The 346,161-nt window shown below is 63.0% G+C and carries 311 protein-coding genes, 9 tRNA genes and 10 pseudogenes; 210 read left to right on the top strand and 120 right to left on the bottom strand.

The features are described 5' to 3' along the window. The 6 genes and pseudogenes from BLR66_RS19295 to BLR66_RS05400 form a co-directional block, all read right to left on the bottom strand. Window positions 1-747: pseudogene (locus BLR66_RS19295) on the bottom strand (hypothetical protein); the annotation flags it as partial. Further along, window positions 747-932 carry a hypothetical protein gene (locus BLR66_RS05425; protein ID WP_093280821.1) on the bottom strand — a complete coding sequence of 62 codons (186 nt, stop codon included), beginning with the start codon at window positions 930-932 and terminating at the stop codon, window positions 747-749. The pseudogene BLR66_RS19295 and the gene BLR66_RS05425, both read right to left, overlap by 1 nt. Further along, complete coding sequence (locus tag BLR66_RS05420) at window positions 929-1,204, bottom strand: hypothetical protein (RefSeq protein WP_093280794.1); 276 nt, start codon at window positions 1,202-1,204, stop codon at window positions 929-931. The genes BLR66_RS05425 and BLR66_RS05420 overlap by 4 nt, the downstream gene beginning before the upstream one ends. A gap of 41 nt (window positions 1,205-1,245) precedes the next feature. Continuing rightward, entirely contained in the window at window positions 1,246-1,512 is a 267-nt protein-coding gene (locus BLR66_RS05415; protein WP_143014561.1) for a hypothetical protein, read from the bottom strand. 836 nt (window positions 1,513-2,348) lie between these two features. Further along, complete coding sequence (locus BLR66_RS05405; RefSeq protein WP_143014560.1) at window positions 2,349-2,840, bottom strand: RNA-binding protein; 492 nt, start codon at window positions 2,838-2,840, stop codon at window positions 2,349-2,351. Window positions 2,841-3,103: 263 nt separating this feature from the next. After that, entirely contained in the window at window positions 3,104-3,712 is a 609-nt protein-coding gene (locus BLR66_RS05400; RefSeq protein ID WP_093280781.1) for a helix-turn-helix domain-containing protein, read from the bottom strand. A 185-nt stretch (window positions 3,713-3,897) separates the two neighbouring features. Here BLR66_RS05400 and BLR66_RS05390 point away from each other — a divergent pair, with 185 nt between their 5' ends. From BLR66_RS05390 to BLR66_RS05180, 42 genes are all read left to right on the top strand, one after another. Next, window positions 3,898-4,359, top strand: coding sequence for a hypothetical protein (locus BLR66_RS05390; RefSeq protein WP_255402310.1), 462 nt, complete (start codon window positions 3,898-3,900; stop codon window positions 4,357-4,359). A 175-nt stretch (window positions 4,360-4,534) separates the two neighbouring features. Continuing rightward, complete coding sequence (locus BLR66_RS05385) at window positions 4,535-5,209, top strand: endonuclease domain-containing protein (protein ID WP_093280775.1); 675 nt, start codon at window positions 4,535-4,537, stop codon at window positions 5,207-5,209. Further along, complete coding sequence (locus tag BLR66_RS05380) at window positions 5,209-6,060, top strand: hypothetical protein (RefSeq protein WP_093280772.1); 852 nt, start codon at window positions 5,209-5,211, stop codon at window positions 6,058-6,060. The genes BLR66_RS05385 and BLR66_RS05380 overlap by 1 nt, the downstream gene beginning before the upstream one ends. Window positions 6,061-6,300: 240 nt before the next feature. Beyond that, entirely contained in the window at window positions 6,301-6,717 is a 417-nt protein-coding gene (locus tag BLR66_RS05375; RefSeq protein WP_093280767.1) for a hypothetical protein, read from the top strand. A 271-nt stretch (window positions 6,718-6,988) separates the two neighbouring features. Then, entirely contained in the window at window positions 6,989-7,243 is a 255-nt protein-coding gene (locus BLR66_RS05365; protein ID WP_093280758.1) for an HNH endonuclease, read from the top strand. Beyond that, complete coding sequence (locus tag BLR66_RS05360; RefSeq protein ID WP_093280753.1) at window positions 7,240-7,506, top strand: hypothetical protein; 267 nt, start codon at window positions 7,240-7,242, stop codon at window positions 7,504-7,506. The genes BLR66_RS05365 and BLR66_RS05360 overlap by 4 nt, the downstream gene beginning before the upstream one ends. A gap of 531 nt (window positions 7,507-8,037) precedes the next feature. Further along, window positions 8,038-8,301, top strand: a complete 264-nt coding sequence (locus BLR66_RS05345; RefSeq protein ID WP_218119598.1) for a hypothetical protein — start codon at window positions 8,038-8,040, stop codon at window positions 8,299-8,301. A gap of 16 nt (window positions 8,302-8,317) precedes the next feature. Beyond that, on the top strand, window positions 8,318-8,581 hold the full coding sequence (locus tag BLR66_RS05340) for a hypothetical protein (protein WP_143014558.1): 264 nt from the start codon (window positions 8,318-8,320) through the stop codon (window positions 8,579-8,581). Window positions 8,582-8,627: 46 nt separating this feature from the next. Next, a complete protein-coding gene (locus BLR66_RS05335; protein WP_093280734.1) occupies window positions 8,628-8,918 on the top strand; it encodes a hypothetical protein in 291 nt (96 codons plus the stop codon). A 1-nt stretch (window position 8,919) separates the two neighbouring features. Continuing rightward, on the top strand, window positions 8,920-9,426 hold the full coding sequence (locus BLR66_RS05330; protein ID WP_093280731.1) for a hypothetical protein: 507 nt from the start codon (window positions 8,920-8,922) through the stop codon (window positions 9,424-9,426). Further along, window positions 9,426-9,680, top strand: a complete 255-nt coding sequence (locus BLR66_RS05325; protein ID WP_093280728.1) for a hypothetical protein — start codon at window positions 9,426-9,428, stop codon at window positions 9,678-9,680. The genes BLR66_RS05330 and BLR66_RS05325 overlap by 1 nt, the downstream gene beginning before the upstream one ends. After that, window positions 9,680-10,519 carry a metallophosphoesterase gene (locus BLR66_RS05320; RefSeq protein ID WP_093280724.1) on the top strand — a complete coding sequence of 280 codons (840 nt, stop codon included), beginning with the start codon at window positions 9,680-9,682 and terminating at the stop codon, window positions 10,517-10,519. The genes BLR66_RS05325 and BLR66_RS05320 overlap by 1 nt, the downstream gene beginning before the upstream one ends. Before the next feature lie 65 nt (window positions 10,520-10,584). Further along, window positions 10,585-10,902: a hypothetical protein gene (locus tag BLR66_RS05315; RefSeq protein ID WP_143014557.1), complete on the top strand. Its 318-nt coding sequence runs from the start codon at window positions 10,585-10,587 to the stop codon at window positions 10,900-10,902. Then, entirely contained in the window at window positions 10,899-11,537 is a 639-nt protein-coding gene (locus tag BLR66_RS05310; RefSeq protein ID WP_143014556.1) for a hypothetical protein, read from the top strand. The genes BLR66_RS05315 and BLR66_RS05310 overlap by 4 nt, the downstream gene beginning before the upstream one ends. A gap of 180 nt (window positions 11,538-11,717) precedes the next feature. Continuing rightward, window positions 11,718-11,969, top strand: coding sequence for a hypothetical protein (locus tag BLR66_RS05305; protein WP_093280712.1), 252 nt, complete (start codon window positions 11,718-11,720; stop codon window positions 11,967-11,969). Continuing rightward, window positions 11,969-12,346: a ParB N-terminal domain-containing protein gene (locus BLR66_RS05300; RefSeq protein ID WP_093280708.1), complete on the top strand. Its 378-nt coding sequence runs from the start codon at window positions 11,969-11,971 to the stop codon at window positions 12,344-12,346. The genes BLR66_RS05305 and BLR66_RS05300 overlap by 1 nt, the downstream gene beginning before the upstream one ends. Then, the gene (locus tag BLR66_RS05295; protein ID WP_093280705.1) at window positions 12,343-12,921 is read left to right on the top strand and encodes a hypothetical protein; all 579 of its coding nucleotides are present in this window, start codon (window positions 12,343-12,345) and stop codon (window positions 12,919-12,921) included. Before BLR66_RS05300 ends, BLR66_RS05295 begins: the two co-directional genes overlap by 4 nt. 119 nt (window positions 12,922-13,040) lie before the next feature. Beyond that, complete coding sequence (locus BLR66_RS05290; RefSeq protein WP_093280702.1) at window positions 13,041-13,292, top strand: hypothetical protein; 252 nt, start codon at window positions 13,041-13,043, stop codon at window positions 13,290-13,292. Continuing rightward, window positions 13,289-13,780 carry a lysozyme gene (locus tag BLR66_RS05285; protein WP_093280699.1) on the top strand — a complete coding sequence of 164 codons (492 nt, stop codon included), beginning with the start codon at window positions 13,289-13,291 and terminating at the stop codon, window positions 13,778-13,780. Before BLR66_RS05290 ends, BLR66_RS05285 begins: the two co-directional genes overlap by 4 nt. A gap of 129 nt (window positions 13,781-13,909) precedes the next feature. Continuing rightward, a complete protein-coding gene (locus BLR66_RS05280; protein ID WP_093280696.1) occupies window positions 13,910-14,467 on the top strand; it encodes a S1 family peptidase in 558 nt (185 codons plus the stop codon). Continuing rightward, window positions 14,464-14,952, top strand: a complete 489-nt coding sequence (locus BLR66_RS05275) for a lysis system spanin subunit (protein WP_093280693.1) — start codon at window positions 14,464-14,466, stop codon at window positions 14,950-14,952. Before BLR66_RS05280 ends, BLR66_RS05275 begins: the two co-directional genes overlap by 4 nt. A 212-nt stretch (window positions 14,953-15,164) precedes the next feature. Beyond that, window positions 15,165-15,371 (top strand): hypothetical protein, encoded by a 207-nt coding sequence (locus tag BLR66_RS19385; RefSeq protein WP_255402309.1) that lies wholly within the window; start codon window positions 15,165-15,167, stop codon window positions 15,369-15,371. A gap of 102 nt (window positions 15,372-15,473) precedes the next feature. Further along, entirely contained in the window at window positions 15,474-15,737 is a 264-nt protein-coding gene (locus BLR66_RS05270; RefSeq protein ID WP_093280688.1) for a hypothetical protein, read from the top strand. Window positions 15,738-15,788: 51 nt separating this feature from the next. After that, window positions 15,789-16,046: a hypothetical protein gene (locus BLR66_RS05265; protein WP_093280685.1), complete on the top strand. Its 258-nt coding sequence runs from the start codon at window positions 15,789-15,791 to the stop codon at window positions 16,044-16,046. Continuing rightward, window positions 16,027-17,331: a phage terminase large subunit gene (locus BLR66_RS05260; RefSeq protein ID WP_093280682.1), complete on the top strand. Its 1,305-nt coding sequence runs from the start codon at window positions 16,027-16,029 to the stop codon at window positions 17,329-17,331. The genes BLR66_RS05265 and BLR66_RS05260 overlap by 20 nt, the downstream gene beginning before the upstream one ends. Beyond that, complete coding sequence (locus BLR66_RS05255; protein WP_093280679.1) at window positions 17,331-19,481, top strand: portal protein; 2,151 nt, start codon at window positions 17,331-17,333, stop codon at window positions 19,479-19,481. The genes BLR66_RS05260 and BLR66_RS05255 overlap by 1 nt, the downstream gene beginning before the upstream one ends. Next, on the top strand, window positions 19,481-19,765 hold the full coding sequence (locus BLR66_RS05250; RefSeq protein ID WP_093280676.1) for a hypothetical protein: 285 nt from the start codon (window positions 19,481-19,483) through the stop codon (window positions 19,763-19,765). The genes BLR66_RS05255 and BLR66_RS05250 overlap by 1 nt, the downstream gene beginning before the upstream one ends. Then, window positions 19,765-20,058, top strand: a complete 294-nt coding sequence (locus tag BLR66_RS05245; protein ID WP_093280672.1) for a hypothetical protein — start codon at window positions 19,765-19,767, stop codon at window positions 20,056-20,058. The genes BLR66_RS05250 and BLR66_RS05245 overlap by 1 nt, the downstream gene beginning before the upstream one ends. Before the next feature lie 187 nt (window positions 20,059-20,245). Continuing rightward, window positions 20,246-21,175 (top strand): hypothetical protein, encoded by a 930-nt coding sequence (locus tag BLR66_RS05240; RefSeq protein WP_093280669.1) that lies wholly within the window; start codon window positions 20,246-20,248, stop codon window positions 21,173-21,175. A 15-nt stretch (window positions 21,176-21,190) separates the two neighbouring features. Next, window positions 21,191-22,159, top strand: coding sequence for an SU10 major capsid protein (locus BLR66_RS05235; RefSeq protein WP_093280666.1), 969 nt, complete (start codon window positions 21,191-21,193; stop codon window positions 22,157-22,159). 70 nt (window positions 22,160-22,229) lie between these two features. After that, window positions 22,230-22,520, top strand: coding sequence for a hypothetical protein (locus tag BLR66_RS05230; RefSeq protein ID WP_093280663.1), 291 nt, complete (start codon window positions 22,230-22,232; stop codon window positions 22,518-22,520). Continuing rightward, the gene (locus BLR66_RS05225) at window positions 22,520-23,155 is read left to right on the top strand and encodes a phage adaptor protein (protein ID WP_093280660.1); all 636 of its coding nucleotides are present in this window, start codon (window positions 22,520-22,522) and stop codon (window positions 23,153-23,155) included. The genes BLR66_RS05230 and BLR66_RS05225 overlap by 1 nt, the downstream gene beginning before the upstream one ends. Beyond that, on the top strand, window positions 23,155-25,542 hold the full coding sequence (locus tag BLR66_RS05220; RefSeq protein WP_093280657.1) for an Ig domain-containing protein: 2,388 nt from the start codon (window positions 23,155-23,157) through the stop codon (window positions 25,540-25,542). The genes BLR66_RS05225 and BLR66_RS05220 overlap by 1 nt, the downstream gene beginning before the upstream one ends. Further along, window positions 25,539-25,766, top strand: coding sequence for a hypothetical protein (locus BLR66_RS05215; protein ID WP_093280648.1), 228 nt, complete (start codon window positions 25,539-25,541; stop codon window positions 25,764-25,766). Before BLR66_RS05220 ends, BLR66_RS05215 begins: the two co-directional genes overlap by 4 nt. Continuing rightward, the gene (locus BLR66_RS19155; protein WP_176943769.1) at window positions 25,763-26,308 is read left to right on the top strand and encodes a DUF6445 family protein; all 546 of its coding nucleotides are present in this window, start codon (window positions 25,763-25,765) and stop codon (window positions 26,306-26,308) included. The genes BLR66_RS05215 and BLR66_RS19155 overlap by 4 nt, the downstream gene beginning before the upstream one ends. Further along, on the top strand, window positions 26,308-26,757 hold the full coding sequence (locus BLR66_RS05210) for a GNAT family N-acetyltransferase (protein ID WP_176943768.1): 450 nt from the start codon (window positions 26,308-26,310) through the stop codon (window positions 26,755-26,757). Before BLR66_RS19155 ends, BLR66_RS05210 begins: the two co-directional genes overlap by 1 nt. Then, a complete protein-coding gene (locus BLR66_RS05205; protein ID WP_093280640.1) occupies window positions 26,757-27,482 on the top strand; it encodes a hypothetical protein in 726 nt (241 codons plus the stop codon). Before BLR66_RS05210 ends, BLR66_RS05205 begins: the two co-directional genes overlap by 1 nt. Beyond that, window positions 27,482-28,999 carry a D-Ala-D-Ala carboxypeptidase family metallohydrolase gene (locus BLR66_RS05200; RefSeq protein ID WP_093280630.1) on the top strand — a complete coding sequence of 506 codons (1,518 nt, stop codon included), beginning with the start codon at window positions 27,482-27,484 and terminating at the stop codon, window positions 28,997-28,999. The genes BLR66_RS05205 and BLR66_RS05200 overlap by 1 nt, the downstream gene beginning before the upstream one ends. Beyond that, on the top strand, window positions 28,999-30,879 hold the full coding sequence (locus BLR66_RS05195) for a hypothetical protein (RefSeq protein ID WP_093280627.1): 1,881 nt from the start codon (window positions 28,999-29,001) through the stop codon (window positions 30,877-30,879). Before BLR66_RS05200 ends, BLR66_RS05195 begins: the two co-directional genes overlap by 1 nt. 160 nt (window positions 30,880-31,039) lie before the next feature. Continuing rightward, the gene (locus BLR66_RS05190; RefSeq protein WP_143014554.1) at window positions 31,040-31,843 is read left to right on the top strand and encodes a hypothetical protein; all 804 of its coding nucleotides are present in this window, start codon (window positions 31,040-31,042) and stop codon (window positions 31,841-31,843) included. Beyond that, the gene (locus BLR66_RS05185) at window positions 31,843-32,535 is read left to right on the top strand and encodes a hypothetical protein (RefSeq protein WP_093280614.1); all 693 of its coding nucleotides are present in this window, start codon (window positions 31,843-31,845) and stop codon (window positions 32,533-32,535) included. Before BLR66_RS05190 ends, BLR66_RS05185 begins: the two co-directional genes overlap by 1 nt. 1,155 nt (window positions 32,536-33,690) lie before the next feature. After that, window positions 33,691-33,966, top strand: coding sequence for a hypothetical protein (locus BLR66_RS05180; RefSeq protein ID WP_093280613.1), 276 nt, complete (start codon window positions 33,691-33,693; stop codon window positions 33,964-33,966). On the opposite strand, the gene BLR66_RS05175 is transcribed toward BLR66_RS05180, so the two are convergent. Continuing rightward, a complete protein-coding gene (locus BLR66_RS05175; RefSeq protein WP_093280609.1) occupies window positions 33,963-35,090 on the bottom strand; it encodes a tyrosine-type recombinase/integrase in 1,128 nt (375 codons plus the stop codon). The genes BLR66_RS05180 and BLR66_RS05175 overlap by 4 nt on opposite strands. A 313-nt stretch (window positions 35,091-35,403) precedes the next feature. Further along, window positions 35,404-35,480, bottom strand: a tRNA-Arg gene (locus BLR66_RS05170). 294 nt (window positions 35,481-35,774) lie between these two features. On the opposite strand from BLR66_RS05170, the gene BLR66_RS05165 reads away from it, so the two are divergent. Together BLR66_RS05165 and BLR66_RS05160 are read left to right on the top strand one after the other, a co-directional pair. Continuing rightward, entirely contained in the window at window positions 35,775-37,292 is a 1,518-nt protein-coding gene (locus BLR66_RS05165; protein WP_176943767.1) for a right-handed parallel beta-helix repeat-containing protein, read from the top strand. A gap of 351 nt (window positions 37,293-37,643) precedes the next feature. Beyond that, on the top strand, window positions 37,644-39,038 hold the full coding sequence (locus BLR66_RS05160; RefSeq protein WP_093280600.1) for a TIGR03013 family XrtA/PEP-CTERM system glycosyltransferase: 1,395 nt from the start codon (window positions 37,644-37,646) through the stop codon (window positions 39,036-39,038). A gap of 51 nt (window positions 39,039-39,089) precedes the next feature. On the opposite strand, the gene BLR66_RS05155 is transcribed toward BLR66_RS05160, so the two are convergent. Further along, window positions 39,090-40,004, bottom strand: a complete 915-nt coding sequence (locus BLR66_RS05155) for a glycosyltransferase family 2 protein (RefSeq protein ID WP_093280597.1) — start codon at window positions 40,002-40,004, stop codon at window positions 39,090-39,092. On the opposite strand from BLR66_RS05155, the gene BLR66_RS05150 reads away from it, so the two are divergent. Beyond that, window positions 40,003-41,022 (top strand): polysaccharide deacetylase family protein, encoded by a 1,020-nt coding sequence (locus tag BLR66_RS05150; protein ID WP_093280594.1) that lies wholly within the window; start codon window positions 40,003-40,005, stop codon window positions 41,020-41,022. The genes BLR66_RS05155 and BLR66_RS05150 overlap by 2 nt on opposite strands. A 31-nt stretch (window positions 41,023-41,053) precedes the next feature. Here the strand turns inward: BLR66_RS05150 and BLR66_RS05145 are convergent, their stop codons facing one another. From BLR66_RS05145 to BLR66_RS05130, 4 genes are read right to left on the bottom strand one after another with little or no spacing between them, the layout of a single operon-like run. Then, window positions 41,054-42,112: an N-acetyltransferase gene (locus BLR66_RS05145; RefSeq protein ID WP_093280592.1), complete on the bottom strand. Its 1,059-nt coding sequence runs from the start codon at window positions 42,110-42,112 to the stop codon at window positions 41,054-41,056. A 3-nt stretch (window positions 42,113-42,115) separates the two neighbouring features. Next, window positions 42,116-43,096: an NAD(+) synthase gene (nadE, locus tag BLR66_RS05140; protein WP_093280590.1), complete on the bottom strand. Its 981-nt coding sequence runs from the start codon at window positions 43,094-43,096 to the stop codon at window positions 42,116-42,118. After that, window positions 43,093-44,598, bottom strand: a complete 1,506-nt coding sequence (locus tag BLR66_RS05135; RefSeq protein WP_093280587.1) for a class I adenylate-forming enzyme family protein — start codon at window positions 44,596-44,598, stop codon at window positions 43,093-43,095. Before BLR66_RS05135 ends, nadE begins: the two co-directional genes overlap by 4 nt. A 14-nt stretch (window positions 44,599-44,612) precedes the next feature. Further along, window positions 44,613-44,861 (bottom strand): acyl carrier protein, encoded by a 249-nt coding sequence (locus BLR66_RS05130; RefSeq protein ID WP_093280582.1) that lies wholly within the window; start codon window positions 44,859-44,861, stop codon window positions 44,613-44,615. Window positions 44,862-45,020: 159 nt separating this feature from the next. Here BLR66_RS05130 and BLR66_RS05125 point away from each other — a divergent pair, with 159 nt between their 5' ends. After that, window positions 45,021-46,193 carry a PQQ-dependent sugar dehydrogenase gene (locus BLR66_RS05125; RefSeq protein WP_093280579.1) on the top strand — a complete coding sequence of 391 codons (1,173 nt, stop codon included), beginning with the start codon at window positions 45,021-45,023 and terminating at the stop codon, window positions 46,191-46,193. Window positions 46,194-47,105: 912 nt separating this feature from the next. Then, window positions 47,106-48,929: a hypothetical protein gene (locus tag BLR66_RS05120; RefSeq protein ID WP_093280577.1), complete on the top strand. Its 1,824-nt coding sequence runs from the start codon at window positions 47,106-47,108 to the stop codon at window positions 48,927-48,929. Between the two features lie 395 nt (window positions 48,930-49,324). Here the strand turns inward: BLR66_RS05120 and BLR66_RS19150 are convergent, their stop codons facing one another. Further along, window positions 49,325-49,714 carry a hypothetical protein gene (locus BLR66_RS19150; protein ID WP_093280573.1) on the bottom strand — a complete coding sequence of 130 codons (390 nt, stop codon included), beginning with the start codon at window positions 49,712-49,714 and terminating at the stop codon, window positions 49,325-49,327. 10 nt (window positions 49,715-49,724) lie between these two features. Between BLR66_RS19150 and BLR66_RS05110 the strand changes: the two genes are divergently transcribed. The 3 genes and pseudogenes from BLR66_RS05110 to BLR66_RS05105 all read left to right on the top strand — a co-directional run. Next, on the top strand, window positions 49,725-53,369 hold the full coding sequence (locus tag BLR66_RS05110) for an RHS repeat domain-containing protein (protein WP_176943766.1): 3,645 nt from the start codon (window positions 49,725-49,727) through the stop codon (window positions 53,367-53,369). A gap of 14 nt (window positions 53,370-53,383) precedes the next feature. After that, on the top strand, window positions 53,384-53,638 hold the full coding sequence (locus tag BLR66_RS18820) for a hypothetical protein (protein WP_176943765.1): 255 nt from the start codon (window positions 53,384-53,386) through the stop codon (window positions 53,636-53,638). 362 nt (window positions 53,639-54,000) lie between these two features. Further along, a pseudogene (locus tag BLR66_RS05105) lies at window positions 54,001-54,357 on the top strand (transposase); the annotation flags it as partial. Window positions 54,358-54,702: 345 nt separating this feature from the next. On the opposite strand, the gene BLR66_RS05100 reads toward BLR66_RS05105, so the two are convergent. The 4 genes from BLR66_RS05100 to BLR66_RS05085 form a co-directional block, all read right to left on the bottom strand. Further along, window positions 54,703-55,629 (bottom strand): class I SAM-dependent methyltransferase, encoded by a 927-nt coding sequence (locus BLR66_RS05100; protein WP_093280571.1) that lies wholly within the window; start codon window positions 55,627-55,629, stop codon window positions 54,703-54,705. A gap of 18 nt (window positions 55,630-55,647) precedes the next feature. Further along, window positions 55,648-56,403, bottom strand: a complete 756-nt coding sequence (locus BLR66_RS05095; protein WP_176943764.1) for an FkbM family methyltransferase — start codon at window positions 56,401-56,403, stop codon at window positions 55,648-55,650. A 68-nt stretch (window positions 56,404-56,471) separates the two neighbouring features. Further along, complete coding sequence (gene asnB / locus BLR66_RS05090) at window positions 56,472-58,424, bottom strand: asparagine synthase (glutamine-hydrolyzing) (protein ID WP_093280565.1); 1,953 nt, start codon at window positions 58,422-58,424, stop codon at window positions 56,472-56,474. 39 nt (window positions 58,425-58,463) lie between these two features. Continuing rightward, complete coding sequence (locus tag BLR66_RS05085) at window positions 58,464-59,651, bottom strand: glycosyltransferase (protein ID WP_093280564.1); 1,188 nt, start codon at window positions 59,649-59,651, stop codon at window positions 58,464-58,466. Between the two features lie 158 nt (window positions 59,652-59,809). Here BLR66_RS05085 and BLR66_RS05080 point away from each other — a divergent pair, with 158 nt between their 5' ends. Genes BLR66_RS05080 through BLR66_RS05070 form a run of 3 tightly spaced genes read left to right on the top strand, consistent with a single transcriptional unit; the run spans window position 59,810 to window position 63,027 of the window. Further along, window positions 59,810-60,841 (top strand): acyltransferase family protein, encoded by a 1,032-nt coding sequence (locus BLR66_RS05080; RefSeq protein ID WP_093280563.1) that lies wholly within the window; start codon window positions 59,810-59,812, stop codon window positions 60,839-60,841. A gap of 58 nt (window positions 60,842-60,899) precedes the next feature. After that, window positions 60,900-62,405 carry an oligosaccharide flippase family protein gene (locus BLR66_RS05075; RefSeq protein WP_143014552.1) on the top strand — a complete coding sequence of 502 codons (1,506 nt, stop codon included), beginning with the start codon at window positions 60,900-60,902 and terminating at the stop codon, window positions 62,403-62,405. Continuing rightward, a complete protein-coding gene (locus BLR66_RS05070; RefSeq protein WP_093280559.1) occupies window positions 62,398-63,027 on the top strand; it encodes a GNAT family N-acetyltransferase in 630 nt (209 codons plus the stop codon). The genes BLR66_RS05075 and BLR66_RS05070 overlap by 8 nt, the downstream gene beginning before the upstream one ends. Before the next feature lie 527 nt (window positions 63,028-63,554). Here the strand turns inward: BLR66_RS05070 and BLR66_RS05065 are convergent. Genes BLR66_RS05065 through BLR66_RS05040 form a run of 6 tightly spaced genes read right to left on the bottom strand, consistent with a single transcriptional unit; the run spans window position 63,555 to window position 70,392 of the window. Next, complete coding sequence (locus BLR66_RS05065) at window positions 63,555-64,667, bottom strand: GNAT family N-acetyltransferase (RefSeq protein ID WP_176943762.1); 1,113 nt, start codon at window positions 64,665-64,667, stop codon at window positions 63,555-63,557. Further along, window positions 64,664-65,806 (bottom strand): GNAT family N-acetyltransferase, encoded by a 1,143-nt coding sequence (locus tag BLR66_RS05060; protein WP_093280555.1) that lies wholly within the window; start codon window positions 65,804-65,806, stop codon window positions 64,664-64,666. The genes BLR66_RS05065 and BLR66_RS05060 overlap by 4 nt, the downstream gene beginning before the upstream one ends. A gap of 18 nt (window positions 65,807-65,824) precedes the next feature. After that, window positions 65,825-67,885 carry an NAD-dependent epimerase/dehydratase family protein gene (locus tag BLR66_RS05055; RefSeq protein ID WP_176943761.1) on the bottom strand — a complete coding sequence of 687 codons (2,061 nt, stop codon included), beginning with the start codon at window positions 67,883-67,885 and terminating at the stop codon, window positions 65,825-65,827. Continuing rightward, window positions 67,875-69,092 (bottom strand): glycosyltransferase, encoded by a 1,218-nt coding sequence (locus BLR66_RS05050; RefSeq protein ID WP_093280541.1) that lies wholly within the window; start codon window positions 69,090-69,092, stop codon window positions 67,875-67,877. Before BLR66_RS05050 ends, BLR66_RS05055 begins: the two co-directional genes overlap by 11 nt. Beyond that, entirely contained in the window at window positions 69,085-69,696 is a 612-nt protein-coding gene (locus BLR66_RS05045; RefSeq protein ID WP_093280540.1) for a class I SAM-dependent methyltransferase, read from the bottom strand. Before BLR66_RS05045 ends, BLR66_RS05050 begins: the two co-directional genes overlap by 8 nt. An 18-nt stretch (window positions 69,697-69,714) precedes the next feature. Continuing rightward, window positions 69,715-70,392 (bottom strand): J domain-containing protein, encoded by a 678-nt coding sequence (locus tag BLR66_RS05040; protein WP_093280539.1) that lies wholly within the window; start codon window positions 70,390-70,392, stop codon window positions 69,715-69,717. A 196-nt stretch (window positions 70,393-70,588) separates the two neighbouring features. Here BLR66_RS05040 and BLR66_RS05035 point away from each other — a divergent pair, with 196 nt between their 5' ends. The 8 genes from BLR66_RS05035 to BLR66_RS05000 all read left to right on the top strand — a co-directional run bounded on the left by BLR66_RS05035 (window position 70,589) and on the right by BLR66_RS05000 (window position 79,895). Next, entirely contained in the window at window positions 70,589-71,653 is a 1,065-nt protein-coding gene (locus BLR66_RS05035; RefSeq protein ID WP_255402306.1) for a polysaccharide deacetylase family protein, read from the top strand. An 18-nt stretch (window positions 71,654-71,671) separates the two neighbouring features. Beyond that, window positions 71,672-72,967, top strand: coding sequence for an O-antigen ligase family protein (locus BLR66_RS05030; protein ID WP_093280531.1), 1,296 nt, complete (start codon window positions 71,672-71,674; stop codon window positions 72,965-72,967). Next, on the top strand, window positions 72,964-74,520 hold the full coding sequence (locus BLR66_RS05025) for an oligosaccharide flippase family protein (RefSeq protein ID WP_093280530.1): 1,557 nt from the start codon (window positions 72,964-72,966) through the stop codon (window positions 74,518-74,520). The genes BLR66_RS05030 and BLR66_RS05025 overlap by 4 nt, the downstream gene beginning before the upstream one ends. Continuing rightward, complete coding sequence (locus BLR66_RS05020) at window positions 74,517-75,851, top strand: phenylacetate--CoA ligase family protein (RefSeq protein WP_093280529.1); 1,335 nt, start codon at window positions 74,517-74,519, stop codon at window positions 75,849-75,851. The genes BLR66_RS05025 and BLR66_RS05020 overlap by 4 nt, the downstream gene beginning before the upstream one ends. Beyond that, window positions 75,848-76,987, top strand: a complete 1,140-nt coding sequence (locus tag BLR66_RS05015) for a glycosyltransferase (protein WP_255402305.1) — start codon at window positions 75,848-75,850, stop codon at window positions 76,985-76,987. The genes BLR66_RS05020 and BLR66_RS05015 overlap by 4 nt, the downstream gene beginning before the upstream one ends. Before the next feature lie 109 nt (window positions 76,988-77,096). Further along, on the top strand, window positions 77,097-77,735 hold the full coding sequence (locus BLR66_RS05010) for a polysaccharide deacetylase family protein (protein ID WP_093280519.1): 639 nt from the start codon (window positions 77,097-77,099) through the stop codon (window positions 77,733-77,735). 106 nt (window positions 77,736-77,841) lie between these two features. Then, window positions 77,842-79,092: a hypothetical protein gene (locus tag BLR66_RS05005; RefSeq protein WP_255402303.1), complete on the top strand. Its 1,251-nt coding sequence runs from the start codon at window positions 77,842-77,844 to the stop codon at window positions 79,090-79,092. After that, window positions 79,089-79,895, top strand: a complete 807-nt coding sequence (locus BLR66_RS05000; RefSeq protein ID WP_093280515.1) for a glycosyltransferase family 2 protein — start codon at window positions 79,089-79,091, stop codon at window positions 79,893-79,895. The genes BLR66_RS05005 and BLR66_RS05000 overlap by 4 nt, the downstream gene beginning before the upstream one ends. 72 nt (window positions 79,896-79,967) lie before the next feature. Here the strand turns inward: BLR66_RS05000 and BLR66_RS04995 are convergent, their stop codons facing one another. From BLR66_RS04995 to tviB, 8 genes are all read right to left on the bottom strand, one after another. Continuing rightward, window positions 79,968-81,998, bottom strand: a complete 2,031-nt coding sequence (locus tag BLR66_RS04995; RefSeq protein WP_093280513.1) for a heparinase II/III family protein — start codon at window positions 81,996-81,998, stop codon at window positions 79,968-79,970. A 277-nt stretch (window positions 81,999-82,275) separates the two neighbouring features. Then, window positions 82,276-84,150 (bottom strand): heparinase II/III family protein, encoded by a 1,875-nt coding sequence (locus tag BLR66_RS04990; protein ID WP_093280507.1) that lies wholly within the window; start codon window positions 84,148-84,150, stop codon window positions 82,276-82,278. A gap of 10 nt (window positions 84,151-84,160) precedes the next feature. Further along, entirely contained in the window at window positions 84,161-85,462 is a 1,302-nt protein-coding gene (locus tag BLR66_RS04985) for an outer membrane beta-barrel protein (RefSeq protein WP_093280505.1), read from the bottom strand. A 22-nt stretch (window positions 85,463-85,484) separates the two neighbouring features. Beyond that, window positions 85,485-86,264: a P-loop NTPase family protein gene (locus tag BLR66_RS04980; RefSeq protein WP_143014550.1), complete on the bottom strand. Its 780-nt coding sequence runs from the start codon at window positions 86,262-86,264 to the stop codon at window positions 85,485-85,487. 10 nt (window positions 86,265-86,274) lie between these two features. After that, the gene (locus tag BLR66_RS04975; RefSeq protein ID WP_093280502.1) at window positions 86,275-87,861 is read right to left on the bottom strand and encodes an XrtA system polysaccharide chain length determinant; all 1,587 of its coding nucleotides are present in this window, start codon (window positions 87,859-87,861) and stop codon (window positions 86,275-86,277) included. Then, window positions 87,861-88,487 (bottom strand): XrtA/PEP-CTERM system exopolysaccharide export protein, encoded by a 627-nt coding sequence (locus tag BLR66_RS04970; protein WP_093280500.1) that lies wholly within the window; start codon window positions 88,485-88,487, stop codon window positions 87,861-87,863. Before BLR66_RS04970 ends, BLR66_RS04975 begins: the two co-directional genes overlap by 1 nt. Before the next feature lie 95 nt (window positions 88,488-88,582). Beyond that, window positions 88,583-89,590, bottom strand: a complete 1,008-nt coding sequence (locus BLR66_RS04965; RefSeq protein WP_093280498.1) for an NAD-dependent epimerase — start codon at window positions 89,588-89,590, stop codon at window positions 88,583-88,585. A gap of 76 nt (window positions 89,591-89,666) precedes the next feature. After that, a complete protein-coding gene (gene tviB / locus BLR66_RS04960; protein WP_304442081.1) occupies window positions 89,667-90,956 on the bottom strand; it encodes a Vi polysaccharide biosynthesis UDP-N-acetylglucosamine C-6 dehydrogenase TviB in 1,290 nt (429 codons plus the stop codon). 247 nt (window positions 90,957-91,203) lie between these two features. On the opposite strand from tviB, the gene galE reads away from it, so the two are divergent. Continuing rightward, a complete protein-coding gene (galE, locus tag BLR66_RS04955) occupies window positions 91,204-92,256 on the top strand; it encodes a UDP-glucose 4-epimerase GalE (protein WP_093280497.1) in 1,053 nt (350 codons plus the stop codon). Here the strand turns inward: galE and BLR66_RS04950 are convergent. The 7 genes from BLR66_RS04950 to BLR66_RS04920 all read right to left on the bottom strand — a co-directional run bounded on the left by BLR66_RS04950 (window position 92,205) and on the right by BLR66_RS04920 (window position 98,999). Further along, on the bottom strand, window positions 92,205-93,062 hold the full coding sequence (locus BLR66_RS04950; RefSeq protein ID WP_093280496.1) for an alpha/beta hydrolase family protein: 858 nt from the start codon (window positions 93,060-93,062) through the stop codon (window positions 92,205-92,207). The genes galE and BLR66_RS04950 overlap by 52 nt on opposite strands. Continuing rightward, complete coding sequence (gene thiD / locus BLR66_RS04945; protein WP_093280495.1) at window positions 93,059-93,865, bottom strand: bifunctional hydroxymethylpyrimidine kinase/phosphomethylpyrimidine kinase; 807 nt, start codon at window positions 93,863-93,865, stop codon at window positions 93,059-93,061. The genes BLR66_RS04950 and thiD overlap by 4 nt, the downstream gene beginning before the upstream one ends. Continuing rightward, the gene (locus BLR66_RS04940; RefSeq protein WP_093280492.1) at window positions 93,862-95,583 is read right to left on the bottom strand and encodes a SulP family inorganic anion transporter; all 1,722 of its coding nucleotides are present in this window, start codon (window positions 95,581-95,583) and stop codon (window positions 93,862-93,864) included. Before BLR66_RS04940 ends, thiD begins: the two co-directional genes overlap by 4 nt. Before the next feature lie 138 nt (window positions 95,584-95,721). Beyond that, a complete protein-coding gene (locus BLR66_RS04935) occupies window positions 95,722-96,402 on the bottom strand; it encodes a YoaK family protein (RefSeq protein ID WP_093280490.1) in 681 nt (226 codons plus the stop codon). A 5-nt stretch (window positions 96,403-96,407) separates the two neighbouring features. After that, entirely contained in the window at window positions 96,408-97,811 is a 1,404-nt protein-coding gene (locus BLR66_RS04930) for a PhoH family protein (protein ID WP_093280489.1), read from the bottom strand. 125 nt (window positions 97,812-97,936) lie between these two features. Next, window positions 97,937-98,419, bottom strand: a complete 483-nt coding sequence (locus tag BLR66_RS04925) for a peroxiredoxin (protein ID WP_093280488.1) — start codon at window positions 98,417-98,419, stop codon at window positions 97,937-97,939. A 4-nt stretch (window positions 98,420-98,423) separates the two neighbouring features. Next, window positions 98,424-98,999, bottom strand: a complete 576-nt coding sequence (locus tag BLR66_RS04920; protein WP_093280486.1) for a glycine cleavage system transcriptional repressor — start codon at window positions 98,997-98,999, stop codon at window positions 98,424-98,426. A 131-nt stretch (window positions 99,000-99,130) separates the two neighbouring features. On the opposite strand from BLR66_RS04920, the gene dapA reads away from it, so the two are divergent. Both dapA and BLR66_RS04910 read left to right on the top strand, forming a co-directional pair. Further along, window positions 99,131-100,039 (top strand): 4-hydroxy-tetrahydrodipicolinate synthase, encoded by a 909-nt coding sequence (gene dapA, locus BLR66_RS04915; RefSeq protein ID WP_176943760.1) that lies wholly within the window; start codon window positions 99,131-99,133, stop codon window positions 100,037-100,039. A 59-nt stretch (window positions 100,040-100,098) separates the two neighbouring features. Beyond that, on the top strand, window positions 100,099-100,599 hold the full coding sequence (locus BLR66_RS04910) for a hypothetical protein (RefSeq protein WP_093280481.1): 501 nt from the start codon (window positions 100,099-100,101) through the stop codon (window positions 100,597-100,599). Between the two features lie 75 nt (window positions 100,600-100,674). Here BLR66_RS04910 and fdxA read toward each other — a convergent pair whose 3' ends face one another. Next, complete coding sequence (gene fdxA, locus BLR66_RS04905; RefSeq protein ID WP_093280480.1) at window positions 100,675-100,998, bottom strand: ferredoxin FdxA; 324 nt, start codon at window positions 100,996-100,998, stop codon at window positions 100,675-100,677. A gap of 167 nt (window positions 100,999-101,165) precedes the next feature. After that, a tRNA-Glu gene (locus tag BLR66_RS04900) sits at window positions 101,166-101,240 on the bottom strand. A 44-nt stretch (window positions 101,241-101,284) separates the two neighbouring features. On the opposite strand from BLR66_RS04900, the gene pcnB reads away from it, so the two are divergent. The 6 genes from pcnB to pgi all read left to right on the top strand — a co-directional run bounded on the left by pcnB (window position 101,285) and on the right by pgi (window position 107,092). Beyond that, window positions 101,285-102,715 carry a polynucleotide adenylyltransferase PcnB gene (pcnB, locus tag BLR66_RS04895; protein WP_093280476.1) on the top strand — a complete coding sequence of 477 codons (1,431 nt, stop codon included), beginning with the start codon at window positions 101,285-101,287 and terminating at the stop codon, window positions 102,713-102,715. Beyond that, window positions 102,712-103,206: a 2-amino-4-hydroxy-6-hydroxymethyldihydropteridine diphosphokinase gene (gene folK / locus BLR66_RS04890; protein WP_093280475.1), complete on the top strand. Its 495-nt coding sequence runs from the start codon at window positions 102,712-102,714 to the stop codon at window positions 103,204-103,206. Before pcnB ends, folK begins: the two co-directional genes overlap by 4 nt. A gap of 10 nt (window positions 103,207-103,216) precedes the next feature. Further along, on the top strand, window positions 103,217-104,029 hold the full coding sequence (panB, locus tag BLR66_RS04885; RefSeq protein WP_093280474.1) for a 3-methyl-2-oxobutanoate hydroxymethyltransferase: 813 nt from the start codon (window positions 103,217-103,219) through the stop codon (window positions 104,027-104,029). A gap of 40 nt (window positions 104,030-104,069) precedes the next feature. Then, window positions 104,070-104,912, top strand: a complete 843-nt coding sequence (gene panC, locus BLR66_RS04880; RefSeq protein WP_093280473.1) for a pantoate--beta-alanine ligase — start codon at window positions 104,070-104,072, stop codon at window positions 104,910-104,912. A 285-nt stretch (window positions 104,913-105,197) separates the two neighbouring features. Continuing rightward, the gene (gene panD / locus BLR66_RS04875; RefSeq protein ID WP_093280472.1) at window positions 105,198-105,578 is read left to right on the top strand and encodes an aspartate 1-decarboxylase; all 381 of its coding nucleotides are present in this window, start codon (window positions 105,198-105,200) and stop codon (window positions 105,576-105,578) included. Next, a complete protein-coding gene (gene pgi / locus BLR66_RS04870; RefSeq protein WP_093280471.1) occupies window positions 105,575-107,092 on the top strand; it encodes a glucose-6-phosphate isomerase in 1,518 nt (505 codons plus the stop codon). Before panD ends, pgi begins: the two co-directional genes overlap by 4 nt. Before the next feature lie 206 nt (window positions 107,093-107,298). Here pgi and queG read toward each other — a convergent pair whose 3' ends face one another. Then, window positions 107,299-108,366, bottom strand: coding sequence for a tRNA epoxyqueuosine(34) reductase QueG (gene queG, locus BLR66_RS04865; RefSeq protein ID WP_093280470.1), 1,068 nt, complete (start codon window positions 108,364-108,366; stop codon window positions 107,299-107,301). A 23-nt stretch (window positions 108,367-108,389) separates the two neighbouring features. Here queG and BLR66_RS04860 point away from each other — a divergent pair, with 23 nt between their 5' ends. The 7 genes from BLR66_RS04860 (at window position 108,390) to BLR66_RS04830 (ending at window position 117,489) form a co-directional block, all read left to right on the top strand. Further along, window positions 108,390-109,874 carry an NAD(P)H-hydrate dehydratase gene (locus BLR66_RS04860; protein WP_093280469.1) on the top strand — a complete coding sequence of 495 codons (1,485 nt, stop codon included), beginning with the start codon at window positions 108,390-108,392 and terminating at the stop codon, window positions 109,872-109,874. Beyond that, window positions 109,874-110,395 carry a tRNA (adenosine(37)-N6)-threonylcarbamoyltransferase complex ATPase subunit type 1 TsaE gene (gene tsaE, locus BLR66_RS04855; protein ID WP_093280468.1) on the top strand — a complete coding sequence of 174 codons (522 nt, stop codon included), beginning with the start codon at window positions 109,874-109,876 and terminating at the stop codon, window positions 110,393-110,395. Before BLR66_RS04860 ends, tsaE begins: the two co-directional genes overlap by 1 nt. Window positions 110,396-110,431: 36 nt before the next feature. Then, window positions 110,432-112,030, top strand: coding sequence for an N-acetylmuramoyl-L-alanine amidase (locus BLR66_RS04850; RefSeq protein ID WP_093280467.1), 1,599 nt, complete (start codon window positions 110,432-110,434; stop codon window positions 112,028-112,030). Window positions 112,031-112,095: 65 nt separating this feature from the next. Further along, window positions 112,096-113,934, top strand: a complete 1,839-nt coding sequence (gene mutL, locus BLR66_RS04845; RefSeq protein WP_093280466.1) for a DNA mismatch repair endonuclease MutL — start codon at window positions 112,096-112,098, stop codon at window positions 113,932-113,934. 37 nt (window positions 113,935-113,971) lie between these two features. After that, window positions 113,972-114,889: a DUF1684 domain-containing protein gene (locus BLR66_RS04840; RefSeq protein ID WP_093284349.1), complete on the top strand. Its 918-nt coding sequence runs from the start codon at window positions 113,972-113,974 to the stop codon at window positions 114,887-114,889. Between the two features lie 11 nt (window positions 114,890-114,900). Then, a complete protein-coding gene (locus tag BLR66_RS04835; protein ID WP_093284344.1) occupies window positions 114,901-115,881 on the top strand; it encodes a TraB/GumN family protein in 981 nt (326 codons plus the stop codon). A gap of 36 nt (window positions 115,882-115,917) precedes the next feature. After that, window positions 115,918-117,489: a tetratricopeptide repeat-containing sulfotransferase family protein gene (locus BLR66_RS04830; protein WP_093280465.1), complete on the top strand. Its 1,572-nt coding sequence runs from the start codon at window positions 115,918-115,920 to the stop codon at window positions 117,487-117,489. 10 nt (window positions 117,490-117,499) lie between these two features. Here BLR66_RS04830 and rnfB read toward each other — a convergent pair whose 3' ends face one another. From rnfB to BLR66_RS04805, 5 genes and pseudogenes are all read right to left on the bottom strand, one after another. Continuing rightward, the gene (rnfB, locus tag BLR66_RS04825; protein ID WP_093280464.1) at window positions 117,500-117,901 is read right to left on the bottom strand and encodes an Rnf electron transport complex subunit RnfB; all 402 of its coding nucleotides are present in this window, start codon (window positions 117,899-117,901) and stop codon (window positions 117,500-117,502) included. Window positions 117,902-117,922: 21 nt separating this feature from the next. After that, complete coding sequence (gene metG / locus BLR66_RS04820) at window positions 117,923-120,004, bottom strand: methionine--tRNA ligase (RefSeq protein ID WP_093280463.1); 2,082 nt, start codon at window positions 120,002-120,004, stop codon at window positions 117,923-117,925. A gap of 121 nt (window positions 120,005-120,125) precedes the next feature. Next, window positions 120,126-120,566: a DUF2147 domain-containing protein gene (locus BLR66_RS04815; RefSeq protein ID WP_093280462.1), complete on the bottom strand. Its 441-nt coding sequence runs from the start codon at window positions 120,564-120,566 to the stop codon at window positions 120,126-120,128. 184 nt (window positions 120,567-120,750) lie between these two features. After that, on the bottom strand, window positions 120,751-123,603 hold the full coding sequence (locus tag BLR66_RS04810) for a TonB-dependent receptor plug domain-containing protein (protein ID WP_176943758.1): 2,853 nt from the start codon (window positions 123,601-123,603) through the stop codon (window positions 120,751-120,753). Between the two features lie 504 nt (window positions 123,604-124,107). Beyond that, window positions 124,108-124,683, bottom strand: a pseudogene (locus BLR66_RS04805) (prolyl oligopeptidase family serine peptidase); the annotation flags it as partial. Between the two features lie 112 nt (window positions 124,684-124,795). On the opposite strand from BLR66_RS04805, the gene apbC reads away from it, so the two are divergent. Then, window positions 124,796-125,650 carry an iron-sulfur cluster carrier protein ApbC gene (apbC, locus tag BLR66_RS04800; RefSeq protein WP_093280460.1) on the top strand — a complete coding sequence of 285 codons (855 nt, stop codon included), beginning with the start codon at window positions 124,796-124,798 and terminating at the stop codon, window positions 125,648-125,650. A 78-nt stretch (window positions 125,651-125,728) separates the two neighbouring features. Then, on the top strand, window positions 125,729-126,295 hold the full coding sequence (dcd, locus tag BLR66_RS04795) for a dCTP deaminase (RefSeq protein WP_093280459.1): 567 nt from the start codon (window positions 125,729-125,731) through the stop codon (window positions 126,293-126,295). A gap of 92 nt (window positions 126,296-126,387) precedes the next feature. Here the strand turns inward: dcd and pcp are convergent, their stop codons facing one another. From pcp to BLR66_RS04750, 9 genes are read right to left on the bottom strand one after another with little or no spacing between them, the layout of a single operon-like run. Beyond that, window positions 126,388-127,041, bottom strand: coding sequence for a pyroglutamyl-peptidase I (gene pcp / locus BLR66_RS04790; protein ID WP_093280458.1), 654 nt, complete (start codon window positions 127,039-127,041; stop codon window positions 126,388-126,390). Continuing rightward, a complete protein-coding gene (locus tag BLR66_RS04785; protein WP_176943757.1) occupies window positions 127,038-128,006 on the bottom strand; it encodes a DUF979 domain-containing protein in 969 nt (322 codons plus the stop codon). Before BLR66_RS04785 ends, pcp begins: the two co-directional genes overlap by 4 nt. Then, a complete protein-coding gene (locus BLR66_RS04780; RefSeq protein ID WP_093284335.1) occupies window positions 127,993-128,709 on the bottom strand; it encodes a DUF969 domain-containing protein in 717 nt (238 codons plus the stop codon). Before BLR66_RS04780 ends, BLR66_RS04785 begins: the two co-directional genes overlap by 14 nt. After that, window positions 128,706-129,461, bottom strand: a complete 756-nt coding sequence (locus BLR66_RS04775) for a 5-oxoprolinase subunit PxpA (RefSeq protein WP_093280456.1) — start codon at window positions 129,459-129,461, stop codon at window positions 128,706-128,708. The genes BLR66_RS04780 and BLR66_RS04775 overlap by 4 nt, the downstream gene beginning before the upstream one ends. A 21-nt stretch (window positions 129,462-129,482) precedes the next feature. Beyond that, window positions 129,483-129,656 carry a LiaI-LiaF-like domain-containing protein gene (locus BLR66_RS19145; RefSeq protein ID WP_093280455.1) on the bottom strand — a complete coding sequence of 58 codons (174 nt, stop codon included), beginning with the start codon at window positions 129,654-129,656 and terminating at the stop codon, window positions 129,483-129,485. 50 nt (window positions 129,657-129,706) lie between these two features. Further along, window positions 129,707-130,660 carry a 5-oxoprolinase subunit C family protein gene (locus tag BLR66_RS04765; RefSeq protein WP_093280454.1) on the bottom strand — a complete coding sequence of 318 codons (954 nt, stop codon included), beginning with the start codon at window positions 130,658-130,660 and terminating at the stop codon, window positions 129,707-129,709. Beyond that, window positions 130,657-131,355, bottom strand: coding sequence for a 5-oxoprolinase subunit PxpB (gene pxpB / locus BLR66_RS04760; protein ID WP_093280453.1), 699 nt, complete (start codon window positions 131,353-131,355; stop codon window positions 130,657-130,659). The genes BLR66_RS04765 and pxpB overlap by 4 nt, the downstream gene beginning before the upstream one ends. Further along, window positions 131,352-131,765 carry an HIT domain-containing protein gene (locus tag BLR66_RS04755; RefSeq protein WP_093280452.1) on the bottom strand — a complete coding sequence of 138 codons (414 nt, stop codon included), beginning with the start codon at window positions 131,763-131,765 and terminating at the stop codon, window positions 131,352-131,354. Before BLR66_RS04755 ends, pxpB begins: the two co-directional genes overlap by 4 nt. Beyond that, window positions 131,762-132,418 carry a dienelactone hydrolase family protein gene (locus BLR66_RS04750; RefSeq protein ID WP_093280451.1) on the bottom strand — a complete coding sequence of 219 codons (657 nt, stop codon included), beginning with the start codon at window positions 132,416-132,418 and terminating at the stop codon, window positions 131,762-131,764. Before BLR66_RS04750 ends, BLR66_RS04755 begins: the two co-directional genes overlap by 4 nt. Window positions 132,419-132,700: 282 nt before the next feature. Here BLR66_RS04750 and BLR66_RS04745 point away from each other — a divergent pair, with 282 nt between their 5' ends. After that, a complete protein-coding gene (locus BLR66_RS04745) occupies window positions 132,701-133,276 on the top strand; it encodes a hypothetical protein (RefSeq protein WP_143014549.1) in 576 nt (191 codons plus the stop codon). A 20-nt stretch (window positions 133,277-133,296) separates the two neighbouring features. Here the strand turns inward: BLR66_RS04745 and greB are convergent, their stop codons facing one another. The 3 genes from greB to BLR66_RS04730 are packed head-to-tail and all read right to left on the bottom strand — an operon-like array spanning window position 133,297 to window position 135,781. Further along, window positions 133,297-133,800 carry a transcription elongation factor GreB gene (gene greB / locus BLR66_RS04740; protein WP_093280449.1) on the bottom strand — a complete coding sequence of 168 codons (504 nt, stop codon included), beginning with the start codon at window positions 133,798-133,800 and terminating at the stop codon, window positions 133,297-133,299. Beyond that, entirely contained in the window at window positions 133,800-134,255 is a 456-nt protein-coding gene (locus BLR66_RS04735) for a hypothetical protein (protein ID WP_093280448.1), read from the bottom strand. The genes greB and BLR66_RS04735 overlap by 1 nt, the downstream gene beginning before the upstream one ends. Before the next feature lie 32 nt (window positions 134,256-134,287). Next, the gene (locus BLR66_RS04730) at window positions 134,288-135,781 is read right to left on the bottom strand and encodes a helicase HerA-like domain-containing protein (RefSeq protein ID WP_093280447.1); all 1,494 of its coding nucleotides are present in this window, start codon (window positions 135,779-135,781) and stop codon (window positions 134,288-134,290) included. Between the two features lie 137 nt (window positions 135,782-135,918). Between BLR66_RS04730 and BLR66_RS04725 the strand changes: the two genes are divergently transcribed. The 3 genes from BLR66_RS04725 (at window position 135,919) to BLR66_RS04715 (ending at window position 138,880) form a co-directional block, all read left to right on the top strand. Continuing rightward, window positions 135,919-137,487, top strand: coding sequence for a transglycosylase SLT domain-containing protein (locus tag BLR66_RS04725; RefSeq protein WP_093280446.1), 1,569 nt, complete (start codon window positions 135,919-135,921; stop codon window positions 137,485-137,487). A 143-nt stretch (window positions 137,488-137,630) separates the two neighbouring features. Continuing rightward, window positions 137,631-138,143, top strand: coding sequence for a hypothetical protein (locus tag BLR66_RS04720; RefSeq protein ID WP_093280445.1), 513 nt, complete (start codon window positions 137,631-137,633; stop codon window positions 138,141-138,143). Window positions 138,144-138,178: 35 nt separating this feature from the next. Further along, window positions 138,179-138,880: a DUF3053 family protein gene (locus tag BLR66_RS04715; protein WP_093280444.1), complete on the top strand. Its 702-nt coding sequence runs from the start codon at window positions 138,179-138,181 to the stop codon at window positions 138,878-138,880. A gap of 114 nt (window positions 138,881-138,994) precedes the next feature. On the opposite strand, the pseudogene BLR66_RS18810 reads toward BLR66_RS04715, so the two are convergent. The 3 genes and pseudogenes from BLR66_RS18810 to BLR66_RS04705 form a co-directional block, all read right to left on the bottom strand. Further along, window positions 138,995-139,129 (bottom strand): annotated as a pseudogene (locus BLR66_RS18810) (phosphatidylserine decarboxylase); the annotation flags it as partial. Window positions 139,130-139,193: 64 nt separating this feature from the next. Continuing rightward, window positions 139,194-140,048 (bottom strand): archaetidylserine decarboxylase, encoded by an 855-nt coding sequence (gene asd, locus BLR66_RS04710; RefSeq protein WP_093280443.1) that lies wholly within the window; start codon window positions 140,046-140,048, stop codon window positions 139,194-139,196. Beyond that, entirely contained in the window at window positions 140,045-140,698 is a 654-nt protein-coding gene (locus BLR66_RS04705) for an SCO family protein (protein WP_093280442.1), read from the bottom strand. The genes asd and BLR66_RS04705 overlap by 4 nt, the downstream gene beginning before the upstream one ends. Window positions 140,699-140,960: 262 nt before the next feature. Here BLR66_RS04705 and prmB point away from each other — a divergent pair, with 262 nt between their 5' ends. The 7 genes from prmB to BLR66_RS04670 all read left to right on the top strand — a co-directional run bounded on the left by prmB (window position 140,961) and on the right by BLR66_RS04670 (window position 148,852). Further along, window positions 140,961-141,890: a 50S ribosomal protein L3 N(5)-glutamine methyltransferase gene (prmB, locus tag BLR66_RS04700; protein ID WP_093280441.1), complete on the top strand. Its 930-nt coding sequence runs from the start codon at window positions 140,961-140,963 to the stop codon at window positions 141,888-141,890. A gap of 146 nt (window positions 141,891-142,036) precedes the next feature. Further along, on the top strand, window positions 142,037-143,140 hold the full coding sequence (gene aroC / locus BLR66_RS04695) for a chorismate synthase (RefSeq protein ID WP_093280440.1): 1,104 nt from the start codon (window positions 142,037-142,039) through the stop codon (window positions 143,138-143,140). Beyond that, window positions 143,133-144,116, top strand: coding sequence for a 2-hydroxyacid dehydrogenase (locus tag BLR66_RS04690; protein WP_093280439.1), 984 nt, complete (start codon window positions 143,133-143,135; stop codon window positions 144,114-144,116). The genes aroC and BLR66_RS04690 overlap by 8 nt, the downstream gene beginning before the upstream one ends. Before the next feature lie 138 nt (window positions 144,117-144,254). Then, a complete protein-coding gene (locus BLR66_RS04685) occupies window positions 144,255-145,274 on the top strand; it encodes an aspartate-semialdehyde dehydrogenase (protein ID WP_093280438.1) in 1,020 nt (339 codons plus the stop codon). Between the two features lie 143 nt (window positions 145,275-145,417). Continuing rightward, window positions 145,418-147,160 (top strand): type IV pilus assembly protein FimV, encoded by a 1,743-nt coding sequence (locus BLR66_RS04680; RefSeq protein ID WP_343123913.1) that lies wholly within the window; start codon window positions 145,418-145,420, stop codon window positions 147,158-147,160. 21 nt (window positions 147,161-147,181) lie between these two features. Then, window positions 147,182-147,970, top strand: a complete 789-nt coding sequence (truA, locus tag BLR66_RS04675; RefSeq protein ID WP_093280437.1) for a tRNA pseudouridine(38-40) synthase TruA — start codon at window positions 147,182-147,184, stop codon at window positions 147,968-147,970. Between the two features lie 246 nt (window positions 147,971-148,216). Further along, on the top strand, window positions 148,217-148,852 hold the full coding sequence (locus BLR66_RS04670) for a phosphoribosylanthranilate isomerase (protein ID WP_093280436.1): 636 nt from the start codon (window positions 148,217-148,219) through the stop codon (window positions 148,850-148,852). A gap of 9 nt (window positions 148,853-148,861) precedes the next feature. Here BLR66_RS04670 and BLR66_RS04665 read toward each other — a convergent pair whose 3' ends face one another. Beyond that, complete coding sequence (locus BLR66_RS04665) at window positions 148,862-149,758, bottom strand: LysR family transcriptional regulator (protein WP_143014547.1); 897 nt, start codon at window positions 149,756-149,758, stop codon at window positions 148,862-148,864. A 103-nt stretch (window positions 149,759-149,861) separates the two neighbouring features. On the opposite strand from BLR66_RS04665, the gene trpB reads away from it, so the two are divergent. The 5 genes from trpB to BLR66_RS04640 all read left to right on the top strand — a co-directional run bounded on the left by trpB (window position 149,862) and on the right by BLR66_RS04640 (window position 155,650). After that, a complete protein-coding gene (trpB, locus tag BLR66_RS04660) occupies window positions 149,862-151,079 on the top strand; it encodes a tryptophan synthase subunit beta (RefSeq protein WP_093280435.1) in 1,218 nt (405 codons plus the stop codon). A gap of 188 nt (window positions 151,080-151,267) precedes the next feature. Beyond that, window positions 151,268-152,068, top strand: a complete 801-nt coding sequence (gene trpA / locus BLR66_RS04655; protein WP_093280434.1) for a tryptophan synthase subunit alpha — start codon at window positions 151,268-151,270, stop codon at window positions 152,066-152,068. 74 nt (window positions 152,069-152,142) lie between these two features. Continuing rightward, entirely contained in the window at window positions 152,143-153,042 is a 900-nt protein-coding gene (gene accD, locus BLR66_RS04650; RefSeq protein WP_093280433.1) for an acetyl-CoA carboxylase, carboxyltransferase subunit beta, read from the top strand. Between the two features lie 127 nt (window positions 153,043-153,169). After that, a complete protein-coding gene (glmM, locus tag BLR66_RS04645) occupies window positions 153,170-154,525 on the top strand; it encodes a phosphoglucosamine mutase (RefSeq protein WP_093280432.1) in 1,356 nt (451 codons plus the stop codon). Window positions 154,526-154,711: 186 nt separating this feature from the next. Next, window positions 154,712-155,650 (top strand): isopenicillin N synthase family dioxygenase, encoded by a 939-nt coding sequence (locus BLR66_RS04640; RefSeq protein WP_093280431.1) that lies wholly within the window; start codon window positions 154,712-154,714, stop codon window positions 155,648-155,650. Window positions 155,651-155,743: 93 nt separating this feature from the next. On the opposite strand, the gene BLR66_RS04635 is transcribed toward BLR66_RS04640, so the two are convergent. After that, window positions 155,744-156,550 (bottom strand): SDR family NAD(P)-dependent oxidoreductase, encoded by an 807-nt coding sequence (locus BLR66_RS04635; RefSeq protein ID WP_255402302.1) that lies wholly within the window; start codon window positions 156,548-156,550, stop codon window positions 155,744-155,746. A 96-nt stretch (window positions 156,551-156,646) separates the two neighbouring features. Here BLR66_RS04635 and tpiA point away from each other — a divergent pair, with 96 nt between their 5' ends. The 26 genes and pseudogenes from tpiA to pnp all read left to right on the top strand — a co-directional run bounded on the left by tpiA (window position 156,647) and on the right by pnp (window position 183,367). Next, entirely contained in the window at window positions 156,647-157,399 is a 753-nt protein-coding gene (gene tpiA, locus BLR66_RS04630) for a triose-phosphate isomerase (protein ID WP_093280429.1), read from the top strand. Between the two features lie 58 nt (window positions 157,400-157,457). Continuing rightward, on the top strand, window positions 157,458-157,961 hold the full coding sequence (gene secG / locus BLR66_RS04625) for a preprotein translocase subunit SecG (protein ID WP_093280428.1): 504 nt from the start codon (window positions 157,458-157,460) through the stop codon (window positions 157,959-157,961). A 50-nt stretch (window positions 157,962-158,011) separates the two neighbouring features. After that, window positions 158,012-158,096, top strand: a tRNA-Leu gene (locus BLR66_RS04620). 124 nt (window positions 158,097-158,220) lie between these two features. Continuing rightward, a complete protein-coding gene (locus tag BLR66_RS04615; RefSeq protein ID WP_093280427.1) occupies window positions 158,221-158,577 on the top strand; it encodes an NADH-quinone oxidoreductase subunit A in 357 nt (118 codons plus the stop codon). After that, complete coding sequence (locus BLR66_RS04610) at window positions 158,568-159,122, top strand: NuoB/complex I 20 kDa subunit family protein (protein ID WP_093280426.1); 555 nt, start codon at window positions 158,568-158,570, stop codon at window positions 159,120-159,122. Before BLR66_RS04615 ends, BLR66_RS04610 begins: the two co-directional genes overlap by 10 nt. 47 nt (window positions 159,123-159,169) lie before the next feature. Continuing rightward, complete coding sequence (locus tag BLR66_RS04605) at window positions 159,170-159,898, top strand: NADH-quinone oxidoreductase subunit C (protein WP_093280425.1); 729 nt, start codon at window positions 159,170-159,172, stop codon at window positions 159,896-159,898. Beyond that, window positions 159,895-161,199 carry an NADH-quinone oxidoreductase subunit D gene (locus BLR66_RS04600; protein ID WP_093280424.1) on the top strand — a complete coding sequence of 435 codons (1,305 nt, stop codon included), beginning with the start codon at window positions 159,895-159,897 and terminating at the stop codon, window positions 161,197-161,199. Before BLR66_RS04605 ends, BLR66_RS04600 begins: the two co-directional genes overlap by 4 nt. Window positions 161,200-161,350: 151 nt before the next feature. Further along, entirely contained in the window at window positions 161,351-161,878 is a 528-nt protein-coding gene (gene nuoE / locus BLR66_RS04595) for an NADH-quinone oxidoreductase subunit NuoE (protein ID WP_093280423.1), read from the top strand. After that, on the top strand, window positions 161,875-162,399 hold the full coding sequence (locus BLR66_RS04590; RefSeq protein ID WP_093280422.1) for a hypothetical protein: 525 nt from the start codon (window positions 161,875-161,877) through the stop codon (window positions 162,397-162,399). The genes nuoE and BLR66_RS04590 overlap by 4 nt, the downstream gene beginning before the upstream one ends. Beyond that, entirely contained in the window at window positions 162,396-163,742 is a 1,347-nt protein-coding gene (gene nuoF, locus BLR66_RS04585) for an NADH-quinone oxidoreductase subunit NuoF (RefSeq protein ID WP_093280421.1), read from the top strand. The genes BLR66_RS04590 and nuoF overlap by 4 nt, the downstream gene beginning before the upstream one ends. Further along, entirely contained in the window at window positions 163,739-165,991 is a 2,253-nt protein-coding gene (gene nuoG, locus BLR66_RS04580) for an NADH-quinone oxidoreductase subunit NuoG (RefSeq protein ID WP_093280420.1), read from the top strand. The genes nuoF and nuoG overlap by 4 nt, the downstream gene beginning before the upstream one ends. After that, the gene (gene nuoH, locus BLR66_RS04575; protein WP_093280419.1) at window positions 165,988-167,079 is read left to right on the top strand and encodes an NADH-quinone oxidoreductase subunit NuoH; all 1,092 of its coding nucleotides are present in this window, start codon (window positions 165,988-165,990) and stop codon (window positions 167,077-167,079) included. Before nuoG ends, nuoH begins: the two co-directional genes overlap by 4 nt. Before the next feature lie 3 nt (window positions 167,080-167,082). Continuing rightward, window positions 167,083-167,571, top strand: a complete 489-nt coding sequence (nuoI, locus tag BLR66_RS04570) for an NADH-quinone oxidoreductase subunit NuoI (RefSeq protein ID WP_093280418.1) — start codon at window positions 167,083-167,085, stop codon at window positions 167,569-167,571. Between the two features lie 7 nt (window positions 167,572-167,578). After that, window positions 167,579-168,235 (top strand): NADH-quinone oxidoreductase subunit J, encoded by a 657-nt coding sequence (locus tag BLR66_RS04565; RefSeq protein ID WP_093280417.1) that lies wholly within the window; start codon window positions 167,579-167,581, stop codon window positions 168,233-168,235. After that, window positions 168,232-168,537 (top strand): NADH-quinone oxidoreductase subunit NuoK, encoded by a 306-nt coding sequence (gene nuoK / locus BLR66_RS04560; RefSeq protein ID WP_093280416.1) that lies wholly within the window; start codon window positions 168,232-168,234, stop codon window positions 168,535-168,537. The genes BLR66_RS04565 and nuoK overlap by 4 nt, the downstream gene beginning before the upstream one ends. Window positions 168,538-168,553: 16 nt before the next feature. After that, window positions 168,554-170,665, top strand: a complete 2,112-nt coding sequence (gene nuoL, locus BLR66_RS04555) for an NADH-quinone oxidoreductase subunit L (protein WP_093280415.1) — start codon at window positions 168,554-168,556, stop codon at window positions 170,663-170,665. A 34-nt stretch (window positions 170,666-170,699) separates the two neighbouring features. After that, a complete protein-coding gene (locus BLR66_RS04550) occupies window positions 170,700-172,211 on the top strand; it encodes an NADH-quinone oxidoreductase subunit M (RefSeq protein WP_093280414.1) in 1,512 nt (503 codons plus the stop codon). A gap of 9 nt (window positions 172,212-172,220) precedes the next feature. Further along, window positions 172,221-173,666: an NADH-quinone oxidoreductase subunit NuoN gene (nuoN, locus tag BLR66_RS04545; protein WP_093280413.1), complete on the top strand. Its 1,446-nt coding sequence runs from the start codon at window positions 172,221-172,223 to the stop codon at window positions 173,664-173,666. Between the two features lie 118 nt (window positions 173,667-173,784). Further along, a tRNA-Met gene (locus BLR66_RS04540) sits at window positions 173,785-173,861 on the top strand. Window positions 173,862-174,072: 211 nt separating this feature from the next. Beyond that, window positions 174,073-174,594 (top strand): annotated as a pseudogene (rimP, locus tag BLR66_RS04535) (ribosome maturation factor RimP); the annotation flags it as partial. Window positions 174,595-174,765: 171 nt separating this feature from the next. Next, complete coding sequence (gene nusA, locus BLR66_RS04530) at window positions 174,766-176,277, top strand: transcription termination factor NusA (RefSeq protein ID WP_093280411.1); 1,512 nt, start codon at window positions 174,766-174,768, stop codon at window positions 176,275-176,277. Window positions 176,278-176,407: 130 nt separating this feature from the next. Then, entirely contained in the window at window positions 176,408-179,035 is a 2,628-nt protein-coding gene (infB, locus tag BLR66_RS04525) for a translation initiation factor IF-2 (RefSeq protein WP_093280410.1), read from the top strand. Window positions 179,036-179,148: 113 nt separating this feature from the next. Then, complete coding sequence (rbfA, locus tag BLR66_RS04520; RefSeq protein ID WP_093280409.1) at window positions 179,149-179,532, top strand: 30S ribosome-binding factor RbfA; 384 nt, start codon at window positions 179,149-179,151, stop codon at window positions 179,530-179,532. Window positions 179,533-179,661: 129 nt separating this feature from the next. After that, window positions 179,662-180,624: a tRNA pseudouridine(55) synthase TruB gene (gene truB / locus BLR66_RS04515; protein WP_093280408.1), complete on the top strand. Its 963-nt coding sequence runs from the start codon at window positions 179,662-179,664 to the stop codon at window positions 180,622-180,624. A gap of 204 nt (window positions 180,625-180,828) precedes the next feature. Beyond that, entirely contained in the window at window positions 180,829-181,089 is a 261-nt protein-coding gene (gene rpsO, locus BLR66_RS04510) for a 30S ribosomal protein S15 (RefSeq protein WP_093280407.1), read from the top strand. A 169-nt stretch (window positions 181,090-181,258) separates the two neighbouring features. After that, a complete protein-coding gene (pnp, locus tag BLR66_RS04505; protein WP_093280406.1) occupies window positions 181,259-183,367 on the top strand; it encodes a polyribonucleotide nucleotidyltransferase in 2,109 nt (702 codons plus the stop codon). 511 nt (window positions 183,368-183,878) lie between these two features. Here pnp and BLR66_RS04495 read toward each other — a convergent pair. Together BLR66_RS04495 and BLR66_RS19290 are read right to left on the bottom strand one after the other, a co-directional pair. After that, window positions 183,879-184,370 (bottom strand): hypothetical protein, encoded by a 492-nt coding sequence (locus BLR66_RS04495; RefSeq protein WP_143014546.1) that lies wholly within the window; start codon window positions 184,368-184,370, stop codon window positions 183,879-183,881. Between the two features lie 509 nt (window positions 184,371-184,879). Further along, a complete protein-coding gene (locus tag BLR66_RS19290) occupies window positions 184,880-185,020 on the bottom strand; it encodes a hypothetical protein (protein ID WP_218119597.1) in 141 nt (46 codons plus the stop codon). Window positions 185,021-185,202: 182 nt separating this feature from the next. Here BLR66_RS19290 and BLR66_RS04485 point away from each other — a divergent pair, with 182 nt between their 5' ends. After that, window positions 185,203-186,717 (top strand): pre-peptidase C-terminal domain-containing protein, encoded by a 1,515-nt coding sequence (locus BLR66_RS04485; RefSeq protein WP_093280403.1) that lies wholly within the window; start codon window positions 185,203-185,205, stop codon window positions 186,715-186,717. Window positions 186,718-186,816: 99 nt separating this feature from the next. On the opposite strand, the gene BLR66_RS04480 is transcribed toward BLR66_RS04485, so the two are convergent. Next, a complete protein-coding gene (locus BLR66_RS04480) occupies window positions 186,817-189,882 on the bottom strand; it encodes a trypsin-like peptidase domain-containing protein (protein WP_176943756.1) in 3,066 nt (1,021 codons plus the stop codon). Between the two features lie 572 nt (window positions 189,883-190,454). Here BLR66_RS04480 and BLR66_RS04475 point away from each other — a divergent pair. Next, window positions 190,455-193,799 (top strand): autotransporter family protein, encoded by a 3,345-nt coding sequence (locus tag BLR66_RS04475; RefSeq protein ID WP_143014545.1) that lies wholly within the window; start codon window positions 190,455-190,457, stop codon window positions 193,797-193,799. Between the two features lie 105 nt (window positions 193,800-193,904). Here BLR66_RS04475 and BLR66_RS04470 read toward each other — a convergent pair whose 3' ends face one another. From BLR66_RS04470 to BLR66_RS04460, 3 genes are all read right to left on the bottom strand, one after another. Continuing rightward, window positions 193,905-195,389 (bottom strand): DUF1501 domain-containing protein, encoded by a 1,485-nt coding sequence (locus BLR66_RS04470; protein WP_093280400.1) that lies wholly within the window; start codon window positions 195,387-195,389, stop codon window positions 193,905-193,907. Between the two features lie 10 nt (window positions 195,390-195,399). Further along, complete coding sequence (locus BLR66_RS04465; protein ID WP_176943755.1) at window positions 195,400-197,283, bottom strand: DUF1800 domain-containing protein; 1,884 nt, start codon at window positions 197,281-197,283, stop codon at window positions 195,400-195,402. A gap of 112 nt (window positions 197,284-197,395) precedes the next feature. Further along, window positions 197,396-198,793, bottom strand: a complete 1,398-nt coding sequence (locus tag BLR66_RS04460; RefSeq protein WP_093280398.1) for a GntP family permease — start codon at window positions 198,791-198,793, stop codon at window positions 197,396-197,398. Between the two features lie 190 nt (window positions 198,794-198,983). On the opposite strand from BLR66_RS04460, the gene BLR66_RS04455 reads away from it, so the two are divergent. The 3 genes from BLR66_RS04455 to BLR66_RS04445 all read left to right on the top strand — a co-directional run bounded on the left by BLR66_RS04455 (window position 198,984) and on the right by BLR66_RS04445 (window position 205,294). Beyond that, complete coding sequence (locus BLR66_RS04455) at window positions 198,984-201,194, top strand: TonB-dependent receptor (RefSeq protein ID WP_093280397.1); 2,211 nt, start codon at window positions 198,984-198,986, stop codon at window positions 201,192-201,194. 123 nt (window positions 201,195-201,317) lie between these two features. Further along, entirely contained in the window at window positions 201,318-204,653 is a 3,336-nt protein-coding gene (locus tag BLR66_RS04450) for a hybrid sensor histidine kinase/response regulator (RefSeq protein ID WP_093280396.1), read from the top strand. Window positions 204,654-204,805: 152 nt separating this feature from the next. Then, window positions 204,806-205,294, top strand: a complete 489-nt coding sequence (locus tag BLR66_RS04445; protein WP_093280395.1) for an NUDIX hydrolase — start codon at window positions 204,806-204,808, stop codon at window positions 205,292-205,294. 33 nt (window positions 205,295-205,327) lie between these two features. On the opposite strand, the gene BLR66_RS04440 is transcribed toward BLR66_RS04445, so the two are convergent. Beyond that, on the bottom strand, window positions 205,328-205,777 hold the full coding sequence (locus tag BLR66_RS04440; protein WP_093280394.1) for a GNAT family N-acetyltransferase: 450 nt from the start codon (window positions 205,775-205,777) through the stop codon (window positions 205,328-205,330). A 1-nt stretch (window position 205,778) separates the two neighbouring features. Continuing rightward, window positions 205,779-206,444: a response regulator gene (locus BLR66_RS04435; RefSeq protein ID WP_093280393.1), complete on the bottom strand. Its 666-nt coding sequence runs from the start codon at window positions 206,442-206,444 to the stop codon at window positions 205,779-205,781. A gap of 147 nt (window positions 206,445-206,591) precedes the next feature. On the opposite strand from BLR66_RS04435, the gene BLR66_RS04430 reads away from it, so the two are divergent. The 7 genes from BLR66_RS04430 (at window position 206,592) to BLR66_RS04400 (ending at window position 213,076) form a co-directional block, all read left to right on the top strand. Next, on the top strand, window positions 206,592-208,427 hold the full coding sequence (locus BLR66_RS04430) for a D-(-)-3-hydroxybutyrate oligomer hydrolase (RefSeq protein WP_255402301.1): 1,836 nt from the start codon (window positions 206,592-206,594) through the stop codon (window positions 208,425-208,427). 224 nt (window positions 208,428-208,651) lie between these two features. Then, entirely contained in the window at window positions 208,652-209,266 is a 615-nt protein-coding gene (gene pssA / locus BLR66_RS04425; RefSeq protein WP_093280392.1) for a CDP-diacylglycerol--serine O-phosphatidyltransferase, read from the top strand. Between the two features lie 213 nt (window positions 209,267-209,479). Beyond that, window positions 209,480-210,880 carry a class III poly(R)-hydroxyalkanoic acid synthase subunit PhaE gene (phaE, locus tag BLR66_RS04420; RefSeq protein WP_093280391.1) on the top strand — a complete coding sequence of 467 codons (1,401 nt, stop codon included), beginning with the start codon at window positions 209,480-209,482 and terminating at the stop codon, window positions 210,878-210,880. Then, window positions 210,877-211,947: a class III poly(R)-hydroxyalkanoic acid synthase subunit PhaC gene (locus BLR66_RS04415; protein ID WP_093280390.1), complete on the top strand. Its 1,071-nt coding sequence runs from the start codon at window positions 210,877-210,879 to the stop codon at window positions 211,945-211,947. The genes phaE and BLR66_RS04415 overlap by 4 nt, the downstream gene beginning before the upstream one ends. Window positions 211,948-212,017: 70 nt before the next feature. Beyond that, window positions 212,018-212,392 carry a YfeK family protein gene (locus BLR66_RS04410; protein WP_093280389.1) on the top strand — a complete coding sequence of 125 codons (375 nt, stop codon included), beginning with the start codon at window positions 212,018-212,020 and terminating at the stop codon, window positions 212,390-212,392. A gap of 39 nt (window positions 212,393-212,431) precedes the next feature. Then, window positions 212,432-212,635, top strand: a complete 204-nt coding sequence (locus BLR66_RS04405; RefSeq protein WP_093280388.1) for a PspC domain-containing protein — start codon at window positions 212,432-212,434, stop codon at window positions 212,633-212,635. Between the two features lie 6 nt (window positions 212,636-212,641). After that, entirely contained in the window at window positions 212,642-213,076 is a 435-nt protein-coding gene (locus BLR66_RS04400; RefSeq protein ID WP_093280387.1) for a hypothetical protein, read from the top strand. Window positions 213,077-213,275: 199 nt separating this feature from the next. Here BLR66_RS04400 and BLR66_RS04395 read toward each other — a convergent pair whose 3' ends face one another. The 3 genes from BLR66_RS04395 to BLR66_RS04385 form a co-directional block, all read right to left on the bottom strand. Continuing rightward, on the bottom strand, window positions 213,276-214,490 hold the full coding sequence (locus tag BLR66_RS04395; protein WP_093280386.1) for an NAD(P)/FAD-dependent oxidoreductase: 1,215 nt from the start codon (window positions 214,488-214,490) through the stop codon (window positions 213,276-213,278). 86 nt (window positions 214,491-214,576) lie between these two features. Continuing rightward, window positions 214,577-215,260 carry a TetR/AcrR family transcriptional regulator gene (locus tag BLR66_RS04390; protein WP_093280385.1) on the bottom strand — a complete coding sequence of 228 codons (684 nt, stop codon included), beginning with the start codon at window positions 215,258-215,260 and terminating at the stop codon, window positions 214,577-214,579. 855 nt (window positions 215,261-216,115) lie between these two features. Further along, complete coding sequence (locus BLR66_RS04385; protein ID WP_093280384.1) at window positions 216,116-217,327, bottom strand: right-handed parallel beta-helix repeat-containing protein; 1,212 nt, start codon at window positions 217,325-217,327, stop codon at window positions 216,116-216,118. A 598-nt stretch (window positions 217,328-217,925) separates the two neighbouring features. Here BLR66_RS04385 and BLR66_RS04380 point away from each other — a divergent pair. Further along, window positions 217,926-219,014 (top strand): class I SAM-dependent methyltransferase, encoded by a 1,089-nt coding sequence (locus BLR66_RS04380; RefSeq protein WP_176943754.1) that lies wholly within the window; start codon window positions 217,926-217,928, stop codon window positions 219,012-219,014. 395 nt (window positions 219,015-219,409) lie between these two features. On the opposite strand, the gene BLR66_RS18800 is transcribed toward BLR66_RS04380, so the two are convergent. From BLR66_RS18800 to BLR66_RS04355, 6 genes and pseudogenes are all read right to left on the bottom strand, one after another. Further along, on the bottom strand, window positions 219,410-219,871 hold the full coding sequence (locus BLR66_RS18800) for a hypothetical protein (RefSeq protein WP_143014543.1): 462 nt from the start codon (window positions 219,869-219,871) through the stop codon (window positions 219,410-219,412). Then, a pseudogene (locus BLR66_RS19500) lies at window positions 219,843-220,184 on the bottom strand (hypothetical protein); the annotation flags it as partial. The pseudogene BLR66_RS19500 and the gene BLR66_RS18800, both read right to left, overlap by 29 nt. Before the next feature lie 75 nt (window positions 220,185-220,259). Beyond that, a pseudogene (locus BLR66_RS19380) lies at window positions 220,260-220,709 on the bottom strand (RHS repeat-associated core domain-containing protein); the annotation flags it as partial. A 232-nt stretch (window positions 220,710-220,941) separates the two neighbouring features. Then, the gene (locus BLR66_RS04365) at window positions 220,942-221,265 is read right to left on the bottom strand and encodes a hypothetical protein (protein ID WP_143014542.1); all 324 of its coding nucleotides are present in this window, start codon (window positions 221,263-221,265) and stop codon (window positions 220,942-220,944) included. Next, entirely contained in the window at window positions 221,265-224,924 is a 3,660-nt protein-coding gene (locus BLR66_RS04360; protein ID WP_176943753.1) for an RHS repeat domain-containing protein, read from the bottom strand. The genes BLR66_RS04365 and BLR66_RS04360 overlap by 1 nt, the downstream gene beginning before the upstream one ends. Before the next feature lie 1,192 nt (window positions 224,925-226,116). Further along, window positions 226,117-226,202: transfer RNA gene (locus tag BLR66_RS04355), tRNA-Leu, on the bottom strand. A 158-nt stretch (window positions 226,203-226,360) separates the two neighbouring features. On the opposite strand from BLR66_RS04355, the gene BLR66_RS04350 reads away from it, so the two are divergent. Further along, on the top strand, window positions 226,361-227,941 hold the full coding sequence (locus BLR66_RS04350) for an MFS transporter (protein WP_343123912.1): 1,581 nt from the start codon (window positions 226,361-226,363) through the stop codon (window positions 227,939-227,941). Window positions 227,942-228,152: 211 nt separating this feature from the next. Here the strand turns inward: BLR66_RS04350 and BLR66_RS04345 are convergent, their stop codons facing one another. The 14 genes from BLR66_RS04345 to BLR66_RS04280 all read right to left on the bottom strand — a co-directional run bounded on the left by BLR66_RS04345 (window position 228,153) and on the right by BLR66_RS04280 (window position 238,706). Beyond that, window positions 228,153-228,740: a cysteine dioxygenase family protein gene (locus tag BLR66_RS04345; protein WP_093280377.1), complete on the bottom strand. Its 588-nt coding sequence runs from the start codon at window positions 228,738-228,740 to the stop codon at window positions 228,153-228,155. A 151-nt stretch (window positions 228,741-228,891) separates the two neighbouring features. Next, window positions 228,892-230,004 carry a homoserine O-acetyltransferase MetX gene (locus BLR66_RS04340; protein ID WP_093280376.1) on the bottom strand — a complete coding sequence of 371 codons (1,113 nt, stop codon included), beginning with the start codon at window positions 230,002-230,004 and terminating at the stop codon, window positions 228,892-228,894. An 83-nt stretch (window positions 230,005-230,087) separates the two neighbouring features. After that, the gene (locus BLR66_RS04335; RefSeq protein WP_093280375.1) at window positions 230,088-230,513 is read right to left on the bottom strand and encodes an organic hydroperoxide resistance protein; all 426 of its coding nucleotides are present in this window, start codon (window positions 230,511-230,513) and stop codon (window positions 230,088-230,090) included. Between the two features lie 122 nt (window positions 230,514-230,635). Next, window positions 230,636-231,118, bottom strand: coding sequence for a MarR family winged helix-turn-helix transcriptional regulator (locus tag BLR66_RS04330; protein WP_093280374.1), 483 nt, complete (start codon window positions 231,116-231,118; stop codon window positions 230,636-230,638). A gap of 114 nt (window positions 231,119-231,232) precedes the next feature. After that, a complete protein-coding gene (locus tag BLR66_RS04325) occupies window positions 231,233-232,252 on the bottom strand; it encodes a tetratricopeptide repeat protein (protein ID WP_176943752.1) in 1,020 nt (339 codons plus the stop codon). Beyond that, the gene (locus BLR66_RS04320; RefSeq protein WP_255402300.1) at window positions 232,252-232,683 is read right to left on the bottom strand and encodes a cytochrome c-type biogenesis protein; all 432 of its coding nucleotides are present in this window, start codon (window positions 232,681-232,683) and stop codon (window positions 232,252-232,254) included. The genes BLR66_RS04325 and BLR66_RS04320 overlap by 1 nt, the downstream gene beginning before the upstream one ends. After that, window positions 232,683-233,273, bottom strand: coding sequence for a DsbE family thiol:disulfide interchange protein (locus BLR66_RS04315; RefSeq protein WP_093284321.1), 591 nt, complete (start codon window positions 233,271-233,273; stop codon window positions 232,683-232,685). Before BLR66_RS04315 ends, BLR66_RS04320 begins: the two co-directional genes overlap by 1 nt. Window positions 233,274-233,287: 14 nt before the next feature. Beyond that, complete coding sequence (locus BLR66_RS04310) at window positions 233,288-235,204, bottom strand: heme lyase CcmF/NrfE family subunit (protein ID WP_093280372.1); 1,917 nt, start codon at window positions 235,202-235,204, stop codon at window positions 233,288-233,290. Then, window positions 235,205-235,672: a cytochrome c maturation protein CcmE gene (gene ccmE / locus BLR66_RS04305; protein ID WP_093280371.1), complete on the bottom strand. Its 468-nt coding sequence runs from the start codon at window positions 235,670-235,672 to the stop codon at window positions 235,205-235,207. Next, window positions 235,669-235,833 carry a heme exporter protein CcmD gene (ccmD, locus tag BLR66_RS04300; protein ID WP_093280370.1) on the bottom strand — a complete coding sequence of 55 codons (165 nt, stop codon included), beginning with the start codon at window positions 235,831-235,833 and terminating at the stop codon, window positions 235,669-235,671. Before ccmD ends, ccmE begins: the two co-directional genes overlap by 4 nt. Continuing rightward, a complete protein-coding gene (gene ccmC / locus BLR66_RS04295) occupies window positions 235,830-236,573 on the bottom strand; it encodes a heme ABC transporter permease CcmC (protein WP_093280369.1) in 744 nt (247 codons plus the stop codon). The genes ccmD and ccmC overlap by 4 nt, the downstream gene beginning before the upstream one ends. Window positions 236,574-236,586: 13 nt before the next feature. Then, window positions 236,587-237,270, bottom strand: a complete 684-nt coding sequence (gene ccmB, locus BLR66_RS04290) for a heme exporter protein CcmB (protein ID WP_093280368.1) — start codon at window positions 237,268-237,270, stop codon at window positions 236,587-236,589. A 204-nt stretch (window positions 237,271-237,474) separates the two neighbouring features. After that, window positions 237,475-238,122, bottom strand: coding sequence for a heme ABC exporter ATP-binding protein CcmA (gene ccmA / locus BLR66_RS04285; RefSeq protein ID WP_093280367.1), 648 nt, complete (start codon window positions 238,120-238,122; stop codon window positions 237,475-237,477). Between the two features lie 80 nt (window positions 238,123-238,202). Continuing rightward, window positions 238,203-238,706, bottom strand: coding sequence for a DUF3293 domain-containing protein (locus BLR66_RS04280; protein WP_093280366.1), 504 nt, complete (start codon window positions 238,704-238,706; stop codon window positions 238,203-238,205). Window positions 238,707-238,771: 65 nt separating this feature from the next. On the opposite strand from BLR66_RS04280, the gene BLR66_RS04275 reads away from it, so the two are divergent. Then, window positions 238,772-239,920: a pyridoxal phosphate-dependent aminotransferase gene (locus BLR66_RS04275; protein ID WP_093280365.1), complete on the top strand. Its 1,149-nt coding sequence runs from the start codon at window positions 238,772-238,774 to the stop codon at window positions 239,918-239,920. Window positions 239,921-240,039: 119 nt separating this feature from the next. Further along, entirely contained in the window at window positions 240,040-240,837 is a 798-nt protein-coding gene (locus BLR66_RS04270) for an amidohydrolase (RefSeq protein ID WP_093280364.1), read from the top strand. Window positions 240,838-241,074: 237 nt separating this feature from the next. On the opposite strand, the gene BLR66_RS04260 is transcribed toward BLR66_RS04270, so the two are convergent. From BLR66_RS04260 to BLR66_RS04250, 3 genes are read right to left on the bottom strand one after another with little or no spacing between them, the layout of a single operon-like run. Further along, the gene (locus tag BLR66_RS04260; protein ID WP_093280363.1) at window positions 241,075-241,452 is read right to left on the bottom strand and encodes a hypothetical protein; all 378 of its coding nucleotides are present in this window, start codon (window positions 241,450-241,452) and stop codon (window positions 241,075-241,077) included. Window positions 241,453-241,473: 21 nt separating this feature from the next. Further along, on the bottom strand, window positions 241,474-243,369 hold the full coding sequence (locus tag BLR66_RS04255) for an ABC transporter ATP-binding protein (protein ID WP_093280362.1): 1,896 nt from the start codon (window positions 243,367-243,369) through the stop codon (window positions 241,474-241,476). A gap of 48 nt (window positions 243,370-243,417) precedes the next feature. Continuing rightward, window positions 243,418-244,236, bottom strand: a complete 819-nt coding sequence (locus BLR66_RS04250; protein WP_093280361.1) for a dimethylarginine dimethylaminohydrolase family protein — start codon at window positions 244,234-244,236, stop codon at window positions 243,418-243,420. 144 nt (window positions 244,237-244,380) lie between these two features. Between BLR66_RS04250 and BLR66_RS04245 the strand changes: the two genes are divergently transcribed. Together BLR66_RS04245 and BLR66_RS04240 are read left to right on the top strand one after the other, a co-directional pair. After that, complete coding sequence (locus BLR66_RS04245; protein WP_176943814.1) at window positions 244,381-245,895, top strand: fumarate hydratase; 1,515 nt, start codon at window positions 244,381-244,383, stop codon at window positions 245,893-245,895. 172 nt (window positions 245,896-246,067) lie between these two features. Next, window positions 246,068-246,703 carry a glutathione S-transferase family protein gene (locus BLR66_RS04240; RefSeq protein ID WP_093280359.1) on the top strand — a complete coding sequence of 212 codons (636 nt, stop codon included), beginning with the start codon at window positions 246,068-246,070 and terminating at the stop codon, window positions 246,701-246,703. Between the two features lie 48 nt (window positions 246,704-246,751). Here BLR66_RS04240 and BLR66_RS04235 read toward each other — a convergent pair whose 3' ends face one another. Continuing rightward, on the bottom strand, window positions 246,752-247,870 hold the full coding sequence (locus BLR66_RS04235; protein ID WP_093280358.1) for a sterol desaturase family protein: 1,119 nt from the start codon (window positions 247,868-247,870) through the stop codon (window positions 246,752-246,754). A gap of 130 nt (window positions 247,871-248,000) precedes the next feature. Here BLR66_RS04235 and BLR66_RS04230 point away from each other — a divergent pair, with 130 nt between their 5' ends. Continuing rightward, on the top strand, window positions 248,001-248,441 hold the full coding sequence (locus tag BLR66_RS04230) for a CoA-binding protein (protein ID WP_093280357.1): 441 nt from the start codon (window positions 248,001-248,003) through the stop codon (window positions 248,439-248,441). 50 nt (window positions 248,442-248,491) lie between these two features. On the opposite strand, the gene BLR66_RS04225 is transcribed toward BLR66_RS04230, so the two are convergent. Both BLR66_RS04225 and BLR66_RS04220 read right to left on the bottom strand, forming a co-directional pair. Next, on the bottom strand, window positions 248,492-249,652 hold the full coding sequence (locus tag BLR66_RS04225) for a phospholipase A (RefSeq protein WP_093280356.1): 1,161 nt from the start codon (window positions 249,650-249,652) through the stop codon (window positions 248,492-248,494). A gap of 137 nt (window positions 249,653-249,789) precedes the next feature. Continuing rightward, the gene (locus BLR66_RS04220) at window positions 249,790-250,275 is read right to left on the bottom strand and encodes a DUF456 domain-containing protein (RefSeq protein WP_093280355.1); all 486 of its coding nucleotides are present in this window, start codon (window positions 250,273-250,275) and stop codon (window positions 249,790-249,792) included. Window positions 250,276-250,505: 230 nt separating this feature from the next. On the opposite strand from BLR66_RS04220, the gene BLR66_RS04215 reads away from it, so the two are divergent. Both BLR66_RS04215 and BLR66_RS04210 read left to right on the top strand, forming a co-directional pair. Then, window positions 250,506-250,715, top strand: coding sequence for a cold-shock protein (locus tag BLR66_RS04215; protein WP_093280354.1), 210 nt, complete (start codon window positions 250,506-250,508; stop codon window positions 250,713-250,715). Window positions 250,716-250,880: 165 nt separating this feature from the next. Continuing rightward, window positions 250,881-251,558 carry a hypothetical protein gene (locus BLR66_RS04210; protein WP_143014540.1) on the top strand — a complete coding sequence of 226 codons (678 nt, stop codon included), beginning with the start codon at window positions 250,881-250,883 and terminating at the stop codon, window positions 251,556-251,558. A gap of 60 nt (window positions 251,559-251,618) precedes the next feature. On the opposite strand, the gene BLR66_RS04205 is transcribed toward BLR66_RS04210, so the two are convergent. Then, on the bottom strand, window positions 251,619-252,083 hold the full coding sequence (locus BLR66_RS04205) for a glycine zipper 2TM domain-containing protein (RefSeq protein WP_093280352.1): 465 nt from the start codon (window positions 252,081-252,083) through the stop codon (window positions 251,619-251,621). 143 nt (window positions 252,084-252,226) lie between these two features. Then, window positions 252,227-252,661 (bottom strand): hypothetical protein, encoded by a 435-nt coding sequence (locus tag BLR66_RS04200; RefSeq protein ID WP_093280351.1) that lies wholly within the window; start codon window positions 252,659-252,661, stop codon window positions 252,227-252,229. Window positions 252,662-252,738: 77 nt separating this feature from the next. Between BLR66_RS04200 and BLR66_RS04195 the strand changes: the two genes are divergently transcribed. After that, entirely contained in the window at window positions 252,739-253,530 is a 792-nt protein-coding gene (locus BLR66_RS04195) for a tRNA threonylcarbamoyladenosine dehydratase (RefSeq protein ID WP_093280350.1), read from the top strand. Between the two features lie 61 nt (window positions 253,531-253,591). On the opposite strand, the gene BLR66_RS04190 is transcribed toward BLR66_RS04195, so the two are convergent. Both BLR66_RS04190 and BLR66_RS04185 read right to left on the bottom strand, forming a co-directional pair. After that, window positions 253,592-254,362 carry a TatD family hydrolase gene (locus BLR66_RS04190; protein WP_093280349.1) on the bottom strand — a complete coding sequence of 257 codons (771 nt, stop codon included), beginning with the start codon at window positions 254,360-254,362 and terminating at the stop codon, window positions 253,592-253,594. 8 nt (window positions 254,363-254,370) lie between these two features. Then, window positions 254,371-254,592 carry a DUF6116 family protein gene (locus BLR66_RS04185; protein WP_093280348.1) on the bottom strand — a complete coding sequence of 74 codons (222 nt, stop codon included), beginning with the start codon at window positions 254,590-254,592 and terminating at the stop codon, window positions 254,371-254,373. 169 nt (window positions 254,593-254,761) lie between these two features. Here BLR66_RS04185 and BLR66_RS04180 point away from each other — a divergent pair. The 6 genes and pseudogenes from BLR66_RS04180 to BLR66_RS04155 form a co-directional block, all read left to right on the top strand. Beyond that, window positions 254,762-255,609: pseudogene (locus BLR66_RS04180) on the top strand (glycine zipper 2TM domain-containing protein); the annotation flags it as partial. Between the two features lie 107 nt (window positions 255,610-255,716). Beyond that, the gene (locus BLR66_RS04175; RefSeq protein ID WP_093280346.1) at window positions 255,717-256,880 is read left to right on the top strand and encodes an acyl-CoA dehydrogenase family protein; all 1,164 of its coding nucleotides are present in this window, start codon (window positions 255,717-255,719) and stop codon (window positions 256,878-256,880) included. Between the two features lie 175 nt (window positions 256,881-257,055). Further along, entirely contained in the window at window positions 257,056-257,613 is a 558-nt protein-coding gene (locus tag BLR66_RS04170; RefSeq protein ID WP_093280345.1) for a GNAT family N-acetyltransferase, read from the top strand. Beyond that, on the top strand, window positions 257,610-258,251 hold the full coding sequence (locus tag BLR66_RS04165) for a glutathione S-transferase family protein (RefSeq protein ID WP_218119596.1): 642 nt from the start codon (window positions 257,610-257,612) through the stop codon (window positions 258,249-258,251). The genes BLR66_RS04170 and BLR66_RS04165 overlap by 4 nt, the downstream gene beginning before the upstream one ends. 91 nt (window positions 258,252-258,342) lie before the next feature. Continuing rightward, the gene (locus BLR66_RS04160; RefSeq protein ID WP_093280343.1) at window positions 258,343-260,604 is read left to right on the top strand and encodes a thiamine pyrophosphate-dependent enzyme; all 2,262 of its coding nucleotides are present in this window, start codon (window positions 258,343-258,345) and stop codon (window positions 260,602-260,604) included. Between the two features lie 12 nt (window positions 260,605-260,616). After that, window positions 260,617-261,159 (top strand): NADPH-dependent FMN reductase, encoded by a 543-nt coding sequence (locus BLR66_RS04155; protein WP_093280342.1) that lies wholly within the window; start codon window positions 260,617-260,619, stop codon window positions 261,157-261,159. Window positions 261,160-261,189: 30 nt separating this feature from the next. On the opposite strand, the gene BLR66_RS04150 is transcribed toward BLR66_RS04155, so the two are convergent. Beyond that, entirely contained in the window at window positions 261,190-262,056 is an 867-nt protein-coding gene (locus tag BLR66_RS04150; RefSeq protein WP_093280341.1) for a CAF17-like 4Fe-4S cluster assembly/insertion protein YgfZ, read from the bottom strand. Between the two features lie 39 nt (window positions 262,057-262,095). On the opposite strand from BLR66_RS04150, the gene BLR66_RS04145 reads away from it, so the two are divergent. The 23 genes from BLR66_RS04145 (at window position 262,096) to BLR66_RS04035 (ending at window position 281,297) form a co-directional block, all read left to right on the top strand. Further along, window positions 262,096-262,266: a DUF1674 domain-containing protein gene (locus BLR66_RS04145; RefSeq protein WP_093280340.1), complete on the top strand. Its 171-nt coding sequence runs from the start codon at window positions 262,096-262,098 to the stop codon at window positions 262,264-262,266. A gap of 79 nt (window positions 262,267-262,345) precedes the next feature. Then, entirely contained in the window at window positions 262,346-262,741 is a 396-nt protein-coding gene (gene sdhC / locus BLR66_RS04140; protein WP_093280339.1) for a succinate dehydrogenase, cytochrome b556 subunit, read from the top strand. Then, window positions 262,738-263,124 (top strand): succinate dehydrogenase, hydrophobic membrane anchor protein, encoded by a 387-nt coding sequence (gene sdhD / locus BLR66_RS04135; protein WP_093280338.1) that lies wholly within the window; start codon window positions 262,738-262,740, stop codon window positions 263,122-263,124. Before sdhC ends, sdhD begins: the two co-directional genes overlap by 4 nt. Window positions 263,125-263,127: 3 nt before the next feature. Continuing rightward, window positions 263,128-264,921: a succinate dehydrogenase flavoprotein subunit gene (gene sdhA, locus BLR66_RS04130; RefSeq protein WP_093280337.1), complete on the top strand. Its 1,794-nt coding sequence runs from the start codon at window positions 263,128-263,130 to the stop codon at window positions 264,919-264,921. Window positions 264,922-265,036: 115 nt separating this feature from the next. Further along, on the top strand, window positions 265,037-265,819 hold the full coding sequence (locus tag BLR66_RS04125) for a succinate dehydrogenase iron-sulfur subunit (RefSeq protein WP_093280336.1): 783 nt from the start codon (window positions 265,037-265,039) through the stop codon (window positions 265,817-265,819). 165 nt (window positions 265,820-265,984) lie between these two features. Beyond that, window positions 265,985-266,407 carry an MAPEG family protein gene (locus tag BLR66_RS04120; RefSeq protein ID WP_093280335.1) on the top strand — a complete coding sequence of 141 codons (423 nt, stop codon included), beginning with the start codon at window positions 265,985-265,987 and terminating at the stop codon, window positions 266,405-266,407. Then, complete coding sequence (locus BLR66_RS04115) at window positions 266,404-266,658, top strand: FAD assembly factor SdhE (protein WP_093280334.1); 255 nt, start codon at window positions 266,404-266,406, stop codon at window positions 266,656-266,658. The genes BLR66_RS04120 and BLR66_RS04115 overlap by 4 nt, the downstream gene beginning before the upstream one ends. Further along, on the top strand, window positions 266,609-267,061 hold the full coding sequence (locus BLR66_RS04110; RefSeq protein ID WP_093280333.1) for a hypothetical protein: 453 nt from the start codon (window positions 266,609-266,611) through the stop codon (window positions 267,059-267,061). The genes BLR66_RS04115 and BLR66_RS04110 overlap by 50 nt, the downstream gene beginning before the upstream one ends. 6 nt (window positions 267,062-267,067) lie before the next feature. Then, a complete protein-coding gene (locus BLR66_RS04105) occupies window positions 267,068-268,312 on the top strand; it encodes a lipoprotein-releasing ABC transporter permease subunit (protein ID WP_093280332.1) in 1,245 nt (414 codons plus the stop codon). Further along, window positions 268,305-269,039, top strand: coding sequence for a lipoprotein-releasing ABC transporter ATP-binding protein LolD (lolD, locus tag BLR66_RS04100; RefSeq protein ID WP_093280331.1), 735 nt, complete (start codon window positions 268,305-268,307; stop codon window positions 269,037-269,039). Before BLR66_RS04105 ends, lolD begins: the two co-directional genes overlap by 8 nt. A gap of 192 nt (window positions 269,040-269,231) precedes the next feature. Next, window positions 269,232-271,616: a DNA internalization-related competence protein ComEC/Rec2 gene (locus BLR66_RS04095; RefSeq protein ID WP_093280330.1), complete on the top strand. Its 2,385-nt coding sequence runs from the start codon at window positions 269,232-269,234 to the stop codon at window positions 271,614-271,616. 2 nt (window positions 271,617-271,618) lie between these two features. Then, window positions 271,619-272,284: a MotA/TolQ/ExbB proton channel family protein gene (locus BLR66_RS04090; RefSeq protein WP_093280329.1), complete on the top strand. Its 666-nt coding sequence runs from the start codon at window positions 271,619-271,621 to the stop codon at window positions 272,282-272,284. Window positions 272,285-272,292: 8 nt separating this feature from the next. After that, window positions 272,293-272,715, top strand: coding sequence for an ExbD/TolR family protein (locus tag BLR66_RS04085; protein ID WP_093280328.1), 423 nt, complete (start codon window positions 272,293-272,295; stop codon window positions 272,713-272,715). After that, window positions 272,712-274,457: a lipid A export permease/ATP-binding protein MsbA gene (gene msbA / locus BLR66_RS04080; protein ID WP_093280327.1), complete on the top strand. Its 1,746-nt coding sequence runs from the start codon at window positions 272,712-272,714 to the stop codon at window positions 274,455-274,457. Before BLR66_RS04085 ends, msbA begins: the two co-directional genes overlap by 4 nt. Further along, complete coding sequence (lpxK, locus tag BLR66_RS04075; protein WP_093280326.1) at window positions 274,454-275,476, top strand: tetraacyldisaccharide 4'-kinase; 1,023 nt, start codon at window positions 274,454-274,456, stop codon at window positions 275,474-275,476. Before msbA ends, lpxK begins: the two co-directional genes overlap by 4 nt. Window positions 275,477-275,667: 191 nt before the next feature. Beyond that, the gene (gene kdsB / locus BLR66_RS04070) at window positions 275,668-276,453 is read left to right on the top strand and encodes a 3-deoxy-manno-octulosonate cytidylyltransferase (RefSeq protein ID WP_093284318.1); all 786 of its coding nucleotides are present in this window, start codon (window positions 275,668-275,670) and stop codon (window positions 276,451-276,453) included. Then, window positions 276,450-276,941 (top strand): low molecular weight protein-tyrosine-phosphatase, encoded by a 492-nt coding sequence (locus BLR66_RS04065; RefSeq protein WP_093280325.1) that lies wholly within the window; start codon window positions 276,450-276,452, stop codon window positions 276,939-276,941. The genes kdsB and BLR66_RS04065 overlap by 4 nt, the downstream gene beginning before the upstream one ends. Continuing rightward, window positions 276,938-278,359: a redoxin domain-containing protein gene (locus tag BLR66_RS04060; RefSeq protein ID WP_093280324.1), complete on the top strand. Its 1,422-nt coding sequence runs from the start codon at window positions 276,938-276,940 to the stop codon at window positions 278,357-278,359. The genes BLR66_RS04065 and BLR66_RS04060 overlap by 4 nt, the downstream gene beginning before the upstream one ends. A gap of 11 nt (window positions 278,360-278,370) precedes the next feature. Next, complete coding sequence (gene uvrC / locus BLR66_RS04055; RefSeq protein WP_093284315.1) at window positions 278,371-280,227, top strand: excinuclease ABC subunit UvrC; 1,857 nt, start codon at window positions 278,371-278,373, stop codon at window positions 280,225-280,227. Continuing rightward, window positions 280,227-280,874: a CDP-diacylglycerol--glycerol-3-phosphate 3-phosphatidyltransferase gene (pgsA, locus tag BLR66_RS04050; RefSeq protein WP_093280323.1), complete on the top strand. Its 648-nt coding sequence runs from the start codon at window positions 280,227-280,229 to the stop codon at window positions 280,872-280,874. The genes uvrC and pgsA overlap by 1 nt, the downstream gene beginning before the upstream one ends. Then, window positions 280,865-280,940 (top strand) — tRNA-Gly (locus BLR66_RS04045). Before pgsA ends, BLR66_RS04045 begins: the two co-directional genes overlap by 10 nt. 91 nt (window positions 280,941-281,031) lie before the next feature. Further along, window positions 281,032-281,105: transfer RNA gene (locus tag BLR66_RS04040), tRNA-Cys, on the top strand. A gap of 105 nt (window positions 281,106-281,210) precedes the next feature. Continuing rightward, a tRNA-Leu gene (locus BLR66_RS04035) sits at window positions 281,211-281,297 on the top strand. 12 nt (window positions 281,298-281,309) lie between these two features. On the opposite strand, the gene BLR66_RS04030 is transcribed toward BLR66_RS04035, so the two are convergent. Next, complete coding sequence (locus BLR66_RS04030) at window positions 281,310-282,311, bottom strand: YybH family protein (RefSeq protein ID WP_093280322.1); 1,002 nt, start codon at window positions 282,309-282,311, stop codon at window positions 281,310-281,312. 242 nt (window positions 282,312-282,553) lie between these two features. Between BLR66_RS04030 and BLR66_RS04025 the strand changes: the two genes are divergently transcribed. After that, entirely contained in the window at window positions 282,554-283,630 is a 1,077-nt protein-coding gene (locus BLR66_RS04025) for a serine hydrolase domain-containing protein (RefSeq protein ID WP_093280321.1), read from the top strand. A gap of 48 nt (window positions 283,631-283,678) precedes the next feature. Here BLR66_RS04025 and BLR66_RS04020 read toward each other — a convergent pair whose 3' ends face one another. The 6 genes from BLR66_RS04020 to BLR66_RS03995 form a co-directional block, all read right to left on the bottom strand. Continuing rightward, window positions 283,679-284,542, bottom strand: a complete 864-nt coding sequence (locus BLR66_RS04020) for a metal-dependent hydrolase (protein ID WP_093280320.1) — start codon at window positions 284,540-284,542, stop codon at window positions 283,679-283,681. A 135-nt stretch (window positions 284,543-284,677) separates the two neighbouring features. Beyond that, window positions 284,678-285,922, bottom strand: a complete 1,245-nt coding sequence (locus BLR66_RS04015) for a dicarboxylate/amino acid:cation symporter (protein ID WP_093280319.1) — start codon at window positions 285,920-285,922, stop codon at window positions 284,678-284,680. Continuing rightward, window positions 285,919-286,656, bottom strand: coding sequence for a L,D-transpeptidase family protein (locus BLR66_RS04010; RefSeq protein ID WP_093280318.1), 738 nt, complete (start codon window positions 286,654-286,656; stop codon window positions 285,919-285,921). The genes BLR66_RS04015 and BLR66_RS04010 overlap by 4 nt, the downstream gene beginning before the upstream one ends. Before the next feature lie 167 nt (window positions 286,657-286,823). After that, window positions 286,824-287,672: a MurR/RpiR family transcriptional regulator gene (locus BLR66_RS04005; protein ID WP_093280317.1), complete on the bottom strand. Its 849-nt coding sequence runs from the start codon at window positions 287,670-287,672 to the stop codon at window positions 286,824-286,826. 7 nt (window positions 287,673-287,679) lie between these two features. Beyond that, window positions 287,680-288,774 carry a dipeptide epimerase gene (locus BLR66_RS04000; RefSeq protein ID WP_093280316.1) on the bottom strand — a complete coding sequence of 365 codons (1,095 nt, stop codon included), beginning with the start codon at window positions 288,772-288,774 and terminating at the stop codon, window positions 287,680-287,682. A 39-nt stretch (window positions 288,775-288,813) separates the two neighbouring features. Then, window positions 288,814-290,217 (bottom strand): C40 family peptidase, encoded by a 1,404-nt coding sequence (locus BLR66_RS03995; RefSeq protein WP_093280315.1) that lies wholly within the window; start codon window positions 290,215-290,217, stop codon window positions 288,814-288,816. Between the two features lie 316 nt (window positions 290,218-290,533). Here BLR66_RS03995 and BLR66_RS03990 point away from each other — a divergent pair, with 316 nt between their 5' ends. From BLR66_RS03990 to BLR66_RS03960, 7 genes are all read left to right on the top strand, one after another. Next, window positions 290,534-292,027, top strand: a complete 1,494-nt coding sequence (locus tag BLR66_RS03990) for a transglutaminase-like domain-containing protein (protein ID WP_093280314.1) — start codon at window positions 290,534-290,536, stop codon at window positions 292,025-292,027. A 43-nt stretch (window positions 292,028-292,070) separates the two neighbouring features. Continuing rightward, the gene (locus BLR66_RS03985; protein WP_093280313.1) at window positions 292,071-295,019 is read left to right on the top strand and encodes a TonB-dependent receptor; all 2,949 of its coding nucleotides are present in this window, start codon (window positions 292,071-292,073) and stop codon (window positions 295,017-295,019) included. 187 nt (window positions 295,020-295,206) lie between these two features. Then, window positions 295,207-296,496: a diaminopimelate decarboxylase gene (gene lysA, locus BLR66_RS03980; RefSeq protein WP_093284312.1), complete on the top strand. Its 1,290-nt coding sequence runs from the start codon at window positions 295,207-295,209 to the stop codon at window positions 296,494-296,496. Next, on the top strand, window positions 296,496-298,088 hold the full coding sequence (locus tag BLR66_RS03975) for a serine hydrolase (protein WP_093280312.1): 1,593 nt from the start codon (window positions 296,496-296,498) through the stop codon (window positions 298,086-298,088). Before lysA ends, BLR66_RS03975 begins: the two co-directional genes overlap by 1 nt. Before the next feature lie 52 nt (window positions 298,089-298,140). Further along, window positions 298,141-298,821, top strand: a complete 681-nt coding sequence (locus tag BLR66_RS03970) for a M15 family metallopeptidase (RefSeq protein ID WP_255402380.1) — start codon at window positions 298,141-298,143, stop codon at window positions 298,819-298,821. Between the two features lie 59 nt (window positions 298,822-298,880). Further along, window positions 298,881-299,903, top strand: coding sequence for a serine hydrolase domain-containing protein (locus BLR66_RS03965; protein WP_255402379.1), 1,023 nt, complete (start codon window positions 298,881-298,883; stop codon window positions 299,901-299,903). 2 nt (window positions 299,904-299,905) lie between these two features. Further along, window positions 299,906-300,682 carry an N-acetylmuramoyl-L-alanine amidase gene (locus BLR66_RS03960; RefSeq protein WP_093284307.1) on the top strand — a complete coding sequence of 259 codons (777 nt, stop codon included), beginning with the start codon at window positions 299,906-299,908 and terminating at the stop codon, window positions 300,680-300,682. 105 nt (window positions 300,683-300,787) lie between these two features. Here the strand turns inward: BLR66_RS03960 and BLR66_RS03955 are convergent, their stop codons facing one another. Continuing rightward, window positions 300,788-301,783, bottom strand: a complete 996-nt coding sequence (locus BLR66_RS03955; protein WP_093280309.1) for an NADPH:quinone oxidoreductase family protein — start codon at window positions 301,781-301,783, stop codon at window positions 300,788-300,790. 248 nt (window positions 301,784-302,031) lie between these two features. Continuing rightward, window positions 302,032-303,264 carry an acyl-CoA dehydrogenase family protein gene (locus tag BLR66_RS03950; protein ID WP_093280308.1) on the bottom strand — a complete coding sequence of 411 codons (1,233 nt, stop codon included), beginning with the start codon at window positions 303,262-303,264 and terminating at the stop codon, window positions 302,032-302,034. A 189-nt stretch (window positions 303,265-303,453) separates the two neighbouring features. On the opposite strand from BLR66_RS03950, the gene BLR66_RS03945 reads away from it, so the two are divergent. The 5 genes from BLR66_RS03945 to BLR66_RS03925 all read left to right on the top strand — a co-directional run bounded on the left by BLR66_RS03945 (window position 303,454) and on the right by BLR66_RS03925 (window position 309,135). Beyond that, window positions 303,454-304,170 carry a 2-phosphosulfolactate phosphatase gene (locus tag BLR66_RS03945; protein ID WP_176943750.1) on the top strand — a complete coding sequence of 239 codons (717 nt, stop codon included), beginning with the start codon at window positions 303,454-303,456 and terminating at the stop codon, window positions 304,168-304,170. An 87-nt stretch (window positions 304,171-304,257) separates the two neighbouring features. Beyond that, entirely contained in the window at window positions 304,258-306,339 is a 2,082-nt protein-coding gene (locus tag BLR66_RS03940; protein WP_093280306.1) for a 3-hydroxyacyl-CoA dehydrogenase NAD-binding domain-containing protein, read from the top strand. 21 nt (window positions 306,340-306,360) lie between these two features. Continuing rightward, window positions 306,361-306,828, top strand: coding sequence for a MaoC family dehydratase (locus BLR66_RS03935; RefSeq protein WP_093280305.1), 468 nt, complete (start codon window positions 306,361-306,363; stop codon window positions 306,826-306,828). A gap of 18 nt (window positions 306,829-306,846) precedes the next feature. Further along, window positions 306,847-308,007, top strand: coding sequence for an acyl-CoA dehydrogenase family protein (locus BLR66_RS03930; protein WP_093280304.1), 1,161 nt, complete (start codon window positions 306,847-306,849; stop codon window positions 308,005-308,007). Window positions 308,008-308,016: 9 nt separating this feature from the next. Continuing rightward, on the top strand, window positions 308,017-309,135 hold the full coding sequence (locus tag BLR66_RS03925; RefSeq protein ID WP_093280303.1) for an acyl-CoA dehydrogenase family protein: 1,119 nt from the start codon (window positions 308,017-308,019) through the stop codon (window positions 309,133-309,135). A 177-nt stretch (window positions 309,136-309,312) separates the two neighbouring features. On the opposite strand, the gene BLR66_RS03920 is transcribed toward BLR66_RS03925, so the two are convergent. Next, entirely contained in the window at window positions 309,313-312,201 is a 2,889-nt protein-coding gene (locus tag BLR66_RS03920; RefSeq protein WP_093280302.1) for an EAL domain-containing protein, read from the bottom strand. Between the two features lie 493 nt (window positions 312,202-312,694). Between BLR66_RS03920 and BLR66_RS03915 the strand changes: the two genes are divergently transcribed. The 3 genes from BLR66_RS03915 (at window position 312,695) to BLR66_RS03905 (ending at window position 316,288) form a co-directional block, all read left to right on the top strand. Then, window positions 312,695-314,317 carry an FMN-binding glutamate synthase family protein gene (locus BLR66_RS03915; protein ID WP_093280301.1) on the top strand — a complete coding sequence of 541 codons (1,623 nt, stop codon included), beginning with the start codon at window positions 312,695-312,697 and terminating at the stop codon, window positions 314,315-314,317. Window positions 314,318-314,405: 88 nt separating this feature from the next. Then, window positions 314,406-314,480 (top strand) — tRNA-Val (locus BLR66_RS03910). A gap of 218 nt (window positions 314,481-314,698) precedes the next feature. Continuing rightward, a complete protein-coding gene (locus BLR66_RS03905; RefSeq protein WP_093280300.1) occupies window positions 314,699-316,288 on the top strand; it encodes a winged helix-turn-helix domain-containing protein in 1,590 nt (529 codons plus the stop codon). Here the strand turns inward: BLR66_RS03905 and BLR66_RS03900 are convergent. Further along, a complete protein-coding gene (locus tag BLR66_RS03900; protein WP_093280299.1) occupies window positions 316,263-317,393 on the bottom strand; it encodes a serine hydrolase domain-containing protein in 1,131 nt (376 codons plus the stop codon). The two genes, BLR66_RS03905 and BLR66_RS03900, sit on opposite strands and share 26 nt — an antisense overlap. 527 nt (window positions 317,394-317,920) lie before the next feature. Between BLR66_RS03900 and BLR66_RS03895 the strand changes: the two genes are divergently transcribed. From BLR66_RS03895 to BLR66_RS03835, 12 genes are all read left to right on the top strand, one after another. Continuing rightward, window positions 317,921-320,323 carry a S41 family peptidase gene (locus BLR66_RS03895; protein WP_093280298.1) on the top strand — a complete coding sequence of 801 codons (2,403 nt, stop codon included), beginning with the start codon at window positions 317,921-317,923 and terminating at the stop codon, window positions 320,321-320,323. Between the two features lie 250 nt (window positions 320,324-320,573). Further along, window positions 320,574-320,948: a hypothetical protein gene (locus BLR66_RS03890; RefSeq protein ID WP_093280297.1), complete on the top strand. Its 375-nt coding sequence runs from the start codon at window positions 320,574-320,576 to the stop codon at window positions 320,946-320,948. Between the two features lie 75 nt (window positions 320,949-321,023). After that, complete coding sequence (locus BLR66_RS03885) at window positions 321,024-321,353, top strand: hypothetical protein (protein WP_093280296.1); 330 nt, start codon at window positions 321,024-321,026, stop codon at window positions 321,351-321,353. Between the two features lie 164 nt (window positions 321,354-321,517). Beyond that, window positions 321,518-321,955: a hypothetical protein gene (locus BLR66_RS19140; protein ID WP_176943749.1), complete on the top strand. Its 438-nt coding sequence runs from the start codon at window positions 321,518-321,520 to the stop codon at window positions 321,953-321,955. Window positions 321,956-322,448: 493 nt separating this feature from the next. After that, the gene (locus BLR66_RS19135; RefSeq protein ID WP_093280295.1) at window positions 322,449-322,676 is read left to right on the top strand and encodes an XAC0095 family protein; all 228 of its coding nucleotides are present in this window, start codon (window positions 322,449-322,451) and stop codon (window positions 322,674-322,676) included. Window positions 322,677-322,829: 153 nt separating this feature from the next. Continuing rightward, window positions 322,830-323,174: a hypothetical protein gene (locus BLR66_RS03875; protein ID WP_093280294.1), complete on the top strand. Its 345-nt coding sequence runs from the start codon at window positions 322,830-322,832 to the stop codon at window positions 323,172-323,174. 867 nt (window positions 323,175-324,041) lie between these two features. After that, entirely contained in the window at window positions 324,042-324,515 is a 474-nt protein-coding gene (locus BLR66_RS03860; protein WP_093280291.1) for a hypothetical protein, read from the top strand. A 414-nt stretch (window positions 324,516-324,929) separates the two neighbouring features. After that, the gene (locus tag BLR66_RS03855; protein WP_093280290.1) at window positions 324,930-325,292 is read left to right on the top strand and encodes a hypothetical protein; all 363 of its coding nucleotides are present in this window, start codon (window positions 324,930-324,932) and stop codon (window positions 325,290-325,292) included. Window positions 325,293-325,729: 437 nt separating this feature from the next. Further along, complete coding sequence (locus BLR66_RS03850) at window positions 325,730-330,178, top strand: putative Ig domain-containing protein (protein WP_093280289.1); 4,449 nt, start codon at window positions 325,730-325,732, stop codon at window positions 330,176-330,178. 785 nt (window positions 330,179-330,963) lie between these two features. Continuing rightward, complete coding sequence (locus BLR66_RS03845; RefSeq protein ID WP_093280288.1) at window positions 330,964-331,641, top strand: class I SAM-dependent methyltransferase; 678 nt, start codon at window positions 330,964-330,966, stop codon at window positions 331,639-331,641. A 111-nt stretch (window positions 331,642-331,752) separates the two neighbouring features. Next, window positions 331,753-332,370, top strand: a complete 618-nt coding sequence (locus BLR66_RS03840) for a dihydrofolate reductase family protein (RefSeq protein ID WP_093280287.1) — start codon at window positions 331,753-331,755, stop codon at window positions 332,368-332,370. A gap of 159 nt (window positions 332,371-332,529) precedes the next feature. Continuing rightward, window positions 332,530-332,979, top strand: coding sequence for a hypothetical protein (locus BLR66_RS03835; RefSeq protein ID WP_093280286.1), 450 nt, complete (start codon window positions 332,530-332,532; stop codon window positions 332,977-332,979). Between the two features lie 33 nt (window positions 332,980-333,012). Here the strand turns inward: BLR66_RS03835 and BLR66_RS03830 are convergent, their stop codons facing one another. Further along, window positions 333,013-333,408, bottom strand: a complete 396-nt coding sequence (locus BLR66_RS03830) for a GFA family protein (RefSeq protein WP_093280285.1) — start codon at window positions 333,406-333,408, stop codon at window positions 333,013-333,015. An 82-nt stretch (window positions 333,409-333,490) separates the two neighbouring features. Here BLR66_RS03830 and BLR66_RS03825 point away from each other — a divergent pair, with 82 nt between their 5' ends. From BLR66_RS03825 to BLR66_RS03785, 9 genes and pseudogenes are all read left to right on the top strand, one after another. Further along, window positions 333,491-333,958 (top strand): hypothetical protein, encoded by a 468-nt coding sequence (locus BLR66_RS03825; protein ID WP_093280284.1) that lies wholly within the window; start codon window positions 333,491-333,493, stop codon window positions 333,956-333,958. A gap of 91 nt (window positions 333,959-334,049) precedes the next feature. Next, a complete protein-coding gene (locus tag BLR66_RS03820) occupies window positions 334,050-334,634 on the top strand; it encodes a helix-turn-helix domain-containing protein (protein ID WP_093280283.1) in 585 nt (194 codons plus the stop codon). A gap of 175 nt (window positions 334,635-334,809) precedes the next feature. Continuing rightward, window positions 334,810-335,403 carry a hypothetical protein gene (locus BLR66_RS03815; RefSeq protein WP_093280282.1) on the top strand — a complete coding sequence of 198 codons (594 nt, stop codon included), beginning with the start codon at window positions 334,810-334,812 and terminating at the stop codon, window positions 335,401-335,403. A 91-nt stretch (window positions 335,404-335,494) separates the two neighbouring features. Then, window positions 335,495-335,995, top strand: a complete 501-nt coding sequence (locus BLR66_RS03810) for a nuclear transport factor 2 family protein (RefSeq protein WP_093280281.1) — start codon at window positions 335,495-335,497, stop codon at window positions 335,993-335,995. Window positions 335,996-336,176: 181 nt separating this feature from the next. Next, a pseudogene (gene arr / locus BLR66_RS03805) lies at window positions 336,177-336,577 on the top strand (NAD(+)--rifampin ADP-ribosyltransferase). A gap of 149 nt (window positions 336,578-336,726) precedes the next feature. Further along, window positions 336,727-337,263, top strand: coding sequence for a peptide-methionine (S)-S-oxide reductase MsrA (gene msrA / locus BLR66_RS03800; protein WP_093280280.1), 537 nt, complete (start codon window positions 336,727-336,729; stop codon window positions 337,261-337,263). 259 nt (window positions 337,264-337,522) lie between these two features. Next, a complete protein-coding gene (locus tag BLR66_RS03795) occupies window positions 337,523-337,870 on the top strand; it encodes a hypothetical protein (protein ID WP_093280279.1) in 348 nt (115 codons plus the stop codon). Window positions 337,871-338,051: 181 nt separating this feature from the next. Next, entirely contained in the window at window positions 338,052-338,999 is a 948-nt protein-coding gene (locus BLR66_RS03790; RefSeq protein WP_093280278.1) for an alpha/beta hydrolase family protein, read from the top strand. 123 nt (window positions 339,000-339,122) lie between these two features. Continuing rightward, window positions 339,123-339,953, top strand: a complete 831-nt coding sequence (locus tag BLR66_RS03785; protein WP_176943748.1) for a CHAD domain-containing protein — start codon at window positions 339,123-339,125, stop codon at window positions 339,951-339,953. A gap of 9 nt (window positions 339,954-339,962) precedes the next feature. On the opposite strand, the gene BLR66_RS03780 is transcribed toward BLR66_RS03785, so the two are convergent. Both BLR66_RS03780 and BLR66_RS03775 read right to left on the bottom strand, forming a co-directional pair. Beyond that, on the bottom strand, window positions 339,963-340,619 hold the full coding sequence (locus tag BLR66_RS03780; RefSeq protein ID WP_093280276.1) for an SRPBCC family protein: 657 nt from the start codon (window positions 340,617-340,619) through the stop codon (window positions 339,963-339,965). A 125-nt stretch (window positions 340,620-340,744) separates the two neighbouring features. After that, window positions 340,745-341,536 (bottom strand): response regulator transcription factor, encoded by a 792-nt coding sequence (locus BLR66_RS03775; RefSeq protein WP_218119595.1) that lies wholly within the window; start codon window positions 341,534-341,536, stop codon window positions 340,745-340,747. A 325-nt stretch (window positions 341,537-341,861) separates the two neighbouring features. Here BLR66_RS03775 and BLR66_RS19130 point away from each other — a divergent pair. Beyond that, window positions 341,862-346,161: pseudogene (locus BLR66_RS19130) on the top strand (hypothetical protein); the annotation flags it as partial.

The following is a 346,161-nucleotide window of genomic DNA, read 5'->3' as shown; positions in this document are numbered from 1 at the left end:
GCCGCTGGTGGCGCTGTGGGCGTAGTCGCCGCTGGTGGCGCTGTGGGCGTAGTTGCCGCTGGTGGGTGAAGCCGACTTCTTGGTCCACTCGATGGCAGCTTTAATCAGACCCGGCACGCCGATTTCGGCGGTGATCTTGATCTTCTGACTGGCTGTCTTGTCGCTTTCCTGGTCGAGCGCCCCAGATTGCTCCACGAGCGCGTAGCGGTTGCCATCACGCAGGCCGTAGTAGGTCAACACGGCAAGCGGATGCTGGTGGCATGCATGGAAGCCGCCGCCACACGCAGTGACCGCCCCTTTGTGCGTGTAGGTCTTGCCAATTTCGTACTGAAACCCGCGGCACTGCAGGCTCTTGTCGAACCCCTTATAGCTGGTGATTACCTTTTCCAGCATGAACTCAGCAGGCAGGACAACATTGTCCGGTGCGCCAGAGAACAGTGGTGCTATGTCAGATGCTGTGTGGCCCGCGATGCCCGTACCAATCGCGGTAACCAGGAATGTCTTGGATGGCGTATCGACTGCAAACGACAGGAAACGCGTTACCGCCAACTTCAGCGAGTCTATCCCCTCCATCGTCGGAATTGCGTAGCAATCACCCTGCAATCCCTCGCCCTGGCCCATGATGGCGCCGAACTTCTCGACTGCAGTTTTCGCAGCGCCGCCGATGTGCTGGCCGTCGGCGTTGCTTCCGAACACGAAGACTTCGCCGGGCTTGAGTTTCTTGATTACCTTGCTGGTGGTTGCCATCAGAAATTTCCCTTGTAGTTGGTACGGGTCTGCGGATTAGCCGCCTCGTGGTCTAGGCGTTCTTGGTTGAATTCCTCAATCGACTCGTTATTCATCGCGATCACGTCCAGGCCGTAGTCCGCGACGAGGATTCGCGCCACGTCTTGCGGGTCGATTAGCGGGAAGGGGGCTGTGCGGGGCTTCATGGCTGTGCCGTCTTTGCGATGGCGGCGGTCAGCGCGGCAATCGCCTCGTGGTCGTCATCGCCCATAAAGGGCGAACCGCAGGCTTCCTCGCTTGCCAAGTTGCGATGAAGGTTTCGCAGAGCGAGTTGAGCGGCAGCCAGGAGTTCGGGCGCCGCAGCGATCAGGCGGGCGTCAGCCTGACGCTCAGCAGTTTCTCGCCAGTAGCGCTCGTCTTGGCCGGTGTACAGACTTGGCCATTTGAGTGCGCAGATATAACCACCAGCGTCACGCACTCCGTACTGATGCGCGGTCCACGGCCCGGGTGTATGTCCGCTCACGACCGCGCCAACCCAATCGGCCACTTGCGCGCCGTCTCGGTGAACATGGCGATGCCGTCGCGGAGGGCTTGTTCCTCGCTGATGTAGCCCGTCTTGTTGGACTCGCGACGGCGGTAGTCGGCTACCCAGTCCACGAGATATGCGGCGACCAGCGCGTCCAGCTCACGGGCGGCCTGGATCGGATCAGGCGCCAGATACGCGGCGATGAACTTGCCCAGGGCCATTTCGCCCATCGCCTCCTCCACGAACGCGGGGAGGGACATGAGCTGGGACTCTAGGGAGTCGGGGGTGTGGAGGACGGCGCTCATGACTTCACAGCCTTGAACGCTGCGTCCACCATCTTCGCGAAGCGCTCGCGCTGAGCGTCCCTGGCAGCGTCCCAGGCAGCGGCCCCGGCAGCGTCCCTGGCAGCGGCCCTGGCAGCGTCCCAGGCAGCGGCCCAGGCAGCGGCCCAGGCAGCGTCCCAGGCAGCGGCCCTGGCAGCGTCCCTGGCAGCGTCCCAGGCAGCGGCCCTGGCAGCGGCCCTGGCAGCGTCCCAGGCAGCGGCCCCGGCAGCGTCCCTGGCAGCGGCCCTGGCAGCGTCCCAGGCAGCGTCCCTTAAAGACTCATCACCAGTGGTGAGGTATTGACGAACTACATCCGGTGCATCCCACAACTCAATCACTTGGAGGGCAGACCACCGCGCGAACTCGCGCATAAGCGGCTCGGCGTCAATTCGCTTGATGATCTTGCGGCGGGTTGCGACCACCTTGTCATCGCCGGTCTTGATTTCTCCGCCTAGTTCGACCAAGCACAAGGTATTGCCAGGTGCGTACTGCAGGGCGTCGAAGGGATGAGTACTGGCATGCAGGCCAGAGCTGCACAGTTGCAGTGGGCCGGTGTGTTCAAGCCATTCGCCGTTCGCAGGGATGGGCGTCCCGTCACGGAGGGTGTCAGCTACAAAGTGATAAGCAAGGTTGCGTGCTGCGTGACCCATCTCGTTCTCCCGTCAGGCCGTGGTGGCTTGATGGGAGTAAGTAAACCATCGTTTACCTTACGAGGTCAACAGCTATTTACGCGTAAACGGCAGTTTACTTATGACTATTTGGAATAAGATGCTTTAGAGGGTGCTGTTTCGCGGCTTCTCAGCAGACTGGGTCAGGCTTGCCGCACGCTGTGATGCCGCAGTGAAACCACGCATGCTGAACTTGAAGGCATGGAAAGACCCGGTTGCTTGATCTGTTGGGATAGCAATACCAATGATTCCGCTTGCATGGTCAATGGCCCGAGCGGCTTCATCATGGTCTGAAAACACCATCAGATCACCCTCCGGATCCGCGGCGCACTGCAGCATCAGTGCTGAGCCTTTCCCGGACGAATTGACGAGAGACATGTAGGTTGATCCGTCCTCGCAGGATAGTCCCGTCGAAATCGCATAAACGCACTTTTGCTCGGTTATATAACAGGCGTATAGAAGCGTCCCACCACTCGCGTTCACAGTTTGGGCAGCGATTACATTACCTGCTCTATCAACTGTCCAGTCTTGAAACGCCTCTTCAGCAAGGGCGGTGGGACTCAGCATCAAGGCCGCGAGCACAAGAAAGTTTTTCATAAACACCCCCTTAAAACGCGTGAGTACGGATAAGCCCAACATCCTCTAGCGGAATCCCCTCCGCGATACATTCTCGGGCCTGTTCTAGTTCCCGATGGCACTCTGCCAGATCAACGTCCTCTAGGCAGTCAACACTTGCCAGGCCAAACGTATGCTGGTTTACCAGCCACTTCAAGGAGTAGGTGCGGGATAGCCACTTAATCCGCTGAAGCCTGCATTCCCTTGTCACCATATCGGCGGCTGGGGCGTGAAAATCCTCTCTACTAACGAGCCTTAGCTTTGGCCGTTCTGCGCGGCGTTGCTGTATCCGCTCGGCTATCAGAGCCGCCATTGCTTCCAGTTTTCCGTTCTCCGACATTGCCTAACCCTCTTGCTGTGACTTGTTCTGCCAGCCAGCGGGTTACGACGACAACGTTGTTGTCGTTAGGACGCTTGAGAATCCTGAACACCCCAGTGATCAGATCTGCGTCCTCCTTGGGTCGGAGCGATATACCCCATTGCTCAAACTGACCCAGCACGTATTCGGCGGCTTGGGTCATTATATTTTCGTCCTCGCTCACAGACTGAGACGCTTTGTCGGCGGGCTTCTTGGAGCCCTTCCCGGTCGTAAGCCATTGAATGCTGACGCCGTAGTATCGGCTCCACGCCTCCAGAGCGACGCCGCCAGGAACCTGCGTCTTGCCCTTTTCGATCTGGGACATGGACTGTTTGGTAGTACCGGCGATAGCGCCGGCCTGTTCCAGGGTCAGTCCCGCATCTAGCCGCAGTTGGTTGAGACGTTCGCCAATAGTCATGTCAACCATTCTTGACTTTTCCAGGTAAATAGTGGTTGACGAGAAGGGTAAACAGTGATTTACTTCAGAAATGAACATTACGAAGCGCTTCCTCAAGTCCGCCCTCGGGTTCGACAAGGACGTAGAACTCGCTGCATTCCTCGGCGTGACTCGTCAGGCCGTTAGTGCATGGAAGGAAGATCAAGCGCTTCCTCGTGGGCGACAGTGGCAGGTGCGCGCTCTGCGTCCTGAACTCTGGAAAGGCGACAAACACAAGTAATTCCATGTGGCTGGGCTCCGAAAGGGACCCGGCCATTTTCATGACCATCAAGGGGAATTCTGGGGAACACAAGTTCCCCGCGGTTCCCCAGCAAGGGGGATGCATGCGCCACCTAAGTATTACCTACCAAGACGGTCTCACACAGCGCGCCCGCAGCCTGCGGGAACACATGGTGGGGCAGGTGTATCAACAAGGGTTGGTCGAGGTCGCCGGCAAGATGGATCTCTCGCCGTCCAAGCTCACCGAGAAGCTGGCCGGTTCGGACAGCGGCGGAAAGCCTCGCGCCCTGACCATAGACGAGCTAGAGCGGTACATCGAGAACGGCGACGTTTCGCCGATCCATTACCTGATCGAGAAGTACCTGACCTGTCCTCAGGCAGCCCACAGCGAGGCGATTGCGCAGCTTGCCGAGCTTGCTAAGGCCCTCCCGGCGCTCTTGGAGCGGGCAGGGGTCAAGTGGCCGTGAACCTCTTTCTTATTGGTCGTCTGAGTCGGGGGCTTTTAAGGGCCCATCGATACGCTACCTCAAGCGACGTGACAGTTAAGTCAACGCCTTGCCCGTACTGCAATGCTACGGCCCGAGCCATCCGCTGGGTGATCGCCAAGTGGATTGAGGCCGGCATAGACAAAGGAGAGTGCTAATGAGTGTCTGGGATCATTTGCGGCGGACCTGCGAGCCGCCGTCTGAGCTAATTGAAGTGCCTGAGGATGCCCGCAGAGTGTTCAACCAGGCCATGGGCGCATGGATCGCGGGCGACGCCCATGGCTTTTGGTTGGAGCCGGAGACCGGTGATGGTCACTGCAATCCTGAGCAATTCACCATAACAATCGCTCAGCGCCTTTCCGCGCTCAGCGAGGCCTACAACGCAGCTGACACCGGTAGCCCTATCGAAGACCAAATGCTGGGCGCGTTGTTGTGGCTGTACATGGATTGGGCAGAATTTCCTAAGATTGATTTCATCAATGGCCCGGCTGACCATAAGAAGCAGTTTGGGGATACGGAACATCTGGAGTTCTGGATCACGCCCCAAGCAGAAATCGGCGGGTATAAGGCGGACTTCCTTGTTTGGTTCAAGTTAAAAAACAAGGTAGGCGGGTTGGCCATTGAGTGCGATGGTCATGCTTTCCACGAGAAAACGAAAGAACAGGCGTCTCGAGACAAAGCCCGCGACCGGGCCTTCATCACCGCAGGGTTTCCAGCGCTGAGGTTCAGCGGCAGCGATATCTTCCGCGACCCTCTGAACTGCTTAGAGCAGATCAAGTTAGCCCTCGATCCGGTTCTTGACCGGGTGTCGAAAGAAGGGGGGCTTTACTGATGCCCAACAGGATCATTCGCGAGACGATCCTGACCAGCGACAAGGTGGACGAGCTGGATTCGTCCGCTGAAGTGTTCTACCGCCGCCTGCTTTCCAAGGTGGACGACTACGGCAGGTACGACGCCCGCCCTTCCATTCTCCGTTCAATGCTCTTCCCCTTGCGGGTTGACCGCGTGCGTGAGGCCGACTGTACCCGTTGGATGGCTGCGTGCCAGAAGGCCGGACTGATCGCTCTTTACTCCCATGCCGGCAAGCCTTTCTTGGAATGCAGCAACACGGAATGGCAGAAGCGGTCCCCGTCAAAGTACCCCCCACCAACAAATGCAAACATTTGCGCGCAAGTGCAAACAAATGCTCACCTAGTCGTTGACGTTGACGTTGACGTATCCGTTGTCGTTGAGAATCAAGAGCAGGTTGATCCGCCTGCGGCGCCTCCCCCTTCAGTCACCGAGACGAAGGGCAAGAACGGCAGCCGCCTCCCTGACGACTGGAAGCTTCCTGACGACTGGGCAGCATGGGCGAAGCTGGAGCGCCCCGACCTGGATATCCCAAAGCAGGGCGAGAAGTTTGCCGATCACTGGCAATCCTTGCCTGGGGCCAGGGCTAGGAAAACCGATTGGCAGAAGACGTGGCGGAACTGGATACGGGGCGAGCGCGCCGCGCCACCAGGAACCGTTGGCACCTCGCGCCCGCAAACCAATACCCCGAAGCAGGCAATGGCTCCGTCCGAGTCACCGCTAGAGCGCGCATGCAACTGGGCGAGACAGCAATGCCACAACGGCCAGATAGACGAAACCGAAAGGGATCGACTGATCGCGGCTGCAACCGCCAAACATAGAGGCGAATCATGAAGAAGGCGCACACATGGCTACTTCTCAAAGAAGGGTTCAACGCACAGGAAATAGCGGCGGCGGCAGGGGTGGGGTTAGCGGTCGCGTTGGGGATGATGAACGAAGCTACGCCGCGCTCTGCCCGCCATATCAACGGACAGCTCCGTCTGAAGTCGTCATCAACGGAATCCGCTGCGTCAACTGCGACGGCGGGAACTTCGCAGATGCCGCGTGGATTGCCAATAACGGGAAGCCGCTGAGATGAAAATCGCCACCCCCGAACAACTCCAAAACTGGTTCGCCTTCCTCCGCACGCAAAAGCTGCCGCTAGAGGTGAGCAGCAAGCGGTGGGTGAAGTCGCGGACCGATCCGCAGAATCGCTACCTGTTCGGCGTGTGCTACCCGCCGATAGCGGAGGTCATGGGTTACACGGTGGATGACGTGCACGAATGGGTATGCGGCCAGTTCTTCGGCTGGGTAGATCGCAAGGTTCCCAAGACGCCCAACAACCCACACGGCCTGGAGTCCGTCCCGTTCCGCCGCACGACGACCGACGAGAACGGCAAGCGCGACGTGATCGACCCGGCGCGGTTTGGTCAGTTGCTGGACTCGGTTGTATTTCCAATCGCCGCCAAGTGCGGTGCGTTTATTCCTGAGACTTATTCGGAGGCTGCGTGATGTGTGAATTCAAGATCGGACAGCTAGTTAGGGTCGTGGCTGCAGAATTTAGAACTGAATGCGTTGGACGGGCCGCTGTTGTGACTCAGCTTGAGGATTGGGGGCCGTTCGGAATGTTTTATGGGTTAGACATATCTCCAATCGAATGCTTTCAGGGTGAGCGTCGAGCGTGGAGGGCGTACCAACTAGAGCCATTAGTAGACGACGGCCACCGCGCCTCAGAATTTTCCTTCACCGAGCTTATGGATCGGTGTAGGGAGGGGGTGAGCGCGTGACTGCGAAGAAGAACCGCAATAGGCGCAATCGCAAGCGCTTCCTCTTCGCTGCGCAGAACGGCAAGTGTGCCTACTGCAACAAGCCGCTAACGATCCGCCAGGCCACTCTTGATCACGTCGTGCCGAAGTGCATGGGCGGCCCTGGAACCCGGGACAACATGAAGGTTGCTTGTCGCGACTGCAATTGCAAGAAGGCAGACAAGCCGCCGCACGTTTGGTTTGGGCTGCTGATGCAGGGGCTGGTCGCATGAGAACCAAGAACGCCAAGCGCATCACCTCCGGCGAGTCGGCCCACATGGGCAAGGTCAAGGAGTCCGGTTGCGCAGTCTGCGGTGCAGGCCCTTACGTAGACGCCCACCACATCAAACAGGGCGCGCACTTCACGACGGTCGGCCTGTGCAAGCAATGCCACACCGGGCCGATGGGCATCCACGGCGACAAGACCATGTGGCGGATTCACAAGATGGAAGAAATCGATGCGCTGAACGAAACGCTAAGGAGAATCTACGAATGATTGCCCAGATGGATGTAATCACACACAAGCACTGCAACCGCAAGTCCTGCACACACGGAGGCATGGTTCAGCCCATTTCCAGTTTCTCGATGAGTTGCGGCGCGCCGCGGGCCTACTGCAAAACCTGCCAGCGCCAGGACAACGCCCGCATGCGAAAGGCGAAGGGCATCCCGACTCGGCAGGAGATGCAGGAGGACATGACGGACTGCCCGTTGCCGGCACCGCCCGAGCTTTCCGTCCAACTCCTACATCTGCATACGAAGCGGGCGTATGGGGCGGTTCCTGGGCAGTTACGAGGAGTGTTGTGATGGCCGGACGGATAAGGCTTATTGAGATGAGAGAGGGATCTGGCTCGCGTATATCTGTGTTTGAGATTCCCGATTACGCCCCCCGCGCAGAGGATCGCGCGTGGGTGGATCGCGAGTTGGGCGATGCAGGTAACGAGCCGATACCGTTTGAGCTAACCGAAGCTGGAAAGGAGGCGTTGAAGTGAGGCGAGCCGCCAAGCGAGACTCTAATCACGCCGAAATAGTGAAGGCGCTGCGTGCCAATGGCGTCATGGTGCTGGACCTAGGCGCCGTGGGTGATGGCTGTCCGGATCTGCTGGCTGGAGCGTTAGGACGGCTCACGCTGCTAGAAATCAAGGATGGCGCAAAGCCTCCAAGCGCAAGGACGCTGACGGACGATCAAGTCAAGTTCCATCGTGAATGGCTGGCTGCAGGCTTGCCGGTGTTTGTGGTGGAGACAATCGAGGCCGCGATAGCTGCGGCGCGCAATCCTGGATTGTGGGAATAAGGGGAACATCATGTGCATGACTGACGAAGCAATGTCCAAGCTGTCCGACGCGATGCGGGAGAAGTTTGGCGCAGGGGTGGAGTTTGAACTTGCGCTGGGTGAGCTGGTGGGGCGGTATCGCAGGGCGCATGACGCGGCGATGCGGGACCAGCAGGCCGCTGAGTTGTTGCCGTTGGGACGGAATGTAGCAGCAATCCGGCTCGGCGTAGCTCCCTCAACCGTCTACAAGATGTGCCATAGGCATCGCCGAAACCGTTCTACACCTGATGAAGCGGCGTAGACACAAAGGTAATTAACTGGCACCACCAAACAAGAGGGTGTGTGCCATGTCCAATTCGCAATGTGCTCCTAAGTCTATCGGTGATGCCGCTCGCCAGTCCGAAGTTGGGGCGGCCGTAAGTCGCCTGTACCAGGCCGCCGAGCTTCTGTCGCAAGAGGCGGAATTCACCAATCAGCGCGTCAGCTCCGTTCTGGCGCCCGCCGCTCCAACTGCCACCGCCGAATCGAAAGACCAGCAGAGCGGATGCGCCCTGGCGGAACAACTAAACACCATCGCCCGTCAGGTAGAGGCCGCGACAAACTACTTCGCCTCCACCCGGAACCGCGTGGAGCTGTGACATGGGCGGCATCCGAGAGTTCGCCACAGGGGCGACGCGGGATCAGGACGCGGACAAGTGGGACTTTGAGGGGTTCCTCTCGCCGCTAGTAGTCGCTGCATATGGCCGCTACATGCACCGTCACCGCAAGCTGCCGGACGGCACGCTACGAGCCTCTGACAACTGGCAGGCGGGAATTCCGCTGGACGCCTACGTTAAGTCGGGCTGGCGCCACTTCTACGACCTGTGGGCCAACCACCGCGGCGTCCCGGCTCGCGAGGGGGTCGAGGATGCGTGCTGTGCGGTTCTGTTCAACATCATGGGCTACCTACACGAATATTTGAAGGCCCGGCAGACACCGCAGATCGTTCCGCACGCCGTTGCCGCCGCCTACCTCCGAGACCGCGCCGAGCAAGACGACGACTTCCAGAACCCGCACGCCATCCAGTTCGGCGCTGGCGGTGAGGTGATCGATGTGACTAAGGCGCCGTATGTGCCGAATCCGCCGTCTAACGAGGATGGAAGCTGATGAAACGTAGTCAACGCGGTGACGCGGAAGTGTTCCTGATTTTCCTGGCATTCGGGCTATTCGTTGCCGTGACTGTGGGCCTGACCATGTACGGAGAAGCCTATTCCTGCAGTAAGCGCGCCGGCCTGATGGGGCTCCGCCATAGCTGGGGGCCGATGCAGGGCTGTATGGTCCAGGTCGGGCAACGATACTCGCCCATCGAGTACATCCGCATCGTGGATGACAAGGTCATTATCCAAGGGGATGGCGGCTGATGGGCCGCAGGCACTACATTTTGCCGGACTGCCAGATTCGACCCGGCGACCCTACCGACCACCTGGATTGGATCGCTGCTGACATTATCCGCCGCAAGCCTGATGTGATCGTGTGTATCGGCGACTTCTTCGACTTCCCGAGCCTGTCCAGCTATTCGACACCAGGCGGCGTGGAGAAAGAGGGGGCGAGGATCAAGGCCGATCTGGATGCGGGGCACGCAGGCTTAGAGCGGTTGATGGCGCCTATCCACGCTGAGCGGGAACGGCTGCGTACCGGTCACCGCAAGCGCTGGGAGCCGCGGCTGATCTACACCTTCGGCAACCACGAGGAAAGGATCGACAGGCCCGCTAAGGAAGACGCCCGATTCCAGGGAGTGCTTGGCACCCACTTGTGCGAGGTGGAGCGGTTCGGGTTTGAGCGTTACGAGTTCCTCGTGCCGGTCGAGGTCGATGGCGTTTGGTACTCGCACTACTGGCAGTCGTCCCATAGCCCACGCCCCATCGGCGGCACGGTGGATAACCGGCTCAACAAGCTTGGCTTCTCCTTCGTCGCTGGACACGAGCAGGGGCTGCGCTACACCAACCGTCCATTGCCCAACGGCAAGACCTTACACGGACTGGTCGCGGGTAGCTGCTACCTGGTTACTGAGGGATATCGCGGTCCGCAGGCGTCGAACGAGTGGCGCGGTGTGGTCGTGCTGAACGATGTGCGTGACGGGAACATGGCAATACCCATGTCGCTGGATCTGCAGTACCTGTGCCGGGAGTACGCTGGGGAAGAGCTGCAGGCGTATATGGACAAGCGATATCCGGACAAGGACTGGAGTCATCTGGCATGAGGCCTTGCTCTGTCTATATCGGCGGGTTTCAGCCATCCCCGGACCTTTTGTTCCTGAAGGCTGGCATGACCAACGACGTAGCGGCCCGAATGAAGGCTTACGCCGGCATGATCCCGGGCGGGCTGACCTTCATGTACGCCACAGAATTGGGCAGTCGTGGCGAGGCATTGAACGGTGAGCGCGGCGTGCTAACGGCGCTTGCGGCTACCGAAGGCATCGAAGCGGTTGGCGGTGAGTGGTTCAAATGCGCCCCGCTAATGAAGCTGACGGCGCTGGATGAGCTTTGGAAGGTAGGAAAGCAGGTTCTCCAGGTTCGCACGCTGACCCCGGAGCCGTATGCGGGCAATCGGCGTGGTCGCCGCAAGAAAGGAAGCCGGAAATGAATATGGAACTGACGAAGGCTGCCAAGACAGTCGCTTCATTGGCCGGAACCCACGAGGTAGGCGAGCCGCCCGATATCTATCAGGTGTTCGCTGACTTCAGCGCCGAATCCCTGACCCCCGAGAAGGCGTGGTGGCTCGGCATGGTTCGGACCGTGTGCGGCAACACCTCCCTGCCGACCGATCTATTCATCGCTAAGGCAAGCTGCACGATGGGTCGCGTTGACCGGTTCAAGGAGTGGGGCTACCTGACCGCAGCCAAGTTCGTAGGCGCACGTCAGAGTGAACAGCGCCGGCAGAGCCGCGTTGGGGCCTACCGCACCGATTGGGGACACCAGGCGTCCCGGGACGGTCTTGCGCTTGCGCTCTGGGGCGGCAAGCACGCAGACCTGATCTACAACGGTCTGTACGTGGTCAACCAAACAGGCTGGTGCGAGGTTCCAGGCGTTGGAGTGCGTGCCAAACAGTTCGATTGCACAAAGGAGTCGTATCAGTCGGTGCGTGACGAGGTGGGAGGCCGGGCTAACGACCTGATAAACGAAGCTGCCCACTGGCTGGCTATGTGCATGTCTGGCAAATACAGCTCAGAGTTCATTCATCGCTACGAGCTTTACTCTGGCAACGTGTGGCACGGCTAAAAAGATAACCCCAGTTGACACGCATGGATAATGAATTGACGGCAACTGCCGCGCCCCACCTGCACTCCTAAACACCGCCGTCGCTGACGAGCAACACGGAACCATGCAGTCACCGCCTCGGCGTGTGGGGCAACTTTTCAACCCACACGTTGAACCGCCCCTTATCAACCCAGAGGTTGTATGGCCCTGAAGCTCGTCAAACCCGGTGAACCACTCCCGGAAGACGAGACTAGGGCTGAGCGGATCGAGCGCGCCAAGGACGCATGCACCGCGATCATGGCGGCTGCTGAGGCGGACGGCGACTTCTGGTGTCTGGTGTCTGGTAACGACGACATGCACGTTTACTTCCTCGGCGACGCCCTGGAGATGGCCTGCATCACCGAAGAGGTGGCTAGGCGGCTGAAGCTGGCAGAGATTGGGTTCGGCGACTGATGGCTGCTAAACCACCCAGGGTCCGGCTCCATGACCCCGAGCCACTACAGGACTACTACCAAGACAAGGATGGCGACCAGTATTCCGTTGCGCGCCTCTGCGACGATGCCAGATCGCTTTCAGTATTCGAGGTTCCGTTAGCCGCGCTTAGTCTTTCGTCCCATCCGTGGACGGGGGACAACATGCTGTGTTTGGCGCTGCATGTGAAAAAGTGCATGGAGGCGGACCTGTCGTTTCCCGTCCTACTGGACTGGAATGGCGATATTGCCGATGGCCGGCACCGGATACTGAAAGCGATTGCGCTCGGCAAGCGGACGATCAAGGCACGCCGGATGACGTGGAAGCCTGTGCCCGATAAATTGGCACCTGCAGAATGACCGCGGACGAGGTTGTCGCCGAGATATCGCGCCGAGCGTGGCGCTTCGGTGTCGCGGTGCTGCTTTATCCCGAGGTGAACGTTGACTGTGATGGGCTGCCTGCTGGCGGCTACTTCGATGAGGACAAGATGGTCCTTGCCGTGGCTACGGGGCGCAAGACGGACACATGGCTTGGCGTCCTTCTTCACGAATACTGCCACCTGACCCAGTTTATCGAGGGCCAGCCGAGTTGGGCGGCGTACAAAAACGACCTGTGGGAGTGGCTGGAGGGCAAGTCCATCAAGGACGCCGCCGCCTCTCTGGAGTCGGTGAGGACGGTAGAGGCTGACTGCGAGCGTCGCGCCATTAGATTGGCTCGCGAGCTAGACGCTCCTATAGACCTGGATCGGTACGCCAGGGCTTCTAACGCCTACCTGCATTTCCACAACGTACTGCTCAACGAGCGCAAGTGGATTCGCAAGGGCGTGGTGCTGGGCGAGCGCGAGGACGTGCTGAAGCTCTGCAACTCAACGATTGACAAGGACTTCAGCAAGACGCCCGTCAAGCTCTACAAGGCGCTGCTGACGTGTGTTTGATGCCCAATGTGGGCACGAACATGCCCGATTTGGGTAAGGACCAATAACTTATCCCGTAAGCGGGTTAAGGGCTAGAACCGTACAGGGGATTCCTCAATGAACACGAACCGGACGCCTGTATGGCGAACACCAAATTGAACTCCGACCTGACGCACGCCATCGGTGCAGCGGTAGGCAAGAGCGCGCCCCCAGCGGGCATCGTAGGACTGGCGGCACTAGGCGCAATCGACATGACGTTCGTGGTTGGTTTGGCGACGGTCGGGTACATCGTCCTGCAGGCGTCCTATTTGTTGTGGAAGTGGGCTAAGGAGCGCCGCGAGAGCAAGAAGTTCCTGGCCAGCATGGGCCTGCCGCCGGAGCGTAAGGAGTGAGCGCGCCTCGTGTCATCGCCGCGGTACTGGCCGGCGCCTTAGCGGCTGCTGCAGGCACTGCCGCATTCGTCCAGCCGTGGGAAGGCCGAGAGCTGGACGCCTACCGCGACGTAGTTGGCGTCTGGACGATCTGCGAGGGCATTACGGGGCCGGACGTGGTGAGAGGTCGCAAGGCTACACCCACCGAGTGCGATGCACTGCTGGAGACTGCAGTAGCCCGCCATCTGACAGGCATAGCAGCTTGCATCAACGTGCCGCTGAAGCAGAACGAGTGGGTAGCGGTCGGATCTTGGGCATTCAACGTTGGCGTTTACGCCGCGTGCAACTCTGGATTGGTCCGCAAGATCAACGCAGGCGTTCCCGCGGTGACGTGGTGTCGCGATCTGCTGAAGTGGGACAAGGGGCGAAAGAACGGAAAGCTCGTGGCGATTCGCGGGCTGACTAACCGGCGCAAAGCCGAGTTCAAGACCTGTATAGGGGTGGGTTGATGAAGCGATTCCTCGCCGGCCTAGCGGTCGGCTTCCTTCTGGGAGCAGCGAGTCTATACGGCGCCGCGCTATATCTGACCTACGGGGTGCACTGATGGCAACTGAAACGACCATTGGCGTCGAAGACTAATGAAACTACTCCTCGCCACCCTCCTGCTAACCGGTTGTGTGCAGGGTAAGGCGGTCGAGTCGAAGGACTACACCCACAGAATCGAGCTGGTAACAGGCGGCGTGTGCTCGGCTACAGCGGTAGGCAGCAGGACGCTTCTGACCGCGGCGCACTGTGTGACCACCAAGCCCAAAGTGCTGGTGATCGACGGAACTGCCGCTGGCGTCTTGGATATCACCCTAGACGGCAAGGACCACGCCTTAGTCTCGGTCACCATCACCTTCGACCACGTTGCCAAGGTCGCCGCTACGCCAAAACAAGGCGCCCGCGTGCACTGGTACGGCCAGCCGATGGGGCTGGAACAGGTCTACGGCGAGGGGATCGTCGTCGGGCACAAGGACGACCGGTATCTGATCGACGGGAGCCAAATATGGTTCGGGTCGAGCGGTGCGGGTCTATTGAACGACCAGGGCCAGGTCGTCGGGGTCATTTCAGGGTTTGTGGCCAAGGATCAATTCAAGCTGGGCTGGGCGTGGCCGCTGGCGTTTACTGCCGAACAATTGGGTGCGATCAAGTGACCCCCAGCCAAATCCTCCTAACCGTCAAGGCCTGCATCCTCCTGGCGCTGCTAGGGCTGGCGTACTACCTGGGCGGCGCAAGTGAGAGGGCAGACTTCGCCGACTACCGGACAAAGGTCATGGCCTCCACGGCTAAGGCTGCGGAGCTGGCTACGAGGGCGTCGGAACTGGTGCGCAAGGCAGAGCAGGCCCATGGCGTTGCAATCGCCGCGGTAGCCGAGCAATACGAACAGGACAAGAAGACCAATGACCGCAAACAAGCTGATCTTGTCGCTAGCCTTAGGGCTGGCAATGTCCGCCTGCACCAGCGCTGGCAAGCTGCGCTCGCTACCAGTGAGCTGTCCAGTGCTGTCAAGTCCGCCAGCGAGCCTGATGCAGCCGCCCGAGACAGGGAAGAAAGTGCGGGCCGAATTGTTCGCGCCGCAGACGAAGCCGACGCCCAGATCCGCGGACTCCAGGAAGTGATTAGGGCGGATCGACGCTAAGTGGGCATCGAGATTATTGCGATAGCTTGTGCGGCTGCCTCATCGGCCTATGCGAGCAAGGCAGCCAATCAGAGTGTTGACCAGGGCAGCGCCTACCAAGACCCGATTCTGGCGAAGAGACGCAGCGCTGAACCAAAGTGTCTCTCTTGCGGCTCCAGACACTTCGTTGACCACCATGCAGCGCGTATCTGCGCGTACTGCCGGAGCGAGCAATGAGCGGCAAGGGATCAGCCCCACGACCCAAGTCGGTCGAGGATGACGTGTTCTCGGCTAACTGGTCCGCGGCATTCGGCGAGTACAAGGAAAGCCAGTGGACGACAACCGATATCAAAGCCGAAAGTTCATCCTCGCCTGCGCCGCGTTCCTGGCTGGCGCGTCTCTCCTCGTGGCTGGCCTCATTTCGGCGGATCAGTGGGTGAGCTTCACCACATGGGTAGTCGGCCTGTACTGCGCCGCTAACGTGACTCAGAAAGCAACATCTAAATAAGCAACACCCTCAAACCAAGATAAGGAAATCGAAGATGGCAAATGAATCAAGCGTGCTGGTGATCGGCGTAGGCGGGACGGACAAGAAAGCCAATGGCGTGGCAGCCCTGGTGAACGATGCGGGCCTGCAACTGCTGTTCACGGGCGCCTGCACTACGCGGGATACGGTTCGTGCTGAGGCCACGAATGCGGCCATTGGCGCGATCTACGCCAGCTCGGCGGGCAAGATCTATCAGAAGGTTGCCGATGCCGGCGCTACGGCCGATTGGGTCAAGGTCACCGCGACTGCGGCTGACTAAGTAAGGCTGGAGCCAAGGCTTCGGCCAGCTCCAAAACAGAGGCAGACAGACATGGCGGGCAAGGGACAGCCCAAGACGGGCGGACGTGCGAAGGGGACGACCAACAAGCTCACGGCTGACGTGAAGGCGATGGTCTTGGAGGCGCTGGATAAGGCGGGCGGGGTGACCTACCTGTTAAAGCAGGCGCAAACCAATCCGAACGCCTTCATGACGTTGGTGGGTAAAGTGCTGCCCCTGACGCTGGCCGGCGATCCCGACCACCCACTCGTTACCGCCATCGAGCGTTCGATTGTCCGTTCTAAGGATTGAGACTGCCGAGGTCTTCGCCCCGTTGTTGGCCCCAGCACCGTACAAGGGCGCCTGGGGCGGCCGCGGCTCGGGTAAATCTCATTTCTTCGGTGAGGCGCTGATTGAGGACTGTTTGTCTGAGCCGGGCGACTTTGGCGCAGGCCTTCGGTCCGTATGCATTCGTGAGGTCCAGAAGGATCTGGCGCAGTCCTCCAAGGCGCTGATCGAGGCCAAGCTATCTCGGTTTGGCCTGGGCGAGAAGGATGGATTCAAGGTCTTCCGCGATGTGATCCAGACGCCCGGTGACGGGCTGATGATCTTCAAGGGTATGAACGACTACACCAGCGAGTCGGTGAAGTCCCTGGAGGGGTTTAAGCGTGCGTGGTGGGAGGAGGCCCAGACGGCCACCCAGCATTCGCTTAACCTCCTGCGTCCCACGATCATGCGCATCAACGGCGCCCAGTGTTGGTTTAGCTGGAACGCCCGACGCAAGACCGATCCGGTGGACGTGATGTTCCGCGGCCCGGAGATACCAACTGGCGCCGTGGTAGTGCGTGCCAACTGGCGCGACAACCCGTTCCGCAGTGAGCAATTGGAACAGGAACGATTGGACTGTCTGCGTATGCAGCCGGACCAGTACGACCACATTTGGGAGGGTGGCTACATAACCCTCGCTGCCGGCGCGTACTTCGCTCGTGGTTTGGCTGACTGTAGGACGCAGGGCCGCATCGGCAAGGTCGCTGCCGACCCGCTGATGACGCTACGGGCCTACTGGGACATTGGCGGCACGGGTGCCAAGGCTGACGCATGCGCAATCTGGATCGTCCAGTTTGTTGGTAAGGAAGTCCGCATCCTGGACTACTACGAGGCGCAGGGCCAGCCACTGGCAGTACACGCCACATGGCTGCGTGATCGCGGCTATGGCAAGGCCTTGTGCGTCCTCCCGCATGACGGGGCGACGCACGACAAGGTGTATCAGGTCAGCTACGAGTCTGCTCTGCGAGAGGCGGGGTTCGACACGCAAGTAGTCCCGAATATGGGTGCCGGCGCTGCCAATGCCCGTATTGAGGCGGTGCGCAGGATATTCCCTGCCATCTGGTTCAACGAAGACACCACCGAGGGCGGCCGTGAGGCGCTGGGCTGGTATCACGAAAAGAAAGACGAGGCGCGCGGCATTGGTCTGGGTCCAAACCATGACTGGGCGAGCCACGGATCAGACGCCTTCGGTCTGATGGCAATAGATCACGCACAACAACCGGCGACGCTCAGCAGCGCCCCCCTTAAATACAAGAGGCTAGTCCGCTAATGGCATATGGCACGGAAGCCATCAAGCGTGAACCGATCACTGAATCCGACCTTGAACGCATGGCGCGGGAGTTCATCGCCTCCTCGCTGGGCGGCCCTGACTCGGAGATATCGGCGGCTCGTGAGCGCAACGTGCGCGCCTACAACGCCGAACCCACGGGCGACTTTGCCGCACCTGAGATTGACGACCGCAGTTCGTTCGTCTCCTCGGACGTGGCCGATACCGTAGACGGCATGACGCCGCAGTTGCTGGACGTATTCGTGTCCAGCGACAACGCACTGGAATGCGAGGCCAAGAAGCCAGGCCCCGAGTCTGAGGCTGCGGCCAAGCAAGCCACCGGATACCTGAATCACCTGTTCTACACCCGCAACGACGGCCTGAACGTTCTGCACGACTGGATCCAGGACGCCGAGCTGCAGAAGGTCGGTTTCGTCAAGGTGTGGGCGGAAAAGGAAAAAGAGGACGACCAATCCGAGTACGAAGGGCAGACCGAAGATCAGCTCGCCGCAATCCTTGAGGACGGCGCCGAACTGGCCGCCGAGCCGATGGTGGATGAGGCTGGCCTGCTGACCTTCACCACGACCAACAAGTCCACACGCACTCAGTTCCGGGTTGCTTGCGTCGCCCCGAACAAGATGCGTGTGGACTCGAATGCGAAGTGGGGTGCGGACCCGAACGCCATTGGCGAGGTCGATCAGCTCCCGAAGTTCAAGCTTGAGGAGATGGGGTTCGACCTAACCGACATTGGGTCAGGCGGGGCGGCTCTGTCAGAGCAGGGTGAGGCCGATGCGTTGCTGGGGCCGGATGGTCAGGGCGACCTGGAGGGCGATCTGCATGAGTCGCACAGGCTTTACGAGTACGCCGAACTGTACCTGCGCCTGGACGTTGACGGCGATGGCGTTGCGGAGTGGGTGCAACTATGCCTGGTCAACGGAAACCTCCTCAGCAACGAGAAGGTGGACGACCACCCGTACTCCGAAATCTGCCTCATGCCGCGCTCGCACGCCTTCTTTGGCGATTGCCCGGCTGATCGCGCCTACCTGATCCAGAAGGAGCAGACGAACCTCGCCCGCTCCCTGTTCGACAACGTGTATTTCAGCACCAATCAGCGCACGTACATCAATACCCGCGCCAAGGTGAATATCGATGACATTCTGGACAACCGCCCAGGCGGGATTGTCCGCGGCGAGGGTCCGCCAGGGGATGCGTTCGGACCGATCCCGACTATCCCGATCAACCAGACCTCTTGGCAGCTCCAGGAGTGGCTGAGCGTCAAGTTGGAGAACCGCACAGGCTTCACCCGCTACTCGCAGGGCATGGACTCGGACAGTCTCAACAAGACGGCTACCGGCGTTTCCATCATCACCAGCAAGTCGGACATGCGTTTGCGTCTGATGACCCGTTTCGCAGCGCAGGGCATCCGCAAGATGTTCTCCAAGCTGCTGAAGTTGGCCACCCAGCACCAGAACGGCGAAGACTGGTTCAAGGTCAACGGCGAATGGACGCCCGTCAACCCATTTGAGTGGCGCGACAAGTTCAATATCAAGATCAACGTGGGTTTGGGCCACGGCACGAAGGAGCAGCAGGCTCAGCGCGTCATGGCGATGGTCCCGCTGCAGCAGATGGGCGTGCAACTGGGCGTAGTCCGGCCCGAGCACATCGCTAACACCATCCGCCTGTTCGCCGAGGTCAACGAGTTCAAGAATCCCGACCAGTTCTGCGACGAAGCGCCCCAAGGAGTGCCGAATCCTGAGCAATTCAAGCAGATGCAGCAGCAGGTTCAGCAGGATATGGGCAAGGCGCAGGAGCAGATCGGCCAGCTCACCCAAGAGAACCGCCAGTTGCAAGCCGACAAGGTGACCAACGAGGCAAAGCTAGACCTGAAAGACACCGAGCTTTCCCAGGTCAAGCTGCAGCGCGACGACGAGAAATGGGTTGCCGGCATGCAGAAGCAAGACGAGCAGGCCCAGCAGACCGAGAAACAAGACAGCGCCGCCCAGCTAGAGGCTGAGGTGGTCGCGCTAAGTCAACAGGTAGGCCAGCTAACCATGCTGGTCACCTCCCTTCTACAGCAGCCGCCAACGCCTATGGAAGGCGCGGGCACGGATGCGGGCACGGATGCCCCGGCTGCACCTACTGAGGCTCTGTAATGGCACAAGTAACCATGCTCGTGGCGGCCAAGACCGCTGCCACATCCACCGATCTAGTGGTGGCTTCCGGCGCGACTGCCACCATCGGAATTTTCACCGATACGGCGGACGGCATCCCACAGACCGACTATGTGCGGGTGTATCTGGATACGCCCAGCGCGGACCTCTTCATGTTCACGCTGACGGCCAACACCCCCTCGCGTCCGTTGCCCGGTCCTGGCACGTATCGCGCCATCCGCCCGGTAACTGTGGCGAATATCGGCGTGTTCTCTGAGGGCGCGTAATGAGTGACGAGGCCGACGCACTGCGCGGCAAGCGCGCTCAGGAAGTATTGGATAACGAGGTGTATGCCGATAGCTACGCCTCCGTGGAAGCGGAGCTGATCAACAAATGGCGAGACAGTCGAAACCCCGAGGACCGCGAGCAGTTGCACCAGTTCCTGATGATGCTGGGCAAGGTGCAGAACGCACTGGAGACGGTCATGCGGACCGGCGAAGTGGCAGCGGCGGAAATAGCCCGCAAGCGGTCGAAAGCCGAGCAGATTGGGGACGTGTACACGAATCGCTGGGCGGCTTAGAGGCTCGCGGCAACCCCGTTTGCCTGGTGAGCTTCCCCGGTGTCGCTCCAGAAGTGTGGGTGGGCCGTTTCGGCGGCGCCCCAGTCGTACAAGGCCCATCGTTCGCTGTCACTAGCGACGGGCAGAAACACCCGCTCTAAGCGGATGAGGACGGACGGCATCCCGCAGTCCAATACAAGGAAGTTATATGACAGGTGACCTCGAAAGAGAGCCGGTCGAAAGCGGTGATGCGCTCTCGGACCTGGTTGACACCCTGACTCCGGCGAGTGGATCGGAGCAGGAAGAAGAATCCGAATCGGAGGAGTCCGAAGAGGAGGAGGAACAGGAATCGGAAGAAGAGGAGTCTGGGGAAGAAGAGGAGGAGGGCGAGGAACAGACTTTCACCATCAAGCACGATGGCAAGGAAGTCACTCTGAAGCTGTCCGAATTGACCGAACTTGGGCAGAAGGGATTTGACTATTCCGCCAAGACGATGGCGGTTGCGGAAGAACGCAAACAGGTCGAAACCGTCAAAGCTCAGTGGACCGAAAGGGTCACTCAGCAAGAACAGGCGCTCAGCGATACCCACCAGCGGTTACAGGCCCTTGCGGAAGTCGCGCAAAGGCTCGTAGGGCAGCCGCCCAGCATTTCGCTGGCACACGAGAACGCCGCGCAGTACCTCGCGCTGAAAGAGGCACACGAAGCATCGAAGGGCCAGTTGAGTCAGGCCTTGCAAGCGATTCAGGCAAACGAACAGGAGCGCGACCGTTTACGGCATGCGACGCGAGAGTTCCGGGCGAATGAAACGTGGCAAGCACTGAGCGACACCCTGCCGGGCTGGAAAGAGGATCCGGACGCCAAGTTCGCCGAGCTGGACAAGTACGTGAAAGCACTTGGCCTAAGCGGTGAGGCATTGGTAGACGCGCGCCTCGAAAAGGGATTCTGGACGCTGGCTGACAAGGCGAAAGCCTATGACGCCATCCAGGCCCGCAAGGCTGAAATGAAGCCTAAGGAGAAGCTGACCAAGGTGGCCAAGCCCTCCGCACAAAACCAATCGGCAAGGGCTAGCGACCGCGTGAAGCGTGAAGCGGCTTTCGACAAAAACCCCAGCGTAGATGCGCTGGCTGCAATCTTTTGATAAAGGACTATCGCAATGCCTACCAATATGCTCCAGACCTATACGGTCATCGGTATCAAAGAGGACGTGGACGACAAGATCTACCGCGTCACCCCCGAGGAAACCCCGTTCATTTCGTCCATTGGCCGCAAGTCGGTCGATGCCACCAACCCGGAATGGCTGCGTGATTCGCTGCGCGCTCCTGGCGCCAACGCTGCTATCGAAGGTGCGGATGCTACCTACGCCGCACAGACCCAGCCCGAGCGCCTGAGCAACCGCACGCAGATCATCCAGGACACCCTGAGCGTGACCGGCACCACCGACCGCGTGTCCAAGTACGGGCGTGCCAAGGAAACCAACCGTCTGCTCGCCAAGAAGGCCGTGGAACTGAAGAAGGACGTGGAATACGCGGCCATCGCCAACGGTGCGTTTGTTGCCGGTGCTGCGGCCACTGCCCGCGAAATGCGCGGCCTGTACGGCTGGGTTGCCACCAACCGGGAAACCGGTGCTGGCGCCGGTGCTGCGCCGGTCATCGCGACCAACACGGCCCCTGTGGCTGGCACCCTGCGTGCCTTCACTGAGGACTTGCTGAAGTCGCTGGTGCTGAAGGTCTACAACAGCGGCGGCAAGGGCGAAATCCTGATGGTCTCGCCGAGCCACAAGCAGAAGGCCAGCACCTTCACCGGCAATGTGCAGCGCACCAATGAAGTGACCAACAAGTCCGGCGTCCTGCAGACCTCGTTCAGCGTGTACGGACACGACTACGGCAACACCAAAGTCGTGCCGAACCGCGTGATGGTCGGTGCGACTGCGGGCCTCCGCTCTACCGCGTACCTGTACGACGCCGAACAGTGCAAATTGGGCGTGCTGCGTCCGTTCCGGTCGGATGAACTGGCGAAAGTCGGCGATGCGGTCAACCACCAGATCCTGACCGAAGTCACCCTCCAGGTGAACGAAGAGAAGGCGCTGGGCGCGATTGCTGACCTGACGATCACCGGCTCGTAATAGTCGGTTTCCAAGGAAGGAAGTGGGGGCTGCCTTCGGGTGGCCCCCTTTTTATTGCACGGAGGCAGTGATGGCGGGACGTATCGAATACGACGATTGGGGCCGTGCGGTCATCGTGCATGAGACTTCGGCTGCCTCGGAGAAGGCGATTGTGGACGCGGTGCGCGAGAGGGCCAATGCAGGCCATATCGGATCCAGCGACATGCGTTATCTCGGTGAAGTAACCCCGTTCATGCTGCAAAAGTACTGCGACAAAACAGGCGTTACCTGGGATCAGGCGATGCAGAACCCGGACCACTTCCGGCGCATTCTCAATGACCCCGAAAACTCCTATATGCGTGTGTGGAAGGGCCGCGTCTGATGGCCTTTACCAACTACAACGATTTTCGCGTCGGTGTCCAGACCCTCATTGAGGGCGACGAGACAGCCGGCAGCACCTTCAGCGTGAATACGCTGGATATCTTCATTGTCCTGGGAGAGGCGCGAGTGCACGACGGGGACAACATCACCCCGGGCCTGCGCGCCTCTCCGATGGTGACTGCGCTGTCTGAGGCGTTGACTGCCAACGCGGCAGACCTTCCGGACGATCTTCTGGAGCTGCGCGACCTGCAGTTCAGCGGCGAGCCGCCGCTCGATATTGTGCCTCTCGATCACCTGAAGCGGCAGATTGCCAACGACTTCAATCCCTCAGCCGCGGCTTCGCGCATGGCGGCTCAGGACGGCGATTCCGTGACCTTCTGGCCTGAGACTACTGGCACGGTTGGCGGTGCTTACTACGCCCGTCCTGCGCCCCTGGAGGCGGGCCTGCACGCCACGTTCCTACGCTACCCACAGGTCTACCTATATGCGGCCCTGTACGAGGCTGCGCTGTTCTTGGGAATGGATTCCAAGATGTCGATCTGGGAGGCCCGTTGGCGCTCCCTGATGGACGGCGCGAACCACTCCGAGCGTATGCGCGTGTACGGCGGCGGCCGTCTCCGGACCCGCACCTCCTGATGGCAACCCCCCTCAACATCATCGGAGGCTGGTACTCCGATGTGGCGAAGCCGTGGGCCCAACAGGACATTTGCAACTACATTCCGTTCGCCGCGGAGATGCCAGGCACACTCTCTGCAGTCAAGGCGGTAGACGCGCCTGGCCTGAAGCCCTTTGTGGAAATTGCCAGCAATGGCGGTATCCGCGGCATGAGGAATGTCGAGGGCAAATTGCTGGTGGTTGCCGGCACGACCCTGTACCAGATCAGCAATACGGGCGTCGCTATTCCCCGCGGCACGATCCCCGGCACGGGCCTGGTCTCAATCGACTACAACCAGCAGGGCATCGCTAACCAGGTTCTTATCGGCAACGGATCTGCCGGCTACGTCTACGATACATCCCTGCTTACGCTGGAGCGCATTACAGACCCCGCGTTCCCAGGAACCAAGGCGGTCGCCTATCTCGATAGCTACCTGCTCGGTGTAGAGCCCCTAGGGCGTTTCTGGTTCCACTCCAATCTCGCGGATGCTGAGGACTACAACGCCTTGGATCGGTACGAGTCGGAGACGGCGCCAGACCGAATTGTTGATCTGAAGACAAGCAATGAGGAAGTGGTTGTATTCAATCAGACAACGACCGACTTTTTCGTAAACACTGGCGCCTCTACAGGAACCTTCCAGTCCAAGGGCGTCAGCATGGATGTGGGCTGCGCGTCTGCAGCCTCGGTCGTCAAGCTCGATAACACCCTATTCTGGCTGGACAACTACGGCGTTTTCCAGCGCCTGAACGGCTACTCGCCTCAGCCCGTATCCACTCGCGTTCTGGAGTCGGCTATCTCCAGATTCGATTGGACCCGCTGCCGCGCGATGACGTACCAAGACAAGGGCCGAAAGATCGTCTACTGGACGTTTCCCGGGCTGCTGACAATCGGTTATGACGTAACCACTGGGCTGTGGCATCGCAGGCAGGCTTACGGCAAGGCATCGGATCGTCTTAGCTGCATCGTCAACTGGAATAGAAAATGGATTGGCGGCGACTATCAGTCTGGCCGGCTCTATGAGCTTGACTGGGAGTACATGCTGCAGGTTGACCAGCCCCATGTGCGCCGCGTTCACACGATGCCGCTCCAGCGCAACGGGAATCGCCTGAATCTGCACCGCCTGAAGCTGCAGTTTGATACCGGCGGTCCTGAAACTATAGCGATCCCCTTTCCTGCGCAACCGGTCCCGCCGACGATCAGCGGTGCAGCCCCAGATGGGATACTGAGCATCCCATACGCAGGTTACACCTACACGCTGACTGGAGACGCGCCCCTCACTGTAACTCTGCGCAGCGGCACGCTTCCTCCAGGGCTGACGATCAGTTCCGCAGGCGTTATCAGCGCAGGAACCCCGACAACGTTAGGCGCCTACGCCTTCACTCTGCGCGTGACCGACACAAACGGCCTATGGGCAGACCTGGAAGATGAAATTCCGGTCGCCACCCTGATGATGGCGATGGGTCAAAAAGCCCCGCCAGCGCCGGGTGGCAACGCGAGCTTCATTCCCAGCACTAACGGAACAGATTGGTCCGCGGTGCCGTCTGCCCCGGGCGTGGCGCCAGACGGAAACAGCCAACTAATTGGCGGCACTGATAGATTCTTCTGCTTTGCGGGCGCTGTTCCGTCCTACACGGTCGATGTGGGCGCGAACTGGGTTGCCAGCTCTGGGAGCATGGGCTCGGCGACTGGAGGCAAGGGTGTTTATCACAAGGGATTGTTCATCGTCCCTGGAACCGTGGACGGCTATTACCAGTCCGTGGACGAGGCGGTGACCTTCACGCTCAGGGCCGAGCCTACCTACCCGAGGTCGCAGATATTTGCAGCGAACGAAGATCGCGTTGCGGTGTTCTCCTCCTACTACAACACGATCCACTATTGCGATGACGCCGACGCAACCACGCCGACGTGGCTGCAAACGGTAGCCCACGGGTTCTCCTCCTGGCGTGCGGCGTTCGGCGGCGCAGGAGTGATTAAGTTCACTGGCGCTATCGGCGGGTTGCCTGCCGTCAAATGCTTGAATGATGATGGAACGCTGACGACTGAAACCCTGCCGACTTTCGCAACGGCTACTTACGGCTCAGCGCTCTGCTTCATAGAGACAGTAGGCGGTGACCTTGTATGGGTCCTGGGCACAGACAGCGGAGAGATCGCCTACAAGGTCAATGAAGATCCGTGGGTGCTTTCTTCGGACACGATGAGCGTTGGCTGCGTTGACGCGATGACTAATGGAGCGGTGATCGTGATGGTTGCTGATTCCTCTGGGTCCGCTGACGGAGAAATTAAATACTCCGTCAACGGCTCCACTTGGACGCTTGCCCCGTTGAATACCCCGATGAGCCTATTTTCAGCAGCGGCGCTAACGGAATGAGCGATAGAAAAGTACGTGTCTGCATCTCTAAGGACGGCAGCTACAACGACCAGAACTGGAAGGAGCGCTCGCTCGGAGAGTTGGGAGAGCATCAAGACCATGCGCAGCCCACCTTCCGCAGGCTTGGCGTAGCTCGGCAGTTCTCGGCGACGATTGAGGTGTCCAGCCCGATAAAGGCGTCATTGCTGACTGCCTATGGCGACTACGAGGAGCTGGCTAATTGAGGATCTTCGACCACTTCCTGGCAGATCCGTTGACGGTTCGCGAGGAAGGGTTAGCGGCTCCGTATATCGACTGGGAAGGCCACGATGGGCAGGTCTACAAGCGGGTGTGCCTGACAGCCGTTCCTGGCCTGCAGGAGTGCATAGAGGCTGAGATTGGGCCGGTAGACATGCTCGGCATGGGTTATCGCCTTAACTTCGCTGGCGAGCTTCCTAACGCCGCAATCCACTCCGATCTTGGGTGGGGCACGCATGCGCTCGTGTTGTACCTGTGCGACGGCGTAGGCGGAACCGCGTTTTGGCGCCACAAGGCTACCGGCGCAACGCGCATAGATCCAGGCGACTTCGACTTGTGGCAAGCAGTCAAGGGCGACTGGGATAACGAGGACGCATGGGACCAGATTGGCCTGTGCGAGATGCAGTTCAATCGGGCAGTGATTTACGAGGGGGCGAACTTCCATTCGCGCTATCCCTTCGCCGCATTCGGAACCGGGCCAGAGGATGGCCGGTTGATAGCAGTCGCGTTCTTCACCCCAAGGAAGTAATGACCACGATACGGAAATCCACGCTGGCCGATGTGCCGGCGATTGTTGCCATGTCTGCCAAGTTCTACGAAACGACCAGCTATGCGAAGTGGGCAAATTTCAACCCCGCAACCGTCGATATCTTGGCCTCAGACCTGACAGAGAACCACCTCATGCTGCTGGCTGAGCATGAGGGAAAAGTTGTGGGGATGGTGGGCCTGTTCGTGGCTCCCTTCATGTTCAACAAAGACAAGATTGGGGCTTACGAGGTCGTGTGGTGGGTTGACCCGGATGCCCAAGGCAACGGCGCAGGGAAAGCGCTACTTGCCGCGATTGAGCCTGCCTGCAAAGAGAGGGGCGTGAGCGCCATCCAAATGGTGCATCTGGCATCCAGTCCGCCCCAGGCCGCAATGATCTACGAGCGCATGGGCTATGCGCATACCGAATCTTCCTACACAAGGATTGTGTAATGGCAGCAATTACTAGCGCAGTCGTAGTGGCTGCGGGTTCCGCGTATGCGGCCAATCGGCAAGCGGGCGCAGCGAAGGACGCCGCTAATGCGCAGAGAGATGCGGCCGGCAGCGCAATGGGATACCAGCGCGAGCGAGACGGAATATTCGACCAGAACATAGCGCCGTATTTGCAGGCCGGAAACCAGGCGCTGGGACAGCTCAACGCCCTCAACTCCGGAGACTACTCCGGTTTTGAGAATAGTCCTGACTATCTCTATGCCCGCCAGCAGACACAGCAGGGCGTGGAGCGAGGGGCGGCGTCGAGGGGCGGTCTCTACAGCGGCGGGACCAACGTTGACCTTGGGAACGCACTCAACGGCATTGCCAGTCAGAATCTTGGCGGCTATCGCAGTAGTCTGATGAATCTTGCTGGTTTGGGTCAGAACTCTGCGGTCGGTGCTGGCAACCTTGGCCAGCAGTCGTCGCGGAACATGGCGGACCTGTATGGCCAGCAGGGCAGCGCCGCGGCCAACGGCGCTATCGGATCGGCCAATGCGTGGTCTAACGGTATTGCCGGAATCGCGGGCGCGGTAGGTCAGTACGCTGGCAACCGTCAGTCCAGCTATCAGCCGCAGAGTCAGTGGGGGGCGTTCGCCCCGAATCAGCCCGCGCAGAACAGCTACGGTTCGCTAGGTCCGAGCAACGGAAACTCCTGGAACTTCGGGCAAGGGTGGGGTACGTAATGGCAGAGCTACAGTTCCCGAGCATCCTCGGCGCCTTTCAGCAGGGCAATCGATTTGGCACTGAGCAGCGGTTGCTGCGCCAAGACGAACAAAAGGAGTCGTCGTTCAACAAGCTCGCGTCCCTGGCCTACGGATCGCAAGGACAGGAACGTCAGAGTGCGCTCGGGCAACTTGCTGGAATCGATGCAGGTAAGACCCTGGATCTGGAGAAAGGCTTGCAGGGGTCCGACGATGCGCGCACTAAGTCATTGGTGAACGCCGCCAAACTCCTGACGACCGCGCCTGAGCAACAGCGCGCCCATCTGTATCAGCAGATGAAGCCCGACCTCGCGCGGCTTGGGCTGCAGCTTCCTGAGCAGTACGACGAGACGGTTGCGCAAACCGCACAGGCGATTACACAGGCGTACAGCAACCAAGCCGGCACTGGCGTCCAATCCACCTACATTGATGACAAGGGCCAGCGTATTGCCATCCTGCGCGACGGCAGCACGCAGGTTCTCGGCAACAACGCGCCAAACAACCAGATTATCGATACCGGAAACGGGTTCTTTGGCGTCAATAAAGGCAATCTGCAGGCTGCGCCCGTACAGGTGGGCGGACAGCAGGCTCCGGCATCGCAAGGCGATCCGCAAGCCTCGCAACAGAACCGTGGGCCCGGCTCGCTGGATATCAACGCGGACCTGCAGCAATTCGCATCACTTGGCATCCCAGTTACCAGCACTCGCCGCAGCCAGGCAAAGAATGATTCCGTTGACGGCGTGCGGAACAGTTTTCACCTCACTGGCGAGGCGGTGGATATGGCGCCGCAGAACCCGCAGCAGAAGCAGCAAGCACGTCAGTTCTGGGAGGGCAAGGGCTACCAAGTCATTGACGAGGGTGACCATTTGCATGCGGAGCCGCCGGCTCGCGGCATGACGGTTAGCCAGATTGGTGGTGGACAACAATTGCGCAGCGCGCCGAAACCGCAGGCTCCAACCGAACTCGAGCGCCGTATGCAACTAGCTCAGGGCATGAATGCATCGCCCGCAGAGCTGCGCGCCCTCGTGATGGGCAACGCTTCTACCAAGGGTCCGTCCGCAGCAGAACAGAAGGACGCATTGGCGCGTAAGGCAAAACAACCGCAGGTTGCAAATGCAGCACGCGGCCTGACTCGTATCGAGAACGCCGTTAAGGCGCTCCGTGGCGGCTTAGTCAACACCGGCCCCATTGACCAATACGCCACGCGATACACAAAGGCTGGACAGGAACTGGAGGCAGCAGTCGGGGGTATACAGAACTCTCTGCTGTCGCTGACTCGTGTACCCGGCATCGGCTCGCAGTCCGACCTGGAAGCGCGTATTGCGAATATGCAGTACCCGTCGCTCGACAAGGACCCGGAGGTAAACGCCCGCACCGTGAAGAATCTGAAGGCGTTTATCGCTGATCTGCAGGAGGCTTACAAGTTGGCCGACGCACCAGTCGCGGACGATAGCGAGGCTGGATCTGATATCGATTCACTACTGGACCTCTATAAGTAATGGCGACCTTGCAGGAACTGGAGAACGGCCTGCGTAAAGCCCATGAGGCGGGCAACGCTGAGCACGCCAAGCTGTTCGCGGCCGAGATTCGCAAGATGCGGACCGCTCCGGAGGCCGCGCCCGTACAGGACATGGCCCCGGTAGAGGTTCGTCCCGATCCAACTGAGGGCATGGGCTGGTACGAGAAGTACCGCGCCGGTCTCGGCAAGTCGTTGGTGGACACTTACGAGGGACTGAAGCAGTTCGGCGTGGAGGCCATAGGAGAATTGTCCGGGGATCGTACCGGACTGACAGGCACGAGCAAGTTGGAATCGCTCACTAGTGGTGAAAAGCCAGGCAGTAACGCAGTCACGCGCTGGGCTGACCGCAAGGGCCAAGAGCTGCGTGGCGCAGAGGCAGAGCGTCGCCGTTTGAACGAGCCATTAATGAATACCGGTGGCGGCATGTTCGGCAATGTCGTGGGCACGGTAAGTCAACTGTTCGCTCCAGGGGCGGCTTTGCGCGGCACAACGGTCGGTAGTGCCCTGCTTCCTGCGACTATTCGCGGCAACGCATTGCAAGGCTTGGCGATGGGTGCAATTCAGCCCGTAGCCGCCGAGGGTGAGCGCGCCCAAAACACCGCCCTGGGCGGCCTGGCTGGCAGCGCGGGCGCCGCGGTCCCAAAGGCTGGCGGCGCGTTGCTGAAGCTGCTGAAGGGCTCGGGTGGGCGGGCTACTCAGACAGGTGCGCAGAGCCGTGCTGCTGAGCTGGTGCGCGGCGAAGCCACAAGCCTGGACAAGCTGATGCAGCCCGAACCTTCCGCAATTCCCGGCGTTCAGCGTTCGCTTGCTGAGGAGTCGTTAGATCCGGGCATTGCTCGCCTTGAGCGGCTGGTTCGTGGCAAGTCGAATGACTTCCAACCCGTGGACACCGCCAACAACGCTGCCCGTGTGGCTGCACTGGGAAAGTTCGCTGGCGACGAAAGCACCTTGCGTGCTGCCCAGTCGGCCCGTACAGCCGCTTCCAAGCCGTTGCTGGGCGAGGCGTATCTGGACAAGGGTGTGGATACCAACGCGATTCGCGCGTTCGTGGAGAAGTCCGCGGCGGACAACGCAACCAGACCGTCCGTGCAATCAGCCATCCTCGACGTATCCAAGGCGCTGAACAGTGCGGGTGACGATGTGGTGAGCCTGTACGGAGTTCGCAAGTACATCGGCGATCTTCTGAGCGGCAAAGCGGGTGGTGACAAAACCTATGCGAAAGCAGCTAGCGCGGAGCTGAAAGACATTCAGAGCGTGCTTGACGAGGAGATAGCCAAAAAGTCGCCCGCGTTCGGCAAGTATCTGGCGGCGTTCAAGGATGGCTCCAAGCCGATCAACCGCATGCAGATCGGGCAGGATTTGATAGAATCGGGTGGTGCGGTGCTCGATCCGCAGACCGGGCTGCAGGTACTGACTCCGGCAGCGTTCGCCAAGAAGGCGCGAGACTTGGACGCTGTTGCCGCCAGGGCAACTGGCTTCAAGAAAGCGCGTGCGGCCGATAGCTTGCTTCCCGAAGATATCGCCACAATTCGCGCGGTGCAGGACGATCTATCCCGCCAGAGTTTTCGCGCAACGGCAGGTAGTGGCGGTAACTCGCAAACCGCCGAGCGCCTGATGCTGCAGGACAAGATAGGCTCTGGCCTGCTGAGCAAGGTTCCGGTGCTAGGAGGATTCGTGGAAGTCCTAAACACCATCGGCAACCAGAAGGTCAATACACAGTTGGCGCGGATGCTCGCAGAGCCGGAGTACGCGCGAAAGGTGCTTGCTACGTTGAGCAAATCAGACCGTTCGGTCGTCACTAAGGCGCTTATCCAGCTTGGCGGCAGGACTGGGTCCGCTGTCCCCGCGCTCACGGAATAGGAAGTCTTTGAACTTTCCGTTCGGGATGAATCTCCCGAGGAAGTGGGAACCCTTGTAGACCACGACCCAGTACACGAAGGCCAGCAGCACAATCGCCGCCGCCTTCATAAACACAGCAATCACCCAGTTATCCATAAGTCCTCACCGACAAGGAATGTCCGTGGCCCGTTATCAAGTCTACTCCCCCAATCCGGTCTGGTTCGACCTCGCTGGGGTGGCAAACACTCCGAACGGCAAGATCCAGTTTTACCTGATTGGAACCACCGACCCAAAGGATACTTATAACGCATTTTCTGGTGGTTCGGTCAACGCAAATCCGGTGCCGATGGATAGCTCGGGCCGCCTAAATGTGCCCGTTTGGCTAGACGGTGACTACAGCGTGGTCGTCTATGACGAAGACGACGTAGTAATCGACACCTTCGACCTCCGCAGCCCCACGGACAACGCCGCAGTAGTCCCGGTCCCGGGAGACGACGAGTACTTGGGCGGTGACGGGACTGACTTCATTCCGAAGACCTACCGCGGCATGCCAGACCCGACCGGACTAGTGGGCTACGTCCCAGTCTCGGACGGCGAAACCTACGTAATGACGCCGCTACCGGAGGCCCCAGAGGCTCCCACGGTGCCGCTGGAGAACACCTCAGGCCACGTGAAAATCGGCACCGTCATGATTCAGTGGGGGACTGACACTGTGCCTGCGGCGGCCTCGGCCAAGACCGCAAACAAGGCCGTGACCTTCTCCGAGGCTTTTAGCGCCACTCCTTATATCGTGTTGCCTGTGAACAGCAGTGCGGGCGGTTCCGCGCCTTCTGGCGCCATTCCGACGCTGGCCTATACCTCGCTGTCCACCACCGGGTGCACGATCACGGCCAACATTCCCGATGACGACAGTAATAGCAACTGGAAATTGGGCAACACCACGCCGTTCTCCTACGTAGCTATTGGCCCCTGCGTGGCGCCCTAATGGCCAACGATCCGAGCCTTCCTAACGCGCGAGTCAAGTTTCTGGATGCCGCGGGGCTGCCGGTAGATTCGTGGCGCAAGTTCCTGGAGAAGCTGTCTCGCCAGCCGAGCCTGACCGGTGACCAATCTGCTGCCATCCTTGCCCTCTCTGAGCGTGTCACGACGCTGGAAGAGGCCAGTCAAGAACTCGGGGGTATCCTCGGACTAGGTTCAGTCTCTGTAACCGGCTCTCTTGGCGGGCAAGTAGTCATCCAGCTACAGGGGGACACTGATGCTCCCGGACCGTCCTTCTACTACGGCACCGATGCAGCCGGACAAAAGGGGTGGAACCCCGTAAGTTCCCGCGGCATTACCGTCACTGGCGGCTCTATGAGTGGCGCAGTCATTCCGTTGGCAACAATCATCGGCGGCCTTTCCGCCTCCGACTACACGCTAACTGGCAATTGGTATCTGTGGTGTTCACCAACTGGATCGATAGAGTTGGATGTTCGGCGTGCGGCGTTCGGCTCACTTCCGCCAGGGCCGGGAGATTCGATCTGCGGCGGCAACGAGCCAGCTGTTGCTGCAGGCCTAAGCGCCAGCGGCGCCTTTACCGGCTGGACGACCTCCATTGCGCGCAACGACGCGCTTTCTGTTGTTGTCAATTCCGTCACGGACGTGACTTGGTTCGTGCTTTTGCTGGAGGCTGTCTAATGACCTGGATTGTACTAACTAACGCCTCCTCTGGGGCTACGCGAAACAGCGGAACCAATGGTGATCTTTGTACGTTGCTAGATTGGGCGCTGCCACAAGCAGGCTGGGCGATTGAGTATACGGCCGCTAATGCGCGCGTGTATCGTGCAGCATCAGGAAATAGGTTGCGGGTCAACGTCCGACATGACAGCGCCATTTCAGGTGCGGCACAACGTTGCTTTGTGCGAGGGTGCGAGAGCGCAAGTAGCGCCACGGCCATAACGGACCCATTTCCGCTGGCGTCTCAGGTTGTAGATGCCAATAGCAACTGGCTTGTATCCACCACTGCCAGCACAGTGGATAGGCCTTTCATAATTTGCTTGAACGAGACATTTTTTTATTACTTTTCACAGGTGGGAAGTGTTGCTAATGAGTGGTCAATGGGTTTCTTTGGGGACGCGCCCGCCGAATACTCGGGAGACTCGTGGAATACGGTTTGTGCCGTCCGGGCAAATGCAAGCAACACAGCAGTAAGCACCAATGGAATTGGTCAACCTACCTCCTGCGGATTCACTGTAGGCCCCACCGGGCAAATATTTTTTGCTAGGGACGTAACCGGCGCGATCAAATCTTCCCAGTCCTCTATTGGAGGCTTCAGCAGCACCTCGGTTGCGATGGGCCAACTTACTGCGGGTAACGCTGCCAGGGCTGGCTATCAAAACAAGATTTACAGGACCCATGTCGGCGTCAACGACTATGCGTCAATTACCGGGACCGCCTCTACGTTAGCCCTAATATCTCGTGCGTGGCTTCCCAACCTGTGGCAGCCCCTACACCTTGGGCGCGGCGCCGTAAGTGATGTGGATACCTTCACCGACACGGCGTACAACCCTGCAGCATCGTTTAGGATGTTGTCCTGCAACGGAGCCACCACCACTGGCCCGTGCTGCATCATTGAAGAAACAGACACCTGGGTGGCGCCATAGTGGCCGCTCTTGGTGATGTGTCGATCAAGGTCCAGACGGTCGATCCGATTGGCAGCGTTGGCGTGTCAATTCCGGCATGGCCTGACGTGAGCCAGGCAATCCCCGATGAGTCTACGGTTCCACCATCTACGGGCGGGTTCCCGGGGTACTTCTCGTTTGGGTAATGCCCCTATAGCGCTATCCTCCAGCCATGCACGACCTCACCTGGCGCAACAGCATCCAAGGATCGACCGGCCCGGTGGACATGCTGCTGCTGGACGGGATGGAGGTGGCCAGGCTGCACCAGAACGTGACGACCGGGGCGTGGTTCGTCACGCTGGACCAACACCTAGCCTACGAGCGCCGGCATAACCACGACTGCACCAGCTACGAGGCGGGCAAGGCCGGCGCCGAGATGTGGGCCAAGCGCCACGAGGAGCAGATCCGGCGGGAGATTGAGGAGCGGAGGGCGAGGCGGAGGCGCTAAGCCAGGTAGTCGGCCCATGCCTGCATGAGCTCCCTACGCTTCTCTAGGAGGTCGCCGCGGCGGTAGGCAGCTTCGACCTTGTTGGTGATCGCGTGCGCAAGGGCCATTTCCACGACCTCGCCGGCAAAGGCCGTCTTCTCGCTGGACCAGTCCCGGAACGAAGACCGAAACCCGTGGACGGTGTAGGGGTGCTTCAGGTGCTGGCGCAGGACATTGAGCATCCCGTTTTCCGACAGGGCGAAGGGCGGCTTGTTGCGCGGTAGCCTCTTCAGCAGCGCAATGGCCGCGTCGGTCAGCGGCACGCGGTGTTCCTTCCCGCCCTTCATCCGCTCAGCCGGAATCGTCCAGACCTTGGCCTGCAGGTCGAACTCCGACCAGACCGCCCCGGTGACCTCGTTGGTACGGACCGCCGTCAGGACGGTGAACTGCAGCGCGACCCGAGCAATGCCGCTGCGTTCGCGGGCCTGAGCCATCAGCGCCGGCACCTGGGAGTAGGGCATGGCCGCATGGTGCTTGACCTTCTTCAGCTTCGACGGCTTGGGCAACAGCTTGTCCAGGTGGCCCCGCCAGCGCGCCGGGTTCTCACCCTCGCGCAGCCCTGTCACCTTGGCCCAGTCCAGCACCCGTTCAATCCTCCCCCGTACGCGAGTGGCCGTTTCCGTCTTGTCCGACCAGATGGCCTTCAGGCACCGGAGCACCACCGCGGTATCCACTTGGGCCACCGGGATTGATCGATCCGGCCCATGATCTTTCAGGGATTGGGTCCACTGATCCGCCTGCGACTCGTTCTTCCAGCTCGCCTTATGCGACTCGATGTAGGCGTCTGCCGCCTCTCCGAACGTCATCCCGACCGCCTGAGCGGCCCTGCGCGACGCTATCGGGTCTACGCCCGCCGCCAGCACCTTGCGCTGCTGCAAGGCCGCCTGGCGCGCTTCCAGCAGGCTCACGACCGCTGCTGACCCCAACCCCATCTCCCGTCGTTTCCCCGCCTTCTGGTAGCGCAGGACCCAGGATTTCGTTCCCGTGGGCCCGACCAGCAGGTAAAGCCCGCCGCCGTCTCCGTGGTAGCCTTGCTTGGCAGCGGCGACGGCCTTGGCGCTGAGCTTGTTGATCGGTCTCGCCATCCCACCATTCGCCCCATGTTTCGAGGTGCGATGGTAGTGGATTCGGGTGGTCAGGTGTGGAGGAGAAACCCAGCAGCGGCGCGTGCCTGTCTATAGAAGTGGACACCCATAGAGTCCGCGAAAGGACTCACTCTCCGCCACTAGCAAAAAAACCCTGATTTTCAGGGTTTTTTTGTGCCTGAGGATATCGGTCCGATGCGGTCGGACGAAGTATTTCGGGACGCGGAACGGACGGCGTCGCGGTCCGCAGGACGCACGTTCGCGGACATACAAAAAAGCCAGCGGATCGCCCGCTGGCTTTTTCGTTCTTTAATGGTGCGCCCGGAGAGATTCGAACTCCCGACCGCCTGGTTCGTAGCCAGGTACTCTATCCAACTGAGCTACGGGCGCATTAGAAGCGGAATTTTGCACGAACTGAATTGAGCCGTCAATCATTCTGCTTGGCTGGTAAGGCCCGCGACGGCGGCCGCGCCGCCTTCCCGATCGGCCATCGTCCAAGGGCCGAGTGCCCGGAATGTGCGGCAGGTCCGTCTGGGAGGCGTTTTTACTGCTGTTTTTTAGCGATGTGTTCACGCTGCGATGTGGACAATGGCCGGGCAGGGGATCAACGGCGCCATGGCGCTGGGGGTTAAAAAGAAAATGCAATGTTTGAGAAGGTTTTTGTGTCTGGCAGGACTGCTGGCGATGATTCCTGTCGCCGCTTCGGCCACCACCTATACGGTAGGACCGTCGGGTCGTCAGTACACGCAGCTGTCCGCGGTCTTCAGCAGCAACAATCTGGCCGCAGGCGATATCGTCGAAGTGGACGGCAATGCCACCTATACCGGTGGGATCGTGGTGGGCGAGGACGACGGCGGCACCGAGGCCAATCCGGTCATCATCCGTTGGCGCCGCGTCGCCGGCGCCACGCGCCCGGTATTGCAGGGCGGCGGCCATACGATCAAGTTCGAACAATCGAACCACATCGTGTTCGAAGGCTTTGAGGTTAGAGGCGGCACGACCACATGCGTCTTCAGCGAAGCGCACAACGTGACCGTTCGCGATGCCTACATCCACGACTGTCCGTCGCACGGAATATTGGCGGCCGATCAGAACTCGGGTGCGTTCACGCTGGAATACAGCGAAATAGCCAATTCCGGTCAGGGCAATACCCGTCACGCGATCTATATGCAGTCCGACGAGGTTGCGTTTCCCGATACCGTATTCCGCATGCGCTACAACTATGTGCATGACGCGACCGGCGGAGTGCTGGTGCGGGTGCGCCACCAGAGAGCCGAGATCTATTACAACTGGATCGAAGGCTCGGATCTGCACGAGATCGAGTTGATAGGGCCCGACTGCGAAACCCAGAAACCGGAATGGACGGCCGATTTGCGGCGGGAAGACGCCGATGTGGTGGGCAACGTGATCATCCACGATTCCGGTAGCCGCTCCGGCAACGCATTGCGCATCGGCGGAGATCTGGAGGGCCGCAACCAGGGAAGGACGCGGTTGGCCAACAACACCATCATTTTCGACCGCGCTGGCGCGGTCAATGCGGTGCTGGTGCAGTTGGGCCAAGGTTCGTTGGAAATGCAAAACAATGCCATTTACCAGCCCTCGGGTTCGCCGGCGATCGTGCGGGAAAATCCCGCCAGCGATGTCAGCGTGCCTACCTGCGGGCCGCAGAGCCGGGAGCCCTGGTCCGGGGGCCGCAAGGTCGCCGGCAGCAACAACTGGGTGCAGACCTCGGCCAGCCTGGTGCCGGCGGAATGGACGGGCACCGTGCGCGGCACGGATCCGCGCTTTACCAATATCGCCCAGCGCTCGCTGCGGCCACTGGCCGGAAGCCCGCTGATCAATGCCGGCAACAATTCGCCGGTGACACCCGCGGCGTTCCCGTTCCCGTCGCCATTGGCGCTGGCCGCGTTCGACCCGCCGCTGCGCACCAAAATGGCGATCGGAGCGCAGAAAGCGCGTACGCCCCTGGGCGGGACGATCGATATAGGCGCCCTGGAGGAATTCGAGTCCACCGGCGGCTCCACCCCCATCCGCGTCAACGGCTCGCAGCCGATGATTCCGCCTCGTGGCCAGGCGCCGGCCGCCTCGCCGACGCAATCGTCGCCGCAAGCGCCGGTACCGGTCGTTCGTACGCAGTCGGCAAAGCCCATGGTCTGGCGCCAGAGCCCGGAAAAACGCTATCGACGTTCCTTAGTGCGGTGACCTGCGGCGCCGACGCGCGCCGCCCTCCCCGATTTCCAGGAACACCTTTCCAGCCGCCTCGCAAGCGGCTGGAATCGTTTTTGGACGGCCTGCGGTCGGCGGCGCTCCTCCGACGCCATATCAATGCCAGTTGGCATGTCCGGATTGTCGCCCCTGCGGCGTTGTAGTGGGTAGTCCACACCACAGGTGGGCGAGCGCTGGGTCGGCGGCCCCGGGTGGGGCGCCGGTGTAGGAGCGAACAGCGCTGGACGGCATGCCACGGGGGAAGACGATGCATTGTTCGACGATATCGCGTGGAAGCGGCCATGCTTCTGGCTACGGGCGGTGCGCCTGGGCCACGGAAAGCGGCCGATGAACGCGGCCAACGCAAGCCGCAAGACCCGCGCAGTTCGTTTCCTGTGGCTGGCCGAAATGCTGGCCTTGGTGCTGGCGGTCATGTTCGCGGCCTGGATCCGTTTCCATAACGATCCGGAAAGCCACATCATTTTTTCCCAGCATGCGCCGTTGCGCGCGGTGCTGGTGGCGCTTTGTATCACCGGGGCGATGGCCGCCTTCGGTATGTACCAGGTGCACATGCGCCATAACCGCATGGATTTCCTGCTACGGGCGACGCTGTCGTTCGCTTTCGGCGGCATCGCGCTGGTGGTTCTGTACTACCTGGTTCCCCCGACCTATATCGGCCGCGGCGTGCTGGCCATGTCGCTGGCGATGGGGCTGGTGGGCGTGGTCCTGGTGCGGGTGATTTCCGTGCGCGTAATCCGTACCGATGCATTGCGCCAGCGGATCCTGGTATTCGGCGCAGGCAAGAACGCCGAGCTGATCAACAGCCGCATGCGCCGCCAGTCCGACCGCCGTTCGTTCGTGGTGGTGGGCTTCGTACCGGTGCCGGGACAGTCGGTTCTGGTCAGCAAGGGTCTTCTGGAAATGCCGGAAAACGGCCTGCACGAGCTGGCCGAACGCCTGCAGATCGATGAGCTGGTGATAGCACCCGACGAACGCCGCGGCGGTCTTCCCATGGAGGACATGCTTACCTGCGTGCAGCGCGGCATATCGGTCATCGACATCTCCACCTTCTTCGAACGCGAAGCGGGCATGGTGCAGCTCAATGTAGTGGATCCGTCCTGGCTGGTGTTCTCCGGCGGCTTCGACTATTCCACGCCGCGCCGGCTGAGCAAACGCTTCTTCGACCTGATCGCCGCCAGCGTATTGCTGCTGATGGCATGGCCGGTGATGTTGATCGTCGCCCTGGCGGTACGACTGGAATCGGAGGGGCCGATCCTCTACAGCCAGACACGAGTGGGTCAGCGCGGCCAGAACTTCACCCTGACCAAGTTCCGCAGCATGCGCGTGGACGCGGAAAAAGATGGGGTCGCGCGTTGGGCCAGCAAGGACGACGACCGCAGCACGCGGGTAGGGAAGTTCATCCGCCTGACCCGCTTGGACGAACTGCCACAGTTGTTCGCTGTACTGCGCGGCGACATGAGTTTCGTCGGGCCGCGGCCGGAGCGTCCGCATTTCGTCAATCTGCTGTCCGATGAGATCCGCTACTACGGCGTGCGTCACTGCGTGAAGCCCGGCCTCACCGGTTGGGCGCAGTTGCGCTATCCCTACGGCGCGTCCGTGCAGGACGCGGAGGAAAAGCTCAAGTTCGATCTGTTCTACGTGAAGAACCACGGTCTGGTGTTCGACCTGATGATCCTGCTGCAGACGGTGGAAGTGGTGATGTTCGGGCGGGGCGCGCGCTGATCGGCGACAAGCGATTAACCTAACTGCCCCGCGATAATCCGCAGCGCCGCTTCAGCCGGGAAGCAGGCTGCGCACGGCGCGCCGCAAGCCGAAAGGGACAAGTTTCAATAGTTCGCCGCGCAGAGCGCGATCGGGCGTCAGCCGCCACGCCCGCGACGCCAGACTCCAGCCGTCCCGCCAGCGTTTGCGGATCAGCATTCCGCGAGCGTTGCGTGCGTAGGTGGTGGCCAGCGCGCGCCGCAACTCCGTTTCGTCGACCACGCCTTTGGCATTGTCGACTGCGCGTTCCACCACGCGCACGTAATCGTCATAGGTGCTGGACTCGGCCGACAGGCCGTCATGCCCGCGCATGGCGCGGACCAACGAAGCTTCCACCACGCCGATCCGCCAGCGCTGCGCCACGCGCAGGTGGAAGTCGATGTCTTCGGCGGTACGCAGACCGGTGTCGAACCCGCCCACGTCGGCGACGACTTCGCGGCGCAACAGGGCAGAGGCGGGAGCCAGGGCCGGGTTATGGATGATCCAGCGCAGCACCCAGCCGTCTTCGGGGATGGTATCGCGGCGACGGAACACGTCGATGGGACGGTGATCGCTATCCACGCGCTCCACGTCGCAAAGCACCATGCCGAAATCCGGGTGGGCTTCCATCCACTCCACTTGCCGCGCGGTCTTTTCCGGCAGCCATTCGTCGTCGCTGTCCAGCAATGCGAAGTACTTTCCCTGCGCGATGGACATGCCGTGGTTGCGCGCTGCGGAAACCCCCGCATTGGCCTGCCATACGTAGCGGATGCGCTCGCCGTAGCGTTTGCGCAGATGCGCTTCGGTGCCGTCGGTGGAGCCGTCGTCCACCACCACGATTTCGTCCACGGGCCGGGTCTGGGAAAGCACCGAATCTATCGCGCGAACCACCAGTTCGCGCCGGTTGTATGTGGGTATAATCGCGGAAACTTCGATCGCTGGCGCCATGAAGGACTTCTCCAAAAAACTGCTTTACGCCAGCGGTCTGCTGGGCCTCTACCACCGCCTGCGCAACGCCGGCAGTCTAACCGTGGTGATGTTCCACCGCACGCTGAGTCCAGAGGATCCGCGCTGGCGCACCTGCGATCCCGACTACACGTTGTCCACCACCTATCTTTCCCAATCGCTGGCGTTCTTCAAACGCCACTACAACGTCGTCTCGCTTCAGCAGGTGCTGGAAGCGCGCCGTACCGGCGCCGCATTGCCCGCGCGTGCGTTGCTGATCACCTTCGACGATGGCTGGTCCGACAATGCGGACTATGCGTTGCCGGAACTGCAGCGCGCAGGATTGCCGGGGCTGATGTTCGTGGTGGCCGACGCGGTGGGAACGCAGCAGCCGTTCTTCCAGGAGCGCCTGATTTCCGCGTGGCGTCGCGGTCTGCTGCGGGTGGACGATCTTGCCCGGGCGATGGCACCCGCGCTGGCCGAAGCGTGGAAGCCGGAGGACGAATCGATGGCCTCGCTGCGCAAGGCCATCGCGCACCTGGAAAAAATTGACGCGCGGCAGCGGGGCGAGATTCTGGGGCCTTATCTGCAAGCGCTCGATGACGGCCTTCGGCACATGGTCGATGTGGGCGAGTTGAATCGCTTGCAGGCAGGAGGCGTCGCGCTTGGCCTGCATGGCAAGACCCATACGCCGATGACGCTGGCGACGGATGTGGATGCCGAACTCGGAGGCGCCCGCGCCGAGCTCGCCCGTCATCTCGGGCAGCCTGTCCCCAATGCCGAGTCCATGTCGTTTCCGCATGGCGCCCATACTCCTGAAATCGCCGAGCGCGCGCGGCAAGCCGGCTACGAACTGGTGTTCACCAGTGTGCCGGTGCTCAACCCGGTCGCACCGCAACCCGGCTGGTTGCTGGGCCGGACCGGATTCGAAACCGACACGGTGGTGGACGGGAAGGGCAGGTTCCGGCCCGATTGGCTGGCGCTCTACCTGTTCCGGAAGCAAGCCAGGCGCCTGGCCTGACGCGCGCGCGGTAGCAACGCACTTCGTCCGCTTATTCGTCTTCATCCGCCGAAGTCAGGAACATGTCCATCGTCTGCAGGTCCGGTTTTTCGCCGAGGCTCCAGCGGCCGAAAACGGGTCGGCGGCTGCGTTCGACGAAGCCGCAGCGTTTCCAGCTTTGCAGGCGCGCTGCGTCGCCGGTGATTTCCATCGACACCGACGCGTGCCCGGCTTCGCGCGCGGCGCTCAGTAACGCCAGCAGATGCGCTTCATCCACGCGGCCGCGGCCGGCGGCGGACCAGAAGTCGCGTACGTGCAGGGTGGCGCCTTCCACCTGCGTGGCGAACCAGGCCTGCAGGCCGGCATTGCCGGGCGCAGTGATCGATAGGTAGCGCGTGCGTACCAGCGGCGAATCGTCGAACCGCCATTTGCAATGCGCGCTGTCGCGGACGGCCAGCAACCCGTCGCCTTTTTCCGAGGTCTGCCACAAGCGGTCCATGGCTGCGTCTGCGCGATCCGACCAGGCGTATTGCAGCCGTGGTCCGAAGACGCGCCTGAGCCCGTCCCTGGCCGCGAACACCACATCCGCCAGTGCGCCGAGAGGATAGGCCAGCCAGCCTGGAAGTTTGCTGCGCAAATATCCGCCGTAGCGCAGTACATGCGCATGACGGACGATGTCGGCGAAGCGTTCGTAGCCGATGCGCTTGAATACCGCCGCAGCCTTGGGATTGGGGAAGCCGTACAGCAGGTCCAGTTGCCGCAGGCCCGACTGGATCAACGCCTGCTGCAGGATCAGCGCCGGCCCCAGCGAACGATGCGCCGGCAGCACCGCAAGATCCACCAGCACGCCGGCACGTATCTGCTTGCCGCGCCACAGCATGCGGCGGCGGCCCGCGCAGGCGGTGCCGATATCGGCCGCATCGGGCGTGTAGTGCAGCAGCTGCAGAACGGGCGGCCCGTAAGGGCAGCCCAGGTAGAACCATTCGTACTTGGCCGCGATGCGGTCTTCCTGCCCCAGATTGCCATGCCAGATCGAGAGCACGGTGTCGCGGTCGCGCAAGGCATCGCCGTCGCGGGTCACGTATTGCGGCGGCGGCGAGGGCGAATTCATCGCTTAGTCGAGTTCCACGACCGGGCTCATCAGCACCGGCGCTTGGTGCAGGTAGCGGGTGGTGCGCCGCTTGTTGCGGATATCGTCATACACGGCCTGCGCCTGCGTTTCGCTGATCTTCAACGCCGTGGCCAGGCCACTGGCGGGTACGTCGTGGTTGAGCGCCCACAGGGCGATGTCCATCTGCTGGTAGGGCAGGGCGAAGTAGAACTCGTCCTGGCCCTGGCTGAGGCTGTAGGTGTCGGTGGTGGGAATGGCGGCGCAGACGCGCTCCGGCAAACCCAGGTGGCGCGCCATGCCGTACACCTGCGATTTGTACAGGTGCGCGATGGGTTTGACGTCTGCCGAACCATCGCCGTTCTTGACGAAGAAACCCTGGTCGTACTCCACCCGGTTGGGTGTGCCTACCACGCCGTAGTTCAGGCGGTCGGCATGGAAGTATTCCAGGGTCTTGCGGATGCGCTGTTTGAAATTGGTGGCCGCCACAATGGTCAGGTAATCCTGCAGCGGCAGCTCGCGTTCGACCATCGCGCCGTCGGGGGACTGTGCGATCAGACGGAAGCGGTTGATGCGGCCTTCGGTGCCGCCGTCGATCACGATCTTGAATTTCCAACCTTCGCCGTATTCCGGCAGTGCGTGCCGCACCGCCGCGTCGCGCGCCGTGTAGCAGCCTATCGCGGCCAGTGCGGGGGCGATGTCTACCGTCTCGGTGCGCACGCCAAGATGCTTGGCCAGGATATGCGCGCGCGCGGCACTGTCGTCGGAGGAGTCCTGTTCGGGCAGGATCAGGGTGAACACGCGGTCGGGGCCCAGCGCCCGTACCGCCAGCGCGGCGCTGACCGAGCTGTCGATACCGCCGGAAATGGCCACCACCAGGCCGCGGCGATGCAGCTGCCGCGCGGTGACTTCGCGCAGTTTCGCAGCGATGCGGTCCGCTTCGGCTTCGTAGTCGATATCGAGGGTGGTGGCATCAAGTGTGGTCATGGCGTGCTCTGTAGTTCCATCAGTTGGACGCGCCGGACCTTGCCGGAAGCGGTGCGCGGCAGGGCGTCGACGAAGGCGACGTGTTTGGGAATCTTGTAGGGGGCCAAGCGGGCGCGGCAATGCGCCTTGATGCGTTCTTCGGCGCGCGGCGGCAGGTCGCTGGCGACGACGAAAGCCTTGATCACCTGGCCCAGCACTTCGTCTTCCACGCCGACCACGGCCACTTCGGTCACGCCCGGTATTTCGGCGATCACCTCTTCAACGTCGGTCGGGTGTACGCGGTGCGCGCCGGTCTTGATCATGTCGCTGCGGCGTCCTTGCAGGAACAGGTAACCGTCGTCGTCCAGATAACCCACATCGCCGGTACGCAGCCAACCTTCGGCGAGCACGCTGGCGGTGGCGGCCGCGTTATCCCAGTAGCCCTGCATCACGTTGGGGCCTTGCACCCAGACTTCGCCGCTTTCGCCGACGCCGGCAGGGCTGCTGTCTTCGCGCAGGATCTTCCATTGCAGGCCTTGCACGGGAATGCCCACCGAACCCAGTTTCTCGTCCAGTTTTTCCGGCGGCAGCCAGCTGATGCGCGAGGTCGCCTCGGTCTGCCCGTACATCACGAACAATCGCGGTTGGGGCAGGGCGGCGCGCAGGCGCTGGGTCAGCTGCGGCGACATCGCTCCGCCGGCCTGGGTCAGGTAGCGCAGCGAAGAGAAATCGTATTCGCCCAAGGCGGTGTGCTGAAGCAGGAGCGCATAAGTGGAAGGCACGCCAGAAAATCCGGTGGCGCGTTCCTGCGAAAGCGACTGCAGCACCAAGTGCGGAAACAGCAGATTGGGCGCCAGCACCACGCAGGCGCCGCTGATGAGGTGGGTATGCAGGACCGATGCGCCATACGCGTAATAGAAAGGAAGCACGCTGAGTACGCGGTCTTCCGGCCCCAATCCTAAGTAGGCCACCACCGCTTCGGCATTGGCGGCAAGGTTGGCGTGGCTGAGCATCACGCCTTTCGGCGCGCCGGTGGTGCCGGAGGTATAGAGAATCAGCGCGGTGTCGCTGTCTTCAACTGTCTGGATTTCCGGTGCGGCTGTTTCTTCCGACGACGGAAGCAAGGGCTCTCCATCCGCCAGCACGGTGCGGCTACCGCCGTATCCGATCTGCTCCAGCGCCAGCTCCGCATCGCGGTGGCCTTGTTCGTAGACTACATGGCGGGCGCCGCTATGCCGCAACCAGGGTGCGAAGTCGCGCTCGCGCGCCTGCACGTTCAAGGGCACCACCACAGCCCCGGCCAGCCAGCCGCCATAGCAGGCGACGGCGGCTTCGACGCGATTGGGTAGCAACAAAGCCAGGCGGTCGCCCTTCGCCAAGCCCTGTTCGTGCAGCCGAGTAGCGAAAGCCTGCGCCTGCCGCCAGAACTGGCCGTAATCGATCGTGCGCGCACCATCCACCAAAGCGGTGCGCTGCGGTGTTTCCCGGGCGATGCGGGCGACGCGGCCAGGTAATCCGTTCACGTGCGGCCTGCCGCTCAGACGGCGAGTTTGCGGCGGACGAATTCGTCGACGGTCTGGATCGAATCGAAATTCGCCGGGATCATTTCATCCGGCACGATGGTCAGTTTGAACTCGTCTTCCAGGAAGAAGATCAGTTCGTGGATGCCCGTCGAATCGATGATGCCACCACGTATCAACGAGTCCTGGTCCCCTATCGCGGACTCATCGTCCGAGAACAGGAAATTCTCCAGAATGAATTTCTTGATCTGTTGCTTGTGCTGCATGCGGATCCCCCAATCTCCCTTGGTGCTATCAACATGAACGCAGGTTGGAGCGCGTACCGGCCAGTACGCGAGGGCGGGGAGGCCGTAGGCAGCTGCCTCCGCCCACACTGGGCGGGTGCTAACATCCGGGCGTCCCCGCGTTTACCTGGAGTCGTTGCCATGCGTATTCTGGCTGTCCTCCTGTTGCTCAGCCTGTCGGCTTGCGGCGGCAAGGAGCCTGCGTCGCCGTCGGTCCAGCCACGTGCTGCGAACGCAGCACCCACCGTGCACGAATCCGAGAAGGGCTCATACGCCGTGACCGAGCTGGTCACGGGTCTGGAGCATCCGTGGGGACTGGCCTTCCTGCCTGGCGGCGACATGCTGGTCACCGAAAGGCCGGGCCGCCTGCGTCGTATTACCGCGGCGGGTGAGGTGTCGGCGCCCATCACGGGCCTGCCGAAGATATTCGTCGATGGCCAGGCCGGTCTGCTGGACGTGGCGGTATCGCCGACCTTCGCCAGCGACAATCTGGTCTATCTATCCTTTGCCGAGCCGACCCTGCGCGGCAACAAGGCCGGCACCGCGGTGGTGCGGGGCCGCCTGCAGGGTGGGGCGCTGCAGGACACCAAAGTCGTCTATCGCCAGGAACCAAAACTTTCGCACGGCACCCATGTGGGTTCGCGCCTGGTCTTCGACGATGCCGGGTATCTGTTCGTTACCCAGGGCGACAACCGCGTGGCCGCCGCCGCCGCGCAGGAACTGGGCAAGCTGCCCGGGAAACTGGTGCGGATATGGCCGGACGGTCGCATTCCCGACGACAATCCCTTCGTCAAGCGCGCCGGCGCAAGAGGGGAAATCTGGTCGTACGGCCACCGCAACATGCAGGGCGCCGCGCTGCATCCGGTGACCCGACAGATATGGACCAGCGAGCACGGCCCGATGGGCGGCGACGAACTCAATATTCCGCAAGCCGGACGCAACTACGGTTGGCCGGTCATCACTCACGGCAAGGATTACAGCGGCGAAGCCGTGCCCGGATCGGTCGGCAAATCGGCGCCGGGCATGGAACAGCCTCACCATGTCTGGGCGGTATCGCCGGGACTCAGCGGCATGGCGTTCTATACCGGCGATCTGTTTCCGCAATGGCGCGGCAATTTGTTCCTTGGGGCGTTAGCAACCAGCGAATTGATTCGTCTGGAGCTGGATGGCGACAAGGTGACGCATGAAGAGCGCTTGCTTGGTGCATTGAAGCAGCGCATACGCGATGTGCGTCAGGGACCAGACGGGGCGCTTTATGTGTTGACGGATGCGGTGGACGGCAAGTTGCTGAAGATCGCTCCGGCGTCTCCATGAGTCCGTCGGGCTGACCCTAGCCTGCCGCTCTTTGTTCCGGCGGCTCAGAGGTCACGTGTCGTCCCTGCAAACCACCTTTCCTGGAATACGATCGCCATCGGAAGGATGCGTTGCGCTGCTTCACAGTCCTTGCCTTGCGAACAACTCGAATGCCACGGCCACCCAGAACACAGCGGCCGCCACAACCAGCCACCGGTTGATTCTTCTATGCAATGCGCTTCTCCAAAGCGTAAGTTTCAATCGACGACCGTCGTCCCTCGTTCGCCTGTGATAAAAAAAGGTGGCTCCGTCCCTGGAGCCGTTCAACCTTATATTGTCTCTGTTCGCTCCATTCCGTCACAACGTAAATAATTCACACCGGTACGCGGGTGGTATGAATAAGGGCACGGTGTTCGACGCATCCGCTGGACGACATGCTGAGGGATTGTCGTCGGGGAGGTGAATCTGACCCCGTTATTTGTCAAGGTCAAGGTGCTGGAAGTCGACAAGCGGGGCCGCATCCGCCTATCGATAAAGGCGGTGGAAGAAGGGGGGAGTGTTGCGGCTGAGTAAGCCATGGCTGTATCGCTTAAATAAAAAAGCGGGCTTCGGCCCGTTTTCTTTGAATGTTGAGCTGCAGGTGTATGAGGTGGGTAATTACGATGCCCATCGATTGGGCAAAATGTGAGTTGACTCTCCTTTTTCAGATCGACTTGAATTTGACCAAGGTCAGGGCTATACAGAGCGCTAACACTCCACAGGGGACGAGGTGTGGGGAGTGGGTAGTTCCGACAGCGTCAAACGGGGCGGGGAATATCGGCATTTGAATTGTCTGGCCTTGTGCGGATTGGCCGGACAAAGGCTTGCCGCTGTCGGTGCAGATACTTTTACATTGGGCTTCTTCCATTAATTGACACAGGGAACAGTGCGAACATGAAACGCATCGCCAGCGCTATCGTCTTGTTGGGTCTGGTCTGGACCGCGCAAGCGCAGACAGGCAAGTTTCCGTGGGAAGACTTCGACAAGCGGATCAAGGCCAGCCAGACCGTGACGCCTTTGGGGCCGGATTTCGCCGGCGACCAGGTGAGTCTGTCCAATGGCGCGCTGTCCTTCGTCGCCACCGATGTGAGCTTGCCGGGCAACGGTAGTCTGCCCGTGGCGTTCTCGCGCAGTTTCGACGTCAAGAACCGTAAGGAATACGGCAGCCAGGAAATGTTGGCGGACTGGGCGGTGGAAGTGCCGCAGATAAGCGGCGTGTTCCCCGGCGATTGGGTGGTGCAGGGCGTAACGCCCGGCAATCGCTGCTCCAGCCCTGGGACTCCACCCCTGCCGGCAGGCGGATTTCTGCTGAGGGATTTCTGGCAGGGCTTGACCATGAGCCTGCCTGGAGGAGGCGGAGGCGACATGCTGGTGTCCTCGGCCGCCACTGTGCCTACCGGCGGTGGTCCTTATCCGTGGACCGTCGACAACGGCAAGACTCATGTCGCCTGTTTAACGTCGACACTCAACGGCACCGGTGAGGGCTACCTGGCCATAACAGCCGATGGCACGCGCTATTGGTTCAATTGGATGGGCCGCTACAGCGAACCGAGCATGCGGAGCCGCACCAATTGGGACGTTGGGGGCGCCAACATTTATATAATCGCCCCCCGATACCGGAACGTGCTGTATGCCACGCGCGTGGAAGACCGTTTCGGCAACTGGGTTGCCTATACCTACACCAATGCGTACGACCAGCGCGGCAAGCTGACCAGGATCGAAGCCAGCGATGGTCGGGTCCTCACCGCTGCCTATAGCGGAAACTATATTTCAAGCATCAGCGATGGCACCCGCACGTGGTCCTATACCTACGGTGATGCCGCGGGAAGTCGCACGACACTCACCTCGGTCACCTTGCCGGACGGCAGCGCCTGGAACATTGGTTTTGCGGCATTCGCGGCAGCGGAGATCAAGGTCAACGAATCGCCGCAGGGAGAACCGTTGAGGGATTGTACCGTCAACGAAATACCCATCAACATGTATCTGACGCCGCCGGTGGCTTCCATTACCCACCCTGCGGGCGCTACAGCTACCTTCACCGCCACCATCCTGGAGCACGGGCGCAGCCAAGTACCGGTGACTTGCGGCAACGTCACTACGTCTCCGGTGGGCGCGGCACCGGGCACCGGCAACAACAACAACACCCAGGACGATGTCAACACATTCGCCATCTCCGCCTACAGCTTCACTTTGACCAAGAAAATGGTCACAGGGCCTGGATTGGCGACGGCGGAATGGAACTACAGTTACGACCCGCAAATCGGTGTGCGCTACCGGGGCGGCGCCAGCATGCAGTATCCGGTGTGCAACTGGTCGGTCTACGACTGTGCCGAGGCGCCCTGTACATCGGATGGCTGCGCCGGTTCCAGCAAGACCACGGTCACTGGCCCCGGCAATGAATGGATCCGTTATACGTACGGAAACAGCTTTCAGTACAACGAAGGCAAGTTGCTGAAAGTGGAGCAGGGCACCAGCGAGTCCAACATCCTCCGCGTCCAGAACTACATCTATGATTTTTCGATGAGACGTGCGGCTTATCCAGCCCGGTTCGGCAACAGCCTGCGGGGCAACGGCGACGGCTTCCAGAGCGAGCTTCATCGTCCGCTTATCAGTACCGAGACGGTCCAGGACGGCGTTGTATTCACGACCGTCAACGAGCAATTCGATGCGCTCGCCAATCCAACCAGGATTTTTCGCGGAAGCAGACAGTCGCCGTAGCAGGAGAAAGTAATTTCCGTCGCTGAATGTCGATAGCGCTTCGTAACGTTCTAGTAATTAAGGGAATCGGATATGCGGTCATGGATTTGCGCGGTTGGGCTGCTGCTTTGCGCTCTGGGTTGGCCGCTTTCGGCTGGCGCGCAGAGCATTGCTTTGTCGTCGCCCGCTTCGACCTATCAGGCACCGGCGACCTTCGGGTTGAACATCGCCGTAACCAACGGTACGGGAACCAACAAATACCGTATCGACACGAGCACCATTGTTTTCCTTCGCAATGACCAAAGCGTACATTTTGGATCAACGAGTTACACGGAGACCAATCTACCCGTAGGCACTTACAGCTATAAGGCGACTGCCACGGCCTACCATACGGTTACCCTTCATGAGTACACCGTTCAATCCAACACGATAAATATCACGGTCACCGCGCCGCCAGCGCCCACCGGAACGGTAACGGCCACGCCCAACCCTTGCAATATCGCCATGGGCAGTACGACCTGTGCCACCACGATCAGTTGGAACTCGACTAGCTCCAGCGCCAGTGTCTGGGTGTCCGATCTCAGCAACAACGGGTTGCAACTTTTCGCCAGTGGCCAGAGTGGCGCGCAAGCGGCGACCTGGATCACGGCGGCCGGATCGAGGTTCCATCTGAAGGTCGGCAGCCAGACCTTGAGCACGGTGGATGTTCTCGGAAATCCGCCGCCACCGCCCTCGGGGACGATTTCGGGCTCGCCGAACCCCTGCACGATCGCACCGGGCGATACTTCGTGCAACATCACGGTCAACTGGAGTTCCGTGAACGCCCCCACTGCGGACGTGTGGGTGAGCGACTTGAGCGATAACGGGATGGTTCCGTTCGCAAGCACTCCGAATGGTTCGCAGGTCACCGTGATGCCCGCGTCGACGGCTAAGCGCATGCATTTGAAGTTTGGCTCGCTGACTCTGGCTACCGTGGATATCCAGGCGGGGGCGCTTCCACCGCCTTCCGGCACTATCACTGCCTCGCCCGGTACCTGCAGCATTGCACCGGGCAGCGCGACTTGTCCGGCTACGATCAGTTGGAATACCTATAACGCGACCGCGAAGGTTTCCGTTTGGATGACGGACTTGAATGGAAACGAGGAGGAGTCGTTCTCGGCGGGTCCGGTTGGCACAAAGTCGGTTCCTATCGCGACCCCTGGCATGCGCTTCCATCTGAAGAATGGCAGTCAGCTTCTGGCTACAGTGGATGTCCATGGCAATCCAGCACCCCTGCAACCATCGGTACCGTACCGCGCCAGCAAGACCGAGACGATCGAATACCACAATGACCCGTCCAAGTGGGTCATGGGGCAGGTCGAGCGCTCTCTGGTCAACGGCATCGAGGTTTCCCGCACGGTCTTTGACACCGCCAGCGTCTTGCCGCTGCAAAGCTATTCCTTCGGCAAGCTGAAGCAGACTCTGAGCTACTACACTGACGGCAACTTGGCGACGTTCAAGGACGGCAACAATAACGTCACCACCCTGAGCAACTGGTACCGGGGCGTTCCGCGCACCATCCAGTTTCCGGCCACAGCCGAAGCGCCATCCGGCGCCACCCAGACCGCGGTGGTCAACGACAAGGGCTGGATCACCGCGGCCACCGATGAGAACGGCTACAAGACCTGCTATGGCTACGACGCCATGGGGCGAATCGGCAGCATCACTTACCCTTCGGAATCCACTCCGGGAATATGTGACACCTCCACTTGGGCAGCCCGTTATTTTGATTTTCATCCGCTCGGCGCAAGTGACTGGCGACCTGCAGGCATTGCTACCGGCCAATGGGTGAGGCGAACCTGGCAAGGGAACTACCGCAATATTGCGTACATGGACGCCATGTGGCGACCTGTACTGAACAACGAGTACGACGAATCTAATCAGACATCGACGCTGCGCACGACGGGCTTTGCTTACGATTCATCAGGTCGACAGTCGTTTGCCTCGTATCCGACGGCGGCTGGAACGGCCGGGACCACTGGGACGCGAACCTATTACGATGCACTGGATCGCGTGACGCGGGTGGAACAGGATTCCGAGCTGGGCGTATTGGCCAGCAGTACTGCGTATCTAGCCGGCTTCCAGACTCAGGTCACCAATCCGCGGGGGTTGCAAGTGACGACCGATTACATGGCGTACGACCAGCCGACGACCGACTTGCCGGTTGGTATCACTACCTCAGCCGATACGGCCACCGAAATCCATCGGGATGTATTCGGCAAGCCAACGCTGCTTGTTCGTCGTAATCATGCCAATACGCAACGTGTCGAGCGGCGATACGTCTACGACGGCTATCAGCAACTATGCAAGACCATCGAGCCTGAAACCGGGGCCACCGTGATGGATTATGACGGCGCCGGCAACCTGAAATGGTCCGCTTCCGGCCATATCGATCTGCTCAGCCCCACCGACTGCAACAATGCCGAAGGCTATTGGTGGGGTCGCCGGGTGGACCGCAGTTACGACGCCCGTAATCGGCTTACGACCCTGGCTTTCCCTGATGGTCGCGGCAACCAGAGCTGGGCCTATACCCCCGATGGCCTACCGACCAGCATCACTACCTACAACGATCCCAGTAATGGTTCGCCCGTTATCAATACCTATACCTATAACAAGCGAAGGATGCTGATCGGGGAGAGCGTCGCGCAGCCAGGGTACAGCTGGGGGCTGGGCTACTCCTATGACCCCAATGGCAATATGCGGTGGCAATCCTACCCGTCCGGTCTGGTGCTGGACTATGCGCCCAATGCTTTGGGCCAACCCACCCAGGTCAGTGACCAAAGCACCTATGCCTACGCCACGGGTGTGCAGTATTACCCGAATGGGGCGATCAAGCAGTTCACCTATGGCAATGGCATCGTTCACACGATGCAGCAGAACGCCCGCCAGCTCCCCAGCCGCAGTATCGACAGCGGCGGGGTTCTGGATCTGGCCTATAGCTTCGATGCCAATGCCAATGTCAACCACATCTGGGACTATGCCCAGGACACGGGCAATGGCTTTTATGGTCGCTGGATGACCTACGACGGTCTGGACCGTCTGACCGATGCCGGTTCGTGCAGCTTCGGAGGCGATTGCTGGCATCGCTTCACCTATGACGCACTGGACAACCTGAAGTCTTGGAAGCTGCCTGGAGTTAAGGACTACGCCGAGTACGTCTATACCAATAATCGCCTGACCAACATCAAGAACACCGCCGGCGCCACGGTGGTGGGGCTGGATTACGATGTGCAAGGCAATCTGTCCAATAAGAACGGACAGGCCTACGGGTTCGACTACGGCAATCGGTTACGAGATGTACCGGGCAAGGAGTCATATCGCTACGACGGGCTCGGCCGTCGCGTACTCAACTGGCGACCTGCCGACAATACGACGACTCTTTCGCAATACAGTCAGTCAGGTCAAGTGCTCTACAACGAGAACACCAAGACCTTGCTCAAGACCGAGCACATCTATTTGGGCGGAAGCTTGCTGGCCAATAGGGAAACCATTTGGGGCACGAGTACCGTGACAGCGAAGTATCAGCACACGGATGCGTTGGGCAGCCCGGTGGCGGTGACGAATATGGCGGGCGCGGTGATCGAGCGCACCAGTTACGAGCCCTATGGCGCGGCGATCAACAAGCCGGCGTACGATGGCATCGGCTACACCGGCCACGTGATGGATGGCGCCACGGGGCTGACTTATATGCAGCAGCGCTATTACGATCCCATCTGCGGGTGCTTCCTGTCGATGGATCCGGTCGCTGCGAATCCGAATACCGGTGCGAGCTTCAATCGCTACAACTACGCCAATAACAACCCGTATAAATTCACCGATCCGGATGGGCGTGCGCCTTGTAAATTATGTGTTGAAATCAAGAGCGCTGTTGTGAAGTATGTAGCATCGAAAACGGTAGCTTTCGGAAATGCAATGATTGACGAAGGCAAAGCAGCACTTCAGCAAGGTGTTCAAAACGCCAAAAATTTCGTCAGCCAACGAGATCTGGTCGTGAGTGCGGGTGCAGCGGGAATGATAGGAACCCCAATTAAAGGCAATGGGATCACACCAGGGCTTACAATCGTTGGTGATGCTAGTGTTGTTGCGAATCTATCTTCTGGACAAGTAGGTATACAGGGCAATGTTGGCGCAGTTCCTTCAGTAGGCGGCGGGGGCGTGGTGGCTGGTAATTTCTCTGCTGGCTTAAATGAAGGGCCATTGCAGAGTGGGATATCAACCACAAACACCGCGTTTGCTCAGGTTACGGCAGTTACCGCAACCGGAACGCCTGTTGATGTTGGAGGTGCGGTTCAATGGAGCAATGGTGGTGGGAATGTGTCCGTTGGATTTAAGCCTGGCGTTGGTAGCTATATAGGCGCTGGGGGTGGCCAAGTTATGACAGGCACCCTCGTTACTCCACCACTCAAGAAAGACGATAGATAGGTAGTAAGATGAAAATGAATTTTGTCACCATCAAGCCAAAGATTTTCTGGTTGATTATGTTGGTTTCAGGCGTTTCGCTATTGATAGGTATTCCTAGCGTATTGCTTGCGGTTTTCACAGGGAGTGAAGTTGTTACTTTGATTGTTCTTTACGGCATCGCATTGCTTTGGATACTAGGCGTAGTGCTAACTATTGTGTATTGGCTTCGACAGTTATTGGGCAGGTATGTGGGAATGGAAGCGCGGCCAATTAAAGATCAAATCTGGTAGAACTCATAGGGCGGGCTCCAGCCCGCCGCATGCGCGGCAATTTCGCGCGAAGACTTAAAGGGGACGGAGGCAATTAAGCGGTCTTTTCCTACGCGCCAAGCCTCGCTTTTCCGATTTCGTTCAACGTTGACGGCCGAGACATTGGGATCCGCTATCCAACGGTCTCCCACCATGCCGCGCCGCGCACGCTTGATCCTGCCCAATGTCCCGCTTCATGTGACCCAGCGCGGCGTCAATCGCGCGGCCATCTTTATCAAGAACGGTGTCAGAGACACTTCTGACATTCGTTTAGCGCTTTTCCGACATCTTCTCGGCTGGTTGGATGATATTGCGAGCTCGGTACTGACGGAATAGTGGCCTCCATGGCCAGACTTCCTCGCCCCGATCTTGCGGGCATTCCCCAGCATGTCGTACAACGCGGCAACAATCGTCTTCCCTGCTTTCTCGATGACGAGGATCGACAGCGTTATCTGCAAGGGTTGCGCGAAGGGCTACTTTGCTACGGTTGCTCACTGCATGCTTATGTTCTCATGGACAATCACGTCCACTTGTTGCTGACGCCTGTGGAGGCGGGTGCGATCTCGCGGTTGATGCAGACCTTCGGTCGCAATTATGCCGGCGTGTTCAATGGTCGGCATGGCCGCACAGGAACCTTGTGGGAAGGTCGTTACAAGTCCTGCCTGGTTGACTCCGAGCAATACGTGCTGACCTGTGGACGAAACGACTGGATCTTCCTGGGGTCGTACAACACGTGATCCATCGAGGGAATGATCGCCAAGCCTGTTTCTTCAGGGAGTGACGTAGCCCGGGTAGAACGCAGCGGCTTTCAACAGCGAAGCTGGTCAACCCGGGGCCTTTGATCTGACGCACAACTGCCCTGTCCGGCCAGCCCATTTCGGCAAGCATCTCCGCAGCGATAATTATTTCCGCGTCGGCGACCCGGGTTGACCAGCTTCGCTGTTGAAAGCCGCTGCGCTCTACCCGGGCTACGATGTTTGGCCTGCCGCTATCCGTTCCTGTGCCATCGCGACTTGATGGATGGCAATGGCGGGCCAAGGCCCACCCTACGGCTTGCGGGCGATGAAATCCACGCTGGTGATGCAGAGCTTTTCCGGAACCACCTGGGCGAAGCGGGAATCCACCTTCATTGCAGCAAGCTGCTCCAGACGGTTGGCACGGGTGGTCGAAGTATCCAGCTCTATCGTAAATCCCAGCGCAGCCGCCCCCTCCACGAACTCATGCGCCCGCATCCGGTTCTGATACAGGAAAGCATTGTTCCAGAGCTTCCACGCCTGGTCCGAATACTGCAGATAGTTGAGCTGGTGGATGTTGCTGTCCACATAGGAATAGTGATCACCGCAGTTGACCGAATGGAACATGATCCCGCCCGGCGACAGAATGCGCATCGACTCGCGGTACATCGCCGTGATCGCATCCGGCGGCACGTGCTCCAGCACGCTGTTGGAGAACACCACGTCCACTTCGCCGTCGGCCAGGGCCGTGGCCGTGGCATCGGCAGGCGCCGAATACTGGATCCGCCCGCCGGTGGCTTCGCTCAAGTCCGCGCCGGCGTCTATCGCCGCCGCCAGCTTTTGGTGCCGCGCCTGCACTTCGGTCAGTTCACAGCCGCTGTCTTCGGCGATGATTTCCAGAAAGCCGCCCAGTTCCTTCACCGCCGCCCGCACCAGATCGTCCTGCAAGTGGCGGTTCAGATCGTAAGTGGTAATGCGGCGCGCACCGGCCAGATACAGGGCGAACGGAAACGTCGGGTACCACCCCGTGCCGATCTCGAAAAAGTGACTGTCAGCGATGACCACCCGCGCATCGCGCAGGTGCCGGACCATGATCTGCCAGTCCTCGACTTTTACCGAGAGCTCCCTGTGGAAATCCTGCAGCCCACCAAAACGGCGCTGCAAGTGATAGTGCAGCGTCTCGCCGCCGGGAAGCACGCCCAGCGCCTTCTGGACCAGACCTTTTATTCTCCAGTGCATGTGACTCCCCCCTGTCGATCAACACGCATGAACGTCGTACCAACCCATCAACTGGTCGTTCTGCCGGGCATGATTCCATTTCGACAGCAGCGTCTCGACGCTGTACCACTCCCCATCGCTGGCCCACGGCGCCGGCCCGCTGCTGTGCATCAGCTGGAACCAGCGGCCGGCCCTGCGCACCCGCAGCGGCTGGTCGAAACCCATCATTCGCATCATCCTGTGCTTGAAGCGATTGGCCAGGCCGCGCTCGTTGCCGAGCTCCAGAAAGCTGCATTGCCCGATCAACTTGAACCGCTGGTAGCCGATGGACGCCATGTGCATCACCAGCTCCTCCAGGTCGTGGTCCGCCTCGAAGGAAAGATACTGCGGGCGGTTGTCTGGATTCAGCGCCAGGATGCAATGCCGATCCGCGCCTTCGATATCGACCTTCACGTAATCGGGAACGCCGAACTCGCCGACCAGCTCCGGGAAGGTGACCGCCTGTACCGTGCAGGTCCCGGAAGGATTGCGATGCGCGATCTTGTCTTCGAAGATGCTGCTGGCGCCCAAGTCGTCGCCGCACAGCACCAGCTCTATTTCGCCGGGTTCGTCGGCCAGCGCGCGGTTGAGAACGGTCAAGCGGCCATCGGCGATATGGTCCTGGAATTCCTGCATGGCCTTGGCGGCGAGTTCCGGATTGGCTTCCACCGCTACCACGTGGTAGCCCTCGTCCAGGAAATAGCGCGAGTCGGAACCGTCGTACATGCCTATATCGAATATTTTCTTCTGCTTCACTCGTCTGCCCTCGGGGGAAAGGGTGCGCCGCCGAGGCGCCGCAAAATCCAAATTCGCCGCCGCGCTGCTCATGCGCTGCGGGCCGTGTTGTCGTGGAGTCCATGGTGGACCAGCATCGTGGAGAGAATCCCCACGAACGCCTGGTTGTCCGCAAAGCCGGTGGCGCGCCCCTGTCTGCACTTCTCTGTCAACCTGCCCACCGCCACCGGGTCGAAGTAACCCGCCTTGCGAATGCTGTCCGCGCTCGTCAGTTCGGCCACGTAGTCCAGCGGCTTGCCATCGAAGAAGAAGCTCTGGCTGTCGGGAGAACGATACGGTTGCTTGGTCCGCTGCAGGATTTCCGCGGGCAGAAGATCGGACAACGCGCGGCGCAATATGTACTTCTCGGTCATGCCGCGGATCTTGAAGCTGGGCGGCAGACGGTTGGCGAATTCGATGACGCGGTGGTCCAGATAAGGGACGCGTCCTTCGATGGAACTGGCCATCGCCACGCGGTCTCCTTGCGAAGACAGCAGGTAGCCGGCCAACAGGGATTTCGCTTCCACGTACTGATCGCGGGCCAAGCCGCTCCACGAAGATATTTCGCGGGGCAAGGTGAGTTCGTAGGCGTCCAGCGGATTCCACTCGCCCAGGCTGGCGCGCAGATCGGGCGACAGGAACGACAGTGCGCGCTGCGAAGTGGCCCAGCGCGGCGTGTGTGCGAAGATCGGGCGTTGCAGATGCTCCATGCCCTGGCCGAAGAACGACTGCGCGAACGCCGGGTTGCGCACCGGCGAGTTCTCCAGGTATCCGTACAGGCGTTGCAGCAGCAACGGACGCATGCGCGAGCCCGGTTGCTGCGCCCAGAAGCGGCGGATCTTGGCTTCCTTGAACAGATCGTAGCCGCCGAACACTTCGTCGGCGCCTTCGCCGGTCAGCACTACCTTGTAGCCCTGCCGGCGCACATCGCCTGCCAGCAGCATCAGCGGCACGGGCGCGGTGCGCAGCACCGGGGTTTCGGTATGGCGGATCAAGCGCGGGAACGCCTCGCCTATGTCGCGGCGCGTGCAGTGCAGGGTGGTGTGGTCGGTGCCCAGGTGCCGCACCATCGCCTGCTGGTGCTCGCTTTCATCGAACTCGCCGTCCTCGAAGGCTACCGAGAACGTACGCACCGGCGTCTGCGTGAAGCCGCGGATCATGGCCACGATGCCGGAAGAATCCAGTCCACCGCTCAGGTAGGCGCCCACCGGCACATCGGCACGCAGTTGCAGGCGTATCGCATCCACCAGCAGTTCGCGCAGCTCCGCGGTGGCGGCCTCGATGGTTTTCGGATAGCGCGAAGGCGAGGTTTCGGCAGCGCTGGGGAAGGTCCAGTCCCAGTACTGCGTCATCGTCTCGCGTCCATCGCGTTCGATGCTGAGCAGACAGCCCGGAGGCAGGCTCTGCACACCCTGGTAAAGCGTGCCGGGGTCCACTGCGGACCAGTAAGTGAGCGTCTGCGCCAAGCCCAACGGATCGAGGGTGGCGCATTCGGGCAATACGGCCAGCAAAGCCTTCACTTCCGAGGCGAACCACACCCGACCCTGGCTGCGCGTGTGGAACAGCGGCCGGATGCCGGCGCGGTCGCGCGCAAGCACCAGGCGCTGGCGCCTGGCGTCCCACAGGGCGATGGCGAACTGGCCGTTGAGGTGCTGCACGAAATCGTCGCCGTAGCGGTCGTACAGGTGCACGATCACTTCGGTGTCCGATTGCGTGTAGAACTGGTGTCCGGCCGCCTGCAGCGACTGCCGCAGTTCGATGTAGTTGAAGATCTCGCCGTTGAACACCGTCCACACGTCGCGGCGCGGATTGTGGATGGGCTGGTCGCCCGTCGCCAGATCGATGATGGACAAGCGCGCATGCGCCAAGCCGATCCCCGTTTCGGCATGGAAGCCATAGCCGTCCGGGCCGCGATGGGCCAGGGTATGGATCATGCGTTCCAGCGCCGGGCGTGCGGCCTCGGCAGTGACGTCCTGTCCGCTGAAACCTGCTATTCCGCACATCGGTTCTACTGCTCCTGGTCGATGACAGTGTGGGGCGGCTCAGCTGCCGTGGGCGGCGCTGATGGCGAAAGGGGTTCGCGATTCGTGCAAAGCCTGCTCGCAGGCCTCCAGGGTGTCCTCGGCGACCTGCCGCCAGTCGCGCGAGAACTTGCGCGCCAGTGCGGATTCGTCCCAATGCCTGTCCAGCGCCTGTGCCAGCCCGGCGGCCAGCACGGCGGCGTCGCGTGCCGGCACCAGGATGCCGGATTCTGCATCGACCACTTCGGGAATGCCGCCCACCGGCGTGGCGACCACGGGCCGGCCGCAGGCCAGGGCTTCCACCAGCACATTGGGGTGGCCCTCGGAATAGCTGGGCAAAGTCACCAGGTCGGAGGCGGCCATCCAGCGCGCGACCTCGGCGGGTGGCTGCGCTCCGGCCAGCGTCACCTGCAGCGAGGGATCGGCGGCAAGGCGCGCCGCGATTTCCTCGCGCATCGGTCCTTCGCCCACCAGCGCCAGGCGCAAGCGCGGACGTGTTGCGGCAAGCGTGCGGCAGGCGTCCAGCAGTTCGCGCAGGCCTTTCTCCGGAACCAGCCGGCCGACATAGGTCACCACTTCGGCATCGGCTGCGATACCCAACAAGGTGCGCGAAGCCGCGCGGTCGGCGGGGTGGAAGAGGGAGGCGTCGCAGCCGTTGGGGATGGTGCGGATGCGCGCAGGGTCGGCACCATAGTTCTCGGCGGCCACGCGGCCGAGATCCTCGCTGACCACCAGCAGTCGCTGCGCCGTACGCACTACGGGACGCGTCAGTCCACGGCTGATCGCATCGCGCACGCGCAGATCGGAACCGCGCGCACCGGCCACCAGGGGCAGCCCCGCCTTGCGCGCGGCCAGCATCGCCCCGTAGGCATCGGGGTAGAGCCAGTAGGAAAGCACCAGATCGGGAGCGAAAGCCTTGAGCGGCGCATGCAGGGCGCGCGCGCACGACCAGCCGTTCAAGGGGCGCGTCACCGCCGGCAGGGCCGGGTAGCGCACGTACTGGACGTCGCAGCCTTCCACCGCTTGCGCGTCGTCGGAGGCGCGGAACAGGTAACTGCGCGGCTGCGCCCAGCGCGGGTAGGTGGCGACCGGGCTGACCACGCGCACCGTGGCCAGGCGGGAGAGTTCGCGGATGGTCTGGTAGACCGGGCGGCCACGGTTGGGTTCGCCGGCGATGGGGAACTGCGAAGTGACGATCAGCAGGCGCATAGGCGACTCTGTCCCGACACGGAAAAACGACCCGCGCTTGCGCTGGACCGGTGCGACCGGCCGCTTGCTGCGACCGGCAATGACCTGCCGCGCTGGCCGAAAAATCCGGCGGACTGCGTTGTCACTGCTGTGCAGTGAGCCTGACAAGGGGGGGCAAGATGCATAAAAAAGCGTCACCGTCCTCACGCGTTGTTGAGCTGGATGCCTTGCGGGGAATCGCAGCGTTGGCCGTCGTGGCCTTCCACTACACAACGCATTATGGCCAGCAGTACGGTCACACGGATCCGCTCGGGTTCGGTTTCACCCCGGGCAACTATGGCGTGAACCTGTTCTTCCTGATCAGTGGTTTCGTCATCTTCATGACCCTGGAACGCACGCGCACGGCGATGGATTTCGTGGTCTCGCGCTTCTCGCGGCTGTTCCCGGCGTACTGGGTGGCCATGCTGCTGACCATGGCGGTGGTCTACACCATCGGCATGCCCGACCAGCACCTGCCGCTGCGCGACTTGCTGCTCAACTTCAGCATGGTCCAGCAGATCCTCGGCGCCGAACATCTGGACGGCTCGTACTGGACACTGCAGGTGGAGTTGTTCTTCTACGCGCAGATGCTGCTGTGGTTCGCGCTGGGCCTGCTCAAGCGCATCCATCTGATCATCCTGCTGTGGCTGGGGCTGGCGATCGGCTACGGGGAAGTGGTGATACACCACATGCATTTTTCCTATCTGGGCCGCGAGCTGCTGATCCTCCGCCACATTCCCTTCTTCGCCTTGGGCATCCTGTTCTACCGACTGCATACCCGGCCCGACGAGAACCTGCTGAACTACGCCATGATCGCCCTGTCACTGGTCGCCATCGGCATCGCTTATCCCATCGTCTACCTGTGGGTCGCGCTGGGCTGCTGCGGAATCTTCCTGTTGTTCGTCAACGGCATGCTGGGCTGGATGCGGGGTGCGTTCTTCGTGTTCCTGGGCAGCATTTCCTACTCGCTCTACCTGTTGCACCAGGCCATCGGCTTCGCCTTGATCCACGCGATGGAGCAGCGCGGCATGCCCAGTCTGGTGGCCTGTGTGGCGACCCTGGTCATCGTGGTGGCATTGGCCGCTTTGCTCACCTTCACGGTAGAGCGCCCGGCGATGCGCAAGATCCGCTCCTGGTGGCGCGCGAACAGCCTGCAATTGAAATCGGCATGATCCAGGCTCTTGGGGGCGCGCGATCGGAACGCTGCGCACGGTTCGAGGGGAGCGACGTTTGAGCGGCAACCAACAGATCGTTTCGGCGGCCGCATGGAGCATCGGCGCCGGCCTGCTGGGCCGTGCGCTGGGACTGGTGTCCACGCTGGTGGTGGCGCGCTATCTGAGTCCTGAAATCGTCGGCGAGGTGGCGGTGGCCACCATCATCGTCCTGACCGCGAGCTGGATATCGGCCTGGGGCTGCGGGCAGTACGTGATCGTGCATGGGGGCCAGGGCCGCGCAGCGATCTTCGCCGCCTCGCTGGTGTATCTGGTCTTCGGCGTGCTGGCGCTGGCCGTAGTGTGGATGGCCACGCCCGTCATTTCCCAATGGCTTGCCGCGCCTCGATTGAGCGAGTACCTGCCGGGCGCAGTACTGGGAATGGCGATCCGCCGGCTGGGCGCTATTCCGGATAAATTGCTGGCCCGCGAGTTGCGTTTCAAACGCATCGCCATCGCCACCGGGATGGGCGACATCGCCTACGCCGTGGTCGCCATAGTCCTGGTCGGTACCACCGCGCTGGGCGGGCAATCGATGATCCTGGCGTTCATCGCGCAAGCCTGCGTGATCACCGCGATATTGATCGCCGGCACCGGGCTGCGAAGCTGGTTGAGCCCGGTGCCGGTAACGTTGCAACGGCTGGGCCACATTTTCCGTTTCGGTGCGCCGGTGACCGCCGAGATCACCCTGAGCGAAGGCGCTCGCTACTGGGACAAGCCGCTGATGCTGCGCGTGCTGGGCGCCGAGGCCGCCGGTACCTACAACCTGGCTTTCAGCCTGGCGCATCTGCCGGCACTGTTCGTCGGCGGACATGTCGGTAATGTGTTGTTGCCGGCGATCGTGCGCGCGCAGCCGGCGCAGCGGGCGCCGATGATCGTGCGTGCGCTTGCGCTGACCGCCGTGGTGCTGTGTCCGATGGCGTTCGGCCTGGCCGTTTGCGCGCAGACCCTGGTCGCGGCGCTACTGCCTCCGGCGTGGGTGCAGGTGGCGCCTTTGCTGAGCGTGATGGCGGTGACTTCGGTGCTGGGCGCCGGCAGTTTCATGCTCGCTTCGTTCATGGCTGCGCTGGGGCAGAACTTCACTCTGGTCCGGATCGAAGCTGTCTCCATCGCCGTGCTGATTGCGGCGCTCGTGTTCCTGTCGCGCTGGGGTGTGGTGGTGGCCTCCTTTTCGGTGGGAGTCGCTTTGATAGTGCAGTTCGTGCTTTCCGCATCGGCCTGTCGCCGCCATGGCTTGTCGCTGAATACCCTGGGCGCACCGTTGTTCCGTGTCTTGGCGGCCTGTCTGGTCATGGTCGCTGGCGTGCTGCTGCTGCGCTGGAGGCTCGGTCCGTCTCTGCATGAAATGAAGATCATCCTGCTGACATGCGAAATCGCGGTGGGGGCGCTGCTGTACGCGGTCTGCCTGCGCTTGTTCGGCCGCGGTCTGCTGCAGGACGTATTCCGTCTGTTGAGCGCATCCGGAAAAGCGGAGTTGCAACAGGTATCGACTGCATTCCAATCGGCCAAGGCCAGCCATGATTGAATTCAACTCCATCGTCCTGCTCGGGCGCGACCCGGGTTTCGTACGCAAAGCGGCGCTGGGCGAGGATCAGCGCTTCATCGAGTTGCATGTGGAGGATGCCGAGCGCATCTCCCGGGAAGACCGGCGCTACGGACGCCGTGGCGATCTGTCGCGCATCCGCGACCGCTTCGCCCACGGTCTGCGTTTCTTCGCCGTCGAGGAAGATCAAGGTCTGGTCGCGTGGTTCTGGGTGGCGCACAACTGTCCGCGCTATTTCGACGAGCTGTGTTGGCTGCTGGATCTGGGCGCCACCCATGCGTGGGGCCGGGATGCCTTTGTCGCACCGGAGCGGCGGGGCAGGAAGGTGCTGACGGCGATGATGGATCTGGCCGCGACTCTGGACGATCGGCCGGTGCGCTATCTGTCCGATGTCAGTGCGTCGAACTTCATTTCCTTGCGGGCGCACAAGTCGTTGGGTTTCAAGCGGCTGGCCACGGTGAGTTCGCTGGCGGTGGGCAAGCGGTTGCTGATCCGTAGTCTTCCGCCTGCTTGCATTCCGCAGCCTGATGCGATTCGGCCAGAGCGCCGGATGTTGTGGCTTACTCCGCAGGAGCAGGAGTGGCATCGCGCGCATATCGCCTAGCAGACCCTCGGCAAAAAACCGCCGTCATCCCAGCGCAAGCTGGAGGCGCTTTTCAACAGCCGAATGGCTGGTCATCCATCTTGATCTTGCTTTTGCTCCCGCTCCTGCATTTGCTTCTGCCTCCTCCCTTGCGCGCAGCGCAGGGGAGGATTGAGGATGGGTGCTCTTGATCTTGCTCTGGCTTTTACTTGTACTCTGAAGCAAAAGCGTTTCGCGCTTTGCGCGAGTCACTTTTCTTTGAACGGCAAAGAAAAGTAACCAAAAGAAAGCCGCCCTACGACGCGCCCAACGATGAAGCCGTTGGGTCCGCAAGCAGGCCGGGAATTTCCGTAAGGCGCATCCTGCGCCTCCGGAAACGGCGCACATCCCTGTGCGCCGCCCCTGCGGAGTTGATCCCGGCCTGCTTGCCGCGTCTCACGGGTTGGATGAAGCAAAAACCAAAGCCAAAACCTCAAAGTCGTCATTCCCGCGAAGGCGGGAACCCAGTGACTTTGCTTTTAAAAAAGCGAGGGTGCGTATTGGACTGATCAGTGATTCTTATCGAGGCGGTACGCCACAGGCCGCACCAGACGCGCAGCACGCATCGCGCGTCGGCCCAGACGGGTGATGGCCAAAGTGCCGGTGATCATGGTGTCCCGGTGCGGCAGCAACTCCGAGAGATAGGAGTCTTCCTGCGCCTGGCTGTCGAACACGCCGACTTCCGGCCATGCGCTTGGAACCGCTGCGGACAGGAAGACCTCGTTCAAGCGGCCGGGACTGCACGCGGCGAAATCCGGATGCCAGCCGGTCTTGAAGCCGTTCAACGTATCGCCTAGGAGCAGGTTGCTGGTCGAGGCGATGACCTTGCCGTCGCACAGGGTTTCGGCGAATACCGCGCCGTGTATCTGATCGAAGCGGTGGATCATTTCACGGAAGAATCCGGCCTGGGCGGGAGAAGCCAGCAGCGAGGTGCCTGCGGTTCCCTTCCATCCGGCGTGCTCGAGTTGCAGATGGGTTTCCATCGCGTCGACCACGTTCTCTTTGGGTTGGGTGATTCGGAAAGCGGTAGTGCCGCGTTCCTCCAGGCGCCGTTTGCGCCGCCGCAGGTCGCGGTCCATCACGATGACGCCCAGCGCATGCTCTTGCGCCGGCGGGTGCAACCGCAGCACCGGCCGCTGGAACCGGTGCTGTTCGAACCAGCCTCCATTTCCGCCTTCCAGAAGTTCGCGCAGGGAGGCGTGAACCGGACATTCCGCCAGCAGATTGTGGAAAGCGATGGCATGGGGCCGTTTACGCTTGCCGTGCAAATCGGCCAACAGGGACTGGGCCACCGTTGCGGACTCGCCGGGCGCGTACAGCAGGCCCGAACGGAAGGTATGCAGGGTGCGATAGCTGCTCAGATGCGGAACGGGCACGAACAGATTGGGGCGCTCGGCAGTGAAGCAGCCCGCGCCGATCAGCTCGCGAATGCCCGCTTGCCGCCGTTCGATCAGAGCCACCAGAGGCGGCGTGCGGGGCGTCAACCAGCGCGCTGCCGGCAGCGCGAACTGCGGCATGGCGAACGGGTTGGGACGCGGCGTCTGTTGGCCCAGTTCGGTCCACGCCGAAAGAGTCGCCGCATCGACTTCCTGCAGGGACAGCCAGCGCACGGCGACGCTCATGATTCCTGCGCCCGGCCCTGCAGCCGCCACCATGCGCGCCTCAACGCCGAGGCCCAGCCGTTGCGGTCCAGGGAAAGCCAGACCATCTTGTTCTCGGCCATGCCCAGGGTGCGCTTGTACGCCGAGTCGCCCGCCATCAGTTCGAAGCGCGCGATGCCATTGGCCAGCGCATGCTCTACCGCGCGGGTCAACAGCAGCAGACCCGGGCTTCCGCAGTCGCCGAAACGCCTGTAATCGATACCGGCCTGATAGAAGTACGAAGTGTCGCGCCATATCAGGTTGTATACGTAGCCCACCGTGTGGTCCCCGGCATTGACGCGGATCAGCTGCGCGCCGTCGCCGTCGCCGGATTGGGCGATCAGGCGCTCATGGAAGCGCAGGATGCGCGGATTGCCGAACGCGCCGTGTTCCTGTTCCTCTTCGCTCCAGTGGGATTCGTGCAGCTGCACCATCGTCCGGAAGAAAGCGAGTTTCTCTTCGGCCGAGGCGGCGACAGCGACCGACAATTCGCCGAAACCCGTTTGCAGTTTGCGTGCCGTCCTCCGTACCGCAGCGCGCGCCTTGCTGCTGAGCACGGTCGGCAGATAATCGCTGCCGGTTTCGCGCAGTTCGGTCAGGTCGATGTAATGCGCGGCATGTTTGCGCGAGCGCATGCCCATGTCGAGAGAGCGGATTCTTTCGAAAGGAACGTTGTCGGCTTCCATGCCCGGCAGGTACAGCGTCAACCAGCGTTTGTCGTTGTGGGCCAGGTGGTCGAGCACCGCGGCCAGCGCTTCGCGTTCGTGTCCGTCTTCGCAGACCAGTCCGTTGTACTCGATGGTCAGGTTGTCCAGGACTTTGTCGCCCACTTCGTGCAGGCGCATGTGCAAGGGTCCCAGGCCGAGGAAGCGCCTGCGCTGGGTGATGACGCCTAGTGCGACCAGCCGTTCGTCCCGGGACACGCTCAACAGCCGTGCGTAGCGCAAGGGCGCGATCAGCGCCAGCCACGGCCCGATCCAGCGCCAGCTGACGAAGAAACTGCAGCGGGACCGGCGTTCCAGTTCCTGCCAGCGCACGCCAAGTTCGTCCAGCGAAGGCAAGGACTCCAGGCGGACCTGGTAAGAGGAATCCGCCGAATGCGCGTGCAAATGCGCGCCCATGTTCAGGACGCGCGCGCGTCAGCCGAAGGTGGCATCCATTCCTCGCCTTGCCCCGATCCGGGGCGACCACTCCAGCGTCTCGCGCGCCGCGCGCGTGTCGAAATTGGCCAGTGGCCGTAGCGAACGCACGCGGTAACGCGTCAGCGGAACCTCGCGTCGCAACAGCTTGCCCAGCAATTCCACGCCAAAACCCAGTCCCATGAAGACCCAGGTGGGCACGCGCACCAGCTTGAGCTCGCGGCCGAGTTTTTTGCCGACGCGGTCCAGGTATTCCTGCTGCGCGACCGGTTGCGTATCGACCACATTGAACACGCCACCCACCGCTTTAGGCGCTATGGCCGCTTGTTGCAGCGCGTCCACCACATCGTCCAGATAGACCACGGGAATGGTCTGCGTGCCGCTGCCTATGGCGACCCAACGCCCAGCCAGTGCGATGACGCCGTTCGGAGTGACGCGTTCCGCGCCCGGCCCGAAAATCTGGCCCGGACGCAGGATCACCGCCTGCAGTCCGCGCTCCCGGATCGCGTTCTGCACCAGCAGTTCCGCCGAGAGTTTGGTCTGGGTATAGGCGCCACGCAGTCCGGGGTGAGGTTCCAGCGCCGAGGATTCGGTCATCGTGCCTTTCGGGTCGCGCCCGGCATGATCGAACACGCTCATCGAGCTCACGTAGACCAGCCTCTGGGTACCGCTGGCCAGGCAGGTTTCCACGATATTGCGTGTGCCCCAGGTGGTGCCGGCTTCGAAATCGCGCACGCTGCCGCGCATGGCCGCGCCCACGTGGTACACGACGGGCGCGCCGGCCACGGCATGCTTGACCATGCGCGGATCGCCCAGGTCGCCGACCACCATCTGCACGCCGTCGTCGTTGGCGTATGCCGCGACCGGACGGCGGACCAGTACGCGCACGCGTTGTCCCTGCTCGCGTAACCGCGCCACCAGCTTGCGTCCAAGAAAGCCCGCTGCGCCGGTCACCAGCGCGTCTGCCGGCGCCAAGTCCGCGTATCTGTCTTCCAATCCTTGCAGACGCAGACGATCGGGTTCGGCGCATACCGGTTCCAGCAGGGCGGCGATGCGCAACGCATCCTCGCCACTGAACGGCGGCGGCGCATGATCGCGTGCGGCCTTGGCGAATTCCTGCGCGCCGCGCTGGATGCCCGGCGAAGGCTTGAGCATGCCGGTGGCGAAGCGGATCACGTTCCAGGGAATGCGGAAGGTATCCTTTATCGCGCTGATCCAGGCGTTGACCATGATGCCGATGAACTTCGGACCCGGCAGCACCCAATGGATGCGGCAGGTCTGCAGGAAGCGGTCCACTTCTATGGTGCCGCGGGTGCCGCGCACGAAAACGCGGTTCTCCATGGGGCGCGCATTCCAGGAAAGCAGCAGCCGGCCCACTCCCTGTTGCGTGCGCGCCTGCGCCTGCCATTCGTCGAAGTGCAGATTGGGATCGGTGCCGCGCGACTGGTAGTCCACCTTTACGTCGGTCACCGGTCCCAGGAACGCTTCGATGGTGTACAGCCCATGCACGCCCAGGTCGCGGAACGGGTACGAACCCTGGGTGACGGAACCGGGCAACGGGCCGCCGGCATAGGCCGGATACTCGGAGTTGCGCACGATATCCACCGACACCAGTTCGCCTATCGCGCCCTTGCGCGCTGCGTCCAGCGCCTGCAACAGCACCGGGTCGTACAGGTCGGAATGGTTCACGCCCAACAGCAGATGCTTCTCGCGCGCTTTTTCGATCATCCGTTCGCAATCGGCGACCGAATCGGCCATCGGCTTTTCGACCAGTACGTGGCAGCCCATCTCCAACGCCGCCAGGGTGATGGCCGTATGCGAGGAAGGGGGCGTCAGCACGTGCACCGCCTGCGGACTGGCGGATGCCAGTTCGGCCAGCGAGGCGACCACCCGCGGTATCCCGTGGCGTACCGCAAGCGTGCGCGCGGCTTCCAGGTTGGTGTCGCAGATGCCCACTACTTCGACGAAGTCCAGGGCTTTGAGTGCGGAGAGATGGTGGCCAGCGACGTAACCGGCGCCGACCAGGGCGACGCGCAGTTTAGGGGAAGGATCAATGCTCATGGAGTACCGGGTTGAAACTCGAAAGGGAAACTTTTTTGGCGGCCAGCTTCTGCGCCACGGCATCGAGTACCGTCTCGACCCTGTGGTCCCAGGTTTGGTCGGCCACCGAGGCGATGCGCTGTGCGGCTGCTTGCGGGGTGTCGTTGGCCAGTGCGGAGTCGAGCGCGGCCAGGAAGCCTTCGCGGTCGTCGGCGATGCCGACCCACTGGGCGAATTTTTCGATCTCCGCATTGCGCACGCTGACCACCGGCTTGCCGGTGGCCAGGTACTCGCGCAGTTTCAGCGGATTGGCGTTGGCGACCTGCCGGTTGAGGCGGTAGGGAATGATGGCCGCGTCGAAGGCCTTGGCCCAACCCGGCAAGTCTTGATAGGGCTGCGCACCGGTGAAGCGCACATTGGGCAGCGCGCGCAGCTCGCTCACATCGACTGCCGCGTGTCCCACCAGCAGGAACGACCATTGCGGGCGTTGCCGCGCCAACCAGGCGATCAGCTCAAGATCTATCCATTCGTGTATGGAGCCTATGTAGCCGATCACGGGGTGGGGCAGATCGCGTGCGGCGGCGGGCACGATGGTCTGCGGGTCCTGCGCGCGGCCGAACAGTTCCGCATCCACGCCGTGCGGCGCGAACAGCGTGGAGGCATTGAGCGCACGCTTGCTTTCCAGCAACGCGGGCGGCGCCACGAACAACAGGTCCGCGCGCCGGCTCAATGCTTCGTCGCGTTGCGCGATGAGGGCCATGTCCACGCCCGGGTGCGCAGCGTAATCGTCGATGCAATAGAAAACGCATAGCTCTTCATCGAGCTGCCCGGCCAGGAAACCGGGATGGGGCACCACGAACCAGGAAATGCGTCGCTCGATGCCCGCGTGGCGCAATGCCCGCCGTACCGCCCAGCGGCTGAAGCGCCGGTTGAAGGCCTCCACTCCGGGAATGCGCCGGAACGGCAGCTGCGGCACCGTGCAGCGCCAGAAGCCTTCGCGTATCCGCTCCGGGGCCTGCAGCGCCGCGCGCAGCTTGCGCAATGCGCGTTTGAAGTCGCGTCCGCTGGCGTTGGGCGCGCGCATGCCGGGCGAATCGACGTACAGCACCGGAAGGACCCGCGCCAGCCGCTCGGCCACATGATGGCTGCTGGTGCGGTTCTCGGCGTTCCAGTCGTTGCCGAAGTAGACGATGCCCAGTCCCTGCAGCGGCGCGCGCGCCTCACTCATCGCGCCACCAGCCCACCAGCCAGGACGTGCCGCCGTGGTAGATCCAGTCCTTGTGCAGGCCTGGTATGGAATCCAGGTGCGGGCCTATCCGGCCGCTGGCCGGCGCGAAGAACGTGACCAGTCCGCAGCGTCCCAGCTGGCGCATGCGTTGCAATGTCGCGGCCGGATCGCTGAGGTAGTAGAGCACTTCGCAGGCGGTGATCAGATCGAAGCGCTCGCTGCGGTCCTGCCAGGGCAGATTGAACAGATCGGTCGCGGCGAAATGCGCCGTGGGCAGCCGCAGGCGCGCGCGTGCGATCGCGTGCGCGCTGACGTCGATGCCGTATTGCTGGTCGCTCAATCGCGCCAGGTATGCGGTCTGGTGGCCTTCGCCGCAGCCGATCTCCAGCAGCGAGCCGACATGGCCGAAATTCTTCTCGATGATGCGGTTGGTGGCTTGGAAACGGGCCTGCTCCAGGGCCGAATCCATGTTCCATGGATCCTCGACGTTATAGGCGAGGTCAAGCCGGGAATGGTTGTCGCTGCCGCCGACACCACGCAGGGCGTACTTCATCCACAGGCGTCTCTGCGCTTTTTTCAGCAGTCTGGCGGTGCCAGCGAACATCGGTATTTCCCCTGTATTTCAACATTTGCGCAGCATCCCGGCCGGGGCTGGCGCATTGCCGGTGGGGCTGGGACTCGGCACTTGCAACGGGTGCAAGGGAGAGCTGTACCAATCCACCACTTTTCCGCAATCGAACAGGATCCAGGAAGGTCCGTATTCCCAACGTTGTTCATGGGAGTTGAATGGTTCGCCCTGGATCTTCCTTACCTGGTTGCCTTCCATGCCGATGGTCAGCAACTTTTCCGTCGCTGGCCGATGCAGGTCCTGCCTTGGCGCGGCGGTGGATTGCGCGGCCTCGGGCACGGTGGTGGCGGGCTGCTGGATGGAAAGGCCATAGAGCACCAGTCCGAGCAACGCTACCAATAGGACATAACGCCGATACGGGGCCGATCCGGACACCGCGGCAGGCTCGTGCGCCGGATCTTCATAAGCCTCGGAAGGCGCGTCGCCGGCAATTTCAGCGGGAGTATTGCGGATCGCGCCGGGCAGACGTCCGTATGCGCGATGGAATTCGATGGCGGCCGCATATCGGCGGTTTAAGCGTTGTAAGCGAGAGATATCGGAGGAATTGTCAGGATGATCGGGATGCAACTGGGCAACGCGCCGGCGATAGGCCTGCTTGAAGTCGGCCATGCTGCACTCGGCATCCAGGCCCAACTCATCGTAGAGCGCAACGAAGTCGGTATCTTCCGCCATATACGCAAACCCTTGCCTTTGTTCCCCGCGGTTATCCTACAGTGGACCGCTTTGCGGACGCCGGCGCAATCTGGGGCGAGCGAATGGGGATTGCGCAGGGGTGCGCAGGACGGGCCGGGGCGGCTGAGGGGCTGAGCCGGCCGTATTCGCGGTGAAGCGGGGATCGGTCCCCGCGTTGCAGAACAGGGGGAGTTCAATGAGTCTATCGTCGCGTGCCGGAAGGCGTCAGATACTGGCCCGTCGAAGCCATGCGGCAGGCTTGCTGCCTGCATTGCGGCAGCTGCGGGCGGCGTTGCGCCAGGATCTGCGCATCCTGGCCTACCACCGCGTGCTGGATTCGGCGGATCCGGACGGCTTCAGTTTCGATACCGAGCTGATCAGCGCCACCGGCGCGCAGTTCCGCGAACAGATGCGCGCCATCAAGCGCGATTTCCACCCCATGCGGTTCGACGAAGTGTTGTCCTGTATCGACGCCGATCGGCGTTTACCCAAGGGTGCGATCCTGGTGACCTTCGATGACGGTTACGACGACAATTACAGGATCGCTTACCCCATTCTCCGCGAGCTCGGTATGTCGGCCATGTTCTTCGTTTCCACCGGCCACATCGATTCGGGCATGCCGTACGCCTACGATTGGCTGGTGCATATGGTCTGCACCACCCCGGCGCCGAAATTGCTGGCGCCGGAGCTGGGCATAGATTGGGAGATTCCCGAGGCATTGCCCGAACGGCGCGCGCTGGCGGCCCGGTTGCTGGACCAGCTCAAGGGCTTGAACGACGCCGGCCAGGAAGCGCTGATCGCCCGGCTCGAGCGCGAATGGGACATTCCGCGCAGCGCCGGCCATCCGGATTGCCGGCCGATGAGCTGGGAGCAGTTGCGCGAGATGCACCGGGGCGGCATGGAGGTCGGCTCGCACGGCGTGGGCCATCGCATGCTGGCCAAGCTGTCGCGCGATCAGATGAGCGAAGAGGTGAATGGTTCCAAACAGTCGCTGGAGCGCGAGCTGGCCGCGCCAGCGCAGGTGCTTTCCTATCCGGTGGGCGGGCCCGACGCCTTCGATGCGGCGACCATCGACGTAGTGCGTTCCGCGGGTTTCCGCATGGCCTGCAGCTACATGGCCGGCACCAGCGCACTGAAGCCGGATTCGCGCTACTGCATGCGCAGGTTGCCGGTGGAAAGCGAAATGGATGCTGCGTGGTTCAGCGCCATGGTTTCGGTGCCTGAGGTGTTCAGTTATTCGTCGCGTTTGCGTACAGGTTGAGCGGAGTCACAGGGGCAGATGTTCTTCTTCATGATGGTGTACCTGATCCTGGTGATCATCCGTCCCCAGGACTATCCGGCGGTGGTGGATTCGCCGGGTCCGCCCTGGCAGCCGATCGCGCTGATCCTGGCGGCCGGGTTCTGGCTGTTCTCCGCGCGCAAGTCCTTCGCGGCGCCGCAGTACCTGCTGTTGCCGGTGTTCCTGCTGGTGGCGATGATTTCCAAGATCGTCAACGGTTGGACCGGCGGCGCGATCTTCGTGTTCGCGCTGTTCGCGCCGGTGATCCTGGCGTTCGTGCTGCTGTCCAATGCGGCCGATACGCGCGGCCGCCTGCGCACCACCATGGCCGTGTTCGCCGTCTGCGGTGCGGTGCTGGCCGTGCATGGCATCCAACAATCGACGACCGGCATCGGCTGGACCGGCGTGGAGATGTCGCAGGAAACCCGCATCCAGTACGTGGGCATCTTCAACGACCCCAACGATCTGGGCATGCTGTTCGTGATGTGCCTGCCGATGGCGTTCTACCTGGGTAGCCGTGGCGGCCTGCTCGGATTGCGCCGGCTGTTCTGGTGGACTGCGGCCGGGCTGCTGGTCTATGGCATCTACCTCACCAATTCGCGCGGAACGCTGCTGGCGCTGGTGGCGATCCTGGGCGTCTACATCTGGCAAAAACGCGGGCTGGTGGCCGCGGGTGTGCTGGCCGTCGGCGCACTGGCCGGATTGATGGCCATGCCCTCGCGCATGCAGGAACTCGACTCTTCCGAAGCGTCCGCCGCCGGGCGCATCGATTCCTGGTACGAAGGCATCCAGATGTTCATCAGCGATCCTTTGTTCGGCGTGGGCGCCGGCGGCTACACCGACGTCAACCCGCTGACGGCGCACAACTCCTTCGTGCTGGTGCTGGCCGAGATGGGGATCATCGGCTTCACCATCTGGCTGGCCATCGCCGGCTACAGCTTCCGCATGACCCTGCAGGTGCTCAAGCGCGGCGACGAGGTCATGGACGATGTGCCGGCCGATGTGCCCGACGACGAGGTGGTGGCCGGCTGGCGCGACGACCGGGCGTTGACCCTGACCCTGCTGCTGTCGCTGGTCGGCTACTTCGTCTCGGCTTTCTTCCTGAGCCGCAGCTACGTGATCATCCTGTACCTGCTGGTGGCGTTGATCGTGGCCAACTACGTACGCATGCGCGAAACCTACTCGAGCCTTCCGGCGTACAGCCTGGACAAGGATCTGGTGCGCTGGCCCGTGTATGCGGTGCTGTGGGTGATCGGGCTCTACATCATGGTCAAGCTGCTGCTGGCTACGGTATGAATACGCGCGCCCACACCCTTCGCAACACGTTCTTCTCCTCGGTGGGTCTGTACACCGAGTACGTGCTCGGCATGCTCACCTCGATCATCATCGCCCGCCATCTGGGGCCGGACGAGTACGGCGCCTACAGTCTGGTGATCTGGCTGGTGGCGGTGGGCGTGGCCACGACCAACTCGGGTACCGCGAGCGCGGCGATCAAGTTCGTGGCCGAACTGCGTGGCTCCGGCAATCTGGAAATGATTCCGACCCTGCTGGACTACCTGCGCCGCGCGCAACGGTTCTTCCTGCTGTTCGTTCTGCTGGCCGGGGCGGCGGTGTTCCTCTTTGCTGGCGATCATGTCGCGCCGGGCATGGACCACTTGATGTTGATGGGGTTCCTGGTGGTGTCGGTGGCATTGCGCGCCTCGTACATGTTCAACATCGGCGTGGCCAAGGGTTTCGAGAATTTCCGCGCCACCGCCATCGTGTCGCTGGTGTCGACGCCGATCAATCTGGGTTTGGTCATCGCCGCCTGGTTCTTCGACGCCAGTGTGGAGTGGCTGCTGGCAGTGTTCGTGATTTCCGGCCTGGTGTTCTACGCGGTTTCGCTGCGCCAGATCAAACCGCTGGTACCGGCCCGCGTGGCTGGCGTAGTGATTCCCGAGGCGCTGATGAGCAGGGTGCGTCGGCACATGGGATGGACCACGCTTACGGTGTCGGTCGGCTTTCTGGCGGCCAGCGAAGTGGAGGTGCTGTTCCTCACCCTGTACGCCGACAGCCACGATGCGGGCCAGTTCAAGGTCGCCTATCAGTTGGCGATCGGCGCGGCGACGCTGGTGCCCGGCGTGTTCGGTGCGCTGCTGCTGCCGATGATGGCCAATGCGCTGAGCCGCGGGCGCGAAGTGGCGGGACGGCGTTTCGTCGCCAGCACCGGCTATCTTGCATTGCTTGCGATGCCGCTGATGGCTTTCGGCGCGGTGTTCTCCGATGCGGTGATCCATCTGCTCTACGGCGACGCCTACCTGGCGGCTGGTCCGGTGTTCGCGGTATGCCTGGCCGGTGCGGCGATCACCACCATGACCCAGGGCGGCTCCAGTCTGCTGGTCAGCGCAGACCGGCAGCGCAGCATCCTGATGCTGGTGATCGGTTCGGCCCTGCTCAAGGTGCTGCTGGATGCGGTGCTGATCATGCATTTCGGATTGAACGGCGCGATAGTCGCCTACGGTCTGGTGGCGTTGATCAACGCCTCGGCGATGATGGCTTTGTCGATACGGGTCAGCCGCGCGATGCCGGATTGGTTGCGGATGTCGCGGATTGCGTTGGCGGCTGCGGTCGCGGCCCTTGTCGCGCTGCCGCTTCGCGGGCAGCTGCTGCCGTGGGCCCAGATCGTATTCGGCGGTTTGCTGCTGGGTGTGGCCTACGTGGCCTTGACGATGCTGCTCGGTTGCTGGAGCCGTGGCGACATAGAGCACCTGCAACAGCTGTATCAACGTTTCGTCCCGGGAAAGCCACGTATGGGTACGCGCCTGCTGGAGTGGGCCCATGACCGTGCACCGGTGGAGGGCGCGCCATGACCGGCCTGTACGAGCCGCTGTTCCGGCACGTCCTGTTCCCCGCATACGAATCGGGATTGCGCCGTCGCAAGACATTGGCTTATCTGCGCGAGTACGAGCAGAGCCAGTGGCGCACGCCCGAAGAAATCGAGGCGCTGCAGTGGCAAAAGCTCAAAGGCCTGGTCCGCCATTGCTGGGAGCAGGTACCTTACTACCGCGAGCTCTGGCCGACCCTGGGCATAAGCAGCCCGGACGACATCGCCAGCCCTGCCGACTACGCGCGCCTGCCGGTGCTCACCAAGCCGGAGATCCGCGCGAACTTCGACAAGTTCATCGCTCCGGCCTACCGCGACGGCCTGCTCTACAAGACCACCGGCGGCTCCACCGGTGAACCGCTGCGCTTCGGCTACACGCGCGAAAGCTACGAACGGCGCCTGTCCATCATGTGGAGGGGCTACAGCTGGGCCGGTGCGCGCCTCGGACAGCGCACGCTGTACCTGTGGGGCACACCCGTAGGCGCGCAGAAGCGCAAGGACCGGATGTACCACGCCGCTTTCAACCGTTACATGCTCAACGCCTTCGAGATGACCGAAGAGCGCATGGCCGAATACGCCGACGCGGTGGATCGCTTCCGCCCGGAAACCATCGTTTCCTACGTCGCGCCGATAGTGAAGCTGGCCGAATGGCTGATCGCCAACGGCAGGCGCATCCACCGGCCGCAGCGGATCCTTGGGGCCGCCGAGACGCTGCACGAAAGCCAGCGCAAGATCATCGAGCAGGCGTTCGGCTGCCCTGCCTACAACACCTACGGCTGCCGCGAGTTCATGCTGATCGCCGCCGAATGCGAGCATCGCGGCGGTCTGCATGTCAACGCCGACCATCTGAAGGTGGAGTTAGGCGACTCCGCCGACGTGGGGCCGCGCGATGTGATCGTCAGCGATCTGCACAACTACGGCATGCCTCTGTTGCGTTATGCCAATGGCGATCTGGCTACTGCCGGCGCGCGGACCTGCGCTTGCGGGCGCGGTCTTCCGCTGCTGGCCAGCGTGGATGGCCGCAAGCTGGATGCGCTGCGCACTCCGGACGGCCGCTTCGTTCCGGGCGAATACATCGTCTACGCTTTTCTGTACGCGACAGGCATCAAACGCTACCAGGTAGTGCAGAAGCGACTGGATGCGTTCGAAATTCGGATCGTGCGTGACAAGGATTTCGAGCCTTCCACCGTCGATCTGGTTCGTCGCGAACTGCTCAAGGTGGTGGGCGACAGCGTCGCCCTCGATTTCCAGTTCGTCGATGAAATTCCATTGACCCAGACCGGCAAGCTGCGGGTCACGATTTCGGAGCTGGCATGAACGCGACGTCCAGCCTGCGCATCACCCACTTCGTCGAGAACATGGAGCGCGGCGGGCTGGAGCGGGCGGTGATCGATCTGATCGCGGCCCAGCGCGAAGCCGGCCACGAATGCCGCCTGGTCTGCCTGTTCGACCGCGGCATTCTGGCCGATGAGTTGTCCGCCAGCGGCGTGAGCGTGGAGATTTGCGACAAACGCACCGGCGCGGATTTCCGCGCCTTGCGCCGTGCGCGCGATCTGCTGCGCGGCGGCGGCGTGCTGCACACCCACAACGCCGCCGCGCACTATCACGCGGTGCTGGCCTCGGCTGGCTTGCCGTTGCAACGGGTGGTCAATACCCGGCACGGCATGGGCGAAAGCAATCCGCGCAGCCGGCGCGAATGGCTCTACCGCCGTTCCATGCTCAGGACGGATTACGCCGTGGCGGTCTGCGAAACCGCACGCCGGCATCTGCAGGACAACGGGGTTTCGCCGCGCTCGGCACTGCTGTCCATTCCCAATGGCATACGCACCGAAGGTTTCCGCGCCGCGGGCGATGCGGCGCGCGCGCGTTTGCGCGATGAACTGGCGCTTGCGTCCGGCAGCCGGCTCATAGGCACGGTGGGCCGGCTGGAGCCGGTCAAAGACCAGGCCAATCTGATCCGCGCGTTCCGGCAAGTGCGCCTGAACGTGCCCGAGGCGGTGCTGGTGCTGGTCGGCGACGGCGCATTGCGGCGCGAACTGGAAGCGGTGGCCGAGGACGAAGGAGTCGCCGATGCGACGCGTTTCCTGGGCGACCGCTCCGACGTGCCGCAATTGCTGCAGGGGCTGGATGTTTTCGCACTGTCGTCGCTGAGCGAGGGTTATTCCATCGCCCTGCTGGAAGCCTGCGCCGCGCAGCTTCCCATCGTGGCCACCGACGTGGGCGGCAACAGCGAAATCGTGCGCGACCGCAGAAACGGCTTGCTGGTGCCGGCGCGCGACGCCGATGCCCTGGCCGCGGCGCTGACCGAATTGCTATCGTCTCCCGCTTACGCGGCGACGATGGGGCAGGCGGGTCGCCAGTGGGTGACCCATGAAGGCTCATTCCGGACCATGGCCAGTCGCTACGAAGCGCTCTACCGCAACGCCGCAGTGCGCCTGGACAGACAGCCATGAGATCGAGCCGCCAATCCATCCGCAAAGGGAACTATCGCTATTCCTGCTCGCCCCGATCCGCGCGCCAACCGAGAAACCTCCCGCCAGCTTCGCATCCATTGCCCTCCCCATGACCCCACGGCCCAGAAAACTCAAGATCCTGCGTTGGTTGCCCAGCTCGCTGGTGACCACGACCGGTTCGCGTGCGGGCCGCAATCTGTACCTGACCTTCGACGACGGCCCGCACGCCGAGCACACCGTCCCGTTGCTCGAACTGCTGGCCCAGCATCAGGCCAAGGCCAGTTTTTTCCTCATCGGCGGCCAGATCGAGGCCCATCCGGAGCTGGCGCGCCGCATCGCCGGGGAAGGGCATACGCTGGGCAACCATTCCTTCACCCATCCGCATTTCGAGAAGCTGTCGCTATCGGCGCAGCTGGACGAAGTCGATCGTACCGATGCGTTGCTCAGCGCGATCGACGGGCGGCCGCGCCACAGCTTCCGGCCGCCGCGCGGGGTGATGCCGCCGCGAATGCTGGCCAACTTCTTCCGCCAGCGCCGCCGCACCACCTATTGGTCCTACGACAGCCTGGATTACAGCCGCCGCCCGGCGGCCGAGCTGATCGGGATCATCCGCCGGCACCCGGTGCAGGCGGGCGACATCCTGCTGATGCACGACGACAGCACGTTGTCGCTGGAGATGCTGACCGTGCTGATTCCCGAGTGGAAGGCCCAGGGCTTCAACCTGCAAGCCTTGCCCGCCGAAGCCTGAGCGGCCGTCCGCCGCTTGCAGCCGGACTGGCCTGCGCGGGCCGCTTATGCCGTTGATTGCCATGTAACGGCAGCGGCCGGAACGCGATAAAGGCAAGGGGGAAATCTTGAGCATTCTGCAATGGGGCATGCTGCAGTGGAGCATGCTGCAATGGAGCGCGCTGCAATGGAGCGCGATAGCGGTCGTCCTGGCCGCGGCCGCCATGGCCTTCGTGGTCTGGCGCCTGCTGCGCGCGCGCAACATGGAAATCTGGATCGGCAGCTACCTGCGCCGCCCGATCCCGCGCGTGACCGGCCAGCCGGTGCATGTGATGTTCTGTTTCGTCGACCACTTCGAACCGATGTGGCATGGCGCGGATCTGGAAACCCAGCGCGCACGGGTGGACCGCTGGTGCCGCGATTACCGCAAGCTGGCTTCGGCGCACCGCGATGCCGATGGCCGCCCCCCGCAGCACAGCTTCTTCTATCCGGAAGAGGAATACGCCGAGGAGCACCTGGACAAGGTCGCCGCGCTTTGCGCCGATGGCTACGGCGAGCTGGAAATACACCTGCACCACGACAACGATACCGAAGCCAATTTCCGCGAAAGCATCCGCCGCTTCTGCAACATCCTGCATGAGCGCCATGGCGCGTTGTCGCGCGATCCAGTCACCGGCGAGCTGAGTTTCGGTTTCATCCACGGCAACTGGTGCCTGGACAACTCGCGCAGCGACGGGCGCTGGTGCGGCCTCAACAACGAACTCATTCTGTTGCGCGAATTGGGCTGCTACGCCGACTTCACCCTGCCGTCCGCGCCCAGCGACACCCAGACCCGCACCATCAATTCCATCTACTACGCCACCGACGACCCGCAGCACCCCAAGTCGCACGACGACGGCGTGGCGGTGCATGTGGGCGGCAACGCGACCGGAGACCTGATGATCGTGCAGGGGCCGCTGGGGCTGAACTGGCGCGAGCGCAAGGCCGGCGTGATTCCGCGCATCGAGAACGCCGACGTGCGCCGCGGTTGTCCGCCGACCCCGCAACGCATCGACGACTGGGTACGCACCGGCGTGCACGTGGAAGGCAAGCCGGAATGGGTGTTCGTGAAAGTGCATACCCACGGCACCCAGGAATACGACATGGACACGCTGCTGGGCCCGCCGACCGATGCCATGCACGCGCATCTGGAGCGCGCCTACAACGATGGCGAGCGCTACGTGCTGCACTATGTCAGCGCGCGCGAGGTCTACAACATCATCAAGGCGGCCGAGGCGGGCAAGCAAGGCAACCCCAACGAGTATCGCGACTTCATCCTGCCGCCGCCGAAGTCTTCGTGGGCCGGCTCTGCCCAAGCCTCCGTGCGGAGCGCGGCATGACCACCGCCACTTCCCTGCAATCGGCCAACGGCAGCGGCCGCTCCGCGGAACTGCTGGTCAGCGTGATCATGCCGGTATTCAATGCGGAGCAGACGCTGCGGAAATCGGTGGATTCGGTGTTGCGGCAGACGCTGGCCAACCTCGAGCTCGTGCTGGTGGACGACTGTTCGCGCGACGGATCGGCCCGGATCATGCGCGAATACGCCAGCGCGGACTCCCGCGTGAAAATCGTCAGCCAACCGGCCAATGCGGGCGTGGCCGAGGCCCGCAATGCGGGACTGCGCGCGGCGTCGGGCAGCCATGTCGCCTTCCTGGACAGCGACGACTGGTGGGATCCGCGCAAGCTGGAATTGCAGCTTGCGCAAATGCAGGAGAGCGGCGCGCTGGTTTCCTACGCGGGTTATCAGCGGGTCGCCGAAGACGGCCATCTGCTGTCCTGCGTCGAGCCGCCCGCGGAGATCGCTTATGGCGACATGCTCAAGAGCAACCACATAGGCAATCTCACCGGCGTCTACGACCGCCGTCTGGGCGATGTGCCGTTCGTGCGCATGGGCCATGAAGACTATGTGTTCTGGCTGGACCGCGTGCGCCGTGCGGGCCATGCCGTGCGCGTCCGGCATGAAGGCCCGCTGGCCTATTACCTGGTGCGCAACGGCTCGGTTTCTTCCAACAAGTTGAGGGCGGCGCGCTGGCAGTGGCGCGTATACCGCGAATCGGAGCACCTCACCCTCTGGCAAGCATGCTGGTACATGTTCCACTACGTCCGGCATGCGCTTTCCAAGCGCGGTCTTGCCGCCGTCTGACCGGCCGCGATACGAAAAAAGCCGCCTGTATCGAACAGGCGGCTTTTTGTTTTCGCTCGATTCCCGGCAGGCTCAGATCTCGGAAAGCTCCACCAGGTAGCCGGTGGTGCCGCCGGTCACGTCGATGCGGTAGCGCGCGCCATCTTCGACGTACTTGCCGGTGCTGAAGTTGCTATTGATGGTGGCGTTGGCCGGTTCCAGCACGCGCACCCGCAGGCGTCCCGCAGTGGCCTCGCGGCTGTTGACCAGGGTCGGCAGCACCGGCGTATTGACCTGGAACGTAGCGGTGGTGCCGGCGGTCATTGCGAAGGTGTCGCGCACGGTCAGCTTGCGGCCGGCGAAGGTGAATTGACGCCCCCAGGAGGTCACCGCGGTGTTGTCGCAGAAGGCGGGCGTCAGGTTGGCGTTGGCGGTGAAGTCGCCGCCGCTGGCGCCCGGAGTCACCGTCATGGTGGAGATCTTGGTGGTCGATTCGCACTGGCGCGCCACGGTGCCATTGCGCGCGAAGCGCACCAGATTGTGCACATCGGTACCCTGGTTGATGCCGCTATGGCTCCAGATGTTGGCGGTGACGGCCAGCCAGTCGCGCGAGAACAGGGTGAAGGAACCCTGGTCCTGGTGCGCATGGCTCTCGTTGTACGGACCGGCCACGATCGCCACCCACATCGCGTTGACGTCCCAGCCTGTGCGAGCGAACAGGTGCCCGACGCCCTTGGCGTGATAGACCAGGTTGGAGGGCGGGGTGGCGGTAGTGCCGGCCGGCAGCAGGTCGTAGCGGAAGTTGAAGCCGGAATTCATCTGCGTGCCAGGCAACAGCACGCCGCTGCTGTTCTTCATCATGATGTTGCTGAGCCACCAGGTAGCGGCGCGCTGCGCGGCCTCGCCGTTGGCGGTCTGCCTGGCTTCCAGCACCAGCCGGCGGTGATAGTCGTACAGCTCGGGGATCGAGTTGCGCGACTGGTCGCCGATCGGGGCGAACCGGTCCATCGTCGGCACGGTGGCGTTGATCCAGTAATAGATGCTGTCCGTCGCATGAGTGTTGGTGTTGGCCAGGTCCGAGCCGGTGGCGTCGCGCCACAGGTGGTACAACGAGAACAGACGCATCTGCGCGGTGCCGTAACCGGTGCCTTCGCTGCTGCCGCCGCCGGGCAGTCTGGCGAAATACGCCTGCAGCGCGGGCAGGCGGCGGTTACGCAGTTCGGACATCCAGGTGGCGTTGTTGGTGGCCAGCGCCCAGTACATGGTCGCTTCGAGGAAGCTGTAGTGATAGTTGTTGCCCGGGTTGTCCACCGACCAGCCCGTCCACGGCGCCGAACGGCTACCCCAGCGTGCGCTGCCGTAGTTCCAGATGTTCCATACCGACTGCTCCGCATACGCGGACCAGCGCGTCCGCTGCGTGCCGGTGATGAAAGCCGAACAGGTGACCAGCGTCATCGACAGGTCCGAGATCATCGGGCCCACTTCCAGGTAGGAGTCGCCGGCGATTTCGGGATTGCTGCCCGCCGCGATGGCGGCTTCGGCGTCGGCGACCTGCCGCTCGACCATGTTCACCGCCAGGGTGCAGTACTTGGTCTCGGGCGACAGCTGGTACATCATCGCCGCCTCGCTGGCGGCGAAGGCGTAGCCCGGACTGCCGTTCACCGCAGCGTCTACCCAATTCTTGAAGCGCGTATACGCGGCCGAGCCGGTGTTGACGTAGCGCCGTACCGAAGGCAGCTGGATCAGGCGCGGCAGGGACGAGTTGGCCATCTGCGGGCCGCTGCTTCCGCCGCTCATGACCGGACCTGCCGATGCAGGCGTTGTTGCCGGTGGCATGGCGCTGGCGATGGGCGCAGGCGTGGGCTTGGCCGGGGCAGAGGCGGCGCGGACGCGGCTGCGGAGCAGGCTCATGAGCCTGACCGGTAGCAAGGTTTCCGAATAGGCCCGGGCCAACGACTGCGCGCGCGTAGTTGCGGTCAGGTATTGCTGCCAGGCGTCCTCCGACCGTTTCTCCCAGCGATCGCCGAACAAGCCGGCGGCACTGGAAACGGTGACGGTGACAAGGAAGGCGCCGCCGACAAGGGAAGCGGCGATCAGGCGCTTACGGCGAACGAGCGGGCGCAAGGCCCGGGATGCTGCTGAATTGGGGTGCTGCACGGGGGATTCTCCTAAAGCCGCGCGCACAACAACGACAATAGGATTATTGTCGTTTCGCTCTGGCTCCCCCTAGCCCATACAAACGCATCGGCGGGCGCATCATAACGTGGTCGGTCGGAACTACCGGACACGTGTATGGGGCTGAAATGGCTTCGTTCAGCTGGCGTCAGGGTTCGGATTTCGCCCGAAACAGGGCCTTCGTGACGGTCCTGCAGGGTCCGTCACGGCAAAAACGTGACGCAAATCATTTTTCTGAGAGTTCGACCAGATACCCGCTTTGCCCGCCGGCTACCTCGATGCGCCAGCCGCTGCGGAACTCCTGCGCGTCCACTTTGCGCCACTCGTGGATGCTGATGGAGGCGTTGGCCGGCTCCAGCACGCGCATCCGCAATCCACCGGCCAGCACTTCGTTGCCGTTGATCTTCGGTTCGGCCGGCACGTTGACCTGGAATATCGCGCGCGTGCCCGCCCCCAGTTTGAATTGATCGCTGACGGTCAACTTGCGTCCGGCGAAATCCAGCTTGCGCTGCCAGCTTCCCAGCGCGGGATTGCCGCGGTAGACGGGGGTCAGGTCGGCGGTGGCGGAAAATGCGCCTTGCTGGCCCGGCGTCACCGTCAACTTGGAACGCGATTCGGTGCTTTCGCACTGGTGCACGATGAGGTCCCCGCGCGGCGCGGCGCATTGGCTGGCACTGCCGTTGCTGCGCTCGAAGCGGACGACATTGTGGACTTCGGTCCCTTGCTGGATGCCGCTGTGGCTCCAGATGTTTTCGGTCACCGCCAGCCAGTCGCGCGCGAACAGGGTGAAGGAGCCCTGGTCCTGGTGCGCGTGGCTCTCGTTGTAGGGGCCGGCGACGAAGGACACCCACATCGCATCTTTGTCCCAGCTGGTGCGGGCGAACAGGTGTCCGGTGCCTTCGGCAAGATAGAGCAGTCCGCTCGGTGGATGGCCGCCCTTGCCGGCGGGAAGCAGGTCGTAGCGGCTGTTGAAACCGCCGCTCATGCTGGGCACGGAAATGGAGTCCAACCACCACGAGGAAATGGCCAGGGCTTCGGGCTCGTTGGTCAGTTGCCGCGCTTCCAGCACCAGCCGCCGATGGTAGTCGTACAGCTCCGGCACCGAGTTGCGCGACTGGTCGCCGATGGGCGCGAACCGGTCCAGAGTCGGGACGGTGGCATTCACCCAATAGGCGATGCTGTCGTGCGCATGCGGGCTGGCGTTGGCGAGGTCCTCGCCGGTGCTGTCGCGCCACAGCCGGTAAAGCGAATACAGACGCATGTGCGCCGCGCCGTAACCGGTGCCTTCGCTGCTGCCGCCGCCCGGCAATTTGGCGAAGTAGGCTTTGAGCGGCGGCAGTCTGCGCTCGCGCAGATCCTTCATCCAGCTGTCGCTGCCGCTGACCAGCGCCCAGAACATGGTCGCTTCCAGGAAGCTGTAGTAATAATTGTTGCCGGGATTGTCGGTGGACCAGCCCGTCCAGGGATGCGGTTTTCCGCCCCATTGGGCCGAACCGTGGTGCCATACGTTCCATACGGCCTGCTCGGCGTAGGCCGACCAGCGCTTGCGTTGGTCGGCCGGAATATCGGCCGCGCAGCTGTCCAAGGTGAGGGCCAGGTCGGCGATGTACGGGCCGACTTCGAGATAGGAATCGCCGGAAATCTCCGGACGTCCGCCCGATGCGATCGTGGCCTCGGCGTCGGCCACCTGCTTCTCCACCATGGCCACCGCCAGCTTGCAGTATTTATCCGCGCCCGAGAGCCGGAACATCAGCGCCGCATCGCTCGCTGCGAACGCGTAGCCGGGACTGCCGGCCACCGCCGAATCGACATACGACTTGAAGCGCGAATAAGCGGCGGACTTCTTGTCCACGAACGAAAGATCCACCTTCAGGCCGCCGGTGCCGACGAGAGCATCGGCGGTCGGACTCTGGTTCTCGGTCGTGGCTTGCGGGCCGGGTGCGGGCGGAGGCGCGGGCGCGGGCGGTACCACCTGGTTGTCGCCGGCCTCGCTGCATTGGGCCATGGCCGCGGCAAGCATGGCCAGGCAAAGGAGAAAGGCGCTGGACCAGCCGCGTCCTTGCTTGCGCGATGCGCTCGCGGGGGCCGACTGCTGGCTCATGACGCGCTCCTCAACGATTGGAATACGAAATACTCAGATACACCAGATTCTGCGAGACGCTTTGCCCGACCGCGTTGCTGTCGCGCTTGTAGCGCTCCCATTCCAATCCCGCGCTCCAGTGGCGCGTCCATTGGTAACGCAAGGTGGCGCCCACTCGCGTGGTTTCGTCCTCGCGGCCCAACTGCGTGTACTCGATCTTCTCGTAGGTGCCGTACATGCCCAGGGTCAGCGAGCGGCGCAGCAGCCAATGCAGATCGCTGCGCAAACCATGGTTGTTCTGGTCGAATTCGTCCGAATCCACGTAGTTTCGCTTCTGCACGTACGGCGCCACCATGAAGTTCAGGCGCGTGTTGGTGAAGGTGTACTCCAAATCCAGGTTGCGTATCTCATACGGCGAAGCGTTGACCACCGCATCGCCGGTCAGCACGTTTTGCGGCAGGGTGGCATCGGCCTGGATGCTGCTCAGCGCGTCGATGGCGGTGTCGGAGAACTGGCTGGAGGCCATCACGGTCAGGCTGTGGCGCTCGCTCGGGCTCCAGGTGGCATCGACGCGGAACAAGGGTTCCGAGCGCGTCTGGCTGCCCTGCCGGTATTCGATACGCGAGTAACCCAGATCGGTGCCCAATTCGAACTGGGCCAGGGTGCGGGAGTAGCGACCGAAGAGATCGTAGCGGTTGTAGTCGCGGGCTACGATGTCGTCTTCGAAGTCCACGCGCTGGGCCTGCACGTTGAGCGAGACCCGGCTGGTGGGAGTGAGCTCCTTGATGGTGCGCAACGCCAAGGCCAAGCGCTGCGAATTGAATTCGTCGGTCACTTCCGCGTCGCTGTCCACGTAGCGCAGTTCGGCTTGCCCCTGCAGGGTGGGCGACCAGTTGAACATCATGGTGGGTCCGGCCGAAAACACGTTGACCTGCTGGCGGTTGCCCGGCGCATCGGGTACCAGCGCATCGACCGGCTGTATGGACAGATTGTCCTCGACCAGGAAATACAGCCGCTGCGGGATGGCGATCCAGTTCAGGCTGCCGGACAGCGTGCCGTCGACGGTGTCGGTGAACACGTCGTCTTCGTAATCGCGGTATTCGACGCGGCCATCGGCATGCGCCTGCACCGAGGAGTTGTTCTCGGTCACCAGGAAGCCCAGCCCGCTGCGCAGGTAGCGCTGGTCGATGGGGTCCGACGGCGCCAGGGTGACGTTGTCGTTCCACTCCATGCCCAGGTCCAGGCTGTAGTCCACACGTGCCGCCCAGGCCGTGCCGGGCACGCACACCAGGCTGGTGGCGATGACCGACGCGCGTAGGTATTTGGGGTGCATGCGCCTTCTCCTTGCGGATGCTTCAGGGCAGGTTGTTGAAAACGACGCCGGCTACTTTTTCAGAAGGAAAACTGGCCAGCGCCGCTTCGATCTTCTCCGGCGTCACCAAGCCGTAGCCGGCGACCAGCACCACCATGTCGGCCAGCTCGGAAAGGATGCGCGCGTCGGGCGAACCGAGCACGGAAGGGCTATCAAGGATGAGGTAACGGTCCGGGTAGCGGCTGCGCACCGAATCGATCATGGCGCGCATGCGGAACGAGCTGAAGGATTCGCCGGTGGTTTCGCGCTGGCGGCCGCTGGGGATCAGGCGCAACCGCGGCACTCCGGTGCGGTAGAGGATCCTGCTCACGTCAAGCGAGCTGTCCTCCAGGTAATCCATCAATCCGCCGCTGGCCGTATCCACACGCAAGGCGGTGTGCTGGGAGGGGTGCAGGACATCGCAGTCGATCAGCAGGGCGGTCTTGGTGTCGTCGAAGGCGAACGCGGCAGCCAGATTGCGCGCCACGAAGCTGCCACCGCAGCCGTGGCTGACCGGGGCGACCAGGGTGACGAAGTTGCGCTCGCCGCCGGCGGCCAGCAGGCGCGTGCGCAGTTCGCGGAACGCGTCGGCCTGCTCGCGCACCGAGTCATTGCGGTGGATAACGCGGCGGTCCTCCAGTTCGCGCGTGGTCAGCGCCTTGGGCTCGTCGAGCAGGGCGAGCGAGCGGGCCGCATCCACGCGGCGGAGGACGCCCTGCGAACGTTCAGTATCCTGATTCACTGTCGGGTCCACGATCGGTTCCAGGTTGTCTTGTCGGTTCATGGCGTTCATGTCAGGCCATCATCTGCTTGTAGCCGAACGCCAGTCCGTAGGCCAGCACGACCACGAACAGTATTCCCAGGCTCATCGCCTGGCGCAGGCGCAGACGGCGCTGGTCGCGCGGCGTGCGGTACAGCGGCACCACCGTCAGCAACTGGCGGTCGGAGAGCTTCTGCAGCTGATTGGCCGAACGGATGCGGGGATCGAAGCGCACCCTCAGGAACAGCAGCGCCAGCGGCACCACCACCGCCATCAACAGGCCGGCGATGGCGAAATGCAGGAAGCGCAGGCCGGTCGGGCGCAAGGGCATGATCGCCGGGTCCTGCACGCGCAGGGTGAGGCCGCGCTCCTCGCGATCCAGTTCCATCGACACGCGCGCGTTCTCGCGCCGGCGCAACAGATCCTGGTAGATGTCGCGGTTGACTTCGTAGTCGCGGGTCAGTTCGGCTAGCGCGCTTTCCGAAGCGGCGATGCGGCGGCTGCGGCCGAGTTCTTCGTCCAACAGCGATTCGGCGATTCCCATGCGCGACTGGGTGGCGGCCATTTCGCGGCGGGCCTGTCCCTGCTGGCTGCGCAGTTCCTGGTATAGCGGATTCATCTGCGCGTCGTCGAACGGGCTGGCGGTTTTCGGCGCCGTCGCGCGCCGCTGCTCTTCATCGCGCATCGCTTGCTGGATATCGGCCATCTGGTGGCGGATGCGCACCACGTCCGGGTACTGCTCGGTGTAGGTCAGCAACAGGCGGTCCAACTGGCTCTGCAGTTCCAGCAACTGTCCGCGATACAGGCTTTCGCGGGTCTGCACGGCAGTGACGGCGGATTCGCCGGAAAGCTGCGAGGTGATGGCGCTTTCGCGCGAGCGCTGTTCCAGCAACGCCATGCGGGTCTGCTCGACCTGCGTACGCAGCGCGCTGATGCGGGTACTGGCGTCGGTCGCGCTGCCGGGTTGCGCGTCTGCATTGGCGGAGCGGTACTGCTGCAGGTTGTCTTCGGCGTCGGTGAGCTTCTTGTGGTAATCGTTCACCCGCGCATCGATGAACTGGTAGGCCTCGCGGCTTTCGCGGCCTTTGGTGGCCAGGCTTTCCTTAATGAACATCGCGCCCAGGCGTTCGGTGACCTTGTAGGTGCGCTGCGCATCGGAGTCGCGGTAGGTGATCTCGACCAGGTCGGGACGGGAGGCGCGGATGGTGATGCGCTCCTTCAACTCTTCCAGCAGTCGGTCGCGCTGCAGCGGCGTGGGATTGTCTTCCAGCCAGCCGCCGGTCTTCAGAGCGTCTTCCAGCACCTTGCGGCTGTAGATCACCTGGCGCGCGATGCCGGCGCGGTCGGTGACGCCGGTGGCCACGGCGCGGCCTTCCAGCAGCGGCTGGATGATGTCGCTTTCCTGGGCCAGGATGGTGGTGGAGGCCGTGTAGTTCTTCGGCAGCAGGAACAGGCCGGCGAAAAGGGTGAGAAAGGCGATGCCCGCGAAGATCGCGACCAGCATCAACGTGTGGCGGCGCCCTTCGTTCAGCAGGATCGGTACGATCTCGTTCGGAGCAAGGGCGGTGGAAGGCCGGTTGACGGCAGTGGAACGGCGTCCGGGAAGTGCTTCTGCGCTCATCAGAACGTGCGCTCTGGAATGGTGATGACGTCGCCCGGCGAAACCGGGAAGTTGGTCGACAGATCGCCGCGGTTGAGGATCTTGTCCAGGCGCACCGCATAGGTTTCGGTACCTTCGCCGGACTTGCGGTACAGCTCGGAACGATCGCCGGCGGCGAACTCGGTCACGCCGCCGGCGGCCAGCACCGCGTCGAGCACGGTCATGCCGGGGCGGTAGGGAATCGAGATCGGTTGCCGCACCGCACCGGTGACGCGCACGCGCGACAGGTATTCGTGGCTGCGCAGGTCGGTCAGGATCACGGCGACCTGCGGGTCGCGCACGAAACTGGCGAGCTTGGTCTGGATGTCCTTGGCCACTTCGGCCGGAGTGTGGCCGCCTGCGGCGACGTCGCCCACCAACGGCACCGAGATCATGCCGTCGGGACGGACCGGCACGGTGATGCCCAGTTCCGGATTGCGCCAGACCGACACCTGCACGATGTCGTCGACGCCGATCTTGTAGGAATCGACAGCGGTGGCGGTCGCCTGGACGGCCGGAGGCGCTTTCGCGCTACCGCCGCTGCTTGCGCAGGCGGTCAGCAGGAGCGACAGGCAGACGGCCGTCAGGCCAGCAATTGAGCGCAACATTCCATTTCCCCTGTGTTGGTCACGTCAACTAGAACGCCGAAGGCATGCTGTTCCGGACAGGGGAAACCTGAATCAGGGCGTCAACAGGCCCAGATTCAGGTTTGGTAGAAATCCCGGTACCAGTCCACGAAGCGGCGCACGCCGGTTTCGATGGAGGTGGAAGGCGAGTAGCCGGTATCGCGCTGTAGAGCGCTGACATCGGCGTAGGTGTCGGGCACGTCGCCGGGTTGCAAGGGAAGCAGGTTGCGTTCGGCCTTGCGGCCCAGGCATTCCTCCAGCACCTCGATATAGCGCAGCAGTTGCACCGGCTGGTGATTGCCGATGTTGTAGACGCGATAGGGTGCAGTGGAACTAGCGGGGGTGGGGGCGAGCGGGTCGTAAGCCGGGTCCGGCCCGGGTACGCGGTCCAGCGTGCGGATCACGCCTTCGACGATGTCGTCGACATAGGTGAAATCGCGGGTGTGGTGGCCGTGGTTGAACACGTCGATGGGCTCGCCCGCCAATATCTTGCGGGTGAACAGGAACAGCGCCATATCCGGGCGTCCCCACGGTCCGTAGACGGTGAAGAAGCGCAGGCCCGTGGTGGGCAGGCCGAACAGATGGCTGTAGGTGTGGGCCATCAGTTCGTTGGCCTTCTTGGTGGCCGCGTACATGCTGACCGGATGGTCCACGCTGTCTTCCACGGCGAAGGGCAGTTTCTTGTTCGCGCCGTAGACCGAGCTTGAGGACGCGTACACCAGATGCTCGATGCCGCGATGGCGGCAGGCTTCCAGTATGTTGAGGAAGCCGACGATATTGCTTTCCACGTAGGCCTGCGGGTTCTCCAGCGAATAACGCACGCCGGCCTGCGCAGCCAGATTGACCACGCGTTGCGGCTTGAATTGGTCGAAGGCCGCTTCCAGCGCGGCGCGGTCTTCCAGCGACGCTTGCACGAACCCGAAGCCGTCCAGCGGCAGCAGCCTGTCCAGGCGGGCCTGTTTCAGGCGCGGGTCGTAATAGGCGTTGAGATTGTCGTAGCCCAGCACCTCATCGCCACGGGCCAGCAGACGCTGGCTCAGATGTGAGCCGATGAAACCGGCGGCGCCGGTGACCAGTACGCGCATTTCAGGCATCTCCGTGGATCGCAGACGTCAGTCTATTACAGTGATCGACACTCTCGCCGGGCAGTTTTCGACGGCCTCACAGGCAATCATCGACGCTCTGCCGGGGAAGGGCGCGCTTGACGTCGAACAACACCGCATCGGGCTTGCCGAAGGCCCGGATGCCTTCGGCACCCAGCGCGATGAATTCCCGGTGCGAGACCGCCAGGATGATCGCGTCGTACTTGCCGGCTTCCGGTTGGGCGATCAGCTCCAGGCCGTATTCGTGGCGCGCTTCGTCGGCATTGACCCACGGATCGTGGATATGCACGTTGGCGTTGTAGCTGCGCAGTTCGGCCACGATATCCACCACTCGCGTGTTGCGCACGTCGGGGCAGTTTTCCTTGAAGGCCAGGCCCAGCACCAGGATGTTGGACTGGGTGGTCTGCAGATTGCGCTGCGCCATCAGCTTGGCGGTGCGGCGCGCGACATGGCTGCCCATGCCGTCGTTGATGCGGCGCCCGGCCAGGATCACGTCGGGGTGGTAGCCGATCTGCTGCGCCTTGTGGGTCAGGTAATAGGGGTCCACGCCGATGCAGTGGCCGCCGACCAGGCCGGGGCGGAAGGGCAGGAAGTTCCACTTGGTGCCTGCGGCTTCCAACACTTCATGGGTGTCGATGCCCAGGCGGTGGAAGATCAGCGCCAGTTCGTTGATCAGGGCGATGTTGACGTCGCGCTGGGTGTTTTCGATCACCTTCGCAGCCTCGGCCACGCGGATGCTGGAGGCCTTGTGCGTGCCGGCGGTGATGATCTGCCGGTACAGGTCGTCGATGAAGTCCGCGGCCTCGGCAGTGGAGCCGGAGGTCACCTTCATGATCGTCTCCAGGCGGTGCTGCTTGTCGCCCGGGTTGATGCGCTCGGGGCTGTAGCCCGCATAGAAGTCCTGGTTGAAGGTCAGGCCCGATTCGGCCTCGATGATGGGCACGCAGACTTCCTCGGTCGCGCCGGGGTAGACCGTGGATTCGTAGATCGCCACGCCGCCTTTGCCGATCGCCCGGCCCACTGTGCGGCTGGCCGACTCCAGCGGGCGCAGATCGGGCCGCTTGTACTCGTCGATCGGGGTGGGCACGGTGATGATGAAGACGTTGCAGCCCTTCAGCTCTTCAGCGTTGCTGGCGAAGCTCAGATCCTTCGCTTCGCGCAGCTCTTCTTCCGAAACCTCCAGCGTATGGTCGTGGTGCTGGCGCAACTCGGCCACGCGCTTGGCGTTGATGTCGAATCCCAAGGTCTTGAAGCGGCGTCCGAAGGTGGCTGCCAGCGGCAGACCCACATAACCCAGGCCGATGACGGCGATGCTGATCTGGTCGCGCGAAGGCAGTGCGGCATCCATACGGAAGGTGGCTCTCGTCTATTGAGTGGACATGCTGGGTGGACAACATGCTGGGCGGACGGAGTCTAGCCGATGCCGTCTGCAGCCGCGCTGCACACGGTGGATGCGGAATCCCCCTTGTTGGACCACTGAACGCGCAAAACGTCCCGTTGAGGACAACGGCGGCCCATGTCCGCCGCCATCGCCGTATTGCGTAAACCTGTAGTGCCGGACGCAAGACCGCCCGGTAAACCAGGGGAAACAGACCATGCGCATACTGCTTTGCGGCGGAACCGGCTATATCGGTTGCCATACCTATCTGGTGCTGACCGCGCGCGGGCATGAAGTGACCTTGGCGGATAATTTCAGCAACAGTTCTCCGCAAGTGCTGCATCGGCTTGAAACGCTGGCCGGGTCGTCCGTCAATTTCCACCGCGTCGATATGCGCGACCGCACCGCGCTTTCGCGCTTGTTCTCTTCGCGGCGGTTCGACGCCGTGGTCCATTTCGCCGCGCTCAAGGCGGTCGGCGAATCCTGCGAACGGCCGCTGGACTATTTCGACAACAACATCGGCGGCACTATCAACCTGCTGCAGGCCATGCGCGAGGCGGATGTGCGCAACCTGGTGTTCAGTTCCTCGGCGACCGTCTACGGCGATCCCGAGCGCCTGCCCATCGACGAAAACGCACGCTTGCAAGTCACCAATCCTTATGGACGCACCAAGCTGGTGATGGAGGAATTGATCGGCGACGTGTGCCGGGCCGATCCGTCGTTCCGGGCCGCCAACCTGCGTTACTTCAATCCGGTCGGGGCGCACGAGTCCGGCATGGTGGGCGAGGACCCCGGCGGCGTTCCCAACAATCTGATGCCCTACATCTGCCAGGTGGCGGTGGGGCTGCGCGAGAAGCTGAGCGTGTTCGGTGGCGACTGGCCCACCATCGACGGCACCGGCGTACGCGACTACATCCACGTCATGGATTTGGCACGCGCCCATGCCGACGCACTGGACTATCTGGCCAGCGAGGATCGCAATCTCACCGTCAACCTGGGAACCGGGCGCGGCGTGAGCGTGCTGGAGCTGGTGCGTGGGTTCGAGAAGGCTTCGGGCCGCAGCATTCCTTACCAGATCATCGACCGGCGCGAGGGCGATGTGGCCGAAGTGTATGCCGATCCTTCGCTTGCCCAGCGCTTGCTGGGTTGGCGGGCGGAGTTGGATGTCGATGCCATGTGCCGCGACGCCTGGCGCTGGCAGTCGCTCAATCCGCAGGGCTACGCCTCGTTGCTGGCGACGGAACCGGACAGAAGGCTGGCTACCGCCTGAGGTTGTTTCATCCAGGCGAAGTGGTCCGCGTTCGCGCCCAGCGCGGTGCGGTCCAGGATGCGAATGGTCGCTGCCGCTTGCGGCATCTTGTCCAAAAGGGCCTGCATCGAGCGGCGCGGCGCGAACCAGTCGTCCTTCAGCAGCACTGCGTCGATCGGGACCCCGACGCGGGACAGCGTCTGCTCGAGATCCGTTTCCATGCCGGCGGCCGCGTAGCGGTTGCTGAGGCCCACGTTCGCCCAGTCGCGCATCAGGCTGCGCGCCTCGTCGCCCGCAAAGCCGAAGCGCCTGCCATGGAAAGCGCCGCGCCGGTCGGCGATCCAGGGTACGAACTGGAAGGCGAAGGGGAAGGCATAGCGTTTGGGCGCAGGAAAGTTGCGCCAATACGGCGAACCGCTGGCCACCGGCCACAAGCGGTCGAACGCATCGGGATGCAGTCCCAGGTAGCACGCGGCGAACTGCGCACCGATGCTGTGGCCGCCGATGATGCGTTGCTTCGCTTGGCAGTGCTCGGCCACCGCAGCATGGCTGCGCGCGATGTCCAGGGTCAGTATGTGGCGATAGCCCCAGTCCACCTGCCGGCTCGGGCGCAGGTTGCTGCTGCCGTTGCCGCGCATTTCCTGCAGGAACACCGCGACGCCCCTGGCCGCCAGCGCATCGGCGAACGGAAGGTAGTGCCGCGCCGCCACGCCCAGCGCCGGCAGCCAGAGCAATGAAGCCTGCGGATGCGCGGGGACGCGTGCGATGAGGTTGTAACGGTGACCGTCGTCCGTGGACAGCGGGAGTTCGAGTTCCTGGATGCTCATCGTGCCGGCGCCGCTCCGAAATGATCGAGCACCACTATCTCGCCGCGTCCCGGACGGTAGCCTTTGCGCAGAGCGGCATGCACGTAGTCCGACGCAGCGGAGCAGGCTTCGGTCAGCGCAAGGCCCTGGCACAGGTTAGCCGCGACCGCCGAGGCCAGCGTGCAGCCGGTGCCATGGGCTTCGATGCGCAAGCGCGGGTGCGCGATCTCGACGATGCCTGTGGAGTCTGCGAACAGATCGATCACATCTCCGTCGTCCGGCAGATGGCCGCCTTTCAGGAATACGGAGGTGGCGCCCAGCGACAGCAGTTCTACGGCGGCCGCGCGCATTGCCGCGCCGTCGGCAATGGCATGGCCCAGCAGCAGTTCGGCTTCCGGCAGGTTGGGCGTAATCACCGAGGCCAATGGAATCAGGCGCTGACGCAAGGCATCCAGGGCCTCGTCTTCCAGCAGTTTCGCGCCGCTGGTCGCCACCATCACCGGGTCCAGAACGATGAAGGCGGGCTTATGCGCCTGCAATGCATCGGCGACCGCATCGATCACGTCGGCATTGGCCAGCATGCCCAGTTTGACCGCGCCGATGTCGAAGTCCTCGAAACAGGCCTCAATCTGCGCGTGCAGGAAGTCCACGGGAGGGACGTTCACCGCAACGACTCCGCGTGTGTGCTGCGCGGTCAGCGCGGCAATTGCCGATAGCCCGTGCACGCTGTGCGCAGCGAAGGTCTTCAGGTCGGCCTGGATGCCGGCGCCGCCGCCGGAATCGGAGCCGGCGATGGTCAATGCGGAGAGAGTTTGCGTGTTCAAGCGTCGGTGGCCTTTGTCTTTCCGTCGGCATCGACCAGGGTTTCGGCCAGCTGCAGCGCCGATTCGAAATCCGCGACGAAATGCAGTTCGCCTTCGCGCGAATTCAAGTGCATCTTACTGGCAACCTGGCGCGGCTGGGCCTGCAAACCCGAGATGATCAGCACGATGCCCCGGCGGCGGCAGCGGTCGAACAGCGTTTTCAGCGCGTGCACGCCGCTGGCGTCGATGATCGGCACCAGACGCATGCGCAGTATGAAGACCTTCGGCGTCTCGAAAAACTGGTCGAGCAATTCGTCCAGCCGACTGGCCGCACCGAAGAAGAGCGGCCCGCTGATCTGAAACGCTTCCACGCCCTCGGGCAGGCGCGCACGTTGCGTGGGATCGGCGCCGCCGGCGCGGTCGTCGCCGTTTTCGTCGATCAGCCTGATCCCGGAACTGACTTCGAACGCATCGGCCATGCGGAACATGAAGACGAAAGCAGCCACCACGATGCCCGCCTCGATGGCGATGGTCAGATCGAAGAACACCGTCAGGAAAAAGGTCAGCAGCAGCACCAGCCGGTCGCCCTTGGGCGCCGACATCGTGTGCCGGAAATGCTGGTATTCGCTCATGTTCCAGGCCACCACCAGCAGCACCGCCGCCAGCGCGGCCAGCGGCACATAGCGCATCCACGGCGTCAGCAGCAGCATGAAAACCAGCAGGAAAACCGCATGCAGCATGCCCGCCACCGGCGAACGCCCGCCAGCGCGTATGTTGGTGGCGGTACGGGCGATCGCGCCGGTCGCAGGCAAGCCGCCGAACAGCGCCGCGCCGACGTTGGCCACTCCCTGCGCCACCAGTTCGCCGTTGGAACGATGACGGCCGCCGGTCATGCCGTCGGCGACCACTGCCGACAACAAGGATTCAACGCCGGCCAGAAAGGCGATGGTGAAGGCGCTGGGCAACAGTTCGAAAGTGCGTTCGAACGGGATGCGCGGAAAATCGAAGACCGGCAACGATGACGGCAAACTGCCGAAGCGGCTACCGATGGTTTCTGCCGGCATCGCGAACACGATGCAGACGCCGGTGCAGACCAGCAGGGCGATCAGGAAACCGGGCCAATTCGGCTTCCAGCGCCGCAGCACGATGATGATGGCAAGGCCCAACACCGCCAGCGCGACCGCTGCCGGTTGCGTGGTTGTGATGTGCCTGGTGTATGCGGACCAGCGCGCGAAGAACTCCACCGGCACACTTTCCATCTGCAACCCCAGCACATCCTTGACCTGGCTGGAGAAGATGCTGACTGCGATACCGGCGGTGAAGCCGGTGATCACCGGTTGCGGCATGTATTTCATCAGCGTGCCCAAGCGCAGCAGGCCGGCGCCGATCAGCATCAGTCCGGCCAGCAACGTGCACAGGATCAGGCCGCCGAAGCCGAACTTCTGGATCACCACGAACACGACCGGAATGAACGCCGCCGTCGGCCCGCCGATCTGCACCCGCGATCCGCCCAGCGCGGAGATCAGGAAGCCGGCGATGATCGCGGTATACAGGCCTTTCTCGGGAGTGGTGCCGCTGGCGATGGCCAGCGCCATGGCCAGTGGCAGCGCGACGATGGCGACCGTGAGCCCGGCAATGGCGTCGGCGCGCAGTTCGGTCCACCCGTAACCGCCGCGCAGCACCGTGTAGAGCTTGGGAACGAACAGCTGCGCGTACTGTTTCGGCGTGATCGGTTGCATGTTCGCATCTCCCCGTGTGCCGGCGCCTACCGAGCGGTTCGGCCAGCGCGCGCGAATGGTCGCGCGCGGAAGACCTGCGGGCATTCGGATATCGCCCCGGCAATCCGTGTCGGCGATACATGCCGTGAGCGGATTGGCCTAGGCGCCGATATCCTGCCGCATCGATCGCCATTGGCGATAACCGGCATAACCGAAACCAACCAGGCCCGTCAGTGTCGCCGGCACCAGCAACGCATCATAGCCCAGGCGTCGGAATAGCCAGGCGCCCGCCACGCCGCCGGCCAGGAAGCCGGCGATGATCAGCGCGCTTAGCATCAGGCGTCGCTTGGGTAGCGGCATCCCGCGCAACGCATGCCCCAGGCCGATGCCCAGATCAGTGAACATGCCGCTCAAGTGCGTCGTGCGCACCACCGCCCCGCTGTAGGTCGTCGCCATGGCGTTCTGCAGTCCGCAGGCCATCGCGGCCAGGAGAGCTCCGAAAATCTGCTGCTGCTTGAACAGAGGGATGGCGGCGAATAGCAACAGGGATTCCAGCGCCAGCGTCACGCCATAACGGCGGCCCAGCCGCAACGCGCTGTCCTGCACGATCACCCCGCTCAGCGCCGCGCCGATCATGAAGGCCGCCGTGATGCCCAGCAGGTGCCAGACCGCACGCGCGTCGCCATGGGTTATCGCAGCCCCCAGCAACGATGTGGTGCCGGTAAGGTGAGTCACGGCCTGATGCTCGAAACCGAGGAAACCCACCACGTTCACCATTCCGGCAACCGACGCCAGCGCGCCTGCCCCGATCCAAACCCAGCGGGGTAGCCGCACGCCCATGCTGCTTACAACACTTCGGACGCGTAGTCGGCCAACCTCGAACGCTCTCCCCGGCGCAGGGTGATATGCGCGCTGTGCGCCCAATTCTTGAAGCGGTCGACGGCGTAGGTCAGGCCCGAGGTGGTTTCGGTGAGGTACGGGGTGTCGATCTGCTCCACATTGCCCAGGCAGACGATCTTGGTGCCGGGGCCGGCGCGGGTGATCAGCGTCTTCATCTGCTTGGGCGTGAGGTTCTGCGCCTCGTCCAGGATCAGGTAGCGGCTGAGGAAGGTGCGGCCGCGCATGAAGTTCATCGAACGGATCTTGATGCGCGAGGCGAGCAGGTCGTTGGTCGCAGCACGGCCCCAGGCGCCGCCGTCCTGGTTGTGGGTCAGCACTTCCAGGTTGTCGGTCAGCGCGCCCATCCAGGGCGTCATCTTCTCTTCCTCGGTACCGGGCAGGAAGCCGATGTCCTCGCCCACGCTGACGGTGGCGCGGGTCATGATGATCTCGCGGTAGCGCTGCTGGTCCATGGTCTGGGCCAGGCCCGCGGCCAGCGCGAGCAGGGTCTTGCCGGTGCCGGCGGTGCCGAGCAGGCTGACGAAGTCGATTTCCGGATCCATCAACGCGTTGAGGGCGAAATTCTGCTCGCGGTTGCGCGCGGTGATGCCCCAGACCGCGTGTTGGGTGCTGCGGAAATCGTCGGCCAGCGCCAGGGTCGCTTTCTTGTCCGTTCCGATCTTGGCGACGCGGAATTCAACTTCGTCCTCGCCCGGCAGATACAGAAACTGGTTGGGGTACCAGTCCTCGTCGTCGGTGATGCTGACTTCGTAGCTGGTGCGGCCGGCCTTGTCGCTCCATGAGCGCAGATCTTTCTCGTGGCGGTCCCAGAAATCGGTGGGAAGCTCGGTGGCGCCGGTGAACAGCAGGCTGAAATCGTCCAGCGCCCGGTCGTTTTCGTAGTCCTCGGCCACCAGTCCGCTGATCGCGGCCTTGATGCGCAGATTGATATCCTTGGACACCAGGATGACCGGCACCTCGGGATGCTGTTCGCGCAGCTCCAATACCGCGGCGAGGATCTTGTTGTCGGGAGCGACGGTGCCGAAGGTGCGGTCCAGCGCCACCGGCTTGGTCTGGAAATAAAGCTTGCCGATCGCGCTCTGCGATTTGAGCTGCAGACCCTGCGGATGGCTGAGCACGATGCCCGCGTCGATCTGTTCGGCGCCGGCGCCTTCGATCAGCTCATTGAGGAAGCGGCTTACCTGGCGCGCGTTGCGGCTGACTTCGGTCATGCCTTTCTTGGCGTTGTCCAATTCCTCGATGACCTGCATGGGCAGGAAGACATCGTGTTCCTCGAACTTGAACAGCGCGGTCGGATCGTGCATCAGCACATTGGTATCCAACACGTAGATGCGCTTGCTTCGGGTCATCTAGACAGCCTCATGGAGGGTGGGGTGTGGATGGGTTGCTGCGGATGGAACGTGGAAACGGAAACGACGGCCGACCACCGCGGCCCGCAAGGCGGGGCAGTGGCGCGATGAGGACAGGGGAAAGGTCACTGCTTGCTTGCGACCTTCAGGGCTTCCAGCACGGCCTCGGCATGGCCGGCGACCTTCACTCCGCGCCATTCCTGCGCGATGCGCCCTTCGGGCGAGATCAGGAAAGTGCTGCGGACCACGCCCAGCACCTTGCGGCCGTACATGTTCTTCTCGTGGATCACATCGAAGGCTTTGCACAACGCTTCGTCGGCATCGCTGACCAGTGGGAACCTGAAGCCCTGCTTGGCGCAGAAATTGTCGTGGGATTTGACCGAGTCGCGGGACACGCCCAGCACCGTCGCGTTGAGCTTCTTGAATTTCGGCAGCAAGGCGTTGAAGTCGATGCCTTCGGTGGTGCAGCCCGGCGTGCTGTCCTTCGGATAGAAATACAGCACCAGCCACTGGCCGGCGTAGTCGGAGAGTTTCGCGGTTTGCCCGCCGGACAGCGCCAGCGGAAGCTTCAGCGTGGTTTTGCTCAGGGCCGTGCCGGTTGCGGTCATCAGGTCAGAACTTCATCGGGTCCATGATCGCGTCCAGGTTCAGGTGGTCGCAGAATTCGAGGAAATCGTCGCGCAGGGCGGCGATGTGCATGTTGGCGGGTACGCCGATGGTCACCTGCGCCGAAAACATCTCCGCGCCGGTCTGCATGGCGCGGTAACGCGTGCTTTGCAGGTTTTCTATGGTGATGCCCTGGCGATCGAAGAAATCGGCCAGCTGGAACAGGATGCCGGGCTTGTCGGCCGCCACCACTTCCACGATGTACGGCAGCAGGTTGGACTGCACCACCTTGGCGCCGGTGCGGTACCAGACCAGCTTCATGCTTTCCTCGCGTTCCAGCCGGGTCAGCATGGCTTCCAGCTTGGCTACCGCGTCCCACGAGCCGGTCGCCAGCGCGGTCACCGATACATCCCGGCCCACGGTGGAAAGGCGCGCGTCGACCAGATTGCAGCCGCTATCGGCGATCCGGCGGGTCACCGACAAGAGCGGCGACTCCGGATGCGTCGTATAGGCGTTGATCAGGAGATGGTTTTCGTTCGGCGAAGGCCGGGCGGTCGAATCGGTCAATGGAGCTTCCGGCATCACTTCTAGTCTGAATGGCGACCGGGCAGGTGCCCAGTGCATGGCCCAGCATACTTGCCCGCGCTTTCCAGCCGCAAGTAACATCGCAGGGTGCGCGGCGATCCGCGCGACCCCATTTCGAAGGCAACCGCTTGTCCCTTTCCGGCAGTATCACCGCACTTGCGACACCGTTCACGGTTGCCGGCGATCTGGATCTCGATGCCTGGCGCCGTTTGCTGCAGCAGCAGCTCGATGGCGGCACCCAGGGCCTGGTGGTGGCCGGTTCGACCGGAGAAGCCGCGGCGCTGGCCGATGACGAATACGACCTGCTGCTGAAAACCGCGGTCGAAGCCGTGGCCGGACGGATCCCCATCCTGGCGGGCACCGGCCAGATGAACACCGCCAAGACCATCGCCCAGACCCGCCGCGCCGCTGCCGGCGGCGCCAATCTGGCGCTGGTGGTGACCCCTCCCTACGTGCGCCCGACCCAGGCCGGGCTGATCGCCCATTACCGCGCCGTGGCCGATCAGGGCGGCCTGCCGGTGGTGCTGTACAACGTGCCCGGCCGTACCGGCTGCGATCTGCTGCCCGAGACGGTGGCCGAGCTGGTTTCGCATCCGAACATCGTCGGCATCAAGGAAGCGCGCTCCGAGCCCGAGCGCATGGCCGCCCTGCTGGCGTTGCGCAGCGACGGCTTCGCCGTGCTCAGCGGCGACGATCCCACCGCGTGCCGCGCGCTGCTGGCCGGCGCCGATGGCCTGATATCGGTGGGCTCCAATGCGTTGCCGCGTTCTTTCCGCACACTCTGCGATCTCGCCCGCCGTGGCGAGCGCGCGCGGGCTGAGCATCAGGACGCGCAAATGCAGGCGTTCTATTCCTTCTTCGGGGTCGAATCCAACCCCATCCCGGTGAAGGCGCTGTTGCAGCGTTTGGGTTACGGTGCGGGCCTGCGCCTGCCGCTGTTGCCGCTTTCCGAAGCCCATGTGGCCGAGGCGGACCGCCTGCATGCGGCCGCCACCGCCTTAGAAGAACAATCCAGCCGCGAAGCCATCGCGGCCTGATCCAAAGCCGGTCGCGACGTAGTCGCGGCTTAATACCAGAACTCCCAGGAGATTACACAATGCGTTCCTACTCCCCGTTCCTGCGCCCGCTCGCCTTTGCGGCACTGGCCATCGCCGTGCTTGGCGTCACCGGCTGCAAGTGGTTCCGCAAGGGCAACCCGGACTATGCGATGAGCGCCGAAACCAGGCCGCTGGAAGTGCCGCCGGACTTGAACCTGCCCAACACCGCCGGCGCCATGAAGCTGCCGCCGGTGGGCGGCCAGGTTGCCGCCACCCAGAGCGCAGCGACGTCGGCGACCGGCTTCAACGTGGCCGGCGCGCGCGATGAAGTGTTCGCCAAGGTCGGCGATGCGCTGGCGGGCGTGGACGGCCTGACCATCGCCAGCCGCGCCCAGTTGCTGGGCAGCTACGACGTCAACTACGAAGGCAGCAACTTCCTGGTGCGGGTGGTGGCGGTGGAAGCCGGCGCGTATGTGTCGGCCGTCGATCCGCGCGGCCTGCCGGCGGCCGGTTCGGCGCCGAAGCTGATCGCGGCGCTGAAGGCGAAGCTGGGCGGCTGATCGGACCGGTTCTAGAATTGCGAAAAGGGCGCCCTGGGCGCCCTTTTTCGTTGCAGCCTGCCGCTGAGCCCGTGCTCAGCGCTCCAGCAACGGCAGCTTGTCTGTTTTCCCTTCCCATTCCTTCGCGTCGGGCAGGGCTTCCTTGCGCACGGTGATGACCGGCCAGGCCATCGCCAGTTCCTTGTTCAGGGCCACGTAGCCTTCCTGTCCGGCCGGTACGTCGTCTTCGGGATAGATGGCGTTGATGGGGCATTCGGGCTCGCACAGGGTGCAGTCGATGCACTCGTCCGGGTCGATCACCAGGAAGTTGGGTCCTTCATGGAAACAGTCCACCGGGCACACCTCCACGCAGTCGGTGTACTTGCACTTGATGCAGTTCTCGGTGACGACGAAGGGCATGGGTCCGGTCCGGTGGGAGGTGCGGCAAGTTTAGAGCACCTCAAGGGCACTGTTGCGCGGCATCGCCGATATCGCGCGGTCCGCATAAACAAAGCCCGGCCAGAAGGCCGGGCTTTGTCAGCGATTGCCCGGACCGGAGCGGTTGCTCAGGGCGCGGAACAGGGAAATGGTGCTCCCTAGGGAATTCGAATCCCTATTTTAGCCTTGAGAGGGCCACGTCCTAACCGTTAGACGAAGGGAGCTTTTGGTAAGCGGCGCTGTGACGGACTAGTATATTCGCCTGCCCATGCCTGCGGCAAATGCCCGACAGGCCGGAACCAGCCCAGAACCGACCCGAAACATTCCTACAGACGGACCCGCCACCATTACGTCGCAAGCCCATCCAACCGCCGCCATCTCCCTGCGCGTCATCCCGCGCGATCAGCACAACATCTCGCGCAGGGACATCAGCCCGAATGCGTTGCGCGTGCTGTACCGGTTGCGGGATTCGGGCTTCGCCGGCTATCTGGTCGGCGGCGCGGTCCGCGACCTGCTGGTCGGGGGGCATCCGAAGGATTTCGACATCGCCACCGACGCCACTCCGGAGCAGGTCAAAGCGCTGTTCCGCAACAGCCGCCTGATCGGCCGGCGGTTCCGCCTGGCGCATGTGGTGTTCGGCCGCGAGATCATCGAGGTCGCCACCTTCCGCGCTAATGTCGACGACGGCAGCGGCGACCGCGAACAGCACGAAGGCGGCCGTCTGTTGCGCGACAACGTCTACGGAACCATCGAGGACGACGCGGTGCGCCGCGATTTCACCGCCAACGCGCTGTATTACGCCATCGAGGATTTCTCGGTGCGCGACTACGTCGGCGGTTTCGAGGACGTGCAGGCGCGCAAGATGAAGCTGATCGGCGACCCCGAGCAGCGCTACCGCGAGGATCCTGTGCGGATGCTGCGTGCGGTACGGCTGGCCGGCAAACTGGGTTTCGAGATAGATCCCGCCTCGGCCGAACCGATCGCGCGGCTGGCGCCGCTGCTTTCCGAGGCCGCTCCGGCGAGATTGTTCGAAGAGCTGTTGAAGCTGTTCCTGTCCGGCAATGCCGTGGCCAGTTTCGAAGGCCTCGAGCGCTTCGGTCTGCTGCCGGCGATCCTGCCCGAAACCGCAGCGGCACTGGCTTCCAACCGCAGCGGCGCCTTGCGCGGCATGTTGCTGGAAGGCTTGCGCGGCACCGATGCCCGCGTGGCCAACGACGAACCGGTTTCGCCGGCGTTCCTGTTCGCGCTGCTGCTGTGGCCGGCATATTGCCGCGCGCTGATCGGCCTGCAGGCGCAGGGCGTGAATGCGGAAGAGGCCCAGCGCCGCGCCGCCGACCGGGTGACCTTGCATCAGCTCGGCACGGTCGCCTTGCCGCGCCGTTTCTCGCTGCCCATGCAGGAAATCTGGCTGCTGCAATCGCGCTTCAGCTCCAGGCAGCGCAAGCGGGTGATGCGTCTGCTGGCGCATCCGCGTTTCCGCGCCGCCTACGATTTTCTGCTGCTGCGGTTGACCGCTTCCAGCGAGCATGCCGAAGACGTGGCGTTCTGGCGTGAAGCCCAGACCCAGTCGGGTGAAGAACTGTCCGCCGCTCTGGGCGTGGCCGCTCCACGCGATGTCTATGCCGAAGACGACGCCGCGCCGCCCAAGCGCCGCCGCCGTCGCCGCCGCTCCGGCAGCGCCGCGCCCGCCGCGGAATGACCCGTCCGATCATCGTCTTCGTCGGCCTGGGCGGCAACCTGGGCGATGCCGTCGCGACTCTGCGCTCGGCCGTCCAGGCTTTGGCCGGCTTGCCAGAAACCCGCCTGCTGCGGGCCTCCAGTCTGTACCGCACGCCGGCATGGGGGCTGGAACGACAGGCCGATTTCATCAATGGCGTGGCCATGCTGGAAACGCAACTGCCAGCGCGCCCATTGCTGGAGGCTTTGCTAGCGGTCGAGCGCGATTTCGGTCGTCAACGCGAGGCCGCATCGCGCTGGGGTCCGCGCACCCTGGACCTGGACCTGCTGCTGTATGGCGATGCGGTGATCGCCGAGCCCGGCCTGCAGGTGCCGCATCCGCATCTGCACGAGCGTGCCTTCGCCCTGGTGCCTTTGCTCGAGATCGCTCCGGATATCCTCATCCCCGGGCAAGGCCGCGCGCGGGATGCTCTGTCCAACCTGGATATCTCGGCCATAGAGTCGTTAGGGTGATAATCAACCGATGAGCACACACGCCGATATCAAGAAGTGGACCCTGCCGGGACTGGCCGCCGCCAAGCGCGAACAACGCAAACTGGTGATGCTGACCGCCTACGACTACAGCTTCGCGCGGGTGGCAGACACCAATGGCGTGGACCTGGTGCTGGTCGGCGATTCGCTGGGCATGGTGGTGCAGGGCCGCGATTCGACTTTGCCGGTCACGGTGGAACACATCGCCTACCACACCGCCGCGGTCGCACGCGGGCTGAGCCGTGCGATGCTGATCTCCGATCTTCCTTTCCAGTCCGACGCTACTCCCGAGCGCGCGCTGCAGGCCTCTATCGCGCTGCTGCAGGCTGGCGCGGAAATGGTGAAGCTGGAGGGCGCGGGCCACAAATTGGAAGTCATCCGCTTTCTGGTCGAACGCCATATTCCGGTCTGTGCGCATCTTGGCCTGACCCCGCAGTCGGTGCTGAAGTTCGGCGGCTACAAAGTACAGGGCCGCGATGAGCAGGCCGCCGCCAAACTCCGTTCCGACGCGCAGGCGGTGGCCGATGCCGGCGCTTCGATGCTGGTGCTCGAATGCGTACCGTCGCCGCTAGCCGCGGCCATCACCGCTGCCAGCGCCATTCCCACCATCGGCATCGGCGCCGGTCCGGACTGCGATGGCCAGGTGCTGGTGCTGCATGATTTCCTGGGCATCGACACGGGCCATCGCAAACCGAAATTCGTCAAGGATTTCCTGGCCGAAGGCGGTTCCATCGCGGGCGCCATAGCTGCCTATGCCACTGCGGTGCGCGATGGCTCGTTCCCCGATGCGGAACATTCCTACTGAACGCTCCTAAAAAAAGCCGGCGCCCGCATAAGGAAGCGCAATGATCGAAACCATCACCGAACTCGATGCGCTGCGCGCGCGGGTCAATGGCTGGAAGCGCGAGGGGCTGCGGGTCGGTTTCGTGCCGACCATGGGCAATCTGCACGCCGGCCATTACTCGCTGGTGATGCTGGCGCGGCAGTACGCCGACCGCGTGGTGTCCAGCGTGTTCGTCAATCCGACCCAGTTCGGCCCCAACGAAGACTTCACCCGTTATCCGCGCACGCCCGAAGCCGACACCACCGGGCTGGAAGGCGCGGGCTGCGACGTGCTGTGGTTGCCGACAGTGGAGTCCATGTATCCCTTCGGCGTCGAACTGGCCGCCAGGATCAATGTGCCCGGCGTCAGCAGCGTGCTGGAAGGCGCGCACCGCCCCGGGCACTTCGACGGCGTCTGTACGGTGGTCACGCGCCTGTTCAACCAGGTGCAACCCGACGTGGCCTCGTTCGGCAAGAAGGATTTCCAGCAGCTGGCCGTGATCCGGCAGATGGTGACCGATCTGGCTTTCCCCATCGAAATCCTGGGCGGCAGCATCGTGCGCGAAAGCGACGGTCTGGCGATGAGTTCGCGCAATCAATATCTGTCGGCGGACGAGCGTCCGGCCGCAGCCGAGATCCGCAAGACGCTGCTGGCGATGCGCACTGCCGTAGCGTCCGGACAGCCCCGTCTGGAGGTGGAAGCGGAAGCTTCGCGCAGGCTGGCCGCGGCGGGTTTCGCCGTGGATTACGCCGCGGTCAGGCGTCCGGACCTGAGCGAGCCGGAAGACGGGGAAAAATCCGCCAGGGTCGCGCTGATCGCCGCCAAGCTGGGCAGGACCCGGCTGATCGACAACCTGGAGTTCTAGTTCCTTCTCCCCTCGGGAGAAGAGCCTGCCCCGTACTTGATGCGGGGTGCCCGGAGGGCGAACGCCGCGCAGCAAGCACTCTTGGGGTGTGAGGGTATGGCGAAGCGACGACCCGCCGCTTTGTAGGGGCATGGCAATAAGCGGCTTTGCGGATGTGGCCAGATTGCCGTGATCTGTGCTCCGTTTCTCCGCCATACCCTCACCCCAACCCCTCTCCCGATGGGAGAGGGGCTTTTAAGCAGCCAATTGCTAAACTCCATTCCCCCTCGAAAAGTTTGCGCAGCCATGCAGCTCAGCCTCCTGAAAGCCAAGATCCACCGCGCCACCGTCACCCATTCCGAGCTCAACTACGAAGGCTCCGTCGCCATCGACGCATTGTTGCTGGAAGCCAGCGGCATTCGCGAGTTCGAGCAGGTGCATGTCTGGGACGTGACCAACGGCAGCCGCTTCAGCACCTATGCGCTGCGCGCCGACGAGGGCAGCGGCATCATCTCCTTGAACGGCGGCGCCGCGCGGCATGTGCAGGTCGGCGATCTGGTGATCATCGCCGCTTTCGCCTCCATGAGCGAACAGGAAGCGTCTGTGTTCAAACCGAACCTGGTCTATGTCGATGCCGACAACCGCGTGACCCACACCAACCATTCCATTCCCAAGCAGGCGGCATGAGCATGAAGCCGGGCTTCGACACGCTGCAATCCCACGCTTCCCGCCTGCGGGGCGAGAAGCCACCGTCGTTGTTGGCGAAGGATCCGGCGCGCGCGCGCGATTTCGCCCTGCGCCAGGGATCGCTGTACTTCAATTTCGCGCGGCAGTCCTACGACCGCGATGCATTGGCCGCGCTGCTGGGTCTGGCGCAATCGCGCGACATGGCCGGTGCGTTCCGGCGCTTGTTCGACGGGGAGAAAGTCAACGTCACCGAAGGCCGCGCTGCGCTGCATACGGCTCTGCGCGGCAACCATTCGGGCGCGGCGATAGCGCGCGAAGCCTTCGCGACCGCCAGTGCGACCCGCCAGCGCATGGGCGCGGTGGTCGCGGAGCTGGAAGCCAGCGGCATCACCGATATCGTCAGCGTCGGCATCGGCGGTTCCGACCTGGGGCCGCGATTGGTGGCCGATGCGCTGCGCGCGCCGGCGGGCGGCCGTTTCCGCGTGCATTTCCTTTCCAATGTGGACGGCGCTGCTGCGCAACGCACGCTGGCGCCGCTGGATCCGGCGCGCACCGCCGCCATCCTGATCTCCAAGACCTTCGGTACGCAGGAAACGCTGCTCAACGGCGGCATCCTGCGCGACTGGCTGGGCGGCAGCGAACCCCTGTATGCGGTCAGCGCAAACCCCGAGCGTGCTGCGGCCGCATTCGATATCGCGGCCGAACGCGTGCTGCCGATGTGGGATTGGGTGGGCGGGCGTTATTCGCTGTGGTCGGCGGTCGGCCTGCCGATCGCGCTGGCGATCGGTTTCGACCGTTTCGAAGAACTGCTGGAGGGAGCGTCGGAGTTCGACGCGCATGTGCTGAATTCGCCGCTGGAAGCCAACATCTCGGTTCGCCATGCGTTGACGGCCGTTTGGAACCGGAATGTTCTGGGCCATGCGGCGCATGGCGTGATGACCTACGACCAGCGCCTGGCCTTGCTGCCCGCCTACCTGCAGCAACTGGTGATGGAAAGCTTGGGCAAGTCGGTGAAGCTGGACGGCGGCGCGGTGGAAGTCGACACGGTGCCGGTATGGTGGGGCGGTGCGGGCACCGATGTGCAGCACAGTTTCTTCCAGGCGTTGCATCAGGGCACGCAAATCGTGCCGCTGGATTTCGTCGGCACCCTCCGCAACGACGATCCGTATGCGGAGAATCATCTGGCGTTGATGTCCAATCTTTTCGCCCAGGCCGAAGCGCTGGCCAACGGCCAGTCCAGCGACGATCCGCATCGCGCCTACGCCGGCGGCCGTCCCAGCACGCTGATGCTGCTGGACGCGCTGACGCCGCAATCGCTGGGCGGACTGATCGCCATGTACGAACACAGCGTTTACGCGCAGTCGGTGTTGTGGGGCATCAACGCCTTCGATCAGTTCGGCGTGGAGCTGGGCAAGCAGTTGGCCAATGGGTTGTTGCCGGCGTTGCGCGGCGAGGCGGAGGCTAGCGATCCGGTGACCAAGGTGCTGTTGGCGGAGCTGAAGGCGCGGGCCTAAAAAAACCAGCCGTCATCAGCCCAAAAAAAACCAGTCGTCACCCCAGCGAAAGCTGGGATCCATTTTGATCTTGATTCTGCTTCTGTTTGCGTCTGATACACCCCGCGAAAATCAAGATGGATGACCAGCCATTCGGCTGTTGAAAAGCGCTTCCAGCTTTCGCTGGGATGACGGCTTCGTGGTTTTTCCTGGTTTCTGTAAGTCCGTCACCCATGCCGCGCCAAAGCCCACCCCACATGCTCCCGTACCACCTCGGAATCATGGTCCCGGCGTGAAGCAAGCGCCGCCGTCACCGCCGGCGTAGCCGGCGCATTCCCCAATCCCACCGCGATATTGCGCAGCCAGCGTTCGTAGCCGCTGCGACGGATCGCCGAGCCTTCGGTGCGGCTGAGGAACTCGGCTTCCGACCACGCGAAAAGCTGCGGCAGGGTCGCCGTATCGAGATCGTTCCGCGCGCGGAAATCCGGCTCGTCCGTGCGCTTGGCGAATTTGTTCCATGGGCATACCAGCTGGCAGTCGTCGCAGCCGAAAATGCGGTTGCCGATCGCGGGGCGAAGCTCCTCGGGAATCGAGCCTTCGTGCTCGATGGTCAGGTAGGAAATGCAGCGACGCGCATCCAGCCGGTAAGGCGCCACGATGGCCTGGGTGGGGCAGATGTCGATGCAGCGCGTGCAGGTGCCGCAATGCGCGCTGGCGGGTGCATCGACCGGTAGCGGCAGGTCGACGTAGATCTCGCCCAGGAAAAACCACGAGCCGCCGTCCTTGTCGATCAGGCAGGTGTGCTTGCCGATCCAGCCCAGGCCTGCATTTCTTGCCAAAGCACGCTCCAGCACCGGCGCCGAATCCACGAACACGCGATGGCCGAACGGCCCGACTTCCTGCTGTATCCGTTCCGCCAGCTTCTGCAGACGCTGCCGCATCAGCTTGTGGTAATCGCGGCCCAACGCGTATCGGGCTACGTAGGCGCGCTCGCCGTTTTCCAGCGTGGTCCAGGCTTCCTCGCCGTCGTTGCGGCCGTAGTCCAGGCCGACCGAGATCACCCGCAAGGTGCCCGGAATCAGTTCGTCCGGCCGTGCGCGCTTGTCGCCATGGCGCGCCATCCAGTCCATCGAGCCGTACAGGCCCTTGGCCAGCCAGTCGCGCAGATGGGTTTCGTCCTCGCCAAGCTCGATGCCGGCGATCCCGCAACGCTGGAAGCCGAGTTCGCGCGACAACACACGCACTCGTCGGGCGAGTGCGGCTGGATCCGGTACGGCGGCGAAGGGCAAAGGCATGGGTCAAGTATAGAATCCACGCCATGTACGGATTGCTGCCCCTGTTCGACACCCACGCCGCCCGCTTGCTCGATGCCCGCGCGACGGCGTTGCTGGGAGGCGACGGTTATGTGCTGATGCAGCGGGCGGGACAGGCCGCCTGGCAGCATCTGCTGCAGCACTGGCCCGCTGCGCAGCGCGTCACCGTAGTCTGCGGGCCCGGCAACAATGGCGGCGATGGCTATGTGCTGGCACGTCTGGCACACCGTTCTGGCCGCGCCGTGAAAGTGCTGCATCTGGCCGAACACGTCCCCGGTACGGCGTTGTCCCAGCGCGCCTGCACCGACTATGTGGCGGCCGGCGGAGAGATCGCGATTTTTCCCGATGCCGTACCGCAAGGCGATGTGGTGGTGGATGCGTTGTTCGGCATCGGCCTGTCGCGTCCGCCCGATGCGTTCGCCACCGCACTGATCGACGCCATCAACGGGCAACCAGCACCGGTGCTGGCGCTGGATGTGCCCAGCGGATTGGACGCCGACAAGGGGTCGGCGCCCGGCAAGGCCGTCGTTGCTTCGCGCACCTTGCAGTTCATCGCGCGGCACGCGGGTTTGTGGACGGGCGAAGCGCTTGAACACACGGGCGAGCTCGCATTGGAGGGATTGGAGGTTCCGGGCGAGACTTTTTCCACCGTCGAATCCAGCGCGTCGCTGCTGACCCCCGAAGCGCTGTCGTACTGGTTGCTGCCGCGTCGCCGCAACACGCACAAGGGCGAGTCGGGCAGGGCGCTGTGCATCGGCGGCGACCATGGGCATGGCGGCGCGATCCTGTTGTGCGCCGAGGCGGCCCTGCGCAGCGGCGCGGGTCTGTTGAGCGTGGCGACTCGCGAGTCGCACGTGCCGGCGATGCTGGCGCGGCGTCCGGAAGCGATGGTCCGCGGCGTGGAGTCGGGAGACGAGCTGAAACCGCTGTTTTCAGGCGTCGGTGCGATAGCTATCGGCCCCGGCCTTGGCAAGGATGATTGGGGTCGCGCGATGCTCAAGCTGGCGCTGGCGGCCGGCAAGCCGCTGGTGCTGGATGCCGATGCGCTGAACCTGATCGCCGCCGAACCTCACGCGCTTGCCGATGCCATCCTGACTCCGCATCCGGGCGAAGCGGCGCGCCTGCTCGGCATCGAAACGGCCGAGGTGCAGCGCGATCGATTCGCCGCCGCGCAAGCCATTGCTGAGCGTTACCAAACGGTCGCCGTGCTCAAGGGCGCGGGCACGATCATTACTGCGCCCGGGCAGACGCCGCGCGTGCTGGGTGCCGGCAACCCAGGCATGGCGGTCGGCGGCATGGGCGATGTGCTGACCGGAGTGATCGTGGCTTTGCGGGCGAGCGGCCTGTCTGCTTTCGATGCGGCCAGCGCGGGCGCGCTACTGCATTCGCTTGCGGGCGACGCCGCTGCGGAAGAGGGCGAGCGCGGGCTTTTGCCTTCGGATCTTTTCCCTCATTTGCGACGTCTCGCCAATCCGGAGGCAATCGACTGATGCATCTGCTCCTTCCCGCAAGCGAAGCGACCGAGGCATTGGGCCGCGCGCTGGCGTCCACGCGCCCGGCGCATGCGGTCGTGCATCTGCAAGGCGATCTGGGCGCTGGCAAGTCGACGCTTGCGCGCGCACTGCTGCGGGCGCTGGGCGTCGAAGGCGCGATCCGTAGCCCCACCTATACCTTGGTGGAGCGGTATCCCATTCCCGAAGGCGAAGCCTGGCACCTGGATCTTTACCGCATCGGCGATGCGGGAGAGCTGGACTTCCTGGGCCTGGACGACGCGGTCGCTACTCTCTGGTTGGTGGAATGGCCGGAGCGCGCAGGCGCTGCGCTACCCAAAGCCGATCTGCGTGTGGAGCTGGCCACTCAGGGACTTGGTCGGGAGGCCCGGCTACTGGCCGGCACGGCAGCAGGCGAACGCTGGCTGGCGCTTCTGGCCGCTTCGGCCGAAGTTGCAGCGCTATCTTCCCGGCCACAACAGGAAGTTCCGGCAGGTTACGGATTATTAAGGGAAAAGTAGTTGCATTCCTTGGCGGATGGTGCTTGAATCCGCCGCATGCATAAGGGGATCACCCGTTTCGGCAACACCACGGTGGGCATTGCGCTCGCCTTGGGCATCGCGTGCCCCGTTTTGGCCGGCGAAGTCCGCAGTGTCAGCGTCGATACGGGCGCCACCGGCACCCGCGCCGAGATCCAGCTGGAAGGCAAGGGCGAGTACAAAACCCTGTCCCTGGCCGGTCCGGATCGACTGGTCGTCGACTTGCCTGCCTCCACCGCTATGCGCGGCCTGAGGCTTCCGGCCGGTGCCGGCATCGTCAAGTCGGTTCGCACGGGCCAGCCGACGCCGGATACCTTGCGCATCGTGTTCGATCTTTCGTCTTCGGTCGTGGCCATGAAGCCGCGTCTGGAGCCCACCAGCAGCGGCGCGCGGCTGGTGCTGGAATGGCCCGGCGACGGTCCTGCGTCCGTAGCGACGGTGGCGAAAGCGACGGCGGCCGATTCTTCGCCTGCTGCGCAACAAGCCGGCACGCCGCAAACCCCCGCGCAACAAACCAGCACCCAAGCAGCGGCACAAGCGACCGCGGCTTTGACTTCCGCCGCCGTGCAACAGGCCGTGGCCAAACCGCCGACGGTTTCGCCGCAGCTCTCCCCGCAAGCCATTCTCAATGGGCAGAGTACGCAGGCGGTGGTTCCCGCTGGCACGAGCGAGCCTCGTACCGGGCCGGCGCCGACGTCAACGCAAGCGGCGCCTGTCCAATACACCATCGCGACCGGCGTGCCCGCACCCACCACTGCTGCGGCCTCCACGCCGACCGAAACCGCTTCTGCCAACACCGGGCCCGCCTACAAGCCCGTGCCGCAGGTACCGATGCGCGCCGGCATGCGTCCGCTGGTGATCGCCATCGACGCCGGGCACGGCGGTCAGGACCCGGGCGCGCAAGGCCCCACCGGCAAGCGTGAAAAAGACGTCACCCTGGCGATGGCGCGCGAACTGGCGCGGCAGATCAACGCCACCCCGGGCATGAAGGCCTATCTGGTCCGCGACGGCGACTATTTCATTCCACTGCCCCAGCGTGCGCAGAAGGCGCGCGCCAACAAGGCGGACATGTTCGTCTCCATTCACGCCGACGCCGCCGAAAACCGCAGCGCGCGCGGTTCGTCGGTGTACGTGCTTTCGCTCAAGGGCGCTTCCTCGCAGCGGGCGCGCTGGTTGGCGGACAAGGAAAACTCCTCCGACCTGGTCGGCGGCGTGCGTCTGCAGCAGGTGGACAACACCCTGTCCTCGGTCCTGCTGGACCTGGCCCAGAGCGGGCACATGAAAGCGTCCGAGGACGCCGCCGGTCACGTGCTGGACGGCCTCAAGCGCGTGGGCAACAACCACAAGCCGAACATCGAACGCGCCAACTTCGCCGTGCTGCGCACTTCCGACATGCCGGCCATGCTGGTGGAGACCGCCTTCATCTCCAACGCGGACGAAGAGCGGCGCCTGACCGATCCGGCCTACCAGCGCAAGGTGGCGGGTGCGGTGCTGGACGGCGTGCAGACCTATTTCACCCGCCAGCCGCCGCCGGGCACGCTGTTCGCTGCGCGCGCCGCCGCCGCCGACGCGGCAGCCCGCACCACCGCGAGCGTCGGCAGCGCGGGCGCGCCGTAAGCTCCAGCCCTTCGGCTATCATCACGTCTGTTCTCCCGACGGCGCCCGCGCGCCGCCATCCGACCGTGCAGATCCGCCAACTCCCCGACACCCTCATCAACCAGATCGCCGCAGGCGAGGTGGTCGAACGTCCTGCGTCCGTGGTCAAGGAACTGGTCGAGAACGCGCTGGATGCGGGCGCGCTGCGCATCGACATAGACCTTGAGGAAGGCGGCATTCGCCTTATCCGCATTCGCGACGACGGCGGCGGCATAGCCCCGGAGGAATTGCCGCTGGCGGTCGCCCGCCATGCCACCAGCAAGATCGCCTCATTGGACGATCTGGAAGCGGTGGCCACGCTCGGCTTCCGTGGCGAGGCCTTGCCCTCGATCGCCTCGGTCAGCCGTTTCTCGTTGTCTTCGCGCCGTGCCGGCGACGAGCATGGCTCGACGCTGCGGGTCGAAGGCGGCAAGCTGGGCGAGATAACCCCCAAAGCGCAGGCGCCCGGCACCACGGTGGAAGTGCGCGAACTGTTCTACAACGTGCCGGCGCGGCGCAAGTTCCTGCGTGCCGAGCGTACCGAACTCAGCCACATCGAGGAATGGTTGCGTTCGCTGGCGCTTGCGCGCCCGGATGTGGAATTGCGCGTCAGCCACAACGGCCGTCCTTCGCGCCGCTACAAGCCCGACCTGCTCGACGCCTCGCTGCGTTTGAACGAGACGCTGGGCGAAGATTTCGCGCGTCAGGCCTTGTGCGTCGAGCATGCTGCGGCCGGGCTGCGTCTGCATGGCTGGATAGCGTTGCCGAGTTACTCGCGCGCCAGCGCCGACCAGCAATACCTCTACGTCAACGGCCGCGCGGTGCGCGACCGCAACATCGCCCATGCGGTGAAGATGGCTTACCAGGATGTGCTGTTCCACGGCCGCCAACCGGCCTATGTGCTGTTTCTGGAAATCGACCCGCTGCGCGTCGATGTCAACGTGCATCCGGCCAAACACGAAGTCCGTTTCCGCGACACGCGGCTGGTGCACGACTTCGTCTATCGCACCTTGCAGGATGCGCTGGCCGAAACGCGTGCCGGTGCGATCGCGGCAGCCACTCAAGGGGCTGCGGACAGGGCGCAGTATCCGGGCGCTGCGGCTGGGTTCGGTTCGCCGCGGCCGTGGTCGCCAACGCAACAGTCGCCGCTGGGCCTGAGCGTCGGCGAAGCTCCTGCAGCCTATGCGGCGCTCTACTCTCAATCGGGCGCCTCGCAGGCGTTCTCTCCGGATGTGGTTTCTCCGCAGGTGTTCGCCTCGCAGTCTCCAGAGCAGCGTTTGCCCACTAGCAGCGATGCCTCCATTCCTCCGTTGGGCTACGCCATCGCGCAATTGCACGGTATCTATATCCTGGCCGAGAACGCGGACGGGCTGATCGTCGTGGACATGCATGCCGCGCACGAGCGTATCGGCTACGAGAAATTGAAGAGCGCCCACGACGGCATCGGCCTGCATTCGCAACCGCTGTTGGTGCCGTTCAACCTGGCGGTGGCCGAACGCGAAGCGGAGGTCGCCGAACGCGAAGCGGAAACGCTGGCCGCGCTGGGTTTCGATGTGACCCGCAGCGGTCCGCAATCGCTCAGCGTGCGCAGCGTGCCCGCGCTTTTGGCGCAAGCCGAACCGGAAGGCCTGTTGCGCGACGTGCTGACAGACCTGCGCGAGCATGGCGAAACCAGGCGCATAGCTGCCGCGCGCGATGAACTTCTTTCCACCATGGCTTGCCACGGCGCGGTGCGCGCCAATCGCCGCCTGACCATTCCGGAAATGAACGCGCTGCTGCGCGAAATGGAAATCACCGAACGCTCGGGCCAGTGCAATCACGGCAGGCCTACCTGGGCGCGTTTTTCGCTGGCCGAAATAGATCGCTGGTTCATGAGGGGACGCTGACATGGGGAAGTTCGCGCGATACGCGCTGGTCGGGTCGATGTTGCTGGCGCTCGCCGCCTGCAGCGGCGGCAAGGGGGATTCCGCGGCAGGCAAAGCCGGCCCCGCCCCCGATCCGAGTTTCCTTGCCGACAACGCCATCTGGCGCAATGAGCGCAAACAGGATCTGCTGAAGCCCGATGGCTGGACCAGCCTGGTGGGACTGCATTGGCTGGAACTCAAGGCCCATTACGTCGGTAGCAGCGCCGGTAGCGGAATCCGCCTGGCGGTAGGTCCGCCCAAGCTGGGCATGGTGGAACAGCGCGATGGACACATCTATCTCACGCCGGAGAGCGGGGTTGCGCTGACCCTGGATGGCGAGCCCATGACCGGCAAGGGCAGGGTCGAGCTGAAAACCGATCACGACCCGGCGCCCAGTCAGATCGGTTTCGACGACGGTAAGGGATTGTTGAGTGTGATCAAGCGCGGCCAACGCTTCGGTCTGCGCATCAAGTACGCCGATGCGCCCACCCGCCTGCAGTTCACCGGGCTCGACTACTGGCCTGCCGATCCGGGTTGGAGAATCGTCGGTAAGTTCGTTCCGCATCCGCCAGGCAAGACCATGCCCATTGTCGACATCATCGGCACCTCCACCGATGCGCCGAACCCGGGCGCAGTGGAGTTCGTGCGCGAGGGCAAGACCTACCGCATCGAAGCGATGGGCGAACCGGGCAACCAACTTTTCCTGGTCTTCGCCGATCGCACCAGCGGCCACGGCAGCTATCCGGCGGGTCGCTTCATCGACACCCCGGGCCCCGATGCCCAGGGCAAGGTGGTGCTTGATTTCAACCGGGCCTACAGCCCGCCCTGCGCCTTTACGACCTTCGCGACCTGTCCTTTGCCGCCGCCCGAGAACCGTCTGGATCTGGCCATCACCGCCGGCGAAAAGACCTACGCCTCCCATCCCGCAACCCTGTGACCAGGACCGCCATGCGTCTACTCCTCTCTCGCCGCTTCAAGCCGATGCTGCTGGCTGCGCTGGCCACCCTAGCTTTCGGCGTCAATGCGGATGCGGCCAAAGCGCCGGCCGCCGCCGCCGCCGGTTCGCCGCCGGTCCCGCTGTTGTGGAAGGTGTCCGACGCCGACAACTCGGTATACCTGCTGGGCTCGTTCCATTTGCTCAAACCCAACGACTACCCGCTCTCCAAAGACGTGGACGCCGCTTTCGCCGATGCCGAATCGCTGGTGTTCGAGATGACGCCGGAGGAGATGTCATCTCCCGCACTGGGGATGCAGATGGGGCAGGCGGCGCTGCGCACGGACGGCACGCAGCTCGATAGCGAACTTCCCGCCACCACCGTCGCATTGTTGGGCGCATGGCTGAGCGCCAATGGTCCGGAGCTGCAGAAAATGGGGCTGACGCCGCAGGTGGTGCAGCTGTTCGAACCGTGGTTCGTCGGCCTCACCATCACCATCACCGAAATGACCAAGCAGGGCCTGGATCCGAAATTGGGGCTGGATTCGCACCTGGCCACATTGGCGACAGAAGCTGGCAAGCCGACGGCAGGTCTGGAAACCGGTGCGCAGCAGATCGCGTTCCTCGACGGGATGAGCAAAGAAGAGCAACTGCAGTTCCTTGCCGAGGCCTTGTCCGAATCCAAGGACGCGAAGGAAGAAACCGCCAAGCTGCATGCCGCATGGCGCGCGGGCAAGGCCGGCGTGCTGTGGCAGGACATGGGCATGCAGATGAAGAAGGAGTATCCGAATCTGTACAAACGCATCAACGTGGCGCGCAACGACGCCTGGGTGCCGAAAATCGAAAAACGCCTCACCGAATCCGGCAAGGACGACACTCTGGTGGTGGTAGGCGCGTTGCATTTGCTGGGGCCGGATGGCGTGGTGGAAAAGCTGCGCGCCAAGGGCTACCGCGTGGAGCGTATCTGCTCTGCTTGCAGGCCGGCTGGGAAGTAACGATCCATACAACAACTGCTGACCAGGCGAACCGAAATGACAGAGCCAGTCCGGCTGTACGCTCAATCCATAGAAGCATTGAATCGCGGCGACTGGATACAGGCGAGAAATCTGGCGGCAATGCTGCTGACGAGAGTGCCGCAGCATGCCGGGGTGCATTTCGTGGCGGGCGTGGCTTCGCTGCAATTGCAACAGCTGCAACCAGCCATAGATCATCTGAGGCGGGCTGTTGCGATCAACCCTGGCCGCGCCGATTACAACACGCAATTGGCGCGTGCGTTGGCAACGGGTCGTTCTCTGCGCGAAGCCATGGAAGCGGCGGACCGCGCGATGGGTACATCGCCCAACGATGCGATGACTCTGGATACGTTGGGTGTGGTTTATACCCAGGCCAACGCGCACGCAAAGGCGGTCGAAGCATTCCGGCGTGCGGCGGAACTGATGCCGGAGCGCGCTAGCTACCGTTTCAACCTGGCCACGTCGCTCACGTTCTCGGGCGACCTGAAAGCAGCCGAGCGCGAGTACGAGGCATGTATCGGCATAGATCCACGCTATTGGAAGGCGCATCTGGCGCTCTCGCAGTTATCGAAACAGAGCGAGTCCGGAAATCACATAGAGAGACTGGAATCGTTGCTGCTGCAGGTTGACAACGATATGGATGGATCGATGTACCTCAACCTGGCATTGGCCAAGGAGTACGAGGATCTGCAGCAGTACACCCGTTCATTCGAGCATCTTTCTTCGGGGAAAGCGTCCAAACGGGCATCGCGCGGCTACTCCAGCGCGCGCGACGAGGAATTGTTCAATGCCCTGGAAGCTGCTTTCCCCATTCCGGAAGCGATGACATCGGGTTGTCCGAGCTACGAGCCTATTTTCGTGATCGGTATGCCGCGCAGTGGAACAACTCTTGTTGAACGCATCATTTCCAGCCACACATCGGTGCATTCGGGCGGGGAACTGCAGAACTTCGGCGTCTGTCTGAAACGCGCTTCGGGCAGCCGCACAGCCAGCATGTTCGACCCGGACACGATAGGTCGCTGCAGGCAACTGGACTGGGACAAACTTGGCGCTAGTTACATCGCCAGCACCCGGCCGGGTACCGGCCACACGCCGCATTTCATCGACAAATTGCCGCATAACTTCCTCTTCGCCGGCTACATTGCCCGTGCGTTGCCGAACGCCAGGATCATAAACCTGCGCCGCAATCCGATCGATACGTGCCTGAGCAATTTCAGGCAACTGTTCGCGTTGACGTCGCCATTCTACGATTACTCCTTCGACTTGCTCGACACGGGCCGGTATTACTTGATGTACGACCGCCTGATGAAGCACTGGCAGAAGGTGCTTCCTGGCCGCATTCTGGATATCCACTACGAGGACATCGTAGAGTCGCAAGAAGAAGCGAGTCGTCGCCTGATCGAGTTTTGCGGCCTGCCATGGGAGGATGCCTGCTTGCAGTTCGAACGTAATCAGTCGCCGGTCGCCACTGCTAGCGCTGTACAGGTGCGTGAGCCGATCTATCGCACCGCCATGGAGCGATGGAGGCGATATGAGGGGCAATTGGGCGGGTTGATCGAACTATTGGGGGAAGCCGTAACGCCAGGCTGAGCGGTTGCGGTCAAACCATCTGGATGCAATCCACGGGACATGCGGGCAAACAGAGCTCGCAGCCGGTGCACAGCGGTTCTATCACCACGTGCATATGTTTGGCGCCACCGATGATGGCGTCCACCGGGCACGCCTGGATGCATTTGGTGCAGCCGATGCAATCGGCTTCGACGATCAGCGCGACGGCAGGAGGTTTGTGCAATCCGCGCGTCCGGTCATAGGGCAGGGCCGCCGTCGACAAGACATGCGCGAGCGCTCGTGCGCCAGCATCGCCGCCGGGCGGGCAGCGGTCTACGCCCACTTCATGCAGGGCCATGGCTTCGGCATAGGGGCGGCAACCGTCGAAGCCGCATTGCCCGCATTGGGTCTGCGGCAGGATGCGGTCCAGACGGTCGGCAAGGGCAAGGTCCATGAGGTCCGCGCCGCATCCGGATCAGCGAACCGGCATCCCGGGTTCGGCGGTATCGTCCGCGTCCAGCAGCGCCAATGCGCCGCCGTCGAAGCCTGCGGACAGGATCATGCCTTCGCTGGTGCCAAAGCGCATCTTGCGCGGCGCCAGGTTGGCGATGAACACTACGCTGCGGCCCACCAGTTTTTCGGGCTCGCCGTAGCTCGCGCGGATGCCGGAAAAGATCTGGCGCTTGCCCAGCTCGCCGGCATCCAGCTCGAAGCGCAGCAGTTTGTCGGAGCCTTCCACGAATTCGCAGACCACCACCTTGCCGATGCGCAGGTCGAGTTTGGCGAAATCCTCCATCGAGACGAAAGCGTCTGTCTTGGCCCCATCGGGAGTGGCGGCCGTCGCTTTCTTGGCGGCTTCCTTGGATACGGTCGGTTTGGTTTCCGGCACCGCGGCGGGCGGTGCGCCCATGGTGTCTTTCGAGGCTTCGGTCATGGCGTCGATCTGCTTCGGGTCGATACGGGTGAACAGCGGCAGGTAGGGCTTGACCGCGTGCGCCAATAGCGGCGTGTCCAGATCCTGCCAGGCATAGACGGGTGCGGCGAGGAAGGCTTCGGCCTGCGTCGAGGTATGCGGCAGGATCGGCTTCAGGGCGGCAGACAGCACGCGGAACAGGTTCAGGCCCTGCGTGCATACCGCTTGCAGCTCCGCGTCGGCGCCATCCTGCTTGGCGATGACCCAGGGCTTGTTGTCGTCGATATAGCGGTTGGCTTCATCGGCCAGCGCCATGGTCTGGCGGATCGCGCCTGCGGGATCGTTGCGTTCGTATGCCTCACGGATCGGCGTCAGCGCCGCGACGAAGCGCGCATACATCGCCGCGTCGGGCAACGTCGCTGCCAGTCGCCCGTCGAAGCGCTTTTCGATGAAACCGGCGCAACGGCTGGCCAGGTTGACGAACTTGCCCACCAGGTCGGAATTCACGCGCGCGATGAAATCGCCCAGGTTCAGGTCAAGGTCGTCCACGCCACCGGAGGATTTGGCGGCGTAGTAGTAGCGCAACGCTTCCGGCTCCAGGCCTGCGTCGAGATAAGTCCGGGCCATGACGAAAGTGCCGCGCGACTTCGACATCTTCGCGCCATCCACCGTCAGGTAGCCATTGACATGCAAGCGGGTCGGCGCGCGATAACCCACGCCCTTCAGCACCGCCGGCCAGAACAGGCCGTGGAAGTTGACGATGTCCTTGCCGATGAAATGGTGCAGTTCGGTTTCGGTGCCGGCGATCAGGTGCGATTCGAAATCGATGCCGTTGCGCGCGCACAGATTGCGGAAACTGCTCAGGTAACCGATGGGCGCATCCAGCCAGACGTAGAAATACTTCCCGGGCGCGCCGGGGATTTCGAACCCGAAATACGGCGCGTCGCGGGAGATATCCCATGCGCGCAGGCCGCCCTCGGCGTCCAGCCATTCCATCAGCTTCGCCTTGACGCCGGGCAGTGCCACATCGCCGGCCATCCATTCGCGCAGGAACGATTGGAAGCGTCCCACTTCGAAGAAGTAATGGTCCGAATCGCGCAGCTCGGGCGTTGCGCCGGACAGGACCGACTTGGGTTCCTTCAGATCGGTCGGCGCGTAGGTGGCGCCGCAGTTCTCGCAGTTGTCGCCGTACTGGTCGGGCGTGCCGCAATTGGGGCAGATGCCCTTGATGTAGCGGTCCGGCAGGAACATGCCTTTTTCCGGATCGAAGAACTGGGCCACGCTGCGGCGCGCGATGTGGCCGCCGGCTTCCAGCCGCGCGTAGAACGTCTCGGTGAGCTCTCGGTTGGTGGTCGAGTGGGTCGAATCGTAATGGTCGAAGGCCACGCCGAATGCCGCGAAGTCGCGCTCGTGCGAGGCCTGCATGCCGGCGATGAAGGTTTCCGAGGTTACTCCTGCTTTTTCGGCGGCCAGCATGATGGGCGTGCCATGGGTGTCGTCCGCGCACACGAACCAGGCGGTGTCGCCGCGCAGGCGCCGGGCGCGCACCCAGATATCGGCCTGGATATAGCCGACCAGGTGGCCCAGGTGCAGGGGGCCGTTGGCATAGGGCAGGGCGGTGGTGACAAGAGCGGTACGGGTCATGGCGGGGTTCGTGGGGCGATGCGGCGATTATCGCATGCGCCGCGAAAAGCCCTGCCGCAGAAAGCTCCGGCCCGACGTAAGCCGGGCCGGAAGGGATTGCCGATGCGGTGAGGCTACCGTGTTACTCGCGGACCCAGGTCTGCGCGCGGCAGATGAAGGCGATACAACCGGAGACATCCAGTTTGTTGCCGCCGGCCTGCAGTTCGGCCTTGGATTTGTAGGTCTTGCCGTTGGCCGGATCCAGGATGGTGCCACCAGACCATTCGTTGGCGCCGTCGGCCTTCAAGTTCCAGAGGATGGTCATGCCCTTGACCGGCTTGTTCTTGTTGCTGCCCGAGCATTTGTCGCAGACCGGGTTGGGGCCGCGTTCGGAATACAGGACTTCGACCACCTTGCCGCTGTAGGTGCCGTTGGCAGCCTTGGAGATCTCGACGATCGACTTCACCTTGCCGGTCTTGTCGTCGATGGTCTTCCAGCGGCCGGTAGCGTCGGCGGCAATTGCCGACACAGACAGCGCCAGCAGGGGCAGGACCAGCAGAGTGGCGATCAGTTTGTTGCGCATGTTCCCCTCCAGGGAGTATGTGGTTGGACGCGGCCGGCGGCCGCGACTTGCCCCCTTATACCTGCATTCGCAGGCGTATGGAACAGTGGCCGCTGGTCATTCAGCCGATGACGCAACTGGCGCGAAGCCAACCATAAAAAACCCCGCCTTGCGGCGGGGTCCGTGGATCGCGGCAAGCGATGGACTACTCCGACCTGCCGAACGCGTAGCGCATTTCCAGGTAGAACGAGCGGCCATACACATCGAAGTTGGTCGAGCTGTACGGAGCGCCGGAACTACCCGTGTAGGTATTGTCCAACGGAGGCATCGTGTTGAACGCGTTGTTCACCAATACCGACAGGTCCAGCCCCGGCAAAGGCGTGTAGGACACGCTAAAGTTGTAGAGCGTGGTCGAACCTAGCTTGCGGGCGAACGGCGCGTCGTAACCGGCTGCAGAAATCCAGGCCTTGTTGTTGGCCGTCGGCCCACGCCAGTTGGCATAAGCCGTGGTGGCGAAGTTGCCGATGCGCCAGGTCAAGGCGGCGTCCGCTTTCTGCTTCGGATCGCGGCTGTAGAACGGGTCGTCCAATAGATCGTTGACCGGGTCATCGGGGTTCAGCTGTTGCTTGTGGCGGAGCTTCCGGGTGTAGCTGCTACGGAAATCCAGGTCGCCGAAACGGCCGATATCGAAGCCGTAGTTGAACGACGCGGTCACCGCTTCCAGCTCCTGGCGCGCGATGTTGACCTTGGGCGTGTAGACCTCTTCGATGTCGCCCAACTCGTTGCGCATCACAAATTCCAGCGCCTGCACGCAGGTCGGAGAAGTGATGTCGTCGATGCCGGTGCGGCAGCGGTATTCCTGCAAGGTCAAGCCATCGATGCTCAGCGTGGCGACTTCGTCGGTGATGTCCCAATTGTGGTAATCCACGGTCAGCGACATCCGATCGATCGGCGCCCACACGAAACCAGCGCTCCACACGTCCGCGTTGATCGGCTTCAGGCCCAGATCGCCAGCCTGGCTGCCGAAGATCTGCTGCGGGCTGATGGTGGAGGGGCAGTTGTCGATATCCTCAGGCAGGAAACCCGCCTGGGCGCATTGGTAGTAGTCGGTGGCCGAAGTGAAGAAACCGCTGTAGCCCTGGTAAAGGTCGGAAAGCGTGGGCGCGCGGAAGGCAGTACCGTACTTGCCGCGTAGCAACAGCGTTTCCAGCGGCCGGAACTCAAGGCCAACGCTATAGGTCGGCTTCTCGATGGTGCGGCCGCTCGCCTTGAAGCTGTCGAAGCGTCCCGCCACGGTCACCGTCAACGGGTCCCAGACCGGCAGGCGCAGTTCCGAGGTCACCGCATAACGGTCGCGGTCGCCGCCGCCGCTGACGTCGGTCTGGCCCCAGATGGAGCCGTCCAGGAAGCCAGGATCGGGGTTGTAGCGCCATTCCTGCTTGCCGAACTCTCCGACTACCGCCAAACCGGCATCGCCGCCCGGCAGGGTGAACAGACTGGCGCTGGTGATCTGCGCGCGAATCATGCTGTCCTTGGTCTTGGAGTGGGTCGTGGCAAAGCCGCTAAAGCTCTGGAAGTCCTCCGGGCTGATGGGCTGGTAGAACGCCGCGTAGTCCGGGGTGAACACCGGGTAGGCGCCGTAATAAGGATCCAGCCCTTGCTGCGGACCGAGTACGGTATCGATGAAGTACTGATCGATCAGATCCCTGTAACGAACCCAACTGGTGGAATCCAGCTTGTATTCGGCATGGACCACGCCGACGTCGTAATCCCAGTTCGCGCCGATGCTGCCGGTTACCCCGAAATTGACCCGGATCGCTTCGCTATCGTCGGTGCTCATGGTGTTGTTGAAACCGCCCGGACCCATTTCCTCAGGCGCGAAGGCGCGCTGCAGGTTCAACAGATCGTCGAGGTTCGGATCGTAGTAATAGCCCCACGTCCCGCTGGTACCCCACCAGGTGAAGTTCGAGCCGACGTGGTATTTGACTTTCTCCTTGCTGTACAGCACATCGCCATACAACTGCACGTCGTCGTTGATATCGAAGGTAGCGTGGCCATAGGCCTGGAAGGCTTTCTTTTCGTTCAACAGCGTCCGATAACCCGGGGTGTACATAGAACCGCAGTACAAGCCGTCGCCAAAGCCTGGGCGTTCCTGCAATTCCATAGTGCCGCCGAACAGGTTCGAAACATTGGCGCAGTTGTTGGGATCCAGGAAGTTGTAACTGGTGAACGGGCTGACCACTAGGATGTCGCGGCTGGCGAGCGGCCGGCTGGGGGTGCCATTGGCATTTGTGCCGTTCTGGTTGAACTGGCGGGTCAGGTCGCGCTGATAGGCCCAGATCGGATCGCGTTCTTCGTATTGCAGGCCGCCCAATGCGTTGAAGCGCCCATCGTCCGAGCTGAAGCCGCTGGCGACGGTGAAGCGCGTGCTGGTGCCGCCGCCTTCGGAATACGCGCCGCCGCGCAGGCTGAACTCCACGCCTTCCATCTGCTTCTTCAGAACGACGTTGATGACGCCGGCGATGGCATCGGAGCCGTACAGCGAAGACTGGCCGCCGGGCAGGATTTCGATGCGGTCGACCAGGCCGATGGGGATGCCGCTGATGTTGTTGAAGGTATCGCTGCCGTTGTACAGCGCCGGATAGTTGGACATCGGACGGCCGTCGATCAGGTACTTGACGTAACCCGGCGGCAGACCGAACAGGCTGACGGTTTCGGCGCCCTGGGTGAAGGAGGCTGACGTTTGCGCACCCTGCACCGCGCCCGTGGCGAAGGTGGATTTCTGCAGCACCTCGGAGATGGTGTTGAATCCGCGCGAGCGTATGTCTTCGGCGGTGATGATCGTGACCGGCACGAACGTTTCAAGTTCGGTCTGCGGGATCAACGAACCGGTCACCACGACCTTTCCGAGATTTGTGGCTTCGGTTGAACTGCTTTGCGAGGTGCCTTCATCGGTCTCTTGAGCGAGCACACTAGCGGCCGCAGGCATCAGGATCGCCGCAAGCATCGCGGCAGTGAGGCGGCTTTTTTTCAAGACTGCAGGTTTGCGCACTGACATGGTGTGAAATCCTCAGCTGATTCAAAAAAACGGCCTTCACCGGCAGAATCCTTCCTGCCTGAGCCGTAACTTCAATTTCCCCTTTGGCCTAAACTTAACATGCAGTTAACGCAAGAACAAACTTTGCAATGGGTTTGACCAATTAATGTGATGTTGGATGCTTCATGAAAAATAAAAACCATTAAAAACATTAACTTATCGGGATAATGTCTGTCGGCATGATTTCGATCCGACCCCCGAGCGTTCGCGCCAGAGTCGTTAAATCCACCACCATTTAGCTCAACTTGGTTCAAATCTTTGCACGCAGAGGGTGCAAAGGTCGGGATTTCGAGCGCGAAACCTTCCGGAAAGATCTACAACCATTCCGGAGCCCTTCGGAATCCCTCGCGAAAAGTCTTTTCTTATCTGGAAGGGTTCAATCCCCCGGCTCAGCTTCCATAAAAAAGCCCGGCCAATGGCCGGGCTCAGAAGCACCTAGGCTCGCGTCCAAGCAGGTTAGTGCATTTATTTGGCTGCGGCGGTTCCGGTCGCGCCAGCTCCGCCGATATGCCGGGCGAAGAAGTTCAACATCTCGGTATATAGCTTGAGATTGTTTCCTTCTTTGTAGAAACCGTGCATTTCACTGGACTGAATGATCAAGCCCTCGGGCGGATTCCCGGCTGCGATCAGTGCCTTGTTCATCGCCTCGGTTTGTTCGGGTACTGCGCGCACATCGCGGGCGCCGGCAGCCAGGTAGACGGGAATCTTGATGTTCTTCGCTAAGCTGGTGGGCGAGTTGGCGCGCTGCTGGGCTTTGTCGGTTCCCAGCGTGCGACGCAGGTAACGTAAACCGGATTCGCGCTGCGGGATGTCGCCTTTTTCGAACATCATCTCCATGTCATACACACCTACGTAGCCGAATGCGCACTTGAACAGGTCTGGCTCGCGGGCCGGCGCCATCAGCGACGAATAACCGCCGAAACTGCCGCCGTAGATACAGATACGATCCTTGTCGGCATAGCCTTGCTTAATGGCCCAATGCGTCGCGTCTAGAATGTCGTTCTGGATGCCCTGGCCCCATTGCGTATGGCCCGCATCCTGGAACGCCTTGCCATTTGGTTAATACACTCAATCCGCGGCTAGGCTTGAGCAAAATGTCAGTAAAACTGAGAAAATGAGCGCCAATTGATTTTTGGCCGGAGATAACAGCAAATTGGACGAAAATAAGCCGCGAATACAGTCTCATGCAGTCCAGCCAGGGCTGGCTCCCATCGCTCGCGTGCGTAATGTCATTGCGGTGGGCTCGGGTAAAGGAGGGGTAGGGAAGTCCACCACCGCCGTAAATCTGGCCGTGGCCATGCACCTAGATGGTGCAAAAGTCGGAATCCTGGACGCCGACGTCTACGGCCCCAGCATCCCCACCATGCTTGGCCTGAGCGGCAAGCCCGACAGCCCGGACAACAAGTCCATCGAGCCGATGCGGGCGTTTGGCATCGAAACCATGTCGATCGGGTTTCTGGTCGATGCCGACACGCCGATGATCTGGCGCGGCCCCATGGCGACCTCGGCGCTGACGCAGTTGTTCACCGACACCCTGTGGGGGGATCTGGACTACCTGTTGATCGATCTGCCGCCCGGCACGGGCGACATCCAGCTGACCCTGGCGCAGAAGATCCCGGTGGCTGGGGCGATCATCGTCACCACGCCGCAGGACATCGCCACGCTGGATGCGAAGAAAGCGCTGAAGATGTTCCAGAAAGTGGAGGTGCCGGTGCTGGGGATCGTCGAGAACATGGCCTTGCATGTCTGCTCGAACTGCGGGCACGAAGAGCACCTGTTCGGCGAAGGCGGCGGCCAGCGCATGGCTGCGCAGTACGGCGTGCCCCTGCTGGGTTCGCTGCCGCTGGATATCGCCATCCGCGAGCAGGGCGATGCCGGCCAGCCTGTGGTGATCGCCGCGCCGGAATCGGCGGTGGCTCAGGCGTACCGGCAGACCGCCCGCGCCATGGCTGCGCAACTGGCCTTGCGTCCGCGCGCATCGATCCCCATCGCCTCGTCGCTGGTCTGAGACCGGCCGCGGCGCCTCGGCTAGAATTGACGGCTTCGAATCCATAACGCCCGGCCGACCGGCCACAGGAAACAACGAATGAGCATCAAGAGCGACCGCTGGATCCGCCGCATGTCCGAGCAGCACGGCATGATCGAGCCGTACGAGCCCGGACAGGTGAAGCAGGTCAACGGCGAACGCATCGTCAGCTACGGCACTTCCAGCTACGGCTACGACGTGCGCTGCTCGCGCGAATTCAAGATCTTCACCAACATCAATTCGACCATCGTCGATCCGAAGCATTTCGACAGCGGCAGCTTCGTCGATGTCAACGCCGATTCCTGCGTGATACCACCCAACAGCTTCGCGCTGGCGCGTACCGTGGAATACTTCCGCATTCCGCGCAGCACCCTGGTCGTCTGCCTGGGCAAGAGCACCTACGCGCGCTGCGGCATCATCGTCAACGTGACGCCGTTGGAGCCGGAGTGGGAAGGGCACGTGACCCTTGAGTTCAGCAACACCACGCCGCTGCCCGCGCGCATCTACGCCAACGAGGGCGTGGCGCAGATGCTGTTCTTCGAATCGGACGAAGTCTGCGAAACCAGTTACAAGGACCGCGGTGGCAAGTACCAGGGCCAGACCGGCGTCACCCTGCCGCGCACCTGACCCAATTCTGTAGGAGCGGGCCCCGCCCGCGACGCTCTTGTTGGCGCACACAATTAAAAGCGTCGCGGGCAGGGCCCGCTCCTACAGGGTATTCAATGCTCTGCGCCAGCTGCCAGACGCTGATCTTCGGTGGTGGTGACGGCGATACGAAGGCATACACGCAACGCCTCGGCGACAGTTTCCACAGGAAGGCCGAACGCCCCTGGAATACCAGCGACCTGTTCGGGCGAATAAGGGATGTGGATGAAGCCGGCGCGGGTGTTCCGGCGCCTGCGAAGCGCATGCATCAGAGCGTAGAACACGTGATTGCAGACGTAGGTGCCGGCTGTCTGGGAAATCTCCGCGGGGAATCCGGCATCGCGCATGCCCGCCAGCATCGACTTTATCGGCAATGTGGAAAAGTAGGCCGCCGGACCGCCCGGGACGATGGCTTCGTCCACCGGTTGCCGGCCCTGGCTGTCGGGAATACGCGCATCGTCCACGTTGATGGCCACCCGTTCCAGCGAGATCCGCTCCCTGCCGCCTGCCAGTCCCACGCAAAGGACCAAGGCAGGAGAGGTTTCGCGGAGCGCCGCACGAAGAACCTTCAGCGATGCGCCGAAGGTGACCGGCAGCCGGCGTGCGACCACGCGATGGCCGGCGATGCGTTTTCCATGCAGGGCCCGTACCGCATCCCAACTGGGATTGGTCGATTGCCCGTCGAAAGGCTCGAAGCCGGTCAGCAGAATTGTGGGAAAACTTTTCATCGGAAGCACAGCAGCAGCATCAGCGCGACATTGACCGCCATGAGCGCGAACGCCGTCATGGCCTGCGAACGGATCACCGCGTAGGGGTCCTTCAATTCCAGCAATACCGCAGGCACGATATTGAAGTTGGCCGCCATCGGCGTGAGCAGCGTGCCGCAATAGCCGGTGAGCATGCCGATGGCGCCCAGGCTGGCCGGGTCGGCGCCGTGCTTGCGGATCAACAGCGGCAGGCCGATGCCAGCCATCATCACCGGGAACGCGGCGAACGCGTTGCCCATGATGATGGTGAACAACACCATGCCCAATGCGAACGCCAGCAGGCAGGCGGTGCGGCTTTCGATGGGAATCACGCGGCCGACCAGCGAAGCGATCACTTCGCCTACGCCGGTCGCGGCGAACACGCCGCCAAGCGTGGCCAGGACCATGGGCAGCAGCACCGCCCACCCCAGGGAATCGAGCAAGCGGCGTCCCTGCGCCATGGGCTCGGCCGCGCGCGCATGCGTCACCCACAGGCCCGCGGCCAACGCGAACAAACTGGCGATCGCCAGCGAACTGAGCGTCAGCGCCTTGGGATCCATCAGCCGGTCCATGCCCGGCGCCCATTTGCTGGCCACGAACAGAGCTACGGTCAGCGCAGGAATCAGCAGCGCGGGCATGAACAGACGATTGCGCAGCAGGCTTGCCGACGTTTGACGCCGCGCCAGGGCATCGGCGCTGTCGGGCGCACTCGTCAGCCGGCTGCGTGCAGCCAGAATCCCCAGCGCGATTACACCCGCTCCCATCAACTGGGCGGGCCACTTCACGCCAGCTTTCGCCGCTTCGAGGATCGGCGTTCCGAAGACGAAAGGTCCGATCAGAATCGTCCAGAAGACCGCGGTGGTATAGCGCTTTTCGCGCAGATTGAAGAAGGCCGTGACCAGCAGGAAGGCGCCGATAAGCCAATACAGGTAATCAGCCTTCAGCACGCGAGCCATCTCCACCCAAAGACTTGTCGATGATTTCTTTCTCGCGTTCCAATCTGCGTTGCAGCAGTACCAGCCGAATCGAGTGGATCACGAATGCGGCCACGGCGGTAGGCGCCGCCCACAAAGCGATGGTCAAGGCTTCGATGTGGATGCCGTTGCGTGCATAGAAACCCTGAATCAACAACACCGCGCCGATGGCGATGAATACGTCTTCGCCGAAGAAAAGGCCGATGTTGTCGGTAGCCGCTGCGCTGGCACGCACTTGCTCGCGTTGCGAATCGGTCAATTTCCCGAGCGTGCGTTCGGCTGCTTCCTCGCTCATGGGCGCCACCAAGGGACGTACCGTCTGGGCGGGGCCGGCGACGTGGGTGAGGCCGAACATGCTGCCGACCTGGCGGAGCAGGAGATAGACGATCTGGAAGCGCGACAAGGTCAATCCCTTGAAGCTCGCGATCCACTCGCGTGCGCGTTCGCGCAGGCCATAGTGCTCAAGCAAACCGATGACCGGCAGCGTGAGCAGGAACATCAGCAGGGCCCGATTCTCCACGAAGCTGGTTCCTAGCAAGGCAAGCAGGTCGGGCAGGGCGATGCCGGCCAGCAGGCCGCTGCTCAATCCTGCGATCACCACCACCAGCACCGGGTTGAAGCGAAGCACGAAGCCGACCACCACCACGGCGATTCCCAACAAGGGCCAGTAATTCATCCGAGGCGCTCCGGTGCCCGCACGTCGAATCCTGCCTTTTCGATGGCCATGCGCAGTTCGCGGGCGAAGCGTGCAGCATCAGGCCGGTCGCCATGCAGGCAGATGCTGTCCGCACGTAAAGGTACGAGTTCGCCGGTGCGCGCCGTGACTGTCCCATCGCGCAACAAGGCGATGACCTGCATTGCCGCCTCGGCGGAATGCTCGATGCTGGCATCGGCGCGGCTGCGCGGCGTCAGTGTGGCATCGGCTTCGTAGCGGCGTTCGGCGAAGGCTTCCTGGACCACCCGTAATCCCCGCATTGTGCCGGCCTGGGTCAATGCGCTTCCTGCCAGGCCGTACAGGATCAGACCCGGGTCGTAGTCGCGTACCGCCGTGGCGATGGCATCGGCCAGCTCGCGATCGCGCGCCGCCTGGTTGTAGAAGGCGCCGTGCGGCTTGACGTGATTCAGGCGCAGGCCGGCTGTGCGTACGAAAGCGTCCAAAGCGCCGATCTGATACAGCGTGAGCGCGTAGGCATCGCCGGGCGAGATCGATTGCGCGCTGCGGCCGAAGTTTTCGCGGTCGGCGAAAGACGGATGCGCGCCGATGGCGACGCCGTGTTCGCGGCACAGACTCACCGTCTCCCGCATCAGGTCCGGGCTTCCGGCATGGAAGCCGCAGGCGATGCTGGCCGAGCTGATGAAGGGTAGGATAGCGGCGTCGTCGCCGACGCCTTCTCCCAGGTCGCAATTGAAATCGATGCCGGGCTTCATCTCGATACGGGGCCGGAAGGTCTACTTTCCGTCGCGATTCTTGAACAACAGGCTGATGCCGACCACGATCAGGATTGCGGGCCACCAGGTTCTGACCACCGCACCCAGGCTGAGATTGGTGATTCCCAGATTGTTGAGCAGGAAAAGCGCGCCGATCACGATCAGAACCAGAGCGGGAATGAGATTGGCTTTCATGGGTGGGGTCGGCTGCTGGGAAGTGATGGGATTATGCGGCTTGTCGCGACTCAAGGATGACGGGCGAGCTGTCGGTCGATGGCCAAGGCGGTGCGGGCTTGCCGGTGCCGATGGTGCAGGTTGATCCGCCGGGCTTCATCGATACCGACCGCGGCGAAGGCGAGCACGGCGCCGGGTCCGGCCTGCGCCAGGCGCGGCAGGTCCGCAGAGATCACATACCCCAGACGGGCATATCCCCCTACGGTTTGCGCATCGGCCAACAGGATGATGGGCTGGCCGTCGGCCGGCAATTGGATGCAACCCACCGCAACGGGTTCGGAAACGTTGTGGTGTGGGATGTTCGGCAGCGGTTGTCCCCGCAGCCGGATGCCCTGGCGATTGGAGTCGGCACTCACGGACCACGCCCGCTCCGCCAATGCAGCAGCGGCCGGATGTCCGCTGGATACGTAACGGAGCGGGTGGGCGATGCCGCAATCGTAGTCGTCCGCGCCGACCCACCACGCTGCGTTTTGCAGGGCGGCCGTATTCGTCGGCGGAGATTTGCCCAAGGGCAGCAGATCGCCCGCACGCAATGCGCGTCCCTCTTTTCCTCCGAAGCCGCCCCGCAGATCGGTGCTGCGGCTGCCCAGGATCATCGGCAAGTCGAAGCCGCCGGCGACCGACAGCCAGGCGCGGACGCCTTCGCGGATGCCGCCCAGTTTCAGTTCGCCTGCAGGCACTGTGAGCGGACGCTGGCCGGGCAAGGGGCGGCCGTTAGATGTCGCAGCGACCGCGGCCCCGACGATGGCGATCCTCGCAGGTTGCGCCAATTTCAATGTGGGGCCTTGCAGGGTCAGCTCCAGCACTGCCGCATCGGGGTCGTTGCCGAGCAGGCGGTTGGCCAGTGCCGCAGCGTCGGGATCCAACGCACCGGCGCGCGACACGCCCACATGCCGCCATCCCTCGCGGCCGCGATCCTGCACGGTGGTCAGCGCACCCGGCGTGATCACTTGCCAAGGCTTCATGATTTTTTCAACCAGCGTCCGAAAGCGGCGGCGTCGATGCGCTGGAACCGCACTTGATCGCCCGGCGTCAGCAGCGCGGGCGCTGCGCGGGTTGCATCGAACAACACCAGCGGCGTGCGCCCCAGCAGCCGCCAGCCTCCCGGGCTTTCGCGCGGATAAATGCCCGTCTGGTTGCCGCCGATCGCCACCGAGCCCGCAGGCACGCGGGTGCGCGGAGTGGCCAGGCGCGGCAGTGCCAGGGAATCCGGTAGTCCAAGCAGATAGGGAAACCCCGGCGCGAAACCGATCATCGCGACGGTATAACTGGCGGAACTGTGGCGTCGGATGAGTTCATCGGCGGCGATGCCCAGTTCGTTCGCCGCCTCGGCAAGGTCGGGCGCCATTTCCGGCTCGTAGCAAACCGGGATGTCGATGATCCTTGCGCCAGGCGCGGTTGCGGTTTCCTGGTTTCGCAGCGTTGCACGTATCTGGGTTGCGACGAAAGCATGCGGATCGGCGGCGTCGATCCTGCCGCCATCGAAGAACACCGCCAGGCTCGCATAGGCCGGCACGGCATCGCGCAGCCAGGATGGATTGCGTTCGCGCAGCAGTCCTGCGGCATCCAGCGCCCGCGCATTGTGCGCGGCGTCGATGATCTCGCCGAAACGCACCAACAATGCGTCGTCGGCCAGCGGCTCGAACGTGGGCATGCTCATCTCAGTCGATGTTTCCAGTAAGCGATCCGGGCATCCAGCATTGCTTGCGGATACCGCTGCGCCGCACCGCTACCCCAGACAGGTCCGGGCCAGGCCGCATCGCCCGCATGGCGGCCGACCAGGTGCACATGCAATTGGCGCACGATATTGCCGAGGGCGCCGATGTTGAGTTTTTCCGTTCCCGGTTCCGTGCGTATCAGGTTGCCGGTCTGGTTGATCTCGGCCAGCAGCAGGCGCTGCTGCGCACCGTCCAGTTCCAGCCACTCCGACACATCGGCGACGCGCGGAACCAGCACCAGCCAGGGGAAGCGGGCATCATCCATCAGCCGCACTTGCGACAGCGGACCGTCGGCGATGAAAACGCTGTCGGCGGCCAGGCGCGGGTCGAGGATGAAATCGGTGGAAATCATAAATGCTCGTCGAAGAAGGCCAGCGTGCGCGAGCGTGCCAGTGCGGCGCTTTGCGGGTCGAAGTCGGCGCGCGCATCGCAGTTGAAGCCGTGGCCTGCGGGATAGACATAGAGCGGCATCTGCGGCAGCAATTGGCGGTGCTTTTCCACCATCTCCGGAGGTATCGAGGCATCGCGTTGTCCGAAGTGGAAGATCACCGGCGCCTTCGGGGTTTCACTCAGGAAGGGCACATTGCGCTTACCGTAGTAACTGGCCGACGGCAGCCCCAGGCGCAGCGCGGCCAGCAGGGCAACGGTGCCGCCCCAGCAATAACCCACCGTGCCCACCTTGCCTTGCGCGGCCAACGCGTCGGCGGCCGATGCGGTCATGTCCAGCGCCTTCTCCAGTCCCAGCCGTGCGATCAGGTCGCTGCCCTTGGCCATGCCCTCGGCTTCGTAGCCCAGTTCCACGCCGCGCTCCAGCACGTCGAAGAATGCAGGTGCCAGCACCGCGTAGCCTTCGTCGGCGAATCCGTCAGCCACGCTGCGGATATGCGCGTTGACGCCAAATATTTCCTGGATGACCACCAGCGCGCCGCGCGGCGCAGCGGCCGGAAACGCTTTCCAGGCGGAGATCGGTCCGTGAGGCGTGTCGATTTCTATCCAGGCGCCCATGCGGCCTCCAAGGCAAAAGCAGAGGGCCACAGTTTAGGGCGGTAGTCCGCTTCCGTGTGTGTATCGCGGTCGGTTCGTCTTGCTGCGACCAACGCGCCGGCAGCATGTCCCTCGCCGTCGCCCATCTGCGTTAACTTTAACCAACGCGGCAGGGGTGCCGCTTGGATAGGGGGAACCATGACCAGCAAATATCTCCGCATATTCTTTCGTACCGCTTTCCTGTCCGCCTGCGTTTGTTGGGCTATGGCTGCTTCGATTTGCGCGACAGCTGCCGAACTGTTCATGCCCGACGACAAGCTGCTGGTCGACTACTACTTCAATGCCATGGAGCTGCCGCCCGACATGGAACTGGAAAAGCGGCTGGACGCGGACTTGAATGCCGACGGCCTGACCGATATCGCCTTTGTCGCACGCAATGACGAGTCGCGCGTGCTCGGCGTGCTGTTCGGCTTCATGGAGGAAATGGACATGGGCCACTCGCCTGCCGGCAAGACCGCGCTGGCGGTCGACGCGCTGGGTCCGGTATCGCTCAGCGCGCCCAAGGGCGTACTGGTGGTGGAAGACCTGACCGGCGGCACCACCGCCATCTCATCGACCTACCGCTATCGCTATGACGCCAAGAGCAAGCGCATGCGCCTGATCGGCGACGACGTGAAGCTGTACAGCCGCACCAACGCGCACGGCTGGCAGGAAATCAGCACCAATCGCCTGACCGGCCTGCAGATCCGCCGTTCGGCCGATCTGAACGATGCGGGGGACTACGTTGAGAAACCGGAGACGCGCGGCAAGGTGCCCACCACGCCGCTGTACATCGAAGACGCGCCCGGGCCGGAAACCACGCTGGGCTTTGATCAATAGCGAGCCAGCCGCCCGCGTCGTCAGCTTTCGTACTCGACGCCGATAATGGCGAAGCTGGCGATGCCGGTGGGCAGCGAGGCTTCGAATTCGTCGTCGATGCGCTTTTTCAGCATGGCCCGGGCCAGTGGCGAATCGATGCTGATGTAGCCGCGCGAAGCGTCGGTTTCGTCCGGCCCCACGATGCGGTAACGCGATAGGGCGCCGTTGGCGATGTTCTCCAGCTCCACGTTGGCGCCGAAGAAAACCGCTTCCGGATCCGCGGGTGGGGTATCGACCACGCGCAATTCTTCCAGGCGCTTGCTCAGATAGCGCACGCGCCTGTCGATCTCGCCCAGTTGTTTCTTCCGGTAGTGGTACTCGGCGTTTTCCGAGCGGTCGCCTTCGGCTGCCGCCGCGGTGAGCGCTTTCACAACCTCCGGGCGCCGTACCCGCCACAGATCGTCCAATTCCGCCTTCAGGCGTTCATGGCCCTCGCGTGTGATCAGGGCGGTGCTTTTTTCTCCGGGCGGACGCCAGCGGCTCACTACCGGCCAGCGACGCGTTTGAAAACGCGCGTGCCCTTGTCGGTGCGCAACTCGTCGTTGGAGACGATTTCGAAGCTGACGTCTTCCGCCGATTTGCTGCTGGGATCCAGCAATAGGCCATTGCCACCGTGGCCGCTCCAAGCGCCATCGCTGGAAACGGCTACGCCAGCGGCGTTCAACGTCTGCACGTAGCTGCCATCGGCACGCAGTTCCAGAACCGATTCGCCGTCGCTGAAACTGCCCGCGATCGCCTTGCTGTCCACGGTAGCGGCTTCGGTTGCGGCCGGCGTGTTGTCGACCACGGAAGTGGCGTCCACGGGATTGGCTTCGGGTGCGCCGGCCGGTGTCGCCACCGCTGCCGGTTGGGGCGCGGCCACGGGGTCCTCGCGTTTGCAGGCCACCGCCGATGCCACGGTGAGTGCGAGCAGACAGAAAGTGCGGAAAGAAATGTTCATCCGATAGTTTCCTTTTCCAGATTGGAGAGTGTTCACCGCTTGCCGCCGAAGATGCCGCCCAGCAAACCGCGCAGTATCTGCCGGCCCACCTGGCTGCCCACCGTGCGCGCGGTCTGCTTGGCCATGGTTTCCACCATACCCTGGCGGCGCTTGGTGCCGAACACGGCGTCCTTGATCGACTGGCCGAAACCGCCCGCTTCCGGGTCGTCCTTGGCCGGCGGCGCGTCGGCGGCTTTGGCGGCGGTCTCGGCGCGCGCGGCCAGCATCTCCGATGCGGATTCGCGATTGACCGGAGTGTCGTACTTCATTCCGACCGGGCTGCCGGCACGCACCTGGTTGCGTTCGGCATCGCTGATCGAGCCCATGCGGCAACGCGGCGGCGCGATCAGGGTCTGCTGAACCGGCATGGGGATGCCTTTGTCCTGCAGTGTCGATACCAGCGCTTCGCCGGTGCCCAGCTTGGAGATGGCCTCGGCCACGTCGAGCTTCGGATTGGGCACGAAGGTCTCCGCGGCCACGCGCACGGCTTTCTGGTCGCGCGGGGTGAACGCGCGCAGCGCATGCTGCACGCGGTTGCCCAGCTGGCCCAGGATGTTGTCGGGCACGTCGTCGGGGAACTGCGAGCAGAAGTACACGCCCACGCCCTTGGAGCGGATCAGGCGCACCACCTGCTCCACGCGCTGCACCAGCGCCGGCGGGGAGTCGTCGAACAGCAGATGGGCTTCGTCGAACACGAACACCAGCTTGGGTTTATCCAGGTCGCCGACTTCGGGCAACTGCTCGAACAGTTCCGACAGCAGCCACAACAGGAAGCTGGAATACAGACGAGGATTGAGGATCAGCTGGTCGGCGGCCAGGATGCCGATCACGCCGCGACCGTCAGTGCCGGTGCGCATCAGATCGGCCAGTTCCAACGCCGGTTCGCCGAAGAAACCTTCGCCGCCGTTCTGCGCCAGGCGCAACAGCGCGCGCTGGATCGCGCCGACCGACTGGGTGCTGACCAGGCCGTATTCGGTGGCGATGTCCTTGCGCTCGTTGGCCACCAGCGCCAGCAACGCGCGCAGGTCGTCCAGGTCCAGCAACAGCAGGCCACGGTCGTCGGCCAGTTTGAACACGATGTCCAGCACGCCGCTCTGGGTGTCGTTCAACTCCAGGATGCGCGCCAGCAGGATCGAGCCGATCTCGCTGACCGTGGTGCGCACCGGATGGCCCTTCTTGCCGTACAGGTCCCAGAAGATCACCGGGCTGGCGCCAGGTGCGTAATCGCCCACACCGAGGTCTTTGGCGCGCTGCAGGATCTTTTCGTTGCCATCGCCCGCTACCGCCAATCCCGCTACGTCGCCCTTTACGTCGGCCATGAACACCGGCACGCCCATGCGCGAAAAACCTTCTGCCAGGGTCATCAGGGTGACGGTCTTGCCGGTGCCGGTGGCGCCGGCGACCAGTCCGTGGCGGTTGCCGAATTTGGGCAAAAGCGTGACGGCGATATCGTCGGTGGTGCCTTTGCCTAGCAGGATGGGGTCCATGTCATTCCTAGCGATGAGTCGAAGCGTGAATTCTAGCGGCTCAACCTGTCGCGCAGGGCAACGGCGGCGTTTGTCAACCTTGCCCCGCGCCGCGCCCGGGGGCTAACCTGCCTTTTTTCCCGTAGCCGTCCGTGCTGATGCCCTGCCCAAAATTCCTGTTTCGCGCCTGGCCCCTGCTGGTCATGTTGCCGCTCGTTTCTGTTGCTCCGTCGGCCTTGGCCCAACGCGTCTCCGCTCGCGACAAGGAAGCTCTGGAAGTGCTCGACCAGCGCATGGCCGCTGCCGAGAAGCGCTACCGGGACGCGCTGGTGCTCAGCGCCAACAGCGATCCCAAGGGCACCGCCGAGGGCGATGCCGCGCTGGAAGACATGGAAGACGTGATGGACGCCTGCCTCAAGCAGAAGGGCTGCCAGGTGCACACCATGCTCACCGCCTACAAGCGCCTGCTGAAGCAGAACGTGGATGCCGAATCCTCGGCTTCGGACGAAGAGGGGGATGTGGATCTGCTGGATGACGGCACCGACCATGCGGCGACCATCGCGATACCCGAAGCCGCGCGCGCCGCGCGCCTGCTCAACGACCAGCGCCACGCCTTCGACAAGATGGTGCAGTACAACCCGGCCGTGCAGGCAGGCATCCGCCGCTGGCTGACCGACATGCGGGTTTCGCTGATCACCAGCTACGAGAACTACCAGTACGTGCGCCCGCTGATGTGGCCCTCATGGGAGAAGCACGCACTGCCCGAGGCCCTGCTGTTCGGCATCATGGCCAAGGAATCCAACGGTCGCGTGCACGCCAATTCGCGCGCCGGCGCCGCCGGGCTGATGCAGTTCATGCCGGCGACCGGCCGCCGCTTCGGCCTTGGCCCGGACGGCACCGGTTTCGATACGCGCTACGACCCCACCGCGGTGGGCATGGCCAGCGCCGAATACCTGGACGAGCGCATGGGCGCGCTCAACAAGAGCATCGAGCTTTCGCTGGCCGCCTACAACGGCGGCGAAGGCCGCGCGCAGCGGGTCTATAACCAGTTCGCCGGGCGCAATTTCTGGGATGAAGTGGTCTACAACCAGTTCCCGGGCGAAACCCAGGATTACGTGCCGATGGTGATCGCGGCCGCGTGGCTGTTCCTGCATCCCAAGCAGTACGGGCTGGAGTTCCCCAAGATCGATGCGCAGCCTGCCGCTTTCCCGCTGGCCAAAGCCGCGTCCCTCTACGAACTGACCATTTGCCTGGGCAACGGCGGTACGCGCGATGGCTACATGCGCGCGCTGCGCAACCTCAATCCGCGCTACGAGCCGGATCAGTGGATCCCTGCCGGCACGCAGATCAAGGCCACCGCCAAGATCGCGTCCCTGTACAACCGCAACTGCATCAGCGGTCCACGCGCGGACCTGGCCCGCACGCTGATCACCGCGAACGTAGAGTCGGCGATCATCCGCAACCCGCTGGCCGGCAGCGTGGCGGTGGGCGACGTCACTCCCGTTCCCGGCGTTCCCACCACCGTGGCCACCGGCGAGCCCAAGCCGGCCAAACCCAAGGCCGAACAGGTACGCGGCTACCGGGTGGCGCGCGGCGACACGCTGGGCAAGATCGCGCAGAAATTCAGATGCGAGGTGAAGGAGCTGGCGCGTGCCAATGGCTTGCGCGCGCCGGGATATCACGTGAAGCCGGGGCAATCGCTGAAGCTGGAAAGCTGTAAAAAATAGCGGCCCGATGGGTTGCGAACGCCCGGATACGATTCCTCTGGCGCGTTGAATAAGGTGGGTGCCTTCCGTACCGGGCTTCTGTCCGGCGCGGAAATGGCTAGACTCCGTTGCAACATAACCTGGGGAACCGAATGAAAGCTTCTATGTCAGTGGTTTTACTGACCGCCGTCGCGTTGGCGGCCTGCTCGGGCGACAATGCCGAAAAGGCGGCCTCCGGTACCGTCTCCAAAGCGGTGGAGCTGGTCAAGGGCGCGGCCACGGGCGCCAGCAAGGGCGTTGAGGAAGGCCGCAAGGCCAGCACCAGCGTCGATGGCGCGCTGATCGTCAGCGGCGGCAAGGAGCTTGGATCCTCGCTCAGCGGCGAAGTACTGGAAGCCAAGGCGGGCGAAGCCGTGGTAGTCACCTTGGGCTTCAGCAACCTCGGTGAGGTGCCGGTGCGAGTGACGGAGCTGGCGCAGAATAATCATGTCACCGCGCTGGACGGCGAAGGTTATGCCTGCACCACGCAGTCGGTGGACGACGAGTTCACCGTGCCGGCCAAGGCCAAGTTGAAGGTCGAAATGGCTTTTGCTTGCGGCGGCAAGGCCATCGCCAAGGTGCGCCTGTTCGATACGGAGTATGCGGTACCGCCGGGTCGCATCGTTTCCGCCAAGTAAGCGCTTTTTTCACCCTGCATCCAAGGACAGAGCACATGAATCCGCTGGCACGTAAAGTCTTTCTCTTCCTCTTCGCCGGCCTTGCCCTGTTGGGTCTGTCCGCCTGCAGCAACGAAGCGGGCGAACGCAAGGCGTTCATCGAATTCCTGCAGACGCGCATCGTGGATCAGCCAGGCCTGCGCGTGCCCAAGCTTACCGACGAAGAGCAGAAATCGCTGGGCCGGTACGCCGCGCAGTACGCGGTGATCGGCGATTTCAACGACAGCATGGGCAAGGCGTTCAACGAAGCCAGCCCTGCCATGCAGACCATGGCTTCGCTGTCGACGCCGCAGGCGCTGATGCAGGGGCAGGCGCGGATCGGCCAAGCGCGTGCGGCGCTGGCCAAGGTCAAGGGCCAGCTTGGCGAACAGCTGAGCAAGACGCAGGCCGATCGCGCCAAGCTGGAGCAGCCCGACGACCTGAAAACGGTATTCCAGGCCGCCTACGAGAAGACGGTGGTCAAGCCCAGCGAATTGATGCTCAAGGTGCTGGATCAGACCGACGGCATCCTGGCCGAGGCGCAGAATTTCGCCGCTTTCCTGAAAGCGAACGAAGCGTCGGTGACGTTCAACGGTTCGCAAGTGGAAGTGAACAGCCCTGCGTTGCTGGAAGAGCTCAATGCGCATCTGGGTGCATTGAACGACAAGCGCCACAAGCTGATGGAGTTGCAGAATGAACTCAACGCCATGGTGCGTTGAACGTCCGAGGCTTGTGGAGATGAGCGCGTCGCGGTAGCAATAAGCGCGCCGCGCCGCGCGAAGAACATGGCGTCAGTGACAATGAGCGCGTCGCAACGCGCCGGGATCGTTCCGTCAAGGTGTGCTTGAAACGAGCCGGGCGAGCGCTTGTCCAAGCTTGACCGGCGATTCGGCGGCCAGTTCGGGCGCAAGCTCCGCCACGCCCGGTGGCAGCAGCACGATCACGGTGGAGCCGTAGTTGAATCGGGCCGCGCCGCGCAGGAATGAGACGCCAGCGGCAAAGAGCGCGTCGCAACGCGCCGGGATCTTTCCGTCAGGGTGCGTTCGAAACCAGCCGAGCCAAGGCTTGTCCAAGCCTGACCGGCGATTCGGCGGCCAGTTCGGGCGCAAGCTCCGCCACGCCCGGTGGCAGCAGCACGATCACGGTCGAGCCGTAATTGAAGCGTGCCATCTCCGCAAATCGTTCCAAGGTAATCCCCTTCCCACGCCAATCCTTGCGCGTGACCGCATCCCCGTAGCGCGGGATTTCCACGCCGCTCCACACCGTTTCCACGCCCGATACCAGCAGCGCGCCCACCATCACCGAGGCCATCGGCCCGAAGTCGGTATCGAAGTGGCAGACCAGGCGTTCGTTGCGCGCGAACAGGCGCGGCACCGTAGCCACTGCAGCCGTGCCTACGCTGAAAAGGCGGCCGGGCACATGCACGGTTTCGCGCAGGGTGCCGGTCCACGGCATGTGCACGCGGTGGTAGTCCTTGGGCGACAGATAGACAGTGGCGAACAGGCCGTTCTCGAAAGGCTTGGCGGCTTCGGCATCGCCCAGCAATTCGGTGGCGGTGAACGACTGGCCCTTGGCCTGGAAGATGCGGCCGTCGCGGATCGGGCCGCACTGGCTGATGCGGCCGTCGGCGGGCATCAACAAGGCACGCGGATCGGGATCGGGCACGCGTGCGCCTGCTTTGAGCGCGCGGGTAAAAAACGCGTTGAAGGTCGGGTAGGCTTTGGGGTCGGGTTGCGCGGCTTCGCTCAGATCCACGCCGAATTTCCGCGTCACCGTGTCGATCAGCCATTGCTTGGTGCGCGGCGAAGACGAATACGCCAGCCGCCGCGCCAGCGAGGACATCAGCCGGTGCGGCAACAGATAGGTGAGGCGGGTGACCAGACTCACTTGGGCGCCGCCAGGGTCAGGGCGGCCATGTCCTCGGCGATGGCCTTGGGTTGGAACGGAGGCTTGATGAAGCCGACCATGCGCCCCTGCGGGTCCAGCACGGCGATGTTGGCCGAGTGGTCCATGCTGTAGTCCTGCGGGTTCTTGTCGAAATCCTTGCCCGGCACTTTCTGGAACACGAACATCAGCGACTTGGCGAACGACTCCAGCGCCGGTACGTCGGCGGTGGCCGCCAGGGTGTCCGCATGGAAGGCGTGCGCGTATTCGCCGATGCGCGTGGGGGTGTCGCGTTCGGGGTCCACCGATACGAACAGCACGCGCGGGCGGGTGCTGTCGGGCAGCGATTTCCATTGGTTCTGCGCCTGGGCCAGTTCGGCCAGGGTGGTGGGGCAGACGTCGGGGCAGTAAGTGAAGCCCAGGAAGACCAGCGTCCAATGCCCGTTCAGTTCGCCCGAGGCCAGCTGGGTGCCGTCGGACTGGCGCAGCGAAAAAGCGGGCAGGGTGCGCGCCTGCGGGAACATGGTGATGCTCCGGGTCTCCGGCCATTGCGGACCGGCGGACTTGGCGCCGAAGTACTTCTGCGCGGCCAGCAGTCCGAGGCCGGCGGCCAGGGCGACGATCAGGATGACGCCGATTTTGCGATTGAACATGAACTAGGGCTCACAGGTAATGGCTTGAATAAATCTAAAAACCGTTCGTGGTGAGCCTGTCGAACCACGCTCTTGGCGTGACGCTCCAGTTCGCAGCGGTGGTTTTCTTTTTGCTCGAAAAGCGTGGTTCGACAGGCTCACCACGAACGGGATATTAGTAGTTTGATTGTTCCGGAATGCCTACCAGCCACGAGAGCCATGATACCGGCGGTTCGGTTTGTATACCCCTATAATCTCCATCCGACCCGAGAAAAGCCTTGCCATGACTGCCGACCCGGCCGCCGAACTGCATACGATCATCGATCTGATCCGCTACGGCGCCAGCCGTTTCAACGCCTCGGACCTGACCTTCGGGCACAGCTACGACAATGCGCTGGACGAAGCCACGCAGCTGGTCCTGCACACCCTGCATCTGCCCAACGATCTGGGCCCGGCCTACGGCGTGGCCCGGGTGACGGCGCCGGAAAAAGCCGAGATCCTGGCCCTGTTCCAGCGCCGCATCGAAGAGCGCGTGCCGATCGCCTACCTGACCGGCGAGGCCTGGTTCGCCGGTCTGAACTTCAAGAGCGACAACCGCGCGCTGGTGCCGCGTTCGCCGATCGCCGAACTGATAGAAAGCGGTTTCGAGCCGTGGCTGGGCGGCCGTGAAGTGCTGCGCGCGCTGGACCTGTGCACCGGTTCGGGCTGCATCGCCATCGCCATGGCCCACTACAACCCCGAATGGCACGTCGATGGCACGGACATCAGCGACGACGCGCTGGCCCTGGCGGCCGAAAACAAGGCGCGGCTGCATGCCGACAACGCGCGGTTCATCAAATCCGACCTGTTTTCCGGCCTGTCGGGCCAGCACTACCAGCTCATCGTCAGCAATCCGCCCTACGTCACCAATGCGGAAACCGATGCGTTGCCGAAGGAGTATTCCTACGAGCCCGAACTGGGCCTGCGCGCCGGCGACGACGGTTTGGACCTGGTACTGAAGATACTGCGCGATGCGCCTTTGCATCTGAGCCAGGACGGCCTGCTGATCTGCGAAGTGGGCGAATCCGAACGTGCGCTGGTGCAGCTGCTGCCGGATGTCGAGTTCGCCTGGATCGAGTTCAAGGTGGGGCAGATGGGCATCTTCGCTGTGGAGTGCGCGGAGTTGATCGTGCATCACCCGCGCATCCGCGAATTGGCGAATGCGCGTCCGTGACACGTTAAAGAAAATCCGTCATTCCCGCGAAGGCGGGAACCCAGCGACTTTGCTTTTCCGGGTAAGTCGATTAAAAGCATTAAAGTCACTGGGTTCCCGCCTTCGCGGGAATGACGATTCGATAGACATTGCGGAGTAGAGGCAGCGTGTCCAGCAACAGTTTCGGAAAATTGTTCACCGTCACCACCTTCGGCGAGTCCCACGGCCCGGCCATCGGTTGCGTGATCGACGGCTGCCCGCCAGGCCTGGAAATCGAGGTCGAAGAATTCCGCACCGACCTGGACCGCCGCGCCACCGGCAAATCGCGCCACACTTCGGCGCGGAATGAAGCCGACGAAGTGGAAATCCTCAGCGGTGTCTTCGAAGGCAAGACCACCGGCACGCCCATCGCCCTGCTGATCCGCAACACCGATGCGCGCAGCAAGGACTACAGCAAGATTTCCGAGCAGTTCCGCCCCGGCCATGCCGACTACACCTATTGGCAGAAATACGGCATCCGCGACCCACGCGGCGGCGGGCGCTCCTCGGCGCGCGAGACCACCATGCGCGTGGCGGCGGCGGTGATCGCCAAGAAATGGTTGGCGCTGCACCACGGCGTGCGCGTGCGCGGCTATCTGTCGCAGTTGGGCGAGATCACCCCGCAGGCATTCGACTGGAACGCGGTGGAAGACAATCCTTTCTTCTGGCCTTCGGCCGAACAGGTACCGGTGCTGGAAAGCTACATGGACGCGCTGCGCAAATCCGGCGATTCGGTCGGTGCGCGCGTCAACGTGGTCGCCGACGGCGTGCCGCCGGGTTGGGGCGAGCCCATCTACGGAAAACTCGATGGCGAACTGGCCGCGGCGCTGATGAGCATCAATGCGGTCAAGGGCGTGGAAATCGGCGACGGCTTCGCGGCGGTCGTGCAGAAGGGCACCGAACACCGCGATGAGATCTCGCCCGAGGGCTTCCTGTCCAACCATGCCGGCGGCATCCTCGGCGGCATCTCCACCGGCCAGCAGGTGGTGGCGTCCATCGTGCTCAAGCCCACCTCCAGCCTGCGCCTGCCGGGCAATACCGTGGATATCCAAGGCAATGCGACCGAAGTGGTCACCACCGGCCGGCACGACCCCTGTGTGGGCATCCGCGCCACACCGATCGCCGAGGCGATGATGGCGCTGGTGCTGATGGACCAGGCGCTGCGCCACCGCGCCCAGTGCGGCGATGTCGGTCCGGTCGCGCCGCTGATCCCCGGTCGGATCCATGACTGAACCGCGCCCACGGGTGTGGGTGTCGCAGCCGCTGTTCGACGATGTGATCGCACGGTTGGAAGAGTATTTCCAGGTCGTTTCCGCATCCGATGTCGCCGAGTACACGCCGGAGCAGATCTCATCGGCCTTGAGCGAAGCCGACGGCGCGCTGGTGACGCTCAACGAGCGCATCGGCGCCGAACAGGTTGCGGCGGCGCCGAAGCTTCGGGCGGTCGCCAATGTGGGCGTCGGCTATAACAATCTGGATATTCCCGCGCTGTCCGCGGCAGGCATTACGGCCACCAACACGCCCGACGTGCTGACCGAAACCACGGCCGATTTCGGTTTCGCCCTGCTCATGGCCACCGCGCGCCGCATCACCGAGTCCGAACGCTGGCTGCGCGAAGGCCATTGGCGGCAATGGTCGTTCCAGACCATGCTCGGCGCCGATCTGCACGGCAGCACCCTGGGCATCCTGGGCATGGGCCGGGTCGGGCAAGGCATCGCCCGGCGCGCTTCCGGATTCGACATGAAGGTGCTGTACCACAACCGCAGCCGGTTGCCGGAAGCGACAGAACGCGAGACTCGCGCGTCCTACGCGGAATTCGACGAATTGCTGGCGCAGGCCGATCACCTGATGCTGGTGCTGCCTTATTCGAAGCAAAGCCACCACATCCTGGGCGCGGCCGCGCTGGCGAAAATGAAACCTACCGCCACGCTGGTGAATATCGCGCGCGGCGGCATCGTCGACGAAGACGCACTGGCCGCTGCGCTGGCCGGGGGAAGGCTGGCGGCTGCCGGCCTGGATGTGTTCGAGGGCGAACCGGCCATCAACCCGCGCCTGCTCGATCTGCGCAACGTGGTGCTGACCCCGCACATCGCCAGCGGCAGCCTGGCCACGCGGCGCGCCATGGTCTCGCTGGCGGTGGACAACCTGATCGCCGCGCTGGGGTACGGGCCGAGCGCGGGTTCTCCGCCCAATCCGATCCGCGCGTAAAGCCCGGTTTCCGCTATCCTCCAAACCCGTTGTAGGAGCGGGCCCTGCCCGCGACGCTCTTGGCTGGCGTACGCGAAAGCGTCGCGGGCAGGGCCCGCTCCTACAGACCCTTTTCCACCCCCACCCACCTGAGTAGAAATGAGCGAGAAGAAGAGCTTCAAAGTCGCGGTCGTTGGCGCCACCGGTGCCGTCGGCGAAGTCATGCTGTCGATCCTGGCAGAGCGCAAATTCCCGATCAGCGAGCTGGTCGCCCTGGCCAGCGAGCGCTCGGCCGGCGCCGATGTCGACTTCGGCGGCCGCAAAATCGCCGTGCAGGACCTGGCCACCTTCGACCCGACCGGCGTCGATATCGCCCTGTTTTCGGCGGGCGGCGGCATTTCCAAGGAATACGCGCCCAAATTCGCCGCCGCCGGCGCAGTGGTGATCGACAACTCCTCGGCCTTCCGCTACGACGACGACGTGCCGTTGGTGATCAGCGAAGTGAACCCCGACGCGGCCAAAAACCGCCCGCGCGGCATCATCGCCAATCCCAACTGCTCGACCATGCAGATGCTGGTGGCGCTGGCGCCGATCCATCGCGCCGTGGGCATCGAGCGCATCAATGTAGCCACCTACCAGTCGGTCTCCGGCGGCGGCCGATCGGCGCTGGAGGAACTGGGCAAGCAGACCGGCCAGCTGCTCAATTTCCAGGAAATCGATCCGCAGCGCTTCCCGGTGCAGATCGCCTTCAACCTGATCCCGCACATCGACGACTTCCAGGACAACGGCTACACCAAGGAAGAAATGAAGCTGGTGTGGGAAACCCGCAAGATCCTGGCCGACGACAGCATCCAGGTGAACCCCACCGCGGTGCGCGTGCCGGTGTTCTACGGCCACTCCGAAGCGGTCAACGTGGAAACCAAGACCAAGATCAGCGCCGCCGACGTGCGCAAACTGCTGGAATCGGCGCCCGGCGTGGAAGTGGTGGACGACACCGTCGCCGGCGGCTATCCGACCCCGGTCACCCACGCCTCCGGCACCGATCCCGTTTACGTAGGCCGCATCCGCGAGGATTTTTCGCATCCGCGCGCCATCAATCTGTGGGTGGTCTCGGACAACATCCGCAAGGGCGCGGCGCTGAACGCGGTGCAAGTGGCCGAGCTGGTAGCCGCTGAATAGCAGGTAGGTCGGGGCTACGCCCCCGACATCAGGGAATCCGGAATCCACGCGCGTCGGGGGCGTAGCCCCGACCTACCGGGTGAAGACACATTGCAGGGGCCGAAAAAGCTATATTCCCCGGTGGGAATGAACGGGGAACGTGCTTGAAACATGGTTTTCTGAAACTGGCGCCGCGTTTGCTGCTCGGGGTCGCGCTGATCCTGGTCAGCAGCGGTGCCATGGCTTTGGGCTTGGGCGAAATCCGGGTCAAGTCCCAGCCCGGGCAGCCCCTGGTGGCCGAAATTCCGGTTATTTCCACCGAACCCGGCGAGCTGGAGCAGCTGCAGGCCCGGTTGGCATCCCCGATAACCTTTGAACGAGTGGGGCTGGCGCGGCCGGAAGGCCTGGTCAGCGGGCTCAATTTCGCGGTCGCGGTCAGCGACGAGGGTAAGCCGGTCATCCGCGTCACCAGCACCGAGCCCGTGCAGGTCGCCGCAGTCAATTTCTTGATCGAGGTCGACTGGGGCCAGGGCCGGCTGGTGCGCGAATACTCCGCGCTGGTCGACACGCCCGACGCCCTTGCTGCCGCCAGCCAGCCGACCATCGACGCGCCGTTGCCGCCGCCCGCCGACACCATCATCCGCGAACCAGAGCCCATCGCCGCGACCGAACCGGCCCCGGCCGCCGAGCCCATCGTTCCGACGCCTGCTCCAGCCGAAGCCGCTCCCGCACCCCGCGCGCCGGTGGCCGCGCCTTCGCCGACGTTGTCGAGCGGCAGCGAACTGGAAGTCCAGCGCGGCCAGACCCTCTCACAGATCGCACGCGATCTGGGGCAGGGCTACAGCCTGGACCAGACCATGCTGGCGCTGCTGCGCGCCAATCCCGAGGCCTTCATCAACGGCAACATCAATCGCCTGAAACAAGGCGCCGTGTTGCGCGTCCCGCAATCGGCCGAACTGGCGCAACTGGGCGAAGCCGAAGCGGCGGCGCTGGTGCGCGACCAGATGGCCGAATGGCGGCAGGCGCGCCGGCCCATTCCACAACCGGTCGAAACCGCGTCCCCGCTTGCCTCGGCGCCGTCCCGCGCTGCGCCTGCGGCTCCACGCACAGCGGAGGCGCGTCTGGAGATCGCGCCGCCCGATGCGGGTGCAGCGACGCGGGCGGGAACACAATCCGGCATAGATGCCGAAGGCGAGGGCGACATGCTGGCGAACCAACAACTCACGCTGACCAAGGAAGAGCTGGCGGCACGCGAATCCGAAGTGCAGGAATTGCGCGCGCAAGTGGCCGAGCTGGAAAGCCTCAAACAGCAGCAGGCCAAGCTGATAGCGATGAAGGACAGCGAACTGGCGGCCGCGCAGCAACGCCTGGCGAAGTCGCAAGGCGATGCCTCGCAACCCTTGTGGCTATGGGCGGGGTTGGGCTTGCTGGTCGCCGGCTTGGTGGTGGCTTGGCTGATCAACCGCCGTAAAAAACCGGTCATAGCTGCCGCCCGTGCGGGTTACGACAGTGCGGCGATGGCCGCGGCCATGCCTGCTGCGGAGCCCGCAACCCAGGCGGCCTCGCAATCCAAGGCGGACCGTTTCGATGCGCCGCTCTACGAAGACGGAGTGCCGGCTGCACTGCCCGAAACCCAGGACGAACCCGTCCGCGCACCCGCACCGCCCGCCGCAGCTCCGCAAACGTGGACTACGGCTGCGATCAAACCCACCTGGCACACCGGCGAGGGACTGAACGTAGCGCCCCTGAATGCGGCGCCGGCCGGGCGCGAGCGTCTCGAGCTGGCGATCGCTTATCTGGACCTGGGCGACCTGGAAACCGCGCGCGACCTGCTGAACGAAGTAGTCGCTGGCGGCGATGCCGCCGCCCGCAATGAAGCGACGCAGCTGCTGCGCGAGATCGGCTGACCGCCCAACGATGGGTCGCTGATGCGTTACGCATTGGGAGTCGAATACGACGGCGGCGATTTCCGTGGCTGGCAGCGGCTGAGCCCGCACGGCCAGCCCGGCGAGCCGACCGTGCAGGCCACGCTGGAGGACGCGCTGTCCTCGGTGGCCGCCGCGCCTGTCGAAGTGATCTGCGCCGGTCGCACCGATGCCGGTGTGCATGCGGAGTGCCAGGTCGTGCATTTCGACAGCGATGCCCCGCGCACGCCGCGCAGCTGGAGCCTGGGCACCACCACCCGCCTGCCGCCTTCGGTCTGCGTGCGCTGGTGCGTACCGGTGACGGACGATTTCAACGCGCGCTTTTCGGCGCGGGCGCGGCGTTACCGCTACCGCATCCTCAATCGCGCGGTACGGCCGGCCCTGGGCAGGCAGCAACTGAGCTGGGAGCGTTTGCCTCTGGATGCCGAAGCCATGCATCGCGCCGCGCAGACGTTGCTGGGTGAAAACGACTTCAACGCCTTCCGTACCGTGCACTGCCAGGCGCCGCATGCGGTGCGCGACCTGCAGAAGCTCTCGATCGTGCGTGAGGGCGAGCAGGTGAGGGTGGACATACAGGCCAACGCATTCCTGCATCACATGGTTCGCAACATCGTTGGATCGCTGCTCATGGTCGGGCGGGGCGAGAAGCCCGAAGACTGGATTGCCGAATTGCTGGCAGGGCGCGACCGGACACTGGCTGGACCCACCGCACCGGCCGATGGCCTGGTCTTTCTGGGTCCGCTGTATCCGCGAAGGTGGGGACTTCCGGAGGAAGTGAGCCTTCCGGACTGAGCTCCTGCTTTTTCTCCCCCTTTGAAAAGGGGGATCAAGGGGGATTTGCTCTTGCTTTGCTTTCGCTTCTGATCAAGATCAAGATCAAGATCAAGATCAAGATCAAGATCAAGAGCAAATCCCCCGTAGACCCCTTTTCCAAAGGGGGCAAAGCCAAAACCAAAGCCAAAGCCAAAGCCAAAGCAGTTACGCTGTTTCCGATTCCCGATTCCCGATTCCCGATTCCCGATTCCCGATTCCCCACCCATGACCCACACCCGCATCAAATTCTGCGGACTGACCCGCGCCGAAGACGTGCGCCTGGCCGTGGAGCTGGGCGTGGACTACATCGGTCTGGTATTCGCGCCGCGCAGCCCGCGCAGGCTGCTGTTGGGGCAAGCGCGGATGCTGCGCGAACTGGTGCCGGAAGAAATCGCAGTCGTCGCTCTAGTGATGGATAACACGCCGGCGGAGATCGAAGCGCTGATCGAAAACGTGCGGCCGGACCTGCTGCAGTTCCATGGCGGCGAACCCGATGCTTTCTGCGCCGGGTTCGGCCTGCCTTTCCTCAAAGCCATCGCCATGGCCAGCGAAGACGAAGATGCGTCTGTGTGGGCCGCCGAATTTCCCTCCGCTTATGGCTATCTGCTCGATGGCCACGCCAAGGGCGAGCAGGGCGGCAGTGGCCAGCGTTTCGATTGGAAGCGCGTGCCGCGCCTCGAAAAACCAGTCTTTCTGGCCGGTGGACTGACCAGCGAGAACGTCGCGATCGCTATCCGCACCGCACGGCCCTGGGGTGTGGATGTGTCCAGCGGCATCGAATCGGCGCCGGGAATAAAGAACCCCGATCGCATGCGTTTTTTCCTGGATGAGGCCCGGCGCGCCGACGCCCAGCCCGATTGAGCGTTCGCATCACGGCGTAGCACCGGCCAGCTCGCGCCGTAGCCATTCGGCCAGTTGGGCGATGCGCGCATCGGTCCCGTTACGGCGGGCACAGAGCACCCATCGCCCCGGCGCTTCCACGAAGCCCCATGGCGCCGCCAAACGTCCGGACTCTATTTCCTCGCTGACCAGCGGTTGCGGCGCGATCGCCACGCCTAATCCGGCTACCGCTGCTTCCAGCAGGTAATAGAGATGTTCGAAACCCGCGCCGAAATTCAGACTATCCGCTTGCAGGCCGTTGCTTGCCGCCCATGCGGGCCATGCCTGCGGCCGCGAGCTGGTGTGCAGCAATGCCTCGTCCAGCAACGCCGCAGGCGGCCGCTCGCGCAGCGAGTCGAAGCCGGCATAGCGCGGACTCACCACCGGGCCGATCCTTTCGGCGGCCAGCTCATGCACCTGCCAACTTTCATGAAACGGCGGTTCCGCCAGCAGCAATGCGGCATCCAGGCCGCCCAAACGCGCATCGAAATCGCCTTCGTGCACCACCAGATGCAGTTTCAGGTCCGGCAGTTCCCGGCTGAGGCGCGGCAGGCGAGGGATGACCCAGCGGGCCAGCACGCTGCCCGGGCATCCCAGCACCAGCGCCGAAGGGGCGCTGGTGCGACGCAGGTCCGACCAGGACTCCTCCAACTGCTGGAAGGCGGTGCCGGTGGCGTCGCGCAAGCGCACGCCGGCCGGTGTCAGCGCCAGGCCGCGTCCCTCCCGCGCGAACAGCGCTTTGCCCAGCTCGCCTTCCAGCGCTTTTATCTGCCTGCTGACGGCGCCATGGGTGACGTGCAGCTCCCCCGCCGCGCGGGTCACGCTTTCAAGGCGGGCAGCGGCCTCGAAAGCGTGCAGGGCATTGAGCGAGGGCAGTTTCCGGGGCATGAATAGGTGAGTTTTACTGACAATTAAGTGAGATCTTATAGCTTTATGCAGGATTTTGTGTGCGTTAAAGTGCAGGTCCCGTATTGATGCTGTTCGATCAACCATGAGCCAGGCCCCGATCACCGACTACCACGCCTATCCCGACGCCAACGGTCACTTCGGGCGCTACGGCGGCCGCTTCGTCGCCGAAACCCTGATCGGCCCGCTGCAGGAACTGGCCGCCGCCTACGATGCGGCGCGGGTGGATCCGGCTTTCATCGCCGAGTTCGAAAAAGACCTCAAGCATTACGTCGGCCGGCCCAGCCCCATCTACGAAGCCGAGCGTCTGTCGCGCGAAGTCGGCGGCGCGCGCATCCTGCTCAAGCGCGAAGACCTGAACCACACCGGCGCGCATAAGATCAACAACACCATCGGCCAGGCCCTGCTGGCCAGCCGCATGGGCAAGACCCGCATCATCGCCGAGACCGGCGCCGGCCAGCACGGCGTGGCCAGCGCTACGGTCGCCGCGCGCCTGGGCCTGGAATGCGTGGTGTACATGGGCGCCACCGACATCGAGCGCCAGAAGATCAACGTCTACCGCATGAAGCTGCTGGGCGCGACCGTGGTGCCGGTCACTTCCGGTTCGCAGACGCTGAAGGATGCGTTGAACGAGGCCATGCGCGACTGGGTGACCAACGTGCAGGACACCTTCTACATCATCGGCACCGTCGCCGGCCCGGACCCGTATCCGCGCATGGTGCGCGATTTCAACGCCGTGGTCGGGCGCGAGGCGCGCGCGCAGATGCTGACCGACTACGGCCGCCTGCCGGATGCGATCACCGCCTGCGTGGGCGGCGGCAGCAATGCCATCGGTCTGTTTCACGCGTTCCTCAACGATGCCGAAGTGAAGATCGTTGGTGCAGAGGCGGCGGGCGATGGCATCGCTACCGGTCGCCATGCCGCTTCGATAGCGGCTGGCCGCCCCGGCGTGCTGCATGGCAACCGCACCTACGTGATCTGTGATGACGACGGGCAGATCATCGAGACCCATTCGGTCTCCGCCGGCCTGGATTACCCGGGCGTGGGTCCGGAGCATTCCTTCCTCAGCGATGCAGGGCGCGCGCAGTACGTAGGTGTGACCGATGACGAGGCATTGGAAGCTTTCCACACGCTGGCACGTACGGAAGGCATCCTGGCCGCGCTGGAATCCAGCCACGCTGTCGCCCAGGCGATCAAGCTGGCGCGCGAAATGCCGAAAGACGCGCTGGTGCTTTGCAATCTTTCCGGGCGCGGCGACAAGGATGTGCACACCATCGCCGCCCGCGAGGGTTTTGAGCTTTAGACGTTTCCCTTCTCCCCTTGGGAGAAGAGCCTGCCCTGTACTTGATACAGGGTGCCCGAAAGGCGGATGAGGGTACGGCGGAGCAGCGAATGCCGAACTGCTGAAGCCGTTTCAACATCCGGGCTTCGCCGTACCCTCACCCCAACCCCTCTCCCGATGGGAGAGGGGCTCAACCGAGCCTTCTGACCGTGAGTCGAATCGCCAGCCGTTTTTCACAACTCAAATCCGCGCAACGCAAAGCGCTGATCCCCTTCGTCACCGCCGGCGATCCCTCGCTGGAAGCCACCGTGCCGATCATGCACGCGCTGGTCGCCGCTGGCGCCGATGTGATCGAGCTGGGCGTTCCGTTCTCCGATCCCATGGCCGACGGTCCGGTCATCCAGCGCAGTTCCGAACAGGCGTTGCGACGCGGTGCGGGCCTGCGCTACGTGTTGCAGGCGGTCGCCGAATTCCGCCAGCGCGATGCCGACACGCCGGTGGTGCTGATGGGCTATCTGAACCCCATCGAGATCCATGGCGACCAGCGCTTCGCCGAAGAAGCGGCGCAGGCCGGCGTCGATGGCGTGCTGCTGGTCGACCTGCCGCCGGAAGAAGCCGGCGAGACCCGCCAAATTTTCAGCCGGCATGGCCTGGACCTGATCGCACTCGCTGCGCCGACCACCACGCCCGAACGGATGGCCATGTTGTGCGAATCCGCGCAGGGCTACCTGTACTACGTGAGCTTCGCCGGCGTCACCGGCGCGGGCCATCTGGACACCCAGGCCGCTGGCGGACGGCTGCATGCGTTGCGCGCACAATCACCGGTTCCGGTGGTGGCCGGTTTCGGCATCAAGGACGCGGCCAGCGCGGCGGCCATGGCGGTGGAGGCCGATGGCGTGGTGGTCGGCAGCGCATTGGTGGCGTGCCTGGCGGACGCCGCAAGCCCCGAAGAAGCGGTTTCCCGCGCTGCAGCATTCCTGACTCCGCTGCGCCGGGCTTTGGACGGCTGAACTCAAAAAGCGGCAGCTGGGATAAACTCGCGCGCTGATCCAAGCGCTGAAACTGAACGGGATATCTCAAACGCATGAGCTGGCTGAGCAAACTGATGCCCTCGGGCATCCGCACCCAGGCGGGCGCCAACAAGAACAAGCGCAGCGTGCCCGAGGGCCTTTGGGAAAAGTGCGAGCGTTGCGGTTCGGTGCTTTACCGCCCCGAGCTGGAAGAGAACCTGGAGGTCTGCCCCAAGTGCAGCTTCCATATGGCCATCCGCGCGCGCGCGCGCCTGAACGCGCTGTTCGACGCCGGGGCCGCCACGCAGGAGGTCGGTTCGGTGCTGGGTCCGGTCGATGCGCTGAAGTTCAAGGACCAGAAGAAATACGCGGACCGCATCAAGGCATCGCAGAAAGCCACCGGCGAGCGCGACGCGCTGGTCGTGCTGCAGGGCCCGCTGAAGGGACGTCCGCTGGTCGCCGCTGCGTTCGATTTCGCCTTCATGGGCGGCTCGATGGGTTCGGTGGTGGGCGAGCGTTTCGCTCTGGGCGCCGAGCGTGCGCTGGAAATAGGTTCGCCGTTCGTGTGCTTTTCGGCCAGCGGCGGCGCGCGCATGCAGGAAGGCTTGTTTTCGCTGATGCAGATGGCCAAGACCTCGGCCGCGCTTGGCCGTTTGCGTGAGGCCGGCTTGCCTTACATCTCGGTGATGACCCATCCCACCACCGGCGGCGTGTCGGCCTCGTTCGCGATGCTGGGCGACATCAACCTGGCCGAACCCGAGGCGCTGATCGGTTTCGCCGGACCGCGCGTGATCGAACAGACCGTGCGCGAAACCTTGCCCGAAGGCTTCCAGCGTTCCGAGTTCCTGGTCGAACACGGCGCCATCGACCAGATCTGCGACCGCCGCGAGATGCGTGACCGCCTGGCCGACCTGCTGGCGTTGATGATGAAACAACCTAAACCGCAGGATGGTCCGCTGGTGGACGCCGCATGAGCATGAAAGCCGGGATTCGGGATTCGGGATTCGGGATTCGGGAAAATCCGAGGTCCGACCGCCCTTGCTCTTCCGAATCTCGAATCTCGAATCCCGAATCTCCATTCCCGGCTCATGGAGCCACCGCATGAGCCGCAAGTATTTCGGCACCGACGGTATCCGCGGCCGGGTGGGCGAAGGCCCCATTTCGGCCGATTTCATGCTGCGGCTGGGCAATGCCTACGGCCACGCGCTGCGCGCTTCGGTCAAGAGCGCTGGCGACTGGCGCAAGCCGGTGGTGATCATCGGCAAGGACACGCGCATCTCCAACTACATGTTCGAGGCCGCGCTGGAGGCCGGCCTGGTCGCGGCAGGCGTGGACGTGGAGCTGATGGGGCCGATGCCCACGCCAGCGGTATCGCACATGACCCGCTCGCTGCGCGCCGACGGCGGCATCGTGATTTCCGCTTCGCACAATCCGCACCACGACAACGGCATCAAGTTCTTCTCCGCCGAAGGCGAGAAGCTGGATGATGCGACCGAGCTGGCCATCGAGGCGGCGCTGGAGCATCCGTTCCGCACCGTGCCTTCCGAACAGCTGGGCAAAGCGGTACGCACGCGCGATGCCATCGGCCGTTATGTGGAGGCCTGCAAGAATTCCGTGTCGCGGCAGTTCGACCTGCAGGGCATGCGCATAGTGGTGGATTGCGCCAATGGTGCGACCTACCAGGTCGGGCCGATCGTGTTGCGCGAACTCGGCGCTCGCGTCGAAGCGATCGGCGTGGAACCCAACGGACTCAACATCAACGACGGCGTGGGTTCCACCCATCCCGAACTGCTGGCCGCGCGCGTGCGCGAAACCGGCGCGGATCTGGGCATCGCCTTCGACGGCGACGGCGACCGCGTGCTGTTTGTCGATGGGCAGGGCGAAATCGTCGATGGCGACGGCCTGATCTATGTGCTGGCCAACGACTGGAAGAAGAGCGGCCGCCTGCGCGGCCCCGTGGTCGGCACGCTGATGACCAATTACGGTTTGGAAAAAGCCTTCGGGGAGTCCGGCATCGAGTTCGTTCGCGCCAAAGTCGGCGACCGCTATGTGCATCAGGCGCTGGTCGAAGGCAAAGGCATCCTGGGCGGCGAAGCCTCCGGGCATCTGCTGTGCCTGGACCGCACCAGCACCGGCGACGGCATCGTCAGCGCGCTGCAGGTGCTGGAAGTGCTGGGCCGCACAGGCAGGTCGTTGCGGCAGGCGCTGGAAGGTCTGACGATGGTGCCGCAGAAGACCATCAACGTGCGTCTGGCCAACGGCGCCAAGCCGACCGAAGCCGAGAGCGTCAAGGCCGCCCTGGTCGAAGCGCAGGCCGCGGTTTCCGGGCGCGGGCGCGCTTTCCTGCGTCCGTCGGGCACCGAGCCGGTGGTGCGGGTGACCGTCGAAGCCGATGACGATGTCTTGATGCAGAACACGTTGGAGAAGCTGGCCGATGCGGTGCGCGCGGCGGCTTAGCTTTTCTTCTCTCCCCGGGAGAAGAGCCTGCCCCGTACTTGATACAGGGTGGCCAGCAGGGCGGATGAGGGAGCGGACTCTCCGCTTGCGATGCCGTTCCCGTGGGTTGGAATTCTCCCTCCCTCATCCGGCGCTGTGCGCCACCTTCTCCCGGCGGGAGAAGGAAACAAAAGCCAGAGCAAAATAATGACAGCAAGAATTCCTACCCTGGACATCACCCGTTTCGACACCGACCGCGAGGCTTTCGTCGCCGAGCTCGGCGCCGCCTATCGCCAATGGGGTTTCGCCGGCATCCGCAATCATGGCATTCCGCAGCCGGCGATCGATGCGGCCTACGAGGTGTTCCGCAATTTCTTCGCTCTGCCCGAAGAAACCAAGCTGAAGTACCACGTGCCCGGCAGCGGCGGCGCGCGCGGTTACACGCCGTTCGGCGTGGAGACGGCCAAGGATTCCAAGCACTTCGATCTGAAGGAGTTCTGGCATATCGGCCGCGAGATTCCGCGCGAGTCGAAATATGCGGAAGTAATGCCGCCCAATCTGTGGCCCGATGAAGTGCCCGGTTTCCGCGAGCACGGCTACGGACTCTATGAGGCGCTGGACAAGCTCGGCTCCCGGGTCCTGTCCGCCCTGGCCCTGCATCTGGGGCTGGCGGAGAATTATTTCGCGAACAAGACCGACTCCGGCAACTCCATCCTGCGCCCCATCCATTACCCGCCCATCACCGCCGACGACATTCCCAACGTGCGCGCCGGCGCGCACGAAGACATCAACCTGATCACGCTGCTGGTCGGTGCCAGCGCCGCCGGCCTGGAAGTCAAATCCCAACAGGGCGAGTGGGTGCCTTTCACCTCGGATGCCGACACCATCGTGGTCAACATCGGCGACATGCTGCAGCGCCTGACCAATCATGTGTATCCGTCCACCACGCACCGGGTGGTCAACCCGCCGGGCGAGCAGGCGCGCAAGCCACGCTACTCGGTGCCGTTCTTCCTGCATCCCAATCCGGATTTCCTGATCGACGTGTTGCCATCGACCGTCTCTGCAGAAAATCCCAAGCGCTATCCGGAGCCGATCACTGCCCAGGGCTATCTGGAAGAGCGGTTGCGCGAGATCAAGCTGAAGTAGGTTGTAGCTGAGGTAGGTCGGCCCTACGTGGCCGACGCGCGATATCTCCGGGTTCGTCGGTAGTCGGGGACGTAGCCCCGACCTACGCAAGAGCTAGTCGGTCTTGCGGATCTTCCCCGAATTCCTGCCCATCAATCCCAATACCAGTTGGTCGGGCAGATGTTTGGCGACGAAACGAAGCAGCCTGTAGACGCGCCCCGGCACCACGACCACGCGTCCGCGTTCGACGCCGTCGATACCCGCCCTGGCCACCGCATCGGTTTCCAGCCATGCCCATTTGGGAAGCTTCGACATCATCTCCCGGGTACCGGTGACGTCATGGAATTCGGACCAGGTAAAACCCGGGCATAGCGCCGTGACATGCACGCCGCGGTCCAGGTTTTCCAGCGAAAGCGATTCGCTGAATCTCACCAGGTAGGCCTTGACCGCGGCATACAGGGTCTGTCCGTCTGCGCCCGGCACCAGTGCCGCGAAGGAGGCCACGTTGAGGATGCGGCCGTTGCCGGACGCACGGATCGCCGGCAACAACCGCCAGGTCAGTTCGCTGGTCGCGCCGATCATCACCTGCAGGAATTGCGCATGGGTCCACCAGTCCTTGGTCAGGTAGCGGCCGGGTACGCCGTAGCCAGCGTTGTTGACCAGAATCCTGACCGGCAGGCCGCGGCGCTGGATTTCGGCAGTCAGGGCTTCGGGTGCCTGGGGATCGCTGAGGTCGGCGGGAATCACTTCCACCGCCACTTCGCGGCGCAATTCGACAGCCAGTCGCTCCAGCTTGTCCACGCGGCGCGCGGTCAGGATCAACGGCACGCCCCGGCGCGCGTATTCGCGAGCGATGGCTGCGCCGATGCCGCTGGAGGCGCCGGTGACCAGCGCGTAGCCGGCGGGAGCATTGGAAACCATCGGTCGCATCCTGAATGGAGGGGGGATGAAAGGCGTGGGGCAGGGCATCGGCTATTCTTTCCGGCCCTGGAGTCAGCCTGGACAAGGAACCACACGATGCGCCGCAAGATCGTAGCCGGAAACTGGAAACTCCATGGCACCCGTGCCTTCGCCACCGGACTGGTCGCCGAACTGGCCAACGGCCTGCCGCTGGCGGGCGTGGAAGTGGTGGTGCTGCCGCCCATGCCCTACCTGGGCGACCTGATCGAGGACTTCGAGCGCCATGACATCTTCTTCGGCGCCCAGGACGTCAGCAGCAACGAAAAGGGGGCCTATACCGGCGAAGTTTCGGCGGCGATGCTGGTCGACGTGGGCGCCCGCTACGGACTGGTCGGCCATTCCGAGCGCCGCCAATACCATGCGGAGAGCAGCGAACTGGTGGCCGCCAAGTTCGTCGCGGCCAAGCACGCCGGGCTGGTTCCCATCCTCTGCGTGGGCGAAACCCTGGAACAGCGCGAGGCCGGCCAGACCGAGGCCGTGATCGCCGCGCAGCTGGCCCCGGTACTGGATCTGGCCGGTATCGGGGCGTTCGCCGAGGCCGTGGTGGCCTACGAACCGGTCTGGGCCATCGGCACCGGCCGCACCGCGACCCCGCAGCAGGCGCAGGACGTGCACGCCTTCATTCGTGGCGTGGTCAAGGCCCGCGATGCTAGAATTGGCGATTCGCTGCCGCTGCTGTATGGCGGAAGCGTCAAGCCCGACAATGCCGCGGAACTGTTCGCGCAACCCGATGTCGATGGTGGACTGGTCGGTGGCGCTTCCCTGGTGGCCGCCGATTTCCTGGCCATCGCAAGGGCTGCCGCCGGCTGATCCGTTGGCTCGGGCCTGGCGTCCCGGCCCCGTTTTCAAATTCGATCGAGATTCGCAAATGTTGATGTTGATCCTCAATGTAGTCTACGTGCTGGTGGCCATCGCGATCATCGCGATGGTGCTGATGCAGCGCGGCAGCGGTGCGGCCGCCGGCTCCGGTTTCGGCGCGGGCGCTTCGGGCACCGTGTTCGGCGCGCGCGGCGCGTCCAACTTCCTGTCCAAGAGCACCAAGTGGCTGGCCATCGTGTTCTTCGGCATCAGCCTGTTCATGGCCTGGCAGGCCTCGCACAGCGCGCGTCCGGCGGCGCAGCAGAATCTCGGCATCATGGCCGAGCAGCCTGCGGCTCCCGCCGCGGGCGAATTGTCGAAGCCGGCGCAGCAATTGCCGTCGACGGTGCCGAGCGCGCCGATCGTCGCGCCTGGCGCAACGCCTTCTTCCGTGCCGTCGGCGCCCGCTTCTTCGGTTCCGGTCGAATCGGTTCCGGTGCAAGCTCCGGCAGCAAAGGAAACCGCGCCATCAACGCCCGCGCAGGCGCCCGCGACACCGCCGCAAGGCGGCTGAAGACGGTTACAATAGTTTCCGCGCTCGGGCTTGCCCAAGCGCATACGTTTGCCCAGGTGGCGGAATTGGTAGACGCACTACCTTGAGGTGGTAGCGGCGAAAGTCGTAGGGGTTCGAGTCCCCTCTTGGGCACCAAGATGCGAATTCTTCTCAAAGCCTCGCGCATCCCATGCGCGGACTTGTGAGGGAAAACGCGAATCCGGCGGAACCCGCGCGCAACCGGCGCGCATTCCGCAGGCCAACCAACCGAGGACCACGCGTGCTGGCCGAATACCTGCCGACCCTGTTGTTCCTGATCGTCGCTACCGGCATCGGCGTTTCGCTGATGGTGATAGGACGGTTCCTCGGCCCCCGTCGTCCGGACGCGCAGAAGCTCTCCCCGTACGAATGCGGCTTCGAGGCCTTCGAAGACGCGCGCATGAAGTTCGACGTGCGCTACTACCTGATCGCCATCCAGTTCATCGTCTTCGATCTGGAAATCATCTTCATCGTGCCCTGGACTTTGGTTTGGCAGGAGCTGGGCGCGCGTGCGCTGGTCACCATGGGCCTGTTCGTGGGCATGCTGTTCCTCGGTTTCATCTACGTTTGGAAGAAGGGAGCCCTGGAATGGGAGTGATCCAAACCATCGATCGCCTGATGACCAACCCGATCCCGGAAGGGCGGGTGGACGACATCCTGCGGCCAGAAGGCGAAAATCCGCTGCTGGAAAAAGGCTACGTGACCACCAGCGTCGATGCGCTGATGAACTGGGCACGCACCGGCTCGATGTGGCCGATGACCTTCGGCCTGGCCTGCTGCGCGGTGGAAATGATGCACGCCGGCGCCTCGCGCCTGGACCTGGACCGCTACGGCGTGGTGTTCCGCCCGTCCCCGCGCCAGTCCGACGTGATGATCGTGGCCGGCACCCTGGTCAACAAGATGGCCCCGGCGCTGCGCAAGGTCTACGACCAGATGCCGGAACCGAAGTGGGTCATCTCGATGGGCAGCTGCGCCAACGGCGGCGGCTACTACCACTATTCGTATTCGGTGGTGCGCGGCTGCGACCGCATCGTGCCCGTCGATGTCTATGTGCCGGGTTGCCCGCCGACCGCGGAAGCGCTGGTCTACGGCATCCTGCAGCTGCAGAAAAAAATCTGGCGCACGCAGACGATTGCCCGTTGAAGAGCCCCACCCGCTGATCCCTTAACTCAAGAGCACGCCACGCCCCCATGGCCGAGCAAGCTGCAACCTACATCGAACAACTGCAGGCGCGTTTTCCCGACGCGATCCTCGGCATCGCCGAAGCGCGCGGTGAAGTGACGCTGGAAGTGCCTGCCGACAGCTGGCACGCCGCCTGCCTTTCGCTGCGCGACGACTTCGGTTTCGAGCAGCTGGTGGACCTGTGCGGCGTGGATTACCTGGGCTACGGCAGCGACGAGTGGGAAACCGCCAACGTCTCTTCCGAAGGCTTCAGCCGTGGCGTCGAACTGGGCTTCGGCCCAGGCCGCTTCACCTGGGAAAACCGCCCGCATGGCGAAGGTCCGGAGCACCGCTTCGCCACCGTCGCCCATCTGCGTTCCTACCGGCACAACCGCCTGTTGCGCGTGCGTTGCTACGCGGCCAACGACGAACTGCCGATGGTGGCCTCGGTCACCGACATCTGGCCGGGCGCCAACTGGTTCGAGCGCGAGGCGTTCGATCTGTTCGGCATCCTCTACCAGGGCCATCCGGACCTGCGCCGCATCCTGACCGACTACGGTTTCGTCGGCCATCCGTTCCGCAAGGATTTCCCGCTGATCGGCAATGTGGAAGTCCGCTACGACGAAGAGAAGAAGCGCGTGATCTACGAACCGGTGACTTCGGTCGAACCCCGCGTCGGCGTGCCGCGGGTGATCCGCGACGACGCGCGCTACGCGACCGCCGCTGGCGAAGCCGCGCTGAGGGAGCCCGCCAAGTGACCGCGCAGCAATCCGGCGTCGCCTTCGCCAGCAATCCTGCCGAAAGCCGTCAGGAAATCCGCAACTACACGTTGAACTTCGGCCCCCAGCACCCGGCCGCGCACGGTGTGTTGCGCCTGATCCTGGAAATGGACGGCGAGACCGTGGTCCGCGCCGATCCGCATATCGGCCTGCTGCACCGTGGCACCGAGAAACTGGCCGAGAGCAAGCCCTTCAACCAGTCGATCGGTTACATGGATCGGCTGGATTACGTGTCGATGATGTGCAACGAGCACGCCTACGTGCTTGCCATCGAGCGGCTGATGGGCATCCAGGCGCCGGAGCGCGCCCAATACATCCGCACCATGTTCGACGAAATCACCCGCATCCTGAACCACCTGATGTGGGTCGGCTCCAACGGCCTGGATCTGGGCGCGATGGCGGTGATGCTGTACGCCTTCCGCGAGCGCGAAGAACTGATGGATTGCTACGAAGCGGTCAGCGGTGCGCGCATGCACGCCACTTACTACCGTCCGGGCGGCGTCTACCGCGACCTGCCGGACCACATGCCCAAGTACAAGGAATCGCCTTGGCGCAAGGGCAAGGCGCTGAAGCGCTTCAATGCCGCGCGCGAAGGCTCGCTGCTCGATTTCCTTGAGGACTTCACCAACGAATTCCCCAAGCGTGTCGACGAATACGAAACCCTGCTCACCGACAACCGCATCTGGAAGCAGCGCACCGTCGGCATCGGTGTGATTTCGCCCGAGGAAGCGCGCGCCTGGGGCATGACCGGCGCGATGCTGCGCGGTTCGGGCATCGCCTGGGACCTGCGCAAGAAGCAGCCGTACGCCAAATACGACACGGTCGATTTCGAGATCCCGGTCGGCACCAACGGCGACTGCTACGACCGCTACCTGGTGCGCGTGGCCGAAATGCGCCAGTCCAACCGCATCATCGCCCAGTGCGTGAAGTGGCTGAAGGCCAACCCGGGTCCGGTGATGGTGCAAAACTTCAAGGTCGCCCCGCCGTCCCGCGAGGAGATGAAGGACGACATGGAAGCGCTGATCCACCACTTCAAATTGTTCAGCGAAGGCTATTGCGTGCCCGCGGGCGAAACCTATGCCGCGGTCGAGGCGCCCAAGGGCGAGTTCGGCTGCTATCTGGTTTCCGACGGCGCCAACAAACCGTTCCGCGTGCATCTGCGCGCGCCGGGCTTCGCCCATCTTTCGTCGATGGACCATGTCGTCAGCGGCCACATGCTGCCGGACGTCGTGGCCATGATCGGCACCTACGATCTCGTTTTTGGTGAGGTGGACCGGTGAAGCTGGGAATCGGGAATCGAGAATCGGGAATCGGTGGCCCGGTCGTGCGCGGCCGCTTCGCTATCGCTGTCCAACTGTCAAACCTGTCGATGCATGCTGGTGCTTCTTTGCTCTTCCCCATTTCCCATTCCCCATTCCCGGATTTCAAGCCATGAGGGCCACGGGTAATTTCGAAGCGGCTCGCGATGTCGATCCGCTGGTCGCGTTGAACGACAAGACGCGCGCGCACATCGATCACTGGCTGACCAAGTTTCCGCCGGACCGCAACCGCTCGGCCGTCCTGCAGGGCCTGTACGCTGCGCAGGAACAGAACGCCGGCTGGCTCAGCGATGAATTGATCGTCGCGGTCGCCAAGTACCTGGACCTGCCGCCTATCTGGGCCTACGAGGTCGCCAGCTTCTATTCGATGTTCGAGACCAAGAAGGTGGGCCGCAACAACGTCGCCTTCTGCACCAACATCAGCTGCTGGTTGAACGGCGCCGAGGACCTGGTTGCGCACGCGGAGAAGAAACTCGGCTGCAAGCTGGGCGAATCCACCGCCGACGGCCGCGTCTACCTGAAGCGCGAAGAAGAGTGCGTGGCCGCCTGCTGCGGCGCGCCGGTGGTCGTCGTCAACGGCCATTACCACGAGAAGCTCACGCCCGAGAGCGTGGACCGTCTGCTGGAGGAACTGGAATGAGCGGCGGCAATCGCGTAGTCCGCGCCGGATTTTCGCTGGCGATCGTCTGCTTGCTGGCGCTGCACGGCACGGCGGGGGCCAATGAGAACTGGGCCAAATTCGAAGGCAGCGCCAAGACGCCGACGGTGTGGGTGGACCTGGCTTCCGTGCGTCCGTTCACCAAGCCATGGTCGGCCTACGGGCTCGACAACCAGCCGTTGAGCGGACCTTTCTACCGGGCCACCGTGCGCACTTACAGGATCGAATCGAACTATCCCGCCGGCAGCGTCGAGACCGAGCAGTTGTGTTTCCATTGCGACGGCAAGCAGCCGATAGCCAGCAGTGTTTGCGGCAGCGCGGAATTGCGCGGCAAGAACGGCGAAATCCTGGACTCGGCCAAGGAAGAAGCCGAAGGCGTGCTGATCTTCCTGGACCATGAGAAGTACGGCAACACAGGCATCGTTTCGGCCGCGCAGGCGGTCTGCAAACAGGTGCGGTCTTCCGGCGGCCTGCCTTCGGGCGGCAAGGGTTCCTCCAAATGAGTCACGCTCACGCTCCAGGTCCGGTCGGCCCGGCTCCCAAAGATCACCAGGTCGTCTACACCACGCTGCATTTCGACAAGCCGTGGTCGTACGAGAACTATCTGAAGACCGGCGGCTACAGCGCGCTGCGCAAGATCATCGAAGAGAAGATCGCGCCGGCCGACGTGGTCGAGATGGTCAAGCAGTCCGGTCTGCGCGGCCGCGGCGGCGCGGGCTTCCCCACCGGCCTGAAGTGGAGCTTCATGCCCAAGGGCGACATGCAGAAGTACATCCTCTGCAATTCCGACGAGTCCGAACCGGGCACGGCCAAGGACCGCGACATCCTGCGCTACAACCCGCATGCGGTGATCGAAGGCATGGCCATCGCCTGCTACGCCACCGGTTCCAGCAAGGCCTACAACTATCTGCGCGGCGAATTCCATCACGAGCCCTTCGAACACCTGGAAGAAGCCACCGCCGAGGCCTACCAGCACGGCTGGCTGGGCAAGAACGTGCTGGGTTCGGGTATCGACATCGACATCTACAACGCGCTGGGCGCGGGCGCCTACATCTGCGGCGAAGAAACCGCGTTGATGGAATCGCTGGAAGGCAAGAAGGGCCAGCCGCGCTTCAAGCCGCCGTTCCCGGCCAACTTCGGCCTGTACGGCAAGCCGACCACCATCAACAACACCGAGACCTACGCCTCGGTGCCGGCGATCATCCGCAACGGCGCCGAGTGGTTCCTCAACCTGGGCAAGCCGAACAACGGCGGCCCGAAGATATTCTCGGTGTCCGGGCATGTCGTGCGCCCGGGCAATTACGAAATCCGTTTGGGCACGCCGTTCTCCGAGTTGCTGGAAATGGCTGGCGGCATCCGCAATGGGCACAAACTGAAAGCGGTGATTCCGGGTGGTTCTTCCATGCCGGTGCTGCCGGGCGAGACCATGATGGGTTTGACCATGGATTACGACAGCATCCAGAAAGCCGGCTCCGGCCTGGGCTCGGGCGCGGTCATCGTCATGGACGAAACCACCTGCATGGTCCGCGCCTGCCAGCGCATCGCACGTTTCTATTACGCCGAGTCCTGCGGCCAGTGCACGCCGTGCCGCGAAGGCACTGGTTGGATGTACCGCATGATCACGCGTGTGGTGGAAGGGAAGGCCACGCTGGAAGACTTGAATACGCTGAAGGCTTCGGCCGGGCAGATCGAAGGCCACACCATCTGCGCATTCGGCGAAGCCGCGGCGTGGCCGGTGCAGGGCATGCTGCGCCACTACTGGAACGAGTTCGAGTATTTCATCCTCAATGGCCGTTCCATCGTCGATGAGAAGTACGATCGCGTGGCCGAGGAGCGCGCCGCATGAGCGCCCAACCCGTCAACCCGAACCTCGCGCCCGACCACGTCACCGTCTTCATCGATGGCGTGGAACTGGCCGCGCCCAAGGGCTCGATGATCATCCAGGCCGCCGACAAGGCCGGCATTCCGATCCCGCGCTTCTGCTACCACGACAAGCTGGCCATCGCTGCCAACTGCCGCATGTGCCTGGTGGAAGTGGAGAAGATGCCCAAGCCCGCGCCGGCTTGCGCCACGCCGGTGATGGACGGCATGAAGATCGCCACGCGCAGCGAGAAGGCGCTGAAGTCGCAGCGCAACGTGATGGAATTCCTGCTGATCAACCATCCGCTGGACTGCCCGATCTGCGATCAGGGCGGCGAATGCGAACTGCAGGACCTGTCGCTGGGTTACGGCCGTTCGGTGAGCCGTTTCCAGGAACGCAAACGCGTGGTGCCCGACGAGGACATCGGCCCGCTGGTCGCCACCGAAATGACCCGTTGCATCCAGTGCACGCGCTGCGTGCGCTTCACCGCGGACATCGCCGGAACCTACGAGCTGGGCGGCATGTACCGCGGCGAGAATCTGCAGATCGGCACCTACGACGGCAAGCCGCTGACCACCGAGCTCTCCGGCAACGTCGTAGACGTGTGCCCGGTCGGTGCGCTGACCAACAAGGTGTTCCAGTTCCGCGCCCGTCCGTGGGAACTGATCGCGCGCGAATCCATCGGTTACCACGATGCGATGGGCTCCAACCTGTTCACGCATGTGCGCCGTGGCGAAATCCTGCGCACCGTGCCGCGCGACAACGAAGCGGTCAACGAATGCTGGCTGTCCGACCGCGACCGCTATTCGCACCAGGGCCTGTACGCCGAAGACCGCGCGGTCAAGCCGCTGCTGAAAGTCGGCGACAGCGGTACCGATAACGACTGGAAAGAAGTGTCCTGGGCCGAAGGTCTGGCCGCGGCCGCCGAAATCCTGCGCGCCAACCAGGGCGATGCGCTGGGCGTGCTGGCGCATCCTGCCACGCCTAACGACGAAGGCAGCCTGCTGGCGCGTCTGGCCGAAGCGCTGGGCAGCGGCAACATCGACCATCGCATCTTCAACCGCGATTTCTCCGATGGAGCGGTGGCCGAACCCTTCGCCATGCCGCTGGCCGAGATCGAACAGGCCGACGCCATCGTCCTGTTGGGCACCAACATCCGCCACGAACTGCCGTTGCTGCACCAGCGCATCCGCAAGGCCAACACGCAGCGCAAGGCCAAGGTCTACGCAGTCAATCCGGTGGATTTCGATTTCGCATTCACGCTGGCCGGCAAACAGATCGTCGCGCCTTCGGCTTTCGCCGATGCGCTCAACGATGCGGCTCTGCTGGAAGCGGTGAAGGGCGCCAGCCGTCCGGTGCTGATCGTCGGCGCGCTGGCCGAGAACCATCCGCAGGCAGCATCGATCCGCGCTGCGGCGAAGGCTTTCGCCGCCGCTACGGGCGCCGCGCTGTGCCGCATCCCGCAAGGCGCGAACGCAGTCGGCCTGGCGCGCAACGGCGTGCTGCCGTCCAAGCGCGATGTCGCCGGAATGTTCGCCGAGCCGCGTTCGGCCTATGTCGTCTACGGCATCGAACCGGGCCTGGACTTCGCCGACGGCGCCGCGGCGCAGAAGGCATTGAAGGCGGCCAAGGTCGTGGCTTTCAGCCACTTCGCCTGCAAGTCCACGCGCAACGTGGCCGATGTGATCCTGCCGATCGGCGCGCTGCCGGAAATCGAAGCGGTGCTGACCAACCTTGACGGCATCGAGCAGCGCACCCAGGCCGGCGGCAAGTTGCCGGGCGAGGCGCGCGAAGGCTGGAAGGTGTTGCGTGCGCTGGGTGGCGAGTTGCAATTGCCGGCGTTCGAATTCATCGATCTGGCTGGCGCGCGCGCGGTCGGCAAGTCCAGCGGGCCGGCCAGCATCGCCAGGTCCACGGCTCCATCGACAACGGGCGAAGGTCTCGAGTTGGCCGCCACGGCGGCCATCTATCGCACCGACGGCGTGGTCCGCCGCGCGCAAGCGTTGCAGGAACATCCGCTCAATGTATCGCCGCGCATCACCTTGAACCCGGAAGACGCGCAAGCCGCCGGTCTGAGCCAGGGCCAGGTCGCCAAGGTCGGCGCGCCGGATGGCACGGCGACCTTGCCGGTCTTCATCGACAAACGAGTGGCAAAGGGCGCGGCCTGGATCGAAAGCGGCCATGGCGCAACCGCGCCGCTGGGCGCCGGACGCGTGACGGTGGTGGGCGCATGAACGAGTTGCTATTGAACGCCATCGACCCCCTGCGCGAATGGTTCTTCGCGCTGGGCAATATCGGCGTGGTGCTGTGGATCGTGCTGAAGATCCTGCTGATCGCGGTGCCGGTGATCGTGGCCGTCGCGTTCTACGTGGTCTGGGAACGCAAGCTGATCGGCTGGATGCACGTGCGCCACGGGCCGATGTACGTGGGCATGGGCATCTTCCAGGCCTTCGCCGACGTGTTCAAGCTGCTGTTCAAGGAAGTCCTGATGCCTGCCAAGGCACAGAAGACCATGTACATCCTTGGACCGCTGATCACGCTCGCGCCGGCCTTCGCCGCATGGGCCGTGGTGCCTTTCGACGCGAAGGTCGTGCTGTCCAACGCCAACGCCGGTTTGTTGTATCTGCTGGCCATGACCTCGCTGGGCGTGTACGGCATCATCATCGCCGGCTGGGCCTCGAACTCGAAGTACGCTTTCCTGGGCGCGATGCGTTCGGCCGCGCAGGTGGTCAGCTACGAAATCGCGATGGGCTTCGCCCTGGTCGGCGTGCTCATCGCCGCCGGCAGCATGAACCTCAGCGACATCGTCATGGCGCAGGCGGGCAACAACGGTCCGTTCGAATGGTTCTGGCTGCCGTTGTTCCCGTTGTTCATCGTGTACTGGGTGTCCGGCGTGGCCGAGACCAACCGCGCGCCGTTCGATGTGACCGAAGGCGAATCGGAAATCGTCGCCGGCCACATGGTCGAGTATTCCGGTGCGGTGTTCTCGCTGTTCTTCCTGGCCGAATACGCCAACATGATCCTGGTCAGCTTCCTGGTGTCGCTGTTCTTCATGGGCGGCTGGCTGAGCCCGTTGCAGGGCTGGATCGTCGCCGACGTGTCGCCGTGGGTGAACTGGATATGGCAGGGCGGCTGGCCGTGGCTGCTGTTGAAGGTGGGTTTCTTCGCCAGCGCGTTCATCTGGTTCCGCGCCAGCTTCCCGCGCTACCGCTACGACCAGATCATGCGTCTGGGCTGGAAGGTGTTCATTCCGCTGACCATCGCCTGGATCGCGGTTACCGCATTGATGGTGTTTTTCGGCGTGTTCGAGAAGGGCGTCTGAGTAATGAATAAAGTTGCCCACTACTTCAAGAGCCTGATGCTGCTGGAGCTGCTCCAGGGCCTGTGGCTGACCTTCAAGTACACCTTCAAGCCGAAGTACACGGTGATGTACCCGATGGAGAAGTTCCCGCAGTCGCCGCGCTTCCGCGGGTTGCACGCGCTGCGCCGCTATCCCAACGGCGAAGAGCGCTGCATCGCCTGCAAGCTGTGCGAAGCGGTGTGCCCGGCGCTGGCCATCACCATCGATTCGGAGAAGCGCGAGGACGGCACCCGCCGCACCACCCGCTACGACATCGACCTGTTCAAGTGCATCTACTGCGGTTTCTGCGAGGAAAGCTGCCCGGTGGATTCCATCGTGGAAACCCACATCCTGGAATACCACTTCGAAAACCGTGGCGAGAATATCGTCACCAAGCCGCAGCTGCTGGCGATCGGGGACCGGTTGGAAACCGAGATCGCCGAGCGCCGCGCTGCCGACGCCGCTTTCCGCTGAGGTCACGATGGATCTGTTGCTCGCTTCCTTCTACGCATTCGCCGCCATCGCGGTAGTCGCCGCCGGCGGCGTGATCAGCGTGCGCAACCCGGTGCATGCGGTGCTGTGCCTGATCCTGACGTTCTTCTCCATCGCCTGCATCTGGCTGCTGGTGGGGGCCGAGTTCCTGGGCGTGGCGCTGATCCTGGTGTACGTGGGCGCGGTGATGGTGCTGTTCCTGTTCGTGGTGATGATGCTCGACATCGACATCGTCAAGCTCCGCGAGGGTTGGGTGCGCTACCTGCCGGTCGGCCTGGTAGTGGCGGTGGTCATGCTGGCGGAAATCCTGGCCCTGATCGGCTTCAAGGCCAAGCTGGCCGTGCCGTACGCAGCCAATGCGGCCTCCGAGGCTGCGGACGTTTCCAACACCGCATGGCTGGCGCGCACGCTGTTCACCAAATTCCTGCTGCCGTTCGAATTCGCGGCCGTCATCCTGACCGTGGCGGTGATCGCGGCGGTGATGCTGACCTTGCGCAAGCGCGAAGGCAGCAAGACCCAGAACCCCGCCGAGCAGTCGCGGGTGAAGGCCGGCGACCGCCTGCGCATGATCGACGTGGCGGTGGAAACGCCGACCCGCGAGACCTTGATCGTGCCGCCGCCGGCCGAACCGGAGACCAAGCCATGATCGCCCTGGGCCACTTGCTCGCGCTGGGCGCGGTGCTGTTCTGCATCAGCGTCGCCGGCATCTTCCTCAACCGCAAGAACATCATCGTGCTGCTGATGTCGATCGAGCTGATGCTGCTGGCGGTGAACATCAATTTCATCGCCTTTTCGCGCCAGTTCGGCGATCCGGACGGGCAGATCTTCGTGTTCTTCATCCTGACCGTGGCCGCTGCGGAAGCCGCGATCGGCCTGGCCATCCTGGTCACCCTGTTCCGCACCCGGCGCACGATCAACGTGACCGAAGTCGATTCCTTGAAAGGCTGATGCACCGATGACGGGCATGGAAATCATCATCTCCAAGAACATGCTGCTGGCGATCGTGCTGGCGCCGTTGCTGGGAAGCATCGTGGCCGGTCTGTTCGGGCGGCAGGTAGGCCGTGCGGGCGCGCACTGGGTCACCATCCTGGGCGTGGCGGTCAGCTGCGCGTTGTCGGGCTGGGTGCTTTACCAATTGGTCGGGGGCGCCGCGCCGTTCAACGAGAACGTCTACACCTTCTTCCAGATCGGCAACTATTCCGGGCATGTCGGCTTCATGATCGACAAGCTGACCGCGATGATGATGGTGGTGGTCACCTTCGTTTCGCTGCTGGTGCACATCTACACCATCGGCTACATGGCCGACGATCCGGGCTACCAGCGGTTCTTCAGCTATATCTCGTTGTTCACCTTCTCCATGCTGATGCTGGTGATGAGCAACAACTTCCTGCAGCTGTTCTTCGGCTGGGAAGCGGTGGGCCTGGTGTCGTACCTGCTGATCGGATTCTGGTTCAAGCGCCCCAGCGCGATTTTCGCCAACCTCAAGGCCTTCCTGGTCAACCGCGTCGGCGATTTCGGCTTCCTGCTGGGCATCGCGGCGGTGCTGTTCTGGTTCGGCACGCTGGACTACGCCACCGTGTTCGCCAATGCGCCCATGTTGAAAGGCGTTACCGCCACCATCGTCACCGGCCATCCGTGGGAAGTGGCGACCATCATCTGCATCTGCCTGTTCATCGGCGCGATGGGCAAGTCCGCGCAGGTACCGTTGCATGTCTGGCTGCCGGACTCGATGGAAGGCCCGACCCCGATCTCGGCGCTGATCCACGCCGCGACCATGGTGACCGCCGGCATCTTCATGGTGGCGCGCATGTCGCCGCTATTCGAGATGTCGGAAACGGCGCTGAACTTCGTGCTGTTCATCGGCGCCACTACCGCGTTCTTCACCGGCCTCATCGGCATCGTGCAGAACGACATCAAGCGCGTGGTCGCCTATTCCACGCTGTCGCAGCTGGGCTACATGACCGTGGCGCTGGGCGTGTCGGCGTATTCGGCCGCCATCTTCCACCTGATGACCCACGCGTTCTTCAAGGCGCTGCTGTTCCTGGGCGCCGGCTCGGTGATCATCGCTCTGCACCACGAGCAGGACATGCGCAAGATGGGCGGCCTGCGCAAGTACATGCCGATCACCTTCATCACCATGTGGATCGGCACGCTGGCATTGGTAGGTACGCCGTTTTTCTCCGGCTTCTACTCCAAAGACACGATCATCGAGGCAGCCGAGCACCACGCACACATGGCCCACAGCTGGGTCGCGACTTACGGCTACTGGGCGGTGCTGGGCGGTGTGTTCGTGACCAGCTTCTACAGCTTCCGCCTGCTGTACCTGACCTTCCATGGCAAGGAGCGCTTCCGCGATGCCCATGACGACCATGGCCACGGCCATGAGGCGCATGCGCACGACGATCATGCCCATGACGATCACGGCCATGGCGCCCATGAGCCCCATGAATCTCCGTGGGTCGTGACCGTTCCGTTGATCCTGTTGGCGATTCCCTCCATTGCGATCGGCTTCTTCACCATCGGTCCCATGCTGTTCGGTACCGACTGGATGGGTCATCACGCGGCAGCGTCGATCCCCGGTCAGGCGCTTACGTTCTTCAGTGGCGCGATCGATTTCGCGGACCCGGCGCGCGACACGGTGATGGCGCTGAAGGAAGAGTTCCATAGCCCCTGGGCATTCGTGTGGCACGGCATGCAGGCGCCTCCGTTCTGGCTGGCGCTGGCCGGCTTCGTGGCAGCCACGGGCCTGTACATCTTCGCTTCGCCGGAGCTGCCGGCCCGCATGCGCCACAGCAAGCTCGGCGCTTTCCTGGCCAATATCCTGGACAAGAAATACTGGATGGACACGTTGTGGATCGGCGGTTTCGCCGGTGGCGGCGTGGCCCTGGGCGATCTTTCCAACGCCATCGACAGCAAGGTGATCGACGGCGTCGCGGTCAACGGCAGCGCCAAGCTGGTGGACATGGCCGCCAACCTGTTGCGACGCACCCAATCGGGTTTCCTCTACCACTACGCCTTCGCGATGATCCTCGGCCTGATTGCACTGCTGGCCGTGCTCATCAAGTTTTGGCAATGAACGCCGCGGCGTTGAACTGACGGATTAATAACACGTGTCGAACTGGCCTTTATTGAGTGTATTGATCTGGCTGCCCATGTTGGGCGGCGCGCTGATACTCGCGCTGGGCAACGCCCGGGCGAGCGCCGCGCGCTGGACCGCGCTGGTGGTGGCGCTGTTGACCTTCGTGGCCAGCATCGGTCTGCTGACCGGCATCAACCCGGCCGATCCGGGCATGCAGTTCGTCGAAACGCACGCGTGGATCCCGGCCTACGACATCGGCTACAACCTGGGCGCCGACGGCATCTCCATCGCCCTGATCGTGCTGACCACGCTGACCACCGCGCTTGCGCTGATCGGCGCGTGGACGGTGATCGAGAAGCGCGTGAGCCAGTACGTGGCGGCCTTCCTGTTCCTGGAAGGCATGATGATCGGCGTGTTCTGCGCCACCGACGCCATGCTGTTCTACGTGTTCTTCGAGGCGATGCTGATCCCGATGTTCCTGATCATCGGCGTCTGGGGCGGGCCGCGCCGCATCTACGCGTCGGTCAAGTTCTTCCTGTACACCTTCCTCGGCTCGGTGCTGATGCTGGTGGGCCTGATCTATCTGTACCTGAAGGGCGGCAGCTTCCAGTTCGCCGACCTGTACCAGCTGTCGCTCAACGCCAAGGAGCAGACCTGGCTGTTCTTCGCCTTCCTGATCGCCTTCGCGGTCAAGGTGCCGATGTTCCCGGTGCACACCTGGCTGCCGGATGCGCACGTGGAAGCGCCGACCGCCGGTTCGGTGATCCTGGCCGCGATCATGCTGAAGATCGGCGGATACGGTTTCCTGCGTTTCACCTTGCCGATCCTGCCCGATGCGGGCCACGAATGGGCCTGGCTGGTGATCGCGCTGTCGCTGATCGGCGTGGTCTACGTGGGCCTGGTGGCGCTGGTGCAGGACGACATGAAGAAGCTGATCGCCTATTCGTCGGTCTCGCACATGGGCTTCGTCACCCTGGGCATCTTCATCGCGTTCGGCCTTATCCGCGACTACGGCAACCTGGACGGCGCACGCCTGGGCCTGCAGGGCGCGATGGTGCAGATGATTTCGCACGGCTTCGTTTCCGGCGCCATGTTCTCGTGCGTCGGCGTGCTGTACGACCGCATGCACACGCGCATGATCCGCGACTACGGCGGCGTGGCCAATGTCATGCCATGGTTCGCAGTGGCGTTCGTGTTCTTCGGCATGGCCAATGCGGGCCTGCCGGGCACCAGCGGTTTCGTCGGCGAATTCATGGTCATCGTGGCCAGCTTCCAGAAGCATCCGTATCTGGCGCTGACCGCGGCTTCCACCCTGATCATCGGTGCGGCCTACACCCTGTGGCTGGTGAAGCGGGTGATGTATGGCGAAGTGGCCAACGCGCACGTGGCGGAAATGAAGGACCTCAACGGCCGGGAAATACTGGTGCTCGGTGTGTTCGCGTTGGGCGTGCTGGCGATCGGCATCTGGCCGAAGCCGCTGACCGACCTGATGGAGCCCTCGATCGCGCAACTGGCGATGCAGCTCGCCAACAGCAAGCTGTAAGGAAGAATGATGACCACGCCGACGTTATCCGCCACCGCCGACCTGATGCCGTTGCTGCCCGAACTGGTGCTGATCGGGGGCGCCTTCGCGCTGCTGATGCTGGACCTGTTCCTGGACAACCAGCGCCGCGTGGTCACCCATGCGCTGGCGCTGGCTTTGCTGGCTGGCGTGCTGGCCATGATCGCTTGCGGAGTGGGCGGGCAGGGCACGGTGTTCGGCGGCATGTTCGTGCGCGATGTGATGGCCGATGTCAGCAAGGTAGTGATCCTGCTGGTGAGCGGACTGTCGCTGCTGTACGCGTGGCCCTACCTGCGCGAACGCAAGCTGTACCCGGGTGAAGTACCGGTGCTGATCCTGTTCGCCACGGCCGGCATGATGATGCTGGTGTCGGCGGGCAACATGGTGCTGGTCTATTTGGGCCTGGAATTGCTGGCGCTGTGCTCCTACGCGCTGGTCGCGCTGGACCGCGACAACGGCCTTTCCACCGAAGCGGGCATGAAGTACATCGTGCTCGGCTCGCTGGCTTCCGGACTGCTGCTGTACGGCATGTCGCTGGTCTACGGCGCCACCGGAACCCTGGATCTGGCCGGCATCCATGCCGCATCCACCCAGGTCGGCGACAAAGCCCTGCTGTTGACCGGCGTAGTGTTCCTGGTCGCGGGCCTGGCGTTCAAGCTGGGTGCCGCCCCTTTCCACATGTGGCTGCCCGACGTGTATCAGGGTGCGCCGACACCGATCACCTTGTTCATCAGCGCCGGCCCCAAGCTGGCCGCCTTCGGCATGGCCTACCGCCTGCTGGAAAACGGCGTGGGTCCGATGTCCGAGCAATGGCACCTGATGCTCGCTGGACTGGCCGCCGCCTCGCTGGTGATCGGCAACGTGATCGCCATCGCGCAGACCAACCTCAAGCGCATGCTGGCCTATTCGACGGTCTCGCATGTCGGCTTCCTGCTGCTGGGCCTGGCTGGCGGCGAAGCGCGCGGCTACGCCGCCTCGCTGTTCTACGGCATCAGTTATGCGGTGATGTCGGCTGCGGCGTTCGGCGCCATCGTGGTGTTGTCGCGGCAGGGTTTCGAAGCCGACAAGATCGACGATTTCAAGGGCCTGAACGCGCGCAATCCGTGGCAGGCCGGGCTGGTGTTGTGCGTGATGGCCTCGCTGGCCGGCGTGCCGCCTTTCCTGGGTTTCTGGGCCAAGCTGGTGGTGCTGGGCGCGGCGCTGGATGCCGGACTGGTGTGGTTGGCCGTGCTGGGCGTGGTCTGCGCGGTGATCGGCGGTTTCTATTACCTGCGCGTGATCAAGGTGATGTACTTCGACGAGCCTGTGGGCCAGCTGCCGCCGCCGCGCGCCGATCGCGTGGTGCCGGTGGTGTTCGGCGTCAATGCGCTGGCGTTGCTGGTGCTGGGAATCTTCTGGAATCCGATCATGGCGTGGTGCCAGCAGGCCTTCGCCTGAAGTCGCTTTTTGCCTGACTGCAGGGAAAACCATCCCCATCCCGGCCTTCCCCTTGAAGGGGAAGGGGAGAATGCGGGCTTGCAATAAAAGACCCGAGTCACCATAATTCCGCTTCTGATGCGGGGTGGAGCAGTCTGGCAGCTCGTCGGGCTCATAACCCGAAGGTCGCAGGTTCAAATCCTGCCCCCGCTACCAAGCTTTTCGGTTTCATGGAAAGCCTCTTGCAGAGGCTTTTTTAGCGACCAAGGCCTGGGCTCGTGAAGGCGAATGTTCCCGCCCGAACACCGGAATCCAGCAGTATCGGACAAGGGGCCCATCAGGGCCCTTTGTTGTTTCCGGGCTGTCATTTCCGATATTCACGATTTCGATACCCATTTTTCTTTAACTGCCGGCGAATCATCACCACGTGAGCGACAAGGCAAAACAAATCGCGAACCTGCTGTCCCCCACGGTGCAGGCCCTGGGCCTGGAGCTGCTGGGCGCCGAATACCTGCCCGCGCCGGGCAGCGCCACCTTGCGTCTGTACATCGACGTGACCGAGGCCGAACGCGATACGCGCATCGTCAACATCGAGGATTGCGAGGCGGTCAGCCGCGAGGTTTCCGCCCAGCTCGATGTCGAGGATCCGATCACCGGCAACTACACGCTGGAAGTGTCTTCGCCCGGTATCGAGCGCCCGCTGTTCACCCTGGCCCAGTTCGCCCGCCACCAGGGCGAGTCGGCCAAGGTGGTGCTGCGGCTGCCGCAGGAAGGGCGCCGCCGCCTGCAGGGCCAGATCGTGCGCATCGAAGGTAATAGCATCGTGTTCCAGGTGGACAACGCCGAAATGACGGTGGCGTTCGAGAACGTGGACAAGGCCAGGATCATGCCCGACTGGGTGGCGCTGGGTTTCGCGCCGCAGCCCAAGAAGGCGGGCCCGGCCAAACCGGCTGCGGCCAAGGCGGCACCCAAGAAAACAGCGCCAGTGAAGAAGGCGGCGAAGAAAGCGATCAAGAAAAAACTGGCCGGGAAATCGGCTTCCAAGAAACCGGCCCCCAAGCAACCGGGCCAGGCAAAAACCAACCAACCGGCGGCCAAGCGGCCGCGCGCGGAGTAAACGATGAGTAAGGAATTATTGCTGGTAGTGGATGCGGTAGCCAACGAGAAGGGCGTGCCGCGCGAAGTGATCTTCGATGCCATCGAGGCCGCGCTGGCGTCGGCTGCGAAGAAGCGCTATCCGGACCAGGAAGTGCTGACCCGCGTGACCATCGACCACAAGACCGGCGAGTACGAAACCTTCCGCCGCTGGGAAGTGGTGGCCGACGACGTGGTCATGGAGTCGCCCGACTTCCAGATCCGCCTGATGGACGCGCTGGACGAAAGCGATGGCGCCGAAGTGGGCGACTACGTGGAAGAACAGATCGAGAACCCCGACTTCGGTCGCATCGCCGCGCAAGCCGCCAAGCAGGTCATCGTGCAGCGCGTGCGCGAGGCCGAGCGCGCGCAGGTCGTGGATGCCTGGAAGGACCGCGTGGGCGAGCTGGTCACCGGCATCGTCAAGCGCGCCGAGCGCGGCAATATTTACGTGGACCTGGGCGGCAATGCCGAGGCCTTCATTCCCAAGGACAAGGGCATCCCGCGCGACACCCTGCGCGCCGGCGACCGCGTCCGCGGCTACCTGTTCGACGTGCGCACCGAGCCGCGCGGCCCGCAGCTGTTCATCAGTCGCGCCGCCCCGGAATTCATGATCGAGCTGTTCAAGTTGGAAGTGCCGGAAGTGGGCCAGGGCCTGGTCGAGATCAAGGCTTGCGCACGCGACCCGGGCGACCGCGCCAAGATCGCGGTGCTGGCGCACGACACCCGCACCGATCCCATCGGCGCCTGCATCGGCATGCGCGGCTCGCGCGTGCAGGCCGTCTCCAACGAGCTCAACGGCGAGCGCGTGGACATCGTGCTGTGGAACGACAGCGCCGCTAATTTCGTCATCAACGCCATGGCGCCGGCCGAAGTGCAGTCGATCATCGTCGATGAAGAGAAGCACTCCATGGACCTGGCCGTGGCCGAAGACCGCCTGGCCCAGGCAATCGGCAAGGGCGGCCAGAACGTGCGCCTGGCCAGCCGCCTGACCGGGTGGCAGCTGAACGTGATGACCCAGGACCAGGTCTCGGCCAAGTCCGAAGCCGAGCAGGCGGTCGCCCGCCAGCTGTTCGTGGACAAACTTGAGGTGGACGAGGAAATCGCGGCCATCCTGGTGGCCGAAGGCTTCAACACGGTCGAGGAAATCGCCTACGTGCCGGTCGGCGAGCTGCTGGCGGTGGAGGGCTTCGACGAGGATATCGTGGAAGAACTGCGCGCCCGCGCCCGCGACGCGCTGCTCAACGAAGCCCTGGCCGAGGAAGAGGAAGTCGACGAGAACCAGCCGGCCGAAGACCTGCTGGCCCTGGAAGGCATGGACGACGAAACCGCCTATGCGCTGGCCGGGCACGGCGTGCGCACCAGCGAGGATCTTTCCGACCTGGGCACCGACGAGATCGTCGAATTCGGCATCGAAGGGCTGGACGAGGACCGCGCCAAGGCGCTGATCCTGGCCGCCCGCGCCGAGGAGATCGCCCGTCTGGAGCGTGGCGAATGAACATCGCACTGGCACATCTGGAACCCGGCCTATGAGCCGGCAATGAACTCCGCCCTGCAGAATACAGGGCTAGAATCCGCGTTCCCTTCGCAATAGGCGCAGGGACGCCTACGAAGGTCACAGGATCCGAATGACGCAGCAAACCACCATCCGCAAGCTCGCCGAACTGGTCAACACGCCGGTCGAGAAACTGCTTGAGCAGCTGGCCGAGGCCGGCATGAGCTTCAGCGGCCCCGACCAGCCCGTGACCAGCACCGAGAAGATGAAACTGCTCGGTTTCCTGCGCCGCACCCATGGCAAGGCCGACAAGCCCGCCGAGGACGACGCCGCGCCGAAGAAGATCACGCTCAATCGCCGCAAGGTGCAGGAAGTGACGGTCGCTGCCGGCCGCACCAAGACCACGGTCAACGTGGAGGTCCGCCAGAAGCGCACCTACATCAAGAGCGATGAGGTCGAAGCGCCGCCCAGCGACGAGCGCGCCGATGCGCTGCGCAAGCTGGAGGAATCCAAGCAGCGCAACCTGGAAGAACAGCAGCGTCTGGCGGAAACCGACAAGAAGCGCGCCGACGAGCGCGAGCGCGTGCGCCAGGAAGAAGAAGCCGTACGCCTGAAAGCCGAGGCCGAACGCCTGCAGGCCGAAGCCGAGGCCGTCGCCGCTGCTACCGGAGCGACTCCCGCCGACGAGGACGAAGCCGCGCCGCGCGCCGCCAAGCCCAGCAGCGGCCATCACGTGCCCAAGCCGCCGGTGCGCAAGGATCCGCCGCGCGCAGACGACCGCAACGCCACTACCGCAAGCAAGCACAAGACTCGCGGCTCGCACGCGATGGTCGCCGGCGTGGAAGACGACGACAGCACCCAGCGTTTCGCCGGGCAGCTGCATCTTTCCGCGGCCGATCGCGCGCGCCGCACCACCACCCGCGGCAAGCCCAAGCCGCGCCGCCAGGAACAGTCGCGCGGCGGCACCGGCACCCATGGCTTCGAACGTCCCACCGCGCCGGTCGTGCGCGACGTGGCCATCGGCGAAACCATTACCGTCGCCGACCTGGCGCAGAAGCTCGCGCTCAAGGGCGGCGAAGTGGTCAAGGCGCTGTTCAAGATGGGCGTCATGGCCACCATCACCCAGAGCATCGACCACGATACCGCCGCGCTGGTCACCGAAGAGCTGGGCCACAACGTGGTGCGCGCCGACAGCGGCGACGTCGAGGACCATCTGATCGCGCACACCGAGAACGAACAGGGCGACCAGTCGCCGCGTCCGCCGGTGGTCACCATCATGGGCCACGTCGACCACGGCAAGACTTCGTTGCTGGACTACATCCGCCGCACCAAGGTCGCCCATGGCGAAGCCGGCGGCATTACCCAGCACATCGGCGCCTACCACGTCGAAACCGACAAGGGCGTGATCAGCTTCCTCGATACCCCCGGCCATGCCGCCTTCACCCAGATGCGCGCGCGCGGCGCCAAGCTCACCGACATCGTGGTGCTGGTGGTGGCCGCCGACGACGGCGTCATGCCGCAGACCATCGAAGCGGTGAAGCTGGCCAAGGGTTCCAACGTGCCGTTGATCGTGGCCATCAACAAGATGGACAAGAGCGACGCCGACCCGGGCCGGGTCAAGAACGAATTCCTCACTCACGACGTGGTCGCCGAAGAGTTCGGCGGCGACACCCAGTTCGTCGAGGTTTCGGCCAAGACCGGCGCGGGCGTGGACAACCTGCTCGATTCCATCCTGCTGCAGGCCGAAGTGCTTGAGCTGAAGGCCGCGCCGACCGGTCGCGCCAGCGGCGTGGTCATCGAGTCCTCGCTGGACAAGGGCCGCGGCCCGGTCGCCACCGTGCTGGTGCAGCAAGGCCAGTTGAAGAAGGGCGATTACCTGGTTTGCGGTACGCAGTACGGCCGCGTGCGCGCGCTGTTCGACGAAACCGGCGGCCAGCCGGCTGAAGCGGGCCCGTCGATCCCGGTGCAGGTGCTTGGCCTTTCCGGCGTGCCGGATGCGGGCGACGATTTCGTCGTCGTCGCCGACGAACGTCTGGCCAAGGACGTGGCCCAGCAGCGCGACGCCAAGCGCCGCGAGTCGCGCCTGGTGCAGTCCGCCGGCAGCCGCATGGAAGACATCATGTCGCAGCTGGGCAAGGGCGACGGCCAGCAGGTACTGAACCTGGTGATCAAGGCCGACGTGCAGGGTTCGGTGGAAGCGCTGAAGCAATCGCTGGTGGCGCTGTCCAACGACCTGATCCGGATCAACATCATCCACTCCGGCGTGGGCGGCATCACCGAGTCCGATGCGAATTCCGCATTGACCTCCAAGGCCACCATGATCGGCTTCAACGTGCGCGCCGATGCGGCCGCGCGGCGGATCATCGAATCCAACGGCATCGACCTGCGTTACTTCTCGATCATCTACGACGTCATCGACCAGGTGAAGCAGGTGGCTTCCGGCCTGCTGGGCGTGGAGATCCGCGAAGAGATCATCGGTATCGCCGAAGTACGCGATGTGTTCCGCAGCTCCAAGTTCGGCGCGGTCGCCGGCTGCATGGTCGTGGAAGGAACGGTCAAGCGCAGCAAGCCGATCCGCGTGCTCCGCGACAGCACGGTGGTGTTCGAGGGCGAGCTGGAATCGCTGCGCCGCTTCAAGGAAAACGTGGACGAAGTGCGCAACGGCACCGAATGCGGCATCGGCGTGAAGGCGTACAACGACGTGCAGCCGGGCGACCAGATCGAGTGCTTCGAACGCATCGAAGTGCAGCGCACGCTGTGAGGCCGGGATTAGGGAGACGGGATTCGGGATTCGCGAGAGCGGGTTCCGCCGACGTCTCCTCGCTCCTCGGCTTCTAACGAATCTCCAATCCCGTATCTCGAATCCCGAATCTCTTGCCCACCAAATCTTTCCACCGCAGCGACCGCGTTTCCGCCCAGCTCCGCCGCGAACTGGGCAAGCTGGTGCACGAGTTCGTGCGCGAGCACGGCCTGCCGTCGGTCAGCGTTTCCGACGTCGAGGTCACCCGCGACCTGGCCCACGCCAAGGTGTTCGTCACCGCGCTGATGCAGGAAAAATCCGCCGAAGCGGTGAAGGACCTGAAGGAGTTGTCTCCCCAGATCCGCTACCAGCTGGGCAAGGCGATGAAACTGCGCCACGTACCCGAACTGCATTTCCACTACGACGATTCGGTGGACCGCGGCGAGCGCATTGAGAATCTTCTGCGCGACCTGCCACCGCCGCCCGCGGGCGAAGACGAAGACGAAGAGAACAAGTGAGGCGGCGCTTGCTGTAGGAGCTGCGTAAGCTGCGACCGTATACGCTACGGTTCTGCGGACATTTCAATGGTCTTGTTTTCCACGGGTCGCAGCTTACGCAGCTCCTACAAGAGGGATCCGCCGCTCCACATGTCGCTGCCCAAGGTCAAATTCCGACGCCTAGACGGCATCCTGCTGCTGGACAAGCCGCAAGGGCTCAGCTCCAACCAGGCTTTGCAGCGGGCGCGGTTCCTGTTCCGCGCACAGAAGGGCGGGCACACCGGCAGCCTGGATCCGCTGGCCACCGGCCTGCTGCCGCTGTGCTTCGGCGAAGCCACCAAGATCGCCGGCAATCTGCTGGGCGCGCGCAAGGCCTACGACACGGTCGCGCGCCTGGGTATCACCACCGACACCGATGATGCCGAAGGCCAGCCGCTGCGCGAGCGCCCGGTCGGGAAATACACGCTGCCCCAGATCGATGCCGCGTTGCGCCAGCTGACCGGCCGCATTCAGCAACGCCCTCCCATCTATTCGGCGCTCAAGCGCGGCGGCGAGCCGTTGTACGCCAAGGCCCGGCGCGGCGAGATCGTGGAAGTGGAACCCCGCCAGATCGAAGTCCACCGCTTCGAACTGCAATCGGCCGCCGACCTGCTGGATGGCGGCGAACCGCTGTTGCGCCTGCAGGTGGAATGCGGTTCCGGCACCTACGTGCGCAGTCTGGTCCGCGACCTGGGCGAACTGCTGGGCTGCGGCGCGCACGTGCTGGAACTGCGCCGCCTGTGGGTGGAGCCGTTCCGCGAACCGCGCATGTGGACGCTGGAGGCCGTGCAGGCCCTGGCCCAGCGCGACGAACGCAGTCTGGATGCCTGCCTGCTGCCGCTGGATGCCGGCCTGATCGGCTTCCGCCGTATCGACCTGACCGACGAGGCGGCCCGCCGCTTCAGCCAGGGCCAGCGTCTGCCGGGCATTCCGGGCCCGGTAGGGCCTTGCGCGGTCTACGACGGAGCCGGGCGGGTGCTGGGCCTGGCCCAGCTGGACGAGGGCAGGGTGCTGGCCCCGCAGCGCCTGTTCAACTGGCCCGAACCGGGCCAAAGTCCGGCGCCCGCTCAGTAAAACCTTGTTTTGCAAGGCTTCGGCGACTACAATGCCGCGGCCTTTTCGGCATCCTTGATCGTCCATCGATCACCTTCGCGGCAATCCATCGCAGCATCCTTAGCAGCACTTATTTCACAATCGGCGAGCCTCGCGGTGCGCACCGCTTCCCTGTCCCGGGAATCAGCGCGTTCCTGCAGGCCACGCATCTCAAGAGAAAAGCACATGCCCATCGATACCCAGAAAGTCATTGAAGACAACAAGCGCGGTCCCGCCGACACCGGTTCGCCGGAAGTCCAGGTCGCCCTGATCACCGCCCGCATCGAACAGCTCAGCGGCCACTTCAAGACCCACAAGAAAGACCACCACAGCCGCCGCGGCCTGCTCCAGCTGGTGAACCGCCGCCGCAGCTTGCTCGACTATCTGAAGAAAAAGGACGGCGAGCGCTACAAGACCCTGATCGAGAAACTCGGCCTGCGTCGCTAAACCGAATACCGACCGCGGCGCAGTGATGCGCCGCGGTTTTGTTTGCACACAAGAAAACCGCAAGAAAAGTTTCCAGACATCGCAATCCCCGGCCGGACGAACCCGGCCACCCGTCTGCGGCAAGGGCCGTATCCGGTTCAACCGATAAAGCATCACCAAGGAACCAAACGTGGCAAAAATCACCAAGACCTTCCAGTACGGCAAGCACCAGGTCACCCTGGAAACCGGCGAGATCGCCCGCCAGGCCGGCGGCGCCGTCATCGTCAAGTTCGACGACACCGTGCTGCTGGTTTCCGCAGTCGCCGCCAAGAACGCGCGCGAAGGCCAGGACTTCTTCCCGCTGACCGTCGACTACCAGGAGCGTTTCTACGCCGGTGGCCGCATCCCGGGCGGCTTCTTCAAGCGCGAAGGCCGCGCCACGGAGAAGGAAACCCTGATCTCGCGCCTGATCGACCGTCCGCTGCGCCCGTTGTTCCCGGAAGAATTCCGCAATGAAGTGCAGGTCATCGCCACGGTGATGTCGCTGAACCCGGAAATCGACGGCGACATCCCGGCCCTGATCGGCGCCTCCGCCGCAGTGGCCCTGACCGGCGCGCCGTTCAACGGTCCGATCGGTGCGGCCAAGGTCGGCTACATCAACGGCGAGTACGTGTTGAACCCGACCGTCAGCGAGCTGAAGGATTCCAAGCTTGAGCTGGTCGTCGCCGGTACTTCCAACGCCGTGCTGATGGTCGAATCCGAAGCCGCCGAACTGTCCGAAGACGTGATGCTGGGCGCGGTGATGTTCGGCCATCGCGAGATGCAGAAGGTCATCAACATCATCAACGAGCTGGTCACCGAAGCCGGCACCAAGAACTGGGAATGGTCGGCCCCGGCCAAGAAGGACGCGCTGATCTCCGCGCTGAAGGAAGCCGTCGGCACCCAGCTGGAATCCGCTTTCCAGGTGCGCGACAAGCTGCAGCGCCGCGACGCCATCGCCGCGATCAAGAAGGACGTTATGCAGTCGCTGGCCGGCCGCGCCGAAGCCGACGGCTGGAGCGCCGGCGAACTGTCGAAGGAATTCGGCGAGCTGGAATACCAGACCATGCGCGGTTCGGTGCTGGCTTCCAAGGTCCGCATCGACGGCCGCGCGCTGGACACCGTGCGCCCGATCAGCTCCAAGGTCAGCGTGCTGCCGCGCGTGCATGGTTCCTCGCTGTTCACCCGCGGTGAAACGCAGGCGATCGTGGCGGTCACCCTGGGCACCGCGCGCGATGGCCAGGTCATCGACGCGGTCTCCGGCGAGTACAAGGACCACTTCCTGTTCCACTACAACTTCCCCCCGTACTCGGTGGGCGAAGCCGGCCGCATGATGGGCCCGAAGCGTCGCGAAATCGGCCACGGCCGTCTGGCCAAGCGCGGCGTGCTCGCCGTGATGCCGACCATGGAAGCCTTCCCGTACACCATCCGCGTGGTCTCGGAAATCACCGAATCCAACGGTTCCTCGTCCATGGCCTCGGTCTGCGGCAGCTCGCTGGCGCTGATGGATGCCGGCGTGCCGATTTCCGCGCCCGTCGCCGGTATCGCCATGGGTCTGGTCAAGGAAGGCAACGACTTCGTCGTGCTCTCCGACATCCTGGGTGACGAAGATCACCTGGGCGACATGGACTTCAAGGTGGCCGGTACGCAGAACGGCGTGTCCGCGCTGCAGATGGACATCAAGATCGAAGGCATCACCGAAGAAATCATGAAGCAGGCGTTGTCGCAGGCCAAGGCCGGCCGTCTGCACATCCTGGGCGAAATGGCCAACGCCATGACCGCCCCGCGCCAGGAGCTGAGCGAATTCGCGCCGCGCCTGATCACCATCAAGATCCACCCCGACAAGATCCGCGAAGTGATCGGCAAGGGCGGTTCGGTGATCCAGGCCATCACCAAGGAAACCGGCACGCAGATCGACATCCAGGACGACGGCACCATCACCATCGCTTCGGTCAACGGCGCTGCCGGCCAGGCCGCCAAGGCGCGCATCGAGCAGATCACTTCCGACGTCGAGCCGGGCCGCATCTACGAAGGCAAAGTCGCCAAGCTGATGGACTTCGGCGCGTTCGTCACGATTGCTCCGGGCAAGGACGGTCTGGTGCACGTGTCGCAGATCTCCAGCGACCGCGTCGAGAAGGTCAGCGATGTGTTGAAGGAAGGCGATCTGGTCAAGGTCAAGGTGCTGGAAGTCGACAAGCAGGGCCGTATCCGTTTGTCGATGAAGGCTGTGGAAGAAGGCGAGGGTGTTGCGGCTGAGTAAGTCGCTTCGTCATTGCTGAAATCAGAAAAGCGGGCTTCGGCCCGCTTTTTTTGTGCGCAGATGTGGCCTGAAGCAGGTGCGGACCCCCATGTAATCAGGAAGGAGCGTGATGGATTTCTCTTAAATTCCGAACGACTTGAATTTGACACCGGCCGGGGCTACACAGCGAATATGTACCTCGCAGCATTTGCATGTTGCGAGTGGGGGATTTAGGGAAACTCGACCCGCGACGGGTGCTAACAACTGGCATTGGCTTGCCGATGCGGCTTGCAGCAAGAGTTGCAGATAGCGTTGTCGATCCTCATCATCGGGGAAGCACGGGAGCCAGTTGTTGCCCCGATGGACGACGTGCTGAGGGATGTCTGGGAGATCAAGTCGGGGAAGCCTGGCAATGCTTCCAGCATTTCCGACACCCGTGGTAGAAGCCATCGGGGTCGTGAGGCAAGTGATATAAGGTTTTCTGTCAATTGTTGTCGGGCAAGTGAACCTGACCCCGTTTTTATGTCGATTGCTACCCTTGCCGGTTGTTGAGGAAGCGGACCAGCACGTCGCAAACCTCATCGAACGCTGTCTTGTCCGGAAGCCAGGCCTGCCTGATGACGAGCTTGCCTTCCCGATGCTCTACGAAGAGCAGGCGATGGTGCTGAATCACCTGGGTTTCTAGGCTGGTGATCGAGGAAAGCGGAACGACTGTGGGCTTGCGTGAAAATCCAGACCGGGGTGCGGAAATGCTGGCCGAGGTGATGACAAGGCGGTGCGAACCAAAAATGCTCACGAACAGCGCAGAGATTCCAACGATAAAGAACAGGCCGCTGGCCACTGCGACGCACCAATAGACTGCGGTCGCGCCACCTTCGGAGAAATGAATAACTCCGTTAAGGACCATGCCGCGATCGTTGTTGATGGCCTCCTGCGCTATAAACCACCCCATAACGCCAAAGACAAGAACTACCATTGCCATCGCCCAGATCTTGGGCTTGTACGGGTAATCGAGATGTTTCACGAAATGCCTGGATAAGGTCTCGCCGCTGGCGCTCAGCGTTATGGTTCCTTTCGCATGCCGAACGGTCAATCTCTAAAGATTGCAGTGCGGTAGAATGTCCGCACGCGATCTACGCGTAGGATGGTGTGAGCGCAGCGACCTACCGTATTTTGCCCTTTCCGGAAAACGGGGCCGGGCCCACTTCCAGGTCTCCACAGGGAGCTTGTAGGGCCGATGAGCCGGCCTAACCCCGGCGAAATACTGGGTCTTGGCTTCGACCATGGTCCGGAAGGCATCCCGGCCAGGTGCGCGTTGTTGTTGCAGATAGAGCCGGATTTCATCGATGGTTGATTGGGGCAGACCCCGTAAGCCGGGCTTCATGCGACGGGCTTGAGCCCGCCCTATGGGATGCGGAGTGGCTATAGGGTAGGCCCTGGCCCACAGTATGCGATCTTTGAGGAGGGGCTATCTGCGGCTTTGCCGATGATGAGGAAAAGCGGGCCTAAGCCCGCTTTTCTCTTTCCAATAACCTAGCAACCGCAGTCCTTATCGTCCTTGTGGCCGCCCGGCGGCTTGCGCTCCTTGCCGCGTTTTCCTTTCGGCTTCTTGCACGGCCGCTCGCAATCCGGATCCTCCAGATCCACCTCGATGCACACGCTCTTGACCTGCACGTGTTTGAAAAATCGGGACCCACCCAGAGAACGATTAACTGACCCATGAAGCACAAGGCCCGCATTGCGGGCCTTGTGCGTCGTGAGTCTCAGTCCGCGATACGGCTCCTTCGTACCATTCACTGGCGTTGCGATCTCGCAGCGGGGGATAGACCGTGGTGTTCGAATCTAATGGAGGGGTTATGGACTTTAGGAAGAAAATAGCGCTGTGCGGGATCTTTGGCTTTGCGTTGCTGGCATGCGCAGGCGTCGTTCAAGCGGGTGCATTGGGTGCTCCGTTCATCGTCAATGGCAGTACGCCGGTCGACACTAAAGTGCCGCTCGACGTCACCGCGGGGAGCGGGGGCGATCAAGCCATCCTTTTCCAAGACGCAACGTTGGGAGGGCGCTACGTACGGCGCTACGACAGTAATGGCGTGGCGTTGACCAGTGTCGAGACGGCGCTGGGCCCGTATGGCGAAGCGGTTGCGGTGGACCGGGTGGGAAACCACGTGGTGGTGGAAACCGTGCCGGGACAGCCGGGCATATACGCCAGAATATTCAACAGGGCCGGTACTGCGCTCGTAAACCAGTTCCGTCTTGACACCAATGTCGGTGGTCAACAGAGCAGCCCGGTGGTCGCGATGAACGGCGACGGCGTTTTCGCGGTGATATGGACGAGCTATTACTCGTCCACTTCTACCCAATACGCGCAGGCCAGACTATTCAACCTCAACGGCACGGCGCGTAGCGCAATGCTGAACGTGGCGTCCGCCACCAATACCTTCATCGCCCCTACTGGAATATCGGTCGATGGAACCGGAAATATCGCTATCGTCTGGCAGCAGCGGGATTTCTCCACGCCGATCGGAATGAGTGTGTGGTTGCGCCGCTATAACAGCGTAGGCAGTGCACTGTCGTCGGCGACCCAGATGAACGTGGGCACCGATCAGGCTTTGTATCCGCATGTGAGTACCAACACGGAAGGGGCCCTGGTGACGACCTGGTCGAAATACTCGGCCGCAACCGACAGCCGCGTGATCATGGCCCAGCGTTATACGGCGGCAGGTGCAGCATTGGGCGGGAATTTCGTCGTCAGCAGTACGATGGGCAACGGGCAGTACCAAGACGTCGGCATGATGGACGACGGCAGTTTCGCTGTGGCGTGGGACAACGATAATCGTTACCACGTGCCCGCGGCGATACCGACCATCTATGGCCGCCAGTACGACAGTTCCGGAAACCCGGTAGCGCCCGAGTTCCTGATAAGCGATGGCGTCGCCTCCTCGTTCTTCTCTGTTGTCGGCATGGATCTGGCGGGCAACTTCACCGCATCCTGGCGTCAGTACGACCCTGCTACCGCGAAAATGAACGTCTACGCCCGGCGTTACCGTATGGATACCCTGCCGCCGATAACGGTATTGGCGAACCAGGTTCCACAGGGAAATTTCTCCGGTGCCGCGGGTTCGTTCCAGTATTTCAAGTTCACCATTCCCGCCGGCACCGCCAGCTTCAATCTGACCATGGCGGGCGCGGGTAATGCGGACCTTCTCCTGCGCTATGGTGCATTGCCCACAGCTAGCATCTTCGATGTCAGCCCTGGACTCAGCACCAGCAACGAGTCTCTGCAGATCGGCTCGCCGCCTGCGGGAGATTTCTATGTCGCGGTGTGGGGGAGTGCGGCTTATTCCAATGTCAGCCTGCTTGTTTCCTACTGATTAACAGAGACACCATGCCTGCGGAACTTCCGTTCCGCAGGCTTTTTCGTCAATCTTATTTTTCATGCCCCAGCTCCGCTCTGGCGTCGTTGTGACAACCTAGCAACCGCAGCCCTTATCGTCCTTGTGGCCGTCCGGCGGCTTGCGCTCCTTGCGGCGTTTGCCTTTCGGCTTCTTGCACGGCCGCTCGCAATCCGAATCCTCCAGATCCACCTCGATGCACACGCTCTTGACCTGCACGCGCTTGACGTTGGGGTCATGCAATCCCAGGCAATCCAGCAAATCGCCGGCCGCGTCGTTGCAGTCGGGGCGACAGTCGCTTGGCGGATATCCGCCCGGCACCACCGGCACCGGCGGCCGATCGGGTTGCTGCACGACCACGCCGGGCGTGGCGTTGTCCGGGTCCCACACCACCACGACGGTGTAGCTGCCATCGCCGGCATCCTTTACCGGACCGACCACTTCTACACCGGGAAGCGGCGTGACAGTGAAACAGTCGCCACGTCCTGGCCCCAGCGGATTGTCGTAGCGATCGTGCGGCACCAGCACCAGCGTGCCGCGCTGGCCGCCGTCGATGTCGGTGACATCCACCAGAGTGACATCCGTGTTGTCCGGGTCTATGCCCGGTTGTACATGGACGGCCCAATGGATTTCGCGCGTGGCACGGCAACCCTGCCCGTAGCGGGCCAGCGCACGGAAGCTGTAGGTGCCCTCGGCCCGGGTGAAGTCCTTCAACGGATGGTTGAATACTCCGTCGGCTTCCATCGCGCCGTCGTCGTGGGCGCCATCATCGAACATCGGCAGGTGCACGGTGGTAGTGCCGACGGGCAGTGCGCCACCGTTGCTGCTGGCGATGCTCTTGAGCGTGGCATGGAAACCATCCACCACATCGCCCGAAGTGATGGGCGGACGCAGGCCGGCTTCGCTGGTCAGCCGCCCCAGCGCGATGGTCGGAGCATCGACGATCAACTCCACTTCGGCATCCGCGGGCACCGTGCCGTTGGGATAGTGCAGGCCCACGCGCGGATGGATGACGTCGCCGGTGTAGATATGGCGTGGCGAACCCAGGTAACTCAACTTGGGACCGCCAATGGCCGTAACCAGGTAGAAGTAGCGAACATCCGAAGGGAACTGCTGCGTTGCGGCTGCCGCAGCGGCGGCGCGCTTGGACAGGCCGATCACAATCGGCGGAACGCGATCGACGATCAGCTTCCATGCTCCGTCGCGCTCGCCTTCGTACGGCAGCGGGATCTTCCAGAATACCCAACTGCGCCCGCGCACTTCGCGCGCACGCTTGCCGGCTGCTACCAGTTTTCCGGAAGGCGTGTAGACGCGCGCGCGCAACGGCGCCTGCAGATCGTCCCAGCCCAGCACCACGGTGATGTGTTCTTCGCCGCAGACCTGGAATACGTGCGGCTGCGACTCCGACTGGTTCTTGCCCAGCACATGCTCGGGATCGGTTAGCGCGCCATTCTCGAAGATGTTGCCGAAGCTCAGGCCGAAGAACTTGCGCAAACCCAGGCCATCCAGTGCGCGGGTGAAGTGGCCGCCATGCTGGTGCGCGACGCGATTGAGCAAGGGGCCGTCGATGTCCGCATCGGAACCGAAACCGATCACGTTCAACTTGGTAGAGCCCAGGAATCCTTCCACCTCCTCGACCATCGGCGCAGTGTTCTGCAAACCATCCGTTAGCAGCAGCATGGCTTTCGTGTTGCCGGATCCCGAACCGAAACCCAGCTGCCCAATGCCGATGCCGGCGCCAATACTGGTCGCACCACCCGGAGCGATAGCGCCTATCTGGCCGCTGGTGAAAGGCGCCGGACCGACCAGCAGCGGCTTCACCGTCGCCGCCAATCCCATCGGCCGGTCCAGGCCCGCGGCGGAACTGAAGGTCACCATGCCCAGGCGATCGCCCGCGCCTTCGCGCACCAGCTGCACGAACAACGAAGCTGCGTCCTGCGCTTCCTCCAGCTTGCTGCGGCCGATAGGCGGAGCGCTGCCGGCCATGCTGCCGGAACGGTCGAACACGATCATGACGTCCAATGGCACTGCTGGAACCGGCGGGTTGTTCAAACCGGACTTGACGTTGGCCAGTGGCGCATACGTCACCGTGCAGGCGTTGCCGACCGGACCGACACTGAGCGGGCCGCCGACCAGACGCCCACTGCTGTCGAACAACGACGAGCCAGAACTGCCGCCGCAATAATCGAATCCGACGATGTTCGTGCCGCCGCCATGCACGCCTTCCTGGGTTTTCTTCACCGCGCCGGTCGGGTGGTGCATGGTGAACACGGTTTCGCCCGACATCAGCCCGGCGTCGCGCATTTCCAGCGGCGCCGGCAATTCGCCAGGCGCGGCGTCCAGACGCACCACAACCCAGTCGCTGCTGCTTGGCGGGTTGGAACCATTGGCGGCTGAACCTGCAGCGACTTCTTCGACGACTTTGAAGAAGCGCGGATTGTGGCCTGCAGGTCGGCTGCCGTCGCAATTGGTCTCGTAGTCGAAAGTGACCGAAGCGCTGCGTACGTCGCGGCCGGCCGCATCGACCAGGCAGTGGCGCGCGGTCAAGAACAGATCGCCCGCAATCAGGGTGCCGCTGCAGCTGCTGACGTGTCCGCCGTGGCCGGCGGCATCGAAATCGTGCGCTTCCACGATGATGCCGGTCGCGGCCCGCACCTTGTCGCGCACCGCATCGGGCACGGTCGGCAACGAACAGCGCGCATTGCGCCACTCGAAGGTGGGGTGGCATTTCAATCGCGTTTCGTAGATCGGCTCCTGGTACGGATTGCTGTTCAAGAACGGATCTGGATTGGATCGGCTGCCGGTCGAAGTGCCAGGCGGGTTGGCGGTTTCGGTGGGTTCGCCGCTGCCGAATTCGAGCAGACGCGCGCTGCCGGTGCCGCCGACGATACGCATGGTGATCGGCGTGTTGATCGCATTGACCGGACGCGACCAGAATTCGTTGCCGGAAGCGGAAGTGAACACATCGGTGTCGTAGCCCAGCGCCACCTCCAGACGCGCGCCGCCATTGAGTACCACCGAATCGAAGTGCAGGAATACGAATCGCGGCGTGCCCAGCGGGCCGGGGCCGGGAGTCAGGTCGAGTCCGCTGCTGTGGGTGAAAGTACGTCCGTCGGCGACGACGCGCCCGAGTGCATGAGTCATGCGAAGATCCTCCGCGCATGTTGAGGGGAAGGGCGCGTGCCATGCGCATCCCGCACGCCGCGCGCCCCGCATGCCTGCACTGCGGATCTCCCCCTCCCAACCAGCGTCCATCACAGGCTTAACTTCAATCAACGCGGTGCCGCAGACGTATCGGCCAACGCATGCGGCGGCAATGTCGTGGATAAGCCGGAAAGGCAGAGGCAAAAGACCAGCGCAGCGCTCGTCGCAGGGAGAATGGGCGCGGTGGATCGAGAATCGCTTGATCGATTCGAAGTCGCGGAACCGCCGATCAGTGCGACCCGCATTCCATGCGAATGGTGATCCGAACACCGCATGGCGTATTCAAGAAAATCAACGCCGAGTGAAATTAGCGCAGATACGCTGCGAAATCGGACTTGTCGCCGACATTGCCACTTGTGCTTGAATAATTTCTGGTTTACTTAGGTTAAGTAAGGGATGCGGCTCGGCAAAGTTGGCCGAGGTATCCAAGTTGTCGTCGTTGCAGTGCGAGACGCGTAGCTGGATGCCCGCCGCGCCTGGTGGGTTCGTTCATCGAACTTGGGGACGCCACCATGGCCACTTCGAAGCCACACCGTTTGTCTTCCTGCATCGCTCTGGCGTTGCATTGCGCGCGCGCCGGCATCATCGGCGGCCTGGGATGCGCGGCCGCGTTTTCCGCATACGCGGGCTGCGATTCGACGGCGCCGGTGTCGGGGCAGACGGTCACCTGCGACGCCAACGTTCCCAATCCACAAACCACCGGCGTGCAGGCGGTGGCGGGCAGCACCGGCGTCACGGTCAACATCGTCGATGGCGCGACTTTGCAGATCGCAGCAGGTCCCGGCGTGCAGGTGCGCGACCAGAGCCAGGTGAACAACGACGGCAGCATTAACCTAAGCGCCGCCGATACCTTCGATGCCATCTTCGCCGAAGGCAGCGGCAATACCGTCGTCAATACCGGTGCCATCGCCACCGCCGGCGGCGCGTCGGACGGCATCCAGAGCAACGGCAGCAATAACACACTCACCAATGGTGTTGGCGGCAGCATCGTCACCACGGGTGCGAATGCAAACGGCATGCTGTCGCTCAACGGCAGTGGCAACGCGCTGGCCAACAACGGCACGATCACCGTCAGCGGCGCTGGCTCGTCAGGCATCCGCATCGATGGTGCCGCCGGCGGCACGAACACGGTCGTCAACGATGGTTCGATCGCCAGCCAGGCAGGGATCGGCGTGCTGTTCAATGGAAGCGCGGGCAGCACCCTGATCAATCGCGGCACCATCAGCGGCGCTACTGGCGGGGTTACCTCGGGCACGGGCAACGATCGCCTTGAAATGCTCGGCGGTTCCATCAGCGGGGCGGTGGCGCAAGGCGCTGGCGACGATACGCTGATCATCAGCGCTGGCCAGTTGAGCGCGGTGAACCAGGGCGATGGCGCGGACCGGTTCGAGATCAGCGGGACCGGATCGGTCACCGGCACAGTGCAGCAGGGCAGCGGCATCGATACATTCCTGATGAGCGGCGGTCAGCTCGGAGCTCTGCTGCAAGGCGACAACCTGGACACCTTCACCATGAGCGGCGGCCGCATCGTCGGCGCATTCGAAGACGGCGACCGCGCGACCATGACCGGCGGCCGCATCGGCCGGGTGGACATGAAGCTGGACGACAATGTCTTCGATATGTCCGGCGGCACCATCGACGGCAATCTGGTCACCGGTTTCGGCAACGACACCATCCGGCTGTCCAACGGTTATATCGGCGGCAACATCAGCGTCAGCGGCGGCAACGACAGCATCACCGTCACCGGCGGCACGGTGCGCGGCGAAGTGCGTGTCAGCGCAGGCGACGATACGTTCGAATGGGCGGGCGGCGGCGTCATCTATGGTGCGATCGACCTGGGCGAAGGCACCGATACGGCCACGCTGCGCAACTTGAACCAATCCCATCTGGGCGCGACGCCCTCGCTCAGTGGCGGCAACGGCGTGGACAGCCTGTCCTTCGCCAACGTCACCAGCGGCGGCGTGGCGCGATTCGGCAACTGGGAAACCATCAACGCAGGCAACGATACCGAACTGACCTTCGACGGTAATCTGGTGCTGGGCGATGCGGCCAGCGGCACCGGCGTGCTGAACGTCGATGCCAGCAGCACGCTGTTCGCCGGTAATGGGGCCAGTGCTTCCCTCATGGCTTTCGGCGCCGGACAACTGGCCACCGTCAACAACGCCGGCCGCATTGACCTGACCAATGGCGCGGCCAGCGCAACGGATACTTTCACCATCGTGGGCAATTACGTCGGCAACAACGCGGCGTTGTTTCTGCAGACGCAACTGGGCGACGACAGTTCTCCCTCCGACAGACTGGTGATTTCCGGCGGCGTCGCCAGCGGCACTACCGGGTTGGAGATCATCAACCTCAACGGCAGCGGCGGCTCGACGCTGCTCGACGGCATCATGGTGATCCAAGCCATCAACGGCGCCAGTTCCAGCAACAGCGCTTTCGCGCTGATGGGGCCGGTGGCGGCGGGCGCTTTCGAGTATTTCCTTTTCAAGGGAGGCGTCTCCGGCGGCACCTCCGAAAACTGGTACCTGCGTTCGACCCTGGTGGCACCGCCGGCATCGCCGCCACCGACGCCCGCACCGGCTCCCGATCCCCTTGAACCGACACCTCCCCCGGTGCCGCCCACGCCGCCGGAACCGCCCGCACCGCCGCCGCCGACATTGCCGCCTCCGCCTCCACCGGAGGTGCCGGACAATCCGGATCCCGAGGTGCCGCCCGCGCCGCCGCCGGCTCCACCCACGGCGCCACCGCCGGCCGAACCACCGGCGCCGCCACCGCCGCTTCCGCCAGTACCGGAGGATCCCGCACCGCTGCCCACGCCAAGTCCCGAGCCGCCACCGGTGCTACCGACTCCACCCACACCCGGCGCCACTCCCGCGACCGGAACGGTCATTCCGCTATACCGGGTGGAAACGCCGACCTACGCCGTGGTGCCGCCCATCGTCCATCAACTGGGGCTGGCCACGCTGGGCACTTTCCACGAACGCCAAGGCGAGCAGGCGCTGTTGGATAGCGAAGGAGCGCTGCGTTCGGCCTGGGGTCGCGTGATCGGCCAGAACACCGAGCAGAGTTGGACGGGCACGGTGGCGCCGACGTTCGATGGAAGCTTGTGGGGCGTGCAGGCCGGCGTGGAGCTGTTCGCCCGCGAAGGCGACGACGGGCGGCGCGATCACTTCGGCCTGTTCGTAGGCCGTACGCGTGCCGATGGCGACGTGCGCGGTTTCGCCTTGGGTTGGAACAATCTGACAGTGGGCCAGACCCGTCTCGACGATACCCACCTGGGCCTGTCCTGGACGCGCATCGGCACCAGCGGCGCGTATCTGGATGCGGTGATCGTGGCCAGCCGTTACGACGGCGAGGCGACTTCGTCGCGCGGCATCGGCATCGATCTGGAGGGCGATGGGGTGACGGTTTCGCTGGAGGTGGGCTATCCGACCCGCTGGGGCGAAGATTCGCGCTGGTCGCTGGAGCCGCAGGCGCAACTGGTCTGGCAGCACGTGTCGTTGGACCGGCAGCAGGACGACTTCGCCAGCGTGGATTTCGATTCCGACGACGCGCTGACCGGACGCATCGGCCTGCGCTTGTCGGCCGACTACAGCACTTCGGCCGGTCTGCTGCAGCCTTACCTGAAACTCAACTACCTGCGCGGTTTCAGCGGCGAGGATCGCCTGCATTTCAACACCGATATCGTCGAGACGGACCAGCAGTTCGATGCGGTGGAACTGGGCGCCGGCCTGGTGGTGCAATTCAACGCCAATATCAGCGCATACGTAGTGTTGGACTACACCACCGATGCGGACGATGCAGACAGGGAACGCAAGACCGTCGAAGGCAATGTGGGGTTGCGTATCACCTGGTGATAGCGGAGAAGAGCGGGTACTGCCCTGCATTGTTGGCAGGGCGGCTCCGTAATGCGGGCTTTCGGAGTGTGCGTACGTCGGGGGCGTAGCCCCGACCTACGGTCGCTATCGCTCGCGACGGGTCAGTGTGCGGTCCACCGGTCCGCGCTGCTGCCACTCCGGTGTGGGCGCTCGCGACGACTGCGGATTCGCGGCCGTCTGCGTGGCGACGCTGGCGGCCGCGGGAGGAACGGAAGCCAGCGTCGCCGCCTCATCGATCTTGGGGGTCAGGTCTGTACCTTGCACGATGCCCAAAGGCGAATAGCCGGTGTAGCCCGGGAATATCGTGCTGAGGTTGGGATTGGCCATGCGCCGGATCATGATTTCGGAAACCACGCGGCGGTAGTCGGTGGTCACCGGTACGTCGCCGAAGGTGGGGGAGAGGATTTCCGGGTTGAGGCCGGGCCAGGTGCCGTAGAACCTGCGACCGTTCACCGCGCCGCCCAGCACCAGCATCGGATTGCCGTAGCCGTGATCTGTGCCGCCGTTGGCGTTGGCGCGCACGCGGCGACCGAACTCCGATTGCACGATCACCGTGACCCGCGACATCTGCCCGGTGGCGTTGAGCTCGCTGTAGAACGCGGCGAGCGCGGCGGACAGTTCGTTGATCTTGTTCTGATAGTAGTTGTAGCCGCTACCCGCCGTGCCCTGGCCCTCGTGCGTGTCCCAACCGCCCAGATCCAGAGTGGCGTAGCGCAGGCCCAGGTTGAAGCGGATGCTCTGGGCGATGGTCCACAACTGCTCGGCGAACCCGCCGGTAGGCCAGCCGGCGGGCAGCGAAGCGAAGGACTGCTGGCCGATGGTCTTCAGCGCCAGATCCGCGCGGCGGCCGTTGATCTCCATGCCGGTCTGGCCGGTCCACAGATCGGCCAGGGTCTCGTTCATGCCGCGGAATCCCGCCGGCGAATCGGAGCGTATCTTCTGCCAGGCGTAGGCACCGGCATTGAGCTGGAAATCCGACGGATTGCTCATGGTCAGCGAATCGGTGGCGCCCATCAGCCCCGCCGGTTGCGTGCCGGAAACGCCCAGCGCGGGCATGATGGCCGCCGGCGTGTTGGCGGCGCGGGTCTGCCAGGCGCGCGTCATCCAGCCGCTGGGAGAACCGTACTTGCCCGGCGTACCCAGGTCGATGTACAGCTGCGCGTCGAAGTGGCTGCGGGTGACCGTGGTGGCCATGCCGCAGGCGTGCACGATGGCCATCCTGCCGTCGTTCCACAGATCGCGCAGGCCGGTGGCCGAAGGGTGCAAACCGAATCCGGTGCCCGCGCCGGTGCTCAAGGTCAGCGGCAACGCGCCATACGTGCCGGTGGCGTCTATCTTCAGGCTGGGCCGCGCTTCTTCGTAGAAGGTGCGGTCCACGCCATCGACCGGAACCACCAGGTTCAAACCATCCATGCCGCCGCGCAGGAACAGGTGCACCACCGTGTCGTATTCGTTGGCCGCGGCGAATGCTTCGTCGGCGTACATCAGCGAACCGCCTACGCCGCTGATCACGGCGGCGCTGCAACAGCCCTTGAAGAATTCCCGGCGGGTGAGGGTGTAGTCGCTCATGGGAGTGTCCTCAGCGGCTCAGGAATTCGGGGGTAAGCAGGATCAGCGACACCATGCTGCGCAGGCGTTGCTGGTTGTAGTGTTTCTTCAGATCGCTGGCCGCCCAGGTATCGGTGTCGGCGATCACGTCGCTGGCCGGATTGCCGTTCTGGGCCATGAAGTTGACCAGCACCTGCCGCCGCGCTGCGGGAAGCGCGTAGCCCAGGATCCGGACCGACCAGAAATCGACAAGGTTGTTGGCCGTCCAGGTAGCGACGTTGGAGCGGGTCGTGGCCAGAATGGGGCTGAGCGGTACGCTGGCATCGCTGGCTTCGGTCAGCCAGTTGATCAACTTCCAGGTCATCGCATAGGAATTGGAACCCGACCACGCCACCGCGGTATCCGGGTAGCCGTTGGGTGCTGGCCAGTTGTAGGCGACATTGCCGGTGAAGCCGGCGCGCCACATGAATTCGTCGCTCTTGCCGTGGTCCAGCCGCAGCGTCCAGTCCTGTCCGAGCGCGCGCATCGCCGCGACCGTGGCCTCGAACGGACGCCGGTTCTTCTGCCCCCAGCTGTTGATCATGTCGTCCGAGGTCAGGATGTGCCGCAGGGTGATTTCGATCTGCTTGGGGTTCTGCCAATTGGCGCGGAAGATCGCCGCAGCGCTGTCGATCAGTTTTTGCGAGGGCGTGTCGTTGATGAAACGCCGGATCAGCTTCTTGCAGATGAACTTGGCCACGCGCGGGTGGCTGGCCAGGCGATTCAACACGTCCTGTCCGTCCTTGAGCGCGGGTTGCTCGGGGTAGACCATCATGCCGAGCAGGAATTTGGGACCCGCATCGTGCCAGGACTGGCGGTACACGAAGGTGCCGTCGTTCTCGGTGGGGAACTGCCAGTGCCCGTTCTTGGCCGACCAGCCGGTGAATGCTGCCGAGGTCTCGTACACGTCGATGTCGGTGTAGCCGATGGGGTAGGCCGGATCTTCCGGACACGGCGGCACCTGGAACGGATCCATGAAGCCCAGATAGTTCTCCGCGCCCAGCGTGTGCAGTTCCAGCAGCTCGCGCGCGTAGTTCTCGTTGGGGCCAGAACGCGAGTTGTTGAGGTTGTCCAGGAAGTACAGCATCGACGTGCTCTTGGCCACCGCTTCCAGCATGGTGCGGAAATTGCCGGTGGCGTTGGCGCGGATCACATCGCGGTCGTAGTGCGCGAACACCGGCCCGACGCTGAAATCGGTACCCATCACGTTGAAGTGCGCATGCCAGAAATTGACCACCATCTCGCGCAGCTGCCGACGCGAATAGGTAGCGCGCACATAAGAGGCGCGCTGCACCTCCCAGGCCGGACGCATGCGCACGTCGTAGACCGGGTCGGCCTTGACGTGGTCGTTCCACAACTGTTCCAGGCTCTTGCCCAGCGTGGTGTAGCCGGCGGCTGTCAGCCGCTGGTCCACCGCCGCATCGCTGATGTTGCCCCAATCCAGCTGCCAGTCCACCCAGTTGGCCAGGCGCTGCGCATCGGTGCTGCCCAGCGCGTTGAATTCGGCGATGGTGGTGGGCGTGGCGCCATAGCTCATGTTGTTGAGCGCGCGCACCGCGAACGGCGCCTTGGCCAGTGTCATCAGCATGGGCGCCGACCAGCCGGCCATCGTGCGGCCGCCGGGCTGTCCGGTTTCGGATGCCGTGGAAGCCGGGGTTTCCGCGGGCAGCGATTTGTCCGCCACCGGCACGCGTTGACCGCGATAGCCGTACAGGCTGGCATGCCTGGCCTTGACCTGCGCGAGCTGCCGCGCAGTCGGGCTGGCGTTGCGCGCCAGACGCGATACGGGTTCGGCGGGTTCGCCGATCGCAGTGCGAATGTACGGATTCGCGCTTGCGCGCGCGCCGCCGCGCAAAACAGAAACTCGTTTGGCCATCCCCATTCCCCGGTACTTTCAAGTCACCGTCAGAGTATCAAGGCAGCCGGCGCTTACGACTGGGACGCAGCGCACAGGCCCGGAACACAGCGGGAATGCCGGGAAAACAGCCTCAGACCAGGCCCGTGGCGTAGTACAGGCCGATGACGAAGAACACCGCCAGGGTCTTGATCAGGGTGATGGCGAAGATGTCCTTGTAGGACTGCCGATGTGTCAGTCCGGTGACGGCGAGCAGGGTGATCACCGCACCGTTGTGGGGCAGGGTGTCCATGCCGCCCGAGGCCATGGACGCCACCCGGTGCAGTACGTCCATCGGTATGCCGGCGGCGTTGGCGTTGGCGATGAAACTGTCGGCCATGGCGGCCAGCGCAATGCTCATGCCACCCGAGGCCGAACCGGTGATGCCGGCCAGCGCGGTGACCGAAACCGCTTCGTTCACCAGCGGATTGGGAATGGCCTTCAGCATATCGGCCACGACCAGGAACCCGGGCAGCGCGGCGATGACAGCGCCGAAGCCATACTCGGAAGCCGTATTCATGGAAGCCAGCAACGCGCCGCCGATGGCCGATTTGGTGCCTTCTGCGAAACTGGCCATCACCGGTTTCCAGGCGAATGCGATGACCGCCACTATCCCCACCAGCAGCGCGCCCTGTACCGCCCAGATCGCCGCGACCTTGGCCACTTCCTGCACCACCGGCGCCGGGTTGCCGATCACCGCGGGAACGAAAGACTGGCTCTGGCCGTAGAAGCCCGGGATCAGCTTGGTGAAGGCGAAATTGGCCACGCCCACCAGTACCAGCGGCAGGATCGCGATCAGCGGATGGGCGAGTTTGTCGCCGCGGAAGGCTTCCGGTTCGTTGCGCAGCTCGCCGCCGTAGCCTTCGCCCGCCCGCAGCGCCACGCGGCGACGCCATTCCAGATAGCTCATGCCCAGAATCAGGATGAATACCCCGCCCAGCGTGCCCAGCACGGGCGCGGCCCAGCCGGTCGTGCCGAAAAACGAAGTGGGGATGATGTTCTGGATCTGCGGCGTGCCCGGCAGCGCATCCATGGTGAAGGTGAACGCGCCGAGCGCGATCGTGCCCGGTACCAGCCGCTTGGGGATGTCGCTCTGGCGGAAGAGTTCGGCCGCGAAGGGATACACCGCGAATACCACCACGAACAACGACACTCCGCCGTAGGTCAGCAGCGCGCACACCAGCACGATGGACAGCATGGCGCGCTGCGCGCCGACGACCTTGATGGTCGCCGCGACTATCGATTTGGAGAAGCCGGAGATTTCGATCAATTTTCCGAACACCGCTCCCAGCAGGAACACGGGAAAATACAGCTTCAGGAAGCCCACCATCTTGTCCATGAACAAGCCGGTGAACATCGGCGCGACCAGCGCAGGATCGGTCAGCAGCACCGCGCCCAGCGCGGCCACGGGCGCGAACAGGATCACGCTGTAGCCGCGGTAGGCCACGAACATCAGGAAACACAACGCGGCCAGCACGATCAGGAACGACATCCCCACTCCTCGAAAGCATGCCGGCACCCCGGCGCATGCCGGGTCGGCAAGTGGACGCGAGTATCCGCAGCTATGCCTTTCCTCCCCACTGTACGAAGGTACAAGTGTTGCGCCGCCGCCCAAGTCTCTAGCCTTGCCTGCGAATCGGCCGTATCGGCCCGCCACGTCGTACCCGGGAGAGGGGAATCACATGAAGCGTAAACATCTGAGTCTGGCCATCGGCTGCATCTTGCTGGCGCCAGCGGCATGGGCGCAGGAAGCGGCGCCGGCTGCCGAAGCCGCCAGCGAGGCCACCACGCTGGACAAGATCACGGTAACGGCGCGCAAGCGCGAAGAGACCCTGCAGGATGTGCCGGTAGCGGTCACCGCCTTTACTCCAGAAACGCTGGACAAGTTGAATATCCAGGACATCGGCGATCTGGACGCGCAGGTGCCCAACCTGACGATTTATGCCGCGCGTGGGTCCAGCAGCACGGCGACCGCGTATATCCGCGGCGTCGGCCAGGCCGATCCGCTGTGGGGCGTGGATCCGGGTGTGGGCATCTACCTGGACGATGTGTATATAGCGCGTCCGCAGGGCGCACTGCTGGACGTGTTCGACGTGGGCCGCATCGAAGTCCTGCGCGGACCGCAGGGCACGCTGTACGGCAAGAACACCATCGGCGGTGCGATCAAATACATTTCGCGCGGACTGCCGCAGGAGACTACGGGCTTCGCCCAGATCACCGTGGGCAACTACAACCAGCTCGACGCCAAAGCCGCCCTCGGCGGCTCCATCGGCGGCCCGGACAGCGGCCTGCGCGGCCGTGTGTCGGTGGCCAGCATGAACCGCGACGGCTTCGGCGAGAACCTTTACACCGGACAGGAGGTCAGCGACAAGGAAATCAACGCGGCACGTTTCCAATTGGGTGCCTACGTGGACGACGATCTGGACATCCAGTTCGCGTTCGACTGGATGGACGACCAGTCCGGCGTACGCGGCGCGAAGATGCTGGCGCCCAACCGCTTCAATGCCCTCCTGTTTCCCGCTTACGGGACTTTCCCGCCCATGGACGACCGCTACGACATCCGCAGCGGTATGAAGAACATCAACGACACTGTGATGAAAGGCGCATCGGCCACCGTCAATTGGCGGCCGAACGAGAACTGGGCTTTCAAGTACGTGATCGCCAAGCGTGAGTCCGACACCGAGACGAATATCGATTTCGATACCACGCCCGCGCCGATCGCCGACGTCAAGGCGTTCTACAGCGATAGCCAGGTCAGCAACGAACTGCAGGTCAACTACGACGCCGGTGGCCGCGCGCGCGGGGTAACGGGCATCTACGCTTTCGACGGCGATGCCGGCGGGCAGGTGCTGAACAACTTCTTCAACCTGAGTTTCGGCGACACCCAGGGCGTGGTGAACACCAAGAGTTTCGCGGTATACACCGATTGGACCTTCGACCTCACCGCCAAGCTGAAACTGGATGTGGGCGCGCGCTACACCGACGAAGACAAGCACGCCGTCGCCCTTAACCGCGGCTACACCAACGCTACTTTCACCGTCCCCAACGGCGTAGTGGCGGCCAATTTCGACAAGACCGTCAACTTCAAGAACGTCTCTCCGAAGATCTCGCTGGACTACCAGATCACGCCGGACATCATGCTCTACGGCCTGGCCTCGCGCGGCTTCAAATCCGGCGGCTACAACATCCGCGCCAACACCACCGCGGTGCCGCGTTCGGGCGAGCCGTTCGACGACGAGAGCGTCGACAGCTTCGAAGTGGGCAGCAAGATGAGTTTCTTCGACCAGCGCCTGTTCCTGAACGTGGCTGCCTTCCACAATATCTACGAAGACATCCAGCTGTCGGTGTTCACCCAGTTCATCGACCAGAACGGCAACCCGCAGTTCTTCGGCGATTTCACCAATGCCGGCAAGGGTACGGTCAACGGCGCGGAAATCGAGTACCAGTGGTTGCCCAGCCAGCACTGGCTGATCAGCGGCAATCTGGCCTGGCTGGACGCCAAGTACGACGAGTTCATCACTGGCGGCGTCAACGTAGCCGATAGCCAGCGTTTCACCAATGCGCCCGAGTTTTCGGGAGCGATCAATGTCGAATACCGTACCGATCTGGCCAATGGCGGCAATCTATCCGCGCGCGTGGGTTATTCCTACCAGTCCGAAGTATGGCCGACCACCGACCTGAGTCCGGCGATCAAGCAGGACGGTTATGGTCTGGTGAGCGCTGGCGTGATCTGGAAGGTCAACGATACGTGGTCCTTCTCATTGCAGGGAAGCAATCTGGCCGACGAGGAATACCGCACCACCGGCTATAACCTGAATACGGCACTGGGCGTGTTGACCGGTTTCTACGGCCCGCCGCGCCAGTATTCGCTGACCGCCCGCTACGATTTCTGATCGGCGCTACGGGTTGGGGAAGGGAACGCAACGGCGGGCGAAAGCCCGCCGTTGCTGCGTTATGCTGGTTCGCGTAGTCAGGCCGAATCGGGGAATGGAATTGCGTTTCGAGCGGACCCACGCATGCTGAGCTTCTGGGTGGTGGCGCTGGCCAGCCTGGCCTGGCTGGGCCTGATGTTTGGTACAGCGCTGTATGGCGAACGGCATCCCGCGTTGTTCGCGCGCCACTGGCGGCACGTGTACTCGCTGTCGCTGGCGGTGCATTGCACTTCATGGACGTTCTACGGCACGGTGACGCAAGCGGCGCGCTACGGCTGGCCGCTGCCGCCGACATTCCTGGGCGCGATCCTGTTCTACGCGCTGGCCGTGGCCTTCATGATCCGTCTGGTGAAGCTGGCGCGCGAGTCCAACGCCACTTCGCTGGCCGACCTCATCGCCACGCGCCTGGGCAAGGACGCATGGTTGGCGGCCACGGTGACCCTGGTCGCGGCGCTGGGCCTAATTCCCTACATAGCGTTGCAGCTCAAGGCCATCGCCATGAGTTTCGCCACCTTGACCGTGGATGCGGGCGACGCCGCAGCGGTGGCGCCGATATGGCGCGACAGCGCGCTGTACGTCGCGTTGGCCATGGCCCTGTTCGCGATGCTGTTCGGTACGCGCCGCGCCAGCGCCGCCGAACATAACCGCGGCCTGGTGCTGGCGATGGCGTTCGAGTCGCTGTTCAAGCTGGTGGCGATGCTGGCGCTGGGCGCCTTCGTGTGGTTCGGGTTGAAGGCGATGCCCGCCGCTGCGTCGCAGATCGTCCCATCGGAACCTGTCGGCGGTTTCGCGCCGCTGGTGTTGCTGGGCGCGCTGGCGATGTTCATCCTTCCGCATCAGTTCCATGTGGGGGTGGTGGAGTGCCGCGATGACCGCGATGTGCGCACCGCGCGCTGGCAGTTCCCCCTGTATCTGATCCTGATCGCGTTGCCGGCCTTGCCGCTGGCGCGCGCCGGCACCGCCTTGCTGGGCGACAGCGTGCCTTCGGACATGTATGCGCTGGCGCTGCCGTTTTCGCAGGGGCACGAAGGAGTGGCGCTGTTCGCGTTCCTGGGCGGATTGAGCGCGGCCACCGGCATGGTCGTGGTCAGCACGCTGACGCTGAGTCTGATGATCGGCAACCACTGGTTCGCGCCCGGACTGTTGCGCGGCGCGTGGTCGCGCGACAAAGGCGGCGACCGTCGCGGCGATCTGTTGCTGCTGCGCCGCGGCGGCATTCTGGTGATCATGTTGCTGGCCTGGGCCTACAGCCGTTTCAACAGCGGCAACGATGCGCTGGCCGACATCGGTGCGGTTTCGTTCTCTGCACTGGGCACGCTGGCGCCGGCGCTGGGATTCGCGGTGTGGCGCCCGCAAACGCCGCCGCGCGCGGCCATCATCGGCATCGTCGCCGGTTTCTCGGTATGGGCGTGGGTGATGTTGATGCCGATGGTGGCGGCATCGTTGGGCGATGAACCGGCGTGGATGCGGTCCGGGCCGTTCGGGCAGGCCTGGCTTTCGCCGCAAGGATTGTTCGGGCTGACCGGATGGAGTCCGCTGGGCCGCGCGGTCGGCGTCAGCTTGTTCGCTGGCATCGCCGCCACGCTGCTTGCGACCGCCTGGCGGCGGGAGACGCCGCATCACTCCGGCCGCAATCTGGACCGGCAGGCGCTGCGCGATGCGGGGTTGCGATTCCTGGCGCGCGAACGGGTCGAGCAACTGCTGCAAGACGCGCCTGCGCAGGGCCCGGTGCCCGCATCGACCGAATCGCGGATGGAGCGCGAACTCTCCGCAGTGCTCGGCTCGGCGTCCGCGCGCCTGCTGCTGAATGCGGCGCGGCGCGAAAGCGGGGAACTGGATGCGGTGGCCGCCATCGTCGGCGAAGTCTCCCAGGATCTGCGCTTCAACCAGCAGGTGCTGGAGGCGGCGTTGCAGAACATGAGCCAGGGCATCAGCGTGGTCGACCGGGAGCAGCGGCTGGTGGCGTGGAATCGTCGCTACGTCGAGTTGTTCGGTTTCCCGGAAGAACTGCTGCAGGTGGGCCGGCCCATCGCCGACCTGACCCGCTGGGCCTTGCAGCGCATGCCGCATCGCGGCTCGGACGAGGGCGCATTGCAACGGCGCATCGCTTTCATGCGCGCCGGCACCGCGCATCTGACCGAACGCGTGTTCCCGGATGGAAGTATCGTGGAGATCCGCGGCAATCCGATGCCCGGCGGCGGTTTCGTCGCCACCTATACCGATGTCACCGCCTCGCGCCAGGCCGAGCGCAACCTGAAGCAGGCCAACGAAACCCTGGAACAGCGCGTCATCGACCGCACCGCCTTGCTGGAAACCGCCAAGCGCGAGGCCGAGCACGCCAACGATGCCAAAAGCCGCTTCCTTACCGCCATCGGCCACGACCTGTTGCAGCCCTTGCATGCCGCGCACCTGTTCACCGACGCGCTTTCGCAACAGCTGCCCGAGAGCAGCCAGCGCGAATCGGTGCAGCAGATCCGCGGAGCGTTGGATTCCACCACCGATCTGCTGACCGGATTGTTGGACATGTCGCGGCTGGAAGCCGGCGGGCTGGTGCCGGAACCGCGCGATTTTCCCTTGGCCGAAGTGCTGGAGCCGCTGGTTTCGGAGTTCCGTGCGCTGGCTGGCGAGCGCGGATTGTCTTTCTCGTACGTGCCCACGCGCATGTGGGTTCACACCGATCCGCAACTGTTGCGCCGCATTCTGCAGAATTTCCTGGCCAATGCGATCCGCTATACGCAGACAGGCGGAATCCTGTTCGGCGTGCGCCGGGTTGCAGGCGATGTGCGCATCGAAGTGCACGACAGCGGTCCGGGTATCGAACTGGCCGACCAGCAGGTGATCTTCGAGGAGTTCCGGCGCGGCGACGACGCGAGCGGGCAGGGACTCGGGCTGGGGCTTTCCATCGCCGACCGCATCGCGCACCTGTTGAAGGCTCCGCTTTCATTACGCAGCCGCTTCGGGCACGGGTCGGTGTTCGCCGTGACGCTGGCTCGAGTGCAGCCTTCGCGCGCGGATGCTTCCACGACTTTCGCAAAACAAGGACTGACGGGCCGCCACGTGCTGGCGCTGGACAACGACGCCGCGTCCCTGGAGGCATTGCGACGGGTGCTGGCGGGCTGGGGTTGCCACGTGCTGCTGGCGAGGGACGGCGACGAAGCGATGCAGCGTTCGGCCGAAGCGGAAGTGGATCTGTGGCTGTTCGACTTCCACCTTGACCAGGGCGATACCGGCGTGGCGGTGACCCAGCGTCTGGCGCAGCGTTTCGGAGCGCGGCCGTGCTTGATTCTGAGTGCGGACCTGACCGAAACCGTGCGTGCCGCCGTGCACGAAGCCGGTCTGCTGCTGCTGGCCAAACCGGTGCGTCCTTTGGCGCTGAAATCCGTCCTGGACCGCATGATCGCCAGCAGCGCTGTCGCGTAGGGCGGGCACTGCCTGCCGGCTCTTGCATCGCGGTAGAGGAAATGCTGTTTCGCGACTCACGTCGCTCCTACGTGCGGCGGTGAGCCGGAGGGCAATGCCCGCCCTACATGACATCGTTTTACAATGCGCCTCTTTCGCAATGCGCCGTCTCCATGCCCTATACCCCCATCGTCGCCACTCTGGGCTATGTGCTGTCGCCCGATCGCTCCAAGGTGCTGCTGATCCACCGCAATGCGCGGCCCGACGACCAGCATCTGGGCAAATACAACGGCCTGGGCGGCAAGATCGAGCGCGATGAGGATGTCGTGGCCGGCATGCGCCGCGAGATTCACGAGGAGGCCGGCATCGACTGCGATGCGCTGTCGTTGCGCGGCACCATCAGTTGGCCCGGTTTCGGCAAGAACGGGGAAGACTGGCTGGGTTTTCTGTTCGTGATCACCGAGTATTCCGGCACGCCCCATGCCGACAATGCGGAAGGCACGCTGGAATGGGTGCCGGTGGCCGACATCATGCAATTGCCGCTCTGGGACGGCGACCGGCATTTCCTGCCGCTGGTGTTCGACGACGATCCGCGCGGTTTCCACGGCGTGATGCCGTACCGCGATGGAAAGATGGTGTCGTGGGCTTTTTCGCGGCTGTGACGTAGGTCGGGGCTACGCCCCCGACACCGCGACTCACTCCAAAGTCTTGAAGTAAACGTGCTGACTCTTGCGGCGCACAAAGCCGATCCCTTCGTAGAACGGATGCGATTCGGTCCGCACGGTATTGGAACGCACCGTCACCGCATCCAGACCGTGTTGCCTTACCCAGTTTTCCGCCGCCGACACCAGTCTCCTGCCGGTACCCGAGCGCCGCGCATCGGCATCCACCACCAGGCCGACTATTTCCGCCTTGCGCCCGGTTTCCAGGCTGGTGCGCAGTTCCACCCCTATCCAGCCCAGCAGCTTGTGGCCGTCTTCGACGACAAACACCTGGCGGTCGCCGGCCGAAAGCACCACGCCCAGCCGCGCGGTCATGTCTTCGAGCGAAGTCGGGTAGCCCAGTTCGGCGCAAAGACGCGTGATCTCCGCCGCATCGGCCATACCGGCGGGGCGCAGGGAGGGACGGGGGTTGATGGCGGTCATTTCAGCCTTCCATCTGCCGCGCCGGATCGCTGAGCTCCAGCTCCCGCAAGACTACGCCGGCCTGGGTGCGGTTGCGTACGCCCATGCGGTCGAAGATCGCGGTCAGGTGCGCCTTCACCGTGCGCTCCTGCACGTCCAGGCGGTCGGCGATCTGCTTGTTCAACAGGCCTTCGGCCACCAGGGTCAGTACGCGGAACTGCTGCGGCGAAAGACTGGCCAGGCGCGCGGCCAGCTCGGTGTCGTGTTGCGAGGATTGCGAACGCGCGACGGTCGCGCGCAGCGAGGACGGCAGCCATTGCTCGCAGGCCAGCACGCTGCGGATCGCATCGCGCAGTTCGTCCAGTCCGGCGCTTTTGGGAAGATAGCCGGCGGCGCCATGGTCCAGCGCACGCCGCACCACGCGCGGATCGTCGTTGGCGGAGACCACCACTACCGCCACTTCCGGGTATTGCGCGCGGATCGCCGCCAGCCCGGCCAGCCCGTGGTTGCCGGGCATGTGCAGGTCGAGCAGCACCAGGTCGATGTCGGGATTGGCCTCCAGCGCAACCAGCACTCCGTCCAGCGTCTCGGCCTCCAGTACCGAAAGCTGCGCCACCGCATCGGCGGCGGCGCCGCGCAGCGCCGCGCGGAACAGCGGGTGGTCGTCGGCGATCAGCAGCTTGGGCATGTGGGCGGGATGTTCCGGGGCGACGCGCACGGCGCGGGTGGGGTGGTCAGACCCTACCAGCATAGAGGTACCCGAAGCGTGGTACCAAAGTACGATGACTCCGGTGGCAGGGCGGGGTAGCTTGGGCGTATGAACCGGAATCCGTCTTTGCGCGCAGCTGCCGCGCTGCTGGCCTGCCTGATCGGCGCGTCTTGCAGCACCACCCATTCCCGTGGCGCCAAGGAGGCGTCGGCGATGATCCAACCTCAGCGGGAAACCGCGCATCGCGGCAACGACGATCTGCTGACCGCAGGGCTGGGAATAGCCGGGTTGCGCGCGATGACGCCGCCGGCGTTCGCGGACGCTGCCCACCCGGCCGCCGAGGAACTGCGTCGCCGCGCCATCTGGAACAACTGGCGCGGCATCGCCGACCTTTCGCCGACCGGCGGCTATGGCGAGGTCTACGGCAGCGTGGTCAGCGTGCCGGGACGCGAATTCTCCGCTTTCGCCACCGTGCCTGGCGCACGCCAGCCGCACCGCGTGCTGACGCAGGTGCCCGATGCCTTCGACCTGAACAAGCGCTGCGTGGTGGTGACCGCTTCGTCCGGCTCGCGCGGCATATACGGGGCCATTGCCGTGGCAGGTGCGTGGGCATTGCCGAAGGGTTGCGCGGTGGCCTACACCGACAAGGGCGCCGGCACCGACTACTACGACCTGGAAACGCGCACCGGCGTGCGGCTGGATGGAACGCGCGGCGGCGATGGCGATACCTTGGCGTTCCGGCCGGAGGTTGCGGCCGGGGCCTCCGGGGTGGCCTTCAAGCATGCGCATTCCGGCGACAACCCGGAAGCCGATTGGGGCCGGCATGTGAAGCAGGCCGCCGAATTCGCACTCGCGTCGCTGGATCGCGCCTTCCCGCAGGCAGGCCCTTTCACCTTCGGCAACACGCGCATCATCGCGGTCGGCATTTCCAATGGCGGCGGCGCAGTGCTGCGTGCGGCCGAACCGGCAGGCGACGGCGCCGATGAGAACTGGCTGGATGCGGTGGTCGCCGGCGAACCGAATGTGTACGTGCCCGGGTCCGGCAGCCGCACGTTGTACGACTACACCACCGAAGCGGCTCTGTTGATGCCCTGCGCGCTGTTGCGGCTGCCTGCCGATTCGCTGCCGCAACCGCCGTTGCGCGCGCAGGCCGAACCGCTGTGGACCGCACGTTGCGCCGCATTGAAAAGCGCCGGACTGATCGACGGCGCCGATACGCAGGCGCAGGCCAAGAACGCTTACGAAAAGTTGCGCGCCCATGGCTGGACCGATGAGGCGTTGACCGCTGGCGCGCTGAGCGTCGGCTTCGATCTGTGGCGCGCGGTGGCCGTGACTTATGCCTCGGCCTATGCGCGCGCCAGCGTCGGCGCGCACCCCTGCGGCTATTCGTTCGCCGCGCAGAATGCCGATTTCTCGCCACGCGCCTCCACCGAAGCCGAACGCAACGCCTGGTTCGCCGACGGCACCGGCATTCCTCCTGGAGCGGGGGTGGGGATCATCGACAGCAAACTGGCGGCGCCTGATTTCACCTTGCCCGGATTGCAGTGCCTGCGCGGGCTGCTGGATGCCGGCGCCGACACGGCATTGGCCAGCGGAGTGGCGCAAACGCAGGCAGCGATGCCGCGCAAAGGTCTGCCGGTAGTGGTGGTGCATGGCCTGGACGACGGACTGGTGCCGCCCGCCTTCAGCAGCGCGCCTTATGTGGCCGCAGCCAAGACAGCCGGTCGCGAGGTCAGCTACTGGCAGGTCAGGCATGCGCAGCATTTCGATGGCTTCCTCGCCTTGCCTGTCTACGGAGCGCGCTACGTGCCGGTGCTTCCGTACGTGTACGCCGCGCTGGACCAGGTGTCCGCGCAGCTGGATGGCAAGGGCGGGCGCCTCTCGGATGCGGTCATTGAAGCGAAGCCGCGCGGGGCTGGAGCGGTAGAGGCGGGGCAATTCGCGATTCCAGCGCAGCCCTGACCGCCACAGAACGTGGGAGCGGCGTCCCGCCGCGAGCTTGTGAACTTGCGCCAGTGAAGCGCCATTCCAGTCTGTCATCCGAACTGTTCGGAGGTTTCCTGGCGGCTTAAGAGCTCGCGGCGGGACGCCGCTCCCAACGACGCCGCTCCCTGCCTTTGCTGCCGCCTTGCGGTCTTAACACCGGTTTTGGCAGTCTTGTCGTCATCGATGGATGAAGGAACGAGATGCCCCGCCATTTTTCCATGCTGCGCGACTTCCACCTGGCCGACTGGTTCACCCTGGCCAATGCCTTCTGCGGCACCGGCGCGGTGTTCGCATCCATGCGCTATCTGCACGAAGGCCAGGTGCGCGACCTGCTGATCGGCATGGCGCTGATCCCGCTGGCCTTCATTTTCGATGCGTTGGATGGACGCATAGCGCGCTGGCGCAAGTCCTCGTCCACCCTGGGCCGCGAACTGGATTCGCTGGCCGATGTGATTTCCTTCGGCGTCGCCCCGGCAGCGCTGGCCTATGCCTGCGGGCTGCAGGGCGGTTGGGACTGGGTGGTGTTGAGTTACTTCGTGTGCTGCGGGGTCAGTCGCCTGGCGCGCTACAACGTCACCGCCGAACAGCTGTCCGGGGAAGACGACAAAGTGAAGTACTTCGAGGGCACGCCCATTCCCACCAGCCTGCTGCTGGTGGTCCTGCTTGCCGTTGCCGCGGCCAGCGGCAACCTGGGGGAATCGGTGTGGTTCGGCTCGTTCCGGCTGGGGCCATGGCTGCTGCATCCGCTGGTGCTGGTGTTCGCGGTGTCCGGGTCGCTGATGATCAGCAAGACGCTGCGCATTCCGAAACCCTGAAAATAAACGAAGCGCCCTTCTCCCGTTCATGGCACCTGCAGGGTGTGCAAGGCTGAGAGGGTGCCGAAGGCGGGTGAGGGAAGGCCGGAGCCAGCCTGGGTCAGTGCATGGATTCATGCCAAATCAGTTCGTTTTGAGGGCGGCGACGTTCAGAAATAACCGGTAGGAAACCGCCGATTGCTATGATCGGAAAGTAGCCTGGGAGGGTTGGAAATGTTCGGCAATGGTTTCAATGGCGGGTCCGGCAACGCGGGCGATTTCGAGGCGATGGCGCGGCAGTACTGGAGCGCCTGGGGTCAGGCGATGCGGCAGGGCGGCCTGGGCGCCGCGGTTCCCGCACAGCCGGCCAACCAATGGCAGCAGGCAGTGGACTGGTGGGCGCAATTGATGCCCGGCGGGCCCGGTCAGGCCAACGACGCGGTCGCGCGCTTCAACCAGCAGGCCAGCCAGTGGTTCGGGCAGATGCAGCAGGTGGCGGCACAATTCGCCGGCCAGGACAACAGCGCCTCCGAGATCGGCCAGGCCTGGCGCCGCGCGATGGGCGCCAACGCGGACAACCCTTTCCCAGACATGTTCAAGGCCATGCGCGGGCAGGGCGCCCATGGGTTGGACGAGTGGCTGGACCAGGTCAAACCCTATCTCGAAGGGTTCCAGCAGCAGAGCCAGCGCTGGCAGCAATTGCCGGCCTTCGGCCAGTACCGCGAACACCAGGAGCGCTGGCAGGCGCTGCAGCTGGCGCAGCAGGACTATCAGCACCAGACCGACGCATTCAATGCGCTGATGATGAAGTGCGCGCAGCGCGCCTTCGATGTGTTCGAAGACAAGCTCACCGCCCACGAAGAGCCGGGCCGTCAGCTCACCAGCGCGCGCGCACTGTTCGACCTGTGGATCGATTCGGCCGAGCAGGCCTATGCTGAAATCGCCTTGTCGGCCGAATTCCGCGAAGTCTATGGCGCGCTGACCAATGCGCAGATGCGCCTGCGCGCGGCCATCCAGCTTGAAGTGGAGCACTTGACCGGTTTGTTCGGCATGCCGACCCGGACCGAGATCGATTCGGCGCACCGCAAGATCGCCGATCTGGAACGCGCCTTGCGCCGCGCCGCTTCGGCCAGCGCGCGCCCCGCCGCCGAGCGCAGGGCGGCTCCCGCGCCTCGGGCGCCTGTATCTGCGCCCGAGCCCGTCGCCGCCGCTCCTGCCAAAGCCAAGTCGCGCCGCACGGCATCCAAGACGGTCGCGCGCAAGCCGCAACCGGTGCGCAAGCCGGCGAGCAAACGGACCGCGCCGCGCAAAAAGGCCGCGCGCAAGCTGGCGGCCAAGCCCGCCACTGTCGAGCAGAAGGCACCCGAGAAGAAGGCGCCTGAAAAGAAGGTTCCCAAAAAAGTCGCCGCGAAGAAGGCAGCCGCGTCCAGCCGCAAGGTTGCCGCCGCCAAGCGCGCGCCCGCCAAGCAGCCAGCTGCTACCAAAGCGGCCGCCAAAGCCGTTCCGGTTTCGTCCGGAAATGGCCGGGTGGTATCGATGAAGGATTGGGTCGCGCGCTATGCGGCCGTCAATACTCCTGAGGGGCCCGCTGCCGGCAAGCAGAAGGGCGCCGGCAAACAGAAGGCGCGCAAATGAACGGACCGTTGAATTTCACGCCCGCTGCGCTGGCGCAGGAGGCCATGGCCCTGCAGCAGAAGCTTGCCGCGGGATTGCGCACCTTGCCGGAAGTCGATGACGTCCAGTACGGCGCAACCCAAAAACAGGAAGTCTGGCGCGACGGCAAGGTGGTGCTGTACCGCTTCGTCGGCGAACAGGCGCCGACCGCCAGGGTGCCGTTGCTGATCGCCTACGCGCTGGTCAACCGCCCTTACATGGTCGATCTGCAGTCCGACCGCTCGTTGGTGAAGGGATTGCTGGCGCGCGGCGAGGACGTCTACATCATCGACTGGGGCTACCCGGACCGCTCCGACCGCTTCCTGATGCTGGACGACTACATCAACCGTTTCATCGACGGCGCGGTCGACCATCTGCGCCGCAGCTTCGGGCTGGATGCGGTCAACCTGCTCGGCATCTGCCAGGGCGGGGCGTTTTCGCTGTGCTACGCCTCGTTGCACCCGGAGAAAGTCAAGAACCTGATCACCATGGTGACGCCGGTGGATTTCCATACGCCGGACAACATGCTGTCCAACTGGACGCAGAACATGGACGTGGACCTGTTCGTCGATACGCTGGGCAACGTGCCTGCGGATCTGATGAATTCCAGCTATCTGATGTTGAAGCCGTTCCGCCTGCACCTGCAGAAATACGTGGGCCTCATCGACATCCTGGACGACAAGCACGCGGTCGAGGATTTCCTGCGCATGGAAAAATGGATCTTCGATTCGCCCGATCTGGCGGGCGAGGCCTTCCGCCAGTTCATCAAGCAGTTCTACCAGGGCAACGGCTTCGTCAACGGCGGCATCGAAATCGACGGCGAGCCGGTGGACCTGGGCTATGTGGACATGCCCATCCTCAATGTTTTCGCCGAACAGGATCATCTGGTGCCGCCGGATGCGTCGCGCGCGCTGCAGAAGCTTGCGGGCACGAACGACTACACCGAGTTGAGTTTCAAAGGCGGCCATATAGGCATCTATGTTTCCAGCCGTGCCCAGCGCGAAGTGCCCACCGCCATCCACGAATGGCTGGCCAAGCGTGCACGCTGAGGGGACACTTGTAGGAGCGACGTAAGTCGCGACTTACGTCGCTCCTACGGTTCTCACACGGACGAAAATGATGTTTCAGAAAGCACTATTGATCTGCGCGCTCTTGCTGGCCTCCACTTTGACCTTGGCCGCACCATCGCCGGCCGCAAAAAAGGAAATCGGACAGCTGATGGATGCGCTGTCGCATTCCGGCTGCCAGTTCCAGCGCAACGGCAGCTGGTACGGCGCGGCCGAGGCGCGTGCCCACCTGCAGCGCAAATACGACTACCTGCTGAAGAAGGACAGGGTCGATACCGCCGAACAGTTCATCCAGCGTGCCGCCAGCGAAAGCAGCGTGAGCGGGCGCTCGTATCGGGTGAAATGCCAGGGCAAGGAGCAGGATGCTTCGGCCTGGTTCGGTGGACAGTTGCAGAAACTGCGCCACAAGGCCGCACCTGCGCGCTGACGCGCTAGACTTTCGCAATGCCGACTCCCGGAGATCGCAATGGCTGACCAGGCAAAACCTTTCGCCCGTTCGCTCAACGACCGCATGCTGGCCGGGGTGATGGGCGGCATTGCGCATCGTTTCGGCTGGAGCTCCACTTTGCTGCGTGCGGTATTCGTGATCGTGTCGATCGCTTCGGCCGCGTTTCCCGGCATTTTGGTGTACCTGATCCTGTGGCTGCTGATGCCGCAGGAAGCAGACTGAACCCCGATGGGGAAGGTCGCTTCGGCCACGTTGCGCGTACTTGGAATCCTGTGGACGCTGCCCAACACCCTGATCGGGCTGATCGGCGGAAGCGTGGGCCTGCTTTTCGGCGCCAGCGTTCAGTTCAGCCGCCGGGATTTCGCGCTGGTCTTCCATCGTTGGCCGTGGGGGCCGGGCGGGGCGATCACCTTCGGCAACACCATCCTGCATACCGGCGACACGCTGGATTCGGAATGCCTGACCTACGAGCATCGCGCCGGCCGCTGCGACCACCCGCGCATCAAGATTGGCGACCACGAACGTGCGCATGTCTACCAGTACATGGTCCTGGGTCCTTTATTTCTGCCTCTTTATCTGCTGTGCGGCGGCGTCAGCGTGCGTAATCCCTTCGAACGCGCCGCCGATCGCTATGCCATGACCGGGCGCGGCTGGTGGCCTTGAATATGCAAGAAGATGTGCCGACAAACGGCGATTGTTTTTGACGTACCGATAACGTCGGTCGGAATACAGTCGCAGCCGTTGGAGAAAGGCGGAAATCGACAAGACCAAGCCCGACTCCGACTAGAAGGCTCAGCCGATCCGGGATAAAACCCGGAAAGACTGGGCCTTCGTCGTATGCGCGTAATGGCCCCAAACTTCTTCAGCGTTCAAGCCGGCCGAATCCGAACAACTCGCTCAACGGATGCCTGCGCTTCTCAATCGACGCCCGCAACAACCCGGCGCCCAGCATGCTGTAGGAAATTCCATTGCCGCCGTAGGCCATGGCGAAGTGCACGCGCGGCCCCAGTTGCGGATGCACGCCGAAGAAAGGCAGTCCGTCTTCGGTTTCGGCGAAAGTTCCCGCCCATGCGAATGCGGGCGCAAGCGGCAGATGCGGAAACAGGCCGGCCACTTTCTTACCCAGCGTGCGCGCCTTCTTTTCGACCCGCGCATCGCGCTTGGCCGGGATATCCACGCTGTCGTCCTCTCCGCCTACCAGCAAGCGCCCGTCGCCCGTGCTGCGCATGTACAGATAAGGGCGAGCCGATTCCCACAGCATGGTCGTTTTGAGCGGCCCGAGCGCCTGGTCGTCGATCGGGTCGGTGATGAAGGCGTAGCTGCTGCGGTTCTGCGCCACTTTTTTCTTCAGCCAGTGTTGGCTGGCATAACCTGCCGCCAGCACTGCATGGCCGGCCCGGATCGTATGGCCCTCCGTCGTCCGCAAAGCGACGCTGCGCGAAGTGGCCTGGATGCTTTCGATTCCGGTGCGATCGAAAATGGCGCTGCCGCGTTCCTGCAAGCGCGCCAACAAGCGATAAGCCATGCGGTAAGGATCGATGCGCGCGGCCTGGTGGCTCAGTATCGCTACCGGTGCGCCGATACCGTAGCGTTCGCGCAGGTCGTCGTGCTGCAGCAACTCCACTTGGAAGCCGTGGCGCAGGCGCATCGCGAATTCATCGCGCAATACGCCGGCATGGCGGCGTTTGCTGGCGTAGTACAGGCTGTCCGCGCAGGCGAAATCCACATCGCGGATGTCGCGCGCCTTGTCCTGCAGCATCCCGATGGCTTCTGCACACTTGCCGTAGGCCAGTAGCGCATCGGCTTCGCCGTACCGCTTGGCCAGATCGATCATGTGGATGTCTATCTCGTACTGCAGCAGGGCGGTGCTGGCGGAGGAACTTCCCCAGCCCGCGTCGCGTTGCTCGATCAGTGCAATCTCATGGCCGTGTCCGGCCAGTTCGTCGGCGATCAACGCGCCGGTAATGCCGCCGCCGATGACGGCCACTTCGCATCGCAGATCCGCCCGCAACGGAGGGAATGCGTGCATCAATCCATTCTTGATCGCCCAGTACGGATAGCCGCTCTTGAGATCCATGCATCACGCGCGCCGCTACGGTAGGCCGAAGCATGCATCGCGGAAGATTCGCGTCGCGTGAGCGGCGCCGTGGCGCAAAGGATCGGTCAGCGGGGCAGGGCGCCGTGCAGGAACAGGTCGACCGCCGCCTGCGCATAGGCCCGCAGTTCCTGAGGATCCGGCTGCTTCAGGTTGCCGCTGGAAACGCGAATCACCAGGTCGCCGAACAGCATCATGAAGAACTGGCTGGAGGCCATGGTGGGCGACGCCAATTTCAGGCGTCCGGCAGCGACTTCCTGTTCGAAGTATTCCCTCAGGCTGCCGCGTACCGCGGCCACGGCGTGATCGAAGAACCAGTCGCGCATGTCCGGGAAGGACTGGCCTTCGCCGATAACGATACGGTGTATCACTACCGATTCGGCGGTGGCCATGCCCTCGGCGATGCGTTCGGCCGCCTGGCGCAGGGCCTGTTCCGGGGGCAGGCCGGACAGGTTCAGGTCCTCCAGGCGTGCGCTCAGATCCTCCAGTCTGCGCTGGATGATGGCGTGCGCCAGGCCTTCCTTGTCGCCGAATACGCGGTACAGGGTGGCAAGGGAGCCGCCGGCGCGGGCGACGATTTCGCTTAGTCGCGCATGCTGGTAACCGTTTTCAGTGAACACCTCGGTGGCTGCGTCCAGGAATCGCTCCACGCGCAATTCGCCGCGTTTGCAGAGATCCACGGGTAAGCGGGTACGGAACGAGCCGACGTTGTCGGCTTTGCCTTGGTTGGAGCTGTCGGAGGATGCGTTCAATGGCTATGCGTTTTTGTCGTGGCTGGTTGCCGCGAGCTCAATCTAGCAAAGATAAAGGGCGGCGGCGCATTCGTGCCATCACTTACAGAATGAACGGAATTTCCGCTTTTCTGGATAGCGCTACCGCTTTCTGCTGCTGAAAACGTTTTCTGTTGCTCGAGTGCTTGGCTTTCGTTCTGCGTAGCCGGGAAACTCGTATCCATGGCTGCCGAAGATCGATTCAGGCAAGCCGTCATCGTCACGTTGGCGAAGCGAGCCACAGATCGTTGCTCCAATCCGGATTGTGGTGCCGTCACCAGCGGTCCGACGGATGAGCCGGACGGCGCAGTGAGTGAAGGTTAGTTCCGCCCGAGCAGAAACTTGATCAGCCTTGACTCGTGCTTGCCGCGCAGCCTGCGAAAAATGCGGTGTCCTGCATCTTGGTGGCGTCGGCGCCAGCTCGTTTTCATCGCGCGGTAATGCAATGGTCCGAACCGACGCGCCGTAGCACGGATTCCTCGGCGCTGCACTGCTGGAAGGTTCTACCGAGAGGCTAACGCGACGGCACGCCATATCGCCTGGATGCCGAACTGGCACTTCAAGTGTCGACTCTGTCCCGGTACCACAACGGCACCTGTCTGTTGCGTCGCCCAAGCGTGACGCGTCTTCAACCAGTGCCAACGTAAGCCATAGTGGCTCGGCTTACCGGAACGCATGCGTGCGGGCGCCATGACGCCTGGAAGCACAGGCGCCGAGAAAATATGAGCCTGATCTCCAAAGCCAATTTGGTGATGAAATAAAGTCAAGAAACAGACAACGCCCCGGGTAGAGGCGTTGTCTTTGGAATCAGGAAACCTTGCACCCGCAAGCTATCTGTCAATCATTGCATACGACAGGCCACGGAGTAGAAACGTCATTGATGTAGTAATAGCCATCCGTGTTGCCCCTCCGGTTGATGCCATTACACGATCCTGAACCACCTTGTCTGTTGTTGGTGTAAGTGTTGCTTTGGAAAGTGGCCTGTTTCGAGTCTTTGATGACCCCGCCTCCGTTTCGGCTATTCTGAATCAAGTTCCAAGAGTACAAGCCGTAGTCGCTACCAGTGGTATAGCCGGTGTTGACGATATCCAAACCCCACTCGCGTGCACCGAGGATATCGTTTCCTGTTACCACCGCGTAGTCGCAGTTCACAATGTACATGCCCGCGGCGCCCGAGCCCTCCACTGTAGTGTTTGTAACGACCAGCCCCGGTGTGTTGTAGCAAGCCAGTTCACCATCTCCCTGTGGGCCAACACCGAGATTCTTCAAGAGAGTCTTTGCAACACGCACATCCGAACTATCCGTAATCCAGACGGACGGGCTCGCACAACCATCGCACGCCAGTCCATCTCCTGCGTAATTGATCTGCGAAGACCTGAGCTCGATGTTTGATGATCCCTGAGAAACGCCTACGCCGATGGTTGCACGGTTGATCTGCACATTCTCGATGAGGACGTTGGATGAGCCCGTCGATAAAATGCCGAAGCCTGGCCGAACCGGGTCTTGTCCATCGATAACCAGGTCTTTGATGGTCACGTTAGCTTGGGACGGGACAACCAGCACGTGGCCGCCTCCGGTTTCAGGCTTGATGACGGCCAAGCTCCCGGCGCTCTCGCTTCTCAGGGTTTGATTCGAATAAACGGTAACTTGGCTAGTCACCACATGGTTCCCGGCGGAAAGGCATACGGTACCCAGGAGCGTGTTGAGTGCGCCCTGAATGCTCTGGCCAGGCAATACAACCGTGTCGCACGCACCGGTAGGGGAGGCTCTGAACCGACTGGTCACAAACTGGTTTTTGAGCAACGTACCGGCGGCCCGCACGGCTCCTGGATTGGTATTTATCAGAGGGTCGCTGCCGGGCCATGCGCTATGCCTGCGAAACTCCAGCGTCGCGCCGGTAGTGGGGACGTAGTCGAATCCGCCCCCAAAGCGGGTTCTCCCTTCACAAGAGATCAGGGAGTTATCGTCTACTCGCCATAGGCACACCTTGTTGTTCGCCGGATTGTCCTTGACGTGGTACAGCACGGTGCACAGGTTGTCGTCGAACACTCCGGGTCTAGAGCACTGGTTCCCAATGGTTACAGTCTGCGCAGAAGCATGTGAGGCCGAACCGCAATAGATCACAAGAGAGCTGGTCGCTATCAGTAACATCCTTAACAAATTCACTGTTATTCTCCTTTAACTAGCTGGATTCCAAAGTTGCTTCCATAACTGCGCGCTTACTGACGAAGCGGCTTAGCCCGAGCACTTGGCGTGTTCAGACGTTGGCAAGGCTACGGTAAGCGTTTCCGCTTGGTTGTGATCAAGGTTCGAAAAACATGCGGCCTGAATGGTCCGGTTTTCCGAAGGCTTGGACTCCGTACCGCCTCCCGGGTGGGCCGGCGAGATTCCTCCGGGGCATCGTTGCTTACGGCGCGAAGTTCGCATTGCCGTGCGGTGCGGGTGCGGCGGGCTTTCGGCCTCGCCGGGTTCGAGCTCGATGTCGCTGCATGGCGAGTCAGGTGCCGCGCATCCGGTTCGGTCAAGATGACGGAAGCAGGCGCATACCCGGTACAATGGTTGCATGCGGGTTGGAAAGGATCCTGGTGTGTTCTTACTGCAGTTGGTCCCGGGGCGCGTCCGGGCTTATGTTTACAAGAATAGGTCCGTGTTCAAGCGCGCGATTGTTGTTGTCCGTTCCCTACTGCCTGCCCGGATGGCCAAGCATCTGATTCTATGGGCGGAAAAAGCAGCATTCAGTTTCACGCCGGCCCATCAGACCGATACTCTGCCTCCGATCTTCATCTACTGGGCTACCAAATTCATAAAGCCAAAATTTGAGAAGCTGGGTGCCAGTTCACCGGAAGACCTTTACTTCACGGAGATTGTCCGATCGTTTGCGGCGCCCGCACGCAGCAATGGTCTGAAGCTCGCAAGTTTTGGTTGTGGCGCCTGTGAACTCGAGGCAAGACTGGCCCGCCGCTTGCTCGATGCCGGGATCGACTCCCGCATCGATTGCATTGATATCAATTCCGGTTTGTTGGAGATCGGGAAGTCGAACGCAGCGAATAGTGGTGTTGAAGGGAAGCTGAACTTCATTGTGGCCGATTGCACGAGTTATGTTTCCGAGTCCGGATACGACGCAATCATCGTCAATCAGTTTTTTCACCATGTCGATGCGCTCGAACAGTTTTGCGAAGTGCTCGAAAAGTCGTTGTTGGAGGATGGATTGCTTTTATCGAGCGACGTGATTGGTCGCAACGGCCATGTTCTGTGGCCGTCGGTCGCTGAAGATGTTCAAGTCTTTTGGCGGGAATTGGCAGAAGACAAGAAGATCGATAGATCAGATGGTCGTATAAAATCCCAGTACGAATCCGTGGATCATTCCGCTTATTCGAATGAGGGCGTGCGTGCGCAGGACGTTGTCGAGTCTTTGCTGAAAAGATTCGATTTCGATTTATTCCTAACGTTCGGCGCAGTAGTCATGCCATTCGTTGAGCGGAGGTTCGGATTCAACTTTTCTGCGGATTCGGAAGATACCGAGTTCATAGACAGGGTTGCAATTTTTGACGAAGAACGTAGCGCTGCCGGGTCGTTTCCCGGATCAAACATGTTTGCCGTCCTAAGAAAGAAAGGAAAGGCCGACCGGAAAATCTACGATCCAATTTCGCCTTCCGATCATGTTCGGTTGACGAAGGAGCAATTACTGCTTGCGTTAGACCCCGCACTCCTTCGCTCGCAGTCACCAGGAAGTTGAACGCGGACACCAGGTCCTGCGTAAAGAACGAAAGGGTTGGGCCGTGACGCCTAACCCTGTTTAACCGAAGGCGATACCTATCACTCATTTAAGGGGTTGAATCTCCCTAAATATCTGCCGATCGTCAGCTCTTTATTCACGCATTTTTGTCCACTTCGGGCTGAACAACACAATTGCTTGTCGGCTCGCATTGAGAACAAAAGGGGCCTGAGAACAAAAGGCGAACAAAAGGGGCCGAACAAAAGGGGCCGAACAAAAGGGGCCGAACAAAAGGGGCCGAACAAAAGGGGCCGAACAAAAGGGGCCAGAGTAAATATCCGTTTCAAACGGATATTTACTCTGGCCCCTTTGTTGCCAGTATCGCTGTGTTCAACCCATCCTGCAGGGCTGCTGCATCAGCTTTCCCACAACAACTTGTCTACGATCACCCACTTTCCATCTCGCTTTCTAAGGAATACATCTCCGTTTTTCCCCGTAGGTGGGAGGCCGACCTCCACGAAAGCTGCATCGTCGTCGAAGTACATCTTCTCAACAATGATGAATTCACGGCTTCGATCAAAATCCGACGAAGAGCGCACAATTTTTACGCTACCTTTTGTAATTCCGCACGCTTCCATTTTGGAAGACATTCGATCCCACAGAAAAGGGGTATGAGACGATTCAAAGTGCGCAGCTGCATAGCTTCTTATTTCGATATCATCGTGAATAGCCTGCAATATATCGATATGAGCTAGGCTGCATGTCGCGACTTTTTCTGCTGCCTGCGGGTTGCGTGCGCAACCGCCTTGGGACAGCGAGACTAATGCGAATAACAGTAGTGTAAAACGTTTAGTTGAGTAGTGGAATCTTTGTGCCATACACATATTTCTCATAATACCAGCCTTCTTCGACCCGTGATCTTTCGTGATTCCAAAAATACTCGGTGAAATGTACTAGTTCATGCTCAGCCGTGTAATTCAAGCGCATCAATAGCTCCGGACTCCGGTCGCCTGATTCATATCTTTGGAAAAAGACTTCATGCACCATTATTTCGCCAGCACCCGCAGTGTAGTTCCCGTCATCATGCCTCATGTTAGCGGGAGTGACTAATGGGCCTCTACATGGGTCTAATAATTCATCCAAATGCTTTCTACCAATGTTTCCGAAGCGCGCGAACCCGTCATATTTCCTTTGCGTCATCCTGTCCTTCATAAGATTCAAATAGGCTACTGTGCTTGGATACTTCTTCTGAACCCAGGGACGGAATCGCAGTAACCCCAATGAATCAAGGTAGGAGATGGGATTTCCGCCTACATACGCGTAAGTAGAATGGCCGCCACTGAAGCCGATCGGATCACTCTGCACATAACGTCCGGTACCAGAGTCATAGTCCCTAAAGTAGTTCTGGTTCATGCCAGTGGCGTCGTCGAATCGCTGCCCCGGCAACCGCATATCGAACACCAGCGGAGTGGCATCCCCATCCGGATCCTGATTCGGCACACTATTGCCGAACGCCTCGCTCTTCAGGTCCCACGTCCACACCGGCACATTGCGCGCCACTTCGATGACTACGCGCGGGGTGCCCAGGTGATCGGGTTCGAGGTAATGCAGCTGGTTGCCGTTGGCGATCAGGCCGACCGGCAGATCGTCCAGCCAGATCGCCTGCTGTAGCGCCGCGCCGGTGTTGTCGTAGTCGCCCAGCCAGTGGCCGGCTTTAAAAAAGGGGCCAGAGTAAATATACGTTTCAAACGGATATTTACTCTGGCCCCTTTGTTGGTCGAACGACGGATTCTGGCCGACGCCGTGCCTTGAATGCCGCTTCTATCTTGCTTAGCAGGATTGGCGCTTTCATGGCCGCGAATGACGCCACAGATAAAGGAGCATAGGTGCCGCGCGGCAGCCAAGCAATGATAAGTCCGCTGCGCTCAACCCATCCTGCGAGTCCTTCTCAGCTTTCATCAAAATAGTCTTCGCCAGTAGCAAAGTAAAAGCGGTACTTGTTCTTCATGCTGCGAAGAATGGGGTCGATATTCACGGCAAACTCCAGTGCCTGGAGTCTGTCCGCACCATGAGCTATATATGGAGGCTCGTTCAGGCCATTGAATTCAACTCGGCAACTAGCTGTTCCCGGACTGACGTCGAAATTTACATCGCTAGAATTTACTTCTACGGGAAGGTAAACCTGGACTGTCAGCTCGTGCCTGACATTTTCACCGTTCTGCGAGAAGGTTAATTTCCTCTCCGCGATTATCCTGCTGCCATCGGTGCTCATCATTCATACCCCATGCATTGTCTGTAAGATTTGTTGGCCGCCTCGAAGCATTTGAATTTTTTTCTTCCTGTCAGAGACGCGCAAGTACTCAAGATACTGTCTTTTAACGCTTGGCAATTTTTCTCTCGTTCTTCTGAACTCTCACACACGTTATTAAGCTTGTTACTAATTGCTTGCTCTATCTGACTGATGGCATTGAGGGGCGACATCTTGAACAGCGTTTCGAGCAGTCCGTCAGCACTGACTTCCGGCGCCGATGCTTCGGGCCAGTCTATCGAGCTTGGCGGGAGGACCTCGCCGCTCACATTGTTGGGGTCGACTGGATTGTAGGCGCCAGTTGTTCCTGGCGGTAATGTGGTCGTCGGATTTACGGCACCTCTCATTTGTGTTCCTTCCGGGTCAATCCACGTAAGCGGGCTATTTAATGCATAGGCGTATGTGCTGATTCCACCATTAAGCCCAATTGGATCGGATTGCACGTAGCGCCCGCCACCCATGTCGTAGTCTCTCGCGCCGTTCTGATTCAAGCCGGTCGCGGCATCGAACCGCTGTCCCGGAAACCGCATATCGAACACGAGTGGAGTGGCATCCCCATCCGGATCCTGAGCCGGCACGCTGTTGCCGAAGGCCTCGCTCTTCAGATCCCATGTCCACACCGGCACATTGCGGGCCACCTCGATGACCACCCGCGGGGTGCCCAGATGATCGGGTTCGATATAGTGCAGCTGGTTGCCGTTGGCGATCAGGCCCACCGGCAGATCATCCAGCCAGATCGCTTGTTGTAGCGCCGCCCCGGTGTTGTCGTAGTCGCCCAGCCAGTGGCCGGCTTCATCGTAGAGCGTGTAGGTGTTAGCCGTGCCGGCGTACTCGCGTACCTGCTCGCCCTTGCCGTTGTAGGCGTAGTTGCGCTGCACGATCGCGTTCTGTTTGACCTGGGCCATTCTTCCGGTGTCGTCGTACACGAACTCCTTGGCGATGCCGCCGATAGCGGTGGTGTTGCCGGCGTTGTCGTAACTGCGGGCCGTGGTGCCGACCTGGCTGAGGCGGTGGTTGGTCGAGGGATAGCTATAGGCCTGGGTGCCAGCGCTGTTGGTGAAGCTCTGGCGGTTGCCGGTGGCATCGTAGGCGTAGCTCTCGATAGCCACGTCGGTGGGGCCATCCTTGAACTTGGTGAGCCGGCTCAAGGCGTCGTAGTCGAACTTCACCAGCGGGGTGGCGCTGGCCGCCGGGGTCAGTTGCGTGAGGTTGCCGACCGGGTCGTATTGGAAGCCGACCGACAGGCCGCCCGTGCTTGCGTCATGGATAGCGGTTGGCTGGTAGTTCTGGTTGAGCGGACGCAGCAGCTGCCGACCGTTGCCGTAGGTCCAGCCGGCGACCGGGCCGAAGGGGTGATAGCTGGCCTGATTCAACAGCACTTCACTGGCGGCGCCCGCCCGCTGCACATTGACCTGGGTGGTGCGGCCCTGGGCATCGCGGGTGTAGGTCGCCACGGCGCCATCGGGGTAGGTCACGCTGCTCAGTTGCCCGGCCAGGGTATAGGCATAGCGCACGGTGAGGGCCACGCCGTTGGTGGTCTGCACCTTGCGCACCAGATTCCCGAAGCGGTCATAGCAGTACTGGGTAGTGCCGCTGGCATCGGTGAGCTGGGTCAGGCGGCCGGTGGAGAAGGTTTCCCCACTCTGGCAAACCGCTTCGGGAGTGTCGTAGGTATAGCCCACGTTGAGAGCGGTGGTGGCGTAGGCGATGCCGGTCAGCCGGTTCAACACATCGTAGCTGTAGGTCGAAGTCTGGCCCCGCGCATCGGTCTGGGTGGCGCGATTGCCGGCACTGTCATAGGTATAGGCGGTAGTGCCGGTGTCCGGACTAACCAACTGGGTCAGATCGCCCAGGCCGTTGTAGGCGTAGGTGGTATTCAGGCCCTTGGGATCGGTGACCTGGGTCAGGTTGTCCTGGGCGTCGTACTGGAACTGGGTCTGGGCATTGATGCCGCCCACATCCTGCAAGGTGCGGCTGAGACGGTTCAGCGGGTCGTAGTCGTTATTGGTGACCCGGTCCAGGGCATCGGTCACCGTGTCGGTGTTGCCGTTGGCGTCATAGGTGAAGTCGGTGGGGTTGGCCTGCGCATCGGCCTGGGTCTGCAACTGGCCCAGCTGGTTGTACACCCGCGACAGGGTGCGCTTGAGCACGTTGCCCGGGTCCTTGGTGTCTTCCTGGGTGCGGTTGCCGGCGTTGTCCAGGGTGTAGTGGATCGTATTGCCGGCGTTGTCGGCGATATCGGTCAGCCGGTGGGCGGCATCGTAGGCATACGAAGTAAAGGCGCCATCGGGCTGGATCACCTTCTTGACCAGACCGGTCGGCCAGTACTCGATGGCGGTGATGGCGTCGTCGGTCTCGACCGCCGCATTGGCCCCGCGCACCTTGCGGGCCGTGAGCCAGCCGCGCGGGTGATAGGTCATGTCGGTGATGACGCCGTTGGCGTCCTTGACCGACAGCACACGGCCGGCGCCATCAAAGGCCAACGTCTCGGTGATCTGGCCCAGCGCGTTGGTGACTTTCCACAGGTCGCCCTTGCGGTAGGGGCAGTTGGTCGGCGCAGTGGCGCAACTGGCCTCGTCGGCCATGCGATAGGTGTAGGTGGTGGTGTCGCCTACGTCGGTGCGCGGGCCGTTGACCGAGGTGACCAAGCCGACCAGTGGGCAGGTGCCGGTGGTGATGTCCGAGGACTCGCAATAGGTCGTCGTGGTGGTGCGTACAACGCCAGACACCGGATCGATCTGTGAAGCGGTCAGGGCCTGGCCGCGGGTGTTGTAGGTGTAAGTGGATTTGGCGACCAATGTGTTGGCGGAGTTATAGGTGCGGCGCTCGACGGGTGAAGGAAAATCAACATGCCAGTCGGTCTGCGTCTTCCGCTTGGTCGTGGAAGAATTTGCCGCGTCCACTTTCTGCGTAAGCAAGCCGCGTGTGTTGTAGTCATAGTCGGTCGTAGCGCCCGCGGCATCCGTCGCCACGTTCCATCGCCCATTGCTATCGAAAGAAAATAGCGATGTACGCGTCATACAACCCGTGCATTGCTCCACTATCGACGTGGCCTTCTTGACGCCTTTCAAAACTGCGAAAGACCGCACCTGAGTCGCGCCACCCGGCCCGATCACATCCGCCGACCCGTCTGAGTTGTACTGCACAGAGAATTTGTTGGTGGCACCGGCATGTTCGGTCGATACCGCTCGACCATCGGCCTGATACTTGAAGGTCGCGTAGCGACCGGCGCTTTCGTCCGTTATTCCGGTCAGGGCGAAGGGAAGGTCGGTGCCTCCCGTATTCGCAGACTCGTTGTAGTGATATTGCTGCACGGTGCCGCCGGGGTAACCGGCAGTGGCCAGTCGGCCGCTTGCATCGTACGTGTACAGGAAAGTATTCCCGTTGGACTCGGTAATGGATTCCAGCAGCCCGGTGGAACTGTATGAAGAATCCAGATATCGACCCAGGTGGTCTTGTGCTTTGGTCAAGAGGTAGTCGTTGGAATTGCCTTGTACTACTCCGTTGTTATAGGTGAGCGTCACCTGATCTTCGTTGCGTCCGGTTATCTTTATCAGACGACCCAGGCTGTCGTATTCCTCTACCTGTTGTTTGTCGCGGAAGGTGTAGGTCCAACCCAGCAACTCCCCCGAAGATCCGACGTTCTTGATCAGGGTAATCGGCGTATCGGTGTCCGTGCTCCATACGCCTGCAGTCTCTTTGAACGTGACCTTTTCACCGGAAGGTCGGGACGAGACGACATACCTGATGTTCCCACTTAGATCCTTGATTGAATGCAGATCTCGCGAGTAAGTATGGGTCCAATGCGGGCCAAGGGAGGAGCCAGACGCTCCGCTACCGCTGTTGTAGTGCCGGGAGAAACTGAGAAGAGACGACAGAAAAACATCATCGGTGCGTTGATATTTATTGCCGACACTGACGTTTATGGGATTGCCGCAGCCTGCATTTGAATCACAGCTTGGCGACCCTAGATTTTTCTCCGGGGCAGTACAATCAACGCAATCAGACGTTGTATAGAAAAGCGGCCCCCATGTGAGCTCTTGGCCGTTGCCCGCTCCACAAATGCCGGTTCCGGGGTCTACACCGACGTCCTTATACAACAAGGTGAAATGATCGGTGTTCCACACACACCCTATGAACTGTTTCGTTCGAGAAAATGCATTGCTCGGGTTGTAGAAAGGAACGGCAGCGCCTGCTGCCTCACATGCCGAGATGGCCGTGCCAGGACTATCGCCAAATCTGCCAGGAGGCCAGCTTCCCGGACCTGCAACGACACATGTTTGCGCGTCGGCAGCGCCTGAAATTATCAAAAGAAATGCCAAGAAAACCGTCGTCACATAACGGCGTGCCGTCAAGGCAAATGCGAAACGCATTCTCCTTGATCGTGTTGAGTCGAATCCTTCTGTGATCGTAAGAACTTCTTCTGGCGCCGCAATGCTTCCCTGCATGACTTGTCCCCTGATTTTGAGGCCTCACGATGGCTCAAAGGACCGACCGGCGCAAGACGATTTAAAGTTTTCAGTATTTAGTGAGAAGAGTCACGTTAGACCGCAGGCACTGGTGTTCCAGCAAAATCGACAGTGCTATCGCAAGTAACGCCCCTTCATCTCAAACGCAATCCGCAATGCCATCGCCTCATCGCGGGCAGGTCGCTCCATTCGATAGCGAAGAGAGTGCATTCTGTAAAGAATGAAACTTGTTTCCAGGACAGGGCCGTTTGTGGTTAAGAGGGAAACGCACTCCTTAAGTCTTTGCAAGACTGCAACCAGAACCGCTCCAAACAAAAAGGCCTAGCCTCGCGGCTAAGCCTTTTCTTGGTGCCGAAGGTGGGACTCGAACCCACACGCTTTTAAGGGCGGCGGATTTTGAGTCCGCTGCGTCTACCATTCCGCCACTTCGGCGCGGCCGCGAAGTATAGCGGAGTGCGTGGCGATTGCCCAATGGTGGCGGCCTTGTTGGGTGGGGAAGGGCGGGTCCGGCGCTGGCCAGGATGCTGCACCGCGGGATGCATTCCAGGGAGGATTGGGTATCTTGACAGCGCTGTCAGCTAGTGCCGTGCATGGCGGCCGGCAACGGAACTCCAGCATCGCCTAGTATTGCGCGTCGGGTCAGGGCCGGGTGCGCCGCGGTGCACTGGTTCTCACGCCGTCTCCGACCGACACCCCAAACCTCCCGGGAAGAAAACAACAACATGGCCACACAACAGACCCGCTGGTCGCAGTTCGGCGTACTCATCACGGTATTTTTCTTCTGGGGATTCGTCGCGGCCAGCAACGACATCCTGATCCCGGTGTTCAAGACCGCCTTCGGCCTGACCCACGCGCAGAGCCAGCTGGTTTCGGTGGCGTTCTATGTGGCCTATACGGTCGGATCGATTATCTATTTCCTGGTGTCGATGTTCGTTGGCGGCGACGTCCTGAACCGGATCGGCTACAAGAATGGCATCGCCCTGGGTCTGGTGATTTCGGCCGTCGGCACCCTGCTGTTCTACCCGGCCGCCAACCTGGGCTCGTTCAACCTGATGCTCGCAGGCTTGTTCATCGTCGGCCTGGGCTTCTCGCTGCAGCAGATCGCCGCCAATCCCCTGGCGATCGTCATGGGCGACCCGCACACCGGTTCGCAGCGCCTGACCATGGCCGGCGGCGTCAACAACTTCGGCACCACCATCGGGCCGCTGCTGGTCAGCGTGGCGATCTTCGGCAGCGTCGCCGCCGGCGGCACCGAAGCCAGCATCGAAAGCGTGAAGACGCCTTACCTAGTGCTGGGCCTGGCCTTCATCCTGGTGGCGGTGTTCCTGAAGTTCTCCTCGGTGCCGGACCGCATCGACCTGGATCAGGTCACCGAATCCGAAGCCCAGGACAACAGCAAGCTGCTGCATAAATCCTCGGCATTCGGCTACCCGCAGCTGGTGCTGGGCATGCTGGCGATCTTCGTGTACGTGGGGGTGGAGGTTTCCACCGTGGCCAACCTGCCGGCGTATCTGCAGGAAAGCATGGGTATTTCCACTTCCTCGGTAGCGCCTTATGTGTCGCTGTACTGGGCCAGCCTGATGATAGGCCGCTGGACCGGCGCCGCCGGTGCCTTCAATGTCGGCGCCAGCGCCAAGCGCCTGCTGACCCTGATCCTGCCGTTCCTGGCCTTCGGCGTGTTCCTGGCGGTCAATGCGATAGCCAAGCACGAAGTGTCGCAGTTCCTGGGCTATGTATTCGTCATCGCCTTGATGATCCTGGCCACGCTGGCCAGCCGCGGAAGCCCGGCGCGCATGCTGCTGTATTTCGCGATCTGCGGTATCGCCGCGTTGCTGATCGGCATGTTCACCACCGGCAAGGCCAGCGCGGTCGCCTTCATCAGCGTCGGCCTGTTCTGCAGCACCATGTGGCCCTGCATTTTCGCCCTGTCGATCACCGGCCTGGGCAAACATACCAATCAAGGCAGCAGCCTGCTGATCATGATGATCATGGGCGGCGGCATCGTCAGCTGGATCCAGGGCATGGCCGCGGACAGCATCGGCATGCAGATGAGCTACATCGTCGGTGTGGCCTGCTTCGCCTACCTGGCTATCTATGCGCTGCTCACGGTGGGCATCCTGCGCTCGCAGGGTATCGATCTGGACAAGATAAGTGCGGATGGGGGGCACTGAGGTTACAGGTCGTCATCGCGGTACTGAGACCCAAGGATCGTCATCCCAGCGAAAGCTGGGATCCATTTTGATCTTGCCCTGAGTAACCGTCGGCCATCCAAAGCTAACGTCAAAATGGATCCCAGCTTTCGCTGGGATGACGACACCTAATTTTGACGGACTATTTCGACGACCCGTTTTTAGCCAGGGCCGAGTCTAAGCGGCCCTGCGATCAGTTCGGCACGATCTGGTCGGTGCCCAGCAGGCGCTCGCCGCGGCTCTGCCATTCCGCATCTTCGCCGGTCGGCGAGAACACGCCGCAGCGGACCATGGTGCGCTGGTAGACATGCAGTGACACCGCGATGGCCTTGTCGCTGGGGTTGCGGATGGTGTGGTACTCGTGCGGCGGAATCAGGCTGCCCGCCGAACCGGTGCCGGCCTCGATGGTGCCGGCGGCGACGAAGCGGTAGCGGTCGTCGTCGCGCTCGGCCAGTTCGTACTGGGTGATTTCCAGACGGCCTTTCCAAACGCCTTCCACGCACCACATGCCGGAATGGTCGTGGATCTTGGTGCCCTGGCCGGGGCCCCAGGTCATCGCCACCACGCTGTAGCCGTGTTCGGGACTGGTGTAGAGCTCGCGGCGCGCGTAGTGGTCGGCGATGGGCTCCAGCACGCATTCGGGCAGGGCCACGTCCTGGTCGCAGATCATTTCGCACAAGGTCTTGCGCAGGGCATCGGTAATGGCGCGGTCGTCGCCCAGCGCGACAGCTGCGTCCAGCGAGGCGATCAGTTTGTCGTGGCCGGGGAAGTCGAGGGTCATGGCGTGGATCCGGCGGAAGTGTGCGGCCATTTTAGCCGCTACGGTCCGCCGGAAGCAGAACGACGTGGGAGCGGCCTCCGGCCGCGAGCTCTTTTTGCCTGGATATCCCGGGAAAGAGCTCGCGGCCGGAGGCCGCTCCCACGTGTTTGGGCTACAGGGAGTCCAGAAAGCCTTGTACGGCCGGCCCGAAGCGCTCGATATCCACCAGGAACGCGTCATGCCCCTGCGGCGATTCAAGCGGCTGGAACTGCGCATCGGCCCCGCCCAGGCGCAGGCCTTCCGCGATCTGCTGCTGTTGCTGCAGGGGAAACAGGATGTCGGTGGCCGCGCCGATGGCCAGCGCTTTTTCCACCTTGATCCGCGCCAGTCCCTGCAGCACGTCGCCCCCAGCGACTTCGGCCAGGTCGAACCAGTCCATCGAGCGGCTGAGGTAGAGGTAGCAGTTGGGGTCGAAACGGCGGACGAAGCGGCGTGCGTGGCCTTCCAGGTAACTCTCCACCTGGAACTCCAGGCCGAAGGGCTCTTCGTCGGGATGGTCCGATTCCAACCGCACCCGGCCGAAGCGGCCGTCCCATTCCAGCGCCGAACGGTAAGTGATGACGCCCAGTTTGCGTGCCATGCGCATGCCGGATTCCGGATACGAGGCGTCGTCGTAGTCGCCGTTGTTCCACTTCGGGTCCAGCCGGATCGCCTCGCGCTGCAGCGAACGGATGGCGATGGAAAACGGGAGCGCCTGCGCGCTGCCGGAAATATTGATATGGGTGCGCGCCAAGCCGGGGTGGCGCAGCAGGAACGCCAGCGCGGTCATGCCGCCCATGGAATTGCCGATCAGGCAGGCCAACCTTTCGATGCCCAGACCCCGCACCACTTCGCGTGCGGCATCGGCGCCGTCTTCTACCGACAGTTCCGGGAAATCCAGACGGTACAGGCGGCCGGTCGCCGGATCGGTCGAAGCCGGACCGGTGGAGCCCTTGCAGCTGCCCAGCGAATTCACGCACACCACGAACCAGCGGTCGGTATCGATGGGCTTGCCCGGCCCGATCATCGGTTCCCACCAGCCGGCTTCGGGATTGCCGGCATTGCGGGCGGCATGGGCATCGGGCGACAGGCCGGTGACGATCAGCACGGCGTTGTCGCGTGCTGCGTTCAGTTCGCCCCAGGTTTCGTAGGCCACCCGCGCGCCGTGCAACTCGCCGCCGCGCTTCATGGAAAACGGCGAGGGCAGGGAATGGAAGCGGGTGCCTGGAGGAATGAATTCGGTCATCGGGCCAGTTTAGCAGCGCGCCACGCGGTCGAACCGCGTGGCGTCCGCTGGCAGCGACAGCCAGCAAGGCCATCGCCACGTTGTCACACCAGCGTCAGCGTCACATCGATATTGCCGCGGGTGGCGTTCGAGTACGGGCACACCACATGGGCCATCTGGACCAGTGATTCGGCTTGCTCGCGCGGCAGACCGGGCAACGAGATCTTCAGTTCGACTTCAATGCCGAAGCCATTGGGAATCTGGCCGATGCCGACATTGCCTTCGATGGACACATCGGCGGGCAGTGCGATCTTCTCGCGGCCGGCGACGAATTTAAGCGCGCCGATGAAGCAGGCCGAATAACCTGCGGCGAACAGTTGCTCGGGGTTGGTGCCGTCGCCGCCGGCGCCGCCCAGTTCGCGCGGGGTGGTCAGTTTGACGTCCAGCACGTTGTCGGAGGAGACGGCACGGCCGTCACGGCCGCCGGTGGCGGTAGCGGTGGCGCGGTAGAGGACTTTTTCGATGGACATGGGTAACTCCTGAGTGGTGAGGGGCGGCCTGGAAAGGACCGGTGGCCGCTGCCGGTTTGTATAATGCGCTATTATATAGCGCGCTATATATTTATCGAAGAGACTTCATTGGGTTGTCCGTATCAGTCGGCCTGCGTGCTCGCGATCAGATTGCCGCGCAGCGATTCCAGGCGCGACTTGATCTGTCCAAGCTGATCGACGCCCAGCGCGGCGGCGCAGAACACGCCCTCCGGAACCTCTACCGCCCGGGCCTTGAGTGCCTTGCCGCTGCGGCTGAGTGCGATCACCACCTGGCGTTCGTCGTCGGCGGAGCGGGTACGGGTCAGCAAGCCGGAAACTTCCAAACGCTTGAGCAAAGGGGTCAACGTGGCCGAGTCCAGGAACAGGCGCTCGCCGATCTCCGACACCGTCAACTCGTCGCGTTCCCACAGCACCAGCATGACCAGGTACTGCGGATAGGTCAGGCCCAGCGGGGCCAGCAGCTTGCGGTACACCTTGTTCATGGCCAGCGAGGCCGAATACAGGGTGAAGCACAACTGGTTGTCCAGCTTCAGCAGCGCGTCGGCGCTGGCCTTGGGGGAACGGGTGGGGGTTTTGGTCGCCATGCCGCCAATATAAATAGCGCGCTATATAATTGCAAGCTACTTATTGCGTCGCGCCGACGAATGGCATTCGAGGTGATGGAAAAGGAAAAGCAATTCCGCGCCGCTCCGGCGGAGCTACGGGTTCGCGCCGCCCAGAACCAGTTCGACAGGCGCAGCGGCCGGCAGGCTCACGCGCACCGGCTTGGACTCCAGATCGCCTTCCTGGCGCATCGGGTCGCCGCTGGCCGACAGGCGCGCGATCAGTTCCACTTCCTTCAGCGCGGAAAGTTTCTGCGTGGGCATGGGGCTGTCGCCGTCGTCCAGCGTCAGGCTGAGGGGAAGATCCTGCAGGCTGTGTTTTTCCACCGCGACCGGCATCGGCGGACCGCCGGGGATGCGCGCGATCACGAACACGGTGGTGTCGCCGCGCAGGCGTACGCGCGAGGCGAAGTCCGGATCGAGCGCGACCTTAACCGTCAGCGCGTTGGCGCCGGCGGTCCGGGTAGCGGGTTCGGCAGCGGCCGGCAACGGCGACAGGCCGGCTTCGGCGCGGGCGGCGTCGATCTGCTTGCGCAAAGTGGCGGCCGTGGCCGGATCCACCTGGGAAAGCAGTGGTTCCCAGGTCTTGGCGGCTTCGGCCGGCTGTCCATTCTGGCGCTGGGAAATACCCAGCAGCCAGATCGCGCGCTGGTGGCCGGGCTGCTGCGTCAGGGCGTGCTTCACCCAGGCGATGGCTTGGCTATCGAGCTTGCGCTCGGACGACGCGTACAGGCGTGCCTGCGCGGCTTCGACCAGCAGATTCGGATCGTCCGGCAGCAGCTTCACGGCCTGCGCGAAAGCTTCGCTCGATTCGGCCATCTTGCCTTGCGAGGCAAGCGTTTTCCCCAACAGCTGCCAGCCTTCGGGCTGGTTGGGATTGCGTTTGAGTTCGGTGCGCAACTCGGCGATGGCTGCATCCAGGGACATCGGTGCTTCGCTGGCGGCTTGCTCGATGGAAGCGGGCGTTCCGGTCACGCGGTACAGGGCAAACGTCGCCAAGCCCAGCGCCGCAATGCCGCCCAACACCAACGTGCGCGAATCGCGCCACAGCGGCCACAGCACGCCGCCCAGCACCGCCACGCTCAGCAACACGGCTAGTGCGATGAAGGTTGCCATCACCACTCCTGATTGTCGTCGTCGGCCACCGTGCCGGCGGCGCTGCGCTTGCGCACGATGCGGAACACGATGGCGGCGCCTGCCAGCAGCAGCAGCGCCGGGCCGAACCACAGCAGCCAGGTATTGCTCGCGACATCGGGTTTGTACAGGACGAATTCGCCGTAGCGTTCGACCAGGAAGCGCTTGATCTCTGCGTCGGACTTGCCCTGGTTCATCAGGTCCAGCACCTCGCGACGCAGGTCGTGCGCGATCTGCGCGTTGGAGTCGGCCAGCGATTGGTTCTGGCACATCACGCAGCGCAATTCGGCGGTGAGCTGGTGGAAACGTTCTTCCTGGGCCGCGTCGCGGAACTGCAGCGGCGTGGGATCGCTGACCTGCGCGCGCGCCAGCGGAGACAGCAACAGCATTGCGAGCAGGAGCAAGGTCTTCATCACTTTTCCGCTTCCGCCTTTTCAAGCGCGGGAATCAGTTCCTCGGCGATGATCTCATCGGTGATCGCGCCCACGTGTTTCCAGCGGACGATGCCTTTGCCGTCCACCAGGAAGGTTTCCGGAGCGCCATAGATACCCCAGTCGATCGCGGTGCGGCCTTCCTCGTCGGCCACCACCATCAGGTAGGGATTGCCGAACTGCTCCAGCCAGCGCAAAGCGTCTTCGCGCGGATCCTTCAGGTTGTAGCCGATGAAGCGCACGCGCTTGGTCAGCGCGAACTTGCTGATCACCGGATGCTCCACGCGGCATTCCGGGCACCAGCTGCCCCACACATTCATCACGAACGGCTGGCCGCGCAATTCGGCCAGAGTGAAACGCTTGCCCGGCTCGTGCAGCAGCGGCAGGTCGAAGGCCGGCGCCGGTTTGCCGATCAGCGGCGAGGGCAGGGCGTCGCGGCCGGCGCGGTCCGATTGCTTCACGCCGTAGTACAGCAGTCCCATCAAGCCGATGAAGAACAGGGCGATGATCACGCCGGCAAAGACGAACGCACCGGTGTGCGGCGACTTCGGCGCGGGGGCGGGTTGGTTCATCGCGGGCTGGTTCATTACTTATTCTCGGTTTTGCGGAAACGTCGGTCGGTGGCGGTGACGAAACCGCCCAGCGCCATCAGGCCGGCGCCCAGCCAGATCCAGCGCACGAACGGCTTGATATGGATGCGCACCGCGCGCGCCTGGCCGCCCAGCGATTCGCCCAAAGCTACGTAGACGTCGCCGAACACGCCAGGGTAGATGCCGACTTCGCTCATCACCTGTCCACCGCTGGCGTAGGCGCGTTTCTCGGGATTGAGCAGCACCAGCGGCTGGTCGCCGCGAAACACCTGCACGTGCCCACGCGTGGCCAGGTAGTTGGGACCTTGCAGTTCGTCCACGCCTTCGTAGCGGAACGAGTAGCGTCCGATCCGTTCCGACTGGCCCGGCGTCATCGCCAGCTCGCGCTGCACGTTAAGGCCTTCCACCAGCAACGCGCCGATCAGGAACACGGCGATGCCGCCATGCGCCAGGGTCATGCCCAGCATCTCGGCGGTGAAACGGTTGCCCTTGGATTTGAAGCGCGACCACAGGAAACGCAAGGTGCCGAAAGCGACCCAAGCGGCAGTGGCGATGCCAGCGGCGGTTTTCCACTTCCCTTGCGGCGCGGTGAAGTAGGCGATCGCTCCCAGCACCAGCGCCAGCACCGCCCAGGGCGCCAGCATGCGCAGCGGCCGAGACATTTCCTCGCGTTGCCAGCGGGTCAGCGGCCCGAACGGCAGCAGCAGCACCAGCGGCGCCATCAACAACAGGAACAGCAGGCCGAAGTAGGGCGGCCCGACCGATATCTTGCCCAGCCCCAGCGCATCGGCGAGCAGCGGATACAGCGTGCCCAGCAGCACCATCGCGCAAGCGCAGGTCAGCAGCACGTTGTTGGCCAGCAGCAGGGTTTCGCGGGAGCTGGCGGTGAAGGGCGCGCCCTGTTCGAGCCGCGATACGCGCAGCGCGTACAGGACCAGCGAACCGCCTATCACCAGACCCAGGAAAATCAGAATGAAAAGTCCGCGCGAGGGATCGGCGGCGAAGGCATGCACGCTGGTCAGCACCCCGGAGCGCACCAGGAAAGCACCCAGCAGCGACAGCGAAAACGCTGCGATAGCCAGCAACAAAGTCCAGCCGCGGAAACTGCCGCGCTTTTCGGTCACCGCTTGCGAATGCAGCAGCGCCGCACCGGCCAACCAGGGCATGAAGCTGGCATTCTCCACCGGATCCCAGAACCACCAGCCGCCCCAGCCCAGTTCGTAATACGCCCACCAACTGCCCAGGGCGATGCCTATGGTCAGAAAGCCCCAGGCGATATTGGTCCACGGCCGCGTCCAGCGCAGCCAGCGCGCATCCACGCTGCCGTCGATCAACGCAGCGATGGAGAAAGCGAACGGCACCACAAAACCCACGTAGCCGATGTACAGCATCGGCGGGTGGATGATCATCCCCACGTCCTGCAGCAACGGGTTGAGGTCGCGGCCTTCCAGCGGCGCGGGCAGCAGGCGGACGAAGGGATTGGAGGTGAAGATCAGGAAGGCCAGGAAGCCCAGGCTGATGAGCCCGATCACACCCAGCACGCGCGCGATCACGCGTTCGGGAAGTCCGCGCGAGAATTCGGCCACCGCGGCATTCCACACCGCCAGCACCAGCGTCCACAGCAGCAGCGAGCCTTCATGCGCGCCCCAGACCGCGGTGTAGCGGTACACCATGGGCAGCAGCGAATTGGAGTTGTCGGCCACGTACTTGACCGAGAAATCCTGGGTGACGAAGGCCACGGTCAGGACCACGAACGCGCCGAGCACCAGGAACAATTGCGCGTAGGCGGCGGGGCGGGCGACGGCCATCCAGCCGGACTTGCCGCGCTGCACGCCGGCCAGCGGCAATACCGCCTGCAGGCCCGCGATGAGCAGCGCCAGGATCAGCGCTACCTGGCCGAGTTCGGGCAGCATCTAGCGTTGTTCCGTTGCGGCGGCGGGCGCCTGCACGTCGTGCTTCTTGTGCGCCATGCCCATCTTGTCGGCGACTTCCTTGGGCATGTAATTCTCATCGTGCTTGGCCAGCACGTCCTCGGCCACGAATACGCCATCCTTCATGGTTCCCGTGGCCACTACCGCTTGGCCTTCGCGGAACAGGTCGGGAAGGATGCGGTTGTAGACCACCGGCAACAGCGCATCGCCATCGGTGACCTTGAAGTGCACTTCCAGCGAGCCGGGTGTACGTTGGAACGAACCTTTCTCGACCATGCCGCCCAGACGGAAGCGCGCACGCTCGCCGGTTTCACCGCGCAGCACTTCGGCAGGCGTGTAGAGATAGGCGACATTGCGTTGCAAGGCGAACACCACCAGGGTAGTGGCGACGCCCGCCGCAACGACTAGCAACAGCACCCATAGCAGGCGACGGCGGCGGACCGGATTCATCGGCTCAGCTCCACGGGCTCGGCGCGTTTGGCATCGCGGGCTTTGCGCATGCGCGCGGCGCGCAATTCGCGGCGGATCTGCAGGTGCGGGACCAGCAGATCCCAGAGCATCACCACGGCGAATACCGCATAGGCGCCGATCACGTAGTTCAGATAGGTCATGATTGCGCCGCCAGTTTCGCGACCCAGTCCTTGCCGGCCTCGCGCCGCAGATTGTCGGCGCGCGCGCGCGACAGCAACGAGCCGACGAACCAGAACTGCACGGCCACGAACATCAGCCAGAACGGCAGCTGCATGCTGGGGTCGATCTTGGAGTCGCCGAACAGGCTGATGGTCTGGCCCTGGTGCAGCGAGTTCCACCACACCACCGAATACTTGATCACCGGCAACAGCGCCACGCCCACGATAGCCAGCAGCCCGGCGGCGCGCGCTGCCGCACGGCGGTCGTCGATGGCGTGGTACAGGCCGGTCACGCCCAGATACAGAAACAGCAGGATCAGCTCCGTAGTCAGGCGCGGGTCCCAGTCCCACCACGTGCCCCACATCGGCTTGCCCCAGATCGAACCGGTGACCAGGGTGATGAGAGTGAAGGCGGCACCGACCGGCGCGCAGGCCATGGCCAGGATTTCGCAAAGTTTGATCCGCCAGATCAGCGCGATGGCCGCATAGACCGCCATCACTCCGAATACCAGCATGCTCATCATCGCGCTGGGCACATGGATGTAGAAGATGCGGAAACTGTCGCCCTGTTGGTAGTCCGCAGGCACCTGGAAGGCCTGCCACAGGCCGATGCCCATCAGGACGAAAGCGACGGCATAACACCACGGCGCCCAGCGGGCCGCGAAGCGGTCGAAGATCGGCGGCGAGCCGAGTTGGTGGAACCAGAGCAGGACGGGATTCATGCGTACGGAAACTTCAATGCAGTGCGATACGGATCGCCGCCGCAGCGGCCAGGGGCGCCAGTACCAGTGCCAGCACCAGTCCCGCGCCTAGGAAAAGCAGTGCGCCGATGGCGTCCAGGCCCTGCGCGCTGCGGGCGACGCTGCCGGCACCGAAGATCAGCACGGGGACGTACAGCGGCAACGCCAGCAGAGCGACAAGAATACCAGAGCGCCTCATGCCGACCGTCAGCGCGGCTACCACCGCGCCCAGCAGGCTCAGCAAAGGCGTGCCCAAGGCCAGCGAAGCCAGCAGTACAGGAAGCTGATCGCGGGGAAGATGCAGCAGCTCCCCCAGCAGGGGTGTGGCCAGGATCAGCGGCAGCGCGGTCGTCAGCCAATGGCTGAGTACGCGCACGGCCACCAGCCAGGCAAGCGGCACGGGAGCCAGGATCCATTGCTCCAGCGAACCGTCCTCGGCATCGCCGCGGAACAGCGTATCCAGCGACAGCAAGCCGGCCAGCAACACCGCCACCCACATCACCGCCGAGGCCACTTTCGCCAATGCCTGCGGTTCGCCGCCCAGCGCCAGCGCGAACAGCACCACCACCAGCAGGGCGAACAGGGCCGGCTGGAAGGCGTCGCCGCGGCGGCGCCATAACAGCCGCAGGTCGCGGACCAGTAGCGCATTGCCTGCCTGCAGCAGGGAAGGCCCGTTCACGGCCGGTCTCCAACCGCGGCGGGAAATTGCATTCCCCCCCTTTGGAAAAGGGGGGCAGGGGGGATTTGCTCTTGCTCTTGATGGGAGCCGCCGAGGAAAGTCAAAAGCAAATCCCCCAGTCGCCGGTGGAGCCGGCGCCAGCCCCCTGTTTCAAAGGGGGAAAATTCAAAGGGGGCAAAAGCGAGTTGAGTGCGGCGTAGGACTTCAAGCATTTGCAGCCCCCAGCACCAGCATCCGCGTCTGCACCGGCGGCGCGGCATAGGCGCCATGGGTGGTCACCAGCGCGGCGCCGCCATCGCGCAAATGCGCGGAAATCATGCGGTTGACCAGATTGATGCCGTCCAGATCCAGGTTGGCGTAGGGCTCGTCCAGCAGCCACAGCGGCGCCGGCGACAGCCACAGGCGGGCCAGCGACAGGCGCTTTTTCTGGCCGGCGGAAAGCTGGCGCGCAAGCGTGTCTTCATAACCGGCCAATCCGACCATGCCCAGCGCATCGGCCGGCAACTGGCGCGCCCGGCGCCCATGCAGGCCGCACAGGAAATCCAGGTTCTCCATTGCGTTCAGGTCGGCCTTCAGCGCCGGCAGGTGGCCCAGATAGGCGATGGCGTGCGAGCGCAGGCTGGCCTGGGCGGTGTGGCCGTCGATGTCGATTTCGCCCGAATCCGCGCGCAGCAGTCCGGCCAGGACGCGCAGCAAAGTGGTCTTGCCAGCGCCGTTGTCGCCCTGCACCAGCAAGGCCTCGCCCGCGCCGACCGCGAAGTCCAGCGGCCCGAACACCGGTTCGTCGTTGCGTGCGAAAGCGAGTCCGCGTGCGGCGAGCAGCGGTAGGGTGGAGTGCGGGGACGGGGTCATCTGCGCCCATTGTAACGGCGCGCCCGCTTCAACTGCCTTGCTCGGCTGGCCAGTTCAGCGGGCCAGCCCGGCAGACCTGCTCATCCAGCCCAGTCGGTGTAGGGCTCGTCGGCCACGCCCGGCGGACGCGGCCACAGCATGCGCAGACGCACCGGTTCGCCGCGTTTCCAGTAAAGCGTGGCGGCCTGGCCGAATTCCCGCGCCCAGGCGTCGCCGGTTTCCACCGGCACATCCAGGACCACCCAGCCGTATTCCACCGCGCCGCCCTGCGCGTTGCTTCCCAGCGAGGAACAGTGCCGGAATCCGCCATCCCGGATGCGCGCCTGCAGATGCTCGTCGGCCGCCATGTTCTGGGCCACGGTCGCGGCGCTGGGGGCGGGATTCCAGGCGGTGATGAACAGATAGTGTTCGGCACCGAGCTCGCGTTCGATGTCGTCGGCCAGCTGGCCCACGCCGAACAGCCATTCCCTGTGCCCGATGGTCACGAAATAATGGGCTACGGCATAGGCCGTCGCCAGCTGCGCCGTCTGTTCGTCATGAAGCGTGGTTCCGTCCATGGCGTCATCATCCCTGTTCTCCGTCATTGCGTACACTCCCGTTCCGCAAGACTCACTCCCCCGACCCACCCCCACGATCCATGGAACGGCCGATGCCCTTCGAAACCAAGCTGCCCAAAGTGGGCACCACCATATTCACCGTCATGTCCCAGCTGGCTGCCGAACACGGCGCGGTCAACCTGGGACAGGGCTTCCCCGATTTCGCCGTGCCGCAACGGCTGGTGGACGAGCTGGCCGGCGCCATGCGTGCCGGCCACAACCAGTACGCGCCCATGACCGGCGTGCCGGCGCTGCGCCAGGCCATCGCCGCCAAGGCATTGCGCTGCTACGGCGCGCAAGTGAACGCCGATATCGAGATCACCGTGACCAGTGGCGCCACCGAGGCGATCTTCAACGCCATCCACGCGGTGGTGCGGCCGGGCGAGGAAGTGATCGTGCTGGATCCGGCCTACGACTGCTATGAACCGGCCATCGACCTGGCCGGAGCCAAGGCGGTGCATGTGGCCCTGGATCCGCAGACTTTCGCGGTGGACTGGCAAAAGGTCCAGGACGCCATCACTCCACGTACGCGCCTGCTGATGATCAACAGTCCGCACAATCCGTCCGGTGCGATGCTCGGGGAAGACGACCTGCGCCAGTTGGCCGGAATTTTGAGCGGTACCGACATCTTCCTGGTCTCGGACGAGGTCTATGAGCACATCGTCTTCGACGGCCGCCGCCACGAATCGGTGCTGCGCTACCCGGAACTGGCCGCGCGCGCCTTCGTCGTCTCCAGCTTCGGCAAGACTTACCACTGCACTGGCTGGAAGATCGGTTATGCGATCGCGCCGCCTGCCTTGAGCGCCGAGTTCCGCAAGGTGCATCAGTACAATACTTTCACGAGTTTTTCGCCCGCGCAGTACGCATTCGCGGCGATGATCCGCGACGAGCCCGAGCACTACGAGCAACTGGGCGCGTTCTACCAGGCCAAGCGCGATCGTTTCCGTGAGCAGTTGCTGGCGACCAAGCTGAAGCCGCTGCCGGTGCCGGGCGGGTATTTCCAGTTGGTGGACTATTCGGCGGTGAGCGATCTGCCGGACGCGGAATTCGTCAAGTGGCTGACGGTGGAGCACGGCGTCACCGCGATTCCGCTGTCGCCGTTCTACGAATCGCCGCCATCGGGCCAACGCCTGGCGCGGCTGTGTTTCGCCAAGAACGATGCGACGATGGATGCGGCGATCGAACGGTTGCTGAAACTTTAATTTTTGTTCGTCATTCCCGCGAAGGCGGGAACCCAGCGACTTTGCTCTGTCGATACTGAGAAACGCAAAGCCACTGGATCCCCGCCTTCGCGGGGACGACGTCGGAAGGAGAATGAGTCTTGCAAGATCTTAGAATTTCACTCGTACAAGGCGCCACCCGCTGGCACGATCCGGACGCCAATCGCGAGTACTACGGCGAGCTGATCAATCCGCTGGCCAACGCGACCGATCTGGTGATCCTGCCGGAGACCTTCACCAGCGGTTTCAGCAACGAAGCCATCGACAAGGCCGAAGGCATGGACGGGCCGACGGTGCGCTGGATAAGCGAGCAGGCCATCGCACTGGATGCCGCGGTGACCGGCAGCGTGCAGTTGCGTACCGAACAGGGCGTGTTCAACCGCCTGCTATGGGCTACGCCCGATGGCGAACTGCAGTACTACGACAAGCGGCATCTGTTCCGCTACGCCGGCGAGCACAAGCGCTACGCAGCCGGCGAAAAACGCCTGACGGTGGAATGGAAGGGCTGGCGCATCAATCCGCTGGTCTGCTACGACCTGCGTTTTCCGGTGTATTCGCGCAACCGCTACAACGTCGAGCGCGAGGGCCAACTGGATTTCGATCTGCAGATTTTCGTCGCCAACTGGCCGGCGGCACGGGCGTATGCGTGGAAAACGTTGCTGCGCGCCCGTGCCATCGAGAATCTCTGCTACGTGGCCGCGGTGAACCGTGTCGGCGTGGACGGCAACGGGCTGGAATATTCGGGCGACAGTGCGGTGATCGATTTCCTGGGCCAGCCGCTGATCGAAACCACCGGCGAAGAGGGTGTCGTCAGCAGCGTTATCTCCGGCGCAGAGCTCGCCGCGCACCGCGAACGATTTCCCGCGATGCTGGATGGCGACGCTTTCTCGCTTTCCTGATCGGCTGCCTGTCGGTCCGGCGATGAACCGGTCTCTTCCTGCGACCCTGTGGACCATCGGCCATTCGGTCCGACAGTGGGAGGAGTTCGTGGCGATGCTGGCCGCGGCGCGTGTCGAAATACTAGTAGACGTACGCCGACCCGCAGGCATCGCTGTTCTGAAGGTAGGTCGGGGCTACGCCCCCGACACTGCGTGTACTTTCGGCACGCCTAGCGTCGGGGGCGTAGCCCCGACCTACTATTTGCTGAAAGAGAGTTCGAGGGAGGTATAGAAGGGCGCGCGCGGCGGCACGATCAAGGTCTTGCCGGAAACGTATTTGCGCATGCATATGCCGATTGGCGAAGAGCCCTGCAGCCAGGTGCGCACCACCTTGCCCTGCGCGTCGAGTTCCATCACCACCACGAACGGCGACAGATCGGGAGTGGGCGTGGCGCAGGCGGCGGTGCCGGCGTCGAGTAGCTCGCCCTGCGATTTCAGCAAGCTCGTCGAGGCTTCCGGCGCAAGCGATCCCTCGTCTTTATCCGCCAGTGCTTTGGCTTCGGCGTATTCCAGTACGGGCGCAGCGGAGAGCTGGCCGCTGAGCATCGCCAGTGCAACTAATACGATGAGTTTCATTTGTTTTTCCTTCCGGTCCTTTCAACGATAGCCCGAAGCCTGCAGCTCGAACAGTTCCGCATAACGCCCGCCCTGCGCCAGCAGTTGTTCGTGGGTGCCGCTGGCTTCCAGTTGGCCCTGTTCCAGGACCAGGATACGGTCGGCCATGCGCACACTGGAGAAGCGGTGCGAGATCAGCACGGCGGTGCGGTCGTCCGACAGTTCCTTGAAACGCTGGAACACTTCGAATTCCGAACGCGCATCCAGTGCTGCAGTGGGTTCGTCCAGGATCATCACCTGCGCATCGCGCATGTAGGCGCGGGCGATGGCGATCTTTTGCCATTGGCCGCCGGACAGATCCACGCCGGTCTTGAAGCGGCGTCCGACCAACTGGTCGTAGCCATTGGGCAGAGTGGTGATGACTTCGTCGGCCATCGCCCGCCGCGCGGCATCGCGGATGCGCTCGCCGTCGTCCATCGCATCGACCTGGCCCACGCCGATGTTTTCACCGGCAGTGAGGTTGTAACGGACGAAGTCCTGGAAAATAACGCCGATGTTCGCGCGCAGGTCCTCGATGTCGTATTCGCGCAGGTCCACTCCATCCAGCAGGATGCGGCCTTCGTCCGGGTCGTATAGGCGCGCCAGCAGTTTCACCAGCGTGGTCTTGCCCGCGCCGTTCTCGCCGACCAGCGCCAGCACTTCGCCGGCGCGCAGTTCGAAAGTGAGATGGCGTACTGCCCAGCGTTCGGCATCGGGATAGCGGAAGCCCACGTCCTCGAAAGTGAAGCCGCGCGCGATCGGTTTGGGAATGGCGACCGGGTTTTCCGGCGAAGTGATTTCAGGTTCGATCTCGAAGAAAGAGAACAGGTCGTCCAGGTAAAGCGCCTGGCTGGCGACCTGCGAGAACCCGACCAGCAACCCTTCCAGCAACTGTCGCAAGCGACGGAAGCTGCCGGCAAGGAAAGTCAGGTCGCCGATGGTGAAATCGCCGCGCACGGTGCGCCAGGCGATGTAGGCATAGGCGATGTAGTAACCCAGCGTCCCCAATGCGGCGAACACCGCCCCCCAGAAGGCGCGCTTCTTGGCCAGGGAGCGGTTGGCCTTGTAGAACTTGTCGGCCAGGGTGCGGTAACGGCCGATCAGGAAGTGGTGCAGATTGAAGATCTTCACTTCCTTGGCGCTTTCCACGCTGGCGCCGGTCTGCTTGACGTATTCCAGCTGCCGGCGCTCGGGCGTCCAGGCGTAATTCAACGAATAACCCATTGCATTGAAATGCGCCTCGCCGACGAAGGCCGGGATCAGCGCCACCGCCAGCAGCGCGATCAACCACGGCGCATAGACCAGCAGGCCGGCGGCGAAACTGATGACGGTGATCGCGTCCTGCACCTGTCCGAACAAGGTGCTCATCAGGTTCATGCGGCCCATGGTCTGGCGGCGCGCGCGGTCCAGCTTGTCCTGCAGATCGGGGTCTTCGAAATCCTCGAGGTCCAGGGTGGCGGCGTGCTCCATCAGGCGGATGCTGGTGGCGTTGGTGAACAGCTCCGACAGCAACGAGTCGGCGTAGCTGACCATGCGCCCTAGCAGATCCGAAAGGATGGCCAGCGCGAACTCCAGCACCAGCAGCCATAACAGTGGGTTGAGTTGCCCGCTGCGGTAGGCCTCGCCGAGGTCCTGGAAACCCAGCCCCAATCCGACCAGCCGTACTGCCTCGTCGATGATCAGCTTGCCGATGTACAGGGTGACGATGGGTAGCAGCGAGCGCACCAGGCGCAAGCCCAGGCTGCTGATGGTCAGCCAGGGGCTGGTGGCCCAGATCTGTCTGAGGAACGGCGGCAGATTGCGCATCGCATTGAAGCGCTCGCGCAGGCTGGGACCGGATTTGCCCTGCCTGGAAGAGGCGGCGGCCGGCGCGGCTGAGGCAGGGGTCGGTTCGGCCATGCCGGCATTGTGCCGTGGGCGCGGTGAATTACGAAATCGAAGGGCGGCTTAGGGCTCGTCCAGCCGCAGAGTGAGGCATTTGGCCGAGCCGCCCGCCTTCAGGAATTCGTCGAGCGGCGTCTCGATCACTTCGAACCCCGCATTCTCCAGAGCGGTTTTCAATGCGCTGCTGGCGCGGTTGACCACTACGCTCGTGCCGATATTGACGGCATTGCAGGCGAAGGCCAAAGCATCCTGTTCGGAAACGGCGATGCGACGGGACTCGGGTATGCGCGAAGCAATGGCGCCGATAGCCTCGGCGTCGAAGGCGGGCGGGTAGTACAGAAGCCAGCCGCCGGTCAGTGGGCAGAAGCAGGTATCCAGGTGGTAGAAGCGGGGATCGGACAGGCGCAACGGGATCGCTTCCAGATCGAACATGGCCGCGACTTCCTGCGCGACGCCCGCATCGCTGCGATGGCCGTGGCCCAGCCAGAGCCTGGGCGCGTCGCGGTCCAGCAGCGCATCACCGGCCCCTTCGAAATCCATTCCCGCCGGTAGCTGGCGAATGGTGAACCCCTGCTGCGCGAACCAATCGGTGAACAAAGCCTCCTCGCCCCGCCGCTGCGCGTGATGGAAGCGGCTGGGCACGAACACATCGCCCAGCACCAGCCCCGCATTGGCGGTGAAAGGCATGTCCGGCAGGCCCTCACCCGCTGCGATCAGGTCGATTCCCGCCAGGTCCGATAACACTCCGTGCAGCGCCGCCCATTGCGATTGCGCACGGGCGGCATCTGCGGAGTGCAGATTTCCTTCCATCCAGGGGTTGATCACATAATCCACCGCGAAATGGGTGGGTGGGCACATCAGGAAGCGGGGGTTGGAGGGCATACGCGATTCCAGCGGGTTTCAAGGGGACGTTGCGGCAATACGGCTTCCGGCGCAATGACGGCCCGCCACTCGGGTAAAATCCGCTACGCAACCCAGCCAGCCACAGAGCCAGTCGTGAGTCCAGATTCCCCAGCCGCGATCGACATTTCGATCAAACAGGAAGACTTCATCCAGAGCGTCGCCGACGCCCTGCAGTACATCAGTTATTACCATCCGGTCGATTACATCCGCAATCTCGCCGCTGCCTACGAGCGCGAGGAGTCGGAAGCGGCCAAGGACGCCATCGCCCAGATCCTGATCAATTCGCGTATGTGCGCCGAAGGCCATCGGCCGATCTGCCAGGACACCGGCATCGTCACCGTGTTCCTGGAAATCGGCATGAACGTGCGTTGGGCCGACGCCACCATGGGCGTGGAGGACATGGCCAACGAAGGCGTGCGCCGCGCCTACAACCATCCGGACAACAAACTGCGCGCCAGCGTGCTGGCCGACCCTGCCGGCAAGCGCGCCAATACGAAGGACAACACACCGGCCGTGGTCAACATGAAAGTCGTGCCGGGCAATACGGTCGAGGTGATCGTCGCGGCCAAGGGCGGCGGTTCGGAAGCCAAGTCCAAATTCGCCATGCTCAATCCTTCCGATTCCATCGTCGACTGGGTATTGAAGACCGTGCCAACCATGGGCGCAGGCTGGTGCCCGCCGGGCATGCTGGGCATCGGCATCGGTGGCACCGCCGAAAAGGCAATGCTGCTGGCCAAGGAAGCGTTGATGGAGCCCATCGACATCACCGATCTGCAGGCGCGCGGCGCCTCCAATCGCGCCGAGGAATTGCGGCTCGAGCTGTACGAAAAGGTCAACGCGCTCGGTATCGGTGCGCAGGGCCTGGGCGGGCTGACCACGGTGCTGGATATCAAGGTGAAGGACTACCCGACCCACGCGGCGAACCTGCCGGTAGCGATGATTCCGAACTGCGCCGCCACGCGCCATGCGCATTTCACACTGGACGGCAGCGGGCCGGTGATGCTGGATCCACCCTCACTGGAGGATTGGCCGAAGCTGACCTACGACGCCAGCAAGGGTCGTCGCGTTGATCTCGATACATTGACCAAGGAAGACGTCGCCAGCTGGAAGCCGGGCGAGGTACTGCTGCTCAACGGCAAACTGCTGACCGGCCGCGATGCCGCGCACAAGCGCATGATCGACATGCTCAACAAGGGCGAGCCGCTGCCGGTGGATCTGAAGGGCCGCTTCATCTATTACGTGGGCCCGGTGGATCCGGTGCGCGATGAGGTGGTCGGCCCGGCCGGCCCCACTACCGCCACGCGCATGGACAAGTTCACCGAACAGGTGCTGGCGCAGACCGGGCTGATGGGCATGGTCGGCAAGGCCGAGCGTGGTCCGGCCGCGATAGAGGCGATCAAGAAGCATCGGTCCGCCTACCTGATGGCGGTCGGTGGCGCGGCTTATCTTGTCTCCAAGGCGATCAAGGCGGCCAAGGTCGTTGGTTTTGCCGATCTGGGCATGGAAGCGATCTACGAATTCGAAGTTCAGGACATGCCGGTGACCGTCGCCGTCGATTCGCAGGGTACGTCAGTGCACAACACCGGGCCGAAGGAATGGCAGGCGCGCATCGGCAAGATTCCGGTGGTGGTGGAATGATTTTTCTCTCCTTCTCCCTCCGGGAGAAGAGCCTGCCCCGTACTTGATACGGGGTGCCGAAGGCGGATGAGGGTACGGCGAAGTCCATGTGGCGCCACTGCCTGGACTTCGCCGTACCCTCACCCCAACCCCTCTCCCGTAGGAGAGGGGCTCAAAACTTTCAGGAGCTTGAATGTCGACGACACTTTATGGTTCGCGCAGCACCGCCAGCCTAGTCGTGCACTGGCTGCTGATCGAACTCGATGTTCCGCACACGCTGCACCTGCTCGATTTCGACAAGCAGGAACAGAAATCGGCCGAATACCTGAAACTCAATCCGGCCGGCGTGGTGCCCACGCTGGTGCAGGACGGGCAGACCATCACCGAGGCGCCGGCCATAGTTATGCACCTGGCCGATAGCCATCCCCATGCCAGTCTGGCGCCGCCGGCCGGTTCGCCCGAACGCGCCCAGTACTACCGCTGGATGCTGTTCATGGCCAATACGCTGCAGCCAGCTTACCGGGCGTGGTTCTATCCGCCCGAGATCGCCGGCGCGGAAAATGTAGAAGCGGTCAAACAGCACGCACGGCAGAAGATCGAAAGCGCCTGGCAGCGGGTCGCCGATCACCTCGAGGCCAATGGTCCGCATCTGCTCGGTGAAAAACTGTCCGCCGCCGATTTCCTGCTGACCATGCTGATGCGGTGGTCGCGGAACATGCCCAAGCCCTCGGATACTTGGCCGGTATTGCTGGCCTACGCGCAGAACATGAAAGCGCGTCCGGCGTTCAAAGAAGTCTACGCACGCGAAGGGCTGACCGACTGGACCTAGCCCGGTAGAGCCGAACAAGCTCGGCTCTACCGGCGTGAGCGGGTACGATCAGCTCACGAAATCGTCGTACTGCTTCTTGCCGCGGAACGGCATCAGGTGCTGTTCGACGATGCCGCGCGGCACTGTCTCCAGCTTCATCACCCCATACTCGACAGGCCATTGCGACTGATCGCGCGGCAGCTTGAAGGTGCCCATCAGCATGTCGACTAGCGGCAGGTGGATGGCGTAGTTGACGTCGATGTATTCCTTCTGGCGCGCGTGGTGCCAGTGGTGGTAGCGCGGCAGCACCAGCAGATATTCCAGCGGCCCGAAGCGGATGCCCAGGTTGGCGTGCGCAAGCACGGCCTGCAGACCCACCAGTACTACGTATGCGTTCACCGCAGAGGCCGAGAAGCCCAGGATCAGCAGCGGCAGCAGCACCGCACTGCGGGTCATCACGATCTCCACGAAGTGGATGCGCGAACCCGCCAGCCAGTCCATCTCGCGGCTGGAGTGGTGCACGGCGTGGAAACGCCAGAGCCAGGGGATGTTGTGGTAAGCGCGGTGAAGCAACGCCTGGGCCAGGTCGGCCACGAACACGGCGATGAGAAATTGTGCCCACACCGGCAATGACTGAATCGCGGCCTTGAGCGCGGGGAACATCGCCAGCCCGGCGATGGTCGAGGTCGAGGCGGTGACCAGGATCAGGATGAACTGCACCAGCACATGGCTCATGAAGAAGTAAGCCAGATCGGTGCGCCAGCCGGACCGCAGCGGAGAGATGTCGCGCTTGCCCAGGAAGCGTTCCATCGGCACGAACACCAGTGCCGAGAAGAACAGCGAGATCACGAACCAGTCCAGCCCCAGCGAATAGGAGGTCTTGCCTATCGAATCGAACTGCACATTGGTCCCGCCCACCAGCACCGCCAAGGTGGCACTGCCCACCCCGAGTAATGCGACGCGCCGGTTGCGGCCGCGCAGGATGGCCAGAGTACCCAGCAGGAAGGCCGCGACCAGGCCGACCAGCAGAAGGTTGCGGGCGAAGGTTTCGCTGTAGACCGCGCGGAATTCCTTGCTGGTCAGCAGTTCGGGGAAGTGGAAGCACAGCACGCCGAAAAGACTGAGCAATCCCAGCAGGGCAGAGGTATAGGCGGTGTAGGAGCGTTTGGGGCGCGGTAAGCTGGACATGCGGATCGTGGCGGGAGCCTGTCGGCGGAGTCCGCGAATAGTCCACTGCCTGCGCGTCGCATTCAAGCGCCATTGGATTCCGACCCAGGCGTCCGCATCTGACTGCTACCAACGTACTCCAAGGGTCCACATGCGCGGCGAACTTATCCAGGATCATCGTCAGATCGACCGGCTCCTGTCCGGCATCCGCCGTATCGCGGTGCTGGGCATCAAGCCGGAGACCCATGCCGCACAGCCGGCGCACATGATCCCCGCCTACCTGCATCGCGTGGGCTACGAGGTGATTCCCGTGCCGGTCTACTACCCGGAGGTCACCCACATACTGGGCAAGCCGGTACTGCGTGCCGTCGCCGACGTCAAAGGGCGCGTGGACGTGCTGAACGTATTCCGCAAACCCGGCGACTTGCCGTCGCATCTGCCGGATATCCTGAAAGCGCGCCCGCGTACGGTCTGGCTGCAGACCGGCATCCGCGACGACGCATTCGCCGAGTCGCTGCTGCGCAGCGGCATCGACGTGGTGCAGGACCAGTGCCTGATGGTGGAGCACCGGCGCTGGCGCAGTTCGCAATGATCCAGGCGCCGGCGCCTATCCGTATTGCATAGGCGTACCGGCGTAGCGATTCAGAACCACTCAAGCAGCGAAATGCCCAGGCCCACATAAGTAGCCTTGTGGTTGTAGTCGATCAGACTTTCGCCATAGCCATGGAACAGTTGCAGATGTCCACGCAGGGTGCGGTCGATGGGGAAGCCCCAGTCCATCTGCACCGACCCGTGCGAATCGTCGCCGCCGCGCAGCGAATGCCTGCCCAGCAGCGAAAACTCATGGCCGTTCTTGCTGTACGTCAGCATCGCATCGCCGCGGCCGATGTAGTTCTGGATATCGGGGTTGTCGTCGTCGTTGCCGTCCGGGATGCGCCACCACGGTCGCACCACGAAAGCCCAGTTTTCCCGGTCCAGTCCCACGTTCAATATCACCCGGTTCCAGCTGCGCGACAGCGGATCGCTGCGGCCGTTGGACTGATGGTTGACGCCGATGCCAGTCATGCGGCCTTTCCAGCCGCCCAGGCTGTAGTTGTTGCGGAACACCAGCATCACTTCCGGTTCGTAATTGGTCTCGCGAAACGGTCGCGATTCCTCGCCGTTGTAGACCTGCCAGCGCGAGCTCTGGGTATAGGCGCCCCACAGGTCGCCGTTGTCGCCGAACAGGTTCTCGGCGAATTTGGTCTTGAAGCTGAGCTGGAACTTGGCCTCCACGCTGGTCAGGTTCTGCGGCTCAGTGACGGTGTTGTCGGGATTCGGCGAGGTGGGCGTCTTGTTGGTGTCGCTGGTCCAGAACGCGGGAAACAGATAAACCGGCTTGTAGGCGCGCATTTGGAACACGCCCAGCTTGGAGTCCTTGGCCAGTTCCCAACGGCTGTCCAGCAGCGAGCCCTTGCCGGCGTTGGCCAGCGCCTCGGCGTATTGGTCGTCGTGGCCGAAGACCGAACCCAGGCGGTGGCGCGCGCGTTCGCGCAGCGACGCATCGGACTCCGGCGCGCTGGCCTTGCGTTCCTGTCTGGCCAATTCGGCGGCCTGTTCGGCTGCCGCATCGGCGGCCTGCGTGTCCCTGGCCTGGCGACCGAGCACCCGGTCGTAGCAGGCCAGCCGGGTCGCATCCGTTTCTATCGCCACACAGGCTTCCGGTGTTGCGGCGGTGGACTCGGGCACGTCTTGCGCGATTGCGGTGGACGAAGCGGCCATGGCCGATGCCAGAAGCGTCTGGCGAAAAAATTTGTGCGTCATCCTGAACTCACATTTTCGACTGGGGGGAAAGCGAACTTCCCATCAGTTTCTCTCGTACCAGCCGCTGCCGCCACCTTTGATGCATGTCGCGCGCTCGTCGCAAGATCGAGCACAGGTCGCATGCAGGGTGCTGCCGCTTAGACGAACCAGGCGAACGCGAACAGGCCCAGCATCGCGAACGCCAGACCCAGCTTCAGTACGGTGCCGAGCAGAATGCCCAGCCAAGTGCCCAGGCCCACCTTGGCCGCTTGCCCGATTTCCCTGCTGTGCCAGAGCTCTCCCAGCAGCGCGCCGACGAAGGGGCCGGCCAGTAAACCGACCGGCATGAAGAACAATCCTGCAAAGGTGCCGATTACCGTCCCAAACAACGCCTTCTTGCTGGCGCCGACGCGTTGAGCCCCGACCATGGTGGCGAACAGATCCGCCGCGATCGAAAGCAGGGTCAGCAGCCCGAGCACTACCAGCGTGACCCAGCCGATCTGCCGGAAATCGCCCGCCCAGGCCGCCAGCAGCATGCCCGCGAACACCAGCGGCAGGCCGGGCAGGGCCGGCAGGATGACCCCGGCGATGCCCACCAAAACCAGGATCACCGCCAATGCGTAGTACAGCGACTGTAATTCCAAAGATTTCCCCTAATTAAATCAACGACTTATATTGATTGTGATAACAGTCAGAATTATTGCATTTTCAGAAATAGCGGGTTACTGTTCAGCCGCTGCGCTTGCCAAGGTCACCGTGCATTGTGGCCTGATGCGGTCGAACCATGTTCCGCTACAACGTTACACGCTTCCTCCTTGCAACCAGCCGCCGGAGCAACGGCGTATCCACCAACCGTTCCAGGGAGTTAGCAGAAATGGCAGATCGCGAAAACGGTACCGTGAAATGGTTCAACGACGCCAAGGGCTTCGGCTTCATCAGCCGCGAAAATGGCGAGGATGTGTTCGTGCATTTCCGCGCCATCCAGAGCCAGGGCTTCAAGAGCCTCAAGGAAGGACAGAAGGTCAGCTTCACCGTCGTCCAGGGGCAGAAGGGCCTGCAAGCCGACGCAGTCGAGGCACTCTGAGCGCCACGCCCGCGCCTTCCAAAGCATTACGCGAAACATTGAAGCCCGGCATAGTGCCGGGCTTTTTTTTACCCAATACAGTGCGTGGCAGAGTAGCGGCGTCACGCGGGACGGGGTCGGGCATATGATCACCTGGACGCCTTGCCCGTGGTGGAGAGCGTGCATATGAATTGGCGAATGCATCCGAAAAGAACAATCGTCCTGGCCGCCATGGCGGTCGGGTTGGGCGCTTGCGCAGGCCAAGGCAGCGGTCCTGCCGCAGGCGGCGGCGATTCTCCGTCGGCGCCTTCCAATACGACTCTGCAGCGCATCCGGGGTGAGGTAGTGGCAGGCAACGACGGTTACGGACTGACGCCATGCGGCAGCGACCGGCAGCGGATTCTCGCGCTTTCCGTCCAGGCCAAAGGCTTCATCGACCGTTTCCAGGCCCCGGTAGGCAAACCGGAATTCTTCCTGGACGCTTGGGCGAGGGAGCAGGGCGGGAAGATGGAGGTGGTTGCGATCGAGCGCGCCCATACCGAAGGACCGCGCTGCGATGCGGCGCCCGAGCAGGCGCAGTTCGTGGCTAGCGGCACCGAACCTTTCTGGTCGCTGCGCGTTTCGCCGACCGGCTGGTTGCTAGAGCGTCCGGACAGCCCGCCGTTGCAGGCGATGGCCGCGGTGGAAAAGATCGGCAGCGGCTACGCATGGGCATCGGCTTCTCCCAAGGCGAAGGTGGAACTGACGCCGGGCTACTGCGCGGATGGCATGGCCGATGCCGCGTCGGCGTGGCAGGCCGGGATCGAGCTGGGCGGTGTGCGGCTTACCGGATGCGCGCATCGCGGCGAGCTGCCGCTGCCATGACCAAGAAGGCCCGCACATGGCGGGCCTTCTTCGACAACGGTACAGGTTTGGAACCCTGGATTAGCGGATCACTACCCGGCCATTCACTACGCGGACATAGGTGTTCTCGCGGACGCCAGCAAGGTCGCGCTGGTTGATGACGACCGTGCGGCCATCGTCCATGCGTACGTGCACATCGTAGGTGTCGCCAGTGGCGCGGTTCTGGATGGCGTTGCCGGCGACGGCGCCGCCGACTGCACCCGCCACGGTGGCGATGTTCTGGTTGCCCTTGCTGCCGCCGGTCTTGTCGGAGATTTCATGGCCGGCGATCGCGCCGACAATGCCGCCGAGCACGGCGCCGGTCTTGGACGGTGCGGTGCGGCCCGAAGCCACAGCGTCGATACGGGTGACGATGCCGCAATCGTAGCAGCGCGCCTGCGAGGAAGCCGGAGCGGGGCTGCCGTACCCATAATTGGGGGAAGTAGTGGCGCAGCCGGCCAGCGTCGCGGCGGCCAGCGCACCCATGGCGAGCAATCGAATCTTCATGCGGTTCTCCTTAGGCATCCAAAGGTTTCGGGACACGGCGTCGGTCCCGACGCCTGTGGAAGCCATCGTGTTGCGCGACGCATGAACCGCGCGTCAATCCAGCCCCGTAGGCCGGCGGGCCACGAATTTCCGCCAGCCTTCGTTCAGCCGCGGAAATCCTGATGACAGGCCTTGCAGTCCTCGCCGATCTTCTGGGTGACGATGCCTTGCGCCGCGCAATCGGCGGGCGGCGCAGCGATGGCCGCGTTCAACGTGGCGCGCAGCCTGCTGGCATGGCCGACGAAGCGCTGGTCCTGGGCCTCGTCCGGGAAGGCCAGTTCCAGGTCGTTGCTGATCGCGCGCAGCGATTGCAGACGCGGGAGGGTGTCGGTCACTGCGCAGCGGCTCTGCTCGCCGTTCTGCTTCAGCAGGCCGGCCTGCTTTTCCATTACGTGCATGACGCTGTCCGGAAACGGATCCTGCCGGGCCTGGATCGCGCGCAAAGCCATCACCGTCAGCACCGCTCCCATCACCAGGCCGATCAGGAACAGGAAGAAGTAACGCGATGCGTTGGAGGCTTTTGCGGGTTGGCTGGCCATGCGGCGGGCTCCTTGAGTGATGATGCCCGGAATAGTACGACGCGCGTCACGCATTCCGCCACGTTTACAATAGTGAGATGAAGAACGAATTGCGCGAACGCTTCGCCGGCATCGATCGGCTGTATGGCCAGGGCACGGTGGAAAAATACGCCGGCTGCCGCGTGGCCGTGGTCGGCATGGGAGGTGTGGGTTCCTGGGTGGTGGAGGCGCTGGCCCGCAGCGGCGTGGGTCATCTCACACTGATCGATGCTGACGATATCTGCGTGTCCAACACCAATCGCCAGTTGCCCGCGTTGGAGGGCCAGTACGGACGCAACAAATCCGAAGCCATGGCCGAGCGCTGCCGGGCGATCAATCCGCTGATCGAAGTGGAAGCGGTGCCATCGTTCCTGACCGCCTCCAATCTGGAAGAACTCCTGGACCGCAATTTCGACCTGGTGCTGGATGCCTGCGACAGCTTCCGCACCAAGGTGGAGATGATCGCCTGGTGCCGCCGCCGCAAGTTGCCCATCGTCGTTTCAGGGTCCGCCGGCGGGCGTACCGATCCCACCCAGATACGCCTGCGCGATCTGTCCCGTACCGAACACGACGCATTGCTGGCGCTGATCCGCAAGAAGCTGCGCAGCGAATTCAATTTTCCGAAGAACCCCGATCGCTACTTCGGCGTGCAGGCCGTTTATTCGCTGGAAAACGTGAAGTACCCGCAGGCCGACGGCAGCGTCTGCGGCGTGCGTCCGCAACTCGGTCCCGATGCGGCGCTGAAGCTCGATTGCGGCGCGGGCCTGGGTGCCGCCACGCACATCACCGGCGCGTTCGCTTTCGCCATGGTCGCCAAGGCGCTGGAGCTGCTGAAAAAAACTAAAGCGTAGGAGCGACGTAAGTCGCGACGGACCATATTCTGGCAAGACTCCATCGCGACTTACGTCGCTCCTACGGTGCACTGGGCAAGTTGAAGAGGCGTTGGGCATTGGTGGTGGTGGCCGCAGCGATAGCCGCCGCATCGACGCCGCGCAATTCCGCAATGGTTTCGCAGACGAAAGAAAGCCGCGCTGGTTCGTTACGCTGCCCGCGTATTTCCGCATCGGGCTGGTCCGGCGCATCGGTCTCCAGCAGCAGGTATTCCAGCGGCATTTCCGCCACCAGTCCGCGCAGGCGATTGGCGCGCGAATAGGTCGCCGGGCCGCCGATGCCGACCATGAAACCCAATTGCCATAGCTGCCTCGCCTGCTCCGGGCTGCCGGAGAAGCTGTGCACCACGCCTCGCAACTTGCCGATGCGTTTGAACGATGCGATGACCGCATCCACCGCGCGCCGCGCGTGCACGATCACGGGCAGATCGAAATCGCGCGCCAATGTCAGCTGCCCATCGAAATAAAGTTGCTGCGTGTCCGTGTCCAGACCTTCGACGAAAAAATCCAGCCCGCATTCGCCGACCGCGACCGGCCGCTCGCGTGCGATCCAGTCTCCCAGCTGCTGCAGGTGTTCGGGCCTGTGCGAGTCCAGGAACATCGGATGGAGGCCATAGGCAGGAAACAATCCGGGATGCGTCCGGCAGATATCGCGCAGCTGCGGCCAATGCTCCGCATCGACCGCCGGAATCACCTGCTGCGTCACGCCGGCGGCGCGGGCGCGATGGATTACCGCTTCACGGTCGGCGTCGAACTCCGGCGCATCCAGGTGGCAATGGCTGTCTACCAGCATGCTTCCACCTATCTTTGCGCGCCATCCGAATCTATGACCGTGGGATTTTTCCGGTTTTTCCAATTGGCCAAAAGCAAGGTACCCAGGCCCAGCAGGATCTCGTCGACCAGCGGTATCGGATCGGGGATGAACAGCGTGATCGCGAACAGCGCGGCGGTAATCTTGAACAGGGTCGGGTACCGCAGTTTTCTGGCCCAGTTCAACAGGGGCAACAAGAGAGGAGTAGCCATTTGCCTGGTTCGGAAGTGATGTGACGGACGACACGCTACCACGAGCTATGGCCTCCGGTCCGGTTCATGCTACGGGCGGTTTGGGCAGGGCGAAACCGGTTGTTGTTCAGCTATGTCGTGCTGCAATTGACCCAACGATAACGCGGGAGCCGCCCGCACGGAGGTTGGCATGAAAAGCAATACCACCACGATCCTGATCGCCACGGGCGCTCTGCTTTTCGGAGGCATCGCCACTGCGGCCTATATGAATAATCGGGACAAGCCGGCCGAGTTCGTCAACGCGACTACCGGCGAGCCGGTGTCCGCCGAAACCGATACCGCGCTGGACCAGGCGCCGCTCGACAACCAGATCGAGCCCAACGCGCTGCAATATGCGGAAGTGGTCAAGGTCGATCCCATCACCAACAAGGACAAGATCTACGCCACTGTGATCGGCAGCGAACCGGTGCGCGAAACCACCACCACCAACACCCCGCATGAGGTGTGCCAGGACGTGGTGGTGCAGGAACGCCTGCCCGAACGCGACGGCAACGCCGGCGGCACGGTCGCGGGCGCGGTGATCGGCGGCCTGCTGGGCAACCAGGTGGGCGGTGGCAACGGCAAGAAGGCCGCGACTGCGGCGGGCGCAGTCGTTGGCGGCGTAATCGGCAACAAGGTAGACAAGAACCACGTGGGTGGCCGGGTGGTCAGCCGAACCGAGCGCCAGTGCCATACCGAGAACACCAGCTCCGAGTCCTCGCGCGTGACCGGCTACAACGTGACCTACCGCAATGCCGACGGCACCACCGGCACCATGCGCATGGGCAGCAAGCCCGGCACCCGTATCGCCATGGGCAATACCGACAAGGTGGTGGGCTACGACGTGACCTACCGCTTCGATGGCCAGGAAAAGACCATCCGCATGGACGAGAAGCCGGGCGACCGCCTGCCGGTCATCGATGGACAGGTCGTCACCCAGACCGCTTCGGTGGAAGGCGACGGCAAGGGCTGAGCCGCTTCGGCGTATCAACCAGGAAGGCCGGCGATTTCGCCGGCTTTTCCGTTTCTGGTCGGCAAACTATGGGGTTACGGCGCTACACGGGGGCCGAATACAATGGCGGACTGTCCCGAACCGGCTTCCGCGAATGGCTCTGAACCCCTACGACCTGTTTGACATCCGTTCCCTGCTCAGCGAAGAGGAGCGCGCGGTGCAGGACACCGTGGCCCGGTTCACCGACGAGCGCGTGCGCCCGATCATCGGCGATGCCTTCGACCAGGGCCGGTTTCCCAAGGAATTGGTGTCCGAGATAGCCGACCTGGGCCTGTTGGGCTCGTCCCTGCCGGAACAATACGGCGGCGGCGGTCTGAATGCGGTCAGCTACGGTCTGATCTGCCAGGAGCTGGAGCGAGGCGATTCGGGCATACGCAGCTTCGTCAGCGTGCAGTCCTCACTGTGCATGTACCCCATCTACGCCTACGGCAGCGAAGAACAGCGCATGCGCTGGCTGCCGGACATGGCCGCGGGCAAGGTCATCGGCTGCTTCGGCCTGACCGAACCGCAGGGCGGCTCGGATCCCGGCGCCATGAAGACCAATGCCAAGCGTGACGGCAGCGACTGGATCCTCAACGGTTCCAAGATGTGGATCACCAACGGCAATCTGGCCGATATCGCCATCGTCTGGGCGCAGACCGAAGACGGTATCCAGGGTTTCGTGGTGGAGAAGGATTTCGCCGGCTTCAAGGCCCAGGAAATCCACAAGAAGATGAGCCTGCGCGCCTCGGTCACCTCGGCGCTGTTCTTCGACAACGTGCGCGTGCCCGAAGCCAACCGCCTGCCCAACGTGAAAGGCCTCAAGGGTCCGCTGGGCTGCCTGACCCAGGCCCGCTACGGCATCACCTGGGGCCCGATCGGCGCGGCCATCGCCTGCTTGGACGAAGTGCTGGGCTATACCAAGGAACGCATCCTGTTCGAGCGCCCGGTAGCGGCCACCCAGAGCGCGCAGATCAAGATGGCCGAGATGGCCCGCCGCATCACCCTGGCGCAGTTGCTGTCGCTGCAGCTGGGCCGGTTGAAGGACGCCGGTAACATGCAGCCTGCGCAGGTTTCGCTGGCGAAGTGGAACAACTGCCGCATGGCCATCGACATCGCCCGCGAATGCCGCGACCTGCTGGGCGGCGCCGGCATCACTACCGAGCACGCTGCGATTCGTCATGCGTTGAACTTGGAATCGGTTATCACTTACGAAGGCACCGAGACGGTGCACCAGTTGGTGATCGGTCGAGAATTGACTGGCATCAACGCTTTTTGATTTTCCTTCTCCCACTGGGAGAAGGTGCCCGTAGGGCGGATGAGGGAATGGACTGTCAGCTCTGCAGATCCATCACTGGCGAGTCATTCCCACTCCCTCATCCGTCGCTTCGCGCCACCTTCTCAGCCTTGCACACCCTGCGGGCGCGGATGGGAGAAGGGAACAGCGAGAGTTCATGAGCATCTTTGATCTTCAGCTCGAAACCGAACGGCTAATTCTTCGCCCACCGCAGGTGCAGGATTTCGAGCCATGGGCTGCCTTCATCGCCGACGAGGAATCCGCGCGGCACATCGGCGGCGTACAACCACGGCCGATCGCATGGCGCGCATTCGCGGCGGTGGTCGGCGGGTGGCATCTGCAGGGTTTCGGGTTCTTCTCGGTGATCGAGAAAGCGACCGGCCAATGGGTCGGTCGCCTGGGCCCCTGGCAGCCGGAAGGCTGGCCGGGTACCGAAGTGGGCTGGAGCATCGCGCGCGAACACTGGGGCAAGGGTTACGCGCCAGAAGGCGCGCGCGCCGCCACCGATTGGGCATTCGACAAGCTGGGCTGGGACGAGGTGATCCACACCATCGCCGAGGACAACGCCAATTCCAAGTCGGTGGCGGCGAAACTGGGTTCGAAATTTCTGCGCATGGGCTGGTTGCCCGCGCCGCACGACGCCAAGCCGGTCGAGATCTGGGGGCAGTCGCGCGAAGAATGGATGGCCAATCGCAAGAAGGAGAGCAGGGCATGATCACCGTTTACGGCTATTCGGTTTCCGGCAATTGCCACAAGTTGCGCCTGTTGTTGGAACAGATCGGGCACGAGTACCGGTGGGTGGAGATCGACAGCTCCCAGGGCGGGACGCGTACGCCGGAATATCTTGCCAAGAATGCCAACGGCAAGGTGCCGATGCTGGAGCTCGAAGACGGCCGCATCCTAGTCGAATCGAATGCCATCCTCTGCTATCTGGCAGAAGGCACTCCGTACCTGCCTTCCGACGCCTGGTTGCGTGCGCAGGCGTTGAGCTGGATGTTCTTCGAACAATACAGCCATGAGCCCTACATCGCCGTTGCGCGCTTCATTCGCGGCTGGACGCCACTCGATTCGCCGCGTCGCGCCGACCTGCCGCGCTTGCGGGAGCGTGGCGTGCAGGCATTGGAAGTGATGGAGAAACACCTTGATTCCGCGCCTTGGTTCACCGGCGCCGACTACGGCATCGCCGACATCGCGCTGTTCGCCTATACCGATGTCGCTCATCAGGGCGGCTTCGATCTGGCTCCTTTCCCGGCGCTGCGCGACTGGCTTGCACGCGTGCGTAGCCAGCCCGGATTCGTGGCGATGCCGGAACCGCAGGCAGAGAACGCCGCATTGTTGGCCTATATCGATTGAGCGTAGGTCGGGGCTACGCCCCCGACGCCCGGTATTCCGGGGACGCTGCAAATTGCAGTCGGGCGCGTAGGCCCGACCTACGGAAACACCAATGACCGCCACACCCATTCCCGCCCGCATGAAGGGCCTCAATCGCGCCGAAATCTGCGATCAGAACTTCACCGAGTTCGTGAACGATTGGACCGGACAGGCGCAAGCCCGGCCCGCGTTGCACGAAGCGATCCTCGACGGCAGCGCGTTGGATGCCGGCGCCTTCGCCGAACTGCTGGAGTCGCAGCTGGTCTCGCGCCATCTGGACTTGATGGCGCGCGTGCTGCGTGTGCAGAACAAGGTTTTCTACACCATCGGCAGTTCCGGTCACGAAGGCAATGCGATGGTCGCGCGCCTGACCCGGCATACCGATCCGGCGTTCCTGCATTACCGTTCCGGCGCGTTCATGGCCGAGCGTTTCCGCAAGCTGCCCGGCATGGATCCGATCATGGATTCGGCGCTGTCCTTCGCGGCCAGTTCCGAAGATCCGGCCTCGGGCGGCCGTCACAAAGTATGGGGCTCAAAGCCACTGTGGGTGTTGCCGCAGACTTCCACCATCGCCTCGCACCTGCCTAAGGCGCTGGGTACGGCGGTGGCCATCGAACAGGCCAAGCGCATCGGTCATGCTTCGCCGATTCCCGACGACAGCATCGCTATCTGTTCCTTCGGCGACGCCTCCAGCAATCATGCCACTGCGCAGACCGCGTTCAACGCCGCGGCGTGGACGTCTTACCAGAAGCTGCCCGCGCCGGTGCTGTTCGTGTGCGAGGACAACGGCATCGGCATATCGGTGAAGACGCCGGGCGGCTGGATCGAACGTAATTTCTCCAAGCGCGACGACCTGGATTATTTCTACGCCGATGGCCTGGACCTGGCCACCGGCTACGGCCAGGTGCAGGCGGCGGTGGAACATTGCCGCCGCACCCGCCGCCCCACCTTCCTGCATTTGCGCACCACCCGCATCATGGGCCACGCCGGCACCGACTTCGAGATCGAATGGCGTCCCATCGAAGAGCTGGTCGCGGTGGAGGCGGGCGATCCGCTGTTGCGTTCGGCGGCCATTGCTCTGGAATCCGGCCTGTATACCAAGCAGCAACTGCTGGCTCTGTACGAAGACATCCGCAAGCGCTGCTTCGCTGCCGCCGATGCGGCCGACAAGACGCCCAAGCTCACCCGCCTGGAAGACGTGGTTGCGCCACTGGCGCCGTACACGCCGGACAAAGTCATGGCCGAGGCAAAACGCGCGGACTATGCGGAAAAGCGCCTGCAGATTTTCGGAAGCGCGGAGAAACTACCCGAAGCGCAGCCGCCACGGCATCTGGCGCTTCTGATCAACAACGCGCTGCACGATCTGTTCTGCAAGTATCCCGAAGCGCTGCTGTTCGGCGAAGACGTAGCGCAGAAGGGCGGCGTCTACACCGTTACCAAGGGCTTGCATAAGTCGTTCAAGAACAGCCGCGTGTTCAACACCTTGCTGGACGAAACCATGATCCTGGGCCTGGCCCAGGGTTACGCCAACCTGGGCATGCTGCCGGTGCCGGAGATCCAGTACCTGGCTTATTTCCACAACGCCTGCGACCAGATCCGTGGCGAGGCGGCGTCGCTGCAGTTCTTCTCCAACAACCAGTACCGCAACCCGATGGTGGTGCGCATGGCCGGGCTGGGCTATCAGCGCGGCTTCGGCGGGCATTTCCACAACGACAATTCCATCACCGCCTTGCGCGATATTCCCGGCCTGGTAGTCGGCTGTCCGTCGCGCGGCGACGATGCCGCGACCATGCTGCGCACGTTGGCCGCGCTGGCGAAGGTGGATGGGCGGGTGAGCATCTTCCTTGAACCCATCGCCCTGTACATGACCAAGGACCTGTACGAGCCGGGTGATGGCGCATGGTTGACCACTTATCCTGCACCGGACCAGGCGATGACTTTGGGTGAGGGTCGCGTTTACGAACAGGATGCTGACGATCTGGTGATCTTCACCTACGGCAATGGCGTGCCGATGAGTTTGCGCGCAGCGTGGGCGATTGGCGGGAAGCATGGCTGGAAGGTGCGCGTGGTCGATCTGCGCTGGCTGGTGCCGCTCAACGAGGGTTTCATAGCCGAGCAGGCCCGTACCGCCAAGCGCATCCTGATCATCGACGAAGGCCGTCACTCGGCCGGCGTGGGCGAGGGGGTGATCACCGCCATCGCCGAGGCCGGTTTTGCCGGTCGCCCGTTCCAGCGCGTGGTGGGTGTGGACACCTACACGCCATTGGCTGGCGCCGCCTTGTTGGTGTTGCCGGGCGATGAGGATATCGTGGCTGCCGCAGACCGACTCGCCTGAGCAGGCATACCCATGACAGCCCCCAACGTCGCCATCATCATCGGCAGCTTGCGTTCCGCGTCGTTCAATCGCCAACTGGCCAGCGCCGTCGAAAAACTGGCGGCGGAGCGGTTCGCATTCCGCATCCTGCAGATCGGCGATCTGCCGCTCTACAACCAGGATGACGATACCGATTTTCCAGCGGCGGGTCTGCGCTTCAAGGCGGAGATAGAGCAAGCCGATGCGCTGCTGTTCGTCACGCCCGAATACAACCGCTCCATGCCCGGCGTGTTGAAGAATGCGATCGACGTGGCCAGCCGGCCCGCCGGCAGCAAGACCTTCACTGGAAAACGCGCGGCGATCATCGGCACTTCGCCGGGCGCGCACGGCACGGTGTCTTCGCAGCAGCATCTGCGCAATGTGCTGGCGGCGGTGGATGTGGCCGTATTGCCACAGCCCGAGATCGCCATCCAGTTCAAAGAGGGGCTACTGGATGGGGCTGGGGACATCGTCGACGAGCGCGTGCGCAAACGTCTGCTGTTGTTCCTGGATCGCTTCGAGGCGTGGCTGCGATAGGGCACGCTATCGACTTGGGCGCGCGGACTGCTACCGCGCCAATCCGTCCAGTAAGGCGATTTCCCGCAATTGCGCGCCGTCCGCGCTCAGCGATCCTGGCCCGCGCTCCAGAGGCAACACGGCCAGCGCCAATGAGGGAGAAGCGGGCAGCACGGATACGATCTGGCCTAAAGGCTTGCCGCCGTCGCTGACGGTGTCGCCGGTCGCCGGCGTCGCATCGGTTTCGAACAGTGCCAGACCGCGTTTGGCTTTGCCCAGGAAATGCGTGCGCGCCACGATTTCCTGGCCCGGATAGCAGCCTTTTTTCACGCTGAAGGCATGCAGGCGTTCCAGCGACAGTTGTTGCGGCGTCCATTGCTCGCGTTGCGTTGCAGGCAAACGCGGTAACCCGGCACGCAGATCCTGCGCGAACCAGCGCGCCTGCAGGTCGGATTCGCGGGCCGGGGCGGCAGTCGGCGACAGGCGCACGGTGCGAGGTTGTTGGTCGCCGCCGTAATCGAGCTCGAGCTCCTCGCCGAGGATACCGATCCGCGCACTTTCGGCCGAATCCGGCTTTTGGAAGGCACCGTTGACCTGCAAGCCGTCCGCCACGGCGATCTTCAACTTTCGTCTGAATACGAAGCGTTGCAACTGCGCGGCGAACTCGCCGGCATCGGTGTCGGACAGCAACAGCAGGACCCGGTCCTGGGCCGGCTTGAGCAGCGCAAACACCGCAATGACGCGGCCCTTGGGGGTCAGCCAGGCGTTCCACTGCCAGTTTCCCGGCGGCAGCGCGATCACGTCGTTGGCGAATTGGGCCTGCGCGAAGGCAGTCGCGTCCGGCCCGTCCAGCGCGACCACCGTATGGTCGGGCAGGGCAAAGAAAGGCGCAGCGGAGACGGGCAGGTTGTCAGGCAAGAGGGGGAGGATTAAAATTTTGTGCGTTGCGAGAACAACATGATAGGCGAAACCCCTTCCATTCCCGATCCCGTACCCGGAACACAGCAGCCTGAAAGGGAGTCTGTGGAGCAGGAAGCGGTAACACCGAAGGAAATCGGTGGTCGCGACGGTCCCGAGCCGACGCGTTACGGGGATTGGGAGAAAAACGGACGTTGCATCGATTTCTGATCCACCGGTCATCGAATAACGCCTGCCCAGCCAACGCGGTCCTACGGAGACCGCCCAGCCGAGACAACGAGCCCAGCGAATGGCGACCCGACAACGTCCGCTTTCACCGCACCTGCAGGTGTACCGCTGGCAGATCCAGATGGCGACTTCCATCGTCCATCGGGCTACCGGAATCATCCTCGCCGTCGGCGCGCTGCTCATCGCCGGCGCCCTGCTGGCCCTGGCCAGCGGCCCCGAAGCCTGGGACTGCGTACGCAGGCTGGCCGGCTCCTGGTTTGGGCTGGCCGTTCTGTTCGGCTGGACCTGGGCCTTCGCCTACCACCTGCTCAACGGCATCCGCCACCTAGTGCAGGATGCTGGCTTTGGCTTCAGCATCCCGGCCTTTATCCGTAATGGCTGGCTGTCGGTGATCGGCAGCTTTGTGCTGACCGCCATCCTCTGGGGCGCGGTCGCGTCGAAGGCAGGCTGGCTATGAACCATCGTTACCGCACCCCGTTGAAGGATGTGCGCGGTCTGGGTTCGGCGAAGGAGGGTACGCACCATTTCATCGTGCAACGCCTGACCGCCATCGCGCTGATCTTCCTGGCCTGCTGGTTCCTGTACTTCGTGGTCGGGCTGCTGCATGCCGACTATCTGACCGCCACCGACGCGGTGGCCAAACCGTGGAATGCGACGCTGCTGGTGGCCTTCCTGGTGGCGATGTTCTGGCACGCGCAACTGGGCATCCAGGTCGTCATCGAAGATTACGTGCACAGCCATGGCCTGGCACTGACCGCGCAGATCGCGGTGTACTTCATTTGCATCCTTGGCGCGCTGGCCAGCGTTTTCGCCGTGGTCCGCATTGCGTTGGGAAGCTAATACATGACTTCGGCTTACAAAATCACCGAACACAAATACGACATGGTGGTGGTCGGCGCCGGTGGCGCGGGCTTGCGCGCTACTTTCGGCCTGGCGGCCAAGGGCCTGCAGACCGTATGCCTGACCAAAGTGTTCCCGACCCGTTCGCATACGGTCGCTGCGCAGGGCGGCATCTCGGCGGCGCTCGGCAACATGGGCGAAGACGACTGGCGCTACCACTTCTACGACACCATCAAGGGTTCGGACTGGCTGGGCGACCAGGATGCGATCGAATACATGTGCCGCGAGGCCATTCCCGCGATCGTCGAGTTGGAACACTACGGCGTGCCTTTCAGCCGCACCGAGGAAGGCAAGATCTACCAGCGTCCGTTCGGCGGCATGACCACCAAATACGGCGAAGGCCCGCCGGCCCAGCGCACTTGCGCCGCGGCCGACCGAACCGGCCACGCCATGCTGCACACGCTGTACCAGCAGTCGCTGAAGCACGACGCGCGCTTCATGATCGAATACTTCGCGCTGGATCTGATCTTCGACGAAGAAGGCGCCTGCAAGGGCGTGCTGGCGCTGGACATGGCCGAAGGCACGCTGCACCTGTTCCGCGCCCAGGGCGTGGTGCTGGCCACCGGCGGCTACGGCCGCGCTTACTTCAGCGCCACCTCCGCCCACACCTGCACCGGCGACGGTGGCGGGCTGGCCCTGCGCGCCGGCCTGCCGATGCAGGACATGGAATTCGTGCAGTTCCATCCCACCGGCATCTACGGCGCCGGCTGCCTGATCACCGAAGGCGTGCGCGGCGAAGGCGGCATCCTGCGCAACAGCAACGGCGAGCGCTTCATGGAGCGCTACGCACCGCACTACAAGGACCTGGCTTCGCGCGACGTGGTGTCGCGTTCGATGACCATCGAGATCCGCGAAGGCCGCGGCGTGGGCGAGCACAAGGACCATATCCTGCTCGACCTGACCCATCTGGGACCGGAAGTGATCCACGAGAAACTGCCGGGCATCGCCGAAAGCGCGCGCATCTTCGCCGGTGTCGATGTCGCTACCCAGCCGATTCCGGTGCTGCCGACCGTGCACTACAACATGGGCGGCATCCCGACCAACTACCACGGCGAAGTGGTGCGGAAAGTCGGCGATAACCCCGATTCCGTGGTGCCGGGCCTGTACGCCATCGGCGAAGCGGCCTGCGTGTCGGTGCATGGCGCCAACCGCCTGGGTTCCAACTCCCTGCTGGATCTGGTGGTGTTCGGCCGCGCGGTCGCCAACCGCTGCGCCGAGACCATCAAGACTGGCGGCCCACACAGCAAACTGGCCGACGACGCTTGCGACAAGGCGCTTTCGCACCTGGACAAGCTGCGCAACGCCAATGGCGGCACGCCCACCTCGGTGATCCGCGACAACATGCAGCGCACCATGCAGAACGACGCGGCGGTGTTCCGCACCTCCAAGACGCTGAAGGAAGGCTGCGACAAGATGGCCGATATCTTCAATTCGTTCGAAGATGTGAAGGTGTCGGACCGTTCGCTGGTCTGGAACTCGGATCTGCTGGAAACCTACGAGCTGCACAATCTGCTGCTCAATGCTGTGGCCACCATCAATTCGGCCGAACAACGCCACGAAAGCCGCGGCGCGCATGCGCACGAGGACTTTCCCGACCGCGACGACGTCAACTGGCAGAAGCACACGCTGGTCAACGTGGACGAGAAGGGCAAGTGCAGTTTCGATTTCCGCCCGGTGCACATGTACACGTTGAGCAAGGACGTGGATGTGGTGCCGCCGAAGCCGCGCGTTTACTGATGAAGCCGTGAATAGGGAGTCGGGAATCGGGAATCGTAAAAGCGCAGTTCTGCCGCTTTTCGCCTTCCGCTTCTCCCATTCCCGATTCCCCAATCCCCATTCCCGGATCTAAGCAATGGCCGAATTCACACTCCCGAAGAACTCCAAGGTCCAGAAGGGCAAGCACTTCCCGGCCAAGGGCGCCAAGCAGCCGCGCACCTTCAAGGTGTACCGCTGGAACCCGGACGACGATGCGAACCCGCGCACCGACACCTATGAGGTTGATCTGGCCGCATGCGGCCCGATGGTTCTGGACGCGCTGATCAAGATCAAGAACGAGATCGACCCCACGCTGACCTTCCGCCGGTCGTGTCGCGAGGGCATCTGCGGTTCCTGCGCGATGAACATCGACGGCACCAATACGCTGGCGTGCACCAAGGCCATCGAGGATTGCGACAAAGCCGAAGTGCCGATCTATCCGCTGCCGCACATGGAAGTGGTCAAGGACCTGGTTCCGGACCTGACCCATTTCTATGCGCAGTACGCTTCGATCAAGCCGTGGATCCGCACCCAGACCGCGGCACCGCCGGATCGCGAACGCCTGCAGTCGCCGGAAGATCGCAAGCAACTCGACGGTCTGTACGAATGCATCCTGTGCGCCTGCTGCTCAACCTCGTGCCCCAGCTACTGGTGGAACGGCGAGCGCTACCTGGGTCCGGCGATCCTGCTGCAGGCCTACCGCTGGATCGTCGACTCGCGCGACGAAGACACCGGCGCGCGCCTGGACGACCTGGAAGATCCTTTCCGCTTGTACCGCTGCCACACCATCATGAACTGCGCGCGGACCTGCCCGAAGGGTCTGAATCCGGCGCTTGCCATCGCCGAAATCAAGAAACTGATGCTGGCGCGCCGGGCGTAATCCTCCTGCTCGTCATTCCCGCGAAGGCGGGAACCCAGCGACTTTGCTGTTGACGATCACTTCGGCAACAACTGGGAATCTTGTAGTTTCGGCCGAGTCGCAGAAGGTAAGAGCAAAGACACTGGGTTCCCGCCTTCGCGGGAATGACGATTTCGGGGGTTGCGAATGATCGGAAAGGAAATCTTCCACCCCATGGGGGCCATGGTCGCCCTGACTTTCATTGTCTGGGTGCGCTTGTACTACGTGCGCATCCCCGAGATGCGGCGCCTGCGCATCCATCCACAGGCGGTGGCCACTTCGGCGCAGAAGTCTGCGCGCCTGGTCGATACCCGTGCCGCCGACAACTTCAGCAACCTGTTCGAAGTGCCGGTATTGTTCTATCTGGCGCTGATCGTGGCCTACCTGACCCAGCAAGCGACACCGCTCGTGCTTGGGCTCGCCTGGGGTTTCGTGGCCGGCCGTGTGCTGCACAGTCTGATCCAGTGCAGCTACAACAAGGTCATGCATCGCTTCACTGTGTATGTGCTTTCCACCTGCGTGGTGTGGGTGCTGTGGGCGGTGCTTGCGGTGGGCCTGTTGCGCGGATGAGCGAGGCAGACGAGATTGAGCTGAAGCGCCTGCGCTGGCGCTGCCGGCGCGGCATGCGCGAACTGGACCAGTTGTTCGGGCGCTACCTCGACCGCGAATGGGTGCGCGCTTCCGATGCCGAGCGCGGGGTTTTCCTACGGTTGCTCGATTGCGAAGACGATAAGCTCTGGCGCTGGTTCATGGGTTACGAGCAATGTCCCGATGACGCACTCGCATCGCTTATCCAGCGCATCCGTCAGCTGCCGCCTTGAATGGCGCCCCTCGCGCTGGTTGATCGGCGCGCTGTTCGCGTTGGGCCTGCTCGCCGCATTGGCGGTGTTGGCCTCGGGCATGCCGCGCGCGGCGGCCTGGCCGTTGGCGGTATCTGCGCTGGCTTACGCATGCTGGCGGGCGCGGCGCGAATCAAGATTGCCGAGCCATGCGCTGTTTCTGCCGGGCAATGAGTTGCCGGCGACGTTGGACGGCCTGCCCATCGAGCAGGCGCGGGTGCAGTGGCGCGGCCCCCTGGCGTTCCTGCTGTGGCGGGACCGGCAGGGCAGGCTGCAGCGCCTGTCCTGGTGGCCGGATACGCTTCCCCCGGCACGCCGACGTGAACTGCGTCTGGCCGCCGGCAGCCTGGATGCTTCGCGACACCATCGCCAAGTGGCACCATAGCGGTCTATGTTCAAACCCATCCCTGTCGCCATCGGCCTGCGTTACCTGCGCGCCAAACGCCGCAATGGCTTTATCTCCTTCATCTCGCTGGCCTCGATCCTCGGCATCGCCCTGGGCGTGACCGTGCTGATCACCACGCTGTCGGTGATGAGCGGCTTCCAACGCGAGATCCGCGACCGCATGCTGCAGATGACCGCCCACGCCACGGTCAGCGCGGCCGGCGATGCGATGCAGGACTGGCCGCATGCGGTGGCGGTGGCCAAGCAGGATCCGCGGGTGGAAGGGGCCGCGCCGTATGTGGATATCCAGGCGCTTATCGAGGGCGTGCGCAACCAGCCGGCGATGATCCGCGGCGTAATCCCGGCCGAAGAAAAGAAAGTGTCTGTGCTGGCCGAGAAAATGAAGCGCGGCAGCGTGGATTCGCTCACGCCCGGCTCGTTCAACATCGTGTTGGGCCAAGAACTCGCGGTATGGCTGGGCGTTGGTCCCGGCGACAGCGTGGTGGTGATGCTGGCCGACGCGCAGTCCACGCCGATGGGTGCGGTGGCGAAAATGAAGCGTTTCAAGGTCAGCGGCGTATTCGAGGCCGGTTACAACGAAATCGACAAGGGCCTGGCTGTGGTCAACATGTCCGACCTGCAGCGTGTGCTGAAAATGGGCGACGGCGTCACCGGCGTGCGCCTGAAGCTTTACGACATGGATCAGTCCTGGAATGTGGCGCGCGATCTGGCCGAGAACCTGCGCGGCCCATACCGGATCAGCGACTGGACCAGCGAAAACGCCAATCTATACAGCTCGCTGAAGATGGAAAAGACGGTGATGGGCATCCTGCTGTCGCTGATCATCGCCATGGGCGCGTTCAACCTGGTGTCCTCGCAGGTGATGCTGGTCACCGACAAGCAGGCCGATATCGCCATCCTGCGTACGCTGGGCCTGACCCCGCGCGGGGTGATGCAGGTGTTCATGGTGCAAGGCTCGCTGATCGGCATCATCGGTACCGTGCTGGGCGTGGTGGGCGGCGTGCTGCTGACCATCAATCTGGAATCGATCCTGGGCCTGATCGAGTCCACTTTCAACGTCACTCTGCTACCGGCCGATGTCTACTACATCACCGGTTTGCCCTACGACCTGCAAGGCGGCGATGTAGCCGTGATCGCGATGATCGCCCTGGCCATGAGTTTCCTGGCCACCCTGTATCCGGCCTGGCGCGCAGCGCGTACCGACCCGGCGGAGGCGCTGCGTTATGAGTAAGTCCTGGGCATCGGAAAGCGCAAGCAAAAGCGCCGCCGGCGAGGTCATGCGCGCCGAGAAGCTGGCCAAGACCTACGCCGAAGGAAAGATGAGGACGCCGGTATTCGACGGCCTGGACCTGTCGGTGCAGGCGGGCGAAACCGTGGCCATCGTCGGCGCCTCGGGCGCGGGCAAGAGCACGCTGTTGCATTTGCTGGGCGGCCTGGATACGCCGACCGCGGGCGAGGTTTACGTGGCGGGGCAGAAGATGTCGGCGCTTTCCAATGCCGCGCGCGGGCAACTGCGCAACGGCGCACTCGGTTTCGTCTACCAGTTCCACCATCTGTTACCCGAATTCACGGCGCTGGAGAATGTGATGATGCCGGTGATGCTGGGCGGCGCCGATGCCGGGGCCGCCGCCCAGCGCGCCAAGGAATTGCTGCAGCAAGTAGGGCTGGGCCACCGCGTCGAACACAAGCCGGGCGAGCTTTCCGGTGGCGAGCGCCAACGCGCCGCTGTCGCCCGTGCCCTGGTCAACCAGCCCGCCTGCGTGCTCGGCGACGAGCCCACCGGCAATCTGGACGAGAAGACCGCCGCGACCGTGTTCGAGCTGATGTTGGAACTCAACCGCGCGCAGAAAACCAGCCTGGTGCTGGTGACCCACGACCGTCGTCTGGCACGCAAGCTGGACCGTGTGCTGGAACTGCATGAAGGGCGTCTGCGCGAACTGCCGGCCTCCGACGTCTGAGGCCAATGGCTTTGTAGCGCCGAGCTTGCTCGGCTGCTTTTGATTCCATGCCCAGAGCAGCCGAGCAAGCTCGGCTCTACAAAGATCGAGGGTCGGCTCTTTCCTACCTGAGCCGAGGGCATGCGCTGATGACGTTGGCTGGCCGATGCGGTCATCTTCGATCATCCAGACCGATCTGCAACGGATCCCTTCATGTCCACAGGCAACGGAATTGCCTCTGTCTTGAGCGCCGCCAGCGCCATTGCATTGCTTGTGGGCGCCGGTGCCTGCCTGCTGTCGCCGGTTCTGCTTCCTTGGCCGATCCTGGCCATCTTCATCGCCACGGGAACGGTGTGGTGGTGGCGTGGACTGCGTTGGCGCTGGCTGGGTTCGTGCCTGATCGGGTTCGGTTGGGCCGGATTGCAGGCCATGCTGACGCTCTCCGCACAACTTCCGCCCTCCTGGGAAAAGCGCGATCTGGTCGTCGAAGGACGCATCGACGACCTTCCTCAAGCCGAGTTGCGGCGCACGCGCTTCCGGTTCCGGGTGGACGATGGCAATGCCCAGCCGGAACCCCTGCGCGGAAAATTGCTGCAGCTTTCCTGGTACGACGATTTCGATGCGAAGGAGCCCGGGCCGCGAATGCGGCTACGCGCCGGCGCGCGCTGGAAAATGGTGGTGCAAGTGCGTGCGCCGCGAGGGCTGAGCAACCCGGGCGGATTCGACAGCGAACGCCATGCGCTTTCCCAACGCATCGCTGCCACGGGATACGTACGCGAAGCCGGCTTGGCGCGCCAACGGTCGAAACCGAAAGGTATCGACGCCTGGCGCGAGGGCATGTCCGCACGCATCGGGACCGCCGTACCTTCCGCTTCCTCGCGCTATGTCCGCGCGCTGGCGTTGGGCGATACGCGTGGTCTGGAAGACCACGATTGGGAGATCCTGCGCGCGGCCGGCGTGACCCACCTCATCGCCATTTCCGGTTTCCATGTTGGCCTGGTAGCAGGGTTCTTTGCTTTGCTCGGCGCCGGATTGTGGCGATGGGTTCCCGGCTGGGCGCGACGTATACCGCGGCCGCAGGTCGCCGGGCTGGCGGGGTTGCTAGGGGCAGTGGGCTACGCCGCGCTCGCCGGCTTCGCGCTGCCCACTACGCGCACTGTCCTGATGATCGCGGTAGTGGTGCTTGCCAGGCTTTCGAGGCGTCCGGTGCGGGTGGTCGATTCGCTGGCGCTGGCGGTGATCGCGGTCCTGCTCTTCGATCCCTTGTCGATGCTGGCTGCGGGCTTCTGGCTCAGTTTCGCGGGCGTGGCCTGGTTGGCGTGGTGCTTGCCGCAATCGCAGCACTGGGCAAAAGGCTTCCTATCCGCACAGGGAGCAGCCACACTCGGGCTGCTACCGCTGACGGTGGCGTTATTCGGCCAGGCCTCGGCCGTGGGGCCTTTGGTCAATCTGGTTGCGATTCCCTGGTGGAGTCTGGTCGTCGTTCCCCTGTCGCTGACCGGCACCGCGCTGGAAGCCGTGCATACAGGCGCGGGCGACTGGGCTTGGCGTGCGGCGGCCTGGTGCTTCGATCTGACCTGGCCGCTGTTCACGGCGCTTGCGGAAAGCCGCTTTGCTCTGTGGTGGTTGCCCGAAGCGGCCTGGTATGCCTTGCCGTTGGCCTTGTTGGGCGCGTTCTGGCTGCTGTTGCCGCGCGGCGTGCCGGGCAAGTGGCTGGGCGTATTGCTGTGGTTGCCGTTGCTGTGGCCTGACCTGGAATCGCCGGCGCAAGGCGAAGTGGAATTGCTGGTGATCGACGTGGGCCAGGGCCTCTCGGTGCTGATCCGCACCGCGGACCACGCGCTGCTGTACGACACAGGCCCGGCGGTGCCCGATGGTTTCGATGCCGGCGAGCGCGCAGTCGTGCCGGCATTGCGCGCGCTGGGCGTAGCGCGGCTGGACCGGGTTGTCCTCAGTCATGGCGACAACGATCACGCGGGCGGTTTCGCCTCGGTGAGCGCCTTGCTTCCAATAGGCGACTCGCTGACCCCGGAAGGCTCGCCGGTGCCCGCCGACTCGGCGTGCGTGGCGGGGCAGTCATGGCGATGGGAAGGGGTGGGCTTCCGCTTGTTGCATCCAACCCGGCACTTTCCTTATCTCGGCAACGAAGCCAGTTGCGTGTTGCGGATAGAAACCCGACACGGGGCGGTATTGCTGACCGGCGACATAGGCGACGTGATCGAGCGCGAATTGCTGCGGCGCGATCCCGCCAGCCTTCGCGCCGAGGTGGTGCTGGCGGCCCATCACGGCAGCGGCGGATCTTCCGATCCGGCTTTCGTTGCGGCCACGGGCGCGCGCCTGACGTTGGTGTCCGCGGGCTTCGCCAACCGTTTCGGCCACCCCAGACGGGAAGTCGTGGACCGCTGGCAGGTTCATGGCGCCGAAGTGCTGAACACCGCCGACAGCGGCGCGATCCGCCTTTGGCTGGGCGGGCAGGGGCTTCAGCTGCGTGAAAGGCGCAGCGACCAGGCCCGGCTTTGGGATGCGGTGAGGCTGCGGCGGGCGGCTACGCTATCCTATCGGCCTGCGAACGAACGGCCCCGAGTGCCGGAGGACTGAAAGTGCTGGAATTGGTCAAGGCCGGCGGCTGGCCCATGATTCCCTTGCTGTTGCTGGCGGTGTTGGCGCTGGCGATAGTGATCGAGCGGTTCTGGACCCTGCGGCGCAAGGAAGTGCTGCCCCCTAACCTGGGCGAGGAAGTACGCAGCTGGGCCGCGCGCGGCCAGCTGGATCCGGCCCACATCGAATCCCTGCGCCACAACTCGCCGCTGGGCGCCCTGCTGGCCGCGGCGCTGGACATGCGCAACCGCCCGCGCGACCAGATCCGCGAACGCATCGAAGATACCGGCCGGCATCTGGTGCACCGGATGGAGAAGTTCCTGAATACGCTGGGCACCATCGCCGCCGCGGGTCCATTGCTGGGCCTGCTGGGCACCGTGGTCGGCATGATCCAGATGTTCCTTGGCATCCTGGACCATGGCGTGGGCGATGTGAACCAGCTGGCCGGCGGCATCGGCAAGGCGCTGGTGTGCACGGCCACGGGCATGATCGTGGCGATTCCGGCATTGATGTTCCACCGCTATTTCCGTGGCCGCGTGGCTGGTTATGTGATCGACATGGAACAGCAGGCCACCGCCTTGCTGGACGCACTGGACGCCAGGGCGGTGGTCGCCGCGCGTACCCGGGCGGCTTCGGCCGACTCCGCCGCCGCGACGGCACTGGGCTGAGCCAGCAGATGCGCATCCGCGACGACCGCGCTCACGACGAACCCGAAATCAACCTGATCCCGTTGATCGACGTGATCCTGGTGCTGATCATCTTCTTCGTGATCACAACCACCTTCGACGCGCGCTCCACCTTGCAGCTACAACTGCCCAATGCGAAGGGCGAACCCACGGCCGATCAGACCAGGTCGTTGAGCGTGCTGATCAATGCCGAGGGCCGCTACTTCGTGGGCGACCAGGAAGTGCTGCGCACCGACATCGACGCGCTGAAGCAGGCCTTGGCCACGGCCGGCGGCAGCGACCGCGCCCGCCCGGTGCTGCTGCGCGCCGATGCGCGCACGCCGCACCAGGCGGTGGTGACCGCGCTCGATGCGCTGGGGCAGCTCGGTTTCCGCACGATCTCCATCGCCACCGCGCCCGAGCAGAAGCAATGAGCAAGACGTTGCCGCCGGTCTGGCCGATCTATAAGCGCCTGCTCGGGTATACCGGGCGCTATAAGTGGTTCCTCGGTGCGGCGCTGATCGGCATGACCGTGGAAGCATCCGCCGGCTATGGTTTCGTGCGCTTGATGGATCCGCTGGTGAATCGCGGCTTCGTGAAACCCGAGCCTTACATGGCGACGTTCCTGCCGCTGGCGATCATCGGATTGTTCGTGATGCGCAGCCTGGCCACTTTCGTATCGGACTACGGCATGGCCCGTACCGGGCGCAGCGTGGTGCGGGATCTGCGGGAGCAGGTGCTGTCGAAATACCTTCGGTTGCCTTCCTCGCATTTCGATATCGAAGCCACGCCGATAATGGTGAGCAGGCTCAATTTCGATACCGAACAGGTCACCCAGGCCAGCGCCGACGCCTTGAAAACCATCGTGGCCGACAGTTTGACCATCGTCGCCATGTTCGTCCTGATGCTGCAAATGAGCGTCAAGGTCACCCTGGCTTTAGTCATTATCGCTCCACTGATAGGCGTGATCGTGTCCTTCGTGGGCAAGCGCTACCGGAAGATCAGCGGCGGTATCCAGGACGGCATGGGCAAGATGGCGCATAGCGCCGAGCAGTCGCTGTCGGCGCAGCAGGATGTGAAAGTGCATGGCGCCCAGGCGATCGAGACTTCGCGCTACGCCAAGCTCGCCAATCGGATCCTCGGCCTGAACATGAAGGTCGAAACGACCCGTGCGCTCGCGTCGGGCACAGTCCAATTCCTGGCGGCCTTTGCGTTGGCGGCCATCGTTTGGGTCGCAACGCGCGAAGCCTTGGGCGGCAGATTGAATGCAGGTCAGTTCGTGACCTTGATGACTTCGATGATGGCGATCATTCCCTCCCTGCGCCGCATCACCAGCATCCAAACCCAGATATCGCGCGGCGTGGCCGCCGCCGAACGCCTTTTCAGCGTGCTGGATGCGCCGGAAGAACAGGATCGCGGACAGATCGCCATTGCGCGTGCGCGCGGCGAGCTGGTGTTCGATCGGGTAAGCCTGAGCTACCGGGGTCACGACGGATTGGTGCTCGACGGCATCAGTTTCACCGCGCACCCCGGCACGGTCACCGCCATCGTCGGCCGTTCCGGCAGCGGCAAGACCAGTCTGGTGCGGTTGGTGCCGCGCTTCTACGAGCCGACCGCGGGTGTCGTCATGCTCGACGGTGTGCCTCTGGACCAGTACAGGCTTGCCGACCTGCGTCGCCAGATCGCATTGGTGGGGCAGAAAGTGATGCTGTTCGACGACAGCATCGGCACCAACATCGCCTATGGGGCGCAGGCGAGTCCCGATGAGCTGCGCGCTGCGGCCGAAGCGGCCAATGCCTGGGAATTCATCGAACGCCTGCCGCAGCAGATGGACACGCCCATCGGCGAGAACGGCGCCTTGCTTTCCGGAGGCCAGCGCCAGCGCCTGGCCATCGCACGCGCCATTCTGCGCGATGCCCCGGTCCTGATCCTGGACGAAGCCACCGCCGCCCTGGACAACGAATCCGAGCGCCTGGTGCAGAACGCTTTGCAGAAACTGATGCCGGACCGCACCACCCTGGTCATCGCCCATCGCTTGTCCACCATCGAGCATGCCGACCAGGTGCTGGTGCTCGATCACGGCAAGCTGGTGGAGCAGGGCACGCACGCCGAGCTGTTGGCCAGGGGCGGGCTGTATGCGCACCTGCACGGCATGCAATTCCGCGAGGCCGAGTGAGCAAGCCGCAAGACAAAGTCCCCGCCTACTGGTACGGCGAACAGACGCCTCCTTTGTCCGCACGCCTGCTGGCCGGACTGTATGGTTGGGTGGTCGCTTTACGCGGCAAGCTGTTCCGTGCCGGCATTCTGCGCAGCCACCGGGTTCCGGTGCCGGTGATGGTGGTGGGTAACCTCTTGGTAGGCGGTACCGGCAAAACGCCGCTGACCATCGCCCTGGTGCAGCGGTTGCAGCAGGAAGGCTGGACTCCAGGCGTGGCCAGCCGCGGTTATGGAAGGCGCAACGAAGCTGCCGCCGCCTGGGTGGAAGCCGGCACCGCGCCCTCGGAGGGCGGCGACGAACCGGTGCTGATCGCACGGCGCACCGGCGCCAAGGTGCGAGTGGACCGCGACCGCGTCTCCGCTGCGCGCGCGCTCATCGCTGCCGGCTGCGATGTGATCGTCTGCGACGACGGCCTACAGCATTACCGCCTGCATCGGGAGGTGGAGATAGAAGTGATAGACGGCGGGCGCCGTTATGGAAACGGCCGGCTGCTCCCCGCCGGCCCCCTGCGCGAACCGGCGCAGCGCGGCGCCGACTGCGATTTCCGTGTGGTGAACGGAGGCGACGCCAGTTTCGGAGAATGGTCCATGCAACTGCGCGCCGACAACGCAGTGCCGTTGCAGGGCGGCCGCAGCCGGTCACTTGCCTCGTTCGGCGGCCATCGCGTGCATGCGGTGGCCGGAATCGGCAATCCGAAGCGGTTTTTCGAGATGCTGCGCGCGCTCGGCATAGGCGTAGTGCCGCATGCGTTCGCCGACCACCATCGTTATGTTCCCGGCGACTTCGATTTCGGCAGCGAGTTGCCTGTGTTGATGACGGAAAAGGATGCGGTCAAGTGCGCGGGCTTCGCCAACGAGTGGTATTACAGCGTTCCGGTGAGCGCGGAGCTGCCGGAAGCTTTCTGGGTGGCGCTGCTGGACAAGTTGCCGGACAAGCGGACCGGGCAGCCGAGCGAAGTCAGGCTTGTCCAGAAGTAGAATCCATTTCTCACGGCTGCCATTTCGCTTATATCGCCCGTCATCCCAGCGAACGCTGGGATCCATCTTGATCTTGATTTGGCCCTTTGCCTTACCTAGAAACAAGCAAAGGCAAAGTCAAAATGGATCCCAGCGTTCGCTGGGATGACGAGCAAAAGCAATTTCGTTCTTTCCAGACGCCGACACCCGACATGAACACATCCCTGGATTTCGTTGTCGCCATCCCCGCCCGCTACGCAGCCTCGCGCCTGCCGGGAAAGCCATTGCGCCTGCTGGGCGGCGAGCCCATGGTCGTGCACGTCGCACGCCGTGCGCTGGCGGCCGGTGCGCGCGAGGTGTGGGTTGCGGCCGACGATGAGCGTATTGCCGATGCCCTGCGCGACAGCGGCGTGCGCGTGGCCATGACGTCCGCTGCGCACGCATCGGGCAGCGATCGGCTGGCCGAATGCGCCGACATCGCCGGCTGGAGCGACGATACCTTGGTGGTGAACCTGCAGGGCGATGAGCCGTTCGCCCCCGCGCAAGGAATTCGCGCCGTAGCCGAAACCCTGGCCGCCAGCGGTGCACAGATGGCTACCTTGGCGACGCCGGTGACCGAAGCCGCCGTCCTGTTCGATCCCAATACCGTGAAGCTGGTGCGCGCTACCGGCGAGGCGGGGTGGGGCGATGCGCTGTATTTCAGTCGCGCGCCGATCCCCTGGCATCGCGATGCTTTCGCACAGAGCACCGACACGCTGCCGCCGGGGCAATGGCTGCGGCATATCGGCATCTACGCTTACTCGGCGGCGTTCCTGCGCAAGTTCGCGAAAATGCCGGCGGGGCGGCTGGAACTGATCGAATCGCTGGAACAACTGCGCGTGTTGGAAGCGGGCTTCCGCATAGCGGTCGCATTGACGCCCGAACGATTCCCGCCAGGCGTGGATACGCCCGAAGATCTGGCCCGCGCGGAAGCCTATCTGGCCGATGGTGGGCATTGAAGCTGCTGGTGGTCTGCCTGGGCAACATCTGCCGGTCGCCATTGGCTGAAGGCGCTTTGCGCGCGCGCATCGCCGCTTCGCCGCTAGCGGGGCAGGTCCAGGTCGATTCGGCCGGGACCGGCGACTGGCATGTCGGCCAGCCGCCCGATCCGCGTGCCGTCGCCTGCGCGCGCGGGCATGGGGTGGATATCTCCATGTTGCGGGCCCGCCAATTGCGCCAGCGCGACTACCTCGAGTTCGACTGGCTGCTGTGCGCCGATGGCCAGAACGTGCGCGATGTGTCGCGCCAGGCTCCGCCCGCCCAGCGGAACAAAGTGGTCCTGCTGACGGAATGGGCGCGTGTTCACGAGGGCTGCGCCGTTCCAGACCCCTATACCGGCGGACCGGCCGAATTCGAGCACGCTTGGCGACTGGTCGATTCGGCCGCACGGGCGGTCGTGGCCCGCCTGTGCGCGGAGTGGGACTCCGGCATAATCGGAAACAGATGAGTATCGCGCCCACCCTAGAGCTTCCCAGAAGCCTGCAATGGCTCAATGCCCCGCCGAGCTCGCTGCACGAGCAGCGGGGGCGGGTGGTGGCGCTGGTCTTCGTCAACGCGGGGTCCGCGTGGTCTTGGCAGCGCCTGCGCGATGTCGCCCAGCTGCAGACCCGCTACCAGGGCCGCCTGCAGCCGCTGGCGGTGCACGTGCCGCGTTTCGATTGCGAACGCGATCCGCAGTACGTGCTGAAGCAACTGCGCCGGCAGGGCGTGTCTTTCCCCATCCTGCACGACGCCGACTGGCATGCCTGGCAGCGGTTCGAAGTGGAAGCCTGGCCCACGGTGCTGTTGATCGACGCCAACGGCCAGATACGCGAGCGGGTGGTGGGGCTGGAGTCGATGGCCGAGCTGGAACGGCCGCTGGCGGCCTTGTGCGATGCGCTGCCGATGCCGACCGACGAGGACGCCCTTGCGACCCGCGAGACCGCCGCCGAGCCGCGCCTGCCCTTGCGCTTTCCCAGCGGCATCGCGGCCACCGCCGATCGCCTGTACGTGGCCGACAGCGGCCACCACCGCATTCTGGAATGCAATCACGGCGGGCGCGTGCTGCGCCAGTTCGGCATGGGGACCGCCGATTTCGTCGATGGCGAACTGGAGCAGGCCGCGTTCCGGCGCCCGCAAGGATTGTCGCTGGTGCGCGATGTGCTGTACGTGGCCGACGCCGGCAACCATGCCCTGCGCCGTATCATGCTTCGCAACGGACGCGTGGATACTCTTTGCGGCAACGGGCGCGCGGGCGAGCCGGTGGAAGGCATCGTGACCAATGCGCGCGATATCGCGCTCAATCAGCCCCAGGCGGTATTCGCCACCGACAACGAAGTGCATCTGGCGCTGGCTGGCGACAACCGGATCTGGAGCTACGGTCTGGGTCGTGGCGAATTGACCTGCCGCGCCGGTTCGGGCCACTTGGACGTGCGCGATGGCAGCGGGCCGATGGCGGCCTTCGCGCAACCGGTGGCGCTGGCGGCCGTGCAGCAGATGCTTTACGTCTGCGATGCGCTGGGTTCGGCGGTGCGTTCCTTGCAGCTGCGCAACGATGTCGTACAGACCCTGGTGGGCCAGGGCTCCTGGGAATTCGGCGCTGCCGATGGCCCGCGCGAACGCGCGCGCCTGCAGAATCCGCAGGCGATCGCCCTGAGCCCCGATTCTCCGTTGTTGTGGATCGCCGACAGCGGCAACGGGGCTTTGCGCACCTTGCGCCTGGGCGGCGGCGAAGTGGCGACCGTGCCGTTGTCGCGGCGTCTGCACGGCGTGGCCGGGCTTTCGATCGCCGCTGGCGCGCTGTGGATCGCCGAGACCGATGCCCATGCCGTGCTGCGCTACGATCTTTCCAGTGGCGAGCTGAGCCGGGTTGCGATCGACGAGTGAAGGTTCCTGGCGTGGCGGGCAACTTCAATGGCAAGGAATTCGCGGCCGCGCTGAGCACGGCGCCCGGCGTGTACCGCATGTACGCCGCCGACGACAGCCTGCTGTACGTGGGCAAGGCCGGCGCGCTGCGCAAACGCGTCTCCAGTTATTTCAGCAATACGCCCAAGAGCCCGCGCACGCACGCCATGCTGGCGCAGGTGGCGCGCATGGACGTCACCGTCACCCGTACCGAGGGCGAGGCGCTGCTGCTGGAGAACCAGCTGATCAAGTCGCTTGCGCCGCGTTACAACGTGTCCCTGCGCGACGACAAGAGCTATCCCTACGTGCTGCTCACCACCGAGCAGTGGCCGCGCATCGCCATGCACCGCGGACCGCGGGCGGTGCCGGGGCGTTATTTCGGCCCGTATCCGGGCGTGGGCGCGGTGCGCGACACCCTCAACCTGATGCAGAAGCTGTTCAAGATCCGCAACTGCGAGGACAGCGTGTTCCGCAACCGCACCCGTCCCTGCCTGCAGCATCAGATCGGCCGTTGCAGCGCGCCCTGCGTGGGCCTGGTGGATGCGCTGGACTATTCGGAATCGGTGCGCCGCGCGTCGCTGTTCCTGGACGGGCGCAGCGATGAGCTCACCAGCGAATTGAGCAATGCGATGGAAGCGGCCAGTGCGCGTCTGGAGTTCGAACAGGCCGCGCGACTGCGCGATCTGGTGGGCTCGCTGCGCAGCATGCAATCGCGCCAGTACGTGGACGGGCGCGCGGCCGACCTGGACGTGCTGGCCTGCGCCATGCAGGGCACCGGCGCGTGCGTATTGCTGCTGGCGTTCCGCGATGGCCGCAACCTGGGCACCCGGTCGTTTTTCCCGAAGACCAACGGCGAGGACAGCGCGGCCGAAGTGCTGGCCGCATTCGTTTCCCAGTACTACGCCGAACAGACCCCGCCGCGTGAAATCGTGCTGGATCGCGAAATCCCCGACGCCACGCTGATCGAAACCGCGTTGTCGGCCGCCGCCGAGCGCAAGGTGCAGCTGAAGTGGAACGTGCGCGGCGAGCGCGCCGGCTACCTGCAGCTGGCGGTCCGCAACGCCGAGATCACCCTGGCCAGCGAGCTTTCCAGCCGCAACGCCCAGCAGGTGCGCAGCGAAGCCCTGCGCGATCTGCTGGGTCTGGCCGAGCCGGCCAAGCGCATAGAGTGCTTCGACATCAGCCATACCATGGGCGAGGCCACGGTGGCTTCCTGCGTGGTGTTCGACGCCAACGGGCCGGTGCGTTCGCAATACCGCCGCTACAACATCACCGGCATCGAGCCTGGCGACGATTACGCGGCCATGCGCCAGGCTATCGAGCGCCGTTTCCGCCGCGCGGTGGAAGAGGGCGGGGTGCTGCCCGAAGTGCTGCTCATCGATGGCGGCGCGGGGCAACTGACCCAGGCGCGGGCCGCGCTGGCGGAACTGGGCGTGGACAGCGTGGTGCTGGTGGGCGTGGCCAAGGGTGTGGAGCGCCGGGCCGGTCACGAGACCCTGATCCTGGCCGACGGTCGCGAAGTGAATCCGGGCGCCGCCTCGCCCGCGTTGCAGCTGGTTCAGCAAGTACGCGACGAAGCGCACCGTTTCGCCATCACCGGCCATCGCGGCAAGCGTCAGAAGGCGCGCACGACCAGCAAGCTGGAGGATATCGCCGGCATCGGTCCGCGCCGCCGCGCCAGCCTGCTCAAGCATTTCGGCGGATTGGTCGGCCTGAAGGCCGCGGGCATCGACGAGATCGCCCGCGTGGAAGGCATCAACGCCGCACTGGCCGAACGAATCTACGCTAACCTGCATGGGCTGGCGCCCTCGGCGGCGCCTCCGGCTACAGGAAGCGAACAAGGCCCGTAATGAAGTTGACCCTCCCCACCTGGCTGACCCTGCTGCGGATCGTGCTGATCCCGGTGCTGGTAGCGGTGTTCTACCTGCCCTATGGCTGGACCAATTTCGTCACGGTATTCGTGTTCGTACTGGCCGCGCTGACTGACTGGCTGGATGGCTGGATCGCGCGCCGCTACAACCAGTTTTCCGCTTTCGGCGCTTTCCTGGACCCGGTCGCCGACAAGTTGATGGTGGCCGTGGCGCTGTTCCTGATCGTGCAGGGCCATCCCACGCCGTGGATGGCGTTCTGGGCGGCGGTGATCGTGGGGCGCGAAATAGCGGTGTCGGCCTTGCGCGAATGGATGGCCGAACTGGGCCAGCGCGCGAAGGTGAAGGTGGCCGCGCTGGGCAAGTTCAAGACCATCGTGCAGATGGTGGCTTTGGGTTGCCTGCTTTATTCGGTGACGCCGGCCAGCCAGCCGCAGGCGGACATCTGGATGGGAACGCTGGTTTTCCACATCGGAGACTGGTTGCTGGCTATCGCGGCCATCCTGACGTTGTGGTCCGGATTGCAGTATTTGCGTGCCGCGTGGCCCACCTTGCGAGAGGATGAACGGGCAGCTGTTGACAGTTCGCGTAAGGACGGTAAAATTCCGCCCCTCACTACGCGGGAATAGCTCAGTTGGTAGAGCACGACCTTGCCAAGGTCGGGGTCGAGGGTTCGAGTCCCTTTTCCCGCTCCAGTTTCACGACGAAACCCCGTTCGCGGGGTTTTGTTTTGTAGGGCGCTTGAAAAGGCCCTGCGTTTGCGCCAGTCTCGGCGTGACAGTCACCGGCCTGGTGGCAGAGTGGTTATGCAGCGGCCTGCAAAGCCGCGTACGCCGGTTCAATTCCGACCCAGGCCTCCATCACCGGCAAGTCCGGTGGGTTAGACGAAAACGCCCGCCAACGCGGGCGTTTTTCGTTGCCGGCCCGTATCATCACTGGGCTCGCTTTAGGCGGGCAGCTATCCCGCCCGGATGGCGAAATTGGTAGACGCATCAGACTTAAAATCTGCCGGGGGCAACCCCATGCCGGTTCGATTCCGGCTCCGGGCACCAAGACAACGCCTCTCAATCGTGGTTCACGGCCTGCCGGTACAGCATCAGCGTCCCGTCCTGGTTTCTTTTCCAAAGATTGAGGCTCTTGCCTCTGACCGTGCCGCTGTCGTTGCCGGCGCGCCAGTCGACGACGTAGAAACCTTGCTCAAGCTGCAAATTTCCGCCGTCTATTGGATAGATGTTTCCGGTGCTTAGCGAGAGCGAGTCGATGGCGACTTCGCCGGGTCTCTCGTGTTCGATGAAATAACGGCGAATGTCGTTGATGCCGACCAGCATCGGCGTGTAGTAGGTCATGTAGATGGCGTCGGGCAGGAAAAGGTCGGCGTGTTCGCTGCCTTTTCTTTCGGTCACCAGCTTGCCGATGATCGCGTTGCGGCCGCGGATTTCCTCTGCGATTTTCGCATCGTTCCGGAATGCGCGTTCCGTAGATGGCGCGCCGTCCTCAATGACGGGAAGCGCGGCATCGTCGAACGGGGCGTTGGCGCCCCACAGTTCCGACACGATGCGGAGTTTGTCGCCGCCGGTGGCCCACAGCACCATGTATTTCCCGGAGTACTCGTAGGGTTGGGCGCCGTCCTTGGTGTACGCCTGGACGAAGGCGCCCGTCTCAATGGCGTATTCCCCATAATCCAGCGTCTCGTAGGCAGTCTTCTGGAGGCTGCCGATCTTGGCTCCGCTAAACCATTGGCGGTAGTAGTCCTCGATGGCGTCTTTCCCGTAACGCGCCATGCTGTGCTCAGGCATCAGCACCGCGTCGTCGGTGTAGTAACTTTTGACCGCTGCTAGGTCTTGGGCGGCGAAGGCTTCGGAGAATGCATGGTTGCTGATCTGCAGCCGTTCCTGGAGCGGAGTTCGCGGCTCGGCGGAGCGCACATTGACCGCGAACAGAAGCAAAGCCAAGAGAAGGGTCGGATTTCTCATCATGGATCGGCCTCTCGGTGCGCGGCTTCCTGCCTGGACGCCCCAAAGCATACTTTGAAAAACACTGCGAAGATGTCTGGCTCTCTGGCCCATAGAATCGGCTCCGCCGGCCCTAGAGGGCGGGCACGGAAACCATGGCGAGCGCTGCAAAACGATTGTTTCCCCTTGGCCATGGCCTGTTCGGCCCACGCTAGCGGGGTTATGTCGCCCCAATTGCGGTTTCGTCGCTCAGCCGCACTGAAGTGCGAGGACGCCCGATACCCTGCGGCCTCGGGTTTCCGGCGCGGGGTCGTCCGGGTCCTGTTCTCTCCCTTCCCGCAACATTGAGGCCACCGATGAGAATCCGGCTGTTCGTCGCTCTGCTGTTGATGGCGCCCGCAATGGCGCAAGCCGCGGATCCCAGTGCTTTCGTGGAGTCCTATGCCAAGGAGCACCGGTTCAGCGGCTCGGTCCTGGTGCAGGAAAAAGGCAAGGTCGTGTATGCGGGAAGCTTCGGCTTGGCCAGTCTCGCTTTCAAGGTACCCACTACCCGGCAGACCCCCTACAAGATCGCGTCGATCACAAAGGCATTCACGGCAGTGCTGGTGCTGCAACTGCAAGAGCAGGGGAAGCTGGACCTGCAGCGACCCATACGGACCTATCTGCCCGATTACGCAGGCGAGGGCGGCGACCGCATCACCGTGCATCAACTGCTCAACCATACTTCGGGGCTGCCCAACTTCGACACCGTAAACGATGCGGCCGCGGCCTTGACCAAAGGGTTGCCGACATACCAGACGCCCTACACCAGCGACCAGCTGCTTTCTAAATTCTGCAGCGGTAAACCGGTCCATGTGCCTGGCGCCGTGTTCGACTACAACAATTGCGACTACATCGTGCTCGGCAAGATCGTCGAGCGGGTTTCCGGAATGCAATACGGGCAATTGCTCCAGGAAAACATCCTGCGTCCCCTGGGCATGAAGCATACCGGCCTGTTGCGGCAGGGCGATATCATCGACGGCCTGGCCGAAGCCTACTTCCAGCGCGATTCCAGCGGAAAACTCACCGCCGACCTGCCGGTCTATCCGGAGAACTGGTACGCGGCGGGGGCGATGTATTCCACGGTCGACGACTTGCTGAAGTTCTCGGATGCCTTGTTCGTTTCGGGTCTGATCAGCGACGCCAGCCGTGCGTCGATGATCGCGCCGGGGCTGGACGACTACGGCTATGGCGTATGGTCGTACGACACCAAGATGCAGGGGCGCAAGGTGCACGTGGTCAAGCGACCGGGACGCATCATGGGCGCGCAGACCCAGCTCTTCCATGTGTTGGAACCTGACGTCACCGTGATCCTTCTGGGCAATACCGACACCACGGATACGGACGAATTCGTCTCGAAGATCGCCAAACAAGTGATCGTCGGCGGGCAATAACGATGGGCCGAAGGAAGGTGTGGGTATTGCGATCGGCCGGGTGACCTTTCAGGCCACCTGTTCCGATGCGCGTGGTTGCGACGGCTGAGTGGGAGCGACCGCAGGAGGCGTCGTGGATGCCAGCCGGGCCAGCACCTCTTCGGCCAACGCATCGTCGCCGGTCTGCGAGGGGTGAAAGCCCGGTTGCAGATAATCGAACAAGTGCTTCAGCGTACGCCGCACCATCTGGTGCTTCGAACCCATATGCGACTTGACCTGGCGCCAGGTCTCCTTGCGCCACAGGATTCCATCCTGCGCCAGCAGGCTTATCGCTTGGGCGCACATCAACGAATAAAACAAACCAGCGGTGAGCGCGAATCCGAGCACTCGCAGCGCATAGTTGGGTGCAACTGCCTGCAGCAGATCGAACGCGACGCGCCGATGCTCGATTTCTTCGGCGAAGTGCCACTCCATCAGGTCTTTTACTTCGGGGTCGGCCTGCGCCAGGATGCCCTGCGACAGGAACTCGTGCCCGATGTAGGAATTTATGTGTTCCACGCAGCTAACCAGGGAGACGCGCAAGCTTATCGGGCCGAATTTCTCCATGACCCGGAAAACCAGCTTGTCCACATTCTTTTCGAAAGTGCGGAATCGGTAGCCCTGGGCATCCAGATTGTCCCAATAGCGGGTATGGGCCACGCCATGCTGTGCTTCCTGATGGATGAAGTTCCTGCAGCGCGCGTGCAGCTGCTCGTTGGCGATTCTGGGCATGCACGCCTTCAGCGTGCGGACGTAAAACCCCTCATTGGCCGGTACCAGAATGGTGTATGCATTGAGGATCGAAGACACGACTTCATTGCCCGGCAACCAGTGCTTGGGAATATCCGAAGAAAGTTTCGATGCGAAGCGACGCGGCGTGATGGTTTCATTCATTGACCGTGCAGTGTGCCAAGCGAAACAGTGCGCTGCAAATGTGAGTCGCGTCTGATTAAGCCGGCCGGCTGCCTGGCGGAAGCGCTTACGAAATCGGCTGCAAAAGATCGAGCTGAAACCCGAGCGAAGCTTGGTTCAATCGCTGGGTGGATCCTTTCCGGCTTGCTTGGACACCACACTGGTGGCGGCCAGATCGGCGGTGACATTGCCCACCGTGGCGAACACGTCGGGAATGGTGTCGACGGCCAGCAACAGGCCCAAGGGCGCGACCGGCAGTCCCATCGCCTGGGTGACCGGTAGATTGGTCGCCATGTAGCTGACCTGGCCCGGCAATCCCACCGCGCCGCAACTGATGATCACTGCAAGCGCGGCGCCGGTTGCCAACTGAGCTGCGGACAGGTCGATACCATAGGCCCAGGCGATGAAAGCGGCTGCGCTCACGTACTGCACCGGGCTGTTGATCCGGAACAGCGAAACCGCCATCGGCAGGACCAGGGCGGTGACCTGCGGGGAATACCCCAGACGCCGCTGCGCGATTTCCAGCATCGCCGGCAGCGAAGCCAGGGAAGATTGGGTGCTGGCGGCCACGACCTGGGCCGGAAGGATCGCGGCGGCGAAGCTGCGGATCTTTTCCCCTCCCCAGAAGACCGCCACCGGCAGCATCATCAACGTGACCGAAAGATAGAGCACGCATTGCAGCAAGATGTAGATCCCCAATGCGCTGACCATGCTCAGGCCGGATTGTGCGCACACCGCCAGCACCAGCGCGAACACGCCCACCGGCGCCGCCCACAGCACCCATCGCACGATCACGATCATCGCGTCGGCGATGGCCTGGAAGAAATCAACCACCAGATCGCGACGGGTCTTTTCGATGCGGGTCAGCGCGAAGCCGAAGAACAAAGCGAATACGACCAGCGGCAGCATCGCGCTCTGGGCGGCGGCGGCGATCGCGTTGCTGGGGATGATGGCGGTCAGCGCATCGCTCCAGCCCGTGGTCGTTGCCACTGCGGAGGCTGCATCGGTCGAACCGCTCAGGGCCTGCGCCAGGGCCGGGTCGCGCGGCACCAGCGACAGAAGGGCGGGCGCGGCAAGGGCAGTGAAGAAGGAACCGAAACTCAGCAGGATCACGAACACCAGCAGGGCGCGGCGTGCGGTGCGGCCCGAGGAGGCGGTATCGCTGGCCGTCGTCACTCCTATGATGACCAGCGCCAGTACCAAGGGCACCACCGTCATCTGCAGCGCGTTCAACCATAGCTTGCCGATAGGCTGCACTATCGCGGCCACTTTCGCCGCCAGCGCAGTGTCGGACCAGGCAAGAGTCAAGCCGATGATCGCGCCCAGAGCCAAGCCGAGCATGACGCGGGTAGTGGGCTTCATGGTTGGCCATCCAGTGCGGGCAACTTCCATTCGGCGCGAAGGCTGCGGTATTGGGCGTCTGGCATCAGCACGAAGACCGGGTGCTGTTCCGGCCGCAACCACGCGAGCAGGCGATCCATGGTCGGGTCCGCCATCGCCGTGCACCCGGCCGTGGCCTCGCCGGGTTGCTTCCACAGATGCGCGAAGATGCAGCTGCCCGCATTGGGCCGGGCTTGCGGGTTGTGTTCGATGACGAATCCAAGCCGATAGCGCTGGTCGCCGGGTTTACGAAGATCCAGGCGCATGGGTTCGGTCGAACCGGCCACCGCGTCGGCGCCCACCGTATCCGCATCGACGATGCGGTTGTATAGCGGAGATCCGCTCACATCCATGCAGTAGTGCGATGCCTGCATCGCGGCGTAAGGCAGGGAAGTGCTGGCCTTTTCCGCATAACCGAAGGCCTCGCCGATGCCGAACACGCCAGCGGGACTGCGCCCGTCGCCTTCCTCTTTGGTCGGGCCGGGCAGGCCACCCGGATGCAGGCCCAAGCCCCAGGCCGAGCCACTGCGACCCACCGTGACCGGTTGCGCCGTGCCGACTTCACGCCAGGCTCCATCGGTACGCTCGTAGGTCCGCAGCGTGCCATGGTTGGCGTTCCAGTCCGGAGTGACCACAACCACGGCCTGTCGGGCCTGCTTCCAATCCGAGTCGGCCGATGGCGGCGCTCGGTGCGCGCAGCCGGCGAGCGCCAGCATGGAAAGGGCGACGATCGATATCAGCCGCTCTCCAGGAAACCGCCGAACAACCCGGATGTCATTCCGAACGTAGCGAGGGATCTGCTGTTGTGCGAGGGAAAACAGATCCCTCGCTACGTTCGGAATGACAGGACAAGGGTTCGCGTTCAAGCAGGCCATTCCTTCATTCATGGTTTCAGCATCGGCTGGATCCGCTCCAGATTCGCCTGCAGTATTCCATAACGCTTCTTGCTGCCCTCGCAAATCATGACGTAGATGCCGTCCAGCAGGTGCTGCAATGCGGAGTGGTACAGAAGCGGCTCGATGTGCGGGCGTTCGTCGTGCGCGGAGACCAGCAGCGCCAGATCGGCATGCGCGCGCAGGGCGTTGGAGGTATGCCGCGTCACCGTGATCACTTTGCCCTTGGCCTTGCGGAATTGCTGGCAGATCTGCGAAAGCGCGGTCTGCTTGCCGTCCTCGCAGAACACCAGCAGCGCATCGCCGGCGCCGGCCGCCGAGACGCTGGCGATCATATGGGCGGTGTCGAAGTTGTGCACGGTGAGGATGCCCAGCAGCGAAAGCCTCCAGGCGAAAGCCCGCGCATGGATGTCGTCCTCGCCCAGGCCGATGATGAAGACCTTGCCCGCATTGCCCAGCGCGTCGGCGACCGCGCGCACTGCTTCGGGCGGGTTGATCAGGCGTGTTTCTTCCTCGGCCTCGGATTTGCGGCGCCACAACTGGCTGCCGTTGGCACCGTTGGCGTCCTGAGTGGACGCGGCCGCCACAACGGCGTCGTCGCCGCTTTCGGCGCGTGCGACCGCTTCGCCGATCGAATACTTGAGATCCGGATAGCCCTTGAAGCCCAGTTTCTGGCTGAACTTGACCACGCTGGACTGGCTGATGCGCAGCGCGGTAGCCAGTTGCTGCGAAGAATAGTCGCGGAGCAACTGCGCGTTCTCCAGGATGAAGTCGGCGATGCGGCGTTCGATCGCCGACATCTGGTCGCGCTCGGAGCGGATTTTCACCAAGGGAGACATGTCGGATTTACTCGATGAGTTCAAGGCCGCGGATCTCGCGGATGCCCAGGCCAGGCGCATCGGTTATCGTGATTTCGGACTCGTTGAAGATCACGCCGCCCTCCACCGGATTGAACAGACATAGCGAGGGTCCGTCCAGATCGACCTTGGTGATGATGTCGGCCTTGGCCACGGCCACGTGCACCGCGGCGGCGACGCTGATGCTGGTTTCCAGCATGCAGCCGATCATGCATTCGATGCCGTGCATGGCGGCGATGTCGGCGATGCGGATGGCGTTGGAGATGCCGCCGGTCTTCATCAGCTTGATGTTGATGATGTCTGCCGCACGCATGCGGATCAGCTCCACCACTTCCATGGGGCCGAATACGCTTTCGTCGGCCATGATCGGCGTGTGCACGCGTTCGGTCACGTAGCGCATGCCTTCCAGGTCGTGCGCCTTCACCGGTTGTTCGACCAGTTCCAGCCGCACTCCGGCGTCCTCCAGCGTCTGCAGGGCATAGACGGCCTGTTTGGCGGTCCAGCCCTGGTTGGCGTCCAGCCGCAGCAGGGCGCGGTCTTCCACCGCCGCGTAGATCGCCTTGACCCGCTCGATATCCACGCCGATATCCTTGCCGACCTTGATCTTCAGCGATTCGAAGCCACGGTCCACCGCGGCGATGGAATCGGCCACCATCTTGTCGATGTAGTCGACGCTGATGGTGATGTCGGTGGTGATGACCGGGTCGCCGCCGCCCAGCAGTTTGTACAGCGGCGCGCCGTAGAGCTGGCCGAACAGGTCGTAGATCGCTATCTCCACCGCCGCCTTGGCGCTGGAATTCTTCTCCATCGCGTTCTGGATCAGCAGGGTCAGGCGGTTGAGGTTGGCGATGTCCTCGCCGATCAGGCGCGGGGAAATGTAGTGGCGGATCGCGTCGACGATGGAGCCGTGGGTATCCCCGGTGATCACCGCGGTGGCCGGGGCCTCGCCGTAACCGATATGGCCGCTGTCGGTATGCACCATGATCACGATGTCCTCCACGCGGTCCACCGTGCGCAAGGCGGTCTTGAACGGCGTTTTCAACGGAACCCGCAACATGCCGAATTTGATGTCAGTTATTTTCATGGTCGGTTCTTGTGCTCTGTGCCGATTTTAGGGGCTGTCTCAGGGGCGGATGCGGACAATGCTGGTGATCCGGTCTACATAAGTGGTCTTTTCGTTGAACCGCAACGGCAACAACGGCGTGACCGAGACCGCGTTGAGGTGCATGGAACGCATGTTGCCGTCCGCATCCAGGAAGGAACCGCCGTTGGTGTCGTGGATCACGTAAGGTGCGCCGTCGATGCGGCCGATCATCATCATCACGTGGCCGGGGATGTAGATCAGATCGCCGACCTGCAACTGGTCGACAGCCGCGCGGCGGGGGCCGGGTCCGTCGTCTTTGCCGAAGGTGGTGCGGTCCAGCGCCGGGCTGATGCTCTGGTCGCTGGTGTTGCGCGGCAACTCCACGCCCATGCTGCGGTAGACCTCGGAGACGAACCCGCTGCAATCGCGGCCGTTATAGGAATGGCCCCAGCCGTAGCGTTCCCCCAGAAACTTGAACGCCTGCCGGATCAGGTTGGCGCGGGTAAGCGGTAAATAAGCGGCGGCCGTGTCCTGATTCTTCTGCAGCAGCGCGGGCGCGAAGGCAAGCGCTCCCTGCGCGTCGCGGATCGGCAGTTCGACCACCCATGAAGTATAGGAATGCTGGCCATTGACCAGCGCGTCGGAAGCGACGTCGGCCAGAGGCACTCTTACCCCCATATCCAGCTGCAATTCCGAGAGCTGCGGCTGCTCGCGGGTGAACACGGTGGACACCTTGGCTCCGGTAACGATGCGGTAGGGGGCTTTATCCAAGTGTGCGAACACCGCCGCCTTGGTGCCCGTCGCGATGTCCTCGGCCAGCGCCCACGCCTTGTAGTTGGGGCTTTCCACCCAGAGCCAGCGACCGTCGCGGCTGCGGTGGGCGATGGCCACCGGCGCGCCGGGGAAAAGCGCGCTTTCCTGGAAACGGTCGATATCGGTATCCCCCTGCGAGCTGAAGACACGCAGCTCGGTCGGGAATTTGCGCAATGCCGTTCGCCTCAGCGCCAGGCCGTACTGCGTGGGCACCGTAGCCGGAACCGCATCCAGATCCAGCGATTGCGCCAGTTGCTGCAGAGTGTCGGCGGGTACGGGATTGCCCTGCACATCGTACAAAGATCCCTCGGGCAGGGCGGACAGTTCGTTGATCGAGTCGATGATCTCCTGTCCGGGCCGCGTTGCGGGCAATGCGGACAAATCGTTCATCGAGTCGTCCAGACGGAACAGCTTTTCGTTCTGCGCGGCGATGGCCTGGGCGTCCATGATCACGCGGTCCGGCTGCTTGAGCTTGCCTACCCAGAAGTCCGGCGAAAGCTGCGCTTCGGTCATGCCGACTACGCCATGCGGGGGGACGGTTCCCGGAGCCGGGGGAGGCAGTTCGCGCGCCTGGGAGGTGCCGCATAGCAGCAGCGCGGCGGCGAACAGAGTCGTAGGAAGGATTCGCATGGTTTCACCTTCAGGCTGAAGCCAAGTGGGAAAGAACGATCGCCATCAGCGCGCCCGAAGCGATGCCGAAGACAGAACTGGAAATGGAAAGTCCCAGTGCCGGAAATGCCGACAGCCGGCAACAGGTTCGCCAGGGTGGGCCAGAGCCGTGCGGATCATTGATTCCCCTTCCAAGCCAGTACCGGTCGATGCCCGGCGCAATTCGGAATACCTGATTCTTATAGCACATTCTCTAAGAATAAATTATTGACGTGCGGGAATCCGCATGTTAGACAGTCATCTTGCCGTCATATACCGCAGAGGCGTCGCGACCCGAATGGCCCGGTTGTCCCTCAGTGCATCGATCGAACGATCCTGCTTCAGAGGCGTCGCTGCGGCGTTCGCGTTCGCATTGCTGTTGGCCGGACCGGCACTTTCGCATGGCGCCGATGGCGAGTTGGCGGAAGTAGTGACGCTGGTGGATGCGGGGCGATTCGCCGATGCCGAATCGTCTATCGCCAAGAGCCTTGCTGCGGACAATCTTTCTTCCCAGGATCGGTCGGCCCTGGAATTCCAGCGCGAACGCATGCGCAGGATCCTGCTGGACTTCACGCTCGACGAACAGGCCGCCAAAGCCCGCGTACGCGAAAAAGTGCCGGATCTGCGCGATGACGAATTCGCTCGCTGGGATGCCGCCGGACTGATCGAACACCAGGTGATCGATGGCCGCACCTTGTACTTCAACCGCGCGCCTTCCAATCTGTTCCGCGTCAGTGCGGAGGCGAGGGCACGCAGAAAGGTGCAGACGCCTTTCGTCGACGGGCCGATGGAATCGGTCAACGCGCATCATCGGCAAGTGCGGGATGCGGCACTGGGAAAGATCGATGCCAATGCCGGTTCGCGTCGGATCCGCGTCACCCAGTCGCTGACCGTCGATGCCGGTGCGGTACCCGCCGGCGAAGCGGTGCGCGCCTGGATTCCGTATCCGCGCGCGATCCCGGGGCAGCAGGAAGACCTCCGTTTCGTCGAAAGCTCGCCCGCGGCGCACAGCATCGCTCCGGAATCGGCGCTGCAACGCACGGTGTACCTGGAGAAACCGGCAGCTGCGGGTTCGCCAACAACGTTCTCCATTACTTATGAACTGACCATTCGCGGCCAGTACCACGCCATCGATCCTGATCGGGTTGTTCCCGCGCCGCTCACCGCGGAACTGGCGCCTTTCGTGGCCGAGCGCTCCCCGCATGTGGTGTTCACCCCGGCGATCCGCGAGTTCTCGCGCAAAGTGGTCGGCGACGAAAAGAATCCTTACCGCATCGCGCAGAAGCTTTATGCGGCCGTGGACAAGATTCCCTGGGCAGGCGCGCGCGAGTATTCCACCATCACCAACATCAGCGACTACGCGCTGCATGCCGGCCATGCCGATTGCGGACAGCAGACTCTGCTGCTGATCACGCTGCTGCGCCTCAATGGCATCCCGGCGCGTTGGCAGTCCGGGATGGTTTATTCCGACGGCGACTACGACAACCTGCACGATTGGGGCGCTCTTTACCTTGCGCCTTACGGCTGGGTGCCGATGGATGTCACTACCGGCCGCTTGGACGACGCGGATCCGCAGATCGCGGGCTTTTATCTGGGTGGGCAGGACGCGTATCGCATCGCGTTCAACGACGATTATTCGCGCGAGCTGGTTCCGGCCAAACAGCACTTCCGGTCAGAGACGGTGGACTTGCAGCGCGGGGAAGCGGAATGGAGAGGCGGCAATCTCTATTTCGATCAATGGGATTACGGATTCGAATGGAAAATGCTGCCGCTGAAGAGCAGCGCCGAATAGCGGGGCGGGAACCCACCAACCAACTCAGCAGGAGAGATCGGGGATGAACAGCAAAGTTTTGCGTAGGGCCGCTCTGTGTATCGCACTGGGGTCGTGTCTGGCGTCCATGGCACCGTTGGCGATGGCGCAAAGCGTGACCGGCGCAGTGGCCGGACGTGCCAATGCCGGCGAGCAAATCACGGTCACCAGTCCCGACACCGGCCTGAGTCGTACGGTGACGGTCGGCAAGGAAGGCACTTACCGGGTGGCGCAATTACCGCCGGGTGATTACACCCTAGTCGCAGGTAGCGGTGCGCCGATCTCCATCAGTGTGTCGCTGGGCGGCACCACCACGGTGAACCTGACCGGCGGAGGCGCAGTAGACCTGGACGTGGTGCAGGTTATCGGTTCGCGCATCGTGAACCGCGTCGACGTGCGCTCGACGGAAACGGCGACCAACATCACCCGCCAGGAGCTGGCCCGGTTGCCGGTCGACCAGAATCTGACGTCCGTTGCGTTGCTGGCGCCGGGCGTGGTCGCGTCGGGCGCTACTTTCGGCGGTCTCACCTTCGGCGGTTCTTCAGTGGCGGAGAACGCCGTTTACATCAACGGTCTGAATGTGACCGACCCTTATCTCCGTCGGGGTTTTTCTTCGGTGCCATTCGCCTTCTACGAAGAATTCCAGGTCAAGACCGGTGGCTATTCGGCGGAATTCGGCCGCAGTACCGGCGGCGTCATCAACGCCATCACGCGGTCCGGCGGCAACGAATTCCATGGTGGCGTGGAAGTGACGATGGAGCCATCGGCCTGGGCGGCGTCGAAAGAGGACCACTTCCATTCCGACGGCAGTCTCGATGAGCGGGATCGCACCAGCCGCGACACCAGCCCGTTGTTCAAGACCAACGTATGGGCGTCCGGTCCCATCGTGAAGGACAGGCTGTTCTTCTTCGCCATGTATGAGAATCGCGACAACGACTCGAAGGACATCGACACGAGCGACGCTTTCATCACCAAGAGCAACAACGATTTCTGGGGCGCCAAGCTCGATTGGCGCATCAACGATGATCACTCGCTGGAACTGCTGGCCTTCTCCGACAAATCCGACTCGGTCACCAGCACCTACGGCTACACCTGGGACACCTCTGAGCGGGGCGATTGGCAAGGCGACAGCAGTTCAGGGTCCGGCGGCGACAACTGGTCGGCCACCTATACGGGTCATTTCACCGATAATTTCGTGGCCAAGGCGATGTATGGCGTGAACAAGCGCAGTTCCCTCAGCGGAAGCCCATTGGACAGCGAGTGCAGCATCATCAGAGTCTCTGGACGCCCCAGAGGGCCTGAAGGTTGCCATCCGACCAATACCAGTGCCAGCAGCCGCTATGACAAGCGCGAAGCAGCACGCCTCGATTTCGAGTGGACGCTAGGTGACCACCTGCTGCGTTTTGGCCTGGACCAGGAGGTGATGGATTCCGATAGTTCAGTTGTATACCCGGGCGATGGCCGGAGCTATGAGTTGCAAACCGTCGTCCCCGGCGCGTCGCTTAACGGCACCGTTGTCCCGGCCGGCGTCACTCAGATCATCGATGCACGCCGTTACATCACGGGCTCCCCAGTCACGACAGAAGCGCAGGCGTTCTATGTGGAAGACAACTGGAGCGTCACGCCCAACCTGCTGTTGAACCTTGGCGTGCGGTTCGACAAGTTCCACAACAAGCTCGCCTCAGGCGCGAGCTTCGCCAAAGCCGACTTCAGCGACATGATGTCCCCGCGCCTCGGGTTCAGCTGGGACATGAAGGGCGACGGTACCACCAAGATATTCGGCAACGCGGGCCGCTACTACCTGCCTCTGACCAACAAGCTCGCCGACTATTTCGGTGGTGGAACCACGGACGAGCACACCTACTATGTGTTCAATGGCTGGGACGAGATGAGCCATCCGGTAACCGGTGAGCCCTATCTTGTCCCCAATCTCGGATCGCAGATCGGCCCGGTCAATACCGACGGCAACGTCCCCGCACCCGACGATATCCGTACCGAAGTTGCGCGCGACCTGAAAATGGTGTTCCAGGACGAGTTCATCCTGGGCTTCCAGCAGGCGATCAACCAGGAATGGTCGTATGGCGTCAACGCCACCTACCGCAAAGTCAACCGCGCCGTAGAAGACGTGCGCATCAACCGTCTCCAGGGATGCCCCGGGTATTCGAGCTTCCCAATCATCAACCCTGGTGAAACGGCGACCTTGTGGTGCGAGAGTACGAATGACTGGGTTGAATTCGACTCCTCCGAGGAGGGATACATAGCGAGCGGCAGCGGCGCGCTGATGGGTTACAAGAAACCCAAGCGCACCTACAAGGCGGTGGAGTTCCAGCTTGACCGCGCATGGGACGACAAGTGGTTCTTCAATGCCAGCTACCTCTGGTCCAAGAGCGAGGGCAACATCGAGGGCCCGGTGAGCTCGGACACGGGCTATGCAGACACCAACCTGGTGCAGTATTACGACCACCCGGCCGTCAACGAACGCTACGGCGTCCTGTTCAACGACTTCCGCCACCAGATCAAGCTGCGTGGCGGCTACAAGCTCAACGACACGTGGAGCTTCGGCAGCACGCTCTCCGCGCGCTCCGGCGGCCCCATCACCGCCTTTGGCGTGGTCTGGCCCAACGACAACCGCGGCATGGGCCCCGGTGAATTCAGCGGCGGCGGTTCGGGCTGGTTGTGCGTGGCCAACTGTTCCGACTGGCGTACGCGGGAGCTGGTCTATACGGAGCGCGGTGCGTTTGGCCGCATGCCGTGGGTCTGGGACATGGGCGTCAACGTGACCTGGACCCTCCCGGTCGAAGGCATTGACTTGAAGGCGCGCTTCTCCGTGTACAACCTGTTCAACAATCAGGCGGTAGTCAATGTGCATTCCCGCTACGAACGCCAGCCAGGCGTGCGGATGCCTTACTTCGGCCAGGGCACGGTCTGGCAATCGCCGCGCTACATGAACCTGGTGGTGACCTGGAATTTCTGATTCCAGTCGCCTGCAAGGCTGGGGCGCAGCCGTCGCAATGGCGGCTGCGCCTTCCAAATCATTAGCTAGGTGTCTTGGATGAAGGCATAGGCTCGACGGATATCCGGATATCCGCGCAGGAACAAGCGCGCATCGATCCGAGCACAGGAGGTTTACCGTCTTGGAGTGTTCTACCGACTCTGCAGAGATAGCGGCGGCACAGACAAGCCGGCCTGCCGTTCCAGAGAACGACCGGTTCGATGGCATCGACCTGCTTTCGCTGGGCAACACCCAGGCCACCCCGTTCTACGCCTACTCGGCCAATGCAATCCGGCAGCGCATCGCCGGACTGCAGCACGCGTTGGCCGGCATGGATGCGGCCGTCTGCTTCGCGGTGAAAGCCAACCCGACTCTGGCGATCCTGCAACTGATGGCCGAAGCCGGCGTGGGTGCGGACATCGTGTCCTGCGGTGAATTGCGCCGCAGCCTGCGGGCAGGAATACCGGCGTCCAGGATCGTCTTTTCCGGCGTCGGCAAGTCGGACGCCGAGATCGCTGAGGCGCTCGAAGCCGGTGTGGGCCGATTCAACGTGGAGTCGGCCGATGAGCTGGAAGCACTGCAGCGCATCGCCCACCAGCGCGACGTAATCGCCCGCGCGGCAGTGCGCATCAACCCCGATGTGGACGCACGCACCCACGGCAAGATCTCCACCGGCAAGGCCGAGAACAAATTCGGCGTGAGCATCGATGAAGCCAGGCAATGGTTCGCCGATGCGGGCCGGCGCGGCAACGTGCGGCTGGACGGCCTGCATATGCATATCGGCTCGCAGATTCTCGAACTGGAGCCCATGCGACAGGCATTGCGAAGACTCGCCGCCTTCTGGCGCGAACTAAGCGAGGACGGACACCGCATCGACAGCATCGATGTCGGTGGCGGACTGGGAGTGGTGTACCGCAAGGGCCACGACCGCCCCGTCGAACTGCAAGGCTATGTACAGGCGATCAAAGAGGCATTGGCGGGCTTCGAGGGTAGGGTAATCCTGGAGCCTGGCCGTTATCTCGTAGCCGAAGCCGGCGTGCTGCTGACTCGGGTCATCCGGGTCAAGGGCAACGACAAACGGCGGTTCCTTGTCGTGGACGCGGCAATGAACGACCTGTTGCGTCCCAGCCTGTATGACGCCTGGCATGACATCGAGAAGGTGGCTTCGGGCGAAGGCAGGGCGCAAGTGAGCGTCGCCTACGATATCGTCGGCCCGGTTTGCGAAACCGGCGACACGTTGGCGACCGCACGCATGCTTCCGCCATGCGCAGCGGGCGACCTGCTGGCCATACGCGGCGCGGGCGCTTATGGTGCGTCGATGTCCTCGACCTACAATTCCAGGCCGCTCATCGCCGAAGTATTGGTCGATGATGGCCGTTATGCGCTGATCCGGCGCGGGCAATCCTTCGAGGAAATGGTGGCGGGCGAGCAGGCGGCCACGTCGTGGAGGGCTTTGTAATGCTCGGTTCGTATCGGATCGCTTGCTGGCTTGCGCTCGCTTTGTTTTTTCCGTTGTTCGCATTGGCGGGAGAGGAATCCACAACTCTTGCAAGCGAGCGTCCCGGCAATGCCGAACTCGATGCCATCGTCGATGCAACAGCCGCCCGTTACCGCCTTCCCGGAATCGCCGTTGGAGTGATCGAAGACGGCAAGGTCGTCTATACCGGCACGCGCGGCGAGCTTGCAAGCGGCTCCGGCCAACCCATCACCTCCCACACCCTTTTCAAGATCGCCTCCAATAGCAAAGCGATGACTGCCAGCGTGCTCGCTCGTCTGGTAGATGCCGGCAAGCTGCGCTGGGAGGATCCGGTGATCAAATACCTGCCGTCGTTCCGCATGTACGACCCGTGGGTCACCCGGAACATGCAGGTCAAGGATCTGCTGGTGCACAACAGCGGTCTGCCGGAGGGCGGCGGCGACCTGATGCTGTGGCCGGAACCGAACCGTTTCAGCCGCGCCGACATCATCGCCGGCCTGGCGCATATCAAGCCCGCTTACAGCTTTCGCTCCGGTTATGCCTACGACAATTTGCTGTACGTAGTGGCGGGCGAAGTCGCCGCGGCAGCGGGCGGCGCTTCCTATGAAGAACTGGTTCAACGGGAACTGTTCCAGCCGCTGGGATTGTCGCGTTGCCGAGCGGGCGCATGGCGGCCGGACCAGGTTGGCGATGTCGCCCAGCCCCACAACCGTGTCGATGGCCGCAACATGGTCGTCAAGGCGGATGGGGCAACCGTGGAGCCGCTGGTCTCGGCTGCGGCCGGCGGCATCCGCTGCAGTCTCGACGACATGCTGAAGTGGGCCAGTAACTGGCTGGCGCCGGACGCCACGCAGCAGGCTTGGCTGTCGTTCGAGCAGCGGCAGGCGGCGTGGGTTCCGCGGACGCCCATGCCCATCTCCGCACGCCGCCGGGCCTGGGACGGCACGCGTCTGTTCGCGTACGGATACGGCTGGCGAATCGCCGACGTCGATGGGGCGTATACGGTTTCGCATACGGGCACATTGTCGGGAATGTATTCGGTCATGACCCTGTTGCCGGACCGTAAGTCCGGCTTCGTGGTGTTGATCAACGGCGAAGCGGAGGGCGCGCGTACCGTGTTGAACGAGGTTCTGCTGAAACGATTCACCAAGCCGGCGGATGGTCGCGGCGTGGCTTATTACGCCGATGAGCTCGAACGCGAATCCGAATCCAAACGCCCTGAGACGCAGCAGCCTGTCGTCAGGCGCGAAACACCGACGCTGAAGCAATTCGGCCAATGGTTCGGTGTTTATCGCGATCCCTGGTTCGGCGAGGCGCGCATCTGTCCCGAAGGCGGGCAAGCCCGTTTCGTTTCGGATAAGTCGCCGATGCTCTCGGGCCGCATCATGCGCAGCGGCGACCGATACGTGGTGGATTGGGACCACGACAGCGTGGATGCGGAGGCATGGCTGGATTTCCGCAGGGACAATCCTTCCGGGCCGGCGCGGCTGACCCTGGCCAAGGTCGATCCGGAGGCGGATTTCAGCTACGACTACGAAGACCTGGCCTTCGAACGGGTACGCGGCTGTGAGTGAGCGGGGGCAGCGAACGGCACACGGCCTCGCTGCGCTTCTGACATGCCTCGCGCTGGCGTGCGCGGGCTGCGCGTCCGGTCCGACGCCAGCGTCTGCGGTCTCCAGTGCGCATACGTTCGAAGATGCTGGCCTGGTCGATATCCGCACCTTGGTGCCCGACATCTCCCAGCAGATCCGTTACGCGGGGTCGGAGAATTTCGTGGGAACGCCGGTGGAAGGCTATGGCACGGCCCGCTGCTATCTGAGCGAGCCGGCGGCGCAGGCCTTGCAACGCGTCGAGCAGTCCCTGCGGCAGCAAGGATTCCGCCTGCGGGTGTTCGACTGCTACCGGCCGGCACGCGCGGTTCGCCATTTCGTTCGCTGGGCCGCCGACCTGCAGGACCAGCGCACCAAGCCACGCTATTACCCGAACCTGGATAAAACCAAGTTGCTGGGCGATTACATTGCGCCGGTCTCGGGCCACAGCCGCGGCGCTACCCTGGACCTCACCTTGCTGGACTGTCGCACACCAGACGGCCAATGCGTTCCGTTGGACATGGGTACGGAGTTCGACTTCTTCGATCCGCGCGCCAATACCGATTCGCCGCAGGCCACCACGGCGCAGCACGAGAATCGCCAACGTCTGCTACGCGCCATGGCGCAAGAGGGTTTCAAGAATTATCCGCAGGAATGGTGGCACTACACGCTGGCCTCCCATGATTCCAAAGTGCTCTACGACGTTCCCATCGAATAGCCTGCCTTGCAGGTCTGCGCGGAATTCCATCCATGCGTCTGGTCCTTTTGCTCCTGCTTATGACTCCTGTTTCCGCCATCGCTGCGAACGAATTCCCTACCCAGGCAGTGGATGCCCTGATGGAAAGCTACACAGGCGACGCGCCCGGCGCTTCGGTCCTGGTGCTGCGCGACGGTGTCCCGCTACTGCGCAAGTCCTACGGTCTCGCGGACAGGGAAACACGCACCGCCGCCACACCGACCACCAACTATCGGCTGGCTTCGGTGACCAAGCAGTTCACCGCTGCGGCGATCCTGTTGCTGGTGGAAGAGGGGCGCCTGTCGCTGGACGACGGCGTGCGGCGATGGCTGCCGTCGTTGCCGGCTTCCGCCGATTCCATCACCGTACGGCACCTGCTGACTCACAGCTCCGGCCTGATCGACTACGAGGATGTCATGCCGGCCGATTTCACCGGCCAATTGCACGATGCCGATGTCCTGCGCCTGCTGAAAACGCAGGACAAAACCAATTTCCCGCCCGGCACCGGCTATCGCTACAGCAACAGCGGCTATGCGCTGCTGGCGTTGATAGTGGAACGCGCATCGGGACAGGCTTTCGCCGACTTCCTGCGGCTGCGCATCTTCCAGCCGCTGGGCATGGCGCACACGCTGGCTTTCGTGGAGGGAGGTCCCGCCATCGCCGACCGCGCCTACGGCTATAGCGAATCGGCGGAGAGCTGGATCCGCACCGATCAAAGCGCGACCAGCGCGGTGCTGGGCGATGGCGGCATCTATTCCTCCATCGACGACCTGGCCAGATGGGATGCCGCGCTGTACGACGACCGTCTGCTGAGCGATGAATCGCGCAAGCTCATGTTCGCGCCGCACGTGGTTACCGATGTACCCGATATCCGCTATGGTTTCGGCTGGCGCATCACCGGCGAGACGTTATGGCATTCTGGCGAAAGCATTGGTTTCCGCAATGTGATCGTGCGTTATCCGCAGCGGCGCCTGACCGTGATCGTGCTTACCAACCGGGACGATCCCGAGCCCTATGCGGCCGCCAGGAAGATCGCGGAACTGGCGATCGGGTCGGGGCGATGAGCATGGCACGCTGCGGCGCAAGTCGTTCGATCAGGAAGCCACGCCTGTGGCCACAAGCCGGAGCGGCGCTGCTGGTAGCGCTGCTCGCGGGCTGCGCCCATGCGCCGCCGCATAACCCGCTCGCGCGCTGGGTGCCTTCGCCCAACCACAACGCACGCGAAGCCACCCTGATCGTCATCCATGCCACCACCCAGGACTCGGTGGAACAGAGCTTGCATACCTTGCGGACCCGCAACAGCGGTGGCCCGGTCAGTTCCCACTACCTGATCGGCCGCGACGGCGCGCTCTACCAGCTGGTCGCCGAAGACCGGCGCGCATGGCATGCCGGCCCGGGCAGCTGGGGCACGATCAGCGACGTCAATTCGGCCTCGATAGGCATCGAGCTGGACAACAACGGCAGCGAGCCGTTTCCTGCCGAACAGATCGACAAACTGCTGGTGCTGCTGGAAGACCTGTGCAAGCGCCTGGATATTCCACGCCATCAGGTCATCGCCCACGCCGATATGGCGCCGACCCGCAAGACCGATCCGGGTCCGCTGTTTCCCTGGGCGCGGCTTGCCCAAGCCGGATTCGGGCGTTGGCCGAGCGCGCCACTGGCCGATCCACCTGCGAATTTCGATCCAAGGTCCGCGCTCAGGATCCTCGGCTATTCGATGGACGACTATGCCGCCGCGGTCCGCGCGTTCCGTTTGCATTACCGGGGAATCGACGCCGACGCCACCGAACTGGGCGTCGAGGATCTGCGCATTCTGTATGCGCTGGTGAATATCACCGAATAGCGGGCAACTCGGGAACCTTCGATCTCTTTGGGTTCGATTTCCGCCGCTGGAGCGTTTGCCTGGTAGGGCGGGCACTGCCCGCCCTACGGCGGCTTATCGCGAGGCTTATTCGACCTGCTGTGGAAGCACCACCAGCTTGCCGATCGCCTTGCGGGCGAGCAGGGCGTCGAGCGCATCCGATGCCTGCGAAAGCGGGTAGCGTCGGGAGATCAGCGGATGGATTTTTTTCTCGCGCAGCCAGGAGAACAGCAAGCCCATGTTCTCCGCATTCAAGGCAGCTTCGCGGCGCACGAACTCGCCCCAGAACACGCCCACCAGCGAACTGCCTTTCAGCAGCAACAGGTTCGCGGGAATCTTCGGGATGTCTCCGGCGGCAAAACCGACCACCAGATAACGACCGCGCCAGCCCACGCTGCGCAACGCCGGCTCGGCCAGATCGCCTCCGACAGGATCGTAGACCACATCCACGCCGCGTCCGCCGGTCAGGGCCTTGATGCGTTCCCGCAAATCCTCGCTGGCATAGTCGATGGTTTCGTCGGCGCCGTGTTCACGCGCGGCCGCCAGTTTTTCCGTCGAGGACGCAGCCGCGATGACGCGCATGCCCAGCAGTTTTCCTATTTCCACCGCAGCCAGACCCACGCCGCCGCCGGCGCCCAGCACCAGCAGGGTTTCGCCGGCCTGCGCCTGTGCGCGGTCCTTCAATGCGTGCAGCGAGGTGCCGTAGGTCAACACGAAGCTGCCGGCCAGCTCCAGATCCTCATCGCCGATCTCATCGGGCAGCGGAAGAATATTGGTCGCGTCGACCGCTACTTCCTGCGCATAGGCTCCGAACATGGTGATGCCGACTACTTTGTTGCCAACCGCAAGGCGCTTGACCTCGCTACCGACGGCGATGATCTCGCCGGATAGTTCGCCGCCCGGCGAGAAGGGAAGTTCGGGTTTGAACTGGTACTTGCCCGCAACCATCAAGGCGTCGGGAAAATTCACCGCCGCCACTCGTGTGCGTACCAGCACCTGCGTGGGACCAGGAATGGGCGAGGGCAGGTCACGCAACTGCAGCGAGGAGGGAGGTCCCCAGCTTTCGCAGACGATGGCTTTCATATAGTTCCTGTTATCGGTGCGGAGGATTGTCGGTTGCGGAACGAATGGCTGCTTGAAACCATTACAAAATCAGGGTCAGCTAAATCTTGATGACGCCACCCCCGCGAAGGCGGGGACCCGGTGACTTTATTTTTTCGGGAGAAGCAAAGGCACTGGGTTCCCGCCTTCGCGGGAATGACGATCTTAGGAAGCAAGGGGGACGACGGTTTAGCAGTAGACGCGATATCCACCATCTGTGCGGGCCCCGCTCAATCCTCGGCGCGAACTGCATGCTTGGCCAATTCCAGCCGCGCGATGGTGCCGCGGTGCACTTCGTCGGGACCATCGGCGATGCGCAGCGTGCGGATACCCGCATACAGGCCGGCCAGCGGGAAGTCCTCGGTCACCCCGGCGCCACCATGGGCCTGGATGGCCCAGTCGATGATCTGGCAGGCCATGTTGGGCGCCACCACCTTGATCATCGCAATCTCCGCGCGCGCCACCTTGTTGCCTACGGTATCCATCATGTACGCCGCTTTCAGCGTAAGCAGGCGCGCCTGTTCGATCATGCAGCGGGCTTCGGCGATGCGTTCGTGCCATACCGATTGGTCGCCGATGCGCTTGCCGAAGGCCACGCGCGCCTGCACGCGCTTGCACAACAGCTCCAGCGCCCGTTCCGCCACGCCTATGGTGCGCATGCAATGGTGGATGCGTCCGGGTCCCAGGCGTCCCTGCGCGATTTCGAAGCCGCGGCCTTCGCCCAGCAGCAGATTGCCGGCGGGCACGCGCACGCCGCGCAGCTCTATTTCCATGTGGCCGTGCGGCGCGTCGTCGTAACCGAATACCGGTAGTGGGCGGATCACCTCGATGCCGGGCGTGTTCGCGGGTACCAGCACCATCGATTGCTGTTGATGGGCCGGTGCGGCCGGGTCGGTCTTGCCCATGACGATGTAGAGCGCGCAGCGCGGATCTCCCGCGCCCGAGGCGAACCACTTGCGCCCATCGATCACGTACTCGTCGCCATCGCGGCGGATAGAGCACTGGATGTTGGTGGCGTCGGAAGAGGCCACCGCCGGTTCGGTCATCAGGAACGCGGAACGGATCTCGCCGGCCAGCAACGGCTCCAGCCACCGATCCTTTTGCGCGTCGCTGCCGTAGCGCTCCAGGGTTTCCATGTTGCCGGTGTCGGGCGCCGAGCAGTTGAACACTTCCGGCGCCCACATGACCCGCCCCATGATCTCGCACAGCGGCGCGTATTCCAGGTTGGACAACCCCTGCGGTGCGCGCGATGACTTGGGAAGAAAGAGATTCCACAGGCCGCGCTCGCGCGCCTGCGGTTTCAGCTGCTCGATGACCGGTACCGGCAGCCAGGCGTTGCCGGCGGCGCGATGGCGCCCGACTTGCTCCAGGTACACCGCTTCGTTGGGATAAATGGAGGTGTCGAAGAAGCGCATCAGCTCGGCGCGCAGATTTTCGACCTTGGGGCTGTAAGAGAAATCCACGCGACCTCCAATAATCTGAACTCATAAGTTCCACATAATGGAACTGTGTTCTATGCAGAGTTCTGCATCGTAAGAGTACCGACGCATAACTGGCAAGCCTGCTTCTGCGACTTGTCGAAGCAGCATGGGCTCAGTACGATGAATCATCTGCTTGTCATTAGTTCTGTTGTACGGAACTTAGAGAATCCCATGCCCAAGCTGCACGTGCTGTTCAAGAAGGAGGATCTGGACCAGAGCCGCCTTCAGGACAAGGTAGTGGTCGTGCTGGACGTGCTGTTCGCCACGTCGACCATCGTGCACGCCTTCGCCCAGGGCATCGATCGCATCTGGCCGGCACGCGATGCCGACGACGCTTTGCGCATCGCAGCGAACCTGGAGTCGCCGATGCTGGCCGGCGAGTATCTGGCCGAAGGATTGCCGGGCTTCGGACCTTCCACGCCCTTGGCGCTTGCCGACAGCGGCATCCATGGTTCCACCCTGGTCTACGCCACCACCAACGGCACCGTGGCTTTGAACAGCGCTGCCGCTGCCGCCCACGTCTATGTCGGCGCGCTGTTGAACGGCGCGGCGTTGGCCGCTTACGTAGCACGCAGGCATCCGCAGGCCCAGGTGCTGCTGCTGTGTTCGGGTTCGGTCGACAGTTTCAATCTTGAAGACTTCTACGGCGCCGGGCATATCGCTACGCACTTCGAGCGCATCGGCGGCTACTCGCCGACCGATGCGGCGCTTGCGGCGATACTGCTTTGCCGCAGCTGCGATGCGCCGACCACGCTGCGCGCCTCGCGGGTGGGGCGGATCATGCGGGCGCATGGCTTGCAGCACGAAGTGGATTGCGCAGCGCAGTTCGACACGCACGACGTGGTGCCGGAGCTCAACGACGGCTGCCTGCGGTTGGCGGCGGCATGAGCGTTCCGGGCCAACACGCCGTGGTCACCTACCGCAACGATCATCGATCGCATCGTCGCAGTCATTCGCCGGACACAGGAAGCAGACATGTCAGTCAAGTATGAAACCCGCGGCGGCGTTGCGATCCTCACCCTGCATAACCCGCCGGTCAACGGCCTGGGCCTGGCCACGCGCCGCGGTCTGAGCGAGTCGCTGGCGCAGGCGCTGGACGACGCCTCGGTGAAAGCCATCGTGGTCGCCGGCAACACACGTGCGTTTTCCGGCGGCGCGGACATCAGCGAGTTCAACACGCCGCAGGCCGGCATGGAGCCCACCTTGCCGACGGTGATCGCCGCCTTCGAGCGCAGCGCCAAGCCGGTGGTGGCGGCCATCGAAGGCCTTGCCCTGGGCGGCGGGCTGGAACTGGCGCTGGGCATGCATCATCGCGTGGCCGACAAGCGCGCGCAGATCGGCCTGCCGGAAGTGAAGCTGGGCCTGTTGCCGGGCGCCGGCGGCACGCAGCGGTTCCCGCGCGCGGTAGGGCTTGAAGCGGCGGTCAACATGATCGTTTCCGGCACGCCTGTCCCCGCCGGAAAGTTGGCGGCGACCAGATTGTTCGACCGGGTGGTGGAAAGCGACGTCCTGCAGGCCGCCATCGATGTGGCGAACGAAGCCGCCGGCTCGGGCGCGTTGCCGAAGGTGCGCGACTGGAAGATCGAGCATCCCGACGTGGAAGGCTTCCTCGGATCCTCGCGCGCCGCTGTCGCTGCGGCGTCGGCCCACTATCCCGCGCCGCTCAAATGCCTGGATGCGATCGAGGCAGCGGTGAAACAACCTTTCGACAAGGGCATCGAAGTCGAGCGCGAGGCCTTCGCCGCGCTGATCCGGACCACCGAATCCAAAGCGCTGCGCCACGGCTTCTTCGGCGAGCGCGCCGCCGGCAAGATCGCCGATATCGGGCCGGAGGTCGCATTACGCGAGGTGAAGCAGGTCGGCGTGATCGGCGCAGGAACCATGGGCGGCGGCATCACCATGAACTTCCTCAATGCCGGCATTCCGGTGACGCTGCTGGAAACCAGACAGGATGCACTGGATCGCGGCCTGGCCACCATCCGCAAGAACTACGAGAACAGCGCGAAGAAAGGCAAGCTGACCGCCGAACAAGTGGAACAGCGCATGGGCCTGATCACGCCGACCCTGGACTATGCCGGCCTCAAGCAAGCCGATCTGATAGTCGAAGCGGTGTTCGAGGAATACGGCGTCAAGCAATCGGTCTTCACCCACCTCGACGCGGTGGCCAAGCCGGGGGCCATTCTCGCCAGCAACACTTCCACTCTGGATGTAGACCGCATCGCCGCTTTCACCGGCCGTCCGCAAGACGTGCTGGGCATGCATTTTTTCAGTCCTGCCAACGTGATGAAATTGCTGGAGGTCGTACGCGGCAAGGCCACCGCCAAGGATGTGCTGGCCACGGTAATGGCCCTGGCCAGGAAGATCGGCAAGACCGCGGTGGTGTCGGGCGTGTGCGACGGCTTCATCGGCAATCGCATGATCGAGCAGTACAGCCGCCAGGCCGGATTCCTGCTGGACGAAGGCGCATTGCCGCAGCAGGTGGACAAGGCCATGGAGAAATTCGGTTTCGCCATGGGTCCGTTCCGCATGGGCGATCTGGCCGGCAACGACATCGGCTGGGCGATCCGCAAGCGGCGCTACGTGGAAAAGCCGCATATGACCTACTCGAAAACGGCGGACCTGGTGTGCGAGCTGGGCCGTTACGGGCAGAAGACCGGCGCGGGCTGGTACGACTACAAGCCGGGCGACCGCACCGCGTATCCCTCGCAGGTGGTCGACGAGTTGATCGAGAAGCATTCGAAGGACCTGGGAATCGTGCGCCGTGCCATCAGCGACGAAGAAATCGTCGAGCGTCTGGTCTACGCGCTGGTCAACGAAGGCGCGTACCTCCTGGAAGAAGGCATCGCCGCCAAGGCCTCGGATATCGACATCGTGTACCTGGCCGGCTACGGTTTCCCGATCTGGCGCGGCGGCCCGATGTTCTACGCCGACACGGTCGGCCTCGGCAACGTGCTGGCCGCCATGCGGCGCTACGCCAAGGGGCATGAAGGAGCGGCGTGGGAACCGGCGCCGCTGCTGGTGCGGCTTGCCGAAACCGGGCAATCGTTCAATCCATGACCGCCTGACCGGACCCGGCCGATGCGCGTACTCGAAAACCTGGATGCGTTGCCGGCGTGGATAGGGCGGGAGGTCGCCTGCAGCGACTGGCTGACAGTGGATCAATCGCGCATCCAGCGTTTCGCCGATGCCAGCGGCGACCAGCAATGGATCCACACCGACCCGGAACGCGCGCTGCGCGAATCGCCTTACAAGTCGACGATCGCCCACGGCTACCTGACCCTGTCGCTGTTGCCGCATCTGCTGGAAAGCTGCCTGCGCATCGACGGTGTCGGCATGGCGATCAACTACGGTCTGGACCGCGTGCGCTTTCCGGCGCCATTGCTGGCCGGCCAGCGCGTGCGGGCCCGGCTGGCGCTGGAGCGCCTGGAATCGGTCGCCGGCGGCATGCAGGCGCATTGGGCCGCGACCGTCGAACTCGAACATGGCGACAAACCCGCCTGCGTCGCGCAGATGCTGGTGCGCTATTACCGCCTTTCCGCTACCTGATTCGACAACGGAGTCCGCATGGATCTCGATTTCAACCTGGAAGAGCGTGCGTTCCGCGACGAGGTGCGGCGGTTCCTCGCCGCCGAGCTGCCCGCCGACATTCGCGACCGCATGTATCGCGACGATGGCAGCCGGATCCGCGACGACATCGTGCGCTGGCAGAAGATCCTGCATGCCAAGGGATGGGGTGCGCCCGCCTGGCCGGTGGAATTCGGCGGCACCGGCTGGAGCAAGACCCAGCAGTACATCTTCGAGAACGAATGCGCCCTGGCCGACGCGCCGGCGCAACTGGCTTTCGGCATCAAGATGGTCGCGCCGGTGATCATGCGCTACGGCAGTGCGGAGCAGCAGCAGCGCTTCCTGCCGCGCATCCTGGCGGCCGAGGACTGGTGGTGCCAGGGCTATTCGGAAACCGGCTCCGGTTCGGACCTGGCCTCGTTGAAGATGAAGGCCGAGCGCGACGGCGACGAATACGTGCTCAACGGCCAGAAGGTCTGGAACACGCTGGGACAGTTCGCCGACTGGATCTTCTGCCTGGTGCGCACCGATCCGTCCGCCAAGCCGCAGAAAGGCATTTCCTTCGTGCTAATCGACATGAAGACGCCCGGCATCAGTGTGCGTCCGACACGGCTGCTGGACGGGACCTTCGAAGTCAACGAAATCCGCTTCGACGACGTGCGGGTACCGGTATCCAACCGGGTCGGCGAAGAAAACCAGGGCTGGACCTACGCCAAGTTCCTGCTCGGCCACGAGCGCACCAACATCGCCGGCATCGGCTTCTGCAAGCGCGAGCTGTTGCGCCTGAAGCAGGATGCGGCGGGCACGATCAAGGACGGACGCAGCCTGCTGGAGGACCCCGCATTCGGCAACAAGGTCGCCCAGGTCGAGATCGAACTCACGGCGCTGGAAGTCACCAACCTGCGGGTGATCTTCGCAGAAGCCGCCAACCACGCACCGGGCCCGGAAGCGTCGATGCTGAAGATACGCGGTACCGAGATCATGCAGCGCATCTCCGAACTGCAGGTGGAGTTGCTGGGTCCGGCCGCGTTGGCCTACCGGCCCGACCACGACGGCTCGCGCGCCACCGCCGCTTATCTGAATCTGCGCAAGCTGAGCATCTTCGGCGGATCCAACGAGATCCAGCGCAACATCATCGCCCACATGATTCTCGGATTGTAGGAACTCAATATGGATTTCTCCTTCAACGACGAACAGCAGATGCTGCTGGACACCACGCGCCGCTTCATCGCCGAGCGTTACGGTTTCGAACACCGTAACCAGGTGCGCGCCTCGGCCGACGGCTGGTCGCGCGAGGTGTGGGCGCAACTGGCCGAGCTCGGCCTGCTGGCCATCAACATTCCCGAGCAAGAGGGCGGCATCGGCGCCGGGCCGGTCGGCACTCTGCTGGTCGGCAACGCGATAGGCGAGAGCATGCTGCTGGAGCCGTTCTGGTCCAGCGCGGTGGTGGCGACCCATGCCATCGTCGCTCTTGGCTCGGCCGGACAGAAATCGAAGTGGCTGCCCGCCATGGCCGGCGGCGAAACCATCGCGGTGCTGGCGCACGATGAAGCGTCCACGCGCTTCGATGCGATGAATGTCGAAACCCGTGCGATACCCCGCGGCGGCGGCTGGGAGCTGAGCGGCCGCAAATCCGCGGTCTACCATGCGCCGGCGGCCAACCTGCTGTTGGTATCGGCACGGGTCGGCGACGAGTGGGGAGTGTTCGCGGTTCCCGCCGATGCTGCAGGCGTCGGCCTGTCGCCCTACGCCACGGTCGACGAGCAGCGCGCTGCCGATCTGGTTTTCGAAAAGGTGGTGTTGGCCGCCGATGCGCGTCTGGGCGGCGATGCGCGCCAAGCCCTGCAAGCGACCCTGGATTACGGCTTGGCCGCTTTGTGCGCCGAAGCTTTCGGCGCGATGGACCGCATTCTGGCCGCCACCCTTTCCTACAGCCGTTCGCGCGTGCAGTTCGGCGCGCCCATCGGCAGTTTCCAGGCGCTGCAGCACCGCATGGCTGAAATGCTGATGCACCTGGAGCAGGCGCGCTCGATGTCGTACCTGGCGGCTTCGCGCTGCACTGACCCCGATCCGATCGCACGCGGCGCCGCGCTGTCGGCGGCCAAGGCGTTGATGGGGCAGGCGGCCCGCTATATCGGACAGCAAGCGGTGCAACTGCACGGCGGCATGGGCATGACCGACGAACTGGACGTGAGCCATTATTTCAAACGCCTGCTGGCGTTCGAACTGCGCTGCGGCACCACCGATCAGCATCTTGAGAACTGCCGGAAGCAGTTGCGCGCCGCTTAGAAACGCACGGCTTAGAAAAAGGCGTAAAAGAAATCCGTTCGTGGTGAGCCTGTCGAACCACGCTCTATGCGCTGCGCGTCAGTGTTCGATATGGCCGCTTTCCACGCGAAAAGCGTGGTTCGACAGGCTCACCACGAACGGTTTCAAAAAAATGCGAAATCCATTTTTCTCTAGTCGTTAACCCATTTCTTTCTGAAGCGAGCGGATCACCACGTCCAGCGGCTCGGGCCTGGCGATGAAATACCCCTGCAGATGCTCGCAACCGTTCTGCTTGAGCCACAGGTACTGTTCCTGGTTTTCCACTCCCTCTGCTATGACCGACAGCCCCAGGGTATGGGCCAGGGTCAAGAGCGCACGGCATATCGCTGCGCTGCCGGGATTGGAATGGACGTCGGCCACGAAGGACTGGTCGATCTTGAGAAAGTCGAGTGGAAGATGCTTGAGGTAGGACAGACTGGAGAAACCCGTGCCGAAATCGTCGATCGAAGTGCGCACGCCCGCGGCCTGCAGGCGGCGCATCGCCTCTATCGCCCGTTCGGGTTCGCTCATGATGATGCTTTCGGTCAACTCGACGTGCAGCGCGCCGCGGCGAATCCCGTGTTCCGAAATTGCAGAGGAAACGGAGCGGTAGAAATCGGTGTCGAGGAACTGTTGGGCCGAGACGTTCACCGCTATGGGAATGTGGCCGAATCCGGCAAGTTCCAGCAGCCTGTGGCTCGAGGCCGCCCGGTCCAGTACGTATTGGCCAAGTTGATTGATCAAACCGTAGCTTTCGGCCAGCGGAATGAATTCGGAGGGAGGAATGAAGGTCCCGTCCGGTTGCGGCCAGCGCACCAGCGCTTCCAAGGCACTGGCCTTGAGGCTTTCGGTATCGGCGATGGTCTGGAAATGCAGTACCAGCTCGCCGGCATTGATGGCCTGCCTTATGCGCAGGACCAGTTCCTGCTGCTCTATCGCAGCGACGCTCATTGCCGGGATGTAGGGCGCTGAGAGGACTTTCCTGGCTTGGGCCACATGGGCGGCCAGGGCGGCGTTCCTCACGATCTCCGCGGCGTCGCCTCCGTCCGCGGGAAATTCGGCGGAACCCACCCATGCCTCCAGGTGGTGGATACGGCCCTGCGATTCGATCGGCTGCAGGATGGCGTCGGTCAGCGCTTCGTTGACCGCTTGTGCCGAGTCGCCATGCCGTACGGCCAGCACGAAGGTATCGGAGGGAAGGTGGGCCGCCAGATCCTCCTCGCCGATGAGCGCCGTGAGCCGGTGGCTTATCGCCCGCAACAGCGCGTCGCTCGACGCCCGGCCTTGCGTATCGGCGACAAGGTCCAGTCCTTTTATCTGGAGGTACGCCAGGCTGAACGGAAGTCCGTCGCCCACGTCCGGCTCCAATCGCTTGGTCAGCTCATCGATATTGAGCAAGCCGGTGGTCAGGTCCCGGGACGCGCGGAAGGCGAGTTGCTGTTCGTATTCGATGCTGGCGCTGATGTCCTCGGCCAGGATGAGCCGCGCCGGCTTTCCGCCGAACTCCAGATTCGCGGTATGGATATTGACTTCGAACAGCGATCCATCCTTGCGTTGGTGGGTCCATACCTGCGGAAGATGGAATCCCTCGCGGCCCGCCGACACGTCGGCCAGAAGTTTGTCTTTGTCTTCGTCGGGCCGTATGTCGAGTATCGACATGCCCAGGAACTCGTCCCGCGAATAGCCGTACTGCGCCACCGCTGCGGAATTGACTTCAAGGAATTTCAGCGTCGCAGCGTCGAACACCCAGAACGGCAACGGGTTCTCGTTGAATATCAGCCTGAATTGCCGCTCCGCATCGGTGATCCGTTTCTGGGCCTCCACGCGCGGAGTCACGTCGGCTATCGTTCCGGTTATCTTCAATCGCGAATCATGGTCGCGAACGGATGCGCCTTGCAGTGAAATCCACTTGACGGTGCCGTCCTTGGCGACTATCCGGTATTCGGTTTCGAACTTTTCGTGCGCAAGCAGCGCGTTCGCTATGACGGCCGCCAGCGCTGCTCGGTCGTCGGGGTGCACCAGCGCATAGAAGTCTTCGGGCGAAGCCGAAGAGTGCCCGGCGGAGATGCCGAGCATCTGGTTCACGTTGTCCGACCACTGCAGGCGCTTGGAGTCTTTCCACATCATCCAAGTGCCCACGCCTCCCACTTGCTGGGCCATGCTGAGGTTGGAGGCGCCTTCCTGGATTTCGGCCAGCAGTTTTTCTTGTGCGGCGCCGGTTTTCTTCAGGACCACCAGCAGGTAGACATAAACCATCAGGTACGCCAGATAGACCGCAACGGCGGTCCCCAGCAGCAGATGCCACGGCTTCAGGACATCGCCGGCCGCGATGCCAGCGGTAAGGCGAATCGAATACTCCGGCAGGTCGGAAGTCGCGACGAGGCGGGGCACGCCATCGATTTCGCTGACCTGCGGAACGTTCGGCTGAGCAGACGCACGCGGTTTGGGGAAAGTCTTTCCGACCAGCCGCACCGCTTCGGGGTTGTGGGCCAGCAAAGTACCTTCCCGGTCGATGATGGCGACGGTACCGTTCTTGCCCGTGTCCAGACCGGCGACGATGCGGCGCAGTTCGTAGATTCTGAAACGCGCCAGTACATATCCCTTTCCTTTCAGCGGCACCGCTATCGGCAGCAGCCAGCGGCCGCGGGGCGACTTGTATAGATGGCCGATCCGCAATGCGCTTCCCGGGCCAGGCGTGCGGTCTGCGATCCAGCGCGGCAGAGTGGGATCCCCTTGACCGCCGATCATCGCGTTGCCTTGAGGGTCGACCAGGACGATGCCTTCCAACTCGCGTTGCCTGCTGGCCACGCCTGCGATGTTTTCCAATAGCAGGCTCGGGTCCGCGCCTGCCTTGCCGTTCGACAGCAGTTCGGCGTCGCCGGCTACGCCCAGCAGCGCCCGTTCCAGGTTCCGGAATTCGTAGGTCAGCAGGCGTGCCGCGCCGGCGGCGAGCGCGGAACTTTGTCTCTGCGCGCCCTCCAGCCTCACTGTGCGGTCGTTGGCCACCACATAAGCCAGTCCAAGCGCCAGCAGCAACGCCAGCATCATTCCTGAGATCGCAAAAACGCGGGTGGAATTGGTGGGACTCGTTCGTCCGTTGTCGGAGTTCCTGCTCTCTTCCAATTGGTCGCCCCCAAGCCGAACAAAGGTCGCAATGCATCGTAAAAAAAACGATCGCTTCGTTTCCTATCACCGGTAGCATGCCCTAATCGTCGCTGCACCGGTGTCAGAACGGCGTTCACACCGCGCTCGTTCATCCGTTTTCGAAGCGATGAACATGGACTCCCATCACGGTTTAGGGCGAAAATCGGTAGCGCCGGCATTCGGCATGCAACGGATGGGGGCGGGAACCAGGAATGTTTTCGGCAAACGAGTGGACTGCGCGATCGGATGCGGGGCCGGCGCTAAAAATACCGCCTGGACACGCTGGCGGCCTTCGCCGCTCGCCAGTGCGGGCCCGCTGGAATAGAGTTGTCGCCGTGAGCCGCTTTCGCTGGCAACCAAGCGCAAGCAAACGTTTCAACAGTACGCGGGGAGCGCGATGAGTCGGTATCTGGCCTATGGATCGAGCATCGCGCTGGCTTTGCTGTGTTTGTCGTTTGCATTGCATTCGCCCACTTGGTGGTGGGGCGCGGCCGGGTTCGGCGCGCTGGCGTTGCTGGGCACCTGGGACGTTCTGCAGAAGCGCAGCACGCTGCGGCGCAACTATCCGCTGCTGGCGCATTTCCGCTATGGGCTGGAATCGGTGGGCCCGGAGATGCGCCAGTATTTCATCGAAGGCGACACCGCCGAGGTGCCGTTCTCGCGCCAGCAGCGTGCGCTGGTGTACCAGCGTTCCAAGGGCGTGATGGACGTGGTGCCGTTCGGCAGCCAGCAAGGCGTGTACAGCGTCGATTACGAGTGGCTCAACCATTCGATGGCGCCGGTGGAAATCCCTTCCCACGATTTCCGCATCGTCATCGGCGGCGAATCCGCGCAGCCGTACAGCGCCAGTGTGTTCAATATCTCGGCGATGAGTTTCGGCGCGTTGTCGGCCAACGCCATCCGCGCGCTCAACGAGGGCGCCAAGCGCGGGCATTTCTATCACGACACCGGGGAAGGTTCGATTTCGCCTTATCACCGGGAACCCGGCGGCGATCTGGTCTGGGAAATCGGCTCGGGCTATTTCGGCTGCCGCGCCGACGACGGGACTTTCAGCGAGGAGCGCTTCGTCGCCAACGCGCGCGCGCCGCAGGTGAAGATGATCGAGGTCAAGCTGTCGCAGGGGGCCAAGCCCGGCCACGGCGGGGTGCTGCCGGCGGCCAAGGTCAGCGCGGAGATTTCGGCCACGCGCGGGGTGCCGATGGGGGTGGACTGCGTGTCGCCGGCCAGGCATTCGGCGTTCTCCACGCCGCAGGGTCTGCTGGAATTCGTGGCGCGGCTGCGCGAGCTGTCGGGCGGCAAGCCTGCCGGGTTCAAGCTGGCTATCGGCCACCCTTGGGAGTGGTTCGGTATCGCAAAGGCCATGCAGGAAACCGGATTGCTGCCGGACTACATAGTGGTGGACGGGGCCGAGGGCGGCACGGGCGCGGCGCCGGCGGAGTTCATCGACCATGTGGGCGTGCCCATGCACGAGGCGCTGATGCTGGTGCACAACACGCTGGTGGGCCTGGGCCTGCGCGACCGGATCCGCATCGGTGCGGCGGGGCGCATCACCAGTGCGTTCGATCTGGCGCGGACCATGGCGATGGGGGCGGACTGGTGCAATTCGGCACGGGGTTTCATGTTCGCGCTGGGCTGCATCCAGTCGCAGAGTTGCCATAACGACAAGTGCCCGACGGGGGTGGCGACGCAGAATCCGAACCGCTGGCGGCATCTGGACGTGGCGGACAAGGCGATCCGGGTGCAGCAGTACCAGGCCAATACGCTGAAGGCGTTGCGGGATCTGCTGGGGGCGGCGGGGCTGGAGCATCCGGAGCAGTTGGGGCCGGAGCACATCCTGCGGCGCATTTCGCCGGTGGAGATCCGGTCGCTTGCGGCGTTGTACAACTTCCTGGAGCCGGGGGAGCTGCTGAGCAAGGTGCCGGAGCACGCGGTTTTCCGGGATTTCTGGGCCGACGCCCGCAGCGATTCGTTCGCGCCGCCGGCCCGGGTCAGTGGGCTGTGGGCTTCGAAGTCGCGCTAGGGCGGGGGCTTGCCGGGCAGGGGCAGGGGGTTTGTTTGACCAAAAGGGCGGCGACCTTTAACATCTGCGGCCCGATTCGCACCCATTCGGGCGGTTAGCTCAGCGGTAGAGCATTGCCTTCACACGGCAAGGGTCGCAGGTTCGAACCCTGCACCGCCCACCAGTGTTACCAAAGCCGAAGGCCGCTCTTGAGCGGCCTTCGGCTTTTTTGGTTCAAGGCATTCGAGTTACCCGCCTCCGTCCCCTACAAGTTCCCGGTTTCGTCCTGTTTCCTGCCGCGAACACGCGCGCCTCGATCAAGACCTAGCGGCCCGTACCGATCGGACTTGCGCGTGCCGCGCGTGCTGCGCACACTCGGGCGATGTTTCGCCGAGTCGTCGCATGTCGAACGCCACGCCCACCCTTTTTCGTCTCGACGATCTGATCATCGATCTCACGCGGCAACGCGTGACGCGCGCGGACGTCGTGCTCGATGTCGCTGGCTTGAGTTTTCAATTGCTCGCCTGTTTGCTGCGGCGGGGCGTGGACGTGGTGCCCTTCGACACCCTGATCGCCGAGGTGTGGGCGCCGGCCGTGGTCAACGAGGAGACCGTGACCCAGCGTGTGAAGCTGTTGCGTCAGGCGCTCGGCGATGACGGCCGGCAGCCGCGTTACGTGCGCTCGGTGCGTGGCCGCGGGTATCAGTTGTGCGCGATGCCCGAGGCGCTCGCGGACGCGGTCGCGGCGCCGTCACCGCCACATCGATCGCGGGCCTGGTTGGCCTTGCCGGTCGTGCTCGCGCTCACGCTCGCCGTGGTGGTGGTGGCGATGGGCGGCCGCGATCCGACGCCGCCAGCGTCGGCGCGCGACGAGACGCTGGAACGCGCGCGGCACTATTTCGCCATGGGCCAGCGCGACAACAACGAACGCGCCGTGGCCTTGTACGAGCAGGCCTTGCAGGCGCGACCGCTGTCGCGCGAGGCGCGTCTGGGTCTGAGTTACGCCTTGAGCGCGCGCGTGTGTCTGTACGATTTTCCCTGGGAACAGGCCGACCGCGCCCGACAACTCGCCGAGACCCTGATCGCCGAAGACGGCAACGACGGTTCCGCGCATTCCGCGCGCGGCTATGCCTTCGATTGCCTGGGACACATCGACGATGCCATCGCCAGCTACGCGCGCGCGATCGCGCTCGATCCCTCCGCGCGTGAAGACAGCGTCGCCTCGCTGGCCTATCTGCTCGGCGTCAAGGGCCGACTGGCCGAGGCCTTGCGCCTGAATCTGTCGGTGCTCGATCACCGTGAGCGCCTGCGCCATCTCGACAATCAGATCGCGCGCGATATGGAACTGCTCGGCTTCAACGCCGAGGCCGAGCAATGGTACGCGCGCAGCTTTCGCCTGCAGCCCGACAATGTCTTCGCCAACGTCGCCTATCCGACGTTTCTGTTCCGGCAAGGCCGCTTCAGCGAGGCCGAACGCGCCGCCGACCAGGCGCTCGCGCGCCCGCATCACCCCGAGTTGCAGGTGCTGCTGGCGCAATTGGCCCTGCTGCGCGGGAATAGCGCGCGTGCCGCGGACTTTTTCGCGCAGGCCGAGCAGGCGCGCCCGCATCTGGGGCGCATGCGCACCTTGCGCCTGCTGCACGGCGAGCGGCCTGCCACGTCCGCGCAGATCGCGGCGCGCATCGCCGAGTTCAACGCGCCGACGACGCTGAACAATCAATGGCCCGATACGTTTCTGGAGCTGAGCTGGCTGGAATGCGCGCGCGGCGACACCGCCGCCGCGCTCGCCGCGCTCGATCGCGCGGTCGCGGCGGGCATGCTCGATCGCGCGTTCCTGCTCACCTCGCCCTTGTTCGCCTGCGTGCGCGAGGCACCGGGCTTCGCCGCCGCGCTCGACCGCATCGGCGCGCGCGTCGGCGAGGAACGCGCTCAGGTGCTGGCCGCGCCCTGGCTGCCGGCGGATCTGCTCACGGTGAAGCCTTTACCGCCTTGATCAGATATTCGCGCAAGATCTTCTGCGATTGCGGATGCGCGTAGCCCTGGTTGTAGGCCTCGCTGGTGATCACGGCCACGAGGTTCTGCTCGGGCACGATCAGCACGTAGTTGCCGCCATTGCCGGCCATCGCCCAGGCCCAGTGACTGGGCTTGCCCTCGGTCGTACCCATACGCCAGAACAGGTAGCCGTATTCCGTGTTCTCGCGCGGCACGGCGCGCGGGGTCAGCGCGGCGTCGAGGTAGCGCGTGGAGATGATCTGCTTGCCCTGCCAGCGGCCGCGCGCACGCACCATCTCGGCCAGCTTGAGCAGATCGCGCGAGCGATAGCGCGTGCCGCCGCCGCCCATGGTCACGCCGCCCGAGGCGAGGTTCCAGCGCACCTGCGTAATGCCCAAGGGCGCTTCCAGCACTTCGTGGGCGAAGGCCGACAGCGACTTGCCGGTGGCGCGTTCGACCACGGCGCCAAGGACCAGGGTGCCCGCGGTGCAATAGGAAAAGCTGCGGCCGTAGGGCGCATCGGCGGGCAAGGTATCCCAGGGCGCGTAACCGCGCATGGGTAGATCGAGCGCGAACTGCAGCCAGTCCTCGGCGACGTACATGCGCTCCTCGTTGCCCGAGGAGAACTGATTGTCATCGTTGCATTCCCACGACGCGCTCATGGTCAGCAAGTCCTCGAGGGTGAAGGCGAGCTTGCGCGCATCGGGGTGCGCCCAGCGGCGGTCCTTGAAGTAGCCGAAGACCTTGGCGTCGACGCCCGGGATCAGGCCGCGATCGATGGCCGCGCCGGTCAGCAGCGAGGTCAGGCTTTTGCTCGCCGAGCGGATGTCGTTGAGACGCTCGCGTTCGCCGCCGTTGAAGTAGGCCTCGTGGATGAGCTTGCCATCGCGGGCGACCAGGATGCTGGTGATTTTCTTGAAGGTCTGGTCCTCGATGCGCGCCGACAGTTCGGCGAGCCGGGCCGCGTCGACGCCAACCTCGGCGGGCGCGGCGACGGTCCAGCCGTCGTCGAGCGCCTCGGGGCGGCCGGCGGGCGCAGCCGCGAGGGCGCTGGTCGCGGTGAGGAAGGCCAACAGGCCGGCGAGGGTGGCAAGGGAACGTCGCATCGTGATGTCCGGTGGGAAGGGACGGCCAGCTCAGCGCCGACACGAATGAAGTGTCGGAAGTTCGAATGAAGAATTCTGAAGGGCTTGGCGATCAACGGCTTAGCGCCGTGCGTGGCGAGCCATGCGCGAGGCGCTCGCATGCGTCCGCGGGCGCTGGACCGCGATGCCGTGGCATCGTGCGTCGTCGCCCGAGCGGCGAATGGCTCGAACCAGGGATCATTGACGCCCGTCGCCGACGCCCCACATAGTTGGCACTCGCCACATGTCCCTACACTGATGCAGGCCCGCGGGGTGGGCTAGCCCACCGTTATTTCTCATCTCCCTTGGTGGCGCCTGAAGGGTGTGCAAGGCTGGGAGGATCCCGTAGGGCCTGCTCCGTACCTGATGCGGGGCAGGAGAGGGCGCGCGAGCGTTTCGCATCAAAGATGCGATCGGTATTGCTGCATTAGGTTCATCTTGCGTTCTGTTCGCGGAATGCGAACAGAATGTTCGCAATTAACACCTATGCAGCTTTGTTAAGAGTATAGATGCTGGATGATTGGCGACACCAATCATGGAGTTCGATCGTGCTTGAATTGGCTGATGCAGAAGTTGGAGTTATTTCAGCAAGCATGATCTCAATTGAAGGATCCAGGCATGTTGAGCTGAATCCGGAGCGACGCCGCCGATGGGGTGGCGTCTGTAAAATTGCTGCTTCTATTCTCTTTGCGATGCTGCCGTTGATCGCCGGTATTGGTTTGGCGGAACCTTCTTTGCAGCCGATCAGCATGGACTTCGATGCGGATCCGGCTGGAGCACCGCCAAGCGAATGGAAAAAGGATGCAATGGCACCCGATTCCGACGTCAGTTTTACGACGGTGGAGGACCACTCGGAGCAAGGCGGAAAAAGTGCTTTGCTCACCGTTGACGGAAGCTCTCAAAATCCGGTTGGAGCGGCTTCACGTAGTTTCGATTCGACGAGCTACCGAGGGAGATGGCTACGTTATCGGGCTGCTGTGAAGACCGACGCCCCGGTCTCTACGAAAATCGGTCTGTGGTTTCGAGCCAATGACCTCCAGAAAAACGTTCTCGTCTTTGACAACATGAGCGATCGCCCGATCAGATCCTCCGATTGGGGCTTCTACGACATTGTCTTCAAGATCCCGGAGACCGCAGAAAAACTCACAGTTGGGGTGCTCTCGAGCGGCAAAGGCAAGGTGTGGGTCGATTCCGCCACCCTGACGGTCCTGCAGCCGGAAGAGGCGGGTTACGATCCGCCGCGGCCGCTTACCCCTCGCGGGCTGGGCAACATCGAGAGCTTCGCCAAGCTATTCGGATATATCAGATTTTTCTATCCAGGGAATGACGTGGAAAGCTCTTCCTGGGATGATCTTGCCATTGCGGGCGTAGGTGCCGTGGAAGATGCGCGAAGCGCCACTGAGCTTGCTGACCGCTTACAGAAGGTGTTCGCTACGGTCGCTCCCGCCGTCCGCGTATACCAAACGGATCGACCTTTGCCGGCCGAGCGCCCCGCACCTGATCCGGTGGGAGCCAAGCGCATTGCTTGGCGTCACTATGGCGTCAAATTGGATAGGAGCGGCCGAATTCCCTTGTACAAGAGCGAACGAGTCTACTTGAGCGCTGGCGATGAGCGGAAACCGCTGAACATTGATCTTGGTGGCGGTGTTTCGGCGCTTGTTCCGATGAGTGCCATTGAGGGCGCGTCGGGACTCCTGGATCCTGAGTACAAAGTAGGCCCGAACACGTTGGACAAGCCGCCTGGTTTCCGACCTTCTGGAGCGGACAGGACCACGCGAATCGCAGACATCGTGCTGGCATGGACCGTATTCGAGCACTTTTACCCCTACTTCGATGCTGTAAAGGTCGATTGGCCTTCCCAACTCAGGACGGCATTGGCGCGTGCGGCTACCGATCACGATGACGATGAGTTCGAAACTACTTTGTCGCTGCTGGTAGCTGCACTCAACGATGGTCATGGTTATGTCGCTAGCGTGTACAAGCCGGCCTTCAATGTGTCAATCCGCTGGGAATGGATCAGCGGTCAACTGGTGGTTACCGGAATCACTGAAACTTTGCGGAAAAGCATTGCCCCGGGCGACATTGTCGCGAAGATCGATGGGCGCCCTGTGGGTGAGCTTATTCGCGAGATCGAGCCGCTCGTTTCGTCGTCCACTACGCAATGGCGGGATACCGAAACTCTTAGGAGATTGGCAACAAGAAAAGATGCCAAGCCCGTGCTTCTTCAGGTTCGGCACGCGGATGGCCGAGTTTCCGATATAGCCGTTGAGCCCGCGACTACAGCAACGGCGCTGACTCAAAGTTCACAACATCCCCCGACGGAAGAAGTTGGATCTGGAGTTTGGTACGTGGACTTGAGCAGGATTACGTCCGCAATTATCAACGAACACATTGCTGATTGGTCAAACGCAAAAGCCGTCATAATCGATGTCAGGGAATATCCGGCACCCGATGCTATTTCTGTCTTGGCTCATCTGTCGCCAACCGCCATTCGCACGGATCTGTTCGAGGTGCCGATTTTTACGGCGCCGGAACGCCGCGATGTCGTTTATGACGGTTCAGGCTCATGGAAGTTAGAACCGGTCTCTCCAATCTTCAAGGGAAAGTTGGTTTTTCTGTGCGGCGGAGGAACTATCAGTCAAGGGGAAACGATCATGGGTATGGTCGAAGGAAACAAGCTTGGTGAAATTGTCGGGGGGCCGACCGCGGGAACGAACGGCAACATAAATAGCTTCCAATTGCCTGGCGGATATGCGGTCATCTGGACCGGCATGCGAGTCCGGAAGCTGGATGGATCGCGTTTCCAAGGCATAGGGGTTTTACCAACGGTGCGCGCAGAACGTTCGATTGAGGGCGTCCGCGCTGGCCGGGATGAGGTGCTGGAGGCAGGGCTTAAAATCGCGGCCCTTTAGGATACGGGGTCGTTGTCTGGGTTGGTTTTATCAACCCAGATCGTAGGGTGGACTTCAGCCAGCGTAGCCCGGGTAAGCGAAGCGCACCCGGGGCGCTTCACTGTAGCTCTACGTTCCCCGGGTGCGGCCTTTGGCCTTACCCGGGCTACTTGCTTATGTGCAGCAGTTCCGTAGGCTTGTCCTCAATGAGGTCTGAGAATTCACCCATCCCGAACCCTCCCGGGCTGGCTCAATTCAGGCGGTGAGTGTCATGTTGATTCATTCGTTGATCAAGACTGCAACTGAAAGTGAGCTGAGATACATTGCATCCTTGGATTATGACCAAAACTCAGAGCGCCACCTGGATGCGTTACGGTCATTGATATTCGAGCAGGGTGGAGACTTGCAAGAGGACCAATACTGGTATCCGCATGAGGTCATCGCCCTCGGATCCCATCAGTTGAATGATGGACACGAACGCGAGTTCTTCTTTTGCACGATGCTGCTTCTGCAAGCTATAGCAAACGGCTACGATACGTCCGTGGACCTGGGCGATAAGCTCAGTGATCGAGCTAAAGACTATGACCGACTCCCAGCTGCTCTCAGAGATGAGGTGATTCGTGCTTATGAATCCGTCGTCGCTTAACAATTAATTCAAGCAGAGCCCGTAGGGTGGGCTTTACCCTTTGCGGGTAGGCCTAACGCAGGCGTTAGAAGACATATGGACACCGTCACTGCAATCACTGGTTTGGCTTGCTTTCTGGCCATCTGTATTGGTGGAATCGTTGTCATTTTTCGCCCGCGACTCTATCGCGCCGCAATATGGGTTCTTGTCATCTCGGCCCTGTTTTCGCTGTTCGTTGTCGCAGGTCCCACGAAGAGGGCTGCGGTAACAATCTTTGAGCATAACGGCGGCACATACACGAACGAAATGGCCAAGCTATATATCGCCTACATCTCAGTGAACTTTATGTTCTATGCCGTGATCGCCGCATGCGTGATTGTGTTGGGACTAATCGCGTTAAGGCTTTCATATTCAAGAGGGCCGTAGGCTGGGTTGGCTTTAATCATTCCAGCGTCTTTGGAGGGTCATGCGCTTTGCTGGGTTGATAAAGCCAACCCAGCCTACGTGCTCACTGGATTCGTTGAGTTCTGGTTATCATCGGCTTCAGTTCCGATCCGTGGCGGGTCGGCTTAATTCAGGCGTTAGGTCCCATGACAGAGACAGAAAACCTTGACCGTCTGCCAACTAGACTAGAGCGCTGGATAGGTGCCGTAGCTAGTCTGCTTATATTTCTGTTCCTCGGGACAATTGTTGCGTTAGGAACTTACCTAATCCTTCAACGCTCCGAGCATATTCCCATCGCAGTGATTGCAGTTCTGTCCGCACTTTCCATGTTGGCGCTTTGGGCAGCCTTCATGTTTGTAAGAATTGTTCGAGGTGTTCCAAGGAAGCCTAGTCCAGTCGCGCAGATCATAGTCGGCTTACTTGCAGCTGCGTATGGAATCGCCTACTTAGGGGCGTTAATTGCAGGCTTGGTATCGCCGAGTCCAAGAAACTATCTATCAGCCATGGTTGCCGGCGTAATTTTGATCTCAGGCGTGGCTTGGACGCGCCACGCCTGGAAGAGTTACAAGGCACGTGAAGCCTAGTAACGTGCGTAAGGCGGGTTAAGACCGCTTGATGCTTTGGCATCTGTATCACTTACGGAAGGCGGGTTAAAACCCGCCCTACAAAAATGGGTGCGTAGGGCGGGTTTTAACCCGCCTTCCGTGGCCAGCGATAACGGCTGATACGGTGAAAACGAGCCGACAGCCACTAAGGGAGTAGGCCGCATCGGTCTTCTTTGGGTAAAGCTGTATTTCGATACAAATGTGAGTTGACACAACGGCCCCGCCTTTGCAAACTCGCTTCTAAGGAGCGTTGAAACTCCGACACACAGCGGTGCCCACCTCCGTCAATCTGGTGGGTTTTTTGTGCCCGTGTCTTGGGCGCAACCGGCGCAACGTTCCGCGTCGGGAGGGCGGCTAATACAACACCCGCAAGGGAAATACGCCCGCCGACTGTGTGCGGTTTCAAACCTCCCGACACCTTGCGCGCGCCTGCGCGCAAGGCATTCCATCGCGAACAAGAAAGGAGACCGTCATGCGCCAAGGAACGCCATGCGAGCCCGGCTATTTCCTGCCGGAAGAAGCCCACCAGCAACTGCAATCCCTCAGCCACTACCTGCACCTGCTGGCCGAACTCAGCCAACCCGAACACACCAACCCCGACGCCCTCATCCTGCCCCGCGCCGGCCTGGCCCACTGCTTCACCCAACTGGCCGAAGCCGCCGACCAGATCGTCGTCGCGACCACCTTCCGGCCGGGGTAAGGCCCGTAGGCTGGGTTGCCCCGGCGCCTCCGCCAGATTATTCACTCGGCTGGATTGGTGAAACCAATCCCGCCTACGTACTCACGGGCCGGTATCATCGTGGCTATGCGGACGGGGTACGTCTATTAGGTAGGTAGCTGTACAGGAGCGTTCATGCGCGCGTACAAAGCTTTTGACGATTCAGGCATTGAAGAGCTCGGGGTCGTCTCAAGAGAGCAGGTGCCGGTGCTTGTTGAGGCTGCGGAAGCATCCCTCTCCGGCAAGCACTTTGGTGTCGGCTTCTACCGCAGCGAGAAAGATTTTGTTGAGGTCCGACCTGTTGGAAAATCGGAGTACCTGATTTGGTCCGGCTGCATATCGGGTGGCAGAGGGATTCTAGGCTGGTTCTCCCGCAAACGGCACATCCAGAAGACGGTTAGTGGCCGTGCAAGCGCCATCGAGGCTGCGCTCTACTACATGGATTTCTCTCGTGATGCTTTCGAGCGTAAGTACGGCTAAGAATTCATTCAAGCCGAAGCCGCCTCGCGGCTCGGCTTGATTCAGACGTTAGGCCTCATATGACCCACTTTCACGATTTCCACTCCTGGTCGTTTCAAGAGCCAGTTGAAACCGGCACTTTTACGACAAAGCAAGTACTAGAAGACGGGTATCCGATCCTCGAGATCTACCATGACCACGACGGGGACTGGCAGTTCCTGTGCGGAACGACGACTGACTTCGACGATCTTAAGTTGGTTTGCCTAGGGTGCATGGTAGAGCGAGATTCGGGGCTGCTAGACCTTGCTGATTTGCCGCCAGGTTGGTGTGCAGTGCGTGCATCCCCAGGCGAGCCATGGATCCGTGAGCCTTATGAAGCGTCCGAAGATGAGTGACGTAGACCGGGTAGAGCGCAGCGAAGCCCAGCCTATGTGCTGCGGATAAGTCGTACAATCGGACTCATGGGTTTGTCTATTGACTTCGAGGATTACGGATGGAGCGAAACATCAAAGTCGCAAGGGCGCATAGGGCACTCTCTTGGCTCTATGCATTCATCCTGGCAATCGTCGTCTTTCTCGTAGTCAGTGAGCCTGAGGCCAGAACCGCATCCATCGCCTTTCCAGCCATTGTTTTCGGCATCGTTTTCTTGGCCCACCACATCACAGCCAAAGGGGCTCGCCAATCCAAACCTTGGGCACGGATAGCATCTATCGTGATTTCCTTGCTGCTCTTGCTTGGTTTTCCCGTAGGCACTTTGATTGGCATCTACTTGTTGGTAAATACCTGGAAACCATGGTCGCCGCCTAGCCCGCGTGGAGTTGTGGCCTAGCAGTTCATTCAAGCCGAACCCGCTTCGCGGGTCGGCCTAATTCAGGCGTCAGGCAGTAGATGAAAATACTTGGCGGTTTATCGTTCCTAGTGCTGGTCCTCTTAGGTGCACCGACGGCCTATGCTTCTCCTGAACCGGATTTCTGCAAAGTCCTTCGTGCATTCGTCGATTCTGTCCAACCCGACCAGACTCGCGAGTTCATATTCCGCACATCGTGGGGTTCAAACTTCAAGGACACTGCCGAATTGGCGCTAGCTGCTAAGCGCTGCACACATAACGGCTATGGACCTGCCGCGAAGGTTTGTGCGTATTTAATGGAATACGGATCAACCGAGTTCACAGGGGCCGACGTTAAAGATGCAGTGTCGTGCCTATCCCGGAAAACCAAGTTCGACGGCGACCTGAATCTCAATGAGGCATTTTTCTCGTTTAGCTACGGATCGGATAATCGCGGGGCATTAATAGACGTATCGTTCAAACCGGATGCTACTGTCGGTGGCATGGCCTTTCGGTTGGTCGCAGTGGGGTACTGAGGCCTGTAGGGTGGGCTTCAGCCGACCGTTCTTTCCGAAATCATTGCAACTGGCTATTCCTCGCTGGCCTCATCGATCGATATGATTGCGGTAATACGGACGGGTTCGTCAATTGGGTAGTAGGGCACATGACCAAGTTATGTGAGCATTGTGAAGAGCGTCCTGCAGTAACTGGCAGTCTTCCTAGGTATGCCGTGGTTCTGCTGTTTTTGATGGGCAGCGCTGGAACTTCAGGGCGGTACTGCGCAGATTGTGCGGGCGGCAGAAACTTCATGGCGCTTCTCTTCGCATCCGCTGTCTTGCTTATAGGTTTCGTCTTGCTCGTAATATTCTGGTGAGATGGTAACTGTTGCCGCCTGACAATCCACCCACTTCGAACCCTCGCGGGCCGGCTTAATTTAGCTGTTGGACCACATGGACTATTTCAACCATTACATCGAGAGCTACGTCCACAATGGCGGCATTGGCGTCCTTATAGAGCTGGACGCATCCGACTCATTTGCGTCGAGGATGGATTTGTTCAAGCTGCTCGCAAGTGACTTGGCGATGCACGTTGCAGCCATGAATCCCAGTACCGTAGAGGATATGTTATCGCAGCCCTTTGTTAAAGATCCCGAGCACACGGTGGAGCAAGCAATATCCCAGGTGGCTGAAGAACTCAAAAGCAAGGTGATCGTTAGGAGATTTGTTCGCTGGACTGCAGAGCCGCAGAAACCTGGCTTTGCGGAGCCACCAAAAACCCCTGCGGTTATTTATGCCTTTCGGAAGGCCAGATGAGGCCCAGCACTCCATTCAAGTCCGCGTAGGGCGGAACCCGCATAGCGGATTCCGCCGCATGTCTCCACGCTGAGGCGGTCTTTGGTGTCAGTTGCATTCGGCGGGTTTTCAACAGCGAAGCTGGTCATCACCTGCGATGGTTCCGCACTACGAGTTCTGACCTTGCAGTGGCCCGCCTGGATGTGGTCATCCTGGCTTGACCTGCCACCGTAGCTCACCCCCGTAGCTCAAGGATCGGCTGCACAAGCGCCGACGCGACTTGGAATGCACGGCACGGAACGGGGACTTCCCTCCGCTCTCCGATCCTGTTTCAATGCATCTGTTGGGGAACGGCTGCACTTGGCCGATCGATGGTTTGGTAAACGTATCTACGTTTCTACCGCGCAGGGAGCGTAGGTCGACGCCCTGTCGCGATTCGGCTACAGGGGATCAACAACATGCAGGATCGTTCGCGTCTTTCGCCGCGCCGCCGCTTTGCCGGTGCGCTGAGTTTTTCCTTTCTACTGTTCGCGCTGGGCTTGTTGTCGCCCGCGCTCGCCTGGGCACAGATCGTGGTGTCCCCGGCGTCCCTGCCGACGCTGACCGCCGGTAACCCGTTCAACCAGACCTTGGCTTCCACCGGCGGCACAGGGCCTTATACCTATAGCGTGGACGCGGGCGCGCTTCCGGTCGGACTCAGCTTGAGCCCGGCGGGGATCATCAGCGGCACCCCCACGCGACGCGGCAGCTACAATTTCAGCGTCCGTTCGCAGGATTCCCTCGGCGACTTCGTCAGCAGGAGTTACACCGGCGTCGTCGAGAACCCGTCTTTCGAGATCACCCCGACCACCGGCACCGCCATCCGAGGCGTCGCTTTCAGCCAGACACTGTCGGCCACCGGCGGGGTCGCGCCGCACAGCTTCCTGCTCGAATCCGGCAGCTTCCCGGCGGGCATCAGCATTTCTGCTGCCGGCGTGATCAGCGGCACCGCGACGGCAGCCGGCACCTACTCGGTCACTTTGCGCGTCACCGACGCCAGCACCGGATCGGGCAGCTGGTCTGAACTCGAGGGCTACACGCTCACCGTCACCTTCCCGCCCACCATCGTGGTCAGTCCCGCCACGGTGCCGGCGGCAACGGTCGGCGCTACATACAGCCAGACCTTCACCGCCAGCGGCGGCACCGGGCCTTACTCCTTCGCAATCAGTGCCGGCGGACTGCCGGCGGGTCTCACCCTCGACGCAGGCAGCGGCGCACTGACCGGCACGCCGACGGCCGGCGGTACGTTCAACTTCACCGTCAGGGCGACCGACAGCGACAGCTTCACCGGCTCCCGCGCTTACAGCCTGACCGCGGCCGCGCCGACGATCGTGCTGCCGCCGACCACGCTGCCGAACGCCACCATAGGGGCGGCGTATTCAACGACGCTCAATGCGGCCAGCGGCGGCACCGCGCCTTACAGCTATGCCCTCAGCGCCGGTGCACTGCCGGCGGGCGTCATGCTCAGCAGTGCCGGCGTACTGTCCGGCACGCCCACGGCTGACGGGACTTTCAATTTCAGCGTGACCGCCACCGATTCCAGCACCGGCACGGGACCCTACAGCGCCACTCAATCCTATTCGCTCCAATCGGACACCGTGCCGCCTGTCGCCAACGCCGTTTCGGCGACCGTGGCGTATGGCGCTGCCGCCGCGCCTATCACTCTCAACATCACGGGAGGTGCAGCGTCGTCCGTGGCCGTTAGTACCGCCGCGGCGCATGGCACGGCGACTGCCGGCGGCACGACGATCACCTATCAGCCGACCGCTGGCTATGCCGGACCCGACACGTTCACCTACACCGCGACCAACGCCGCGGGAACCTCCGCACCCGCGACGGTCACCATCACGGTCTCGACTCCGACCTTGACCATCACACCGTCCGCCGTGTTGACGGTGCCGGTCGGAACCGCCTACACCCAGACCTTCACCTTCGCCGGCGGCGCGGCACCGTACAGCGGCTACTCGGTGACCGGGTTGCCGGCCGGCCTGTCGATCACGGGGACCACCGCCGACAGCGTGACCGTCTCCGGCACGCCGACGGCAGCGGGCGCGTTCTCGCTCAATGTCTCGGCCACCGACAGCAGCACGGGTACCGGACCGTTCGCTCATGGCCAGGTCTTCAGCCTGACCGTGTCCGCACCGACGATGTCGATCTCGCCAGCCCCGGGCACTCTTGCGTTGACGTATGGCGCTGCGTTCTCGCAGACCTTCACCGCCAGCGGCGGCGTGGCGCCGTACAGCTACAGCCTGGCGGCCGGCAGCCTGCCGCCGGGCATGTCGTTCACCTCCGCCGGCGTGCTTTCAGGCACGCCGACCATGCCGGGCGATTACGCCATCACGATCCAGGGGACGGACAGTTCGACCGGCACCGGCGCGCCCTTCACGGTGCAGGCGAACTACCTGCTGCAGGTGGGAGCCGCGGGCATCGCGATCAACCCATCGACGTTGCCGGACGGTGCCGTGGGCACTCCCTACTCGCAGGCACTCGCCGCGACGGGCGGCGTCGGCCCTTACAGTTATTCGCTGCTGAGCGGCGCACTGCCGGTGGGAATGAGCTTCAGTTCCGCTGGTCAATTCGCGGGCATTCCGCGCAGCGCTGGCACCTTCTCGTTGAACGTGCGGGCCACCGACGCGAACGGCCAGACCGGCACGCAGGCGTTCACCTTCGATATCGCGGCACCGACGCTCACGATCGTCCCGGCCACGCTGCCGGCGGGCCTGCCCGGCGCCGTCTACAGCCAGGCCTTGAGCACCAGCGGCGGCGTTGCGCCGTACAGCTATTCGCTGCTGAGCGGGGCGTTGCCGATTGGTCTGTCCTTCAGTTCCGCGGGCGTGCTCAGTGGCACGCCGACCACGGCCGGCAGCTATACCTTCCAGGTCCGGTCCACCGACGCCGACGGCTTCAGCGCTACCGTCAGCTATACCGTAGTGATCGCAGCGCCGACGATTACCATTGCTCCAGGCAGTCTGCCCGCCGGCGTGCGCGGTAGTGCCTACACCCAAACGCTGACTGCCAGCGGCGGCATGGCGCCCTATACGTTCGCGCTGACCGGCGGCACTCTGCCGCCCGGGATGAGCCTGGGCAGCAATGGCGTGTTGAGCGGCACGCCCGCGGCAGATGGCGATTTCAGTTTCACCGTCGCCGCAACCGATGCGAACGGCTTCTCCGGCACGATGAATTTCGTCTGGACCGTGGATGCCGCTGCGTCGCTGGCGGTGGATGATGTGGCGACGATGCTTTCCGGAAGCACCACCACCATCGCGGTGACCGAGAACGACACCGGCGTGATCGCCTCGGTCGCCATCACTTCCGCGCCGACCCACGGCACCGCGGCCGTGAGCGGGCTGGAAGTGGTGTATACGCCGGCCGAAGGTTTCTCCGGCACCGATAGCTTCAGCTACATCGCAACGGGGCCAGGCGGTTCCTCGGCACCGGCCACGGTGACGGTGACGGTCAACCCGTTGCCGGTGGCGGTGTCGCGCACGGTGGATGTCCAGGGCGTGGCCGCGGTCGATGTGGATCTGACCGAAGGGGCCACCGGCGGTCCCTTTACCGCGGCAACGCTGGTCTCGCTGGCACCGGCGCAGGCGGGCAGCGCGACCATCGCGCGTAGCGGAGAGGGCGGCAGTGCGCGCTACATCTTGACCTTCACTCCGGCCGCGGGCTTTTCCGGCATTGCGACGGCGCGGTTCACGCTGGCCAATGCGTTCGCCACCTCGGCCGAAGCCAGCATCGAGTTCCATGTCGTTGGGCGCCCGGACCCGTCCCAGGACCCGGAAGTGCTGGGATTGCTGCGTGCCCAGGCCGAGGCCACGCGCCGTTTCGCGACCGCCCAGATCGACAACTTCCAACGTCGCCTGGAAAGCCTGCATGGCGGTGGTGGCGGGCGTTTCGACAACGGCGTGAGCTTCCAGATCGATCCGCGTTGCCGTCAGGCCGCGGACAGCATTCCTGACCAGCATTGCGACCGCGAAACCTCGGAAGCCGAGAGAGACGAACCCGTGGCCACGGCCACAAATCCGCAGGAGGCCGGCGGCGCGTTCGGCCTGTGGACCGGTGGTGTGATCCGCTCCGGCCAACTGGAGGGCAGCACGGCACGCGCGAAGGTCGATTTCGAGAGCGATGGCCTGAGCGTAGGCGGCGACTACCGGCTCACGCCTGACTTCGTCATCGGCGCCGGCCTGGGTTGGGGCCGCGACGACAGCGACATCGGCGCTCTGGGCAGCCGCAGCGAAGGCACTGCATATACCTTGGCGGCGTATGCCAGTTACCATCCGGGCCGGTTCTTCCTGGATGCGTTGGCGGGCTACCAGAATCTGTCCTACGACCTGCGCCGGTACGTCACCGCCAATGGCGCACTGGTGGGCGGTTCGCGCGATGGCGGCCAATGGTTCGCCTCGCTCTCGGCCGGTGCCGACGTGCAGCGCGGACCTTGGCAGTTGACGCCGTACGCGCGGTTGGATGTGGCGCGCGCCATTCTGGATGGCTACACCGAGCGTGGCGATCCGTTCTACGCGCTGCGCTACGTCGACATGGACGTGGATACCACCACCGGCAACCTCGGTCTGCGCTTCGACTATCGCCAGCAGATGAGTTGGGGCGTACTGACGCCGCAGTTCCGGCTGGAGTACCAGTACGACTTCCAGGGCGGAGGCAGTGCTTCGATGAGCTACGCCGATCTGTTGTCCGGTCCGTTCTACCGTGCCGACGTGCAGGGCCTGGACCACAGCCGCTTCCAACTGGGCCTGGGTGCGCAGTTCTCCACCGACAACGGGCTGTCCACCCGCATCGAGTATCGCGGAGTGCTGGGCGACGGCAGGGACAGTGATCACGGCGTACTGCTGAACGTTGAGAAGAAGTACTGAGCGACGCCGCTGCGCTCCCGCAGCGGCGCTTTCTTTGTGCGCGCCTGTTGGCGCCAGGCCATCTCCGCCCACGGCACGGGCCGCGCGGACGTCCACATCGGGTTCAAACTCAAAGAGGCGAGACTGAGGCTTTTCCGCTTATTTCTTCCAGATCAATGATTCGAGTTGATCCTGATTTGTAAAAGTGCGCGCATGGCGCGATCTTCGCGGTTACCGCACCTGCCGAGCCGCGAGGGTGACAGTCGCAACCATCACGTCCATATCCTGATGAGCAGCAACAGGGTCGAAGGATCAGGATTCGGGAACAAAGCCCGCGAGTTGGATCTGGTCGCCCACAACATGAGTGGGAAGATCCCGTAGGGTAGGCTTCAGCTGACCGCTGTTTCCGAAGTCGTTGCGATTGAATGCATGGCAGGGATGGGCCAAGGCTGTGAGTGCAATAGGTTCTTTTCTCCTCTCCCCTTGTGGGAGAGGATGCCCGTAGAGCCTGCCCCGTACTTGATACGGGGGCAGGAGAGGGGACGCGAGAGTAGAGATGCGTGCTTTGGCTTTGTTCTCACTCGTGATCTTTTTGGCTATTCATTACTGAAGGCTCCGGCGCACCCTCTCCCGGCCTTCGGCCACCCTCTCCCATCAAGGGAGAGGAGGGCATGTTGAGATCTCGTGGGTGGCTTTAGCCCGGCGTTCTCTCTAAAGTCATCGCAGCGCATGATGATGGTTGCCCGGCCAACAGCAGATTCCATGCAGTAGCATGAACTGCCAAACGCCAGTTCTGGAGCTCTTCCTTGTCGTCGTTCTCCGATCCCCAATCCGTCGCCAACTACGCCGAGCGTCCCGCCAAGCAGGTTCCAGGCTTCCACGCCCTTCAACGGATGACGGCGCTGCTGCTCGCCGAGACCGTTCCCCCTGACGGCCATGTGCTCGTCCTCGGCGCCGGAGGCGGCCTGGAGTTGAAAGTCTTTGCCGAAGCGCAGCCGGAGTGGAACCTGGTGGGTGTGGACCCGTCGGCCGAAATGCTGAAGCTGGCAAGCGCCACCCTGGGCCCGCTGGCATCGCGTATCGAACTGCATGAAGGCTACATCGACACCGCGCCGGAAGGACCCTTCGACGGCGCCACCTGCCTGCTGACCCTGCATTTCCTTACTGCCGAAGAACGCCTGCATACGCTCACCGAACTGAGGCGGCGACTGAAGCCCGGCGCGCCGCTCATCGTTGCCCATCACAGCGTTCCCCAAGCCGAAGACCAGAAGATGCGCTGGCTGAATCGCTACGTGGCCTTCGCAGCCGCCTCCGGCGTTTCCCCGCAGGACGCGAAGAACGCCGCCGCCGCGATCAACGACCGGCTGCCCTTGCTCTCGCCCGAACAGGAAGTAGCCCTGCTGCAGGAAGCGGGATTCGGCAACGTCGAACTGTTCTACGCCGGCTTCACCTTCAAGGGCTGGATCGCCTACAACCTGTCCTAACTGCGCCGTCTCCCCGCAGGGCAGGGTTTCTCCGCAGCGGCTTGTCGATCCGCGTGCGAATCGTTCGTCGTATCCATAGGGCCGCCTGGGTCCGCCGACTCGAAGAACAGCATGCGCAAACTCATCGTCGCCGAACACATCGGCCTGGATGGCGTCATCCAAGGTCCGGGCGGGCCCGAAGAAGATCCCATCGGCGGATTCAGTCTTGGTGGCTGGACAGTGCCGTATTCCGACGAAGCCATCGGCCGGGATTTGCAGGATATGTTCTCGCAGCCGTTCGAGCTGCTGCTGGGGCGCCGCACCTACGACATATGGGCGGCGTACTGGCCGCATGTAAAGGCCAGCAACGCCATCGCCGACCAGTTCAACAGCGTGCCAAAACACGTGGCCACGCATCGAACCGGTACACTCGACTGGCACAACAGCCATGCGCTGCAGGGCGACCTTGCTGGCGCGGTACGCGCGCTCAAGCGGAAGAACGGCGTCCACCTGTTGACGTGGGGCAGTAGCGACCTGGTGCGCCAACTGCTTGCGGCCGGACTGGTGGACGAGTTCCGGCTGATGATTTACCCCGTCGTAATCGGACACGGCAAGCGCTTGTTCGGCGACAACGCACAACCGTCGTCCTTCACCCTGACGCAATCGACCCGCACGGCTGGCGGCGTGCTGCTTGCCCGCTATGCGCGCAGCGGCGAGGTGCGCACGGGGACATTCAAAGATTCTGAGTGACCTGGCCGAGGAAGAACGCGGTGGGTTATTCTTGCCGAGCTGATGCCGTCGGTCGCTTATGAATCTTGCAGGGTCGCCTGCGCATCGGCTAGCGCGGCCGGCGGATTTAAGAACTTGGGCAGCAGATCGTCAGCGATACCAGGGTCGGGAGGACCGCGCATGGGTAAGGTGAAGCAATTGTTCCAGGTCATCAGCTATCTGCAGTACCCGCTGCTGCTGGTTGCGTTGGGTTATGTGGTCTATCCGTACTTCGCGGGTTTCGACACATTCTGGACGTCCATCAATAGCGCGCTGATCTTCAGTGGGCTGGCGATCAGTTTCTCGACGCTGCAGGACACCACCAAGACGCAGAACAATTTCTCCAGGAAGGTATGGGAAGACCCGCGCAAAGGGATGCTCGCGCTGATGGTTATTTCAGGCACGACGCTGCTTTTTCTAGCTCTGGGAATGTTCGGATTTTTCGTTTCCAAGGGCGGCATCCTCAAGGAAGTCAGCTTCGGCACGCTGATGCTGGGGCTTGGATACGTGGGGCTGTTGAAGGCGGCCATCGAGATGCATGAGCATCATCGGGTAGTGGCTCCGGCCGTAAGCCCGACAGAGCCCGCATAAGGCGCAACCCGCATCGCCTGCGGTGGTTCTGTCTTACGGGTTCTCAAGGCGACCCGTCGCCTCACGGTCGCGTTCGTACCGCCTTGTGAGCGGAAACGGCGGTAGCCACGACTCGCGACGAATGGTCCAGAGTTCGTAGGTCGGCCTCAGCTGGTCGGGGGCGTCCAGCGTCCCCAGGTTCACTTCGACCTCGTCCGCACAGCGCCCGAAAACCGACGAGCCGCAGCGCGGACAGAAAAACCGCCCGGCGTAGTCGCGTGTCTCGCCCTCGATCGTCACCGCATCCTGAGGAAATATGGCGGAAGCGTGAAAAAGAGCGCCATGATGCTTGCGGCAGTCGAGGCAGTGGCAGACGCCGACCCGGTGAGGGAGCCCAGACGCCACGATGCGCACATTGCCGCACAGGCAACCGCCGGTGAATCGGTCCATGCTGCGTCTCCTCTAAAATCAAGTGTCGTAACCTGTCAAAATCGAGGTCGGTTTAGCGTTGTACGCCACTTTGGGGAAGCCTTTGACTGATAATCCATATGCAGCACCAAGCGCAGCAGTTGTAGATGCCGGCAACGCCGCAGAGACAATTCGGCTCTATTCTCCGATACAAGTCGCTTGCGGCACGATTGGCGGGCCTGTTGGTTTGATTTACTTCCTCAGAGCGAACTTTGTGGCGCTTGGGAATTATCGGCTGGCGAGAAGGACCCTGATATCCGGCTTGGTCCTTATGCCGGCATTGTTGATCAGCGTGATTCTGCTGCCCGAGGACTTCCCGAATTATCCTTTCACAATCGCATACATCTTGTCGGCCTTGTATGTGAGCGCAAAATACCAGATGACCAAGCAGGCCATAGTCGATTCCGCAACCCATGAGTTTCATTCGAACTGGCGCGTTCTTTGGCTTGGGCTCTTGTGCCTGGTCGGCTCGGTTATTGTTCTTGTGGCTCCATTGGGCATCCTCACTTTCTTTGGCGTATGGGATCTATAGAGCGGCGCTGGCGGCAAATCGGCGGGCATCTGGCGTCACCGACAGATCGCAATCCGGTCTAATTTACCGGGCCAAGTGACTGGAGACCGGCATGTCCTTTAGATCGTGGAGAGAACGGAAACTGCTTTCGCAGGAACGGGTCGCCGAAATGAGCGGTCTGAGCCTGAGGACCGTCCAGCGTTTGGAGGCCGGGCACAGAGTCAGCTATGCCTCGCTGCGGGCCCTGGCCGCCGCCTTCGAAACCGATGTCGACTTGCTGGAGCGGGAGCTGTACGCCATGAACAAGCCGACGGACGATTTCGTGGAGATTCCCAGGTGGGTAAGACTCATGAACGACAGGCTCTGGTTCGGCGGCCCGCGCCTCAGCCGGCAGGATATGCGCCTTATCGAGGCGCTATGCATAGGCTGTGCCGTAATCGTATTCGCAGCGTCTTTCCTGGTCGCTTCGGACGCGGCAGCGAACAGGATCCGCACCGGTGCCGTCATCGCGCTGGTGGCCGGCTACCTGGTGTCCGCATTCCTCCGCATCCACGACAGATACAAATTATGGCCAGGCTCTGGAAGCGTTCCATCCGAACCACGGCCGCGCACTTGGCGAAGCGTGGCGGCGGAGTACGCCTTGTTCCTTGTGGCGGCAATACTGGGCGTCGCAATGATGAGTTGGCTGGTTCTCTGATTCGTCCGGCACGGTAGCGCCTTTCCGTCTTCATACGAAGCAGGATGGGGGCCTCGCGTTGCCGGACAATCGGCGGGAACTGGAACCTGATTCTCGCAGGCCCCGGTTGCGGCTACGGTAACGTGCGCTACCCGCACATCCATCGTCGAACGCCTGCCATCGAAGGATCGAACCCATGACTGCTCTGCTGCCCGCCGAACTCGCCTGGTACGCCACCGGCCGCTTCTACCGCACCAATGACGGCGCGCTGGCCGACTACGGCTATTTCCTGCACCTGCCCATGTTCGACGTGCCGCTGTTCGACGGCGAACCCGGGGAGACGACCGCGCATTTCACCTTCGCCGCCACGCCGTTCAAGTCGCAGAGCGTGGACAACGGCGCGCTGTCGCTCGGGGTCGATCCGGTCGGCGAGTTCTCGCTGTATCTGCAGCGGCGTCCGGCGGGCAACTTCGATGACCCGGCATCGTTCGCGCAGGGCGAACGCATCGCCACTTTCCGCCGCGCCAGCCTAGTCGTGGGTACGACGGTCGCCGCCACCATCGGTACCACGGCGGAACCGCTGATGGGCGACAACGTGTTCTCCGCGCGCCTGATCGCCAGCACGCCGTTCGAATTCGGCGGCGGCCGCCACGATCTGGCTCACGGCATTGGACAGGGCGTCACCCAGTTCGGCACCGCTGCGGTCACCCCCGTCGTTCCGCCGCCATCGGGATACGACCTGGTGCTGCCGTTCACCGGCTCGGCCATTGCCTTGGGACGAGCGGGGTAGGCCAGCCTACAATCACGGCCAACCTCATCCATGCCGGTGGCGCCTTGCGGCGGCTTGATACAGGCGTCCGGCAATAACAAGGATCCTCTGCATGCGAAGTCTCCTGCTGTCGCTCCTGTTGGCGCCGCTTGGCGTCTTTGCCGCCGAAAGCACTCCCGAGGAAGCCGTATCCACCCTGTGGAGCGCTTTGTCCAACGACCCTGGGGCCACTGCGGATCTCGCCGCACTCAAGCGGATCTTCCATGAGGACGCCGTGGTCTTCGGCGGGCAGTACAAGGAAGGCGTTCCTGTCGTACGGCGCTCGATGGCCGAAGATTTCCTCAAATCCTACGAGCGCCCCGGGGAGAAAGGGTTCCATGAGTGCGAGGTCTCACGGGTCGTACAGACCTACGATCGCTTCGCGGTGGCGTACAGCGTTGTGGAGTCGAGAACCGACAAAACTGCGACGGCGCCGGACTTCGTTGGCGTCAATAGCGTCCAGTTGTACAAGGTGGGCTCGCAATGGAAGATCTTGTCGTTGTACTACCACGTGGAGAAGCAGGGTCTGCCCATTCCTCTTGGCGACGGACGCTCGGGCAAGTGCATCGCCTGATGAGTTTGGGCTGACCGCATTTCTTTCTTTGTCGTTGCGCTCCGTGGCGCAAAAAATAAAAAAGGGAGGCGCCGCGCGCCTCCCACCCTGAATTTATACAACGCATGGGGGCTTGCGGCAAGACCGCCTGCGTGATGCAGCATCGCCGCCTGTCGAAACGAAAGGAAACCGGAGTGGCGCGATGACCGATTCGAAAACGTACTACCACGGCACCAAGGCCGACCTGAAGGCAGGCGACCTGATCGGGCCGGGCTATGCCTCCAACTATGGAAAAAAAAACAGGCCGCTTTCGTTTACCTGACCGCCACCCTGGATGCGGCCATCTGGGGAGCCGAGCTGGCCGTAGGCGCAGGGCAGGGCAGGATCTACATCGTGGAACCGACAGGATCCATTGAAGACGACCCGAACCTGACGGATAAAAGGTTTCCCGGAAATCCTACGCAGTCATACCGTTCCCGCGACCCATTCCGCGTCCTGGGCGAGGTTGCGGATTGGAAAGGTCACTCCCCCGATCAGCTCAAGGAAATGCGTGATCACCTTGAGGATCTCAAGCGGCGCGGCATCGAGGCAATCGAAGAATGAGGGCCGTAGGTCGGGTCGTCTGCACCGATCGCTTTAATATCCACGCTCCGTACCCCTAGCGGACGCACCCGGTGCGGCGGCGGCATTGAAAACGCCGCTTCGGGACATACTAAGAATACGATCCCCACATCACCGCTGAGGAAGCCGACATGAGCGAACAAGAAAACGCCACCAGCACATCAGGTTCCAAAGGGCAGGGCACGGAGATCGCCACCCTGGCCGGCGGCTGCTTCTGGGGCGTGGAGGAAATCCTGCGCGCGGTGCCCGGAATAATCGATACCGACGTGGGCTATACCGGCGGCTGGCTGGAGAACCCGACCTACGACGATACCCACGACAGCAAGTCCGGCCATGCCGAGGCGATCCGGGTGACGTTCGATCCGTCGGTGCTCAGCTACGAAGACCTGCTGGAGAAGTGGTTCTTCAAACTGCACGATCCCACCACGCTCAACCGCCAGGGTAACGACGTGGGAACGCAATACCGGTCGGCGTTGTTTCCGCACACGCCCGAGCAGAAGGCGACGGCCGAGCGGGTGATAGAGCGCGTGAACGCTTCCGGCAAATGGAAGCAGCCCGTCACCACCTCCATCGAGCCGGCTTCCACCTGGTACAGCGCCGAGGCCTACCACCAGGATTACCTGCGCAAGCACCCCGGCGGGTACAGCTGCCACTTCATGCGCGATTAGGATCTCGCGGCCGGGATCGGTCGGCTCCAAGAGCTTCGCGAAGATGCGGGCTCGCATCGTCCAACCTTCCCGGCGGTCCCCGGCCGCATAGCCGGCTAACCCGACCCCAACTTCGCCCTGCAGTGACCGTGCCCCTTGCGCCGCCAGCGCAATGGGGCAGCGGTCTGCCGGCTGTGCGCTGAATCCTGTCGCCGCGGGCTGTTGTGCGGAATAGGTTATATGATATAAAAGGTATAAATAATTTATGGAATTCCACACAATGAAGGCGAATCAGTCCAGGAGCGGCAGCCGCAAAGCTCCAGCAGTTGTGGCCAAGGCGGCGAAGCCGGCCTCGCCGGAAAAGCGGAAATCCGCTCCGGTGGCGGTCGCGGCCCAGCCGCTGAAGAAAGACAAGCTGATCCGCGACAGCTTCACTTTGCCGCGTGAGGATTTCGAGCTGATCGCGACGCTCAAGGACAGGGCGCTGGATTTCAAGCGGCCGACCAAGAAAAGCGAACTGCTGCGGGCCGGTCTGCAAGTGCTGGCGAGCCTGGATCAGACCAAGTTGCGTACAGCGCTGGAAGCGTTGCGCCCGCTCAAGGCCGGGCGTCCCAAGAACAAACCCTGACTGCGGACACGCCGCAAGACCGTTGCCGGTCGATCCGGCGCGACAGCCGTGCTGCGCCGCTCCATCCCGTACGACTCTCCGACCCATGAAGCTCAAACACCTTTCACTTCTCTCCTTGTTCCGTCGTCCGACACGCTTGCACATTGGCGCGCTGGTGCTCGTGGGAGCCGTGCTGGCATCCATGTCCGCTTGGCTGAGCGCGAGCGTGGATTCTGCCGCCGCCGTTTCCTCGCAGGCGGTTTCGGCTACTGCCGGGCAGGAGCATTTCACCGTCACCGATCTGGAGTGGACCGATACGGCCCGCGCGCGACGCGTGCCGGCGCGATTGTTCTGGCCGGACTCTGCCAGTCGCGGAAAAGTCCCGCTGATCGTTTTTTCGCACGGCATAGGCAGCTCGCGTGATGGCTATGGCTACCTGGGGCGGTACTGGGCCAGCCATGGCATCGCCAGCCTGCATCTGCAGCATGTGGGAAGCGACCGTGCCCTGTGGCATGGCAACGTGTTCTCGCTGGTTTCGCGTTTCCAGCAGGCTGCCGGCGATCAGGAAGCGATCGCCCGCGTGCACGACCTGAGTTTCGCCCTGGACCGTTTGCTGCAAAGCGAGCGCGGTACGCACATCGCCCGCGACCGTATCGTCGCCGCCGGCCACTCCTATGGCGCCAACACCACGCTGCTGGCCGCGGGCGCGAAAGTCCTGCGTAACGGCCACCTGCTGCAGTTCCGCGATCCGCGCCTGCGCGCCGCCATCCTGATTTCGGCGCCGCCTTTTTACGGCGAAAAGGATTTCGCGCCGATCCTTTCCGGGATCGGCATCCCCACCTTGCACGTCACCACCACCGACGACGTCATCCGCATCCCGGGCTTCGGTTCCGGGCTGGAGGACCGGCTGAAGATATTCGACGCCACCGGCGGCCCGTTCAAGGCGCTGGCCGTCTACAAGCAGGGCAGCCACAACGTGTTCACCGAGCGGCGCTATTTCGATTCGCTGGAAGTGGCGACCGAGGTCAAGACCGCGACGGAAGGATTGTCGCTGGCCTTCCTGGATCAGGTGTTCGGACAGGCCGATACCCTGGAGCTTTGGGAACGCAGGCATCGGGCGCTGTTTTCCGAGTACGTAGAACACCGCTAGTTAGAACACCGCTAGCACGCCGCTCGGGCCGGCGTTCGGCGGCCCTGTGGTATCCGGGACTCTCTGTGCGCATCGCGCCGCGGGTGAAGTATGCTGGCCCGCTCGCGGCCTGCCATGCCTGTCATGAACGCTCACTCGAAAGATGCGCCGGTGGATCCGGGTGCCGCTTTGCACGGCATCGCGGGCGATCAGTTGTCGCGCGCGAGCCATTACCTGGGCTGGCAGGGCGGACACCGGCACAAGGGTGTGCATCAGGCGCGCAAATCCATCCGGCGGGTGCGTTCGATTCTTGCGCTGGCGGGCACTGCTCTGGGGCCTAGCGCGGAGGCGCTCACTTATTTGCTTTCCGAAATCAACCAGGGACTTTCCCGCACGCGCGATGCGCAGGCGCTGGTGGAGGCGATCGATCACCTCTCGGCCCAGACCCACGACCAGAAATGGCTGGCGATACTGGGCAGGGCGCGACGCAATGCGGTCACGGCCCGGCACGGGGTGCTGCGCGAAGCGCTGGCGGCGGATCCGGATCTGCTTCAAGCCCGCGGCCTGTTGATGCAGACCAAAGCCGCACTGGAGGGTTTGCCGTGGGAGGCGGTGACCAGGCAGGAGTTGGAAGCGGCGTTTTCCCTGAGTAGAGAGAAAACCGGGAAAGCCGCAAAAAAAGCCGGCAAAACCGGCGACGACGAAGATTGGCACCGTTGGCGGCGCAAGGCACGGCGGCAATCGCAGCAACAACGCATTCTGGCCGAGGCGGGAATCGAATCCTCGGTCAAATACGACGACAAGGACATCGCCACGCTGCTGGGAAAACAACAGGATTGCTCGTTGTTGCTGGAATTCTGCCAATCAGGCCATTCGCCGATCCGTTGGACGGACCGCAACCAGCTCAATCACTACGTCGAGAAGAAGCTGGCGTCGTTACGCAAGGAACTCGCCCGGCAATCGGTAGCCGCCTAGGCGCCAGGATCAGTCGCCGATTCCGCGCGGCAAGGCCAGTCCCGAGGCGCCCGCCGCCACCTTGCGCACGCTGGAGATCGCGGCGGCCGACAGCGAGCGGCGCGCCAGGGCGACGGGAACCCGGCCGCCGACATCGGTCAAGGAGGCGTAGGTCAGCCGGGTGCCGGTGCCGACCGGAGTCAGCACCCATTCGCCCCGCGAGCGCAGGGCGATGCAATCGGGTTTGGGTTTCTTGCCCACATAGTCCAGCGATACGAAGCGCACCCGGATCTCGCCGTTGCCATGGACCTGTTTTTCGAAACGCATGGAATAACAGCGTTCGCTGATCAACGGTGTGCGCAGGACATCCGACCAGACCGTCAGCTGCGGTTCGCGCTTGATGAAGGTGCGGCTGATGTTCTTGTTCTTTTCTTCGAGATACTTTCCGAACAGATAGTCGGCGACGGTTTGCGGGGAAGCTTTCAGCGACGTGCTGACGCGCAGTTCGTCGAAACGTTCGCCCGGAAGCGGCCGCGTTTCCATCCGTATGCCGTCCTTTTCGCTGGCGATCCGCCACTGCTGGGCCTGCAAAGGACCAGACACGGCCAGCGCGGCGGGAAGCAGCAGGCAAAGCAGGCATCTGGCGGTCGCTGTCCGCTGTGCCATCGAGTTGCGGAATAAAGCCATGTCGCCCCTCTCTCCGGTGCCGGACAGTTTCGGGGGATTGGATGCTGCTGCGATGACAGGATCAAGACAGAATCGCTCAGTCGGGCTATCCGGAGCGGAGCGGAGCGGTCGAAGAGGGTGTGCCGCTATGATCCTGTGAGCAATACATAGCCGATGCCACGCACGGCGTTCAAAGGCAGTTGCTCGCTGGTGGCTGAAAGGACTTTGCGGCGCAATCGGTGCACCAGCATCTCCAATCGGTGCGGGTCGAAATCATGGATGTCACGGGCCAGTTTGGAAATGATCGTATCGCGCGCCACGGTCTCGCCAGGGGAGGCCGCCAACACGCCGATCAGCAGGCGCTCGGCATGGGTGAGACGAACTTTCGCTCCTCGCGGCGAAGCCAGGTTCCAGTCTTGCATCTCGAAACGCCAGCTCGGGGTGGGTTTCTCCGCGGCGCGCAAAGTACCGAGCCGATCCAGGCGCCTGAGCAGACTGCGGACCGTAGCCGTCAGCATGTCGATATCGATCGGCTTGGCGATGCAGACATCGGCGCCTACCTCCAAGCCGTATACATGGTTGGAGCCGCGCTTATGCCCGGTCAGGACTATCCCGGCCTCGGTCATGGTGCGCAAGTGCTTGGCGATAGCGAGGCCGCTTTCGCCCGGCAAGTCGATGTCCAGAACGAATACAGAGAAATCCTGCGTGAGCATGCAGCGGTAGGCCTCTGCAGCGTTGCCGGCGCCTGCTACGTTGAATCCAGCATCCTTCAGGCCTGGGATGAGAACGTCTTCGCGCACTCCAATATCATCTTCCACCACAAGAATGTGGTGGTCCAAACGGCCCGTCATACAACCCCCTGTTGCACACGCCGGTATTCCCACGAAATGCGCGGGAATGAAAAATTGATCGTTTTCCCCGGCAGGCCCCTGTCGCACGCCGAAATTGCAACGAAGATCACAAAATCACATGCCTGCACGAAATTTGTTCGAACAGAAATGCAGATTACTGTGAGTTTTAGCAGGTTATCGTGCGTGATGTCTACCGCCAAACCTGACTAAATGCGCGCGGGGAAGACCTTCGCAAAGTAGGTCGTAATTATTTCTTGATGAAGGGGGACATTTCGTTCCGGCTTCCCTGTCGGTGTGCGGCGTTTTGCTGTGACCCGATTCGATCGCGAATGCGTTGGCCAGGAGCCAGGGAAGCAGGGGAATGAAGCAATTTAGCCGTGGTCTCTCGGTTCCATGCTTGGGGCAGACCTACGTGTCGTCAGGCAAGATCTTCAGCCGGCTCGCTTTCATCTCGCTTTTTCTATTGCTAGCCGCCGGCCAGTCCGCTTTTGCGCAGACTTCGGTCGACAACGTGGCGCGCATCGTCAATCCGGCGGGTTTGTCGTGTTCGGACGCCGCCACCAATCCGACCTGCGAACGCATCGACAACGCCGTAGTGGCGGTAACGCCAGCTGCGGTGGACTACGACTTCTGTCCGGTCGGCATCGACAAGCCGGTCTTCAGCATCGTCAATGGCGTGCGGATCTCGCGCTACGATCCAGGTGCAGGCAACGACGCTTTCGTCACCGATCTCGACTTCACGGTGACCGGCAATCTCAACGGTCTGATGGTCGATCCGGTCCGCAACCGGCTGCTGTTCGTTTCGCGCTCGGGATCCAATTCGGTCCTTTGGGCCTATGACTCAGTCAACGGTGGCTGGTACCAGGCTACGGCGCCGTTCGCATCGCCCGATTTCGCGCGTGCGGGCATGGCCCCCGACGGCACGGGATACCTGATCGCGGGCGGCGTTGCGACGCCCGAGGTGTGGGAAGTGAACGCGGATCCGACGCCCGGCAGCTTCGGCTATACGGTTCAGAGCATCGGAACTTTGTCGTACGACATCGCGCCCACCGACTTCGGTTCCGGCGATATCGCCGTCGATAGCGCAGGCGCGGGCTGGTTGTCCGCGGGTCAGGACCTCTATCGGATCGACTTCAGCGCCGGGCTGCAGGCGGTGCGCCAGACCCGGCCGCTGCTCAATGGTTCGCCGACCGCGATCAATTGGGCAGGTGTCGCGTTCACAGACGACGGCAGGCTTTACGTTGCGGACAATACCGCCAGCAGCCGGTACTACATCTACGATCCGGCCACCGGTACGCTGACGCCGGGGGTGTCGACCACGGCGGCCGCCTCGCGCGATTTGGCGTCTTGCGCATTCCCCACCATCGCACCGCCGGATCTTTCGGTGGTCAAGACGCTCGCGCAGATCAACGGCGCTCCGGCCGGTGCCGGCGCCACGGTCGCCGCGGGCGATACCTTGACTTACGCGATCCAGATCGCCAACACGGGCGGTTCGGTCGCGACCCTGTTCCCGGGCGAAGTGGTGGAGACTCTGCCCGCCAATACCACGGTGGTAACGGCCGGCAACGACTTCACCTGCGCCGGCAGCAGTTGCCCCAACACGGCGACGGCCAATGTCGCGGCCGGCAACAGCATTACGCTCGGCTTCGTGGTACGGGTCGACGATCCGTTGCCTGCGAATGTCACGGCCATCGACAACGCAGTCGCGGTAACGGGAGTGAATTGCGCCAACGCCGGCAACGATTGCGCAGAGACGACGTTGCTGAGCCCGATAGTGACGGTCGGCAAGGCCGTCAATCCGGGCAGCGGTACCGCGGTGTCGGTCGGCGATACGCTGACGTACACGCTCACCGTCGATGTGGCCAATGCCGCCACGACCACCGACGTGGTGCTGACTGACGTACTGGGCACTGGTCTGACGATCAATGCCGGCAGTTTGCCGGCCGGCTGCACGCCTTCGGACCAAACGATTACCTGCATCCTGACTAGCGGTGCGGCGATCGGCCCGCATACCTTCACCTATACGGCCACGGTCGACACCACGGCGACCACTTCGGTCAGCAACAGCGTGAGCACCAACACTGGTAGTTGTGTCGCCTGTACGACCACCAATCCGGTGACGCCGACAGTCACGGTCAGCAAGTCCGTAAACCCCGGCAGCGGCACCGCGGTCTCGGTCGGCGCCACGCTGACGTACACGCTCACCGTCGATGTGGCCAATGCCGCCACGACCGCCGACGTGGTGCTGACCGACGTACTGGGCACTGGTCTGACGATCAATGCCGGCAGTTTGCCGGCCGGCTGCACGCCTTCGGGCCAAACGATTACCTGCATCCTGACTAGCGGTGCGGCGATCGGCCCGCACACCTTCACCTATACGGCGACAGTTGACACCACGGCGACCACTTCGGTCAGCAACAGCGTGACCACCAACACCGGCAACTGCGTCGCTTGCACCACGACCAATCCGGTCACGCCGACAGTCACGGTCAGCAAGTCCGTGAACCCGGGCAGCGGCACCGCGGTCTCGGTCGGCGCCACGCTGACCTACACGCTCACCGTCGATGTGGCCAACGCTCCCACGACTGCCGACGTGGTGCTGACTGACGTACTGGGCACCGGTCTGACGATCAATGCCGGGAGCCTGCCGGCGGGTTGCACGCCTTCGGGGCAAACGATCACCTGCACCCTAGGCACGGGTGCGGCGATCGGCCCGCACACCTTCACCTATACGGCGACAGTTGACACCACGGCGACCACTTCGGTCAGCAACAGCGTGACCACCAACACCGGCAGCTGCGTTGCTTGCACCACCACCAATCCGGTGACGCCGACAGTCACGGTCAGCAAGTCCGTGAACCCCGGCAGCGGCACCGCGGTCTCGGTTGGTGCCACGCTGACCTACACGCTCACCGTCGATGTGGCCAACGCTCCCACGACTGCCGACGTGGTGCTGACTGACGTACTGGGCACCGGCCTGACGATCAACGTCGGCAGTTTGCCGGCCGGCTGCACCCCCTCGGGCCAAACGATTACCTGCACTCTAGGCGCGGGGGCGGCCATCGGCCCGCATACCTTCACCTATACGGCCACGGTCGACACCACGGCGACCACTTCAGTCAGCAACAGCGTGACCACTAACACCGGCAACTGCGTCGCTTGCACCACGACCAATCCGGTCACGCCGACAGTCACGGTCAGCAAATCCGTGAACCCGGGCAGCGGGACGGCGGTCTCGGTTGGTGCCACGTTGACCTATACGTTGACGGTGAACGTGGCCAATGCCGCCACGACCGCCGACGTGGTGCTGACTGACGTACTGGGCACCGGCCTGACGATCAACGCCGGCAGCCTGCCCGCGAACTGCCCGGCGGTTGGACAAACGATCACCTGTACCTTGGGTGCGGGGGCAGCTATCGGTACCCATACCTTCACCTATACGGCGACGGTCGGAACCACTGCCACCACTTCGGTCAGCAACAGCGTGACCACTAACACCGGCAACTGCGTCGCTTGCACCACGACCAATCCGGTGACGCCGACAGTCACGGTCAGCAAGTCCGTGAACCCGGGCAGCGGCACCGCGGTCTCGGTCGGCACCACGCTGACCTATACGTTGACGGTGAACGTGGCCAATGCCGCCACGACTGCCGACGTGGAACTGACTGACGTACTCGGCGCGGGCCTGGCGATCAACGCCGGCAGTTTGCCCTCCGGCTGCATCCCTTCGGGCCAAACGATCACCTGCATCCTGACCACAGGCGCGGCTATCGGTCCGCATACCTTCACCTATACGGCGACAGTCGATACCACGGCGACTACCTCGGTCAGCAACAGCGTGACCACCAATACCGGCAGCTGCGCCTCCTGCACCACGATCAACCCAGTTGATCCGTCGATCATAGTGAGCAAGAGCGTGAACCCGGGCAGCGGCACCGCGGTCTCGGTCGGCGCCACGCTGACCTATACGCTGACGGTGAACGTGGCCAATGCCGCCACGACCGCCAATGTGGAGCTGACCGACGTACTCGGCGCCGGTCTGACGGTGGTTAGCCCCTTGCCCGCCGGCTGCACGCCTTCGGGCCAAACGATCACCTGCATCCTGACCACGGGCGCGGCCATTGGCACGCATACCTTCGTTTACGCCGCCACAGTCGGTGCGAACGCGACGACCTCGGTCAGCAACAGCGTGACCACCAACACCGGTAGTTGTGTCGCCTGTACGACCACCAATCCAGTGACGCCGACAGTCACGGTCAGCAAGTCCGTGAACCCGGGCAGCGGCACCGCGGTCTCGGTCGGCGCCACGCTGACCTATACGTTGACGGTAAACGTGGCCAATGCCGCTACGACCGCCAATGTGGAGCTGACCGACGTACTGGGCACTGGTCTGACGATCAATGCCGGTAGCTTGCCCACTGGTTGCACGCCTTCGGGCCAAATGATCGTCTGTACGCTGGACCCCAGTCCGATCGGCACCTATACGTTCGTTTACGCCGCCACGGTCGGTGCGAACGCGATCACCTCGGTCAGCAACAGCGTGACCACCAACACCGGCAACTGCATCTCTTGCACCACGACCAATCCAGTCGATCCGTCGATCACAGTCGGCAAGAGCGTGAACCCGGGCAGCGGGACGGCGGTCTCGGTTGGTGCCACGTTGACCTATACGTTGACGGTGAACGTGGCCAATGCCGCCACGACCGCCGACG

This window comes from Pseudoxanthomonas sp. CF125, assembly GCF_900104085.1.
Classification (GTDB): domain Bacteria; phylum Pseudomonadota; class Gammaproteobacteria; order Xanthomonadales; family Xanthomonadaceae; genus Pseudoxanthomonas_A.
The sequence above is the reverse complement of the archived record's forward strand: the minus strand, read 5'-3'. Positions and strand labels throughout refer to the sequence as shown.

What these genes read in the sequence shown, in the direction of transcription:
- BLR66_RS05425 (WP_093280821.1), bottom strand. Translation starts at nt 932, where the DNA reads ATGAAGCCCCGCACAGCCCCCTTCCCGCTAATCGACCCGCAAGACGTG.
- BLR66_RS05415 (WP_143014561.1), bottom strand. Translation starts at nt 1,512, where the DNA reads ATGTCCCTCCCCGCGTTCGTGGAGGAGGCGATGGGCGAAATGGCCCTG.
- BLR66_RS05405 (WP_143014560.1), bottom strand. Translation starts at nt 2,840, where the DNA reads ATGAAAAACTTTCTTGTGCTCGCGGCCTTGATGCTGAGTCCCACCGCC.
- BLR66_RS05400 (WP_093280781.1), bottom strand. Translation starts at nt 3,712, where the DNA reads ATGTTCATTTCTGAAGTAAATCACTGTTTACCCTTCTCGTCAACCACT.
- BLR66_RS05390 (WP_255402310.1), top strand. Translation starts at nt 3,898, where the DNA reads ATGTGGCTGGGCTCCGAAAGGGACCCGGCCATTTTCATGACCATCAAG.
- BLR66_RS05385 (WP_093280775.1), top strand. Translation starts at nt 4,535, where the DNA reads ATGAGTGTCTGGGATCATTTGCGGCGGACCTGCGAGCCGCCGTCTGAG.
- BLR66_RS05380 (WP_093280772.1), top strand. Translation starts at nt 5,209, where the DNA reads ATGCCCAACAGGATCATTCGCGAGACGATCCTGACCAGCGACAAGGTG.
- BLR66_RS05375 (WP_093280767.1), top strand. Translation starts at nt 6,301, where the DNA reads ATGAAAATCGCCACCCCCGAACAACTCCAAAACTGGTTCGCCTTCCTC.
- BLR66_RS05360 (WP_093280753.1), top strand. Translation starts at nt 7,240, where the DNA reads ATGAGAACCAAGAACGCCAAGCGCATCACCTCCGGCGAGTCGGCCCAC.
- BLR66_RS05340 (WP_143014558.1), top strand. Translation starts at nt 8,318, where the DNA reads ATGACTGACGAAGCAATGTCCAAGCTGTCCGACGCGATGCGGGAGAAG.
- BLR66_RS05335 (WP_093280734.1), top strand. Translation starts at nt 8,628, where the DNA reads ATGTCCAATTCGCAATGTGCTCCTAAGTCTATCGGTGATGCCGCTCGC.
- BLR66_RS05330 (WP_093280731.1), top strand. Translation starts at nt 8,920, where the DNA reads ATGGGCGGCATCCGAGAGTTCGCCACAGGGGCGACGCGGGATCAGGAC.
- BLR66_RS05325 (WP_093280728.1), top strand. Translation starts at nt 9,426, where the DNA reads ATGAAACGTAGTCAACGCGGTGACGCGGAAGTGTTCCTGATTTTCCTG.
- BLR66_RS05320 (WP_093280724.1), top strand. Translation starts at nt 9,680, where the DNA reads ATGGGCCGCAGGCACTACATTTTGCCGGACTGCCAGATTCGACCCGGC.
- BLR66_RS05315 (WP_143014557.1), top strand. Translation starts at nt 10,585, where the DNA reads ATGACCAACGACGTAGCGGCCCGAATGAAGGCTTACGCCGGCATGATC.
- BLR66_RS05310 (WP_143014556.1), top strand. Translation starts at nt 10,899, where the DNA reads ATGAATATGGAACTGACGAAGGCTGCCAAGACAGTCGCTTCATTGGCC.
- BLR66_RS05305 (WP_093280712.1), top strand. Translation starts at nt 11,718, where the DNA reads ATGGCCCTGAAGCTCGTCAAACCCGGTGAACCACTCCCGGAAGACGAG.
- BLR66_RS05300 (WP_093280708.1), top strand. Translation starts at nt 11,969, where the DNA reads ATGGCTGCTAAACCACCCAGGGTCCGGCTCCATGACCCCGAGCCACTA.
- BLR66_RS05295 (WP_093280705.1), top strand. Translation starts at nt 12,343, where the DNA reads ATGACCGCGGACGAGGTTGTCGCCGAGATATCGCGCCGAGCGTGGCGC.
- BLR66_RS05290 (WP_093280702.1), top strand. Translation starts at nt 13,041, where the DNA reads ATGGCGAACACCAAATTGAACTCCGACCTGACGCACGCCATCGGTGCA.
- BLR66_RS05280 (WP_093280696.1), top strand. Translation starts at nt 13,910, where the DNA reads ATGAAACTACTCCTCGCCACCCTCCTGCTAACCGGTTGTGTGCAGGGT.
- BLR66_RS19385 (WP_255402309.1), top strand. Translation starts at nt 15,165, where the DNA reads ATGAGCGGCAAGGGATCAGCCCCACGACCCAAGTCGGTCGAGGATGAC.
- BLR66_RS05270 (WP_093280688.1), top strand. Translation starts at nt 15,474, where the DNA reads ATGGCAAATGAATCAAGCGTGCTGGTGATCGGCGTAGGCGGGACGGAC.
- BLR66_RS05265 (WP_093280685.1), top strand. Translation starts at nt 15,789, where the DNA reads ATGGCGGGCAAGGGACAGCCCAAGACGGGCGGACGTGCGAAGGGGACG.
- BLR66_RS05255 (WP_093280679.1), top strand. Translation starts at nt 17,331, where the DNA reads ATGGCATATGGCACGGAAGCCATCAAGCGTGAACCGATCACTGAATCC.
- BLR66_RS05250 (WP_093280676.1), top strand. Translation starts at nt 19,481, where the DNA reads ATGGCACAAGTAACCATGCTCGTGGCGGCCAAGACCGCTGCCACATCC.
- BLR66_RS05245 (WP_093280672.1), top strand. Translation starts at nt 19,765, where the DNA reads ATGAGTGACGAGGCCGACGCACTGCGCGGCAAGCGCGCTCAGGAAGTA.
- BLR66_RS05240 (WP_093280669.1), top strand. Translation starts at nt 20,246, where the DNA reads ATGACAGGTGACCTCGAAAGAGAGCCGGTCGAAAGCGGTGATGCGCTC.
- BLR66_RS05235 (WP_093280666.1), top strand. Translation starts at nt 21,191, where the DNA reads ATGCCTACCAATATGCTCCAGACCTATACGGTCATCGGTATCAAAGAG.
- BLR66_RS05230 (WP_093280663.1), top strand. Translation starts at nt 22,230, where the DNA reads ATGGCGGGACGTATCGAATACGACGATTGGGGCCGTGCGGTCATCGTG.
- BLR66_RS05225 (WP_093280660.1), top strand. Translation starts at nt 22,520, where the DNA reads ATGGCCTTTACCAACTACAACGATTTTCGCGTCGGTGTCCAGACCCTC.
- BLR66_RS05220 (WP_093280657.1), top strand. Translation starts at nt 23,155, where the DNA reads ATGGCAACCCCCCTCAACATCATCGGAGGCTGGTACTCCGATGTGGCG.
- BLR66_RS05215 (WP_093280648.1), top strand. Translation starts at nt 25,539, where the DNA reads ATGAGCGATAGAAAAGTACGTGTCTGCATCTCTAAGGACGGCAGCTAC.
- BLR66_RS05210 (WP_176943768.1), top strand. Translation starts at nt 26,308, where the DNA reads ATGACCACGATACGGAAATCCACGCTGGCCGATGTGCCGGCGATTGTT.
- BLR66_RS05205 (WP_093280640.1), top strand. Translation starts at nt 26,757, where the DNA reads ATGGCAGCAATTACTAGCGCAGTCGTAGTGGCTGCGGGTTCCGCGTAT.
- BLR66_RS05200 (WP_093280630.1), top strand. Translation starts at nt 27,482, where the DNA reads ATGGCAGAGCTACAGTTCCCGAGCATCCTCGGCGCCTTTCAGCAGGGC.
- BLR66_RS05195 (WP_093280627.1), top strand. Translation starts at nt 28,999, where the DNA reads ATGGCGACCTTGCAGGAACTGGAGAACGGCCTGCGTAAAGCCCATGAG.
- BLR66_RS05185 (WP_093280614.1), top strand. Translation starts at nt 31,843, where the DNA reads ATGGCCAACGATCCGAGCCTTCCTAACGCGCGAGTCAAGTTTCTGGAT.
- BLR66_RS05180 (WP_093280613.1), top strand. Translation starts at nt 33,691, where the DNA reads ATGCACGACCTCACCTGGCGCAACAGCATCCAAGGATCGACCGGCCCG.
- BLR66_RS05175 (WP_093280609.1), bottom strand. Translation starts at nt 35,090, where the DNA reads ATGGCGAGACCGATCAACAAGCTCAGCGCCAAGGCCGTCGCCGCTGCC.
- BLR66_RS05165 (WP_176943767.1), top strand. Translation starts at nt 35,775, where the DNA reads ATGATTCCTGTCGCCGCTTCGGCCACCACCTATACGGTAGGACCGTCG.
- BLR66_RS05160 (WP_093280600.1), top strand. Translation starts at nt 37,644, where the DNA reads ATGAACGCGGCCAACGCAAGCCGCAAGACCCGCGCAGTTCGTTTCCTG.
- BLR66_RS05150 (WP_093280594.1), top strand. Translation starts at nt 40,003, where the DNA reads ATGAAGGACTTCTCCAAAAAACTGCTTTACGCCAGCGGTCTGCTGGGC.
- BLR66_RS05155 (WP_093280597.1), bottom strand. Translation starts at nt 40,004, where the DNA reads ATGGCGCCAGCGATCGAAGTTTCCGCGATTATACCCACATACAACCGG.
- BLR66_RS05145 (WP_093280592.1), bottom strand. Translation starts at nt 42,112, where the DNA reads ATGAATTCGCCCTCGCCGCCGCCGCAATACGTGACCCGCGACGGCGAT.
- nadE (WP_093280590.1), bottom strand. Translation starts at nt 43,096, where the DNA reads ATGACCACACTTGATGCCACCACCCTCGATATCGACTACGAAGCCGAA.
- BLR66_RS05130 (WP_093280582.1), bottom strand. Translation starts at nt 44,861, where the DNA reads ATGCAGCACAAGCAACAGATCAAGAAATTCATTCTGGAGAATTTCCTG.
- BLR66_RS05125 (WP_093280579.1), top strand. Translation starts at nt 45,021, where the DNA reads ATGCGTATTCTGGCTGTCCTCCTGTTGCTCAGCCTGTCGGCTTGCGGC.
- BLR66_RS05120 (WP_093280577.1), top strand. Translation starts at nt 47,106, where the DNA reads ATGAAACGCATCGCCAGCGCTATCGTCTTGTTGGGTCTGGTCTGGACC.
- BLR66_RS18820 (WP_176943765.1), top strand. Translation starts at nt 53,384, where the DNA reads ATGAATTTTGTCACCATCAAGCCAAAGATTTTCTGGTTGATTATGTTG.
- BLR66_RS05100 (WP_093280571.1), bottom strand. Translation starts at nt 55,629, where the DNA reads ATGCACTGGAGAATAAAAGGTCTGGTCCAGAAGGCGCTGGGCGTGCTT.
- asnB (WP_093280565.1), bottom strand. Translation starts at nt 58,424, where the DNA reads ATGTGCGGAATAGCAGGTTTCAGCGGACAGGACGTCACTGCCGAGGCC.
- BLR66_RS05085 (WP_093280564.1), bottom strand. Translation starts at nt 59,651, where the DNA reads ATGCGCCTGCTGATCGTCACTTCGCAGTTCCCCATCGCCGGCGAACCC.
- BLR66_RS05080 (WP_093280563.1), top strand. Translation starts at nt 59,810, where the DNA reads ATGCATAAAAAAGCGTCACCGTCCTCACGCGTTGTTGAGCTGGATGCC.
- BLR66_RS05070 (WP_093280559.1), top strand. Translation starts at nt 62,398, where the DNA reads ATGATTGAATTCAACTCCATCGTCCTGCTCGGGCGCGACCCGGGTTTC.
- BLR66_RS05065 (WP_176943762.1), bottom strand. Translation starts at nt 64,667, where the DNA reads ATGAGCGTCGCCGTGCGCTGGCTGTCCCTGCAGGAAGTCGATGCGGCG.
- BLR66_RS05060 (WP_093280555.1), bottom strand. Translation starts at nt 65,806, where the DNA reads ATGGGCGCGCATTTGCACGCGCATTCGGCGGATTCCTCTTACCAGGTC.
- BLR66_RS05055 (WP_176943761.1), bottom strand. Translation starts at nt 67,885, where the DNA reads ATGAGCATTGATCCTTCCCCTAAACTGCGCGTCGCCCTGGTCGGCGCC.
- BLR66_RS05050 (WP_093280541.1), bottom strand. Translation starts at nt 69,092, where the DNA reads ATGAGTGAGGCGCGCGCGCCGCTGCAGGGACTGGGCATCGTCTACTTC.
- BLR66_RS05045 (WP_093280540.1), bottom strand. Translation starts at nt 69,696, where the DNA reads ATGTTCGCTGGCACCGCCAGACTGCTGAAAAAAGCGCAGAGACGCCTG.
- BLR66_RS05040 (WP_093280539.1), bottom strand. Translation starts at nt 70,392, where the DNA reads ATGGCGGAAGATACCGACTTCGTTGCGCTCTACGATGAGTTGGGCCTG.
- BLR66_RS05035 (WP_255402306.1), top strand. Translation starts at nt 70,589, where the DNA reads ATGAGTCTATCGTCGCGTGCCGGAAGGCGTCAGATACTGGCCCGTCGA.
- BLR66_RS05030 (WP_093280531.1), top strand. Translation starts at nt 71,672, where the DNA reads ATGTTCTTCTTCATGATGGTGTACCTGATCCTGGTGATCATCCGTCCC.
- BLR66_RS05025 (WP_093280530.1), top strand. Translation starts at nt 72,964, where the DNA reads ATGAATACGCGCGCCCACACCCTTCGCAACACGTTCTTCTCCTCGGTG.
- BLR66_RS05020 (WP_093280529.1), top strand. Translation starts at nt 74,517, where the DNA reads ATGACCGGCCTGTACGAGCCGCTGTTCCGGCACGTCCTGTTCCCCGCA.
- BLR66_RS05015 (WP_255402305.1), top strand. Translation starts at nt 75,848, where the DNA reads ATGAACGCGACGTCCAGCCTGCGCATCACCCACTTCGTCGAGAACATG.
- BLR66_RS05010 (WP_093280519.1), top strand. Translation starts at nt 77,097, where the DNA reads ATGACCCCACGGCCCAGAAAACTCAAGATCCTGCGTTGGTTGCCCAGC.
- BLR66_RS05000 (WP_093280515.1), top strand. Translation starts at nt 79,089, where the DNA reads ATGACCACCGCCACTTCCCTGCAATCGGCCAACGGCAGCGGCCGCTCC.
- BLR66_RS04990 (WP_093280507.1), bottom strand. Translation starts at nt 84,150, where the DNA reads ATGAGCCAGCAGTCGGCCCCCGCGAGCGCATCGCGCAAGCAAGGACGC.
- BLR66_RS04985 (WP_093280505.1), bottom strand. Translation starts at nt 85,462, where the DNA reads ATGCACCCCAAATACCTACGCGCGTCGGTCATCGCCACCAGCCTGGTG.
- BLR66_RS04980 (WP_143014550.1), bottom strand. Translation starts at nt 86,264, where the DNA reads ATGAACCGACAAGACAACCTGGAACCGATCGTGGACCCGACAGTGAAT.
- BLR66_RS04975 (WP_093280502.1), bottom strand. Translation starts at nt 87,861, where the DNA reads ATGAGCGCAGAAGCACTTCCCGGACGCCGTTCCACTGCCGTCAACCGG.
- BLR66_RS04970 (WP_093280500.1), bottom strand. Translation starts at nt 88,487, where the DNA reads ATGTTGCGCTCAATTGCTGGCCTGACGGCCGTCTGCCTGTCGCTCCTG.
- BLR66_RS04965 (WP_093280498.1), bottom strand. Translation starts at nt 89,590, where the DNA reads ATGCGCGTACTGGTCACCGGCGCCGCCGGTTTCATCGGCTCACATCTG.
- tviB (WP_304442081.1), bottom strand. Translation starts at nt 90,956, where the DNA reads ATGGATGCCGCACTGCCTTCGCGCGACCAGATCAGCATCGCCGTCATC.
- galE (WP_093280497.1), top strand. Translation starts at nt 91,204, where the DNA reads ATGCGCATACTGCTTTGCGGCGGAACCGGCTATATCGGTTGCCATACC.
- BLR66_RS04950 (WP_093280496.1), bottom strand. Translation starts at nt 93,062, where the DNA reads ATGAGCATCCAGGAACTCGAACTCCCGCTGTCCACGGACGACGGTCAC.
- BLR66_RS04940 (WP_093280492.1), bottom strand. Translation starts at nt 95,583, where the DNA reads ATGCAACCGATCACGCCGAAACAGTACGCGCAGCTGTTCGTTCCCAAG.
- BLR66_RS04935 (WP_093280490.1), bottom strand. Translation starts at nt 96,402, where the DNA reads ATGGGCGTGCGGCTACCCCGCTGGGTTTGGATCGGGGCAGGCGCGCTG.
- BLR66_RS04930 (WP_093280489.1), bottom strand. Translation starts at nt 97,811, where the DNA reads ATGACCCGAAGCAAGCGCATCTACGTGTTGGATACCAATGTGCTGATG.
- BLR66_RS04925 (WP_093280488.1), bottom strand. Translation starts at nt 98,419, where the DNA reads ATGACCGCAACCGGCACGGCCCTGAGCAAAACCACGCTGAAGCTTCCG.
- BLR66_RS04920 (WP_093280486.1), bottom strand. Translation starts at nt 98,999, where the DNA reads ATGCCGGAAGCTCCATTGACCGATTCGACCGCCCGGCCTTCGCCGAAC.
- BLR66_RS04910 (WP_093280481.1), top strand. Translation starts at nt 100,099, where the DNA reads ATGCGTTCCTACTCCCCGTTCCTGCGCCCGCTCGCCTTTGCGGCACTG.
- fdxA (WP_093280480.1), bottom strand. Translation starts at nt 100,998, where the DNA reads ATGCCCTTCGTCGTCACCGAGAACTGCATCAAGTGCAAGTACACCGAC.
- pcnB (WP_093280476.1), top strand. Translation starts at nt 101,285, where the DNA reads ATGCCTGCGGCAAATGCCCGACAGGCCGGAACCAGCCCAGAACCGACC.
- folK (WP_093280475.1), top strand. Translation starts at nt 102,712, where the DNA reads ATGACCCGTCCGATCATCGTCTTCGTCGGCCTGGGCGGCAACCTGGGC.
- panB (WP_093280474.1), top strand. Translation starts at nt 103,217, where the DNA reads ATGAGCACACACGCCGATATCAAGAAGTGGACCCTGCCGGGACTGGCC.
- panC (WP_093280473.1), top strand. Translation starts at nt 104,070, where the DNA reads ATGATCGAAACCATCACCGAACTCGATGCGCTGCGCGCGCGGGTCAAT.
- panD (WP_093280472.1), top strand. Translation starts at nt 105,198, where the DNA reads ATGCAGCTCAGCCTCCTGAAAGCCAAGATCCACCGCGCCACCGTCACC.
- pgi (WP_093280471.1), top strand. Translation starts at nt 105,575, where the DNA reads ATGAGCATGAAGCCGGGCTTCGACACGCTGCAATCCCACGCTTCCCGC.
- queG (WP_093280470.1), bottom strand. Translation starts at nt 108,366, where the DNA reads ATGCCTTTGCCCTTCGCCGCCGTACCGGATCCAGCCGCACTCGCCCGA.
- BLR66_RS04860 (WP_093280469.1), top strand. Translation starts at nt 108,390, where the DNA reads ATGTACGGATTGCTGCCCCTGTTCGACACCCACGCCGCCCGCTTGCTC.
- tsaE (WP_093280468.1), top strand. Translation starts at nt 109,874, where the DNA reads ATGCATCTGCTCCTTCCCGCAAGCGAAGCGACCGAGGCATTGGGCCGC.
- BLR66_RS04850 (WP_093280467.1), top strand. Translation starts at nt 110,432, where the DNA reads ATGCATAAGGGGATCACCCGTTTCGGCAACACCACGGTGGGCATTGCG.
- BLR66_RS04840 (WP_093284349.1), top strand. Translation starts at nt 113,972, where the DNA reads ATGTTGCTGGCGCTCGCCGCCTGCAGCGGCGGCAAGGGGGATTCCGCG.
- BLR66_RS04835 (WP_093284344.1), top strand. Translation starts at nt 114,901, where the DNA reads ATGCGTCTACTCCTCTCTCGCCGCTTCAAGCCGATGCTGCTGGCTGCG.
- BLR66_RS04830 (WP_093280465.1), top strand. Translation starts at nt 115,918, where the DNA reads ATGACAGAGCCAGTCCGGCTGTACGCTCAATCCATAGAAGCATTGAAT.
- rnfB (WP_093280464.1), bottom strand. Translation starts at nt 117,901, where the DNA reads ATGGACCTTGCCCTTGCCGACCGTCTGGACCGCATCCTGCCGCAGACC.
- metG (WP_093280463.1), bottom strand. Translation starts at nt 120,004, where the DNA reads ATGACCCGTACCGCTCTTGTCACCACCGCCCTGCCCTATGCCAACGGC.
- BLR66_RS04815 (WP_093280462.1), bottom strand. Translation starts at nt 120,566, where the DNA reads ATGCGCAACAAACTGATCGCCACTCTGCTGGTCCTGCCCCTGCTGGCG.
- BLR66_RS04810 (WP_176943758.1), bottom strand. Translation starts at nt 123,603, where the DNA reads ATGTCAGTGCGCAAACCTGCAGTCTTGAAAAAAAGCCGCCTCACTGCC.
- dcd (WP_093280459.1), top strand. Translation starts at nt 125,729, where the DNA reads ATGAGCATCAAGAGCGACCGCTGGATCCGCCGCATGTCCGAGCAGCAC.
- pcp (WP_093280458.1), bottom strand. Translation starts at nt 127,041, where the DNA reads ATGAAAAGTTTTCCCACAATTCTGCTGACCGGCTTCGAGCCTTTCGAC.
- BLR66_RS04780 (WP_093284335.1), bottom strand. Translation starts at nt 128,709, where the DNA reads ATGAATTACTGGCCCTTGTTGGGAATCGCCGTGGTGGTGGTCGGCTTC.
- BLR66_RS04775 (WP_093280456.1), bottom strand. Translation starts at nt 129,461, where the DNA reads ATGAAGCCCGGCATCGATTTCAATTGCGACCTGGGAGAAGGCGTCGGC.
- BLR66_RS19145 (WP_093280455.1), bottom strand. Translation starts at nt 129,656, where the DNA reads ATGAAAGCCAATCTCATTCCCGCTCTGGTTCTGATCGTGATCGGCGCG.
- BLR66_RS04765 (WP_093280454.1), bottom strand. Translation starts at nt 130,660, where the DNA reads ATGAAGCCTTGGCAAGTGATCACGCCGGGTGCGCTGACCACCGTGCAG.
- pxpB (WP_093280453.1), bottom strand. Translation starts at nt 131,355, where the DNA reads ATGAGCATGCCCACGTTCGAGCCGCTGGCCGACGACGCATTGTTGGTG.
- BLR66_RS04755 (WP_093280452.1), bottom strand. Translation starts at nt 131,765, where the DNA reads ATGATTTCCACCGATTTCATCCTCGACCCGCGCCTGGCCGCCGACAGC.
- BLR66_RS04750 (WP_093280451.1), bottom strand. Translation starts at nt 132,418, where the DNA reads ATGGGCGCCTGGATAGAAATCGACACGCCTCACGGACCGATCTCCGCC.
- BLR66_RS04745 (WP_143014549.1), top strand. Translation starts at nt 132,701, where the DNA reads ATGCCCGACGACAAGCTGCTGGTCGACTACTACTTCAATGCCATGGAG.
- BLR66_RS04735 (WP_093280448.1), bottom strand. Translation starts at nt 134,255, where the DNA reads ATGAACATTTCTTTCCGCACTTTCTGTCTGCTCGCACTCACCGTGGCA.
- BLR66_RS04730 (WP_093280447.1), bottom strand. Translation starts at nt 135,781, where the DNA reads ATGGACCCCATCCTGCTAGGCAAAGGCACCACCGACGATATCGCCGTC.
- BLR66_RS04725 (WP_093280446.1), top strand. Translation starts at nt 135,919, where the DNA reads ATGCCCTGCCCAAAATTCCTGTTTCGCGCCTGGCCCCTGCTGGTCATG.
- BLR66_RS04720 (WP_093280445.1), top strand. Translation starts at nt 137,631, where the DNA reads ATGTCAGTGGTTTTACTGACCGCCGTCGCGTTGGCGGCCTGCTCGGGC.
- BLR66_RS04715 (WP_093280444.1), top strand. Translation starts at nt 138,179, where the DNA reads ATGAATCCGCTGGCACGTAAAGTCTTTCTCTTCCTCTTCGCCGGCCTT.
- BLR66_RS04705 (WP_093280442.1), bottom strand. Translation starts at nt 140,698, where the DNA reads ATGTTCAATCGCAAAATCGGCGTCATCCTGATCGTCGCCCTGGCCGCC.
- prmB (WP_093280441.1), top strand. Translation starts at nt 140,961, where the DNA reads ATGACTGCCGACCCGGCCGCCGAACTGCATACGATCATCGATCTGATC.
- BLR66_RS04690 (WP_093280439.1), top strand. Translation starts at nt 143,133, where the DNA reads ATGACTGAACCGCGCCCACGGGTGTGGGTGTCGCAGCCGCTGTTCGAC.
- BLR66_RS04685 (WP_093280438.1), top strand. Translation starts at nt 144,255, where the DNA reads ATGAGCGAGAAGAAGAGCTTCAAAGTCGCGGTCGTTGGCGCCACCGGT.
- truA (WP_093280437.1), top strand. Translation starts at nt 147,182, where the DNA reads ATGCGTTACGCATTGGGAGTCGAATACGACGGCGGCGATTTCCGTGGC.
- BLR66_RS04670 (WP_093280436.1), top strand. Translation starts at nt 148,217, where the DNA reads ATGACCCACACCCGCATCAAATTCTGCGGACTGACCCGCGCCGAAGAC.
- BLR66_RS04665 (WP_143014547.1), bottom strand. Translation starts at nt 149,758, where the DNA reads ATGCCCCGGAAACTGCCCTCGCTCAATGCCCTGCACGCTTTCGAGGCC.
- trpB (WP_093280435.1), top strand. Translation starts at nt 149,862, where the DNA reads ATGAGCCAGGCCCCGATCACCGACTACCACGCCTATCCCGACGCCAAC.
- accD (WP_093280433.1), top strand. Translation starts at nt 152,143, where the DNA reads ATGAGCTGGCTGAGCAAACTGATGCCCTCGGGCATCCGCACCCAGGCG.
- glmM (WP_093280432.1), top strand. Translation starts at nt 153,170, where the DNA reads ATGAGCCGCAAGTATTTCGGCACCGACGGTATCCGCGGCCGGGTGGGC.
- BLR66_RS04640 (WP_093280431.1), top strand. Translation starts at nt 154,712, where the DNA reads ATGACAGCAAGAATTCCTACCCTGGACATCACCCGTTTCGACACCGAC.
- BLR66_RS04635 (WP_255402302.1), bottom strand. Translation starts at nt 156,550, where the DNA reads ATGGTTTCCAATGCTCCCGCCGGCTACGCGCTGGTCACCGGCGCCTCC.
- tpiA (WP_093280429.1), top strand. Translation starts at nt 156,647, where the DNA reads ATGCGCCGCAAGATCGTAGCCGGAAACTGGAAACTCCATGGCACCCGT.
- secG (WP_093280428.1), top strand. Translation starts at nt 157,458, where the DNA reads ATGTTGATGTTGATCCTCAATGTAGTCTACGTGCTGGTGGCCATCGCG.
- BLR66_RS04610 (WP_093280426.1), top strand. Translation starts at nt 158,568, where the DNA reads ATGGGAGTGATCCAAACCATCGATCGCCTGATGACCAACCCGATCCCG.
- BLR66_RS04605 (WP_093280425.1), top strand. Translation starts at nt 159,170, where the DNA reads ATGGCCGAGCAAGCTGCAACCTACATCGAACAACTGCAGGCGCGTTTT.
- nuoE (WP_093280423.1), top strand. Translation starts at nt 161,351, where the DNA reads ATGAGGGCCACGGGTAATTTCGAAGCGGCTCGCGATGTCGATCCGCTG.
- BLR66_RS04590 (WP_093280422.1), top strand. Translation starts at nt 161,875, where the DNA reads ATGAGCGGCGGCAATCGCGTAGTCCGCGCCGGATTTTCGCTGGCGATC.
- nuoF (WP_093280421.1), top strand. Translation starts at nt 162,396, where the DNA reads ATGAGTCACGCTCACGCTCCAGGTCCGGTCGGCCCGGCTCCCAAAGAT.
- nuoG (WP_093280420.1), top strand. Translation starts at nt 163,739, where the DNA reads ATGAGCGCCCAACCCGTCAACCCGAACCTCGCGCCCGACCACGTCACC.
- nuoH (WP_093280419.1), top strand. Translation starts at nt 165,988, where the DNA reads ATGAACGAGTTGCTATTGAACGCCATCGACCCCCTGCGCGAATGGTTC.
- nuoI (WP_093280418.1), top strand. Translation starts at nt 167,083, where the DNA reads ATGAATAAAGTTGCCCACTACTTCAAGAGCCTGATGCTGCTGGAGCTG.
- BLR66_RS04565 (WP_093280417.1), top strand. Translation starts at nt 167,579, where the DNA reads ATGGATCTGTTGCTCGCTTCCTTCTACGCATTCGCCGCCATCGCGGTA.
- nuoK (WP_093280416.1), top strand. Translation starts at nt 168,232, where the DNA reads ATGATCGCCCTGGGCCACTTGCTCGCGCTGGGCGCGGTGCTGTTCTGC.
- nuoL (WP_093280415.1), top strand. Translation starts at nt 168,554, where the DNA reads ATGGAAATCATCATCTCCAAGAACATGCTGCTGGCGATCGTGCTGGCG.
- nuoN (WP_093280413.1), top strand. Translation starts at nt 172,221, where the DNA reads ATGACCACGCCGACGTTATCCGCCACCGCCGACCTGATGCCGTTGCTG.
- nusA (WP_093280411.1), top strand. Translation starts at nt 174,766, where the DNA reads ATGAGTAAGGAATTATTGCTGGTAGTGGATGCGGTAGCCAACGAGAAG.
- infB (WP_093280410.1), top strand. Translation starts at nt 176,408, where the DNA reads ATGACGCAGCAAACCACCATCCGCAAGCTCGCCGAACTGGTCAACACG.
- truB (WP_093280408.1), top strand. Translation starts at nt 179,662, where the DNA reads ATGTCGCTGCCCAAGGTCAAATTCCGACGCCTAGACGGCATCCTGCTG.
- rpsO (WP_093280407.1), top strand. Translation starts at nt 180,829, where the DNA reads ATGCCCATCGATACCCAGAAAGTCATTGAAGACAACAAGCGCGGTCCC.
- BLR66_RS04485 (WP_093280403.1), top strand. Translation starts at nt 185,203, where the DNA reads ATGGACTTTAGGAAGAAAATAGCGCTGTGCGGGATCTTTGGCTTTGCG.
- BLR66_RS04480 (WP_176943756.1), bottom strand. Translation starts at nt 189,882, where the DNA reads ATGACTCATGCACTCGGGCGCGTCGTCGCCGACGGACGTACTTTCACC.
- BLR66_RS04475 (WP_143014545.1), top strand. Translation starts at nt 190,455, where the DNA reads ATGGCCACTTCGAAGCCACACCGTTTGTCTTCCTGCATCGCTCTGGCG.
- BLR66_RS04470 (WP_093280400.1), bottom strand. Translation starts at nt 195,389, where the DNA reads ATGAGCGACTACACCCTCACCCGCCGGGAATTCTTCAAGGGCTGTTGC.
- BLR66_RS04465 (WP_176943755.1), bottom strand. Translation starts at nt 197,283, where the DNA reads ATGGCCAAACGAGTTTCTGTTTTGCGCGGCGGCGCGCGCGCAAGCGCG.
- BLR66_RS04460 (WP_093280398.1), bottom strand. Translation starts at nt 198,793, where the DNA reads ATGTCGTTCCTGATCGTGCTGGCCGCGTTGTGTTTCCTGATGTTCGTG.
- BLR66_RS04455 (WP_093280397.1), top strand. Translation starts at nt 198,984, where the DNA reads ATGAAGCGTAAACATCTGAGTCTGGCCATCGGCTGCATCTTGCTGGCG.
- BLR66_RS04450 (WP_093280396.1), top strand. Translation starts at nt 201,318, where the DNA reads ATGCTGAGCTTCTGGGTGGTGGCGCTGGCCAGCCTGGCCTGGCTGGGC.
- BLR66_RS04445 (WP_093280395.1), top strand. Translation starts at nt 204,806, where the DNA reads ATGCCCTATACCCCCATCGTCGCCACTCTGGGCTATGTGCTGTCGCCC.
- BLR66_RS04440 (WP_093280394.1), bottom strand. Translation starts at nt 205,777, where the DNA reads ATGACCGCCATCAACCCCCGTCCCTCCCTGCGCCCCGCCGGTATGGCC.
- BLR66_RS04435 (WP_093280393.1), bottom strand. Translation starts at nt 206,444, where the DNA reads ATGCCCAAGCTGCTGATCGCCGACGACCACCCGCTGTTCCGCGCGGCG.
- pssA (WP_093280392.1), top strand. Translation starts at nt 208,652, where the DNA reads ATGCCCCGCCATTTTTCCATGCTGCGCGACTTCCACCTGGCCGACTGG.
- phaE (WP_093280391.1), top strand. Translation starts at nt 209,480, where the DNA reads ATGTTCGGCAATGGTTTCAATGGCGGGTCCGGCAACGCGGGCGATTTC.
- BLR66_RS04415 (WP_093280390.1), top strand. Translation starts at nt 210,877, where the DNA reads ATGAACGGACCGTTGAATTTCACGCCCGCTGCGCTGGCGCAGGAGGCC.
- BLR66_RS04410 (WP_093280389.1), top strand. Translation starts at nt 212,018, where the DNA reads ATGTTTCAGAAAGCACTATTGATCTGCGCGCTCTTGCTGGCCTCCACT.
- BLR66_RS04405 (WP_093280388.1), top strand. Translation starts at nt 212,432, where the DNA reads ATGGCTGACCAGGCAAAACCTTTCGCCCGTTCGCTCAACGACCGCATG.
- BLR66_RS04400 (WP_093280387.1), top strand. Translation starts at nt 212,642, where the DNA reads ATGGGGAAGGTCGCTTCGGCCACGTTGCGCGTACTTGGAATCCTGTGG.
- BLR66_RS04395 (WP_093280386.1), bottom strand. Translation starts at nt 214,490, where the DNA reads ATGGATCTCAAGAGCGGCTATCCGTACTGGGCGATCAAGAATGGATTG.
- BLR66_RS18800 (WP_143014543.1), bottom strand. Translation starts at nt 219,871, where the DNA reads ATGGCACAAAGATTCCACTACTCAACTAAACGTTTTACACTACTGTTA.
- BLR66_RS04365 (WP_143014542.1), bottom strand. Translation starts at nt 221,265, where the DNA reads ATGAGCACCGATGGCAGCAGGATAATCGCGGAGAGGAAATTAACCTTC.
- BLR66_RS04350 (WP_343123912.1), top strand. Translation starts at nt 226,361, where the DNA reads ATGGCGGCCGGCAACGGAACTCCAGCATCGCCTAGTATTGCGCGTCGG.
- BLR66_RS04345 (WP_093280377.1), bottom strand. Translation starts at nt 228,740, where the DNA reads ATGACCCTCGACTTCCCCGGCCACGACAAACTGATCGCCTCGCTGGAC.
- BLR66_RS04340 (WP_093280376.1), bottom strand. Translation starts at nt 230,004, where the DNA reads ATGACCGAATTCATTCCTCCAGGCACCCGCTTCCATTCCCTGCCCTCG.
- BLR66_RS04335 (WP_093280375.1), bottom strand. Translation starts at nt 230,513, where the DNA reads ATGTCCATCGAAAAAGTCCTCTACCGCGCCACCGCTACCGCCACCGGC.
- BLR66_RS04330 (WP_093280374.1), bottom strand. Translation starts at nt 231,118, where the DNA reads ATGGCGACCAAAACCCCCACCCGTTCCCCCAAGGCCAGCGCCGACGCG.
- BLR66_RS04325 (WP_176943752.1), bottom strand. Translation starts at nt 232,252, where the DNA reads ATGGCAACCTTCATCGCACTAGCCGTGTTGCTGAGCGTGGCGGTGCTG.
- BLR66_RS04320 (WP_255402300.1), bottom strand. Translation starts at nt 232,683, where the DNA reads ATGAAGACCTTGCTCCTGCTCGCAATGCTGTTGCTGTCTCCGCTGGCG.
- BLR66_RS04315 (WP_093284321.1), bottom strand. Translation starts at nt 233,273, where the DNA reads ATGAACCAACCCGCCCCCGCGCCGAAGTCGCCGCACACCGGTGCGTTC.
- BLR66_RS04310 (WP_093280372.1), bottom strand. Translation starts at nt 235,204, where the DNA reads ATGCTGCCCGAACTCGGCCAGGTAGCGCTGATCCTGGCGCTGCTCATC.
- ccmE (WP_093280371.1), bottom strand. Translation starts at nt 235,672, where the DNA reads ATGAATCCGGTCCGCCGCCGTCGCCTGCTATGGGTGCTGTTGCTAGTC.
- ccmD (WP_093280370.1), bottom strand. Translation starts at nt 235,833, where the DNA reads ATGACCTATCTGAACTACGTGATCGGCGCCTATGCGGTATTCGCCGTG.
- ccmC (WP_093280369.1), bottom strand. Translation starts at nt 236,573, where the DNA reads ATGAATCCCGTCCTGCTCTGGTTCCACCAACTCGGCTCGCCGCCGATC.
- ccmA (WP_093280367.1), bottom strand. Translation starts at nt 238,122, where the DNA reads ATGACCCCGTCCCCGCACTCCACCCTACCGCTGCTCGCCGCACGCGGA.
- BLR66_RS04280 (WP_093280366.1), bottom strand. Translation starts at nt 238,706, where the DNA reads ATGACGGAGAACAGGGATGATGACGCCATGGACGGAACCACGCTTCAT.
- BLR66_RS04275 (WP_093280365.1), top strand. Translation starts at nt 238,772, where the DNA reads ATGCCCTTCGAAACCAAGCTGCCCAAAGTGGGCACCACCATATTCACC.
- BLR66_RS04260 (WP_093280363.1), bottom strand. Translation starts at nt 241,452, where the DNA reads ATGAAACTCATCGTATTAGTTGCACTGGCGATGCTCAGCGGCCAGCTC.
- BLR66_RS04255 (WP_093280362.1), bottom strand. Translation starts at nt 243,369, where the DNA reads ATGGCCGAACCGACCCCTGCCTCAGCCGCGCCGGCCGCCGCCTCTTCC.
- BLR66_RS04250 (WP_093280361.1), bottom strand. Translation starts at nt 244,236, where the DNA reads ATGCCCTCCAACCCCCGCTTCCTGATGTGCCCACCCACCCATTTCGCG.
- BLR66_RS04240 (WP_093280359.1), top strand. Translation starts at nt 246,068, where the DNA reads ATGTCGACGACACTTTATGGTTCGCGCAGCACCGCCAGCCTAGTCGTG.
- BLR66_RS04235 (WP_093280358.1), bottom strand. Translation starts at nt 247,870, where the DNA reads ATGTCCAGCTTACCGCGCCCCAAACGCTCCTACACCGCCTATACCTCT.
- BLR66_RS04230 (WP_093280357.1), top strand. Translation starts at nt 248,001, where the DNA reads ATGCGCGGCGAACTTATCCAGGATCATCGTCAGATCGACCGGCTCCTG.
- BLR66_RS04225 (WP_093280356.1), bottom strand. Translation starts at nt 249,652, where the DNA reads ATGACGCACAAATTTTTTCGCCAGACGCTTCTGGCATCGGCCATGGCC.
- BLR66_RS04215 (WP_093280354.1), top strand. Translation starts at nt 250,506, where the DNA reads ATGGCAGATCGCGAAAACGGTACCGTGAAATGGTTCAACGACGCCAAG.
- BLR66_RS04210 (WP_143014540.1), top strand. Translation starts at nt 250,881, where the DNA reads ATGAATTGGCGAATGCATCCGAAAAGAACAATCGTCCTGGCCGCCATG.
- BLR66_RS04205 (WP_093280352.1), bottom strand. Translation starts at nt 252,083, where the DNA reads ATGAAGATTCGATTGCTCGCCATGGGTGCGCTGGCCGCCGCGACGCTG.
- BLR66_RS04200 (WP_093280351.1), bottom strand. Translation starts at nt 252,661, where the DNA reads ATGGCCAGCCAACCCGCAAAAGCCTCCAACGCATCGCGTTACTTCTTC.
- BLR66_RS04195 (WP_093280350.1), top strand. Translation starts at nt 252,739, where the DNA reads ATGAAGAACGAATTGCGCGAACGCTTCGCCGGCATCGATCGGCTGTAT.
- BLR66_RS04190 (WP_093280349.1), bottom strand. Translation starts at nt 254,362, where the DNA reads ATGCTGGTAGACAGCCATTGCCACCTGGATGCGCCGGAGTTCGACGCC.
- BLR66_RS04185 (WP_093280348.1), bottom strand. Translation starts at nt 254,592, where the DNA reads ATGGCTACTCCTCTCTTGTTGCCCCTGTTGAACTGGGCCAGAAAACTG.
- BLR66_RS04175 (WP_093280346.1), top strand. Translation starts at nt 255,717, where the DNA reads ATGGCTCTGAACCCCTACGACCTGTTTGACATCCGTTCCCTGCTCAGC.
- BLR66_RS04170 (WP_093280345.1), top strand. Translation starts at nt 257,056, where the DNA reads ATGAGCATCTTTGATCTTCAGCTCGAAACCGAACGGCTAATTCTTCGC.
- BLR66_RS04165 (WP_218119596.1), top strand. Translation starts at nt 257,610, where the DNA reads ATGATCACCGTTTACGGCTATTCGGTTTCCGGCAATTGCCACAAGTTG.
- BLR66_RS04160 (WP_093280343.1), top strand. Translation starts at nt 258,343, where the DNA reads ATGACCGCCACACCCATTCCCGCCCGCATGAAGGGCCTCAATCGCGCC.
- BLR66_RS04155 (WP_093280342.1), top strand. Translation starts at nt 260,617, where the DNA reads ATGACAGCCCCCAACGTCGCCATCATCATCGGCAGCTTGCGTTCCGCG.
- BLR66_RS04145 (WP_093280340.1), top strand. Translation starts at nt 262,096, where the DNA reads ATGATAGGCGAAACCCCTTCCATTCCCGATCCCGTACCCGGAACACAG.
- sdhC (WP_093280339.1), top strand. Translation starts at nt 262,346, where the DNA reads ATGGCGACCCGACAACGTCCGCTTTCACCGCACCTGCAGGTGTACCGC.
- sdhD (WP_093280338.1), top strand. Translation starts at nt 262,738, where the DNA reads ATGAACCATCGTTACCGCACCCCGTTGAAGGATGTGCGCGGTCTGGGT.
- sdhA (WP_093280337.1), top strand. Translation starts at nt 263,128, where the DNA reads ATGACTTCGGCTTACAAAATCACCGAACACAAATACGACATGGTGGTG.
- BLR66_RS04125 (WP_093280336.1), top strand. Translation starts at nt 265,037, where the DNA reads ATGGCCGAATTCACACTCCCGAAGAACTCCAAGGTCCAGAAGGGCAAG.
- BLR66_RS04120 (WP_093280335.1), top strand. Translation starts at nt 265,985, where the DNA reads ATGATCGGAAAGGAAATCTTCCACCCCATGGGGGCCATGGTCGCCCTG.
- BLR66_RS04115 (WP_093280334.1), top strand. Translation starts at nt 266,404, where the DNA reads ATGAGCGAGGCAGACGAGATTGAGCTGAAGCGCCTGCGCTGGCGCTGC.
- BLR66_RS04110 (WP_093280333.1), top strand. Translation starts at nt 266,609, where the DNA reads ATGACGCACTCGCATCGCTTATCCAGCGCATCCGTCAGCTGCCGCCTT.
- BLR66_RS04105 (WP_093280332.1), top strand. Translation starts at nt 267,068, where the DNA reads ATGTTCAAACCCATCCCTGTCGCCATCGGCCTGCGTTACCTGCGCGCC.
- lolD (WP_093280331.1), top strand. Translation starts at nt 268,305, where the DNA reads ATGAGTAAGTCCTGGGCATCGGAAAGCGCAAGCAAAAGCGCCGCCGGC.
- BLR66_RS04095 (WP_093280330.1), top strand. Translation starts at nt 269,232, where the DNA reads ATGTCCACAGGCAACGGAATTGCCTCTGTCTTGAGCGCCGCCAGCGCC.
- BLR66_RS04085 (WP_093280328.1), top strand. Translation starts at nt 272,293, where the DNA reads ATGCGCATCCGCGACGACCGCGCTCACGACGAACCCGAAATCAACCTG.
- msbA (WP_093280327.1), top strand. Translation starts at nt 272,712, where the DNA reads ATGAGCAAGACGTTGCCGCCGGTCTGGCCGATCTATAAGCGCCTGCTC.
- kdsB (WP_093284318.1), top strand. Translation starts at nt 275,668, where the DNA reads ATGAACACATCCCTGGATTTCGTTGTCGCCATCCCCGCCCGCTACGCA.
- BLR66_RS04060 (WP_093280324.1), top strand. Translation starts at nt 276,938, where the DNA reads ATGAGTATCGCGCCCACCCTAGAGCTTCCCAGAAGCCTGCAATGGCTC.
- pgsA (WP_093280323.1), top strand. Translation starts at nt 280,227, where the DNA reads ATGAAGTTGACCCTCCCCACCTGGCTGACCCTGCTGCGGATCGTGCTG.
- BLR66_RS04030 (WP_093280322.1), bottom strand. Translation starts at nt 282,311, where the DNA reads ATGGGCCAGAGAGCCAGACATCTTCGCAGTGTTTTTCAAAGTATGCTT.
- BLR66_RS04025 (WP_093280321.1), top strand. Translation starts at nt 282,554, where the DNA reads ATGAGAATCCGGCTGTTCGTCGCTCTGCTGTTGATGGCGCCCGCAATG.
- BLR66_RS04020 (WP_093280320.1), bottom strand. Translation starts at nt 284,542, where the DNA reads ATGAATGAAACCATCACGCCGCGTCGCTTCGCATCGAAACTTTCTTCG.
- BLR66_RS04015 (WP_093280319.1), bottom strand. Translation starts at nt 285,922, where the DNA reads ATGAAGCCCACTACCCGCGTCATGCTCGGCTTGGCTCTGGGCGCGATC.
- BLR66_RS04010 (WP_093280318.1), bottom strand. Translation starts at nt 286,656, where the DNA reads ATGCTGGCGCTCGCCGGCTGCGCGCACCGAGCGCCGCCATCGGCCGAC.
- BLR66_RS04005 (WP_093280317.1), bottom strand. Translation starts at nt 287,672, where the DNA reads ATGTCTCCCTTGGTGAAAATCCGCTCCGAGCGCGACCAGATGTCGGCG.
- BLR66_RS04000 (WP_093280316.1), bottom strand. Translation starts at nt 288,774, where the DNA reads ATGAAAATAACTGACATCAAATTCGGCATGTTGCGGGTTCCGTTGAAA.
- BLR66_RS03995 (WP_093280315.1), bottom strand. Translation starts at nt 290,217, where the DNA reads ATGCGAATCCTTCCTACGACTCTGTTCGCCGCCGCGCTGCTGCTATGC.
- BLR66_RS03990 (WP_093280314.1), top strand. Translation starts at nt 290,534, where the DNA reads ATGGCCCGGTTGTCCCTCAGTGCATCGATCGAACGATCCTGCTTCAGA.
- BLR66_RS03985 (WP_093280313.1), top strand. Translation starts at nt 292,071, where the DNA reads ATGAACAGCAAAGTTTTGCGTAGGGCCGCTCTGTGTATCGCACTGGGG.
- BLR66_RS03975 (WP_093280312.1), top strand. Translation starts at nt 296,496, where the DNA reads ATGCTCGGTTCGTATCGGATCGCTTGCTGGCTTGCGCTCGCTTTGTTT.
- BLR66_RS03965 (WP_255402379.1), top strand. Translation starts at nt 298,881, where the DNA reads ATGACTCCTGTTTCCGCCATCGCTGCGAACGAATTCCCTACCCAGGCA.
- BLR66_RS03960 (WP_093284307.1), top strand. Translation starts at nt 299,906, where the DNA reads ATGGCACGCTGCGGCGCAAGTCGTTCGATCAGGAAGCCACGCCTGTGG.
- BLR66_RS03955 (WP_093280309.1), bottom strand. Translation starts at nt 301,783, where the DNA reads ATGAAAGCCATCGTCTGCGAAAGCTGGGGACCTCCCTCCTCGCTGCAG.
- BLR66_RS03945 (WP_176943750.1), top strand. Translation starts at nt 303,454, where the DNA reads ATGCCCAAGCTGCACGTGCTGTTCAAGAAGGAGGATCTGGACCAGAGC.
- BLR66_RS03940 (WP_093280306.1), top strand. Translation starts at nt 304,258, where the DNA reads ATGTCAGTCAAGTATGAAACCCGCGGCGGCGTTGCGATCCTCACCCTG.
- BLR66_RS03935 (WP_093280305.1), top strand. Translation starts at nt 306,361, where the DNA reads ATGCGCGTACTCGAAAACCTGGATGCGTTGCCGGCGTGGATAGGGCGG.
- BLR66_RS03930 (WP_093280304.1), top strand. Translation starts at nt 306,847, where the DNA reads ATGGATCTCGATTTCAACCTGGAAGAGCGTGCGTTCCGCGACGAGGTG.
- BLR66_RS03925 (WP_093280303.1), top strand. Translation starts at nt 308,017, where the DNA reads ATGGATTTCTCCTTCAACGACGAACAGCAGATGCTGCTGGACACCACG.
- BLR66_RS03920 (WP_093280302.1), bottom strand. Translation starts at nt 312,201, where the DNA reads ATGATGCTGGCGTTGCTGCTGGCGCTTGGACTGGCTTATGTGGTGGCC.
- BLR66_RS03915 (WP_093280301.1), top strand. Translation starts at nt 312,695, where the DNA reads ATGAGTCGGTATCTGGCCTATGGATCGAGCATCGCGCTGGCTTTGCTG.
- BLR66_RS03905 (WP_093280300.1), top strand. Translation starts at nt 314,699, where the DNA reads ATGTCGAACGCCACGCCCACCCTTTTTCGTCTCGACGATCTGATCATC.
- BLR66_RS03900 (WP_093280299.1), bottom strand. Translation starts at nt 317,393, where the DNA reads ATGCGACGTTCCCTTGCCACCCTCGCCGGCCTGTTGGCCTTCCTCACC.
- BLR66_RS03895 (WP_093280298.1), top strand. Translation starts at nt 317,921, where the DNA reads ATGCTGGATGATTGGCGACACCAATCATGGAGTTCGATCGTGCTTGAA.
- BLR66_RS03890 (WP_093280297.1), top strand. Translation starts at nt 320,574, where the DNA reads ATGTTGATTCATTCGTTGATCAAGACTGCAACTGAAAGTGAGCTGAGA.
- BLR66_RS03885 (WP_093280296.1), top strand. Translation starts at nt 321,024, where the DNA reads ATGGACACCGTCACTGCAATCACTGGTTTGGCTTGCTTTCTGGCCATC.
- BLR66_RS19140 (WP_176943749.1), top strand. Translation starts at nt 321,518, where the DNA reads ATGACAGAGACAGAAAACCTTGACCGTCTGCCAACTAGACTAGAGCGC.
- BLR66_RS19135 (WP_093280295.1), top strand. Translation starts at nt 322,449, where the DNA reads ATGCGCCAAGGAACGCCATGCGAGCCCGGCTATTTCCTGCCGGAAGAA.
- BLR66_RS03875 (WP_093280294.1), top strand. Translation starts at nt 322,830, where the DNA reads ATGCGCGCGTACAAAGCTTTTGACGATTCAGGCATTGAAGAGCTCGGG.
- BLR66_RS03860 (WP_093280291.1), top strand. Translation starts at nt 324,042, where the DNA reads ATGAAAATACTTGGCGGTTTATCGTTCCTAGTGCTGGTCCTCTTAGGT.
- BLR66_RS03855 (WP_093280290.1), top strand. Translation starts at nt 324,930, where the DNA reads ATGGACTATTTCAACCATTACATCGAGAGCTACGTCCACAATGGCGGC.
- BLR66_RS03850 (WP_093280289.1), top strand. Translation starts at nt 325,730, where the DNA reads ATGCAGGATCGTTCGCGTCTTTCGCCGCGCCGCCGCTTTGCCGGTGCG.
- BLR66_RS03840 (WP_093280287.1), top strand. Translation starts at nt 331,753, where the DNA reads ATGCGCAAACTCATCGTCGCCGAACACATCGGCCTGGATGGCGTCATC.
- BLR66_RS03835 (WP_093280286.1), top strand. Translation starts at nt 332,530, where the DNA reads ATGGGTAAGGTGAAGCAATTGTTCCAGGTCATCAGCTATCTGCAGTAC.
- BLR66_RS03830 (WP_093280285.1), bottom strand. Translation starts at nt 333,408, where the DNA reads ATGGACCGATTCACCGGCGGTTGCCTGTGCGGCAATGTGCGCATCGTG.
- BLR66_RS03820 (WP_093280283.1), top strand. Translation starts at nt 334,050, where the DNA reads ATGTCCTTTAGATCGTGGAGAGAACGGAAACTGCTTTCGCAGGAACGG.
- BLR66_RS03815 (WP_093280282.1), top strand. Translation starts at nt 334,810, where the DNA reads ATGACTGCTCTGCTGCCCGCCGAACTCGCCTGGTACGCCACCGGCCGC.
- BLR66_RS03810 (WP_093280281.1), top strand. Translation starts at nt 335,495, where the DNA reads ATGCGAAGTCTCCTGCTGTCGCTCCTGTTGGCGCCGCTTGGCGTCTTT.
- msrA (WP_093280280.1), top strand. Translation starts at nt 336,727, where the DNA reads ATGAGCGAACAAGAAAACGCCACCAGCACATCAGGTTCCAAAGGGCAG.
- BLR66_RS03795 (WP_093280279.1), top strand. Translation starts at nt 337,523, where the DNA reads ATGAAGGCGAATCAGTCCAGGAGCGGCAGCCGCAAAGCTCCAGCAGTT.
- BLR66_RS03790 (WP_093280278.1), top strand. Translation starts at nt 338,052, where the DNA reads ATGTCCGCTTGGCTGAGCGCGAGCGTGGATTCTGCCGCCGCCGTTTCC.
- BLR66_RS03785 (WP_176943748.1), top strand. Translation starts at nt 339,123, where the DNA reads ATGAACGCTCACTCGAAAGATGCGCCGGTGGATCCGGGTGCCGCTTTG.
- BLR66_RS03780 (WP_093280276.1), bottom strand. Translation starts at nt 340,619, where the DNA reads ATGGCTTTATTCCGCAACTCGATGGCACAGCGGACAGCGACCGCCAGA.